At 69.7% G+C, this 458,744-nt stretch carries 408 protein-coding genes, 1 tRNA gene, 9 pseudogenes and 1 riboswitch; of the genes and pseudogenes, 263 read left to right on the top strand and 155 right to left on the bottom strand.

Annotated elements, in window-relative coordinates; all coding sequences use genetic code 11:
• The first annotated feature begins 14 nt into the window (after window positions 1–14).
• The 5 genes from DMP23_RS45240 to DMP23_RS45220 all read left to right on the top strand — a co-directional run bounded on the left by DMP23_RS45240 (window position 15) and on the right by DMP23_RS45220 (window position 4,634).
• Window positions 15–491, top strand: a complete 477-nt coding sequence (locus DMP23_RS45240; RefSeq protein WP_337824917.1) for a hypothetical protein — start codon at window positions 15–17, stop codon at window positions 489–491.
• Between the two features lie 277 nt (window positions 492–768).
• Window positions 769–1,596, top strand: a complete 828-nt coding sequence (locus DMP23_RS45235; protein ID WP_337825133.1) for an SIS domain-containing protein — start codon at window positions 769–771, stop codon at window positions 1,594–1,596.
• Complete coding sequence (locus DMP23_RS45230; RefSeq protein WP_337824916.1) at window positions 1,596–2,483, top strand: 1-phosphofructokinase family hexose kinase; 888 nt, start codon at window positions 1,596–1,598, stop codon at window positions 2,481–2,483. Before DMP23_RS45235 ends, DMP23_RS45230 begins: the two co-directional genes overlap by 1 nt.
• Entirely contained in the window at window positions 2,480–3,316 is an 837-nt protein-coding gene (locus DMP23_RS45225; protein WP_337824915.1) for a class II fructose-bisphosphate aldolase, read from the top strand. The genes DMP23_RS45230 and DMP23_RS45225 overlap by 4 nt, the downstream gene beginning before the upstream one ends.
• Before the next feature lie 100 nt (window positions 3,317–3,416).
• On the top strand, window positions 3,417–4,634 hold the full coding sequence (locus tag DMP23_RS45220) for an amidohydrolase family protein (protein ID WP_337824914.1): 1,218 nt from the start codon (window positions 3,417–3,419) through the stop codon (window positions 4,632–4,634).
• A 305-nt stretch (window positions 4,635–4,939) separates the two neighbouring features.
• Here the strand turns inward: DMP23_RS45220 and DMP23_RS45215 are convergent, their stop codons facing one another.
• Window positions 4,940–5,584: a GntR family transcriptional regulator gene (locus DMP23_RS45215; protein ID WP_337824913.1), complete on the bottom strand. Its 645-nt coding sequence runs from the start codon at window positions 5,582–5,584 to the stop codon at window positions 4,940–4,942.
• 138 nt (window positions 5,585–5,722) lie between these two features.
• Here DMP23_RS45215 and DMP23_RS45210 point away from each other — a divergent pair, with 138 nt between their 5' ends.
• Window positions 5,723–7,189, top strand: a complete 1,467-nt coding sequence (locus DMP23_RS45210) for a chlorohydrolase family protein (protein ID WP_337824912.1) — start codon at window positions 5,723–5,725, stop codon at window positions 7,187–7,189.
• A gap of 13 nt (window positions 7,190–7,202) precedes the next feature.
• On the opposite strand, the gene DMP23_RS45205 is transcribed toward DMP23_RS45210, so the two are convergent.
• From DMP23_RS45205 to DMP23_RS45190, 4 genes are read right to left on the bottom strand one after another with little or no spacing between them, the layout of a single operon-like run.
• The gene (locus DMP23_RS45205) at window positions 7,203–7,559 is read right to left on the bottom strand and encodes an amidohydrolase family protein (protein ID WP_337824911.1); all 357 of its coding nucleotides are present in this window, start codon (window positions 7,557–7,559) and stop codon (window positions 7,203–7,205) included.
• A 24-nt stretch (window positions 7,560–7,583) separates the two neighbouring features.
• The gene (locus tag DMP23_RS45200; protein ID WP_337824910.1) at window positions 7,584–8,363 is read right to left on the bottom strand and encodes a hypothetical protein; all 780 of its coding nucleotides are present in this window, start codon (window positions 8,361–8,363) and stop codon (window positions 7,584–7,586) included.
• Complete coding sequence (locus DMP23_RS45195) at window positions 8,360–9,814, bottom strand: sodium:solute symporter family protein (RefSeq protein WP_337824909.1); 1,455 nt, start codon at window positions 9,812–9,814, stop codon at window positions 8,360–8,362. The genes DMP23_RS45200 and DMP23_RS45195 overlap by 4 nt, the downstream gene beginning before the upstream one ends.
• The gene (locus tag DMP23_RS45190; protein ID WP_037812989.1) at window positions 9,811–10,026 is read right to left on the bottom strand and encodes a hypothetical protein; all 216 of its coding nucleotides are present in this window, start codon (window positions 10,024–10,026) and stop codon (window positions 9,811–9,813) included. The genes DMP23_RS45195 and DMP23_RS45190 overlap by 4 nt, the downstream gene beginning before the upstream one ends.
• A gap of 246 nt (window positions 10,027–10,272) precedes the next feature.
• Here DMP23_RS45190 and DMP23_RS45185 point away from each other — a divergent pair, with 246 nt between their 5' ends.
• Window positions 10,273–10,620, top strand: a complete 348-nt coding sequence (locus tag DMP23_RS45185) for a hypothetical protein (RefSeq protein ID WP_336159415.1) — start codon at window positions 10,273–10,275, stop codon at window positions 10,618–10,620.
• Between the two features lie 140 nt (window positions 10,621–10,760).
• Window positions 10,761–11,885, top strand: a complete 1,125-nt coding sequence (locus DMP23_RS45180) for a hypothetical protein (protein WP_337824908.1) — start codon at window positions 10,761–10,763, stop codon at window positions 11,883–11,885.
• A 24-nt stretch (window positions 11,886–11,909) separates the two neighbouring features.
• On the opposite strand, the gene DMP23_RS45175 is transcribed toward DMP23_RS45180, so the two are convergent.
• Entirely contained in the window at window positions 11,910–12,524 is a 615-nt protein-coding gene (locus DMP23_RS45175) for a TetR/AcrR family transcriptional regulator (protein WP_337824907.1), read from the bottom strand.
• Window positions 12,525–12,625: 101 nt separating this feature from the next.
• On the opposite strand from DMP23_RS45175, the gene DMP23_RS45170 reads away from it, so the two are divergent.
• From DMP23_RS45170 to DMP23_RS45160, 3 genes are all read left to right on the top strand, one after another.
• Window positions 12,626–13,411 carry an SDR family NAD(P)-dependent oxidoreductase gene (locus DMP23_RS45170; RefSeq protein ID WP_337824906.1) on the top strand — a complete coding sequence of 262 codons (786 nt, stop codon included), beginning with the start codon at window positions 12,626–12,628 and terminating at the stop codon, window positions 13,409–13,411.
• A gap of 88 nt (window positions 13,412–13,499) precedes the next feature.
• Window positions 13,500–14,408 (top strand): NAD-dependent epimerase/dehydratase family protein, encoded by a 909-nt coding sequence (locus tag DMP23_RS45165; protein WP_337824905.1) that lies wholly within the window; start codon window positions 13,500–13,502, stop codon window positions 14,406–14,408.
• A 46-nt stretch (window positions 14,409–14,454) separates the two neighbouring features.
• The gene (locus DMP23_RS45160; protein ID WP_337824904.1) at window positions 14,455–15,099 is read left to right on the top strand and encodes a GntR family transcriptional regulator; all 645 of its coding nucleotides are present in this window, start codon (window positions 14,455–14,457) and stop codon (window positions 15,097–15,099) included.
• A 96-nt stretch (window positions 15,100–15,195) separates the two neighbouring features.
• Here DMP23_RS45160 and DMP23_RS45155 read toward each other — a convergent pair whose 3' ends face one another.
• Complete coding sequence (locus DMP23_RS45155) at window positions 15,196–15,423, bottom strand: hypothetical protein (RefSeq protein WP_337824903.1); 228 nt, start codon at window positions 15,421–15,423, stop codon at window positions 15,196–15,198.
• Window positions 15,424–15,613: 190 nt separating this feature from the next.
• On the opposite strand from DMP23_RS45155, the gene DMP23_RS45150 reads away from it, so the two are divergent.
• Window positions 15,614–16,612, top strand: coding sequence for an alpha/beta fold hydrolase (locus DMP23_RS45150; protein WP_337825132.1), 999 nt, complete (start codon window positions 15,614–15,616; stop codon window positions 16,610–16,612).
• Between the two features lie 74 nt (window positions 16,613–16,686).
• Here the strand turns inward: DMP23_RS45150 and DMP23_RS45145 are convergent, their stop codons facing one another.
• From DMP23_RS45145 to DMP23_RS45135, 3 genes are all read right to left on the bottom strand, one after another.
• Window positions 16,687–18,030, bottom strand: coding sequence for an outer membrane protein assembly factor BamB family protein (locus DMP23_RS45145; RefSeq protein WP_337824902.1), 1,344 nt, complete (start codon window positions 18,028–18,030; stop codon window positions 16,687–16,689).
• A gap of 253 nt (window positions 18,031–18,283) precedes the next feature.
• Window positions 18,284–19,048: an ABC transporter permease gene (locus tag DMP23_RS45140; RefSeq protein ID WP_337824901.1), complete on the bottom strand. Its 765-nt coding sequence runs from the start codon at window positions 19,046–19,048 to the stop codon at window positions 18,284–18,286.
• The gene (locus DMP23_RS45135; RefSeq protein ID WP_337824900.1) at window positions 19,045–19,809 is read right to left on the bottom strand and encodes an ABC transporter ATP-binding protein; all 765 of its coding nucleotides are present in this window, start codon (window positions 19,807–19,809) and stop codon (window positions 19,045–19,047) included. The genes DMP23_RS45140 and DMP23_RS45135 overlap by 4 nt, the downstream gene beginning before the upstream one ends.
• 161 nt (window positions 19,810–19,970) lie before the next feature.
• Between DMP23_RS45135 and DMP23_RS45130 the strand changes: the two genes are divergently transcribed.
• Entirely contained in the window at window positions 19,971–20,669 is a 699-nt protein-coding gene (locus DMP23_RS45130) for a helix-turn-helix domain-containing protein (protein ID WP_337824899.1), read from the top strand.
• On the opposite strand, the pseudogene DMP23_RS45125 reads toward DMP23_RS45130, so the two are convergent.
• A pseudogene (locus DMP23_RS45125) lies at window positions 20,643–21,496 on the bottom strand (8-oxoguanine DNA glycosylase OGG fold protein). The gene DMP23_RS45130 and the pseudogene DMP23_RS45125 overlap by 27 nt on opposite strands.
• A gap of 220 nt (window positions 21,497–21,716) precedes the next feature.
• Between DMP23_RS45125 and DMP23_RS45120 the strand changes: the two are divergent.
• The 3 genes from DMP23_RS45120 to DMP23_RS45110 are packed head-to-tail and all read left to right on the top strand — an operon-like array spanning window position 21,717 to window position 27,286.
• Window positions 21,717–23,564 (top strand): alpha-L-fucosidase, encoded by a 1,848-nt coding sequence (locus tag DMP23_RS45120; RefSeq protein WP_337824898.1) that lies wholly within the window; start codon window positions 21,717–21,719, stop codon window positions 23,562–23,564.
• A gap of 9 nt (window positions 23,565–23,573) precedes the next feature.
• Window positions 23,574–25,445: a beta-N-acetylglucosaminidase domain-containing protein gene (locus tag DMP23_RS45115; RefSeq protein ID WP_337824897.1), complete on the top strand. Its 1,872-nt coding sequence runs from the start codon at window positions 23,574–23,576 to the stop codon at window positions 25,443–25,445.
• A gap of 11 nt (window positions 25,446–25,456) precedes the next feature.
• A complete protein-coding gene (locus DMP23_RS45110; protein ID WP_337824896.1) occupies window positions 25,457–27,286 on the top strand; it encodes a beta-galactosidase in 1,830 nt (609 codons plus the stop codon).
• Window positions 27,287–27,317: 31 nt separating this feature from the next.
• Here DMP23_RS45110 and DMP23_RS45105 read toward each other — a convergent pair whose 3' ends face one another.
• Complete coding sequence (locus DMP23_RS45105; protein ID WP_134662247.1) at window positions 27,318–27,800, bottom strand: Lrp/AsnC family transcriptional regulator; 483 nt, start codon at window positions 27,798–27,800, stop codon at window positions 27,318–27,320.
• 60 nt (window positions 27,801–27,860) lie between these two features.
• On the opposite strand from DMP23_RS45105, the gene DMP23_RS45100 reads away from it, so the two are divergent.
• Window positions 27,861–28,877 (top strand): Glu/Leu/Phe/Val dehydrogenase dimerization domain-containing protein, encoded by a 1,017-nt coding sequence (locus tag DMP23_RS45100; RefSeq protein ID WP_337824895.1) that lies wholly within the window; start codon window positions 27,861–27,863, stop codon window positions 28,875–28,877.
• Between the two features lie 56 nt (window positions 28,878–28,933).
• Here DMP23_RS45100 and DMP23_RS45095 read toward each other — a convergent pair whose 3' ends face one another.
• Window positions 28,934–29,089 carry a hypothetical protein gene (locus tag DMP23_RS45095; RefSeq protein WP_086024889.1) on the bottom strand — a complete coding sequence of 52 codons (156 nt, stop codon included), beginning with the start codon at window positions 29,087–29,089 and terminating at the stop codon, window positions 28,934–28,936.
• 331 nt (window positions 29,090–29,420) lie between these two features.
• On the opposite strand from DMP23_RS45095, the gene DMP23_RS45090 reads away from it, so the two are divergent.
• Together DMP23_RS45090 and DMP23_RS45085 are read left to right on the top strand one after the other, a co-directional pair.
• Window positions 29,421–29,792: an STAS domain-containing protein gene (locus DMP23_RS45090; protein ID WP_337825131.1), complete on the top strand. Its 372-nt coding sequence runs from the start codon at window positions 29,421–29,423 to the stop codon at window positions 29,790–29,792.
• Between the two features lie 132 nt (window positions 29,793–29,924).
• Window positions 29,925–30,887 carry a TIGR03557 family F420-dependent LLM class oxidoreductase gene (locus tag DMP23_RS45085; RefSeq protein ID WP_337824894.1) on the top strand — a complete coding sequence of 321 codons (963 nt, stop codon included), beginning with the start codon at window positions 29,925–29,927 and terminating at the stop codon, window positions 30,885–30,887.
• A gap of 52 nt (window positions 30,888–30,939) precedes the next feature.
• Here the strand turns inward: DMP23_RS45085 and DMP23_RS45080 are convergent, their stop codons facing one another.
• Entirely contained in the window at window positions 30,940–32,031 is a 1,092-nt protein-coding gene (locus tag DMP23_RS45080) for an Rv2629 family ribosome hibernation factor (RefSeq protein WP_238606868.1), read from the bottom strand.
• 33 nt (window positions 32,032–32,064) lie between these two features.
• Window positions 32,065–33,357, bottom strand: a complete 1,293-nt coding sequence (locus tag DMP23_RS45075; protein ID WP_337824893.1) for an NAD(P)/FAD-dependent oxidoreductase — start codon at window positions 33,355–33,357, stop codon at window positions 32,065–32,067.
• 114 nt (window positions 33,358–33,471) lie between these two features.
• Here DMP23_RS45075 and DMP23_RS45070 point away from each other — a divergent pair, with 114 nt between their 5' ends.
• Together DMP23_RS45070 and DMP23_RS45065 are read left to right on the top strand one after the other, a co-directional pair.
• Window positions 33,472–33,933 carry an SRPBCC family protein gene (locus DMP23_RS45070; protein ID WP_134662242.1) on the top strand — a complete coding sequence of 154 codons (462 nt, stop codon included), beginning with the start codon at window positions 33,472–33,474 and terminating at the stop codon, window positions 33,931–33,933.
• 49 nt (window positions 33,934–33,982) lie between these two features.
• Window positions 33,983–34,489: a type 1 glutamine amidotransferase domain-containing protein gene (locus DMP23_RS45065; RefSeq protein ID WP_043840094.1), complete on the top strand. Its 507-nt coding sequence runs from the start codon at window positions 33,983–33,985 to the stop codon at window positions 34,487–34,489.
• 79 nt (window positions 34,490–34,568) lie between these two features.
• On the opposite strand, the gene DMP23_RS45060 is transcribed toward DMP23_RS45065, so the two are convergent.
• Window positions 34,569–35,921 (bottom strand): cytochrome P450, encoded by a 1,353-nt coding sequence (locus DMP23_RS45060; RefSeq protein ID WP_337824892.1) that lies wholly within the window; start codon window positions 35,919–35,921, stop codon window positions 34,569–34,571.
• 296 nt (window positions 35,922–36,217) lie between these two features.
• Between DMP23_RS45060 and DMP23_RS45055 the strand changes: the two genes are divergently transcribed.
• From DMP23_RS45055 to DMP23_RS45040, 4 genes are all read left to right on the top strand, one after another.
• The gene (locus DMP23_RS45055; protein WP_051728945.1) at window positions 36,218–36,619 is read left to right on the top strand and encodes an STAS domain-containing protein; all 402 of its coding nucleotides are present in this window, start codon (window positions 36,218–36,220) and stop codon (window positions 36,617–36,619) included.
• 148 nt (window positions 36,620–36,767) lie between these two features.
• Window positions 36,768–37,808 carry a GAF and ANTAR domain-containing protein gene (locus DMP23_RS45050; RefSeq protein ID WP_337824891.1) on the top strand — a complete coding sequence of 347 codons (1,041 nt, stop codon included), beginning with the start codon at window positions 36,768–36,770 and terminating at the stop codon, window positions 37,806–37,808.
• Window positions 37,809–38,178: 370 nt separating this feature from the next.
• The gene (locus tag DMP23_RS45045; protein ID WP_200864586.1) at window positions 38,179–38,328 is read left to right on the top strand and encodes a hypothetical protein; all 150 of its coding nucleotides are present in this window, start codon (window positions 38,179–38,181) and stop codon (window positions 38,326–38,328) included.
• A 91-nt stretch (window positions 38,329–38,419) separates the two neighbouring features.
• Window positions 38,420–39,340, top strand: a complete 921-nt coding sequence (locus DMP23_RS45040; protein ID WP_337824890.1) for a universal stress protein — start codon at window positions 38,420–38,422, stop codon at window positions 39,338–39,340.
• On the opposite strand, the gene DMP23_RS45035 is transcribed toward DMP23_RS45040, so the two are convergent.
• Both DMP23_RS45035 and DMP23_RS45030 read right to left on the bottom strand, forming a co-directional pair.
• Window positions 39,337–39,939, bottom strand: a complete 603-nt coding sequence (locus DMP23_RS45035) for an endonuclease (RefSeq protein WP_337824889.1) — start codon at window positions 39,937–39,939, stop codon at window positions 39,337–39,339. The two genes, DMP23_RS45040 and DMP23_RS45035, sit on opposite strands and share 4 nt — an antisense overlap.
• A 34-nt stretch (window positions 39,940–39,973) precedes the next feature.
• Window positions 39,974–40,408 (bottom strand): anti-sigma factor, encoded by a 435-nt coding sequence (locus DMP23_RS45030; RefSeq protein WP_275292233.1) that lies wholly within the window; start codon window positions 40,406–40,408, stop codon window positions 39,974–39,976.
• Between the two features lie 128 nt (window positions 40,409–40,536).
• Here DMP23_RS45030 and DMP23_RS45025 point away from each other — a divergent pair, with 128 nt between their 5' ends.
• A complete protein-coding gene (locus DMP23_RS45025; RefSeq protein ID WP_037812946.1) occupies window positions 40,537–41,010 on the top strand; it encodes a hypothetical protein in 474 nt (157 codons plus the stop codon).
• 74 nt (window positions 41,011–41,084) lie between these two features.
• Here DMP23_RS45025 and DMP23_RS45020 read toward each other — a convergent pair whose 3' ends face one another.
• Entirely contained in the window at window positions 41,085–43,640 is a 2,556-nt protein-coding gene (locus DMP23_RS45020; protein WP_337824888.1) for a polynucleotide kinase-phosphatase, read from the bottom strand.
• Complete coding sequence (locus DMP23_RS45015) at window positions 43,637–45,046, bottom strand: 3' terminal RNA ribose 2'-O-methyltransferase Hen1 (protein WP_337824887.1); 1,410 nt, start codon at window positions 45,044–45,046, stop codon at window positions 43,637–43,639. Before DMP23_RS45015 ends, DMP23_RS45020 begins: the two co-directional genes overlap by 4 nt.
• 275 nt (window positions 45,047–45,321) lie before the next feature.
• Between DMP23_RS45015 and DMP23_RS45010 the strand changes: the two genes are divergently transcribed.
• From DMP23_RS45010 to DMP23_RS44955, 12 genes are all read left to right on the top strand, one after another.
• Window positions 45,322–45,552 (top strand): hypothetical protein, encoded by a 231-nt coding sequence (locus DMP23_RS45010; protein ID WP_337824886.1) that lies wholly within the window; start codon window positions 45,322–45,324, stop codon window positions 45,550–45,552.
• 111 nt (window positions 45,553–45,663) lie between these two features.
• Window positions 45,664–46,407: an IclR family transcriptional regulator gene (locus DMP23_RS45005; RefSeq protein WP_043840082.1), complete on the top strand. Its 744-nt coding sequence runs from the start codon at window positions 45,664–45,666 to the stop codon at window positions 46,405–46,407.
• Window positions 46,404–47,339, top strand: a complete 936-nt coding sequence (gene hutG / locus DMP23_RS45000; RefSeq protein ID WP_337824885.1) for a formimidoylglutamase — start codon at window positions 46,404–46,406, stop codon at window positions 47,337–47,339. Before DMP23_RS45005 ends, hutG begins: the two co-directional genes overlap by 4 nt.
• A 2-nt stretch (window positions 47,340–47,341) precedes the next feature.
• Complete coding sequence (locus DMP23_RS44995; protein ID WP_134662232.1) at window positions 47,342–48,823, top strand: ABC transporter substrate-binding protein/permease; 1,482 nt, start codon at window positions 47,342–47,344, stop codon at window positions 48,821–48,823.
• On the top strand, window positions 48,823–49,554 hold the full coding sequence (locus DMP23_RS44990) for an amino acid ABC transporter ATP-binding protein (protein WP_134662231.1): 732 nt from the start codon (window positions 48,823–48,825) through the stop codon (window positions 49,552–49,554). The genes DMP23_RS44995 and DMP23_RS44990 overlap by 1 nt, the downstream gene beginning before the upstream one ends.
• A 158-nt stretch (window positions 49,555–49,712) precedes the next feature.
• Window positions 49,713–51,137: an MFS transporter gene (locus DMP23_RS44985; RefSeq protein ID WP_337824884.1), complete on the top strand. Its 1,425-nt coding sequence runs from the start codon at window positions 49,713–49,715 to the stop codon at window positions 51,135–51,137.
• A complete protein-coding gene (locus DMP23_RS44980) occupies window positions 51,134–52,612 on the top strand; it encodes an FGGY family carbohydrate kinase (RefSeq protein ID WP_337824883.1) in 1,479 nt (492 codons plus the stop codon). Before DMP23_RS44985 ends, DMP23_RS44980 begins: the two co-directional genes overlap by 4 nt.
• Window positions 52,613–52,658: 46 nt before the next feature.
• A complete protein-coding gene (locus DMP23_RS44975) occupies window positions 52,659–54,344 on the top strand; it encodes a glycerol-3-phosphate dehydrogenase/oxidase (protein ID WP_037812933.1) in 1,686 nt (561 codons plus the stop codon).
• Window positions 54,341–55,903 carry an FAD-binding oxidoreductase gene (locus tag DMP23_RS44970; protein WP_337824882.1) on the top strand — a complete coding sequence of 521 codons (1,563 nt, stop codon included), beginning with the start codon at window positions 54,341–54,343 and terminating at the stop codon, window positions 55,901–55,903. Before DMP23_RS44975 ends, DMP23_RS44970 begins: the two co-directional genes overlap by 4 nt.
• A gap of 230 nt (window positions 55,904–56,133) precedes the next feature.
• Entirely contained in the window at window positions 56,134–56,727 is a 594-nt protein-coding gene (locus DMP23_RS44965) for a glycerol-3-phosphate responsive antiterminator (RefSeq protein WP_134662227.1), read from the top strand.
• Window positions 56,724–57,008 (top strand): putative quinol monooxygenase, encoded by a 285-nt coding sequence (locus DMP23_RS44960; RefSeq protein ID WP_337824881.1) that lies wholly within the window; start codon window positions 56,724–56,726, stop codon window positions 57,006–57,008. Before DMP23_RS44965 ends, DMP23_RS44960 begins: the two co-directional genes overlap by 4 nt.
• Window positions 57,008–58,087, top strand: a complete 1,080-nt coding sequence (locus DMP23_RS44955) for a zinc-binding dehydrogenase (RefSeq protein ID WP_337825130.1) — start codon at window positions 57,008–57,010, stop codon at window positions 58,085–58,087. The genes DMP23_RS44960 and DMP23_RS44955 overlap by 1 nt, the downstream gene beginning before the upstream one ends.
• 18 nt (window positions 58,088–58,105) lie before the next feature.
• Here DMP23_RS44955 and DMP23_RS44950 read toward each other — a convergent pair whose 3' ends face one another.
• A complete protein-coding gene (locus DMP23_RS44950) occupies window positions 58,106–58,669 on the bottom strand; it encodes a YbhB/YbcL family Raf kinase inhibitor-like protein (protein WP_337824880.1) in 564 nt (187 codons plus the stop codon).
• A 144-nt stretch (window positions 58,670–58,813) separates the two neighbouring features.
• Between DMP23_RS44950 and DMP23_RS44945 the strand changes: the two genes are divergently transcribed.
• Together DMP23_RS44945 and DMP23_RS44940 are read left to right on the top strand one after the other, a co-directional pair.
• Window positions 58,814–59,770 (top strand): phosphotransferase family protein, encoded by a 957-nt coding sequence (locus DMP23_RS44945; protein WP_337824879.1) that lies wholly within the window; start codon window positions 58,814–58,816, stop codon window positions 59,768–59,770.
• Between the two features lie 118 nt (window positions 59,771–59,888).
• Window positions 59,889–60,938 (top strand): FUSC family protein, encoded by a 1,050-nt coding sequence (locus DMP23_RS44940; RefSeq protein WP_337824878.1) that lies wholly within the window; start codon window positions 59,889–59,891, stop codon window positions 60,936–60,938.
• Here the strand turns inward: DMP23_RS44940 and DMP23_RS44935 are convergent.
• The gene (locus tag DMP23_RS44935; RefSeq protein WP_337824877.1) at window positions 60,916–63,186 is read right to left on the bottom strand and encodes an FdhF/YdeP family oxidoreductase; all 2,271 of its coding nucleotides are present in this window, start codon (window positions 63,184–63,186) and stop codon (window positions 60,916–60,918) included. The two genes, DMP23_RS44940 and DMP23_RS44935, sit on opposite strands and share 23 nt — an antisense overlap.
• 212 nt (window positions 63,187–63,398) lie before the next feature.
• Between DMP23_RS44935 and DMP23_RS44930 the strand changes: the two genes are divergently transcribed.
• The 3 genes from DMP23_RS44930 to DMP23_RS44920 are packed head-to-tail and all read left to right on the top strand — an operon-like array spanning window position 63,399 to window position 65,265.
• Window positions 63,399–64,616 carry a PucR family transcriptional regulator gene (locus DMP23_RS44930; protein WP_337824876.1) on the top strand — a complete coding sequence of 406 codons (1,218 nt, stop codon included), beginning with the start codon at window positions 63,399–63,401 and terminating at the stop codon, window positions 64,614–64,616.
• A gap of 2 nt (window positions 64,617–64,618) precedes the next feature.
• Window positions 64,619–64,801 (top strand): hypothetical protein, encoded by a 183-nt coding sequence (locus DMP23_RS44925; protein WP_037812919.1) that lies wholly within the window; start codon window positions 64,619–64,621, stop codon window positions 64,799–64,801.
• Complete coding sequence (locus DMP23_RS44920; RefSeq protein WP_337824875.1) at window positions 64,798–65,265, top strand: CBS domain-containing protein; 468 nt, start codon at window positions 64,798–64,800, stop codon at window positions 65,263–65,265. Before DMP23_RS44925 ends, DMP23_RS44920 begins: the two co-directional genes overlap by 4 nt.
• Here the strand turns inward: DMP23_RS44920 and DMP23_RS44915 are convergent.
• From DMP23_RS44915 to DMP23_RS44890, 6 genes are all read right to left on the bottom strand, one after another.
• Entirely contained in the window at window positions 65,246–67,597 is a 2,352-nt protein-coding gene (locus DMP23_RS44915; RefSeq protein ID WP_337824874.1) for an alpha-L-fucosidase, read from the bottom strand. The genes DMP23_RS44920 and DMP23_RS44915 overlap by 20 nt on opposite strands.
• 202 nt (window positions 67,598–67,799) lie before the next feature.
• Window positions 67,800–69,386: a glycoside hydrolase family 13 protein gene (locus tag DMP23_RS44910; RefSeq protein WP_337824873.1), complete on the bottom strand. Its 1,587-nt coding sequence runs from the start codon at window positions 69,384–69,386 to the stop codon at window positions 67,800–67,802.
• Window positions 69,387–69,434: 48 nt separating this feature from the next.
• Window positions 69,435–70,304 carry a carbohydrate ABC transporter permease gene (locus DMP23_RS44905; protein WP_037812911.1) on the bottom strand — a complete coding sequence of 290 codons (870 nt, stop codon included), beginning with the start codon at window positions 70,302–70,304 and terminating at the stop codon, window positions 69,435–69,437.
• A complete protein-coding gene (locus DMP23_RS44900) occupies window positions 70,301–71,275 on the bottom strand; it encodes a carbohydrate ABC transporter permease (protein ID WP_337824872.1) in 975 nt (324 codons plus the stop codon). Before DMP23_RS44900 ends, DMP23_RS44905 begins: the two co-directional genes overlap by 4 nt.
• Window positions 71,253–72,632, bottom strand: coding sequence for an ABC transporter substrate-binding protein (locus DMP23_RS44895; protein ID WP_337824871.1), 1,380 nt, complete (start codon window positions 72,630–72,632; stop codon window positions 71,253–71,255). Before DMP23_RS44895 ends, DMP23_RS44900 begins: the two co-directional genes overlap by 23 nt.
• Before the next feature lie 110 nt (window positions 72,633–72,742).
• A complete protein-coding gene (locus tag DMP23_RS44890; protein WP_037812904.1) occupies window positions 72,743–73,750 on the bottom strand; it encodes a LacI family DNA-binding transcriptional regulator in 1,008 nt (335 codons plus the stop codon).
• A 356-nt stretch (window positions 73,751–74,106) separates the two neighbouring features.
• Here DMP23_RS44890 and DMP23_RS44885 point away from each other — a divergent pair, with 356 nt between their 5' ends.
• The 13 genes from DMP23_RS44885 to DMP23_RS44825 all read left to right on the top strand — a co-directional run bounded on the left by DMP23_RS44885 (window position 74,107) and on the right by DMP23_RS44825 (window position 98,174).
• Entirely contained in the window at window positions 74,107–77,691 is a 3,585-nt protein-coding gene (locus tag DMP23_RS44885; protein ID WP_337824870.1) for a discoidin domain-containing protein, read from the top strand.
• Window positions 77,692–77,765: 74 nt separating this feature from the next.
• Window positions 77,766–81,437, top strand: coding sequence for a CARDB domain-containing protein (locus tag DMP23_RS44880; RefSeq protein WP_337824869.1), 3,672 nt, complete (start codon window positions 77,766–77,768; stop codon window positions 81,435–81,437).
• Between the two features lie 155 nt (window positions 81,438–81,592).
• Window positions 81,593–81,877: a DUF1905 domain-containing protein gene (locus DMP23_RS44875; RefSeq protein WP_037813387.1), complete on the top strand. Its 285-nt coding sequence runs from the start codon at window positions 81,593–81,595 to the stop codon at window positions 81,875–81,877.
• Between the two features lie 115 nt (window positions 81,878–81,992).
• Window positions 81,993–84,125, top strand: a complete 2,133-nt coding sequence (locus DMP23_RS44870; protein WP_337824868.1) for a N,N-dimethylformamidase beta subunit family domain-containing protein — start codon at window positions 81,993–81,995, stop codon at window positions 84,123–84,125.
• Between the two features lie 28 nt (window positions 84,126–84,153).
• Window positions 84,154–85,176, top strand: a complete 1,023-nt coding sequence (locus DMP23_RS44865) for an LLM class flavin-dependent oxidoreductase (protein ID WP_037812899.1) — start codon at window positions 84,154–84,156, stop codon at window positions 85,174–85,176.
• 220 nt (window positions 85,177–85,396) lie between these two features.
• A complete protein-coding gene (locus tag DMP23_RS44860; protein ID WP_337824867.1) occupies window positions 85,397–86,515 on the top strand; it encodes a cobalamin-independent methionine synthase II family protein in 1,119 nt (372 codons plus the stop codon).
• 291 nt (window positions 86,516–86,806) lie between these two features.
• Window positions 86,807–88,075, top strand: coding sequence for an ABC1 kinase family protein (locus tag DMP23_RS44855; protein ID WP_337824866.1), 1,269 nt, complete (start codon window positions 86,807–86,809; stop codon window positions 88,073–88,075).
• Window positions 88,075–89,007: a DUF1702 family protein gene (locus tag DMP23_RS44850; RefSeq protein ID WP_337824865.1), complete on the top strand. Its 933-nt coding sequence runs from the start codon at window positions 88,075–88,077 to the stop codon at window positions 89,005–89,007. The genes DMP23_RS44855 and DMP23_RS44850 overlap by 1 nt, the downstream gene beginning before the upstream one ends.
• Complete coding sequence (locus DMP23_RS44845) at window positions 89,004–90,917, top strand: CRTAC1 family protein (protein ID WP_337824864.1); 1,914 nt, start codon at window positions 89,004–89,006, stop codon at window positions 90,915–90,917. The genes DMP23_RS44850 and DMP23_RS44845 overlap by 4 nt, the downstream gene beginning before the upstream one ends.
• Complete coding sequence (locus tag DMP23_RS44840) at window positions 90,914–91,846, top strand: enediyne biosynthesis protein UnbU (protein WP_337824863.1); 933 nt, start codon at window positions 90,914–90,916, stop codon at window positions 91,844–91,846. Before DMP23_RS44845 ends, DMP23_RS44840 begins: the two co-directional genes overlap by 4 nt.
• Window positions 91,843–97,053: a type I polyketide synthase gene (locus DMP23_RS44835; RefSeq protein ID WP_337824862.1), complete on the top strand. Its 5,211-nt coding sequence runs from the start codon at window positions 91,843–91,845 to the stop codon at window positions 97,051–97,053. The genes DMP23_RS44840 and DMP23_RS44835 overlap by 4 nt, the downstream gene beginning before the upstream one ends.
• On the top strand, window positions 97,050–97,481 hold the full coding sequence (locus tag DMP23_RS44830) for an acyl-CoA thioesterase (protein ID WP_037812894.1): 432 nt from the start codon (window positions 97,050–97,052) through the stop codon (window positions 97,479–97,481). Before DMP23_RS44835 ends, DMP23_RS44830 begins: the two co-directional genes overlap by 4 nt.
• Window positions 97,482–97,493: 12 nt before the next feature.
• Window positions 97,494–98,174, top strand: a complete 681-nt coding sequence (locus DMP23_RS44825; protein ID WP_337824861.1) for a winged helix-turn-helix transcriptional regulator — start codon at window positions 97,494–97,496, stop codon at window positions 98,172–98,174.
• A 537-nt stretch (window positions 98,175–98,711) separates the two neighbouring features.
• On the opposite strand, the gene DMP23_RS44820 is transcribed toward DMP23_RS44825, so the two are convergent.
• From DMP23_RS44820 to DMP23_RS44795, 6 genes are all read right to left on the bottom strand, one after another.
• A complete protein-coding gene (locus DMP23_RS44820; RefSeq protein ID WP_337824860.1) occupies window positions 98,712–99,440 on the bottom strand; it encodes a hypothetical protein in 729 nt (242 codons plus the stop codon).
• A 426-nt stretch (window positions 99,441–99,866) separates the two neighbouring features.
• Entirely contained in the window at window positions 99,867–100,484 is a 618-nt protein-coding gene (locus DMP23_RS44815) for a 3,4-dihydroxy-2-butanone-4-phosphate synthase (protein ID WP_337824859.1), read from the bottom strand.
• Complete coding sequence (locus DMP23_RS44810; RefSeq protein WP_275292254.1) at window positions 100,481–101,053, bottom strand: NADPH-dependent FMN reductase; 573 nt, start codon at window positions 101,051–101,053, stop codon at window positions 100,481–100,483. Before DMP23_RS44810 ends, DMP23_RS44815 begins: the two co-directional genes overlap by 4 nt.
• 34 nt (window positions 101,054–101,087) lie before the next feature.
• Complete coding sequence (locus DMP23_RS44805; protein ID WP_337824858.1) at window positions 101,088–101,864, bottom strand: creatininase family protein; 777 nt, start codon at window positions 101,862–101,864, stop codon at window positions 101,088–101,090.
• A 12-nt stretch (window positions 101,865–101,876) separates the two neighbouring features.
• Complete coding sequence (locus DMP23_RS44800) at window positions 101,877–102,284, bottom strand: RidA family protein (protein ID WP_337824857.1); 408 nt, start codon at window positions 102,282–102,284, stop codon at window positions 101,877–101,879.
• A complete protein-coding gene (locus DMP23_RS44795; RefSeq protein ID WP_337824856.1) occupies window positions 102,281–103,648 on the bottom strand; it encodes a purine-cytosine permease family protein in 1,368 nt (455 codons plus the stop codon). Before DMP23_RS44795 ends, DMP23_RS44800 begins: the two co-directional genes overlap by 4 nt.
• Window positions 103,649–103,844: 196 nt before the next feature.
• On the opposite strand from DMP23_RS44795, the gene DMP23_RS44790 reads away from it, so the two are divergent.
• On the top strand, window positions 103,845–105,011 hold the full coding sequence (locus DMP23_RS44790) for an LLM class flavin-dependent oxidoreductase (protein WP_037812887.1): 1,167 nt from the start codon (window positions 103,845–103,847) through the stop codon (window positions 105,009–105,011).
• Window positions 105,012–105,053: 42 nt separating this feature from the next.
• On the opposite strand, the gene DMP23_RS44785 is transcribed toward DMP23_RS44790, so the two are convergent.
• Window positions 105,054–105,638: a helix-turn-helix domain-containing protein gene (locus DMP23_RS44785; RefSeq protein ID WP_051728933.1), complete on the bottom strand. Its 585-nt coding sequence runs from the start codon at window positions 105,636–105,638 to the stop codon at window positions 105,054–105,056.
• Between the two features lie 658 nt (window positions 105,639–106,296).
• Between DMP23_RS44785 and DMP23_RS44780 the strand changes: the two genes are divergently transcribed.
• From DMP23_RS44780 to DMP23_RS44760, 5 genes are all read left to right on the top strand, one after another.
• Entirely contained in the window at window positions 106,297–107,133 is an 837-nt protein-coding gene (locus tag DMP23_RS44780) for a GntR family transcriptional regulator (RefSeq protein ID WP_337824855.1), read from the top strand.
• The gene (locus DMP23_RS44775) at window positions 107,130–108,065 is read left to right on the top strand and encodes a carbohydrate kinase family protein (protein ID WP_337824854.1); all 936 of its coding nucleotides are present in this window, start codon (window positions 107,130–107,132) and stop codon (window positions 108,063–108,065) included. Before DMP23_RS44780 ends, DMP23_RS44775 begins: the two co-directional genes overlap by 4 nt.
• Before the next feature lie 14 nt (window positions 108,066–108,079).
• Window positions 108,080–109,102, top strand: coding sequence for an ADP-ribosylglycohydrolase family protein (locus DMP23_RS44770; RefSeq protein ID WP_336159511.1), 1,023 nt, complete (start codon window positions 108,080–108,082; stop codon window positions 109,100–109,102).
• Between the two features lie 33 nt (window positions 109,103–109,135).
• Window positions 109,136–110,521 (top strand): MFS transporter, encoded by a 1,386-nt coding sequence (locus tag DMP23_RS44765; RefSeq protein ID WP_337824853.1) that lies wholly within the window; start codon window positions 109,136–109,138, stop codon window positions 110,519–110,521.
• 248 nt (window positions 110,522–110,769) lie between these two features.
• On the top strand, window positions 110,770–111,483 hold the full coding sequence (locus tag DMP23_RS44760; protein WP_337824852.1) for an alpha/beta fold hydrolase: 714 nt from the start codon (window positions 110,770–110,772) through the stop codon (window positions 111,481–111,483).
• A 140-nt stretch (window positions 111,484–111,623) separates the two neighbouring features.
• Here the strand turns inward: DMP23_RS44760 and DMP23_RS44755 are convergent, their stop codons facing one another.
• Window positions 111,624–111,833 carry a CsbD family protein gene (locus DMP23_RS44755; RefSeq protein ID WP_037812879.1) on the bottom strand — a complete coding sequence of 70 codons (210 nt, stop codon included), beginning with the start codon at window positions 111,831–111,833 and terminating at the stop codon, window positions 111,624–111,626.
• A gap of 183 nt (window positions 111,834–112,016) precedes the next feature.
• Here DMP23_RS44755 and DMP23_RS44750 point away from each other — a divergent pair, with 183 nt between their 5' ends.
• From DMP23_RS44750 to DMP23_RS44635, 24 genes are all read left to right on the top strand, one after another.
• The gene (locus DMP23_RS44750) at window positions 112,017–112,478 is read left to right on the top strand and encodes an Asp23/Gls24 family envelope stress response protein (RefSeq protein WP_037812877.1); all 462 of its coding nucleotides are present in this window, start codon (window positions 112,017–112,019) and stop codon (window positions 112,476–112,478) included.
• Window positions 112,479–112,490: 12 nt separating this feature from the next.
• Window positions 112,491–112,808 (top strand): hypothetical protein, encoded by a 318-nt coding sequence (locus DMP23_RS44745; protein WP_337824851.1) that lies wholly within the window; start codon window positions 112,491–112,493, stop codon window positions 112,806–112,808.
• Window positions 112,805–112,981, top strand: a complete 177-nt coding sequence (locus tag DMP23_RS44740) for a hypothetical protein (RefSeq protein ID WP_037812875.1) — start codon at window positions 112,805–112,807, stop codon at window positions 112,979–112,981. The genes DMP23_RS44745 and DMP23_RS44740 overlap by 4 nt, the downstream gene beginning before the upstream one ends.
• 3 nt (window positions 112,982–112,984) lie before the next feature.
• Window positions 112,985–113,353 (top strand): Asp23/Gls24 family envelope stress response protein, encoded by a 369-nt coding sequence (locus DMP23_RS44735; protein WP_037812873.1) that lies wholly within the window; start codon window positions 112,985–112,987, stop codon window positions 113,351–113,353.
• Window positions 113,350–113,877: a DUF6286 domain-containing protein gene (locus DMP23_RS44730; protein ID WP_337824850.1), complete on the top strand. Its 528-nt coding sequence runs from the start codon at window positions 113,350–113,352 to the stop codon at window positions 113,875–113,877. Before DMP23_RS44735 ends, DMP23_RS44730 begins: the two co-directional genes overlap by 4 nt.
• Window positions 113,874–114,437: an alkaline shock response membrane anchor protein AmaP gene (locus DMP23_RS44725; protein WP_337824849.1), complete on the top strand. Its 564-nt coding sequence runs from the start codon at window positions 113,874–113,876 to the stop codon at window positions 114,435–114,437. The genes DMP23_RS44730 and DMP23_RS44725 overlap by 4 nt, the downstream gene beginning before the upstream one ends.
• A 34-nt stretch (window positions 114,438–114,471) precedes the next feature.
• Window positions 114,472–115,104 carry a TetR/AcrR family transcriptional regulator gene (locus DMP23_RS44720; protein WP_337824848.1) on the top strand — a complete coding sequence of 211 codons (633 nt, stop codon included), beginning with the start codon at window positions 114,472–114,474 and terminating at the stop codon, window positions 115,102–115,104.
• Window positions 115,105–115,296: 192 nt separating this feature from the next.
• A complete protein-coding gene (locus DMP23_RS44715) occupies window positions 115,297–116,637 on the top strand; it encodes an MFS transporter (RefSeq protein ID WP_337824847.1) in 1,341 nt (446 codons plus the stop codon).
• 3 nt (window positions 116,638–116,640) lie between these two features.
• A complete protein-coding gene (locus tag DMP23_RS44710) occupies window positions 116,641–117,957 on the top strand; it encodes an MmgE/PrpD family protein (protein ID WP_337824846.1) in 1,317 nt (438 codons plus the stop codon).
• Window positions 117,958–118,037: 80 nt separating this feature from the next.
• Entirely contained in the window at window positions 118,038–120,149 is a 2,112-nt protein-coding gene (locus DMP23_RS44705) for a hydantoinase/oxoprolinase family protein (RefSeq protein WP_337824845.1), read from the top strand.
• Window positions 120,146–122,164: a hydantoinase B/oxoprolinase family protein gene (locus tag DMP23_RS44700; RefSeq protein ID WP_337824844.1), complete on the top strand. Its 2,019-nt coding sequence runs from the start codon at window positions 120,146–120,148 to the stop codon at window positions 122,162–122,164. Before DMP23_RS44705 ends, DMP23_RS44700 begins: the two co-directional genes overlap by 4 nt.
• Window positions 122,165–122,190: 26 nt before the next feature.
• Window positions 122,191–123,759, top strand: a complete 1,569-nt coding sequence (locus tag DMP23_RS44695; RefSeq protein ID WP_337824843.1) for a class I adenylate-forming enzyme family protein — start codon at window positions 122,191–122,193, stop codon at window positions 123,757–123,759.
• Complete coding sequence (locus tag DMP23_RS44690) at window positions 123,756–124,712, top strand: cyclase family protein (protein ID WP_337824842.1); 957 nt, start codon at window positions 123,756–123,758, stop codon at window positions 124,710–124,712. The genes DMP23_RS44695 and DMP23_RS44690 overlap by 4 nt, the downstream gene beginning before the upstream one ends.
• 21 nt (window positions 124,713–124,733) lie before the next feature.
• Window positions 124,734–125,906, top strand: coding sequence for a thiolase C-terminal domain-containing protein (locus DMP23_RS44685; protein WP_043840015.1), 1,173 nt, complete (start codon window positions 124,734–124,736; stop codon window positions 125,904–125,906).
• Between the two features lie 5 nt (window positions 125,907–125,911).
• Complete coding sequence (locus DMP23_RS44680; protein ID WP_158691547.1) at window positions 125,912–126,313, top strand: Zn-ribbon domain-containing OB-fold protein; 402 nt, start codon at window positions 125,912–125,914, stop codon at window positions 126,311–126,313.
• A complete protein-coding gene (locus DMP23_RS44675) occupies window positions 126,310–127,218 on the top strand; it encodes a TIGR03620 family F420-dependent LLM class oxidoreductase (RefSeq protein ID WP_337824841.1) in 909 nt (302 codons plus the stop codon). The genes DMP23_RS44680 and DMP23_RS44675 overlap by 4 nt, the downstream gene beginning before the upstream one ends.
• Window positions 127,215–130,667 (top strand): indolepyruvate ferredoxin oxidoreductase family protein, encoded by a 3,453-nt coding sequence (locus tag DMP23_RS44670; protein ID WP_337824840.1) that lies wholly within the window; start codon window positions 127,215–127,217, stop codon window positions 130,665–130,667. Before DMP23_RS44675 ends, DMP23_RS44670 begins: the two co-directional genes overlap by 4 nt.
• Window positions 130,661–132,025: an FAD-binding oxidoreductase gene (locus DMP23_RS44665; protein ID WP_337824839.1), complete on the top strand. Its 1,365-nt coding sequence runs from the start codon at window positions 130,661–130,663 to the stop codon at window positions 132,023–132,025. Before DMP23_RS44670 ends, DMP23_RS44665 begins: the two co-directional genes overlap by 7 nt.
• On the top strand, window positions 132,007–132,993 hold the full coding sequence (locus DMP23_RS44660) for an alcohol dehydrogenase catalytic domain-containing protein (protein ID WP_337824838.1): 987 nt from the start codon (window positions 132,007–132,009) through the stop codon (window positions 132,991–132,993). The genes DMP23_RS44665 and DMP23_RS44660 overlap by 19 nt, the downstream gene beginning before the upstream one ends.
• Complete coding sequence (locus DMP23_RS44655) at window positions 132,990–134,219, top strand: CoA transferase (RefSeq protein ID WP_337824837.1); 1,230 nt, start codon at window positions 132,990–132,992, stop codon at window positions 134,217–134,219. The genes DMP23_RS44660 and DMP23_RS44655 overlap by 4 nt, the downstream gene beginning before the upstream one ends.
• 2 nt (window positions 134,220–134,221) lie before the next feature.
• Window positions 134,222–135,682 carry an aldehyde dehydrogenase gene (locus tag DMP23_RS44650; protein ID WP_443111382.1) on the top strand — a complete coding sequence of 487 codons (1,461 nt, stop codon included), beginning with the start codon at window positions 134,222–134,224 and terminating at the stop codon, window positions 135,680–135,682.
• A gap of 62 nt (window positions 135,683–135,744) precedes the next feature.
• Complete coding sequence (locus DMP23_RS44645; protein WP_337824835.1) at window positions 135,745–137,349, top strand: DUF6923 family protein; 1,605 nt, start codon at window positions 135,745–135,747, stop codon at window positions 137,347–137,349.
• Window positions 137,346–138,218 carry a TIGR03621 family F420-dependent LLM class oxidoreductase gene (locus DMP23_RS44640; RefSeq protein ID WP_337824834.1) on the top strand — a complete coding sequence of 291 codons (873 nt, stop codon included), beginning with the start codon at window positions 137,346–137,348 and terminating at the stop codon, window positions 138,216–138,218. Before DMP23_RS44645 ends, DMP23_RS44640 begins: the two co-directional genes overlap by 4 nt.
• Window positions 138,219–138,224: 6 nt before the next feature.
• Window positions 138,225–139,415, top strand: coding sequence for an acyl-CoA dehydrogenase family protein (locus DMP23_RS44635; protein WP_337824833.1), 1,191 nt, complete (start codon window positions 138,225–138,227; stop codon window positions 139,413–139,415).
• On the opposite strand, the gene DMP23_RS44630 is transcribed toward DMP23_RS44635, so the two are convergent.
• The 5 genes from DMP23_RS44630 to DMP23_RS44610 form a co-directional block, all read right to left on the bottom strand.
• Window positions 139,406–139,906: a nitroreductase family deazaflavin-dependent oxidoreductase gene (locus tag DMP23_RS44630; protein ID WP_337824832.1), complete on the bottom strand. Its 501-nt coding sequence runs from the start codon at window positions 139,904–139,906 to the stop codon at window positions 139,406–139,408. The two genes, DMP23_RS44635 and DMP23_RS44630, sit on opposite strands and share 10 nt — an antisense overlap.
• A 25-nt stretch (window positions 139,907–139,931) precedes the next feature.
• Complete coding sequence (locus DMP23_RS44625) at window positions 139,932–140,423, bottom strand: pyridoxamine 5'-phosphate oxidase family protein (protein WP_337824831.1); 492 nt, start codon at window positions 140,421–140,423, stop codon at window positions 139,932–139,934.
• A 7-nt stretch (window positions 140,424–140,430) separates the two neighbouring features.
• Entirely contained in the window at window positions 140,431–140,868 is a 438-nt protein-coding gene (locus DMP23_RS44620; protein ID WP_337824830.1) for a hypothetical protein, read from the bottom strand.
• Window positions 140,869–140,958: 90 nt separating this feature from the next.
• Complete coding sequence (locus DMP23_RS44615) at window positions 140,959–141,084, bottom strand: hypothetical protein (protein WP_337824829.1); 126 nt, start codon at window positions 141,082–141,084, stop codon at window positions 140,959–140,961.
• Window positions 141,085–141,137: 53 nt separating this feature from the next.
• Window positions 141,138–141,575: a MarR family winged helix-turn-helix transcriptional regulator gene (locus DMP23_RS44610; RefSeq protein ID WP_337824828.1), complete on the bottom strand. Its 438-nt coding sequence runs from the start codon at window positions 141,573–141,575 to the stop codon at window positions 141,138–141,140.
• Between the two features lie 96 nt (window positions 141,576–141,671).
• Here DMP23_RS44610 and DMP23_RS44605 point away from each other — a divergent pair, with 96 nt between their 5' ends.
• Window positions 141,672–142,928, top strand: a complete 1,257-nt coding sequence (locus tag DMP23_RS44605; RefSeq protein WP_337824827.1) for an alpha/beta hydrolase — start codon at window positions 141,672–141,674, stop codon at window positions 142,926–142,928.
• A gap of 39 nt (window positions 142,929–142,967) precedes the next feature.
• Here DMP23_RS44605 and DMP23_RS44600 read toward each other — a convergent pair whose 3' ends face one another.
• Complete coding sequence (locus DMP23_RS44600) at window positions 142,968–143,897, bottom strand: NADP-dependent oxidoreductase (RefSeq protein ID WP_337824826.1); 930 nt, start codon at window positions 143,895–143,897, stop codon at window positions 142,968–142,970.
• A gap of 123 nt (window positions 143,898–144,020) precedes the next feature.
• Here DMP23_RS44600 and DMP23_RS44595 point away from each other — a divergent pair, with 123 nt between their 5' ends.
• From DMP23_RS44595 to DMP23_RS44570, 6 genes are all read left to right on the top strand, one after another.
• On the top strand, window positions 144,021–144,521 hold the full coding sequence (locus DMP23_RS44595) for a MarR family winged helix-turn-helix transcriptional regulator (protein WP_037820690.1): 501 nt from the start codon (window positions 144,021–144,023) through the stop codon (window positions 144,519–144,521).
• Between the two features lie 31 nt (window positions 144,522–144,552).
• Window positions 144,553–145,197, top strand: coding sequence for a helix-turn-helix transcriptional regulator (locus tag DMP23_RS44590; protein ID WP_134730031.1), 645 nt, complete (start codon window positions 144,553–144,555; stop codon window positions 145,195–145,197).
• A 32-nt stretch (window positions 145,198–145,229) separates the two neighbouring features.
• Window positions 145,230–145,697, top strand: coding sequence for a DUF3291 domain-containing protein (locus tag DMP23_RS44585; protein WP_134730029.1), 468 nt, complete (start codon window positions 145,230–145,232; stop codon window positions 145,695–145,697).
• A 103-nt stretch (window positions 145,698–145,800) separates the two neighbouring features.
• Window positions 145,801–146,280, top strand: a complete 480-nt coding sequence (locus DMP23_RS44580; RefSeq protein WP_200864202.1) for a DoxX family membrane protein — start codon at window positions 145,801–145,803, stop codon at window positions 146,278–146,280.
• A 39-nt stretch (window positions 146,281–146,319) separates the two neighbouring features.
• Window positions 146,320–147,546, top strand: a complete 1,227-nt coding sequence (locus DMP23_RS44575) for a hypothetical protein (protein ID WP_337824825.1) — start codon at window positions 146,320–146,322, stop codon at window positions 147,544–147,546.
• Window positions 147,547–147,649: 103 nt separating this feature from the next.
• Complete coding sequence (locus tag DMP23_RS44570; RefSeq protein ID WP_337824824.1) at window positions 147,650–148,258, top strand: dihydrofolate reductase family protein; 609 nt, start codon at window positions 147,650–147,652, stop codon at window positions 148,256–148,258.
• Here DMP23_RS44570 and DMP23_RS44565 read toward each other — a convergent pair.
• The 4 genes from DMP23_RS44565 to DMP23_RS44550 are packed head-to-tail and all read right to left on the bottom strand — an operon-like array spanning window position 148,221 to window position 153,259.
• Window positions 148,221–149,990 carry a dipeptide ABC transporter ATP-binding protein gene (locus DMP23_RS44565; RefSeq protein WP_134730023.1) on the bottom strand — a complete coding sequence of 590 codons (1,770 nt, stop codon included), beginning with the start codon at window positions 149,988–149,990 and terminating at the stop codon, window positions 148,221–148,223. The genes DMP23_RS44570 and DMP23_RS44565 overlap by 38 nt on opposite strands.
• A 1-nt stretch (window position 149,991) precedes the next feature.
• Window positions 149,992–150,825: an ABC transporter permease gene (locus DMP23_RS44560; protein ID WP_337824823.1), complete on the bottom strand. Its 834-nt coding sequence runs from the start codon at window positions 150,823–150,825 to the stop codon at window positions 149,992–149,994.
• Window positions 150,822–151,760: an ABC transporter permease gene (locus DMP23_RS44555; RefSeq protein WP_337824822.1), complete on the bottom strand. Its 939-nt coding sequence runs from the start codon at window positions 151,758–151,760 to the stop codon at window positions 150,822–150,824. Before DMP23_RS44555 ends, DMP23_RS44560 begins: the two co-directional genes overlap by 4 nt.
• Window positions 151,757–153,259 carry an ABC transporter substrate-binding protein gene (locus DMP23_RS44550; RefSeq protein WP_337824821.1) on the bottom strand — a complete coding sequence of 501 codons (1,503 nt, stop codon included), beginning with the start codon at window positions 153,257–153,259 and terminating at the stop codon, window positions 151,757–151,759. The genes DMP23_RS44555 and DMP23_RS44550 overlap by 4 nt, the downstream gene beginning before the upstream one ends.
• A 171-nt stretch (window positions 153,260–153,430) precedes the next feature.
• Between DMP23_RS44550 and DMP23_RS44545 the strand changes: the two genes are divergently transcribed.
• Window positions 153,431–153,898 (top strand): hypothetical protein, encoded by a 468-nt coding sequence (locus DMP23_RS44545; protein WP_134669021.1) that lies wholly within the window; start codon window positions 153,431–153,433, stop codon window positions 153,896–153,898.
• A 35-nt stretch (window positions 153,899–153,933) separates the two neighbouring features.
• On the opposite strand, the gene DMP23_RS44540 is transcribed toward DMP23_RS44545, so the two are convergent.
• Together DMP23_RS44540 and DMP23_RS44535 are read right to left on the bottom strand one after the other, a co-directional pair.
• Window positions 153,934–154,986 (bottom strand): LacI family DNA-binding transcriptional regulator, encoded by a 1,053-nt coding sequence (locus tag DMP23_RS44540; protein ID WP_337824820.1) that lies wholly within the window; start codon window positions 154,984–154,986, stop codon window positions 153,934–153,936.
• Window positions 154,987–155,091: 105 nt separating this feature from the next.
• Window positions 155,092–156,069: an NAD(P)H nitroreductase gene (locus DMP23_RS44535; RefSeq protein WP_337824819.1), complete on the bottom strand. Its 978-nt coding sequence runs from the start codon at window positions 156,067–156,069 to the stop codon at window positions 155,092–155,094.
• Window positions 156,070–156,281: 212 nt separating this feature from the next.
• Between DMP23_RS44535 and DMP23_RS44530 the strand changes: the two genes are divergently transcribed.
• Window positions 156,282–156,743: an SRPBCC family protein gene (locus DMP23_RS44530; protein ID WP_037820677.1), complete on the top strand. Its 462-nt coding sequence runs from the start codon at window positions 156,282–156,284 to the stop codon at window positions 156,741–156,743.
• Here the strand turns inward: DMP23_RS44530 and DMP23_RS44525 are convergent.
• Genes DMP23_RS44525 through DMP23_RS44490 form a run of 8 tightly spaced genes read right to left on the bottom strand, consistent with a single transcriptional unit; the run spans window position 156,734 to window position 165,105 of the window.
• Window positions 156,734–158,314, bottom strand: coding sequence for a phytoene desaturase family protein (locus DMP23_RS44525; protein WP_337824818.1), 1,581 nt, complete (start codon window positions 158,312–158,314; stop codon window positions 156,734–156,736). The two genes, DMP23_RS44530 and DMP23_RS44525, sit on opposite strands and share 10 nt — an antisense overlap.
• Window positions 158,315–158,318: 4 nt before the next feature.
• Window positions 158,319–159,389, bottom strand: a complete 1,071-nt coding sequence (locus DMP23_RS44520; RefSeq protein WP_337824817.1) for an NAD-dependent epimerase/dehydratase family protein — start codon at window positions 159,387–159,389, stop codon at window positions 158,319–158,321.
• A 52-nt stretch (window positions 159,390–159,441) separates the two neighbouring features.
• Window positions 159,442–160,665, bottom strand: a complete 1,224-nt coding sequence (locus tag DMP23_RS44515) for an NAD(P)/FAD-dependent oxidoreductase (protein ID WP_337824816.1) — start codon at window positions 160,663–160,665, stop codon at window positions 159,442–159,444.
• Window positions 160,662–160,973: a 2Fe-2S iron-sulfur cluster-binding protein gene (locus DMP23_RS44510; protein WP_337824815.1), complete on the bottom strand. Its 312-nt coding sequence runs from the start codon at window positions 160,971–160,973 to the stop codon at window positions 160,662–160,664. Before DMP23_RS44510 ends, DMP23_RS44515 begins: the two co-directional genes overlap by 4 nt.
• 1 nt (window position 160,974) lies before the next feature.
• Window positions 160,975–161,868, bottom strand: coding sequence for a fumarylacetoacetate hydrolase family protein (locus DMP23_RS44505; RefSeq protein ID WP_337824814.1), 894 nt, complete (start codon window positions 161,866–161,868; stop codon window positions 160,975–160,977).
• Window positions 161,865–163,040: a helix-turn-helix domain-containing protein gene (locus DMP23_RS44500; protein ID WP_337824813.1), complete on the bottom strand. Its 1,176-nt coding sequence runs from the start codon at window positions 163,038–163,040 to the stop codon at window positions 161,865–161,867. The genes DMP23_RS44505 and DMP23_RS44500 overlap by 4 nt, the downstream gene beginning before the upstream one ends.
• The gene (locus DMP23_RS44495; RefSeq protein WP_337824812.1) at window positions 163,037–163,879 is read right to left on the bottom strand and encodes a polysaccharide deacetylase family protein; all 843 of its coding nucleotides are present in this window, start codon (window positions 163,877–163,879) and stop codon (window positions 163,037–163,039) included. The genes DMP23_RS44500 and DMP23_RS44495 overlap by 4 nt, the downstream gene beginning before the upstream one ends.
• On the bottom strand, window positions 163,879–165,105 hold the full coding sequence (locus DMP23_RS44490; protein WP_337824811.1) for a cytochrome P450: 1,227 nt from the start codon (window positions 165,103–165,105) through the stop codon (window positions 163,879–163,881). Before DMP23_RS44490 ends, DMP23_RS44495 begins: the two co-directional genes overlap by 1 nt.
• A gap of 267 nt (window positions 165,106–165,372) precedes the next feature.
• Here DMP23_RS44490 and DMP23_RS44485 point away from each other — a divergent pair, with 267 nt between their 5' ends.
• Window positions 165,373–165,702 (top strand): hypothetical protein, encoded by a 330-nt coding sequence (locus DMP23_RS44485; RefSeq protein WP_051171685.1) that lies wholly within the window; start codon window positions 165,373–165,375, stop codon window positions 165,700–165,702.
• Window positions 165,703–165,778: 76 nt separating this feature from the next.
• Complete coding sequence (locus DMP23_RS44480) at window positions 165,779–166,603, top strand: DUF72 domain-containing protein (protein WP_337825129.1); 825 nt, start codon at window positions 165,779–165,781, stop codon at window positions 166,601–166,603.
• Between the two features lie 13 nt (window positions 166,604–166,616).
• On the opposite strand, the gene DMP23_RS44475 is transcribed toward DMP23_RS44480, so the two are convergent.
• Window positions 166,617–167,381, bottom strand: coding sequence for a helix-turn-helix domain-containing protein (locus DMP23_RS44475; protein ID WP_337824810.1), 765 nt, complete (start codon window positions 167,379–167,381; stop codon window positions 166,617–166,619).
• Between the two features lie 74 nt (window positions 167,382–167,455).
• Between DMP23_RS44475 and DMP23_RS44470 the strand changes: the two genes are divergently transcribed.
• Together DMP23_RS44470 and DMP23_RS44465 are read left to right on the top strand one after the other, a co-directional pair.
• Entirely contained in the window at window positions 167,456–168,397 is a 942-nt protein-coding gene (locus DMP23_RS44470) for an amidohydrolase family protein (RefSeq protein WP_337824809.1), read from the top strand.
• Between the two features lie 738 nt (window positions 168,398–169,135).
• Window positions 169,136–171,166, top strand: coding sequence for a hypothetical protein (locus DMP23_RS44465; protein WP_337824808.1), 2,031 nt, complete (start codon window positions 169,136–169,138; stop codon window positions 171,164–171,166).
• On the opposite strand, the gene DMP23_RS44460 is transcribed toward DMP23_RS44465, so the two are convergent.
• From DMP23_RS44460 to DMP23_RS44440, 5 genes are all read right to left on the bottom strand, one after another.
• Window positions 171,157–172,110, bottom strand: a complete 954-nt coding sequence (locus DMP23_RS44460) for a M28 family metallopeptidase (protein ID WP_337824807.1) — start codon at window positions 172,108–172,110, stop codon at window positions 171,157–171,159. The two genes, DMP23_RS44465 and DMP23_RS44460, sit on opposite strands and share 10 nt — an antisense overlap.
• 108 nt (window positions 172,111–172,218) lie before the next feature.
• The gene (locus tag DMP23_RS44455; protein ID WP_337824806.1) at window positions 172,219–173,832 is read right to left on the bottom strand and encodes a M4 family metallopeptidase; all 1,614 of its coding nucleotides are present in this window, start codon (window positions 173,830–173,832) and stop codon (window positions 172,219–172,221) included.
• A gap of 666 nt (window positions 173,833–174,498) precedes the next feature.
• Window positions 174,499–175,158: an alpha/beta fold hydrolase gene (locus tag DMP23_RS44450; RefSeq protein ID WP_337824805.1), complete on the bottom strand. Its 660-nt coding sequence runs from the start codon at window positions 175,156–175,158 to the stop codon at window positions 174,499–174,501.
• Window positions 175,155–175,544 (bottom strand): RidA family protein, encoded by a 390-nt coding sequence (locus DMP23_RS44445; RefSeq protein WP_337824804.1) that lies wholly within the window; start codon window positions 175,542–175,544, stop codon window positions 175,155–175,157. Before DMP23_RS44445 ends, DMP23_RS44450 begins: the two co-directional genes overlap by 4 nt.
• Window positions 175,541–176,989 carry an FAD-dependent monooxygenase gene (locus DMP23_RS44440; protein WP_337824803.1) on the bottom strand — a complete coding sequence of 483 codons (1,449 nt, stop codon included), beginning with the start codon at window positions 176,987–176,989 and terminating at the stop codon, window positions 175,541–175,543. Before DMP23_RS44440 ends, DMP23_RS44445 begins: the two co-directional genes overlap by 4 nt.
• A gap of 100 nt (window positions 176,990–177,089) precedes the next feature.
• Here DMP23_RS44440 and DMP23_RS44435 point away from each other — a divergent pair, with 100 nt between their 5' ends.
• From DMP23_RS44435 to DMP23_RS44410, 6 genes are all read left to right on the top strand, one after another.
• Entirely contained in the window at window positions 177,090–177,737 is a 648-nt protein-coding gene (locus DMP23_RS44435) for a TetR/AcrR family transcriptional regulator (protein WP_337824802.1), read from the top strand.
• Window positions 177,738–177,927: 190 nt separating this feature from the next.
• The gene (locus tag DMP23_RS44430; protein WP_051729756.1) at window positions 177,928–178,296 is read left to right on the top strand and encodes an ArsR/SmtB family transcription factor; all 369 of its coding nucleotides are present in this window, start codon (window positions 177,928–177,930) and stop codon (window positions 178,294–178,296) included.
• Window position 178,297: 1 nt separating this feature from the next.
• Window positions 178,298–178,948 (top strand): SRPBCC family protein, encoded by a 651-nt coding sequence (locus DMP23_RS44425; protein WP_337824801.1) that lies wholly within the window; start codon window positions 178,298–178,300, stop codon window positions 178,946–178,948.
• A complete protein-coding gene (locus DMP23_RS44420; protein WP_337824800.1) occupies window positions 178,945–179,436 on the top strand; it encodes an SRPBCC family protein in 492 nt (163 codons plus the stop codon). The genes DMP23_RS44425 and DMP23_RS44420 overlap by 4 nt, the downstream gene beginning before the upstream one ends.
• A 389-nt stretch (window positions 179,437–179,825) precedes the next feature.
• The gene (locus DMP23_RS44415; RefSeq protein ID WP_043828369.1) at window positions 179,826–180,251 is read left to right on the top strand and encodes a hypothetical protein; all 426 of its coding nucleotides are present in this window, start codon (window positions 179,826–179,828) and stop codon (window positions 180,249–180,251) included.
• A gap of 265 nt (window positions 180,252–180,516) precedes the next feature.
• The gene (locus DMP23_RS44410) at window positions 180,517–180,993 is read left to right on the top strand and encodes a hypothetical protein (protein ID WP_337824799.1); all 477 of its coding nucleotides are present in this window, start codon (window positions 180,517–180,519) and stop codon (window positions 180,991–180,993) included.
• Window positions 180,994–180,996: 3 nt separating this feature from the next.
• On the opposite strand, the gene DMP23_RS44405 is transcribed toward DMP23_RS44410, so the two are convergent.
• A complete protein-coding gene (locus DMP23_RS44405; RefSeq protein WP_337824798.1) occupies window positions 180,997–181,398 on the bottom strand; it encodes a nuclear transport factor 2 family protein in 402 nt (133 codons plus the stop codon).
• 38 nt (window positions 181,399–181,436) lie between these two features.
• Between DMP23_RS44405 and DMP23_RS44400 the strand changes: the two genes are divergently transcribed.
• Complete coding sequence (locus tag DMP23_RS44400) at window positions 181,437–182,327, top strand: AraC family transcriptional regulator (RefSeq protein WP_337824797.1); 891 nt, start codon at window positions 181,437–181,439, stop codon at window positions 182,325–182,327.
• Between the two features lie 11 nt (window positions 182,328–182,338).
• On the opposite strand, the gene DMP23_RS44395 is transcribed toward DMP23_RS44400, so the two are convergent.
• A complete protein-coding gene (locus DMP23_RS44395) occupies window positions 182,339–183,517 on the bottom strand; it encodes an epoxide hydrolase family protein (protein ID WP_443111377.1) in 1,179 nt (392 codons plus the stop codon).
• Window positions 183,518–183,733: 216 nt separating this feature from the next.
• On the opposite strand from DMP23_RS44395, the pseudogene DMP23_RS48195 reads away from it, so the two are divergent.
• Window positions 183,734–183,883: pseudogene (locus tag DMP23_RS48195) on the top strand (DUF6389 family protein); the annotation flags it as partial.
• 161 nt (window positions 183,884–184,044) lie between these two features.
• Here DMP23_RS48195 and DMP23_RS44390 read toward each other — a convergent pair.
• Window positions 184,045–184,650: a transglycosylase SLT domain-containing protein gene (locus tag DMP23_RS44390; protein ID WP_337824796.1), complete on the bottom strand. Its 606-nt coding sequence runs from the start codon at window positions 184,648–184,650 to the stop codon at window positions 184,045–184,047.
• Between the two features lie 170 nt (window positions 184,651–184,820).
• Here DMP23_RS44390 and DMP23_RS44385 point away from each other — a divergent pair, with 170 nt between their 5' ends.
• From DMP23_RS44385 to DMP23_RS44340, 10 genes are all read left to right on the top strand, one after another.
• Window positions 184,821–185,828 carry an LLM class flavin-dependent oxidoreductase gene (locus DMP23_RS44385; protein ID WP_337824795.1) on the top strand — a complete coding sequence of 336 codons (1,008 nt, stop codon included), beginning with the start codon at window positions 184,821–184,823 and terminating at the stop codon, window positions 185,826–185,828.
• A gap of 12 nt (window positions 185,829–185,840) precedes the next feature.
• Complete coding sequence (locus tag DMP23_RS44380) at window positions 185,841–186,278, top strand: nuclear transport factor 2 family protein (protein ID WP_337824794.1); 438 nt, start codon at window positions 185,841–185,843, stop codon at window positions 186,276–186,278.
• A complete protein-coding gene (locus tag DMP23_RS44375) occupies window positions 186,275–187,096 on the top strand; it encodes an alpha/beta fold hydrolase (RefSeq protein ID WP_337824793.1) in 822 nt (273 codons plus the stop codon). Before DMP23_RS44380 ends, DMP23_RS44375 begins: the two co-directional genes overlap by 4 nt.
• The gene (locus tag DMP23_RS44370) at window positions 187,093–188,031 is read left to right on the top strand and encodes a DUF1028 domain-containing protein (RefSeq protein ID WP_337824792.1); all 939 of its coding nucleotides are present in this window, start codon (window positions 187,093–187,095) and stop codon (window positions 188,029–188,031) included. The genes DMP23_RS44375 and DMP23_RS44370 overlap by 4 nt, the downstream gene beginning before the upstream one ends.
• Window positions 188,028–189,173 carry a M20 family metallopeptidase gene (locus DMP23_RS44365; protein ID WP_337824791.1) on the top strand — a complete coding sequence of 382 codons (1,146 nt, stop codon included), beginning with the start codon at window positions 188,028–188,030 and terminating at the stop codon, window positions 189,171–189,173. Before DMP23_RS44370 ends, DMP23_RS44365 begins: the two co-directional genes overlap by 4 nt.
• Window positions 189,174–189,202: 29 nt before the next feature.
• The gene (locus DMP23_RS44360; protein ID WP_337824790.1) at window positions 189,203–190,267 is read left to right on the top strand and encodes a DUF917 domain-containing protein; all 1,065 of its coding nucleotides are present in this window, start codon (window positions 189,203–189,205) and stop codon (window positions 190,265–190,267) included.
• Entirely contained in the window at window positions 190,264–191,553 is a 1,290-nt protein-coding gene (locus DMP23_RS44355; RefSeq protein ID WP_337824789.1) for a hydantoinase/oxoprolinase N-terminal domain-containing protein, read from the top strand. The genes DMP23_RS44360 and DMP23_RS44355 overlap by 4 nt, the downstream gene beginning before the upstream one ends.
• Complete coding sequence (locus tag DMP23_RS44350) at window positions 191,550–193,133, top strand: helix-turn-helix domain-containing protein (RefSeq protein ID WP_337824788.1); 1,584 nt, start codon at window positions 191,550–191,552, stop codon at window positions 193,131–193,133. Before DMP23_RS44355 ends, DMP23_RS44350 begins: the two co-directional genes overlap by 4 nt.
• A gap of 80 nt (window positions 193,134–193,213) precedes the next feature.
• Complete coding sequence (fgd, locus tag DMP23_RS44345) at window positions 193,214–194,236, top strand: glucose-6-phosphate dehydrogenase (coenzyme-F420) (RefSeq protein ID WP_337824787.1); 1,023 nt, start codon at window positions 193,214–193,216, stop codon at window positions 194,234–194,236.
• Window positions 194,237–194,340: 104 nt separating this feature from the next.
• Window positions 194,341–195,876, top strand: coding sequence for a PucR family transcriptional regulator (locus DMP23_RS44340; protein ID WP_337824786.1), 1,536 nt, complete (start codon window positions 194,341–194,343; stop codon window positions 195,874–195,876).
• A 227-nt stretch (window positions 195,877–196,103) separates the two neighbouring features.
• Here DMP23_RS44340 and DMP23_RS44335 read toward each other — a convergent pair whose 3' ends face one another.
• Together DMP23_RS44335 and DMP23_RS44330 are read right to left on the bottom strand one after the other, a co-directional pair.
• Window positions 196,104–196,916, bottom strand: coding sequence for a hydrolase (locus DMP23_RS44335; RefSeq protein WP_337824785.1), 813 nt, complete (start codon window positions 196,914–196,916; stop codon window positions 196,104–196,106).
• A 49-nt stretch (window positions 196,917–196,965) separates the two neighbouring features.
• On the bottom strand, window positions 196,966–197,655 hold the full coding sequence (locus DMP23_RS44330; RefSeq protein WP_337824784.1) for a GbsR/MarR family transcriptional regulator: 690 nt from the start codon (window positions 197,653–197,655) through the stop codon (window positions 196,966–196,968).
• A 169-nt stretch (window positions 197,656–197,824) separates the two neighbouring features.
• Here DMP23_RS44330 and DMP23_RS44325 point away from each other — a divergent pair, with 169 nt between their 5' ends.
• The 3 genes from DMP23_RS44325 to DMP23_RS44315 all read left to right on the top strand — a co-directional run bounded on the left by DMP23_RS44325 (window position 197,825) and on the right by DMP23_RS44315 (window position 200,193).
• Entirely contained in the window at window positions 197,825–199,006 is a 1,182-nt protein-coding gene (locus DMP23_RS44325; protein WP_037819626.1) for a cytochrome P450, read from the top strand.
• A 3-nt stretch (window positions 199,007–199,009) separates the two neighbouring features.
• Entirely contained in the window at window positions 199,010–199,822 is an 813-nt protein-coding gene (locus DMP23_RS44320) for an oxidoreductase (protein ID WP_337824783.1), read from the top strand.
• A 65-nt stretch (window positions 199,823–199,887) separates the two neighbouring features.
• A complete protein-coding gene (locus tag DMP23_RS44315; protein ID WP_337824782.1) occupies window positions 199,888–200,193 on the top strand; it encodes a hypothetical protein in 306 nt (101 codons plus the stop codon).
• Window positions 200,194–200,257: 64 nt separating this feature from the next.
• Here DMP23_RS44315 and DMP23_RS44310 read toward each other — a convergent pair whose 3' ends face one another.
• Window positions 200,258–202,006 carry an AMP-binding protein gene (locus DMP23_RS44310; RefSeq protein ID WP_337824781.1) on the bottom strand — a complete coding sequence of 583 codons (1,749 nt, stop codon included), beginning with the start codon at window positions 202,004–202,006 and terminating at the stop codon, window positions 200,258–200,260.
• Window positions 201,993–203,792 carry a prenyltransferase/squalene oxidase repeat-containing protein gene (locus DMP23_RS44305; protein WP_337824780.1) on the bottom strand — a complete coding sequence of 600 codons (1,800 nt, stop codon included), beginning with the start codon at window positions 203,790–203,792 and terminating at the stop codon, window positions 201,993–201,995. Before DMP23_RS44305 ends, DMP23_RS44310 begins: the two co-directional genes overlap by 14 nt.
• 228 nt (window positions 203,793–204,020) lie before the next feature.
• On the opposite strand from DMP23_RS44305, the gene DMP23_RS44300 reads away from it, so the two are divergent.
• Genes DMP23_RS44300 through DMP23_RS44285 form a run of 4 tightly spaced genes read left to right on the top strand, consistent with a single transcriptional unit; the run spans window position 204,021 to window position 208,193 of the window.
• Window positions 204,021–205,328, top strand: coding sequence for an FAD-dependent monooxygenase (locus DMP23_RS44300; protein WP_063762926.1), 1,308 nt, complete (start codon window positions 204,021–204,023; stop codon window positions 205,326–205,328).
• Between the two features lie 43 nt (window positions 205,329–205,371).
• Window positions 205,372–206,301 carry a 4-hydroxy-3-methylbut-2-enyl diphosphate reductase gene (locus DMP23_RS44295; protein ID WP_337824779.1) on the top strand — a complete coding sequence of 310 codons (930 nt, stop codon included), beginning with the start codon at window positions 205,372–205,374 and terminating at the stop codon, window positions 206,299–206,301.
• Window positions 206,302–206,334: 33 nt separating this feature from the next.
• Window positions 206,335–207,537 carry a sensor histidine kinase gene (locus DMP23_RS44290; RefSeq protein WP_337824778.1) on the top strand — a complete coding sequence of 401 codons (1,203 nt, stop codon included), beginning with the start codon at window positions 206,335–206,337 and terminating at the stop codon, window positions 207,535–207,537.
• Entirely contained in the window at window positions 207,537–208,193 is a 657-nt protein-coding gene (locus DMP23_RS44285; protein ID WP_037819634.1) for a response regulator transcription factor, read from the top strand. The genes DMP23_RS44290 and DMP23_RS44285 overlap by 1 nt, the downstream gene beginning before the upstream one ends.
• A 3-nt stretch (window positions 208,194–208,196) precedes the next feature.
• Here DMP23_RS44285 and DMP23_RS44280 read toward each other — a convergent pair whose 3' ends face one another.
• The gene (locus DMP23_RS44280) at window positions 208,197–211,655 is read right to left on the bottom strand and encodes an ABC transporter ATP-binding protein (RefSeq protein ID WP_337824777.1); all 3,459 of its coding nucleotides are present in this window, start codon (window positions 211,653–211,655) and stop codon (window positions 208,197–208,199) included.
• Window positions 211,655–213,676: a hypothetical protein gene (locus DMP23_RS44275; RefSeq protein ID WP_337824776.1), complete on the bottom strand. Its 2,022-nt coding sequence runs from the start codon at window positions 213,674–213,676 to the stop codon at window positions 211,655–211,657. Before DMP23_RS44275 ends, DMP23_RS44280 begins: the two co-directional genes overlap by 1 nt.
• 607 nt (window positions 213,677–214,283) lie before the next feature.
• Here DMP23_RS44275 and DMP23_RS44270 point away from each other — a divergent pair.
• Window positions 214,284–215,036: an AfsR/SARP family transcriptional regulator gene (locus DMP23_RS44270; RefSeq protein ID WP_063697480.1), complete on the top strand. Its 753-nt coding sequence runs from the start codon at window positions 214,284–214,286 to the stop codon at window positions 215,034–215,036.
• Window positions 215,037–215,041: 5 nt separating this feature from the next.
• Here DMP23_RS44270 and ispG read toward each other — a convergent pair whose 3' ends face one another.
• The gene (gene ispG / locus DMP23_RS44265; RefSeq protein ID WP_337825127.1) at window positions 215,042–216,166 is read right to left on the bottom strand and encodes a flavodoxin-dependent (E)-4-hydroxy-3-methylbut-2-enyl-diphosphate synthase; all 1,125 of its coding nucleotides are present in this window, start codon (window positions 216,164–216,166) and stop codon (window positions 215,042–215,044) included.
• A 14-nt stretch (window positions 216,167–216,180) separates the two neighbouring features.
• Window positions 216,181–217,941 carry a 1-deoxy-D-xylulose-5-phosphate synthase gene (locus tag DMP23_RS44260; protein WP_337824775.1) on the bottom strand — a complete coding sequence of 587 codons (1,761 nt, stop codon included), beginning with the start codon at window positions 217,939–217,941 and terminating at the stop codon, window positions 216,181–216,183.
• Between the two features lie 217 nt (window positions 217,942–218,158).
• Between DMP23_RS44260 and DMP23_RS44255 the strand changes: the two genes are divergently transcribed.
• From DMP23_RS44255 to DMP23_RS44240, 4 genes are all read left to right on the top strand, one after another.
• Window positions 218,159–219,196, top strand: coding sequence for a polyprenyl synthetase family protein (locus tag DMP23_RS44255; protein WP_134665970.1), 1,038 nt, complete (start codon window positions 218,159–218,161; stop codon window positions 219,194–219,196).
• Window positions 219,187–221,658 (top strand): UbiA family prenyltransferase, encoded by a 2,472-nt coding sequence (locus tag DMP23_RS44250; RefSeq protein ID WP_337824774.1) that lies wholly within the window; start codon window positions 219,187–219,189, stop codon window positions 221,656–221,658. The genes DMP23_RS44255 and DMP23_RS44250 overlap by 10 nt, the downstream gene beginning before the upstream one ends.
• 147 nt (window positions 221,659–221,805) lie before the next feature.
• Window positions 221,806–222,966 (top strand): IS30 family transposase, encoded by a 1,161-nt coding sequence (locus DMP23_RS44245; protein WP_443111328.1) that lies wholly within the window; start codon window positions 221,806–221,808, stop codon window positions 222,964–222,966.
• 262 nt (window positions 222,967–223,228) lie between these two features.
• On the top strand, window positions 223,229–224,071 hold the full coding sequence (locus tag DMP23_RS44240) for a transposase family protein (protein WP_337824773.1): 843 nt from the start codon (window positions 223,229–223,231) through the stop codon (window positions 224,069–224,071).
• Window positions 224,072–224,146: 75 nt separating this feature from the next.
• On the opposite strand, the gene DMP23_RS44235 is transcribed toward DMP23_RS44240, so the two are convergent.
• Together DMP23_RS44235 and DMP23_RS44230 are read right to left on the bottom strand one after the other, a co-directional pair.
• Complete coding sequence (locus DMP23_RS44235) at window positions 224,147–224,698, bottom strand: hypothetical protein (protein ID WP_037814517.1); 552 nt, start codon at window positions 224,696–224,698, stop codon at window positions 224,147–224,149.
• A 109-nt stretch (window positions 224,699–224,807) separates the two neighbouring features.
• Entirely contained in the window at window positions 224,808–225,980 is a 1,173-nt protein-coding gene (locus DMP23_RS44230) for a cytochrome P450 (RefSeq protein WP_337824772.1), read from the bottom strand.
• A 211-nt stretch (window positions 225,981–226,191) separates the two neighbouring features.
• Here DMP23_RS44230 and DMP23_RS44225 point away from each other — a divergent pair, with 211 nt between their 5' ends.
• The 17 genes from DMP23_RS44225 (at window position 226,192) to DMP23_RS44145 (ending at window position 242,877) form a co-directional block, all read left to right on the top strand.
• The gene (locus tag DMP23_RS44225) at window positions 226,192–227,214 is read left to right on the top strand and encodes a ketoacyl-ACP synthase III family protein (RefSeq protein WP_337824771.1); all 1,023 of its coding nucleotides are present in this window, start codon (window positions 226,192–226,194) and stop codon (window positions 227,212–227,214) included.
• 302 nt (window positions 227,215–227,516) lie between these two features.
• Entirely contained in the window at window positions 227,517–228,257 is a 741-nt protein-coding gene (locus tag DMP23_RS44220) for a hypothetical protein (RefSeq protein WP_337824770.1), read from the top strand.
• 52 nt (window positions 228,258–228,309) lie between these two features.
• Window positions 228,310–230,100, top strand: a complete 1,791-nt coding sequence (locus DMP23_RS44215) for a dihydroxy-acid dehydratase domain-containing protein (RefSeq protein ID WP_337824769.1) — start codon at window positions 228,310–228,312, stop codon at window positions 230,098–230,100.
• A gap of 380 nt (window positions 230,101–230,480) precedes the next feature.
• A complete protein-coding gene (locus DMP23_RS44210) occupies window positions 230,481–232,406 on the top strand; it encodes an oxidoreductase (RefSeq protein WP_337824768.1) in 1,926 nt (641 codons plus the stop codon).
• A gap of 73 nt (window positions 232,407–232,479) precedes the next feature.
• A complete protein-coding gene (locus DMP23_RS44205; protein WP_337824767.1) occupies window positions 232,480–232,989 on the top strand; it encodes an aromatic-ring-hydroxylating dioxygenase subunit beta in 510 nt (169 codons plus the stop codon).
• A gap of 26 nt (window positions 232,990–233,015) precedes the next feature.
• Window positions 233,016–234,401 (top strand): aromatic ring-hydroxylating oxygenase subunit alpha, encoded by a 1,386-nt coding sequence (locus DMP23_RS44200; protein ID WP_337824766.1) that lies wholly within the window; start codon window positions 233,016–233,018, stop codon window positions 234,399–234,401.
• Window positions 234,402–234,403: 2 nt separating this feature from the next.
• Window positions 234,404–235,015, top strand: a complete 612-nt coding sequence (locus tag DMP23_RS44195) for an isochorismatase family protein (protein WP_337824765.1) — start codon at window positions 234,404–234,406, stop codon at window positions 235,013–235,015.
• Window positions 235,015–236,217: an NADH-ubiquinone oxidoreductase-F iron-sulfur binding region domain-containing protein gene (locus DMP23_RS44190; RefSeq protein WP_337824764.1), complete on the top strand. Its 1,203-nt coding sequence runs from the start codon at window positions 235,015–235,017 to the stop codon at window positions 236,215–236,217. Before DMP23_RS44195 ends, DMP23_RS44190 begins: the two co-directional genes overlap by 1 nt.
• Window positions 236,217–236,411 (top strand): ferredoxin, encoded by a 195-nt coding sequence (locus DMP23_RS44185; RefSeq protein WP_043827510.1) that lies wholly within the window; start codon window positions 236,217–236,219, stop codon window positions 236,409–236,411. The genes DMP23_RS44190 and DMP23_RS44185 overlap by 1 nt, the downstream gene beginning before the upstream one ends.
• Window positions 236,412–236,413: 2 nt before the next feature.
• On the top strand, window positions 236,414–237,205 hold the full coding sequence (locus tag DMP23_RS44180) for an SDR family oxidoreductase (RefSeq protein WP_337824763.1): 792 nt from the start codon (window positions 236,414–236,416) through the stop codon (window positions 237,203–237,205).
• Window positions 237,206–237,230: 25 nt separating this feature from the next.
• On the top strand, window positions 237,231–238,241 hold the full coding sequence (locus DMP23_RS44175; RefSeq protein ID WP_337824762.1) for a 2,5-dihydroxypyridine 5,6-dioxygenase: 1,011 nt from the start codon (window positions 237,231–237,233) through the stop codon (window positions 238,239–238,241).
• Entirely contained in the window at window positions 238,238–239,341 is a 1,104-nt protein-coding gene (locus tag DMP23_RS44170; protein WP_051171500.1) for a protocatechuate 3,4-dioxygenase, read from the top strand. Before DMP23_RS44175 ends, DMP23_RS44170 begins: the two co-directional genes overlap by 4 nt.
• A complete protein-coding gene (locus DMP23_RS44165) occupies window positions 239,334–240,194 on the top strand; it encodes a nitrilase-related carbon-nitrogen hydrolase (RefSeq protein ID WP_337824761.1) in 861 nt (286 codons plus the stop codon). The genes DMP23_RS44170 and DMP23_RS44165 overlap by 8 nt, the downstream gene beginning before the upstream one ends.
• Entirely contained in the window at window positions 240,191–240,472 is a 282-nt protein-coding gene (locus DMP23_RS44160; protein ID WP_337824760.1) for a hypothetical protein, read from the top strand. The genes DMP23_RS44165 and DMP23_RS44160 overlap by 4 nt, the downstream gene beginning before the upstream one ends.
• Window positions 240,469–241,290: a GntR family transcriptional regulator gene (locus DMP23_RS44155; protein WP_043827514.1), complete on the top strand. Its 822-nt coding sequence runs from the start codon at window positions 240,469–240,471 to the stop codon at window positions 241,288–241,290. The genes DMP23_RS44160 and DMP23_RS44155 overlap by 4 nt, the downstream gene beginning before the upstream one ends.
• Window positions 241,291–241,306: 16 nt before the next feature.
• Window positions 241,307–242,077, top strand: coding sequence for a maleate cis-trans isomerase family protein (locus DMP23_RS44150; RefSeq protein ID WP_443111376.1), 771 nt, complete (start codon window positions 241,307–241,309; stop codon window positions 242,075–242,077).
• Between the two features lie 5 nt (window positions 242,078–242,082).
• Window positions 242,083–242,877: an SDR family oxidoreductase gene (locus tag DMP23_RS44145; protein WP_337824759.1), complete on the top strand. Its 795-nt coding sequence runs from the start codon at window positions 242,083–242,085 to the stop codon at window positions 242,875–242,877.
• A gap of 146 nt (window positions 242,878–243,023) precedes the next feature.
• On the opposite strand, the gene DMP23_RS44140 is transcribed toward DMP23_RS44145, so the two are convergent.
• The 6 genes from DMP23_RS44140 to DMP23_RS44115 all read right to left on the bottom strand — a co-directional run bounded on the left by DMP23_RS44140 (window position 243,024) and on the right by DMP23_RS44115 (window position 249,248).
• Entirely contained in the window at window positions 243,024–243,605 is a 582-nt protein-coding gene (locus DMP23_RS44140; protein WP_443111375.1) for an SRPBCC family protein, read from the bottom strand.
• Between the two features lie 36 nt (window positions 243,606–243,641).
• Complete coding sequence (locus DMP23_RS44135; RefSeq protein ID WP_337824757.1) at window positions 243,642–245,972, bottom strand: xanthine dehydrogenase family protein molybdopterin-binding subunit; 2,331 nt, start codon at window positions 245,970–245,972, stop codon at window positions 243,642–243,644.
• Window positions 245,969–246,451, bottom strand: a complete 483-nt coding sequence (locus DMP23_RS44130) for a (2Fe-2S)-binding protein (RefSeq protein ID WP_337824756.1) — start codon at window positions 246,449–246,451, stop codon at window positions 245,969–245,971. The genes DMP23_RS44135 and DMP23_RS44130 overlap by 4 nt, the downstream gene beginning before the upstream one ends.
• Window positions 246,448–247,311, bottom strand: a complete 864-nt coding sequence (locus DMP23_RS44125) for an FAD binding domain-containing protein (protein ID WP_337824755.1) — start codon at window positions 247,309–247,311, stop codon at window positions 246,448–246,450. Before DMP23_RS44125 ends, DMP23_RS44130 begins: the two co-directional genes overlap by 4 nt.
• A gap of 295 nt (window positions 247,312–247,606) precedes the next feature.
• A complete protein-coding gene (locus DMP23_RS44120; protein ID WP_337824754.1) occupies window positions 247,607–248,368 on the bottom strand; it encodes a hypothetical protein in 762 nt (253 codons plus the stop codon).
• Window positions 248,369–248,777: 409 nt separating this feature from the next.
• Entirely contained in the window at window positions 248,778–249,248 is a 471-nt protein-coding gene (locus tag DMP23_RS44115; RefSeq protein WP_337824753.1) for a hypothetical protein, read from the bottom strand.
• Between the two features lie 54 nt (window positions 249,249–249,302).
• On the opposite strand from DMP23_RS44115, the gene DMP23_RS44110 reads away from it, so the two are divergent.
• The gene (locus DMP23_RS44110) at window positions 249,303–249,515 is read left to right on the top strand and encodes a hypothetical protein (RefSeq protein WP_337824752.1); all 213 of its coding nucleotides are present in this window, start codon (window positions 249,303–249,305) and stop codon (window positions 249,513–249,515) included.
• Between the two features lie 4 nt (window positions 249,516–249,519).
• Window positions 249,520–250,515 (top strand): outer membrane protein assembly factor BamB family protein, encoded by a 996-nt coding sequence (locus tag DMP23_RS44105; RefSeq protein ID WP_337824751.1) that lies wholly within the window; start codon window positions 249,520–249,522, stop codon window positions 250,513–250,515.
• On the opposite strand, the gene DMP23_RS44100 is transcribed toward DMP23_RS44105, so the two are convergent.
• Both DMP23_RS44100 and DMP23_RS44095 read right to left on the bottom strand, forming a co-directional pair.
• On the bottom strand, window positions 250,510–251,727 hold the full coding sequence (locus tag DMP23_RS44100) for a hypothetical protein (protein ID WP_337824750.1): 1,218 nt from the start codon (window positions 251,725–251,727) through the stop codon (window positions 250,510–250,512). The two genes, DMP23_RS44105 and DMP23_RS44100, sit on opposite strands and share 6 nt — an antisense overlap.
• A gap of 55 nt (window positions 251,728–251,782) precedes the next feature.
• Complete coding sequence (locus DMP23_RS44095) at window positions 251,783–252,259, bottom strand: GbsR/MarR family transcriptional regulator (protein ID WP_134731557.1); 477 nt, start codon at window positions 252,257–252,259, stop codon at window positions 251,783–251,785.
• A gap of 104 nt (window positions 252,260–252,363) precedes the next feature.
• Between DMP23_RS44095 and DMP23_RS44090 the strand changes: the two genes are divergently transcribed.
• The 3 genes from DMP23_RS44090 (at window position 252,364) to DMP23_RS44080 (ending at window position 256,125) form a co-directional block, all read left to right on the top strand.
• Window positions 252,364–253,920, top strand: coding sequence for a GMC family oxidoreductase (locus DMP23_RS44090; protein ID WP_337824749.1), 1,557 nt, complete (start codon window positions 252,364–252,366; stop codon window positions 253,918–253,920).
• Between the two features lie 155 nt (window positions 253,921–254,075).
• Entirely contained in the window at window positions 254,076–254,636 is a 561-nt protein-coding gene (locus tag DMP23_RS44085) for an isochorismatase family protein (RefSeq protein WP_037814504.1), read from the top strand.
• 505 nt (window positions 254,637–255,141) lie between these two features.
• A complete protein-coding gene (locus DMP23_RS44080) occupies window positions 255,142–256,125 on the top strand; it encodes a S1 family peptidase (protein ID WP_337824748.1) in 984 nt (327 codons plus the stop codon).
• 100 nt (window positions 256,126–256,225) lie between these two features.
• On the opposite strand, the gene DMP23_RS44075 is transcribed toward DMP23_RS44080, so the two are convergent.
• The 6 genes from DMP23_RS44075 to DMP23_RS44050 form a co-directional block, all read right to left on the bottom strand.
• Window positions 256,226–256,669, bottom strand: a complete 444-nt coding sequence (locus DMP23_RS44075; protein WP_134731561.1) for a hypothetical protein — start codon at window positions 256,667–256,669, stop codon at window positions 256,226–256,228.
• A gap of 210 nt (window positions 256,670–256,879) precedes the next feature.
• A complete protein-coding gene (locus DMP23_RS44070; protein ID WP_337824747.1) occupies window positions 256,880–257,470 on the bottom strand; it encodes a 3,4-dihydroxy-2-butanone-4-phosphate synthase in 591 nt (196 codons plus the stop codon).
• A gap of 20 nt (window positions 257,471–257,490) precedes the next feature.
• Window positions 257,491–258,171 (bottom strand): GntR family transcriptional regulator, encoded by a 681-nt coding sequence (locus DMP23_RS44065; protein WP_037814493.1) that lies wholly within the window; start codon window positions 258,169–258,171, stop codon window positions 257,491–257,493.
• 42 nt (window positions 258,172–258,213) lie between these two features.
• A complete protein-coding gene (locus DMP23_RS44060; RefSeq protein WP_199817725.1) occupies window positions 258,214–258,738 on the bottom strand; it encodes a flavin reductase family protein in 525 nt (174 codons plus the stop codon).
• Window positions 258,739–258,743: 5 nt separating this feature from the next.
• A complete protein-coding gene (locus DMP23_RS44055) occupies window positions 258,744–259,172 on the bottom strand; it encodes an ester cyclase (RefSeq protein ID WP_337824746.1) in 429 nt (142 codons plus the stop codon).
• A 32-nt stretch (window positions 259,173–259,204) separates the two neighbouring features.
• Entirely contained in the window at window positions 259,205–260,680 is a 1,476-nt protein-coding gene (locus DMP23_RS44050; protein WP_337824745.1) for a purine-cytosine permease family protein, read from the bottom strand.
• Window positions 260,681–261,002: 322 nt separating this feature from the next.
• Between DMP23_RS44050 and DMP23_RS44045 the strand changes: the two genes are divergently transcribed.
• Genes DMP23_RS44045 through DMP23_RS44020 form a run of 6 tightly spaced genes read left to right on the top strand, consistent with a single transcriptional unit; the run spans window position 261,003 to window position 265,644 of the window.
• On the top strand, window positions 261,003–261,623 hold the full coding sequence (locus DMP23_RS44045; protein WP_337824744.1) for an amino acid synthesis family protein: 621 nt from the start codon (window positions 261,003–261,005) through the stop codon (window positions 261,621–261,623).
• Window positions 261,620–262,171, top strand: coding sequence for an amino acid synthesis family protein (locus tag DMP23_RS44040; protein ID WP_037814485.1), 552 nt, complete (start codon window positions 261,620–261,622; stop codon window positions 262,169–262,171). Before DMP23_RS44045 ends, DMP23_RS44040 begins: the two co-directional genes overlap by 4 nt.
• Window positions 262,172–262,177: 6 nt before the next feature.
• Window positions 262,178–262,909, top strand: coding sequence for an alpha/beta fold hydrolase (locus tag DMP23_RS44035; protein ID WP_337824743.1), 732 nt, complete (start codon window positions 262,178–262,180; stop codon window positions 262,907–262,909).
• On the top strand, window positions 262,902–264,389 hold the full coding sequence (locus DMP23_RS44030; protein WP_337824742.1) for an aldehyde dehydrogenase: 1,488 nt from the start codon (window positions 262,902–262,904) through the stop codon (window positions 264,387–264,389). The genes DMP23_RS44035 and DMP23_RS44030 overlap by 8 nt, the downstream gene beginning before the upstream one ends.
• Window positions 264,390–264,391: 2 nt before the next feature.
• A complete protein-coding gene (locus tag DMP23_RS44025; RefSeq protein ID WP_037814481.1) occupies window positions 264,392–264,604 on the top strand; it encodes a tautomerase family protein in 213 nt (70 codons plus the stop codon).
• On the top strand, window positions 264,601–265,644 hold the full coding sequence (locus DMP23_RS44020) for an LLM class flavin-dependent oxidoreductase (protein WP_337824741.1): 1,044 nt from the start codon (window positions 264,601–264,603) through the stop codon (window positions 265,642–265,644). The genes DMP23_RS44025 and DMP23_RS44020 overlap by 4 nt, the downstream gene beginning before the upstream one ends.
• Window positions 265,645–265,654: 10 nt before the next feature.
• On the opposite strand, the gene DMP23_RS44015 is transcribed toward DMP23_RS44020, so the two are convergent.
• From DMP23_RS44015 to DMP23_RS43990, 6 genes are all read right to left on the bottom strand, one after another.
• Window positions 265,655–266,494, bottom strand: a complete 840-nt coding sequence (locus DMP23_RS44015; protein ID WP_337824740.1) for a cytochrome c biogenesis CcdA family protein — start codon at window positions 266,492–266,494, stop codon at window positions 265,655–265,657.
• Window positions 266,491–267,204 (bottom strand): DsbA family protein, encoded by a 714-nt coding sequence (locus DMP23_RS44010; protein ID WP_337824739.1) that lies wholly within the window; start codon window positions 267,202–267,204, stop codon window positions 266,491–266,493. Before DMP23_RS44010 ends, DMP23_RS44015 begins: the two co-directional genes overlap by 4 nt.
• An 88-nt stretch (window positions 267,205–267,292) precedes the next feature.
• Window positions 267,293–268,231, bottom strand: a complete 939-nt coding sequence (locus tag DMP23_RS44005) for a M56 family metallopeptidase (RefSeq protein WP_337824738.1) — start codon at window positions 268,229–268,231, stop codon at window positions 267,293–267,295.
• Window positions 268,228–268,596 (bottom strand): BlaI/MecI/CopY family transcriptional regulator, encoded by a 369-nt coding sequence (locus DMP23_RS44000; RefSeq protein ID WP_337824737.1) that lies wholly within the window; start codon window positions 268,594–268,596, stop codon window positions 268,228–268,230. The genes DMP23_RS44005 and DMP23_RS44000 overlap by 4 nt, the downstream gene beginning before the upstream one ends.
• A gap of 96 nt (window positions 268,597–268,692) precedes the next feature.
• Entirely contained in the window at window positions 268,693–270,198 is a 1,506-nt protein-coding gene (locus DMP23_RS43995) for an APC family permease (RefSeq protein WP_337824736.1), read from the bottom strand.
• The gene (locus DMP23_RS43990) at window positions 270,195–271,526 is read right to left on the bottom strand and encodes an aspartate aminotransferase family protein (protein WP_337824735.1); all 1,332 of its coding nucleotides are present in this window, start codon (window positions 271,524–271,526) and stop codon (window positions 270,195–270,197) included. The genes DMP23_RS43995 and DMP23_RS43990 overlap by 4 nt, the downstream gene beginning before the upstream one ends.
• Window positions 271,527–271,616: 90 nt before the next feature.
• Between DMP23_RS43990 and DMP23_RS43985 the strand changes: the two genes are divergently transcribed.
• Window positions 271,617–272,522 carry a LysR family transcriptional regulator gene (locus DMP23_RS43985; protein ID WP_337824734.1) on the top strand — a complete coding sequence of 302 codons (906 nt, stop codon included), beginning with the start codon at window positions 271,617–271,619 and terminating at the stop codon, window positions 272,520–272,522.
• Here the strand turns inward: DMP23_RS43985 and DMP23_RS43980 are convergent.
• Window positions 272,516–273,571 (bottom strand): LacI family DNA-binding transcriptional regulator, encoded by a 1,056-nt coding sequence (locus DMP23_RS43980; RefSeq protein ID WP_337824733.1) that lies wholly within the window; start codon window positions 273,569–273,571, stop codon window positions 272,516–272,518. The genes DMP23_RS43985 and DMP23_RS43980 overlap by 7 nt on opposite strands.
• Window positions 273,572–273,733: 162 nt before the next feature.
• Here DMP23_RS43980 and DMP23_RS43975 point away from each other — a divergent pair, with 162 nt between their 5' ends.
• The 9 genes and pseudogenes from DMP23_RS43975 (at window position 273,734) to DMP23_RS43940 (ending at window position 281,013) form a co-directional block, all read left to right on the top strand.
• Window positions 273,734–274,663 carry a TIM barrel protein gene (locus tag DMP23_RS43975; protein ID WP_337825125.1) on the top strand — a complete coding sequence of 310 codons (930 nt, stop codon included), beginning with the start codon at window positions 273,734–273,736 and terminating at the stop codon, window positions 274,661–274,663.
• 71 nt (window positions 274,664–274,734) lie between these two features.
• Complete coding sequence (locus tag DMP23_RS43970) at window positions 274,735–276,177, top strand: sugar porter family MFS transporter (protein WP_134731584.1); 1,443 nt, start codon at window positions 274,735–274,737, stop codon at window positions 276,175–276,177.
• A 3-nt stretch (window positions 276,178–276,180) separates the two neighbouring features.
• Window positions 276,181–276,525 (top strand): universal stress protein, encoded by a 345-nt coding sequence (locus DMP23_RS43965; protein WP_134731586.1) that lies wholly within the window; start codon window positions 276,181–276,183, stop codon window positions 276,523–276,525.
• Window positions 276,526–276,547: 22 nt separating this feature from the next.
• Window positions 276,548–277,567 (top strand): Gfo/Idh/MocA family oxidoreductase, encoded by a 1,020-nt coding sequence (locus tag DMP23_RS43960; RefSeq protein ID WP_337824732.1) that lies wholly within the window; start codon window positions 276,548–276,550, stop codon window positions 277,565–277,567.
• Window positions 277,564–278,556, top strand: a complete 993-nt coding sequence (locus DMP23_RS43955; protein WP_337824731.1) for a sugar phosphate isomerase/epimerase family protein — start codon at window positions 277,564–277,566, stop codon at window positions 278,554–278,556. The genes DMP23_RS43960 and DMP23_RS43955 overlap by 4 nt, the downstream gene beginning before the upstream one ends.
• A 67-nt stretch (window positions 278,557–278,623) precedes the next feature.
• Window positions 278,624–279,499, top strand: a complete 876-nt coding sequence (locus tag DMP23_RS43950) for a sugar phosphate isomerase/epimerase family protein (protein WP_337824730.1) — start codon at window positions 278,624–278,626, stop codon at window positions 279,497–279,499.
• A gap of 135 nt (window positions 279,500–279,634) precedes the next feature.
• Window positions 279,635–279,805: pseudogene (locus DMP23_RS48190) on the top strand (helix-turn-helix domain-containing protein); the annotation flags it as partial.
• Window positions 279,806–279,838: 33 nt separating this feature from the next.
• On the top strand, window positions 279,839–280,162 hold the full coding sequence (locus DMP23_RS43945; RefSeq protein WP_240691576.1) for a helix-turn-helix domain-containing protein: 324 nt from the start codon (window positions 279,839–279,841) through the stop codon (window positions 280,160–280,162).
• Window positions 280,159–281,013, top strand: coding sequence for an IS3 family transposase (locus DMP23_RS43940; protein WP_337819872.1), 855 nt, complete (start codon window positions 280,159–280,161; stop codon window positions 281,011–281,013). The genes DMP23_RS43945 and DMP23_RS43940 overlap by 4 nt, the downstream gene beginning before the upstream one ends.
• A gap of 403 nt (window positions 281,014–281,416) precedes the next feature.
• Here the strand turns inward: DMP23_RS43940 and DMP23_RS43935 are convergent, their stop codons facing one another.
• The 5 genes from DMP23_RS43935 to iolC are packed head-to-tail and all read right to left on the bottom strand — an operon-like array spanning window position 281,417 to window position 287,409.
• Complete coding sequence (locus DMP23_RS43935) at window positions 281,417–282,910, bottom strand: CoA-acylating methylmalonate-semialdehyde dehydrogenase (RefSeq protein ID WP_337824729.1); 1,494 nt, start codon at window positions 282,908–282,910, stop codon at window positions 281,417–281,419.
• 23 nt (window positions 282,911–282,933) lie between these two features.
• Window positions 282,934–284,799, bottom strand: coding sequence for a 3D-(3,5/4)-trihydroxycyclohexane-1,2-dione acylhydrolase (decyclizing) (gene iolD, locus DMP23_RS43930; RefSeq protein ID WP_337824728.1), 1,866 nt, complete (start codon window positions 284,797–284,799; stop codon window positions 282,934–282,936).
• The gene (gene iolB, locus DMP23_RS43925) at window positions 284,796–285,602 is read right to left on the bottom strand and encodes a 5-deoxy-glucuronate isomerase (protein WP_337824727.1); all 807 of its coding nucleotides are present in this window, start codon (window positions 285,600–285,602) and stop codon (window positions 284,796–284,798) included. The genes iolD and iolB overlap by 4 nt, the downstream gene beginning before the upstream one ends.
• Window positions 285,599–286,465 carry a Cgl0159 family (beta/alpha)8-fold protein gene (locus tag DMP23_RS43920; protein ID WP_043827556.1) on the bottom strand — a complete coding sequence of 289 codons (867 nt, stop codon included), beginning with the start codon at window positions 286,463–286,465 and terminating at the stop codon, window positions 285,599–285,601. Before DMP23_RS43920 ends, iolB begins: the two co-directional genes overlap by 4 nt.
• Window positions 286,462–287,409: a 5-dehydro-2-deoxygluconokinase gene (iolC, locus tag DMP23_RS43915; RefSeq protein WP_337824726.1), complete on the bottom strand. Its 948-nt coding sequence runs from the start codon at window positions 287,407–287,409 to the stop codon at window positions 286,462–286,464. Before iolC ends, DMP23_RS43920 begins: the two co-directional genes overlap by 4 nt.
• Before the next feature lie 119 nt (window positions 287,410–287,528).
• On the opposite strand from iolC, the gene DMP23_RS43910 reads away from it, so the two are divergent.
• The 7 genes from DMP23_RS43910 to DMP23_RS43880 all read left to right on the top strand — a co-directional run bounded on the left by DMP23_RS43910 (window position 287,529) and on the right by DMP23_RS43880 (window position 294,911).
• The gene (locus tag DMP23_RS43910; protein WP_275293467.1) at window positions 287,529–288,287 is read left to right on the top strand and encodes a GntR family transcriptional regulator; all 759 of its coding nucleotides are present in this window, start codon (window positions 287,529–287,531) and stop codon (window positions 288,285–288,287) included.
• A gap of 207 nt (window positions 288,288–288,494) precedes the next feature.
• Window positions 288,495–289,934 (top strand): APC family permease, encoded by a 1,440-nt coding sequence (locus tag DMP23_RS43905; RefSeq protein ID WP_337824725.1) that lies wholly within the window; start codon window positions 288,495–288,497, stop codon window positions 289,932–289,934.
• Between the two features lie 28 nt (window positions 289,935–289,962).
• Window positions 289,963–291,933, top strand: coding sequence for a primary-amine oxidase (locus DMP23_RS43900; RefSeq protein WP_337824724.1), 1,971 nt, complete (start codon window positions 289,963–289,965; stop codon window positions 291,931–291,933).
• Complete coding sequence (locus DMP23_RS43895; RefSeq protein ID WP_043827562.1) at window positions 291,920–292,261, top strand: hypothetical protein; 342 nt, start codon at window positions 291,920–291,922, stop codon at window positions 292,259–292,261. The genes DMP23_RS43900 and DMP23_RS43895 overlap by 14 nt, the downstream gene beginning before the upstream one ends.
• Window positions 292,258–293,700 (top strand): aldehyde dehydrogenase family protein, encoded by a 1,443-nt coding sequence (locus DMP23_RS43890; protein ID WP_337824723.1) that lies wholly within the window; start codon window positions 292,258–292,260, stop codon window positions 293,698–293,700. Before DMP23_RS43895 ends, DMP23_RS43890 begins: the two co-directional genes overlap by 4 nt.
• 11 nt (window positions 293,701–293,711) lie before the next feature.
• A complete protein-coding gene (locus DMP23_RS43885) occupies window positions 293,712–294,266 on the top strand; it encodes a nuclear transport factor 2 family protein (protein ID WP_337824722.1) in 555 nt (184 codons plus the stop codon).
• Between the two features lie 66 nt (window positions 294,267–294,332).
• Entirely contained in the window at window positions 294,333–294,911 is a 579-nt protein-coding gene (locus tag DMP23_RS43880) for a TetR/AcrR family transcriptional regulator (protein WP_337824721.1), read from the top strand.
• 58 nt (window positions 294,912–294,969) lie between these two features.
• Here DMP23_RS43880 and DMP23_RS43875 read toward each other — a convergent pair whose 3' ends face one another.
• From DMP23_RS43875 to DMP23_RS43860, 4 genes are read right to left on the bottom strand one after another with little or no spacing between them, the layout of a single operon-like run.
• Entirely contained in the window at window positions 294,970–295,296 is a 327-nt protein-coding gene (locus DMP23_RS43875) for a putative quinol monooxygenase (RefSeq protein ID WP_337824720.1), read from the bottom strand.
• 26 nt (window positions 295,297–295,322) lie between these two features.
• Window positions 295,323–296,348: an NAD(P)-dependent alcohol dehydrogenase gene (locus tag DMP23_RS43870; RefSeq protein ID WP_134666038.1), complete on the bottom strand. Its 1,026-nt coding sequence runs from the start codon at window positions 296,346–296,348 to the stop codon at window positions 295,323–295,325.
• A complete protein-coding gene (locus tag DMP23_RS43865) occupies window positions 296,345–297,076 on the bottom strand; it encodes an iron-sulfur cluster assembly protein (RefSeq protein ID WP_238606702.1) in 732 nt (243 codons plus the stop codon). Before DMP23_RS43865 ends, DMP23_RS43870 begins: the two co-directional genes overlap by 4 nt.
• Window positions 297,076–298,101: an amidohydrolase family protein gene (locus tag DMP23_RS43860; protein WP_134666042.1), complete on the bottom strand. Its 1,026-nt coding sequence runs from the start codon at window positions 298,099–298,101 to the stop codon at window positions 297,076–297,078. Before DMP23_RS43860 ends, DMP23_RS43865 begins: the two co-directional genes overlap by 1 nt.
• A 179-nt stretch (window positions 298,102–298,280) precedes the next feature.
• Between DMP23_RS43860 and DMP23_RS43855 the strand changes: the two genes are divergently transcribed.
• The 5 genes from DMP23_RS43855 to DMP23_RS43835 all read left to right on the top strand — a co-directional run bounded on the left by DMP23_RS43855 (window position 298,281) and on the right by DMP23_RS43835 (window position 303,061).
• Window positions 298,281–299,171, top strand: coding sequence for a hypothetical protein (locus tag DMP23_RS43855; protein ID WP_337824719.1), 891 nt, complete (start codon window positions 298,281–298,283; stop codon window positions 299,169–299,171).
• Window positions 299,132–299,731, top strand: coding sequence for a helix-turn-helix domain-containing protein (locus tag DMP23_RS43850; RefSeq protein ID WP_337824718.1), 600 nt, complete (start codon window positions 299,132–299,134; stop codon window positions 299,729–299,731). The genes DMP23_RS43855 and DMP23_RS43850 overlap by 40 nt, the downstream gene beginning before the upstream one ends.
• Before the next feature lie 155 nt (window positions 299,732–299,886).
• The gene (locus DMP23_RS43845) at window positions 299,887–301,026 is read left to right on the top strand and encodes a glycerol dehydrogenase (RefSeq protein ID WP_337824717.1); all 1,140 of its coding nucleotides are present in this window, start codon (window positions 299,887–299,889) and stop codon (window positions 301,024–301,026) included.
• 295 nt (window positions 301,027–301,321) lie between these two features.
• Window positions 301,322–302,206: an MIP/aquaporin family protein gene (locus DMP23_RS43840; RefSeq protein WP_337824716.1), complete on the top strand. Its 885-nt coding sequence runs from the start codon at window positions 301,322–301,324 to the stop codon at window positions 302,204–302,206.
• Between the two features lie 78 nt (window positions 302,207–302,284).
• Window positions 302,285–303,061 carry an acetoin reductase gene (locus DMP23_RS43835; protein ID WP_337824715.1) on the top strand — a complete coding sequence of 259 codons (777 nt, stop codon included), beginning with the start codon at window positions 302,285–302,287 and terminating at the stop codon, window positions 303,059–303,061.
• Between the two features lie 130 nt (window positions 303,062–303,191).
• Here DMP23_RS43835 and DMP23_RS43830 read toward each other — a convergent pair whose 3' ends face one another.
• The 8 genes from DMP23_RS43830 to DMP23_RS43795 form a co-directional block, all read right to left on the bottom strand.
• On the bottom strand, window positions 303,192–304,745 hold the full coding sequence (locus DMP23_RS43830) for an AMP-binding protein (protein WP_337824714.1): 1,554 nt from the start codon (window positions 304,743–304,745) through the stop codon (window positions 303,192–303,194).
• Between the two features lie 28 nt (window positions 304,746–304,773).
• Complete coding sequence (locus DMP23_RS43825) at window positions 304,774–306,030, bottom strand: aspartate aminotransferase family protein (protein WP_337824713.1); 1,257 nt, start codon at window positions 306,028–306,030, stop codon at window positions 304,774–304,776.
• A gap of 97 nt (window positions 306,031–306,127) precedes the next feature.
• Window positions 306,128–307,894 (bottom strand): hydantoinase B/oxoprolinase family protein, encoded by a 1,767-nt coding sequence (locus DMP23_RS43820; protein ID WP_337824712.1) that lies wholly within the window; start codon window positions 307,892–307,894, stop codon window positions 306,128–306,130.
• Window position 307,895: 1 nt separating this feature from the next.
• The gene (locus DMP23_RS43815) at window positions 307,896–309,971 is read right to left on the bottom strand and encodes a hydantoinase/oxoprolinase family protein (RefSeq protein WP_337824711.1); all 2,076 of its coding nucleotides are present in this window, start codon (window positions 309,969–309,971) and stop codon (window positions 307,896–307,898) included.
• 37 nt (window positions 309,972–310,008) lie between these two features.
• The gene (locus DMP23_RS43810; protein WP_337824710.1) at window positions 310,009–311,616 is read right to left on the bottom strand and encodes a purine-cytosine permease family protein; all 1,608 of its coding nucleotides are present in this window, start codon (window positions 311,614–311,616) and stop codon (window positions 310,009–310,011) included.
• A gap of 275 nt (window positions 311,617–311,891) precedes the next feature.
• The gene (locus DMP23_RS43805) at window positions 311,892–312,530 is read right to left on the bottom strand and encodes a response regulator (protein ID WP_134731633.1); all 639 of its coding nucleotides are present in this window, start codon (window positions 312,528–312,530) and stop codon (window positions 311,892–311,894) included.
• Window positions 312,527–314,410 carry a PAS domain-containing hybrid sensor histidine kinase/response regulator gene (locus DMP23_RS43800; RefSeq protein WP_337824709.1) on the bottom strand — a complete coding sequence of 628 codons (1,884 nt, stop codon included), beginning with the start codon at window positions 314,408–314,410 and terminating at the stop codon, window positions 312,527–312,529. Before DMP23_RS43800 ends, DMP23_RS43805 begins: the two co-directional genes overlap by 4 nt.
• Before the next feature lie 560 nt (window positions 314,411–314,970).
• On the bottom strand, window positions 314,971–316,347 hold the full coding sequence (locus DMP23_RS43795) for a flavin monoamine oxidase family protein (RefSeq protein WP_337824708.1): 1,377 nt from the start codon (window positions 316,345–316,347) through the stop codon (window positions 314,971–314,973).
• A gap of 1,145 nt (window positions 316,348–317,492) precedes the next feature.
• On the opposite strand from DMP23_RS43795, the gene DMP23_RS43790 reads away from it, so the two are divergent.
• Window positions 317,493–317,765: a hypothetical protein gene (locus tag DMP23_RS43790; RefSeq protein ID WP_134731641.1), complete on the top strand. Its 273-nt coding sequence runs from the start codon at window positions 317,493–317,495 to the stop codon at window positions 317,763–317,765.
• 1,056 nt (window positions 317,766–318,821) lie between these two features.
• On the opposite strand, the pseudogene DMP23_RS43785 reads toward DMP23_RS43790, so the two are convergent.
• Window positions 318,822–319,186 (bottom strand): annotated as a pseudogene (locus DMP23_RS43785) (XRE family transcriptional regulator).
• A 528-nt stretch (window positions 319,187–319,714) separates the two neighbouring features.
• Between DMP23_RS43785 and DMP23_RS43780 the strand changes: the two are divergent.
• Window positions 319,715–319,798 (top strand) — tRNA-Leu (locus tag DMP23_RS43780).
• Here DMP23_RS43780 and DMP23_RS43775 read toward each other — a convergent pair.
• Genes DMP23_RS43775 through DMP23_RS43745 form a run of 7 tightly spaced genes read right to left on the bottom strand, consistent with a single transcriptional unit; the run spans window position 319,780 to window position 325,282 of the window.
• On the bottom strand, window positions 319,780–321,531 hold the full coding sequence (locus DMP23_RS43775; RefSeq protein ID WP_337824707.1) for a recombinase family protein: 1,752 nt from the start codon (window positions 321,529–321,531) through the stop codon (window positions 319,780–319,782). The two genes, DMP23_RS43780 and DMP23_RS43775, sit on opposite strands and share 19 nt — an antisense overlap.
• Window positions 321,521–321,682: a hypothetical protein gene (locus DMP23_RS43770; protein WP_337824706.1), complete on the bottom strand. Its 162-nt coding sequence runs from the start codon at window positions 321,680–321,682 to the stop codon at window positions 321,521–321,523. The genes DMP23_RS43775 and DMP23_RS43770 overlap by 11 nt, the downstream gene beginning before the upstream one ends.
• Window positions 321,679–323,772 (bottom strand): cell division protein FtsK, encoded by a 2,094-nt coding sequence (locus DMP23_RS43765; RefSeq protein WP_337824705.1) that lies wholly within the window; start codon window positions 323,770–323,772, stop codon window positions 321,679–321,681. Before DMP23_RS43765 ends, DMP23_RS43770 begins: the two co-directional genes overlap by 4 nt.
• The gene (locus DMP23_RS43760; RefSeq protein ID WP_337824704.1) at window positions 323,765–324,460 is read right to left on the bottom strand and encodes a hypothetical protein; all 696 of its coding nucleotides are present in this window, start codon (window positions 324,458–324,460) and stop codon (window positions 323,765–323,767) included. The genes DMP23_RS43765 and DMP23_RS43760 overlap by 8 nt, the downstream gene beginning before the upstream one ends.
• Complete coding sequence (locus tag DMP23_RS43755; RefSeq protein WP_337824703.1) at window positions 324,457–324,786, bottom strand: hypothetical protein; 330 nt, start codon at window positions 324,784–324,786, stop codon at window positions 324,457–324,459. Before DMP23_RS43755 ends, DMP23_RS43760 begins: the two co-directional genes overlap by 4 nt.
• On the bottom strand, window positions 324,783–325,106 hold the full coding sequence (locus DMP23_RS43750; RefSeq protein ID WP_337824702.1) for a WhiB family transcriptional regulator: 324 nt from the start codon (window positions 325,104–325,106) through the stop codon (window positions 324,783–324,785). The genes DMP23_RS43755 and DMP23_RS43750 overlap by 4 nt, the downstream gene beginning before the upstream one ends.
• Complete coding sequence (locus tag DMP23_RS43745) at window positions 325,106–325,282, bottom strand: helix-turn-helix domain-containing protein (RefSeq protein ID WP_337824701.1); 177 nt, start codon at window positions 325,280–325,282, stop codon at window positions 325,106–325,108. Before DMP23_RS43745 ends, DMP23_RS43750 begins: the two co-directional genes overlap by 1 nt.
• Before the next feature lie 157 nt (window positions 325,283–325,439).
• Here DMP23_RS43745 and DMP23_RS43740 point away from each other — a divergent pair, with 157 nt between their 5' ends.
• The 3 genes from DMP23_RS43740 to DMP23_RS43730 all read left to right on the top strand — a co-directional run bounded on the left by DMP23_RS43740 (window position 325,440) and on the right by DMP23_RS43730 (window position 327,850).
• Complete coding sequence (locus DMP23_RS43740; protein ID WP_116199109.1) at window positions 325,440–325,820, top strand: helix-turn-helix domain-containing protein; 381 nt, start codon at window positions 325,440–325,442, stop codon at window positions 325,818–325,820.
• 138 nt (window positions 325,821–325,958) lie between these two features.
• On the top strand, window positions 325,959–327,503 hold the full coding sequence (locus DMP23_RS43735; protein WP_337824700.1) for a transcriptional regulator: 1,545 nt from the start codon (window positions 325,959–325,961) through the stop codon (window positions 327,501–327,503).
• Window positions 327,500–327,850, top strand: coding sequence for a signal peptidase I (locus DMP23_RS43730; RefSeq protein ID WP_337824699.1), 351 nt, complete (start codon window positions 327,500–327,502; stop codon window positions 327,848–327,850). The genes DMP23_RS43735 and DMP23_RS43730 overlap by 4 nt, the downstream gene beginning before the upstream one ends.
• On the opposite strand, the gene DMP23_RS43725 is transcribed toward DMP23_RS43730, so the two are convergent.
• Window positions 327,839–329,266 (bottom strand): helix-turn-helix transcriptional regulator, encoded by a 1,428-nt coding sequence (locus tag DMP23_RS43725; protein WP_337824698.1) that lies wholly within the window; start codon window positions 329,264–329,266, stop codon window positions 327,839–327,841. The two genes, DMP23_RS43730 and DMP23_RS43725, sit on opposite strands and share 12 nt — an antisense overlap.
• 388 nt (window positions 329,267–329,654) lie before the next feature.
• Between DMP23_RS43725 and DMP23_RS43720 the strand changes: the two genes are divergently transcribed.
• From DMP23_RS43720 to DMP23_RS43705, 4 genes are all read left to right on the top strand, one after another.
• A complete protein-coding gene (locus DMP23_RS43720) occupies window positions 329,655–329,915 on the top strand; it encodes a hypothetical protein (RefSeq protein WP_337824697.1) in 261 nt (86 codons plus the stop codon).
• Between the two features lie 22 nt (window positions 329,916–329,937).
• The gene (locus tag DMP23_RS43715) at window positions 329,938–330,687 is read left to right on the top strand and encodes a Scr1 family TA system antitoxin-like transcriptional regulator (RefSeq protein WP_337824696.1); all 750 of its coding nucleotides are present in this window, start codon (window positions 329,938–329,940) and stop codon (window positions 330,685–330,687) included.
• Between the two features lie 585 nt (window positions 330,688–331,272).
• Entirely contained in the window at window positions 331,273–333,219 is a 1,947-nt protein-coding gene (locus tag DMP23_RS43710) for an ATP-dependent nuclease (protein WP_337824695.1), read from the top strand.
• The gene (locus DMP23_RS43705; protein WP_337824694.1) at window positions 333,216–335,177 is read left to right on the top strand and encodes an ATP-dependent helicase; all 1,962 of its coding nucleotides are present in this window, start codon (window positions 333,216–333,218) and stop codon (window positions 335,175–335,177) included. The genes DMP23_RS43710 and DMP23_RS43705 overlap by 4 nt, the downstream gene beginning before the upstream one ends.
• Window positions 335,178–335,265: 88 nt before the next feature.
• Here DMP23_RS43705 and DMP23_RS43700 read toward each other — a convergent pair whose 3' ends face one another.
• Window positions 335,266–336,096, bottom strand: coding sequence for a transposase family protein (locus tag DMP23_RS43700; protein ID WP_337820977.1), 831 nt, complete (start codon window positions 336,094–336,096; stop codon window positions 335,266–335,268).
• 1,005 nt (window positions 336,097–337,101) lie between these two features.
• Between DMP23_RS43700 and DMP23_RS43695 the strand changes: the two genes are divergently transcribed.
• Window positions 337,102–339,921 (top strand): NACHT domain-containing protein, encoded by a 2,820-nt coding sequence (locus DMP23_RS43695; protein ID WP_337824693.1) that lies wholly within the window; start codon window positions 337,102–337,104, stop codon window positions 339,919–339,921.
• 300 nt (window positions 339,922–340,221) lie between these two features.
• On the opposite strand, the gene DMP23_RS43690 is transcribed toward DMP23_RS43695, so the two are convergent.
• A complete protein-coding gene (locus DMP23_RS43690) occupies window positions 340,222–341,574 on the bottom strand; it encodes a Shedu anti-phage system protein SduA domain-containing protein (protein ID WP_337824692.1) in 1,353 nt (450 codons plus the stop codon).
• Window positions 341,575–341,955: 381 nt separating this feature from the next.
• Between DMP23_RS43690 and DMP23_RS43685 the strand changes: the two genes are divergently transcribed.
• From DMP23_RS43685 to DMP23_RS43665, 5 genes are all read left to right on the top strand, one after another.
• Window positions 341,956–342,423: a hypothetical protein gene (locus tag DMP23_RS43685; RefSeq protein ID WP_337824691.1), complete on the top strand. Its 468-nt coding sequence runs from the start codon at window positions 341,956–341,958 to the stop codon at window positions 342,421–342,423.
• Window positions 342,413–343,447 (top strand): tyrosine-type recombinase/integrase, encoded by a 1,035-nt coding sequence (locus DMP23_RS43680; protein ID WP_337824690.1) that lies wholly within the window; start codon window positions 342,413–342,415, stop codon window positions 343,445–343,447. The genes DMP23_RS43685 and DMP23_RS43680 overlap by 11 nt, the downstream gene beginning before the upstream one ends.
• Window positions 343,444–344,103 (top strand): DUF2637 domain-containing protein, encoded by a 660-nt coding sequence (locus tag DMP23_RS43675; RefSeq protein ID WP_337824689.1) that lies wholly within the window; start codon window positions 343,444–343,446, stop codon window positions 344,101–344,103. Before DMP23_RS43680 ends, DMP23_RS43675 begins: the two co-directional genes overlap by 4 nt.
• 335 nt (window positions 344,104–344,438) lie before the next feature.
• Entirely contained in the window at window positions 344,439–345,182 is a 744-nt protein-coding gene (locus DMP23_RS43670; protein ID WP_443111381.1) for a DUF2637 domain-containing protein, read from the top strand.
• 60 nt (window positions 345,183–345,242) lie between these two features.
• Window positions 345,243–345,428 carry a hypothetical protein gene (locus DMP23_RS43665; protein WP_337824687.1) on the top strand — a complete coding sequence of 62 codons (186 nt, stop codon included), beginning with the start codon at window positions 345,243–345,245 and terminating at the stop codon, window positions 345,426–345,428.
• A gap of 123 nt (window positions 345,429–345,551) precedes the next feature.
• Here the strand turns inward: DMP23_RS43665 and DMP23_RS43660 are convergent, their stop codons facing one another.
• Complete coding sequence (locus DMP23_RS43660) at window positions 345,552–345,674, bottom strand: hypothetical protein (RefSeq protein ID WP_337824686.1); 123 nt, start codon at window positions 345,672–345,674, stop codon at window positions 345,552–345,554.
• Window positions 345,675–345,952: 278 nt separating this feature from the next.
• Here DMP23_RS43660 and DMP23_RS43655 point away from each other — a divergent pair, with 278 nt between their 5' ends.
• Both DMP23_RS43655 and DMP23_RS43650 read left to right on the top strand, forming a co-directional pair.
• Window positions 345,953–349,096 carry an NERD domain-containing protein gene (locus tag DMP23_RS43655; RefSeq protein WP_337824685.1) on the top strand — a complete coding sequence of 1,048 codons (3,144 nt, stop codon included), beginning with the start codon at window positions 345,953–345,955 and terminating at the stop codon, window positions 349,094–349,096.
• A gap of 7 nt (window positions 349,097–349,103) precedes the next feature.
• Window positions 349,104–349,268 (top strand): hypothetical protein, encoded by a 165-nt coding sequence (locus tag DMP23_RS43650; RefSeq protein WP_337824684.1) that lies wholly within the window; start codon window positions 349,104–349,106, stop codon window positions 349,266–349,268.
• Between the two features lie 1,951 nt (window positions 349,269–351,219).
• Here the strand turns inward: DMP23_RS43650 and DMP23_RS43645 are convergent.
• From DMP23_RS43645 to DMP23_RS43610, 8 genes and pseudogenes are all read right to left on the bottom strand, one after another.
• Window positions 351,220–352,533: a pentapeptide repeat-containing protein gene (locus tag DMP23_RS43645; RefSeq protein ID WP_337824683.1), complete on the bottom strand. Its 1,314-nt coding sequence runs from the start codon at window positions 352,531–352,533 to the stop codon at window positions 351,220–351,222.
• 246 nt (window positions 352,534–352,779) lie between these two features.
• Window positions 352,780–352,938 carry a hypothetical protein gene (locus DMP23_RS43640; RefSeq protein ID WP_337824682.1) on the bottom strand — a complete coding sequence of 53 codons (159 nt, stop codon included), beginning with the start codon at window positions 352,936–352,938 and terminating at the stop codon, window positions 352,780–352,782.
• A 189-nt stretch (window positions 352,939–353,127) separates the two neighbouring features.
• Window positions 353,128–353,811 carry a hypothetical protein gene (locus DMP23_RS43635; RefSeq protein ID WP_337824681.1) on the bottom strand — a complete coding sequence of 228 codons (684 nt, stop codon included), beginning with the start codon at window positions 353,809–353,811 and terminating at the stop codon, window positions 353,128–353,130.
• A gap of 278 nt (window positions 353,812–354,089) precedes the next feature.
• Window positions 354,090–354,287, bottom strand: a pseudogene (locus tag DMP23_RS43630) (trehalose-6-phosphate synthase); the annotation flags it as partial.
• Between the two features lie 56 nt (window positions 354,288–354,343).
• On the bottom strand, window positions 354,344–355,459 hold the full coding sequence (locus DMP23_RS43625; RefSeq protein WP_337824680.1) for a hypothetical protein: 1,116 nt from the start codon (window positions 355,457–355,459) through the stop codon (window positions 354,344–354,346).
• 60 nt (window positions 355,460–355,519) lie between these two features.
• Entirely contained in the window at window positions 355,520–360,469 is a 4,950-nt protein-coding gene (locus tag DMP23_RS43620; RefSeq protein WP_337824679.1) for a hypothetical protein, read from the bottom strand.
• Window positions 360,470–360,823: 354 nt separating this feature from the next.
• A complete protein-coding gene (locus tag DMP23_RS43615) occupies window positions 360,824–361,096 on the bottom strand; it encodes a hypothetical protein (protein ID WP_337824678.1) in 273 nt (90 codons plus the stop codon).
• Entirely contained in the window at window positions 361,093–362,328 is a 1,236-nt protein-coding gene (locus tag DMP23_RS43610; protein ID WP_337824677.1) for a sigma-70 family RNA polymerase sigma factor, read from the bottom strand. Before DMP23_RS43610 ends, DMP23_RS43615 begins: the two co-directional genes overlap by 4 nt.
• Before the next feature lie 231 nt (window positions 362,329–362,559).
• On the opposite strand from DMP23_RS43610, the gene DMP23_RS43605 reads away from it, so the two are divergent.
• Complete coding sequence (locus DMP23_RS43605) at window positions 362,560–364,062, top strand: flavin monoamine oxidase family protein (protein WP_337824676.1); 1,503 nt, start codon at window positions 362,560–362,562, stop codon at window positions 364,060–364,062.
• A 15-nt stretch (window positions 364,063–364,077) separates the two neighbouring features.
• Entirely contained in the window at window positions 364,078–365,523 is a 1,446-nt protein-coding gene (locus tag DMP23_RS43600; protein ID WP_337824675.1) for an MFS transporter, read from the top strand.
• 53 nt (window positions 365,524–365,576) lie between these two features.
• On the opposite strand, the gene DMP23_RS43595 is transcribed toward DMP23_RS43600, so the two are convergent.
• Together DMP23_RS43595 and DMP23_RS43590 are read right to left on the bottom strand one after the other, a co-directional pair.
• A complete protein-coding gene (locus tag DMP23_RS43595; protein ID WP_337824674.1) occupies window positions 365,577–366,761 on the bottom strand; it encodes a saccharopine dehydrogenase family protein in 1,185 nt (394 codons plus the stop codon).
• 42 nt (window positions 366,762–366,803) lie between these two features.
• Window positions 366,804–367,196: an acyl-CoA thioesterase gene (locus DMP23_RS43590; RefSeq protein WP_337824673.1), complete on the bottom strand. Its 393-nt coding sequence runs from the start codon at window positions 367,194–367,196 to the stop codon at window positions 366,804–366,806.
• Window positions 367,197–367,308: 112 nt separating this feature from the next.
• Here DMP23_RS43590 and DMP23_RS43585 point away from each other — a divergent pair, with 112 nt between their 5' ends.
• From DMP23_RS43585 to DMP23_RS43570, 4 genes are read left to right on the top strand one after another with little or no spacing between them, the layout of a single operon-like run.
• Entirely contained in the window at window positions 367,309–368,850 is a 1,542-nt protein-coding gene (locus tag DMP23_RS43585; RefSeq protein WP_337824672.1) for an AMP-binding protein, read from the top strand.
• Window positions 368,847–370,403, top strand: coding sequence for an acyl-CoA carboxylase subunit beta (locus tag DMP23_RS43580; RefSeq protein WP_337824671.1), 1,557 nt, complete (start codon window positions 368,847–368,849; stop codon window positions 370,401–370,403). The genes DMP23_RS43585 and DMP23_RS43580 overlap by 4 nt, the downstream gene beginning before the upstream one ends.
• Entirely contained in the window at window positions 370,400–370,615 is a 216-nt protein-coding gene (locus tag DMP23_RS43575) for a biotin/lipoyl-binding carrier protein (protein WP_337824670.1), read from the top strand. The genes DMP23_RS43580 and DMP23_RS43575 overlap by 4 nt, the downstream gene beginning before the upstream one ends.
• Before the next feature lie 3 nt (window positions 370,616–370,618).
• Window positions 370,619–371,980 (top strand): acetyl-CoA carboxylase biotin carboxylase subunit, encoded by a 1,362-nt coding sequence (locus tag DMP23_RS43570; RefSeq protein WP_337824669.1) that lies wholly within the window; start codon window positions 370,619–370,621, stop codon window positions 371,978–371,980.
• A 176-nt stretch (window positions 371,981–372,156) separates the two neighbouring features.
• Here DMP23_RS43570 and DMP23_RS43565 read toward each other — a convergent pair whose 3' ends face one another.
• Window positions 372,157–372,786, bottom strand: coding sequence for a TetR/AcrR family transcriptional regulator (locus tag DMP23_RS43565; protein WP_337824668.1), 630 nt, complete (start codon window positions 372,784–372,786; stop codon window positions 372,157–372,159).
• A gap of 54 nt (window positions 372,787–372,840) precedes the next feature.
• Here DMP23_RS43565 and DMP23_RS43560 point away from each other — a divergent pair, with 54 nt between their 5' ends.
• The 7 genes from DMP23_RS43560 to DMP23_RS43530 all read left to right on the top strand — a co-directional run bounded on the left by DMP23_RS43560 (window position 372,841) and on the right by DMP23_RS43530 (window position 381,578).
• A complete protein-coding gene (locus tag DMP23_RS43560) occupies window positions 372,841–374,472 on the top strand; it encodes a GMC family oxidoreductase (RefSeq protein WP_337824667.1) in 1,632 nt (543 codons plus the stop codon).
• Window positions 374,469–374,900 carry a hypothetical protein gene (locus DMP23_RS43555; RefSeq protein ID WP_337824666.1) on the top strand — a complete coding sequence of 144 codons (432 nt, stop codon included), beginning with the start codon at window positions 374,469–374,471 and terminating at the stop codon, window positions 374,898–374,900. The genes DMP23_RS43560 and DMP23_RS43555 overlap by 4 nt, the downstream gene beginning before the upstream one ends.
• Before the next feature lies 1 nt (window position 374,901).
• Window positions 374,902–376,392 carry an aldehyde dehydrogenase family protein gene (locus DMP23_RS43550; RefSeq protein ID WP_337824665.1) on the top strand — a complete coding sequence of 497 codons (1,491 nt, stop codon included), beginning with the start codon at window positions 374,902–374,904 and terminating at the stop codon, window positions 376,390–376,392.
• 138 nt (window positions 376,393–376,530) lie between these two features.
• Window positions 376,531–378,069, top strand: coding sequence for a flavin-containing monooxygenase (locus DMP23_RS43545; RefSeq protein ID WP_337824664.1), 1,539 nt, complete (start codon window positions 376,531–376,533; stop codon window positions 378,067–378,069).
• Complete coding sequence (locus DMP23_RS43540) at window positions 378,066–379,097, top strand: alpha/beta hydrolase (RefSeq protein ID WP_337824663.1); 1,032 nt, start codon at window positions 378,066–378,068, stop codon at window positions 379,095–379,097. The genes DMP23_RS43545 and DMP23_RS43540 overlap by 4 nt, the downstream gene beginning before the upstream one ends.
• An 82-nt stretch (window positions 379,098–379,179) precedes the next feature.
• Entirely contained in the window at window positions 379,180–380,718 is a 1,539-nt protein-coding gene (locus tag DMP23_RS43535) for a long-chain-fatty-acid--CoA ligase (RefSeq protein WP_337824662.1), read from the top strand.
• 20 nt (window positions 380,719–380,738) lie between these two features.
• Window positions 380,739–381,578 (top strand): NAD(P)-dependent oxidoreductase, encoded by an 840-nt coding sequence (locus DMP23_RS43530; RefSeq protein WP_337824661.1) that lies wholly within the window; start codon window positions 380,739–380,741, stop codon window positions 381,576–381,578.
• A 16-nt stretch (window positions 381,579–381,594) separates the two neighbouring features.
• On the opposite strand, the gene DMP23_RS43525 is transcribed toward DMP23_RS43530, so the two are convergent.
• Window positions 381,595–382,815: a PucR family transcriptional regulator gene (locus DMP23_RS43525; protein WP_337824660.1), complete on the bottom strand. Its 1,221-nt coding sequence runs from the start codon at window positions 382,813–382,815 to the stop codon at window positions 381,595–381,597.
• 179 nt (window positions 382,816–382,994) lie between these two features.
• On the opposite strand from DMP23_RS43525, the gene DMP23_RS43520 reads away from it, so the two are divergent.
• Window positions 382,995–383,408, top strand: a complete 414-nt coding sequence (locus tag DMP23_RS43520; RefSeq protein ID WP_337824659.1) for a nuclear transport factor 2 family protein — start codon at window positions 382,995–382,997, stop codon at window positions 383,406–383,408.
• 607 nt (window positions 383,409–384,015) lie between these two features.
• On the opposite strand, the gene DMP23_RS43515 is transcribed toward DMP23_RS43520, so the two are convergent.
• The gene (locus tag DMP23_RS43515) at window positions 384,016–384,879 is read right to left on the bottom strand and encodes a phytanoyl-CoA dioxygenase family protein (RefSeq protein WP_337824658.1); all 864 of its coding nucleotides are present in this window, start codon (window positions 384,877–384,879) and stop codon (window positions 384,016–384,018) included.
• Window positions 384,880–385,806: 927 nt separating this feature from the next.
• Between DMP23_RS43515 and DMP23_RS43510 the strand changes: the two genes are divergently transcribed.
• Window positions 385,807–386,547 (top strand): DUF2637 domain-containing protein, encoded by a 741-nt coding sequence (locus DMP23_RS43510; RefSeq protein WP_443111380.1) that lies wholly within the window; start codon window positions 385,807–385,809, stop codon window positions 386,545–386,547.
• A gap of 290 nt (window positions 386,548–386,837) precedes the next feature.
• Here the strand turns inward: DMP23_RS43510 and DMP23_RS43505 are convergent, their stop codons facing one another.
• The 4 genes from DMP23_RS43505 to DMP23_RS43490 form a co-directional block, all read right to left on the bottom strand.
• Entirely contained in the window at window positions 386,838–388,169 is a 1,332-nt protein-coding gene (locus DMP23_RS43505) for an MFS transporter (protein WP_337824656.1), read from the bottom strand.
• Complete coding sequence (locus tag DMP23_RS43500) at window positions 388,166–388,963, bottom strand: phosphosulfolactate synthase (RefSeq protein WP_337824655.1); 798 nt, start codon at window positions 388,961–388,963, stop codon at window positions 388,166–388,168. Before DMP23_RS43500 ends, DMP23_RS43505 begins: the two co-directional genes overlap by 4 nt.
• On the bottom strand, window positions 388,960–390,672 hold the full coding sequence (locus DMP23_RS43495; RefSeq protein WP_337824654.1) for a CocE/NonD family hydrolase: 1,713 nt from the start codon (window positions 390,670–390,672) through the stop codon (window positions 388,960–388,962). Before DMP23_RS43495 ends, DMP23_RS43500 begins: the two co-directional genes overlap by 4 nt.
• Before the next feature lie 144 nt (window positions 390,673–390,816).
• The gene (locus DMP23_RS43490; protein WP_337824653.1) at window positions 390,817–391,695 is read right to left on the bottom strand and encodes a LysR family transcriptional regulator; all 879 of its coding nucleotides are present in this window, start codon (window positions 391,693–391,695) and stop codon (window positions 390,817–390,819) included.
• A gap of 122 nt (window positions 391,696–391,817) precedes the next feature.
• Here DMP23_RS43490 and trxB point away from each other — a divergent pair, with 122 nt between their 5' ends.
• Genes trxB through DMP23_RS43475 form a run of 3 tightly spaced genes read left to right on the top strand, consistent with a single transcriptional unit; the run spans window position 391,818 to window position 394,613 of the window.
• The gene (gene trxB, locus DMP23_RS43485; RefSeq protein WP_337824652.1) at window positions 391,818–392,759 is read left to right on the top strand and encodes a thioredoxin-disulfide reductase; all 942 of its coding nucleotides are present in this window, start codon (window positions 391,818–391,820) and stop codon (window positions 392,757–392,759) included.
• Window positions 392,756–393,772 (top strand): hypothetical protein, encoded by a 1,017-nt coding sequence (locus DMP23_RS43480; protein WP_337824651.1) that lies wholly within the window; start codon window positions 392,756–392,758, stop codon window positions 393,770–393,772. The genes trxB and DMP23_RS43480 overlap by 4 nt, the downstream gene beginning before the upstream one ends.
• A 16-nt stretch (window positions 393,773–393,788) precedes the next feature.
• The gene (locus DMP23_RS43475) at window positions 393,789–394,613 is read left to right on the top strand and encodes a UGSC family (seleno)protein (protein WP_337824650.1); all 825 of its coding nucleotides are present in this window, start codon (window positions 393,789–393,791) and stop codon (window positions 394,611–394,613) included.
• A 29-nt stretch (window positions 394,614–394,642) separates the two neighbouring features.
• On the opposite strand, the gene DMP23_RS43470 is transcribed toward DMP23_RS43475, so the two are convergent.
• The gene (locus DMP23_RS43470; RefSeq protein WP_337824649.1) at window positions 394,643–395,797 is read right to left on the bottom strand and encodes a lipase family protein; all 1,155 of its coding nucleotides are present in this window, start codon (window positions 395,795–395,797) and stop codon (window positions 394,643–394,645) included.
• Between the two features lie 139 nt (window positions 395,798–395,936).
• Between DMP23_RS43470 and DMP23_RS43465 the strand changes: the two genes are divergently transcribed.
• Entirely contained in the window at window positions 395,937–396,854 is a 918-nt protein-coding gene (locus DMP23_RS43465) for an NAD(P)H-dependent flavin oxidoreductase (protein WP_337824648.1), read from the top strand.
• A gap of 77 nt (window positions 396,855–396,931) precedes the next feature.
• On the opposite strand, the gene DMP23_RS43460 is transcribed toward DMP23_RS43465, so the two are convergent.
• A complete protein-coding gene (locus DMP23_RS43460) occupies window positions 396,932–399,082 on the bottom strand; it encodes a 3-hydroxyacyl-CoA dehydrogenase NAD-binding domain-containing protein (RefSeq protein ID WP_337824647.1) in 2,151 nt (716 codons plus the stop codon).
• A gap of 1 nt (window position 399,083) precedes the next feature.
• The gene (locus tag DMP23_RS43455) at window positions 399,084–400,298 is read right to left on the bottom strand and encodes an acetyl-CoA C-acetyltransferase (protein WP_337824646.1); all 1,215 of its coding nucleotides are present in this window, start codon (window positions 400,296–400,298) and stop codon (window positions 399,084–399,086) included.
• Window positions 400,299–400,397: 99 nt separating this feature from the next.
• Between DMP23_RS43455 and DMP23_RS43450 the strand changes: the two genes are divergently transcribed.
• A complete protein-coding gene (locus DMP23_RS43450; protein WP_337824645.1) occupies window positions 400,398–401,393 on the top strand; it encodes an AraC family transcriptional regulator in 996 nt (331 codons plus the stop codon).
• Between the two features lie 18 nt (window positions 401,394–401,411).
• On the opposite strand, the gene DMP23_RS43445 is transcribed toward DMP23_RS43450, so the two are convergent.
• The 4 genes from DMP23_RS43445 to DMP23_RS43430 are packed head-to-tail and all read right to left on the bottom strand — an operon-like array spanning window position 401,412 to window position 406,197.
• Window positions 401,412–402,110 (bottom strand): alpha/beta hydrolase, encoded by a 699-nt coding sequence (locus DMP23_RS43445; RefSeq protein WP_337824644.1) that lies wholly within the window; start codon window positions 402,108–402,110, stop codon window positions 401,412–401,414.
• Window positions 402,111–402,161: 51 nt separating this feature from the next.
• Window positions 402,162–403,940, bottom strand: coding sequence for an AMP-dependent synthetase/ligase (locus DMP23_RS43440; protein WP_337824643.1), 1,779 nt, complete (start codon window positions 403,938–403,940; stop codon window positions 402,162–402,164).
• On the bottom strand, window positions 403,937–405,061 hold the full coding sequence (locus DMP23_RS43435) for a CaiB/BaiF CoA transferase family protein (protein WP_337824642.1): 1,125 nt from the start codon (window positions 405,059–405,061) through the stop codon (window positions 403,937–403,939). The genes DMP23_RS43440 and DMP23_RS43435 overlap by 4 nt, the downstream gene beginning before the upstream one ends.
• Window positions 405,058–406,197 (bottom strand): acyl-CoA dehydrogenase family protein, encoded by a 1,140-nt coding sequence (locus DMP23_RS43430; RefSeq protein ID WP_443111374.1) that lies wholly within the window; start codon window positions 406,195–406,197, stop codon window positions 405,058–405,060. The genes DMP23_RS43435 and DMP23_RS43430 overlap by 4 nt, the downstream gene beginning before the upstream one ends.
• A 172-nt stretch (window positions 406,198–406,369) precedes the next feature.
• Between DMP23_RS43430 and DMP23_RS43425 the strand changes: the two genes are divergently transcribed.
• The 5 genes and pseudogenes from DMP23_RS43425 (at window position 406,370) to DMP23_RS43405 (ending at window position 409,564) form a co-directional block, all read left to right on the top strand.
• Window positions 406,370–407,269, top strand: a complete 900-nt coding sequence (locus DMP23_RS43425) for an alpha/beta fold hydrolase (protein ID WP_337824641.1) — start codon at window positions 406,370–406,372, stop codon at window positions 407,267–407,269.
• A pseudogene (locus tag DMP23_RS43420) lies at window positions 407,269–407,406 on the top strand (SDR family NAD(P)-dependent oxidoreductase); the annotation flags it as partial. The gene DMP23_RS43425 and the pseudogene DMP23_RS43420, both read left to right, overlap by 1 nt.
• Before the next feature lie 167 nt (window positions 407,407–407,573).
• Entirely contained in the window at window positions 407,574–407,987 is a 414-nt protein-coding gene (locus tag DMP23_RS43415; RefSeq protein WP_337824640.1) for an SDR family NAD(P)-dependent oxidoreductase, read from the top strand.
• Window positions 407,988–408,093: 106 nt separating this feature from the next.
• On the top strand, window positions 408,094–408,534 hold the full coding sequence (locus DMP23_RS43410) for an aldehyde dehydrogenase family protein (protein WP_337824639.1): 441 nt from the start codon (window positions 408,094–408,096) through the stop codon (window positions 408,532–408,534).
• Window positions 408,535–408,796: 262 nt separating this feature from the next.
• Complete coding sequence (locus tag DMP23_RS43405) at window positions 408,797–409,564, top strand: DUF2637 domain-containing protein (protein ID WP_337824638.1); 768 nt, start codon at window positions 408,797–408,799, stop codon at window positions 409,562–409,564.
• Between the two features lie 1,062 nt (window positions 409,565–410,626).
• Here DMP23_RS43405 and DMP23_RS43400 read toward each other — a convergent pair.
• Window positions 410,627–411,292: a GntR family transcriptional regulator gene (locus DMP23_RS43400; protein WP_337824637.1), complete on the bottom strand. Its 666-nt coding sequence runs from the start codon at window positions 411,290–411,292 to the stop codon at window positions 410,627–410,629.
• Between the two features lie 229 nt (window positions 411,293–411,521).
• Between DMP23_RS43400 and DMP23_RS43395 the strand changes: the two genes are divergently transcribed.
• Genes DMP23_RS43395 through DMP23_RS43380 form a run of 4 tightly spaced genes read left to right on the top strand, consistent with a single transcriptional unit; the run spans window position 411,522 to window position 416,699 of the window.
• Window positions 411,522–412,871 carry an MFS transporter gene (locus DMP23_RS43395; RefSeq protein ID WP_337824636.1) on the top strand — a complete coding sequence of 450 codons (1,350 nt, stop codon included), beginning with the start codon at window positions 411,522–411,524 and terminating at the stop codon, window positions 412,869–412,871.
• Complete coding sequence (locus DMP23_RS43390) at window positions 412,868–414,256, top strand: protoporphyrinogen/coproporphyrinogen oxidase (protein WP_337824635.1); 1,389 nt, start codon at window positions 412,868–412,870, stop codon at window positions 414,254–414,256. Before DMP23_RS43395 ends, DMP23_RS43390 begins: the two co-directional genes overlap by 4 nt.
• 25 nt (window positions 414,257–414,281) lie before the next feature.
• Window positions 414,282–415,178 (top strand): 4-hydroxy-tetrahydrodipicolinate synthase, encoded by an 897-nt coding sequence (dapA, locus tag DMP23_RS43385; protein ID WP_337824634.1) that lies wholly within the window; start codon window positions 414,282–414,284, stop codon window positions 415,176–415,178.
• A 27-nt stretch (window positions 415,179–415,205) separates the two neighbouring features.
• Window positions 415,206–416,699 carry an aldehyde dehydrogenase family protein gene (locus DMP23_RS43380; RefSeq protein WP_337824633.1) on the top strand — a complete coding sequence of 498 codons (1,494 nt, stop codon included), beginning with the start codon at window positions 415,206–415,208 and terminating at the stop codon, window positions 416,697–416,699.
• A 5-nt stretch (window positions 416,700–416,704) separates the two neighbouring features.
• Here the strand turns inward: DMP23_RS43380 and DMP23_RS43375 are convergent, their stop codons facing one another.
• Complete coding sequence (locus tag DMP23_RS43375) at window positions 416,705–417,358, bottom strand: GntR family transcriptional regulator (protein WP_337824632.1); 654 nt, start codon at window positions 417,356–417,358, stop codon at window positions 416,705–416,707.
• Between the two features lie 212 nt (window positions 417,359–417,570).
• Window positions 417,571–417,975: an SRPBCC family protein gene (locus DMP23_RS43370; protein WP_337824631.1), complete on the bottom strand. Its 405-nt coding sequence runs from the start codon at window positions 417,973–417,975 to the stop codon at window positions 417,571–417,573.
• A gap of 195 nt (window positions 417,976–418,170) precedes the next feature.
• Here DMP23_RS43370 and DMP23_RS43365 point away from each other — a divergent pair, with 195 nt between their 5' ends.
• The 20 genes from DMP23_RS43365 to DMP23_RS43270 all read left to right on the top strand — a co-directional run bounded on the left by DMP23_RS43365 (window position 418,171) and on the right by DMP23_RS43270 (window position 435,902).
• Window positions 418,171–419,190, top strand: coding sequence for a DJ-1/PfpI family protein (locus tag DMP23_RS43365; protein ID WP_337824630.1), 1,020 nt, complete (start codon window positions 418,171–418,173; stop codon window positions 419,188–419,190).
• Window positions 419,187–419,660, top strand: coding sequence for a nuclear transport factor 2 family protein (locus DMP23_RS43360; protein WP_337824629.1), 474 nt, complete (start codon window positions 419,187–419,189; stop codon window positions 419,658–419,660). Before DMP23_RS43365 ends, DMP23_RS43360 begins: the two co-directional genes overlap by 4 nt.
• 14 nt (window positions 419,661–419,674) lie before the next feature.
• Window positions 419,675–420,151 (top strand): nuclear transport factor 2 family protein, encoded by a 477-nt coding sequence (locus DMP23_RS43355; protein ID WP_337824628.1) that lies wholly within the window; start codon window positions 419,675–419,677, stop codon window positions 420,149–420,151.
• Window positions 420,152–420,168: 17 nt separating this feature from the next.
• Window positions 420,169–421,692 (top strand): toluene monooxygenase, encoded by a 1,524-nt coding sequence (locus DMP23_RS43350; protein ID WP_337824627.1) that lies wholly within the window; start codon window positions 420,169–420,171, stop codon window positions 421,690–421,692.
• Entirely contained in the window at window positions 421,692–421,997 is a 306-nt protein-coding gene (locus DMP23_RS43345) for a toluene-4-monooxygenase system B family protein (RefSeq protein WP_337824626.1), read from the top strand. Before DMP23_RS43350 ends, DMP23_RS43345 begins: the two co-directional genes overlap by 1 nt.
• Window positions 421,994–422,311, top strand: coding sequence for an MmoB/DmpM family protein (locus tag DMP23_RS43340; RefSeq protein ID WP_337824625.1), 318 nt, complete (start codon window positions 421,994–421,996; stop codon window positions 422,309–422,311). Before DMP23_RS43345 ends, DMP23_RS43340 begins: the two co-directional genes overlap by 4 nt.
• Window positions 422,308–423,318, top strand: coding sequence for a toluene hydroxylase (locus tag DMP23_RS43335; RefSeq protein ID WP_337824624.1), 1,011 nt, complete (start codon window positions 422,308–422,310; stop codon window positions 423,316–423,318). The genes DMP23_RS43340 and DMP23_RS43335 overlap by 4 nt, the downstream gene beginning before the upstream one ends.
• A gap of 5 nt (window positions 423,319–423,323) precedes the next feature.
• Window positions 423,324–423,671, top strand: a complete 348-nt coding sequence (locus DMP23_RS43330; protein ID WP_337824623.1) for a Rieske 2Fe-2S domain-containing protein — start codon at window positions 423,324–423,326, stop codon at window positions 423,669–423,671.
• Window positions 423,668–424,912: an NAD(P)/FAD-dependent oxidoreductase gene (locus DMP23_RS43325; protein ID WP_337824622.1), complete on the top strand. Its 1,245-nt coding sequence runs from the start codon at window positions 423,668–423,670 to the stop codon at window positions 424,910–424,912. The genes DMP23_RS43330 and DMP23_RS43325 overlap by 4 nt, the downstream gene beginning before the upstream one ends.
• Window positions 424,913–424,932: 20 nt before the next feature.
• Entirely contained in the window at window positions 424,933–425,661 is a 729-nt protein-coding gene (locus tag DMP23_RS43320) for an iron-sulfur cluster assembly protein (RefSeq protein ID WP_337824621.1), read from the top strand.
• 13 nt (window positions 425,662–425,674) lie between these two features.
• Window positions 425,675–426,061 carry a nuclear transport factor 2 family protein gene (locus DMP23_RS43315; protein ID WP_337824620.1) on the top strand — a complete coding sequence of 129 codons (387 nt, stop codon included), beginning with the start codon at window positions 425,675–425,677 and terminating at the stop codon, window positions 426,059–426,061.
• Window positions 426,062–426,119: 58 nt separating this feature from the next.
• Complete coding sequence (locus DMP23_RS43310) at window positions 426,120–427,091, top strand: AraC family transcriptional regulator (protein ID WP_337824619.1); 972 nt, start codon at window positions 426,120–426,122, stop codon at window positions 427,089–427,091.
• Between the two features lie 49 nt (window positions 427,092–427,140).
• The gene (locus DMP23_RS43305) at window positions 427,141–427,863 is read left to right on the top strand and encodes a type 1 glutamine amidotransferase domain-containing protein (RefSeq protein ID WP_337824618.1); all 723 of its coding nucleotides are present in this window, start codon (window positions 427,141–427,143) and stop codon (window positions 427,861–427,863) included.
• Between the two features lie 103 nt (window positions 427,864–427,966).
• Entirely contained in the window at window positions 427,967–428,962 is a 996-nt protein-coding gene (locus tag DMP23_RS43300) for a type 1 glutamine amidotransferase domain-containing protein (protein WP_337824617.1), read from the top strand.
• A 711-nt stretch (window positions 428,963–429,673) separates the two neighbouring features.
• Window positions 429,674–430,207: a hypothetical protein gene (locus tag DMP23_RS43295; protein WP_337824616.1), complete on the top strand. Its 534-nt coding sequence runs from the start codon at window positions 429,674–429,676 to the stop codon at window positions 430,205–430,207.
• A complete protein-coding gene (locus DMP23_RS43290) occupies window positions 430,204–431,649 on the top strand; it encodes a hypothetical protein (protein ID WP_337824615.1) in 1,446 nt (481 codons plus the stop codon). Before DMP23_RS43295 ends, DMP23_RS43290 begins: the two co-directional genes overlap by 4 nt.
• Window positions 431,646–432,479, top strand: a complete 834-nt coding sequence (locus DMP23_RS43285) for a hypothetical protein (RefSeq protein ID WP_337824614.1) — start codon at window positions 431,646–431,648, stop codon at window positions 432,477–432,479. The genes DMP23_RS43290 and DMP23_RS43285 overlap by 4 nt, the downstream gene beginning before the upstream one ends.
• The gene (locus DMP23_RS43280; protein WP_337824613.1) at window positions 432,476–433,564 is read left to right on the top strand and encodes an energy-coupling factor transporter transmembrane component T; all 1,089 of its coding nucleotides are present in this window, start codon (window positions 432,476–432,478) and stop codon (window positions 433,562–433,564) included. The genes DMP23_RS43285 and DMP23_RS43280 overlap by 4 nt, the downstream gene beginning before the upstream one ends.
• A complete protein-coding gene (locus DMP23_RS43275) occupies window positions 433,561–435,108 on the top strand; it encodes an ABC transporter ATP-binding protein (protein WP_337822045.1) in 1,548 nt (515 codons plus the stop codon). Before DMP23_RS43280 ends, DMP23_RS43275 begins: the two co-directional genes overlap by 4 nt.
• Window positions 435,105–435,902, top strand: a complete 798-nt coding sequence (locus tag DMP23_RS43270; RefSeq protein ID WP_337822044.1) for an ECF transporter S component — start codon at window positions 435,105–435,107, stop codon at window positions 435,900–435,902. Before DMP23_RS43275 ends, DMP23_RS43270 begins: the two co-directional genes overlap by 4 nt.
• A 12-nt stretch (window positions 435,903–435,914) precedes the next feature.
• Here DMP23_RS43270 and DMP23_RS43265 read toward each other — a convergent pair whose 3' ends face one another.
• Genes DMP23_RS43265 through DMP23_RS43255 form a run of 3 tightly spaced genes read right to left on the bottom strand, consistent with a single transcriptional unit; the run spans window position 435,915 to window position 439,438 of the window.
• On the bottom strand, window positions 435,915–437,033 hold the full coding sequence (locus tag DMP23_RS43265) for a bifunctional 2-methylcitrate synthase/citrate synthase (RefSeq protein ID WP_337824612.1): 1,119 nt from the start codon (window positions 437,031–437,033) through the stop codon (window positions 435,915–435,917).
• A gap of 30 nt (window positions 437,034–437,063) precedes the next feature.
• Entirely contained in the window at window positions 437,064–437,957 is an 894-nt protein-coding gene (prpB, locus tag DMP23_RS43260; protein ID WP_337822042.1) for a methylisocitrate lyase, read from the bottom strand.
• The gene (locus tag DMP23_RS43255; protein ID WP_337822041.1) at window positions 437,957–439,438 is read right to left on the bottom strand and encodes an MmgE/PrpD family protein; all 1,482 of its coding nucleotides are present in this window, start codon (window positions 439,436–439,438) and stop codon (window positions 437,957–437,959) included. Before DMP23_RS43255 ends, prpB begins: the two co-directional genes overlap by 1 nt.
• 131 nt (window positions 439,439–439,569) lie before the next feature.
• Between DMP23_RS43255 and DMP23_RS43250 the strand changes: the two genes are divergently transcribed.
• The 18 genes and pseudogenes from DMP23_RS43250 to DMP23_RS43175 all read left to right on the top strand — a co-directional run.
• A complete protein-coding gene (locus DMP23_RS43250) occupies window positions 439,570–440,970 on the top strand; it encodes a helix-turn-helix domain-containing protein (RefSeq protein ID WP_337824611.1) in 1,401 nt (466 codons plus the stop codon).
• Between the two features lie 377 nt (window positions 440,971–441,347).
• Window positions 441,348–441,526, top strand: a riboswitch (cobalamin riboswitch).
• 178 nt (window positions 441,527–441,704) lie between these two features.
• Window positions 441,705–443,204 carry a CoA-acylating methylmalonate-semialdehyde dehydrogenase gene (locus DMP23_RS43245; RefSeq protein ID WP_337824610.1) on the top strand — a complete coding sequence of 500 codons (1,500 nt, stop codon included), beginning with the start codon at window positions 441,705–441,707 and terminating at the stop codon, window positions 443,202–443,204.
• 8 nt (window positions 443,205–443,212) lie between these two features.
• The gene (locus tag DMP23_RS43240; protein ID WP_337824609.1) at window positions 443,213–444,352 is read left to right on the top strand and encodes an acyl-CoA dehydrogenase family protein; all 1,140 of its coding nucleotides are present in this window, start codon (window positions 443,213–443,215) and stop codon (window positions 444,350–444,352) included.
• Entirely contained in the window at window positions 444,349–445,383 is a 1,035-nt protein-coding gene (locus DMP23_RS43235) for an enoyl-CoA hydratase/isomerase family protein (protein ID WP_337824608.1), read from the top strand. The genes DMP23_RS43240 and DMP23_RS43235 overlap by 4 nt, the downstream gene beginning before the upstream one ends.
• A complete protein-coding gene (gene mmsB / locus DMP23_RS43230) occupies window positions 445,383–446,267 on the top strand; it encodes a 3-hydroxyisobutyrate dehydrogenase (RefSeq protein ID WP_337824607.1) in 885 nt (294 codons plus the stop codon). The genes DMP23_RS43235 and mmsB overlap by 1 nt, the downstream gene beginning before the upstream one ends.
• Complete coding sequence (locus DMP23_RS43225; protein WP_337824606.1) at window positions 446,264–447,037, top strand: enoyl-CoA hydratase; 774 nt, start codon at window positions 446,264–446,266, stop codon at window positions 447,035–447,037. Before mmsB ends, DMP23_RS43225 begins: the two co-directional genes overlap by 4 nt.
• Window positions 447,038–447,435: 398 nt before the next feature.
• Window positions 447,436–448,290 (top strand): siderophore-interacting protein, encoded by an 855-nt coding sequence (locus DMP23_RS43220; RefSeq protein WP_337824605.1) that lies wholly within the window; start codon window positions 447,436–447,438, stop codon window positions 448,288–448,290.
• A 23-nt stretch (window positions 448,291–448,313) separates the two neighbouring features.
• Window positions 448,314–449,993, top strand: coding sequence for an ABC transporter ATP-binding protein (locus DMP23_RS43215; RefSeq protein WP_337822030.1), 1,680 nt, complete (start codon window positions 448,314–448,316; stop codon window positions 449,991–449,993).
• A 44-nt stretch (window positions 449,994–450,037) separates the two neighbouring features.
• Entirely contained in the window at window positions 450,038–451,720 is a 1,683-nt protein-coding gene (locus DMP23_RS43210) for an ABC transporter ATP-binding protein (protein WP_337822029.1), read from the top strand.
• Window positions 451,717–452,757, top strand: a complete 1,041-nt coding sequence (locus DMP23_RS43205; protein WP_337822028.1) for a FecCD family ABC transporter permease — start codon at window positions 451,717–451,719, stop codon at window positions 452,755–452,757. The genes DMP23_RS43210 and DMP23_RS43205 overlap by 4 nt, the downstream gene beginning before the upstream one ends.
• Window positions 452,754–453,803 (top strand): FecCD family ABC transporter permease, encoded by a 1,050-nt coding sequence (locus DMP23_RS43200; RefSeq protein WP_337822027.1) that lies wholly within the window; start codon window positions 452,754–452,756, stop codon window positions 453,801–453,803. The genes DMP23_RS43205 and DMP23_RS43200 overlap by 4 nt, the downstream gene beginning before the upstream one ends.
• 91 nt (window positions 453,804–453,894) lie before the next feature.
• A complete protein-coding gene (locus DMP23_RS43195) occupies window positions 453,895–454,122 on the top strand; it encodes an MbtH family protein (protein ID WP_337822026.1) in 228 nt (75 codons plus the stop codon).
• Window positions 454,123–454,299: 177 nt separating this feature from the next.
• Window positions 454,300–454,767 (top strand): hypothetical protein, encoded by a 468-nt coding sequence (locus DMP23_RS43190; protein ID WP_337824604.1) that lies wholly within the window; start codon window positions 454,300–454,302, stop codon window positions 454,765–454,767.
• A pseudogene (locus DMP23_RS43185) lies at window positions 454,677–456,038 on the top strand (multicopper oxidase family protein); the annotation flags it as partial. The gene DMP23_RS43190 and the pseudogene DMP23_RS43185, both read left to right, overlap by 91 nt.
• Before the next feature lie 112 nt (window positions 456,039–456,150).
• On the top strand, window positions 456,151–456,588 hold the full coding sequence (locus DMP23_RS48185) for a condensation domain-containing protein (RefSeq protein ID WP_443111373.1): 438 nt from the start codon (window positions 456,151–456,153) through the stop codon (window positions 456,586–456,588).
• A pseudogene (locus DMP23_RS43180) lies at window positions 456,573–457,796 on the top strand (condensation domain-containing protein); the annotation flags it as partial. The gene DMP23_RS48185 and the pseudogene DMP23_RS43180, both read left to right, overlap by 16 nt.
• Window positions 457,682–457,975 (top strand): annotated as a pseudogene (locus tag DMP23_RS48180) (AMP-binding protein); the annotation flags it as partial. The pseudogenes DMP23_RS43180 and DMP23_RS48180, both read left to right, overlap by 115 nt.
• Window positions 457,976–458,033: 58 nt before the next feature.
• The coding region (locus tag DMP23_RS43175; protein ID WP_443111372.1) for an AMP-binding protein at window positions 458,034–458,744 on the top strand (711 nt) is incomplete at its 3' end.

Genomic DNA, 458,744 nt, shown 5'->3' with positions numbered 1-458,744 from the left:
TGGACGGTGGTGCGGTGCCACCCGCGGATGCCGAGTCGGCCAGTTCGCAGGTCGCGACGATCTTGACCTGCGCATGGACCGACGGCTCGCAGGCGTTGGCGAGGGCGGTCGGACTGGGCTTGCCGGACCTGCACGCTCTTGTCCAGCGCGAGGGCGACCCCGTTGGGCTCCGCCGTTTCGCCTGGTCGCGGCAGGTCTGCGGCATGGACGGCAGTCTTGTGCTGCGGCGGCAGGTCTGCGGCGCGGGCGGCAGTCTTGTGCTGCGGCGGCAGGTCTGCGGCGCGGGCGGCAGCTTTGTGCTGCGGCGGCAGCTCGTCCCCGGCGTCCTCCACGGCGTGGGCGGTGGTCTTGTATTGCAGCGGCAGTTCGTCCCCGGCGGTGCCGTGCGGCGCGGGTGGGCGATCAGCCGCTGGTCGGCGAGGATCGAGGGATCCCGCCGCGCGGTCGCGAGCGCGTCGCCGATCTCCGCGATCGCGCCGCTGCCCCGGTAGCCCGCTCATTCGAGCAGGACGTTCGCGTGTTGCCGGGGCGTCATGCCGGGTCTCTCGTTCCTGGTCGGAGGCGGTCCGGTGCTCATCCTAGAGCCCGCGCTGACTCGACTTTGTGATTGAATCTGCGCTATAACGCAAGTAGCAAGCAAAAACACTCAAGCAGAGTGCCGGAGTCGGTCACGTCTCCCGCCCTGGATCGAAAGGCCTCCATCCCGTGTCCTCCCTTCCGGATGCTCCCGGCTCCTTCGTGGCCGCCGAACTGGCTTCCCAGCCCGAAATGTGGCGCGCGGCGGCCGCGCTGGCCCCGTCCGCCGCGCTGCCTCAGCCGGGCGAACGAGTGGCCGTCGTCGGCTGCGGCACCAGCTGGTTCATCGCGATGAGCTACGCCGTCGCCCGCGAACAACGCGGTCACGGGGTCACCGACGCCTTCGCCGGCTCCGAATACCCGGCCTCGCGCGAGTACGACCGCGTCGTGGCGATTTCCCGTTCCGGCACCACGACCGAGATCATCGACCTGCTCACCGCGATGCCCGCGCAACGCACCGTGCTGATCACCGCGGTCGGTGACAGCCCCGCTGCGGCGGTCGCGGACGAGGTCGTCGAACTCTCCTTCGCCGACGAACAATCCGTGGTGCAGACCCGCTTCGCCACCACCACGCTCGCCCTGTTGCGCGCCGGTCTGGGCGACGACATCGACCAGCTCGCCACGTCCTGTGCGGACGCGCTGACCGAACCGATCGACGACCTCCTCGACGCCGAACAGGTCACCTTCATCGGCCGTGGCCCGGCGGTGGGCTTGGCTTGCGAAGCTGCACTGAAAACCCGCGAAGCCGCACAGTTCTGGGCCGAGTCGTACCCCGCCATGGACTACCGCCACGGCCCGATCGCGATCGCTCAGCCGGGCCGTCTCGTGTGGTCGCTGGGCGAGGCCCCGGCCGGACTCGCGGACGACGTCGCCCGCACCGGCGCGCGTTTCGTCCACCACGACCTGGACCCGCTCGCCGCACTCGTGGTGGCGCAACGCTTCGCCGTCGCACTGGCGGCCCGGCGCGGCCTGGATCCCGACCGTCCGCGCTCGCTGACGCGCTCGGTGATCCTCGTCTGATGATCGTCACGCTGACGCCGAACCCGGCCATCGACGTCACCTACCGGGTCGGCACTCACACGCCCGGCGAGACGAACCGGGTGCTGGAGGTGCAGCGACGGCCGGGCGGCAAGGGCGTGAACGTGGCCCGGGTGCTCGCCGCGGTGGACGTCCCGGTCCGGACGCTTCTCCCGCTGGGCGGCGACGCGGGCCGGTGGCTCGGGGGAGCGCTGGATGTGCCGTTCGAGGCCGTCCCGATCTCCGGCGAAACCCGGACCACCGTGACGGTAACCGGGGACGGCCATCCGACGGTCTACACGGAACCTGGCCCGGAAGTGTCCGAAGAGGAATGGAGAGCTTTCGGCTCGCACCTGTTGAACTGCCTGTCTGCGGCCGACCTGCTGGTTGTCTCCGGATCCCTGCCCCGGGGCGCCTCGCCGGACCTGGTCGCCGACTGGGTCCGCATCGCCCGGGAAGCTGGGGTGCGGACGCTGGTCGACGCCTCCGGCCCGGCGCTGCTGGCCGCCGCCCGAGCAGGTGCGGTAGTGAAGCCGAACCAGGCCGAACTCCTCGCCGCGACCTCTGCCGCCGACGAGGCTGCCGGTGCCGCGGCCCTGCTCCGGCTGGGCGCACAACTGGTCGTCGTCTCGCGCGGGGCTGACGGCATCGCCGCCTACACCTCCGGTGGCGTCTTCGCCGTCCCCGCCATCCCTGATGTGCAGGGCAACCCCACCGGCGCCGGGGACGCCGCGACGGCCGGGCTGGCCGTCGCCCTCGCCGCCGGCCGCCCCCTGATCGAAGCCCTGCACAACGCCGCCGCCCTGGGTGCCGCGGCCGTCCTCCGCCCGGTTGCCGGAGAAGTCGATCTCGCCGCGTACCGCCGATTCCTGAACGGAGCCCCCGCATGATCACCCGCCCCGACCTGCCGACGCTGCTGACCGCCGCCCGCGAGCGCGGTTCCGCCGTGGGCGCGTTCAACGTGATCCTGCTGGAACACGCCGAGGCCATCGCCGAAGGCGCGGAACAGGCCGGATTGCCGGTGGTGCTGCAGATCAGCGAAAACTGCGTCCGCTACCACGGCGGACTGGCCCCGATCACCGTGGCGTCCCGGGAAATCGCCCGCCGCGCGTCGGTCGACGTGCTGGTGCATCTGGACCACATCGAAGACCCGGAGCTGATCCGCGAGGGCATCGCACTGGGCGTGGACAGCGTGATGTACGACGGGTCGCATCTGCCATACGAGGAAAACCTGCGCACGACCCGGGAAATCGCCTCGCGCTGTCACGACGCGGGCGTGGCGGTGGAAGCTGAACTGGGGGAGGTCGGCGGCAAGGACGGGGTACACGCGCCCGGCGCCCGCACCGACCCAGCCGAAGCGACGGACTTCGTGACCGCAACCGGCGTGGACGCACTCGCGGTGGCCGTCGGAACGTCCCACGCGATGGTGGAACGAACGGCCCAGGTAGACCGCGCACTGGTCGCCCGATTGCGAGATGCGGTACCGGTCCCGCTGGTATTGCACGGCTCGTCAGGCCTGTCGGACGAGGAACTGCGCGGGGCCGTGGGGAGCGGGATGGCGAAGGTTAATATCTCAACGCACCTGAATGGTCTGTTCACGCGGTCGGTCCGGCAGTTCCTGGAGGAACAGCCGGAGGCGGTGGATCCCCGAAAGTACGTTCGGCTGGGGAGGAGCGCGGTGGCTTCGGAGACTGCTCGGCTCCTGCGTTTGCTGGCTGGCTGAAGACCCGCAGCGGCATCTCTTCGTCGAACAGGTGCGGACGGCTCGACGGGACCGGGTACTCTTGGTATACCAAAGCGTCCCGTCGAGAAAGGTGCTCTCCGTGTTGATCCGTGACGTCCGTCCCTGGGGCGGTCAGCGCAGCGACGTCGAGGTGGCCGGCGGCCGGATCGTCGCGGTTCGTCCGCATGACCCGGCGGGGTTTGGCGGCGAGGTGGTCGACGTGGTCGAGGGGCGCGGGCGGCTGTTGTTCCCGTCCTTCAGCGACGTCCACGTGCACCTCGACTCGACGCGCATCGGGCTGCCGTTCCGGCCGCACACGGGGGCGCCGGGCGTCTGGGCGATGATGCTGAACGACCGCGAGAACTGGCGGAACGCCGAGGTGCCGCTGCCGGAACGCGTCGCGGGCACGTTGGAGCGGATGATCGCGAACGGGACCACTCGCGTGCGCACTTACGCGCAGGTCGACGTCGACTGCCAGCTCGAGAAGCTCGACGCGGTGCTCGCCGCCAAGGAGCGCTTCGCCGCGCACGCGGACGTTCAGGTGATGGCGTTTCCGCAGGCAGGGATCCTGCGCGAGCCCGGAACCGTCGACGTGCTGGAGGCCGCGCTGCGTTCGGGTGCGTCGGTGGTCGGCGGGATCGATCCGTGTTCGCTCGACAAGGATCCCAAGGGGCACTTGGACGTCGTGTTCGGGCTGGCCGAGAAGTACGGCGTCGAGGTGGACATCCATCTGCACGAGCCGGGGCATCTCGGGGTCTTTTCGACGGACCTGGTGATCGAACGCGTCCGCGCGCTGGACATGCGCGGCAAGGTCACCATGTCGCACGCGTACGAGCTGGGCTCGGTTTCGGAAGCGATGAGCCGCCGGCTGATCGACACGTTCGCGGAGCTGGACATCGCGATGGCGACCGTCGCGCCGTCCGTCGACCGGCAGTTGTCGCTGGCGGACCTGACGACCGCGGGCGTGCGCGTCGGGCTGGGGGAGGACGGGCAGCGGGACTACTGGAGCCCGTACGGCAACTGCGATCTCCTCGACCGCACGTGGCAGCTGGCCTTCACGCACGGGTTCCGGCGCGACGAGCTGATCGAGATGGCGCTGGCGGTCGCGACGATGGGCGGCGCGTCGATCATGAGCCACGACGTGCCCCGGCTGGCGGGGATCGCCGACCGGCCCGGTGTGGCGGTCGGCGACCGCGCGGATCTGGTGCTGGTGGACGGCGAGACGCCGACCAGTGCGGTGATGGACCGCGGCAAGGACCGGACGGTGCTGCACGACGGCGTCGTGGTGGCGGACGGTCTGGCGGTCGTCGACCTCTGACGAGGGGCGTGCCTCAGCCTCGCGGAGAGTGCGCGGGGCTGAGGGGGCGTCGGGCCGGAGTCGCGTGCGGCTCTATCAGCATGGGCGGGGTCTCGCGAAGAGGGGCTGTGCCAGGTGATCCGAAAGTTGAGAAGCCAGTGCCGCGGCGAGCTCAGCGTTGCCAGAGTTGGGGTCTCACGAAGGTCGAAGGCGCAGCCCGACGCGGCGATCTCGGCATTGCCAGGACCTCGCGACGGCCGACGGCGTCAGTCCAGCGCAGCGAACATTGCCGCGGCCGGAATCTCGCGGCCACAACAGAACCAAGGTCAGCCCGCCTCCGCAGGATGTCGCCGCACCGCCTCGCTGGCCCCGGTCGCGAGATGGGCCAGCACCAGCCGTTCCACCCGTTCGACGTCCCGGTCGACGATCGCCTCGTACAGGAGTTCGTGTTCCGCCGCCATGGCTTCCAGGTCGTCGTGCTGGCCGAGCAGCCATCGCATCCGGCTGCGCAGCGTCCGCTCCAGTTCGCCGAGCAGTTCGTTCGCCGACAGCGACGTGACGACCTCGTGGAAATCCGCGGCTGCCCGGCGCGCGGACACCGCGTCGCCGACGCGGGCGGCGCGCAGTTCCGTGTCCAGCACCTCCCGCAGCCGCGCCAGGCCCTCGCGGGTGCGGCGCTGCGCGGCGAGCCGGAAAGTGAGGCCCTCGAACGCCGTGCGCACCTCGTTGAGGTCCGCGACGTCCGACGCGGTGAACTCCCGCACCACCGACCACGACCGCGGCCGCGGCGTCACCAGTCCCTCGTTTCCCAGCGCGCGCAACGCGTCCCGCACCGGCACCCGGCTCACGCCCATCTCCGCGGCCAGATCCCGTTCGACCAGCTTGCTGCCGGGAGCCCGGGTGCCGTCGAGGATCTCGTTGCGCAGCCGTTCCGTGACGCGCTCGGACTCCGACGCGAAACCCGGCTCCATCCGATCCCCTCCCGCCGCCGTCACCGACAGTATCGGCGAACCTCCTCCCAGGTTCCCGGAAAAACCCGTCCCCGGCAAGGTCTGGTCCCCAGATTCCGCCGTTTGGTATACCTAAATGTCCCGAGCGGAAGGAACCCGATGCGCACTCGCTGGCGTGCCCGCCATGTGCTGGCCCATCAGAACGGGCGGCACGCCCTGCTGGAAAACGGCGAGGTCGTCTGGGAGGACGACGTCGTCGCCTACGTCGGCCCGCGGTATGCCGGAACGGCCGATCTGGACGTCGACCTCGGCGAATCGCTCGTCCTGCCGGGCTTGATCGACCTCGACGCGCTGACCGACGTGGACCATCTCGTCCTCGATTCCTGGGCCACGGCAGACCGTGCGGCCGGACTGCAGTGGTCCGAGGACTACTTCGCGCACCGTCGCCGCGACGTCTTCACCCCGGAAGAACGGCAGACCATTCGCGAGTACGCGCTCGTTCAGCTGGCGCTGCACGGAATCACGACGTTCATGCCGATCGCGTCGGAAGTCCATTCGTCGTGGGCCGAGCCGTACGAGGAACTCGTCGCGATGGCGGACTTCTCGCGGAACCTCGGGCTGCGCGGATATCTGGGCCCGGCTTACCGATCCGGCGTCAACGTGGCCACTGTGGACGGTACCCGCACGGTCGCCTTTGACGAGCCCCGCGGCGCGGAGGGGCTAGCCGACGCACTGCGGTTCCTCGACCACGCAAAGGAACTCGACGACCCACTCGTCAACGGCGTCCTGCTGCCGTGCCGCATCGAGACGCTCACCGAAGACCTCATACGCGCCACCGCCGTCGCATCGCGCGAGCGCGACGTCCTGGTACGGCTGCACTGCCTGCAAGGCGTGCTCGAGCGCGAACTCATCCTCGACCGTTACGGCGTGACACCGCTGGAAATGCTGAAACGCACCGGCCTGCTCGGCGACCGGTTGCTGATCCCGCACGCCCAGGTCCTCGACCGCCATCCCGCAGTCCACGGCGAAGACCGAGGCGACGTCGCGACTCTGGCCGCGGCGGGCGCGTCGGTGATCCACTGCCCGCTCACGTCCTTCCGCTACGGCCACGCCCTGCGTTCGTTCCGCGACTACCGCGAAGCGGGCCTGAACCTGTGCCTGGGAACGGATTCCTTCCCGCCGGACTTGATCCGCGGCATGGATGTCGGCGTGCATCTGGCGAAGGTGATGGGCGACCGCGCCGACGCGGCCCCGGCGGAGTGGTACGTCGAAGCGGCGACGCTCGGCGGTGCCCGTGCACTCCGTCGCGACGACCTCGGCAAGCTGGCCCCGGGCGCGCAGGCGGACCTCGTCGCGTTCCACGTCGGCGACCTGCGCGACGGTGTGCAGGACGATCCGATCCGGACGTTCTTGCTCTCCGGAACCGCCCGGCAGGCAACGCATTCCGTCGTCGCGGGCCAGCCGGTGCTGGTGGACGGGCACCTTCCCGGCATCGACGAACCGGACCTCCGCCGCCGCGCGCAGGCGCTGTTCGAGAAGATGCGCGCCGCGTATCCGGAGCGGGACGTCGAACGCCGGGAGGCGGGGGAGTTGTTCCCTCCGACCTTCCCGGCGTTCCAGCAGTAGCGGCGCGGCGGGGCTATCGCCGCGAGACGACAGCCCCGCCCTTCACCACGAGCTGCCGCGGAGGATGCGACACGACGGCTTCGGCCGGATACTCCGCGGCTACGAGGAAGAAATCGGCGCGGTCGCCGATCCGCAGGCCGTAGTCCTTGAGCCGCAACGCTTTCGCGCCGCCGTACGTCGCCGCGTGCAGTGCGAGTTCGATCTCCGGGTCGGTCCGGAACGAGCTGCGGTACGCCAGGTGCATGGTGCGCGTCAGCATGTCCCCGTCGCCGTAGGGTCCCCACAGGTCGCGGATGCCGTCGTTGCCGCACGCGGCGTTCGCGCCCGCGGCTCGCATCTTGGCCAGCGGCGGCACCGGCCGGTCGTACACCGCCGCGGTGGTCAGCGTGATCTGCTACTCCGCGAGGCCTTCGAGCAGCCGGTCCTGCTGCGCGTCCGGGATGCCGCAGATGCCGAACGCGTGGCCGATCGCGACCTTCCCGGCAAGCCCGAGCGCCTTCGTCCGCTCGATGACGAGCTCGATTTCCCAGGCCCCGAGCGGACCTTCGTCGTGCAGGTGCAGATCGACGCCGCAGCCGTGCCGGGCGGCGATGTCGAAGATCGCGTCGAGGTGCCCGCGCGGATCGCGGTCGTAGCCCGCCGGGTCGATGCCGCCGACGTTCTCCACGCCGGACGCCACGGCCCGCTCCAGCAGTTCCAGCGTGCCGGGCCGGGTGAGCAGGCCGCCCTGGGGGAAGGCGACCTGCTCGACGGTGACCCGGCCGCGATGCCGCGCCGCCGCCTCCCGCACCGCCTCGATGCCGGACAGCCCCAGTTCGGGGTCGACATCGGTGTGCGCGCGGACGAAGGAGGTGCCGTTCGCGATCATCGTGTCGAGCAGCGCGGCCGCGGGTTCGGGCGAGGGGAGCCCGAATTCCTTGCGGCGGCGCTGTTCGTTCGAGATCCGGTCGGCGAGCACCGAACCCGAGGTGTTCGGCACCCAGGGGAGTCCCCACAAGGTTTTGTCGAGGTGGCAGTGCGCGTCGACGAGGCCGGGCAGCAGCAGCGCGCCGCCGCCGTCCTCGACGGGAACGTCCGCTTCGGTGGGCCCGAACCCGGCGATCCGGCCGTCGCGCACCAGCACGTCCGTCGGATCGCCGCCGCCGGGCCGGACGTTGCGCAGCAACAGGTTCACGCGACTCCCTCCACGGCCTCGGCCCGGACGGTCGGCTCGCGCCGCTCGGAGGTGGCGAGGCTGACGCCGACGGTGAGCACGACGTTGACGGCGATCGCCAGAAGCCCGGGATTGAGGCCCCACAACGTGTTCTTCGAAGCCAGGACCGTCCACGCGACGATCGCCACGCCGACCACGAGCCCGGTCGCCGCGCCCGCCTTGGTCAGCCGCCGCCACACGAGCCCCAGCACGATCGCCGGGAAGAACTGGGAGACGCCGTTCTGTCCGGTGAGCAGCAGGTTCACCAGCAGTGCGGGCTGGAAGATCGCGAACACCAGCGCCACCGCGGTCACCACGACGACCAGGGCGCGCGACAGCCGGAACACGCCGAGTTCGCTGGTCTTCGGCCGCAGGACGCCCTGGTAGACGTTGCGGGCCAGCAGCGTGGCGGATTGCAGGAGCAGCAGGCTGATCGGCACGATCGCGGCCAGCGCGCCTGCCCCGCCGACGAGACCGACCACCCACGACGGCATGGTCTTCAACGTCAGCGAAAGCAGCGCGCCGTTGGTGCCGCTGCCCTTCAGCCCGGGCACGACGAGCACCGCGGCGAAGCCGACGAACAGCGTCAGCGCGATCAGGATCTGGTACAGCGGAAGGTAAATCGCGTTGCGCCGGATCGTCTGCTCGGACTTCGCGGTGTACATCGCGGCGAGTGCGTGCGGGAACATGAAGAACGCCGCGCTCGTGACGAGCAGGGTCGACATCATCCACGGCACGCCGAGCGGGCTGCCCGGCGCCGGGACGCCGAGGAAGCCGGGGTGCTGGGCCTGGACGGTGTCGACGAGATGCCCGAACCCGCCGAAGTAGTGCACCGGGATCGCGATGCCGACGACCAGCACGGTGCCGATCAGCAGGATGTCCTTGAGCACCGACACCCACGCGGCGGCTTTCATGCCCGACGCGTAGACGAACACCGCGATCAGCACGACCGCGAGCACCATGCTGGTGACCCGGTTGATGCCGGTCGTCGTCTCGACGATCTGGCCGAGGCCGAGCAGCTGCGCCTCGATGTAGGGGATCATGAACGCCACGCCGACGATCGCGGTCAGCGCGCCGAACCACGGGCTGCGGAAGCGGTGGGTGAAGAAATCCGCTTGAGTGACGAGGTTGTGCTTCTTCGCGTACCTCCACAATGGAGGGAGGAAGAAGTAGGACAGGACGAACGCGCACGTGCCGTAGCCGGCGATGTAGAACGCCGCGCCGCCGTTGGCGTAGGCGAATCCGGAGGCGCCGAGGTAGGTGAAGGTCGAGTAGGTCTCGCCCGCGGCGAGGACCCAGAACAGCAGCGTCCCGTAGGACCGGCCGGCGACCGTCCACTGTTCGAGGTTCATCTGCTTCCGGCCGCGCGCGGCGAGGCCGATGACCACCGCCAGCGCCACCACGGCCAGCGCGACGACTGCGCCCGCGTTCATCGCTGCTCCTGCTCGGTTTCGGCGGCGCCGGGGCGCCGGATGCGGTCGGCGACGCCGAGGAACACGGGCGTGAGGGCCACCCAGAGGAGGATCCAGAACCCGATCTCGGGCAGGAACCAGATCCGGCCGTCGCCGCTGAACCAGGGCAGGCCGGCGATCATCGCCACGTAAGGGGTGAAGGCCACCGCGGCCACCACTGCGGAACGCTTCATCGCGCACACCCTTCGTTGTTTGGTATACCATAAGCGCGGCCGGTGGCGGGTTGTCAAGGGCGCGGCCGGGAACGATGCGGGCTCGCGACCCGGGTGTCCGGCCGGGTGCCGCGATTTGTCCGATTTGGACGCTGGGCCGCTGGGCTGCGCTTTGGTAGACCGGATCGTGGGTGCCGAGCCGGGGTAAAACCGGTCGCTGGCGGGTCCTTTCGGCAGCTAGCTTGTGCCCTCGAGAAGGGGGACGAGATGGACAAGCCGACGACGGAGCTGTGGCGCCCGACCGGCCCGGCCGAACTGGAGCTGGTGCGCCGGTCCGGCTGGCGCGCGTGGCCGCCGCGGCTGCCGGACCAGCCGATCTTCTACCCGGTGCTGAACGAGGACTACGCGGTGAAGATCGCCCGGGACTGGAACGTCCGGTTCGACGGCACCGGTTACGTGACCCGGTTCCGGGTGGAAACAGCGTTCCTCGACCGCTATCCGGTGCGGCAGGCCGGCGGCGAGACGATCCTGGAGTTGTGGGTTCCTGCTGAGGAACTGGACGAGTTCAATGCGCACTTGGTCGGGGAGATCGAGGTCGTGCACGAGTTCCGCTGAGCAGTGCCCGAGGCGGGTCACTCACAGGGCCGCACTGGTCTGCGCTGGGTGAGGGCGGCGATCCGCCTCCGGGGTGGTTGACGTCGGCACCTAGGCGACGGTGAGTGACCGCACGGGCTGGCCTGCGTCACCGTGGACGGATGGATGCGGCACTGGCAGGGCTTTCCGGGCGGCTCCTGATCCAGTGCCGGCCCGGGCAGTCCGAGGAACTGTTCGGCGTCTGCGCGGCGCACGACACCGGGCTCGTCCTGACCGGGAGGTCGGCACCGGATGCCGTCAAGGGCCTGCGCGAGAAGGGGTTCGACGGGCCGCTCCTGTGCGACGCCGAGCGTTACGCAGGGAAGCGGCGGGTACTCGCCGGAGCCGGCACGCGTCCGGCGTGGTGCCGGAAGCAGCGGGAACTCGGGTTGCTGCCGCTGACGGATTCCGGCTATCTCGCGGCGCGCGACTGGACGGGTTTGCGCGGCATCCTGCTGGCCGCCGCGAGGAAGCCCGCGGCCGTTGCGACGCTGCCTCTCGCTCCTTGGTGGTTCGACAACGAACCGATCGCCGCTGCGCTGGCGAGGGAGGTCAATCGGCACGGGGTGCCGGTCGCGATCGTTCTCGAGCACCGGACTGATCCGTTCGGGGTTCAGAAGCTGCTGCGCGCGTTTCTGCGTTTCCTGGCCGACTGCGCGGTTCCGGTGCTGGTGTTGCGCTGCGACATTTCGGCCGCAGGCCTTCTCTGTCACGGTGCGCACGCGGCGGCGGTGGGCACGAGAAGCTCGTTGCGGCACCTGTATCCGGCCTCCGGCGGCCGCCCGGGCGGGCCTTCGGTGTTCGTGCCTCGCTTGCTCAGCTACCACCGGATCGAGACCTGCGCGAAGGTATTCGGCCGGACTCCGGAGATCGAGCAGCTGTGGACTTGCCCGTGCCCGGTCTGCGAGGACCGGACCCCCGTCGGTCTCGACCGGTCTTCGGCGGTCCGGCACGACCTCGACCGTCAGCTGGCGCTGCGGGACGAGTTGTTCCGGCGGCCGCTCACCGCGGAGCAGCGCCGGAGTTCCTGGCATGAGACGTGCAGCCACGCGAGCTTTGTCCATCGGCAGGTCGCCGAGGCGGTGCGGGGATGGACCGAACCGGCGAACCTCAGGGCCTGGTATCGGGTGACCGAGGATCCGTTGCCGCGCAACATCCCTGGCCAGTCGACGACGGGGGCCGTCCGGGCGAGCGGTGGCGGCAGGCGGAGGGTGTCCGATCGCGGGGCGCGCCGATCAGACGCATAGGCAACTGTCCTCGGCGCGGAAAGGTCAGTGGTCTCGCGAGACGTCGAGCCCGCTCGACAACCCGCGGAAACACCGCACCGCCAACTCCACCGGTGCCGCCTTCTCCTCGGTCCCAGCCCACAGCTCCAGCGAGATCCGAATCGCATCCGTCGCCGCAGCCGCGACCAAATGCACCCTCACCTCGTCCGTCTCCGGAGCCAGCCGCGCCAGCACCGGTCGCAGTCGGGTCTCGGACTCGCCGTTCACCCGGTGCCACACGGCTGCCAGCGCCGAGTCGTCCCCGCTGGCGGCGCGCAGCAAGCCGCGCGTCCAGCTGAATTCCTGGGTCGCGTCCGCGGCGGAGATCGTCTTGTGGATCGCGTCCTCGACCGCCTTCAGCAGGGGCGTTCCTTCGGGCGTCGACGCGAGGTGGTCCCGCCACGAATCGGCGCCCACGACCAGCAGCGGGGCGACCGCGTCCTCTTTCGTGCGGAAGTAGCGGTAGAAGGTGCGCGGCGCGACGCCCGCCGCGGCGGCGATCGCTTCCGCGGTCGTTCCCTGTGCGCCATGCTCGGTGAACAGGCGTGCGGCGGCGCGGGCGATGTCGAGTTGCGTCGCCGCTTTGCGCCGTTCGGTCAGGGTCGGGGTCTTTCCGCTCACCGCGACCACGCTACCCGATCACTGTCAAGCATGCAGATCTCGTCAAGGTGGCACAGTGTGCCAGGTAGGCGTAAGGTGGCGGAAGACGAAAGGAGCGGATCATGAACCGTTACGAAGGACGCCGGGTGCTGGTCACCGGAGCGGGCTCGGGCATCGGGCAGGCGACGGTGCTGCGGATGCTGGCCGAGGGCGGGCGCGTCGTAGCCGCGGACGTGAGCGAAGCGGGTCTGGCGGACACCGTGGAGAAGGCGGGCGACGCGGCGGACCGGCTGAGCACCGTGGTCGTGAATGTCGCCGATGAAGCATCAGTGAAGGCTGGGGTCGCGGAGGCGGTCGAGCAGCTCGGCGGGCTGGACGCGCTCGTCAACGCCGCGGGCATCCTGCGGTCGGCGCACACCCACGAGATGCCGCTCGAGGCGTTCGAGCAGGTGCTGCGCGTCAACCTGGTCGGCACGTTCCTGGTGATCCGCGAGTCGATCCCGGCGCTGCGCGAGGGCAGCGGCCCGGCGGTGGTGAACTTCAGCTCGACGTCGGCGATGTTCGCGCACCCGTACATGGCGGCGTACGCGGCGAGCAAGGGCGGCATCCAGTCGATGACGCACGCGCTGGCGTCCGAGTACGCGAAGGACGGCATCCGGTTCACCGCCGTGCAGCCCGGTTCGATCTCCTCGGGCATGACCGACGGCAGCGGCAAGAGCAGGCAGAGCGTCGGCCCTGGCTTCCCCGAGGACGCCGACTTCACCCTGCTCGGCAAGCTGCTTCCCGCGCTGGGCCAGGGCTTCGCCGGTCCGGAGACGGTCGCGTCGGTCGTCGCGATGCTCGCCAGCGAGGACGCCGCGTTCGTCACCGGCACCGAGGTCCGCATCGACGGCGGCACGCACTTCTGATGCGCGATTTGTTCAAGAACCAGCCGCGGGCCGGGTCGTAGCGTCGCCGCATGACAAAGTTTTCGACCACCCGATGCGGGGTGCGGCGATGATCCTCGTGACCGGCGGCCTCGGCATGATCGGCGCGCACACGGCCCGGGCGTTGGCGGATCTGGGGCAGGACGTCCTGGTCACCGGGCACCGGCGGACGGACGTCCCCTCGTTCCTGGCGGGCCGGGTCGCCGTGGAAACGCTCGACGTCACCGACCGGGACGCGTTCCTCGCGCTCGGCGACCGGTACGACATCACCGCGATCGTCCACCTGGCGGGCAGCATTCCCGGCGACGACCCGGTCGCGTTCTTCCGGACGGACCTGACCGGCCTGGCCAACGCCCTCGACGCGGCCCGGACGTGGCGGGTGCGGCGGTTCGCGGTCGCGAGCAGCCTCGGCGTGTACGTCGGCCGCGACGAGCCGAGCTGGCACGAGGAGCTGCCGCTGCCGACCGCGGATCTGCCGCATCTGATCGTGGCGTTCAAGAAAGCCGTCGAACCGCTGACGACGCACAGCCTGCGGGGGAGCGGTGTCGAACCGGTAGTGCTGCGGATCGGGACGGTGTGGGGTCCGCTGGTCGACCCGGAATCGCCGTTCTTCCCGATCCCGTCCTACCTCAACGCCGGGCTGCGCGGTGACCCGCCGCCTCCGCTCGTCGCGGACGAGGGGTTCGACTGCTGTTACGCACCGGACGCCGGCCGCGCGATCGCGTTGCTGACCACGGCACCGTCGTTGAAGCACGACACGTACAACGTGTCGAGCGGGCAGCCGGTCACGAACCGGGAGTTCGCCGAGGCGCTCGCGCAGATCGCGCCGGGTGTGCCGGATCAGCTGCAGCCTGGCGGGGCGACCGGACCGTATCTGGATATTTCGCGGCTCAAGGAGGAAACGGGCTTCGCGCCGGAGTTCGACGTGCGGGCGGCGGTGGCGGATTACGCGGCGTGGCGGAAGACGAACCCGCGCTGACATCGGCCACAGTGGACGGTCCGGGCGGTGGTGCGAGAATGGCCGGATGGCAGCGGAACAGGGCGGCGAATCCGAGACCGAACGGGTCGTCCGGCAGCTCCGGGACGAGATCCTGGACGGGGTGCGCACACCGGGCAGCAAGCTCGTCGAACGGGACCTCGCCGCGGATCTCGGAGTGAGCCGGGTCCCGGTGCGGGACGCACTGAAAGCGCTGGTCGCCGAAGGCCTGGTCACGCCGCGCCCCCGGACGTGGGCGGTGGTGCGCGAGTTCACCGCGAGCGACATCGCCGACCTGCAGGAAGTGCGCGCGGCGCTGGAAGTCCTGACGTTCAAGCTCGCGGCGACCCGCCATTCCCGCGCCGGGCTGGACCAGCTGCGGGCTGCGTTGGACGAGGAAACGGCCGCCGCCGCTGCCGGTGACGCGGTAACCGCTCACCGCGCGGCGGCGGATTTCCACGAGGCCGTGACGGCGATGGCGGGGAACGAGCTGCTCAACGAGCTGGAACTGACGCTGCGCAGCCGCATGCGGTGGCTGCTCGGCCAGCACGAGGATCTGGAGCGGGTGGCGGGGGAGCACCGGGAGCTGTACGAGGCGATCGCGCGACGGGATGTGGATGCCGTGGAAGCGTTGCTGATGGAGCACATGGAGAGCGGACGGCATTTGCGCGGGCTGGGGCGCGAGCGCGGCTGACAGGCAAAGGAAAACCCTCCGGAGGTGATGGGGGTTTTCTCAGTAGCGCGGGTGCGGCGTTGCTGTGGCGATGCGCGGCATCGGCGCGGCGGCCCCTCAGTTCGGATGCGAGATTTCGACATAATGCTTGCCGTTCATGGGAATGCACACGGCACCGTCGACCGTGGGGTCCGGCGGCAGGGTGCGCAGTGCGCGGACACAGTCGTCCGGGGTTTCGTAAGGTCCTTTGTACTCGAGATGGCTGGCGAACGCGGTGCCGCTCAGCACCAGCGCAGCGCCGGTCGTAGCGAGGCAAACGGCAGCTGTGACCGCGAATTTCCGCATGGGCGAATCCCTCCCGTTCCGGCGGTCGCGCCGACCGCCTCTTCACCATCGCTACCCTCGTCTGGGCGTGGCGAAGCAGTTCTTGCCTGTTCGGCTCAACGGAATTGATCGAACGGGCACCGGACGCAACCCCTTGCCGGAACGGCAAGTTTCCGTGCCATTGCCGGTCCGGGCTGGCGAAACTGACCGCATGATCACCGCATCCCGGCTGGTGCCCCGCTCCGTCGCGGCGCTGGCGCTGTCCCTTCTGCTCACGGTCGGCAGCGTGGCCTGTTCCGCGCCGCCTGCCGAGCCTTACGCCGCCGCCACCCAGAACGATCCCGCGTTCCAAAGCACCTTCCGGCACGAATTCGCCGACGTCGACGGTGTCCGCATGCACTACGTCACTGGCGGCAGCGGCAGCCCGGTCGTCCTGATTCACGGGTGGCCGCAAACCTGGTACGGCTGGTGGCCGGTGATGCCGGAGCTCGCGAAACACCACACCGTCTACGCGATCGACCTTCCCGGTTTGGGCGACAGCACCGGTTCGCCGAGCGGATACGACAAAGCCACACTGGCGCGTTACGTGCACACCCTGGTGGCTTCGCGGCTCAAGATCCGGAACGCCGCCGTCGTCGGACATGATTTCGGTGCCGCGGTGGCATTCCAGTACGCGAGCCAATTCCCCGGCGACACCGCGCGTCTCGGCTATTTCGATTTGCCGCTTCCCGGGCCCGCGATCAATGCCACCGTATACCGGACGTTGAGCTGGCACATCGCTTTCCACTCCCAACGTCGCGTTCCCGAAGCGGTGGTCGGCGGCGATGTGCGGGAATACCTCGCGCTGTTCTATCCGCAGGTTTCCTTTGGCGGGACGGCTTTCGGCGGGAATTCGGAGCGGTCGCCGTTCAGTGAGGCGGAGGTCAACGAGTATGCCCGGACCTACAGTCGTCCCACGGTTTTGTCCGGCGGGTTTGAGCTTTATCGGGCGCTGGACAAGGATGTCCGCGACACCGTGGCGGCAGCGCCGGTGAAGGTGCCGACGTTGCTGCTGACGGCTCAGGGCCAGCTCGACGCGATCCGGGCCACGGTGGCTCCGCGGCTGACTGACATCGTCCAGGCGGCGGACGTGCCGCATGCCGGGCATTGGCTGGTCGAAGAGAATCCGCAGTTCGTCGCGGGGCAGTTGGAGCGCTTCCTGAACGGCTGACGCTCGCGGAACCAGCCCCGATCCCCGGAAGCGGCAGTCCGGAGATCGGGGCGAGCTCGTCCGGCGCGGTTCAGTCAGGCGCCGGACACCGCCACCACGCCGGTCATCGTGCCCACGTAGGCGTGGTCGCCGGACAAAGTGGGAGAGGCGAAGTGCGGAAGAGCGCCGACATCCAGCTGAGCCAGTACGGTTCCGTCAGCCGGTGACAGCGCGTACAGCACACCGTCGTTCCAGTCCGTCACCCATACCGCGCCGCCGCCTACGGTCGGCGAGCCGTTCGCGGTCCCGTCGGCGTGCCACGCCACGGTGGGGGTGCCGTCCGCTGCGATGCGGACCGCGCGCGGGCCGTCGTTGCACGGCAGGTACGCGGTGTCGTCCTTGGTCGAGCTGCCGCCGAAGGACCGGCAGATCTCCGCCTTGGCCTGCTGCCCGCCGATTCCGCCGAGATTGTCGTGGTGCAGCACATATCCGGTGCCGCGTTTGCCGACCGCGATGACGTGATCGCCGAGCAGGGTCGGGCTGGACGACCCGAGATCGAGGTCTTGTGCGTTGTCGTCGGCCCAGGTGTCCGGGGCGAACAGGTCCACCCGCTGCAGCGTGGGCGACAAGGCCAGCACGGAATCGCTGTCGTCGTAGCCCGTGGTGGATTCGCCGTTGCCGACCGCGTAGAGCAGCCGTTGGCCGTCGACCACGCCGCCGCCTGGTGCCCAGATCCCGGCTTCCCTGGTGGTCGGCACGCTGTAACTGATCGGGTCAGCCCCGTTGGTGGTCGCCGACACCACGGAACCGATGTAGTTCGCGCAGTCCCCGGCCAGCCCGCCGTACGCCACGTACACGCGGTCGCCGAGCACGGTCAGCGCCGCTCGCTGCTGGTGCGCCAGCCGGTCGCCCTTGGGCGGTTCCAGCTCGGTGCGCACCTCCACCGCGCCGGTGGTGACGTTCACGCCGACCAGTACGTGCTGCCCGCCGGTGAGCTCGGCCAGCGCGAAAACCCGGGACGTGGCCTGGTCGTAGGCCATGGTGCCGGTGATGCCGAGCGGGTCGATGTTCCCGCACGGCAGCTCGGCTCTTCTCGCCGGTTCGCCGATGTGCGCCGACCAGCGGACCGCGCCGGTGGCCGGGTCGAGCGCGTAAACGGTGTCATTCTCCGTGGCAGCAAGGATCTGGCCGCCGACCACCAGCGGCTGTCCGTACACCGCACCGTCCAAAGTGGCCTGCCAGGCGGTGCCGAGAGTGCCCAGCGGAGCGAGATCCGCGGCTTCGCCGGTGCGGGCGTTGTCGTGGTGATAGGTCGGCCAATCGCCCGCGGCGAGCTGCTGCCGGGCATGGCCTGCGGTCGCCGATGCCGACGCCGGCGGACCGGCGCCGAGGGCGACGACTGCGATCGCGAGAACCGTGCGGAGACAATTCCTGTTCATGAGGTATCACTCCTGGTCGCTGACTAGCGACTCCCCGTATCGCAGTATCCAGCGGGGCTTCCGGTCGCGATACCTCCGAACGGCAGAACACGCGGTCGCCGTCGGCAGGTTCGGGCGTGGTTCCCCTGTGCCGCACCGTTCCGCTAGCTTCGGATACGGGCGGCCGCAAGGCATCCAGCTCCGACTTTCGGGCCTGGAGAGGCCGTCGAGCTCGCCGTTCGTGGCGGGAAAGCCTGAGCACTTCCGTGAACAGCTAACCGCGTTGCCTACGGTGGTAGATCAGCATGGCTGAGCCGTAGGCGAGAACGAGGACTCCGATGCACCAGGCGAGGGCAGTCCAGATGTCGGCACCGACCGGTCGCTGGGTCAGCAGGCTTCGGATGGCGTTGACGATGGACGTCGTGGGCTGGTGTTCGGCGAAGGCGCGGACCGGTCCGGGCATGGTGCTGGTCGGCACGAAGGCCGAGCTGACGAAGGGCAGGAAAATGAGCGGGTAGGAGAACGCGGTCGCGCCGTCGCCCGATCGGGCGGCCAGACCGGCGATGACGGCGAGCCAGGTCAGCGCCAGGGTGAACAGGAGCAGGAGGCCGGCGACCGCGAGCCAGGCGGGCAGTCCCGCTGTCGAACGGAATCCCATGAGCAGGGCGGCGCCGATGACTGCCGCGACCGATACCAGGTTGGCGACCAGCGACGTCAGCACGTGGCTCCACAGAACAGCGGGCCGGGCGATCGGCATGGACCGGAACCGCTCGAAAATGCCGCTCTGCAGGTCCTGGAACAGTCGGAACGCGGTGTAGGAGACGCCGGAGGCGATCGTGATGAGCAGGATGCCGGGCAGCAGGTAGGTCACGTAGCTGCCGGATCCGTGCTGGATCGCGCCGCCGAAGACGTAGACGAACAAAAGCAGGAACGCGATCGGCAGGACGGCGGTGGTGACGACAGTGTCCGGGCTGCGGGCGATGCGCCGCAGAGAACGTCCCAACAGGACAGTGGTGTCGCCGAAGAAGCGGTTTTTCATCGGCGGTCCTTGACGAGTGCGAAGAAGACGTCCTCGAGCGTCGGCTGTTTCTCGACGTATTCGATTTCGGCGGGCGGGAGCAGGCGCTTGAGTTCGGCGAGGCCGCCGCTCACGAGGATGCGCCCCTGATGCAGGATCGCGATCCGGTCGGCGAGCTGTTCGGCCTCGTCCAGGTACTGGGTCGTGAGCAGCACGGTCGTGCCGTGCCCGGCGAGTTCCTTGACGGCCTGCCAGACCTCGGCGCGCGCCTGCGGATCGAGGCCGGTGGTCGGCTCGTCGAGGAAGACGACCGGCGGGTTCCCGATGAGGCTCATCGCGAGGTCGAGCCGGCGGCGCATGCCTCCCGAATACGCGGACGCTCTCCGCGCGGCAGCGTCCCGCAAGGAGAAACGGGCGAGCAGGTCGTCCGCAATCCGGCCCGGCTTCTCTAGGTGGCGCAACCGGGCGACGAGCGCGAGATTCTCCCGGCCGGTGAGCATTTCGTCCACGGCCGCGAACTGTCCGGCGAGACTGAGCGATTCCCGTACGTCCGCCGGCCGCCCGGCGACGTCGAAGCCGTTGACGACTGCGGTGCCCGCGTCGGCATTGAGCAGCGTGGCGAGGATCCGCACGACCGTCGTCTTGCCCGCCCCGTTCGAGCCGAGCAGGGCGAAGACGCTGCCCCGCGCCACGTCGAATTCGACGCCGCGCAGCACGTGCAGCGTTTTGTAGGATTTTTCCAATCCTCGCACCCGGATCGCCGGTTCGGAGGTCGTGGGCATCGGGGTGTTTTCCTTCCTGCGCAGGGATCTCCGGGCAGAACCTATCGGCAGTCTTCGGCTCCGGCGAAACGCCCCGCTTCGCCGCGTTAATGGTTTTGTGCAGGTCAGAATCAGCGCTTCGGTGCATCGGGAATAGAGTTATTGCAACGAGGAGGTCTGAGATGCCTGGGTCCCGACTCACTCGCCGCGACCGGCGGGTCATCGCCGACGGCCTTGCTGACGGACGCGGCTATGCCGAGATCGCGCGCCGGCTGGCCCGGCCCACCTCCACGGTGAGCCGCGAGGTCGCCCGCAACGGCGGCCGCGCCGGATACGCGCCGGACGCCGCCCACCAAGCCGCGAAACGGCGAGCGCACCACCGGAAACCTGCTGCGATTCCTCCTGCGGAAACCGCCCGCACCGTCGAGCAGCACCTCGCGGTCGCCCTGATCGGCACCGGACTTCCCCGCATGGCCGGGCGAGTCCTCGCGGCCTTGCTCGCCGCCGACGCCTCCGGAATGAGCGCGGCGGAGCTGGTTCGGCACCTGAGGGTGAGCCCGGCATCGATCTCGAAATCGGTGCGGTATCTCGAAACCGAGGGCTTGCTCCGGCGCGAGCGGAACGCGAAAAACCGAGCGGAACGGTACGAGGTCGGCCCGGACGCGTGGTTCCAGGCGTTCCTTGCCAGCGCGCAACGGAATCACCGGCTGGCCGACGCCGCGCGCCGCGGATCCGCCCGCCTCGGCCGGTCAACTCCGGCCGGTGCGCGCCTGCACGCGCTGAGCCGGTTCCACCAGCAGCTCACCGACGACATCGTCGAGCGGGCCCGCCATTGGCGTTTCGTGCTCGCCGACTCAGCCGAGGCTGTCCGGCGGGGCTGAGCGTGGTGCCCAGCCCTGCTCGATAATCCGTCCCAGCTCGTCCAGATGCGGCCGGGCCTCCCGTGCCGCTCGGGAGTCGGCAGTGTCGAAGAGCCGCTCCAGTTCGAGCAGGGCGGCCTGCGCTTCCCGCGTCGGCTCGCCTGGATCCGCCCACGGCTCGCTCCACTGTCCGGAGCCTTCCCGGCTCACCGCGGATCGGAAGATCAGCTCCTCCACGGTGTCCACGGCCAGGTCGAGTCGCACCGACCAGGACTTCAGCAACCCGATGTACCTCTCGTAGACATCAGGCCGCCACTCGTCGATCATCAAGCGCTGGCCGGTGTGCGTCGCGAACCAGCGGCGTACGACGGCGTCCAGGATCGGCGCGCTGTCCGCGGACTGCGCGGCCGTGACAAACCGCAGGTATTTGGTGCCGAAGGCCACGCCTAGGTAGCGCATCGGTTTGCCCGCCAGATCGCGGAACGCCGCCAGTCCGCCGTGCTCCCGGGCGACAATGGCCACCTCGGCAAGCCGATCGGCGGCTCCCGGGTTTTCGGTCAGGACGCGGGAGGTGCGCCAGGCCCGTAGCCGACTCGTCCGTAGCCCCAGATCATCGCGGCCAGGAACGCGCGTTCGGCGCCTTCCGGAGTCGTCGCGGCCGTCGCGTGGCTGGTCGCTTCGGCTCGGTCGATGCGGTCGGGCAGGGCGTCGAGGAACTGGTCGCGTTCCGGGAAACACCTGCGCCAGGCATCGCGGGACCAGCGGATCGGGGGCTGAACCGGCTCGCCCTGGTCCCGCCAGCGCCGGACGGCGCTGGCCAAAGCTTCCGGAATCGGAGTGGCTGCCATACGCAACCGTGGTACTACACGGCGATCCATCAGATCACTGGGCCTCTGCCAGCTCCTCCGCGAAGCCGCGAGCAGAAGGCTTGGAACAGCGCTGATCCAAGCCTCGGCGGCTGGGTGAAAGCGGGACCGCCTCCGCCGATTAGGTCTAGACATCCGATGGATACCCGACTTACGCTCCCCGCCGTCACCGTTCGGTCACGGATCCGACAGGAGGACCGCCGTGTCGATTCCCGCGAGCCTGGCGCTTGCCGCGGTATTGGCGGCTGGAGGGACCGCCGTTCCCGCCGCCGCGGAAACCGCCGCCTGCCATGGACCGATCCGGCCGGCCGCGATTCAGGCAGTGCAGTCGTGCGACGGCATGGACCGGATCCTCGCCAAGGCCGCCGCGACCGTGCCGCGCTCCGGGCAGATTGCCTGGCAGCAGCGGCCGGTCACCGCGTTCACGCACTTCGGCATGAACACCTTCACCGACCGGGAATGGGGATCCGGCGCGGAAAAGGAGTCGACGTTCGCGCCCGCCGCGGTCGACACCGACCAGTGGATGCGGTCGATGAAGGCGGCCGGCGTGACGCAGGTGATGCTGACCGCGAAGCACCACGACGGGTTCGTCCTCTATCCGACGCGCTACACGAATCACTCCGTCGTCGCGAGTCCGTGGTGGGTCACGCCTGGATGTGCCGACGACGCGGTGACGAAGGCCCGTGCGGCGGCGCAGAACGGGCGGGCGCAGGATCCGTCCGCGTACTGGCAGGTCCGCGCCGCCGGGTGCGCCAATCCGCGGGGCGACATCCTGCGCGATTACGTCGATTCCGCGCGGAAAGCCGGGCTGAAGGTCGGCGTGTACCTGTCGCCGGCGGACGGCGCCGAGTTGCCCAAGCAGTTCTTCGCGGACCAGGTGAAACGGGTCGAGGCGAAGGTCGCCGCGGGGCAGCCGTTGAGCATCGAGGAGCAGGCGACTTACGACGACCGCGCGAACACGCCTGCTGGTCAGGGGCGGTACGGCACGGGCAGCGCGGCGAAGGTGCGCACCATTCCGTCGCTGGTCCCGAACGACGACCGCGCCGCGGCCCTCGCCGCCGGGAAACTGCCGAAGTTCACCGTGACCGAGGACGATTACAACGCCTACTACCTGAACCAGATCTACGAACTGTTCACCCAGTACGGGCCCATTGACGAGCTGTGGCTGGACGGGGCGAATCCCTGGCGCGGCAACGGAATCAGCGAAACCTACGACTTCACGACCTGGTTCCGGATGATTCACGCGCTGTCGCCGGACACCGTCACGTTCGCCGGACCGGCGGGCGTGCGCTGGGTCGGCAACGAGCGGGGCCAAGCTCGGGAGACCGAGTGGAGCGCGCTGCCGACCACGGGCGATCCGAACACCGCGCACAACGAGGAGTTGTTCGTCGGCGGCGCGGAGGGCGCCGATCTCGGGTCGCGGCAGGTGCTCGCCGACCCGTCCGTGCGGTACCTGGAATGGGCACCGGCCGAAGCTGACGTATCAATCCGGCCGGGTTGGTTCTACCACCCGGACGAACAGCCGAAAACACCCGCGCAACTCGTCGATCTTTACCGCGCCTCGGTGGGACGCAATGCCTCGCTGCTGCTGAACGTTCCGCCTGGCCCGGACGGTCGCGTCGCTCCGGCCGATGCCGCCGCGTTGGCGTCCTTCGGGCAGGCCATCGCCAGGACGCAAGCCGTGAACCTCGCCGCCGGCGCGCGAGGGCTGGACGCGGTCACGGATTCCTCGCTGACCACGTCGTGGTCGCCGCCGCGCGGTGCGCTCGCCGGGACGATGGACGTGGTGTTGCCGAAGGCGGCCACCTTCGACCAGATCCGGCTGGGGGAGGACATCACCCGCGGTCAGCACGTCGAAGGCGCGACCGTACAGGCCGAAGTGGACGGTTCCTGGCGCACGATCGCGACTGTCACCACGATCGGCGCCAACCGTCTCGTCACCCTCCCGTCGCCGGTCACCGCCCGCCACCTGCGCGTGGTCGTCACGCAGTCGCGGGCGACGCCTTACCTGGCTACCTTCGCGTTGTACCGCACTGTCCCCGCCGCCTGAGAGGAAGTCATGACTCTACGCCGCAGAGTTTGGCTCGCCGCTGCTGTCGCGACGAGTGCCCTGACCATCGTCCAACCTGCCTCGGCCAGGCCGGGGCCGGTACCGGTGGTTTCCCCGACGCCGCAACAGATCGACCGCGAGGCTGGCGACGTGTCGCTGCCGTCCTCGGTGGGACTGGTCACCGACAGCACGACTGACGGTCCGGCCAAAGATCTGTTGCTCGACCTGTTGAAACAGCACGGAGTCAAGAAGGTCAGCACGGGATCGCAGCGCGGGTTCGTCATCCGGCTCAGCAATAGCGGAGACGCGCCAACGCAGGCGGAGGGCTACTCGCTTGCTGTGCGCCGCGACGGCGTGACGATCAAGGGCAGGGATGGTGCCGGGCAATACTACGGCGTGCAGACGTTGCGGCAGCTGTTCGTCCGAAGTGGACACAGCTGGGCATTGAGCGGTGTCGCAGTACGAGACTGGCCGAACATGGCGCTGCGCGGGTCGATCGAAGGCTTCTACGGTCCACCGTGGACGAACGACGACCGGGTGCGGCAGATCAAGTTCCTCGGCGAAACCAAGGCGAACACTTACATCTACGGCGCGAAGGACGACGCGTATCTGCGGGCACAGTGGCGGGATCCGTATCCGCAGCAGGAGTTGGCCGCGCTCGGCCAGCTTGTCCGCACAGCGAACGCGAACCACGTCGACTTCACCTACGCGTTGTCGCCCGGGGTCTCGATCTGCTTCTCGTCGCCGCAGGACGTCGTCGCGGTGAAGGCGAAATTCCAAGCGGTGTACGACCTCGGCGTGCGCTCGTTCTCCTTGCCGTTCGACGACATCTCGTACACCAAGTGGAATTGCGCTGGCGACCAGGCGGCGTTCGGCGCGCCCGGTCAGGCCGCCGCGGGCAAGGCGCAGGTTTCGTTGCTCAACGAGATCACCAAGAACTTCGTGAAGACGCACGACGGCGTCCGTCCTTTGCAGACTGTGCCGACGGAGTACAGCGACCTCAAGGACTCGCCGTACAAGACGCAACTGCGGGAGAACCTCGACCCGTCCGTAGTCGTGCAGTGGACCGGCACCGCAGTGGTGCCGCCGAGCGTGACGAACGACGAAGCGCAGCAGGTGTCCACTGTGTACGGGCGAAAAGTGTTCCTCTGGGACAACTACCCGGTCAACGATTACGAGCAGTCTGCCGGACGGTTGCTGCTCGCGCCGTACGCGCATCGCGAAGCGGGGCTGTCGAAATATCTCAACGGGATCGTCTCGAATCCGATGAACCAGGAGGCGGCCAGCGAGGTCGCCGAGTTCGGGGTCGCCGACTTCTCCTGGAACGACGCGGGCTACTCGCCGGAGCGCTCGTGGCCGCAGGCGCTGGCCCGGCTCGCAGGTGGCGACCAACGCGCGACCGCGGCGCTGAAGGTATTCGCGGACCTCGAACACCTGGCACCCGTCTTCGGGCCGACGCCGTGGCAGCCCCAAGCGCCGGTTCTCGCGGCCCGGGTCGCCGAGTTCTGGCAGCACTGGAATGCCGGCGACCACCGTGCGCTGGGCAAACTGCGCTCGTACGCCGAACAGATCCGCAACGCTCCCGCCGTGATCCGGGGCGGGCAGGTGCAGAGCGCGTTCGTCAGCGAGGCAGGCCCGTGGCTGGACGCGACCGCGCTCTGGGGCGACGCCATGGTGACCCGGCTGGACGCCCTCGCCGCAGCGACCCGCGGTGACGACGCCATGGCCCAGCGTCTGACCGCGGCCGCGGACGCGCTGGTCAAACGGGCGGAAGCGGTGAAGACCGGCAACAGCAACCGGTGGGGCGTGCGGCAGGCACTCGTCGGCGACGGCGTGCTCGACGCGTTCCTCGTCCAGGTCCGCGCGGTGACGGCCGGATGAGCGGGGGAGGGATGGACGTGAGCAGGAGGAGCTTCCTCGGCGGCGCGGCCGCGGTCGCCGCGAGCACCGTGTTCGCTGGACCGGCAGGTGCGGCCGGCCGGCGCGGGCTGAGCGTGTCCGGCGACCGGTTCTTGCTGGACGGCAAGCCGTTCCAGATCGTTTCCGGCGCGATCCATTACTTCCGGCTGCGCCCGGACCAGTGGCACGACCGGCTGTCGCGGCTCAAAGCGCTGGGCCTCAACACCGTCGAAACCTATGTGGCGTGGAATTTCCATCAGCCGGCGCCGGGCCGAGCGAATTTCCGAGGCGACCGCGATCTCGCGGGATTCATCCGGCTGGCCGGCGACCTCGGATTCCAGGTCATCGTCCGCCCGAGCCCGTACATCTGCGCGGAATGGGAATTCGGCGGCCTGCCCGCCTGGCTGCTCGCCGACCGCGACATGGAGCTGCGCTGCGCCGATCCGGCTTACCTCAAGGCAGTCGACGCGTGGTACGACCAGCTGATCCCGCAGCTGGCCCCGCTGGAAGCGCAACACGGCGGCCCGGTCGTGGCCGTGCAGATCGAAAACGAATACGGCAGCTACGGCAACGACACGAGCTATCTCGCACACCTGCGGGACAGCCTGCGCGCACGCGGAATGACGAGTCTCCTGTTCGTCGCCGACGGTGCTTCCGAATTCTTCATGCGCTTCGGCGAGCTGCCGGGAACGTTGGAGGTCGGCACCGGCGACGGCGACCCGGCGCCGAGCATCGCCGCGTTGAAAGCCTTCCGCCCCGGAGCGCCGGTCATGATGGCCGAGTACTGGGACGGCTGGTTCGATCACTGGGGCGAGTCGCACCACACCACCGATGCGCAGCAAACCGCCGCCCACATCGATCAGCTGCTCGCGACGGGTGCTTCAGTGAACCTGTACATGGCCTGCGGCGGCACCAACTACGGCTTCACTGCTGGCGCCAACACCTCCGGGCTGCAATATCAGCCCACCGTGACCAGCTACGACTACGATTCCCCGGTCGGCGAGGCAGGCGACGTCGGCGCGAAGTTCACCGCGTTACAGTCGGTGATCACCAAGTACACCAAGCAACCAGTCGTCCCGCCGCCCGCTCGCTCGCCGCGCCTGCCCGCGCAGTCGGTCACTCCGTCCGGCTCAGTGTCCCTTCTGGACTCGCTGCCCGCACTGTCCACAGTGGTCCGCTCGGCCCAGCCGGTCTCCATGGAACGACTGGGACAGTCGACCGGCCTGATCCACTACCGCACGACTGTGCAAGGCCCGCATTCCGGCCCGCTGAGCATCCACGGCCTGGCGGACCGGGCACTGGTGTTCGCCGACGGGGTGCAGCTGGGGATCCTGGACCGCAACCATCCGGACGGGACGCTGGACCTGAAGCTGGAGAAACCGCGGACCCGCCTGGACATCCTGGTCGACCCGATGGGCCGGGTGAACTACGGCCCGTACCTGGCCGATCGGAAGGGCATCGACGGCTGGGTCGCGATGAACACCCAGCAGAAGCTGTTCGGCTGGGAGATCCGTCCGCTGCCCCTGGACGACCTGTCCCGGCTGCGGTTCTCGTCCGCTCCGCCGGGCGCCGGCCCGGCCTTCCACCGCGCGACCGTCGCGGTCGCCGAGCCCGCGGACGGGTTCGTCGCCCTCCCCGGCTGGGAGAAGGGCGTGGTGTGGCTGAACGGGTTCAACCTCGGCCGGTACTGGAAGATCGGGCCGCAGAAGACGCTGTACGCGCCGAAGTCGTTGTGGCGGAAGGGGAAGAACGAACTGGTGGTGCTGGAAATGCATCATGCGGGGACGGCGATCGAGATCCGTCCGGAGGCCGACCTGGGCTGAGGGCGAGCCGTCCCGGCCGATGGCCGAGGGGTCACTGCTCCCCGGCGAGGTTCTCGATCGCCCGCTTCCGGCTGTGGTCGAACACGATCGAACTGCGGAACTGCACGACCTCCTTGCGGCTGCTGAGATCCTCGACGAGGAACGTGTGCAGCCGGGAGACGTCCGGGACCGCGACGTGCAGCAGGAAATCGTCGCCGCCGGCGAGCACGAAGACGGCCATCACCTCGGGCATGGCGAGCGCGTCGCGACGGAAGCGGTCGATGATCGGCTGGCTGAGCGGGCGGATCTGGGCGAACACCATGGCCTGCACCGACCGGCCCAGCGCGGGCAGGTCGACCTCGGCGTGGAATCCGGTCAGCACCTGGCGCGCCTGCAGCCTGCCGATCCGGTCGGAACAGGTCGACGCCGCGACGCCGACGCGCTCGGCCAGGTCGCGCATCGGGATCCGGGCGTCCTGCTGGAGTTCGCGGACGATGAGGCTGTCGATCCGATCGAGGTTCGGAGATTCGCTCATTTGCCGAACATATCACCGTCGTTGCTCCGACCAGGCGGCGGAAGGGGCAGTGTTGCGTCCGTGAACCGAACAGAGAGTTTCGCCGGGGAAGCACTGCAGGTCGTCCGCGGGTCTAGGTCGGGGGTCGCGATCGCCGTCGCGATCCATTCGACGGCGCGCGGTCCGGCGATCGGCGGGTGCCGGATCAAGGCGTACCCGTCGTGGCGGGACGGGGCGGACGACGCGCTGCGGCTTTCGGCGGCGATGACCACGAAGTGCGCACTGGCCGGTCTTCCCTACGGGGGTGGCAAAACCGTGGCGGCGCTGCCCGCGGAAGGGATCGACCCGGCGCGGCGGCCGGACCTGATCGCCGACATCGCCGAGGCGATCGCCGCGCTGGGCGGGCGGTACCGCACCGGGCCGGACATCGGGTCGACGTCCGAGGACATGGCGGAGATCCACCGGCTCGCGCACGGCTGGGCGTTCTGCCGTCCGGAGAGCCAGGGCGGCAGCGGGACGTCGAGCGCGGCGACGGCGAGGGGAGTCTTGGCGGCGCTTGAAGCCGGGGTCGCGCCGGGCTCAGTCGACGGGTTGCGGATCGGCGTGCTCGGATTCGGCAGCGTCGGGCGGTTGATCTGCGAAGCGCTGATCGAGCGCGGCGCGAAGGTGGTGGTCACCGACGTCGACGAGGGGCTGCGGCCGGTCGCGGAACGGCTCGGTGCCGCTTGGACCACGGCTGACCTGGTGCGGGAGCAGTTGGACGTGCTCGTGCCTGCGGCGACGGGCGGCTTGCTGACGGTCGAGTCGGCGGCCGCGTGCGGTGCGTCGCTGATCGTGGGACCGGCGAACAACCAGATCGCCGCCGAGGAGGTCGCGACGGTGTTGCGCGACCGGGGAGTCACGTGGATTCCGGATGTCGTCGCGAGTGCGGGCGGGATCATTCACGCCGTCGGCCGCGAAGAACTCGGAATGGACGAGGCGGCGGTGAACGCGAAGATCGACGCTATCGGCGACACGACGAATTCAGTACTGGCGCTTGCCCGGGAACGGGAGTGGACGACAGTGCGGGCCGCCCGGGAACTGGCGGCGCTCGCCTGAACGAAGAGCACGCCAAGGCTCTGGGAGCCTTGGCGTGCATTTCCTTTTCCGTGAGGTCAGTACCAATGCGCGCGGCCGCCGATACGGCGTCCGGTCCCGCCGAGCACCGCCAGGATCGCGCCGATCACTACGAGGGCGATCCCGATGCTCCACAAAATCTGGATCGAGGTGATGAACCCGATCACGAGCAGAATGACGCCGAGAACAATCACGGGGAGAACCTCGTCTTTCTTCTCTCGGTGGGGAATGTGGCGTGCTCACTCCCGGATACCCTCACTCGCTCGAGTGAAACATGACTTCGGCGGAGAATGCGGTCCGCGGGCATTCCCGGACACGCACCGTGAATTTGTCACCGCGTTGATCGGTTCGACGGCAGGAATTCAGGCAAATGGCGTAAGGGAGCGCGCCGGCGCCGGGGCCGCCGGGAAACCGGACGAAGCGGCTGATTCCCCGCTCGCCTGCGTCGGGGGGCCCGGACGGGCATCATGGGGTGGTGGCCGGGCCGCCTGCCCGGCAGGAACGACCGAGGACGGGACCGTGACGATGGACGAGCCGACCGACCCCAGTGCCGACCCGGCGCGCGACTTCCGCGTCGAGCGAGCGGACCGGCCCCCGGTCGCGGTGCTGGCGGTGTACGGCGAGGTCGACATGGTCACCGCGCCGCTGCTGACCGCCGCGGTCGACGAGGCGCTCGCCGGGGCCCCGCCGGTGCTGGTGCTGAACCTCGCCGCGGTGGAATTCCTGGCCTCCGCCGGGCTGACCGCGCTGGTGACCATCGCCCAGCGCCCGGCGTCCGGAGCCAGCCTGCGGATCGTCGCGTCCGGCCGGGCGACGATGCGGCCCATCCAGCTCACCGGGCTGGAGCAGACCCTGCCGCTGTACCCGACCGTCGACGCGGCGTCGGCCGGGTCCTGACCTGGGAAGTCTCCTTCGGACAGACAGCACGGGTGAACTCGCCCCGCACCGGGTAACCGGGCGGCGGAGAGGTTCCGGGGCAGCCGCAAGCGCTGGCGCCGCGAGCAGAAAGCCCGTCGAACGGGGGAGAACATGCGCATCGGCTACACCTTGATGACCGAACAGACCGGGCCGCGCGAGCTGGTCGGCTGCGCGACCGCCGCTGAGCAGGCCGGATTCGACTTCGCGGCCTGCAGCGACCACTATTCGCCGTGGCTGGCCGAACAGGGGCACGCACCGTACGCGTGGAGCGTGCTCGGCGCGGTGGCCCAGGCGACCGAACAGCTCGAACTCATGACGCTCGTGACCTGCCCGACGATGCGGTACCACCCGGTGGTGGTCGCGCAGAAGGCCGCGACGGTGCAGTTGCTGTCCGACGGCCGGTTCACCCTCGGGCTCGGCTCGGGGGAGAACCTGAACGAGCACGTCGTCGGCATGGGCTGGCCGTCGGTGTCGGTCCGGCACGACCGGCTCGCCGAGGCCGTCCAGATCATCGGCGGCCTGTTCGACGGCGGCACGTTCACCTACACCGGAAAGCACTACCGGGCCGACGGGGCGAAGCTGTGGGACCTGTCGCCGACCCGGGTGCCGATCGCGATCGCGGTATCCGGCCCGAAGTCGGTGAAGCGGTTCGCACCGGTGGCCGACGCGATGGTCGCGGTCGAGCCGAAACCCGAGCTGTGCACGGAATGGGACCACGAGCGGCTCGGACCGCCGACGCGCAAGATCGGGCAGCTGCCGGTCTCCTGGGACCCGGACCGCGGGGCGGCGATCCGGCGGGCGCACGAGCAGTTCCGGTGGTTCGGCTCGGGCTGGCCGGTGAACGCGGAACTGCCGGGAACGCAGGCCTTCGACGCGGCGACCCAGTACGTGCGCGAGGACGACGTGGCGGCGGGGATTCCGTGCGGCCCGGATGCCGGGCCCATTGTGGACGCGGCGAAGCAGTTCGCGCAGGCCGGGTTTACGGATCTGGCGTTGGTGCAGATCGGTGGGCCGGAGTATCAGCCGGAGTTCGTGAAGTTCGCGGAGCGGGAGTTGTTGCCTGCGTTGCGGTAGCGGATCGAGGAAGCTGGGCCCGGGTGTCGAGGCGCCCGGGCCCAGCTGTGTGTCACGGGTGGCGCAGCAGCGCCCCGAATCCGTCCGCCAGGTCGAGCCGTTCGTCGATCACCACGACGTCCGCGCCGACTGCCACCGCTGCGTACGGCAGCGCTTCGTCCGCGCGTCGACGGGCTGGGTCGGCCACCCCGAGTGCGTCCAACCGGGATTGGGCGACGCCGACCTGCGTCGGTTCCGAACCGGTGTACACACTGGCCTCGCCGGAGTCGCCGACCAGCAGCGTCTCGACATTCGCCTCTGCCAACGCCGCGGTGACGGCGGACAATCCGGTGACCGCCAAGGCCGATTCGCGAGCGGCGTCGGCACGGAAGCGTTCGGCAAGATCGTCCAGCTCGCGCAACCGTTGCCCGGTAAGCACTTCGTGCACGGCCCGGTCCAGTTCGGCCCGTCCGGCGCCGGAGGCTCGGCTGCCCGCGTCGACCTCCGCGGCGAGCGAACGGGCCGGTTCGGGTAGGCGCTCGTGCAGTTCGGTGCGGGCTTGGACCTCGCCGGCCAGCACGATCGCTCGCGGCCGCACGCGTTCGGCGGTCTTCGCGAGGTGATCGGCGACCTCCGAAAGGTTGTTGTGCGCGGTCTGCTCCGCATGCGACTGGATGTCGCGGTGCGCCGGACCGCCGCCGCGAACCTTGTGCACCGGGTGCTCCTGCCCGTGCACGGTCTCGGTTTCGACACTGCCGTCCGGCCGGTGCACCTCGATGTCCGCGCCGGTCCGGTCGACGAGCACCACCAGATGCGCGGGCGCTTCTTCCAGATGGCTCACGGTCGGCAGGAAGTACGGCAGCGCGGAGAAACGCGCCACCTGCGTCGGCGGCGGAGCCGCGAGCCGCCGGTCGAGCAGGACGTTGCCGTGCGCGGCGACGAGGGTGCGCCCGGCCCGGCCGACCGGCGGCGAGCTTTCTTCAACGGCGCGCAGGACGGCATCGACGCTCGGCCGGTCGGCGCCCTGGTCCTCGAGCGCGGCCTCGATCTCCTTGAGCCGCAACCGCAATTGCTTCGCCGCGTCCTCGGTGTCGTGCGATTCGTCGAAGTGCACCGAGACGAACGGTCCGTCGGTCAGCAGCGCGCGCAGTTCGTGTGTGTCCATTTCGGATTCTTCCTCCCAATTTTCGGGACAGCCTCACCGGGTCCGCGGCAGCTCGGGCGAGGCGGTGTCCAGCGGGACCGCGCCGGAACGGACGAGTCCCAGCTGGACAGTCTGTCGCCGGCCCGCCTTCTCCAGCGCCCAGTCGGTCGCGGTGCGCAGGCGGTTTCCCGGCAGCGACAGCAGGTGGTAGCCGCGGGTCACCAGCCGGGCGGGAAGGCCCGCCAGCGGGATGTGCAGCGGGTTGGCCGCGCCCTGGCCGGACCCGAGGTCGACCGCGAAGCCGAGGTCGTGGTGCCGGTACTTGCGCGCGCGGCCGACGCCGAGCGACGCGGCGACGTTGTTCCCGGCCAGTTTTCCTTGCCGCTGCGCGTGTTGCGCGGTCATCGGCGTGGTTTCGCCGGGACGGGTCAGGTCCGGCACCGCCGCCGCGTCGCCGCAGGCGAACACGTCGTCGCGGCCCGGCACGTTCAGCTCCGGCGTGACGACCAGCCGGCCCTTCACGGTTTCCAGGCCGAGGTCGGAGACCAGCGGATCGGGGCGGACGCCCACGCACCACACGAGCGTGTGCGTCGGGACGGCGTCGCCGGTGGTCAGCGTGACGCCTTCGACGTCCGCCTGGTCGACCGAGGTCTTCATCCGGACCTCGACGCCGCGCTCGCGCAGCACCCGGTCGGCGGTGGCGCCGAGCCGGGGGTCCAGTTCGGGCAGCACGCGTTCGGCGATGTCCAGCAGCAGCCAGCGAATCTGCTGCCCCTCGAGTTCGGGGTGGCGGCGCGCGAGGGCAGCGGTGAACTCCGGGCCCTGCGCGGCGACCTCCGTGCCGGTGTACCCCGCGCCGACGACGACGAACGTGCACCGCGCGTCGCGCTCGGCCTGGTCGTCGGTCGCGGCGGCCAGTTCGATCTGCCGGGTCACGTGGTCGCGCAGGTACAGCGCTTCGGGCAGGCCGCGGAATCCGTGCGCGCACTCGGCGACGCCGGGGATCGGCAGCAGCTTGTTGACGCTGCCCGCGGCGAGGATCAGCCGGTCGTAGTCCAGCTTCCGCTCGCGGTCCTCGGGGTCGGTGTAGGTCACGGTGCGGGCGTCGAGGTCGACCGATCCGGCGGTGCCCAGCGCCAGCCGCACGCCGCGCAGAGTGTCCGGAATGGACACCGCGACGTGCCGGGGGTCGACGATCCCGCTGGCCACCTCCGGCAGCAACGGCAGGTACAGGAAATAGTCGGTGGGGTTCAGCACGACGATCTCGGCGCGGTCCCCGAGGCTGCGCAGCAGTTTGTGCGCCGCGTGGTACCCGGCGAACCCGCCGCCGACGATCACGACTCGCATGGGCGGCCTCCTTTCGCTCGACGGGTACCCGGAGCGCGGCCGCGCAATCGCGCCGGTTTCGCCCCGCCGCGTCCCGGGCACCCGGGTCCGGTACCCGATGGCGAGGAGGAGCGCATGAGCAGCACGATCACCGAAATCGTGGACGTGGACGTCCCGGTGCCGACCGCGTACAACCAGTGGACGCAGTTCGAATCGTTCCCCGAGTTCATGGAGGGCGTGGAGGAGATCCGCCAGCTCGACGCCACGCACACGCACTGGGTGACCCGGTTCGGCGGCGTCGGCAGGGAGTTCGACGCGACGATCACCGAGCAGCACCCGGACGAGCGGGTCGCGTGGCGCTCGGACTCCGGGCCGGACCACGCCGGGGTGATCACCTTCCACCGGCTGGGGGACACCAAGACGCGCGTCACCGCGCAGATGGAGCTCGACCCCGAGGGCCTCGCCGAGAACGCCGCCGACAAGCTCGGCATCCTCGACCGGCGCGTGAAGGGCGACATGCTGCGGTTCAAGCAGTTCATCGAACAGCGCGGACGCGAAACGGGTGCGTGGCGCGGCGACGTGGAACGTCCGAGCTGACCGCGGGGTAGCGAACCCCGCACAAGATCCGTAGCGAAAGGAGAACAGCATGGCCCGCGTGGCAGTGCTCGTGGACGAAATGACCGAGGACGACGAATTCCGGGTGCCGTGCGAGCGGTTGCGCTCCGCCGGGCACGAGCCGGTGGTGGTCGGCCTGGCGAAGGGCAAGAAGCTGACCGCGTTGCACGGCACCGAAATCACGACCGACCAGGCCGTGGACGACGTGGCCGCGGCGGACTTCGACGCGGTCGTGGTGCCCGGCGGGTACTCGCCGGACAAGATCCGCACCAGCGAGCCGATGGTCGCGCTGGTCCGGGAAACGGCCGCCGCGGGCAAGCCGGTCGCGGCCGTGTGCCACGGTCCTTGGCTGCTCGCCGAGTCCGGATTGGCGCGCGGCCGGACGGTGACCTCGTGGCCGTCGCTGCAGACGGACCTGCGCAACGCCGGTGCGGAGTGGGTTGACCGCGAAGTGGTGACGGACGACGGCGTGATCACGTCGCGGAATCCGGACGACCTGCCCGCGTTCTGCGACGCGCTGCTGGAACGGCTGAAGTAAGGCGAACTCAGCAGCGGTCCGTGAAGGGCTCCTTGAGGGAATCAGATTCCCTCAAGGAGTCCTTCACGGACCTGCAGGCTCAGGACAGCGCGAACCGGATGCCGAAGTGGTTGAGCGTCGCGGGGAGCCGTCCCGGCTGGAGGTCGGCGGCGGTGCCTCGCGGCGCGAAACCCGCTTGCTGCACCAGCGCGGCGAGCAGCGTTGAGGCGGTGAAGAGCACGACGTCGCGGCCCGGGCACACGCCAGGTCCGGCGCTGAACGGCACGAGCGCGGGATTGGCTTCGGCGCGGCCGTCCAGCCAGATGTCCGGGACGAAGGAATCCGCGTACGGCAACGTTTCCGGGTCGCGATGGAAGAACGGCGTGTAGATCAGGAACGACGTTCCCTCGGGGCCCCACGCGGTGTCCTCGGTGCTTTCGCGCAGCAGGGCGGGTGTCGTCGGCCAGAGCCGGATGGACTCCAGGACACAAGCGCGCAAGTACGGAAGCTGTTGCGGCTTCGAGAGATCCGCTTCGGCGACTTCCCGGCGGGCCTCGGCGAGCTCGTCCGGATGCGTTGCGAGCAAGGCAAGTGCGCGCAGGGTGGCGATCGCGGCGGCGTCGAAGGCGAACAGCCAGTGCGGCACCTGCCCGGTCGGATCGTCCTCCGCAGCGGCCGGCTGGTTCGCCATCGCCGCGCCGAGGCTGCCCGGGCGGTCCAGGCCGAGCTGACGGTCGAGCAAAGACTGGAACTGGCGGCGCTGGTCCTCGCGGCGCGGGTGCGCGAACGCCCAGTTGGCGTTGAGCCGCAGCTGGTCCAGCAGATCGGTGACGCGCCGGTCGGCCGTGGTGTCGCCGCCGAGCACGATCTTGCGGATGATCGTCCAGAAGTGCTCGGTGAACTGGGTCGCGTCGAGGTCGGGGAAGCCGGAAAGCATTTCGTGCGCCTCGGTGCGGATGGTGTCTGCCCAGGTGCCCGCGAGTTCGTGTGCGGCCCGGCCTGGTTCGAGGACGGTTTCGTTGAGCTTCCGCCGCCGCGCGCGGTTGGCGCCGCCGGAGATCAGGACGCCGTGCGGCTGGAAATGGCGCAGGGCCGCGTCTTTTTCAGTGGTGTCCGGGCTGAACGGGCTCGGCGTGCCCGCCAGCAGCGAGCCGACGTGGTTCGCCTCGAGCACCAGGCGGAACGAGCGGCCCGGGACCGGCAGGTCGAGCGGACCGGGCCCGTAGCGGGCGCGCAGGTCGTGCAGCAGGCGGATGCCCGAGCGGTCGACGTGCAGTTTCTGCGCCGCGGCCATCCCGCGGGGGCGGCGTTTGATCAGTCCGATGCCGACGGTGGGGGCGACCACCCGCGCGAGGATGCGTCCGGTGTCGCGGGCCGACGCCCGCTGCGGGCGGATGTCGGCCGGGGGCAGTTCGGACAAGTCCGGGCTCGCGGTCGCGTGGGTAGTCGCCATGCTGTTCGGATACCCGGGCCGGTCCGGGCGAAACCTGGCGATGCTCGTGTCCATTGTGGACGATTGGAACCGCCAGGTGCGGAACGGTTCCGCGGGTGAGAGCGAGGTCCGGACAGTCCACAATGCCGTCGGCGGGGCCGGATTCGGGCTGGTCGCGGGCACTGCGCTGCGGTACCGTCGTCTCAGGAGCGGTTCAGCCCACGTGCCGTCGCCTTACCCCAAGCGGCCCGCTTGATCCGGGCCCGGGGCCGGGCCGCACTGATTCGGCCCGGTCTCGCATCCGCGAGGAGGGCTCGATGCACGAAACGTTTGCTTGCCTGCCGGGCGCACCGGCGAGAATCGCGATCACCGCCACCGCCGGCGAAACCGTCGTCGCGGTGTCCGACGAACTGGACCGGCGCTCCACCGACCGGCTCCGCGACGTGCTGGCCGAGGAGACCGCGCTGGGCCCGCCGAAGGTGGTCGTCGACGTCTCCGGCCTCACGTTCTGTTCGGTCAGCGGCCTGGAAGTACTGGTCGAAGCCGCGCGGGAGGCGTCCCTGGCGGGCGTCGCGTTCGTCGTGGTCGCCGCACAGCACGCCGTCCTGCGGCCGCTGCGCGTTCTCGGGCTCGACCGGGAGCTGCGGGTGGTCGAACGCCTCTCCGACGCCCTCGCGCCGAGCGCTGCCCCGAGCACGCTGGCGGCTGACGTCCGTTAACCCTGTTCGCCCGGCCCGGCCCGCTCAGCGGGCCGGGCTCGAACTGTGCCCGTGAGCTGGGCGGAGCCGAGCGAGGACCCTGCCGCGCGCCCGAGATCCGAGTACCGTGGCAAGCGCTGGAGAACGTCCGGGCCGAAGGGAGGTAACCGTGGAGGGCGGAACGGTCGATTGCTCGGCCGTGGTGCGGCTGAGCGGCGACCCCACGGGGTTGCGCGGAGAGGTGGGCAAGGCGCTGGCCGCGGAGCCGCGGACGGTGGTTTTCGAGCTGAGCGAGCTGACCTCGTTCTCCCGCGAAGACCTCGCAGCGCTGCGCGAGACCGCCCAGCCGAGCGAAGCGGTCTTCGCCTGCCAGGAGGGCGGGGTGGCCCGCCAGGTGCTCGAGGAGGAGGGCGTCCTGTTCTCCGATTCGGCGTCCGAGGCGCTGGCGTACGACGACAAATCGCTGCGGCCGTCCGGCGAGCGGTTCCGGACTCTCACGGAGATGCTTCTGGCGGCGCGGAGCGTCGGCGATGTCCTGCAGCTGATCGTGGACGCGACGGCTTCGCTGGTGTCCGCCGCCGATCTGGTGTCGATCACGCTGCGCGCGCCGGACGGCAACTTCCACACCGCGGCCTCCACGGATCCGGCGGCCGCCGACCTGGACCTGCTGCAGTACAAGCTCGAGGAAGGCCCGTGCCACGACGCGGCGGTGCCGGACCGCCCCGAGTTCCTGGAAGCCGCTGACCTGCGCCGGGACGCGCAGTGGCCGCGGTGGTCCCCGGCGGCAGCCGAGCTGGGCTGGCGCGCGGTGCTGGCCACCGCACTGGTCGACGACGCCGTGTCGCGGTTCTCCGGTGCGCTCAACCTCTACTCGCGCATTCCCGGCGGCCTCACCGATGCGGACCGCGACGTCGTGCTGCTCCTGGCCAGCCACGCGACCCTCGCGGTGGCCGAAACGGACGCGGTGACCCGCAACGAGCTGAACCAGGCCCAGTTGCGGCGCGCGCTGGACAGCCGCGACGTCATCGGCCAGGCGAAAGGCATCATCATGGCCCGCCGGGGGCTCGACGCGCAGCAGGCGTTCGACCTGCTGCGCCGGACCTCGCAGCAGCTGAACGTGAAGCTGGTCCACCTGGCGGGCACGCTCGCCGCCCGGCACGAGGAACTGGACGGGCCGGTCGCGGAGATGGGGGAGCCCGACCCGGTGTGACGGCCGGGGCGTCGCGGGCGGGGTGTCGAGGGCACTGGCCGGGCGATCGCGTGGCGGGGATGGGTTTTGCCGGTTGAGCAGCGGCTGGCTTCCGGCTCTCTGCGTGGGGAACGGCCGGGGACGTGGGCTCGGGTGATCGCGAGTCGGGCACGGCTTTCTGCTTGCTGAGCTCCGGGCGCGGGCTTCCGGCTCTCGTCGCGGTCGGGGGCGTCCGATACGGGTTTCGCTTCCTCAGCAGCAGACGCAGCATGCGGAGCACGGACTCGGTTTCCCCACTCGGGCAGCATGACCGACCGCCGAATACGAGGTGTCCGGAGCCGCTCCGCCGGGTAGCCGGGGACGGAGGATTCGACTGAGGAAGGAGCCCGTCATGGTGCACCCCGTGCCGCCCGGACCGGAGCCCGTCCCGTCGCCGCCGGAGCCGGTGCCGCCGTTCCCGCCGGAGCCCGCCCCGCCGCCGCGTCCCGGGCCGGGGCCGTTGCCGCCGCCGGAGCCGCCCGTCCCGCCGAAGCCGCGGTGACGGGGTAGCCAGCTCGGGGGCGGGGCCCGATTGCCGGGCGAGGCGACCGGGTACCTCCCGGGAAAGCGCCGCACGGGAACGGAGGCCGGTGATGGACGAAGCGGACCGGGCCGAACCGGGAGTCGTGGTCGGGGACGACGGATCCGACGGCGCCCGCCTGGCCGTCGACTGGGCGGCCGCCGAGGCGGAGGCGCTCGGGACCTGTCTCGTGCTCGTCCGGACGATGACGCTGCCGATGCCGAACGTGGACTTCGTGCCCGGCGTGATCACGCCGGTCGCGGGCGAGATCGTGGCCGATCAGTCCGTGGTGGACTACGCGGAGAAGGAGCTGGCCGAGGTCGCCGCCGAGATCGGCCGGAAACGGCCGGGGCTGCCGAACCGCACCCGGGTGCGGTTCGGGCGGGCGAGCTGGGAACTGGCGGACATCGGACGGCAGGCGGAGCTGATCGTGGTCGGCGCGTCTGGGCGCGGCGGGCTGCCGCGGCTGCTGCTCGGGTCGACCGCCTCGCAGGTGGTGCACACGAGCGCGCGTCCGGTCGTCGTGGTCCGTCCGTCGGGGAAGAAGACCGGGCGCGTGGTCGTCGGCGTGGACGGATCGCCGGCGAGCGTCGCGGCGGTGCGGTACGCGTACGACTTCGCCGACCGGCACGGTTGCGCCTTGCACGCGGTGCACGTGTGGTCGGAACCGCCGGAGGACGTGTTCGGCCCGGCCCGCTCCGGCGGCGAGGGGCAGCAGACCCCGGAGGACGAGGGCGAACGGCTGCTCGCGGAATCGCTCACCGGTCTCGGCGAGCGGCATCCGGACGTCGTGGTGCGGCGGGAGGTCGCGCTCGGCAGCGTGGCCGAGGTGCTGCTGGACCACGCGGAATCGGCGACGCTGCTGGTGGTCGGCGGGCACGGTCGCGGTGCGTTGCGGGGCGCGTTCCTCGGTTCGGTGAGCCACGCGATGGCCTATCACGCACCGTGCCCGGTCGCGATTGTCCGGGAGGGCGTCGAGGAACACCCGGGCTAGCGCTGCAAGCTCCGCCGCACCAGCGCTGCCGCCAGCCGGGCCGAATCTTCGCCAGGCACCAGTTTCGCGAGACGTTTCGGATCGGTGGGCAGACCGGCTTTCTTCGCGCCGGCCAAGGCTTTTCGGTCGAAGTACGGGCGCAGCCACGGCCACACCGCCTGTGCCTCGCGGCAGAAGATCTGCGCGCCGGTCGGGCCGATCCGGGGGAACTCGGCGATGAGCTTTTCCAGCCGTCGCGGGTCGCCGTCGGCGGCGTCGGCCATGCGGCGCAGGTCGTCGCGATACTGGTCGCGGATGAACTCGGCGCCTTCGCCGAGGTGGTGCGAAGTGCTTTCGTCATACCGGACGTAGTGGGCGCGGCCGAGCGCGTCAACGCGTTGCTGCCACGTGGAATCGCGCATCGCGGCCGGGGAGCGCCAGCCCGAACGCGAGAGTTCGCGTGCGGCGGCGACCGCGATGCCGGCGCTGATCCGCGTCGACAGCAGGGTGGCGAGGACCAGCAACCGGTACAGCGGCTGCGGTTTGTCGGCCAGCTTGATCCCGGCTTCCTCGGCGAACGTCGTGCCGTGTTCGGCGAGGAGCTCGTCCACTCGGCGCATGCGGGCCGGTTTCCCGTTCGGGCGGAAGCAAAACTCAGCGCTGGTCAGGGAACGGTTCCTTGGCGAACTCGACGCACAGCCGCCAGCCGTCCGTGCCGGGCGCGGGTTCGGTCCAGGCGTCGAGCGCGTCGGTCAGCGCGCGCAGGATGTGCCAGCCGACCTCGTCCGGTCCGGGCGGGAACGCCCACGACGACGTGGTGGCGACGGTGACTGTCATCCGGCCGGCGCAGCGGAACGCGCATTCGAGGACCGCGCCGTCGTCCGCCCGGCGCGCCTGCGCCGCGACCGCCTCGTCCACGGCCAGCCGGAGATCGGCCACCTCGTCGACGGTGAACTCCGCCGAGGCGGCGACGTCCTCGGCCACCAGCCGGGCCAGGAAGAGCAGTTCCCCGTGTGCCGGCAGACGCAGCTCGACCACGGGAGAAGCCGCGGTCAGCACGCCCGTTCCGTCCGTGTCGCGCTGAACCATGCGTTTCGGGTTACCCCGCCCCGCGCGCCGCCAATCATCCCCGTCCGGCGGCACCCGAACGGCCCGTTTCCGGCGCGGCACGGCGGGTAACCGGGGGATCGGAGCACGCAGGGAAAGGAGTACCCGGCATGAGCACCAACGCATACCTCTCGTTCCTCGCGATCGGGATCGCGCTGGTCCTGGTGGACGGCCAGATCATCTACCGCAGCGGCCGCCGTTACCTCGCGAACGCCTACGGGGACCCCGGAGCCGGTGCGTCGATGACGCGGCTGGTGACCGTGTTGTTCCACCTCGTGACCCTGGGCGTCCTGGCCCTGGTGTCGCTCGTCGACCTCGGCGGCAGCGACTTGCCGGGCGTGGTCGGCCGGGTGGGCGTGCTGTTGCTGATCCTGGCGTTGGCGCACGCGGCGACGCTGGGTGCGCTGGCGCGGATTCGCGGGGAGCAGGACGTGGCGGACGCGATCGCGCATCGGGACGAGCGGCGGGCGCGCCGGTCGGAGACGGACCTGCAGGCTCCGACGGTGACGCCGGTGCCGGGTCAGGAGGGCCGGCATCCGGATGTGAGCCCGTCGTTGGAGCAGCGGTCGCCGTATACGGCTTGAGCTCGAGTGCGGAGAGACCGGTGCGTTTCCGCGGAACACCGCGGGAACGCACCGGTCTCTCTGTGCCGCACTGTCTACAAGCGAGGGTCGACCGGCTCCGATTCCAAGGCCAGCACGGCGAAAACGCACTCGTGCACGCGCCACATCGGCTCGTCGCGGGCGAGGCGGTCCAAGGCTTCGAGGCCGAGTCCGTACTCCCGCAACGCCAGCGATCGCTTGTGGCCGAGGCCTCGTTGCCGCAGCCGGGTCAGGTGCCGTTCTTCGGTGTAGTCGGGGCCGTAGATGATCCGCAGATACTCCCGTCCGCGTACCTTCAGCCCCGGCTGCACCAGGCCGCGCGAGCCGCGGACCAGGTTGGCGGCCGGTTTGACCACCATGCCCTCGCCGCCGTTCGCGGTGAGTTCGGTCCACCAGTCGACGGCCGCCGCGACTGAGGCGGGGTCGGTGGTGTTGACCGGCAAACGTCCCGTCGGGGCCAGGAAACCGTCGCTGCTTTCGACGAGCCGGTCCGCCAGGGCGAGGTGCCAATCGTGCGGCCGCTTGTGGTGGGCCTGGCCCGCCGACGCCAGCACCTGGAACGGCGCGAAACGCACGCCGTCGAGGCCGTCGGTCGGCCAGCAATACCGTCGGTACGACTCGGCGAACGCGTCCGCGTTGGTGGCGCGGGAACGCGTGCGCTCCAGCAAAGCGGACACGTCGAGGCCGGACGCGTCAGCGGCGGCCAGCGCGCTCACGGCAGCCGGGAGCGCCGAGCGGGCAGCAGCGCCGACCGCAGCGTACTGGTCGCGCAGCAACTGCTCGGCCTTCACGCTCCACGGCAGCAGTTCGCCGTCGAGCAGCAGCCAGTCCGAGCCGAGTTCGTCGAACAGACCGGCCTTCTCCGCGGCCGCGCGGATGCGGTCGACCGCTTCGGCCGTCAGCGTTTCGGGGAAGAAATGCCGTCCGGTCCGCGTCCACACCGCGCCGAGGGCGTCGCCGGGTGCGCCGAAGCGGGCGCGGGCCGCGTCGAGCGAGCGGCACACGAGGGCGACGGCGCGCGAACCCATGTGCTTTTCCTCGCACACCACGGAATCCACGCCTTCCGCGCGGAAATAGTCGAACGCCTGCGAAGGGTGTTCCAGCAGCCCGTCGGCCGTCGCGGTGGCGACCGGCGACATGGTCGGCGGCAGGTAGACCAGCCAGCGCGGGTCGATCGCGAACCGCGACATCACCTCCAAAGCCGCCGCGGCGTTCTCCTCGCGGACGCCGATCCGCTTCTGGTAGGCAGTCTCGATCACGCGGCGGCCCAGGACGTCGGTGACGTCGAGAACGCCCGGGTCGCGCCGTGCGACCGGCTCCGCGGCGGCCGGGTTGGCGGGGAACGGCTTGGCGGGCTCGTAATAAACCTCGGCCGCCGGGACGGAGACGATCTCCTTTTCCGGATACCGCAAAGCAGTGAGCGTCCCGCCGAACACGCAACCGGTGTCCAGGCACAGGGTGTTGTTCACCCATTCCGCGGAGGGCACCGGGGTGTGGCCGTAGACGACCATCGCGCGGCCGCGGTACTCGTTCGCCCACGGATAGCGCACGGGCAGGCCGAATTCGTCGGTCTCGCCGGTGCTCTGCCCGTACATGCAGAAGCTCCGCACCCGCCCGGACGCGCGGCCCTGGAAGCGTTCGGTGATCCCCGCGTGCGCGACGACCAGCTTGCCGTCGTCCAGGACGTAGTGGCTGATCAGGCCGTCCATGAATTCCTGTGCTTCGGCCCGGAATTCGGCCGTCTCCGCCGCGAGCTGTTCCAGCGACTCCGCGAGCCCGTGCGTGACCTGCACGTTCCGGCCGCGCAGCGCACGCAGCAGCTTGTGCTCGTGGTTTCCGGTGACACAGAAGGCATTTCCGGCGCGGACCATGCCCATGACGAGCCGCAGCACGCCCGGCGTGTCCGGGCCGCGGTCGACGAGATCGCCGACGAACACCGCCCTTCGCTCCGGATGCCGCGCCCCGATCGCGCGGCCCTCGTCGTCGCGCTCGATGGCGTAGCCGAGTTCGCCGAGCAGCGCTTCAAGCTCTACGCGGCAACCGTGGATGTCGCCGACGATGTCGAACGGCCCGGTCTCGTGCCGCAAGTCGTTGTACAGCGGGACGCGCGTGATCGTCGCCTCGGCGGTCTCCTCCGGCGTGCGCAAGACGTGGACTGTCCGGAAGCCTTCCTTTTGCAGGCTTCGCAACCCGCGGCGCAGCTGATCTCGCTGCCGCCGGACCACGTGCGCACCGAAGGTCCGGTCCGGGCGCTCGGCGTTGCGCGCGACGCACAGCGATTCCGGCGGGTCCAAGACGATCGCCACCGGCAGCACGTCGTGCTCCTTCGCCAGCGCGACCAGCGATTTGCGCGACTCGGGCTGCACGTTGGTGGCGTCGATCACGGTCAGCCGTCCGGCGGCGAGCCGCTTGCCGACGATGTAGTGCAGGACGTCGAAGGCGTCGTTGGTCGCCGACTGGTCGTTCTCGTCGTCGGACACCAGCCCGCGGCAGAAGTCCGACGAAATCACCTCGGTCGGCTTGAAATGCGTGCGGCCGAACGTCGATTTGCCGGACCCGCTCGCGCCGACGAGCACGACGAGGCACAGATCGGGGATCTCAAGGGTGCTCATGCCGCGTCTCCTTTCGTGAACAGGGCCAGCTGCGTCGCCGGACCGACCTCGGGGTCGTCGGAACCGACCGGCAGCATCCGCACGCCGTAGCCGTGACTGCTCGCGACCCGCTCCGCCCACGCGCGGAACTCGGCGCGCGTCCACTCGAAACGGTGGTCGCGGTGACGCAGCTTGCCCGCGGGCAGCGACTCGAAACGCACGTTGTACTCGCGGTTGGGCGTGGTCACGATGACCGCTCGCGGCGCGGCGAACTCGAACACCGTGCGCTCCAGCGCTTCGAGCCGCGGCGGGTCGACGTGCTCGACGACCTCCATCAGCACCGCCGCGTCGAGCCCGGCGAGCCGGTCGTCGCGGTAGGTGAGCGAGGACTGCAGCATTTCCAGCCTCGAACGCTCCATTTCGGACCTGCGCTCCAGCCGCAGCTTCCGCGCCGCGACCTGCAGCGCGCGAGCCGAGACGTCCGTGGCCACTATCCGCTCCACCGACTTCTCGGCCAGCAGGTCGCGCACCAGCGCGCCCTCGCCGCAGCCGAAGTCGCCGACCGAACGCGCTTGCAGAGACCGGAGGACGGCCATGATCGTGCCGCGCCGCTGCTCGGCCAACGGCACCGGACGGTCCGGCGCTTCGAGGACCGCGGGCGCAGCGAGCGCGTTGTCGATTTCCTCGGGCTCGGAATCGTCCACTTCGGCCAGTCGCGTCAACGCAGCGGTCGTCAATGCCCGGCGATGCGCGAGGTAGCGGCGGGTGATCAGCTCCTTCTCTGGATGCCCGGCGAGCCAGTCGCCGCCGGCGCGCAGCAGCTTGTCGATCTCCTCTTCGCTGACCCAGTAATGCTTCGCGTTGTCGAGGACCGGGAGCAGCACGTAGACGTGGTTGAGCGCGTCGGACAGCCGGAACTCGCCGGTGAGCCGCAGGCCGACATAGCGTGCATCGCCCCACTGCGGGAACTGCGGATCCAGCGGAAGCACGGTGGCCTCGACCGTCCAGCCGAGCGGTTCGAACATCCGGCGCACCAGGTCGGCGCCGCCCGGACAGGCGGGCACCCGGATGTCGAGCGGAATCGCAGCGGCCGCCAGCTCCGGATGCGACTTGCACCGCCCGGCGAGCGCGGTGCGGAAAACTTCCTTGAGCGCCACGGAAAGCAGGCTCGACGCCGCGTAGGGACGGTCGTTGACGTACTGGCCGAGCGTGAACCCGTCGCCGGCACCGGTCTTGCCGCGCACCAGCGCCACGGGGTCGACCTCGAGCATGAGCGCGGCGGTGCACCGCTCGTCGGACGTCTCGGGGTAGAAGACGTGCGCTTGCCCGGCGGAAAGCTCGAACGACTGCACCCGGCCTGGGTGCTTGTGCAGCAGGTACCCCAGGTCGGACGCGGGCTGGTGGGTGGTGGTGACTGTCAGGAACACCAGGGGAGTATTCCGGATGGCATTCGTCCGTGTCGCGGGAGTTTCCGGAAACATCTACCACGGGGCACGAGACGGGGAGTTCTTTCAGGCGGCAACGGTGCACTGCCTGTGCGGCTTACCCGAGCACTGTCAATTTCTTCGACGACCACGGCTGGTCCAGAACAAGGAAACACGATGAGCGACCAGGACTCCGCCGCACCGCGCACGGATCGCCGATACCGGCTGGCGACCGCAGCGGTCGTGCTGGTCGTCACAGCTACGTGAGGTTCCGGAAGATGTTCGCGAACGAGCCGGAGCTGCTCGAGCTGACGTCAGCCGACGTCCTGCCCGCTTCGGTGACCGTGGTGCCGAAGGACCAGACCGACACCGAAGGCATCGCCGAGCAGCTCCGCGCCCAGTTCCCCGAGGCCCGGAAAGTCAGCGACAACACGGATCTCCGCAGCAGGATCACCGGCCCGGGCTATCGGGATCCGACGTGCCCGCCCAGCGGAGAACACTCCCCCTGAGCAGCCGCGGGCTCCGGACGCTCCGCACACAGCCAATCACCGGGAATAAACTTCCCATTAACTGGGAAAAGCGGCTAGGAACCCGCCCGTCCGCGACGTAGCGTGCCCGCCATGACAAGCGCGGATGCCAACCGGAGAGCCGGGACCAGGGCGGCGCGGATCCTGGCGGTGTTCGCCGAGCGGGAGAGCGCCACGGCGGAGGAGATCTCCGTCGGCACCGGGATCCCGTCCAGTGCCGTGTACCGCTACCTGACGACGTTCGTCGAGACGGGCCTCGTGCACCAGTCGCGCACCCGCGGCCGGTACTGCGCGGGCTCGCTCACCGTCCAGATGGCCGAGAACTACCGCCGCGAGGCGCTCGGCCAGGGCGGCGTCAAGCGGCGGCTCCGGCAGCTCGCCGCGGACACCGACGAGCTCGCCGCGTTCCTCATCGCGCGCGACAACGACGTGCTCTGCGTCGAAGCGGCCGAGGGGACCCGCGTCATCCGGTGCAGTTTCTCGCCGGGGCTGAGCAAGCCGCTCGTCTTCGGGGCGAGCGCGCAGGCGTTGCTGGCGCACCTGCCGGAGGACCGGGTCGCGAATTCGGCGAAGGCGCACGGGCTGAGCGGGGAGCAGGTCGCGAAGCTCGAAACGGAGCTGCGCCGGGTCCGGGACCAGGGCTTCGCGGAGAGCGTCGGCCAGGTCGACCCGGGGGTGTGGGGCGTGAGCGTGCCGGTGCTGGACCGGCACCGCAAGCTCGTCGGCGCGGTGAGCACGATGGCCCCGGATTTCCGCGTGCGTCCGCGCCGCGATTCCCTCGTGACGCTCACCCACGCCGCCGCGCAGGACATCAGCCGATTGCAGGAGCACGTGTGAGCACCAGGAAGTGGACCGGACGCGAGGACGGCAGCGGTCCGGAACACCGCCGCTGGCACCACGCCGTCAACGAATTCTCCAGCGGCCCCGGGGTTTCGCTGATCGGGTTCGCCAGCGACGCCGGGGTCCGGCGCAACGGCGGACGGCCGGGAGCACGAGGCGGACCGGAAGCGATCCGGCAGGCGCTGGCGTCGTTCGCGATCCGGCCGGAGTTCGTGCTCGGCGACGCGGGGGACGTCGTCGTCGAAGGCGACGAGCTGGAGGCGGGGCAGGGAAACCTCGGCGAGCTGGTCGCGAAGCAGCTCAGCGACGGAAACTTCCCGCTGGTGCTCGGCGGCGGCCACGAGACGGCGTACGGCTCCTACCTCGGCCTCGCCCGCAGCGGCCGGCTGGACGGCCGCCGCCTCGGCATCCTCAACCTCGACGCGCATTTCGACCTGCGGACGGCCGACCGGGCGTCCTCGGGCACCCCGTTCCGGCAGATCGCCGCCGCGGAAGCCGAACGCGGCGCGGAATTCGCCTACGCCGTGGTCGGAATCAGCGAACCCGGCAACACCGCCGCGTTGTTCGAGACGGCCGCCGGGCTGAACGTCCGCCACCTCCTGGACGTCGACTGCCAGGAACGTCATCTGGAAAGAGTTCTCGACTTCGTCCGGGCCTTCGTCGCGGACGTCGACGCGCTGTACCTGTCGATCGACCTCGACGTGCTCCCCGCCGCGCAGGCGCCGGGCGTCAGCGCTCCCGCGACCCTCGGCGTACCCGCCGCGGTCGTCCTCGAGGTGTGCCGGCTGGTCGCGAGCGACCCGAAGCTCGCCCTCGCCGACCTCACCGAACTGAACCCCGTCTACGACGTCGACCACCGCACAGCCCGGATCGCGGCCCGTCTCGCGCACACGCTCGTGACGAGCCGTCCGGTCCCGGAAGGACAGTGACCATGCCCCCTCAGCGAATCTGGCCGCGGCTCGGCGCCGTGCTGCTGGCCTGCCTGCTCGCGTTCCTGCCCGTGAGCGCGGCGAGCGCGGCCGAGCCGCAGGGCGGGAAGCTCGCCGCGCTGCGGTCCGGGCAGACCGCGCTCCGGGTCGGCACCGACGCCACGTTCCCGCCGTTCGAGTTCACCGACGCCAAGGGCGGCCAGCTCGGTTTCGACATCGACCTGGTCCGGGCGCTCGCGCAGCGCGCGGGCATCAAGAAGGTCGACTTCGTCCAGATGCCGTTCGGGAACATCGTCCCGGCGCTGCAGGCGAACCAGATCGACGTCGGCGCGTCGGCGATCTACATCAGCCCCGCGCGGGAGAAGGCCGTCGACTTCTCGGACATCTACTATCCGGGCGGCCTCGCGGTTTTCGTGTCCGACAAGGACAACTCCGTCACCTCGCTCAAGGATCTCGCCGGCAAGCGGGTCGCGGTCCAGGTGGGCACGAAGTCGGTCGACTGGCTCACCCAGCACCAGCCCGCCGCGCAGCTGATCACGGCGCAGACCAATGAGCAGATGTTCTCGTCGGTGAAGCTGGGCCAGGCGGACGCGGTCGTCACCGGGGCTCCAGCCGGGAAGTACTTCATCGCGCAGCAGGGCGGCCTCAAGCAGGTCGGCGACCGGCTGACCGAGGAGAACTACGGGTACGCCTTCCAGAAGGCCGACACCGAACTGCGGACCGCGTTCAACACCGCGCTCAAGCAGATGCGCGACGACGGCACGTACAAGCAGTCCACCGAAAAGTGGTTCGGCGCGGAAAGCACCGCTGCGAAGTCGGGCGGGCACTCGCTGTTCAACATCTCCACCATCGTCGACTCCTCGGGACAGCTCTGGCAGGGCCTGCTGGTCAGCCTCCAGGTCATCCTGCTCGCACTGGCATTGAGCCTGCTGCTCGGCACGCTCGGCGGATTCGCCAAGCTCAGCAAGATCGCGCCGGTCCGGTGGATCGGCAACGTCTACGTGTCGGTGATCCGCGGGACGCCGTTCGTGGTGCAGCTGTTCTTCATCTACTTCGGACTGCCGCAGCTCGGCCTGCAGCTCCCGCCGATGACCGCGGGCATCATCTCGCTCGGGCTCTACAGCGGCTCGTACGTGACCGAGATCTTCCGCGGGGCCGTGCAGTCGATCGACCGCGGACAGCTGGAAGCGGCGCGGTCGTGCGGCATGTCGCAGGTCTCGGCGATGCGGCACGTGATCATCCCGCAGGCGTTCCTGCGGATGCTTCCGCCGCTGGGCAACGAATTCGTGTCGCTGACGAAGAACTCCGCGCTGGTGTCCTTCGTGACCATCCACGAGCTGTTCCTGGTCGGGCAGACCATCATCTCCCGCACCTTCGACGCGCTGACCGTGTACCTGTTCATCGGCCTGCTGTATTACCTGCTCACCAACCTGATCAGCGGCACCACGCGCACCCTCGAGAAGAAGATGGCGGTGTACATCTGATGGCACTGTTGGAAGTTCACGGCCTCGCCAAGTCCTACGGGGACGTCCAGGTGCTCGACGGGATCGACTTCGCGATCGAACCCGGCCAGGTCGTCGCGGTGATCGGGCCCAGCGGCGGCGGGAAGTCCACCTTCCTGCGCTGCCTCAACCTCCTGGAGACCCCGACGTCGGGCCGCGTCTCGTTCGACGGCGAGGAACTGACCGGGCGCGGCGTCGATCTCGACCGGCTGCGGTCGCGGATGGGCATGGTGTTCCAGCACTTCAACCTGTTCCCGAACATGACGGTGCTGCGCAATGTCGTGCTGCCGCAGATGAACGTGCTCAAACGGTCCAAAGAGGAGGCCGAGGCGAAGGCGCGCGCTCTGCTGGAACGCGTCGGCATGCTCGAACGTGCCGGCGCTTATCCGAACCGGTTGTCCGGCGGGCAGAAACAGCGCGTCGCGATCGTGCGCGCGGCCGCGATGGACCCGAAGCTGATGCTGTTCGACGAACCGACCTCGGCGCTGGATCCCGAGGTGGTGCAGGACGTTCTCGACATCATGTCCGAGCTCGCGAAGGACGGCATGACGATGCTCGTGGTCACCCACGAGATGGGGTTCGCCCGCAAGGTCGCCGACCGCGTGGTCTTCGTCGACGGCGGGAAGATCGCCGCCGACCTGCCGCCTGCCGAGTTCTTCTCCGCCGGCAACGCGAATCCGCGCGCCCAGGCCTTCCTGGAAAAGGTGCTCTGACCGACGCGTGCTCGCGGGCTGCTTGACGCCCGCGAGCACGCCGCTTAATCTTGCGTTCTCAGACAGGCACAGACGAAGAGCCACTGTCAGCGGTCTTCGTCGTGTCTGTTTTTTGTATGCCGGGATCGCTGACAGCCAGCGCAGAAAGTTGGCGGTCCATGAGTTCACCTACGGTCGCAACGCCGCGATCGATCGCGAATGTTTCGCAGGTCACCGCGCTGATCAACACGTTGTCGAAGTTGCCGCGCAAGGCGAACCTGCTGTGGTACCTGGTCCTGGGCGGGCTGTTCCTCGACGCCTACTCGAACGCCGCGCTCGGTGCCGGCCTCGCTCCGATGACCAAGGAACTGGGGCTCAGCGCGGGCCAGGTCGGCCTGCTCACCGCGACCGCACCCGCGGTCGCCATCCTGTTCAACCCGGCGGGCGGCTGGCTGGCCGCCCGGATCGGCCGGGTCAAACCGCTGATCGCGGCGAAAGCGATCGCCGGGCTCGGCGCGGTGCTCACCGCGACCGGCGGCAGTTTCGAGGCGGTCTGGGCCGGTCGCGCGCTGGTCGGCGTCGCCTACGGCATCGACTTCGCGGTCGCGATGGCGCTGCTCGCCGAGTACACCCCGGCGAAGCTGCGCGGACGGCTGAACCTGTGGCAGTCCGTCTGGTACGTCGCCACCACGGTGAACCTCGCGCTGACGCTGCTTTTCTACCAAGCCGGCGTCTCGGTGGAGATCTGGCGCTGGTCGGTGGGCTCGGCCGGGGTCTTCGCGCTCGCGCTGCTGGTGCTGCAGATCGCGTTCCTCGCCGAAAGCCCGTCCTGGCTCGCGTCCAAGGGCCGCTTGGCTGAAGCGGCGCGCAGCCTCCGGCGGATCTACGGTTTCGACGTGGAGCCGGGAACGGACAGCGGCGCCGACGCCGCGGCCGAGGAGCGCAAGATCGGGTTCCGGCACGCGGGCGTGCTGTTCCGGAAGCCGTACCTGCAGCGCACCTTCCTGTCCACGGCGATTTCGCTGACCCAGGCGATGCAGTACTTCGCGATCGGCTGGTACCTGCCGGTGATCAGCCTCGCGATCTTCGGCAACGAATTCGAGACGGCCACGCTCGGGTCGATGGTCTTCAACGTCGCCGGGATCGTCGGCGGCGCGCTGTCGGCGTGGTTCGGCCGGAAGATCGGGCTGCGGGTCAGCTCGGCGGCCGGCTACGCCTTCGCGTTCGCCATCCTGCTGGTGATGGGGCTGGGCTTCGGGAAGCTGCCGATCGCGATCGGGTTCCTGCTGCCGTTCCTGTTCATCTTCTTCCATTCCGCCGGTCCCGGCGCGAACGGCAAGTCGATCGCGGCGCTGTCCTACCGCAGCGACGTGCGCACCCTCGGCACCGGCGTGACCGGCATGCTCGGCAGCTTCGGCAGCGTCATCGGGCTGTACGTGTTCCCGCAGATCAAGGAGGCGATCGGCCTCGGCCCGACGATCGCGCTGCTCGCCGCGGTGCCCGCGCTCGGCCTGGTGTCCTGCCTGGTCGTGCGCTGGGACCCGACCCGCAGCGGCGTCGACCCGGACGACGAGGAGATCTCGCTGCCGGGGAGGACGGCGTGACGCGGCGCGGAATCCTGGCGGTCGACGAGGGTTCGACCGGCACGCGGGCAGCGGTGGTCGGCGAGGACGGGATGTCCGGCCCGTCGTTCTACACCGCCGTCGACGTCGTCCATCCGGAACCGTCGCGGGTGGAGCAGGACGCGGCGCAACTGCTGGAGCGCACCCTCGACGTCGCCCGTCAGGCAATCGCGTGGGCGGGGGAGAACGGCGTCGAGATCGTCGGGATGTCGGTGTGCACGCAGCGGGCGACCGCGATCCTGTGGGACCGCGAGACCGGGCGGCCGCTGGCTCCGGCGGTGGTGTGGCAGGACACCCGGTACGCGGACGAGCTGGCGAAGCTCGCTCCGGAGTGGGATCCGGTGCTGTGGGAGCGGACCGGCCGCCCGGTCGGCACCCGCGCGCCGTTCCTCTGGGCGGCGCGGCAGCTCGACCAGCTCGACGTGCCCGCCGACCGCGTGCTGTTCGGTTCGGTCGACACCTGGCTCGTGTGGCATCTCAGCGGACGCACCAGGTATGTCATGTCGGCAACCAACGCCGTCGCGTTCGGCGGGTACCGGCTGCGCGAACACGCGTGGGACCGGGAATGGCTGGCCGCGCTGGGTTTCCCGGCCGAGCTGGCTCCGCCGCCGGTCGACGACGACGGCGATTTCGGGCGCACCGACCCGGGTCTGCTCGGCATCGAGGTGCCGATCGCCGCGGTGATGGGCGACCAGCACGCCTCGCTGATCGCGCTCGGCGCGCTGACCCCGGGCCAGGGCACCTGCGTGCACGGCACCGGCACGTTCGTCGGCGCGCTGGCCGGGGACGAACCGCCGGACGGGCTCGGCGAGGTCGACGGCGTGCTGTGCCTCGTCGGCTGGCGCAGCGCGGGACACAGCCGGTTCAGCCTGGAGGCCTACACCTCCACCACCGGTTCCGCCTTGCGGTGGCTCACCGAAGATCTCGGGCTGTTCCGGTCCGCCGCCGAGATCAGCGAACTGGCGGCGGCCCAGCCGGGAAGCACGTCGACCTGGTTCGTGCCGACGCTGGCCGGGCTGCGCACTCCGGTGCAGCGACCCGGTGCGCGCGGATTGCTGACCGGGCTGAGCCTGGCCACCACCCGCGACGTGGTGGCCAGGGCGGTACTTGACGGCATCGCGCACGCGGTGAGCGACACCGTCGACGCGCTGCGGACGACGATGAACCGGCCGGTGACCCGCCTGCGTGCCGGCGGCGGATTGGCCGCCAGCGACGTTCTGCTGCAAAGCCAAGCCGATTTCGCCGGAGTCGAGATCGAGCGAGTGGCCGATTCGGCGACCGCCAGCCTGCGGGGCGCCGCGTATCTCGCGGGCGTCCGGCTCGGCGTGTGGCCGTCGTTGGCCGAAGCCGTTGCGAACCTGGGGAACGGCGAGGTCTTCGAGCCTCGGCTGCCCGAGGACGAACGGCGCGAACTGCGTGCCCGCTGGCAGAGCGTGCTCGCGGCTTCGCTGTCCTGACCGTCCTCTGTGGACGCTTTCAACTGTTGAGTGGAGAGACAAGCTCATGTTCACACTGCCGTCCCGACGGCCGAACGCCGTCGCCGCGAGGGCGACCCTGTCCGCGCCGTTGCGGCTGGACCGCCGCACCGCGCTGACCGACCTCGAAACCGGCACGTTCGACGTGCTGGTGATCGGCGGCGGCGTCACCGGCGCCTACACCGCGCTCGACGCCGCCTCCCGCGGTCTCAAAGTGGCGCTGGTGGAGCGCGACGACTTCGCGTCCGGCACCTCGTCGAAGTCGTCCAAAATGGTGCACGGCGGGCTGCGCTACATCGAGCAGGGCAACCTCGACCTGGTCCGGCATTCGCTGCTCGAACGGCAGCGGTTCCGCCGCAACGCCCCGCATCTGGTGCAGCGGCTGCCTTTCCTGTTCCCGATCCTGGCCAAGGACGGCGTGTTCGACGCCCGCATCGCCAAGGCGTTCGAGAGTCTCTTGTGGACCTACGACCTCGCGGGCGGCTGGCGGATCGGCAAGCTGCACCAGCGGTTGACCGTGGACGAGGTGCTCGCGCACGCGCCGACGTTGCGCGCGGAGAACCTCAAGGGCGGCCTGATGTATTACGACAGCCGCGCTGACGACGCACGGCTGACGCTGGCGATCGTCCGCAGCGCCGCCCGGCTCGGCGCGGTGGTGGTGAACGGCGCCGAGGTGACCGGATTGCGCACCGCGGGCGGGCGGGTCACCGGCGCGACCGTGCAGGCCGACGGCGAGCAGATCGACATCCGGGCGCGTGTCGTGGTCAACGCGACCGGCGTGTGGGCGGACCGGGTCGAGGGCATGGCCGACAGCGGGCACCAGCCGCAGGTCCGTCCGGCCAAGGGCGTGCACATCGTGCTGCCGTGGTCGAAGATCCGCAACGACTGCACCGTCACCGTGCCGATCCCGGGCCGCGCGCGGCGGGCCACCTGCACGCGCTGGGGCGACGTCGTCGTGGTCGGCACCACCGACACCGACTACACCGGCTCGACCGACGACGTGCACTGCACCCGCGAGGAAATGGACTTCCTCCTCGAAGGCGCCCAGATCGCCTTCGACACCAAGCTCGACGCCAGCGACGTGCTGGGCAGCTACGCGGGCCTGCGTCCGCTTGTCGGCGGCAAGGAGGGCGCGACGCTGGACATGCGCCGCGACCACCACATCACCGTGTCCGCGGGCATGGTCACGGTGACCGGCGGCAAGCTCACCACGAGCAGGCACATGGGCGAGCTGGTCGTGGACAAGGCGCTCGGGCTGCTGGGCCGGAAAGCCAAGTGCCGCACCAAGAACCTGCCGCTGATCGGCGGCGCCGGATACGACGCGGAGGCGACGGCCGCGACCGGTGGCGTCGCCGCGCACCTCGGCGGCCGGTACGGCACCGAGGCGCGGTTCGTGAGCGCGCTGGTCGACGAGAACCCGGCGCTGGGGGAGCCGCTCATCGAGGGGCAGCCGTTCCTCAAGGCGGAGGTCGTGTTCGCGGCGCGCTCGGAGATGGCGCGCTCCGTGGACGACGTGCTGTCGCGGCGGACCCGGCTGCGGCTGTTCGCGCGGGACGCGTCGGTCGAGGCCGCTCCGCTTGTCGGCGAACTGCTCGGTGCGGAACTCGGCCTGAGCCCGGAAACCGTTGCGGCGCAAGTGGAGCAGTACCGGGCGGACGTCGCCCGGGAGAAGTCGATCCTGTTCGGAGACAACCTGTTGGGAGCCAACGCATGATCAGCCGTCAGACCGTCACGCACCCGTTCAACCGGGGCAACTACGTGGTCGGCGCGCCGACGCCGCCGCGCTGGGGCGGACGCACCGAGCCGGGCAAGGGCGACGCGTCGCTGCAGACCGCCGCGGTGGCCGTGCCCGCCGCGCTGACCGAGGCGCTGCGCGAGCTGGCGGACGCGGTGCACACCGAACGCGACGAGGTCGTGCTGCGCACCCGCGACTGGTGGGCGGGCTCGATGATCGGCGAGACCGCGGGCGCCCCGGCGACCCCGGACGCGGTGATCGCCGAGGTGAGCACCGTCGAGCAGATCCAGGCCGCGGTGCGGCTGTGCGCCGAGCACCGGGTGCCGCTGACCGTGTCGGCGGGCCGCAGCAACGTCACCGGGGCCGCGCTGCCGGTGTACGGCGGGGTCGTGCTGGATGTGTGCGGGCTCAACAAGATCGTGTCGTTCGACGCCGAATCGCAGATCGTCGAAGTGCAGGCGGGCATGTTCGGCGACCTGTTCGAGAAGGAACTGCAGGAAACGCACGGCGCGACCACCGGGCACTGGCCGTCCGCGTTCGCGATCTCCACCGTCGGCGGCTGGGTGGCCTGCCGCGGCGCGGGCCAGCTGTCCACCCGGTACGGGAAAATCGAGGACATGGTCGTCGGCCTCGACGTCGTCCTCGCCGACGGCACCCTGGCCCGCTTCGGCGACTACCCGCGCGCCGCCACCGGCCCCGACCTGCGCCAGCTGTTCGTCGGCTCGGAAGGCACCCTCGGCGTGATCACCGCGGTGCGGCTGCGCACGCACCCGCTGCCGACGTACTCGAAGGCCATCGCGTACGGCTTCGAGACCTTCGCCGCCGGGCTCGACGCCTGCCGCCGGATCATGCAGCGCGGCGCGACCCCGGCCGCGATGCGGCTGTACGACAAGCACGAGAGCGGCACGCACTTCGGGCAGCCGGACACCAACCTGCTGCTCATCGCCGACGAGGGCGACCCGGTGCTGGTCGACGCGATGATCCAGGTCAGCGCCGAGGAATGCGCCGCGACGGGGTCCGAATTGGACGGTCAGCCGGTGTTCGACCGCTGGCTGGACGAGCGGATGCTGGTCGGCAAGTCCGCCGACGGGTTCACCCCGGGTCCGGGCTTCGTCGCCGACACCCTCGAGATGGCCGGTGCGTGGTCCGCGCTCCCGGCGATCTACGACGAGGTGGTAGCCGCGATCCAGGCCGTGCCGGGGACTTTGGCGGCGTCGGCGCACCAGTCGCACGCTTACACCGACGGGGCCTGCCTGTACTTCTCGCTGCGCGGCGACGTGGAGCCGGAGAAGCGGCGGCACTGGTACCGGTCGGCGTGGGATGCCGCGAACGCGGTGCTGGTACGGCACGGGGCGGCGCTGAGCCACCACCACGGGTCGGGGCTGCTGCGCGGGCCGTATCTGGAGGATGCGCTCGGCAGCGGGTTCGGGACGTTCGTCGAGGTGAAGCGGGCGCTGGACCCGGCCGGGCTGCTGAACCCGGGGAAGCTCGGGCTTCCCTCCGACCTGGGCCCGAACCCGCTGGACTCGGCCGGCTGACCCGGGCTTGAGGTCCGTGAAGGACTCCTTGCGGGAACTCCCTCAAGGAGTCCTTCACGGACAGCGGCGGGAGTCCAGCGGGTCCCGCGAGCTGACCGGCCGCGGCTGGCGGGGCTGCGCCGGTCCGTGAGGGCCACCCTCACGGAACCAGATTCCTTCAGGGTTCCCCTCACGGACCTTCGAGGCGGCGGGGACGGGGGAGCGGCAGCGGGCATGAAACGGTGGAGGCCATGAACGAGAAGATCACGGCGGCGTTCGAGGACGTCCCGGTGTGCGCGTCGGTCGTCGGCGTCGCGAAGGTGCCGGATTTCGTGGCCGCGGCGTCCCGGGTCGGGATCCTGGCGTCGGTTCCGGTCGGGCAGCTGCCGAAGATCGTGGCGGCGCTCGCCGGGCGGGACAAGCTCGTGTTCGTCAACATCGATTCGTGCCCCGGGCTCGCCACCGACCGCGCGGGCGTGGACTTCCTCCAGGAGATCGGGGCGGCCGGGGTGGTCAGCACCCGGGTCGCGCCGATCGAACGGGCGCGGGCGCTGTCGATGCTGACCATGCACAAGGTGTTCGTCACCGACCGCTCGAACCTGAACCGGAGCCTGGAGGCGGTCAAGCGCAGCGGGCCCGACCTGGTGGAGCTGATGCCCGCCCCGATCATCCCGTGGATGTCCGAGTCCGCGAGGGAGGTCATGTCGCCGTTCGTCGCGGCCGGTTTCGTCACCGACCGCGACGGGGTGGCGCATTCGTTGGCGATGGGCGCGGCGGCTGCCGCGTCCTCCGATCCGGGGCTGTGGTCGCTGACCCGGTCCCGGCTGCGTACAGGAGAAGAATGAGTTTCGTAGTGGTGGCCCGGTATACGACCGCGGAACGGGACCGGGTCGTCGACCTGCTCGGCCCGATGGCGGAGGCGTCGCGGCGCGAGCCCGGGTGCCTGCGGTACACCGTCCACACGGGAATCGAGGACGGCGTCGTGGTGATCGTCGAGGAGTACGACAGCGAGGCTGACTTCACCGCGCACTGCGCGTCGGAGCACTTCACCCGGATCGTGCTCGGCGAGGTCGTGCCGCTGCTGTCCGACCGGCAAGTCACCCGCTGCGTCCCGGTCGGCGCGTGATGGAGGTCCGCGGCGCGGTCCTGCGCGAGGTCGGGAAACCGCTGGAGATCGAGACGCTGACGCTGGCCCCGCCCGGTCCCGGCGAACTGCTGGTGCGGGTGCGCGCGGCCGGGCTGTGCCATTCGGACCTGTCGGTCATCGACGGGTCGAGGCCGCGTCCGGTGCCGATGGTGCTCGGCCACGAGGCCGCCGGCGAGGTCGTCGAAGCGGGGCCGGGCAGCGACTTCCGGCCCGGCGAACACGTAGTCCTGACCTTCGTGCCCTCCTGCGGCGACTGCGCCCCGTGCACGGCCGGCCGCCCCGCGCTGTGCGGTCCGGCCGCGGCGGCCAACCGCGAGGGCACGCTGCTCGGCGGGGACGTCCGATGGTCGTCGCCGGCCGGGAACCCGTTGCACCACCTCGGGGTTTCGGCGTTCGCCTCGCACGTGGTCGTGTCCGACCGGTCGGCGGTGCGGATCGACCAGGCGCTGCCCTTCGACATCGCGGCATTGTTCGGCTGCGCGGTGCTGACCGGCGCCGGAGCGGTGTTCAACGCGGCGGACGTGCGTCCCGGCGACAGCGTGGCCGTGTTCGGTCTCGGCGGGGTCGGCCTCTCCGCGCTGCTCGCCGCGAAGGCCGCGGGTGCCAGCACGCTGCTCGCGATCGATCCGGTCGCGAGCAAGCGGGAACTGGCGCGTTCGCTGGGCGCCACGGTGCTGAGTGACGTCGCGGAGATCCGCGAGCGGACCGGTGGCGGGGTGGATCACGCCGTCGACACCACCGGCGTGGTCGCCGCGCTGAGCCAAGCTTACGACGCGACCCGGCCCGGCGGGACGACCGTCACCGTGGGCCTGCCGGACCCGTCCGCCGGACTGACCTTGCCCGCGCAAAGCCTGGTAGCCGAGGAGAAAACCCTGCGGGGGAGCTACCTGGGTTCGTGCGTGCCGCGGCGGGATGTGCCCCGGTTCATCGCGCTGTACCAGGCGGGATTGCTGCCGGTGGAGGCGTTGCTGACGCATTCGATCGCGCTGGACGAGATCAACGCCGGGTTCGCCCGGCTGCGGGACGGGGGCGCGGTCCGTCAGGTGATCACTTTCTGAACCGCGCCCCCTGCTCCGCTACGAGTTGCCGCGCAGCGAAGCGGTCGCGATGGTCGCCGCGTCGATGGCGGTCTCGGCGGCCTGGGTGGACGAGTTGGCGTCGAGCTCGGTGAGCGATTCCTTGTTCAGCGCGTGCACGGCCCACTCGTAGGTGTGGTTCGTCGTGCACGGCCCCTGGTATCCGAAGAAGTTCGCGCTGCCGCGGTAGTAGGCCTGCCGTGACCCGGCAGGAACCGAGGGCTGGTACGCGTGGTCGACGTTCTGCGGCAGCTCGGCGACGGTCGCCGGGATGTCGTAGATGACCCAGTGGATGATGCCGTTGTCGAGGTCGTGCATGACGATCGCGTAGCTCTTCGCCTGCTCCGGCGCCCCGGACCAGGCCAGCGGCGGCGACTCGTCCTTCTTCTCGGGGTCGCCGTCGCCGCTGCTGGCGCAGTCGTGGACCTTGGGAATCATCCCGCCGTCGGCGAAGGCGGTGCTGGAGAGCGCGAAAGCGGCGCGCCCCGGACTCGCCGACGCGGCGGCGGGGCTCGCGGCGCAGAGGACGAGCAGGGCGAAGAGAACGATTCTGGTGCGTCTCACTGGAAGCTCCCGAGGCGGCTGGTGGTCTCTTGTCCTTTCGTGGGAAGAGTGTGCGCCGCAATCGGCGAGGACCGGCACGCCAGCGGCAGGGAGTACCACGTTTCCCGCCAAGAGTGACATGCGGCGCGGGGGTAGGGTGCGAAAGTGAGCGAACCCCGGGGGAGGCTCGGCCGTCACGACCTGGCCGAGGTGGCGCGCGCGGCGTTCGGCGCCCGCGAATTGGTGTCGGCGGAACGATTGCGCGGCGGTTCGAAGAAGGGCGTCTACCGGCTGACGCTCGACGACCGCACGACCAGCGTCGCCTACGTCTGGAGCGCCGACGAGGACTACTGGCCGGACGCGGCATCGCCCGACCACAGCGATCCCTTCGGGCACAGCACCGGCATCGGGTTGTTCGAGGCCGCGCACGCCGCGCTGTCCGGGGCTGGCGTCCGGGTGCCGCGGGTCGTCCTGCTCGACCGCAGCAAAACCCTCCTCGCCGGTGACGTCGCGGTGGTCGAGGACGTGCGCGGCGGCACGCTGGAAACCCTCGGGGACCGGCCGCGCGTGCTGGCCCGCCTCGGCGACGCGGTCCGGTCCCTGCACCGCACCCGGCGTGCTCACTACGGCCGTCCGGGTGCCGATAAGCCGGGCTTGCCGGTGCAAGACGTTGTGCTGCGCCGCGCATTGGATCACCTCGCCCAGGCCGCCGCCCGGGTGCCGGAGATCGCGGCCGTCGAACACCTCCTCGCCTCGCTGCTCGGGGAACGGCACGCAGCAGTGGAGCCACGCACCGAGTACGGGTTGATCCACGGCGAACTGGGCCCTGACCATGTCCTCGTCGACGAGCACGACCAGCCGGTGCTCATCGACATCGAGGGCGCGATGTTCTTCGACGTCGAATGGGAACACGTTTTCCTGGAATTGCGCTTCGGTGAAAACTATCGCTATTTCCATGCTGCGAGCCTGGATGACCGCCGAATGCGGTTCTATCGCCTCGCGATGTATTTGTCCCTCGTCGCGGGCCCATTGCGGTTGCTCGACGGCGACTTCCCGCACCGGGAAGCGATGCTGGACATCGTGGACCAGAACGTCGTCCGCACTCTCGGCCAGCTTGGCTGACGGCGCAGACATTGTTGTGGCGCCCCACAATCTGGCCTTCTCCCGCCCTTCGCGCAGGTATCGTAAGACAACCGGCCGATCCCGGTGACTTCCCGTCAGACGATCAAGCGGAGGACAGGTGCCGGTGGCGACCGCGGCCGCAGCCGCGCGCTCGTTCGACGGCGGCGAATGGTGGCATGCCGGCCGGGTCGCGGCCGGGCTGCTGATTCCTGGGCTGGCGCTGCTCGCGGCGGGCCGTCCGGACTTGATCATTTTCGCCGCGTTCGGTTCGTTCGCCGGGATGTACGGCCGCGCCGAATCGCGCGCACTCCGCTTCCGGCACCAGCTCCAGGCGGGTGCGGTGCTCCTGAGCGGCGTCTCACTGGGTGTGCTGCTGTCCGCCTGTCACGCGCCGCCTTGGCTGCTGGTCGTCACCGAGGCCACGTTCTCGTTCGGCTGCGCACTGGTGACGAATCGCCTGGACTTGAGCCCGCGCGGACCGTTCTTCGGCATCTTCGCGCTCGGTGCGATCGCGTTGGTGCCCGCCGGGCGGGTCGAACCGTGGGTCGGAATCGCCTTGTGTGCGGGCACAATCGCTGGTTGTGTCCTCATTGGACTGACCGGTCCGGAACGCCCGCCCACGCCGGGGACGCCCACGTGCGCCCCGGAATGCGGTGCCGCCTGTGCGGTCGTGCACGCCGCCCGGTACGCGCTGGCGATCGCCGCCGCGGGCGCGGTCGGTCTGCTGCTCGGCGTGGATCACGCGAACTGGGCGATGGCCTCGGCGGCGGTCCCGCTGGCAGCGGCGGATCCGCGCAGCCGGTTGCATCCCGGCCTGCGCAGCGTGCTGGACCGCAGCGCGCACCGGGTTGTCGGGACGCTCGCCGGACTGGTCGTCACGGCCTTGCTGCTCTTGCCGGGATTCGCGGCCGCGCCGCTGGCGTTGGCGGTGGTCGTGCTGCTGTTCCCGACGGAGCTGTTCATGTCCCGGCATTACGGGATCGCGCTGGGGTTCTTCACGCCGCTGATCCTGGTGATGACGGAACTGGCCGCCCCCGCCGCCCCCGCGACGCTGCTGACGGCGCGGGTGGCGGACACCCTGGTAGGCGTGGCGGCGGGCATCGGGGCGGCGGTGCTGGTCCGCGCCCCGTGCCGGACCGCGGCGCTCAGGCGGAGCGTTCGACCGTAACCTTGAGATGCTTCATCAGCGGCTGATCGCTCTGCGTGCTGTAATCACCAATGGCGCACAACACGTTCATCTCCGGCATATACCCCGCCGCACACCCGCGCGGGATGTCGTACGGGATCGCCCGATAGCGCTGCACCGAACGTGTCGTCCCGTCCTTCGCCGTGGCCGTGATGTCCACCTCGTCGAACTCGCTCAACCCCCGGTCCCGCATGTCCTCGGCGTTCAAAAACACCAGCGTGCGGAGGTTCTTGATGCCCCGGTACCGGTCGTCGTCCGAATAAATCGTCGTGTTCCACTGGTCGTGCGAGCGCATCGTGCCCAGCGCCAGCGTCCCGGCGGCGGGGACCACGTCCGGCAACTCCGCGGTGGAGAACTCGGCCCGTTCGGACGGCGTGTGGAAGACCCGTTCGCGCGCGGCCTGGTGGATGCGGAAGCCCAGAGGCTGCCGGACCCGCGTGTTGAAGTCCTCGAAACCGTCCAGCACCCGCGCCATCGTGTCGCGGATCCGGTCGTAGTCGCCGACGTAATCATCCCACGGCGTCGGGCTTTCCGGCAGCGTCGCGCTCGCCATCCCGGCGATGATCGCGGGTTCGGACAGCAGGTGCGGCGAGGCGGGCTTCTTCATGCCGGTGGACAGGTGGACCATGCTCATCGCGTCCTCGACGGAAGTCGACTGCAGCCCGGCCGTCTGGAAGTCCTTTTCGGTCCGGCCGAGGCAGGGCAGGATCAGCGCCTGCTTGCCGTGTTCGAGGTGGCTGCGGTTGAGTTTGGTGCTGACCTGCACGGTCAGTTCGCACTTGCGCAGCCCGGCCGCGGTGTAGGGCGTGTCGGGCGCGGCGAGGGCGAAGTTGCCGCCCATGCCGACGAATACGCGCACGTCGCCGCGGTGCATCGCTTCGATCGTGCCGACCGTGTCGAGCCCGTGGTGGCGCGGCGGGTCGATGCCGCAGACCTCGGCGAGCTTGTCGAGGAACTCCGGCGCCGGGCGGTGGTCGATGCCGCAGGTGCGGTTGCCCTGCACGTTGCTGTGCCCGCGCACCGGCGACGGACCGGTCCCGGGGCGGCCGATGTTTCCGCGCAGCAGCAACAGATTCACGATCTCGCGGACGGTGTCCACCCCGTGTTCGTGCTGGGTCACGCCGAGGCACCAGCTGATGACCGACCGGCCGGCGTCGCGGTAGATCTTCGCCGCCGCGCGGATTTCGGACTCGGCCAGCCCGGACTGCCGCTCCAGTTCGGCCCAGGACGTGGTTTCGCAGACGACCCGGTACTTCTCGACGCCGCTGGTGTAGGTCTCCAGGAACTCCGAGTCGATCGCCCCGGGATCGGTTTCCGCCATCTCCAGCAGGGCTTTCGCCATGCCGCGGATGAACGCCAGGTCGCCGCCGATGCGCGGCTGGAGGTTGAGCGTGGACGTCGGGGTCGCCTGGAAGGTCGCCATCCGGACGAAGTCGTGCGGGATGATCGTGCGCGTGGCCCCGGCCTCGACCAGCGGGTTGACGTGCACGATCTGCGCGCCGCGCCGGTGCGCTTCGGCGAGCGCGGTGAGCATCCGGGGCGCGTTCGACGCCGCGTTCACGCCCATGATGAACAGCGCGTCGGCGGCTTCCCAGTCGTGGATGTCCGCGGTGCCCTTGCCGGTGCCGAGGGCGGCCTGCAGCGCGCGGCCGCTCGCCTCGTGGCACATGTTCGAGCAGTCCGGCAGGTTGTTCGTGCCGAACTCCCGCGCCCACAGCTGGTACAGGAAAGTCGCCTCGTTGCCGAGCCGTCCGGAGGTGTAGAACGCGGCCTGGTCAGGGGAGTCGAGGCCGCGCAGCGTCGCGCCGACCAGCTCGAACGCCTTGGCCCACGAGATCGGCACGTACCGGTCGGTATTCTCGTCGTAGCGCAGCGGTTCGGTGAGCCTGCCCTGCGCCTCGAGCGCGGTGTCGCTCCAGCCGTCCAGTTCGGACACGGTGTGCGCGGCGAAGAATTCCGCGCCGACGCGTTTCCGCGTCATCTCCCAGGTGACGTGCTTGATCCCGTTTTCGCAAATGTCGAGATGCAGGCCCTTGGTGTCGTCCGGCCACGCGCAGCCCGGGCAGTCGAAGCCGCCGTTCTCGTGGTTCATCTTCACGATCGCGCGCGGTCCGGCGACGAGTTCCCGTTCCCGGACGAGGAACTGCGTCACGCTTTTCGCCGCGCCCCAGCCCGCGGCCGGGTGGTGGTATGGCTTGAACTCCGGCTGACCCTCGCGCTGCTCGTCCACCGTAACCCTCTCGACCGCGTCTGTGCTTCCCTGTCGATTCAAGCACGACGGCCCGCTCCGGGCATCCGGGCGGGGAATGCGAACAGGCTTATTGTGGAGCGCGACAAACATTTCTGTGCCGGTCCACAAAATGCGCGGGAAAACGGAGAACGTTTCCCCGGGAGGGAAATCCGCGTGGGCGGCCGCTCCGGGACGCGGGTACGATCCCGGACGTGGCCGACCGGGAGGAAAACGCTGTGCGGACCGCCGCCCTGACCGAGCTCGTCGCCTGGGCCGACGAACGGCTGCCCCGGCTGATCGACGACGTCTGCGCGGCGAGCTGCGAGCGGATCGGGATGTACCGGGACGAGAACATCGTCCCGCGCGCCGACCTGCACCGCTCGATCGCGGTGAACCTCCGGTTCATGGTCGACGCGCTCAGCGGCGGCGAGGCCCCGGACCAGCGCGCGCCGAAGGAGACCGGCCGCCGCCGGGCGCACCAGGGCGCGCCGCTGCCCGAGGTGCTGCAGGTGTACCGGATCGCCTGCGCGATGCTGTGGGACCTGCTCGTGGGCCGCGCCCGCGAAACCGGGAGCACCGACGTGCTGATCGACGTCGCGAGCCTGTTGTGGCAGGTCACCGACGAGCACGCGGTCCGCGTCACCGAGGCGTACCGGGCGGCGAGCGCGGAACTGCTGGTCGCGCAGCAGCGGCGGCGGTCCGCGCTGGCCGAGGCGCTGCTGACCGGCGCGCGCGGCTCCGATTCCGGGCCGTGGGAGGCGGGACGGCTGCTCGGCCTGTCGCTGGACGGCAAGCTGACCGTGGTCGCCGCCGAGACGCGCGGGCTGGCCGAAGAAAGCCTGGTCGGCGTCGAGCGGCGGCTCGGCCAGCTCGGCATCGTGTCGGCGTGGCATCTGTCGCCGACGCTGCAGGCCGGCGTGGTTTCGCTGCGCGAGGAGCAGTACGACACGATGCTCGGCCTGCTTCGGGAGCTGGCGCTGGCCCGCACCGGTGTCAGCCCGCTGTTCCGCTCGCTGACCGAAACCCCGCGCGCGGTCCACCTGGCGCGCACGGCGCTGTCCGGCATCCCGCCCGAACGGGGCGAGGTCCGCGCGTTCGACCCGAGCCCGCTGGCCGCGTTCGTCGCCTACGACCCGGACGAGGGCCGCCGGCTGGGGGAGCAGGTCTTCGGGGCGGTGCTGGAACTTCCCGCCGAGGAACGCGACGTGCTGCTGGAGACGCTGGACGCGTACTTCGCGCACGGCGGCTCCTCCGAACGCGCCGGGCAGGTGCTGCACTGCCACGCCAATACCGTCCGGTACCGGTTGCGCCGGATCCGGGAACTGACCGACCGGACGCTGACCGATCCGCGGGACCTGGCCGAGCTGGTCACGGCGATGCAGGCGCTGCGGGTCGATTCGGTGCGCTCGATCGATTCTCTTGGGAGCTGACGATGTCTGAAGAGTGGTACTACAACACCCGCACGAACGAGGTCGAGCGCGGCCGCCAAGCGCGCGGCGTCGACCGGCTCGGCCCGTACCCGGACGAGGCCACCGCGCGGCGGGCGCTGGAACTGGCGCGCGAACGCACGAAGGCGGAGGACCAGGCTGACGCGGAGTGGAACAACCCGCAGTGACGGAACCGGATTTCCGCGGCGCGTCGACCGTCGGCGAGGCGATGCTCCGGGCGCCGAAGGTGCTCGACGTGTCGGCGACGGTCGACGAGGTGCGCGCGCTCTTCGCGGACGATCACGTGCACGCCGCGCTGGTCGTTTCCGGGGGAACGCTGCTGAGCGTCGTGGAACGGCCGGATCTGGACGGGCAGCCGGACGCGCTTCCGGCGTACCGGGCGGGCCAGTTGACCGGCCGGGTCGTGGCTCCGGAAGCCGACCTGTACGCGACGTGGCTGGGGATGTCGCGGCGCAGGCTGGCGGTGGTGGACGCGAGCGGCCGGTTGCTGGGGCTGCTGTGTCTGAAGCGCAGCGGCCGCGGATTCTGCTCGGACGCCGACGTGGCGGCCCGCGCGCAAGACCGGGAGAGCGGTTGCCGGGGCGGCCCGTCGCGGACCGCCCCGGTCAGTTTCAGCGCCAGTCCACTTTGAACACCCACGCGTGCTTCCCCGCCGCACGCGCCGCCGCCGGAACGTCGATGACCAGCCGGCCGTCGCTCTGACTCCAGTGCAGCGGACCGCCGTAGCCGAGCATGCTCACGCGGTCGCCGCGGCGGATCGGGACCGGGGCGTCGACCACGAGCTGCGAGCCGGGCGCGACGAGCGACATGACATAGAACGCCGAACCGGGCCGCACGGTGAACCGCAGGTCGGCGAGTTGCGCCATGCGTGACCAGTACGTGGTGCCGTAGATCGCTTCCCCGTTGGTGCGCAGCCAGGCTCCGGTCTCGCGCATCCGCTGCTGCATCACCGCCGGGATGGTGCCGTCGTAATCGGGGCCGATGTCCAGCAGGAAGTTGCCGTTCTTCGACACCACATCGACCAGCGTGTGCACCACGTCGTCGGTGGTCATGTACTTGTCGTCCGGCGTCGCGCGGTTGTAGCCGTAGGAGAACGGGTCCAGACCCCGGCTCGACTCCCAGTTGGCGACGGCGGTGTTCGGGTACGTCGTGTACTCCGGCGTGGTGAAGTCGTGGTCCGGGATGCCGCCGCGGTCGTTGTACGTGACGTCCTTGGGGCGACGCCGGTTCTTGGCCCGGTTGAAGTATTCGGTGAGCACTTCGCGGCTGTCGTTCACGCCGCCGATGTCGAACCACAGGACATCCGGGTCGAAGCCGGAGATCAGCTCCAGCACCTGCGGCGCCTGGAGGTCCTTCACGAAATCGCGTCCGGCGGTGTACCCGGTGTAGGGCAGCGGCGCGCCGGTGTACGGATTGCGCGGCGCGTGGCCCATCCACGGGTTGTCCGGGTTGAACCATTCCGGCAGCGAGAAATACAGGCCGTTGCGCAGGCCCGGCGTGTACTTGCGCGAGGCGGCGAACAGGTCGGCGACGAGGTCGCGGCGCGGGCCTAGCTTCTTGGCGTTGCGGCCGCTGACTTTGGTGTCCCACAAGGCAAAACCGTCGTGATGCTTGGACGTGAGCACGTAGTACTGCGCGCCCGCGTCTTCGATCAGATGCACCCACGAACGCGGATCGAACCGGGCGGCGGTGAACTTCGGGATGAAATCGTCGTAGACGAAGGATTCGCCGTACGTCTTCGCGTGATAGGCGTAGGTCGCTCCGTGGGGATCTTGCTGGTTGTTCCAGTACCACTCGGCGTACTGCTGCCCGACCGGAGCCCACGCGGGCACCGAGTACACGCCCCAGTGGATGAAGATGCCGAATTTGGCGTCGCAGAACCAATACGGCGCGCGGTGCGCGGACAGCGACGCGTCGGTCGGCCGGAAATCCGGGATGCCGAGCGGCACCGGCAGGGTCCGGGTGGCGATCGTCGACCGGTCGGCGAGCACCCGGATCCGGCCGGTCGCCGGAGTCCCCGCGGGCAGGCCGCGGTCGGCGGTGAGGCCGAGCCGCACCGTGGTCTGTTCGCCGGGCGCGAGGCGGGGGATCGGCGCGGGCGTGCGCACCCGGCCGCCCGGGACGTCGAGCGTGACGGTGATCCGGTCGCGTGTTTCGAGCCAGACGGTGCCGGTGTTGACGATCGTCGCCTCGACCGCCTGCGGACCGCCGTCCTGCAGCAGGTTCGCGGTCGCCCGGGCGTCGAGGACCGTCGCCGAACGGCCTTGCGCGATCGGCTGCAGCGTCAAGGCGAACACGTGCAGGCTCGCCACGTTCACCGCCGGTGCGGCGGTCTTGGGCAGAGTCAGCGCGACCGCCTCGCGCGCCGGGTCGATCCACACCTGCGCGGTGCTGATCGACACCGGGTTCTGGTCGGTGACGCCGCCCGGGCCGTAGCGGAAGGCCGAGACGACGGCGCCGCCGGAGCCCCACCAGTCGGAGCCGGACAGGGTGGCGGTGCTGGTGCTGCCGTCGGCGTAGTGGACGGTCGCGTCGCCTCCGGTGCTGCCGTAACTGCACGCGACGAGGAACGCGGCGCCGTAATACCGGCCTTTCGGCAGGTCGATGCGCTGGCCGAGCGCGATGACGTTGTTCTTCGCCCCGGCCGCCGCCGAGCCGAGCAGATACGGCACGCCGCCCGCGGTGACCGTGCTGCCCGCCGGGATCTGCTCCGCCGGGAAGGTGTAGCCGGAGCCGTCGAAGTTCCCGTCGTGCGCGCTCGCGGAGTCGATGCCGTCGTTGTCGAACCACGTGTCGAGCGGGACCGGCACCGGCGGGGGCGGCGGCACGACCGGCGCGCCCGCCCCGTCCGTCACCACCGGCTGCGCCGGCCCGCCCGCCGCTGCCGCGGTGCTCGGCAGTCCGAGCAGCACCGCGCCGCCGAGTGCCATGCCGAGTGCGTGCCGACGAGGATAGGTCGTCATGGAACCTCCACAGTGAAGTCCAGTGGTCCGATGCCTAGCGCGGAATTTCTCGATCATCCGGGGAATCAGGGCAAGCGAGTGGCCGATACATCTGATGAATCATCGTCGGCGCGCACTGGGGTGCTGTCAAGGAGATCCCGCTCAGCGGAGCACCGCGAAAAGCCGACCACCGCAGCGGTGATCGGCTTTTCGCGAGCGAGGGTCAGGAGCGCAGCCAGACCGCCGTGTCCGTCGGCAGTTCGGCGGTCACCGGGTCGCTGGCCAGCAGGATTTCCGCGTGCGGCGGCAGCGGGACCGGGGCGCCGGAGAAGTTGAGGACGAACGTGAATCCCGGTCCCCGGCGGAAAGCCAGCACGCCGTCACCGAGCGAAAGCCACTCGAGCTCTCCGCTGAGATTCGCGCGCAGCCGCAGTCCGGCGCGGTACAGGCTGAGCATCGACGCCGGGTCGCCCGCTTGCGCTTCCGCTGTGTACGCCTGCCATTCCGCGGGTTGCGGCAGCCACGCGCCGCCGGGGCCGAAGCTGAACGGCGGCGCGTCGCCGGACCACGGCAGCGGCACCCGGCAGCCGTCCCGGCCGGGGTCGGCGCCGTTCGTGCGCGTCCACACCGGGTCCTGCCGCAGTTCGGCGGGAATGTCCTCGACCTCCCACAGCCCCAGCTCTTCGCCCTGGTAGACGTACATCCCGCCGGGCAGCGCCATGGTCAGCAACGCCGCCGCGCGGGCGCGCCGGGTGCCCAGCACCAGGTCCACCGAACTGCCGTGCAGCCGGTCCGCGAACGAAAACCCGGTGTCGCCCGCGCGCCCGTACCGCGTGACGTGCCGGGTGACGTCGTGGTTCGACAGCACCCAGGCGGGCGGCGCGCCGACGGCGTCGTGCGCTTCCAGCGTCCGCTCGATGACCTCCCGGAAGCGCGCGGAGTCCCACGGGCAGACCAGGAAATCGAAGTTGAACGCCGAATGCAGCTCGTCGCGGCGCAGGTACCGCGCGGTGCGGGACATGTCCGGCAGCCACATCTCGCCGACCAGCACGCGCTCGCCCGGGTAGCTGTCGGCGATCTTGCGCCACGACCGGTAGATCTCGTGCAGCCCCTCCTGATCGGAGAACGGCGTCTCGTCGCCCGCCTCGACGTCCGGCAGCCGCGCGTCCTTCACCAGCCCGTCGGCGACGTCGATGCGGAAGCCGTCCGCGCCGCGGTCGAACCAGAACCGCAGGACGTCCTCGAATTCCGCGCGCACGTCCTGGTTGTCCCAGTTGAAATCCGGCTGCCGCGAGCTGTAGAGGTGCAGGTACCACTCGCCGTCCGGCACCCGCGTCCAGGCGGATCCGCCGAAGCGCGACTTCCAGTTGTTCGGCGGCTCGGCGCCGTCCGGGCCGCGGCCCGGACGGAACCAGAACCGTTGCCGCTCAAGCGAACCCGGCCCGGCGGCGAGTGCCTCGCGGAACCAGCGGTGCTCGTCGGAACAATGGTTCGGCACGATGTCGATGATCACCCGCAGGCCGCGTCCGTGCGCCTCGGCGATCAATGCCTCGGCCTCGGCGAGCGAGCCGAAAAGCGGGTCGATGTCGCGGAAATCGGCGACGTCGTAGCCGCCGTCGTCCATCGGCGACGGGTACCACGGGGTGAACCAGAGCGTGTCGACGCCGAGCGCGGCCAGGTGGTCGAGCCGGGCGCGGACGCCGGCGAGATCGCCGATGCCGTCGCCGTTGCCGTCGGCGAAACTGCGGACGTAGATCTGGTAGATCGCCGCGGTGCGCCACCAGCTGTCTTGTCTTCGCGATGCGGTCACGGAAAAACCCTCCTCGTGGTGGGGGAAAGCGAGAGGTGCGGGACGGGCTCAGCCCTTGAGCCCGCCCGCGGTGAGCCCGGACAGGATCTGCCGCTGGAACACCAGGAACAGCGCCACCATCGGCAGGCTGGCGAGCACCATCCCGGCGGTCAGCACGTTGAGCGGCATGTCGATGGCGACCCGTTGCAGCATCACCGAAAGCGTCTGCTTGCCGCTGTCCGGGAACACCAGCAGCGGCCAGATGAAGTCCTTCCACGCGGTGACCACCGCGAGGATCGACACCACGGCCAGGATCGGCCGCGAGATCGGCAGCACGATCCGCCACAGCGTGCGCACCGGTCCGGCGCCGTCGAGCCGCGCGGCCTCGATCAGCTCGTCCGGGATCCGGTCGAAGAACCGTTTCAGCACGTAGACGTTGAACGCGTTCGCGGCGGCGGGCAGCCAGACCGCGGCGGGCGAGTCGATCAGGTTCAGGTGCAGCAGCGGCAGATCGGTGATGGTGACGTAGGTCGGCACCAGCAACGCGGCCGCGGGCAGCATCAGGGTGGCGAGCATGATCCCGAGGACGGCGTTGCCGAACTTCGGCCGCAGCTTCGACAGCGCGAAGGCGGCGGGCACGTCGATGGCCATCTGCGCCAGCCACGCGCCGCCCGCGACGACCAGGGTGTTGAGGAAGTACTTGCCGAGGTTCAGCTGGTCCCAGGCCTCGCCGAAGGTCTCCGGATGCCACTCGTGCGGGACGAGCGTCGCCGGGGTCTGCGCCAGTTCCTGCGGCGTCTTCATCGCCCCGGTCACCGCCCAGTACAGCGGGAACAGGAAGGCGAGCACGAACACCAGGAGCGTGCAGGCGAAAACGACGCCGTAGACCACCTTGCCGCGGCGGCTGCGCAGCGCGCCGGGCGAGACGAGCGTCCTCATGCCTGGTCCGCCTTCCTGGTCAGCCGGACGTACAGCGCCGAGAACACGCCGAGCGCCAGGAACAGCAGCAGGCTCATCGCGCTCGCCGAGCCGAAGTCGTTGTAGACGAAGGCATAGCGGTAGAGCAGCAGGAGCACGGTCACCGTCGAATCGTCCGGGCCGCCGCCGGTCATCACGTACGGTTCGGTGAACACCTGCATGGTCGCGACGATCTGCAGCAGCAGGAGCATCAGCAGGACGAACCGGGTCTGCGGGAACGTCACGTGCCGCAGCCGTTTCCACATCCCGGCCCCGTCGAGTTCCGCGGCCTCGTACAGTTCGCCGGGGATCGTGCCGAGCGCGGCCAGGTAGATCAGCGTGGTGCTGCCCATGTTCGCCCAGGTCGAGACGAACACCAGCGACAGCATCGCGGTGCCGCTCGAATCGAGCCACTGCGGCCCGGACAGGCCGAGCGCGCCGAGCGCGGAGTTGAACAGGCCGGAACCCGGGTCGTAGAACCACTTCCACATCAGCGCGGTCACCACCGGCGGCAGCATCACCGGCAGGTACACCGCGAGCCGGAAGAACGCGCGGGCGTGCCGCATCTCGTTGAGCAGCACCGCGGTCAGGAACGGGACCGCGAACCCGAAAACCAGCGCGAGACCGGTGAACAGCAGCGTGTTCCGCCAGGCGACGCCGAACAGCGGGTCCGCGAACAGCCGGGCGAAGTTGTCGAGCCCGACCCAGGTGGGCGGGTTCACGAAGTCGACCTGCTGGAAGCTCAGCAGCACCCCGCGCACGATCGGGTACCAGGAGAACATCGCGAACACGACCAGCGCGGCGCAGAGCAGGCCGTAGGCGCTGAGGTTCTCCTTGAGCTTGCGGCGCAGCCGGGCCCGGCGCCGCGCGGCGGGGGAGGCGGCCGGTCGCCTGGCCGGCGACGAGGACGTCGCGGGCCAGGCGAGGAGGCTACTTGACCTGGGCGAGGACACTGGTGACCTTCGCCGCGGCGGACGAGAGCTGCTGGTCGATATTCGCGTTCCGATCGGTGAGCACCGCCTGCATCACGCTGTCCAGGATCGCGTAGACCTGCTGTGCGTTCGGCGGTTCGACGCTGCCCTTGATCGTGCCTGTGGAGTCCACATAGGACTGGTAGTTCCGCGCGGGGACGTTGGCGTACTTGGCCTTCAGTGCCAGCTGCTGGTCGCGCACCGCGCCCTGCCAGACGTCGGGAGTCGGCTCGGCCGGGAGCCCGACCGGCTGCTTGCCGTCGACGTACTGCTTGATGTGCTTCTCGAACCGGTCCGGGTTGAGGTACTTCCACTGGATCCACTCGAGACCGGCCTTGATCTTCTCCGGCGACGCCTTCGGGTTGATCATGTAGCCCTCGCCGCCGAGCAGCGTGCCCTTGCCGTCCGGCATCCCGGCGATGCCGTAGTCCTCGTACTTGCCGTTGAACTGCTTGACGAGCACGGGGACGTTGTCCGGGGCGGCCATGTACATGCCGAGCTGGCCCGCGCCCATCATCCGCTGCACGTCCTGGGCTTCCAGTAATTGCTTGCTGCCCATGGAATCGTCGGTCCAGCGCAGGTCGTGGAGCATGGCGAGCGCGGCTTTGCCTTTTTCGTTGTCGAAATCGGCGACCCATTTGCTGCCGTCCTTGCGCGCGACGGAGCCGCCCATCGACGCGAGCCAGCCGGTGAGGTGCCAGCCGCCCTGGTTGTTCTTGCTGTAGTCGGCGTATCCGACGATTCCGTTGCCCAGCGCGGAAATCTTCTTGGCCGCCGCGCGCACCTCGTCCCAGGTCCGCGGCGGCTTGTCCGGGTCGAGCCCGGCCTTCTGGAACAACGGGCGGCTGTAGAGCAGGCCCATCGTGTAATTCATCGTCGGCAGGCCGTAGAGCTTGCCATTCGGGCCGCGGAAATTGTCGAGCAGTTCGGGTTTGAGGTCGTTGATGTGCGGGACTTTCTTGACCGCTTCGGTGATGTCGGCGGCCTGGTGCCGCGCGATGATCTGCGCGGGATCGGTGAAGTAGACGTAGTAGACGTCTTCGAGCTGCCCGCCCGCCAGCTTCGCGCCGAACGTCTTCGGGTCCATGAACCCTTCGTGCGGTTCGATGCGGATATTCGGGTGCGTCGCCTCGAATTCCTTGACGTCGGCGTCGAACACGCCGCGTTCGAACGGCTGGCTTGTCGGCGGCTGGCCGGTGACGGTGATGGTGACCTTGCCCCCGGCGGAGCTCCCCGGATCGCCGCCGCCCCCGCACGCGCTGGCGCCCAGGAGCAGGCCCGCCGCGGCGAGCAGGGCGAACGTCCGGCGGGGAACGGCGGGGGACCAGGGTCTGCTCATCTCAAGCCTCATCTCGCGGGGGAGCACAGCAGGTGATGGCGGTCACCCTAGAGCCGCAGACGACGTCTCCGCAAGAATCAGATGAGAATCTGCAATTTATGGACAGTCGCTCACGCTGTCCGGCGGGCGGTGGACCCGCGCACCACCAGTTCCGGCGCGAACAGCAGCTCCTCCACCGCGACCTCGCCGCCGTTGATGCGTTTCACCAGCAGTTCGACCACCGCCCGGCCCATCGCCTCGATCGGCTGGCGGGTCGTGGTCAGCGGCGGGTCGGTGCAGTTCATGAGCGCCGAGTCGTCGTAGCCGACCACCGAAATGTCGCCCGGCACGGACAGCCCCTGCCGCCGGGCCGCGCGGATCGCGCCCAGCGCCAGCGGATCGCTCGCGCACAGCACCGCCGTGGCGCCGCGCGGGTACAGCCGCGCCGCGGCCGCGTGCCCGCCTTCGATGGAGAACATCCCGTGCTCCACCAGTTCGTCGAGCACCGGGAGCCCGAGTTTCGCGGCGTGCACCCGGAACGCCTCGAGCTTGCGCCGCGACGGCACGTGGTCGCTCGGCCCCAGCACCAGGCCGATCTTTTCGTGGCCGAGCGAGCTCAAGTGCCCGACCGCCTGCTCGACGGCCACCGCGTCGTCGCACGACACCTGCGGCAGCCCGAGGTGGTCGACCGCCGCGTTGATCAGCACTGTCGGCAGCCGGCGTTCCACGAGGTGGTGGTAGTGCGTGTGCGCGGCGTCGGCCTGCGCGTACATCCCGCCGGCGAACACCACGCCGGACACCTGCTGCTGCAGCAGCATCTCGACGTACTCCGCCTCCGACACCCCGCCCGCGGTCCGCGTGCACAGCACCGGCGTGAAGCCCTGCTGCGCCAGCGCGTTGCCCATGACCTCGGCCAATGCCGGGAAAATCGGGTTCTGCAGCTCGGGCAGCACCAGCCCGACGAGCCGGGCCCGCTCGCCGCGCAGCTGCGTCGGCCGCTCGTAGCCCAGCACGTCCAGCGCGGTGAGCACGGCGGCCCGGGTGCTCGCGGACACCCCGGCCTTGCCGTTGAGCACCCGGCTGACCGTGGCTTCGCTGACCCCGACCTGGCGGGCGACTTCGGCAAGACGACGTGTCATGAGTGAAAGTTACCGCAAACCAGCGCAAGTTTCCGACGAGGCGGGCGGTTTGCTTGCTCTCCCGGTGAAACCGCTGGTCGCGCACGCCGCGGATCGACGAACGGCGTTGACTTACCGGCGGCGGTCGGCTGTAATTCTTGAACGAATCAGTGAAAATACCTGACGAGATCCCGGGCAATCGCGCCAGCGTCCTGCCCAGCCTCAACGAAGAGGTGCCATGCCGACTGCTCCGCGCTGTTCTCGTGCGCCCCCGGACCCGGCGCCCCGCCGGTCCGCTCCCTGGTCCCCGCCGTCCCGCGCCACGCGGGGCGCTTCTGCCCGAGTCGTCTCCCTCCTCCTTGGATCAGAGGAACCCCATGAGAACGAAGCGACTGCTCGCGCGCGCCGCGATCGCCGCCCTGTCCCTGCTCCTGACCGCGCCCGCCTGGCCGGCGAGCGCCGCGCCGACCCTCGCCGCCAAGCCAGCTGTCCAGCCCGCCGCCCAAGCCGCCACCGCGACGTACACCGCGAGCAGCCAGCTCCCCGGCTATCCCGTCGCCAACGTGGGCGACGGCAACCAGGCCACCTACTGGGAAAGCGCGAACAATCAGTTCCCCCAATGGATTCAGGCCGATCTCGGCGCCGCGACGAACGTCGCCCAGCTCGTGCTCAAACTCCCCGCGAACTGGGAAGCCCGCACCGAAACCTTCGCGGTGCAGGGCAGCGCGAACGGAGCGAGCTTCAGCGACCTCGTGCCGTCGGCCGGTTACCGGTTCGACCCGGCGACCGGCAACACGGTCACGGTGAACGTCACCGGCAACACGCGCTACGTCCGGCTGAACATCACCGCCAACACCGGCTGGCCCGCCGCGCAATTGTCGGAATTCGAGGTGCACGGCCCGGCGGGCGGCGACACACAGCCGCCGTCCGCGCCCGGCAACCTCGCCTACACCGAACCGGCGAGCGGCCAGATCCGGCTGACCTGGTCGGCGTCCACGGACAACACCGGCGTCACCGGTTATGACGTGTACGCCAACGGCCAGCTCCGCGGCAGCGTCGCGGGGGATGTGCTGACGTACACCGACAATCAGCCCGCCAGCGCGAGCGTCGCGTATTACGTGCGCGCTCGCGACGCGGCGGGCAACCAGTCGGCGAACAGCGCCACGGTGACCCGCAACGGCACCCAGAGCGGCACGAATCTCGCGCTGCACAAGCCGATCACGGCCTCGTCGACCCAGCAGACCTACGTCGCGGCCAACGCGAACGACGACTCGGCGACCACGTACTGGGAGGGCAGCGGGGCGTACCCGAACCTGCTGACCGTCGCGCTCGGCGCGCACGCCGACCTCGACCGGGTCGTCGTGAAGCTCAACCCGGACCCGGCGTGGAGCACACGGACGCAGACAATCGCCGTCGAGGGCCGCGACCAGGGCGCGACGGACTTCACCACGCTGGCGCCCGCGCAGCCGTACACCTTCGACCCGGCGAGCGGCAACCTCGTGACCATCCCGGTCAACGGCCGGGCCAGCGACGTCCGCTTGCGCTTCACCGCCAACTCCGGCGCGGGCGGCGGCCAGGCGGCGGAATTCCAGGTCTTCGGCGTGCCCGCGCCGAACCCGGACCTGACGGTCTCGGCCGTGTCCTGGACGCCGCAGAAACCGGTGGAGACCGACGCGATCACCGCGTCGGCGACCGTCCGCAACGCCGGGACGGCCGCCTCGGGCGCGACCGACGTCAACCTGTACCTGGGCAAGACGAAGGTCGGCACGGCGGCGGTCGGCGCGCTCGCGGCCGGAGCGTCCGCGACGGTGTCGGCGGACATCGGCGCCCGGGACGCGGGCAGTTACGACGTGACCGCGAAGGTCGACGAGGCCAACACCGTCGTCGAGCAGAACGAGGACAACAACTCCTACACCAGTTCGGCGCCGCTGGTCGTCAGCCCGGTGCAGAGTTCCGACCTCGTCGCGGCCACCGCGTGGTCGCCGAACAATCCGGCGGCGGGCAACACGGTGACCTTCACCGCGACCCTGCGCAACCAAGGCACAGTCGCCTCGGCGGACGGCGCCCACGGCGTCACGGTCACGGTCGCCGACCAGAACGGCACGGTCGTCAAGACGTTGAGCGGTACCTCCGCCGGTGTTCTCGCGCCCGGCGACACCGCGTCGGTCAACCTCGGGAACTGGACCGCCGCGAACGGCCGGTACACGGTGAAAACCGTCGTCGCGAACGATGCCAATGAGCTGCCGGCTAAGCAGGGCAACAACACCAGCACCCAATCGCTGTTCGTCGGCCGCGGCGCCAACATGCCGTACGACATGTACGAAGCCGAGGACGGCGTCGTCGCGGGCGGTGCGGCGGTGATCGGTCCGAATCGGACGATCGGCGATCTCGCGGGCGAGGCGTCGGGCCGCAAAGCCGTGACGCTGAACGCGACCGGCTCCTCGGTCGAGTTCACCACGCGCGCGGCGACCAACACGCTCGTCACCCGGTTCTCGATGCCGGACGCCGCGGGCGGCGGCGGGCAGAACTCGACGCTGAACGTCTACGTCGACGGCACGTTCCTCAAGGCCATCGACCTGACCTCGCATTACGCGTGGCTCTACGGCGCCGAAGCCTCGCCGGGCAACTCGCCGGGCGCCGGACCGGCCCGCCACATCTACGACGAGGCCAGCATGCTGCTCGGCACGACGGTCCCCGCCGGGCACAAGATCAAACTGCAGAAGGACGCCGCGAACAGCTCGAACTACGCGATCGACTTCGTGAACTTCGAGCTCGCCACCGCGACCGCGAACCCGGATCCGGCGCACTACGCGGTCCCGGCCGCGTTCAGCCAGCAGGACGTGCAGGCCGCGCTGGACAAGGTCCGCCAGGACCCGAACCTCACCGGCGTCTACCTTCCGGCCGGGCAGTACCCGATGACGAGCAAGGTCACCGTGTACGGCAAGCCGGTCACGGTGCTCGGCGCCGGGCCGTGGTTCACCAGGTTCACCGCGCCGGCCGGGCAGGAGAACACCGACATCGGATTCGACGCGCAGGCCAGCGCGAGCGGGTCGACCTTCAGCGGGTTCTCCGTGTTCGGGAACTACACGTCCCGCATCGACGGCCCGGGCAAGGTCTTCAACTTCACCGGCGTCACCAACATGACCATCGACAACATCTGGGTGGAGCACCAGATGTGCCTGCTCTGGGCGACCAATGTGGACAACTCCACGGTGAAGAACTCCCGCATCCGCGACACGTTCGCCGACGGCGTCAACTTCACCAACGGCAGCACCGGAAACCACGTCACCAACAACGAGGCCCGGTCCACCGGCGACGACAGCTTCGCGTTGTTCGCCGCCACGGACCTCAACCAGGGCAACCAGTACGACAACGTGTTCGAGAACCTGACCGCGCTGCTTCCGTGGCGCGCGGCGGGCATCGCGGTGTACGGCGGGTACAACAACACCTTCCGGAACCTCTACATCGCGGACACGCTGACGTACTCCGGGATCACGCTCAGCTCGCTCGACTTCGGCTACCCGTTCCTCGGGTTCGGCCCGCAGCCGACAACTGTCCAGAACGCCTCGCTCGTCCGCACCGGCGGCCATTTCTGGGGCAAGCAGACGTTCCCGGCGATCTGGATGTTCTCCGCGTCCAAGGAGTTCCGCGGCATCCGGGTGTCCGATGTGGACATCCAGAGCCCGACCTACAGCGGCATCATGTTCCAGACCAAATACGACGGCAGCCAGCCGGAGAACCCGGTCCAGGACACGGTGCTGACGAACGTGTCGATCAGCGGGGCGCACCGCAGCGGCGACGAGTTCGACGCCAAGTCCGGCATCGGGATCTGGGCCAACGAACTGCCCGAACCCGGCCAGGGCCCGGCGGTCGGGTCGGCGACGTTCACCGGGCTCGCGTTGAGCGACAACGACCAGGACATCCGGAACACGACGACCACGTTCACGATCAACCGCAGCTGAGCGCGCGGGTGCCCGCCGGGTCGTCCCGGCGGGCACCCGTCCCTTCTCCCCGTCCCCGCGAAAGAAGAGATGCCATGACACGCATGCGTTTGTCCCGGCTCGTCACCGGATTCCTCGCCGCAGGGCTGCTCGCGGCAGGCCTCACCCCAGCCGCCGCGGCCGGCGGCCCCTCACCAGGTCCGGCTCCGAACGCCGCCGACGTGCCGTTGACGCGCACGGTCTCGGCGAGCAGCGTGCAGCCCGGCTATCCGGTCGCCAACGCCTTCGACGGCAACCAAGCCACCTACTGGGAATCGGCCAACAACGCCTTCCCGCAATGGATCCAAGCCGACCTCGGCTCCGTCAAGCCGCTCTCGCGGATCGTGCTGAAACTGCCTTCCACCTGGGAATCCCGCACCCAGACGCTCACCGTGCGCGGCAGCGCCGACGGCACGTCGTTCACCGACCTGATCCGCTCGACCGGCTACACATTCGCCTCCGGCACGGTGACCATTCCGGTGACCGCGTCCGCGCGTTACGTACGGCTGGACGTCACCGCGAACACGCAGTGGCCCGCCGCGCAGCTCTCGGAGTTCGAGCTGTACGGCCCGGACACCGGCGACACGCAGGCACCGACTGCCCCCGTGAACGTGACGCTGACCGAACCCGCCTCCGGGCAGGTCAAGCTGACCTGGTCGGCGTCGACCGATGACGTCGGCGTGACCGGGTACACCGTCTACCGCGACGGCACGCCCGTCACCACGGTCACCGGCACCGCGTTCACCGAGAACCGGCCCGCGGGCACGCGGATCGAGTACTTCGTCCGCGCCAAGGACGCGGCCGGGAACGAGTCCGCGGACAGCAACCACGTCGTCCGGGCCGGGACGCAGACCGGCCAGAACCTCGCCGCGGGCAAGCCGATCGAAGCGTCCTCGACGGTCGGCGCGTTCGCGGCCGCCAACGCGAATGACAACAACACGGGTACTTACTGGGAGTCTTCCGCAGGCTACCCGAACACCCTGACAGTAAAGCTCGGCGCCGACGCCGACCTGTCTTCCGTCGTCGTGAAGCTCAATCCGGAGCCGATCTGGGGCGCGCGGACGCAGAACTTCGAGATCCTCGGCCGCGCCCAGGGCGCAGGGGAGTTCACCACGCTGTCCGCACGAGCCGACTACCGCTTCGACCCGGCCGCCAACCAGAACATCGTGACGATCCCGGTCACCGGCCGCGCCTCGGACGTGCAGCTGCGGTTCTTCGCCAATTCCGGCGCACCCGGCGGGCAGGCCGCCGAATTCCAGGTACTCGGCACGCCCGCGCCCAACCCGGACCTGGTCGTCACCGACACGACCTGGACCCCGTCGAACCCGACGGAAAGCAGCGACCTCGCCGTGTCGGCGACCGTGCGAAACGCGGGTTCGGCCGCTGCCGCCGCGACGACGGTCAACGTCAGCCTGGGCGGCACCGTCCTCGGGTCCGCGCCGGTCGGTGCACTCGCCGCCGGAGCGTCCACCACGGTGACCGTGCAGGCGGGCAAGCGACCGCAGGGCACCTACCGGGTGGCCGCCACCGTCGACCCGGCCAACTCAGTGATCGAGCAGGACGAAACCAACAACACGTTCACCGCGCCGACGCAGCTGGTGATCGCGCAGGCCCCGGGACCGGATCTCGAGGTCACCGGCATCACGTCGAACCCGCCGAACCCGGCCGTCGGCGCGCCGGTGTCGTTCACCGTCGCCGTGCACAACCGCGGCACGAGCGGCGCGGGAGCCTCGGTGAGCCGGCTGACCGCCGGTGAAACCACTCTGAACGGCGACACCCCCGCGATCGCAGCCGGGGCCACGGCGAACGTCGCACTGGCCGGCACGTGGACCGCCGCGAACGCGACCCTCACCGCGACGGCCGACGCGACCGACACGGTCGAGGAAACCAACGAAGCCAACAACACGCTTTCGCAGGCGATGGTGGTCGGCCGAGGCGCGGCGCTGCCGTACGTGGAGTACGAAGCGGAAGCCGCGCAGTACCAAGGCCAACTGCTGGAGACCGATCCGCTGCGGACGTTCGGGCACACGAACTTCGCCACCGAATCGTCCGGCCGGAAGTCCGTGCGCCTGGCGAACCAGGGCCAGTACGTGGAATTCACCTCGACGAACCAGGCGAACTCGATCGTGGTCCGCAACTCGATCCCGGACGCGCCCGGCGGCGGGGGACAGGACGCGACGATCAGCCTGTACGTCAACGGCGCCTTCGCGCAGAAGCTGAACCTGTCGTCCACGCACAGCTGGCTCTACGGCACCACCGACGATCCCGAAGGCCTGACGAACACTCCCGGCGGCGACGCGCGACGGCTGTTCGACGAATCGCACGCGTTGCTGACGCAGTCGTACCCGCCGGGCACGAAGTTCAAGTTGCAACGCGACAACGGCGACACCGCCGCGTACTACGTCATCGACCTGATCGACCTCGAACAGGTCGCACCTGCCCTGCCGAAACCGGCCGGGTGCACGTCGATCACCGACTACGGCGCCGTGCCCGGCGACGGGATCGACGACTCGGCGGCGATCCAGCGCGCGGTCACCGACGACCAGAACGGCGTGATCAGCTGCGTCTGGATCCCGCCGGGCCAGTGGCGGCAGGAACGCAAGATCCTGACCGACGACCCGAACGTGCCCAACGGCGGCGGGCAGTACAACCAGATCGGCATCTCGAACGCCACGATCCGCGGCGCCGGGATGTGGTACTCGCAGCTGTACTCGCTGATCCAGCCGCAGGACGCGGGCGGCATCAACCATCCGCACGAGGGCAACTTCGGGTTCGACATCGACAAGAACGTCCAGATCTCCGACCTGGCGATCTTCGGCTCCGGCCGGATCCGCGGCGGCGACGGCGGGGCGGAAGGCGGCGTCGGGCTGAACGGCCGGTTCGGCACCGGCACGAAGATCTCGAACGTGTGGATCGAGCACGCGAACGTGGGCGTGTGGGTCGGCCGGGACTACAGCAACATCCCGGCGCTGTGGGGCCCGGCCGACGGACTGGAGTTCAGCGGCATGCGGATCCGCGACACCTACGCCGACGGCATCAACTTCACCAACGGCACGCGGAACTCGCGGGTGGTGAACTCGTCGTTCCGCACCACCGGCGACGATTCGCTCGCGGTCTGGGCGAACCAGTACGTGAAGGACCCGGCCGTCGACATCGCGCACGACAACGTGTTCCGCAACAACACCGTCCAGCTTCCGTGGCGGGCCAACGGAATCGCGGTCTACGGCGGGTACGGGAACAAGATCGAGAACAACCTGGTCTCCGACACGATGAACTACCCGGGCATCATGCTGGCGACCGACCACGATCCGCTGCCGTTCTCCGGGCAGACCTTGATCGCGAACAACGCCCTGTACCGCTGCGGCGGAGTGTTCTGGGGCGAACAGCAGAAATTCGGCGCGATCACGTTCTTCGCCCAGGGCAAGGACATCCCCGGCATCGTGCTGCGGGACACGGAAATCCACGATTCGACCTACGACGGAATCCAATTCAAAACCGGCGGCGGCTCGATGCCGGACGTGACGATCAGCAACGTCAAGATCGACAAGTCCAACAACGGCGCGGGCATCCTCGCGATGAGCGGCGCCCGGGGCAGCGCGGCGCTGTCGAACGTGACGATCACGAACTCGTCGACCGGCGACGTGGTCCGCGAACCGGGCTCGCAGTTCACGATCACCGGAGGCCCAGTCCCGGCGGCGGCGGCGCGGGGCCGGCGCGGGACGCGGTAAAGGGGGAGCGGTCCGGCGCCGGGACGGGTGACCGTTCCGGCGCCGGGCGTGCGCGCTCCCGGGTATTTCCGCGGATCCGCCGGTACCGTGTCGAAATCCCGCGGCCAGGTTCGTACCTCGAGGTGAACGTCCCGCCCGATCCGAAGGAGAACCCGATGAAGACCGGCGAACTCGACGAGAAATTCACCGCGACCCTGCGCAAGAGCCCGGCCAAAGGCGGCCACACGTACCTGATCTGGCCCGGGTCCGCGGAGTTCTTCGGCACCCGCGGCCTGGTGAAGGTCCGCGGCACCGTCGACGGCGAACCGTTCCGCAGTTCCTTCATGGCGCTCGGCGACGGCACCCACAAACTCCCGGTCAACGCCTCGCTGCGGAAAGCGATCGGCAAGGAGGCCGGGGACACGGTGACCGTCGTCCTGCTCGAACGCCTCGCCCGCTGAGCCGTTGGGCTGATCGGGTGGTAGTCCGGCCGCCGGGTAAACGCCCGGCGGGCGGACGAGCGTTTACCCCATCAGACGTGTGCGAGGGGACGCACACCGAACTCCTGGGGGAGACATGGGGATTCTCAGCGGCCGTCCGGCATTGCCGATCGCCGAAGCAGCGGAAGCACGTCCGGAAGCAGCGCTGGAAACCGGAGCGTTCGATCCGCACCAGCGCTGGAGCAGGCTCGTCGGCGGAGGCGACGGGATCGTCTACGCCGTGCAGGCGGACGGCGCCCTTTACTGGTACCGGCACCGGGGCTGGGCCACCGGCGCGTTCGACTGGGCCAACCAGGGCAGCGGGCTGCTGATCGGGTCCGGCTGGCAGGACTTCGTCACGGTGCTCGGCGATCTGAACGGCGTCCTTTACGGCGTGCGCGCGGACGGGACGGTGCTGTACTACCAGCGGCTCGTCACCAACCTGGACACCGGTGCGGGGAGCTGGGCCAACAACGGCACTGGGGTCGTCGTCGGCACCGGATTCAACGCCTTCCCGCGCATTTTCGGCGGACCGGGCGGCGTCATCTGGTGCGTGGACGCCAACGGGATCCTGTACCGGTCGCGGCGGATCAACGGCACCTTCGAAACTCCGCAGGCGCTCGGCGACGGGTTCAACGTCGCGCGCTATCTGTTCTCCGACACCGCGAACGTCATCTACGCGGTCAGCGGCACCGGCGCGCTCACCTGGTTCCGCTACCGAGACGGCAGCGGATGGGCGAACAACGGGCAGCCCATCGCGATCGGCGACAACGACTGGTTCGAGCTGTTCCGCCGGGACCTGTTCGCCGGCGGCGGCAACGGCGCGGTCTACCTCATCCGGATCGACCACTCGACGGTGCCGGGCGACGACGGCGATCTCGTCGAACTGCGCCTCACCAACCACGAGACGGTCGACACCGACGGCGGGCCGCGCTGGATCAACAACGGCACCGGGATCGTCGTCGGGCACGGGTTCACCGTCGAACGCAGCGCCGGGTTGCAGGGGTATCCGCAGCAGCAGAGCGTGCCCGCCGGCGGGCGGGTGTCCATCGCGCTGTCGACGGCGTTCAGCACGGTGACCGCGCAGCTCGTGCGCGTCGCGCCCGGCGGGGACACCCCGGAGGCGGTCACCGGCACGACCACCGTCACCGGCGGTCTGCAGATGGTGGGCGCGAACTACCGGTCCGCCGGATGCGGCTGGGCCGAGCGCTACGCCGCCGACATCCCCGCGACCTGGCCGTCCGGGGTGTATGCGGCGCGGCTGACCGGCCGGTTCGGCCGGGTGCAGCACATCCCGTTCGTGGTGCGGCCCGCGGCGCCCGCGCAGAAGATCGCCGTGGTCCTGCCGACCAACACCTACCACGCGTACAACGGCTGGAGCGGGCACGACCAGTACTCCGATGGCCAGGACGGCGTCCGGCGGGTGATCTCTTTCCTGCGGCCCAGCTACACCTGGCTGATCGCGCCGAAAGGCCAGTACGACCTGGAGCTCTACAGCGATCTGGAACTGCTGCGCTGGCTGAGCGCCGAGCAGGTCGGGTTCGACTGCTACACCGACCACGACCTGCACACCGGCGGCTGGCTCGAGGACTACAGCGCCGTCGTGCTCGGCTCGCACCCGGAGTACTTCTCGATGGCCATGCGCACCAACCTGGCCGGCTACCTCGCGGCCGGCGGCAGCGTGATCGCCACCGGCGGCAACCAGCTCTACGAACGCGCGGAGTTCGACGCCGCGGGCACCACGCTGACGTTCCGTGCCGCCGACGGCAGCCGCGACCTGTTCCTCGACCACTACGACCTGCCGGAGTCGCAGCTGCTAGGGGTGAATTTCGAATACGACGGCTGGATGACCTTCGCGCCGTACCGCGTGCTGCGCGACCACCCGTTCCTGGCCGGGACCGGCCTGACGGCCGGCAGCGAGTTCGGTGCGCACGGCCGCAACGGCGCGGCGAGCGCCTGGGAGTTCGACACCCTCCAAGGCCTCGACGGCGAGGTGCCGCCGAGCGGGGTCATCGCGCAGGGCACGAACCCGACCGACCGCGCGGGCGCCGCGATGGCGTGCAAGGAGCTGCCCGGCGGCGGTTTCGTGTTCAGCGCGTCGTCGCTGACGTTCAACGGCGCCGTCCGGGTGGACCCGGTGGTGGCGCAGGTGTTGCGGAACGTGGTCGACCGGGCACTCAGCCGTCCCGCACCGGCACATCTCGGCGCCGCGGCGGCCGCCGGGGAATGAGACGGGGTAGTTGAACGTTTGACGATGCGTGAAGAACATTGGCTTCCTGTCGTTCGGCCACTGGTCGCCGAGCCCGCACTCCGAGACCCGGTCGGCCGCCGACTTCCTGCACCAGTCGATCGACCTCGCGGTCGCGGCCGAGGAGCTGGGCGTCGACGGCGCGTACTTCCGCGTGCACCACTTCGCGCGGCAGGCGGGCAGCCCGTTCCCGCTGCTCGCGGCCATCGGCGCGCGGACGTCGAAGATCGAGATCGGCACCGGCGTCATCGACATGCGGTACGAGAACCCGCTGTACATGGTCGAGGACGCCGGTGCCGCCGACCTGATCTCGCGGGGCAGGCTCCAGCTCGGCGTGAGCCGGGGATCCCCCGAGCAGGTGATCGACGGCTGGCGGTACTTCGGCTACGCCCCCGCGGAGGGCGAGACCGACGCGGACATGGCCCGCGACCGCGTCGAGGTCTTCCTGAAGCTCCTCGAAGGGGAGGGCTTCGCGAAGCCCAACCCGCGGCCGATGTTCGCCAACCCGCCGGGCCTGCTCCGGCTCGAACCGCACTCCGAGGGGCTGCGCGACCGCATCTGGTGGGGTTCGGGCTCGAACGCGACGGCCGTCTGGGCGGCGAAACTCGGCATGAACCTGCAGAGTTCCACGCTCAAGGACGACGAGACGGGCGAACCGCTGCACGTCCAGCAGCGCAAGCAGATCGAGGCCTACCGCGAGGCGTGGAAGGAGGCGGGCCACGAACGCGAGCCGCGCGTTTCGGTCAGCCGCAGCATCTTCGCGCTGACCAACGACCTGGACCGCGCGTACTTCGGCAGCGACCGCAACTCGCGCGACCAGATCGGCATGATCGACGAGAACACCCGGGCGATCTTCGGCCGCTCGTACGCCGCCGAACCGGACGAACTGGTGCGGGAACTGAAGGAGGACGAGGCCGTGCAGGCTGCGGACACCTTGCTGCTGACCGTGCCGAACCAGCTGGGTGTCGACTACAACGCCCATGTGCTGGAGAGCATTCTGACGCACGTCGCTCCGGAACTGGGCTGGCGTTAAACGCACGCTGATCGAGGGGGCGGCGGCTGGAACGGGCCGCGGCCCCCTCGGTTTTGTGTTGCTGGTGAAAATGCTTTTTGCGCTGTGCCAATAAAGTGCTTTTCTTGCCGAAGTGCCGTGTCAACACTTTCGAACGGGTAATGGCTCGAAAGAAGGAGAACGGCGTTCTCCGGTGGTTCTTTCCTGTTCCGCTCCGTGCCGCCGCTTCTAGGCTCGCCGCATGACCATTCCTTCCGAACCCATCGGCAGCGTCCCGCGTTCGCCCGAATTGCTCGGCGCTCTCGCCGCGCGCCAAAGCGGGCAGCTCGGCGACGCGGCCTTCGCCTCCGTTCTCGACCGGGCCGTCCGCGAGACCATCGAAACGCAAGCGGAGCTGGGCGCGACCGTGGTCACCGACGGCGAGCAGCGCAAACCCAGCTTCGTCACCTACCCGATCGCGGGCTCGGGCAACCTTTCCGCGGACGGCGTCGTCATCCCGTTCGCCGACGGCCACCAGCGGCAGCTGCCCTGTTTGACCTCCGGGCCGTTCCGTTACCAGGAGCACGCCGAGCAGTATGTGCGGGCCGCGCGGCAGTGCACGAATATTCCAGTGAAACAAGCGGTAATCGCGCCTTCCGCGCTGTCCCTGCTTTACCCGGCCTCGGGCATCGACGGCTATTCGCGCGAGAAATTCCTCGAGGACCTGGTCGACGGGGCCGAGGCCGATATCCGCGGGTGCCTCGACGCGGGCGCGCACGTCGTCCAGCTGGATTTCACCGAGGGACGCCTGTCGCTCAAACTCGATCCCAGCGGCCAGGTGCTGCGCGATTTCGTCGAGCTGAACAACCGGGTCCTGGCGAGGTTCAGCGAATCCGAGCGGGCGCGCATCGGCGTCCACACCTGCCCCGGCGGCGACCTGGACTCGACGCACAGCCTCGACGTCGACTACGCCGACCTGCTCCCGACGCTGTTCCGGCACACCGTCGGCAATTTCTACGTCCAGCTGGCCAGCGAGCCCGACCCGGAGCGGGTCCTGCGCGTCATCGCGGATCAGCTCAGGCCGGGAGTTCGCGTGTTCGTCGGGGTGATCGACCCGATCGACCCGCGCGTGGAGACGGCCGAAGAGGTGTGCGACCGGGTTCTGCGCGCTGCCCGCTATATCCCGGCGGAGCAGCTCGGAACCTGTGACGACTGCGGCTTTTCCCCGTTCGCGGACGACCAGTCGACCTCGCGGCAGACCGCGTTCGCCAAGATCCGCGCGCGGCTGGAAGGCACCGCGCTCGCGGCGGAACAGCTCGGCGTCGGTTTTCCCGCTGCCCGCACCGGCCAGGATGCGCACCAGGCCGCCGCTGTCGACTGATTATCGCGCACGGTAAGGCAAATCGCCCCGCGGTCGCTACGCACCGTGTTTTTCGGTGCCTGGATCGGGGCAGGCGAGAGTGCGGACGAGGCGGCGGCGGTGACCCGCGGCCGACCATGCGGAGGAAACCGGGCCGGATTCCCGGCCACGAAAGGGAAACGGCTTGCCCGGCCGGGTGCTTCTGGCCCGGTTTCGCTGGAACGGATGGTCCTGTAGTAACAGGGTGCATTTGCCGCGCTACTGGTTGTAACGTCGGTCGTCGGCAGTGCGGCCGGACGGCGAAGGGGAGAGATGACGTTTTCGAGAATCAGCGGCGGCGCGGTGGCGCTGCGGACGGCGCGGGCCTTGGCGGTCCTCGCCGGACGAACGCTGCTGCTGGGACCGGCGACGGCAGCGGCATGGCTGCGCGGCGAACGGTTCGACCGGGACGTCTGGCTGGCGGGCACCGTGGTGGCGCTGGGACCGGCGTTCGTGAAGGCGGCCCAGCTGTTGAGCACCCGGGCGGACCTCCTGCCGCCTCGCGTATGCCGCGCGCTTTCCCGGTTGCACGACCAGGTTCGCCCAGCGCCGCTGCGCACGATGCCGCCCGCGCTGAGGTTCGGCGCGGCCGAACCGCGGCTGGTCGGTGCGGGCAGTATCGCCTGTGTGTACCGGGTGGGCCTCCCGGACGGCCGGACGGTCGCGGCGAAAGTGCGGAGGCCGGGGATCGTCCGGTCCCTCTCGGCTGATCTCGCGATGCTGGAACGAGGTGCATGCTTGGCGGCCCGGCTGCCGATGCTGCGCGGGGTGCCGGTCAACGCGGTGGTCGCGCAGCTCGCCGAAAGCATTCGTGCGCAACTGGATTTCGCGCGGGAAGCGGAGCGGCTGGAAGGCTTCCGCGAAGCGCTCAGCGCCGCCGACGGAGTGACGGTGCCCGGAGTTCATCGCGGACTGTCCACTGAGGACATTCTGGTGATGGACTTCCTGGACGGCCTGGCGCGTCGCCGTCCGGAAGACCTCGGCGAGGAGGAGCGCCGGAACGCGGTGGTCACGGCGTTGCGCGCGGTGTACCGGATGCTGTTCCTGGACGGTGTGGTCCACTGTGATCTGCACCCCGGCAACCTCTACTTCCGGGAAGACGGCTCGATCGTCGTGCTGGACGCGGGTTTCACCGTCCAGCTGTCCGAGTCCGCGCGGGAGAAGTTCGCGGCGTTCTTCTATTGCATGAGCCAGGGCGACGGCGAAGCCTGCGCCGACATCGTGCTGTCGACCGCGACGGCACCGCCCGGGTCCGACCCCGCGGGATTCCGCGCCGAACTGTCCGCACTGGTGGAGGAGCACACCGGTCGCAGCGCCGCCGACTTCGACCTGGTTTCGTTCGCCGCCAAGCTGTTCGACCTCCAGCGCCGCCACGGCCTCCACGCCGATCCGCAGTTCGTGTTCCCGATTCTGTCCCTGCTGGTCCTGGAGGGCACAGTGCGCGAATTCCATCCCGACGTCGATTTCCAGCGCGAGGCCCGGCCCATGCTGGTCACCGCCCTGATGGAACGCGTCGTCGCCGTGCCCCAGGAAACGCGGTGATGCCCGGCGTCGTGGCCCGGGCGCTGCGCCAGGACAGGCGGCAGGTCGACTTCGGGCTGCGCCGGTTCCGGCTTCGTCCCGGCCCCGCCCGCGGTGTCCTGGAGGCGTCCGGGCGAGCGTTCCTGACCGGACTGAACGCCTCGGTCGAGCCGGGCCGGGACGCGCTTGGGCAGCGGGTGTCCGCGCTCGAACCGGAGTTGCGCGGGTTCGCGTTCGAGGGCGCGGGAATGGGCTGCGCCTTGCTGGACCTGCTCCTCCCGGCCCGGCGCGGGCGGGTCGCGGCCCTGCTGAACGGACCGGCCGCGGACTATCCGCACCTCGTGCACGTCGGCATCGGCTGGGCCTATGCGCGGCTGCGGCTGCGCCCGTCGCGGAGCGCGGGAACGGATCCGTTGCTGCGATGGCTGGCCTGGGACGGATTCGGCTTCCACCAAGGCTTTTTCCACACCGACCGGACAGTCGGCCGCCATCGCGTCGAACCCGGGATCGGGCCGGGACCACGGCATATCCGCGACCAGGGGCTCGGCAGGGCGCTGTGGTTCTGCGAATGCGCCGACCCCGACGGCGTCGCGCTGCGGATCGCGGAATTCCCCGTCGAACGGCAGGCGGACCTGTGGAGCGGAGTCGGCCTCGCCGCGACGTACGCGGGCGGTGCCGATGCCGGGGAGCTCGCCCGGCTCGCCGACCTGTCCGGGCCGCTGCGCGCGCATCTGGCACAGGGGTGCGCGTTCGCCTGCGCCGCGCGGCGGGTCAGCGGAATCGTGCCCGCGCACACCGACAAAGCGGCCGAGGTGCTGGCCGGGACCAGCACCGGCGCCGCCGCGGACTGGACCGACCAGGCGCTCGGCCGCCTGCCCGCTCCGTCGACGCTCGCGCACTACCAGCGCTGGCGCGCGGAAATCCGGTATCTCTGGGAGAGGAAGAGCCGATGAGGCCTTTTCTGCGCCGGCACCTCGCCCGCGTGGTCGCGTTGTTCGGCTGCGCGGCGGTGTTCGCGTTCACGGTCGTTCCGCAGTCGTCCTCAGCCGAGGAAACCGAGCTGGCGCACCAGTTTTCGTTCGCCGCCGCGCCGGTCAGCCCGGACAACGCGCCCGGCGGACGGCACGTGCGGACCGTCGCCCCGGCCTACGAACAAATCCGGTCGTGGATCTCTTCCGTGGGCGCGGCGACCGCCCTGTTCGCCGCGGACGGCGGCCCGGTCGCGCACGACATCTGCCTGGTAGACCCGCGCACGGACACGGTCACCGTCGAGCCCGCCCCTGGCACCGGCGCGCGATACCAGCCGTTCGCGCTGACGCCGTCAGGGCTGGAGATGCCGTCCTTCGCGGCTCCGATGGGCTGCCTGCCCGCGGACGTCGACGAGAACGGCCGCCAGGACGTCGTCGTCTACTACTGGGGCCGTTCCCCGGTCGTCTTCGAGCGCCTGCCCGGGGCCGCGCCGTCCGCGGCCGCGTTCCGCGCGCGCGAACTGGTCAGCCCGTGGCAGGTCTGGAACACCAACGCCGCCACCATCGGAGATTTCGACGGCGACGGGCACACCGATCTCGCCTTCGGCAACTATTTCCCGGACGGCGCACGCGTGCTCGATCCGACCGCGCACCAGCCGGAACTGACGATGAACGATTCGCTGTCGCACGCCGCGAACGGGGGCACGCTCCGGTTGTTCCGCTCCAGCGGAGCCGGGCGGTTCGCCGAGGTGCCCGACGCTTTCCCGCCAGAGACGCGAACCGGGTGGGCGCTCGCGCTCGGCGCCCAGGACATCGGCGGCCGAGGACTGCCGGATCTCTATGTGGCGAACGACTTCGGTCCTGATCACCTGCTGGTCAACGAGTCCGCTCCGGGCCGCGTCGCGTTCCGCACGGCGACTGGGACCAGGCACGCGACGACACCGAAATCGAAAGTGCTGGGCAACGATTCGTTCAAGGGCATGGGCGTGGCCTTCGCCGACCTCGACGCGAAGGGCGTCCCGGACATCCTGGTCAGCAACATCACCGAGCCGTACGCGTTGCAGGAAAGCAACTTCGCCTATCAGTCCACTATGGACCGCGCGCGGACAGCCGCCCGATTGCGCGAGGGAGTGGCACCCTACGACGATCACAGCGAGGACCTCGGCCTGTCCCGCACCGGATGGTCGTGGGACGTCAAAGCGGCCGACTTCGCCAACGCCGGTTCCGACGAGGTCATGCACGCGACCGGGTTCGTCGCGGGCGAGGTGAACCGGTGGGCGCAACTGCAGGAGACCGCGATGTCGAACGACCTCGTGCTGAGCCACCCCGCGTTGTGGCCGCGATTCACCGAGGGAACCGATCTGTCGGGGCATGATCACAACTCGTTCTTCGCCCGCGGCGCGGACGGCCGCTACGTGAACGTCGCGGACCGGGTCGGAGTCGGGACCAACGCGGTGAGCCGCGCGTTCGCGGTCGGCGACGTGGACGGCGACGGGCGGCTCGACTTCGTCGTCGCCAACCAGTGGGCACCGTCCACTTTGTACCGCAACACCTCGCCGGCCGGTGCCTTCCTCGGACTGCGCTTGCGAAAACCCGTCGGCGGCACCGCGTGCAGGACAGGCGGGCCGGTTTCGCCTGCCATCGGAGCCGAGGCCGAGGTCGCCGCACCCGGTGGCGGGAAGCGGCTGGAACAGGTGTACCCGGCCAACGGGCACAACGGCGTCAACGCCCCTGACCTGCACTTCGGCCTGGGCAGCGAGCCGCCGTCCACGGTGCCGGTCCGCCTGGCGTGGCGAGACGGCTGCGGACACCGCCACGAGGGTTCGGTGACGCTTCCGCCCGGCTGGCACCAGTTGCGGCTCAACCCCGACGGCACCATCGAGGAGGACCGGTGACCAAGTCGCCGAGCGAACGCCGTTCCGCTGCCCTGCGCCGGTTCGGCGCGTCGATCACCGTGCTGACCGTGCTCGGGCACACCGTGCTCGGCTTCGAACAGGCGTATCTCACCCCGGTGGTCGCCGTGTTCGCCGCGCTGGCTGCGGAGATCGTGCTGGAGTCCGTGGAGGCCGCGGCCGCCGAACGTCGCCCGCGCTGCCTCGGCAAACCCGGTGCGGTGGTCGATTTCCTGCTCCCCGCCTACATCACCGGCATGGCGTGCGCGATGCTCCTGTACGCCAACGACCGGTTCATGCCGACAGTGCTCGCCGCGGTGGTCGGTGTCGCCTCCAAGTACGTCGTGCGGGTGCGGATCGGCGGCAAGAGCAGGCACGTGCTGAACCCGAGCAACGTCGGGATCGTGGTGGTCCTGCTGTTGTTCGGCTGGGTCGGCATCGCGCCGCCGTACGAGTTCACCGAATGGATCACCGGCTGGTGGGGCGCGCTCGTGCCCGCCCTGCTGCTGATCGCCGGGACCATGCTGAACGCCAAGCTCACCGGCAAGGTCCCGCTGATCCTCGGCTGGGTCGGCGGCTTCCTCGGCCAAGCGTTGCTGCGCGCGCTGTTCACCGATATTTCGCTGGTCAGCGCGGTGCTGCCGATCACTGGGACGGCGTTCGTCCTGTTCACCAACTACATGATCACCGATCCGGGCACCACGCCGTCCTCGCGACGGAACCAGGTGTACTTCGGGCTCGCCACCGCCGCGGTGTACGGCGTGCTCGTGCAGTTCCACGTCGTGTTCGGCCTGTTCTTCGCGCTGACGATCACCTGCGCGCTGCGGGCGGCGGTGCTCGCGATCGCCGCCCGGAAGAGTCCGCAATGGACGGTCCTGGTCCCGGCGCAGCGCACCGCCGCCGAGCCCGTCCCGGCCCGGGAGCCCGCATGACCCGCCGCGAACCCGGCGAGCCGATCGCGATCGTCGGGATGGCCTGCCGCTACCCGGACGCGGCCGACCCGGCGCAGCTGTGGGAAACCGTGCTCCACCAGCGCCGTGCGTTCCGGCAGTTGCCGCCGGGGCGCCTCGACCTCGCCGACTACTGGAGCGCCGACGCCAGCGTCCCCGACCGGACCTACAGCACCCAGGCCGCGGTGCTGGCGGATTGGGGGTTCGATCGGGAGGCGTTCCGGATTCCCGGCTCGACGTTCCGCGCCGCCGATCCCGCGCACTGGCTCGCCTTGGAAACCGCGGACCGGGCGCTGGCCGACGCGGGTCATCCGGCAGGCGCCGGCCTGGACGCGGACCGGGTGGTCGTCGTGGTTGGCAACAGCCTGACCGGCGAAGTGACCCGCGCCCGGACCCTGCGGCTGCGCTGGCCGTACGTCCGCGACGTCCTGCGCGCCACGCTGTCCGAGGTCGACCTCGCCGAAGTGGAAAAGCGGTACCTGGCAGCGTTTCCCGAGGTCGGGGACGAGACGCTGGCCGGAAGTCTCGCCAACACCATCGCGGGCCGCATCTGCAACCACTTCGGCTTCCACGGCGGCGGGTACACAGTGGACGGTGCGTGCGCCTCGTCGATGCTCGCCGTGATCACCGCCTGCCGCGCGCTGCGAGACGGTGGTGCCGATTTCGCGCTGGCCGGGGGAGTGGACCTGTCGCTCGACCCGTTCGAGCTGGTCGGCTTCGCCAAGACCGGCGCGCTGGCCGCCGAGGAGATGCGGATCTACGACGAGCGTTCGGCGGGCTTCTGGCCCGGCGAGGGCTGCGGAATGCTCGCGCTCGCCCGCGCCGAGCACGCCCGCGCGGCGGGACTGCCGGTGTACGCGGAAATCCTCGGCTGGGGCGTTTCCTCGGACGGCCGCGGCGGCATCACCCGGCCCGAGCCGGACGGGCAACTGCTCGCGCTGCGCCGCGCGGGCGAGATGGCCGGGATCGACCACGCCGAGATCGGGCTGTACGAGGGACACGGCACCGGAACGGCCGTCGGCGATCTGGTCGAGCTGACAGCGTTGAACCGGGCCCGGTCGGGGGCCAGGGCGGCCGCCGCGCTCGGCTCGGTCAAGGCGAACATCGGGCACACCAAAGCAGCTGCCGGGGCCGCTGGGGTGGTCAAAGCCGCGCTCAGTGTGTCCTCCGGGCTGCTGCCGCCGACCACCGGCTGCGCGACGCCGCATCCGGCGCTGGGGGAGACCCTGCGGGTGCTGCCGGCGGCGGAGCCCTGGCCGGACGGCCGTCGGCTCGCCGGGGTGAGCGCGATGGGGTTCGGCGGCATCAACACCCACGTCGTGCTGGGCTCTCCGGCGCGGACCCGGCCGGTGCGGTCGTCGGTGGCGGATCGGCCGACTCCGGAATTCGACGTCATCGCGGTCAGCGGACCGGACCCCGCTCTCGTCGCCGCCGCACTGACCCGGATCGCTGAGGCAGCACCGCGGTTGTCACGAGCCGAACTGCACGACCTCGCCTGCCAGTACGGACGCCGGGGCACCGCAGGGCCCGCCCGCGCCGCGCTGGTCGCCCACACCCCGGCCGAGCTGGGTTCTCTCGCCGCCCGCGCAGCAGCCGAGGTGCCGTCGCTGCCCCACGGTCAGCTCGCGGCATCCCCAGGCTGCTGGCTGGGCAACGCCGTACCAGGCCGGGTCGCGCTGCTGTTCCCCGGGCAAGGCGCGAGCGGCGCGGAACCAGCCGACACCACGCTCGCCCAGCCCGCGATCTACCGCGCCTGCCGAACGGCGCTCGCGCGGCTCGACGAGCTTGGCGTCAGCGCGAGCGCGGCGATTGGACACAGTCTCGGCGAACTGGCCGCGCTCACGTGGGCGGGCTGTCTGTCTGCCGAGGACGGTGAACGGCTGGCCATCGAACGCGGCCGGATCATGGGCAAATACGGCACCCCCGGCACCGGAATGCTCGCTGTCGCGGCGAGTGCAGATGAGGCGCAGGCGCTCTGTACCGGCACGGAGGTCGTGCTGGCCGCCGACAACTCCGCTCTGTCGCAGGTGCTTTCCGGCTCGGTGGCCGAACTCCGGACGGTGGCGGACACGGCCGAGCGGCGCGGTTTCCGCTTCGCCTGGCTTCCGGTGTCGCACGGCTTCCACAGCCCCGCCATGGCTCCCTGCACCAAGCCGTGGCGTGCTTTCCTCAAGGGCATCGTGCTCGCTCCGGTGCGGCGCACGGTGGTGTCCACTGTGTACGGCCGACCGCTCACCGACGAGGACGATCTCGGCGAACTGCTCGTCCGGCAGTTGTGCGCGCCGGTGCAGTTCCGGACCGCCGTACAGGCCGTCGACGCGGACTTGTTTGTCGAGGCGGGTCCCGGCCGTGCCCTGAGCGCCTTGGCTGGTCGGGATGCGGTCAGCCTGGACATCGGCTCATCCGGCGACCGGGCAGCCGCCGATTCCGTTGCCGCGCTGTTCGCCGCCGGAGCCGTCGCGAACCTCGCCCGCTGGTTCGCCGGACGCGCCGCGCGTCCCCTCGACCTCGACCACGAACCGGAGTTCCTGACGAACCCGTGTTCGGCAGCACCCACGGCGATCCCTGAACCGCGGGAAGCGCTCGACGCTGCTCCGGCTCGCGATGCCACGGCGACCGTCACCCGCTTGCTCGCCGAGGCCACCGAACTCGACGCAGCGCTCATCGGCTCCGACGCGCGCCTCCTCGCCGACCTCAACCTGAGTTCGCTGCGGGCAACCCAGCTCGTCGTGGAGGCGGCATCGGCGCTCGGCCGGACGCTCCCGTCGGTGTCGATGGCGTTCGCCGACAGCTCGGTCGGCGAGGTGATCGCGGAGATCGAACGGCTCCCGGAGACCGCGGAACCCGACGTGGAGACCCCGGGCGTGCGGCCCTGGACCGGCTGCTTTACCGAGGTCCTGGCCCCAGCCCGACCGGAACCGTGGCGTCCCACGGAAACCGTGTGCCTCGCCGACCCGGAAGACGTCGAGACGCTGCTCGACGCTGGGCGGAAAGCCCTGCGCCACCAGACGCTCGTGGTCGTGACGCACGACTGCGCGCTCAGCGGCTTCTTCCGTTCGCTGCACCAGGAACACCCCGGGATCGGCATCACCCTCGCTCAGGTCCCGGTCGGCACCGCGGATTTCTCAGCACTCCACGCCGAGCCCGGCCGATTCCGCGAACTAGTCCTCGACGAGGACGGTTCCTGGTACGAACCGCACGAGCAACTTGTCGGCGCGGAGCCGGACGAAACCCTCCTCGACGAGCAAGACGTGCTCCTGGTCAGCGGTGGCGGCAAAGGCATCGGCTACGAGTGTGCGCACGCCCTGGCCCGAAAGACGGGGCTCGCGCTCGCCCTTCTCGGCCGCTCTCATCCGGAGACCGACGAACTCCTCCAGTCCAACTTGGACCGGCTGAGGGCGGACGGGATCCGCGTCGCCTACGAGGCCGCCGACGTCGGCGACCCGGATGCCGTCGCGCTCGCCGTGGAAAAACTCACCGCCGAAACCGGCCCGGTGACCGCCCTGCTGCACGCGAGCGGCATCAACGAACCCGCCCGATTCGCCGACCTGACGCCCGACCGGATCCGCGCTCACCTGCGTCCGAAAGTCGCTGGTCTTCGCGCGTTGCTCGCCGCCGTCCTGCCGGACTCGCTGCGACTGCTGGTCACGTTCGGCTCAGTGATCGGGTCGGCCGGGATGGCGGGGGAGTGCCACTACGCGCTGGCCAACGGCCTCCTGCGCGCCGAGGCTCGGCAGCTCGCCCGGGAGTTGCCGTCCTGCCGAGTGCTCGACATCGCCTGGTCCGCGTGGTCCGGCGCTGGCATGGCCGAACGCATGGGCGCGGCGCAGACCCTCGCCCGCTCCGGTGCCACGCCGATCCCGGTCGAGGAAGGAACCGAGCTGTTCCTGCGGCTGCTGCGCACGCCGTCGACCCCCGCCGACGTGTCCGTGCACGGACGGCTCGGCGCGGAATTCCCGGCCGGAACCGGCCGCTTCCTGGAGCGGATCCGAGCAGGCCACCCCGGCGTCGAACTCGTCGCCGACGCTACCCTTTCCCTCCGCACCGACCCGTGGCTGGACGGTCATCGGGTCGACGGAGCAATCCTGCTGCCCGCCGTCGTCGGGCTGGAAGCCATGGCACAGGCCGCTTCCGTGGTCGCTGGCTGGGCCGTGACGACCGCGTGCGACGTCAAGTTCGACCGGCCGGTCATCATTCCCGACACCGGCGAGCACGTTGTCCGCGTCTGCGCGCTGCGAGACGGCGACGTGATCACCACCATGCTGCGTTGTGCCGAATCCGCTTTCCAGACAGACCACTTCACCGCCACTTTCCCCTTGTCTGCCAGCGAAAACACCGCGCCGCCACCGGTCGTCCCGGACCACGGCCGCATCGAGCCGACCGAACTGTACGACCGGCTTCTGTTCCACAAAGGACAGTTCCGCCGGGTCACCGCGGCAGCCGTCCCGGACCCGTGGTCCTGCCGGGCCACGATCACCCCGAACGACGAGCCCTGGTTCACCTCGGTACTCGGCGACCCGGCCGCCCACGACGCCACCGTGCACGTCCTCCAAGCCTGCGTCCCGACGCGTCGGCTGTTGCCCGTCGCCTGCGACCGCGTCGACTTCGACCCGTGCGCGGCAGGCCCGTGGCAACTCCGCGGCACCGAACAAGACGCCGCGGACGGCCGCTACACCTGGGACGTCGCGGCGACTGACGCGGACGGCCGCACCGCCGTCCGCTGGACCGGCTTACGCCTGGCCGACACCGGCTCACTGCCCGACGACCGGCCGTGGCCCGCGTCCTTGTTGTCCGTGGCGATCACGCGGACAGCGGTGGCCCTCGGACTCGATCCGTCGCTGCGAGTGTCGATCGGCGAACCGTTCAGCGTGGCTGCCGACAGCTCCTGCCCGGCCGCTTGTGCCTGGGAATTCGTGGAGCCACACGAACCACCAGACCCCAGGCTGCTCCGCGTGCTCTCAGGCCCGTGCGACGAACGGCCCGAACGCCTGGCCGCGCGGGTCTCGACAGTGACGCGGTGCCTGACCCAGGTGAGCGCGAGTCCTTCGGAGGCAAGGTTTTCCGGAGCGTACGACGGAGGCTGGCTCGTCCTCGCCGCCGGCCGCGCGCGGATCGCCTCCGCGGTGTTCACTGTGGACGGTTACCCGCTGCCAGTCGCGATCGCTCTGCTCACGGTCGGCGTCGCATGACCCCGGCCTACCGATACCGCCATCCCGTCACCCTGGAGGAGACCAACCTCGTCGGCAACGTCTACTTCGCGCATTACGTTCGCTGGCAAGGACATTGCCGGGAACGGTTCCTCGCCGAGCACGCGCCGGACGTCCTCGCCTCGCTCACCGACGGCTTCGCCGTGGTCACCACCGGCTGCGGCTGCGAGTACTTCGGCGAACTGACCGCCGGGGACGTCGTCGAACTGCGCATGACCCTGACCGAACTCGAGGGCCACCGGGTGGCGATGGCGTTCGACTACTACCGGACCGAGGTCGCGGTGCCGCAGCTGGTGGCGCGCGGGCATCAGTCCGTCGCCTGCATGACCCGCGGCCCCGCCGGACTCGAACCGGTCCCGGTTCCCGAGCAGCTTCGGACCGCCCTGACGCCGTACTTGAAAATCGCGTAGTAAGCTGGGTTGGTGACGACCACCGCCCGAGGGGAACGCCAGTACCGTCAGTACTGCGGGCTCGCCGCCGCCCTCGACACCGTCGGCGAACGCTGGACGCTGCTCATCGTGCGCGAACTGCTGCTCGGCCCGCGCCGCTACACCGAACTGCTTGCGGACCTGCCCGGCATCGGCACCAACCTCCTGGCGGACCGGCTGAAGAAGCTGAGCGGCGCCGGAATCGTCGAACGCTCCGAAACCGGCGCCGGACACGCCTACCGGCTCGGCCCGCTGGGCGAACGACTGCGGGAACCGGTGCTGGCGCTGTCGAAATGGGGCATCGGCCTGCTGGGCGAACCGAGCGCGGACATGGTCACCCGCCCACATTGGGCACTGCTGGCCGTCCAGTCGATGGCGGACGCGAGCCGGCTTCCGGAGGTCTCGGAAACGTACGAATTCCAGGTGGACGACGAAACCTTCCACCTGACCGTCGACCACGGCGCACTCACCACGGCACGCGGACCCGCCGAAACCCCGGTACTGAGCATCCGCACCGACGCGACAACATTCGTCCGCATCGGCGCCGGAGCACTCGGCCCGTTCGAGGCGCTGGCGACGGGAAAACTGACGTTCTCCGGCGACCCAGACGCGGTAGTCCGCTGCTCGACGGTGCTGGGGCTGATGGCGCGACCCGCTGCGCGCGCGGACGGGTGATCTGGGCGGCGAACTCGCCGACGGGATGACCGGCGAGCAGGTGGCTGGTGAGCGGCAATGTCGGTTCTCACCGGAATCGCCGCCCATGAGAACGGCCCGCACGGCAAGCGTGCCGCCGCCCCGAACTCGCGAAGCGGCCCGGCCGCTGCAGGGAAAGCGCGCCACCGTTGCCCGCTGTCCCAGGACTGGCGGCCCGGCCCGCTGTGCGGGGCAAGGGCGCTGTCGTCGCCCGGTCGCTGCAGAGTTCGCGAGGTGGCCCGGCCTGCCGTGCAGGGCTAGCGCGCCGCTCCAGTACTTGCTGGGTGGCCTGGCGCGTTCTGTAGGCATGCGCGCCGCGGTTGCCGCTGTCCCTGCGAGGCTGCCCGGCCCGCTTTGCAGGGCAACGGTGCTGCCGTCGCCCCGGAACTTGTGAGGCGGCCCGGCCTGCCTTGCAGGGCCAGCGCGCTGCCGCCGCCCCGCCGTCCCAGAACTCGCGAAGCGGCCCGGCCCGCCCTCGCAAGGGCGAACCGGGCCGCGAGCCGGATATCCCGAGGGGCCTCAGAGGCCGCCCACCTTCACCGGGAATTTCTGGATCGACGCGATCGTCGTGTCCGGGTCGTCCGGGAGCACCAGGTCGATCGGGTTCTGCAGCTGGTACAGGTCTCCGCGCGGCGGGAACTGGGTCAGCTGGCCGACGAGCATCCCCGGTTCCTTCGTGGTCAGTACCAGCGGCTCGTACGCCTTCCGGGACCGGATGCCCGCCCGGCGCAGGAGGTCGTCTGGCTGGTCGATCGTCATGGTGAAGCTCAGCACCATGACCTGCTCGTAGCGCGGCGGGAACTTCTGCGTGAGCTTGAGCAGGCTCTTGGCGTCCACGTCGACGTCGTTCTGCTCGATCGTGATCGTGCCGCCGCCCTGCTCCGCGCTGTCGCCGCCGGGGAGTTCGGCCGTCACGCGGTGGCCGACGACCCGCAGTCGCACCGAGTTGACCGGGTCGTCCGGGTTCACGTCGACCCGCACCTTGATCCCGCCGCGGAAATCGACGCTGACCAGGGCTGTCCGGATCTGCAGCGGCGTGTTGATCGCCAGGCAGCTGCACGGGATCTCCGCCCCGATCGGCGGCAGGCCGGTCTGCTGCGGGGAGGCCTGGGCCTGCTGCCCGCCCAGCAAGCCGCCGGCCGCGACCCCGCCCACCCCCAGCGCGGCCGCGGCGGCCCCCTTCAGGAAGTCCCGCCGGTCCTTGCCGGAACCTTGCCGGTCGGGTTTCTCGTCGTTCGGAGCAGGCATCCTCTACCTCCGCGAGTGCGTTTCGAAGACTCTGGCTCGCTTGAATTTAAGGTAGTGCCCGCTCGCGCGACCAGGGTCCGGAGCAAGATCGACCCGGTCGTGTCCGCCGCCGATGACCCACGGCGACCGGACCCGGGGGACCCCGCCAGCCGGACAGGCGACCCCGGTCATCAGGTCGGGTGTCGCTCACCGGACCTCCGCGACGATCGCCGCGGAATGCTGGCGAGAACGCTTCTGTCAAGGCGAATCCGGTTCGGATTCGGTCCACAAAGGACGCACGGCGGCCCGGGCCGGGATTCGTGGCGTCGGCAATACCGACGGGAGCGCGGCCAGGCCCCGGACGGACTGCACAGCGGCCCTAGCAGCGCGGTGCCGAACTCGCTCAACCGTGCAGCCCGTCGCGATACCCCCGTCCGGAGAGGGCCTTCATCCGTATCGGAGATCGCCCGAGCCATTCCCGAGAACATCGGCCGAATCGAGCACCGCCAACCCGTGCGTGGCGGCGAAGACAACTGCCTCATCCGCCCCAGCCATCCGCGTCGGATCTTCCGGACTGACCAGCGCGGCAAAAGCGGCTGCAGCGGGCAGTCCGGCCCGCTGGCACAGTTCCACCCCCGCCTCGGGGATCCCGAAAACTCCGTGCGAGCGGATGGCGCACGGCAGCACGTGCCCGGGTCGGTTGAGGTCGTCCGGCCGGGTGGTGCGGTCGGCGAGGCGGCGGATCGTCTCGGCCCGGTCCGCGGCGGAAATCCCGGTGGTGACGCCCGTCGCGGCGTCGACCGCGACGCACCAGCCAGGGCCGCCGTCGTGGTGGAAGGTCGGTCGCATCGGCGGCAGTTCGAGTGCGTCGCACCGGTCGCCGGGCAGTGCGACGCCGACCAGTCCGGACGAGTGCCGGATGGCGAACGCCAGCGCCGCCGTGGAGGCCTCCGCCGCGGGCAGGACGAGGGCCGCGTCGCCGGGGGTGGTGAGCACGATCGGCTGTCCGGCCGAGAGCGCGTCGAGGGCGGCGTCGAGGGGGCGTGCGTCGAGCGAGAGCGTCATGCGACCGTCCGGATCTCTGCGGTCGCGAACCGGGCCACCTGCTCGGCGACGGTCGCGAGCTGGGCGGCGAGTTTCCGGTCGGTGACGCGGCCGTCGGCGGCGAACGGCTGGGTCGTCGAGTCGACCACGACGCCGAGCGGGGTCGGCCAGCCGCGCAGGGCGTGCACGGTCGAGCGCAGCGACGTCAACGTCGTGACCCCGGCTTGCGGCCCGTACGCGCTGACGATGCAGCCGACGGCGCGTCCGTGCAGGTAGGGGCGGTCGTCGTCAGCGAGGTCCTGGAGGTAGTCCAGCGCGTTCTTGAGCAGGCCGGACAATCCGCCGTGGTATCCGGGCGTCGAGATCAGCACGCCGTCGGCGCGGCGGACGGCGTCGAGGAACGCGGTCGCGGACGGGGAGCGGTGTGCGAGATCCGGTTCGTACATGGCGAAATCGAGCTCGCGCGCGGTGAACAGTTCGGTGCGGGCCCCGTGTGCCCGCACGTTGTCGAGCACTGTGCGGAGGGCTCGTTCGGAGGAGGAGTCGGGGCGGACAGTGCCGCCGATGCCGACGATCAGGGGTGTATGCATGGCGAACCGGCTTCCTGCGGCGAGAGGGGCTGAGTCATCGGGCAGAGTCGGGGAAATCGAAGCGGGCGACTTCCGCGAGCTGGTCGCCCAAGGTGGCGACCATCGACTTGAACCCGCTCGCGCCCGCTTCGGCGCTGGCCAGGGTCGGGTCGCCGAGGTAGCCCTCGGGACCGAAATCGTTGGCCAGCCAGCCGAAAGCGACGCTGCCGCCGAAGCGGGCGTGGACGTTGTCGGCCATCTGCGCGGGGATCCGCCGTTCCGCCGCGGACAGGTCGACCAGGTCGGGGCGCAGATGCAGCATCAGGGACGTTTCCGCGGCCCCGCCGTGGATTCCGAGACCGGTTTCGCTCGCGGCCCAAGCCGGGTCGTGCTCCTCGGGGAGGAAGACGTTGACACTGAAAGTCAGCAGGCCGTAGGCCAAACGCAGATCGCGCAGCGCGGTTTGGATTTCGGACACGTTCCCGCCGTGGCCGTTCACGAGGACGATCCGGCGGATGCCCGCGGCGGCGACTGAACGTCCGATGTCGTCGAGCACCGCGGCGAAGGTCGCGGTGGACAGGGACAGGGTGCCCGCCGCCCAGGTGTGTTCGACGGAGCGGCCGTAGCTGAGCGTCGGCAGCAGCCAGAGGTCTTCGTCGTGCGTGGCAACGACTTCCTTCGACACCGCTTCGGCGACGAGCGCGTCGGTGGCCAGCGGGAGGTGCGGGCCGTGCTGTTCGATGGCGCCGACGGGCAGCACCGCGACCGAGGACGGGCCGCAGGCGGACTCGACCTGCGACGCCCGAAGTTCGGCGAAAAACCGTGAAGCCATAGGGAATCTCCTTCAAGCACCCAGATAGGCGACGACCCGGATTTCCACCCGCATCTCGGGGGTGGTCAGCGGGGGATAGATCAGCAGCGACGCGTACGAACGCTCGGACAGCAGCTTCGGCGCGTGCTCGGCCAGCCATTCGTCGCGCACCCGCATGTACTCCGCGCGGTCGGCGGGATCGGCGAGGAACTGGTCGAACTGCACGATGTCCTCGAACTCCGCGCCCGCGTCGGCGAGCAGCCGGTGCACCCGGTTGAGCGTGACCAGAGCCTGCGCGGCGACGCCGTGGGCGGGCCGGCCGTGCTCGTCGGTGACGCCGTCGATTCCGCTGAGGAAGACGAAGCCGCCCGCCGCGGCTCCTCTGCCCCAGGGCATGACCGTGGTGCCGTATTTCAGGGGGCCAAGCGCTTGTTTCGTCACTCGTCGGCCTTCCGGTAGCGTCGGATGAGGTAGTAGGCCACGGCGGCGACCGCGCCCGCGACCCACGGGGTGAGGTCGCCGAACTGCGGGAAGCGGGCCGCGAAAACGCCGGTGTAAAGGCTTTGGTCCATGAACGGCACGGAGACCGCGATGGCGATCACGAACGCCGCCAGGCCGGGGCGGAACCGCCGGGTGCGGTCGAAATACCGTTGCGGATCGATCTCCTGGCGGCCGAAGACCGCTGCGTCCACGACGACGATCCCGAGCCAGGGGCCGATCCAGTAACCCATCAGGAACAGGAAATTCTGGAAGGTGCCGAAGACGGATCCGGCGTTGTGCCCGGCGATGAAACCGACCGCGGTGCCCAGCACGCCGATGATGATCGCGGAGACCCAGCGGCGCACCTTCGCGCCGACCATCAGCAGGCCGAGCGAAGCGGTGTAGATGTCCAGGACGCTGCCGGAGATCGAAGCCGCGAGCAGCGCCACCAGGATCACGGCGGCGAGGCCGGCCGGGATCAGCTTCGCCACCAGGTCGGTCGGACTGTCCACAGTGATCACGGTGCCGATTGCCGCTCCGACGACCGCCATCCACAGCCCGGCCAGCGACGCGCCGGAGAACGCCGCGAGCAGCACGCGCCGCCGGGACGTGTCGCGCGGCAGGTAACGCGTGTAGTCCGAGCCGCCGATCGACCAGCCGAACGTCCGGGTCGAAGCGAGCGCGACGGTGGTCAGCATGCCTCCGGCGACCCCGCCCGCGCCGCGGTGCAGGACGTCGCCGGACGCGGCGAGATCGCCTTTCGCCAGGCCGTACCAGGTGAGGATCACGAAGAGCACGGACGCGACGATCGCGAGGAAGCGTTCGGCCTGGTGCACCAGATCGTGCCCGACGATCGCGATGACGATCTGCACCGCCGCCACCGCGACGAGCGAAACCAGGAACGGCAGCCCGAACAGTTCGCGGACGATGTAGGCGCCGAGCACGGTGTTGACCGCGAAGTAGCCGAGACCGGTCAGGCACAGGAGCAGCACCGGCAGGAAATTGCCGTAGTAGCCGAACGGAATCCGCGACTGGATCATCTGCGGCACGCCGGCGCGCGGCCCCATCGAGGCGGCGAAGCCCAGCAGCACGCTGCCGATCAGGATGCCGATGGCCAGCGAGAGGACGGCTTCGCCGAACCCGAGGCCGAGGAACGCGGTGGGAATGGCGCCGACCGCGAGCGCCGAGTACTGCAGATTTCCCGCGAACCACAGGGAAAAGGCGGAGCGCGGCGAACCGTGGCGCTGGTCGTCGGGAATCCTTTCGATGCCGTGGTGCTCGACGGACACGGCGGGTGGGCGGACTGCCTGGGCGTCTTTGACCATCTGTCCTCCAGCGGAAGAGCCCCCTGCGGCGGAAGTGTTGATATAGGTAACACGGATGCCACAGCCTGCGCTGCGGCTTCCCGAGATGTCAAGAGGCTGCTTGGGGCTTGACACTCCGCAGGTCGCGCCGCACAGTGTTGATATTACTTACATTGTTGCGGACGACCCGGCCGAGCCCGGGCGGGATGGAGGCGCTGTGCGGCACGGAGTGTTTTTCTTCGGCTCGGTCGAGATGCCGGACGTGCTGGCCGGGAACCCGGTGCCCGCCGCGCGCCGCCGCGCCACCCGCGAGCAGGTGTGGCACGCGCACGAGCGGCTGGTCGGGATGGGCGAGCTGGCCGAGGAGCTGGGATACGACAGCTATTGGCTGGCCGAGCACCATTTCCAGCACGAGGGCTACGAGGTCGTGCCCAACGCGATGCTGCTCGAAGCGCATCTGGCCGCGCGGACGTCGCGGATCCGGCTGGGGTCGATGTTCAGCATCGTCCCGCAGTGGAATCCGCTGCGGCTGGCCGAGGATTTCAGCAGCCTGCTCAACCTCTCCGGCGGGCGGGCGGTGCTAGGCGTCGGCCGGGGCACGGTGTCGCGCGAATTGCGCAGCCTCACCGCGCATCAGGCGGACATCGGCGTGATGACGTCCAGCGAGGAACGCAAGGTCATCGACGCGCACAACCGCGAGGTGTTCGCGGAGTACATGGACATCGTGCGCACGGCGTTGAGCCAGGAAACCTTCTCGTACAACGGGAAGTTCTTCGAACTGCCGCCGCCGGACAACCGCGACCCGGACCACGAGGCGGACACGCTGACGCTGGTGCCGGGTCCGCTGCATCCCGTCGAGATCTGGCAGGCGGTCACCAGTCCGCCCACTTTGGACTATGCGGCCGAGGTCGGCCATGGATGTGTGTGGTGGAACCAGTACCACGGATACATCCGCGAGCAGTGGGAGCGTTACGCGGAACTGTACGAACAGCGCCACGGCACCCGGCTGGCCCCGGGGCAGAACCGCATTCTGGTGCTGCCGGTGCACATCGCCGACACCCACGAGGAGGCTTGGCGCACCGGGCGGATCGGGCACGACGAGTTCTGGAACCTGCTTGCCCCGTTCGGCTGGAGCAGCGGCTACCGCGGCGACGACGGCAACCGGGCCCCGGCCGGGCTGGTGCCGACGCTGGAGCAGTCCACGCGGCAGAAGTGCTGGGCGGTCGGCACGCCGGAAGAGGTCGCGGAAATCGTGCAGCACCACAAGGACACGCTCGGCCTCGAACAGCTCGTGGTGTTCCCGCATTTCCCCGGGCACACCTACGACATGGCCGCCGAGCAGATGCGGCGCTTCAGCGAGCAGGTCGTGCCGCTGCTGCGCTGAGCCTGGTTTTTCCGGACCGCGCGGCTTCTCCCGGCCGCGCGGTCATTCCCCGGCGTTGATCAGCAGGACCCGGACCGGTTCGTCGCCCAGCCTGCGCCAGCGATGCGGCCGCGACCCGGGATAGGTGGCCACGTCGGCCTCGCCCAGCTGCTCGCGGCGCCCGTCGGCGAAATCCAGCTCGATCCGCCCGGTGACGACGTAGAGCATCTCCTGCCCGACGTGCTCGAAATACTCGCCGAACTCCGCCGGCCCGCCGGTGTATTCGATGGGCTGCACCGGAAACCCCGCCCTGGACAACGCCCGCGCCGTGGACCCGGTCGGGATTTCGGCCCCCGGCATCACCATTCCCTCGTCGGCGCGCAGCAATCCCACGCCCTGCTCGGCGGGACCCGCGAGGAGTGCCGACACCGTGGTGTCCAGCGCGACCGCGATCCGCTGCAACGTGCTGACGCTCGCGGCGGCCAGCCCGCGCTCGAACTGGCTGAGAAAAGCGTGCGAGAGACGGGAAACCTCGCCGACCTGCTTCAGGGTGAGCCCTCGGCCGCGCCGCAGCTCGCGCACCCTTGCCCCGAGCAGCTGCGCGGGATCGGGCGCAGCGCCGGAATCGGGGGAGGGAGGGGTTCGCATTGGCCCGACTATACCGGAGCGGGGGTGTTCCGAAGTGGACGTTGGAGGGGGGACGGGGCGATGTGCAAGGGAAATTCTCGCCCGGATCCTGATGGGGCGTCCTGTGCGGGGGACCGCGGGCTCACCAGCAGGCGCCGGAATGGATGCGGCCGCTTCGGTAGACGCGTTCGAAAGCCTTGATCGAGCTGCAGAAGCCGTCGAGTACGTCTGTGTTTACGGCATCTTCGACGGTCGCGCCGTCCTGGAGCGCGGTCCACACTCCCGGGGCGAGCTGGACGGCTCGGGTGGTGCCCTGCATTTGGAACCAATTGCGCACCTGGCTGGGCAATGACGAGACCTGCACGACTTTGGGATAGCCAGCCGGAAGCGATGCGTACGGCGTGGTTGTCGCCGGTGCTTCCGCGGCGCTGGGGGCAGCGGTCGGGGTCGACGGCGACGGGCTGGCGGGCGAGGGAGTACTGGAAGCCGCGGCCGATGAGGACGGCGTGCCGGGCGGACTCGCTGATTGGGGGCCTGCGCACGCGGCACCGGCGAATGCGCAGAGTGCGGCGAGGAGCACGCGCTTGCCAGGTCGTTTTCGCTGCGTCATCGCGGTTCAACCTCCACGGCCGTCCCAGCGCGGACTGGTCGTTCGCTGGGTGCCCGACCGATCCGACTGGTGCCCATCGAGTCGGCGGGAGCCGGAAGCCTGTTACGCGACCGGTTCGGCTCGTCGTCGAAAAGTGCTCCCGGAAGCCTCGGCGAGCCAGTTGACACACTTAGTACACTAAGTTGTATGACCGGTCGACCCAGCCGTGCGCCGCTTTATCGCACGATTCAGAGCGAGATCCAGCGCGACATCCTCAGCGGCAGGCTGAAGCCGGGGGACTGGCTGCCGTCGGAGAGTCAGTTGCGGGCGCAGTACGGGGTGTCCCAGACGTCCGTCCGGCGTGCTTTCCAGGAGTTGCAGCGGCTCGGGCTCGTCGAGCGCTTCCATGGTCGCGGCAGCATCGTCGCGTCGAACGAGATTCGGGCGATGAGTCCGATGCTCGGTCTGGGGCGCGAGCTGCGGCAGCGCGGTTTCGCGATCCGGCCCGAGTTGCTCAATAACGCCGAAGAACCCGCCGCCGAAGCGGTTGCCAAGGCGCTCGACCTCGAACCCGGTGACACGGTGAGCCACATCGAGCGGCGGTACTGGATCGGCGACGATCCGTTCGTCTTCCTCGACCATTATCTTGCGCCCCAGCCCGGGATCGACTTCGCCGAGTTCACCGGGGATTCGCTGTACGCGTTCCTCTCCGGCCGCGACGCGCAGCCCACGCATGCGCGGGAGCGGGTCAGCGCCGTCAATCTCTCCGCGGCGGAGGCCGAACGGCTCCAGGTCGAGCCCGGGGTCGCGGCGATGCTGCGCGAGCGCACGTCGTTCGGCGCTGATCAGCGGCCGGTGGAGTTCACCCGCTACATCCTGCGCGGCGATCGCTACCACCTCGACATCGACCTCAGAAGCGAGCGATGAGCGCCGGGCCGCGGCTCGTCGTCGTGGGGGACGCGAGCATCGACTACTTCGTCCAGGTCCCGCACATCGCGGGCAACGACAACAAGGCCATCGGCTCCCTGTCCGGCGTCTACGGCGGCGGGATGAGCGCCAACCTCGCCGCCGCGGCCGCGCAGCACGGCATCGCGGTCGACCTGATCACGAAGACCGGAGCGGGACCGGACACTGACGCTGCGCTGGCCGAACTCAGCAGGCTCGGGGTGTCGCTCGAGCATTCGCTGCGCGACCTCGAGCATCCGACCTGGATGTGTTTCGTCCAGCTCGACGCGAGCGGCGAGAAGGCGCTGACCGGCGCGGACACCGGGATCAAGATTCCGGCGATCGAGGAGATCGACGCGTCGGTCCTGGCGGGGGCGGACATCGTGGCCCCGCTGGCCGACGATCTTGAGTGGGCGGCCGCCGTCGCCGAACTCGGCCGGGAGCGCGGGGCGCGGGTCGCCGTCGATCTCGAACCGGACGCGTTCGAACCCGGCCAGCCGGAGTTCGCGCGACTGCTCGGGCTCAGCGACATCGTCTTCCTCAACGCCGCTGCGGCGGCCAAACTCGCTGCCACCCCGCGGGAAGCGGCCCAGCGGGTGATCCGGCTCGGCGCGGAACTCGTTGTCCTCAGCGAAGGCGCGCACGGAGCGTCCACTGTGGACCGCGACGGGGTCGTGCATCGCGCGCGGTTGACCGGCGAGGTGACTGCCGTCGACACGACCGGGGCCGGTGACGCGCTGGCCGGGGCGTTCCTGGGCGCGTTGCTGGCCGGGGCCGGAGTGTCCGAAAGCCTTCGCCGGGCGGTGGCCCAGGCGACCCGGTGCGTGACCGCTGTCGGCGGCCGCACCTATCTGTCCGGCTCGCAGCGCGGCGGGTGGCCAGACGACTTGATCACGATCACGACTGAGAGGTAACCGAGTTGAATTCTGTGCTGCGTTCCCAGATCCACGGCAGTCTCGCCGCGGCCTGCCTGGCCGACGCGCTCGGCGCGCCGACCGAGGAACTGAGCCGGGACCAGATCCGCGCCGCGTTCGGCGGTTACGTCACCGAGTTCCACGCCCCGCTCCCGGGTGCGCCCTACGCCAAGGGACGCGCCGCCGCGCAGATCACCGACGACTCCAGCCAGATGATCCTGCTGACCCGGCTGCTCGCCCGCACCGGAGCCGCGCTGAGTCCCGACGACATGGCGCGGTTGCTGATCGAGTGGTCGAAGAACGAGAACTACTTCCCGCACTTCGCCGGCCCGACCACCCGCGAGGCGATCGCCCGGCTGGAACGCGGCGAGGACCCGCGCGAGGTCGGCCGGACCGGGACGATCATGACCCAGGGCGCCAGCAACGGGGCCGCGATGCGGGTCGGGCCGGTCGGGCTGTTCCACCACGGCGACCCGGAGGCGGCCGTCCGCACCGCGTTCACCACTTGCGTGCCCAGCCACAACACGCCGCCCGGCGTCGCGGGCGCCGCGGCCATCGCCGCCGCCGTCGCGCGGGCGTGCACTCCCGGCGCGGAGATCGTCGACATCGTCCGCGCGGCCGTCGACGGCGCGCGAGCGGGCGCCGAACTCGGCCGGACCGAGGGCCGGGACGTGCCGGGCGCGTCGGTCGAGCGGCGGATCGAACGCGCGGTCGCGCTGGCCATCACGGCACGCGACGACGAGCACGCTATCGACCTGATCGCCGGAGAAATCGGCGTCGGCCTGCCCGCCGCGGAAGCGGTGCCGGCGGCGCTCGGGTTCTTCGTTGCCGCCGGCGGGGATCCGGTGCGCGTCGCGCGGCTCGCGGCCAACGCGGGCGGGGACAGCGACACCATCGGCTGCATGGCGGCCGCGATCGCCGGCGCGTACCGGGGCATCGAGGCGATCGACCCGGCCGCCGTCGCCGAGGTGGAGCGCGCGAACGACCTCGACCTGGCCGCGCTCGCCGACGAACTGCTGGCCGCGACCCAGCACTGATCTCCCCACCCCGATCCGAAGGGACGCTCGACGATGAGCGCACGAAGCGAAGAATTCGCCACGGTGAGCCGGAAGGAACGCCTCTCCTTCGGAGGCGGTGACCTGGCCACGAACATCGCCTGGGGCGCGCTGGCCACCTACGTGGTTTTCTTCTACACCAACGTGATCGGGGCCGCGGCGTCGGCGGTCGGCACGATCGTGCTCGTCGCGCGGCTGTTCGACGGCGTGGTCGACGTCGGGATGGGCGCGATCGTCGACCGGACCTCGACCCGCTGGGGCAAGGCGCGTCCGTGGGTGCTGTGGGCCGCCGGGCCGTTCGCCGTCGCGCTGATCCTGGTGTTCACCGTGCCGGGCATGGACCCGGCGCCGACGCTGGTGTACATCGCGATCACCTACGCGCTGATGAACATCGCCCTCAGCGCGGCGGTGATCCCGTACGGAACGCTGAACACCCGGATGACGCGAGACTTCACCGAACGGTCCCGGCTCAACGTCACCCGGATGTTCGGCGCCACCCTCGGCTCGCTGGTCGTCACCGTCCTCACCCTGCCGCTGGTGAGCGCGCTCGGCGACGACCAGCGGGCGTGGATCATCACGTTCTGCCTGTTCGGCGCGGTCGCGGCGGTGCTGTTCTTCATCACCTTCCGCAACACGCGGGAACGTCTCGTCGACACCGCGCCGCCGAAGGACCAGCCGGGGATCGCCGAATCGCTGAAGCTCGCGGGCCGGAACCGTTACTGGCTGCTGCTGTTCGCGATCTTCATCGTGTTCAGCGTCGCGGAATCGCTTTACACCGGGGCGACGGCCTACTTCGCCCAGTACTTCCTGGGCAACGCCGGGTTCGCCGCGCTGATGTCGTTCCTGCTCTACATCCCGGCGCTGCTCGGGATGCTGTTCATGCAGCCGGTCTACCAGCGGTTCGGCAAGGTCGCGCCGATGATCGTCGGCGCGGCGATCTTCGTGGCGGGTTCCCTGGTCATCGCGATCGACCCGACGGACATGACCCTGGCGGTCGCCGGTTCGGTTCTCCGCGGCATCGGGCGGATCCCGATCTTCGGCGCGATCTGGGGCATGCTGCCCGACACCATCGAGTACGGCGAGTGGAAGAACGGCCGCCGGCTGGAGGGCGTGCTCTACAGCGCGGGCAGCATGGGCCAGAAGCTCGGCTACGGGCTGGGCGCGGCGGTGCTCGGCTGGGTCATGGGCGCGGCGGGCTACAACGGTTTGAACCGCACGCAGCCGGATTCGGCGCTGTCCGCGATCAACGCGTTGTTCGTTTATGTGCCGATGGCGTTGTTCGTGCTGTTGATCATTCTGTTCTGGGCTTACCGGCTGGAGCGGATCTACCCGACAGTGGAGAAAGACCTGGCCGAACGGCGCGCGGCGGCTGGAGAACGCTCGCTTCCGCTCGGCGACTGAGGTGGGGTTGCCCCTACTGCGCTCGGGCAGCCAGCGGTATCGCGTTCGACTGGATTCTTCGCGACGCTGGGGTTGCTTCTTGGCGAGTGGAGGGGGATCCAGTGACGAATTCTGGTGTACGGCAGGGAAAAGCGCGGCTAGCTGCCCTGGTGGCGGCGGTTGTCGCGATCGGCGGAGCGGCTGCGTGCGCTGATGCGGCTGATCCTCCGGCCGCCGGACCGCACTTGGTGCCGGTGAATGGCCGCACGATGGCGTTTTCCGTGACTCCGGGCCGGTTGCCCGCGATTGTGCTCGACGCGGGCGGTGGGATGGATTCCTCGGAATGGCGCAAGGTCGTCCCGGAACTCGCGGCGAAGACCGGGTCCGAGGTGATCGCCTACGATCGGGCTGGGGAAGGCAAAAGCGACGAGGCGCCCGGCCCGTGGCGAGCGGACAATGCCGCCGCCGATCTCGCGGCTGGGCTGACGCAGCTGGGAGTAACGGGAAACGTCGTTCTCGTGTCGCATTCGCTGGCGGGCGAAGTCGCCTTTTCCTTCGCCCGGAGCCATCCGCGCTGGGTTGCGGGCGCGGTGTTCGTGGACGCTAATCTGCCACAGTTCTTCACCCCGGCTGAGACCGCCAAATTAGTGGCGTTGAACGAGAGACAAGTGGAAGAGCTCAAGAAGGCGCCGTCCACCCGGCAGACGCGCCAGTTGCTCGCCCAAGCCGACGGCTACGGGCCGGTGCACGCGGCGTATCACAAGCTGACCTGGCCGTCCGGCATTCCGGCGGCCGTGATCGTGTCCGCCGAGACGCCGTTTCCGACTCCCGAGGACGCGCAGTTGTGGCGGCAGGCGCAGCAGGACTTCGCGCACGCCGCGCCGAACCGGACGCTGGTCACCGCTGAGCACAGTTCTCACGACGTCCCGCTCGATCGACCGGACGTGGTCGTCGCGGCGGTGGCGAATCTGCTGCAGCGTTGAGGTCCGCCACGCAGCCCGGCGGCAGTGCCTCGCCGCAACGGGGCCGCCCGCCGCAGCTGCCGAGAAAATCTCACTGATCCCCGGAAAGCGAACGCGGGACCCCGGCTCCGTGCCGGAATCCCGCGTTCTCGAGGAGAAAGTCAGTCTTTCTTCAGCGCGTTCTTGACTTTGCCCGCCGCGTCGCCGAGAGCGTCCTTCACGTTTTCGGCGGCTTCCTTGATCCCGGCCTTCGCCTGGTCGGCTTTGCCTTCGTTCTCCAGCTTCTCGTCGCCGGTCAGCGAACCGGCGGCCTCCTTGGCCTTGCCGCCGAAGTCGTCTGCCTTGGCGCCGATCTTGTCGCCCATCGACATGAGTGCCCTCCTTCATTGCCGAACAACGAACGCGGGAATGCGTCAGAGTGAACGACAGCGCGGATCCCGAATCGTCACTCACCCGATGATGTGATCGTCGCCACTCGTTCGGGGAGTGAGTTTTGCGTGGCGGCCGGGTCGATCCGATGAACTGAACAACGGGAACCGACTGGAGGAGAATCGATGGCTTCGACGACTGACACGGCGGCCAAGACCCAGGACGTGGAGAAGGTCAACGCCGGTCCGCTGACCAGTTCGCAGGGGACGACCACCGTCGCGGACGTGGTGGTGCAGAAGATCGCCGGGCTCGCGACGCGGGAGATCCCCGGCGTGTACGACCTCGGCGGCGGCGCGGCGCGGGCGTTTTCGGCGCTGCGCGAGCGGATCCCGGGCGCGACGGCGTCGGCCGGACAGGGCGTTTCGGTCGAGGTGGGGGAGAAGCAGGCCGCGGTGGACCTGCAGATCGTGGTCGAGTACGGCGTCTCGATCGCGGAGGTCGCGCGCTCGATCCGGCGGAACGTGATCAGCGCGGTGGAGGGGATGACCGGGCTGGAGGTGGTCGAGGTCAACATCAACGTCGGCGACCTGCACCTGCCGTCGGACGACGAGGAGGACGCGTCCGGCGACAGCGGCCGGGTGCAGTGAGCGGACGGACCGATGAACCCGCTTGAGGAGGCCCGCCGGATCGCCGCCTCGGTGCGCGAACTGCCCGAGGTGGCGGACGTGCACGGCGGCGAGTTCGGCCGGGTCGCGACGCTCGGGGCGGGCGGCCGGGTGGGCGGAGTCCGGGTGACCGACGAGGACGTCACCGTCGGCGTGACGGTCCGGGCCCCGTTCTCGGCGGGCGACGTGGCGGCCGCGGTGCGCGCGGCCGCCGCGTCCCCCGGCCGTCCGGTGCACGTGCTGATCGCCGACGTCGAAGTGCCGGCCGCGGGGGAACCCGGGCCGGAAAACCGGAAGGAGACGGTGTCGTGAACGCAACGGGATTGGGGCTGGTCACCGGCCTCGCGCTGGGCCTCGCCGCCGCGATCGGCGGGTTCGGGGCGTTCCTGCTGGTCCTCGTGCTGGGCGCGGCGGGACTGCTCGTCGGCCGCCTGCTCGACGGCAAGCTCGACCTCTCGCAGCTCACCGGCCGCGACCGGGGGTGAGCCGTGGCTGTCGCAGCGGAGGAGCGGGGGACCCTCACGATCAGCGAGCACACCGTCGAGCGGCTGGCCGCCCACGCGGCGGGCGAGATCGACCGGGTGGGCGGGGCCGCCGGGCGGACGCTCGGCATCAGCCTCGGCGGTGAGGCGCTGGACCGGTCGGCGAAGACGTCCGCGCGGATCGCGGGCGGCGAGGTGGAGCTGGACGTGCGGATCTCGCTGGAATACCCGGCTCCGGTCGGGGCGACCACCGAGCGGGTGCGCGGCCATCTGCGCGGGCGGGTCGAGGAACTGACCGGGATGCCGGTCCGCCGCGTCGGCATCACGGTGACGGCCTTGCACACCGAGGCCGCCGGACAGAGGAGGGTGGAGTGAAACGCCGAACCCGCCGGTCTCTTCCGGCGAGCCTGACCGCCGCGGTGCTGCTGGCGGTGTGCGTCCTGGTCGCTGTCGCGGCGATCCAGCGGCTGACCGGGAATCAGCCGTGGCTGGACTATCGCTCGGTCGCGACCGCGGTCCACAACGCGCACTGGACCGACCTCGTCCCGGCGCTGATCTCAGCCGCAGTGGCCCTGGCCGGGCTGGTGCTGCTGTGGGCGGCGCTCCTGCCGGGCAAACGCCGGATCCTCCCGCTGACGGGAGACCCGGATTCCGGGGCCGACACCACGGGCTACCGGTCCGCGTTGCGCGCAGCAGCCGCGGACGTGGACGGAGTCGAGCAAGCCCGGCTCTCGACCGGTTCGCGCAAGGTCAAGGTGCGGGTGAAGACCGCCCGCACCCGGCCGGACGGCCTGTCCGACGCGGTCCGCGCGGCCGTCGAATCCCGGCTCGACCACATCTCGCCGGCCCGGCGGCCCGCCGTGTCGGTGCGAGTCCGTGCGACGAGGGAGGCCTCATGAACCGTCCGGCCACGCTCAATCGCTTCCTGCTCGCGGTGATCGGCCTGGTGCTGCTCGCCGCGGGCGGATTCGGTCTGGCTACGCACTTCCGCGTGCTCAGGCTCATCGATCCCGAGGCGCCGCTCGTGCCGGGCACCGCGGAGCCGCCCGCCTGGGTGTTCTACGCGATCGCCGCGGCGGCCGTCGTGGCGGGGCTGCTCGCGCTGCGCTGGCTGCTGGCCCAGCTCGCGCACCGGCCGCGCACGGGAGTGTGGCGGTTCGAAACCGATCCCGCCTACGGACGCACCGAACTGCGCGCGGACGCCGCGGTGGCCCCGTTCGTCGAGGAACTGCGCGGGCATCCCGGAGTGCACAAGGCGAGCGCGTCGCTCGCCGGAACCCGGGAGACGCCGTCGCTGGCGCTGATCCTCACGTGCGAGCGCGACGCGGATCTGGGCGAGATCCGCGGCCGCATCACCGGAGAAAGCCTGCCGCGGCTCGAGGAAGCGTTGGAGCTGAAGGACATTCCGGTCGCGATCGAGTTCCGGTTCACCGGCAAGGCGGCGTCCCGTGTCGGGTGAGGGCTAGGGGAGACCCCGGCGTTACCATCTGCGCGTGGGCGACAACGTGTCGAATGAATCGACGGAGCTGCTTCCGGTGCGCGAGGAGCAGCGGAGGATGACGCGGCAGCGGATCATCACCGCGGCGCGGCAGGTGTTCGAGGAACGGGGCTACGGACAGGCCTCGATCGGCGACATCGCGAAGGCGGCGAAGGTCAACCGGGCGACGTTCTACCTGCACTTCACCAACAAGGCTGAGGTGTTCACCGAGGTCTACCGCGCGGTCCGCGAGGACCAGAGCGCGCAGTACTGGTCGCTGCTCGGGCGGGCGCTCGCCGAGGGCAGGGCGGCGAGCGTGCGCGCCTGGCTCGACGGGGCGCTGTCCTGGTGGGAGAGCCAGGCGGCGCTGCTGCCCGCGATCCACGAGGCGATGGCCAGCGATCTCGAGGTCGCGGCCCGGTGGAAGGACCAGATCGACCAGCTGGCCGGCGGGCTCGAGGAGTACCTCGTCCAGTTCCCGCAGGCGCGGCGCGAGGAGCGGCGGCTGCGGGTCGAGCTGCTGATGGTGCAGCTCGACCAGGTGTGTTTCCGCGCGATCGTGCAGAAGGTGTTCGTCATCGAGCGGGCACAGCTGCTCGACGTGGTGACCGGGCTGTGGGTCGACGCGCTGGGGCTGGAGCAGGACTAGATCAACAGCTTGACGCTTGACTCGACACAGTGTCGTCCTTATTCTTCCGGGGACACCTGCGCCGCCAGTGAACGCGCAGGTCAGGCGAGGACGGCCGCAACCCTGTGCGGCCTGCCCGCCTGGTGTCGAGGCGTCGACAGGGAAGACGCCGGTCTTCGCCCACCTGTCAACGACGACTCGGGAGCGTCCCCTATGTCCTCCAGTCCTGGCGTCGCCGCTCCGTCTCCGGCGCTGATGCGGCGCGTGGTTTTCGCGTCCGCCATCGGCAACACCGTCGAGACCTACGATTACGCGGTCTACGGCTTTCTGACGGTCGTGCTTTCGAAACTGTTCTTCCCCGCGCAACAGCCGGGGGTCGCGTTGCTGTCCGCCTTCGCGGTGTTCGGCGTCGCCTTCGTGGTGCGGCCGCTGGGGTCGCTGCTGTTCGGCTCGATCGCGGACCGGATCGGGCGCAAACCCGCGCTGGTCGCCACGGTCGCGCTGATGGCGGGCAGCACGGCGGCGATCGGCGTGCTGCCGCCGGTGGCGTCGATCGGCGTCTGGGCGCCGATTCTCCTGGTGCTGTTCCGGTTGCTGCAGGGCCTCGCGGCGGGCGGCGAGTACGGCACGGCGATGACTTACGCGGCCGAGTTCACCCCGCGCGGCAAGCGCGGCGCGATGACCAGCCGCGTGCAGATCGGGAGCGTGGCGAGCCTGCTGCTGGCCGCGGGCGCGGTGCTGTTGCTGAGCACCCTGCTGACGCCCGCCGCGATGGCGAGCTGGGGCTGGCGGATCCCGTTCCTGCTGGCCCTCCCGCTCGGCCTGGTCGGGCTCTACATCCGCTCCCAGCTCGACGAATCCCCCGAGTTCCGGGCGCTGGAGCACCGCACGCAGGTGCCCGCCTCGCCGGTCAAGGAGTCGTTCACCGCGCACTGGCGGCTGATCGTGCTGATCTTCGGCATCGCCGCGTTCCAGCAGGTCGGCTACTACGTCGCCTTCACCTACGCACAGACCTACCTGATCCGGCTCGGGTTCTCGCAGTCGCAAGCCACTTTGGCGACGGTGATCAGCATCGCGGTGGCGGTCGTGCTGGTCGCGCTGGGCGGACCGCTGTCGGATCGCTGGGGTCGGTGGCCGATGCTGCTCGGGCTGTCCGCGGGCACCTTCGTGCTGGCCTACCCGCTGTTCATCGGGCTCTCCTCGGCGAAAAGCCTGGGCGCGGCCATCGGGATGACGGTCCTGCTCGGAGTCCTGCCCGCGCTGTACACGGCGGTGGCTCCGGCGTCCTATGTGGAGGTTCTTCCCGCCCGGGTGCGCGCCACCGTGTTCGCGGTCGGGTTCGCGTTGGCGGCGACGTTGCTGGGCGGTCCGGCGCTGTACGTCAGCCAGACGCTCGTGCAAGCCACCGGGGACAACCGTGCGCCCGCGCTGTTCCTGATGTTCGGTGCGCTGCTGAGCTTGATCGCGGCGTTGTTCGTGCGGCGCGCGACCAAGCGGGTGGAGGATGCGGAGCCGGTTCCGGCGGTCAGCGAGCGGTCTCCCGAAGGGGTGTGACCCGTGTTGCTCACCGATCTCGCTGAGCAACTCGACACCGCGGCCCCGAGGATTACCGGCGAGCTGATCGACCAAGCCGGTACTTGTCTTCTCGACGCACTGGCCTGCGCCTACGGCGGACGCGACCTGCCGTGGGCCAGGCAGGCCAGGGCGATCGCGGGCAGCGGTGACGACGCCACGATCTGGGCGACCGGCGGCAGAAGGGCAGGGCTCGCGGACGCGGTGTTCGCGAATTCCGTTGCCTGTCATGCGTTGCTGCACGAGGACACGCATGCCGAAAGCCGGGTGCATCCCGGGACGGTGGTGATTCCGGCGGCGCTGGCGATCGGGGAACGCCTGCGCTCGCCGTTGCCCGCGCTGCTGCGGGCGATCGTCCTCGGCTACGAGGCCATCGCGCAGGTTTCGGCCGCGGTGCTGACCGAGGAGTTCGGCGTTCGCGGATGGCGGGCCAGCAGTGTCTTCGGTCCCTTTGGCGCGGCGGCTGCGGCAGCGCATTTGCTGGGGCTCAGTCCAGTGGCCACCGCGCACGCGTTCGGGATTGCTGCCAGTTCCGCCGCGGGCCTGTGCCAGTGGGCGCACGACGGGACCACCGAGGTGTTCTTCCAAAACGCCGGAGCGTCACGGGCAGGCGTCATCGCGGCGCTGCTTGCCCAGGAGGGCGCGACTGGCGCGGCGTCGGCGGTGGACGGGATTTTCGGCCTGCGCCAGGCATTCGGCGGCGCACGGGACGAAGCCCGGCCGCCGGACGTCCGGCTGGACCGGATGGCGATCTCGCAGACGTTTTTCAAGGCGTACCCGTCGTGTGCGCTGACTCAGGAACCGATCGACGCGGCCATCGTCCTTGCCGGACAAGGAATCCACCCCGAGCAGGTCGTCGAAGCCGCAGTGCACACGTCCAGCGTGGCGGCGCGCTATCCGGGCTGTGACAACGCGACTTCCTTGGCGGCACCGATTTCCCGGCAGATGAGCCTGCAGTTCGCGGTGGCGGCCGCGTTGACCGACGGCGCGATCCGTCCGGACCGCTATGCCGGAGCGCTCGATCCGGGGTTGGCGAAGCTGGCGGCGCGGATCTCAATAGCAGTGGATCCCGTTGCGGACGCGGCTTTTCCGGCGCGCCGGGACGCGCGAGTGGCAGTCCGGCTCGCCGACGGACGCGTCGTGTCCGCGGAAAGCCGGGAGCAGGCACCGGTATCCGTGCCCGAGAAGTTCCGTTCCTATGCGGAGCCGGTGCTGGGCGCGGGGATCGACACGATCCTGCGGGCCGTCCGGAAACCCCTCTCCGGCACCGATTCCGCGGAGTTCGCCGCGCATCTGCACTGAATCGACAAGTTGTCGCTTGACTCGACACTATGTCGTGTCTAATCTGGCTCGCAGGCCGGGAGCCGTTCCACGGAAGGACAATGACGTTGCGTTCCGAAGTCACGTTTCAGATCGGGTGCGACATCGGCGGTACGTTCACCGACGTCGTCGCGCTCGCCTCGGACGGACAGTCCTATGCGGACAAGTCCGACACCGTTCCGGACGATCTCGCCGCGGGACTGCTTGCCGCGCTGGAAAATCTCGCCGCTCGCGTCGGGTTGCCGCTGGCCGAGCTGCTCGCCGCGACGACGCGGTTCGTCAACGGCACGACCGTGGTGACGAACGCCGTCGCCGAACTGCGCGGCGCGAAGGTCGGGCTGATCACCACGCAGGGCTTCGGCGACAACCTGCTGATCGCGCGGTCGGCCCGCAACGCGCACCGCGACCACCACAAGCAGCTCAGCCTTCCGCAGATCGTCGCCCGCGAGAACGTGCTCGAGGTGCCCGAGCGGATCGACCGCAAGGGCCGGGTCGTCGTTCCGCTCACCGAGCGGCGGGCGCGCGAGGCGGTGGAAGCGCTGGCGGCCAAGGGCGTCGAATCGATCGCCGTGTCCCTGTTGTGGGGCTTCGCGAACCCGGAGCACGAGGAACTGCTCGCCTCGATCGTCGAGGCCGAGCATCCGGAGCTGTTCTTGAGCGTCGCGTCGCGGCTGCACCCGGTCATCCGGGAGTACGAGCGGACGATGACCACGGTGCTCAACGCGTTCACCGGGATCCGGGTCGCCGAGTACACCGAGCGGATCGAGCGCGAGCTGGCGGCGCGCGGGCTGCGCGAACCGGTCGCGTTCATGCAGGGCTTCGGCGGCACGTCGAGCGCGGCGGAAGCCCGGCAGCGGCCGATCACGCTCATCGACTCCGGACCGGCCGGCGGCGTGATCGGGGCGCGGGCGCTGGCTGACCGGCTCGGTCTCAAGGACATCGTCACCGCGGACATGGGCGGCACGTCGTTCGACGTCTCGGTGCTGCGCGACGCGACTCCGAACGTCACCCGGCGGGTGATGCTGGGGGAGCGGTTCCTGACCGCGCTGTCCAAGATCGACGTGCTGCCCATCGGCACCGGCGGCGGCAGCATCGCGTGGCTGGATTCGCGCGGAGTTCCGCAGGTCGGGCCGCACAGCGCGGGAGCCGAGCCGGGGCCGATCTGCTACGGCAAGGGCGGCGCCCGTCCGACGGTGACCGACGCGTCGGCGGTGCTCGGGCTGCTGGATTCCGGGTCCTTTCTGGACGGTCGCCGGGCGCTCGACACCGGCAGTGCCAGCGAAGCCCTCGCCCGCGAGATCGGGAAACCGCTGGGCGTGGACGCGGTTCAGGCCGCGGCGGCGGTGCACCGGATGGTGGTCGCGGACATGGGCAACGCGGTCCGCGCCGTGACGGTGGAGCGCGGACACGATCCGCGCCGGTTCGCGATGGTGGCTTTCGGCGGAGCGCTCGGCCTGTTCGCCGCGGACATCGCCCGTTCGGTCGGCATCCGGCAGATCGTGATCCCGGCCGAAGCCGCGGTGTTCTCCGCGCGCGGGCTGCTTTCCAGCGACGACGTGCGCACCCGCGCGCGCTCGGTGATGTGGCAAGGCGGCGGGGCCGAGGCGGTGCACGCCGCGCTGAAGGAACTCGACGCGGAACTCGTCGAGGCGTTGCACACCGCGGGCTACTCGGACGACCGGATCGACGTCCGCTGGGAAGGCGACTTCAAGTTTCTTGGCCAGCAATGGGAACTGCGGGTGCCGATTCCGCGCCGGGACAAGTTCGGCGAAGCGGATCTGGTCGCGATCCAGGACGGGTTCGCCGCGCGCTACGAGCAGGAGTACGGCGAGGGCACGGCTTGGGTGGGCAGTCCGGTGGTGCTGATGTCGGTGCGGGTCACCGCTACCGGCCGGGTCGACTTCTTCGAACCGGCCAAGCAGGAGCCGACCGGCGACGCGGCCGAACCGATCGGGCGCAGGCGGATCCGGCGGGCCGGAGAGTCCGAAGTGGACGTTTACGACGCGCGGCGGATCGCCGCCGGGGCCAGGATCTCCGGTCCGGCGCTGATCGAACACTCGCTGACCACCGTCTCGCTGCCCGAGGGCTGGGAACTGAACGTGGACGGCTGGGGCAACTACCTGCTGACCGACACCGCCCGGACGACCGGGTGCACCGGGGAGGAAACCGCATGACCGCCGCCGCGACCGGGCTCGACCCGGTGGACGTCGAAATTCTCGCCAAGGCACTGGACAACGTCGCCGCGGAAATGGGCGTGGTGATGATGCGCGCCTCCGGCAGCCCCGCGATCGCGGAGGCGGTGGACTTCTCCACCTTCATCGCCGACGCCGAGGGCGACATCATCAGCTACGCCGGCTACATCACGATGTACCTGGGCGCGGCCCGCCAGGCGGTCCGGCACCTCCTCGCGACGTATCCCCGCGAGCAGATCCGGCCGGGGGACATGTTCCTCTGCAACGACCCGTTCACCACCGGCAACGCGCACGCCGTCGACGTCGGCGTGGTGCGGCCGATCTTCTTCGGCGAGCAGCTGGTGGCGTGGTGCTGGGCCGAGGCGCACGTCAACGACTTCGGCGGCGCCGCGCCCGGCGGGATGGACCCGACGGCCACCGAGGTCTACGGCGAAGCGCTGCGGCTGCCCGGGGTCAAGATCGTCGACCAGGGGCGTCCGGTCGAGGACGTGTGGCGGATCATCGAGACGAACATCCGGGTGCCGGAGCTGGTGCTCAACGACATCCGGTGCTTCATCGCCGCCTGTCACCGCTGCGACGAACGGCTGCAGGCGCTCGTCGAGCAGTACGGGGCGGACACTTTCCGCCGGTATGTCGAGGCCGCCAAGGACCTGGCCGAGCAGGCCGTCCGGCGCAGGATCGCGGATCTGCCGAAGGGCACGTTCACCGGCGAGGAATTCGCCGAGCACAACGGGCACGCCGACGAGCTGTACCCGATCCGCTGCACGCTCACCGTCAGCGAGGACGCGCTGCGGTTCGACCTGACCGAGTCCGCGCCGCAGACCGACGGGTTCATCAACGTCAGCGCGGCGACCACGCTGGGCGCGGTCGTGTCCCCGCTGCTGATCACCCTGCTGCCGGACCTGCCGATCAACCAGGGCACGCTGCGCCCGATCGAGGTGGTGACCCGGCCGGGCACGATCTGCGACGCGCGCCAGCCCGCGCCGATGGGGGCCGGGCACATCGAGACCGGGTTCCGGATCGGGAAGGTGGTCACGAGGCTGCTCGCCGATCTCCAGGCAGGCAGCGAGAACGCCTTCGTCCGCGAGCACGTGACGGCGCCGTGGCAGGACTCGTGGAGCGCCAGTTTCTTCTACGCTCCCGACGAATCCGGCCGGCTCGTGCCGTTCCCGGACATGAACGGCGGCGGCAGCGGAGCGGGCGCGCAGGCGATCGCGGACGGAATGGACGTCAGCGGCGTGCTCGCCCAGCCGCAGAACAGCATTCCGGACATCGAGATCAACGAACTCGCCTATCCGGTGCTGTACCTGTGGCGCAAGCTGAACCCGAACTCCGGCGGACCGGGCCGGACCCGGGGCGGCGCGGGCATCGACCTCGCGTTCACGCCGTGGTACACGCCGGGCGGCCAGGAGCACGTGATGGCGGCCTGCTGGCAGGTTCCGCCGTGCGGGGTCTTCGGCGGCTATCCCGGATCCACGAGCGGTTCGGCGCTAGTCACCGGTGCCCAGGCAGACGAGGCGTTCGCCCGGGGCGAGGTCCCGCGCGCCGTCGAGGATCTCGCTGCCGCGCCGAAACCGTTGCAAGGAAAGCAGTTCGGGCTTTCGGTCGGTGCCGGCGACGTGGTGGTGCTGCGGGTCGGCGGCGGTGGCGGCTACGGCGATCCGCTGGAACGCGATCCGGACCTGGTCGCGGCGGATGTGCGCGCGGGCGTGGTGACGGCGGACGCGGCGCGGGTTTCGTACGGCGTCGTGCTTGACGCGGCGGGCGGCCCGGACCTCGCCGAGACCAGTCGGGAGCGGGACCGAATCCGTGCCAGCAGGCGGGAATGGCCCCGGGAAGACTGCTTGGCGGTGCGCCGGAGCCCGGCGCACGAACGGCTGGCCGAACGCGGCCAGTGGTGCCAGCCGAGGCCGGGGGTCGAACTCGCGGAGTACGCCGACCCGGACACCGGAACCCTGCTGCGCGCGGACGTGGTCGTGCACCCGGACGCCCGATGACGGGCCACAACGAAAGGCGGAACGACGTGGTTGCCCCGGATACTTTCCCGGACGCGCTGGCGGCGCTGGCGAAGCTGTTTCCCGGCGAGGAGGCGGTCGTCGCGCCCGAGGGGCGGCTGACCTTCGCCGAGTTCGCGCGGCGGTGCGACGAGCTGGCCGGCGCGTTCCGCGCGGCGGGGCTGCGGCCGGGCGAGCGAGTGGGGATCCTGCTGCCGAACGGGCTGCGCTGGCTGGTCACGATGCTCGGCGCGCAGCGGGCCGGGCTGGTCGCGGTGCCGGTCAACACCTGGTACCGGTCGGCGGAGCTGGCGCACCTGGTCGGCACCGCTGACCTGCGGCTGGTGGTCACCGAACAGCGGGTGTTCGGCAAGGACATGCTCGCCGAGCTCACCGCGGCCGGGCACAGCGAGGTCTTCGAGCCCGGAGCCCGCGTCGGCGGGTATCTGGGCGCGCTGTTCTGGCCGTCCGCCGAGCCGTTCCCGTCGGGGCTCGAGCCCGCCCCGGCTCCGGAACGCAGCGCGGGACCCGACGACCTCGCGATGATCCTCTACACCAGCGGCAGCACGGCGTTGCCGAAGGCGGTGCCGCTGGAACACGGCAAGCTGCTGCGCAACGGGTACGAGATGGGCGAGCGGATGCACGTCGGTCCGGGCGACCGGCTGTGGTTCGCGATGCCGTTGTTCTTCGGCTACGGGGCCTGCAACGCGCTGCCGGTCGCGCTGAGCCACGGCCTCACCTTGTGCGTCGAGGAGAAGGTCGACGGCGACGCGTCGCTGGCCTTCATCGAGCGCGAACGGTGCACTGTCTCCTATGGACTCGCGACGGCGGTCCGGGCGCTGCTGGCCGCGCCGAGTTTCGGCAGCCGGGACATTTCCTCGCTGCGGACCGGCCCGGTCGGGTTCAACGCCGAGGACAAGCGGCTGGCCATCGAAGGGCTCGGCATCACCGAGGCATGCAGCGCCTACGGGCTGACCGAGTCGTACGGCTTCGTGACCATGACCGACGCGAGCGACCTGCCGGAAGTCAAGCTGCACACCCAGGGCAGGCGGCTGCCGACCCAGGAGATCCGCATCGTGGACAAGTCCGGGGCGGTGTGCCCGCCCGGCGCCACCGGCGAGATCGAGATCCGGGGCTGCGTGATCGACGGCTACCTCAGCGGGTCCGACGTCAGCGGCGGCACGCATTCCCCGGACGGCTGGTTCCGCACCGGCGACCTCGGGTCGGTCGACGCGGACGGGCGGCTGTCGTTCGGCGGCCGGTGGAAGGAAATGCTCAAGATCAAGGGCATCAACGTCGCGCCGGTGGAGATCGAGGGCATCCTCGGCGAGCACGCCGAGGTCGACCAGGCGTACGTCTTCGGACTGTCCACTCCGGACGGCGACCAGGAGATGGCCTGCGTCGTCGTGGCGGACGAGCTCAGCGGCGCCGACGGGACCGAGTTGGCGGACCGGCTGCGGGAGTACGTCCGGTCCCGGGCGGCGAGCTACAAGGTGCCCGCCCGGGTCGTGGTGCTGGATTCGGCCGCGGTGCCGCAGACGCACACCGGAAAGGTCAGCAAGCTCAAGCTGCGCGAGATGCTGGAGGCGGCGGGATGACCGGGCGGCGCACCCCGGCGTTCGCGGACCTGCCGACGCTGCCGGACCGGGACGAGCACCACGCGTGGGACGTGTGGGGGCGCGCGGACGAAATCGGCACGCTCAATCTGATCGGCCCGCAGCAGCGGCTCGCCGCGGCGAAGACGGTGCGCAGCGGGCAGATGATCTCGCTGACCCTGCCGCTGGACGAACCCGCTCCCGGGCTGTTCGAGGAACGCGAGCTGTTCCGGCACGTCGTGGAGGACACCGCGGCCGGGCACGACGACCGGCTGGACGGGTTCTACCTGCAGGGTTCCTCGCAGTGGGACGGGCTGCGACACATCAACGCCGGGCGGCACGGGTACTGGGGCGGCCGCAGCGAAGCCGACCTGGCGAGCAGCGAGGTGCTGGGCGTCGACCGGTGGGCCGAGCACGGCTTCGGCGGTCGGGGAGTGCTGGTCGACGTCGCCGGACACCTGGCGGCGCAAGGCACTCCGCTCGCCCCGGACGAGCCGGTGGAGATCACCGCCGCGCTGCTCGACGAGGTCGCAGCCGCACAGGGAACTGTCTTCGAACCCGGCGACATCCTCGTGGTCCGCACTGGATGGACGGAGTGGTACCGGCAGTTGCCGGAGCGGGAGCGGGCTGCGCTGCGCGGGACGATCGGCACCGGTTTCGCCTGCCCCGGGCTGGAGTCGGCGAAGGACATGGCCGGGTACCTCTGGGACCGGGAGTTCGCCGCGGTCGCGATGGACAACGTCGGCGTCGAGGTCTTCCCGGTGAACCGCGCCAAGGGCTTCCTGCACCGCCGGCTGATCGCGTTGCAGGGCATGCCGCTGGGCGAGCTGTGGCTGCTGGACCGGCTCGCGCGGGCGTGCGCGGAGCGGGGGAGCTACGAGTTCCTCCTCGTCTCCGGGGTGCTGCCGCTGCCGCGCGGGGTCGGCAGCCCCGCGAACGCGCACGCGATTCTCTGACGCTTCGAGAAAGGAACGAACATGCCGCTAGGACCGGTACGCCAGGTGGCGATAGTCGGGATCGGCATCACCGAGCTGTCCCGGAAATCCGCGCGCAGCGGTCTCGACCTGGCCGCCGAGGCGCTCCAGTCCGGGCTGGACGACGCCGGGCTGAGCGCCGGGGACGTGGACGGGCTGTTCACGAACGTCGGCTATCCGCTGTCTATCGACTACGACCGGATGGCAGAGGCGTTCGGACTGCGGATCCGCGCCGCCGTGCAGACCTGGAGCCACGGCCGCTTCGTCGGTCCCGCGCTGCAAGCGGCCGCCCAGGCCGTGGCGCTCGGCACCACCGAGGTCGCCGCCTGCCTGGCCGGGGTGTCTTTCTCCGGACTGGGCATGGTCGGCGGCGCGGGCGACGCGGAAGGGCTGCGGCAAGGCGGCGGCTCGCACGGGGAACTGCCGCATTACGGCATGACAGCTCCGGGCGCGGGCGCGGCGATGGCGTTCCGCCGGTACTGCGAGCGGTACGGCGTCGACCCGGCGCTGATCTCCGCGGTGCCGATGGCGATGCGCCGCCACGCCCGGCTCAACCCGAACGCGCAGATGACCAAACCGCTGGAGCAAGCGGATTACGACGCGCAGCCGTACATCGTGGAACCGTTGCGCCGTCCGGACTTCGCGCTGCTCAGCGACGGCGGCGCCTGCCTGCTGGTGACCACGGTGGAGCGAGCGCGCGATCTGCGGCAGCCCGCCGTGATCGTCTCCGGCATGCAGGGCCTGCGCGCCGGCCGGGACGAGTTCATCTTCGCGCCGCCCGGGCTGGGCGTGTTCACCCAAGGCGACGAGCGCCGGGCCGAGGACCATCCGGTCTACGCGATGGCGGGGCTGTCCGGGCCGGGTGACGTGGATTCGCTGCAGCTCTACGACGCTTTCTCGCCCAACGTGGTGTTCGTGCTGGAGCGGTTCGGCTTCACCGGCGAAGGCCAAGCTCTCGAATGGCTGCAGGACGGCCGGATCGAGCTTGGCGGCGAACTGCCGGTCAACACCGCGGGCGGGCTGCTGTCCGAGGCGCATCTCTGCGGCTGGGGGCACATGGCCGAGGCGGTCCGCCAGATCCGCGGCCAGGCCGGCGACCGCCAGGTGACCGGATGCGAGGTCGTCCAGTGGGCGACGCCGTTCGGCGATTCGACTGTCTTCACGAAGGACCGGTGAGCACGATGACCACTGCGCGACCTCTTCCGCTTCGCTACCCCGAGGACGTCGAACACCTCGACGGCGCGGCTCGCGGCGAACTGCGCGTGCCGGTGTGCGGCTCGTGCGGCGAGGCGTTCTGGCCGCCGTCGCCGGTGTGCCCGCGCGATTTCCGCCGTGCCGTCGAGTGGACGACCGACGCGGGGACCGGCCGGGTGCACAGCTGGGTCCGGTTCCACAAGCGGTACTTCGAGGGCGACGACGTGCCGTACGTCGTGGTGCAGGTCCGGCTCGACAGCGGCCCGAACCTGACGACGACGTGGACCGGCTCCGGCGATCCGGTGCTCGGCGAACCGGTCGTCGTGTCGTTCCGCGAGGTCGGCGACGGGGTGTGGCTGCCGGAATTCGGGCCGGGGGAGCGGGCGTGAACCTGTCTCGTGAACTGGCGGCCCGGATCGGCCCGGCCGGCGTGTGGCTGTCCGTCCTGGCGGAGGTCCCCGCCGCCGAGGCCGCGAAGGCGGCGCGGGTGGTCGAGGACCTCGGGTACGGTGCGCTGTGGATCGGGGAATCCCCGGCGCACAAGGAAATCTTCACCAACGCCGCGTTGCTGCTGTCGGCGACCACACGGCTGACCGTGGCCACCGGGGTCGCCACCATCTGGGCCCGGGACGCGGTCGCCGCTGAAGGTGCGGCCCAGACTCTCGGCGAGGCGTTCCCCGGACGGTTCGTGCTCGGCCTCGGCGCCAGCCACGCGGAGGCCGGACGCGGGAGCGGCCATGACCGGCCGCTGACGGCGTTGCGCGAGTACCTCGATGTGCTGGACAGCGACCGTTACCAGGGGCCGCGCCCGGAACGCGCGGTGCCACGGGTGCTGGCGGCGTTGCGGCCCCGGATGCAGGAACTGGCCCGCGATCGGGCCGCCGGGATGCACTCGTTCTTCGTGTCGCCCGCCCATACCGCCGCCGCCCGGGAACGGCTCGGCCCGGAACCGTTGCTGGTTCCGGAACAGGCGGTGGTTGTCGACCCAGACGCTGTGTGGGCGCGCGAGGTGGCGCGGAAGCACATCGCGACCCGGCTGGCGCTGCGGAATTACGTAAATCACCTGCGTGCCTTGGGTTTCGGCGATGCCGACTTCGCTGACGGCGGGAGCGACCGGCTGGTGGACGAGTTGGTCGTCTGCGGTGATCCGCGACTGGTGGCGGCGCGGGTTCGCGAGCATCTCGCCGCGGGGGCCGACCACGTGGCGATCCATCCGTTGACCGGTACGCCGGGTGTCGAGCCGGTGCTGGACCAGCTTCGGGCGCTGGTTTCCGAGGGAGGAATACCGTCGTGACTGATCGTTATCGCGCGGTCGAAGGGCAGTTCCAGCTGACCGGCGTCCAGGCGCTGGCCCGGCTGCCCTTCGATGTCCGCCGCGCCGACCAGCGGGCGGGGCTGCGCACGGCGGCGTTCGTGTCCGGCTACGAGGGCTCGCCGCTCGGCGGATACGACCTCGAACTCGGCAAACAGGCCGAACTGCTCGCCGAGCACGACGTCGTGTTCAAACCGGGCGTCAACGAGGAACTGGCGGCCACCGCGGTGCAGGGCGCGCAGCTGGCGGCCCAGTCGGAGAACCGGCGGGTCGACGGCGTCACCGGTTACTGGTACGGCAAGTCGCCTGGCCTGGACCGCGCCTCGGATGCCTTGCGGCACAACAACCTCATGGGCACTCATCGCCTCGGCGGCGCGCTGGCGCTGGTCGGCGACGACCCGGGCGCGAAGTCCTCGACGGTGCCCGGCAGCTCCGAACTGCTGCTGGCCGACCTGGGCCTGCCGACGCTGTACCCGGCGGATCCGCAAGAGGTGCTCGACCTCGGGCAGCACGCGGTCGCGCTGTCGCGGGCCTGCGGGCTCTGGGTCGGGTTCAAGATCGCCACGAACGTCGCAGACGGAACCGGAGCCGTACGCGTCGATCCCGGCCGGTTCCGTTCCGTGGCACCGGATCCGGTGGTCGACGGGCGGCCGTTCGTCCACGAGATGACCGCCCGCATGCTGCAGCCGGACCTCGGCAGGCTGGAGCGCAGCCGGGACGGCGCACGGCTTGAACTCGCCCGTCGTTACGCCGCGGTCAACGGGCTGAACACGATCGTCGGCGGTCGCGATGCCCGGGTCGGGATCGTCGCCGCGGGCAAGACCTATCACGATCTCCGCCAGGCGCTGGAGATTCTGGGCCTGGACGAGTCCGAATTGGAGCGGCGCGGAGTCCGGCTGCTGCGGCTCGCGATGGTGCACCCGCTCGACTCCGAAATCGTCACTCGGTTCGCTGCGGGGCTGCGCGAAATCGTGGTCGTGGAAGAGAAACGCGCCTTCATCGAGACCGCGGTCAAAGACCTGCTCTACGGCCGCGCCGACGCACCGGTGGTCACCGGCAAACGCGGACCCGACGGCACGGCGCTGGTCCCGGCCGACGGGGAACTGGATCCGGACCGTATCGCCGCGGCGCTCGCGGTCCGATTGCGTGCGCACGGCGGCTTCCCGTCGGTGGAATCCTGGCGGGCCCCGCGACGCACGATCGCCCTTCCGCTCGCCGCGCGCACCCCGTACTTCTGCTCGGGCTGCCCGCACAACTCGTCCACGAAGACGCCGGAGGGTTCGCTGGTCGGCGCCGGGATCGGGTGTCACAGCCTGGTCCTGATGACCGGGCGCGAGGACTACGGCGACATCACCGGACTGACCCAGATGGGCGGCGAGGGCACGCAATGGGTCGGCATGTCGCCGTTCGTGCGCGACGACCACCTGGTGCAGAACCTCGGCGACGGCACCTTCCACCACTCCGGCAGCCTGGCGGTGCGCGCGGCCGTCGCGTCCGGGGTCAACATCACCTACAAACTGCTGTACAACTCGGCCGTCGCGATGACCGGCGGGCAGCAGCCGACCGGGGTCATGACCGTTCCCCAGGTGATCGCGGCGATGCGGGCCGAGGGCGTGCGCCGGATCATCGTCACGACCGAGGAACCGGCGCGGTACCGGCGGGTGCGGCTGGGCCGCGGCGTGCGGGTCTGGCACCGGGACCGGCTGGCCGAAGCGCAGGAGACGCTCGCCCGCGTCCCGGGCGTGACGATGCTGATCCACGACCAGGAATGCGCGACCGAACTGCGCCGCAAACGCAAGCGCGGGCTCGCCCCCGAACCGCCGCAGCACGCGGTGATCAACGAACGCGTCTGCGAGGGCTGCGGCGACTGCGGGGAGAAGTCGAACTGCCTTTCGGTGCAGCCGGTCGACACCGAGTTCGGCCGCAAGACCCGGATCGACCAGTCGTCCTGCAACAAGGATTTCTCGTGCCTGGACGGGGATTGCCCGTCGTTCCTCACTGTGCTTCCCGGCAAGAGCGCGGGGAAACGGCCACTTGCCGAACCGTTGGCGGCATCGCTTCCGGAGCCGACGCGGACGGTCTCGGCTGAGCGCTTCACGGTGCGGGTGACCGGGGTCGGCGGCTCAGGCGTGGTCACGCTGTCGCAGATCCTCGCGACCGCGGCGAGCATCGCCGGGCTGCCGGTGCGGTCGCTGGACCAGACCGGGCTCGCGCAGAAGGGCGGCGCGGTCGTCTCCGACGTCAAGATCGGCGCGGCGCACGCGAACAAAGCCAGCGACGGCGAGTGCGACCTCTACCTCGGTGCCGACGTGCTCGTCGCCGCGGACCCGCGCTACCTCGCCGTCGCCGATTCGGGCCGGACCACCGCGGTGGTCTCGACGTCGAAGGTCCCGACCGGGGCGATGGTCGCCGACACCAGCGTCACGTTCCCGGAGGAAACGGCGTTGCTCGACCGGCTCCGCGAAGCGACCGGAACCGTGACGGCGCTGGACGCCCGGGAAATGGCCGAGGTGTTGTTCGGCCAGGACCAATACGCCAACCTCCTGCTGACCGGGGTGGCCTACCAGCGCGGCGCGCTGCCGATCCCGGCCGAGGCGATCGAAGAAGCCATCTCCCGCAACGGGGTTCGGGTCGAGACCAACGTGCAGGCATTCCGCCGCGGCCGGCAATGGGTCGCGGACCAGGGAGCGCTGGCGGCTGTGCTCGCGAGCTTGCGCGGAGAACCCGAACCGGAGCCCGCGCTGACCCCGGAAGCCCGCGAACTCATGTCCACTGTCGGCGAGAGCGCCGAACTGGCGCGGTTGCTGCGGGTCCGGGTGCCGGATCTGATCGCGTACCAAAACGTCGCCTACGCGCGCCGCTACGTGGAGCAGGTCGAACGGGTGCGCCGTGCCGAGTCCAGCGCAGTCCCAGGCGCGACGGCGCTGACCGAGGCGGTAGCGCGGAATCTGTACAAGCTCATGGCGTACAAGGACGAGTACGAGGTCGCGCGCCTTTCGCTGGATCCGGCGCAGGAACGCCAGGTCCGCGCGCGGTTCGGTGCCGACGCGCGCATCGCGTACCGGTTGCATCCGCCGGTGCTGAAGGCGCTCGGCATGCGCCGCAAGATCGAACTGGGACCGTGGTTCAAGCCGGTTTTCCGGGTGCTGGTGGCGGGACGGCGGTTAAGGGGCACCCCGCTGGACCCGTTCGGCCGCGCTGCGGTCCGGCGGCTGGAACGGGATTTGATCGCCGAATACGAACGGGTGGTCGGCGAGCTGGCCGAGCGGGTGGACCCGGAAAACCATGCCCTGGCAGTGGAAACGGCTCTCTTGCCCGATCTGGTGCGCGGGTACGAGGACGTCAAGCTCGGCACGGTCGCGACATACCGGAGCACGCTCGCGCAGCGGATGGACGAGTTCCGCGCGGCGAAAGCTGGTGCGCCGTGCTGAACGAACTCCGCCGGGCCTTGCCTGCTGGCCGGGTCCTCACTGATCCGGACGTCCTCGCCGCCTACGCCCACGACGAGGCGGTCTGGGCTCCGCACGAGCTGCCGTTGGCTGTCGTGCGGGCGCACACCGCCGAGGAAATTCAGCAGACCGTGCAGGTGTGCCTGCGCCACCGCGTCCCGATCGTACCGCGCGGGGCTGGCACGGGTCTGTCCGGCGGCGCGAACGCGGTCGCCGGCGGGATCGTGTTGTCCACCGAGCGGATGACCGCCATCCGCGAGATCAACGCCGCCGAGCGGCTCGCGGTGGTCGAACCCGGCGTCGTGAACGAAACCCTGCGGTCGGCGTGCGCGGAACACGGCCTCTGGTATCCGCCGGACCCGGCGAGTGCGCCGTGGTCGACCATCGGCGGCAACGTCGCGACCAACGCCGGCGGGCTGTGCTGCGTCAAATACGGCGTCACCCGCGATTACGTGCTCGGGATGGAGGTCGTCACCGGGACCGGGGACCTGGTCCGGCTCGGCCGCCGGACGGCGAAAGGCGTGGCCGGATACGACCTCACCGGGTTGATGGTCGGCTCGGAAGGCACGCTCGGCATCGTCACGGAGGTCACCGTGCGGCTGCGCGGCGCACGGGCCGCCGAGCGCACGGTCGCCGGTTATTTCCCCAGTCTGTCGGCGGCGGGAGACGCGGTCGCGGCCGTCAGCGAGTCGGGTGTGGTGCCGTCGGCGCTGGAGCTGATCGACCGGCACACCCTCGCCGCGGTGGACGCCTGGAAGAACATGGGTCTGTCCGCCGAAGCCGAAGCGGTGCTCCTCGGCCGCACCGACGCGCCCGGCGAGGACGAGGCGAAGGTGCTGACCGACTGCTTCACCGCAGCCGGAGCCACCTGGGCGGCCGCATCGTCCGATGTGGACGAAGCCGAGGCACTGTTCGCCGCGCGGCGGCTGGCGTATCCGGCGCTCGAACGGCTGGGTCCGGTGCTCACCGAGGACGTCTGCGTACCCCGCGGTGCGGTGCCGGAAATGCTCCGGCGGATCGACGCCATCGGCACCCGGCATGCCGTGCGGATCGCGAATGTCGCCCACGCCGGGGACGGCAATCTGCACCCGGTGCTCGTCGTCCCGGCCGAGGAAAGGGCACGGGCGGAGGCCGCGTTCGAGGAGATCCTCGACGAGGCGATCGCGCTGGGCGGCACGGTCACCGGGGAACACGGCGTCGGCCTGCTCAAACGCGGCGGGCTCGCCCGGGAACTCAGCCCGGCGGTACTGGCGATGCACGCGGCGGTCAAGAACGCGCTCGATCCGCACGGAATCCTCAACCCGGGCAAGGTGATCGCGTCGTGCGCGCCGTCGTCCTGAGCGCTCCGGGAGAGCTGGCGGTCGCCGAGGTGGAGTGTCCGGAACCCGGCAGCGGCGAGGTCCTGGTGAAGGTCGCGGCCTGCGGGGTGTGCGGGCATGACCAGGCCGACCGGGCCGGTTTGCTGACCCTTCCGCTGCCCGCGGTGCTCGGCCACGAGATCGCCGGAACCGTCGTCGCTGGCGGAACCCGGTTCGCGGCCGGGGATCGGGTCGCGGCGAAGCAGTTCGGCACCTGCGGCCGCTGCGAACCGTGCGCGAGCGGCGATGAACTGCGCTGTCCGCAGCGTGCGTTCCTCTACGGCGGGTTCGCCGAATACGCCGTCCTGCCGGAATCCGCCCTGCTTCCGGTGCCGCCGGGAATGCCGCTGACCGAGGCCGCGGTGGTCGCCTGCGCAGTCGGCACCGGACTGCAAGCTCTCCGCCGGGTGGCGCGAGTCGAGCCCGGCGAGACGGTCCTCGTCACCGGAGCCGGTGGGGGATTGGGGTTGCACGCCGTTCAGGTCGCCGCCGCGCTCGGGGCGCGAGTGCTCGCGCTCACCGGGAGTCCGGACAAGGCCGCGCAACTGGGGAATGCCGCTCAGGTGGTGCTCGCCGGAGATACCGCCGGGCAGGACATCCTCGACGCGACTGACGGCCGGGGTGTCGACGTCGTGCTCGACAACACGGGGCACCAATCCGTGTTCCGCCAAGCTTTCCGCGCCCTCGCCCATGCGGGCCGGTACGTGCTGACCGGGCAGGTCAGCGGGGAGCCGATCCGGGTCCACCCGGCTTTCGTGTTCGAGAAGGAAGCCGTCATCACCGGCTCGGGGTCCACGCTGATGCGCACCTTCGCCGACGCGATGGCCTTGGTCGCGGAGGGCCGGGTGCGACCGGTGGTGACTCCTTACCCGCTCGAAGCCGCGGCGCGCGCTTTCGCTGACCGGGTGACCGGGCGGGCTGTGCTGGTTCCTTCTGGAGGAGAGTCGTGACTAGACCGCTGGCCGGTACCCATGTCGTGGAGTGCGCGAGTTTCGTCGCCGGGCCGACCGGTGGCCTGACTCTCGCGCAACTGGGCGCCGACGTCGTCCGCGTCGACCCGATCGGCGGTGGCAGCGATTACCTCCGCTGGCCGGTCGCGCCGACGGGGGAGAGCTACTACTGGGCGTCGCTGAACAAGGGCAAGCGTTCAGTCGCGATCGACCTGCGGAATCCGGAAGGCCGCGAACTGGTCCTCGCCCTGGCCACCGCTCCCGGCCGCGACCGCGGAATCCTCATCGACAACGCGGTCGGCCGTCCATGGCTGGCCCACGAGCGGCTGGCCGACCGCCGTCCCGACATGATTCACGTGCGCGTCCAGGGATATCCGGACGGACGGCCCGCGGTCGACTACACGGTCAACGCCGAGGTCGGGGTCCCGGGGATCACCGGCAGCGGCGACTGGGCCGCCCCGGTGAACCACGTGCTGCCCGCGTGGGATCTCGTCACCGGGCTGAGCGTCGCGACCGGCGTGCTCGCCGCGCTGCACCGTCGCGACCGCGCCGGCGAAGGGTCCTATGTGGAGCTGGCGCTGTCCGACGTGGCTCTCGCCGGCGTCGCGAACCTGGGCTGGCTGTCGGAAGCCGCTGACCGGCAAGGGGAACGGCCCCGGCACGGCAACCACGTCTACGGCAGTTTCGGCGTCGACTTCGCCAGCCGCGACGACGCCCGCGTGATGGTCGTGGCGCTCACCGACGGCCAGTGGCGCGCGTTGCAGTCGGCGACCGGGACCGCGGAAGTGTTCACCGCACTGGAAAAGGCACTGAACGCGGACCTGCGCGACGAAGCCGAACGGTACCGCCTGCGTGAGACCATCGCGGCGGTCCTGCGGCCGTGGTTCGCCGCGCGCGACCTCGGCGAGGTCGGCAAGGAACTCGACGCCGCCCGGGTCCTGTGGGGCCGCTACCGCGGGATGGCCGACCTCGTGGCCGAACACCGCGAGCAAGCCCACGACGTGCTCGCCGATCTGCGGCTGCCCAGCGGCAGCCCGGCCGTCACGGCGCGGTCGCCGCTGCGCTTCTCCGGCGAACGCGGTCCCGCCGGAGCGTGCCCGGCGCTCGGCGCGGACACCGATTCCGTCCTGGCCGAGGTACTCGGCCTCACCGCCGCCGAACTCGGCGGCCTGCACGACCGGCGGGTCATCGCCGCGCCGGAAAACCCGTACAAGGAGGTACGTTGACCATCGATTCGAGCATCGCCCTCGACCGCACCCGGTTCTTCATCGACGGCGCCTGGACCGAGCCGAAGAGCACCGAAACCCACCTCGCGCTGGAAGCCGCCACCGAGAAACCGCTCGGCCGCGCCGCACTGGGTTCCGCCGCTGACATCGACGCCGCCGTCCGGGCCGCCCGCCGCGCGCTGGACGAGGGTCCGTGGGGCCGGACCACCGCTGCGGAACGCGCGGCGACGATGCGCCGGTTCGCCGCGGCTTTGGCGGCCCGCTCCGCCGACACCGCCACGCTCGTCAGCCGGGAGAACGGCATGCCGATCGGGCTGTCGAACGCCTTCAACGGCGACGCGCCGGCCGGGCTGCTGAACATGTACGCCGACCAGATCGAGGCGACGCAGCTGGAGGAAATCCGGCCGAGCGCGTCCGGGTCGACGGTCGTGCGCCGCGCTCCGGTGGGCGTGGTCGCAGCGATCACGCCGTGGAACTACCCGCAGGTGCTCGCGATGATGAAGATCGCCCCGGCACTGGCCGCGGGCTGCACCGTGGTGCTCAAGCCGTCGCCGGAAACCGAGCTCGACGGGTACGTTTTCGCCGACGCCGCCGCGGAAGCCGGGCTGCCGCCGGGCGTGCTCAACATCGTGGTCGCCGGTCGCGAAGCCGGCGCGTCGCTGGTGTCCCACCCGCTGGTGGACAAGGTCGCGTTCACCGGATCCACCGCCGCGGGACGGACCATCGGCGCGGAATGCGGGCGGCTGATCCGCCGGTGCACGCTGGAACTGGGCGGGAAGTCGGCGGCCATCGTGCTGGACGACGCGGACCTCGACACCTTCGTCGCCGGTCTCGACAACGCCTGCTTCCAGAACAACGGCCAGACCTGCACCGTCCAGTCCCGGATTCTTGCCCCGCGCTCGCGCTACGCCGAGGTGGTCGACGCGGTCGCGCAGTACGCGCGCGAAATGGTGCTGGGCGATCCGCTCGACCCGGCCGTCACGTGCGGTCCGATGGCCAGCAAGGCGCAGCTCGAAAGGGTCCTCGGCTACCTCGAACTGGGCCGCGCCTCCGACGCCCGGCTGGTGGCGGGCGGCGGCCGTCCCGCCGCGCTGTCCCGCGGCTGGTTCGTGGAGCCGACGGTGTTCGCCGACGTGGACAACCGCGAACGGATCGCGCAGGAGGAGATCTTCGGCCCGGTCGTCACCATCACCCCCTACGAGGGCGAGGACGACGCGGTCCGCCTCGCCAACGACAGCGAATACGGGCTCGGCGGCTCGGTCTGGACCGCCGACGAGGACCGCGGCCTCGCCCTCGCCCGCCGTGTGCGGACCGGGACCATCGGCCTCAACTACTACCTCCAGGACCTCGGCGCGCCGTTCGGCGGGATGAAGGGCAGCGGCGTCGGCCGCGAACTCGGGCCCGAGGCGCTCGACAGCTACCTGGAATTCCAGTCCGTCTACGCCAGCGCCGCCCAGCTCTGACCCAGCGCCGCCCCGGGGCTGCGCCGTGCGGCCCCGGGGACCGACCGCGGAGGAGAAGACCCGTGCCCCCTGCTCGACGCCTGCGCTCTGTCGCGCTCGCCCTCGCGCTCGTCCTGCCCCTGACTGCTGTCCCGGACGCTGCCGCCGCCACCCGCTACCGGGTCCAGCGGCTGGTCAGCGGCACCACGCTGCACTCGCCGAACGGCATCGCCCTCGCCCCGAACGGCGACCTGCTCACCGCCAGCCTCGCCAGCGAAACCATTTCCGCGGTGGACCCGCGCACCGGACGGAACCACACCCTCGTCGGCCCGCGCGACGGCCGTTCCGACGACCTCGCGGTGGCCCCCTCCGGCGAAATCCTGTGGACCGACCCGGTCGGCGGCGTGGTGAAAGGCCGCGCGCCGGACGGCCGGATCCGCACCGTCGCCCGCGACCTGCCCGGCGTCAACTCCATCGCGTTCGACCGGTCCGGCAAGCACCTGTACGTCGGGCAGCTGACCTTCGCCGACGCGCTCTGGGAGATCGACCTGGCCGGCCAGGCCGCGCCCCGCCTCGTCGTGCGCGATCCGGGCGGGCTCAACGCGTTCGCCTTCGGCCCGGACGGCATGATCTACGCGCCGCGATCGAAATACGGGGAAGTGGCCCGGGTCGATCCGCGAACCGGAGCGATTTCGGTGCTGACCCAAGGATTCCGGCAGCCGGTGTCCGTCCGCTTCGATCCACGGAACCGCCTCTACGCGCTCGACGGCGCGACCGGTCAGCTGGCCCGGATCGACCCGGACGGCGCCAAGCACACCGTGGCGATGCTGCCCGCCGCGGACGACAACATGATCATCGACCCCCGTGGGCAAGCTTATGTCAGCAACATGGCCGACAGTTCCGTCTCCCGAGTGGACCTGAACACCGGCGCCGTCACGGTCATTACGTCCAGTCGACTGGCTTTCCCCGCGGATCTCGCTTCCGACGGGCGCACGCTCTACGTCGCGGACGCGACCGCGCTGCGCACCGTGGACCCGCGCACCGGTGCGGTCGGCGAAATCCAGCGTCGGCTGTCGTCCTCGCTGGAGTTTCCGTCCGGGATCAGCGTCACCGCAGGGCATTTCGTGCTCGCCTCGGAACTGATCGGGTCCGTCCAGGTGGTGGACCGCCGCACTGGGAAGGTTGTCCGAGAGGTGCACGGCCTCGACAATCCCGCGGATGCCGTCGAACTGTCCGATGGCAGCCTGGTGGTTTCCGAACCCGCGAAGGGAAGGCTGCTGCGCGTCGTCGGCGAGGACGTCCGTCCGCTGGTCGAAAACCTCGGCGCACCAACGGGTCTTGCCGTCACGAAGCGCGGGACAGTTCTGGTCGCCGATGCTCGCGGCCGTCTCCTCGAGGTCGAACCCGCCTCCGGAAAGGTTCTCGAACGAGCTGCCGGACTCGGCGGACTGCGGGCCGTCGCGGTCCGGCCGGACGGAACGGCCGTCGTCCTCGACGCCACCGGTCATCGCGTGCTTTCGGTGAACCGGCAAGGAAAAACCGAGGTGCTGGCGACCGGACTCGACGTCGGCTACCTGGACGTCCCGTACGCCCGCTCCGGCGGTCTCGCGCTCGGCTCCGACGGGACTGTCTACGTCGCCGCGGACCGGCACAACGCCGTCGACGCGATCCGGAAGACCCGCGGATGACTGCACGGGAGTTCCGATTCGGCGTCAACCTGCTCACGCCGTCCTCGCGCGCGGAATGGCAGGCGCGGTGCCGCGAAGCCGAAGACCTCGGCTACGACGTCATCGCGGTCGCCGACCACCTGGGCATGCCAGCGCCGTTGCCCGCGCTTGTTTCGGCGGCCGAAGCCACCACCCGGCCGCAGCTCGCGGTATTCGTGCTCAACGCCGGGTTCTACAACGCGGTGCTGCTGGCCCGTGATCTCGCCGGAACGGACGCACTGCTCGACGGACGCCTCGAGGTCGCGCTCGGAACCGGCTACGTCAAAGCCGAGTTCGACCGCGCCGGGATTCCCTGGCGCAGCGCGTCCGAACGGGTCGACCACCTCGAGCGCACCGTGCTGGAGGTGGGGCGGCTTCTCGCCGACCCGGACCACCGCCCGAGCCCGGTCCGGCGGCCGCCGTTGTGCGTAGCGGGCAACGGCGACCGGGTCCTGCGGATCGCCGCTGAACACGCCGACATCGTCGCGTTCAGCGGGGCCGCACCCGGGCAACGCCCCGGCATGCTCCGGTTCCTCGGCGCGGACGCGCTCGCCGCTCGCGTGGACCACGTGCGGCAAACGGCCCCGCACCGCTTCGACGACCTCGAACTCAACCTGCTCATCCACGCCGTCACCCTCGATGGCGACCGCCAGTCCGCAGTCGACCGGCTGCCCCGGTTCGAGGCGCAACCGATCGATTTGGCGCAGGTGCCCACTGTCCTTTCCGGACCTCCGGCGGAGATCGCGGAAACCCTTCACCAGCACCGGAAGACGTTCGGCTTCAGCTACGTCACGGTGCCCGAACCGGCGATGCGCGATTTCGCTCGCGTCATCGCCGCGATGAGGAGCTGACCCCTGATGGCTCGTTTGGCCCGGACTGCGGGTTTGTCGGATGTGCAGCAGGAGATTCTGTCCACGGTGCGGTCGTTCGCGGACAAGGAGATCATCCCGCACGCGCAGGCGCTGGAGCACGCGGACGAGTATCCGGCGGAGATCGTCGAGGGGATGATGGAGATGGGCCTGTTCGGGCTCACCATCCCGGAGGAGTACGGCGGCCTGGGCGAGTCGCTGCTCACCTACGCCTTGGTGGTCGAGGAGATCGCGCGGGGCTGGATGAGCGTGTCCGGCGTGATCAACACGCACTTCATCGTGGCGCACATGATCACCCGTCACGGGACGCCGGAGCAGAAGCAGCATTTCCTGCCCCGGATGGCGACCGGTGAGGTCCGGGGTTCGTTCTCGATGTCCGAGCCGGACCTCGGGTCGGATGTGGCGGCGATCAAGACCCGGGCGCGGCGCGACGGCGACGACTATGTGATCGACGGCGCGAAGATGTGGCTGACCAACGGCGGCTCCTCCAACCTGATCGCGCTGCTGGTGAAGACCGACGAGGGCGCGGAGAAGGCGCATCAGAACCTGACGACGTTCCTGGTCGAGAAGCCGTCGGGGTTCGGCGAGGTGCTTCCGGGGCTGACGATCCCGGGCAAGATCGACAAAATGGGCTACAAGGGCGTCGACACCACCGAAGCGGTGTTCGACGGCTTCACGATCGGCGCGGACAAGGTGCTGGGAGAGGCGCCGGGCAAGGGCTTCTCGTACATGATGGACGGGGTCGAGGTCGGCCGGGTGAACGTGGCGGCGCGGGCGTGCGGGATCGCGATCCGGTCGTTCGAGCTGGCGATCGCCTACGCGCAGCAGCGGTCGACGTTCGGCAAGCCGATCGCGCAGCACCAGGCGATCGCGTTCAAGCTCGCCGAGATGGCGACGAAGGTCGAGGCCGCGCACCTGATGATGGTGAACGCGGCCCGGTTGAAGGATTCCGGCGCCCGCAACGACGTCGAGGCGGGGATGGCGAAGCTGATCGCCAGCGAGTACTGCGCCGAGGTGACCCAGGAGGCGTTCCGGATCCACGGCGGGTACGGCTACTCGAAGGAATACGAGATCGAGCGCCTGATGCGCGAGGCCCCGTTCCTGCTGATCGGCGAGGGCACCAGCGAAATCCAGAAAACCATCATCAGCCGCGGCCTCCTCCGCGAATATCAGGCCTGACGCGGGGCAAGCACCACGACCGGAATCTCGCGTTCCGTCCAATCCTGGTACTTCGCGAAATCCGCGTACAGGTCGACCAGCCGCGGCCAGAGCTCGCGTCGTTCGTCCGGCGACGCGACTCTCGCCGTGACCGGGACGTCGCGGCGGGCCTTGAGATGCACGCGGGTTTCCGGTTCCGCGCGCAGATTGAAATACCACTGCGGATGTTTCGGCAGCCCGCCCTGGGAGGCGACGATGACCAGGTCGTCGCCGGAACGCAGGTACAGCAGCGGCGTGGTGAACAGCCGCCCGGACTTGCGGCCTCGGTGGTCCAGCAGCAGCGTCGGCACGGGCTTGCGGAAACCCGCGCCGACGCGCCAGTTGTGGCCGACCCGGCCGTTGGTCAGGGTGAAGACTTTGACCTGTATTCGGGACATGTATTTCATGAGCGCCGCAGTCACCGGCGAGTCCAGGCCTTTCGGTGCCTGTGCGGGAAGGGAAAAGCGGCCCATCGTGACCTCCTGGCGGGCGAACGCGTCAGCGGGCGGTCGATCCGGCGAGCGGCATCGGGTCGAGCCCGAGCTTGCGGTGGTCCCAGGACCGGACCCGCTCCACGTCGACGCGGATCGCGACCCGTTTGCGGAGCATGAATTCCACCATCGGCTTCACCTCGTCGGTGTACTCGCCGTGGTATCGCTCCCACACGTTGACCCCGACCGCCCAGAGCGCGTCCGGATCGTCGACGACCTCGGCGCGCCCTTCGAGCGAGACGCCGCGCAGGACGTCGTAGGTCAGGCCGTCCTCGATCAGCACGGTGACGCGCGGGTCGCGGCGGAGGTTGACTGCCTTCTGCGCCTTGGCTTTCGTCTCGAACCACAGCACGCCGTCGATGACCGCGTACCACATCGCGACCGCGTGCGGATGCCCGTCGGGGCCGAGCGACACCAGCGTCGCGGTGCGCTGCGAGGCGAGGTAGGCCGACACCTCCTCGGGGGGCATCTCGATCTGCGCTCGCTGGTTGGCTCCCATCGGTTCCTCACTTCCTCCGGCGGGCCCCGGGCGGGCCGGCGAGTATCGAGGTGACGACGTCGACGAGGTCGCCGACGATCTGGCCGGTGGTCCAGTCCGCCGCGTCCGGCCCGTGCAGGCGGCGGGTGCGGCCGACGTCGCCGAGGACGTTCAGCGTCACGGTCATCGCCTGGGACAGCCGGAAATCGAGCGTGCGGCGGGGGATTCCGGGGCACAGCCGGTCCAGCTGTGCGACGAACGCGGCGTTGCGCTCGAAGAACGACTCGGCGACCGCGTCCAGCCCGTCGCCGCCGGTCGCCAGCAGCCGGCCGACCAGCCGGATCCAGCATTCGCCGCCCGATTCGAGCACCGCGACCACCGGCTGCACGAACGCGCGGGCCAATTCCCGTGCGGTGGCGTCTTTTCCGGGGGATTCCCGCAGCACCGCGTTCCGCTCGCCGGTCACCTGGTCGAGCCGGCTGCGCAGGGCCGCGTCGAGCAGGCCTTCCTGGGAACCGAAGTGGTAGTGGATCGCCGCGACGTTCGTCCGCGCCTCCTACATCACGGTCCGCAGCGACACCGCGCCGACGCCGTGCTCGGCGAAAAGCCGTTCCGCGGCGGCGATCAGGCGCTGCTCGGTCGCCTCCCCGCGAGCGGGGATCCGCGCGGCTTCGGTGCCCATGCCGCCGGACTCTATCAGCCGTTTCAATCACGTGATAGAGGCTGCCGCGAGGGTCAGAGCCGGTCGTACAGGTCGGCCAGCCGGGTGAGCACCGTGCCCGCGGCGTCGATCGCCTGCTCGTCGAGGTCTTCGGTCAGCTCGCGCAATCCGGCGGCGAGGACCTGCTCGCGCTCCTCGTGCCGGCGGCGGCCCGCGTCGGTCAACGCGACGATCGACGTGCGCCGGTCCCCGGAGGCGGCCCGTTCGCGCGTGACGTAACCGGCGTTGGCCAGGCCGTTGACCAGCTGGGTGACCGCCGCCCCGGTCGTTTCGACGTGCCCGGCGAGCTGGTTGACCGTCATCTGCCCGTGTTCGGCCAGGCTCTTGAGCGCGCGGGCGTGCGCGAGCGAAAGGGCTTCGGCGCTGCGGGTCGCGCGGCCGCGCAGCCGGGAATCGGCCGCGCTGAGCCGGTAAGCGGCTCGTGCCAGCCGGGTGATCGCCTCGTCGCCCATCGGGTCTTCTCTCCTGTGGTGCCCGCCGCATTCCTTGCCGCGCGGAGTCTAGCCGTGGCACATTAGCTAAGTACTTAGTTATTTGAGGAGGCGGGCATGGCGACACGTTCGGCCGGGCAGAGCTGGGCCCTGGACATCGCGCTGGCGCAGGGCGGCTTCGACGCGCTGCACCCGGAAGGCAAGGGCACGCTCGAACAGCTCGGGCACGATCACGCCGACTTCGACAAGGTGTTCGCGATGGTCCGCGCCGGAGCGATGCTGCCGAAGGCGTGGGCCGTCGTCGCGGGACAGGCGGAGGAGCGGGCCGCGCACCACGAGCGGCTGGGCTACCGCCGGACGGCGTCGGACCTGTACCTGCGGGCCGCGGTGATGTACGGCCGCGCGCAGTACTCGATCTTCGACTCCGCCGACGGACGCAAGGCGAAATTCCGCGAACGCTGCGATTCGTGCGTGGCGCGGCTGGGAGAGCTTCGGGGCCACACGGTCCGCCGGGTCGAGCTGGACTTCGAGGGCGGCAAGATCTTCGCTCTCCTGCACCTGCCGGCACAGCCGGTTTCCGGTGCCCCGGCGGTGATTCTCGGCCCCGGCATGGACATGATCAAGGAGGACTACATCTTCGCGGCCGAGCGCTACTACACCTCGCGCGGAGTCGTGGCGCTGTCCATCGAAGGACCGGGACAGGGGGAGACGCGGGCGCGCGGGCTGACCGTGACCCTGGACAACTACGAGCGCGCCCTCGAAACCTATGCCGCGTACCTCGCCGGTCTGTCCGAAGTGGACGAAAACCGGATCGGCATGTTCGGCATCAGCATGAGCGGGTACTGGGCCCTGCGCGCCGCGGCGACGCCCGGCACCCGCCTGCGCGCGGTCGCCGCGTTCGAGGCGGTGTCCGGCGATTTCGAGACGATTTTCGAGCGGGCGCAGCCGAGTTTCAAGAACAACTACCTGTACATGGCGGGCTACACCGACGAAGCGGCGTTCGACCGCGACCTGAAGGAGAAGATGCCGCTCGGCGACCTCGTGACCAGTATTCGTTGCCCGGTGCTGCTCGGCATCGGCGAATTCGACGAGCTGACGCCGGTGGAAAGCGCGCTCGAGACCTACGAAAAGATCCGTGCGCCCAAGGAAATGCGGGTTTACGAGGACGAATTCCACCCGCTGGGCGGCACGGCAGCGGAGGTCTTCGCCTTCGGCGCGGAGTGGCTGACGCGCGGTCTCGACGGGGAGTTCGACACGCTCGGGCGGGACGAGCGGTTCTTCGTCCACCGCGACGGCCGCACGACCGAGGGGACGGCGGACCCGCGTTGGTGGCTCGGGGCGACTCCGGCCGGTTTGGCGAAGGCCCGGAGCTAAGCGGTTCGAGCGCTGAAGCCAGCGCTCGAACCGGGGCTTTCATGGAGTGAGGACGGTCTTGCCGACAAGCTGTCCCGAGGCTGCTTCTTCGTGCACAGCCGGGAGATCGGCGAGCGGCCGCCGGTCGGCGACGGTGATCCGCAACGTCCCCGCGTCGACGCGCTCGACGAGTTCGGCCAGTTGCTCGGCGTTGCTGACGACGAACACCCGCGCCGTCCGGATGCCGCGTCCGGGATTTTCCGGCGGGGGAGTGGTGGTGCTGACCAGCGCTCCGCCGTCGGCGACCAGGCCGGCGAGCGCCGCGGTCTCCTCCGGAGTGGTGGGCACGAGGTTGAGCACGACGTCGAACGGCGCTCCGTCGACGGCGTCGGAAGCGAAGTCGAGGTGCCCGATGATCCGATCGGCTCCGTAGTCGCGGAGGCGTTCCGCGGTGCGCGGGCTCGAGGTCGCGGTCACCGTCGCGCCTGCCTGATGGGCGAGTTGAACGGCGAAGCCGCCGACCGCCCCGCCTGCGCCGTTGATCAGGATCGTCTGGCCCGCCTGCAGGCGAGCGTCGTCGAAAAGCGCCTGCCAGGCAGTCAATCCGCCGACCGGCAGCGCGGCGGCGTCGGGCAGCTCGACCGTCTTCGGGGCGGCCGCCAGCGCGTCGGCGGGAACGACGGCGTACTCGGCGGCCGCGCCGTCGGCGTTCATCGGCAGGAAGGCCACGACCGCGTCGCCGACCTGGCGTCCGTCGACCCGGGGACCGAGCTCGGCGATCGTCCCGGCGACCTCGATGCCCGGCACGTGCGGGAAGGTCAAGGGAAACACCTCCTGCAGGCCGCCCGCCCGGATCCCGAGGTCGACGGGGTTGAACGAGGTGGCGGCGACCTGGACGAGCACCTGCCCGTCGCCAGGAGCCGGCCGCTCGGCCTCTTCGAGCGCCAGGACTTCGCTTCCGCCGTAGCGGTGGTAGCGCACTGCCTTCATGACATCCTCCGTAATGTGTTTCGAAGTCGAAGCACCTCCGAGTATGCTTCGATATCGAAGCAAAGTCGCGGAGACGTGAGGACGGCCACAATGATTCGACTTCGAAGCATCTAGACTGGCGGCATGGCGGACGCGCTGGAGCCCAAGCAGCTCAACACCTACTTCGCGCTCATGGAGGCGGTGAACCTGCTGCAGCACGCCGTCAGCCAGCAACTGCGGGCCGAGGGCGACCTCAGCTACGTGCAGTTCGAACTCCTCGCCCGGCTCGCCGACTCCGCCGGACCGCTCACGATGACGGAACTGGCCGACGGCGTCGTGTACAGCCGCAGCGGCCTGACTCACCAGGCGGGCCTGCTCGAAAAGGCGGGCCTGGTCACCCGCGGCCCCAGTGCGGACGACCAGCGGGCCACCGTCGTCGGCATCACCGACGCCGGGCGGGAGCTGGTCGCGAAGGTGCTTCCCGGGCACATCGACGCCGTCCGCCGGTTGCTGTTCGCTCCACTGTCCACTTCGGACCTGGACGCGCTGGGCGGCATCATGACCCGCGTCCGCGACCACATGCGCGCCGAGCCGCCCCGGTCGGTCTCGACGCGGAGGAGCTCGAAGGGGAGCGGCGTCCTCTAACGCGCATTGTCGTTGTTCTTAGACTGGCGGCGTGGAAGACATCGAGGCGATCGCCGTCCTGCAGGACCCGGTCCGGCGGCGGCTGTACGACTACGTGGTCTCCCAGGACCACGACGTGAGCCGGAACGAGGCGGCCGAGGGGGCCGGGATCCAGCGCACGCTCGCCGCTTTCCACCTCGACAAACTCGTGGACGCCGGGCTGCTGGAGACGGAAAGCAAGCGGCTGAGCGGACGTTCGGGCCCGGGCGCCGGTCGCCCGGCGAAGCTCTACCGCCGGTCCGGAGCCGAACGCCAGTTCTCCGTCCCGGCGCGCGACTACCGCACCGCCGCCGACCTGCTGGCCGAGGTCGCCGAAGTCGCCCGTCTCGACACCGAACTTCAAGCCGCCGCCCGCCGCGAGGGCCGCGCCGCCGCTTGTCCGGTCGAAGACCTCGCCGCCGCGAAGGAACTGCTGGCCGCCCGCGGGTACGAACCGCGTGAGGACGGCGACGTCCTGCGCCTCGTCAACTGCCCGTTCCACGTCCTCTCGCAACGGCATCCGGGGCTGGTGTGCGGCATGAACCTGGCGCTGCTGGAAGGACTGCTCGACGACGCCGAAGGCCTGCGCGCCCGGATGGATCCGCGCCCCGGGCTGTGCTGCGTCGTTGTCGAGCCTTCTAAAAATAATGAGAGTTGACATAGAACGTCCGGCGATGGTGAGGTGAACGAGTGACGGAACATCACCTCGCCCAGCTCAACGTGGGCATCCTCAGACATCCCCTCGAAGACCCTCGGATGCACGGCTTCACGTCGATGCTCGACACGCTGAACGAGGTCGCCGACAACGCGCCCGGCTTCGTGTGGCGCCTGGTCGAGGACGGCGGCAACGACGCGACCTCGCTGCGGACCTCGCTCGGCGACGACGTCCTGGTGAACATGTCGGTCTGGGAGAGCCGCGACGCGCTGTGGGACTACGTCTACCGCAGCGGCCATCTGGACATGCTGCGCCGCCGGTCGGAGTGGTTCGAACTGCCGAAGGCGCCGTTCCAGGTGTTGTGGTGGGTGCCCGCCGGGCAGGTCCCGACGGTCGAGGAGGCCGTCGAGCGGCTGGAACTGCTGCGGGAGAAGGGACCCTCGCCGAGCGCGTTCGGTTTCCGGGACAGCTATCTGCCCGAAGGCGCCGCCTCCGCGCCGTGACGGTTTCCGCGACACGTCCGGTGGGTCGCCGGGACCGGCCCGCGGGATGGCTAGGGTGTCCGGCGTGGCGAACATGTCCCGTTGGTCGGATGAGAATGGCGGCTTGGACTTCGGTCTGCTGGTGCTGCGGCTGATGCTGTCGGTCGCGATGGGGGCGCACGGGCTCACGCAGGTCTTCGGCCTGTTCGGCGGTGCGGGCATGGCACATTTCGAGAACGTGTTGCGCGGCTACGGGTTCAGCCACAACATCGAATTCCTGACCTGGCTGACCGGCATCACCGAAGTCGCCGGCGCGGTCCTGCTGGCGCTGGGCCTGCTGACCCCGCTCGCCGCGGCAGGCCTGCTGGGCGTCGCGATCAGCGCGGTCCGGGTGAAGTGGTCAGGCGGCCTGTTCGGCACCAGCGGCCCGGGATTCGAACTGGAACTGACGCTCGCGGCGATGGCGCTGGCATTGCTGCTGACCGGCCCGGGGTGGTACGCCCTGGACCGGCACACGGCATGGCGGCAGAAACCCCTGGGCTTCGCGGTGGGCGGGTTGTTCCTGTCGGTATGCGCGGCGATCGGGGCGGGCTCGCTGTTCTGATCGTCGACGGCGGCAGGCCAGGTCTGGAAAGCTGATCCCGTGTTTGCGCGCAAAGACGACGGCATTGAGCTGAACGCGGAGTTCTCCGTGGTTTCCGACGGCGAGCGGTTGAGCCTGGTCATGGAGAGCGCAGGCGGCCGGAGCGCCGGGCCGCAGCCGCGCAACAATCAGTACAACGAGGCCTTGACGTTGTTGCTCCGCCGCCTTCGGGACCGGCAAGCGGTCGTGGTCTCCGGCGTGGTGGCGTCGTCGCAGGCCACCCGCCTGCCGGAGGAAGAGCGCAGCATCGTCCCGGTTCCGATCCATTTGGCCGAAGAGCGCGACATCGGGCAGCTGCGGCGGCAGATCACCCGGGCGTCCGGGAGGGTCGGCCTGAAAGACGGCGCAGCGAAAGAGGGCAACAACCAGAAGCGGATCGAACTGCGGCTGGAGGTTCGGGGTTGCGGGCCGGGCGACGCGGCGCAGCTCGAGGCGGATCTCGCCGCACCCTCGGCGAGCGAGGCCCTGGTGGGCGACCTGCTCCGCAGCCTCAAGGGCGAGACGATCCGGACGGTCACCGGCAAGGAGAACCGGATCATCGATGTCGAGGACGGGTCGGTGCTGGTGGGCACCGACCGGTCCCCGGGCGGGCAGGCCGTCCCCCTCGTCGACATCCAGTACGGGCTGGACGTGCTCACCGCGCGCGGCAAGATCCAGGTTTCCGTGGAGGAACTCGGTCACCGGAGTGCTTTCGTCGGGGCAGTCCTTGCCACGCTGCCGCACGTCACGACCACCACCTCCCCGGCAACGGTGACGTTGCACAGCTCTGCCGCCGAACCCGACGCGACGGACGTCCATTACGGCGAGCTGGACGTGCGGGCGCAGGTCAAAGTCCGGACCGAGCAGCGCAAGCTCCGCCGGTTGCTCGCTAACGAGCGCACCTCTGCGCTGTGTGCGTTGTGCGGCGATGAGTTCCCGGTGGACTTCCTGGTTGCCGCGCACGTGAAGAAGCGCGCAGCCTGCACCGACGATGAACGGCGGAATCTCCGCGACATCGCCATGCTCGCCTGCAGCTTCGGCTGCGACATCCTCTACGAGGCGGGTTGGGTGACGGTCGACGGAACCGGCTGCATCCGGACCGTCGAACTCGGCAAACTTCCCGCCGGGAGCCTGAAACTGCGCATGCAGCACCTGGCCGGTCGTCGCTGCGGGGCGCACCGGGAAGCTTCCGAGCCGTACTTCGCCTGGCACCGCACCACCACATTCCTGGGCAAGCTGGCTGACTGAGCCGACTCGGCACCGGATCCCGCTCAACGCATGGCGTTCCCGCCTCCTCGGTGCTATCTTCCTCCCAACCGCTTGCAAACCGCAATCACTCGGGAGGTCCGCCATGCCGGACACCACCTGTCACATGTCGATGTCGCTGGACGGGTTCGTCGCCGGGCCGGCGCAGAGCCGGGAGGACCCGCTCGGCAAGCGGGGGGTGGAGTTGCACGGCTGGCACATCGGCGACCCCCGCGCCACCGACGCCGACAAGACCGTCAGCGAGTGGCTGATGCGGCCCAGGGGTGCGTATGTGATGGGGCGGAACATGTTCGGTCCCGTCCGCGGCGACTGGGACGAGGACTGGTCCGGCTGGTGGGGCGCCGAACCGCCGTATCACGCGCCGGTGTTCGTGTTGACTCATCATCACCACGAGCCGATCGAGATGGAGGGCGGGACGACGTTCTACTTCGTCACCGACGGGTTCGACGCCGCCTACGCAGCGGCGTGTGAAGCCGCTGGGGACAGGGGCGTCGACATCGCCGGCGGGGCGTCGACGGTTCGGCAGGCGCTGATCGCCGGGGTGATCGACGAGTTCACGCTCGACATCGCGCCCGTGCTGCTCGGGTCGGGCGAGAGCATGTTCGACGGGGTGGAATCCTTCGGTTTCGAGCCCGTCGAGGTGCTGCATTCGCCGCTCACCACCCACATCCGCTATCGCCGCGCCAGCTCGTAGGGACCTCCAGTGTTGCGGCGAGCAGGCTCCGCGTGTACGGATGCGACGGCGCGGCGAGTACCTGGTCAGTCCGTCCTGACTCGACGGCCCGGCCTTCGCTGAGCACGACGACCTCGTCCGAAATGCTGCGCACGACCGCGAGATTATGCGTCACGAAGATCATCGAGGGTCCGTCGTTCATCAATGAGCGCAGCAATTCCACCACGGACGCTTGCACGGAAACGTCCAAAGCGGACGTCACCTCGTCGCAGATGATCAGTTTCGGCTCGCATACCAGCGCCCGGGCGATCGCGACTCGCTGGCGTTGTCCGCCGGACAGTTCCGCCGGGTAGCGGCCGCCCAGCCGGGCGGGGATCTCGACGCGGTCGAGTGCGGCGCGGGCCCGGCGGCGGCCTTCGCGGGCGGTTACGCCGAAATAGTGCCGCAGGGGGACCAGCAGACCGTCCTCGACCGTCCGATGTGGACTCAACGAGCCATAGGGGTTCTGGAAAACGTACTGCAGTTCGCGCCGGGTACGGGAATCTCGCCGGGCGGCGGCGGGCGGGACTGGCTTGCCTTCGAAGATCACCGAACCTTGCTGCTCGGTGTGCAGTCCGGCCAGGCACCGCGACATGGTGGTCTTGCCGCTGCCGGATTCGCCGACGACCGCGAGGCATTGGCCGGGCCGCAGGTCGAAGGAGACGTCGAAGACGACCTGTCGTCCGCGGTAGCTGGCGTTCAGGCCGGAGACCGATAACAGCGCCGCTTGGTCCGCGGCAGGTGGGTCCGGCTCGGGTGCGCGCGGCACGCTTCGCGCAGTCTGAGCTACTTCGTCCGCGCGGATGCACCGTGCGAGAGTGCCCGAAGCCGAGCGAGTCAGCGCCGGATGTGTTGTGCCGCAAGCGGTCGTGGCGTGATCGCAGCGTGGTGCGAAGACGCACCCGGCACGAGGATCGTCGATACCGGGCGCTCGGCCGCGGATGGGGACCAGCCGCTGCCGGTGGGTTGCGGAGGGGACGGCCGCCAGCAGAGCCCGCGTGTAGGGGTGCGCGGCGCGGGTCAGGACCTCGCGGGCGGGGCCGTGTTCGACGACCTCGCCGCCGTACATCACCATCACCTGGTCGGCGACGTCGGAGACCACCGCGAGATCGTGCGACACGTAGATCGCCGCCAGGTCGCGGGTCCGGCACAGGTCCCGGACCAGGCCGAGCACGCGGGATTGGGTGGCGACGTCGAGTCCGGTCGTCGGTTCGTCGAGCACGATCAGCCGCGGCCCGGCGGCGACGGCCATCGCGATGGCGACCCGTTGCTGCTGGCCGCCGGACAGTTGACGCGGGCGGCGGCGCAGGAACGCGTCGTCGCCGGGCAGTCCGACGGTGTCCAGCAGCTGTCGTACCTGGGGCAGCAGCTGGCCCGATCCCTCGGTCAGCTGGGTCGAGACACGCAGGGCCGGGTTCAGCGCGGTAGCCGGATCCTGGGGCACGTACGCGACTCTCCGGCCTCGCGCACGACGCAATTCCGCGGCGGGCAAGGAAAGCAGATTCACCCCGTCGACCACGACCTGTCCGCCCGTGATCTTCGCGCCGGACCTGGCGAAGCCCAGCAACGCGAGCGCGAGCGTGCTTTTTCCGGACCCTGACTCGCCGACCACGCCGAGGACCTCGCCCCGGCCGAGTTCGAAGCCGATCTCCCGGACGATGGGATTCCCGGCGGCCTCGACGGTCACCCCCGACACCACGACTTCCTTGCTCACGTCAGCTCTTTCCTTCCGTGCGGCTGACCGTCCGGGCGACGGACTCGGCGACGAGGTTGCCGCCGAGCGCCATCATCAGGATCAGCGCGATCGGCGCCAGCACGGGCAGCGGCGCGGCCGCCAGACCGTCCTGGTTCTCGCTGACCATGAGCCCCCAGTCCGGAGCGGGCGGCGCGATGCCGAAGCCGAGGTAGTTCAGCGAGGCGATCGCGGTGACCGCCCACACCAGCCGCATTCCGGTCTCCACCATCAGCGGCGACGTCACCCCGGGTAGTACCTCGCTGAGGACGATCTGCCGCCCGGGCAGTCCGTTCGCCTTGGCCCACAACACATATTCGCTGTCGAGCACCGGCAGTGCGGCACCACGCAGCACGCGCGAGACGCCGGGCGCGAACGCCACCCCGACGAGCGACGCGGTGAGCAGCGGGTGCCGGCCGAACGCAGCCACGAAAACCAGCACGAAGATGGTCTCCGGGAAACTCAGCACGACGTCCATCGCACGCATGAGGACGGTATCGGCGACCCCGTCGCGGTAGGCGGCGGTCAGGCCGATGAGTGCGCCGAGGACTACGCCGATGGCGGTGGCCAGCAGCGTCATCCAGGTGAGGGTGCCGCCTCCGGAGAGCAGGCGGCTGAGCACGTCCCGGCCGAGAAGATCCGTGCCCAGCGGGAATTCCGCGCTCGGTCCCTCCAGCGGCGGAGCGACGATGGCGGTCGGCGGCCACGGCGCGAGCAATGGGCCGAAGATGACGATAAATGCCGTAGCAGCAAGCAAACCGAGCCCCAGCCGGGCGCGTCCGGTCCGGACCGCGCGGCGCACCACCGAGACGCTCATCGGCTCCGCCCTACCGCGGCGAGGATGTCCGCGAGCAGATTGCACAGGTAGTACGTGGCCGCGAGGATGAGCACGCACGGCTGCAGGACCGGCAGATCGTGCGAGTTCACCGCGCTGACCAGCGCCGTGCCGAGCCCGGGGTAGGAGTAGACGTATTCGACCACCACGACGCCGGTGATCGTGACCGCGGCGACCAGACCGGCGGCGGGCAGGCTCGCCGCGATCGCGTTGGGCAGCGCGTGCCGGAACAGGATGCGGCGGCGGCTCAGTCCTTTGAGGACGGCCATCTGCACGTACTCGCTGTCCAGCGCGTCGATGACCGAAGCGCGGACGAGGCGGCCCAAGTACATCACCCCCATGAACGCGAGCGTGGCGACCGGCAGCACGAGTTCCGCCGGGTGCCACCACGGCAGATCGCCGGGCGGGATGTCCGAAACCCCCGGCAGCACCCCGAGCATCGAGGTGGCGAACAGCGCGATCAGGAGCATGCCCACGACGAACGGCGGCAGCGCCATGCTCAGCGACGTGACCGCGACGAACGCCTTGTCCGCGAAACTGTCGCGGCGCGCGGCGCTCAGCACTCCGGCGACCACCGAGAGCGGGAGGATCAGCAGCATCGAAATGAAGCCGAGGGTGAACGAGTTCAGGATCCGCGGTCCGAGGATTTCCGAGACCGGTTCCCGGTTCTGCAGCGACACTCCCGGGTCGCCGGTGAGCAGCCCGCCGAGCCAGCGGCCGTACTGCGTCACGAGCGGCTGGTCGAGCCCGAGCTGATGCCGCAACGCCGCGACTTGCTCGCCGGTGGCGTCCTTGCCGAGCACGATCCGGGCGACGTCGCCCGGCAACGCTTGCGTCACCAGGAAAATCAGGATCGAGACCAGCAGCAGCACGAGCACGCCGAGCACGAGCCGGCGCACGAGCCAGCGCGCGGTCATCCGACGGTCACCCCGGTCAGGAACGACAGCGGGCGGCCGTTCACGTCCGGCACCAGCCCGCGCACGGCCGGCCGGTGCGGCATCAGCACGTCGGAGAACGCGGGCGTGATGTTCGGGCCGCTCGTGTACTCGATCTCGTGCATCCGGTTCATGAGCGGGCACTGGTCTTTTTCGGGCGAGGAGAACAGCTTCCCGGCGAGCTTCACGAACGCGGGGTCGTTCCAGTTCGCGCCGTTGCCGATCCGGTCGGGCAGCAGCGAGCCGAGCACGGACGGCAGGTAGGGGACCGGGTTGTAGTCGACGTAAGCCGGCCACTTGCCCCATTTCGCCAGCAGTTCCGGCGTGGGGACCACGTTGACGCTCACCTTCACCCCGGCCTGCGCGGCGTTCTGCGCGAAGACCTGCGCCAGTTCCGACATGCCCGGCAGCAGGCCGTCAGTGGTGATCGCAAAGGCCAGATCAGTCTGCCCGGCCTCGGCCAGCAGCCGTTTCGCGGCCGCGACGTCCGGGGCGCGCTGCGTGATGTCCGGCGCGGCGCACGGGGGCGCGGTGGTCTCGTAATCGTTCGCGATCCGGGCGTAGCCGCTGAAGACGTTGGACACGATCTGCTGCCGGTCGACCAGCAGCCGCAAAGCCTGCCGCACCCGGACGTCGCTGAACGGCGGGACGGCCGTGTTGAGCCCGATCCGCAGGCTGAAGTTCCCTTTGCTGTCCAGCAACTGGATGCCGTCCCGGCCGACGAGGGACTTCGCGATCGTCGGACTCGTGTTCGAGGCGATGTCGACCCGCCCGGACAGCAACGCGTTCGCCTGAGCCTGCTGGCTTTGGTACTCGATCAGCTGGACCGCGCTGAGCTTCGGTTTCTCGCCCCAGTAACCGTCGAAGCGCTCCACTGTGGACTCGCGACCGGGCACGAACGACTTGACCGCGAACGGCCCGGTGCCGATCGGCTTCGCCGGCGCCGAACCGGTTTTGGTCATCGGCAGCAGGACGCTCGCCCAGATCTCCTTGAACGGACTGAACGGCTCGGTCAGTCCGACCCGGACAGTGAGCTTGTCCACCGCCCGGACCGAACCGGGATCGATCATCTGGATCAGCGCCAGACCTTGGGCGGCATGCGCGGGATCGCGCAGGTACTTGATGCTCGACACGACGTCGGCGGAGGTGAATTCGGTGCCGTCGGTGAACTTCACGCCGGGGCGCAGCGTGATCGTCCACTGTGTCCGGTCGGCGTTCGAGGTCATTCCGGTGGCGAGCCGCCATTCGGCTTTGCCCTCGGGGTCCAAGGCGGTGAGCCCCTCGAAGAGCAGGGAGCTGCGCAGCTCCTGGATCGGGCTCTGGGTGCCGACGTAGGGATTGAGGCTCTCGCCCGCATCGGCGGAAACGGCGACGCGGAGCGTGTTCGGCCCGCCCGCCGCCGCGTCGTACGGCGGGCTGCAGCCGGCGAGCAGCGCGGCGGCGAGCAGGAGGGTTGGCAGGCATCGGGGTCTGCGCGACACTGGGGACCTCCAGGGAAGCCAGAAATCTAATCGTTTAGATCTGCCGAGCGTCGCCACAGGGTACGGCCAGTTCCGGCACGAGGGAAGAGTCTACAAGTGGAGAAGCTAATCGTTTAGAGTGAGCTCCTGCCGGACCGCGACGTCCGGCGGAGCAGAGGAGGAAGCAGCCCCATGACCAGCCCGTACGAGCGTCTGTTCGTGAGGAAAATGCCCAACTGTCTCGACGATCTCGTCAACGAGGGAGCCGCGGCGGGCGTCGTCGAACCGCCCAACGTCGGCGAATCGCTCGCCCTCATGCGCGCGAAGGAGGTCCCGGAGAGCAAGATCCACCTCACCTACACGTGGATCAGCGAATGCGACACCCCCGTGCAGTGGGTCAAGGAGCACCAGCACGACTACGACGAGGTCCTGATCTGGCACGGGAACAACCCGGCGGACCCGGACGACCTCGGCGCGGAGATCTACCTCGACATCGAGGGCGTCCGCCACGTGATCACGACCAGCGGTTCGGTCTACCTGCCCGCGGGCACGCGGCATTGCCCGCTCGGCTTCACCCGGGTGGATCGCCCGTTCCGGTTCAGCGCGCTGTCGCTGAACGCGGAGTACGCGTCGGACGAGCACAACACCCTCGCGGTTTAACGGATCGCCCCGCCGTGATGGCCGCGGCGGGGCGGTTATCCGGTTGCGGTGGCTTTGCCGTGCGCGGTTTCCTCGGCGGCACCGGGTTCGCAGCCGCAGGTCACGCCGATGCTGAGCGTTCCGTCCAGCACGGACGAAACACCGCGCCCGTCGAGCGCGTCGAAAGCCCGGACCGCGAATTCCTCCAGCGGGACGCGGACCGTCGTGAGCGGAACGTCGCCGAGGCGGGCCTCGCGGGTTCCGTCGAAGCCCACGACCGCGAGGTCTTCCGGCACGCGCAAACCCAGGCTGTGCGCGATGCGGATGGTCACCAGCGCCTGCTCGTCGGTGGTCGCGTAGACCGCGCGGATCCGGCGGCCGCTCGTCAGCACCTCGCGTACCGCGCGGCCCGCTTCGACCTTGTCGAACGACGTCCGGACCAGCCTGCCTTCGGTGGGCAGCCCGGCATCCGCCATCGCGCGCCGCCAGCCGCCTTCGCGGCCTTTCGCCGGTCCTACCGCGAATTCGCCTGCCACGCACAGAATGTCTTCGTATCCATGCCCGAGCAGGTGTTCGGTGACGAGCCGCGCGCCGTCGAAGTCGTTGAACGCCACGCTGGGCGAGTCGTCCGGTGCTGCCCATTGCAGGTACACGCACGGCGTTTCGGTCGACAGCCGCGGCTTTTCGCCGGTGGTCACGAAAATCCCGCGCGGACGCAGTTCGGAGAACGCTTCGCCGTACTCGTCGGCGAGGCCCGGTCGGTAATCGGTGTTGCCGAGCAGGGTGAGCAAACCCCGGCGCCGGCCCTCGGCCTCGAGGCAGCGCGACATCTCGCCGAAGAAAGCGTTCGCGGTGTCCGGCACCAGCAAACCGACCAGATTGGACCGTCCGCCGCTCAACGCGCCGGCGAGCGGGTTGCGCCGGTAGCCGAGCATCCGGATGGCGTCCTCGACCTTGCGCCGCGTCTTTTCCGCCACCGGACGGGGTCCGTCGTTGAGGACGTAGCTGACCACTGCCGTCGAGGTCCCGGCCAGCCGCGCGACATCGGAGAGAACCGGCCGGCGCCCGGGACGCTCGGCGCGGGGGAATTCGCCGGTTTCCGCTGCCACGGTGCCACTCTAAAGCACCGGCGCGAGAGCCGCGTCCATCCGGCACAGTGGGAAGTGGACGGCGCGGCGGTGACCGAACTTTCCGCCGACCGCAGGCGAAGCAGGTCAGCCGCCGTACCGCGCCGGCGCCTGGAGCGGTTCGAGGACGTCGTCGACGCTGGCGTGCGACCGCGTCCGCTGGAGCCGTTTCACGCCGACCGGCGGCCGTCCCACCCACAGCACCGCCTGGGGCGCGTGCCCGAGCGTGACGCGTTCCGCGAGCGTCTCGCGCATCCGGCGGCTGGCCCGGCTCAACCGGCCGGACGAGAGTCCGTGGACGGTGGCGGTCAGCAGCACCGAACTCAGCGCCTCTCCCGCGCGCAGCCAGGCGAGGTGATCGTCACCGGGCGTGCTGAGGACGACCAGCGTCGCGCCGTCGCTTCGCGGTTCGGCTTCGCTTCGGGGGATTCGGTATCCCGCGCCTGCGCGGACGAGGACGCCTTGCGGAGCCGCCAGGGATGCGCTTCGCGCATACGCCTCTTCCCGAGGCAGCTGAGCAGGAACCCGTGCGCTCTCGCCGAGCGCGGTCATGAGGTACCTGCGGACCGCGCGGTCTTCCACTGGGTGCAAGACCGCGCCTTCGCGGGCGGCGGCTTGCGAAAGCCGGTCAAGGCAGTCCGACGGCACGGGCCGTCCGCCGCACGGCCGCAAATCCTCCCGGCGGCGGGCGATCGACGTCGCCAGAGCAGTCTCTCCGGGAGCCGGTTCGCCGGGATGCGGCGTCACTACGGCCAGGTGGCCCGGTTCCAGTGGGCACGGCAGCCGGTCCACCGTGCAGGCCCAGCCGAGACCGGCGAAGGCGACCCGGAGGTGGTGCAGGGCCGCGCCGCTGGCGAGCGTCTGCCATCGCCCGGCGGAGTCGTTGGCGGCTCGCCAGTTGGCCGGGTCCGCGTACAGGTGGAGGGTGCGGTACCCGGTGCGCCAGTGCCAGAACGGGGCGTCGGAGGCGCCCGGCGCGAGGAGAGCGGCGGCCACCGCCGCCTCGACGGCCGCGGGTCCGGGAACCCGCGAACTCGCCAGTGAATTCGGCCGTGGATTCGGCATTGTTGCTTCCCGCTCGGGTTGGGGGGAGTGCGTCCGGTCGGTGCCAGGCTCCATGGTGCGCTCCCTCGGCGGCCCGCGATAGGGGCCGGGGTTCATCAATTCGGAGCGACCTGCGTCCGCGAAGCTCGCGGTCCTCGCGTCCGGGCGGCGGCCCGGCCCGGAGTTTGCCCGTCTCCTCCGGGGGAATCCGGCGGGAAACGAGGAGGAGACGCATGGTCGAAGTGAGCCGGACGGTGCCCGCGCCGCCGGAAGCGGTGTTCGAGGTGCTGGCGGACGGCTGGTCCTATTCCGGCTGGGTGGTGGGCAGCTGCCACATCCGCGACGTCGACGCGAGCTGGCCCCAGCCGGGCGCGCGGATCCACCACAGCGTCGGCGGATGGCCGGTGCAACTGGAGGACACCACGGTGGTGCTGGCGGTCGAACCCGGCGTTTCGCTGGAGCTGGAAGCCCGGGGCGGCGCGCTCGGCACGGCGCGGATCGAGCTGTCGCTGGCTCCGGACGGCGAGGGCCAGACGATCGTGCGGATGGCCGAGCGGGTGACGAGCGGGGCGGGCGGTTTGGTGCCGGAAAGCGTGCTGGCACTGGTGCTGGGGCCGCGGAACCGCGAGTCGCTGGCACGGTTGGCGGCGTTGGCGCTCGGGCGGTGGCGGGGGACCGGAGAGAGTCAGCCGTAGACGGCCCGGTTCGCCGCGCGGATCACCGCGGCGTACCCCGGGCCGAGCAGGTGCTCGCGGGCCAGCGCGGCGCGGGCGGCGTTCGCGCCCGGCCCGCCGTGGACCGCGCCGCCGGGGTGCGCCGCGGCGCCGGCGAGGTACAGTCGGTCGACCGGCGTGTCGGCCCGGCCGAGTCCCGGCACCGGACGGAAGAACAGCTGCTGGTGGATCGCCGTCGTGCCGCCGTTGATCGCGCCGCCGACGAGGTTCGCGTCGTGGTCGGCCAAGTCCGCCGGGCCCTGCACCCGGCGCGCGAGGATCAAATCCCGGAACCCCGGAGCGTTGCGCTCCACCGTCGCCTCGATGCGTTCGGCCTGTCGCCGCACCGTGTCGCGGTCGCTGCCGCGCGGGACGTGCGTGTACGCCCATACGGATTCTGTACCGGCAGGAGACCGCGTCGAATCCGCTGTCGTCATCTGACCCAGCAACAGGAACGGCTGCTCCGGCACCCGGTCCCGGGCCAATTCCGCGCCGAAAGCGGACAACCCGTCCTCATCGCATCCTAAATGGACGGTTCCGGCGCTGCGGGCGTCCTTCGCGGTCCACGGGATCGGCTCGGACAACGCCCAATCGAGCTTCACCGTCGCACTGTCCCATTCGAACACCCGGAGATCCGCCAGCAACCGCGAAGGCAGCCATTGCGGTGCGACGAGCTTGCCGTACAACGTCTCCGCGGTGACGTCCGCCAGCACCGCCTTGCGAGCCCGGATCGGCTCGCCGTCCGCGCAGCGCACCCCGACCGCCTTGCCGCGCGCCACCAGCACCTCGGTCACCGGTTTTCCACAATGGACAGACCCGCCCTTGGAGCGGAGCCTGCGCACTAATGCGGCCACCAGTTCGCTCGCCCCGCCCTCCGGGACTGGGAATCCGACGTCCTGGGCCAGCATCCCCAGCAACCAGCCGAAAACCGCGCTCCCGGCGTTGTCGACGGAAATGTCGCTGTGCGCGGCGGTTCCGGACAGCAGAAGCCGGGCGCCCTCGCCCTCGAACCGTTCGCGGGCGAATCGGCGGGCGGGCAGCGTGAGCATCCGCGCGAGCCGCAGCACCTCGGCGGTTCCGGTGCGGCGCAGGAACCGGGCACCGGCCCGCACCGGCGGGAACGGAGTGAACAGCGCGTCCAGGAATTCGTCGCGGAATCCTTGCCATTGCGAGAAAAGCTCCCGCCACGATCGGGCGTCTCCGGGAGCGAACTGCGCGATCGATTCCGCGGTGCGGTCGAGGTCTCGGGAGAGGACGGCGCAGCGGTCGTCCGGGAAAACGTGCGCGAGCGCGTCCGGCGCGTGGAGCCAGCGCAGGCCGTGCTCTGTCAGGTCGAGGCCGCGGAGCACCGGGGACACCGCGCCGAGCGGGAAGAACGCGGCGCACAGGTCCGAGCGGAAGCCTGGGGCGGTGATCTCCTCGGTGCGCAAGGCCCCGCCCGGAACGGGTTGTTCTTCCAGGACCACGACATCCCAGCCCTCGTCGGCGAGCAGGTTCGCCGCGACGAGCCCGTTGTGCCCGGCTCCGATGACGATCGCGTCGGCGGTGTGCACGGGTTCAGGCCTGCGACTGGCGGGTCGGACGGCCCCTGCCCAGCGCCCTTGCGCGGTCGAGCAGGCCGGGGCGCGAAGAGGAGAGCGGGGCCGACGGCGCGCCGTCCTTCCGGCGCATCCCGGCGACCAGGTCCTGGACGGTTTCGGCCGAGCTGTACCGCGGCGTCCAGCCGAGCACGAGCCGCGCCCGCGAGGCGTCGACCAGCGCGGCCTGATCAGCGAGCTCAAGCCAGCCGGGGTGCAGCGGCTGGAGCCCGGCCAGCCAGGCCGCGCGAGCGACCGTCCGCGCGACCGGCTTCGGTACCGCGATCCGGGTACCACCGACGGCGTGCGCGAACGCGGAAGCGTCGAGCACGTCCTCGGCGGCGAGGTTGAACGGACCGACCGCGCGCTGTTCGAGAGCCAGCCGGAACGCTTCGGCGACGTCGTCGGTATGCACGGCCTGGAGCCGCAGACCCTGCCACAGCGGCACCGGCGAGAACCGGCCGCCGATCAGGCGAGGCGGCAGCGCGGGCGGGAGCAGCCACCGGGTGAATTCCCCTGCCGCTCGCCGTTGCAGGATCGCGCACGGGCGCATCCACGCGACGGCGACGTCCGGGTGCGCGGACGTGAACAGGTCTAGTGCGTCTTCCAGATCCGCTTTGCCCCGGCTGTACGCGCTGGCCGCGATCCCGCGACAGGGCCAGTCCTCGGTGACTTTCTCGTCGTTCGGCTCCGGCGCGTAGGCGGCTGCTGACGACGCGCACACCACCTGTCCGACGCGTGCCTTGCTGACCGCCTTCAGGACGTTCGCGGTGCCGCCTTCGTTGGTGCGCGCCATCGGCGGGTCGCTCCAGGCGGGGGAGATGGCCCAGGCCAGGTGCACGACTGCGTCCGCACCGGTGAAGATTCCGGTCAGCAGCTCGTCGGCATCCGGCGCGCCGATGTCCACCGAATGCCATTCCGCGCGCGAGTACGGCTCAGCGGCGCGATCCGGCACCCGGCGGGCGACACCGGCGACGTCGTGGCCGGGTCCGAGGGCACGCAACAGCGCGGTGCCGACGTTCCCGCTGGCGCCTGTGATCACGATCCGCATGCGGGCCGTTTACCCGCTCCGCACTGGCGGAAACGTCCAGGTGCCGAGCGTCTCAACCGGTTCGGGCGGCTACCGCGTCGGAGAGGCGGAACTGCGGGTCGCGCGCGTCGTCCGGGCTGAGGCGCGCTTCGCCGGCGAGGAGGCGGCGCGCGGCGACGTGGTCGACCGGCCGGTTCACCGACTCGACCGCGGCGAGCCGCCCGCGGAGGAAATGCAGGACGGAGAACGCGTCTTCCCCGGCGAGGCGCACCGTCTCGGTCTCGCGGTCCGGCAGCAGTCCGGCGATCTGCAGTTTGGCCGAGAACTGCTCGGTCCAGAACCACGGCACCGCGTCGAACGGCACTGTCCGCCCGGCGAGGCGGGCGGCGAGGACGCGGGCCTGATCGGCGGCGTTCTGGACCGATTCGAGCCGTCGGCGGCGTCCGTCGCCTGCCGGGAACGAGGCGCAGTCGCCGACCGCGGAGATCAGCGGATCCGACGTGCGCAGCGCGGCGTCGACCTCCACCCCGTCGCCGACTGCCAGTCCGCACTCGCGCGCGAGCCCGGCTTCGGGCTCCACGCCGATCCCGAGCACCACGAGGTCGGCCGGGATCCGCGTGCCGTCGGCGAGTTCCACCTGCCGAACCCGGGTGTCGCCGTGGAACGCCCGGACCGTCGTGCCGGTCAGGACGCGCACGCCCTGTGCCTCGTGCAGCGCCCGGAAATGGCCGGAAATCCCGGCCGACACGACCCGCTGCATGACCCGGGGCAGGCTCTCCACGACAGTGACCGCGCAGCCCCGGCGGCGTGCGGCCGCGGCCGCTTCGAGCCCGATGAACCCACCGCCGACCACGACGACATCGCGCGCCTCGGCCAGCGCGTCCCGGACGGCCCGGGCGTCGTCCGGGACGCGCAGCACGCGGATTCCCGCGAGCCCGGCTCCCGGCACGGTTGTCTCGCGCGCCCGGCAGCCGGTCGCCAGAACCAGCTCGCGGTAGCCGAGCGACCCGCCCGACCCGAGCCGCACGACGCGCCGGTCCCGGTCGATCCGGGCGGCTGTGTCGCGCAGCAGCGTGATGCCCCGCGCCGCGTAGAACTCCGGTTTGCGGAACTCCAGCCGCGGTTCGGTGTCGCTCAGCAGCATCGCCTTCGACAACGGCGGCCGCTGCACCGGCGGGCCGTCCAGCCGGTCGACGAGGACGATCGGGACGTCGGAGCCCTCCTCGCGCAGGAACAGCGCGACGTGGAAACCGGCGTGCCCGCCGCCCACGATCACAACCGGGTCGGCGCCGGTCACTGTTCTTCGGGCAGGTCGACGAGCACGTCGTGCTCCGGCGCGGGCAGCTGGCAGCTCAGCCGGCTGGACGGGCGGCGCTCGGACGCCGTGCAGTTCAGCATCTCGTCCTCCGCCTCGCCCATCGGCGGGAAGTCGTCCGCGGCGTCCTCGGGGACGTAGACGTGACAGGTCGCGCACATGGCGTTGCCGCCGCATTCGCCGACGATTCCCTCGACGTCCCGGTCGAGGGCGGCCTGCATCAGGGGAGTGCCCGGCGGCACGTCGACGGCCCAGTCGCCGTCCGGCGCCCGGAAGATCACCTTCGGCACTTCAGATCCTCTCCAGCGAGTGCTCGACGACGGGGGAGCGCATGCGGCCGAGCCCGTCGATCTCGGCCTCGACGACGTCTCCGCCGGCGAGGAAACGGGGCGGGTCCAGCTGGAAGCCGCAGCCCGGCGGCGTGCCGGTCAGCAGGACGTCCCCCGGGCGCAGCGCCATCGACCTGCTGACCGACTCGATCAGCCCGGCGACCCCGACCGCCATGCCCGCGGTGGAGTCGTGCTGGCGGAGTTCGCCGTTGACCCACAGCCGCAGCCCGGCCCCGGCGGGGTCGAACTCGTCCGGGGTCGCCAGCCACGGCCCGGTCGGGCAGAACGAAGGGGACCCCTTCGCCCGCGCGATCTGGAACAGCAGCGGATGGTCCGCGCCCGCGCCGAAGGCGACGTCCCGCGCCGTGACGTCGTTGGCGACCATGTACCCGGCCACGTGCTTCAGCGCTTCGGCGCGCGGGATCCGTTGCCCGCCAAGGCCGACGACCACCGCGAGTTCGACCTCGTAGTCGAGCTGGCGGGTCTCCGGCGGGCAGACGATGGGGTCGGCCGGGCCGCACACGCTGCTGGCGGGCTTGAGGAACACGACCGGCTCGCCCGGGGGCCGCGCGCCGAGCACCTCGCCGCCGTGGGCCCGGTAGTTGAAGCCGATCGCGATGACTGTGCCGGGACGGGGCACCGGCGGGCCGAGCCGCGTCCCGGCCAGCGGCACCAGATCGGTGCCGGCGTGCCCGGCGACCGCGGCCCGCACCAGCGGTTCGGCGACCGGCCAGCGCGCCAGCAGTGCGCTCCATCCCCCGGCGAACGCGGCTCCGCGCAACGGAAGGATCGCGTCCGGCCGGACCAGCACCCCCGGTTCCTCCGCTCCGGGCGGTCCGAAACTGACGAGCTTCACGGGTTCCTCCTGGCTTCGGTGACGGCCGCGAACGACAGCGCCAGATCGGTGAACGACCGCATGTCGAGGCCGGTCAGCTGGTGCCATCGGGAGAGGCGGTAGGAGACGGAGTTCGGGTGCAGCGCGAGCGCGGATCCGGTGCCGCGCAAGGTGAATCCGGACTCGGCGTAGGCGACGACGGCGTCGGCGAGATCGGGCTGCTCGCGCGCGATCCGAGCCGCCGGTTCGAGGAGAGGGCCGATGAGCGGGGCGAGATCGGGGATCGTGGCGCGGAACCATTCGGTCTCGAACCGGACCGCCGCGCGGCCGTCGGCCTCGGCGAGCCGCAGGGCCCGCGCGGCGTCGCCGAGGCCGAGCCGGATCCCGGCCGGGCCCGTGCGGGCGAGCCCGATGCCGAGCGGCCGGTTCTCGCCGCCCACCTCGGCGGCGAGCGCCACGACGTCGTCGACCGCCGCGCCCTGGGACACGACCGTCATCAGCCCCGCCCGCGCGTCGACGTGCAGCACCCCGGTGATCCGCCGTCCCGCGCGCTGCAGCGCGTCGACGGATTCGCGCGGCCACCAGCGGCTTCCCGCGACGAGGACGGTGAACTCCCCGTCCGAGTCGAAGGCGAGTTCGCGCATCACGTCGGCGATGCCCTCGCCGGGCCCGTCGGCGTGCAGGAGGTCGAAAAAGCGCGCGCGCGTCTCGCGTTCGTGCTGCTCGCGGCCGCCCTGCTGAGCCACGTAAGCGTCCACGACCGCCTGGCTCATCGCCTGCGACCAGTGCGCCATCGGACCGACCAGTTCGACCAGCAGCGCTTCCGAGGCCAGCTCCGATCGCCGCAGCGCCTCCCACAAATCCCGGTGTGCGTAATGGAAAGCGGCCAGCACGTCGTACACCGGCATGTCGTAGTACGCGCGCCGCCGGGCGGAAGCGCGGATCGATTGCAGCACTTCGGGATCCGGCGGCGAACCGGCGGCGAGGCTGCGCGTCATCGTCCCGTAGAGCGCCCGGACGTTCCGGAAGTGCTCGTCCTCCGGAAGCCGCGCGTACGACGGCAGTTCGGCCCGGATCCGCGCGACCAGCCCTCGCGCCAGTTCGTCCAGGGTGTCCTCGACCGACGCCCAGAACCGGTCGCGGTCCGCCGGTCCGGGGACCGCCGACAACCGCGGCCGGGACGCCTCGCTCACCACGCCGGCGCCCGGTCGACGTGGGCGGCGGCGGGGAAGTCCGCCGGATGGCTGCGGACCCAGTCCGCGATTTCGTCGGCCCGGGCGAGCCAGACGCGGTCGTCCGCGGCGAGCCGGTCCACCAGTGTCCCGATCGCCGCGACCCGGTCGGGGCGGTCCTGCCACGGCACGTGGAAGATCAGCCCGGTGCAGCCGCCGGCGGCCGCCGTGTCGTCCACGATCGCCGCGTAGCCGTCGAGAAGTCCGCCGGGGCCGACCGGCTCGTCGCCGGGCGGCTGGCGGAGCCGGGTGAAACCGGGGATGTAGTAGGCGCCGTCGACGCCGTGCCAGGGATACGGCAGAAGCGGAAGCCTCGCCGCGTCGCCGACCGCGGTCCCGAAGGCCGTTCCGGCGAGCGAAACGTAGTCGAAGCCGTGCTCGGCCAGGAGGTCGATCGAGTGCGAACCGAGCAGTCCCGCAGGAGGCCGGGCACCGCGCGGGCGGATGCCTAGTTCGGCGAAGGCGTCCAGGCTCAGCCGGAGGGACTCGTCGATCTCCTCCGCCGACGACCGGTGCCACGGCTCGTGCAGCCAGCCGTGCCAGCCGACCTCGTGGCCCGCCTCGGCGATCGCGCGCACCGCGTCCGGGTACTGCCGGAAATTCCACGCCTCCACGAAGAACGTCGCGGAGCACTGGTGCGCGGCCAGCATCGTCAGCAAGGCCGGAAGCTCTCGCGTCACGCTGTGGTGATCGCCTGTCGGCTGGGCCGAACCGAGCTGGATCTCGGCTGCTTCGCCGAGGTGGTCGAACGTGACCGCGACCGCGCACTGCGCGCCGCCGGGGCCCCACCGGCCGCCCATCACCGACCCCGGGGCGCGACGTCGAGCCGGGAAATCATGGCGAAAGTCAGATCGGTCGTGCGGGGCGGTTCGGCGTCGCACAGTTCCAGGTCGGGCAGCCGCCGCGGCAGTTCGCGCAGCAGGATCTCTCCCTCCAGCCGGGACAACGGCGCGCCGAGGCAGAAGTGCCCGCCCGCGGTGAACGCGAGATGCCGGTTGTCGGGGCGGCGCGGGTCGAACGCGTCGGGCCGTTCGAACCGGGCCGGGTCGCGGTTCGCGGCGGCCAGCCCGAGCAGCAGATGGTCGCCCTCGGGGATCGGCGTTCCGCCCAGTTCCAGGCCGGCTCCCGCGTAGCGCCACACGAAATGCACCGGGGCCTCGAACCGCAGGTTCTCCTCCCACGCCGCCCTCGCCGCCGACGGGTCGCCGGCCAGCGCGCGGAACTCGTCTTTGTTCGAGGTCAGCGCGTAAACCGCGTTCGTCATCGCGACCATCGTCGTGTGGTAGCTGGCCACGAAGAAGCCGACCAGGGTCACCACCAGCTCCGTCCGCGACAGCCGCTCGCCGTCCGCTTCCGCGAGCAGCAGCGCGCCGACCGGGTCGTCCTCGTCGAGCTTTCCGCGCAGCGTGTCGACGATGTCGCCGATGTAGTCGAAATAGAACTGCGCCGTCGCGTCGGCTTCCGCGAGCTGTTCCGGCGTGATGTCGCCCTGGCTGAGGACGGCGTTGAGGCCGGGCATGCGCTCCAGGACCGTCGCGGCGTCGGCCATCGGCGCGTGCAGCAGCCGGCACGCGATCAGCGCCGGGATCTTCATCGCGTACTCGCGCACGAAGTCGACCACGCCGTCGCGCCCGGCCAGTTCGTCCAGCCCCGCGGTGACGATCTCCTCCACCCACGCGCGCATCCGCTTGACCGACCGCGGCTGGAACGCGGGCGACGCGAGCTTGCGCAGCCGGGTGTGCGCGGGCGCGTCCACGTTCGGCAGGGAGAACCGGTAGAACTCCGCCGCCGGGCCGGAGCCGATGTGCGCCGGGAACTCGCCGGGGTGCGGCTGCACCGCGTTCGCCGGGGACTTGAGGACCTTCTCGACCTCGGCGTACCCGGTGAGCAGCCAGGAATCCTGCCCGTTGACCACGGTCCGCGCGACCGGGGCGGCCTCGCGGAGGCGGCGGTAGGCGGCGTGCCGGTCGGCGCCGAAGGCCGGGTCTGACGGATCAAGGCGAACGACTTCTGCGGCGTTGGTCATCACGAAATCCCCTTCGATCTCGCTCGGGCACCCGGGCGTCTGCCCCGACGATGCTAAGCAGCGGCCCCGACGCGCGTCATCGGCGAAAACACGAAAATCCCCGCGCCCGTTTGTGCCTTGTCCCGAAGCCGGGAGCGGCCCCGAGACGCCGGTCACCCGCGGTCCAGTCCCAGTTGACACCCGATGCGAACACATGTTCGACTCCCGTGCGGGCCGCCGGGAACCGCGGGCGGTCCGGGAGCGGGGAAGCGAGCAGGTGAGCCTGAGGTGAGCGAGTGGCCGTCGACGGTGCGGAAAGTGGATCCGCCGATTCCGGTGTGGGTGGGCGTGCGGAAGCTGCTCGTGCTCGGCACCGAGATCCTCGCGCCGCGCGACCGCGCCGGGCTGCGGATCGAGACCGAGCATCCCGGGCTGCTGTTCGAATGGGCGCGCCGCGAGGACGGCGGGCTGCTCGGCTGGGTCACCTACCAGCTCGTCACCGGCGACGAGCAGTGGTCGCGGCCGGTCAGCCACTACGTGCCCGCGCACCTGCTCCGCCGCCGGGGACCCGCACGCCGCCACCAGTACGGCGACTACCGGCCCCGGACCCACGGATGACCGCGCCCGGGTAGTAATTTCCCTTGCGAGCGAGGGGAGCGGACGAGAAGTGGCACGGCTTCATGTCGGCTGCGCGATGTGGACGCACAAGGCGTGGCCAGGGCGGTTCCTGCCGCAGTCGCTGCCCGCGAAGGAACGCCTGCGGGCCTACGCGGGCTGGTGCAACGCGGTCGAGGGCAACACCACCTTCTACGCGACCCCGGCCCGGAGCACCGTCGAAACGTGGGCGCAGCAGACCGGCCCCGACTTCCGGTTCGTGGTCAAGGTGCCCAAGACCGTGACGCACGAGCGGCGCTTCGCCGGGGTCGAGACCGAGATGCGGGCGTTCCTGGACGCGCTCGAACCCCTCGGCGAGCGGGCCGTGCTGTGGACCCAGGTGCCCGGTTCGTTCGGCCCTTCGGACGTCGACGTGCTCGGCCGCTTCCTGCGCCGTCTCCCCGCCGGCCTGCGGCGCGCGGTGGAGGTGCGGCATCCCGAGTTCTTCGGCGACGCCAGCGCGGCGTCGCTGCTGGAAGGGACGCTCGCGACCGCGGAGGCCGAGTGGGTGCCGTTCGACACCACGGTCTTTTTCCAGCGCCCGCCGACCAGCGAGGCCGAGCAGGACGCCTGGGCGAAGAAACCGCGGCTGCCGCGCCGGACGCGAGCGCTGACCGACCGGCCGGTCGTCCGGTATCTGGGCCGGGACTCGGTGGAGGAGACGGTGGCGGGCTGGCAGCCGTGGGCCGAGGTGGTCGCCGGCTGGTTGCGGGAAGGCCGCTCGCCGACGGTTTTCCTGCACACTCCCGACAACGACGAAGCACCGGCGCTCGCCCGCCGGTTCCACGACGACGTGCGCGCGCTGGTGCCCGGCCTGGAGGCGCTGCCCGAGCCGGAGCCGGTGGAACCCGCGACGCTGTTCTGAGCAACCGGGCCGGCTACCCAGCCGGGACGAACGCGATCAGCCGCTGATGCGGATCGTCGACCACCTGCAAGACAATCTGGTCCACGGTCTCCTCGACCCCGCCCGGCAGCCGGAGCCGCACTCGCAGGTGGGTGTGCGGCCGGACGACGTCGTTGCGTTCCCAGAGCGCCGCGAACTCGGCGTCGGTCCGGAGCAGTTCGTCGATCCAGTCCCCGGTCGGCGGGCCCGCCGGGCTGCTCGCGCGCACGATGCCGATCGTCGTGCGCCGCATCGCTTCCAGGTCCGCGAACCGGCTCTGGAGCACCGGATCGGTGAACAGCATCTGCACGTACCGGCGGCGTTCCGGCGGGACCGCGCCGAAATCGGTCATCAGCCGAGCTGCGGCGGCGTTCCAGGCCAGGATCGCCGTCGCCGGTCCGACGAGCACCGCGGGAATCTCGCCCATCCGGTCGACAAGGCGGCGCAACGGATCGCTCGGCTCGGGGTTCGGCGGAGGGGTGTCGGGGACGGTGACGAGATCCAGCGCGTACTGCGTCTGGTCGTCGTCGAGCCCGAGCGCGGCGGCGATGCGGCGGACCACGTCGGCGCTCGGCATGACCCGGCCCTGCTCGATCCGCGTGTAGTACTCGTCGCTGACGAACGCCAGCGCGGCGACCTCACCGCGCCGGAGACCGGGCACCTGACGGCGGCCCGTTTCGGCGGAGACGGGCGGCGGGGCTTCGTCGCGGCGGGCGTGCAGGAACGCGCCGAGCTGGACGAGTCGCGGGTCGCGCACCATCAGCGCGGGCTCCGGGGGAGGGGGATCGGATTCTTCCCCTCCCGCGCCGGACAGCGAGGGCGCACGGTGGAGGCATGATCGACCGCGAACGCATCGACGTCCACACCCACCTGGTCCCTCCGTTCTGGGGCGAGGCCCTCGCACAGCACGGCGGCGACCCGTCGGGCTGGACGCTGCCCCCGTGGACGCCCGACGACCACCTGAAATTCGTGGACGCCAACGGCATCGCCACGAGCGTACTGTCGCTCACCGCCCCGAGCGTGACCGGCTGGTCCGGCCCGGCGCGTCGCGAGACGGCCCGCCGCGTCAACGAATACACCGCCGAGCTGGTGCGGGAACGCCCGGACCGGTTCGGGTTGTTCGCCACGGTTCCGTTGCCCGACGTCGAAGGCGCGGTAGCCGAGGTCGACCACGCGTTCGGCGCGCTCCGGGCCGACGGCGTGGTCCTGCTCTCCAACTACGACGGCGTCTACCTGGGCGACGACCGGTATGCGCCGCTCTGGGAAGCGCTCGACCGCCACCGCGCGGTGGTCTTCATCCATCCCGCGCATCCGCTCGTGCCGCTGCTGCCCGGCATCCCGGGACCGATGGTGGACTATCCGTTCGACACCACGCGCAACGCGGTGCACATGGTGTTCAACGGCATCACCGAGCGCTTCCCGAACGTGCGGATCATCCTTTCGCACGCGGGCGGTTTCGTCCCCTTCGCGGCGTTGCGGTTCTGCCAGATCCAAGCCGCGCTGGAGCCCGCCGGACCCACCGCCGACGACTGGCTGGCCCGGTTCCGCAGCTTCTACTGGGACACGGCGCTGTCGTCGGGCGAATACGCTCTCGGCGCGCTCGCCCGGTTCGCCGATCCCGCGCGGATTCTGTACGGCAGCGACTTCCCTTACGCGACAATGGAAGTGAGCACCCGGTTCACCGAGATCCTGGACACCGAAAGCGGGTTGACCGCCGAACAAAGCCGGGCGATCGACTCCGGGAACGCCCGCGCGCTGTTCCGTCGGCTGGGCTGAAACCCCGGTCAGCCCGCGTCGACGAGATCCACCGCGATGACCAACGTGCGGATCAGCGTCGAGGAACAGCCGGGCAGCGGATCGACGGCACGAGCGGTGCAGCCGGAGGCCGGCCCGAGCTTTCGCAGCTGGGCAGCGCCCTTGTCGCCTCGGAAGTCTCTGCCGGTGTGGCAGCGGCAGAGAGGGTCCGCATGAGGACACCGGCGACGACCTCCTTGGCTCGCAGCATCGGCCGCGTCGATCCGTTGTCGCCAGGTGGCTGCCGGGGGTCTTCGCCGGGGTATTCACGGCGTAGCCGGCGGTCCGGCACGAGAGCGCCCTCGCGCGCGAAGATCGGCATCGCCCGGTCGGCACGGCTCGAGCCGGGCGGCCGAGTACGGGCCAGGTTCCGCCGTCGCGGAACTGGCTGACTCAGATCGCGTCGCCCGCTCGCAGTCGCTCGACGGCGGACAATGGAGGGAACGGAGGCGCGGGCTGGGCCGGAGAAGCATCCGAAAGAGACCGAGCGGGCTTCCGGGCGAGGAGCCCGGCGCATACTCACCGTCCTTGATCGGTGCCACGATCGAGTGCCCTTCGCGATATTTCTGTTTCTCTTCCCGCCGCGTCATCCGAATTCCGTTCTCCGCCCGCCGCCTTTTCGCGAATAGCGTTGCGAGCCGCGCGAGATTATCCAGCACTGACACCGGCGAAATCCCGCGGCCGCCGAAATTGTCAGACCTCGCCGCTACCTTGCTGGGCATGACGCTTCTGGGGTTCTCCGTGGAGGACGAGTACCTGCCCGACTACGGCACCATTGTGCTTCGAGACGACGTATACCGCAGCGCGCCCGCGCTGGACAACAAACTGCTCGGCGAACTCGCGACGAACGCGTTGTCCGGCACGGTCGCGACAGCGGGCGACGGCTGGCTGCACTGCTCGGCAAGCCATCCCTGGCAAGCAGTGCGCTGCGAAGCCCACGACGGGCCGCCGGAACTGCGGCTCGAGGCATGGGAAGATGTTGTGGAGTCGCCGTTTCACAGCCGCTCCGGGGCCGTGAGCCTGGGATTGCTCACCGGCGGCGCCGGCGGCGACGCACTGAACCTGGGAGCGAAAGGCCTTTTCCGTACGCGGGTCTGCCGGAAACCGGCGGCGGCCGGGGAAGAGGGCGACGTCTGGCTGATCCAGTTCTGGCCGTCACCCGACGGACCGGAGCCGCCGCGGTGGCTCAAACGCACCCGTCCCGCGTTGCATCCGGAGGACCCGGGCTGGCAAGAGGTATTGGGTTACCACCTGATCGAAGTCTCGTGGTACTTCACGCTCGTGGGCATGTCGCGCCAGGACGGCTGGCTCGACGAACCATTGCCCGGCGAACCTCCCTCGGACACCGTGTGCGCCCAGTTGGGCGTCGACCCGCCGCGCACACGACGGGACGCGATTCCCTTGCTGGTCGCGGCAGGCCTGCTCGTGGACGACGGCACCGGCGGATACTCGGCGGGAACGCCGCGGCGCGCCACGGAGGTGCTCGACCTGCCAGCGGACCTGGCCGCCCGGTTGGACGCGGCCGCCGTCCGCGCCGTGTACATCCTGCTCGCGGCGGATCTCGTCAGCATCGCGGCGTGGTCGGATCCGGCGCACGTCAAGGATTTGGCCGCTTTGCTGGCGGTCCCGAAGGAAACCGTTGAGCCGTTGCTCGAGTATTCGCTCAGCGACAAGCTGATCCGCCGGGACAACGACACCGTCGCGGCGCTTCCCCGCCTACCACTGCGGCATGAGCCAGTGCCCCTCGTCCGAATGGTTCGCGAAGAGGAACCTCCGACTGTGGCCGGTCCTCCGCCGCGAGCCGGGTTCGTTTCCGGCGACGGCACGGTCGGCGTATGGCGCGGGGGAGAACTGGCGATCCTCGGCCGGGTCGAGAGCGACTATCGGTATCGCGCGTTCGAGACCCTGGCCGGGATTTACGTCGCCGCGTCCGGCGGGCAGGGACAGCTGATCGACTGGTCGGGCACGGCCCGGCAGCTTCCGGTGGACCTGGACATCCGGCCCGTCCGCAGCGCGGACGGACGCTACCTGGCGGGCGTGCAGACCCACATCGGCCGACGGTCGTGGGACCAGGTGCATTTGTACGACGTGACAACGGAAGAAGCGTGGAGCCTGCCCCCATCGCCTGAGCTGACCCGGAGCGTCCTGGGCATCCACGACGGCGCCGTCTACTTCACGACCGATTCGGGAGCCCTTGTCGCTTCCCGCTGGACACCGGGTGAGGAACCGGTGGACCTCGCGTCGCCAGTGCATCGGCTCGATCCGTTGTCCGGGGCGCAATTGCGCGAAGAAGCCGGGGGGCTGGCGGTATTCACCGCGTCCGGGGAACGGCGGGAAGTCCCGGAACCCCACCGCTGGCGGTTCGTGCCGGGCGGCACGCGGATGTATTCGTTCGGGTACGACCCGCCCGTCGCGCACCTGCTCGACCTTGCCACCGGGACCATCGGCGAACACCCGCTTCCCGACGGCTGCGAGTCCGGCGAAGCCGTGCCGTCCGCGCCGGTCTGGGAAACCCCCGACACCCTGGTCTTCTCCCAGCCGCACCGCGGACTGACTCGCCGCGTCGTCCGATGGCACGTGCGGCGCGACGAGTTCGAGCATTTCGACCTGCCCGAACTCGCGGGACACCGCCCGTTCCCGATCGAACCGATTCTCGCCGGAGAGCCGGACGCCCCGGGCCGCCGCCGTCTTAGCGACGGCGACCCGGGGCGGGTGCCCGGTCCTGGCGCTGGAAGTCAGGGTCAGCGATGAGCCGCCGCGACCGCCAGCTTCCACACCGCGTAGCCGATCGCGTCGGAGTTCTTCTCCAGCGGCGTGTCCGGGATGTTCGACGTCGTGTCGCAGGCGCGGTGGTAGCAGTTGTCGAACGCCGCGCCCGGCGTGCCGCCCCACTTCTGGGCCTGTTCGTAGCTCTTGATGTCGCCGGCGCCCGTCGCGAGGCCGCCGACCGGGATGCCCGCGCGCTTGAACGACGCGTGGTCGGACCGCCCGTCGCCTTCGGTGTCGCCCTCGGTCTCGATGTTGATGGAAGCGAAGTATTCGTCGAACACGGCCTTGACCGAAGCGACGTCGTCGTAGACGAAGTAGCCCCAGTTCTTCGAGCCGATCATGTCGAAGTTGAGGTAGGTGGTGATCTTCGCGCGCTCGGCGCTCGACAGCGTGCTCACGTAGTACCGCGAGCCGACCATGCCGGACTCCTCGTCGGCCCACCACGCGAACCGGACGCGCTTGGCCATCGCCGGGTTGGTGCGGGCCAGGGTCAGCGCGACCTCGAGGATCGACGCGCTGCCGGAACCGTTGTCGTTGATGCCGGGGCCTGCGCTCACCGAGTCGAGGTGCGCGCCGAGCATCAGGACCTGGTTCGCGTCGCCCTGCGGCCATTCGGCGATCAGGTTCTGCGACCGGCCGGTGCAGCTCGTGCAGGTCTGGCGTTTCGTGGTGTAGCCCGCGTTCTTGAGCAGGTTTTCCACATAGGACACCGACGCCGCGTATCCGCCGCCGCGCGGCGAGCGCGTGCCGCCGTTGTTGCGGGCGATGGCCTGGAACTGGTTGAGGTGGGTCTTGATGTTGGCCAGCGAGATGTCCGGGGCCGCGAGCGCCGAGGCGGGCGCGGCGGTGGCCGCGGGCACGCTGACGACGCCCAGTACCGCCACTAGGGCGGTGACCCCGGCGCCGATTCTTGTCTTCCACTTCATGACGGTGCGTTCCTTCGGTTGGGGTGGGGAGAGCGGGTGTTCTCGGGGGATTGGCCGGGCAGGCCGGGTCCCGGCGCGCGGCGGCGAGCGGGACCCGGCCGGATCAGGTCAGCGCGTGGTGCGCGTCGTGCAGGTCGGCTCGCCGGACACCGCGGGGACGGAGACGGCGTTCCAGGCTGCCTTGGTGGCGTTGAACTCGGTGCAGCTGCCCGGGTAGAGCGCGATCGCGGCCTGGAGCGTCGCCTTGCGGGCCGCCTTGTGGTTCCACGACGAGGTCTTCTTCAGCAGGCCGTTGTAGAAGATCTTGGCGGCCTTCTGGATGCCGATCCCGGTGACGCTGCTGTTGTTGCAGGTCGGGCTGGCCGGCTTGCCGCCGCCCGGGTTCGAGCCCTCGGCGAGCAGGTAGAACCAGTGGTTCTGCGGACCGGCCGCGGCGTGCACCTCGGTGCTCGGGATCGACGACGAGTAGCAGTTCGGGTCGCCGACCTTCGACGGGTTGTACATGTAGCGGATCGGGCCCTGGCCGACCAGGTTGACGCCCTCGCCGACCTCGTAGTCGGGCCGGTCCTTCGCGTTGTTCGCGTACGCTTCGGTCATCGCGCCGAAGATGTCGCCGGTCGACTCGTTCAAGCCGCCGTTCTCGTTGCCGGAACCCGCGCCGCCCGGCGTGGTCTGGAAAATGCCGTGCCCGAACTCGTGGCCGACCACGTCCATCGACGTGGCCTGGCGCCGGTTGTCCTGCGAGTGCCCGAAGTGCGTCGAAGAGCCGTCCCAATAGGCGTTGACGTCGTTCAGGCCGACGGACGCCGGGTAGCCGCGCCCGCTGCCGTTGATGCCGTTGCGGCCCAGCCAGTCCTTCAGCATCTTCCATTCGGTCTGGACGCTGAAGAGGGTGTCGACGCAGCCGGTCTCGAGGTTCGTGCCGGAGCCGTTGCCCCAGCTGTTGTCCGGTCCACTGTAGACAGACCCGCCCTCGCGGCCGCAGCTGATGCCCGGGCGGCCCGGGTCGCGCATCGAGTACGAGCTGCCGGATCCGGTGGTGTCGATGGAGACGGTGCCGACGTAGTAGCTGTTGCCGGTGCCCGCCGCGTTCACCGCGTTCGGCCGCGCCTGGGACTTCGCCCCGGAGCTGAAGGTCTTGATGTCGTCCCGCTGGTCGAGCACCGCGCCGGTGGCGGCGTCGACGAAGACGTGCAGCCTGCTCGGCGCCGTGGCCGTGCGCCCGGTGACGACGACCTCGTACGCCAGTTTCGGATTCGCCCCGGCCAGCACCACCTTTTCGGGCGTGCTCACACTGTCCACAGTGGGCAGTTGGGCGCGTGCCGTGGAGGCGGCCTTCGCGGCGTCGAGAACGGCTTGCGTCCCGACGGCGATGGGCGCGCTTTCCGCGGCGCTGGTGTCCCGGACGTTGCCGGCCCCGTCCGCGACGACGACCGCGTCCCCGCCGACGACCCGCAGGCCTTGGTAGGTGCGCTCGTAGGCGCTGTAGAAGAGCCCGGCGTCGCCCGCGGTCTGGCCGACGCGCCGGAACGCCTCCGCCGGGCCGCGGCTGAGCCCGCCGAGCCCGGAGGCGACCGCCTGGTCGGCGGCGCGAGCGGCGGCCACGTCCGGGGAAACGGGCTGGGCTGGGGAGGCCGCGCTCGCCGGGACCGACGGCAACGCGAGGGACAGGGCGAGACCGGCGGCGGCCGCCAGGCCCGTGGTGAGTCCGCGATGGGGCATCGAGGTCTTCCTTCCCTGAAGGCAGGACGATGGGTGCGGGGAGAGGGAACGCGCCCGGCTGCTCACGGTGGGTATGCGGCCGAGCACAGTCGAGTAAAGGATCGGCGCCCGGGAGCGTCAATGCTCCAAACGGACCAACGGAATGTTCCGGATTCAGCGGTCAATTCGTATATGCGTTGCCGGTGCTGGGATTTTTCGCGTTTTCGGCCCCTGGGCGACTTTCGTAGGGAATGTCCCGGCTGCCGTACGAATGTCGGAAGGGTCCGGACGGCGGAAAGGCCGGGCCAGCGGAAGGCCGTTCCCCGGCGGGGACGGCGAGCGCGAGTGCGGCGCTGCCTGCCGCGGGTCGGCGAAGCATTGCTGCCAGGCGAACTCGACGCGTTCGCATGCCTCGGACCAGAGGCTGGACTCGCGGCGGTGCGCTGCCGGACCAGCGAGCCGCCCGGCCTGGCTCGGACGGGCTCGTTAGGTGCTGGACTTACGGTGCTGCGCTGCCGGGCCAGAGGCTCGCCCGGCTTGATCCGGATGGGCTCGTTAGGGGCTGGACTCACGGCGGTGCGCTGCCAGGCCAGAGCGCCACCCGGCTTGATCCGGACGGGCTCGCCGATCGCGGCGAGGCGCGCCGTGTGCCCGGCACGCCCCGGGTGCCGGATCTTGTCCGCTGCCTCAGCGAGGTCCGGGAAGAGATCCCTCCGGCCCGGTCATGGCCGCGCACACCTCGGCGGCCGCCGTCCACAGTCCTAAGTGGCCGGTCGCGACGGTCCGGCATTCCATGCCCTGCTCCCGGGCACGGGCAGACATAGCGGAGAAAGGAGAGTGCTCGCCGAAAAGAACGTAGCGGCCAGGCGGCCGCGCGGCCGAGGACGGCGGCAGGGGTTCTTCGTGGCTGGCGAGGTCGATCGGCCGCAGCCGGGAGACCACGGCGGGGTCGGTGAATCCGAGCGCGTCGAGCCCGAACGGCGGCACGGCCCGGCCCGACGGGTCGTGAGACTGCGCCGCTTCGGCGAACAGCCGACGCAGAACCGGCATGAGGTCGAAGGCGGATTCGCCGGGCGAGGGAAGGAAAGCATCGAGATAGATCGCTTCGCGCACCTGCTCCAGATGCGCGTCCGCGAGCCCGGCGACGACCATCCCGCCGTAACTGTGGCCGACGAGGACGACCTGGTCTTCGAGCACCTGCCCGACTTCGTCGAGGTGCTGCTGCAATCCGGGGCCGGTGAGCGTGGGCGCGGCGACAGTGTGCCCTTGCTCGGACAACCGCGCCGCGATCCGGTCCCATATCCAGCCGCCGCACCACGAGCCGTGCACCAGGACGTAGTGGCTCATGGCGCGGGCACCTTCGCGACGACGTCGACCTCGACCAGCACGTCGGGGGCGAACAGCGCGGCGACTCCGACCAGGGTGCTCGCCGGAGCCGCGGGCACTCCTTCGCGCAGTGCGGCGAAGAGTCCGGAGATCAGCTCGGGGCGATAGTCCACGACGTAAACGGTTTCCTTGACGATGTCCTCGCGTCCGCAGCCGGCGGCGGCGAGCGCGACGTCGAGGTTGTGCGCGATCCGCCGCATCTGGGTCGCGTGGTCCTCGCCGCAGAGGTTTCCGTGCTCGTCCCAGGCAACTTGCCCGGAAAGGAAAACGAGGTCGGCGACGCGCACGACCGGGGTGAAGGCTCCGGGGATGCGGTGCAGTCCGGGAGGGGTCAGGTACTCGGTCATCGCCGCGCCGCCGCTCCGGCCCAGGCGGTGATCGCGGCTTCCCGGAGCGCGGCGTTCGGCGGATCGGTTTCGCGGCGGACCCATGCGATGTGGCCGTCCGGCCGGACGAGGAGTTCGCTGAGGCTCTCGGGTCTGGTGCTGGTCGCCGTGATCCGGTCTTTCCAGCCTTCGGCGACCTGCTCCGCGCCGTCTCCGAAGTAGCCGAAAGTGCCGTCGTGCAACAAGTTCGTGTCGTTCGACCCGAACATCCGGCCGGGCGCGCGGGTGCCGACGAGCGGGTCGTCGTCGGGTGCTGGATAGGACGTCGACAGGGCGGACACCAGACCGGCCAGCCGGGCGTTGACCTCGGGGATTTCGAGCAACGAATCCAGCAGTCCGCGCAGCGCGGCGACCGGGCGTTGGTAGTCGGGGACCAGGGTGAGTTCCAGCAGCAGCGTCTGGGCTTGGGTGTTGTCGGCGACCAGTTGTCCCACCGGGAAACGCTCCGCGTGGTAGGTGTCGAGCAGGCCCGGCGGCGCCCAGCCATTGAGGTCGGCGGCGAGTTTCCAGCCGAGGTTCATCGCGTCCTGCAGACCGGTGTTGAGGCCCTGGCCCGCCGCCGGGAAATGAATGTGCGCCGCGTCGCCCGCGAGGAATACCCGGCCGGACCGGTAATGCTCGGCCAGCCGGGTGGCGTTGCCGAAGCGCGAAAGCCAGCGCGGCTCCGCGATGCCGAAGGAGGTGCCCGTCAGCTCCACCAGGGTGGCGCGGAACTCCTCGAACGTCACGGGTTCCGTTGCCGAGACGCGCATGCGCTCCGGACTGGTGACCACGATGCGGGTCAGCCCTCCGGAAAGCGGGGCGATCAGCAGCGGAACGCGCCCGGCCGCCGCGATCGCCTCCTGGTCGACGACCGCGAAGTCGCCGAGCATCGAGCTCATCGTGCCGTCCGAGCCCGGGAATCCGATGCCCGCGGACTCCCGGACCTTGCTCCGGCCGCCGTCGCAGCCCACGAGATACGCGGCGCGAAGCCGGAAGTCCCCGTCCGGCCCGATGCCCGCGACGTCGACCCCGTCGTCGTCCTGGGCGAGCGACACGACTTCGTGCCCGTAGGAGATTTCGACGCCGAGTTCCCGTGCGCGTTCTTCGAGCAGCTGCTCGGTCCGCGCCTGCTCCAGGAACAGCGTGTAGCCGTGCCGGGTGTCCAGCGCAGAGAAGTCGAGCTTCCGCGAGAGCCCGGCGAAATGCCAGCTCGGGACGGTGCGGCCCTGGTCGAGAAACCGGTCGGCGATGCCGCGCAGTTCGAGGATCTCGATGCTGCGCGGATGCAGCGTGAGCGCGCGGGACTGGCCGTGCCGCGCCTGCTGCCGTTCGAGGATCCGGACCCGTACCCCGGCCAGCGCCAGTTCCGCGCCGAGCAGCAGCCCCGTCGGGCCCGCCCCGCTGATCACGACGTCGGTGTCCACAACCGCCTCCACTATTTTCCGAACAACGTTCATTTAAACCTGCCGTCAGTGTCCTGAGGAAGCACAAAGCTGTCAAACACGCTGCTAGGCTGGCCATGCCATGACCGCGCACCAGCCCCGCACCCGAGGACGCCCGCCCGCCGCCGACCGGGCCCACGTCACCGCCGCCGCGCTCCGGCTTCTCGACGAAGAGGGCCTCGACGCGCTCACCATGCGGAAACTGGCCACCGCGGTCGGCGTCCAAGTGGGGACGCTTTACGGCTACTTCCCGACCAAAACGGCCTTGCTGACCGCCATGGCCGAGTCGATGCTGGATGGCTGCCGCGCTGCCGCCGACGGAATCGCCGAGCCGCGCGAACGGGTGCTGGCCCTGATGAGAAGCCTGCGCACCGCACTTCTGTCCTATCGCGACGGTGCGCGGGTGTACGCGGGCACGCACGCCGTCGGTCCGAACACCCTGGGCTTCGCCGAAGCCCTCAACGGCGCGCTGCGGGAAACCGGCCTCGATGCCGCGTCGGCGATGAAAACCGCGCTGCTGGTACTGCACTTCGCAACCGGCCACGCCCTCGAAGAACAAGCAGCAATCCAGTCCGGCCCGGACCTGCCCGCCGACATCGGCCACCTGCGCGAAGCAATCCAGGCCGGCGACTACCCGAACCTCGCCGAGGCCCAGGACCACCTGACCGGAACCGATCTGACCGACCTCTTCGAACAGGGCCTGCGCCTGCTCACCGCCGACCTGCCCTGACGGGCGGGTTTCACTGTGCGGCCAACGGCTCCGGCGCGTTGCGGGCTGGGTGACTGCGTCGGTCTTGCTGGCCCCTGGGGGCAGGTCTCGGTCGACACCGGCATTGGCGAGACGGATCGGGCGCCGACACCGTGGATGGACCAAGTACCGGCGCTGGCTTATATAAGCGAGAGCCGGTATGATCCGCGTAGTGCACGCGTTCGACATTCTCGGCGACCCGGTGCGCCGCCGCATTCTCGAACTGCTCGCCGACGGTGAGCAGACCTCGGGCGCGATCACCGACGTGATTCGAGCCGAGTTCGCACTGTCCCAGCCGGCTGTCTCGCAGCATCTGCGCGTTCTGCGCGAGAACGGGTTCGCTTCGGTCCGGGCCGAGGGAGCCCGCCGGTTCTACGCCGTCGACCCTTCGCCGCTGAGCGAGGTCGACGAGTGGTTGGACCGGTTTCGCGGGTTCTGGAATCAGCGGCTCGATGCCCTGGGCACTGAGCTGGCCCGCGGCAGGCGAGCATCCCGGACCTCGGGTGTCGGCAAGGCCGGTCCGCCAGCGAAAGGACGATGACGTGAAGGACGTACTGGACGAACTGGCCGCTGCGCGCCGGGCGATGGGCACCGCGACCCTGCCGGCCGGCGACGCGTACACGATCGAGCTGCGGCGTGACTACGACGCGTCGGTCGACGAGGTGTGGAACGCCATCACCGACCCCGAGCGGTTGGGCCGCTGGCTGAAGCCGGTGACCGGTGACCTGCGTCTGGGCGGATCGTTCGAGCTGGACGTCGGTGAGCACGGGGAGATCCTCGCCTGCGACCCGCCGCAGCGACTGCGGGTGTCCTGGCTCTTCGAGCCAGGGGCCGATGAGTGGCCGGGTACGAGCGAGGTCGAGGTGAGGCTGTCTCCGGGCACTGCCGGGGGCACCGAGTTCGAGCTGGTCCATGCCGCGGCCGTCGGGGAGCCCATGTTCCCGACCTACGGCCCTGGTGCCGGCGGTGTGGGCTGGGATCTGCATCTCCTCTCCTTGTCGCGCTTCCTGGCCGACGGCGAGACCCTCGATCACGACGAGTTCCGGACCTTGTCCGGGGGACGCGAGTTCGCTCGGCGCAGCGCGGCGGCATGGGGCGAAGCTCACCTGGCCGCCGGCGGCGACCCGGATCGCGTGGCGGCTGCGGTGGCAGCCACCACCGCGTTCTACGCCCCCGAAGGAAGCGAGCGATGAAGTACGCCAACTCGATCGAGATAGCCCTGCCTCGCGAGAAGGTGGTCCAGCTGATCTCCGACCCGGCGCACCTGGCGAAGTGGCTGCGGGGCCTGGTTCTGCACGAACCGGTGAACGGAGCACACGGCCAGGTCGGCACCACCTCGCGCGTGGTGTTCCAGAGGGGCAAACAGCAGGTGGAGGCCACCGAGACCATCACGCGGCTGGAGCCCGCGGACGTCCGCGCAGTGCCCAGGTCGGTCGTCGTGCATTACGAACGGGAGATCGCCGCCAAAGGGATGTGGCAGGCCCAGCGCGATCGGATCGTCGACGCTGGTCCGGACAAGACGCTGTGGGAGAGCGAGAGCGAGTTTCGGTTCGACGGGCCCCTGATGCGACTGGTGGCGCTGCTCATGGTCGGCTCGTTTCGCAAGCAGTCGCAGCAGCACATGCGGGACTTCAAAGCGTTCGCCGAGCACGGGACGGACGTCCGGCAGGGGGCGAGCTGACCTGCCGCTGAGTCGCGGGTCCGGCCGTCATGGCGAGCACACCCGCCGCACGCGTCGACCGGTATGCCGCGATGCCAAGGCAGGCCTGCCGGAACGGGCGTCGCACTGCAAGCACGGGGTCGGATACCGCACCATTGCCGCCGCGTTGGCCTCGGCGTGGCCCCAGCCGCCCGGATAGCGCTCGCCGCGCCTGTCCCACGACCCGGTGAACAAGGCTGGCGTGATCGAGTTTTCCGGCGAATAGTTCAACAGCAGCGGGAAATGCGCCGCACCGGACCGCGAAAGCTTGAGTCCTGGCAGGAAGTGCCGTCCGGCGGTGGGCGTCCTTGCGCTCCGCGAGGCGGAATCGGGATCCTGGGCTCACCGAAGCGCAGGGGAGGAGCCGGGCGATGGACGACGTGGAGCTGACGCATCGCGAATGCGTCCGGCTGCTCCGGTCACCCGAACGGGGCCGTCGCGGGATCGTTGCCATCGACGGGCTGACGCCCGCCCTGCGGGTCTGCCTTCTTCTCGACGCGGGCGACGTGCTGATCCCGACCGGGCCGGACAGCGGGCTCGTGCGCGTGGCGGCGCTGCGTCCGGTTTCGCTGGAATTCACCGATCAGGACAAGGACGGGCGGCTGCGGTGGACCGTCCGCGGGATCGGCCTTGCCCGGCCGATGACCGGGCTGGACGTTCCTCGTCCGGTGCCGCGCAGCACCGTGCTCGCGGCGATGCCGGACGCGTTCCGCAACGGGGTCCGGGTCGTCGTGGCCCGCTACCGCGGCAACCGGCCCGCGGACGGGGTCGTGATCCCCGCGCCGCGCGTCGGCTGAGAAAGGCTCGAGTGCCTGTCTTGGTAACCGTTTGGCGACACCGTCGCTGAGCCCCATTCGGCGGGTTGTGGCCGGATACGATGGATTTGCCTGAAATCAGTTGTTCCCGCGTTTCGCCCGAGGCGAGCGACGCGGGCGGCTGGGTGATCAGGAGGGGGAATGCCCGGGCGAAACCGGCGCTGCGCAGCAGCGGCCGGGACGACCGGGCGGAGGCGTCATTCAGTCGGAAGGAACCATGAGTACCGCGAGAATCAATGTCAGGACCTTGACGGTCATCACGAGCTGGATCCTCATTGCCGGGGCCGTGCTGCTGGGCATGGGATTCGTCATGCTCATCACCGCGCCGCCGCACAGCGGCGCCAACATCGGCGCCGGAGGAGCCCTTCTCTTCGGCCTGGGCACGACCGGGGCGGGTCTGCTGATCGGAGCGGGGACAGCGGTGGCCGCGCTGCGGGTCCGGCTGCGCGAGGGGCGTGCTGAGGTCCCTGTGCTGGCCTGGGAGAAGCGTCTCCGGCGGTTGACCGCGGCCGCGGTCGGCCTGGTCGCGATCGGGGACCTCGTGCTGACCCGGGCAACCTTCCCCTTCAAGAATGCGCGCGCCGGAAGCGATGGCGTGGATTCTTACCCGATTTTCGTGACCGGTGTATGCATCGCCGGGTGCGGTCTCCTCGCCGGGGCCCCGCACGCGTTGTACTGGCTGTCGCGCCAGCGGACTCGCCGCCATTTCGAGCGTCGCGCGTAGCCCTCACGCGGGCCGCATCGTGCGCATGGTGCGTTCGACCTCCCAAAAGGCGCGCACCGCAAGGATTTTCCCCGTCTCGTCGACGCGATAGACGAACACTCCTTCGGCTTCGAGCACCTGTCCGCCGTTCTCGCTGCGGACGTGGCCGGTGTAGGCGACCTCGTTCCCGCAGGCGAACGAGTCGTCGAAGAGGAACTCGATCGAGTCGTTGGGCGCGATGGCCCGGTCCCAGAACGCGGAAAGGGCGTCGCGGCCCCGGTGCCCGCTGCCGTCCGGGTCGAACTGGGAAGGGCCGACCGGGTCCTCCACCAGGGCGTCCGCGGCGAACAGCGCCAGCCAGGCCTCCTTGTCTCGCCTCCGGACGGCGGCATGCAGGGCCTGGCTGGCGGTGCGGGCGGTGGTCATCGGGCCTCCTGGTGTTGATCGTCGCTAGCCTGGGAACCATGGTGTTCGACTCCACGCGGCTGGATCTCCAGCCGTACGCCGGGTTCGACATGGCGCGCTACGTCCGGCGCACGTATTGCAGCTGGGCGGACGCCGGGTGGGAGTCCTTGCTCGTGCAGCGGTTCGAGCACGTCCCCGTCGCCGAGGAAATGGCGTTGCCCGCCGCGGCGGATCTGCATTTGGTGTTGCCGGTCGGGCGGAGCGCGGTGATGGAGACGCGCCGGGGCGGCCGGTGGGGACGCACTCCGTGGACGCCGGGGCGCGTCGAGCTGATGCTTCCGGATCAGCCCGCGGTGCGGCGTTACGGGGCAGCGGGCGTGCTGGACAGCGTGCAGGTCCACATTCCGCGGGATACCGTCGACGCGACAGCGGCGCAGCTCGGCGGCTCCGCCGTGGACTTCGACGCGCTGGCTGCGTCGTTGACAGCGGGAGATCCGCTGGTCGAGGAGATCATCCGAGCTGTCGGCAGTGCGGGCGCGGCCAACGATCTGTACGCCGAATCCGCGGCGGCGTTCCTGACGATGCAACTGCTCACCCGGCACACGCGGCGGTCCGCCCGGGCCGCGCCGACGCGGGAGAACGCGAGGGTCCGGGCGGTCGTCGCGGCGATGCGCGAGCGGCTCGCCGAGCCGGTCACCTTGGCGGATCTCGCCGGCGAGGTTCATCTGAGCGTCTACCACCTGGTCCGGGTCTTCAAGGAAGCGACCGGGGAGACGCCGTACCGGTACCTGACCCGGTTGCGGATCGACGAGGCGAAACGGCTGCTGCGCGGCACCGAACTGACCATCGCCCAGATCGCGGGGCGCTGCGGATTCGCTGACCCGGCCGCGTTGTCGACGGCGTTCCTGCGGCACACCGGGACGCGTCCCTCGGCGTACCGCGATTCCTGACGGGCCCGGCATCAGCGCTGCTGCCGGAACGCTTCCCGGATCTCGGACACCAGCAGCTCCGGCTGCTCCAGCCCGGGGAAGTGGCCGCCGCGGTCGAGTTCGTGCCAGGAGCGCAGGTCGAGGTAGCGGCGTTCGGCCCAGTGGCGGACGGCGGGCCAGGGGTCGGCCGGGAAGATCGAGCAGGCGGTCGGCACGGTCACCGGCTGCGCGTTCTCCTCCTCCGCGCTGCGGGCCACCCAGCGCATCGCCTCCCAGTACCACCGCGAGGAGGACGCGCCGGTGGCGGTCAGCCAGTACAGCGCGATGGTGTCGATCTGCTGCGAAATGCTTACGCCGCCGCCGGATTCCGGCCGGGTGTCGGAGTAGGCGGCGAATTTCTCGCCCAGCCACGCGGCCAGCCCGGCGGGGGAGTCGAGCAGCGAATAGCCCAGCGTCTGCGGGCGGGTGCTCATCTGCAGCCCGAAGCCGTAGCCGTCGGCGAGATGCCGGTTCCGCCGGTCCAGGACGCGTTGCCCGGCGGGACTGGGCGCGAGCAGGTCGTCGGGCACGGGCGAGGCGATCGGCATCGTCAGGTGCAGGCCCGCGACGCGTTCGGGGACCAGGCGCGCGAGTTCGGTGCTCACGAACGCGCCCCAGTCCCCGCCGTGCGCGCCGAACCGCGGATAGCCGAGCACGGTCATCAACTGCGCCCACGCCCGCGCGGTACGGCCGGGATTCCAGCCCTGCTCCCGCGGCCGGTCGCTGAACCCGAACCCCGGCAGCGCCGGGATCACCAGGTGGAAGGCGTCGCGCGCGGAACCGCCGTGTGCGACCGGATCGGTCAGCGGGCCGATGACGTCCTCGAACTCGAGAACCGAACCGGGCCAGCCGTGCGTCAGCACCAGCGGAAGGGCGTCCGGCTCGGCGGAACGGACGTGCCAGAACGCGATCCCCAAGCCGTCCAGGACGACCCGGTAGTGCGGGATGGCGTTCCACCGCTGCTGCAGCACGGACCAATCGTGCTCGCGCCACGCGGTCAGCAGGGTCGACAGTTGCGCCAGCTGGATTCCCTGGGATGCGTCCGGCACGGTCTCGTGCTCGGGAAGCCGGACCCGGTCCAGTCTGGTCCGCAGATCGGCGAGGTCCGCGTTGTCGACGTCGATGGCGAAGCGTTCGGGGGAGGGGGTCTCGCCTGCAGAAATGTCAGCCACGCAAGGAACCGTAGGGCTGGGCCGGGCGCTGCCTCAATGTTCGGGATTGCGGTGTGCGAGTGAATTATTGCGGTGCGGAGTCCGCAGAGGAGGCCCGCTCTAAGCTCGCTCCCGTGGACACGGGTGACTACCGGGCCGCGGTGACCGGGATCCTCGGCTCCGCGTCGCACGAAACTTCCGCCGGGCTCGAGCGGTTCTGGGCCGCGGCGCGCGGAGCCCGATGTTCCGCCGCGGCCGGGAGGGTGGACGCGCGACGATCTCGAAGCCGCGGTCGTCGACGCGGTGACGGAGTGGATCACGCCGCTCATCTCGGCTGGAGCACCCGAGGGCTTCTGTCGCGTCGAGGCCCCGGGCGGCTGCGGGTGAGCGCGGAAATGCCGGGAGCCGTATGTGTCCGAAGAGGACTCTGGCCGGTTCGCGGTCGACGGATACGGCCGGACGCTCGGCACCTCCGGAGTGCGGGCGAGGATCGGCGCCGGGTACCGGTCGGGTCGGCTTGATCGCGGCGTTCGGGGGCCGGAACCCGTTCACGGCTCGCCGAGCGCCTTGCCCGCCTTGGCCCAGTTCCCGCGCAGAGTGTCCAAATAGGACTGTGCCTGCGCGCCCGGCTTGGTCCCGCGGGCGAAGCTCTTCATCGCGCCCGGTCCCGCGTTGTAGCCGAGCGCGAGCAGTTCGTCGGAGGTGATCGAGCCGGACCGGTGCGCGGGCAGTTGCGCGGCCAGGTCGTGCAGGTACCAGGACTCGGCCTGGATTGCCAGGTCCGGGTCGTCCGGCAGCTGGTCCCATGAACGTCCGGCGAACGCCCGGCCCTTCTTCGTCGCGTCGAAGGTCGCTTCGTGCATGTTCGCGACCCCGAACGCGGCTCCTGGCTTGAGCCGCTGCCAAGCGCGTTCGAGAGCCGGATCGTGCGGTTTGTACGACTCGTTGAAGAGAATCGCCATGACCAGCCGAGGGGACACCCCCGCCTCTTGAGCGCGGGTCCGGACCATGGAGGCGAACCGTGCCGGGTCGTAGCTCCCGCTGAGCGCGGAGGTGGTCGGAGTCGCCGTGGGTTCCGGCTGGCTGGCGGGACCAGTGCAGGCGGCGAGACACAGTCCCAGCATCGCCGCTGCCAGCCAACGCCACTCGCGCATCGTCTCCGCCTTCCCTCTGCTTCCACCTTGGCACAAAACGGCCGCCGGTCGTGCACCGTGCACTGTCGTGTTCCGCCTGTTTCGTCGCCGTGCCCGAAGCGCCGGACCTGGTGCGGTTCCTAACGTCGAGCCCAACGTGGTGAACCAGCCCGCACGACAGGAGCCCGCCGATGACCCACCCGTCCCGCAGCCGGCTGGGAGTGCTGCTCGGCAGCACCACTCCGCCGGAACAGATCGGCGCACAGGCCGCGGCCGCGGAAGCCGCCGGTTTCGGGGAATTGTGGCTGCCCGAGGACTACTTCTTCCTCGGCGGCATCGCGGGCGCCGCGCTCGCGCTCGGAGCGACGTCCCGGGTCCCGGTCGGCATCGGGGTCGTGTCGTCGGTCGTCCGGCATCCGGCGTTGCTGGCCATGGAAATCAGCACGCTGGCCCGCGCTTACCCGGGCCGGCTGATGCCCGGGATCGGGCACGGCGTCCCGGCTTGGACCGCGCAGATGGGCTTGACCCAGCGGTCGCCGATGAGCGCCCTGCGCGAAACCCTCACCGCCGTCCGAGGGCTGTTGCGCGGCGAGACGATCGACGAGGAGGGCCGGTTCGCCGCCTTCCGCCAGGTCGCGATCACGCACCCGGTCGCCGAGCCGGTGCCGCTGTTCACCGGGGTGCTCGGGGACAAGGGGCTCGAGCTGACCGGGCGGATGGCGGACGGTCTGCTCGTCAGTGCGCTCGCACCGGTCGAATACGTACGGAACGCGCGGCGCAAGCTGGACGAAGCCGCGCGCGCGGCCGGGCGGGACGAGCGCATCACGATCACCGTCCTCGCCGCGGCGAACGTCACGCGGGATCCGGGGCAGGCAGCCGCCGCAAGGGAAGCGCTCAAAGCGGTTCTTGCCTTTTACCTCGCCGCGACTGGCCCTGGCCCGCTGTTCGGCGCGGTCGGCGCCAACGAGCAGCTCGCGGACATGCTCTCGCGAGGCGGTCCCGAGGTGGTCGCTGCGGAGATGCCGGACGAGTGGCTCGACGTTTTCGGCGTCGTGGGCGGGCAGGACACCGCGCGCGCCCGCCTCAAGGAATACCTCGACGCGGGCGCGGACAACGTCGCCATCGCGACCGTCGTCGCCGGCGGCGCGGAAGAAACTCTCGCCGCGGTCGGAGAACTGACCGGCGAATTCACCCACTGAAAGGGCACGACCATGAGCACTGACCTCGAGCGGATCCTCGAAGTGCACCAAGGCTGGTACGAGGCGAACATCGGCCTCGTCGCCGACGCGATGCTGCAGTACTTCCCCGAGGGCGACGGCTACCACCAGTTCAACCTCAACGGCCACACCTACCACGGCGTGCTGGACAAGCACCGGCTGTGGGTCAACGCCGCGAAGATCGGGCTGAGCATCACCGCGATCAAGGACACCGTCGGCCCGGACGTCCAGGTCTTCGGGGACGTCGCGCTGCTCACCGCCGAAGGAACCGCCGACGTGCTGGCGCCCGGTCAGCAGGACGCGGTCCCGACCCCGTTCCGCACCACCGAGTTCTTCCGCCGCGACGACGGCAAGGGCGGTCCGGACTGGCGGATCTGGCACATGCACGTCAGCGTCCAGGACCCGCAGATGCCCAAGCACGGCACGGAATGAGCAGGGGTTTGGACCGCGTCAGCGTCGAGGGACCGGCCGGAAAGCTGTCAGTGCTGCGCACGGCGGACGACCGGCCCGGCGTCCCGCTCGTGCTCCTGCATCCGATCAACTCCGCGGCAGTGGTCTGGGAGGACGTCGCCGCCCGGCTCGACCGGCCGGTCGTGGCGCCGGACCTGCGCGGGCACGGGAATTCCGGGCAGACCGGCCCGTTCACCGTCGAAGACGGCTACGTGCCGGACGTCCTGGCGGTCCTCGACGCGCTCGGGCTGGACGAGGCGCATCTGGCCGGCGGGTCGCTGGGCGGCACGATCAGCGTCGCGCTGGCCGCGCTGCATCCCCGGCGGGTGCGCAGCGTCGCCGCGTTCGGTTCGACGCTGGGCACCGGCGTTCCGGACGAGGCGATCGCCGCGATGGTGCGCGAACTTGAGGCTGCCGGGACCGCCGGGTACTTCGCCGGTCAGGTGCCGGAGATAGTGGGCCGGAAGCACCGGGATTCGACGCGGGTCCGGGAGGTGATGGCGGAAGCGGTCGGCACCCGGCCGACGACGGTGGTCGCGGAGATCCTTTACGGAGCGTTCGGCGCGGACATCCGGCACCTGGCGGGAAAGGTGGCTACCTCGGGGATTCCGGTGCTGGCGGTGGCCGGAACCGAGGATCCGACGTGCCCGCCCGCGATGTCGCGCGAACTCGCCGAAGCCACCGGCGGTACCGCGGTGGAGCTGGACGGAACGGGTCACCTGCCGATGCTCGAGGAAACCGGCCAGGTTGCCGACCTCCTCCGGAACCACCTCGCGCGGGCGGAGGAAGGAAGGCCGTGACGTACTCGATCGTCGCGCGCGATCCGGTCACCGGCTGCGTCGGGGTCGGTGCCCAGACCCATTTCTTCGGCGTCGGCACGTTGCTGCCGTGGGCCGAGGCGGGCGTCGGCGCGGTAGCGACCCAGGCGTTCGTCAACGTCGAATGCGGACCTCGCGGCCTGGAGTTGTTGCGGGCAGGCGTACCCGCACCGTCTACTGTGGACTTGCTGGTGGCCGAGGACCCGGATTCCGCTTATCGCCAGCTGGGAATCGTCGACGCACGGGGGTCGGTGGGCACGCACACCGGCGGCTCGTGCGCGCCGCACGCCGGTTCCGCGCGCGGGCATCAGGTGACGGTGCAAGGGAACATGCTGGCTGCCCCGAACGTGTGCCAGGCCGCGCTGTCCGCCTTCGAGACCGCGGGCGGCGACCTTGCCGACCGTATCCTCGCCGGGCTCCAGGCGGCGGACGGTGCCGGGGGAGACGTGCGCGGTGCCCAGTCGGCGGCACTGCTGGTCGTCTCCGGCCGACGGAGCCCGACGCCGTGGAACGAGGTGGTGGTCGATCTGCGGGTCGACGACCATCCGGATCCGCTCGCCGAACTGTCCCGGCTCCTCCCGCGCTCGCGGGCCTTCGGCGCGGTCGGCGGGGTGATGTTCGCGCGCGGCTTGACGCTCGGGCCGTTCGAGGGTGTCACGCCGGACGAGTTGGACGCGCGGCTGAACGCTCTCGCGTCGGCGGCGGAGGTGATCGGGCCGGACAACCGCGAGGCAGACTTCTGGCGCGCGGTCCTGCTCGCCCGCGCCGGACGGCATCGGGAGGCCGCCGACCTCTTCGCGGAGGTGGCGGCGTTCCGGCCCGCGTTGGCGGGATTCGCGAAAGGGCTTGCGCCGCTGGGGTTTCTCGACGCTGAAGCCCTCTCCGCGTTGACTGCACACCTTGAGGAGTCTTCATGAACGCCGCCGCTGCTGTCCGAGCCGCGCGGGTGACCGACCTGGCGGCGGACTTGATCCGGTGCGACACACAAAACCCGCCCGGCGGGGAACGGCCGGTGGTCGAGCCGCTATACGAGGTCTTGGCGGAACTGGGTGCCGAGGTCGAGGTTTTCGAGCCTGAGCCGGGGCGCCCGTCGATCCTGGGCCGCATCGGGTCCGGCGACGGGCCGACGCTGCTGGTCAACGGGCACGTGGACGTCGTGCCAGTGTCCGAAGAGGACTGGACGGTGCCGCCGTTCGGCGGGCTGGTCCGGGACGGCCTGCTCTACGGTCGCGGCGCCTGCGACATGAAGGGCGGGATCGCCGCGGCGCTCGAAGGGATGCGCGCCTGCCGCGACGCCGGAATCGTGCCGCCCGCGAACATCGTCTTCCATCTCGTGGCGGACGAGGAGACCGGCGGCCGGGCCGGGACCGAGGCGCTGGTCGCGGCCGGGCTGGTGCACGCCGACGCGGCCGTCGTGCCCGAACCGAGCGAACTGCGGGTCGGGGTGGCCGAACGCGGCTCGCTGATGGTGGAGATCGTGGTGCGCGGGCGGGCCGGGCACGGCAGCGATCCGGCCGCCGGGCACTCCGCCGTCGCCGACGCCGCGCGGATCGTCTCGGCGCTCCACCTCGCCGACTTCGGCGACAAAGCGCATCCGCTCCTGGGCACTCCGACCGCGAACGCGGGAACCATCGCGGGCGGCACCGCCGTCAACATCGTGGCCGCCGAATGCCGGCTGCGGATCGACCGGCGCGTGCTGCCCGGCCAGACCCGGGACGAGGCGCTGGCCAGCGTCACCGGACTGATCGACGCCGCGGGCAGGTTCGACTACGACGCGGACGTCCTCGCCTTCGCCGAGGGCTCCGAACTGGACCCGCAGCACCCGTTCGTGACCGAGGTCCGCGAGGCGGCGGACGACGCACCGGTTCGCGGGCTGAAACTCGGCACGGACGCGCGGTTCCTGCGCAACCAGCTCGGCATCCCGACGGTCGTGTACGGGCTCGGGTCGATGACGGTCGCGCACACCGCCGACGAGTACGTGCCGGTCGCCGAACTGACCGCCGCCGCCCGCGCGTTCGCTCGGCTGTATGCCGGTTTCCGGGGTGTCGCCACCGCCTGAGCAGCCACGACGCCGGTTAAGGTTTGCGCATGGAGCACGTCGCCGAGTCCGCGATCGACGACGTGGTGCGCGGCGCGGGGCACTTCGGGAGCGGAGGCGGCGGCGACCCGTACCTGGCGCAGCAGCTCCTGCTCGCGGCCGTCCGGCGGCACGGACCGATCCCACTCGTCACGGCGGGCGAACTGGACCCGGACGCGCTCGTCCTCCCCGTGGTGTCCGGCGGAACCCCGCACACGCTCGTCGAGAAGGCGCACAGCATCGTCGAAGCGGAGACCCTCCGGAAGGCGGTGGAAGCACGGGCCGGGCGCGAGTGCGCGGCGGTCCTGCCGATCCAGCTCGGCAGCGTGAACGTGGCCGTCCCGCTCGCGGTCGCGGCTGAACTCGGGCTGCCGTGTCTCGACCTCGACCTGATGCGCCGCACGCTGCCCTCGATCGACCTGACGCTGCTGCGGCTGGCCGGATTTTCCGCCTCGCCGATCACCGTCGTCGGAGGCTCCGGCATCGTCGCCGAGTTCAGCCAAGGCACCGACGCCGTGCTCGGCGAGCTGGTGCGGGCCGTGCTGCCGCCGCTGGGTCTCGTGGCGTTGATCAGCGCGTATCGGGTCACCGCCGGGGACTGCGCGCGGCTCGGCGCGGTCCGGTCGATCAGCGAATGCGCCCGGATCGGGGCAGCGCTCGCCGAAGACGGACACGACCCGTACCTGCGTGCCTGCGGCGGACGCCTGGTGTGCACCGGAACCGTCGCGGAGGTCCTGCAGCATTCCTCGGACGGCTGGCCGCGCGGCGTGGTTTCCCTCGACACCCCAGACGGTTTCGTGCGGATCGACTTCCAGAACGAGAACCTGATCGTCAGCCGGGAAGGCACCGTGCTGGCCACGGTCCCGGACCTGATCGGCGTCGCGGACGCGGACACGGGCGCGTTGACGCAGACCGTCGACCTCGCCGCCGGGCAGGAAGTGCACGTGATCGCCAGCCCGGTCGACGAGCGGTGGCACACGCCCGATGGACACGCGGCGGCCGGGCCGCGCGCGTTCGGGTACGCCGTCGATCCGGTGCGGTTCGACGGTTCGCCGCTCTTGGCCGGTGTCCGATGAGCCGGTTGCGAGTGGGCCTCGACGCCGTCGCCGCCCGAGCCGTGGCACTGGACGCGGCGAACCGAATCGTGGCGTCCCACCGGGGAGTTCCCGGCACCGATTCGCCGTCGAGACTGCTCGACGCGCTGCTCGCGGAGGTCGATGCCGAAGCGGTCGATCGGGTCGTGGCGATCCTGCCGGAGCCCGTGCCTGCCGAGGCGGGATCTCCGGTCGGGGTGCTGCGCATCGGCGGTGCGACCGCGCTTCCGCCGCTCGTGGGCTGGCCGGTCGAGCTGTCCAGTGCGCTCGCGGGACCCGTCGCGATGGTGCGGGGCGGGCACGAATACGACGGCACAGCGTCCGCGCCGCTGGACCTCGCCGCGGTGGCCGAATTCGCCCGCCGGTGCGCCGGAACCGTCCGCGCGGTCGCGGTCGCCGGAGTCCACGGGCTGGAGAATCCCGACCACGAACAGCAGGCCGCGGCCGTCCTCGCCGACGTGCTCGGGCCGGACGTCCCGGTGCGCAAAGGCAGCGAGACCGAGGCGATCGGGCTGCTGGAGCGGGAGAACACCGCCGTGCTCGACGCCGCTCTGGCCGAGTCCGCCCGCGCTCGGATTGACGAGCTGGGCGCCGCGGTTCGGAAGCATAATCCGGATGCGGAGCTGTATGTGGTTCGCGGGGACGGAACCGTGCTGCCCGAACTCGCCGCGCAGCGCCACGCCACGGCTTGCCTCGGGGCAGCCCAGGCGGCGTTGCTGCACGGTGCCGCGCGGCTGGCCGGAGTGCCCGCGGCGGTGGTGGTGGAAGCGACCGGCAACCAGGCTGTGGTCGGGACGACACGGGGTGGGTTGCTGCCCGAATCGGGCGCGCACCGGGAATTCGGCGGCGTCCGGATCGGCTCGCGCCTTCCGCGGTTGACCGTGGTGGACCGCTCGATGTCCGTCGCCGCAGCGGTCGCCCGCGCGCGGTACGGCTACGACGATCTCCCGGTCGTGCTTGTCGGAGACCGGCCCCTGCCCGACGCGATTCGGCCGCCGGACGGCGATCTCGCAGCCGCTGTGGGAGCGGCGACCGCGGAAGCGGCGGGCTCGGTCGACCGGATCTTCTGGCAGGGCGCCGGCGGACGGGAAGATTCGGCGGCCTGCGCCCGGCAGCTGGCCCGGGACGCCGCGGTCCGGGCCGGCGCCGATCCCCGCACCCTGCGGGAAACCCCGGTGAAGGAGGCGCTGATGACTTACGTTCCGGTGCCGGCCGCGCGCCTCCAGGCGACCGCGGTGGGGCCGATCCTGGAGCCGGCGGCGCCATGACGGTCACCCTCGCCCAGCTGCTGGACCTCGACTTGATCGAGCACTACGAGGTGCTCGCGGGCGAGACCGGGCTGAAGCGGCCCGTCGGGGCGGTCGTCGCGGGATCCGCGGTGCACGAGATTTCCGAACTCGCCCCGCGCAGCGTCGTGGTGTTCGGCCGTGAGCAGCTGGTTCTCGACGATCTCGCGGCGGACCTCGCGATCCGGCTGGCGGGCAGCGCGGGCCTGTCCGGGATCATCGCGGCCCGCCCGCACCGGCCGGTGCCCTTCGCCACCCGCAGGCTCGCCGACCGGCTGGCGCTGCCGCTGATCGGTGTCGAGGACAGCACTCCGACCGGGGTGATCACCGCGTTCGACCCTTACGTCAGCGCCCCGGAGATCGCGGGCTTGCGGGTGCTCGGCGACGCGTCCCGCCGCTTCCAGCGTCCGCCCGCCGACGCGAACGCGCTCACTTCGCAGCTCTCGGCGACGCTCGGCGAACCGGTGGCGCTCGTTGACGCGGAGGCCCGTTTCGTGGCCGGTGATCCGGAGGTGCACGCGCTGCTCGGCAGGTGTGCCGACCCAGCCTTGCTGGCCGATTCGCGGCCGGTCGCCCTGACCGTCGGGGCGGACGGCGAGCTGATGCTGCACCCGGTCCAGGTCGTCACGACCGGACCCGCGGTCTACTGGATCGCGGTGCGGCGGCCCCGGTTCGCGGCCGGTGTGCTGCTCGAACCGGTCCGGCGCGCGATCGCGATCGCCGCGCTGTCGTTCGCGGTGCACGTCGCCGGAGAGGCGGTCCGCGACGAACGCGAACACCGGCGCCGTTCGCTCCTGCTCAGCGAAATCCTCGAACAGCCCGGCGAACCGGGACGCCGCACAGTCGAACGGGCCACCGCACTCGGCTGGCGGCTCGCCGGACGGCACACTGCGGTCCAAGTGCAGGCGGCGGCCGCCCCGTCCGCGCTCCGGATGTCCGCGCTGGGTACGGAACTGGAAGCACAACTAGCCGAACACGGCGTCGCCGCGAGGCTCGTCGAACGCGCCGAAGGATGGCTGTTCTGGCTGACTTCCGACGCGCAAGCCGAGGATCCCGGCCCGTTGCTGGACCGGCTTGCCAGGACCCTCGCGGCCGTCGAAGCGGAGCATCCCGGCCTGCGGCTGTGCGCCGGAGTAGGCCGTGCCCACACCGGTGCGGCGGGCATCGGCCGCTCCGCCGAACAGGCCCGCCGCGCGGCGTTGCTCGCCCACACCGCACACCGCCGGGCGGTCGTCGAGCACATCGACGCGGGCAACGCCCGAAAGCTGATCGCGGGTTGGTACGGCTCCGCTCCTTTGCGCGGCGCGGCGGCCGACCTGCTCGCCCCGCTGGAGGAGGCGGATCCGTCCGGTGGGTTGGTTCGGACTTTGCGGTGTTATCTGGATTTCCAGTCTTCGGCGAAGGCCGCGGGGGAGGCGCTGGGGGTGCATCGGAATACGGTGATGCAGCGGATGGAGCGGATTGCCGAGTTGCTGCCGGTGGATCTGGGCGATCCGGACGACCGGTTGGCGGTGCATCTGGCGACACGGGCGGCGGGGGTGGATTGGGACGAGCCCGGCTGACGTCGAGCACAAGACCGCGGGCTGGAGTTCGTCCGCCGTGCACGATGACCCCGCGCCGCCAGCCGGGTTGAGTGTCCGGAATGGACACACGCACCGCGGGAATCACCATTGGCTACAAGGCATCCGCCGAGCAGTTCGGGCCGCGCCACCTGGTAGACCTGGCCGTCCTCGCCGAAGAGCGGGGCTTCGACTCAGTGCTGGTGAGCGATCACTACCAGCCCTGGCGGCATCGGCACGGGCACGCGCCGTTCTCGATGGCCTGGCTCGCCGCGGCAGGGGAGCGGACCGAACGGGTCCGGCTCGGCACCAGCGTGCTGACCGCGACCTTCCGGTACCACCCGGCCGTGGTCGCGCAGGCCTTCGGCACGCTCGGCGCGCTCTATCCCGGACGCGTCCTGCTCGGTCTCGGCACCGGCGAAGCGCTCAACGAGGTCGCGGTCGCCCGCCTGGAGTGGCCCGGCTTCAAGGAACGCTTCGCCCGCCTGCGCGAGGCGATCGACCTCATCCGTCGCTTGTGGACGGAGGAACGGGTGAGTTTCGACGGCGAGTACTACCAAACCGAGAACGCGACCGTCTACGACCGACCGGCCCATCCGGTGCCGATTTACGTCGCGGCAGGCGGCCCCGTGGTCGCGAAATACGCCGGTAGGACAGCGGACGGTTTCATCTGCACCAGCGGCAAGGGCATGGAGCTCTACACGGAGAAGCTCCAGCCCGCTGTCGACGCCGGAGCCGAACAGTCCGGCCGCAAGCCCGCGGACGTCGCGCGCTCGATCGAGATCAAACTGTCCTACGACACCGACGCCGAGGCCGCCGTCGCGAACACCCGGTTCTGGGCACCGCTGTCCCTGACCGCCGAACAGAAGCACGGCATCTCCGACCCGGTCGCCATGGAGCGCGTCGCCGACGAACTGCCGATGTCCCAGATCGCGTCCCGGTGGATCGTTTCCGCCGATCCCGACGAGGTCGTCGAACGGATCCGCCCGTACGTCGAGGCGGGCTTCACCGACCTGGTCCTGCACGCGCCCGGCGACGACCAAGCCCGCTTCCTCGACCTCGCCCGGCGGGATCTGCTGCCCCGGTTGCGGCGGCTGGGCGGATAGCCCTGCCGACCGGTCTTCGCAGTGCGCTGAGCCCACTGACGGCGCTCCGGGCGCTGTTTAGCCTTCCCCCGACGCAGCGTGGCGTGGACGGAAGGAGCGGCCCGATGACGGCAGTCGACACCCGGCCAGGAGAACCGATCGCCGCCGATCTCCCTCCGCCGGACGGGACGATCCGGCTTCCGCTCCTGGTCAGCGCGCGACGCGGCTGGTTCAGCGTGGCGGCCCCCGCTTCGGGCCTGAACCGCCCGCTGGCCGGGGCGACGCCGTGGGATCCCGCCCGGCTGCCGGGGCGGCACCAGCTGGTGCTGCTGACGAAGCCCCACCCGGCCGCCGACGAACTGGCACAAGCCCTGACGGCTGCTGGGCGCGCGGGAGCCGCGGCCCTCGTCGTACGCGAGGGCGCTCTGCCGCCGGAATTCGACCTCGCCACTGCTGCGGTGCCAGTGCTCGTGGTTGCCAGACAGGTCGAATGGGCCGAGATCGGCACAGTCGTGCACTCCCTGCTGTCCGGTGCCCGATTCGGCGGCGTGACAGCGACCCCCGCCGGTCTCTACGATCTCGCCGAAAGCGCGGCTCTAGCCCTCGACGGTGCCGTGGTGGTCGCCGACGCGTCCTTCCGCGTACTCGCCTTCGGTTGCGGCGAAGCAATGGATGCCCTGACCAGCGAAATGGTGCTAGCCCGGCGAGTCCCGTCGGAGTTGCGGAAGCGCCTCGCCCAGGTCCGAAGCGTCGCCCGCGTTGACCTCCCGGACGGGGATGTGCGCTGGGCCGCCCCGATCCGCTCCGGCACCACCATCGGCGGCTACGTCCTCGGCGCGCCGCGCCGGGAGACGTCCGTGGCACGAGTGTTGCGCGAGGTGTCGACGGCCGCCGCTGCCTGGTTCATCGACGAACCCGCCGGGCGAGACGACGAAGACGCGATCCGCGCGGAGCTCCTGCGCGGACTCCTCACCGGTTCGGGATCACTGGAAGCACTGACCGAACGACTCGGCACTTCGCAGCGCTGGCGTCTCGCCGCCCTGGGCGAGGTCGCGCCCGATCGCGAGGGGACCTTGGCCCGCTGCGCCCGAATGCTGAACCCTCGCACGGCCACGGTAACGCTGGATTCCCTCCTGTTCGTCCTGTTACCATCGACGCCTGACCCAGGACCCGCCGATTTCATCGAACACCTGCGTCGGCGCGCGTCGACCGTTGCACCGCTGGTGGCGTGTCTCGGCCGCCCGTGCGCCACCGCGTCCGAAATCCGAGCCGAACTAGGCCCGCTCCGGCACGCGTCGCGGGTCCTGACGGCACCAGCGACCGCCCATCTGACGGACCTGCTGCCGCACGTCCTGATCTCCGAACTCGCGGAACTAGCCGCCGAACACCCAGCCCTGCTCGACGGCTCCCTCGACGTCCTCCGCCGAGACCCTTCCCCGCGCGGTGCCGAATACCTGAACACCCTCCGCTGCTGGTTCGACGCAGGCGGCGACGCCACCCGCGCGGCGGCGGCACTTCGCATACACCGCAACACCTTTCGGTACCGGCTGCAACGGATCGAAGAACTGTGCGCGGTCGACCTCGATGATCCCGTGCAGCGCTTCACGATCGAACTGCAGACGCGGCTCTTGGTGTCGCCGCTCCTCCAGGTCCGGCCGTGACCGAAGCGGCCGGATGCCTCCGGCTTATGGCGCGAACCAGTGGCGTATCGCGCTGACTTTCGACTTTCGCCGTCGCATCGCGGCGAAGGTGGGGCAGTATTCGGTGGGGCTCGAGGCCGCGGTGCATGTACTCAACTTGTCGGGCGAGCGGCGGCTGACGCTCGGGACGGTCGAGGACCGGCCCCGAAAAGTTTCCGCGACCGGCAGAAGGGGCGTCGTAACGCGAGTCAGCCGAGATGGTCGTTCGTGCCGTCGACCCAGCCGATGTAGCGTTCCGCTGAACGACGCACCGCGGCCTTCGCGTCAGTCGGCACGCTGGCCCCGGTGAGCGCGTACAGACGGTCGAACGCGTACGGCTCCAGCCGGTCCACGAGACGTCGGACAAGCGCGGCGGAAAGCGGGATCTGGTTGGGATAGCTGCGCATGAACGTCACCCAGCCCGGCGCGGCGACCGGCACGATGGTGTCGCCGACCAGCAGTGCGCCGTTCGCGATGTGCGCGACGGCGGCGCCCGGGAAATGCCCGCCCGCTTCGACCAGCGTGATGCCGGGCAGGATCCGTTCGGTGCCATGCCATTCGCGGATCACCGGGTCTTCCCGCTGCACCCACTGCCGATCCGCGGAATGCACCAGCACCGGGACGTTCCCGAGAGCGTGGCTGAGGCTCACCTGCGAGCCGTACATGTGCGGATGGCTCGCCACGATCGCCGCGGCGCCGCCGAGTTCGGCGATTTTGTCGAGCAGGGGCCGGTCGAGCGCGTTGGGCGGGTCCCAGAGCAGGTTGCCCGCTTCGGTCTGGACCAGGTAGGTCCACTGGCCGATGCCGAACTCCGGTTCGCGGTGCAGCCGGTGGATCCCCGGCTCCGGCTCTTCGTGGACCAGTTCGTGCGGGACGGCCGCCAGTTCGTCCATTGTGGTCCACGCCTGCCCGGACGCGCGGACGTATTGTCGTTCGTCCGCGCAGATCCGGCAGGTCCCGGCGGGCGGCATTTCGGTGTCCGGGTGTTCGACCCCGCACGTTCCGCAAATCCAGACGGTCATGCGGCCACTCTGGTATCTCCACTTAACTTGAGGTCAAGGGCGGCCGTCGTCACAGCGCGGCCTGCCGCCAATGTTCGGCGGCCTCGATCATGTCCTGCCGGATGTGCTGGAGCCACTGGCTGGTCGTGCGGAGCCGGGTGCCGACCACGGTGTCGCCGCCGAACAGTTCGGCGCCTTGGCGGGTGAAGCTGGCCCACTGGGCGATGCCTTCCATGCTGGCCAGCCAGGCTTGCTGCCACACGTCGTCCTCGATCAGGTAGTGCTCGCGGCGGCCGTTCCGCTCGCGCCGCAGCATGCCCCGTTCTTCCAGCCAGCCCACCGCTTTGGAGACCGACGCCGGGCTGACGCGCAATCGGGCGGCGAGCTCGGTCGCGGTGCGGCTGCCCGACTCGGCGGTGAAAAGGCAGATCAGGACGCGCGCCATCATCGACGGCATCCCGGTCTGGGTGGCCATCTGCGCGAACCGCGTCTCGAAGTCGCTGCGGGTCCGCGGATCAGCTGCTGCCCGGGGCGGCGGGACGGGCGGCGCGGCGGGGGCCCGGCGTCGCGCCCGGCGCCGGGCGGCATGTTCGGCGCGGTCGGCCTGGTAACCGTGCGCCCCGCCGTTGCGGGCGACCTCGCGGATCACCGTCGACTTCGGCCTGCCCAGCCTGCGCCCGATCTCGGCGTAGCTCAGCCCGTCCGCCAAGCCGGCCGCGACGCGCTGCCGTTCCGGGTAGCTCAACCTGCCGGATGGCATCAGATCGTCTCCGCCTCGCTCGTCCCGGAGCCCTTCCGGTGCATTCACCTTCAGGCCAATGCATCGATAATAGGGCTGCTGCCTGCGTAGATGCAGATTCTGCGTTTGCCGCTCACTAAAACATCGTCCTACTGTTTCCCGCAAGAGGTTCACGGGAAGGGAGCTGGCGATGACCAGCACACTGCCGACCGAGCGTCCGGCCGGCCTGCCGTTCGACCCGCCGCGGGGGCTGGCCGAACTGCGCGAGAAGAGTCCGCTCAGCCGGCTGGACTACCCGGACGGCCACGCCGGATGGCTGGTGACCGGGCACGCGCTGGCCCGCGAGGTGCTGGCCGACCGCCGGTTCAGCGCGCGAGCCGAATTGCGGCATATGCCGATCCCGGGCGCTCCTGCCAGCGATCAGCCCGCGCCGCCGGGAATGTTCGGCAGCATGGACGCGCCCGAGCACACGCGCTACCGGCACCTGCTGGCAGGCCAGTTCACCGTCCGCCGGATGCGCCTGCTGTCCGAGCGGATCCAGGCGGTCGCGGACCGCTGCTTGAACGCCATGGCTGAGCGCGGCAGCCCGGCCGACCTGGTCCCGGCTCTGGCGCAGCCGCTGCCCGCGCAGACGATCTGCGAACTGCTCGGGGTTCCCTACGCCGAACGAGACCGGTTCCAGCAGCAGGCGCTCACCCTGTTCCGGCTGGACAACACCCCGGAAGAAACCGGCGCGGCCTACGCGGCGGTCCACGGCGTCATCGGCGAATTGGTGGCAGCCAAGCGAAAAGCCCCCACCGATGACCTGCTCAGCGACCTGACCGGCAGCGATCTCACCGACACCGAGCTGGTCAACATCGGCTTCACCTTGCTGGGCGCGGGACTGGACACCACCACGAACATGCTCGCGCTGGGCGTCTTCGCCCTGCTTGAACACCCCGACCAGCTGGCACTGCTGCGCGCCGAACCGGAACTGGCCGACAACGCGGTCGAAGAACTGCTGCGCTACCTGAGCATCATCCCGTTCACCGTGCGCACCGCGCTGGAAGACGTCGAACTCGCCGGCGAACAGGTGCGCGCGGGCGAGTCAGTCACCATCTCGGTGCCGGCCGCGAACCACGACCCCGCGCACTTTCCCGCGCCGGACAACCTCGACCTGCGCCGCAAGGCGAGCGGGCACGTCGCCTTCGGCCACGGCATCCACCAATGCCTGGGCCAGCAACTCGCGCGCGTCCAGCTCCGGGTCGCCCTGCCCGCTTTGCTGACCAAGTTCCCGTCCCTGCGCCTCGCCGTGCCTGCTTCGGACATCGCGATGCGCAGCGACATGCTCATCTACGGCGTGCACCAGCTGCCCGTCGCGTGGGAGGCCTGACCTGTGTCGAAAGTTTGCTTGATCACCGGTGCCTCTGCGGGAATCGGCCGCGCCACCGCGCTGGAACTGCTGCGGGCGGGCCATGTCGTGTACGGAGCCGCGCGCCGGATGTCCAAAATGGACGAACTGCGCGACGCTGGCGGACACTCGCTGGCGATGGACGCTCGCGACGAGGCCGACCTCGCTCGCGTGGTGCGCACTGTCCTGGACGAACAGGGACGGATCGACGTCCTGATCAACAACGCCGGGACGGTGCTGCACGGGGCCGCTGAAGATGTTCCGTTGGAGGCTGCCCGCGATCAGTTCCAGGTCAACGTGTTCGCCCCGGCTCGGCTGGTCCAGCTCGCCCTGCCCGCGATGCGCGCCCAGGGGTCGGGCCGCATCGTGAACGTCTCCTCGATCGGCGGGGTGATCAGCTTGCCGTTCGGTGCCTGGTACTACGCGTCGAAACACGCGCTCGAGGCGTACTCGGACACGTTGCGCATGGAGGTTCGGCCCTTCGGCATCGACGTGGTGGTCATCCAGCCGGGCATCATCAAGACCGAGTTCGAAGACCAGACCGCCGCGCAGTTGCGGGAGTACTCCGGCGGTGGGCCTTATGGGGCGATGGTTGAGAAGATGGCTGGTCAGGCCGAAACGGGGCTCGCTGGGGGTGCCGATCCCGCTGTCGTGGCGCAGGCCATCCGGCAGGTGGTGGAAGTTGATTCGCCCGAGACCCGTTACGCCGTCGGCCTGCATGCCGAGGAGTTGCTGGAGCTGAATCGGACGTTGCCGGATCGCGAGTTCGATGAGCTGGTCACTCGGTCGATACGGTAGGGGAGGAGTTGCCGACCCGCGACCATGGACCGCGCAGCGAAGATTCTCCGGATGGGACTGGCTTGATGAGCAATGGCCGCGGGACCGCGGACGAGCGGCCGGTGCACGAGCAGAGCGCGGTACTCCGGCAAGCATGGTTCAGCGCTCTGCTGATCAGCGCGGCCTTGGCAGCGCTCGCGGTGCTGGGCCTGTTCCTGCGGCCGCACTGGTGGTGGGCGGTGCCGATCGGCTGCGCGGTGCTGAGCCTGGTTCTCGCTCTGCGGCTCCGGCTCGCGACGACCCGGGGCGCGGTCGCAATCCTGAGCGTGACGATCCTCGTCCTTGTCGTCGGTGCCGGGTGGCTTGCCGCGCGACTCGCCGAACGGTGGTGAGAACACCGTCGGCCAATGCCCGGCCGGGCTGACGACTCACTTCCCCGGCGAAGGAACGAAGCCCTCACCCCACCCGCGCCGCCAGCCGAGCGCGGTCGAGTTTTCCGTGCGGGTTCAACGGAAGTTCGTCGGTCGCGAAGATCCGGTCCGGGACCATGTACCCCGGCAGGCTGCGGCCCAGCTCCAAGCGCAGAGCGGCCTCGTCGGTCGAGCCGGTCTCCACGAACAGGGCCAGCACAGTGTCGCCGCGGACCCCGGGCACGGGAGTCGCGGCAGTGCGCACACCGCCGAGGAGACGGGTCGCCGCGTGTTCGATCTCGGCGAGTTCCACGCGGTGGCCGCGGATCTTGACCTGCCCGTCCAGCCTGCCGCGATGGTGCAGCAGCCCGTCGTGCCACTCCGCCAGGTCGCCGGTGCGATACCAGCGCCGCCCGTCGCGGGTGACCAGTTTTCCCCGGTCCAGCAACGGATCCGAGTAGCCCGCGAACACCTGCGGGCCCGCGACGAGCAGTTCCCCGTCGGCGTCGAGGCTCAGCTCGGCACCGGCGGTCGGGGTGCCGATGGGCAGGATCGCGTGGCCGGGGATCGGGTCGGCGGGAGCCAGCCGGTAGGTGCTGACCCACACCGTCGTCTCGGTCGGCCCGTACACGTTGTCGATGATCGCCTCCGGAGCGGCGGCGCGGGCGAGCGCGACGGTCTCGCGCCGCAGCGGTTCGCCGCCGATCACCACATGTCGCAGTCCGGACAGCGATCCTGGCGCCAGATTGCCCGCGGCGGCGGCCGCTTCGAGCAGGCTCGGCGTGCAGGCCCACACTGTGACGCTGTGCCGGGCGATCGTCCCCGCCGGGTTGAGCGCGTGCACGCGGGGCACGGCGGCGAGCGCGCTGCCGCTGCTCCACGCGCCCCACATCTCGAACACCGAGAAGTCGAACGTCAGCCCGTGGCACTGGGAGAACACTTCCCCCGGCCCGGTCCGGAACGACGGCAGCGCGGCGGCCAGGAACGCCTCCACGTTCCCGTGGGTGATCCGCACCCCCTTCGGCCGCCCGGTCGAGCCGGAGGTGAACAGCAGGTACGCGGGGCCGTCGCCGGAGGCCGGAGCGGCGGCCCGCGCCGCTGGGCCGGGACGTGCCGCGTCGTGGATGTCCACCACCGGGATCCCGGCCATGGCGGACAGCTGTGCCTCCAGCGGTTCTTCACCGCGCAGATCGGTGTGCACGACGCAGCGCGCGCCGGCCTGGCGGATGATGTCGGCGTTGCGCTCCGGCGGAAAGTCCATCGACAGCGGCACAATCGCGGCGCCCGCGTACAGCACGCCGAGGTAGGCGCAGTACGTCGCGATCTCCCGTTCTCCGAGCACGGCGACCACGCCGCCCGCGCCGATGGTTTCGGCGAGCGCGGCGGCGTGGGCCGCGGTTTCCGCGTACGTCAATGCACCGGCGTTGTCGACCAGGCACGGCTCGTCGGCGAATCGGGCGGCTGTCTCGGCGAACCGCGCGGCCAATCCTTCGGTGGGCGCGCGCCAGGCCGCCGGTTCCGCGTCTCCGCTTGCCAAAGAGCCGGTGGTGCCTTCGACGAGTTTCCACAGCGAACGCGGCGTACGGAACGCGCGCTCGTCGAAGGCGGGCAGCTCGATGCCGTACCGCGTAACCAGTTTGCTGCTCAACGCCAACGTGCTCAGCGACGTGAGACCGTAGTGCAGTAACGGAGTGTCGGGTTCCAGCGAAGACGTGTCGTCGCACAAGGCCAGCTCGCTGCGGAGCAACTCCTCGAACTCCGCGCTCCACGGCTTCACCTGCTCAGCGGCCGACATGCGGCACCGCCCAACGCGGCTGGTCGAACGTTCCCGGCGCGGTCGCGGTGTCGTCGCGCAATGCTTCGCGATAACGCGCGAGTGCTTGCAGGGCATAGCCGTTCGCGGTGTGGTCGTGCCGGTACAGCAGTTCGAGGAAGTACACGCCGAGCAGACTGGGTTGCCACAGCCCGTCCGCGTCGCGATGGTCGACGAGCCACCGCGCGCCGCGGGCCGCCATCGGCGCGGTCGGTGTCACGCCGGACGCGCACAGGCCCAGCAAGGCCATCGCCGTCTCCTCGACCGTGGAGTGGCCCCGGCCGAGCGCGTCGCCCCAGCCGCCGTCTTCGTTTTGGTTGAGCCGCAACCACGAGACGCAGCGCCGCGCGACCGTGCTCGAACCCAGACCGGCGTCGCCCAGCGCGCGAAGCACGGAGCCCGTTCCGCACACCTGCCCGACGTACCACTTGTTCTCGATGGCGCCGTCCGCGCGCTGCACCTTCGCGAACCACGCGTACGCGTTGCTCAACGGTTCGTCGTCCGGGCGGCAGCGTCCGGACAACGCCAGCGCGGAGAACGCTTCGGCGGACATCACCGCGCAGGGGCCGTACAGCACCTTCGGCGACCGCGCCTTGCCGACCATGGCGAACGACGGGTCCATGCTCGCGATCCGGCCGACCTGCGCGAAGCAGCTCCACGAACCGTCGTAGTTCTGTTGGCGGAGCAGCCATTCGGTGCCGCGCCGCACCTGCGGGTCGCTGACGTCCGCGCCGTCGCCGGACAGCGCGATCACCGCGTCGCCGGTGTTGCCGCTGTTCGGCCAGCCGGACGGCAGCCCCCAGCCCCAGCCGCCGGGCGGGGCTCCGGTCCAGATGAAGTCCTCGTCCCGTTGCGCGGAGCGGATCCAGCCGACCGCCTTGGTCACCCGCGCGTCGTCGCCGAGCCCGGCGTGCTGGAGACCGGTGGTGATGAAGTTGGTCGCGTCCACCTCGAGGTCGCGGGTGACCGCCCAGCCGCCTTCGGGCTTGATGGTGGCACGGAAGTAGTCGAGGCAGTGCCGCACGATGTCCGGGCGCTGTTTCGCGATGGTGAGCCCGATGCAGACGTTGGCCGACATCATCGGCGACTCGACGAAACCGCCTTCCGGGCCTTCGAACCCGACCAGCCCCTCGAGGTACTCGATGGCCTTCGGCGTTGCGGCTTTGTTGAGCGCGGTGCGGACCCGGCCGCCGGGCATCAGCTCGGCGCACATCAGGCCCCACGAAAGCGCGGTGGGCATCGCGAAGGTCAGCTTGCGGCGCAACGGGGCGGGCAGCAGGGCCAGTTCGATCGGGCAGCGCAGCAGGCCCTCGTCGCTCATCAGCCCGGCCAGCACCAGGTAGAAGTGCACCAGGACGGTGAGCGAGCACTGTTCCACGTCGCGGATCGCCGCGGTGCCGCCGAATTCCTCGACGCGCGCCCAGCCGCGGCGGATCTGCCCGGCGGCCTCGTCCGGGATCACCAGCGCCAGCGCGGCCACCGACAGCGCGGTGCCGTTCAGCGTCGGCTCGGTGTCGACGTCGTCGCCCCAGCCGCCGTCCGGGCCCTGGTTGGCCAGCAGGAAGTCCAGGCCCCGGCGGATCAGGTCGCGGCAGCCCTCCGGATCCGCCAGGTGCATGGCGATCACCACGTCGGCGGTGGAACCGGGGCTGGCCGACAGCCTGCCTTCCCAGCTGCCGTCGGAGCGCTGGAGGGCGAACAGCGCGTCGGCGGTGCGGGCCAGCGCGCGGTCCAGCTCCGCGGGCGGGAGGATCGGGTCGAGGCTCATGGTCGCTCGCTTTCGGACCTGGCGTGGAAAAGGGAATCGCGGCCGGAACGCCCGGGAAAAGGACACAGGCGTGGCGCGATCAGTGTGACACGGCCGAGTTCGCGCGGTCAACCGCGCGGCGGCCGCGTTGACGGGTTCCCGGGGCCGTGTCACGCTGTTCGCGGGGGATTCTTCTGTGCACTCGCGGTGCTATTTTCGCGCGTCTTCCGGAGCAGAACGGTAAATGGTGTGAGCGATTACGACATTGTCATATGCGGGGCCGGGGCAGGCGGGCTCACCGCGGCGATTCTTCTCGGCAGGCAAGGACGCCGGGTGCTGCTGGTCGACAAACTCACCGACACGGTGGAAACGTTCAAGGGCGAGCTCCTCCAGCCCGGTTCGCTGGCCACTTTGGACTCGATCGGCGCGCTGGAAACCCTGCGCCGCGCGGGCGGGCGCCGGATCGACCGGCTGGTCTGCGCCGGCGACGACGGCGCGGAGCTGTGCGCGATGGACTACCGGTGGCTGCCGAGCGCCTACGACCACTGCCTCACCCACACCTACAAAGGCATCCTGGACAACCTGATCCAGGCGCTGCCCGCGACGGTCGAGTTCCGCCGCGGGGTCTCGGTCGAGCGCGCGGTGCGGGACGGATCCGGCCGCGTCGCCGGGGTCGTGCTGCGCGAGCGCGGCGCCCGCGCCGAGGTGTCCGCGGACCTGGTCGTCGCGGCCGACGGGCACGCGTCCAAGCTGCGCGGCCAGGTCGGGATCGAAGTGGACACCACGCCCTACGACCACCAGGTGGTCGCGATCGACCTGGCCGGCGTGCCGGAGCTGGCGCACCAGGCGACCACCACGATCACCCGCGACGGGATGCGCGTGATGTACCCGATGCCCGGCGGCGGCGGGCGGCTGTACCTCCAGGTCGAGCGCGGGCTGGTGAACCGGATCGGCAAGGCCGGGCTGGCCGGCTGGGTGGACGAGGCGGTCGCCGCGTGCCCGAGCGTGGCGCCGATCGCCGAGTCCGTGCGCGCCGGGGTGCCGACCTGCCGGGTGCTGTCCGCGCGGCGGTTCGTCGCGCCGGTCTTCCACGGCGCCGGGATGCCGCTGATCGGCGACGCGGCGCACGCCGTCCACCCGATGGCAGGCCAGGGCATGAACGCGGCGATCGCGGACGCGGTGCGGCTGGCCGGCGCGTTCCGGGACGTCTCCACCTCCGGATCCGGCGCGGTCGACGCCGCGCTCGCCGAATACGACCGGGTGCGCCGCCCGGAGCTCAAAACCATTTCCGAATTCAGTCACCGGTTCGCGGAAATGTTCACCACCGCGGTCGGGAATTTCGGGTACGCGCGCAGCAAGTACATTCTTTCCTGCCACGGCCGGAATCGCCGGTTGTGCTACAAGATCATGCACAACATCTCCGGTCTCGGTTATCGGAAATTCTCCGTTCTCGACCGGTTGCAGCAACTCGGCTGGCCGGACCGCGCGGCCGATGAGTTGCCTCCGCGTCGAGCGGGCGTGGACGGCGCCGTTGAGGCCACCTTGGACCCGCGTTGAGGAATCTCGTGCGCTCCGCCGCTCCCCGCTTACGGTCGCGGCCATGAAACAGGTGTTGCTGGCGAGCCCGCGCGGGTACTGCGCCGGGGTGGATCGCGCCGTACGCGCTGTCGAGGCCGCACTGCAGCGCCACGGCGCGCCGGTCTACGTGCGCAAGCAGATCGTGCATAACACGCACGTGGTGCGCCGTCTCGAGCGTCTTGGCGCGGTGTTCGTCGACGAGGTGAGCGAAGTGCCGCCTGGCTCGGTCACGGTGTTCTCGGCGCACGGCGTCGCCCCCGCGGTGTACGAAGCCGCTGCGGGACGCTCGTTGCGCACTATCGACGCGACGTGCCCGCTGGTGACGAAGGTGCACCGCGAAGCCGTGCGTGCCGCCGCGCGCGGAGACCAGATCCTGTTGATCGGCCACCATGGGCACGAAGAGGTCGAAGGCACCAGCGGCGAGGCGCCGGCGGACACCATCGTGGTGGACGGCCCGGACGCGGTCGCGGACTTGGAAGTGCGCGATCCGGCCAAAGTGACCTGGTTGTCCCAAACCACCCTTTCGGTCGCGGAGACCGAACAGACCGTCCGCCGGCTGCGCGAACGGTTCCCGCTGCTGTCCGACCCGCCGAGCGACGACATCTGCTACGCCACCCAGAACCGGCAGGAAGCGGTCGCGGAACTGGCCGCCGAGTCCGGTCTGGTGCTTGTCGTCGGTTCCGCCAACTCGTCCAATTCGGTGCGGCTCGTGGAAGTCGCGCTGGACGGCGGCGCTTCCGCGGCGTATCTGGTCGAGGACGCCGCCGCGGTCGACCCCGCGTGGCTCGACGGGGTGACGACGGTCGGGGTCACCAGCGGGGCTTCGGTGCCGGAGGATCTGGTCGAGCAGGTGCTCGAACTGCTGGCCGGACACGGTTTCGGCGACGTGCGCGAGGTGCGCACCGCCGAAGAGAAGCTGAGTTTCGCCCCACCGCGCGAGTTGCGGTCGTAACCCGCGGCCGCGCCTGCGGTTAACCTGCCAGGCATGGACGAGGCGAGGAGGACCGTACGGGCCGCGGTGTCCGGCGAAGGACGGTCCGAAGCGCTCGCCGTGGCCGCGCGCTGGGCGGTGCGCGTGGGCCTGATGGTGGTGCTGGCCTACACCGTCGCGGTGGCCTCGCCGGGGATCGGCACGCACGGCCTGCCCGGGCTCAACCTGCTCGGCCTGCTCGTCGGCGCGGCGGGCTGGTTCGGCTGGGGCCTGCTGCGCGACCGGGAGGGCCTGCTGCGGCTGATCGCGCTGCTGGTCGGCGTGGTCGGCGGCGCGCTGCTCGTACCCGGCACTTCCGGTTCGGACGTCGGCGTGATCCTGGTCTGCCTGATGGTGCTCGCCGCCGCCAGCGTGGTGGAGCCGGGCCCGGCCGGGGTGGTCGCCGTCTTCGCGATGGCGGCGGTCGGGATTGCCGAGCGGTTCTGGGAAAACCTGCTGCCCGGCGGATTCGCGGTGCTCGCCGCCGCGGCCTCGTATCTGGCCGGGATCGTGCGCAGGCAGCGCCTGCTGCACATCGCGCAGACCGAGATGCTGCTGGTGGAAACCCAGGTCGCGAAGGAGGAACAGGCCCGTTCCGCGGCGCTGGCCGAGCGGGCCCGGATCGCGCGCGAGATCCATGACGTGCTGGCGCACTCGATGGGCGGGTTGATCGTGCAGCTGGAGGCCGCGGACGCGCTCCTGGAGACGGTGCCGGGCGCGGACCGGGCGCGGGCGTGCGTGATCCGCGCGCGCGGTCTGGCCGGGGAAGGCCTGGCCGAGACGCGCCGCGCGATCGGCGCGCTGCGCGGGGACAAACGCTCGCTGCCGGAATTCCTGAGCGCGCTGGTCGAGGACTACCAGGCCGACTATCCCGACATGCCGGTGTCTTTCGAGGAGCCGGCCGAACAGTCGGAGCTGCGCCCGGAAGTGACGCTGGCGTTGCAGCGTCTCGGCCAGGAAGCACTGACGAACGTGCGGCGGCACGCTCCGGGCGCGCCGGTGACCGTCTCGCTGTCGGTGGACGAGGAGCAGGTCGAACTGGTCGTGCGGAACGGCGCTCCGAGCGAGGCCGAACGCACCACGACTGGCGGCGGCTATGGGCTCATCGGGATGCGGGAACGGATCGAGCAGTTGGAAGGCACGCTGCAAGCGGCGGCCGAAGGACCGGGCTGGACCGTGCGGGCGCGGGTGCCGCGCACGGGAACCGAGGGGGACTGATGGACGGGCCGTTGCGGGTGCTGGTCGCCGACGACCAGACGGCGGTGCGCGAGGGACTGGTGACCCTGCTGGAGACCTTCCCCGGCACGACGGTGGTCGGCGCCGCCGCGAACGGGGACGCGGTGCTGGAGATGGTCGCCGCCGATCCGCCGGACGTGGTCCTGATGGACCTGCGGATGCCGGTCCGGGACGGGGTCAGCACCACTGCCCGGCTGCGCGCGGAGTATCCGGCGGTGAAGGTCGTCGTGCTGACCACCTATGCCGACGACAGTTCGGTGCGGGAAGCGTTGCGGGCGGGTGCTTTGGGGTTTCTCACGAAGGACGCTGGCCGCGCGGACATCGCCCGTGCATTGGCGGCCGCCGCGTCCGGCCAGTCGGTGATGGACGCCGAGGTGCAGCGGCGTCTGCTCGCCGGGATGAGCGAGCCTGCCGAGCCTCCGGTGCGTTCCGCGGCGGACGGGGTGCTGAGCGGTCGCGAGGTCGAGGTGCTGCGGCTGGTGGCCGGCGGACTGTCCAATCGCGAGATCGCCGGGCGGCTGTTCATCGGGGAGGCGACGGTGAAGAGCCACATCAACCGGATCTTCGCGAAGATCGGCGTGCGGGACCGGGCGCAGGCGGTGCGGTATGCGTTCCGGCACGGGTTGACGGGGGAGTGAGAATCAGCCCGTGGTTTCGAGGGAACCCCACAGTTTCGTGTAGTGGCCCTGTGCCGCCACAAGCTCGGCATGGGTGCCGAGTTCGGCGAGCCGTCCGTCCTCCAGCACCGCGATGCGGTCGGCATGTGCGGCGGTGGACAGCCGGTGCGCGACGAGTATCACCGTGCGTCCGGCGCACGCGGCGGCAGTCGCCGCTTGGCATCGTGCCTCGGTGCGCGGGTCGAGGTTCGCAGTGGCTTCGTCCAGGACAAGGATCGTGGGTGCCAGAAGCCGGGCCCTCGCGAGCGAGACGAGCTGGCGTTGGCCTGCCGACAGCGCGGAGCCGCCGACGCCGACCGTAGTGGCGTAGCCGTCCGACAGGGCTTCGAACACTTCATGCGCGCCCACCGCGCGGGCGGCGGCGATGGCGTCGCGCGGGCTGGCATCTGGGCAGCCGTAACGGATGTTGTCGAGCACGCTGCGCCCGAACAGGTACGGCTCCTGCGGCACGAAGCCGATCTGCCTGCGTAGCAAGCGTAAGTCGTAGCTGCGGAGGTCGACGCCGTCCACCAGAACCTGCCCCTGGCACGGATCGTGGAACCGGAGTAGCAGCTTCAGCAGCGTGGACTTGCCCGCGCCGCTGGCTCCGACCACGGCCAGCGTGCTGCCCGCCGGCACGTCGAGCGAAATGTCGGACAGGGCGTCGCGCGGTGCACCGGGGTAGCGCATGCGTACCTGGTTGAACCGCACTGAGCCTCGGGGCTGGGACGGGGCGATTGGTTGTCGCGGCGACGGTACGGCCGGTTCGGTGCGGAGGAAGGCGCGAAGGCGTCGTACGGCGACAGCGGCCTGTGCGTAGCCGTCGTAGGCCTGGGCGAACTGTTGCACGGGCGCGAAAAGCGAGTCGAGGTACAGCACGAAGGCGACTAGTACGCCTGCGGTGAGCGTGCCGTCTTCGATGCGCGCTGCTCCGGCCGCAAGCACTACTGCGGCGGTCACGGTGCCTACCAGCTCGACGAACGGGAAGTACAGCGCGGTCCACAGATGCGTGCGTACGCGGGCGTCGCGGTACCGGCGGTCGTGCGCGCCCAGTTCGGCGACGCTGTCTGCGCGGCGGCCGTGAAGCTGCACGACGGTGAGCCTGCTGATCGTTTCGTGGAGCGCGGTGGTGAAGGCGGCCAGGCTCTCTCGTGCGAGGGCGTAAAGCGGGGTGGAACGGCGGCGGAACCACATCGTGGCCAGCACTACCAACGGAACTCCCGCCAGCGCGAGCAGCAGCAGGTCACCGTCCATCAAGGACAGTGCGGTGATCGCGCCGATCGTGGTGACCGCGCTGACCAACGCTCCGGGCAGGTCGTTGCGCAGGAAATGGGACAGTGCCTCGATGTCGGCGGTGAGCAGGGTGATCAACCGGCCGCGGTCCCGTTCCGCGGGGCCGAGCGCCAGTGCGTGCTGCGCGGTGCGCCTGCGCAAGCCGAACAGCACCCGCTCGCAGGTACGGCCGGTCACCACGGTTTCGCCCGCGGTGCTCAGCGCGTTGAGCGCGACCAAACCCGCACCGGCTGCGACCCATGCCAGCAGTACGCCGAGCTGCCCGGCGTTCACGCCCGAATCAACGCCGCGGCCCATAGCCAGCGGCAGCAGCACATCGGTGGCCGTGCCGGCGGCGAGCAGAGACAAACCGGCGAGGAATCCCTTGCGGTGCGCGCGAAACAGTCCGTGCTGGCGAGGCGGGACCGTGACGGGTGCCGCCAGCACTGGCGAGAAGGCAGGTTTCGGCGGCGGTGACGCGGGCTCCGCGTCGCCGAGGAGGGCCCGGTAGGCGGGGGAGCGGGCTTGCAGTTCCTCGTGGGTCCCGACGTCCGCCACGCGGCCGGATTCCAGCAGCACCACCCGATCGGCGGTACGGAGGAGATTCGGGCGGCTGGTCGCCACGACCCGCGTGGTGGCCAGGCCGCGCAGGTGACGGTGGATGGCGCGCTCGGTCACCGCGTCCACTGCGGTCGTCGGGTCGTCGAGCAACAGCAGCTTCGGGTCCGGGAGCAACGCCCGGGCGAGCGCGATGCGTTGTCTCTGCCCACCGGACAACTCGGCGTCGCTGATCCTGGTCTGGTAGCCGTCTGGGCTTGCCATGATGAAGTCGTGCACCCCGGCCGCGCGAGCAGCCGCGACGATTCGTGCATGGTCGGCGTCGGGCGCGCCGTATGCGATGTTCGCCTGGAAGGAGCCGGGCATTAGCTGTGGTTCTTCGGTGAGCACACCAACCGCGCGATGCAACGCTTCGCCGTTCAGCGCGCGGACGTTCACACCGCCGACGCGTACGCAGCCAGCGGTCGCGTCGTAGCGGCGACACAACAGCCGTAGCAAGGTGGACTTCCCGGAACCCGATGCCCCAGCTACGGCTACGTACTCGCCCGGTGCGATCGTGAGCGACACATCGCGGAGCACCGGCTCGTCGTGGTAGCCGAAATGCACGTCACGCAATTCGACTCCGAGCGCGGCTGGAGGCAGCTCGCGCGAGCCGTCCTGCAGTGCTGGCTGGGTGTCGATCAGCGCGAAGCAGCGCTCCAGCCCGGCGCGCGCTTCCTGTGCGTACCCGACCAAACCGGCCAGTGCGCGCACGGGGCCGACCAACTGCGCCAAGTAGCTCACGAAGGCGACGAAGGTGCCGAGGCTGATGTCGTGCCGCAACGCGAGCCAACCGCCGATGCCCAGCACACCGACCTGCCCGGCCAGCGGCACGGCACTCATCAACGGCAGGACCGCGGCGGAGACCCGAGCGGTGCGGATCCGAGCGGTGCGCACCGCGGCGGCGTCCCGTTCGATGGCGGCCAGTTCGTGCTCCTGGCGGCCGAACGCGGTCACCACGTGCAGTCCGTCCAGCACCTCGGACACCCGGCCGGTGAGCTCCGCCGACCGTTGCTGCGCGGCCAGTCCCGCCGGGAAGATCCGGCTGCGGGCCAGGTGCACGGCCAGCACCAGCAGCGGGCACACCGCGAGCACCAGCCCGGTCAGCACCGGGGAAAGCAGCACCATCGCGGCCGCCGACGCCGCCAGCAGCGCGAGGTTGCCGACCGCGGCCGGCAGCGGATCGAGCAGACCCTGTGCATAGCAGACGTCACCGGTCGCGCGGCCGAGCAATTGTCCGGCACCGAACCCGGTGCGTTGGCTCTCGTCGAGCCGATGCACCGCGGCCACCACGTCGGCCCGCAATTCGCGTTGCACGTCCAGGGCCGTCCGGCCGCCCCAGTACTGCCGGACAGCGGTGGCCGCGAACCGGCCGAATGCGAAAGCCAGCAATACCACCAGATACGGCGCGATCGGGTCAGTGTGCGTGACGACAGTGCGGTCGATCAGCCGTTGCTGCACCAGCGGCAGCGCCGCGGCGAATCCGGTGGCGGCCAACGCAGCCAGTGCCGCCAGCGCGGTGGCGCCGCGATGCCTGCGCAGGTAGCGCGCCAGCCTGCGCAACGGTGGTGCCATCACACCACGCCGGTGGGCGCGGCCAGCGCCGCCGCCCTCGGCTGCCCGGCCGGGGCCGGGTGCAGGACGTCGCGCGCCATGGCCAGCCACCGCACCGCGAACGCGTCGTGCACGAATCCCGCGCCCAGCAACAGGTCCACGTGCGTGTCGTGGGCGACGACGGTGGCCGGGAACCCGTGCCCGGCGGCGGTCGGCTCGTCGGCGACCACCTCGGCCTGCCCGGGATCGAACGCGAGCCAGCACTGGCTCGCCCCGCTTTTCCAGCCGCGCCAGAGTTCCCTGCCGACCGCGCTGACCGCTTCCTTGCCGCCGAGCAGGGCTTCCAGGTAGTCGGGCACGATCAGATTCTCGATCCGCCGCCCCGGCGTCGCGGTGTGGATGCAGGCCAGCAGGGCCGGGACGCCGTGCCGGAGCGCGTACCGGCGCACCTCGGTGGCGGAGCCGTCTACCGGGCGGAGGTCGACCGCCACCGCGGAAGCGTCCTGTGCGGACACCCACGGGAGCCAGGCGCGGTGCGCGGTCTCGCGGTCGGCCAGCGCGCCGGGATGCGCGGCGGGCACCTCCATGTAGCGGTGCAGTTCCTCCTGGAAATTCCAGTGGTCGGCCGGATTTCCGACGATCAGCGCCGGACCGTCCTCGCCGGAACCGCGCGGGCGGCGGTGCGCGAGCAGGGTCACCCGCGCGCCCTCCCGTGGGGAAACCAGGCACCACACGTCGTCGCTCACCAGGATGAGCTCGCCGTCACCGTCGCGGTCGATGTCGTGCAGACCGGCGGACGGCGCGTAACGGCCGCCTGCCGCCCAGCGCGCCGCGGACAGCAGCGGCCGGGCCAGGCGCGCGTGCGAGGCGGTGGCGCGCACCCACGGGGCCAGCGCCCGGCCCCGGCCGTCCTCCGCGCAGTCGTGCCAGCCCAGTTCGTGCTGGCCCAGCAGGAGCATCCGCTCGGCGACCGCCTGCAGCCGCGGTTCGACGGCACTGCCCGCTTCCCGCAGTTCGGCTTCGACTGAGTCCAGCAATTCCCCGTAAGACCACCATTCCTGGGTGTCGGTCCAGCCGCGGTACGACGGCCCGGCGGACCAGTCGACCTCCAGTTCGTAGTAGGTCCCCGCCGGCACCTCGGCGGGTGCGGGCTGAGGGCGTCCGTCCAGCCACGAATCCAGGCTGACCGGTTCGGCCGCCCCGGATTCGGCCAGGAACCGCAGCAGCCGCTCGTACCGTTCCAGCGCGGGTTCCCAGCCGCCGACGCCTGCCGCGCGCTCCATGTCGTCGGCGTACACGAGGATTTCCTCGCCGGTCTGGCGCTGCCCGACGTCGGCGAGGAACGCCTCCAGGAAGGTCAAATGCGCGTCCGTCCGGGGCGGGAACAGGTACCGCAGGTAGGAACAGATCGGGAGCACGGTCAGGTCGCCGGTCACCGCGCGCGGGCGCAGCAGGCGCAGATCGGCGAGCCCGGGCCGGAACGGCGGAGGCTGCTCGGAGTCCCAGTGGAACGGTCCGTGCAGGTCCGCGTGCGCGCGGGAGTCCGCGGGGTAGCCGTCCTCGGGGACCGGCTTCGCGAGCAGCCGGTCGTCCACCAGGACCCGGCGGATGCCCGCCTCGGCGAGCACCCCGGCCAGCTCCGGCGCCCACACCCGCTCCGGCAGCCACGCGGTCGGCGGCTGGCCGCCGGGCACGCCGAAATGCCGCCGGTGCAGGTCCGCGGCGGCGGCCAGCTGGCGGCGGTTCGACCACTCCGAGCACGCGGGCATGATCGGCTCGGAGTAGGTGCCGCCGAGCAGCGAGACGGTGCCGTCGGCGATCCGGTCGCGGACCAGGCCGACGAAATCCGGACGGTGCCAGAGCGCGGCTTCGAGCAGCGTGCCGGACAGGTGCAGGCCGGTCGGGATCCGGTAGCGGCGGTGCAGGTCGAGCACCTCGGCGTAGCCGTCGCAGATCCGCCCGATGCCGTCCCGGTTGTCGTAGCCGTCGGTGATGTTCAGCTGGTTCGCGTGGTGCACGAAGGCGAGTGGCGCGCCCGACATGACAATCCTCCCGGCTCCGGTGGCTCTTCCGCGGGACCCCGCGACGACCGCTGCCGCCGACGGTAGGAGCGCGGCCCGGCGGGCGTCGTCCACCGCTGGTTGGGTTCGCGGGTGGGTTGGCCGGTTCCACCCGTGGGTGCAACGCCCTGGGTCAACGGAGGCTCAACGGCCGCCCAACCGGGACCCGCGGCGGACGGGCGCGGGGAAAAATCCCCTCGGCGGGCGGGGCGGCGGAGACCGGCGCCGGACGAAAGGTAAATACAGATTAAATGTCGATATCCATATTTTGCCCGACCCTGACTTTCGCGGGGGCCTGCTGGGTTTTTCCTTACTTCCGGAAAGTGCCGTGCAGTCCGCGCGGTTGTGCATTACCCGGTTCGGCCGCGGTGTCGGTGGACAGTGCCGAACCCGGTGTGGCAAGCTGCGCCCAGCGGCACTGGCGGGAGAAAAAGAAATACCGCGCGACGCGGTCCGGGAACTCCGGATACCGGCGGCGCGGACCCCGCGAAGCGCCGTTACTGGGTGCGGTACAAGCGGTACGAACTGGCTGGTGCGGAGAGGGCGGGTCGCCCGGGCCTCTTCGCGCGGTGATTCCTGGGGGAAAGCCGTGGATTTCAAGCTTTTGGGCCCGTTGCGGGTCGAATGCGGGGACGCGGAAGTACGCATGCCGAAGGCGCCGAAGGTGCGGCAGCTGCTCGCGTTGTTGTTGTTCTACCACAACCAGATCGTGAGCACGGACCAGATCGTGGACGAACTGTGGGGCGAGGAGTCGCCGCGCCAGGCCGCGCTGACCGTGCGCACGTATGTCTGCCATATCCGGAAAGCCATGGACGGCCCCGGCGGCGGGCACGGCTTGCGCACGGTCTCCTCCGGCTACCAGCTTTCGCTGGGCAGCGACCAGCTGGACGTCAGCCGGTTTTCCGCGTTTTACCACTCGGGCCGGGCGCATTACGAGGCCGGCGAACATGAAAAGGCCTCGGAAAGTTTCCGGCGCGCGCTGGAGGTATTCCGCGGGCGCGTGCTCGCCGACGTGGAGACCGGGGCGATTCTGCGGCCGTTCAAGGCCCGGCTCGAGGAAGAGCGCACCGCGGCGCAGGCGCTGCGGATCCAGACCGACCTGGCGCTCGGCCGGTACCTGCAGCTGATCGGCGAACTGCGGTCGCTGACCATCAGCCAGCCGCTGAACGAATGGGCGCACGCGAGGCTGATGGAGGCGCTGACGCATTCCGGCCGCCGCAGCGACGCGCTGAACGTGTACCGCACGCTGCGCCGCACGCTCGACCAGGAACTGGGCATCGCGCCCGCGCCGGAGCTGCAGCGGCTGCTGCAACGGATCCTCGCCATCGGTCAGCCCACCTGATCGCCTCAGCCCACCGTCACGGTGGGCGTGCCCGGAGTGTCGACGGTGTCGGCGATGCGCATGGCTTCTTCGATGAGGGTTTCCACGATGGCGTGTTCGGGGACGGTTTTGATGACTTCGCCTTTGACGAAGATCTGGCCTTTGCCGTTGCCGGAGGCGACGCCGAGGTCGGCTTCGCGGGCTTCGCCGGGGCCGTTGACGACGCAGCCCATGACCGCGACGCGCAGCGGGATTTCCATGCCTTCCAGGCCTGCGGTGACCTGGTCGGCGAGGGTGTAGACGTCGACCTGGGCGCGTCCGCAGGAGGGGCAGGACACGATCTCGAGTTTGCGGGGCCGCAGGTTGAGCGACTGCAGGATCTGGGTGCCGACCTTGACCTCTTCGACCGGCGGGGCGGAGAGGGAGACCCGGATGGTGTCGCCGATGCCCTGGCGCAGCAGCGCGCCGAACGCGACGGCGGATTTGATGGTGCCCTGGAACGCGGGCCCGGCCTCGGTGACGCCGAGGTGCAGCGGGTAGTCGCACTGTTCGGCGAGGATTTCGTAGGCGCGGACCATCACGACGGGGTCGTTGTGCTTGACCGAGATCTTGATGTCGTGGAAGTCGTGCTCGGCGAACAGCGAGGCTTCCCACATCGCCGATTCGGCGAGGGCTTCCGGGGTGGCCTTGCCGTATTTCTCGAGCAGCCGCTTGTCCAGCGAGCCGGCGTTGACGCCGATCCGGATCGGCGTGCCATGATCGGACGCGATTGCAGCAATCTCCTTGACCTGGTCGTCGAACTTGCGGATGTTGCCCGGGTTCACCCGCACCGCGGCGCAGCCGGCCTCGATCGCGGCGAACACGTATTTGGGCTGGAAGTGGATGTCGGCGATCACCGGGATCTGCGATTTCTTCGCGATCGCGGGCAGCGCCTCGGCGTCGTCGGCCGACGGGCACGCGACGCGCACGATGTCGCAGCCCGCCGCGGTCAGCTCGGCGATCTGCTGCAGGGTGGCGTTGACGTCGGAGGTCAGCGTCGTGGTCATCGACTGCACCGAGATCGGGTGGTCGCTGCCGACCCCCACCGACCCCACCATCAGCTGGCGGGTCTTGCGACGCTCGGCGAGAACAGGAGCAGGCAAACCCGGCATGCCCAACGCGACGGTCACTCGGACAGTCCTTTCTCGACAGTGCGGCGGGACGCCTCGGCAATGGCATCCGCGGTGAGTCCCAGCGCGGTCAGCAGCCGCGCCCGTTTGGCAGGTTCGAGGAACTGCTGGGGAATCCCCAGCCCGGTCACCGGAACAGCCGAACCGGCGTCCTGAAGCGCTTGTGCCAGCAGGGTTCCCGGCCCGCCGGCGCGTCCGCAGTCCGCGGCCACCACGACCGCGCGGTGCGCCCGCGCCAGCGCGACCAGCGCGTCGGGCACCGGCTGGATCCAGCGCGGATCCGCCACGGTCGCGCCGATGCCCATCTCGGCCAGCCGCGTCCCGGCCGCCACCGCGGGCCCGGCGAGCGGGCCGATGCCGACCACCAGCACGTCCTCCCGGACACCGCGGCTGAGCACGTCGACCGGCCCGTGCCGTTCGATCGCCTCGATGTCCGGACCCACCGCGCCCTTCGGGAACCGCACGACGGTCGGCGCGTCCGCCACCTCGATCGCCTCCCGCAGTTGGGTGCGCAGCTGCGCGGCGTCCCGGGGAGCGGCCACCCGGAGACCGGGAACCGCTTGCAGCAGCGAGAGATCCCACATGCCGTTGTGGCTCGGCCCGTCGTCGCCGGTCAGCCCCGCGCGGTCCAGCACGAAAGTCACGCCGGCGCCGTGCAGGGCGACGTCCATCAGCACCTGGTCGAAACAGCGGTTCAGGAACGTGGCATACACCGCCACTACGGGATGCAGGCCGCCGTAAGCCAGCCCGGCCGCGGCCGCCGCCGCGTGCTGCTCCGCGATCCCGACGTCGAAGCACCGGCCGGGGTACTGCTCGGCGAAGGGAGCGAGCCCGGTCGGGCCCCGCATGGCCGCGGTGATGGCGACGACGTCCTCGCGTTCGTTGCCCACCTTGATCATTTCGTCGCTGAACACCGAGGTCCACGACGGCGGCCCGGCGGGGGCCGTCCCGGTTCCGGGGTCGAACGGGCCGATCGCGTGGTGCCGGTCGACCGGGTCCTTTTCGGACGGTGCGTACCCGGCGCCCTTGCGGGTCACGCAATGCACCACCGCCGGCCGGTTCCGGGCGCGGGCGTCCCGCAGCGCGGTTTCCAGCGCGGCGATGTCGTGCCCGTCCACCGGGCCGAGATAATCCATGCCCAGGGCGGAGAAAACGCCGCCGTCGCCGGGATCGCGCCGCAGCGCCGCGAGATGACGGCCGAGTCCGCCGACGGTCGGGTCGTACGCGCGGCCGTTGTCGTTCAGCACCACCACGACCGGCCGCTGGGCGCCGGCGATGTTGTTGAGCGCTTCCCAGGCCATGCCTCCGGTCAGCGCGCCGTCGCCGACCACGGCGACCACCGCGCGTTCGGGGATTTGCCGCACCTCGTAGGCCCTGGCGAGCCCGTCCGCCCAGGAAAGCGCGGCGGACGCGTGGGAATTCTCGAGGACGTCGTGGCCGGATTCGCGGCGGCTCGGATAGCCGGACAGCCCGCCCTCGCCCCGCAGCCCGGCGAACCCGTCCTGGCGGCCGGTGAGGATTTTGTGCACGTAGCACTGGTGCCCGACGTCCCACAGCAGCGTGTCGCACGGCGAATCGAAAACCCGGTGCAGGGCGAGGGTGAGCTCGACGACCCCGAGATTGGGCCCGAGGTGCCCGCCGGTCCGGGCGACCGCGGAGACCAGGAACCCGCGGATTTCTTCGGCGAGCGCGCCGAGTTCCGTTCCGGACAGCCCGTCGAGATCGCGCGGTCCCCGAATTCTCTCCAGCAAAGCCATGCGTCGTCCTCCTCGAGACGACCGGCAACGTACGGCGCCTTCCGGGCGGGCGACAACGCGCCGGAGAGCGCCGCTCAACGTTTCCGCAACACCGTTCCGGCCGCGCTGTTGAAGCCTTGTTGACCCCGTATTGAGGACGGGCCGGAGGCCTTGTCCGCGGGCGCGCGGGCTCCCTACCGTCGGCAGGCACGGGGGAAATCGTCGGAATGGGACGGTCATGGAAAGCACATACAGCACCGGGAAACGGGATTTCGGCACGGCCATCCTGGACCGTTCCGACCGCATCGATCACCTGGTTTCGCTGGTCGGCAAACACCTCGAGAACAGCTGGGACGCCGAGGGCGCGCATCTCGCCCGGATCTGCCACTACGCGTTGGTGCCCGGCGGGAAACTGTTCCGGCCGCTGCTGCTGCTCGAATCGGCGGGCGCGGTCGGCGCGGACGTCGAACAGGTGGTGCCCGCGGCGGCCGGCGCGGAGGCGGGTCACGTGGCGAGCCTGATCCACGACGACATCATCGACGGCGACGCGATGCGCCGCGGCCGCCCGTCGGTGCACGCCGCCTACGGCCGCGACGACGCGATCGTGGCCGGGGACGCGCTGATCTTCTATTTGTTCGCCGCGCTCGGCGAATGCGGCGAACGCGGGGTGCCGGACGAACGCGTCGCGCGCGCGATGACCGCGGTGGCCGCGGCCGGGATCGACCTGTGCCGCGGGCAGAGCATGGAAGCCGAACTGTGCGAGGGCTACGTCTGCGACGTACCGTCCTATTTGGAAATGATCCGGCTGAAGACCTCGGCGTTGTTCCGCGCGGCCTGCGCCAGCGGCGCGATCCTCGGCGGCGGACCGCCGGAATGGTGCACCGCGCTCGCCAGCTACGGCGAACTCCTCGGCTCGGCCTTCCAGATCCACGACGACCTGCTCGCCTACACGAGCGACGGCGACGCCATGGGCAAAGCCGTCACCAGCGACATCGCCAACCAGCGGCTGACCCTGCCGTTCCTGCTCGCGCGCGAACTCGGCGGCGAGGCGGTGTCCGCGGAACTCGACCGCCAGCTGCGCGGCACCGGCGACCCTGCCGCGCGCCTGGCCGCGGTTTCCGCACTGGTGCGCGAAGCGGGCGGGGTCGACGCGGCTGCCGACGCCGCCCGCGGATATGCCGTGCGCGCAACCGAAGTCCTCGAGGTGCTGCCCAGCACGCCGAGCAAGGAGACGCTGTCCTACTTCGCACAGGCGACTGTGAACCGATGCGGCTGAAAGAGATCCTCTTCGCGCACGTCGAAACGTGGCGGCCGTACACCGCTTGTTACGTCGGCCTCGTGGGATTGGCCGGTGCCGCACTGGCTGATCCGGCCGCGTCGCCGCTGCGGTTGCTGTGCGCCTGGGCGGTGCCGACGATCGGCTGGCTGGCCGGGCTGTACGGCGGCGACTACTTCGACCGGAACCTGGACGCCACCGCGAAACCGCATCGGCCCATCCCGTCCGGCCGGATGCGCCCCGGCACCGCGCTGGGCATGCTGATCGGGCTCACCGCGGCCGGCGGGATCATCGGGCTCGCGGTGAACTGGCGGACGATCGGCCTCGTCCTGGTCGCCTTGCTGCTCGGCATCGCGTACAGCAGTTTCTTCAAAGGCCGCGGATTGGCCGGAAGCGCGGTGCGCGGCCTCATTTCGGCGTTCGCCTGCCTGTTCGGGGCGATGACCGTAGCCGACCTCCCTCCGGCTACGGTCATCCCTCTGGCGGCTGCGTTCTGGTTGCACGACACGGGATCCAACCTGGTCGGTGCCCTGCGCGACGTGGACGGCGACCGCGAAGGCGGCTACGCGACGCTGCCGGTCCGCCGCGGGCTGACCGTCGGCGTCCGGGTGGCCACTGGCACGATCCTGGTCGCTTATCTGTGCGCGGTCGCGCAGTTCGTGGTCTCGTCCGCGACTGTCGCCGCACTCGTCGTGTTCGCCTTGTCCACCGCAGCCGCGGTGGCCGCCCTCGCTCCATTGTGGACTCAGGAAGTGACCCGCCTGCGGGCTTATCGGGCGCATACCGTGCTGGTGCTCGAACGGGTCCTGCTGGCAGGCGCGTTCGTGACGCTGGGCTGCGGTCTCGCGGTCGGTGTCCCGATCACCGCGGTCGCGCTGGGTTGTGCGTGGGGGAGTCAGCGGCTCCTGCGTGCCCGGCACGAGCTGGGCAATGATAAGTCCACTGTGGATGCCGAAGCGGTCTTGTCCTTCGTGGACCAACAGTTGGCCGGTCTGGCCGCCCGCGAGACCGGATTGCGGGCACTGAACGGCTGGGCGCGGCTGATCGAGGTGCGACTGTCCGAACCGGACTTGGCGATTGTCTTGTGCACCGCGGACAACGCCGTACGACGGCTCTCCGCCGACGAGCCCGAGCCGGAACTGCCCCGGCTGACGATCACCACCACCGGCGCGGTCTTCGCGGCGATCTTCCTGGACGGAACCAGCAATCCCCGCCGCGCCTACCTGACCCGCGCGTTGCGGATGGACGCGCCCGCTCGCGACATGATGCTGCTCAACCAGCTGTTCAACGAATTCCGCGGACCGCGCGGCCGAGCCACCGCCGTGCCACGCGAACCGCTGCGCACCGGGCAGCTGCCGGAGCGAGTGGTCGTCAGCGACACCACGCTGCGCGACGGCGAGCAGATGCCCGGGGTGGCGTTCCGCCCGGACCAGAAACTGGAACTGGCCCGGCGGCTGGCGGCATTAGGCGTCCCGATGATCGAAGCGGGCTTCCCGGTGGTGTCCGAAGAGGAGAGTGCCGCGATCCGCGCCATCGTGGCCGCCGAGCTGGACACCGTGATCCAGGTGATCGCGCGCCCCGCCGACGCGGACGTGGACGCCGCGCTGCACACCGGCGCGCACAGCGTCGCGGTCTTCATCGGCACGTCCGAATCGCACTTGCGGCACAAACTGCGCATCGACGTGGACGAGCTGAAACGTCGGGTGGACCGTGCGGTGCGCCGGGTCAAGGCGGCCGGGCGGCAGGCGGTATTCGCCGCCGAAGACGCCACCCGCACCGACCCGGACGTCCTCGCCGCGGTGTACGAGGCAGCCGCGGACGCCGGTGCGGATGCGCTAGGCCTCGCGGACACCGCCGGGATCGCGCAGCCGTGGACGATGCGGGAGCTGGTCGAACGGGTCGGCGAGAGCTGCCCGTTGCCGCTGGCCGTGCACTGTCACAACGACCTCGGCCTGGCCACCGCGAACTCGCTGGCGGGTTTGCTCGGCGGTGCGTCCGGAGTGCAGTGTTCGGTGCTGGGCATCGGCGAACGGGCCGGGAACGCCCCGCTGGAACAGGTCGTCATGGCACTGGAAGCCGCGATGGGGCACTCGACCGGCCTCGACCTCCCGCTGCTGGAACCGCTGGCGCGGCACGTCGCCGGGCTCATCGGCGATCGCGTGCCCGCGTACGCTCCCGTCGTCGGCGCGCACGCGTTCGTGCACGAAAGCGGCCTCCACGTGGACGGAATCTCCCGCGATCCCAGCACTTACGAGCCCTACCCGCCGGAACTGGTGGGCAGGCAGCGCCGGATCGTGCTGGGCAAGCACTCCGGCCGCTCGGCCGTGACAGCCGTCGCCGCCGAACGCGGCCTGACGGTCGAACCCGCGGACATCGACGCAGTGCTGACAGAACTCAAACGCGGCGCGGTAGGCACGGACCGGGTAGCCGAACTGCTGACCCGCGCCCGCCCCGTTGCCTGAGGCACCGCAGCCACGCCGCTGATGCGTACGTGAGGGGAACCCTGAGGGAATCTGCTTGGGTTCTAGTGGTGGTTGCAACGCCTGAGTTGGGCAGGGGTTGCAGTGGTCGTGGTCGGGCGTGGTCGGGCTCCGCGGGGCCGGGTGAGGCTGGCGGCGGAACGCCGCCGCTATTTTGATCTTGTGGCGGAGGGCGTGGGCACGGTCGAGGCGTGCCGCAGGGTCGGGGTCGACCGCAGGACCGGGCACTATTGGCGGCACGGGCGGCCGAGCCGGGCGGGCGCGACCGCGCGTCCGGCCGCGCGGCCCGGGCCGGACTCGGGCCGGTTCCTGAGCGCGGGCGAGCGGATCGCGATCGCGGACGGGCTGGCGGCGGGCCGCTCGCGGCGGGCGATCGCGGCCGAGCTGGGCCGCAGCCCGTCCACGATCAGCCGGGAGATCGCCCGCAACGCCCGCCCCTGCGGCGACTACCGGCCCCACGCCGCCCACGACCTCGCCCGGGCACGGCGCCCGCGACCGAAAACAGGCAAGATCGCGGCCTGCCCCGAACTGCGGGACCGGGTGCAGGCGATGCTGACCGACAAATTCAGCCCGGAGCAGATCGCCGCCCGGCTGCGCCGCGACCACCCCGACCGGCCGGAGCTGCACGTGACCCACGAAACGATCTACCAGGCCCTCTACGTCCAAGGCCGCGGCGAACTGCGCCGCGAGCTGGCCCGCGCCCTGCGCACCGGCCGCACCATGCGCAAACCCCGCGCCAGCGGCGAACAACGCCGGCCCCGCTTCGCCGAACCCATGGTCATGATCAGCGACCGGCCCGCCGAAGCCGCCGACCGCGCCGTCCCCGGCCATTGGGAAGGCGACCTGATCATCGGCAAGGACAACGCTTCCGCCATCGCCACCCTCGTCGACCGCTCCACCCGCTACACCCTGCTCGTCGCGCTGCCCGACGGCCGCGGCGCCGACGCCGTCCGCGACGCCCTCGCCGCCGTCGCCGCGACCCTGCCCGCGCACTTGCGACGATCCCTGACCTGGGACCAGGGCAGCGAAATGGGCCGCCACCACGAATTCACCGTCGCCACCGGCATCCCCGTCTACTTCTGCGACCCCCACAGCCCCTGGCAACGCGGCAGCAACGAAAACACCAACGGCCTGCTGCGCCAGTACTTCCCCAAAAGCACCGACCTCTCAGTCCACACCCCCGAACACCTCGCCGCCGTCGCCGCACAACTCAACCGCCGACCCCGCAAAACACTCAACTGGGACACCCCAGCCGAACGCCTCGCTACACTCCTCGCCGAAACCAGTTGAACCACCCGCGTTGCAACAACCCCTCGAATCCACCCAGATTCCGTCAGGGTTCCCCTCACGTACGTTCACCGGGAGCGAGGCCGCTTACCGCATCTGCTGAGAAAACCCCAATGTGGCATTGGGTGCATCTGACGCACCCAATGCCACATTGAGGTTTTCTCAGTAGGGCTGGGTGGGGGTGTGTCGCCGAGGGGCGGGGCGTGGGGCCGCTGGTAGGACTGGATTTGCGAAGATCAAGTCCGAGAGATTCCAGGGGCCCCACGTGATTGCTTATGGTGCCACGCTCGACGTGGCGCGCGAGCTTGCCCTGTTCGTCGCGCGTGTCCTGCACGCCGAACACCGCCGCCGCGGCACCCGCCGCGGCCGGCGGGCGCTGACCGCGTTCGGGCAGGCGGTGCTGGCGCTGCGCTGGTTCCGCGACGCCGTCCCGGTGCACCGCCTCGCCGCCGACCACCGCGTCGGCGTCGCCACCGCCTACCGGTACCTGCACGAAGCAGTCACCGCCCTCGCCAGCGAGGCCCCCGACCTGCACGACGTCCTCGCCCAGCGCCGCGCCGCGGGGGACACGCACGTGATCCTCGACGGCATGTTGATCGGCTGCGACCGGGTCGCCGCGACCACCGTCAAAACCAAAGGCCGCAACCGCGGCGCGACCGTCCACCTCTGGTACTCGGGCAAACACCGCTGTTTCGGCGGGAACATCCAATTCCTCGCCACCGCCGACGGCTACCCGCTCTGGGTCTCCCCGGTCCTGCCCGGCTCCCGCAACGACCTCGCCTCGGCCAGGCACCACGGCATCACCGGCGCCCTCACCGCCGCCGCGGCCCACGGCCTGAAAACCCTCGCCGACAAGGCCTACCACGCAGCCGGCACCGGCATCCTCACCCCGACCAAGAAAACCACCGGCCGACCGCCCCTCACCCCCGACGAACACGCCTTCAACCTGCTCCACACCCGGCTGCGCTGCCTCGGCGAACGCGCCGCCGCAATGTTGAAAACCCGCTGGGCAGCCCTACGACACATCACCCTCTGCCCCCAACGCATCGGCCACATCACCCAAGCAGCCCTCGTCCTCACCCACCACGAACACCACGGACGCTACTGAGAAAACCTCATTGGGGCGCACCGTGCGGTCCCGGACATTCCTTGCCAGGGCGCGACACCCTGACTGTCATCGGAGTCAGCCAGCGTGCCCGACCCGGTCGGAAGCCTTGTCCTTCTTGGCGTTCTTCTTCGGCGACAGGCTCAGGTTGAGCCCCATCCGGCGGGCGCGGGGGAGGACCACCGAGGCCTCGCCGAGGAACGTCAGGCCGAGCAGGATGCCCACCATGTCGGTGCCGCCCGCGATGTCCGCGTGCCAGTGCTGGGCCAGCAGGACCATGCCGACGCGCAGCGGGATCAGCGAAAGCCAGATCGTCACGGTGAGCCAGTTGTACTTCTGGTGCGGGAGGCCGTCCTGCTCGTAGAGCCTGATGGTGGCGCCGCGCCCGAGGCCCTCGCCGTACGCCGCGAGCACGAAGACGCCCAGCAGCTCCCAGTCCAGCGCGGTCGCCTTCGTGACGTCGCCGGCGGCCATGTAGATGCCGACGGCGAAGCAGACCACCGGAAGGACCAGCAGCCGTTTCGTGGACATCGGCGTGCCGCGCAGCCGGCGGATGATCGACCAGACGATGTAGGCGCCGCCGGCCACGAGGGCCACGATGTTCGAGATTTCGTCCAACGTCTTCCACATCGCGCAATCCGTTCCTCGGGGTCGGCCCCACGGTAGGCAGCGCACCCCCGGGCGGGCATCCACCCGGGGGTGCAAAGGAGGGTGGAATCCTGGGGCCGACCGGCCCGGTTCACCAGCTGACGGCGAGCTCGGTCACCCCGCCGGTCACCGATTCCGCCCGGCGCCGCGGCGCGTCCCCGTCCGCGGCGAGGTGCAGTCCGGGGAACCGTTTCGCCAGCGCGCCGAACACCGCCCGCAGTTCGATCCGGGCGAGCGTGTTGCCCACGCAGTAGCGCATTCCGTGCCCGAAACCGAGGTGCGGATTGGGCGAACGGGTGATGTCGAACTCGTCCGGCCGCTCGAACACCCGCGGATCCCGGTTCGCCGCGTGGTGGGCGAGCAGCACCGCGTCGCCGGCGGGGATGGTCGTGTCGCCCGCCGTCAGGTCCTCGGCCGCGTATCGGACCGAGCCTCCGGTGTCCTGGATGTTCGTCACGACCATCCGCAGGACTTCTTCCACCGCACCGGTGACCAGCCCTGGGTCGGCGGTCAGCTTCGCCCACTGCGCGGGGTTGCGGATGAACAGCACGGTGCCGAGGTCGATCCGGCTCATCGTGGTCTCGTACCCGGCGAACAGCAGCGCGGCCGCGAGCCGGGCCGCCTCCGGCAGTTCCACTCCGCCTGCCGCGGCCAGGTCGGAGAAGACGTCCTCGCTCGGTTCGCGCTTCTTCCGCTCCAGCAGTTCGGCCATGTAGACGCCGAACTCGATCTGTGCCGCGCGGCCCGCCTCCGGGTCGCCGGTGCCCGAAAGCCGCGACGTCCAGGACCGGAACAGCTCGTAATCCTCGTACGGCGCCCCGACCAGCGTGCAGATGACCATCGCGGGCAGCCGCTGGGACAGCGCGGCGTGCAGGTCGGCGGGCGGCCCGGGGAGTTCGTCGAGCAGCGCGTCGACCCGTTCCTCGACGCTTTCCTGAAGCGCCAGCATCCGCTTCGCGGAAAACGCGGGCGTGAGCAGCTTGCGCATCCGGGTGTGCCGCTCCAGTTCGCCGTCGAACTCCTCGGTCGGACCGCCCTGCACCACCGAATCGTTGATCCGCGCCGCCGATTCCGGCGTGCGGTGGCCGCGCCGCAGGACCGGGCTGGAGGCGAGGTCCCGCACGAGGTCGTACCCGCAGGCCAGCCAGGCCTCGTCCCCGGCGGGCGTGCGGACCTTCGTCAGCGGCTCGTCCTCGAGCAGGCGGTAGTACTGCGGGGCCAGCCGGGACAGGTCCTCGCTCGGCGGAAACGGCAATTCGTACACGGAACCTCCCGATGGCCCACCGCGGTGGGAACTGCGGACGGAGCCGGAACGCGGCCCCGTGCTCCCTCCTACCAGCCGGTCCGCCCGGCGCACAGCCGTCGCCGCCGGAGCGTCCACACCGGCTCAACGCCGCCCCAATCCCCGCGCCGTACGGTCGGTTCGTCCAATCGTGGCGCGGGGTCCGGCCCTGCGCCGGGGAAGGAGCGACCCGGTGAATCCGTGCCCCCTGTACGTCGCGGGCGTCGGCGCCTGCCTGCCCGACCGGGAGACGGCCGAGGAAGCCATCGCGGCGAACCGGTACGACGCCGAGTCGGCACAGACGGACGGCGTCCGCTCCGCGTGCGTCGAGACCGAGCGGTACCCGGCGGAAATGGCCGCGATCGCCGGACGGGGCGCGCTGGCCATGGCGTCCGCCCGCGACTTCGGCACGGTCCGCGCGGTGTTCCACTCCTACGTCGACTACCAGGGCGCGCACTACTGGCAGGCCGCCCCGTACGTCGCCCTGCACACGGTCGGCCGCGACGTCCCGTCGTTCGACGTCGTCCAGGAATGCAACGGCGCGATGGGCGCGCTCGAACTGGGCCGCCGGTTCGTGACCGGCCCGGAGGACGCCGTCCTCGTCACCACCGGCGACCGTTTCGACAGCCCGTGGGTCCGCCGCTGGTACGGCGACCAGTCGGTGCTCGCCGACGGCGGGAGCGCGCTGCTGCTGAGCGGTTCCGGCGGATTCGCCCGGATCCTGTCGCTCTCGACGATGGCCGACAACTCCCTCGAAGGCGAGGCCCGCGGCGGCGGATTCGCCGGCGCACAGCAGCCGCCGGTCGACTTCGACGCGATGCGCAAACAGTTCCACGCCAAGGACTTGCCGATGCTGGAGCACTACGGCCGGATGGCCGCGCTGTTCGGCGCCTCCCTGCACCGCGTCCTCGACGAAGCGGGCATCACCGCGGCGGATCTGGCGTTCGCCGTCCCGGTGGTGACCACCGCCGCCCGCGCCGCCGACATCGCCGACCGCTTCCTCGGCATCCCGCTGGAGCGCACCAACTGGGAATTCGGCCGCACCACCGGCCACCTCGGCACCGGCGACCAGTTCGCCGGCCTGCACCACCTGGTCAGCACCGGCCGGGCCCGCAAAGGCGACCGCATCCTGCTCCTCGGCGGCGGCACCGGCTACACCATCACCTCGGCGGTCCTGGAGATGCTGGAAGACAGCCCGGACCCCGAACGGAACTGACCATGCCCGACGAGTCCCGGCCCGCGGACGCCACCTGCCGCGGGGAGACGGGCGGTCTGGGCGAGGGGGCTCGCCCAGCGGACGCGGGTCGTCTGGCCGAGGCGGGCGATCCGGGCGAGCGGATCCGTGAGGCCGGTCGGACTCGTCTGGCTGATCCGGTTGCCGGAAGCCGCCCGGACGACCGACTCCGCTCGGCTGGTTCGGTTCGCTTGCCCGACCTGGCCCGCCCGGTTGAGCCGACCCGCCCCGTTGAGCCGACACGCCCGGTTAAGCCGACACGCCCGGTTAAGCCGACACGCCCGGTGGAGCCGGTCCGCCCGGCTGAACCGACCCGCCCGGCCGGACCGTCCGGCCGGACCGACCCGGTCGGCGCAGGGCTGACCGCGCTTCCCCTCCTCTACTCCCGCTGCGAGGCCGCGCTGCAACCCGGTCGGACCGGCGGCGCGGTGCGCGAACACCCCGCCCGCAGGGGGACCGGGCTGCCGTTCCGGGAGGCCGCCTTCGACGCCCGGTCCCGGATCGTCGGCGTCCTGGCTTCCTGGGCGGGGCTGGTGGCCGCCGAACGGCAGGTCCCGGCGCCGCGGCGGACCGTGCCGGAGCTGGTGCGTTTCCTCGCCGCGCACCGGGACTGGCTGGCCGCGCACCCCAGCGGCGCGGACTTCCTCGACGAGCTCTCCGACCTCATCTCCTCCGCGACCGCCGCCCTGGACGACCCGCGCCCCGCCGTCCCGGTCGGGAACTGCCCGGTCGGCGGCTGCCGCGCCCCGGTGCACCTGCGGCCCGCCACCGCCACAGTCGCCTGCGAAGCCGGGCACGACCTGCCCCCGGCGGACTGGCTCGACGTCCGCACCCGCGAACAAAACCGGCGGCGCACCGTGCCCACCAAGGAAGCCGCGCTCGCCGCCGGAGTTCCTGAGGCGACTGTCCGCCAGTGGGCGCGCCGGGGCAAACTGACTCGCTACGGCTCCGCCCGCCGCGCGGAGTACTGCCTGGACGAACTCACCGCCCTCCGCACCGGCGAGGCCCGCCCGCACGCCGGTTGACCGTCGAAGCCAGGATGCGCACCCGCCCGGATCTGCGACGATGGGGACGATCGTGTCGAAGACGGGAGCGTTGATGGACGAGTCGAGCCGCCGGGATGTGTGGCGCCCGGGCCAGGACTGCCAGGCGGTGGCCACGGCCCGCGCGCTGGGCCAGGACGTGGACAAGATCCACGGGGACGCGTGGGGCGTCGTGGGCACGTTGGGCGACAGCGTCTGCTACGTCGGCGTCGCGGACAAAGTCGAGGCGATCCACGAAGCACTGGCGCGCCGGATCCGCGAGCGCGACCTGCCCGTCCGGCTGCTGGCCCCGAACTACTCGGGCGGGATCTCGGACGGCCAGCGCAACGGCACGCCGCAGATGCGGTACTCGCTGATCGGCCGCGAGACGACGAACGACGGGCTGTCGCTGCATTTCGAGGGCAGCGAGATCCGGGGAACCGTCGCCGTGGTGGCGTGCGACAAGCCCCCGGTCGGGGCGACGGCGGCGATCCTGGAGCGCGACGTGCCCGCGGTAGTGCTCTCCGACGGGTCCATCCGGCCGGGCGCGGACCCCGAAACCGGGGAGCGGATCGACCTGGTCAGCTGCTTCCAGGTCGCCGGGGACCCGGACGCGGCCAAACGCGAGCGGTGGGCGCGCAACGCGTGTCCCGGGCACGGCAGCTGCGGCGGGATCTTCACCTACAACACGATGCAGTCGTTCATCGCCGTGCTGGGGCTGGAGCCGCTGCACATGGTGTCGCCGGCGTCCGAGGATCCGCGGCGGACCGGGGAATTCCCCGAACAGATCGTGGACTGCCTGGAAATCATGACGCAGCGGGGGATCACGCCGCGGCAGCTGGCCACCCCGGCGGCGTTCCGCAACGCCGCGGTCGTGGCGATCGCGCTGGGCGGCTCGACGAACGTGGTCCTGCACGCGCCGGAGATCGCCCGCGCGGCCGGCCTCGACTTCTGGTCGGAGGTCATGACGCAGCAGGAGTTCAACCGGCTCTCCCGGAGCGTCCCGGTGCTCGTCGACGCCCGCCCGTTCGGGCAGTACAGCATGGTGGACATCGACTCCGCCGGCGGCCTGCAGGCGGTGGTGGCGGAACTGCTCCGGCACGACCTGCTCGACGGCTCCGCGCTGACCTGCACCGGCGAGACGCTCGGCGAACAAGTCGAACGGCTCGCCCCGCCCGCCCCGGACAGCGAGGTGATCTTCCCCGTCACTGAGCCGTTCAAGCCGACCGGCGGCCTGCGGCTGCTGTCGGGCAACCTCGCCCCCGAGGGCGGCGCGGTGATCAAGCTGGCCGGGGTCGAGACCGGCGTCGTCGACGGCCGGTTCGAGGGACGGGCGCGCGTTTTCGACAGCGAGCAGGCCCTGCTGCGGGCGCTCGTCGAGACGCCGGACGAATTCGCCGACCGGGACATGGTCGTCATCCGCTACGAAGGCCCGAGGGGCGCTCCGGGCATGCCCGAAATGCTCGACCCGACCTCCCGCATCACCGCGCTGTGCCGGAGGAAAGGCATTTCCGTCGCGCTGATGACCGACGCGCGGTTCTCCGGAGGATCGGTCGGACTGGTCATCGGGCACGTCGGCCCGGAGGCCGCGCTCGGCGGCCCCATCGCCCTCGTCGAAGACGGCGACACGATCACCGTCGACCTGAACACCGACACCCTCGAGTGCACCGAACTGGCCGACCCCGCCGTCCACCAGGCTCGCCTGGCGAAGTGGCACCAGGCCGCCGAAGCGAACGGCGGCGTCCACCCGCTGGTCCGCCCGGTGACGTCCCGCCTGCTGCGCCGCATGCGCGCACTAGCCGCCTCCGCGATCGAGGGCGCGGGGATGTCGGAGGTCTCTTCCTGAGTCCGAGGGCGTGCCGGGGAGCGGCCCGGCACGCCTCGAATCTTTCACGGCGGGATATTTCCCGCCGATGGCGGTGAAGCCGACTCCGAAAAGCGTCAACTGCAGCACTCAGTCGACAGTGGACAGCTGTTTCGCCGTCGACAGCAGACACCTGCGCGGCTGTCATGCCGGCAGAACCGTGGCCTGCCTGGAAATCGCGCCGGTACGGCGTGAATCGCCGGCGCCAGTGGTCGGAAATCTGATGGGCAAGGACTTTCGCGGGCGCGGCCCGCCTTGGGTCCGCCCTTGACGCATCGCACTCGTGTGGTCCTCAATGTATACACAAGTGGATCCACATCTGGCCGGATCCGGTGCGCCGCCCGTCCGAACGAGGAGATGCCATGGAGTTCCCGCACCTGTTCGCCCCCGCCCGGATCGGCGGGCTCGAGCTGCGCAACCGGGTGGTCAAGTCGCCGCAGGCCACCGCGACGGCGAATCCGGACGGCACGGTGACCGGCCGGACCGTGAACCACTACCGGGCGCTGGGCGAGGGCGGCGCCGGGCTGGTGATGGTCGAGTACACCTACGTGGACGACGACGCCAGCAAGTCCATTCACGGGCAGACCGGGATCAGCCGCCGCGACCACGTCGCCGGGCTGGGCTGGCTCGCCGACGAGGTGAAGTCGACCGGTGCGCGGATCGGCCTCCAGCTGGTGCACTGCGGCAGGCAGAAGTTCCTCGGCACCACCCCGATGAAGTCCGCGTCGGCCTCGTCGTGGGACTACGTCGAGCGGCAGTACGGCAACCGGCCGCAACCCATGACCGCCGACGAGATCCACGGTGTCGTGCGGGCGTTCGGCGACGCGGCCGAGCGCGCTTGGCTGGCGCGGTTCGATCTCGTGGAAGTCCATGCCGGACACGGGTACCTGCTGACGAACTTCCTGTCCCCGCACACGAACGACCGCGAGGACGAGTACGGCGGCTCCGCGGGGAACCGGCGGCGGATCGTGCTGGAGATCGCCGAAGAAGTCCGGCGGCGGGTTCCCCGCGAATTCCCGGTGAGCTTCCGGGTTTCGGTGAGCGACTACGAACCGGACGGCATCACCGGCGAGGAGACCGTCGCGCTGTGCGCGGAGCTGGAGAAACGCGGCGTGGACGTGATCCACGCTTCGGGCGGGCACCACGCCCGGATGGAATGGGAGGTCAGCAGCTGGGACATGCCGCGCCAGCCGCATCGCTGGGGATGGGAGGCGATCCGGGCGGCCGTCGGCATTCCGGTGATCGCGTCGGGTTCGCTGGTCTCGCCCGAGGCGGCCGAGGAGATCCTCGCCAGCGGCAGCGCGGATTTCGTTTCGCTGGGCCGGGCGATGCTCGCCGACCCGGCGTGGCCGGAAAAGGCGCGCACCGGCCGGGTTCTCGAGATCGTGCCGTGCATCCGGTGCAACGACGGCTGTCTTTACCGGGGCCTCGACGCCGGGCGCAGCACCGGCTGCACGGTGAACCCGAACATGGGCGAGGAAGGCCGTTATCCGGTCGTCGCGGCGGCGACCCGGCGCAGGTTCGCTGTGGTCGGCGGCGGTCCGGCCGGCTTGAAGGCGGCGGCGGTGCTGCACGATCGCGGCCACGAAGTCACGCTTCACGAGGGCGAGCGGCTCGGCGGCCTGCTCAATCACGCCGAAGGATCGAAGGTGAAACAGGACCTCGCCGCGCTCCGGCGGCACCTGGTGCACGAGGTCGAACGCCGCGGGATCACAGTCGTGCGCGAGACCGCGACGGCGGAATCCCTTGCGGGGCAAGGATATGACGGAGTGGTGCTGGCGGTCGGCGCCGAGGATCGGCAGTTCGGCGGCGAAATCGCGGCCGGGGCGAACGCGGTGCGGGCGCAGGACGCGCGGGCCGCGGCCGCGGCGGGCCGCCGGGTCGTGATCGTCGGCGGGGGCTTCCAAGGAGTCGAAACCGCGCTGCGCCTGTCCGAAGCCGAGGGCGCCGACATCACCGTGGTCGAACGCGGAGATCGCCTGCTGGCCGGCGACGAGGTCGTCTACGACGTCCTGCATCTGCCCTCGCGCCTGGAGGAGGAGCGGGTGTCCGTCCTCCTGAACACGGAGGCGACCGAGATCAGGAAGGGGAGCGTCGTGCTGGCCGGGGGCTCGGAGATCCCGGCAGACCTCGTCGTGCTGGCGCTCGGGCGGGAGCGGCGGGAGGCCGGGCTGGCGGAGGCGTGGGCCGCCGCGGGAATCGCAGTGTCCGTAACCGGTTCCGCGGAGCGCCCCGGACGCGTCCTCGACGCCCTGCACAGCTCGTTTTTCGTCGCGCGGCGGCTGTGAATCCTCGCTCCGAGGTCTTGGCATCCAAAAGTGTATCCACTATGGTGGGCACCAACCGGCGAAGGGAATCCGCATGAGTGGCCCCACCCTCGATCTCCACGCGGAGATCCGCGACTGGATGCACGCCGAGGCCGAGCTTCTCGACGACGGCTTCGAGCGCAAGTGGCTCGAGACGATGGTCAGCAAGGACATCGTGTACCAGGTCCCGCTGCGGCAGACGGTCGAACGCGCTCGCGGGGCGGGCTGGGTCGACGGCACCTACCACCTCGACGAGCGCTACGGATCGCTCGAAACCCGGGTCGCGCGCAACGAGACGCAGTACGCCTGGGCCGAGGACCCGCCCTCGCGGATCCGGCACTTCGTCACCAACCTCCGGGTCCGCGAGGACGCCGGCGGGCTCGTCCGGGCGCGGACGAACCTGCTGGTCTACCGCACCAGGCAGGACGGGGTCGTGCCGCAGATGCTGTCCGGCGAGCGGTGGGACACCCTGCGCCGCGAGGACGGCGTCCCGCGCCTGCTCGAGCGGCGGGTGCTGCTCGACCTGACCGCCATCGGCACGCACAACCTGTCCATCTTCTTCTGACCCGGCCCCACGGAAGGCATTCCGCGATGACCCAGACGACCCCTCCCTCCACGGCGGCCGACCGCATCCTGGCCGAACTCGCCGAAGGGCTCCCGGCGGGCGAAATCCCGGCGACGCTGTACGGCAACACCGAGCTCTACGAGCGCGAGAAGCGCAACATCTTCGCCCGCTGCTGGGTGTTTCTCGCGCACGAGTCCGAGATCGCCGCCAAGGGGGACTACGTCCTGCGCAAGATCGGCGAGGACTACTTCGTCGTCGTGCGCGACGAGGACGGCGGCATCAACGTCCTGTTCGACGCGTGCCGGCACCGCGGCGTGCAGATCTGCCGGGCGGACGCGGGCAACACGTCGCACTTCCGCTGCCCGTATCACGGCTGGACGTACGACACCAAAGGCAATCTCGTCGGGGCGCCGTTGTGGAAGAACGCTTTCGGCGGAATGGACAAGTCCAAGAACGGCCTCGTCGGAGCGGCGAAGGTGGAGAGCTACCACGGTCTCGTCTTCGCGACGCTCGACGCTTCGGCGCCGCCGCTCAAGGAGTACCTCGGCGGCATGGCCTGGTATCTCGACCTGATCTTCGGCCTCAACGAGCACGGCGTCGAGGTGCTGGGCGCGCCGCAGCGGTTCGTCATCGACGCCAACTGGAAGTCCGGCGCGGACAACTTCTCCGGCGACGACTACCACCTGGGCACCCTGCACAAGTCCGTCTGGGAGATCGGGGCGTTCCCGGTTCCCTTCGCCGCCAACATGATGGGCTACCACATCCAGGCCTCGCCCGGGCATTCGCTGTCGTTCTCGATGGCTCCCGACGCGGACGAGCCCGGCCCGCGGTTCTTCGGCTTCCCCGAACGGCTCGCGCGTTCCTTCACCAGCGACCGGATCAGCGACCACCAGCTCGACGTCGCCCGCCGTTCGCGGGTGTTCGTCGGCAACGTGTTCCCGAACTTCTCGATCCTCGCGCTCCCGATGACCGAGGACGGCTCGCACTACCCGCCGACCGCGGTGCTCACCGTCCGGACGTGGCAGCCGATCAGCGAGTCGAAATTCGAGATCTGGAACTGGTTCCTCGGCTACCAGAACATGACCGCCGAGGAGAAGGACCGGTCCTACCGGGCCGGGCTCGGCACGTTCTCGATGGGCGGCGCGTTCGAAATGGACGACACCGAACCGTGGATCACCGTCGCGCGCACCGGCCGCTCGACCGCCGCGGAAGTGCTCGGCATGAAGCTGAACTACCAGATGGGCATGCCCGGAGTCGGCATCGCGCATCCGGTCAGCGAGTGGCCGGGGCCGGGCACCGTGTACTGGACGCGGTACGAGGAAGGCGTGCAGCGCAACCTGTTCCGCTTCTACCACGACATGATGACCGCCGAGCCGGGTTCGTGGCCCGCGCTGAAGTTCGAGGACGAATGACGATGTCCGCCTACGACGCGTCGCTGTTCGGCGGAGAGGTCGGACTCGGTTCGCGCCCGGCGGTCGTGGTCGTCGACCTCGTCGCCGGGTTCACCGACCCGGCCTGGCCGCCCGGCTCCGACCTCGCGGAGGTTGTCGCCGCGACGCGCTCGTTGCTCGACCGGGCGCGCGCGGCGGGGCTGCCGGTCGTCTTCACCACCATCGCGTTCGCGGAGGACGGCGCGGAAGGACGGGTGTGGCGGCGGAAGATGCCCGCGCTCGACTGCCTGACCGAAGGTTCGCCGGCGGTCGCGGTCGACGAACGGCTCGCGCGGCGGCCGGACGAACCGCTGGTCGTCAAGCGCACCGCGTCGGCGTTCGGCGGCACCGGATTGCCCGCGCTGCTGGTGTCGCTCGGCGCGGACAGCCTGATCGTCGCCGGCGCGACGACGTCCGGCTGTGTCCGGGCGACGGTGGTCGACGCCTGCATGGCCGGTTACCGCACGGTCGTTCCTCGCGAGTGCGTCGGCGACCGGCACGCCGGTGCGCACGAAGCGAATCTGTTCGACCTGCAAGCGAAATACGCCGATGTCGTCTCGCTCGCGGATCTCTTCGACCGGTTGGAGGCGGCCTGATGCGGGCGGGAACCTATCCGGGCCTCGAGCCTCGCCTGGTCGTCGGCGCTTCGGCGACGCGACGGCTGAGCGCGGCCGAGGAGCGAGACGCGTACACCGCGGTCGACTCCGCGAAGGTGCTGGCCGAGCTGGAGCGCTCCGGGCTGCGCGGCCGTGGCGGGGCCGGGTTCCCGGCGGCGGTGAAATGGCGGACTGTGGCGTCGGCTGGCCGTTGTGTCGTCGTGGCCAACGGAGAAGAAGGCGAACCGGCGTCGTTCAAGGATCGCTGGCTGCTCACGCACCGGCCGCACGCGGTGCTCGACGGCTTGCTCGTCGCCGCGGACACGGTCGGCGCGCACCGGGCGATCATCTACCTGTCGCATCCCGAAACCGTCGAAGCCGTCCGCAGTGCGCTCGCGGAGTTGCCCGCCGGCTTGGCCGGGAGGGTGGAGATCTTCACCGTCGACCACCGGTATGTGGCGGGGGAGGAGAGCGCGGTCGTCCGGGCGATCAACGGCGGGCCGGCTCTGCCCACCGCCAAACCGCCGCGGGTCTTCGAAGCGGGCGTCGACGGACTGTCCACTTTGGTCAGCAACGTCGAAACGCTCGTCCACGCCGCCTGGATCGCCCGCCACGGCGCCGACGCGTTCCGCCGGTACGGCACGGAATCGTCGCCCGGCACCGCACTGATCACGTTGACCGGCTCGGACGGAAACGCCGGGGTGTACGAGGTTCCGTTCGGCCCGACGCTGCGCGAGCTGTTCCGCGAATGCGCCGGTCTGGATCCGGCGGACGCGCCCGGGTTGCTGATGGGCGGATGGTTCGCCGGTATCGCGCGCCCGGACGACGTGCTCGACGCGCAGTGGTGTTTCGACGCGATGGCCGAAGCGAAGACCGCGGTCGGATGCGGCTCAGTGACCGTGCTGGGCGCGGGCGAACGGGTCGGTGCGGTCGCGGCACGGCTGGCCCGTTGGTACGCGCAAGAGTCCTCGCAGCAGTGCGGCGTGTGCCGCAAGGGCACCGAGGCGATCGCCGCGGCGCTCTCGCGGATCGACAGCGAAGCACCGGAAGCAGCCGACCTCGGCAACCTGCGGCGATGGGGGACCAGCCTGCGCGGGAAGGGGGCGTGCGCGTTCCTCGACGGTGCCGCCACCCTCGCCCGCACCAGCCTCCCGCTGCTCGAAATCCCGGTATCCCCGTCTATTTCCGGAAGGTCCGTCTGATGAAAGCGTTCCTCGATTCCACCAAGTGCTCGGGCTACGGCGCGTGCGCCGAAACCTGCCCGTCCGTGTTCGAGATCGACGAGTTCGGCTTCGGCGCGGTGATCGGCGACGGCACGGTGCCCGCCGGGGACGAGGACCAGGCCCGTGCGGCCGCGGCGGCATGCCCCGAGGCCGCGATCCGGGTCGAGGACTGAGCATGGACCTCGGACTGGCAGGCAAAACCGCTCTCGTCACCGCCGCGAGCAAAGGCATCGGCTATGCCGTCGCCGAGCGGCTCGTCGCCGAAGGCGCCCGGGTCGCGATCAGCTCGCGTCCCGGCCCGGCGCTCAAGGAAGCGGCCGAACGGCTCCGGGCGCAGGCCCCGGACCGCGTCCGCGAACTGCCCGCCGACCTCACCGAGGACGGCGCGGGCGCCGCACTGGTCGCGGAAGCGATCGAAACGTTCGGCTCGCTGGACATTCTCGTCAGCAACACGCCGGGACCACGGATCAGCCCGGTGCTCGAACTGTCCGACGAGGACTGGGAAACCGGGTACCGGACGTTGCTCCGCCCGGCCGTGCAGTTGTCCCGCGCCGCCGCGCGGCACATGGCCGCGCGCGGCGACGGCAGCATCGTCTTCCTGACCTCGACCTGGGTCCGCCAGCCCGCCGCGGGCGGCGGGCTGAGCGCGGCGTTCCGGTCGGCGATCTCGTCGCTGAGCAAACAGTGCGCGGTCGAACTGGCCGCCGACGGCGTGCGCGTCAACCAGGTGCTCCCCGGCGCGACGGCCACCGGCCGGATGCGGGACATCGCCGCCGCGAAAGCCGCCCGCAACGGCACGGCGCCCGAGGACGAGATCGCCGAGGTCGTCTCCGCCATCCCCATCGGACGCTGGGCCGAGCCGGAGGAGGTCGCCGACGCCGTGGCGTTCCTGGCTTCGCCCCGCTCGGCGTTCACCACGGGACACGCGTTTTCGCTGGACGGCGGCGCGGTCCGCGCGACGCTCTGAAACCACGAGTAGACAAGGAAAACACATGCCGAAGAGCCTTCGCCAGCTGTTCGTCGAACAGTTCCGGCGGTGCCGGCTGACCGCCGACGAGACCGTCGCGGTGATCAGCGAGCACGGCAAGAAGCAGGAGTACGTCGACGCCGCGGTCGGCGCGGCGCAGGACCTCGGGGCGGGCGCTCTCGTGCTGACCGCGTCGAGCCTGTCGGAGCCGACTTTGCCGCCGTACCAGGGCGACGGCCGGGAAGTCCCGGCCCTGCTGGCGGCGGCGGGGGAGGCGGACTTCGTCGTCGACGTGACCGTCGGCGGCCTGATCCATTCCAGCGTCCGGACCCGGATCACCGGGAACGGCAAGCGGATGCTGTTCGTCGCCGAACCGGCCGCGGTGCTGGAACGGCTGATGGGCGACGAAGACCTGCGCGCGCGGGTGGAAGCGGGCGGGCGCAAGCTGAAGGCAGGCTCGCAGCTGCGCGTGACCAGCAAGGCGGGCACGGACCTCATCGCCGACATCAGCGGCGACGACCTGCCGGTGACGCACCAGTGGGGTTACGTGGACGAACCCGGCCGGTGGGACCACTGGCCGAGCGGCTTCGTCGCGTGCTTCCCGCGCGACCGCACCGCCCAGGGCACCATCGTGCTGCAGCCCGGCGACGCGTTGATCCCGTGGCAGCGGTACGTGCGCGACGAGGTCGCCTTCAGGGTCGAGAACGGCTTCATCACCGGCATCGACGGCGGTCTGGACGCCCAGGTGCTGCGCGACTACTTCGAGGCGTGGCAGGACCCGGAGGTCTACGCGGTGTCGCACATGGGCTGGGGCCTGCACCCGATCGCGAACTGGTCGGCGTTCGAGGTCTACGAACCGCGCTCGCTCTACGGCCAGGAACTGCGGTCGACGCCGGGCAACTTCATGTGGTCGACCGGCCCGAACCGGTTCGCCGGCCGGGAAACCCCGGCGCACCTGGACATCCCGATGCGCGGGTGCACGGTCGAGATCGACGGCGAAGCGATGACCGTCGACGGCGTCCTGGCGGAATCGTGAGCGCCCCGGACCGGGCCGTCCTGGAGGCGGCGATCCTGCGGCTGGCCCGCGACCGCACGCTGCTGGCGGAGTTCCAGGCCGATCCGGAAGGCGTCGCGGAGTCGGTCGGGCTCGAAGCGGGCTGGGCGCGCAGCATCGCCGAGGGCGACCGGGACCGGCTGCGCTCGGCCGGCGTCAACGACGGGATCACGATCCTGGTCAGCCGGTGGTTCAAGGCGGACCTGGGCGACTCGGCCAGCTCGGGCGCCTTCACCCTGAGCGACGCGCCGCTGCCCGCCCCGGACGTGCCCGCCGGGCTGGTGTTCGCGGGCGGCTGCTCGCACGTGCCGGACTTGCTGGCCCGGCCGGAAATCGACCCGGCCGACGGCGTCGACCGGCTGTCGGACAGCTACGCCCGGCTCGGGAAGGTGCTCGCGGCGGCCGAACCGGATCTCCTGCTGACCACCGCGGACTGCCACTTCCAGAGCTTCGAAACCGGCGCGTTCGTCGTCGGGACCGCCGCCGCGCACACCGGGTCCATGGAGTTCTTCGGCCGCCCGGACCTGGACATCACGCTGACCGGCGAGCCGGAGTTCGCGCAGCGGATCGTCTCCGCGGTGCGCGAGGCGGGGCTGGAGGTCGAAGCCGCGCCGGAGGTGCAGCTCGACCACGGCCTGATCGTCCCGCTGCGCCAGGTGCTTCCCCGGCCGGACCTGCCGGTCGTCCCGATCATCACGCAACCGGCGCGGACGTTCTCCCCGTGGGGCGCGCGAGCTTTCGGCCGGGTCCTGCGCGACGTCGTCGCGAACAGCGGCAAACGGGTCGCGTTCCTGGCCACCGGCGGCCTCTCGCACTGGCTGGACCCCGGGCACTTCGGGCACGTGGACGTCGAGTTCGACACGCACATCCTCCGCGCGCTGCAGGAGGGCCGCGGGCTCGAACTCGCCGACCTCGAGCCGTTCGCGCTGCTCAGCCACGGCCAGTACGAGTTCCTGAACTGGCTGATCATGCTGGCGCTCACCGGGCCGGGGATCCGCGGCGAGGTGTTCGCCTACGAGCCGATGGAAGCCTCCGGCGGGGGCTGGACGGTCGTCAACCTGCTGCTGCCCGGCCATGACTAGTCTCCGGATCGGCCTCACGCAGTGGCACGCGACGCGCGACGTCGAGCGCAATCTCGACCTCGCGTGCCGGCTCGTGGCCGACTGCGCGGCGGACGGGGCGGATCTGGTGCTGCTGCCGGAAAACGGGTTGATGCTGGGCACCAACACCGAGATGCGGGCGGCGGCGATGCGGCTCGACGGACCCGAGCTTTCCCGGCTCGGGGCGGCCGCGGCCGCAGCTTCGACGACCGTGGTGCTCGGCGGCGTCAAGCTGCTCGGCGCCGACGGGGTCGTGCGGAACACCGCGGTCGTGTTCGGCCCGGACGGGACCGTCGCCGGCGGGTACGACAAGATCCACCTCTTCGACGCGAACGTGGGCGGCCAGTCCTTCGAGGCGTCCGGCGTCGAGCGAGCGGGCGACCAGCCCGTCCTGCTGCGGGTCGGCGGGGTCACGATCGGCCTCACGATCTGTTACGACGTCCGGTTTCCCGAGCTGTTCCGCGCGCTCGCCGCGGCCGGCGCGGAAGTGCTGCTCGTGCCGGCCGCGTTCACCGCGGTCACCGGCGAGGCGCACTGGGAGACGCTGCTGCGGGCCAGGGCGATCGAGAACGCGGCCTTCGTGGTCGCGTCGGCGACCGTCGCGGGCTCGCCGGACGACGCGTTCCCGACCTACGGGCACGCGCTCGCGGCCGGGCCGTGGGGCGAGGTGCTCGCGGATTTGGGGACCGCACCGCTGGCCTGCCGGGTGATCGGGCTCGACCTCGCTACGGTGGCCCGGACGAGAGCGAAGCTCCCGGTGCTGCGCGGGGTCCGTCCCGCGGCCTACGCGCGGCAGCCGGTGACGATCGCCGCGAACCAAGGAGGGGAGCCATGACCGACGAGCAGGCCGCGCGTGCGCCGGAGGACGAGACGGTGCGGCCGGTCGGGGAGCCGATCGGCATCGCCAACGAGTTCACCGGCGTCCGGGTCCAGAAGGTCCGCACGCGCAACGGGGAACGGCTCGAGGTGACCACGCCGAAGCACGGCCACCGGGTCCTGCTCGACGCCATGCAGCTGGAGATCATCTCCACGCTCACGCCGGAGGCGTTCACCGAGCTGATCGCCCGGCGGCTCGGTTCGCACGAGGGGCACGACCGGGGGGACGCGCGATGACCGAGCCGAAGGTGCGGGCGGGCACGACCGTCGACGACATCTACCAGGTGCTGCGCGAACGCATCATCGAAGGCACCTACGGGCCGAAAACCCGGATGTCCCAGCGCGATCTGGCCGAGGACCTCGACGTCAGCCGGACCCCGCTGCGCGAGGCGCTGCGCAGGCTGGAGGCCGACGGGCTGCTCGTGTCCGAGGCCAACCGGGGCATGCAGGTCGCCCCGATCGCCAACGCCGACACCGAACAGCACTACGCGATGCGGCTGCTGGTCGAGCCGCCGGTGATCGCCGCGCTCGTCGACGAGTTCTCCGAGGCCGACCTCGAAGCGATGCGCGAGGTCCTCGACCGGATGGCGGCGGTCGTCGACCGCACGCGGGAGTTCCAGGAAGCGCACCGGCACTTCCACGACGTGGCCCTCGTGCGGTACCCGCCCGCGATCGCCGAGCTGACCCGGTCCCTGCACACGATGATCTACCGGCACCAGCGGGCGTACTTCTCCCGTCCGCGCGCGCCCGAGGAGATCCTGCGCACCGACGAGGCGTTCCTGGCGGCGATCGCCGCGCGCGATTCCGGCCTGGTGCGCCAGCTCCTCGAATTCCACCTGCTCGACGCCGCGCTGGGCCTGGTCCTCGACATCGACCCGGACCACCGGTTCGACGCGGTCCTGCTCGCGCTGCGCGGCCAGGGCATCACCCTCGACCACGACGAGAAGGGCCGCGTCGCCCGGCCCGCCCGCGTCGGCTGGGTGCGCCTGGAAGCCGCGCGGATGCCGGCCATCACCACCACGAACCTCGTGTACGAGCCGAGGTCGGAGACCTAACCTTGAGAGAGGCCCCGTGACCTTCCCCCTGTCCGGTCCCGCCGCGCGCCGCGTCGGCCTGATCGTGCCGAGTTCCAACACGACCATGGAGACCGAGATCCCGGCGATGCTGCGCGCCCGCGAAGCGGTCCGGCCCGACCGGTTCACGTTCCACGCCAGCCGGATGCGCATGCAGCACGTGACGCCGGCCGAGCTGAAGGCGATGGACGACGATTCGCTGCGCTGCGCGGTCGAACTCGGCGACGCGGACGTCGACGTCATGGCCTACGCCTGCCTGGTCGCGATCATGGCGCAAGGCCCCGGCTACCACCGCGAGTCCGAGTCCCGGCTCGCCGGGTGCGCGCGGGCGCAGACGGTGTCGGACGTCCCGGTGCTGTCCTCGGCCGGGGCTCTGGTCAGCGCGCTGCGGCACCTCGGCGCGCGCCGGATCTCGGTGATCACGCCGTACGTCGAGTCGCTGACCAAGCTGGTCTGCGACTACATCGAGGCCGAGGACATCACCGTGCACGACTCGATCTCGCTCGGCGTGCCGGACAACCTCGAGGTCGGCAGGCTCGATCCCGCGCAGTTGCTGGACCTGGCGGCCAAAGTGGACACTCGAGGCGTGGACGCGCTGGTGCTCAGCGCGTGCGTGCAGATGCCTTCGCTGCCCGCGATCCAGCCGGTGCAGGACCGGTTCGACATCCCGGTGCTGTCCGCGTCGACGGCCACCGTGTGGCAGACGCTGACGACCCTCGGCCTCGAACCGGTGGTGCCGGACGCGGGCCTGCTGCTCGCGGGAGCGTGACGGAAATGGGCTTGCTGGAAGGGAAAACGGTCGTCTTCACCGGAGCGGGCGCGGGCATCGGCCGGGAGGTGGTCCGCCATTTCGTCGGCGAAGGCGCCCGGGTCGTCGCGGTCGACCTGTCCCCGGCGGTGACCGGGCTGCCGGACGAACTCGGTGACGCGGTGCTGCCGATCGTCGGCGACGTCAGCGATCCCGCGGTCAATCAGTCCGCTGTGGACGCTGCCGTCTCGGCGTGGGGAAAGCTCGACGTGTTCGCGGGCAATGCCGGGGTGTACGACGGAGCAAAGCCGCTGGAACAGATCGAGCTGGACACACTGCCCGCGGCGTTCGGGGAGCTGATGGGCGTCAACGTCCTGGCTCCGCTGCTCGGCGTGCGCGCGGCTTTGCCGCACCTCATCGCTTCGCGGGGCTGCGTGATTCTCACGGGTTCTTTCGCGACTTACCACGCCTCGGGCGGCGGAGTGCTGTACACCGCGTCGAAGCACGCGGTGCTGGGCCTGGTGCGGCAGTTGGCCTACGAGTTCGCGCCGGACGTGCGGGTGAACGGCATCGCGCCGGGCGTCGCACCGACCAAGCTGCGGGGCGTCGGCGCGTTGGGCCAGGAGCCGGCGGATTCGGTGCTGGACGGCACCGCGGCGGCCCTGCCGACGCAGGAGGTGCCCGCGCTGAGCGACTTCAACGGGGTCTTCACGCTGCTCGCGTCGGACCAGTCGCGCGCGATGACCGGCACGATGGTGCCGGTGGACAGCGGGCTCGGGATACGCGGGCTGGCCCGTCCGGGAGGGCGGGTCGGGCGCTGACCCCATGACTGCGCAATGGCCCGGCGGGTGTCCGCCGGGCCATTGCTTGTGTCTCAGTGGTGCCTGCGCTGGCGTCCGTTCTGGGCGTTGGCGATGGCTGAGAAAGCGGCCCGGCGGGTGTCCGCCGGGCCGCTTCTCGTGCTGTCTCACCGGCGTCGGCGCAGGACCGCGATCATCAGCAGTGCGAGCACGAGCACGCCCGCGACGGTCGCGTTGCGTTTGAGCGCCGGGCTGGTCAGGGCGAGCAGATCGAGCGCGTCCTCCCCGGCAGGCGCCGGCGGCGTGCGCTCTGCCGGGCTTTCCGGGGCGGGTGCGGTCATCCGTCCGGAGAGATTCCGCGAGAACTGGTCGATGATCTTGCCGCTGATGTCCTCGATCGCCCCGCGCCCGAACTGGGCCGGTTTCCCGGTGATCGTCAGATCGGTCCCGACCTTCGCGACCGTCGAATCGCCGTCGGCTTCGAGCGTGCACGTAACGGTGGCCGCCGCGGACCCGCCGCCGCGGCGTTCCTTGCCCGCCGCTTCGATGACGACCCGGTGGGTCGCCGGGTCCCGTTCGGCGAACCGGCCCTGCCCGGCGTAGGCGAGCTGGATCGCGCCGATCTTCACCTTGACGGTCGCGGCGAACGTGTCCCCGTCGCGGGAGGTCAGCGTCGCGCCGGGAAGACAGCCCGCGACCTGTTCGACGTCGAGCAGCGCGGTCCAGGCCTGTTCGATCGGGGCGGGCACGCGGAAAGTGTGCTGGAGTTCCATGGTTCCCTTCGGTCAGCGGGTGAGCTTCGCGTCGTCCAGCCAGGACCAGACGCGCGACGGGTGCAGGGGAGTGGTGGTGATCCGCTCGGCGATCTCCGGCACGGCGGCGGCGACCGCGTTGCCGATCGCGGCGGGCGGCGGGATCGTGCCGCTCTCGCCGAGGCCCTTGAACCCGCCGGGGATCAGGCCGCTCGGCGTTTCGACGTGCTCCAGCACGACGTCGGGGACGTCCTCGGACAGCGGGACCAGGTAGTCGAGGTAGGTGGTGGCGGTCGGCTGGCCGTTGGGGTCGTAGGTGACCTGCTCGTGCAGCGCGCTGCCCAGTCCCATCGCGAACCCGCCGAGCATCTGGCCCTCGGCGACGGCCGGGTTCACGATCACGCCGGAGTCGTGGACGATCCAGTAGTCCTCGACCTTGGTCTGCCCGGTGTCGAGGTCGACCGCGACCTGCGCGCCGTGCGTCGCGTACCCGAAGGTGATGCTCGCCGGGTCGAATTCGACGGTCTCTTCGAGCCGGATGGCCGTCGCTTCGCCGCGGCCCCAGCCCAGCCAGCCGCGGTGGGCGACCTCGCGCCACGGCATGGACGCGCCGCCTTCGGCGCGGAACGTGTCGCCGTCGAGCCGCACCTGCTCGGGGGCGGCGTCGAGGTACCCGGCGGCGAGCGCGCGCATGCGGTGGGCGAGTTTGTCCGCGGCGTTCCAAAGCGCGCCGCCCGCGAGCGCGAGCGCCCGGCTCGCCTGGGAGCCGATGTTCGAGTACGGCGTGACCGCCGTGTCGCCGAGCCGGACGCGAATCCAGTCGCAGGGCACGCCCAGCCGTTCGGCGGCGACCTGGGTCAGCGCGGTGTCGATGCCCTGGCCGACGTTCGTGACGCCGGAGAAGACCGTGACGGTGCCGTCCTCGTTGACCCGGATCGTCGAGGTTTCGTAGCCGCTCCAATGGATGTGGAACATCTCCAGCAGCGCGCTCGGCGCGAACGCGGTGATCTCGACCATCGACGCCAGCCCGATGCCGCGGCGGACCCGGTCGGTCGAGGGTTTCCGCTTCTGCTCGGCGATCGCGGCCGCGCGAGCGAGGACGTCGGGGTAGTCGCCGTTGTCGAACGGAACCCCGGTGTGCGTCAGATGGGGGAGCGCGTCGGACGGGAGCATGTTCCGGTGCCGCAACGTGATCGGGTCGATGCCGAGCACCCGCGCGGCCTCGTCGACGAGCCGCTCGCGGATCCAGGTGCCTTCCTGCATGCCGTAGCCGCGGAAGGCGGCGGTGGGCGTGGCGTTCGTGTACCAGCCGGTGACGGTCGCGCCGGCCTTGTCGTAGCGGTACGGGCCTTCGATCATCAACGCCGCCACCTGGAACGGCCCGGTGCCGCCGGTGCCGGAACTGCAGAACGCGCCGGCGTCGCCGTGGAGGTCGGCGTGGATCGCGAGGAACCGGCCGTCGGCGTCGAGGGCGAGCCGGGACCGGGAGAACGTGCCGCGCCCCTGGTACGCCGCGACCAGCGCCTCGGTCCGGTCTTCGATCCATTTCACCTTGCGCCCCAGCAGTTTCGCCGCGAGGCACACCATCGCCTCGTCCGGCGCGAGCGACGCCTTCTGCCCGAACGAGCCGCCGACGTCCGGCGCGACGACGCGCACCTGGTCCTGGCGCAGCCGCAGGGCCTGGGCGAGTTCCTGCCGGACGAGGTGCGGCACCTGGGTGCTGCTCACGACGAGAAGCTCGCCGGTGGCCTTGGTGTACTCGGCGACCAGCCCGCGCGGCTCCATCGGGCTGTGGCTGATCCGCGGCACGACGAGGTCGCGTTCGACCACGTGCGCGGCGTTCGCGAAGACCTCCTCGAGCTCTTCGACCGCCGTGCCGAAGTGGAAGCTGCCGATCTGGTTGCTGCCGGTCTCCGGGTACAGCAGCGTCGCGTCCGCGGCCCGCGCACCGGCGATGCCGACGACGGCCGGCTTCTCCTCGAAGTCCATTTCGACGAGTTCGGCGGCGTCCTCGGCCGCGGCCCGGCTGGCCGCGAGCACGACGCCGAGCGGCTGGCCGACGAACCGGACGGTGGTGCCGACGACCTGCCAGCCCGGAATCTGCTGCCCGTAAAGCAGCCAGCTGAGCGGGACCTCGTCCACCAGCGGCGCGATCTCGTCCGGTCCGAGCACCAGGACGACCCCGTCTACGGCGCGTGCCTCGGTCGCGTCGAAGCGGGTGAGCTCGCCCATCGCGATCGGACTGCGGACGAGCGCGGCGTGCAGCACGCCGGTCTCGTCGAGGTCGTCCACGTAGTGCCCGTCGCCCGCGAGGAGGCGGTCGTCCTGGACCCGCGCCATGCGGGCGCCGATGTGGCCGGTCATGCGCGCGTCGCTCCTTCGCTCCAGCAGCGGCGGATCGCCGAGCGGATCCCGACGTATCCGGTGCAGCGGCAGACGTGCCCGCCGAGCACCTCGGTTTCGGTTTCCCCGGCGGTTTTCCCGTGCCGTTCGGCGGCGGTCACGCTCATCAGGATCCCGGGGGTGCAGAACCCGCATTGCAGGCCGTGCTCGTCTTTCATCGCCTGCTGGAACGGCGACAGCTCCCCGTCCCGCGCCAGCGATTCGACGGTCTCGACCCGCCGTCCTTCGGCCTGGACGGCGAACATCAGGCACGACCGGATCGGCTCGCCGTCGACCAGCACCGTGCAGGCCCCGCAGACGCCCTGCTCGCAGCCGACGTGCGTGCCGGTGAGGCCGAGGCCGTGCCGCAGGAAGTCGCTCAGCAGCGTGCGGGTCGGCACTTCCGCGGTCGTCTCGGCGCCGTTGACCACCGCGGTCACGGTGCGGGTTTCCTCGCTCATGCGGCCACCTCCTGGAGTTGCCCGGCCTGGCGCCGGACAAGGGTGCGGATCAAGCCCCGGCGGAACGCGGCGGAGCCGTGGTTGTCCGAGGGCGGGTCGATCTCGGCCGACGCGGCCTCCGCCGCCTGCTCGATCGCCGGACCGGCCAACGGGTTCCCGATCAGCGCCGCCTCGCATCCCGGCAGCCGGACCGGACGGTCGGCCACGCCCGCCGCCGCCGCTCGCGCCGCCGTGACCACGTCGTTTTCCGTCCGCACGGCCAAGAACAGCCCGGCGAACGGGAAGTCGCCGTGCCGCCGCGCGATCTCCGCGTAGCCGATCCGGTGCCCCGGCAGCCGGGGGAAGTCGGCGGAAACGAGAAGCTCGTCTGGCTCTTTGCCGGTCATGAAAACCGACTCGAAGAAGTCCTCGGCCGCCACGACGCGCTCGCCGCGGGCGCGGGAGACCAGACGCAGCCGCGCGCCGAGCCCCACCGCGATCGCCGGGAACTCGGCGGCCGGATCGGCGTGGCAGAGCGTTCCGCCGACCGTGGTGCGATTCCGGATCTGCGGGTGCGCGACATGCCCGGCGGCCGTCCCCAGCACCGGCAGCGCCTCTGCCAGCCGCGCGTCGCGCTCGACTGCCGCGAGCCGGACGGTGGCTCCCAGCGTCACGGCGTCGTCGCTGATCGAGATCCGGTCCAGTCCGGCGACCCCGTTGACGTCCAGCAGAAACGCGGGCCGCGCGAACCGCATGGTGAGCAGCGGGACGAGACTCTGCCCGCCGGCCAGGACCGCCATGTCCTCGCCGTGTTCGGCCAGCAGGTCCAGCGCGTCGTCGACGGTCCGCGGCGAGCGGTACGACAGCGGCGGCGGTTTCATGATCCCTCCCGGGAGATCGATGCGGCGGGGACCGAGCCCGCCGTGCCCGGACGACGCCGTCCGAGCCGCTCCCGGGGTGCTGCGGTCCGTTTGGGACTCATAAGTGTATCCACTTGTGGATGCACTGAACTTAAGCACTGTGCGGCCGGTCACGTCAAGAGGGGGCCGTTTCCCCGTCGTCGAGGACGGGAACCCGCCGGTGTCCTCGAAAGCTCTCGCAGCAACAGCGAAGGCCTCCTTGCCCGCAATGGCAAGGAGGCCTTCGTCAGTCCACTATGGATTTACAACAGCGGTGTCACCGGCATTTCAGGACGCCGTCGGAGATCGCCACTCCGCCGACCGTGCCGTTGGCAGCGGGGGTGAACACGAACCGCCAGCCCGGCTTCTCCGCGATGGGCATCTCGAACCGCCCGGCTTCGGCGAGCTTCAGGCCGCGTGCGTCGTACGCCTTGTGCAGGTCCGCCAGCGACGAGCCGATGCCGATGCCGTCCGCGGTCTTGGCGTCGGGCGGCGCGCCCAGCTCGTGCACGCCGTTCTTGCCGAACGACGCGCCACCGGCCGCGGCGAACGCCTTGTCGCGCTCTTCCCGCTTGCCCGCCAGTTCGGCACTCGCCATCGCGGAGTCGGCCGCCAGCTGGGCCGCTTCCGCGTCCTTGGCGGCTGCTTTCGCCAATTCCGCGGCGGACTGGCCGGTGTTCTCCTTCGAGTCCCGGTCCGCCGCGTCCGACTTGGCGTAGAGCTCGTCGGCCTTCTTCTGCGCCGCGGCCTCGGCCGCGAGTCTGGCCTGGTCCGGCGCGGGACCGCCCTGCCAGCTCAGGACCGTGCAGCCGTCCAGCGCGGACACCGGCGCGTTGGCGAGCTTCCCGGTGGCGAGCGCCGCCTCCTTGGCCATCCCCGGCGCGATCCCGCGGTAACCGCCCGCGCCGAAGACCTCGGCGTGCGCGGCGGCGGTTTCCGACGGAGCCGCCGCGGTCCCCGACGAACACGCCGCCAGCCCGCTGACAGCGGCGACCGCCACGACCGCACGGCCTGCGGACAGGACAAAACCCTTGTGCATCTGATTCCCCTCGTACGGACCCAATCCCACGGGTCGTCGTTCCCGGTGCACCGAGATGTCCGACAACCTACCGGAACCGGACGAGGCCTCCCATCGATTACCGGACGGCGCGACGGGCGGGTCTGATCGCCACGACACGGCAGGGTTGCCACGGCAGCGAGACCACTACGGGATCTCGCGTTGGCGAAAACGCGCATCCGGCGACGGTTGTGTGCGTTCGAGCGCGCTTATTTCCGCGATTTCCGGCGGCGCGGCACTATTTGTGCGAACGCCGTCAGCTCCACGGCTTGCTGAGGAACAAGTAGCCGCGCTGAGGCTGGCCCGCGTTCCCCTTGTGGCCGAGTTCCTTCGAGGCCGCGACCGAGCGCCACCGGGCTGTCGTCTTGCTCCCTGGGGCGGACCAGATGACTCATCCCGCGCAGCTGGGAATGACACATTTGAGGATGTAGTTGACCTGTGCGTGGCGTTCGTTGTTTCCCTGCGTGGTCATCGTGAACAGCCCGCCTGCTGTGCCGTCGAAGGAATTGGAGCCGGAATAGGGGAGGTTCCAGTGCGCGTAGGCGTAGCCTTGACCCCCCGTTCTCTCGATTGTGTAGTTCACCCAGCCTTCGGTGCCGGTGAACGCCCCGCAGCTGTCGGACCGCCAATAGACCGCCGTGTGCGGCTGGATCCGGCTGGACGGTTCGGTGTTCCAGCACCCGTGGTCGAGGTGGGACGCCTTGAGGGTCAGGACCCGGTTGGTCTGGTTGAACAAGGTCACGTAGGCCTCGAAGGCCGAATCCGGACCCCGGCGGGGGACCGCGGCCGACGTCCCGGCGGACGTGAGCACATTCAGCACGAGGACGGCAGCGAGCGTCAGGAGCAAACCGGTCTTTTTCATGGCACCCCTCGGCGATAGATGGATTTCCGACTGCGAACTTTCAGCATTGCACCGATGTCAAGCGCCGTTTCTGACGCATTCGGTGCAGCGGCTCCGAATGCGTCAGTTGCGGGCCTTGGCGAAATCAGAAACGGCCGCATCGCACGCGACATCTGGCTGAGAATGTTGCCTAGCGAAATTGTTGCCGCGCGAAGAATGAAGCGGGCCACCTGGTTTCGCGGCGCACCTAATGCGGTTGCCGATGGTCACTCGATCGTGGTGGTCTGATGCGGTGATCGACATCGAGTGGGAGCATCCGCTGCACCAGCGCGGCGTTGCCTCGGGCCTGGCCGTGACGAGCGGTCACGTCATCGTCCACGAGCGCAGCACCAGGCTGGTGAGCCTCGACCCGGCCGACGGTGCTGTGCGGTGGGATGTTCCGCTCGGCACGTGGCCGCGGGCGGTTGCCGTCGTCGGTGATCGGTGGCTGGTGATCCCGCAGAACAACCCCCGGCTGTCCTGTTTGGACCTCGCGACCGGGCGGCAGATCTGGTCTGCGGACGTCCCCGCAACCCCCGGGCATCTGGTCGTTTCGGCGAACGTCGTGCTCGTCGGCGGCTGGCGCGGATACACGCCGCTCCGCGCGTTCGATCTCGCGACGGGGCGGCTCCGCTGGGAAACCGAGCAGCGAATCCGCACCGTGCTGCCCGTGCCCGCCGGTGACGGCTTCCTGATCGGCGTACCGGGCGACATCCGGGTGCGCTTGATCGATCGGCACGACGGCCGGGTACGGGCCGCATGGCGGCTTCCGCAGCCGCTCGTGGACAACGACGCCGGATCCAGCATCGCGGAGGTCGGGCCCGGCCGTTTTCTGCTGCGTTGCGGCCGACGTGCCCTGGCTGAGATCGACCTGTCATCCGACACTGTCCGCGAGTTCGTCCAGGCTGAGACTGACCTTGTGGCTGCGGCGCCGGAACAAGCCGGAGGATTGCTGTGGTTGCCTGAACCTCGCGGCTACACGGTCGTGGACCCCGCCGGAGGACGCCTGCAGTGGCGGGTCGATGTCGGGGAGCGACTCGTCGGCCAGGTGTTCCCGACCGCCGACGGCTTCCTGATCGCCGGCACCTCCGGCGTGCTGTTCCACCTGACTTCCGACGGACGGCTCGCCAATCGCACCCGCGTGGCCCGGCGGATCTGGGTGCTGCGCAGCGCCGCACCCGATCGGCTGTTCGCGGTAGCCAAGGGCAGCCTGATCGCCATCGCGGTCAGGAACAGCGCGTGTTCATAGAAAGCGCGCGCCGCCCTCCAGTTCGAGCAGTTGGCGATCGGACGACTGGAAGATCAACACGTTGTTGATGTTCACCGTCCACTCGTTGACGAACCTGTCCGGGTGAAAATACGGCAGCCGGATCTCCTGCATCCGCGCGGCGAGCATGCCGCTGGCGACCCCGGTGAACGCGGGCTGGCCGGGCATCACCTCGAGCAGCACCTCGTCCGCCAGGACCAGCCCGGGCCGCAACGACACGATCAGGGACGGCGACACGGGAAAGTCCGACCGGACAAGCACTTCCACCTCGAAGCCGGGCGGCCGCGCCGTCGCTGCGTACCCCGGCGGCGAGTCGTGCGCGAGCTTGGCAGCGACCACGGCCGCGGACACAGCACTAGGAGGTTGCGGCTGGCCTGGAACCGGGCGGATGTCGCCGAAATCGACCGTCAACGGACCGAACCGCAGCGGGCCGGGCTCGATCGGCCGGACGACCACCTGTGCGGTGCTGGCCAGTCGCTCGTCGTCTTCGTACCCCGCGGGCAGGAGCAGGTCGACGTCGGTTTCCGGCCCGAGGTCCTGGCCGAGCCCGCGCGCGAGGGCCTCGGATTCGGCGAGGAGGTTGAGCGCGAGGTCCACGACGTCGTCGACCGCGTCGACGAGGTCGCTGCCCAGTTCGTCGATCCGCTCCTCGCGCCGGCCCCGCAGGCCCAGCCGGCTCGACCGGGGGAGTTGCGCCCGAGCCTTCTCGTAGGCCTTGGGCCCGAAGAGCGGAAGCGCCTCGGTCAGCGCCCGGAAGGCCGCCTCGTTCAACGTGTCCAGCGCCGCGGGCACGGCGTCGGGGCGGCCCGCGGAGAGGGAGCACAGCGCCACGTACCGCTCGGCCACCGCGATCTGCAGCGGGGACTTGGCTGAGGCTGCCGCGGCGGCCTCGCGGAACAAGTCACGCGCGCGGGCCAGCTCGGCGGCCCGAGAGCGCGGCTCGGGCGCGGTGCTCGCGTCGCGCAACGCCCGCTGCCCGGCCCCCAACGCGACCGTGTACCGCTGATCCAGCAACTCGTCCAGTTGACGGCCGATCCCGGCCATCTGCTCGCTGAGGCGGTCTTCGCTGGCCACGAGTTCGCCGAGCAGCTCCGAGGCCAGCCCGCTGAGCTCGTCGTTCCCGGTGAGCGCACGGATCAGCTGGGAAGCGCCGTACTTCGCGGCGATCGTGGCGATCGCGGTCAATGGCTCCACCTGGCTCACCTTAAGGCCAGGTCAGTGCGCGCAGGTCCGGATTGAGTCATCCGGGTCAGGCATCGGACTCGGTTCGGCTGGAGTACTCGGCCAGGAGCGCTTCGAGCTGTTCGGTCATGAAGACGTAGTAGTCGCGCATTCGCCGCAGCCGGGCGCGTTGCTCGGCTGCCAGGTGTTTGCCGTGTTCTTGTGCGCTCTCGGCCAGCTCGAGCAGTTCGCGGGTCGCGTTCACCTGGTGCTGCAGGCAGCCGAGCCAGGCGTCGTCGCGCCAGCGGTAGACGAACTGGCGGCTGCCGGGGTTCTTGGTCCGCTCGACGACGCCGTTGACCATGAGCAGCCGCGTCATCTCGGACACGGAACCCTTGCTCGCGTCGAGCGCGTCCTGGAGTTCGCCGAGGGTCAGGGGTTTTTCGCTGAGCAGCAGCACGCCGCTGGTGCGGCCCGCCATCGGCGGCCAGCCCATCGCCCGGCCGATGCGCAGGCCGAAGTCCTCGACGAGCGCGTGCTCGGCGGACCGGTCGGGCAAGGTCATCGGCACCTCACGGTAGCTCAGGAAAAACTGAACGTTCACTCTTGACTGAACGTACGGCCGGGGATCATTCTAGCCGCCACGGAGACCGGCGAAGGGGCAGGCACATGGCGGACAGCGGCTGGGACCTCATCGTGGTCGGCGCCGGATCCTCGGGAGCGGCGCTGGCGGTCCGCTCGGCGGAGCGGGGCAAGCGGGTCCTGCTGCTCGAGGCCGGTCCGGACTACCGGTCCGCGGAGATGCCCGAAGCGTGGCGCTCGCCCAATCCCATCGTCGCCCTGCTGGACCCGGCCGCGGCCAAAGAGCTGGTGTGGTCGGGCTTGGATTCCACGCGGACGGACAAGCAGTCGCCGGCGCTGTACTGGCGCGGCCGGGGCGTGGGCGGCAGTTCGTCGATCAACGGGCAAATCGCGATCCGCCCGCCGATGGCGGATTTCGCCGATTGGGCGCTGCCGGGCTGGGGACCGGGCGACGTGCTGCCGTACTTCGCGAAGCTGGAGGACGACGAGGCTTTCGGCGACGAGCCCTACCACGGCCGCGGCGGTCCGACTCCGATTTACCGTATGCCGCAAGAGAATTGGGGCGCGGTCGACGCCGCGCTGCACCGCTCGGCGATCGCCGCGGGATACGGCTGGGCACCTGATGTGAACGCTCCGGGAGCCAGCGGCGTCTCGCCGTATCCGATCAATTCCCGCGCCGGGCGGCGGGTTTCGGTCAACGACGCCTACCTGGAACCCGCCCGGGCGCTGCCGAACCTGACCATCCGCGGCGACGCGCTCGTGGACCAGGTGCTCTTCGACGGCAGCCGCGCAATCGGCGTCCGGGCGGTCATCGGCGGGACGGCCACGACCGAACTCGCCGACACGGTCGTGCTGAGCGCAGGCGCGATCCACACGCCGACGATCCTCCAGCGCTCCGGCGTGGGACCCGCGGGTCAGCTGCGGTCGCTCGGCATCGACGTCCGCGCGGACCTGCCGGTCGGCCGCGGCCTGCAGGACCATCCGATCGCGATGATCCAGCTCCCGCTGACCGAAGCGGCGGCGATCAAGACGCCGGACGACCGGCACACCAACGTCTGCGTCCGCTTCACCAGCGGCCCCGGCGCGCCCGAAGGCGACCTGATGTTCGTCTCGATGAACCAGAGCGTGCTCGCCATGGCGTTCGCGGACACCGGAGCCGGGGCCGGTTCGTACGGGGTGTGGCTCAACCAGAACTATTCGCGCGGCGAGGTCAGCCTGATCTCCACTGATCCGGACGCGCAACCGTTGGTGCGCCAGCGAATGCTCTCCGACGAACGCGACCTGCCGCGGCTGCGCGCCGGTATTCGAGCGCTGGTCGAACTAGCTCGCGCCGACGAGACCGCGCCGATCCTCAGCGGTTCGTTGGAGAGCGCGAACGAGGAGCTGTTCGCGGTGCTGGACAACGACAGTGAGCTGGACGACCACCTGCTCGCCACCGCGGGCGACTCGCAGCACGCCACGAGCACGTGCCGGATGGGCGACCCCGGACACCGCGACACCGTGGTCGATCCCGACTGCCGGGTACTCGGCTTCGACGGCCTGCGCGTGGTCGACGCCTCGATCTTCCCCTTCGTTCCCCGGGCCAACACCAACCTGGCTTCGATCATGGCGGGCGAGCTAATGGCCGAACGACTCGACCGCTAAAAGATCAGATTCCTCTCCGCCGAAACCTGGGTCCCGCTCCCAGCGACAACAAAGAATTCCGAATCGAACAACCGCGCTGGATCGTGCGGTAGCAATGCCGCGAAAGGCGCGCTATGGTGCTGCTGGCTCGTGGGGGACTTTGCCTGGAGGGGAAAATGACCACACTGGACAACCGGCCGAAAACGGCATTGCTGGTGATCGACGTGCAGAACGCGGTCGTTTCCGGCGCGCACGCGCGGGACGAGGTCGTCGCGAACGTGGCGGAACTGGTGGCCAACGCCCGCGAACACGCGGTGCCGGTGGTGTGGGTGCAGCATTCCGACGAGCAACTCGCCTCGGGGAGCGAGGAGTGGCAGATCGTGCCCGAACTCGCCCCCGCGGAGAGCGAGCGCCGGGTGGAGAAGAACTACGCGGATTCGTTCGAGGGCACCGCACTGGAAGAAGTGCTCTCGGATCTGTCGGTCGGCAAGCTCGTGGTAGCCGGCGCGCAAACCGACGAGTGCATCCGGGCCACACTGCACACGGCGATCGTGAAAGGGTACGACGCGCTTCTGGTCGCCGACGCGCACACGACCGAGGACCATTCCGAATGGGGCGCCCCGCCGCCGGATCAGGTCATCGCGCACACGAACCTCTATTGGACCTACCACCGCGCGCCGGGTCGTTCGGCGGGCACGGTGCGGACAAAGGAAATGGACTTCGCCGCCATCGACTGAACCGTCTCCGCCCCGGGTTCGCCGAGGAGGGTGGCTCGGGATTGTTGCCGACGCCGCGTTTCACGTAGGTGTCGGGCTGATGCCCAGCCTGGCCGCGACTTCGGTCCGTTCGGCGTAAGGCTGCTTGCTCCAGTCGCGCGAGCGCGATTTCCTGGTTGATCAAGCGTGTCGATACGCGGTAACCGTCTCAAGTGGACACTCGTCCGCCAACAGGCTCGAACGCATCCCGCCGCTGCGCCGTTCGGGCGCGCGCATTGCGCCAAACGTGAACCTACCTTCGTCGGTGTCGCGATTGCCCGGAACTGTTCGAGAATCACGAACCTCAGGTTGATCACGTTCCGTTTCCACAACGAGACGGTTGGAGGCTCATGATCCGGTCACCCGACGCCCGGGGGAGGAGATCCCTCCGCAGCTAGCCGAGTCCGGCACCGAATCCGGAGGCCCGGATGCGGGCTTCCCCTGCGGTGCACGTCCTTTCTCTCCCGTTCCGCGCAGGAGGAAACACATGCGATCGACACGTTTCAGGCTGAGCGTCCTCGCCGTCGGCTCGTTCGGCACGCTGGCCCTCGCCATGACCACCGTGCCCGCCGCGTCCGCGGCGGCGACACCGGCCGCGGTCATGAGCAGTCTCGGCTCCGCCACCGGCGGGCACTACCTCGACGACAGCGGCGCCTCGGTCGTCACTGTGCTCAACAACGCCGACGCGGCCAAGGTGCGCGCTTCCGGCCTGAACGCGCAGGTGGTGAAGTACAGCCTGAGCCAACTCAGCACGGTGAAACAGCAACTGGACGCCACCGGCGGCGTGCCCAGCGCAGGCTGGGGCCTCGACCTCGCGCACAACCAGGTCGTCGTCGACGTCTACGACGCCACCCCGAAGGCGCAGAAGGACGCGCTGCTCGAGACCGCCCGCCAGCACGGCGACATGGTCCGCGTCGAACACCATCCGGGTGCCATGTCGTTGTTCATCAAGGGCGGCGACAAGATCAGCAACGGCCAAGCGTCCTGCTCCAACGGATTCAACGTCGAGAAGGACGGCAAGAAGCTGCTCCTCTCCGCAGGCCACTGCGAAAAACTCGGCGGCGGCGGTCCGTGGAACGACGGCAAGACCGTCGACGCGGTGTTCCCCGACGAAGACAACATGCTCGTGGAGAACGCGTCGGGCGAAGGACCGAGCGAGATCAACGACGGCACCAAGATCACCGAATTCGCCGACGCGACGGTCGGCGAGGAGATGAAGCGCGCCGGCATCACCTCCGGCGTGACGTCGGGCAAGGTCACCAAGGTCGACTACACCTTCGAAGCCGAGGGCTACACGGTCTACCACGAGTTCTGCACGACCGCCCACTCCGACCACGGCGACTCCGGCGGCCCGGCCTACGACGGGGGCAAGGGTCTCGGCACGCTCTCCGGGGGAGACACGCAGACGTCGTGCTTCTTCCCGGCGACGCTGTCGGCCAAGCGGTACGGGGTGACGCTGCCCCAGTCCTGATCCTCGGGTGCCGTGGGGAGGCTCTGGAGCCTCCCCACGGTATTTCCGTGGGTGAAAGGGCGATAAAGCGCTGCAGGCCGCAATTGCGAATCGGCGGCGGTTACTTCCGTTGTTCGAGCCGGTAGCTGCCGTTGTTGCCGAGCACGAATCGTTCGAGGGGGTAATACGTGCGGTAGCAGCCGATTTTGAAGACGCAGAGCGCGATCTTCGCCTGTTTCACCAATGTCGCTTCGTAGTGCGCGGATCCGGGGTAGCTGAGCTGGTTCTGGATGAGGCCCTGGTAGTCGGCGACACCGCCGCCGTCTTCCTTGAGGTAGTCGTAGTGGCGGATGTTGCTGACGGTCTTGCCGTCGTAGCACCAGTCGACCCGCACGGCCCATTTGACCGCCGTGGCGTGGGTGGTGCTCGGGTAGCTGATGTAGCGATCCGCGAACGTGCAGCTGGTTTTGGCCGGGGCGGCGGACGCGGGCTGACCGGCGGATGCCGTGGCTGCCAACGCCACCGTCGCGGACGCCGCGAGGACTGCCTTTCGAAGCACCTGCACGACCAGCCTCATTCCTTTGTGGACACCGCGGGTGGTTGATCAACTTCACATAGTAAGAACCCGGGTGTGGAGGCGCAACGGACACGAACGGGTGGACAGGCCGCGTCTCGTCCGCGAATCGGGGTGCCCGCAGCTGCCGGAGTCATTTCCTGAAGGAATGATTTCTGGAGTCGTGGTGCAAAAACACCCGACTCGCCAGAATCGCGCGCGTCAAAGAGCGTGCTGCACCGGTCCCCAGGCCGCCACCGGAAGCCCATGCTCAGCAGCGAACTGAGCAGCCGCGAAGTCGTCCAGCAACTCGCCCCGATCGTCGACCAACCGGCACACCATCGCAACCGGATGATGCCCAGCCGCGGAAACGAGTTCGACCGCTCGTTCCCACACCCGCGGGCGGCCACTCGAAGCGCACCGGACAGGCAGCACATGCCCAGGACGGATCAGATCGGCGGGCACCGTGCCCGGATCGGCGAGGACTCGCATGGTGCGGGCTCGGTCGCGGGCCGAGATGCCGGTTCCGGTGTCGACCGCGTCGACGGCGACGGTGAAGGACGTTCCGCTGTCTTCCGAGGCGAGTACGGGCTGGTCAGGGATCCGTAGGCGGTCCAGCCAGGCGGACGGGGCGGCGGCGTGCAGCAGGCCGCTGGAGTACCGGATAGCGAAGTGCAGCAGTTCGGGCGTCGAGGACTGCGCGGGCAGGACGAGCACTGCTCCGTCGTCGTCCGGGAGCACTGCGGGGCGGCCGGAGGCGAGGGCGAGATAAACAGTGTCGGCTGGGGCCGGGAGGGTGCAGAGGTCGGTCATCGTGGGTTTCCTTGCGGTGGTCAGGGTGCGGCGTCGCCGGTGCGCAGGCCTGCGAGGAGGGCGCGGCGGCTGGCTCGGACGTGCTCTCGCATGACCTGTTCGGCGCTGTCGCCGTCTTTGGACAGGATCAGTTCGAGGACGTGGTGGTGTTCGCGGTCGGACTGGTGCGGCCGGCCCGGTTGTTTGAGCGACGTGGTGACCAGGCGCGAGTAGGCGAGCTGGTTCATCAGGGTGCGGTAGTGCGCTTCGAGTTTGCGGTTGTCCGCGCCGACGATGATGAGGTCGTGGAATTCTTCGACGAGCTGGGCGTAGCGCGCCCGGTCGTCGGCGTCGACGGCCAGGTCGGCTTGGCGCAGATTCTCTTTGAGCTGGTCGATCTCGGGCACTTGGCCGCGCTGGGCGAGCAGGCGCGCCGCGGCTCCTTCGAGGAGTTCCTTCATCTCGAACAGTTCCGTGATTTCCCGGCGGGACGGTGCGGTGACGAAGGTGCCGACGCGCGGGCGGATCTCGACCAGGCCTTCGGTCTGCAGCTGCTTGAAGGTTTCCCGGACCGGGGTGCGGCTGACGCCGAACTCCTCGGCGAGCGCGAGTTCGGACAGGCTCATCCCGGGCGAGACCTCGCCGGCGATGATGCGCCGCCGGATCTCGGCGATCAGCCTGCCCTGGATGGAGCCGGTGCTCGTCCCGTTGACGCCAGCCATGGTGCCTGTCTCCCTTCGCCTGCCCCGCGTTCCGCTGCCGGCCTAGGCCAGCGGGTCGAGGGCGCTTCCGTCGAAGAACCTACCTGCGCTGTACACCATCGACGGGATGTCGGCGGCCTCCGCGTGGACGACCCGGCAGATGAACACCGTGTGCGTGCTCGCCAGCAGCCGCTCGCGGATCTCGACCTCCATCCGTGCGGCGCTGCCCTCCAGCAGCGGGCTGCCGTGCGGGCCCGGCGTCCAGTCCAGGCCCGCGAACTTGTCGGCGGATTTCGTCGCGAACGTCTTGACGACGTCGAGCTGCCCGGCGGACAGGATGTTGATCGCCAGGTGCCCGGTCCGGTACAGGCAGTCGTGCGTGGAGGACGTGTGCTGGACGGCGACCATCACCGTCGGCGGGTCGAGCGAGATGCTGGAGAACGCGTTGACCGCGAGCCCGCGCGGGGTGTCGCCGTCGAGCGCGGCCACGACGGTGACGCCGCTGACGAACCGGCTGTTGACCTGCTTCATCAGGTCCGGGTCGGGGAAGGTCATCGGGGTGTTCCTCGGCGGGATCGTGGAAGTCATGGCGGTCACCGGTCCTGTCCGACGGCGACGATGCCGAGTGCGGTGAGCAGGGCGCGCGGGTCCCAGGTGACCGTCTCCTCGACGATGCGGTCCTCGCTGAACCGCGCGAAGGTGGCGCCGTTGACCGCGACGGGCCGGTTGGTCGCCGGAACGCCGAGGAACGACTCGGTGTGCGAACCGGTGCTGTGCCAGCGGATGGCCGCGCGGTCGCCTTCGACGACGATCTCGTCCACGACGGTCGTCAGGTCCGGGAACGCGGAGCGGGTCGAGGTGATGGAGGCTTTGAACTGGTCGCGGTCGTGTTCGGCGCCGCCGCTTTCGATCCGGCGGTAGCCGGGGCTGAGCAGGTCGTCGAGCGCGTCGACCTCGCCGCGGTCCCAGGCGCTCTCCCAGGCGGCGCGGATGCGGTCGCGCCGGGAGTCGTTGTCGGCCATCACGATGTGTCCCTTCTCTTGGTGCGGGGCGGTCAGGACGCCCGGGCTGTGCTCTTGACCTCGGCGGCCTTGACCGCGGGGTCGTCGAAAACCGGTTTCTCGCGGTGCCACAGCGGCGGCAGCCGGTAGGTCAGGACGAAGACGATCGCCGCGACGCCGAAGCCGACGAAGTACGACAGGTCGCCCCACTCGGGATGCGCTTTCGCCATGGGGCCCACGTAGAACGACAGGTTCCAGAACAGCGCGGAGACCGCCGCGCCGACCACCCAGGCGACGAAGCCCCATTCGAGGATCCGGCGGGAGTCGTAGAGTTCGGCGATGCGCGACCGGTCGCGCCGGTGCCCGAGCGCGTAGTCGAGCAGCAGCACCGCGCCGAACGGGGCGATCAGGTACGCGCCGAGGAACAGGAACGTCTTGAACTTCGCCTCGAAACCCTCGTCCGCCCACAGGCTGATCGCGTAGGCGACCGCGCAGATGGCGGTGACCGCGGTGCGGCGGCTGATCGGGATCCGCAGCGTCTGCACCGAGATCGCGCCGCCGTAGACGTTCAGGAAGTTCTGCGAGAACGACGAGATCAGGATGACCAGCAGCGCCGGGATGTGGAACGGGCCGGTGAGCCGGTCGAGCGCCTCGATGGGGCTTTCGCCGGACGCGGCCGAGTTGCCCAGCAGCGCGCCCGCGATGCCCAGCCAGGACAGCGACAGGAAGTTGCCGGCGAAGGTCCAGACGCCGGTGGCGCGGTTGACGCGGTTGCTGTCGGGCAGGTAGCGGGAGTAGTCGGAGGCGAACGGCCACCAGGCGATCAGGAAAGACAGGAAGTAGCCGGCGAAGGTGATCCAGCCGCCGGTGCCGCCGATCCAGCCGGACGCGTGCGGGTTGGACTGGAAGCTGCCGGTCCAGCCGCGGCTGACCGAGACGACGGTGATCATCACGAAGCCGAAGAACAGCACGACCGCGAGGATCCGCTCGAGGTAGTGGATCATGTTGTAGCCGAACACGGCCACGACGAGCTGCAGCACGACCAGCACGAGCGTGCCCAGCCAGTAGGGGATGCCCGGGGCGAGCGCCTTGAGCGCCTGCCCGCCGAGGATGACGGTGACCGCGGCCCAGCCGATGCCGGCGAAGACGTTCACGTAGGCGACCGGGATGAAGTTCCCGAAGAACCCGAGCGGCCCGCGGGCCTGGATCTGCTGGGCGACGCCGAGGCGTCCGCCCATCCGGGAGAAGACGCCCATCAGCACCGCGCCGAGCAGCGAACCGCCGATGATCGCGGTGACCGCGGACGTGAGCGACAGCCCGAAGCCGGACGCGACGAACCCGAGCACCATGATCGGGAAGTTCATGCCGGCCGCGAACCAGATGAAGAACTGCGAGACCGGCTTGCCGTGCCGTTCGGAGTCGGGGATCGCGTCCACTCCGTACGGTTCGACCACCGCGATCCGGTCGCGGTAGTGCAGGTCCGGTGCTTCCCCGGCCGGTACCGGGGATGCAGCGTCGTTGCTGGGCATCGGATCACCTTTCGCAGGGGGATCGAAGCGCGGGAGACAAGGCGGACGACGGGGCGTCCGGATCGGCCGGTACTGCGGCGGGGGCCGCTTCCCTGGCATGCAAGAGAAGGTAGGCGCGGCCACGCTTGCATGTCAATGGGTTGCGGCCGCCAGTGCGGGGGAGGACGCGGTGGCCCGGCTCGCGGCCAAGCCGAGAAAGCGCATTTGATCTGCGGTTATGTGCTTCCGATCTGCGTCGAGTCGGGGCTTTTGACGAGTGGGGCCGGTGCGGTCCGCGCCCGATCCCTTGACGTCCGACCCGTCCCGACTTACGGTCTGTGGCATGCAAGAGGAAGTGAGCGCTGACGAGATCGGCCTGCGCAAGGTCGTGGTCTACCGCGAAGAGGTGGTCGCCGAGGCCGGTGCGCCGCCCGCGCGGCCCGCCGTGCAGGCGAGCGTCGCCGCGGTGCTGCGGAATCCGTGGCTGGGCACGTGTCCTTCGCGGGACCTGTCCCCGGAGGTCGTGTCGATCGCGCCGGTCCTGGCCCGGGTGCTGACCGGGCGGCTGCTGGACGCGCTGGGCGGGGTGGACGCCGTCGAGGCGTTCGGGAAGGCCGCGGTGGTCGGCAACGCCGGCGAGATCGAGCACGGCGGCGCGCTGATCCACACCCCGTACTTCGGCAACCTGATGCGCGAGTTCCTCGACGGCGAATCGATCATCTGCTTCGCCGACACCCGCGCGGAGGCCGGGACGACGCTGGTGGTTCCGTTGTGGCACAAGACCCACGCCGCGACCCGGAGCCACTACCAGACGGTCGCCACGCGGATTTCCGACGCCCCCGGGCCCGGCGAGATCGTCGTCGTCGCCGCGGCCTCCACCGGCCCCCGCCCGCATCCCCGCATCGGGGACCGCACCACCGATCCCGCTGTCACCTCGAAGAAACTGGAGAGCGTTCCGTCATGAAGCTGCGCAAGATCGTCACCGTCGTCGAGGAGACCCTCACCGAGGGCGGCCGCCCGGTGGAGCCGGCCGCGCGGGTCGCCGTGGTCGCCGCGATCATCGAAAACCCTTGGCACGGACAGGGTTTCGTCGACGACCTGGCCCCCGGGATCGAGGCGACGGCCTCGGACGTCGGCGCCCTGCTCGCCCCCCGGGTGATGGAGGCGCTGGGCGGGCCCGCGGAGGCGTACGGCAAGGCCGCCATCGTCGGGCTGGAGGGCGAGATCGAGCACGGCTCGGCGCTCATCCACACCTTGAAGTTCGGCGACCACTTCCGCAAGGCGGCCAACGCCACCACGCTGCTGCCCGCCGTCGAGAAGCGCGCGCCGGCGGGGATCGTCTTCGACATCCCGCTCAAGCACATCACCGACGCCACGATCCGCTCGCACCACCAGACGGTCGAGGTCCGCATCGCCGACGCGCCGCACGCCGGCGAGATCGTCGTGGCCCTCGCCGCCGCCGCACAGGGACGTCCCCAGCAGCGGCTCGCTCCGCTCACCACCGAGCAGTAGCCGCCGATGACCGCGCAGACGCTGGTTCTCCTGCACGGTGTGGGCCTCGACCGCACCGTGTGGGAGCCGGTGACCGCACTGCTCGGCGGCCGGTTCCGGATCGTCGCGCCCGATCTGCCCGGCCACGGTTCGCGTCCGCCGGTACCCGAGGGCACGACGCTGGGCGATCTCGCGGCCGGCGTCGCCGGAGAGATCCCGCCCGGCGCGCACGTGGTGGGATTCTCGCTCGGCGCGCTCGTGGCGCAGCATCTGGCGGTGCACCGCCCGGAGCTCGTGGCGACGCTGACCTCGGTCAGTTCGGTCTGCCGTCGCACCGAGGCCGAACGGGCGGCGGTGCTGAAGCGCTTGGCCACGGCGGAGGCCGACCCGCGAGCGAGCACGGCCGCCTCGTTGCACCGGTGGTTCGACGGGACCGACGTGTCCGCGGACCGGATCCGCGCCACCGAAGCCACGCTGGAAGCCAATGATCCGGCCAGTTTCGCCCGCTGCTACCGGGTGTTCGCGACGGCCGACGCGGAGATCGGGCCGCGGCTCGGGGAGATCCGGGCTCCGGCGCTCGCGGTCACCGGCGAACTGGACCCGGGCTCCACGCCGGAGATGACCCGCCGGCTCGCCGGGGCCGTCCCGGACTGCACGGCGGAGGTGATCCCGGGCGCCCGGCACATGCTTCCCGTCCAGAACCCCCGCGAACTCGTCACCTGTTTGACCGCATTCATCGGAAGGTGCTCCCATGTCTGAGCCGCGACGGCTGTACCACTTCATCGGCGGCAAGCCGACGCCGCCGGATTCGGGCGAGTATTTCCCGAGCGCCAACCCGGCCACCGGCGAGGTCCTCTACGAGGCGGCGCGCGGCAACCACCGCGACATCGCCGCCGCGGTGGAAGCCGCCCGCAAGGCGTTCGACGACTCGCAATGGCAGGAGCTGAGCCAGACCCGGCGCGGTCATCTGCTGCGCCGCCTCGGCGACCTGATCGCGGAGAACGCCGAAGAACTCGCCCGTTCGGAAAGCCTCGACAACGGCAAACTGCTGCGCGAAATGCGCGGCCAGCTCGCCACTCTGCCCGAGTACTACCACTACTACGCCGGGCTCGCCGACAAGATCCAAGGCGACGTGATTCCGACGTCCGACCGGCGGGTCCTCAACTACACCGTCCGCGAGCCGCTGGGCGTCGTCGGCGCCATCACGCCCTGGAACTCTCCGCTCACCCTGACCGGCAGCAAACTCGCGCCGGCCCTGTGCGCGGGCAACACGGTCGTGATCAAGCCGTCCGAGCACACGTCTGCGACGGTGCTGCGCCTCGCCGAACTCGCGGTCGAGGCGGGCTTCCCGCCCGGAGCGGTCAACGTCGTGACCGGGTTCGGCGGCGAGGCGGGACAGCCGCTGGTGGACCACCCCGGGCTCGCCAAGATCTCGTTCACCGGCAGCACCGCGACCGGGTCGCGGATCGCCGCCGCCGCGGCGGGCCGGTTCATCGGCTCGACACTCGAACTCGGCGGGAAGTCGCCGAACATCGTCTTCGAGGACGCGGACGTCGCGAACGCGGCGACCGGCGTGGTGGCGGGGATTTTCGCCGCCGCCGGGCAGACCTGCATCGCGGGCAGCCGGGTGTTCGCCCATCGCGCCGTGTACGACGAACTGCTCGAACGCGTCAGCGAACGAGCCCGCAGCATCCGCATCGGCGACCCGCTCGCCGACGACACCGAACTGGGCCCGCTCGCGTTCCCGGACCAGCGCGACAAGGTCGCGTCCTATGTGGACCTCGCGCGCAGCGAGGGCGCCCGGGCGCTGACCGGCGGCCGCGCCACCGACGGCGGGCTTGGCGGCTGCTTCTACGAACCCACTGTGCTCGTGGATGTCCACAATGGAATGCGCGCCGTGCGCGAGGAGATCTTCGGCCCGGTCGCCGCGATTATGCCGTTCGACACCGAGGACGAGGTCGTGGCGCTGGCGAACGACACCGACTATGGGCTCGCCGCGGGCGTGTGGACGACGAATCTCGCCCGCGCGCACCGGATGGCGGCGCGGCTGGACGCCGGCACGGTGTGGGTGAACACCTACCGCGCGATGTCGCCGATGTCGCCCCGGCAGGGCTTCAAGGCCAGCGGCGCCGGCGTCGAGCACGGCACCGAGACCATCAAGGAATACACCCGCCTCAAGAGCGTCTGGATCAACACCGACGAAGGCCCGGTGCCCGATCCGTTCGTGATGCGGGGCTGACCGTGCCGAACATCGACATCAGCCTCGCCGAGGGCCGGAGCGAACAGCAGATCCGCGACCTGATCTCGGCCGTGCACGAGGCGGTGCTGAGCACCGTCGGCGCCCGGCCCGAGCACATCCGCGTCCTCGTCCGCGAAATCCCCCGGACCCATTGGGCCACCGGGAACCAGACCATCGCCGAGATGCACGACGGCCGACCGAAGGAGTTTCAATGAGGTTCTCCCTCTTCGTCCACATGGAACGCTGGGACGAGCAGACCACCCACCGCGAGCAGTTCGAGAACCTGGCCGAACTGGCGCTCATGGCCGAGGCCGGCGGGTTCGGCACCGTGTGGGTCGGCGAGCACCACGCGATGGAGTACACGATCGCGCCCAGCCCGATGCCCGTCCTCGCCTACCTCGCCGCCAAGACCAGCACCATCCGGCTCGGCGCGGGCACCATCATCGCCCCGTTCTGGAACCCGATCCGCGCCGCGGGCGAAACCGCGCTGCTGGACGTGATCAGCAACGGCCGCATGGAAGTCGGCGTCGCCCGCGGCGCCTACCAGATCGAATTCGACCGGCTCGCCCCCGGGCTGAAGGCCACCGACGGCGGCAAGCACCTGCGGGAACTGGTGCCCGCGGTCCGCGCGCTCTGGCAGGGCGACTACGCGCACGACGGCGAGATCTGGCAGTTCCCGACCGCGACCAGCGTCCCCAAGCCGGTCCAGCAGCCGACGCCGCCGATGTGGGTCGCCGCGCGGGACCCGGCGTCGCACGACTTCGCGGTCGAACAGGGCTGCAACGTCATGGTGACGCCATTGATGAAGGGCGACGAGGAGGTGGCCGCGCTCAAGGAGAAGTTCGACACCGCGGTCGGCAACCACCCCGAGGTCCCGCAGCCGGAGATCATGGTGCTGCGCCACACCTACGCGCACTCGCCCGACGATCCCGACGGCTGGCGTCCGGCGGCGGCGGCGATTTCCCGGTTCTACCGCACCTTCGACGCCTGGTTCGGCAACAAGACCGTGCCGGAGAACGGTTTCCTCGAGCCGAGCCCGGAGTCGACATTCGCCGATCGTCCCGAATTCTCGCTCGACTCCCTGCACCGCACCGCGATGATCGGCACCCCGGAGGAGATCATCGCCCGCCTCAAGGAATACGAAGCACTGGGCATCGACGAGTTCAGCTACTGGACCGACAACAGCATGACGCACGAAGAGAAGAAGGAATCCCTCGCCCGCTTCATCTCCGACGTCGTGCCGGTCTTCTCCTGACAGTTCGCCGTCACGCGCCGTCGGGGTCGTTGCGCTTCTGGCGCAGGGATCGGCGCACCAGCATCGCCGTCAGCACAATGATGACCAGGGCCAGCGCCACCACGGTATCCGGTATAGCGCCGAAAACCCGCTGGACCGTCTGCTGCGCCTCGAATTGCTGGTCGACGCCGACTGCGGCCCCGACGGCTGCGGTGCCGTCGGTGGCCAGGAACAGCACGCCGATGGCGATGAACAGCAGGCCGGAGATCAGGGACGTCGACTGGGTGCGCAGCGGGCCGATCCGCAGCTCGCGGCCGCGCAGCCAGCGTCGCGAAGACAGGCGCAGGCGGTCCCACAACAGGGCCAGCGCGAACAGCGGTGCTGCCATCCCGACGGCGTAGACGGCCATCAGCAAGGCGCCGTAGGCCGGGTGCGCGCCGAGCGCGGCGACGGTCAGAATGCCGCCCAGCAGCGGGCCGGAGCAGAATCCGGCGAGGCCGTACACCGTGCCGAGCGCGAAAACGGAGACCAGGCTGGAGATTCGCCATTTCCCGGCGAACCGTCCGGCGGCGGTGCTGCCGAATCCGAGGCCGGCGATCGTCATCAGCCCGAGCAACACCAGCAACGCGCCGCCCACGGTGGTGGCGATGCCGCGGTAGCGGGTGAGCAGTTCCCCGATCGCCGCCACCCCGGCGCCCAGCGGCACGAGCACGACCATGAGGCCCGCGAGGAAGGCGGCGGTGCGCGAAAGCAGCGCGCCGACTGTGCCGAACGCGTAAGCGAAAAACGACGGCAGCAGCAGCGCGGCACACGGGCTGACCAGAGAAAGGAGACCGCCGAGGAACGCGGTGAGCAGGCTGACGCCGGTCACGACGCGCCGGCCAGGGCGCGGTCGATCTGCTGCTCGAACAGCTCGGTCGGCTGGGCGCCGAGGACCGGGTAGCCGTTGACGGAGAACGCGGGCGTGCTGGACACCCCGAGCGCGGACGCCTCGGCGAGGTCCGTGCGCACCTCCTGGGCGAGCTGCGGGGAGGCGGTGTCCTGCTGGAAGCGGGCCAGGTCGGGGACGCCGGCGGTGCGGGCGAATTCCAGGAGCCGGTCCGGGGGCAGGTCGGGGTGGCCCTTCTCGGGCGCGGCGTCGTAGAGGGCGTGGTTGAACTCCCAGAACTTCCCCTGCAGTGCCGCGGCGCGGCCCGCGATCGCGGCTTGCATCGACTGGTCGCCGAAGATGGGGAAGTCGCGCCACTCGATCCGCAGCTTGCCGGTGTCGACGTACCGTTTGGCCAGCGTGCGTTCGGTGTCCTTGCTGAACTTCGCGCAGAACGGGCATCGGTAGTCGGAGAAGATCACCATGGACACCGGTGCGTCCGGCTTGCCGAGCGCGAGCGGATCGCCGGGTTTGCGGTGCGCGAGTTCGCCGAGTGGGCCGAGGGACGGTTTGGCTGCCGGGGCAGCGGAGGCAGGCGAGGCGTTCGTGTCTGTCTTCGAGGAAACGACCGCGAAGACCACGAGTCCGACCACAGCGACGACCAGCGCCACCGCCAGGACGAGGGTGGGCACTCCGCCGTTGCGCCGAGCCATGCCGCCGACTCCTCTACTAAGTCGATAGTAGTTGACTACTAAGAACCTAGTAGACGACGGCGGCCGGAGATCAGCCGGGGCCGGGAAGTCAGCTGGTGCGGCTCAGGCAGAGCAGCGTGAGCGACGCGACCGCCATCGCGGCGGACACCAGCGGCGGCAAGAGCGCCGTGGTTCCGGCGAGGCCGCGGGAGATCGCCCCGGAGCGCCGCAGCATCGGCGAGCGGGGCCGGGTCAGCCACGAAACCCTGGCTTGGACGTGCGCGCCGAAACCGACGACACCGGGTGGGGCAGGGGCCGGTGCCATCGAGTGTAGGGCACCGGTGACGGCGGGAAGACCGCACGCGTTGACGGCCGCGGCATCCGCGGAAAGCTCGCACAGCACGGAAATCGCGGCCGGGGCGGCTCGGCACAACGGAACCCACGGCAGTGCTCGGGCCATCGAATGGGCGAGGGTGACCGCGAGATGGTGCCGTCCGCGCAGATGTGCTCGTTCATGGGCGAGCACGGCTTCGGCGACCTCGTCGTCGAGGCGGTCCACCGCGGTCGAGGCGACGACGATCCCGCGGCGGAACCGGCCGATGGAGAACGCGAGCGGCTGTTCGCTGGGCACCCACCAGACGTCGCCGGACACCCGCGCCACCGCGCGCAGGGTCCTCGCGCGGTCGCGGCGGTTCCGGCTGCCGCTGACCAGATCCGCGGTCAGCACGCTGCCGAGCCGGAGGAGGAGCAGCAGCACGGTGAGCCCGGTGAGGAGCCGGGTCAGCAGGAGCCACGGGAACGCGGAGTGGCCGATCGCCCGCCAGCAGACGGTAGCGAGCCCGAGCGCTCCGTCGGGGACGGCCGGGTCGGGGCTCAGCAGGATGACGGCCGCCGAGAGGGCGGTCGCGATCATCGAGAGGGCGGCGACCAGCCACGCGCACAGCGACAGGGCGGGATGGACCCGCGGCGTGCTGCCGGGCCGCAGGTAACGGGGCGCCCCGGCGGCGATGACGACCGAGGCGAGCAGGAAGGCGACGGCGAGCGTCACGAGCGCTCCGGCTTCCGGGGCTCGTCGAGGGCTTGGCGCAGGAACTGCGATTCCTCGGTGTTCATGTCGCGCGCGAAGCTCATCAGCACCCCGCGCGGATCTCCCAGCGAGTCGAGCAGATCGCGGAGCATCTGCGCCCCGGCCTCCTCCCGGGCGCGAGTGGGACGGTAGGACCACGCGCGCCCGTCGCGTTCCCGGACGACCCAGCCTTTGGTGTGCAGGTTGTCGAGCACGGTCATGACGGTGGTGTAGGCGAGATCGCGCTCGGCCCGCAGCGTCGAATGGACCGCACGGACGGTCTGGGGGACATCCGAGTCCCACAGCGCCGCCATGATTCGGCTTTCCAAGTCACCTAGACCAGCCACCACAGTGATGTACCACAGCTGGGTCGGACGGGTGTCTCCCGGTGGTGCCTGCTGACGCGAATCGCCCGCCAGCTGTCTGGCGGGCGATTCGGCTGATCACCGGGATTCCGACGTGGCGTGGTCTGGATTCGGCGGCCCTGCCGTCCCGTTGTTCAGCCGACGACGCAGCACCACGACCCACCACAGGAACCCGACCCCCAGCACGACCGCGGCAGTGACCGCGTTCTGCCGGTTCTCCGCAGGCACCGTCAGCGCAGCGACCACGGCGGCGCACCAGAGCAGGCCGAGCACGACGACGGGGTTCAGCCAGCGGCCGAGGTCGAAGACGCCGGGCCGGGCGGCGGGGATGCGGCCTCGGCGGGCGGCGATGGCGGTCGCGGTCAGGGTCAGGCCGTAGACCAGGTAGTAGGTCAGGCCGACCATGGCGTAGATCTGGCCGACGATGCCGCCGTTGAGCAGGTTGAGCCCGATCGCGACCGCGGCGACGAAGACGATCGCCCGGACCGGGGCGCGGCTGCGGCTGCCGACCTTCTGCAGGCCCCGGGACGCGGGCAGCATGTTGTCGCGGGACAGCGCGAAGGTCATCCGGGTCGCGACCGCCATGTTGGCGATCAGGCAGGCGAAGATCGAGGCGAAGGCGACCACGATCATCATCGCCCGGGCGAACGGCCCGAGATGCACGGCGAGCAAGCGCAGCACCGGGTTTTCCGCGCTGGCGAAGAAAGTCGCGGGGTCGGCGGGCAGGGCCATGCCCAGCAGCGCGAAGATCAGGAAGCCGATGACGCCGGACACGAGCACGGCCCGGAACATCGCGCGCGGGGCGGCGCGGCGCGGGTCGAGCGTTTCCTCCGCGAGGTCGGCGGCTCCTTCCCAGCCGAGGAGCACGTAGACCGGGAGCAAGGCCGCCAGCGAGATGCCGGTGAGGGTCGCCGCGCCTCCGCTCAGCGGGTGGGTGTCGGTCAGGATCCGGGGGCCTTCGGTGTGGCCGAAGAACACGAGCAGCCCGGCGACCAGCACGATGCCGAGCACGACGGTGCCGATCAGTTCGATGGACGCGCCGATGTTGTTGATCCGCGTCGCGACCTTGACCCCGATGATGTTCAGCCCGGCGACCACGACGGTGCACCCGATGGACAGCGCCTGCACCTGGCGCGGCGTCGGGTCCGTCCAGATCTCCGGCGCGAACACCGTGCCGACCGCGGCGGCCGTCCCGGCGGTGCCGGCGAGGAACGAGACCAGCGCGATCCAGCCGGTGAACCAGCCGAAGTTCGGGCCGACCAGCCGGCTCGACCATTGGTAGGCGTAGCCGGTGATGGGGATCCGCCCGGCCAGGTGCGCGTACACCGCGACCAGGGTGAGGACCAGCAGCAGCACCGGCAGCCACAGGAAGACCGCCGAACCGCCGAGGTACTGGTAGGGATCGGTGAACAGGGTGATGATGCCGGTGTTGATCGACACCATCGAGAACGCGAGCGCGAACGCGGTGAACGAGCTCATGGTCCGGCGCAGCTGCGGCCGGTAGCCGAGCGTGGCGAGATCGTCGTCGTCGGAAACCCGTGCGGCGCGGGCCCGGGTGGCGCCCGGGTGCTCCGGCGCGTTCACCGGACGCCGGTCCCGTAGTCGCGTTCGACGTCGCCGAGCACGTCGTCCAGGACGTCGAGAGCGTGCGAAAGCTGCTCCCGGCTGATGTCGAGCGGCGGCTTGATCTTGATCAGGCTGCCCAGGTTCGCGTAGCGGCTTTCCCCGAAGATCACTCCCTTGCGTTGCGCCCGAAGGAAAACCTCGTGCGCTTCGGCGGGCGCCGGTTCCTTGGTCGCCCGGTCGCGGACCAAATCGATCGACACCATCAGGCCGGGGGAGCGGACGTCGCCGATCAGCGGGTGGCGTGTCTGCATCTCCCGCAGCCGCTCGGTCGCATAGGCACCGTGCTCGGCCGCGCGGGCGGGCAGGTCGTCCTCGATGATCGCTTTGACCGTCGCGAGCCCGGCGGCGATCGAAACGGGGAACTGGCCGAAGGTGAGCTGGTCGTCGCCGGCGAGGAACTTCGCGTGCTCGTGCTTGGCGAGGACCCCGGCGAGCGGGAAGCCGCCGCCGACGCCCTTGCCGAACACGAGGATGTCGGGGTCGAGGCCGTAGTGCTCGCTCGCCCACATCCGCCCGGTCCGGCCGAACCCGGTCTGCACCTCGTCGACGATCAGCAGCATCCCGAATTCGTCGCAGAGCTCGCGGATGCCCCGGTGCCAGCTCGCGGAGAACTCGTTGTGCCCGCCGTTGCCCTGGATCGGTTCGTAGATCAGGGCGGCGACCGGGCCTTCGGCGCCCTTCTCCAGGATGTCGCGGACGATCGCGAGCGTCAGTTCGGTGTCCTCTTCGGCGGTCCGGCCGAGCCGGGGGCGGAAGAGGTCCGGCCGGGGCAGCCGCAGGAAGCGGGGCTGCAGCCGGGCGAACGCGTTGCCCGGATGCGGCCAGCTGGCGGCCATCGTGGCGATCGACCGTCCGTGGTAGCCGTCGTGCAGCACCGCGACGTGTTCGGCGTCCGGGCGGTTGCGCAGGGCGAGTTTCAGCGCCATCTCCACCGCCATCGACCCGTGCAGGGTGAACCCGACCCGGTTGAGGTCGCCGGGGGCGATCGACACCATCAGTGCGGCCAGCTCGAGCAGCGCCGGGGTGTGGAAAGTGGGCCGGGCGTGGGTGAGCTCGCGAGTCTGCGCGATCGCGGCCTCGATGACGCGCTCGTCGCCGGCGCCGAGGTTGTTCGACCAGGCCTGCGCGGTGCAGTCGAGGTACTCGTTGCCGCGGTCGTCCCACACCAGCGAGCCCTGGGCGCGGACCAGGGTCAGCTTCTCCGGGTCGCCGCCGGCCGGCTCGTGCAGGAGGGCCTCCCGCCCGAGGAGGTGCAGGTCGGGCGTGTCCGTCAGCGTGCTCGTCACGGTTTCTCCTTGGCAGCGCGGTGGATGTCCGCCCGAGCGTAAGAACGCGAGGCGGTCCGGCGGAAAGACGGAATTGAGTAGACTTCATAGATGCTCTCTATGAATGTGGAGTTGCGGCATCTGCGCGCGTTCGTCGCCGTGGCCGAGGCGGCGAACTTCACGAGGGCGGCCGAGGCGCTGCTGATCTCCCAGCCGTCATTGAGCTACACGATCCGCCAGCTCGAAGGGCAGCTGGGCTTCCGCCTGTTCGCGCGCACGACCCGCGCGACCGCGCTCACCTCGGCGGGGGAGACGTTCCTCGCCGAGGCGCGAGCGGTGCTGGCCCGATTCGACCAGGCGGCCGTTCTGGCGCGCCGGATGGCGGTCGGCGAGGTCGGCACGCTGCGCGTCGGGTACCTCATCGGCGCGGTCGTCGACCTGGTCCCCGCGATCATGCGGGCGTTCGCGGGCCGGTATCCGGACCTGGACGTCGAACTGGTGGAGTACGACTTCTCCGCGCCCCGGTGCGGGCTCGACACCGGCGAAACCGACGTCGCGATCGTCCGGCCGCCGCTGGATTTGCCCGACCTGCGCGAGCGAATCCTGCGCCGCGAAAAATGCGTCGCGTGCGTCCCGGAAGGACACCCGATCGCCGGACAGCCGGAGGTCGGCGTGGCCCGCCTGCTGAGCGAGCCGATCGTCGCCGCTCCCGGCGACGGGCAGTGGCGGGATTCCTGGATCCTGACCGGCCTGCGCGGCGAATCCCCTGTGGTGGCCTGCGAAGCCGCCACGTTCGAAGCGGAGCTTCAGGCCGTCGCGTTGGGGCGGGGCTTGTCGATCGTGCCCGCTTCGGCGAGCCAGTTCTACGCGCGTCCGGGAGTGCGGTTCGTGCCGGTCTCGGACCTTCCGGAGTGCACGGTCGCGGTCGCCTGTTCCGCGGACGCGCCGCAAGCCGCGAAGAACTTCGCGGAGGCCGCGGCGGAGACTGCGCGCGAGTTGTCCGATCGGCCTCAGTGAGCCATCGTCAGCGGCGGCGGCCCGGTGGTGCCGCGGACGACCAGTTTCGGGTCGAGCACTGTTTCGGCCGGTGCGACGGTTTCGTCCTCGAGCCGGGCGACTGCCTGGCGGACGGCCTGTTCGGCGATCCGGTTCGCGTCCTGGCGGACGGTGGTCAGGTCGAAGTGCGAAAGGTGCGACAGGTGGCTGTCGTCGTAGCCGACCACGGACAGGTCTTTGGGCACGTCGAGCCCGGCTCGGGCGAAGGCGTGCAGCAGGCCTGCGGCGCAGCGGTCGTTGCCGGCCAGGATCGCGGTGGGCAGGCGGTCTTCGTCGAGCAGCTGCCGGGCCGCGGTCATTCCGGCGTCTTCGGTGTATTCGCCGGGCAGGACGCGGGCGGGCAGTTTGTGCTTGCGCATCGCTCCGCGGTAGGCGCGGCGGCGGTCCGAGGCTCCCGGGCCCTTGCCGCCGTCGACGTGGACGATTTCGCGGTGGCCCAGTTCGGCCAGGTAGTCGATGGCTTGGCGGACCCCGACCGTGTCGGCGGTGTGGACGCTGTCCAGGTGCGCGCCGGGCACGCGCCGGCTGACTGACACCGCGACCGTGCGGCGGCCGAGTTCGGCGAGGTAGGCCTGCGGGGACGTGGGGCCCAGCAGGATCACCGCCTCGCAGCGGTGGCTCAGCAGGGCTTCCACCGCCTTGGCTTCGTCCCGTCCGGGGGCGCTGGCCGAGAGCAGCACGTCGTAGCCCAGGCGTTCGGCCTCCGGGTAGATGCCTTCGACCAGGTCCGCGTCGAACGGCTGGTGCACGGTCAGCACGACGCCCAGCGTGCGGCTGCGGCCCCGGGCGAGCAGCCGCGCCGCGTTGTCCGGGTGGTAGCCGAGTTCGTCGGCGGCGCGCAGCACCCGCTGCCGGGTGGCCTCGCTGGCGCCGGGCTGGTCGCGGAAGACGAGCGAGACGAGCGCGCGGGAGACGCCGGCCTTGGCGGCGACGTCGACCATCGTCGGGCGCCGCGGCTTGCCCGCGGGTTCCGCGCCGTCCGCGGGGCCGGGCGGCACTCGGTCGGGCACGTGCGCTCCTCTCGTCGGCGTTCCCGGCGATTCTTCCAGGCTTTCCCGCCCGCCCTTGACACCCGGGTGTGACAGCCAGCATAGTTCTTCGCACTAGAGCGCGCTAGTAGAGCGCGCTAGACAGATTCCCTCCGACGTCCGGGAGGACCGCAAGTGACGACGATGTCCCGCATCACCGCCGGGAACCTGTGCCTCGGGTCGGCGCCCGACTCGTGGGGCGTGTGGTTCCCCGAAGACGAGCAGCAGGTGCCCTGGACCCGCTTCCTCGACGAGCTCGCGAGCGCCGGGTACCGGTGGTTCGAACTCGGCCCGTACGGCTACCTGCCCACCGACCCGCGGCAACTGGCCGACGAGGCCGCCGCCCGGGGCCTGCAGGTCTCCGGCGGCACCACGTTCGGCGCGTTGCACCGCCCGGAAAAGTGGGCCGAGACGGTCGCGACGGCCCGCCGGGTCGCGGAGCTGACCGCCGCCGCGGGCGCGCACCATCTCGTGTTCATCCCGCCGATGTACCGCGACGAGAAGACCGGCGCGTACACCGAAGAACCGCAGCTCACCGCGGAGCAGTGCAACTCGCTCGGCGGGCGCGCGAACGAACTGGGCCGGATCCTGCTGGACGAGTACGGCGTGCGGCTGGTCCTGCATCCGCACGCGGACAGCCACATCCAGACCCAGCCGGAGATCGAGCGGTTCCTGAACGAGACCGATTCCCGGTACGCCAACCTGTGCCTGGACACCGGGCACGTCGCCTACGGCGGCGGCGACAACCTCGACCTGATCCGCCGGTTCGCCGAACGCATCGGCTACGTGCACATCAAGCAGATGGACGCGGACGTGCTCGCGCAGGTGGCCGCCGAAGGGCTGTCGTTCGGCGAAGCGGTCAAACGAGGCGTGTGCGTCGAGCCGCCCGCGGGCGTGCCGGACCCGGCGTCCGTCGTCGAGGCACTGTCCGCTTTGGACGCGGAGCTCTTCGTGATCGTGGAACAGGACCTGTATCCGTGCGCGGCCGAGGTCCCGCTGCCGATCGCGGTGCGCACCCGCGAATATCTCGCCGCGCAGGGACTGTCCGGCACCGCCCGGCCGCGCCTGGGCTGACCACGATCCGGGGAACCACGGGGAAACTCACGCGCCAGTGGGGTCTGGCGCACCGAACCGGGAGCAACCGCATGAGTCACGTCCGGGCAACGACGCCACCGGCCGTACCGCTTGAGGAGAAGGGCCCGCATTCCCGCCGGCTGCGGCTGGTCACCGTCATCGCGACGTTCGGCGGCCTGCTGTTCGGCTACGACACCGGGGTCATCAACGGCGCGCTGCCGTACATGAAGGCCGACCTCGGCCTGTCCCCGTTCACCGAAGGGCTGGTCACGAGTTCGCTGCTGCTGGGAGCCGCGCTCGGCGCGATCCTCGGCGGGCGGCTGGCCGACCGGCGGGGGCGGCGGCGCACGATCCTGGTGCTGGCCGCGATCTTCCTGATCGGCACGCTGGGCTGCACGCTCGCCCCGGTCACCGCCGTGATGGTGCTCAGCCGGTTCGTGCTGGGCCTGGCCGTCGGCGGTGCTTCGGTGACGGTGCCGACCTACTTGGCCGAAGTGTCGCCCGCGGAACGGCGCGGCCGGCTCGTCACCCAGAACGAGCTGATGATCGTGTCCGGCCAGCTGCTCGCGTTCACCTTCAACGCGTTCATCGGCAACGCGTTCGGCGAGAGCAACGGCGTGTGGCGCTGGATGCTGGTGATCGCGACCCTGCCCGCGGTGGTGCTGTGGTTCGGCATGCTGGTGATGCCGGAAAGCCCGCGCTGGCTGGTGTCGAAGGACCGGTTCGCCGACGCGCTGGCGGTGCTGAAGCAGGTGCGCTCGGAGCAGCGCGCGACGGCCGAACTCGACGAGGTGCGCCGGCTCGCGCTGGAGGACAAGAAGTCCCAGACCGGCGGGCTGCGCGACCTCGCCACTCCGTGGATCCGGCGGCTGGTGCTCGTCGGCATCGGGATCGGGGTCGTGCAGCAGGTGACCGGGGTCAACTCGATAATGTACTACGGCACGCAGATCCTCACCGACGCCGGGTTCTCCGCGAACAGCGCGCTGACCGCGAACATCGCCAACGGGGTGATCTCGGTGCTGGCCACGTTCGCCGGGATCTACCTGCTGGGCAAGGTGAACCGCCGCCCGATGCTGATCGCCGGGCAGATCGGCACGACGTCGGCGCTGCTGCTGATCGGGCTGTTCTCCCTGCTGCTGCCCGCCGGGCAGGGCCGGGCGTTCGTGGTGCTCGCGCTGACCATCACGTTCCTGGCGTTCCAGCAGGGCGCGATCTCGCCGGTCACCTGGCTGATGCTGTCGGAGATCTTCCCGCTGAAGCTGCGCGGGCTCGGCATGGGCATCGCGAGCCTGGTGCTGTGGCTGACGAACTTCGCGATCGGCCTGACGTTCCCGATCCTGGTCGACGCGCTGCACATCTCCATGACGTTCTTCCTGTTCGTGCTGCTCGGGCTGGCGGCGATCGCCTTCGTGGCGAAGGTCGTCCCGGAGACCCGCGGCCGCTCGCTGGAAGCACTGGAAACCGAGCTGCACCAACGGTTCGGCGCGCCCGCGCTGGCCGCGAAGGAGGGCTGAACGATGGCGGTGCTCGCCGCGGTCACTGACTCGCGGGAAGGGGATCTCGCGCTCGCTCGCGGGATCGAGGAAGCCGAGCTGCGCGGGACGAAGCTGCTGGTGGCGAACCTGCGGCTGACCCCGCTGGACGCGCCGGCCGCGGCGGAGGTCCTGGACCGCCGCCCCGGCGTGGACGTCGCCGAGCACGTGCTCGACCTGCTGGCCGAGCGGGCCGGCGAGGTCGACCTGCTGGTGATCGGGATGAAACGGCGTTCGCCGGTGGGGAAGCTCGTGCTCGGCAGCGTCGCGCAGCGGCTGCTGCTCGGCGCGGAGGTGCCTGTCCTGGCTGTGAAGACAGCCGAATACTGAAGAGGTGAAGGGAGAACCCGCCGTGACCGTACGCGTGGGAGTGATCGGGGCCGGGATGATCGGGCAGGACCACGTCCGGCGGCTGACCGAGGTGGTCGCCGGAGCCGAGGTGGTCGCGGTGGCCGACCTCGACGCCGAGCGGGCCGCGCGGGTCGCCGAGGCGGTCGGCGCCCGGGCGGCCGCCGACGGGGCTGACCTGATCGGACAGTCCGATGTGGACGCTGTGGTCGTCACGTCGTGGGGGCCGACGCACGCGGAGCACGTCCTGGCGGCGATCGCCGCGGGGAAGCCGGTGTTCTGCGAGAAACCGCTGGCCACCACGGCGGAGGACTGTCTGCGGATCGTCGAGGCCGAGCAGGCCTTCGGCCGCCGGCTCGTGCAGGTCGGGTTCATGCGCCGTTACGACGCGGGGTACCGCGAGATGAAACGCGTGCTGGACGCGGGCGAGATCGGCACGCCGCTGATGGTGCACTGCGCGCACCGCAACGCGACGGTGCCGGAGAGCTACCACTCGGAGATGGCCGCGCAGGACACCGCCGTGCACGAGATCGACGTGCTGCGCTGGCTGCTGTCCGACGAGATCGTGTCCGCGCAGGTGCTCACGCCGCGGTCGACGGGGAACCGGTTCCCGCACCTGCGGGACCCGCAGATCATGCTGTTCGAGACGGCGGCCGGGGTGCGGATCGACCTCGAGGTGTTCGTGAACTGCCAGTACGGCTACGACATCCAGTGCGAGACGGTGGGCGAGGCCGGGCTGGTCCGGCTGCCCGACCCGGCGAGTCCCGCCGTGCGCACCGCCGGGTCGAGCCGGGTGGCGGTGCTCCAGGACTGGAAGCAGCGGTTCGCCGCGGCGTTCGACGTCGAATTCCAGGAATGGATCGACACGCTGGCGGCCGGCCGTGAGCCGGCCGGACCGTCCTCTTGGGACGGTTACGCCGCGACGGTGATCACCGACGCGACGGTGGAGGCCCTGCACACCGGCCGGGTCGTCGGGGTGACGATGAAGGACCGGCCCGCCTTCTACGCCGGGGACGCGCGGTGAAGCTGGGTGCCTACACCGCTTGCCTGCACGACCACACCCTGGCCGAGGCGCTCGACGTGCTGCGGGCCAACGGATTGACCTCGGCGGAGGTGAACAGCGGCGGATTTCTCCCGGCCCCGCACTGCCCGGTCGACCTGCTGCTGTCCTCGGCCTCGGCGCGGCGCGAGTACCTGGGGGCGTTCGCGGAGCGCGGCATCGAGCTGACAGCGTTGAACTGCAACGGGAATCCGCTCAACCCGCTGCCGGGCGTCGGGCCGAAGCACGCCGAGGACCTGCGCCGCAGCATCCGGCTGGCCGGGCTGCTCGGCGTGCGGAATGTCGTGACCATGTCCGGCACTCCCGGCTCCGACCCGGACGCGAAATACCCGTCGTGGGTGGTGAACCCGTGGGACGGCGTGTACCTGGACGTGCTGGACTACCAGTGGGACGTCGCGGCGGAGTTCTGGAACGAGATCGATGCGCTGGCCCGGGAAAACGGCGTCCGGGTCGCGATCGAGATGCATCCGCACAACCTGGCGTTCTCGCCGGTGACGCTGAAGCGGCTGGTCGACGAGACCGGCGCGACGAACCTCGGCGCGGAACTGGACCCGTCGCACCTGATGTGGCAGGGCATGGACGTGCTCGCCTGCATCCGGTGGCTGGGCCCGCTGGTGTTCCACGCCGCGGCGAAGGACGTGACGCTCTGCCCCGGGGCGGACGTCCGCGGCGTGCTGGACACGTCGTTCACCCGAGTGCCCGCCGCGCAGGAAGGCAAGGTCCCGACCGGGATCGGCTACTGGTGCTCGGCCTGGCCGCAGGACCCGGCGTGGAAGTTCGTCGCGGTCGGCCTCGGGCACGACACGGGCTACTGGACCGGGTTCCTGCGTGCGTTGCAAGAGGTCGATCCGGGGATCGCGGTGAACATCGAACACGAGGACGCCGCCTACTCGCAGACCGAAGGGCTCGCGCTCGCGGCGAAAAACCTGCACGCCGCCGCTCGCGACTTGTGAAGCCGATCCACGCGCGGGGCGGCCGGGGCACTTTCCCGGCCGCCCCGCCTGTTCTCCGGAGGAAACCGTGAAACTCGCTCTCGACCCGCAGATGTTCTACGCCACCCATTCCGTGCTCGACCTGCCCGACGTGGTGGCGCGCCTGGGCTACTCGTGGCTCGAACTGTCCCCGAAAGCCGACTTCATCCCGTTCTTCGGCCACCCGCGCGCCGACGACGCCACGGTGGCGAAACTGCGCAAGCGCGCCGCCGATGCCGGGGTGGGCATCGCGTCGGTGCTGCCCGTGCTGCGCTGGTCGGGCCCGGGGGAGGAGGAACGCCAAGCCGCGGTGCGCGCGTGGATGCGGGCGATCCAGATCGCGGTCGACCTGGGGGTGGACACGATGAACTCGGAGTTCAACGGCCGCCCGGAGGCCGCCGAGTTCGCCGAAAGCCAGTTCCTGCGCTCGATGGACGAGCTGATCCCGGTGTTCGAGCGCGAGGGCGTGAAGCTGGTGCTGGAACCGCATCCGGACGACTTCATCGAGGACGGCCATGCCGCTGTGCGGCTCGTGCGGGGGCTCAATCGGGAGTGGATCTCGTTCCTCTACTGCACGCCGCACACGTTCCATCAGGGCAACGATGCTTCGGGGATCATTGCTGACGCTGGGGACAAGGTCACGTACGTGCACCTCGCTGACACCCTCGACCACACCGCTTCGAACGGACTGCGGTACATCGTGAATCCTCCGGGTTCGACTGTCCGGGTCCATCAGCATGCCGAGATCGGGCGGGGCGAGGTCGACTTTGACGAGGTTTTCGCCGCGCTCGCTGACGTCGGGTTCGACGGGGTGGTGTCGTCGTGTGTGTTCGGCTGGGAGGAACGGGCGGAGGAGATTTCGGTGCGGCAGCGGGAGAAGGCTGCCGGGTTGGTGGAGAAGCACTTTGGGGGCGGGAAGCTTTAGGGCTACAGTGCGGTTTTCTCAATAGTGCGGTGGGGGTGAAGCTGCTTCTGGCCGAGGGGCGCGGTTGGGCTGGTGCCGGCGTACGTGAGGGGAACCCTGAGGGAATCAGATTCCCTCTGAACTGCGCCCCGGAAGTTGGACTGGGAATCCAGTTCCAGCTGTCCGGGGAGTGGTTCGTTGCATCCACACAGTTCGTTGTCTGAGTGGCAGCGGGCGTCCGCTGTTGCGTTGTTCGAGGACGGGTATGGCGCGAAGGCCGTGGCGTCCCGGTTGGGGGTGTCGGCGGGTGCCGTGCGACGCTTGCGTGATCGTTGGAGGCTGCGGAGCGCGGGAGCGCTGATGAACAAGCCAGGCAGGCGGTCGTTCGCGTTCGAGTTCAAGCTGGAGGTCGTGCGCCGGTATGTCGGCGGCGAGGCGACCGCGGCCGAGCTGGCGCGCGAGCACGGGCTGTCCTCGCCCAAACTCGTGGAGAACTGGGCGCGGGCGTATCGGCGCGAGGGCGAGGACGCGTTGCGGCCCAAGCCGAAAGGCCGTCCGCCCGGTGTCGCGGACTCGCCGGGTCCCGGCGAGCTGGAGCGGTTGCGGGCGGAGAACCTGCGGCTGTCGGCGGAGAACGCCTACCTAAAAAAATTGCGGGCCTTGAGGGAGCAGGGGCGAGGGTGAAAACCCAGGCCGTCGCCGCCCTCAAGGCCGACTATCCGCTGCCGGTGCTGCTGGCGGTCGCGGGCCTGGCCCGGTCGACGTTCTTCTACCACCAGGCCCGGCCCGACCGGCCCGACCCGCACGCCGGGCTCAAGGCCGCGATCGCCGAGGCGTTCGAGGCCGCCCGCGGCCGCTACGGGCACCGGCGCGTCCACGCGGTCCTGGTCCGCGCCGGCTGGCGGGTGGCGAAGAAAACCGTGCGCACGCTGATGAACGCCCTCGGCCTGGTCTGCCAGGTCCGGCGGCCGCGCCGGCGCCGGACCTGGCCCGGGCAGCCCGGCACGGCCGCCGAGAACCTGCTCAACCGCGAGTTCGGCGCCGACGCCCCGGACACCAAATGGGTCACCGACGTGACCGAGTTCCGCATCGGCGACCGCAAGCTCTACCTCTCGCCCGTGATCGACCTGTTCGACCGGTCCGTGGTCGCCTACGCCTGCGGGCCGTCCCCGACGCTGGAGCTGACGAACTCCTCGCTGCGCGCCGCGATCGCGACCCTGCCCGCCGGAGCCCGCCCGCTGGTGCACTCCGACCAAGGCTTCCAATACCAGCACGCCTCCTGGCGCACCCTGCTCGCCGACGCCGGCCTGACCCAGTCGATGTCCCGGCGAGCCACCTGCCTGGACAACGCCGTCGCCGAGAACTTCTTCGGCCACCTCAAAGAAGAACTCTTCCACCACACCAAGTTCGACACCGTCGACACGTTCATCACGGCACTGCACGACTACATCGACTGGTACAACACCACCCGCATCTCCACCACGCTCCAAGGCCTGAGCCCGGCCGAATACCGAGCCCAGACCCCCGCCGCCTAACCTCTACATAACCAGTCCAACTTCCGGGGCCCAGTTCAATGAGGGGTCCCCTCACGTACGCGAAAACCTCCAGTGCCAGGGACTTAAGGCGGCCCTGCGGGTGCGTGGGGAGCGCGTCTGCCCGGGTCGGGAAGGCTGGGCTGGCTGTCGGCAGGCGGGCCGGTCGGGCGGAAGCGCGGTGTGCGGTCTGTGAGGGGCCCCTTGAGGGAATCTGATTCCCTCAAGGGGCCCCTCACGGACTCACGGATACGGTCAGACGGATATCAGTCGGGCATTTCGGCGGGTTTGGTGTCCGGTGCGGACAGTCCGCAGGCCGAAGCCGCCCAGCTTAAGTCCCTGGCATTGACGAGAAAACCTCAGTGAAGGGGGCGCGCCCGGCTGGGTGCGCCCCCTTCGTCGTGGATCAGTTAGCAGTCGGGAAGTTGAACGCCGCCCCGTGCGCCTCGGTTTCCGGCCACCGCGTGGTGACCACCTTGGCACGCGTGTAGAACCGCACCCCGGCCGGACCGTGGATCGGACTGTCGCCGATGAGGGAGTCCTTCCAGCCGCCGAACGAGTAGTACGACATCGGGACCGGAATGGGCACGTTGACGCCGATCATGCCGACATGCACGCCGCGCTGGAAGCGGCGGGCCGCTTCGCCGCTGCCGGTGAAGATCGCGGTGCCGTTGCCGTACGGGTTGGCGTTGATGAGCGCGATCGCTTCGTCCACCGTGGACACTCGGACGACCGCGAGCACAGGGCCGAAGATTTCTTCGCGGTAGGCCTGCATTTCGGTGGTCACGTGGTCCAAAAGGGACGGTCCGACGAAGAAGCCTTCCTCGTGCCCGTCGACCGAGTGGCCGCGTCCGTCGACCACCACGGTCGCGCCTTCTTCGGCGCCGCGGGCGACGGCGGTGAGCACGCGGTCGCGCGCGGCGGCGGTGACGACCGGGCCCATGTCGTTCGTGGCGTCGGAGCCGGGGCCGACCTTGACCTCGCGGGCCTTGCGTTCCAGCACGCCGATCAGCCGGTCGCCGGCGTCGCCGACCGCGACCGCGACGGAGATCGCCATGCACCGTTGCCCGGCGGAGCCGAACGCGGCGGCGGTGAGGTGGTTGGCGGCGTATTCGAGGTCGGCGTCGGGCAGGACCACAGCGTGGTTCTTCGCGCCGCCGAGGGCTTGGACGCGTTTGCCGGTCGCGGTGCCGCGCTCGTGCACGTACTTGGCGATCGGCGTGGAGCCGACGAACGACACCGCGGACACGTCCGGGTGGTCCAGCAAAGCGTCGACCGCGACCTTGTCGCCGTGCACGACGTTGAACACGCCGTCGGGCAGGCCGGCTTCGGCGTAGAGCTGCGCGACCAGGTTGGACGCGGACGGGTCGCGTTCGCTGGGCTTGAGCACGAAGGTGTTGCCCGCGGCGATGGCGACGGGGTGCATCCAGAGCGGCACCATGATCGGGAAGTTGAACGGGGTGATGCCCGCGACGACGCCGAGCGGCTGGCGGAAGTCGTGCACGTCGACGCCGCGGGAGACCTGGTCGGAGAAGCTGCCCTTGAGCGCGTCGGCGATGCCGCAGGCGTATTCGACGACCTCGCGGCCGCGCACGATCTCGCCGCGTGCGTCGTCGACGACCTTGCCGTGTTCGCTGGAGATGACGCGGGCGAGTTCGTCCTCGTGCTTGACCAGCAGTTCGCGGAAGGCGAAGAGGATCCGGGTGCGCTGGGTGAGCGAGGATTCGCTCCAGGACTCGGCGGCCTTCGCGGCGGCGGCGACGGCGGTGTCCACGTCGGCCGATTCGGCGAGCAGGACGGCGGACTGCTGCTTGCCGGTGGCCGGGTCGTAGACCGGTGCGGTGCGGGTGGAACCCGCGGGGGTCGAGACGCCGTTGATCCAGTGTTCGATGGTGTTCACTTCGCTCCTCGTCGAGAGGTCGGTCAGAGGTACGGGCGCTGTTTGCGTTTGACGTCGGCGTAGGTTTCGCGCGCCGCTCGGGTCGAGTCCAGGTCGGACACTTCGCTGACCGGCACGTCCCACCACGCCGATCCGGGCGGGTTGGGGCCGTGCAGGTCGGTTTCGACGTGCACGACGGTGGTCGTGGAGTTCGCCTTGGCCTGTTTCACCGCGGCCCGGAACTCGTCCACAGTGGACGCGCGGAGCACGGTCGCGCCGAGGCTGGCGGCGTTGGCGGCGAGGTCGACGGGCAGTACCCCGCCCTCCAGCAGGCCGTTGTCGGCACGGTACCGGTAGGAGGTGCCGAATCGTTGCGAGCCAAGGGATTCCGACAGCGATCCGATCGAGGCGAACCCGTGGTTCTGCACGAGCACGATGATCACCTTGAGCCCTTCGGCGACCATCGTGACGATTTCCTGCGCCATCATCAGGTACGAGCCGTCGCCGACGAGCACGACCACTTCCCGGTCGGGCGCGGCCATTTTCGCGCCGACGCCCGCCGCGACCTCGTAGCCCATGCACGAGTAGGCGTATTCGACGTGGTAGGCCTTCGGATCCCGGGCCCGCCAGAGCATCTGCAGGTCGCCCGGCATCGATCCGGCGGCGTTGATGACCACGTCGCGGTCGTCCAGTTCGCTGTTGAGCGCGCCGAGGATCTCGGTCTGCGCGGGCAGCGGCTGGTGCCCGACGGCGAAGCAGTCGTCCGCGGTGCGGTTCCACTCGTCGGCCAGCAGCCGCGCCCGGGTCCGGTACGCGTCGTCGACCTGCCATCCGGCGAGGGCTTCGTGCAGTGCGGTGATGCCGCGTTTCGCGTCCGCCAGCACCATTTCCGCGGAATGCTTCGCGGCGTCGAGGCGCGCGACGTTGAGGTTCACGAACTGCACGCCCGGATTGCCGAACACGGTGTGGGACGCGGTGGTGAAGTCGCTGTAGCGGGTGCCGATGCCGAGCACGACGTCGGCTTCCGCGGCGAGCGCGTTGGCGGCGGACGTGCCGGTGGAGCCGATGCCGCCGACCGCGCTCGGATGGTCCCACGGGACCGCGCCCTTGCCCGCGTGCGTGTCGGCGACGGGAATCCCCGTGGCGGCGGCGAACGCGCGCAGTTCTTCCCAAGCCTCGGAGTACACGACGCCGCCGCCTGCGACGATCAGCGGGGCCTTCGCGGCGCGCAGCAGGTCCACGGCGCGGCCGAGTGCTTCCGGTTCGGGCACCGGGCGGTCGATGTGCCAGACGCGGCGGCGGAAGAACTTCTCGGGCCAGTCGTAGGCTTCGGCTTGGACGTCCTGCGGCAGCGCGAGCGTGACCGCGCCGGTCTCGACCGGGTCGGTCAGCACGCGCATGGCGGCGAGGGCGGCGGAGATCAGCTGTTCGGGCCGGGTGATCCGGTCGAAGTACTTCGACACCGGGCGGAACGCGTCGTTGACCGTGACGTCGCCGCCGCGGGTGTCCTCCAGCTGTTGCAGCACCGGGTCGGGGCCGCGGGTGGCGAACATGTCGCTGGGCAGCAGCAGGACCGGGATCCGGTTCGTGGTGGCGAGGGCGGCTCCGGTGATCATGTTCGTCGAGCCGGGGCCGGTGGACGCGGTGCAGGCGAAGGCCTGGAGCCGGTTGCGCATTTTCGCGAACGCGGTCGCGGCGTGGACCTGGCCCTGTTCGTTGCGCGCGAGGTAGTACGGCAGGTCGTCGGAGCCGGTGCGAGCCGCCTGCAGCAGCGCTTGGCCGATCCCGGCGACGTTGCCGTGCCCGAAGATCCCGAAACAGCCGGGGATCAGCCGGTGTTCGACGCCGTCGCGCTCGGAGTACTGGTTGGCCAGGAACCGCACCAGGGCTTGCGCGGTGGTGAGCCTCATCGTGCGCCTCCGAACGGCAGCCGCGGGTCGACGTCTTGGGATTCCCAGGTTTGGCGGACCCACGCGTGCGCGGGGTCGTCGCAGATCAGCCAGGCCCGTTCGGGTCCGGGACCGGCCATCACGTTGAGGTAGTACAGGTCGTAGCCGGGCGCGGCCATCGACGGGCCGTGCCAGCCGTGCGGGATCAGCACGACGTCGCCGGTGCGGACCTCTTCCAGGACGTCGATCGGGCGCTCGGGAGTGCCGTAGACGCGCTGGTAGCCCATCCCGCCGCCGGCGACCTCGAAGTAGTAGATCTCCTCGAGTTCGCTTTCGCCCTCGCGCGCCTCGTCGTGCTTGTGCGGCGGGTAGGACGACCAGTTCCCGCCCGGCGTGAGGACTTCGCAGACGAGCAGCTGGTCGGCGTCGAAGGTGTGCGGCAGGCAGTAGTTGTTGACCTGGCGGCTGCAGTTGCCCGCGCCGCGCAGTTCCGTCGGCACGCCGTCGGCCGGGCCGTAGCGCGCGGGCAGCCGCTTCGAGGTCTTCGCCGAGGGCAGCGCTAACCTGCCTTGGCCGGTGATCGTCGCCTCGGCATCCCTGGGCAGGTACGCGAAATCGGTGACCGCGTCGAACACGCCGGTGCGCCCGGCCAGCTCGAACGTCTCGCCGTCGACCGACACCGAGCAGCTGCCGGACAGCGGGAGCACGAGCGTTTCCGCGTCGCCGGTGGAGACGGTCTCGGCACCGTCGAGTTCCAGCACGCGCAGGCCGGAGTAGCCCCATCCGGCCGATTCGGGAGTGATTTCGAGACTGAACCGGTTCACAGCAACCCCACCGCCGTATCGACCGCCTTCGCCACGTCGCCGTCGTGCGGATAGAGCAGCGACCGCCCGACCACCAGCCCCTGCACCGTCGGCAGCGCGAGCGCCTGCTGCCAGGACGCGAACGCCGCGTCCGGGTCCTTGACCTCGCCGCCGAGCAGCACCGCGGGCAGCGTCGAGGCCGCCAGCACCCGCTCCATCTCGGCGACCACCGGCAGCTTCAGCCAGGTGTAGGCCGACGAGCGGCCGAGCCCGGACGCGATGGTGATCGAGCGGATCACGGCGTCGGGGGAGAGGTCGTTCTTGATCCGGCCGTCGACCCATTCGGACAGGAACGGTTCGACCATCGCGACGAGTTTCCGGTCGGCGAGCGCGTCGATCGCCTTCGCGGTGTTCTCCAGGACGCTCGGCGTCGCCGGGTCGGAGAGGCAGATCCGGGTGAGCGTCTTGCCGCCGTCGAACCGCATGCGCGCGATGGTTTCCGCGTCGTAGCAGGCGAACCGGTCGTCGATCTCGAAGCTCGACCCGGCCAGCCCGGTGCGGTTCATCGACCCGATGACCGTCTTGCCGTCCAGCGCGCCGAGCAGGAGGAGGTCGTCGACGATGTCCGGGGTCGCGAGCACGCCGGTGACGCCCGGTCGTTCCAGCGCGAGGCACAGCCGCTCCAGCAGTTCGCCGCGATCGGCCATCGCCAGCGGATCGGAGCCGACCGCGTTCGCGCCCCGCGCGGGGTGGTCCGCGGCGATGATCATCGTGCGGCCCTTGTCGTTGAACGGCGACTTGGCCCGCACGCGCACGGCAGCGGCCTCGGCGATCGCTTCGGGATCGCGCACGCGTTTGGCGACGATCCGCTCGACCGTATTCATTCTTTTCCTCCGAGCTTGCGCAGTACCTGGTCTTCGGTGGGCATGGCGTCCGAACAGGACAGTTGGCCCGCCACATGCGAGCCGGCCGCGTTTGCGAACCGCATCACCCGCGCGGTGTCCCAGCCGGACAGCAGCCCGTGCACCAGCGCGCCGCCGAACGCGTCGCCCGCGCCGAGACCGTTGACGACCTCCACCGGCACCGGCGGCACCTCGACCTCGCCGGTGTCGTCCACCGCGAGCACGCCCTTCGGGCCCTGCTTCACCACGGCGAGCGAGATCCCCTTGTCCCGCAACGCTTTCGCCGCCTCCCGAGGTTCGCGGACGGCGACCGCGGTGTCGCATTCGTCGAGGTTGCCGACCGCGACCGTGGCGTGTTCGAGCGCCTTGCCGACCCATTCCCGGGCCTGCTCGCGCGAGTCCCAGAACATCGGCCGGTAGTCGAGGTCCAGCACCGTGATCCCCCTGCGACCACGGGCCTCCAGCGCCGCCAGCGTCGCCGAACGGCTCGGTTCCTGCGACAGCCCGGTCACCGTCGCCCAGAACACCTTCGCCGCGCGGATCGCGTCGAAGTCGAGTTCATCGGCGGAAATGTCGAGATCGGGCGCCTTCGGGAAACGGTAGAAGTAGAGCGGGAAATCGTCCGGCGGGAAGATCTCGCAGAACGTCACCGGCGTCGGCAGTTGCGGCGACGTCCCGACGAACCGGTCGTCCACGCCGTATCCGGCGAGCGCGCGGTGCAGGAACCGGCCGAACGGATCGTCGCCGGTCTTGGTGATCACCGCCGAGGCCCGGCCGTACCGGGCGGCGGCGACCGCGACGTTGGTCGCGCTGCCGCCGAGATACTTGCCGAACGAGGTGACGTCTTCCAGCCCGACGCCGATCTGCTCGGGGTAGACGTCCACCCCGATCCGGCCCATCGTGACGAGGTCGAACCCCGTGGTCATCGTCGCGTCCTCCTGCCTGCCGCGGTGGCTCCGCCCTCTGACAGTGCAGGACCCCGAGGGACTTTGTCAAGACATATGGACATTAGGTCATCGGCACCTGAGTCGGTAGGCTCCCGAGGATGAACGCCAGTCCGGCTTGGGACCCCGCGCGCGAGATCGCGGTGGATCCGGCCAGCCCCGAACCGCTGTACTTCCAGGTCGCGCGCCAGCTGCACGCCGCGATCGAGGACGGCCGCCTGCCGGCGGGCGCGCGGCTGGCGAACGAACTGGACCTCGCGGCCGGGCTGCGGCTGTCCCGTCCCACGGTCCGCCAGGCCATCCAGTCGCTGGTCAACCAGGGGTTGCTGGTGCGCAAGCGCGGGGTCGGCACCCAGGTGGTGCGCACGAAGGTCACCCGTCCGCTGCGGCTGAGCAGCCTGTACGACGACCTCGCCGGGCTGGGCGGAACGCCGGAGACGACGGTGCTGTGCAACCGCGTGGAGGACGCCGACGCGGAGGCCGCCGGGCTGCTGGAAGTCCCCGGGCTGACGCGCGTGCGCCGGTTGAAGCGGATCCGCTCGACGGGCGGCGAGCCGCTCGCGGTGATGAACAACTACCTCCCGGACGGCCTGATCGACCCGTCGGACGAGGACCTGCGGGAGAAGGGCCTGTATCAGCTGCTGCGCGGGACCGGGCTGCGCCTGCACTCCGCGCAGCAGAACATCGGCGCCCGCCTCGCGACCGCCGAGGACGCCGAACTGCTCGACGAGAAGCCGGGGGCCGCGTTGCTGACCATGCAGCGCACGACCTACGACGAGACGGGCCGGGTCGTCGAGTACGGATGGCATGTGTACCGGGCTTCGCGGTACTCGTTCAACCTCTCCCTGGCGAATTCCTGACGCGACTGTCCATTTCGGACAGTCCGGCGGCCGGGGGTGAAACCGGTCTTCGCGATACCCGTGGCGAGACAGCGGGATTCATCGCCAACGTGCATGAATCCGCGAAACTATCCACTTGACAAGTTCTGGGTCTGGCGCTGAAGGTTGTCGGCAACAGCAGCGGCGCCGGCGCAGGCGCCGCCGAGCCGTTCCCGGCGGAGGCGCTCAATGTCGAACGCGCAAGTCCAGCACCAGACCGATCTCAAGCGGAACGCTTTCGGCGTTCCCGGAATCCTGTTCTTCGTCCTGTCGGCGCAAGCGCCGCTGACGAGCATCGTGGGCGCGGCCGCGCTCGCCGTGGCGCTCGGGGACGGGGCGGGCGCACCCGGCGCCTATCTCGTCGTCGGCGTCGTGATCGTGCTGTTCGCGGTCGGGTTCACCACGATCGCGCGGCACGTGGACACCCGCGGCGGCTTTTTCGCCGTGATCAAGGCGGGGCTCGGCCGTCGCGCGGGCTCCGGCGGATCCGCGCTGGCCCTGTTGTCCTACAACGCGATCCAGATCGCGATGTACGGCCTGTTCGGGGCCACCCTGTCCGGGCTGCTTTCCCGGCACGCGGGCATTTCCGTGCCGTGGTGGGCCTGCGTCGCGGGCGCGATCGCCGTCGTGTGGTTCCTCGGCTCGCGCAAGATCGAACTCGGCGCCCGCGTGCTCGCCGTGCTCGTGGCGTTCGAATTGCTGCTGTTGGCCGGGTTCGCCGTCGGCGTGGTCGTCACCAAGGGATGGTCCGCGTTGGACGTTCCCGCGAGCTTCGGCCCGAAAGCGGTGCTGGCGGGCGCGCCCGGAGTCGCGATCATGTTCGCGATCGCGTCGATGTTCGGATTCGAATCGACGGCGATCTACTCGGGCGAGGCGAAGGACCCGCGGCGCACCGTGCCTCGCGCGACCTATATCGCGGTCGTCCTGATCGCGGTGTTCCTCGCGTTCCTGACCTGGACGCTGGTCTGCTTCTACGGCGCGGGGCAGGCGCAGGAGGCGGCGCGGACGGCACTGCAGACCGACCCCGCTTCCTTCGCGGTGACGCCGCTCAACAGCGTGCTGGGGGAGTGGGCGGGGACCGCGGCCGACGTGCTGCTCTCGACGTCGCTGTTCGCCGGGATCCTGTCGTTCCACAACATGATCACGCGCTATTTCCACACCATGGCGGGGCACAGCCTGTTCCCGCCGATCCTGGAGCGCACCAACCGGCACCAGGCGCCGGCCGCGGCCTCGCTGGCGCAGTCGCTGCTGGCCGCGGTGGTGGTGCTGCCGTTCGCGGCGGCCGGGATGGACCCGGTCGGCCAGCTGTTCAGCTGGCTGTCCGGGCTGGCCGTCGCGACGCTCGTGGTGCTGTACACGCTCACCTCGGCGGCGGTCATCGGCTACTTCCGGCGCACCCGCGCCGAACGCAATCCCTGGACCACGCTGCTCGCGCCGGCCCTCTCCGCCGTGCTGATGCTCGGAATCCTCAGCCAGGTGGTGCGCAACTTCGGAGTGCTCACCGGTGGCAGCGCGACGACCGTGTGGCTGCTGCTGGCGATCGTGCCCGTCGTGTTCGCCGCCGGGCTCCTGCGCTCGCCCCGGACAGTGCCGCGCGGCGCTCCGGCCCCGGCCACCGAACCCGTCTGACTTCTTCCCTCTGACCAAGGAAAGGCTTATGTCCACCCAAACTTTGCCCGTGTCGCCGGTCGACGGCGGGAACGCCGCCCCGCATCCGCTGGCTGTGCTCTCCGCGGCCGAACTCGAAGCCGCGCGAAGGATTCTCGAGGAAGCCGGTCTCGTGTCCGCGACGACCCGGTTCTCCTACGTCCTGCTCCGCGAACCGGACAAGCAGGACGTCCTCGCCTGGGACGGGCGGACCCCGCTGCCGCGCGAGGTGTCGGTGCTGGTGACCGAACTGGAACCGCTCGGCCTCAGCACCGTGGTGGTGGACCTGACGGCGGGAGAAGTCGTCTCGCGGACGGTGCTCGACCCGGCCGAGGTGGGCTTCGGCCCGTGCCTGGACGAGGATTACGACCTGGTCGACGAGATCGTCAAGAGCGACGAGCAGTGGCTCGCCGCGGTCGCCAAGCGCGGCGTCGCCGATGTCGGCAAGGTCCGGACGGTGCCGCTGTCGGCCGGGGTGTTCGGCTATCCCGACGAGGTCGGCGCCCGCGTGTACCGCGTGCTCTCCTTCCATCAGCCGCACCCCGGCGAGCCGCCGTGGGCGCATCCGGTCGGCGGGGTGATCGCGCACGTCGACGTGAGCAACCGGCGGGTGCTGCGGGTCGTGGAGACGCACGTCGACCACGTGCCCGAGGAGTCCGGCGATTACCTGCACGACGCCGTCCGCGGCCCCCAGCGCACCGATCTCAAGCCGATTTCCATCACCCAGCCCGAAGGCGTCTCGTTCCAGTACGACGACGGCGTTCTGTCGTGGCAGAACTGGCAGCTGCGACTCGGGTTCAACGGCCGCGAGGGGCTGACCCTGCACCAGGTGTCCTATGCCGACGGCGGCGTGCGGCGGCCGGTCGTCTATCGGGCTTCGGTCGCGGAGATGGTGGTCAACTACGGCGATCCCGGGCCCACGCACGGCTGGCAGAACTACTTCGACCTCGGCGAGTACCAGTTCGGGCGGCTGGCGAACTCGCTGGAGCTGGGCTGCGACTGTCTCGGCGAAATCACCTACGCCGACGCCGTCGTGGCCGACGACCACCTGCGCCCGCAGCTCATCCGCAACGCGATCTGCATCCACGAAGAGGACTTCGGCGTGCTGTGGAAGCACAACGACATCTTCACCGGCACCTCGCAGACGCGGCGGCAGCGCCGGCTCGTGGTGTCGTTCTTCGGCACCGTCGGCAACTACGACTACGGGTTCTATTGGTACTTCTACCTCGACGGCACCATCGAGTTCGAAGCCAAAGCCACCGGCATCCCGTTCCCGTCCGGGTACGACGGCTCCGACCCGCACTTCAGCGAGCTCGCGCCCGGCCTCGGCGCCCCGGTGCACCAGCACCTGTTCTCGGTGCGCCTCGACCTGACCGTCGACGGGGTGCGCAACTGCGTGGACGAACTGGACGTCGCACCGGTGGCGATGGGCGAGAACAACCCGTGGGGCAACGCGATCGGCCGCAAGCTCACCCGGCTGCGCACCGAACGCGAAGCTCGCCGGAAGGCGGCGAACCACCTCAACCGGGTGTGGGCGATCTCCAGCGCGGAGCACACCAACCGGCTGGGCAAGCCGACCTCGTACGTGCTGCACCCGGAAGGCCAGCCGGCGCTGCTGGCCGACGAAAACTCTTCGATCGCCCGCCGGGCGGCATTCGCCCGCGAGCATCTCTGGGTGTCGCGGTACGACCGGGACCAGCTGTGGCCCTCGGGCTACACGGTGAACCAGAACCCGGGCGACGACGGGCTGCCCGCCTACACCGCGCGGGACCGGCCGATCGACGGGGAGGACGTGGTGCTGTGGCACACCTTCGGCCTGACGCATTTCGTGCGCACCGAGGACTGGCCGATCATGCCGGTCGACTACGCCGGGTTCAAGCTCAAGCCGGACGGTTTCTTCGACCGCAACCCGACCCTCGACGTGCCTGACCTCAGCGGGAAATCCGGCTGCTGCGGCCCTGCCGGTCATGCCGGGCCGTGAGCTGGCGCTGTGCCGCTGGCTCGCCGTGTTCGCGATGGCCGGTGCGCTCGCCCACGTCGCTGTCGCCGCGCACACGCCCGCGCTGACAGCGGTTTTCGCGGGCATGGCCGTGCTGTGCCTGCCGTGCGCGGCGCACCTGTGGCGCGGCGGCCGGTCCGCGCTGCGGCTGGTCGCGGGCAACGCCGCGGCCATGGTCGCGATCCATCTCGCGGTGGGGACCGGGCACCACTCCGGATCGGCGGCGCTCGCCGTCCTCACCGTCACCGAAGGCGGCATCGCCGCTGGCGCGTGGTACCTCGCGCGCCACTCGCAAAGGAGAACCGCATGACTGACACCGTGACCGCGCTGTTCCTGGACGGCGTCTGGACGAAGGGCGGTGCGCCGGGATTCACCACGCTCAACCCGGCGACGGAGGAACCCCTCGCGGAAATCGCCGCCGCCGACGAGGCCGACGTGGACCGTGCGGTGCAGGCCGCGACCCGGGCGTTGAAGGGGGAGTGGGCGGCGACCCCGCCGTCCCGGAAAGGCCTGCTGCTTTCCCGGCTGGCGGACCTGGTCGAGCAGGAGGCCGAGGGGCTCGCGCGGCTGGAATCGCTCGACATGGGCGCGCCGGCCGGGATCGCGCAGGGCATGTTCGTGCCGAATCTCGTGGCGTCGTTGCGGTACTACGCGGGCTGGGCGGACAAGATCACCGGCGAGTTCGTTCCCACCGACGGCTATTTCGGCGCGCCGACCCACTCCTACACCCGCCGCGAACCGGTCGGCGTGATCGCCGCGATCGTGCCGTGGAACTCGCCGCTCATGATCCTCGGCTGGAAGCTGGCTCCCGCGCTGGCCGCGGGCAACACGGTGATCGTGAAGCCGGCGGAGGACGCGTCGCTGTCCATCCTGCAGCTCGCTGAGCTGTCCGAACGGGCCGGTTTCCCGCCCGGCGTGATCCAGGTGCTGACCGGTCCGGGCTCGGTCACCGGCGAGGCGCTCGCGCGGCATCCGGGCGTGCACAAGGTCAGTTTCACCGGTTCCACCGGCGTCGGGCGGCGCATCCTGCGCAATTCCGCGGACACGTTCAAGCGGACGACCTTGGAGCTGGGCGGCAAATCCCCGCAGCTGGTGTTCGCCGACGCGGACCTGAACGCCGCGGTGGCCGGTCTCGCGGCGGGGATCTTCACCAACCAGGGCCAGGTCTGCGCCGCGGGGACGCGCATCCTCGTGCAGCGGCCCGTGCTGGACGCGGTGCTGGACGGACTGCGCGACGCCGCGGCGGCGCAGGTGCTCGGCGACCCGTTCGACCCGGCGACCACGATGGGCCCGCTGATCAACGGCGTCCAGCGCGAGCGGGTGCTCGGCTATGTCCACAAAGGACGGGACGAGGGCGCGGCCATCGTCGCTGGGGGAGATTCCCCGGACGGGCCGGGCTTTTTCGTCGCGCCCACGGTGTTCTCCGGCACGAACGATCTGGCGATCGCGCGCGAGGAGATCTTCGGCCCGGTCGGCACGGTGATCCCGTTCGACGACGAGGCCGAGGCGGTCGCGATAGCCAACGACAGCGACTACGGGCTCGCGGCCACGGTGTGGACCCGCGACGTCGGGCGCGCGCACACCGTTTCGGCCGCGCTCGAAGCGGGCGCGGTCGGGGTGAACGGCTGGTCGCCGCTGGCCCCTCAGCTGCCGTGGGGCGGGCTGAAAGCGAGCGGGGTCGGCCGCGAACTGGGCTACGAGGGCATCCTCGCCAACACCGAGGCGAAGACCGTGACCATCGTATTGTGAAAGGGGAATCGATGACCGACGAGACCGTGGCGGCTTTGGTCCGCAGGGTCGAGGTGCTCGAAGCCGAGGCGGACATCCGGCGGCTGCAGGCGCGCTACATGTTCCTCTGCGACACGCCGAATCCCGAGTACGGCGTGGCCGACGACGCGAAGCGGATCGAGCTGATCCTCGAGCTTTACACCGAGGACGCGGTGTGGGAAGGCGTCGGCGAGTACTACGACGGCCAGTTCGGCCGCGCCGAGGGCAAAGCGGCGATCCGCGAGCACTTCCAGCGGTTCTGGGGCGAGAAACAGGATCCGGCGCTGCTGCTGAACGCGCACTACCTGACCTCGGAACAGATCCACGTGCACGGCGACACCGCCGACGGGCAGTGGATCCACATGCAGCCGTGGCTGTTCTCGGACGGGAAGTCGTTGCTGCGCTCCAGCCGGCTCAACAACGCCTTCCGCAAGGAGCCGGACGGCTGGCGGATCACCCGGACCCGCACCGAAAACGTGTTCGTCGCCCCGCTGCCGGGCCGGTTCGCGAGCGACTACCCGTCGACGTCGGTGCTGCTGAAGCCGTGACCGGCCCCTCCTGTCCGGTTCGCCGCGGATTACGCTGAGCCGAGGCAACCGGACGGGAAGGACGCGATGGCAGGGCTGGCATACGGTACGGGACGGCAAGCGCTGCTGGACGCCGCGGTACGGGTCGTAGCGGCGCAGGGCCTGCGCGGGCTGACCTACCGCTCGGTCGCCGCCGAAGCCGGCGTCACCCACGGTTCGGTCCGCTACCACTTCGGCGACTGGCGGACGCTGGTGGAAGAGGCGCTCGCACACTGCGTCGAGCGCAGCGTTCAGGGCGCGGAGCTGTCGTCGCAGGGCGAGGGCTTCGACGAGTTCGCCTCGGGTCTGGTCTCGCTCGTGACCGCCGATCCGGGGGCACAGGCCTTCCAATACGAACTGACCATGGAAGCCCGGCGCCGCCCCGAACTGCGCCCGGTCATGGAACGCGCCAACGACCTGTACCGCGACGCGGTGCGCCGCGAACTCGCCGCACACGGCCTCGACGACCCCGACCTGGCCGAACTGGTGTTCCTGGCCCTTGACGGTCTGGTGTTCCACTTGACGGCGTTCGGGGACACGTCGCGCGGCGAACGAGCGGCGGCGAAGCTGCGGGCGTTGCTGCGTGCGTACGCGGGGGTTGCGGCGGCTGAGCGCAGCGTGAAGTAGCCGGGGCTGGCTTGACCATGCGTCAAACCAGCCCCGGCCGGACTGTTCCCGGTACCGGTCAGTCGCGCACGGCCAGTTCGCCGAGTTCGGACCAGCCGTCCTGGTTCACCTTGGCGTGCACGATGCGCGGCGTTTCGGCCAGATAAGGCGGAAGCTCGCGCTGCGCGGTCTTGAAGTGGTCGGAACCGACGTGGGCGGCGCCCGCGTCGTCGTCGCGGAATGCTTCCACCAGCACGTATTCGCTGGTGTCGGCGAGGCTGCGCGACCACTCGTACCAGAGGCAGCCGGGCTCGGCTCGCGTCGCTTCGGTGAACGCGCGGGAGATCTCGGGCCACGCGTCCGCGTGCTCCGGCTTCACCCGGAACTTGGCGGTGATGAAGATCATCGGTCTCCTCGGGGCGGTTTTCCATTTCAGGGAACCAGGATCGCGCGTCCGCGGACGCGGCCGGCGGCCAGGTCGTCGAGCGCGTCCTGAAAGGACTCGAGCGGGTAGGTCGCGGTGTGCAGGCGCACGCGGTCCTGCGCGGCCAGCACCATCAGCTCGCACAGATCGGTGTAGGAGCCGACCAGGTTGCCGATGAAGTTGATCTCGGCGGAGATGATGTCGATCGTGGGCACGTCGATGTTTTCGCCGTAGCCCACCACGTGGTAGTCGCCCGCGCGGCGCAGCATCGCGACGCCGTCGCGGGTCGCGCCGCCCTCTCCGACGAAGTCGAGCACGGTTTCCGCGCCCTCGCCGCCGGTCAGCTCCCGCACCGCGGCGACGTGCCCGCCGTCGGCGACCACGCCGTGGTCCGCGCCGATCGATTCGGCCAGCTTCACCGCGTCCTCGTTGCGGTCGACCACGATCAGCTCGGCGGCGGTGAGCGCCTTGAGCACCTGGATGCCGATGTGCCCGAGCCCGCCGGCGCCGATCACCACGCACCGGTCGCCCGGGCGCAGCCGCCGCGCTGCCTTGGCCGCCGCGTGATACGCGGTGAGCCCGGCGTCGGCGAGCGCGGCGACATCGGCCGGTTCCAGCGAATCGTCGAGCTTCACCACACTGCGCGCGGAGGTCTTGAGGTACTCGGCGTAACCGCCCGCGGTGTCGATGCCGGGGAATTGGCTGGCCGCGCAGTGCACGTCGTCGCCGGCGCGGCAGGCGCGGCACAGGCCGCAGGTGATCAGCGGGTGCACGATCACCTTGTCGCCCTCGGCGACGTTGGTGACCGCGCTGCCCACCGCGTGCACCCAGCCCGCGTTTTCGTGGCCGATCGTGTAGGGGAGCGCGACGCCGGACTTCTCCGCCCACTGCCCTTCGAGGATGTGGATGTCGGTGCGGCACACGCCGGCGCCGCCGATCCGCACGACGACGTCGTACGGGCCGGCGACCTCGGGGACGGGTACGTCGGCGAGCCGAAGTTGCTGGTCGTAACCGACGACCTGGACTGCTTTCACGATGCTCGGGCCTCCTCGGGCGAGCCGGGCCGCGGCGCCTGGTCGGCCGCGGATTCGGGATAACGGGTGCGGAGCAGGCCGCGGCAGAAGTGCGCGTTGCCGTCGATCGAAATCCGGACCGACCGCGCGAACCGCAGCCGCAGCGGCACTTCCTCCTTCGGATACGGCCGGCCGCGGTCGTCGACGAGCACCGGCTGGTCCGGCGTGACCGCGAGACCGAGCGCTTCCCGGCGGCGCAGGAGCGCGGCGGTGACCCGGTCGTCGGGCAGGTCGCCGAGCGTCACGTCGTGCAGCGCTTCTTCGCTCAGGGCTCGGTCCGCGCGCAGCAGCGCGGTCAGCGCCCGTTCCATGGCCGCAGTGTGCGCCTTGCGCCGGAACGTCGCCCGCAGCTGCTCGAGGTCTTGTTCCGCCTCGTCGCCGAACGTGCCGCGATAGCCGGCATCGGCGGCGAGGCCGCGGTTGATCAGGTCCGAATCGTGGTGGTCGTCCAGCAGCACCTCGACCCGGCCCGCCTCGGGCAGCGCGGTCAGCACGTCCTTCGCGTCCGATGCCATCAGGTACGCGAAATTGGGCGAACAGAACGAAGTCGGCAGCCGCAGGTGCACGGTCAGCGTTCCGTCGCGGGCTTCGAGCGAACGGACGAAGCCGAGATCGGTGATCGGTTCGTCCAGTTCGGGGTCGAAGACGGCGGACAGCGCGTCGCGGGCGCGCTCTTCCAGTGCGGGCATCAGCCGACCGCCACCGCGTCGGGGGTCGCCTCGGCCGGATCGTCGGCGACGCGCAGTTCGGCCGGGACCTCGATGTCGTACATCGCCGCCGCGTTGAGCCCGAGGATCTTCTTCTTGACCTCGGTGGTGAGCGGCGGGTACTCGGTCATGTCCGCCGGGATCTGGAAGTCGACGAACTTCTCCACCAGCCACTTCGGCGTCCAGATCGCGTAGTCGCTGGAGAACTGGATCCGGTTCTCGTCCAGCCAGTACAGCAGCTCCCCGATGATCTGCGCGAAATACCGCGGCCGGGTGTGGATGAACGGCATCGCGACGGCGAGCCCGGCGTGCACGTTCGGCTCTTGCGTGGCGATCCAGCAGAAGTCCTCCAGCCGGGGGAGCCCGCAGTGCTCGATGACGAAGTTCAGCTCGGTGAAGTCGGTGGCGACCTTGTCCACGTCGGCGACGTCGAACGCGTCGCGGTCCAGCGGCCGGATCGTCGGGCCCTTGTGGATGTGGATGTTCTTGACGCCCAGCTCCTGGGCCGCCTCCAGGTAGCGGTAGCTCCACTTGTCGTCGAGCTTCCAGCCGCGCGAATCGCCGAACCATTCGGCGGTGTAGAGCTTGGCGCCCTTGAGCCCGAACCGTTTCGCGTCCTCGCGCAGCTGCTTGAGCCCGTCCTCGCCGAACCGGGGGTCCCAGCAGTGGTTGTAGGTGAGCTTGTCCGGATGCCGCTGGGCCAGCGCGAACGCTTCCTCGGTCTGCCCGAAGCCGTTCGTGTAGAACGCGGGCAGCAGGGCAGGCTGGAAGATCGCGTGGTCGACGTAGCCGTCGGCGAACAGGTCCTTCATCAGCCGGTCGCCGCCCTGGTAGAGGTAGTCCTCGTAGGGCCAGACCTCGGACTCCGGGCTGAGGTTGCGGTGGTAGTCGTAGAAGCAGTCGATGAACTGCTTGCCGTGGATGTTGCGCTGGTTGCCCGGCCGGGCGTCCCAGAGCGCGACGTGCGCGTCCAGGATGTAGTAGCTCTCCCCGTCCTTGGTGTACATCGGTTTCCTCTCCCGTCGTGACCTCATCGGCACGTCCGGACTCGGACGGTAGGGATCCCGGCGCAGGTCAGGCAGGGCCGCGCTGTCTCAGTTTGAGACAGCGGCCGCACTGCGGAGCGCCCGCGCGCGGGTAGCCTCGATCCCGTCCGACGCAGTGGCGCGTCTCCCGGGAGGCCGATATGGCGCACAGCCCGCGCGAATCGGGGCCGCTCGCGCCGCGAGGTTCGACCGCGCCGCGGTTGCGCGCCTCGTGGCAGCGCAGCGAGCGCTACGGGGTGCCCGGCGACGAGGTCACCCCGGTGTTCAGCGGTGCGGTGGACACTGAATCGTTGCTGTACGACTGCGGCAACGAAGTGCTCGAGGGGTTGCACGCGACGCTCGCGAACGAGCCGATCAGCCTCATGCTCACCGACGCCGAGGGCCTGGTCCTCAGCCGGATGTGCGGGGACATGGGGATCACGCGGTCGCTCGACCGGGTCCACCTGGCGCCTGGGTTCTATTTCGCGGAGAGCAATGCCGGCACGAACGGACTGGGGCTAGCGCTCGCCGACCGCGTGCCGTCCTTGGTGCGCGCGGGGGAGCACTACTGCACCAGCCTGCGCGGCTACACGTGCGCCGCGGTCCCGGTGCTGGAGCCGATCAGCGGTGCGCTGGCGGGCAGCGTGAACCTCACGACCTGGTCGGAGCAGTCCTCGGAGCTGCTGCTCGCGCTCGCGCAGACCGCGGCGGGGCACACCAGCGCGCTGATGCTGGCGCGCGCGTCCGGGCGGCAGTCGCGTCCGGCGCCGCGCGGCGAGGTGTACCGGATGTATGCCGACCGGCTTGATCCGCCGCGGTTGTCGGCGACCTGGCAGCACGCGGTCTCCGAAGCCCCGGCTGCCATGCGGTGGGGACGGACGGTCCTCGTGACGGGCGAGCCGGGGCGGGCAAGACCGCGCTGGCGGCGCTCGCGCGCCGGGAACTGCACTCGCGCGAACGGCTGCTCAACGCCCGCGCGCCCGCCCCGGAGGGCGTGCAGACGTGGCTCACGGTGTGGGAGCCCGAGCTGGGCAAGGACGACACCTGCGTGATCGTGGCCGGCGTCGACGCATTGCCCGCGTGGGCGGCGAGCGAACTGGCTGCCCGGTTCGCGGCGCTGCGCGAGCGCGGCAGTGCCGCGTCGTTCGTGCTCACCGCCGCCTCCGCTGAGGTCCCGGCGGCGCTCCTGCCGCTGGTGGACACCGTGGTCGAGGCGCCCTCGCTGCGTTTCCGGCCGGACGATGTGCTGCCCTTGGCGCACCACTTCGCCCACCAGTCGCGGGGGCGGGCCGTCGCGTTCACGCCCTCGGCGGCGCGCGCACTGTGCGCCTACGACTGGCCGGAGAACGTCAAACAACTCCGGCGGGTGGTCCAGGCCGCCGCCGCTCGCTCCGAGACGATCGACAGCCGGCACCTGCCCGCGGAAATCTTCACGAACGCCGGGCACCGGCTCAACCGCCTGCAGGCACTCGAACGCGACGAGATCGTCCGCTGCCTCGCGCAGCAGGGGGCGACAGTGGTTGCCGCGGCTGAGGAACTCGGCATGGCCCGGGCCACGCTCTACCGCAAAATGGCCCAGTACGGCATCGACCAGCGCCAGTTTCGCTCGTGACGCCGACAGCCGCGCCGTAGCGACGTTCGGCGGGACCGGCCGGGTGTCTCAAAGTGAGACGGCAGGTCCCGCCGCTCCGCTTGCCGCCTGCCTACGATCGGGCCACCGGCCGGTCGAAGGACACGGATTCGGCACATCCCGAAGGAGCATCAGCAATGTCGCTGCGCACCGTCATCAGCCCGAGCAGGTACGTCCAAGGAGCCGGCGCGATCCGGCGGCTCGGCGAATATCTCGCGCCGATCGGGGCGAGGCCGGTGGTCGTCGCCGACGATCTGGTGTGGGGGATGGTCGGCCACGACGTCGAGACGTCGTTGAAGAGCGCGGACTTGCCGGTGCGGCGGGAGACGTTCCGCGGCCTCCCGAGCGCGGCGGAGGTCGATCGGATCGCTGGTGTCCTGCGGGAAGCCGACGCCGATGTGGCGGTCGCGGTAGGCGGCGGGAGCGCGATCGACACGGTGAAGGCCGCGGGCCACCTCGTCGGGATCCGCTGGGCGAACTGCCCGACGGTGGCCTCGACCGACGCCCCCTGCAGCGCGCTTTCGGTGATCTACACCGAAAGCGGCGAATTCGAGGAGTACCGGTTCTTTCCGCGCAACCCCGACTTGGTGCTCGTCGACTCGCAGGTGGTGGCGAACGCACCGGTCGAACTGCTCGCCGCCGGGGTCGGCGACGCACTGGCGACGTGGCTCGAAGCGCGCGCCACCGCCCAGTCGAACTCGGCGACGATGGCGGGCGGGCTGCCGACGGTCACCGGCACCGCGCTGGCCAAGCTCAGCTGGGAAGTGCTGTGGGACAACGCACTTCAGGCCGTCGACGCGGTGCGCGATTCCCAGGTCACGCCGGCGGTGGAGAAAGTGATCGAAGCGAACACGCTGCTGTCCGGCCTCGGCTTCGAATCCGGCGGGCTCGCCGCGGCGCACGCCGTCCATAATGGACTGACGGCGGTCGCGGCCACCCACGGGCTCGCGCACGGCCAGAAGGTCAACATCGGATCGATCGCGCAACTCGTGCTGGAAGGCGCGCCGTCCGGCGAGGTCCGCGACTTCGTCGAGTTCACGACCCGGGTCGGACTGCCGACGACACTGACCGAAGTCGGCCTGCGCAGCGACGACCACGACAGCCTGCGCGCGGTCGCCGACGCAGCGACCGCCGAAGGCGAGACCATCCACGCTATGCCGTTCGAGGTGCACAGCCGCGATGTCGCTAGCGCGCTGGCCTCGATCGAACGCTTCGCGACCAGGGTCCGCCGCGAGGCGAAACTTCCTGACCCGGTGCCGTATCTGGCGCACGCCTGACGAAACCACGACCGCCCGGGCGGCGGCGGAGCGGAAATCCTCGCCGCCGCTCGGGTAGTCAAGCCTGCCGTCTGTGACCGACACACCACCTTTGCGCAGGCGGGGAGCCCTCGTGCGGATCCGCGGCGGCTACGGCGATCCGCTCGCCGTGCCTTACACCGCGTACGCCTGACGAAATCACGACCGCCCGGGCGGCGGCGGAGCGGAAACCCCTTGCCGCCGCCCGGGTATTCAACCCTGCTCGCCTGCAACGGTTCCGGGACGGGCGAATGTCACGTCGGGTCAAGGAGGACCAGTGACCGACATACCACCTTTGCGCAGGCAGGGAGCCCTCGCACGGCTCCGCGGCGGTTACGGCGACCTGCTCGCCGAATTCTTCGGCACGTTCGTGCTCATCGCGCTCGGCGACGGCTGTGTCGCCATGGCGGTGGCCGGACTGCCCGGCTCGGGCCGTACCGCCGGCCCCACGGTGATCTTCCAGGGCACCGCCGACTGGATGCTGATCGTGTGGGGCTGGGCGTTCGCGGTCGCGTTCGCTGTCTTGCTCGCGGGCGGCGTCAGCGGCGCGCATCTCAATCCCGCCGTGACGTTCGCGATGGCGTTGCGGCGGCGGTTTCCGTGGCGGCGGGTTCCCGGTTATTGCGGAGCTCAGCTTTTCGGCGCGTTCGCCGGCGCTGCACTGGTTTTCGCGGTGTACCACCCGGCCATCCGCGCGTTCGAGGCGGCGGCCGGCGCGGACGGGAAGAACACGACGTTCACCATTTTCGCGACCGCGCCCGCGCGTTATTTCACCGATTGGCTCGGACCGCTGCTGGACCAAGTGGTCGGCACCGCCGTGCTCCTCGCGGTGGTGCTCGCGATCATCGACGGCCGGATCGCGGCGTCGACGCCGAAAATGGCTCCCTTGCTGATTGGCTTCACCGTCGCCGCGATCGGCCTCTCCTACGGCGCGAACGCGGGTTACGCGATCAACCCGGCCCGCGATCTCGGCCCGCGGCTCTTCGCGTTCCTCGCCGGATGGGGCGACGCCGCACTGCCCGGTCCCGGCGGCTATCTGTGGATTCCGATCGTCGGACCGCTGATCGGCGGCGCCGTCGGGGTGCTGCTGTACGACTTCTTCATCGGCGATGTCCTGCACGCGCGCGATTCGCTCCCACTCGGGAAAAGCGTCTCAAAGTGAGACAACCGACGCGTTGAACGGCCCCGAAACGCCGCCTACATTTCTGCCGGATCCCAGCGAAGACAAAGGAGTTGTCGCATGAGCAAGAACATTCTCGTCACCGGTGCCGCCCGGGGCATCGGCAGGGGAATCGCACTGCGCCTCGCGGCGGACGGGCACGACGTCGCGGTCAACGACATCCCGGCCAACGCGGGCGAACTGGAAGCGGTAGCCAAGGAAATCCGCGCCGCCGGCCGCCGCTCCGCGACAGTCACCGCGGACGTGTCCGACCCGGCCGCGGTGACCGCGATGGTCGGGGAAACCGTGCGGGCGCTGGGTTCCCTGGACGTGATGGTCGCGAACGCGGGCATCGCGCAGGTCCTGCCGCTGCTGGAACTGACGCCGGAGGACTGGGACCGGATGATGGCGGTCAACGCCCGCGGCATGTTCCTGTGCTACCAGGCCGCCGCGAAACAGATGATCGAACAGGGCGGGGGAGGCAAGATCATCGGCGCCGCCTCGATCGTCGCGCACCGGCCGTTCGCGTTGCTGGGCCACTATTCCGCGTCGAAGTGGGCCGTCCGAGGGCTGACCCAGGCCGCGGCGATGGAATGGGCCAAGCACGGCATCACCGTCAACGCCTACTGCCCGGGCATCGTCGGCACCGCGATGTGGGACCTCATCGACGAGAAACTGGCCGAATCCGAGGGCCTGCGCAAGGGCCAGGCCATCGCGAAGTACTCCGACCTCATCCACCTGGGCCGGGTCTCCGTCCCGGAGGACGTGGCCAGCTACGTGTCGTACCTGGCGTCCCCCGATTCGGACTACATGACCGGCCAGTCCGTGATGATCGACGGCGGGATCCAGTTCGCCTGAACCGCGTCCCAAGCTCCGGGCACCGGCCCACGGCGCCCGGAGCTTGGGAGTGCTTCTGGCCAACGCCGCCATCATGCTCGCCGACCGCACCCCGCGCGAGTGTCCAAAAAGGAATCCCCGGTGACCTCCATCAGCCAGCCTGGCTCGCAGCTCGCCGTTCGCGCAGCACGAACTTCTGGATCTTCCCGGTCGACGTCTTGGGCAGCTCCCCGAACGTCACGGACTTCGGGGCTTTGAAGCGGGCCAGCCGTTGCCGGACGTGGTCGATGATCTCCTGCTCGGTCGCGGCGAGCCCGTCGAGGAGCGTGACATAAGCCGCGGGCACCTCGCCCCACCGCGGGTCGGGTACCGCGATCACGGCCGCCTCGCGGACGGCGGGGTGGTCCATGATCGCCTGTTCCACCTCGATCGACGCGATGTTCTCCCCGCCGGAGATGATGATGTCCTTCGCCCGGTCGCGCAGTTCCACGTAGCCGTCGGGGTGCACCACGCCGATGTCCCCGGTCCGGAACCAGCCGTCGGGCGCCGCCGCTGCGGTCGCGGCCCCGTCGTCCAGGTAGCCGAGCATGACGTTGTTGCCGCGCAACACGATCTGCCCCGCGGTCTCGCCGTCGGCCGGGACGTCGTTCCCGTCCTCGTCGATCACCCGCGGGACGCACGAGATCATGTTCCCGACGCCCTGGCGCGCCATCAACCGCACCCGGGTCCGCTCCTCGAGGGAGTCCCATTCCGGGCGCCGGTCGCAGATCATGGCGGGGCCGTAGGTTTCGGTCAGCCCGTACAGGTGCGTGAGGTCGAAGCCCAGGGACTCCATCCGCCGCAGGATGGCCGGTGACGGAGGCGCGCCGCCGGTCGCGATCCGGACGGTTCGTCCCGCAGGGAGGGCGGCCGCCTCTTCGGCGTACGCGATCATCGACAGCACGGTGGGAGCGCCGTTGAGGTGCGTCACGCCCTCCTCCCGGATCAGCCGCCACACCTGCGCGGGGTCGACTTTCGGCAGGCACACGTGCGTCGCGGCGGCCGCGGTCACCGCCCACGGGAAGCACCATCCGTTGCAGTGGAACATGGGCAAGGTCCACAGGTGCACGGCCGACGGCGTCAATCCGGTGTGGCCGACCATCGCCATGGACTGCAGGTAGGCCCCGCGATGGTGGTACATCACGCCTTTGGGCCGGCCGGTCGTTCCCGAGGTGTAGTTGATCGACAGCAGTGCCAGCTCGTCGGACGGCGTATGCCGCACCGGTTCGGCCGCGGCCAGCAGCGCCTCGTAATCCTCCCCAGCGCGGATCCGTCGGGGAGGGGAGTCGAGCCGCGCGAGGGCGTCATCGGCGAGGGCGTCGAACGTCGGATCGTGGATCAGCACCGAAGCCCCGGAATGCTGGAGGATGTAGGCGATTTCCCGCGCGGAGAGCCGGGTGTTGACCGCCACCAGCGGCACTCCTGCCCACACCACGCCGAAGTGCGCTTCCAGCAGCACATGCGTGTTGGGCGCCAGCACCGCGACGGGCCGGGCCTCGCTCATTCCCGCCAGCGCGCCGGCGAGGCGGGTGCACCGCTCGCGGAATTCGGTGTACGTCCAGCGCCGGTCCCCGTCGATCACCGCCGTCCGGTCGCCGTGCGCCGCGGCCGCACGATCGAGGAACGACGTCGGGGTCAGGGGTTCGAACGACAACGGCGGTGGCATCCGCGGTCCTTTCTGAAGACGGGGTGGGCTAGAGCTGGCGGAGCACTTTGTCGAGTGCGTCGGCGGTGGCGTCGATGTCGGCGGGGGTGTGGGCGGTGGAGAGGAAGACTTTTCCGGAGGGCATGAAGAGGAAGCCGCGGTGCAGCATGCCGTCGAGGATGTGGCTCCAGGGGCCGCCGGTTCCGTGCAGGCCGGTGGCGCCGCCGTCGGGGACGTACTGCAGGAGCGAGCCGACCCGGTTGAGGCTGCCCCGGCCCGGTGCGGAGGCGAGCACGGCGCCGACGGTGTTCTCGAACTCCGCGGAGACGCGTTCCAGCGCGAGGTAGACCTCGGGGTCGGCGAGCACGCGCATGGTCGCCTCGACGGCGGCCAACGCGACGGGGTTGGCGTTGAACGTCCCGGCGTGCACGACGCCGGACGTCACCTGGTCGATGAGGTCAGCGCGGCCGACGACCGCGCTCTGGGTGAATCCTCCGGCGATGGCTTTGCCGAACACGGACAGGTCCGGGCGCACGCCGTATTTCTCGGCGGCGCCGCCGCGGGCGATGCGGAATCCGGCGATCACTTCGTCGAAGACGAGGACGACGCCGTGCCGGTCGCACAGGGCGCGCAGCGCGGGCAGGAACTCCGCCGACGGGGCTTCGACGCCGCCGTTGCTCATGATCGGGTCGACGAGCACCGCCGCGATGTCCCGCTCCACGGTCTCGGCGAGCAGGCGTTCGGCCATGGCGATGTCGTTGAACCGGGCGATGACGAGGTCGTCGAGGACGCTGGGCGTCTGGCCTTTGGACGCGAGCGCGGGAGCCCGGTCGGTGTCGGTGTCGGCGAGTCCGGCGTAGACGCTGTCGTGCCAGCCGTGGTAGCTGCGGGCGAATTTCACCACCCGCCGCCGACCCGTCGCTGCCCTCGCCAGGCGCAGGGCGATCTGGACGGCTTCGGTGCCGGTGTTGCTCCAGAGCAGTCGTTGCCCGTGCGGGACCGCGTCCAGGACGGCTTCCGCGGCCAGGTATTCCAGGGCGTGGCCGGTGCCGACGACCTGCATCCGGGTCGCGGCCGCGCAGGCTGCTTCGACGATGCGGGGGTCGCTGTGGCCGAGCAGCATCGGTCCCCACGCCATGACGTAGTCGACGTAGCGGTCGCCGTCGAGGTCCCACACGTGCGCGCCGCGTGCTTCGCGGACATAGAGCGGATGCGGCCGCATCGCGAGGCGCAACCCCGACGCCACCCCGCCGCCGATGCTGCGCCGGGCCCGTTCAAAAGCCAGACGCGAACTTTCCAGTGCCATCAGGAAATCCCTCCTCAAGAGACCGAAGCAATCGCCGAGGTCGGCGGTGAAGTGGATGGCGCCGTGGCCACCATGGCCGTTGGCCACGGCGCCTCGCTCACACTGCTCCCAACGCGGCTCGTCGCCGTTCTGTCGCGTCCTGATCGACCCGGGGCGAGTGCTCTTCCCCGACGATGACCACGCCATACACCTCCGCCGCAGCGTCCCGGGTGACGTAACCCTCGGCGACGTCGTGGAGAACCGCGTCGGCGTCGCGGGTACGCGGGTCGCCGAATCCACCGCCGCCAGCGGTCGTGTTGAGCACGTACTGGCCCGGTTCGAGGGCGATCGCACCGGTGCCCGGCAGTTCGGTGACCTCGCCGGTCGCGTGACGGAGCGCGGCCGCGGCCGTGGCGCCGGGACCGCCGCCGTGGATGCCGTTCGGCGGCGACTCGTGGGCGTCGAGCGTCCACACGACGTCGACCGGGTTTCCGCGTGCGGTGTAAGCAAGTTCCATCGCGTTGGCCCCGCGGTGCCTGCCGGGCCCGCCGGAGTCGGGGAGCAGCCGCACGTAGTCGAACTGGACCGGGTACTTCTGCTCGTTGATCTCGATCGAGTCCCGGTACAGCAGGCCGGCGCAGACCGGCAGGATCCAGGTCAGCCATCCGTCGCAGTCCCGCGAGGCGGGTCCGCCGTTGTTGGCGACGAACATCTGGTTCACGAACGGCATCCCGGTCCGCCAGTCGGTCCCGGAGATGACGCCCATGCCCGGTCCCATGCCGGTGCCGCCCTCGGCGACGCCGTGGCCGGTGCCCGCTTCGCCGAGGGCCGACTGGGCGAGGTTGACCAGCCGGTCCGCGACGTTCGTGGTGGCCATCGAGGCGGACGTCGGGTGCCGGGGGATCCCGACGACGCAGTTCTCGCGCAGGAGGACCTCGACGCGGCGGAAGGCCCCGGCGTTGTGCGGCACGGTCGGGTCGATGTTGTTGAACAGCCCGGCGATCGCCATGTTCGTCGCCGTCGAGCGCGTCATGTTCAGGCCCGCCGGAACGCAGTCCGGGTTGTCGCGCAGGTCGATGCTGACCCGGCCCGCCTCGGCGTCGACCGTCAGGTCCACCTTGAGCGGGATCGGGGGCAGCGGCCCGACGCTGTCGTGCTGCCCGTGCCGGACGTAGCGCCCGGACGGCAGCGCCGAAATCGCCGCGGTCATCCGGCGCTCGGAGTAGTCGAACCACTCGGCGACGAACTGCCGGATCAGTTCGAGGCCGTAGACGTCGACGAGTTCCTTGAGCCGGCGTTCGCCGGTCCGGGCCGCGCCCAGCGTCGCGAGGTAGTCGCCGTACCACTGGTCGGGCACCCGGATCCGCCTGCGGCACATCTCGATGACGTCGGAGATGTCCTCGCGGTCGCGCTGGACCTGCACGCACGGGAAGTTGAGCGCGCCCTCCTCGTACACGTCCTTCGCCATCGCGAAATAGGTCGTGGGCATGCTGTTGCCGATGTCGGCTTGGTGCGACTTCGCGACGGCGGTGAAGAGGTGCGTGTCGCCGACGAACACCGGCACCATGATCGTGTGGTCGGCGTGGTGCGAGCCGCCGACGTAAGGATCGTTGTCGAGGTAGGCGTCGCCGTCGCGGAGGTCGGGATGCCGGCGGCGCAGTTCGGCGGTCTGCAGATGCGCGCCGAAGATGTGCACCGGGAGGCCTTCGGCGGAGGCGAGCAGTTCGTCCTCGCCGGTCACGATCGAGCAGGAGAAGTCCCGCGCGACCGCGATGACCGAGGAGCGACCGGCGCGCAGCAGCGTGCTGGTCATCTCACGGACGATCGTGTCGAGCCGGTTGGCGATGACCGCCATCTGGGCGGGGTCGAGGGTCCCGGATGTCATGTCAGACCTCCACGAGGTAGTTGCCGGCGGACGTGACGTGCAGGCGGGCGCCCGGCGGCACGACGAGGGTGCTGGTCGGTTCCTCGACGATGAGCGGGCCCGCGAGGACGGTGCCGGGCGGTCGCGACCCGCCGGCCACGACAGTCGTGTCGTGCCAAGCGCCGTCGAAGTAAGCCGGTTTGACGCGGTCCGCGCCCGTGCGGACCGGTTCGAGCCCGTCCCGGCGCTCGGTGACCGCGGCGACCGCGCGGCTTCCGACCGGGGCGCGCAGCCGCGCCTTCCACGTCAGGCATTCCAACGGCGCACCGGGTTCCTTCACCGAGAAGACGCGCTCGTGGGCCTCGTCGAAGGCCTGCCGGAGCGCGGCCAGGCCGTCGGCGTCGTCGATCTGCGCGCCGACCGGCACCTCCAGCTCCCACACCTGGTACGCGTAGCGGGCCTCGACGAGGTGGTCGACGGTGATGCCGTCGACGCCGCGCTCGCGCAGTCCGGCGGCGAACTCGTCCGCGCGCTCGTCGAGTCCTTTGAGGACGCTGTTCACCGCTTCGAAGTCCCAGGACCTGGTGTCGGCGAACTGGCTGGCGGTGAACTCCGCGACGATGTCGGAGAACTGGCCGCCGGTCGCGCTGAGCGCTCCGGCCGATCGCGGCATCAGCACCGAGGAACAGCCGAGCGCGCGCACGATCGCCGCGATGCCCAGCCCCGCGGCACCGCCGCCCGCGACGACCAGCGCCCGCGCGGGATCGACGCCCTCGTTGATGGTGATGTCCTGGATCGCACCGACCATGTGCTCGTTCGCGACGGTCAGGACGGACTCCGCGGTCTTCTCCCGGCTGAGCCCGAGCGTCGCGGCGAGCCCGTCGACTGCGGTGTTGGCGGCGTCGCGGTCGAGCGGCATGCGGCCGCCGAGGAACGTGTCCGGGTCGAGGTAGCCCAGGACGCAGGCAGCGTCGCTGACGGTCGGCTCGGTCCCGCCGCGGCCGTAGCAGGCTGGCCCGGGATCGGCACCGGCGCTGCGCGGGCCGACGCGCAGGAGCCCGCCGTCGTCGACCCACGCGATCGAGCCGCCGCCGGACCCGATCGAGCGGATGTCCACCGAGGCTGTTCCGGTCAGGTGCCCGAGATACTTCGGGCCGAGCCACGTTTCGTTGGTGAAGGTGACCGCGCCGGCGCGGACGAGCGAGACGTCGAAGCTCGTCCCGCCGGTGTCGCAGACGATCACGTCGCGGTTGTCGTTCTCGGCCCGGGCGAACGTCAGTCCGGCTACCGGGGCCATCGAGGGTCCGGAGCGGACCGTGTCGACCGGCCGGGCCGCGGCGTCGGGCAGGTGCAGCACGCCGCCGAACGAGGTCGCGACCATGAGTTCCCCGCGGAACCCGGCGGCGGCGAGATCCTCGGCGATGGCGGACAGGTGCGCGCTCATCATCGGTTTGAGGGAGGCGTCGATCGCGGCCGTCGAGGCTCGCCGGTACTCCCGGACGATCGGGTTGACCTCGTGCGAGAGCGTGTATGGAATCCCGGGCAACTCCTCGGAAATCAGCTCGCCGACGCGGCGTTCGTGCGCGCCGTTGACAATCGCCCAGAGCAGGCAGACCGCGACGGCTTCGACGTCCTGCGCGCGCAGCCGGCGGAGGATGTCCCGGACCGCGTCCTCGTCCAGCCGTCGCACGACGTCGCCCTCGGAGTCGATGCGTTCCGGGATTTCGCTGGTGAGCGCGCGGGGCACGTAGGGCTCGGGATAGCGCACGCTGAGGTCGAATCCGTCGTGCTTGCCGCCCTCGCGCAGCACGAGGATGTCCGGGAAGCCCTCGGTGACCAGCAGCGCCGTGCGGGCGGTGCGGCCCTCGAGGATGGCGTTGGTCGAGCGAGTCGTGGAGTAGACGAACGTGGTCGTGTCCGCGAGCAGTTGCCCGGCGGTGATGCCCAGTTCGGCAGCGGCGACCTCGACTCCTCCGCGCACGCCGTCGAAAGCTCGCTCGCGGGTCGGCGCCTTGCCGATCGTGAGGCGGCCGTCGGCGTCGGTCACGACCACGTCGGTGAAGGTGCCGCCGGTGTCGACGGTGATCTTGTAGGGCACTGGTCCAGTCCTTTCAGCAGGGGTTCGGAGCGGCCGGTCAGGCAGTGCGCGCGTCGGCGCGCCGGGCGGCGCGGACGAAATCGGCGGATTCCGCGGCGCAGCCCGCACAGATCGCGGCCAGACCGGCGGACGGGTCGCGGTCCATTTCGATGGCGGTGTAGGAGAGTTGGCAGGCGTGGCACCGGATCCGGGCGCCCCAGACGTCGTCGACCTCGTCGCGCGGGTCGTCGCCGCGAGGCAGCAAGGGCGACCGTCCGACCCGCGTCCCGACGGCGTACAGGAGCGCGGCGAGGACGCAGGTGATCGCCGGTGCGAGGGTCGTGTACCAGGCGCCGGGGCGGCCGGATTCGGTCAGCCCGATCCCGGTCAGCGAGGCGAGGATCCAGGCCGCGAGGCCGGGCAGCACGTTGCGGAGCCGGCCGCGGCGGAACTCGGGGATGCCGTCGCGGTCCCCGCGGACCAGCCCGATGTGGGTGAGCGCGATGGCGACCCAGGCGGCGACGAACACTCCCTGCCACGCCAGTGCGGTCAGCAGATAGGACAGCACGTCGGTGAGCATGAAGGCGAAGACGATGACGCCGGCGATCACCGACCAGACGATCCGGGGCCAGCGCAGCCGCAGCGCGCGTTCGCCGAACGCCTCCAGGTTGGTCGAGGCGACGTAGTAGTTCGCCGTGTTGATCCTGGTTTGGCTGACCAGGATGAACAGCAGTCCCGCGACGCCGAGGGTGCCGAGCACCGCGTCGATGACCCCGGTCTCCGAGGCCGCCTGCGCCGGCAGGACGGCGGTGGTCACGAAGATGCCGATGACGCCGTTGAGCACGAATGTGGCCAGGTAGTAAGGAATTCCGAAGGTGACCCGCGAGTGGAACCGCGCGTCTGAAGGGCGGCCAAGGCGGGCGTAGTCGACGGCGAACATCATCAGGACCCAGGTGCCCAGGTAGACCATGAAGGCGGTGACCCAGCCGGGAAGCGCGAGCCCGGCCGGCGTCGGCGTGGCGGCGAGGCCGGACGCGAATCCGTGCTGGATGCCGGCGGCGAGCACCAGCGCGACGAGCCCGGCGAGATAGAGCGGAAGCAGCACGCCGTTGAGCCGGTCGAGCCAGCGCTGGACTCCGCCGATCACGAGCGGCACGGCGTAGAGGACCACGATCGCGTACCAGATGCGGATGTCGCTCGTCGGCGCGAACCACCGCTGCAGCGCGACCGCAATCACCGAGCCTTCGAAGACTGCGTAGTAGATCGCGGTGGCACCGAGCAGGAGCGGAGCGAGGCCGCCACCGAGATAACCGAACAGCCGTCGGGAAAGCAGGGCCACGGTGAGCCCGGAACGGATGGCGTAGCGGACCAGCACGGCTTGAACGAGCCCGAAGACCACCGAGGCGAGAACCATGCCGACGACGGCGTTCGTGCGGCCGACGGCTTGGTCCACGGAAACCGCTACGTAGAGCCAAAACATCGCGCTGAAAGTCGCGAGCCACGCCATCGACAGGGACGTCCGGCCTGCCCGGCCGGTCAGCGGCACGACGTGGGTGGCGTAGTCCTGGGTCGCGGCCTGCTTGACGACCGCGGGGTCGTCGGTGCGGGTGATGCGGAGCGGAGGTCTGACGGGGTGTTCGGTCTCCGGGAAGGAATCGGCAGTCATGGGGTAGTCCTCGGATGGCCATGGTCGTGTCCGCCGCGGGCGGGTGCGGCGGACACGACCGGATGGGCCGCTGTCGACTGGGCGGCGACGCTGCGAACCGGCGAATGCGGTTCCGGCGACCGGGCCGCTGGGGGTGGGCGGGCCGTCGATCGCCGCGGACAACGCTACGAGCGGCCCTTGTGACCTGGGTCATCCCGGCGGACGGTCTTCGGGAGGAGATCGCTCCGGCCATCCGGAGGAGGAAGGCATCCTCCGCGCGGCCGGTGGCGGGGGGATCAGTCGAGCAGGCCGCGCCGGATCGCCGCGGCCACTGCCGAGGCCCGATCGTTCACGCCGAGCTTCTCGTAGGCGTGCTGAAGATGAGTCTTGACCGTCGTCACGCCGACGAAGAGTTCGGCGGCGATGTCCTTGATCGCTGTTCCCTCGGCGGCGAGCCGCAGCACATCGCGCTCGCGCTCGGTCAGCGGCGGCTGCTCCTGCCGCCGGGCCTGTCGCCGGAGTTCCTCGGCCAGGCCCGTCTGCAACTCGGGCGGGATCACGGTAGCCCCGCCGGCGACGGCGAGGACGGTCTCGGCGACGGTCTGCCCGGAGACGATCTTCATCAGGTAGGCGCGGGCACCGGCAGCCAGAGCGCGGTAGACCGTCGCGCTGTCCTCGTACGCGGAGACGATCACGCATCGCGACGCGAGGCCCTCGCGCGCGCACTGCTCGATGATCTCGATTCCGTCGGCCCCGGGGAGCATGAGGTCGAGCACCGCGACGTCGGGTTCGGTCCGGCGAAGCAGTTCGAGCGCGTGCGCGCCGTCCCCGGACACTCCGACGACCTCGATTTCGGCATGGCTTCCCAGCTGCGCGGCCAGCCCGTCGCGATAGACGGGGTGGTCGTCCGCGAGCAGCACCCGCACCAGGTTCATCCGCGGCTCTCCGAGGTCAGTTCGCTGATCGTGCGGACGAGCGCACGAAGGTCGACGGGCTTGGTCAGGTAGGCCGCGGCCCCGGCTTCGGTGAGCCGGGTGATGCGCGGGCCGAGCGCGTCCGCGGACACGACGACCACCGGGATCGCCGCCGTCTCCGGCTGGGCGCGGAGGCGGGCGAGGACGTTCTCCCCGTCGGCGTCCGGGAGGTGCAGGTCCAGCAGGATGATGTCGGGCCGGGCCACGCGCGCGAGCGCGACGCCGTCGGCCCCGGTCCTCGCGCAGGTCAGCTCGGCGACACGCTGCCGCTCGAGCACGCCTCGCACGAGTTCGACGTTCGCGTCGGCGTCCTCGATGTACAGCACGTGCACCGAGGACAGGTCGGCGAGCGGCTCGCCGGGCCCGGTCTCCGCCGCCTCGTGCTGCGGCCGCACCCCGGGAGCGATCGGCAGTTCGAGGAAGAACACGCTTCCCCGCCCCGGTTTCGACCGTTCGACCCCCAGCGTCCCGCCCATGGCCTCGACCAGGGTGCGGGAAAGGGTCAGGCCCAACCCGGTCCCTTCCACCTCGGTCCCGCCGGCGTCGAGGCGCTCGAACGGGGCGAAAACCCGCTCGGCCTCCTCGGCGGTCAGCCCCCGGCCGGTGTCGGTGACCAGGAACCGGATCCGCCCTTCGCCGGCGCGGAAGGACGCGGTCACCATGCCGTCCGGGCGGTTGTACTTCACCGCGTTGCTGAGCAGGTTCAACAGCACCTGCGCGAGCCGGCGCCGGTTGGCCACGACGGCGGTGTCGAGGCCGCCGTGGAAGTCCCGGGCGAGGGTGATCCCGCGGGCCTCCGCCAGCGGGCGCACGAGGACCAGCGCTTCCTGGAAGGCCTCGACCGCGCCGACCGGCTCGACCTCGACGTCCAGGCCGACGTGCTCGGTGGTGGTGATGTCGAGGACCTCGTTGATGAGGTTCAGCAGGTGGTGGCCCGCTTGCACGATCCGGTGCGCCCGGTCGGCCTGCTCGCCGCGCAGGTCGAGCTCCAGGAGCTGGCCGAAGCCCAGGATCGAGTTGAGCGGAGTGCGCAGCTCGTGGCTCATCCGGGACAGGAACTCCGTCTTCGCCGCGTTGGCGCGCTCCGCCTCGTCGCGAGCGAGGCGGACGGCTTGTTCGGCGTGGCTGCGGTCGGTGATGTCGGTCGAGATGCCGCCGACCGCGTACGGCTTGCCGTCCTCGCCGATCAGCGGGAACTTCGTCGACAGGTAGATCGTGTCTCCCGGGACCAGCTCCTCGAACATCATGCTTCGGGCCGCGTCGAGAACGCGCCGGTCGTTGGCGTGATAGGTGCGGCCGAGCCGGGCGCCGAAGATGTCGTCGTCGGTCATCCCGACGACGTCCTCCCGGCGGACCCCGGTGGCTTTCTCGAACGAACTGTTGATCAGCAGGTAACGCCCGTCGGCGCCCTTGAGGTAGATGAGCGCGTCGACCGCGTCCGCGATCGCCTGCATCATCTGCTCGCTCTCCCAGAGCGCGCGATCCGCCCGGGAGCGCGACGCGGTGACGTCGAGCTGCACGAGCACCAGCCCGGCGAGCTCGCCGGACCGCAACCGGTCGACGCGCAGGAGCACCGGAGTCTCCCCGCCAGCACCGACGAGACTCACCTCGCGCGGTCCGCAGCCGGATGCGAGCGCGTCGGCGGGCAGCGCCGGGAACAGCTCGCTCAAGCAGGTGCCCGCCGGAACAGAACGGCCGAGCAGCGCGCTGAACGCCGTGCTGGCGGCGACCACCTCGGCACCGTCCGGTCCGTGGCGCACGATCAACGACGGCGCGACCGCGAGCTCGATCAGCTCCGCGGCCGCCGTCGATACTCCGTTGGATCGGCGCGACACGTCCACAGCCGCAGATCCTAGGCGCACACCGGCAGTGCGTCGGTCCATGACGCTGGTAAGCAGGGCGAACTGAGGCCGCTCTTTCGATTCAGGTCGCCGTTGTGCGACTGACCGCGTCATGACCTCGGCGCTTCCCGGACAGCCCGCCGGATCGCAGAGCTGAAGGAGCTGATCCGCGCCGATACTCGCTGTGACTTGGGGATTCCTGCCCAGGTCGCCGCCGGAGTTGATGACTTGAGCGCATGCGGCGTACCGGTTGCGCGTTCGGAATCCTGCACCGCCGCGTCCAGCATCGCCAAGCGCTTGTCCCGCAGCGGTTTCGCCGGGGCGACGGCGTTTCACGGCGTCCCGTTCACGGTCGAGGACTCGCTGGACGTGCGGGGGAGGGGCTCCGCACGCGGCTCCGCTCTCTTCCGGAACGGTGCACCCGCTGCCCCTGGGCTTCGAGCGGACCCCAAGCGGGCCGGGCCGCGAGCGCCGCCGGGACGTCGCTGCCCCGGCTCACCTGATCGAGGAGTCCTCGGGAGCAGGACCGACCCGTCCTGCTCCCGAGGAAACAGCGCGAATTATTGCGAGACACCGAGTTGCCGAGCGACCTGCTCAGCAGCCCGCTGACCAGTCAGGACCGCACCGTTCATCGTTCCGGCCCACTCGCCCGCGGTTTCCACCCCAGCCCAGTGGACGCGCCCGTGCGGCTCGGCGAGAGCGCTGCCGTAACTGCCGGACGCGTAAGGCGGAACCGCGGGGTTCGGCCCGCCCGGGGCGAACGGTTCCGTGCCCCAGCAGTGGTCCACGTAGTCGATCGGGGCGCCGGCCTGAGGCCCGTACAGATCGACGAGCTGCCGGACGACGCGGTCCCGCCGGGCTTCCGGGCTGAAGTTGTCGTACACCCGGGGGTCGCAGAAGGCCATCAGAATGCCCGGTCCGCTGTCGTCAGGCGAGACGTCGAACGTGATGAACACGGTGCCGGTGTCGGTCAGTGCCTCGCCGGAAAGCCCGCTGCTGCGCCAAAACGGCTTCTCGTAGGCGACGAACGCCTTGCTCAACGCGCCCATCCGCCAGGTCTTGGCCAGCCACTCGCCCTTCTCCGGCAGCGCAGGCTCGAACTCGATATCGGCCCGGTGCGCGGGAGCAGCGGTGACAATGGCGTACCTGGCGTTGATCACCTCCGAGTCGGTGCTGACCGTGACGCCACTGCCGTCCTGCGCGATTCGCCGGACCGGAGTGCCCACCACCACCCGGTCGCCGAGCTTTTCGGCGAGCCGCGTGGCGATCTCCTGCGTGGTTTCGGCGTAGCGCTCCTCTTGCTGACCGTCCTCGACGTCCAGCATGTGCGAAACCCCGCCCGCCGCGCGGATGTAGCGCAACGCGTGCAGCAACGAGACGTCTCCCGGACTGCAGCCCCACTGCACCTTGCTGAGAATGGTCATCAGCGCACGCGTGCCAGGCTGCGCGTCGTTCTGGTCGAGCCATTCACCGAACGAAATTGCATCGAGCCGCTCGGCTTCCGGAGACTCCCAAACCGCTTCGACGTCGACCGTCGAGAGCAGCTCGTGCAGAATCCCTTGCACGCGGCCCATGTCCTCCACGGCCTCAGTCGAAATCTCGGGAATGGTGCCCTGGTAAGTGCTGCGCTCCCCGCCCATCCACAGAACATTGAGACCTTTCGCGAACTGCGGGGTGGTAGTACACCCCAGCCGGCTCGCAAGATTCCGGATCTCCGTGTGCCGCCGCGAAACCCACGTCGCCCCGAGATCGACCTTGACCCCCGCGACCTCGCCGGAATACGACCGGCCACCGATCCGGTCGCGCCCCTCCACGACCCGCACGGACACCCCCAGGTCCGCGAGTCGTTCCGCAGCGGTCAACCCCGCGAATCCAGCGCCGACGATCACGACGTCCGCCGATACGGTATTCGGTTCACGCTCAACAGATTTCGACATAGTTCCCTCCTTGACACACGCGGTCCGCGTGGTGTGCGATGCATCGGGTAATCGCCTCGGCCGCGAAAATCCCGCGCACAGCTGGGCGGCCCGGTGTCCGGATGCCTCAGCTGTCATGACCGCCCTGGTTCTCGCTCTTTCCGCTGCCGATGCTTTCCACTGTTCCTGCCAGCGACAGCGGCTCCCCACTGCAGAACGCACCTGATTTCCCGAGGGCCGGTGCACGGTGCACCGAGTTCGCTTGGCCACCGACCAGCCGGGAAATCCGGAACCTTTCCATCCGCCAGGTTCCCACCCGATGACCGCGGAGAGCTTCGGGCGACTACTACAGTTTCTCTTATCCAGACGACCACCGTTGCAGTGCGGACCGGTCTATGCCGAATTGCATTTCACGAGCACTCTCGCTGGATTCGCTCGAGAAAGTTTCGGGAGGACCGGGCCGTCTGCCCGGCAGAAGCCTGCCTCTGCCGGGCCCTGGCGGAGATCACCAGAGGTGAACCAGCCAGTTTTCCGTTCTCACGTCCGTGTCGAAGACATCGTCGTGCTCGCGCGACAACTCGGTCAGGAATACGGCGACGGAGTAATCGCGGACATCAGACGATCTGGAGAAGTTCGCTCTCAGTCCGGAGCGTGCTAGTGAATCGCTGCACCTGCGCCAGGGGAGGGGACGGTGGCGGAGCCCAGACTTCGACAGTCAGCCTGACGTCGGCAATTCCCGGCCGGAGCGTGAACAGCATGCAGGTATCCGACGACGTCACTGCGTCGGCACCGGATGTGCGTTCGGTGAGTTGCCGGGCAACGGTGAGCACGTCGCCGGTTCCAATGGCGAACTGCTGGAATTCGGGGCGAAGTTCGGCGCGGACCGCGGCGCGAGGCGGTTATGCCGTCATGGTCGGCAGCGTAGCCCCCGTGGGGCTGTCCGCTCCGCACAGAGGGTTTCTGCCAGGACGTCGCTTCCGGCCCGGCTGTGTCCTTCAAAGCCGGGCCGGACGACCGTGTCGTCTTTCCGGTCAACGGTCGTGGATAGACCTTCCGGGAAGGATAAGCTCAACGCCGGGGAGTACAAGGAGAATCGGAGAAAGAGCGGAATGCTGAGCTTCCAGGATGCTTACATGCTGTGGCGGTGGCTTCCTTTCCCTCGCGGCGTGCTGAACCACCCCCTGGGCGACACCAAGGGTGAGTTGGCAGGCACCGAGGAGTACGTGGCCACGGTGATCCGCTTCGTGGAACGGGGCATCTTCATCCCCGCGCAGATCGATGTCCTGGCGAGACTGGACCGCATCATCGGCCGGATCGAAGCGTTGAACAGCGGGCTGACCGAGGAACAGCAGATCAGCGCGGACCAGCAGCACGCTTACGCGGTCCTGATGAAGATCATCTATGCGGGATTCCTGAGCCAGGCCCCGGCGGAGCCGTGATCCGGCGTCCGCCGGGCCGTCTTGGAGGTCAGCACCGCTGAGCGAGCACCCGCTTCGCCATGGGAAGCGGGTTTCTTTGTGCACGAAACGGCCGGATGTCGACCGGCGCCGGCCTTCGTCGAGTGCGAGACCCGGTCGATGTCACCGCATCCGCGGCCCGCATGGGGAAGCGGCGGCGTGGATGGGACCGGCCCTGTCTCCCGAACGGTGTGCCCCTGAGCGAGAACGCAATGACCGCTGTGCACCCGACGAGCCCGACACGGAGTCCACCGGCGAGCTGCGCGGCCTCGCATCGCGCTACTGGGGATGTCAATGCCTGCGCGAGCAGAAGGACGCAACGATCATCAGCAAGTGCCCGGCCCCGGACCTCTGCAGAATCTTCCTGGGTCCTTTACTGCGTTTCCCACGAGCAGCAGGAAAAGGTGGTTTCCTCTGGTCGACGCTGGACGAGATCGAGCACGCCGCGACCGGGGAGTGAGCCGATGGACACCCGCACCGGCGTGGCGGCACCGAAGCTGCGCGCTGGGCGTGGCTGACGCACGAGCCCGTCTGCCAAATACACGTTCTGCTGTTCCAGAAGAGGCTGGTCTCGAACCGACCGCCCGCGCCATGCTGGAACTGATCGCACACGACGCTGAAGTGTCCGCGGAGGAACCAGGCGCGAGAACAAGGGCCAACGGTTGGAGTCGATGACGCCTGCGCGCGTCAACCATTTGCCGGACGGTGTCCGGAACACGCGATCCGAAATCTTCCCCGGAGCGATGTAGCTGCCAGCGCGAAGGCGGACGATCACGCGTGACACGGTGACTCCGAACCGGAACGGCAAGGCTGTATACAGTCCAGTACCGCCTGCAGCAGACGCGAGCTGCGCGAAGCAAGCGGCGTGCGGCGTTGGTCCAATGCGGACAGCCGATCCGTCGACTGGTTCACCGATGCGCGTTCTAGAGTTCGGAGCCGCATCAGTGGGGGACTGGCGATGTATGGGATTGGCAGTCGTTTCGGCCTTGAATTCGGGATATGGAAACCACCTGGTTCATCAGCCCGGAGCGCAAGCTGTCACCGCTTCTTTTGCACGTGGTCGACGACGGTCGCCAGGCTGGTCTGGACGTCGTCCAGCCGGTCGAAGATCTCGTCGAGGCGCTGTTCCAGCGCGTCGAGACGGGTCGACAGTTCGCCGCCGTCGTCGGCCGGCTCGTCGGGATGCGGGGGCGTGCGGTTCTGCAGCACGGCCTGCAGATGTTGCGGGTGCCAGCCGAGCGTGGTCGACAGCGCTTCGAGTGTGCGCGCGCTCCGTCGGCGCTCGACCGTGTGGTGCTGCAGCTCGCGCACGATCGCCTGCGACACGTGCGACCGCGCCGCCAGCCGAGTTCGTGCACTCGCATGTCGATCGCCTTCGCGACCGCCGCCCAATCCTCCGACACCTATTCCTCCGCGCTCCGCCTCAGCGCCGAGGTGCAGACGTCATTGCCCATATGTTGCGCTGCGTATCGTGTTTGTAACCGTACGTCGACACTCGCGTCGGTTGGAACCTGAGTTCCTGAAGCAGCGTCTCGCCGGATTTGTCCCGCCTTGTAGTTCGGGGTTGCGCGACTTCGCTGCATGCCGTGGTCGTTCGGCGAGGGATGCTGTCCCATCGCCGAGAGGGTGCGCGAGCGTTAAGGACGGTCTTGGAACATCTGATCTGAGGGGCAGGGTGAGGGAGCGCACTGAGGGGCTAGGGCTCAGTCGCCGACGTTCGAGTCGATTCGTCGGCCCAACACAGGGGGCTGGATAGGTGCCGCAGTGCGCTGGCGGCTGCTCGAACGCGACCGACGTAGGGTTGACCTGCAGATATGCGAATGAGTATCTAAATGTCGAGAACATATGAGATTATCATGCGAGCTCTCGGCGCTGTTTCGCACCCCCCTGAAATGACGTGTCTGATCGTCGTATACTCTCTTCATCAGCAAGTCCGAGTGGCGGAATGGCAGACGCGCTAGCTTGAGGTGCTAGTGTCCTTAACGGACGTGGGGGTTCAAGTCCCCCCTCGGACACACACGTTAGACACACGGGGAGAGGCGGTCACTACGACCGCCTCTTTTTCATTGTCGTAGTTCAGCTTCACCCCGAGGTCTCGGTAGACCTGCGTGATCCGCTCCGGTGCCCGTGAGTTCAGCGCCCGGGCCACGTCGTCCATCGAATCCAGCCGCGCGTACACCTCCGCCGCCTCGATGACCGTCGCCTTCGGCAAGTGCTGCAACTCGGCGCGAGCTGCCTCCCGCTCCGCTTGCGCCGTGTTGATCGCCTCGACCACCGCGGCCGGATCCACTCCCGCCTCGATCGCTGCTTGGTGTCGGCGCAAGCGTGACTCCGCATCAGCCAACCGCTTCTCCGCTGACTCCCTGCCGGTCGAGTACGTCCCACCCTGCGAAGCGACCAGCGCGGCGACCGTCTCATCCCGGTTCGCCGGGTCGAACACCTGACACAGCCAGCCGTTCAGCGCGGGCATCACGACGTCCTCCCGCAGATTGACCGTCTTCGGATGGCTCTTCAGCGCAGGTGATCCAGGTGCCAACGTTCGGGCCATGCACCGGTAGTAGACCGCCTTCCGGATCGGCGCGCCCTGCATCTTCCGTCCGCAGATCTCGCAGCGAATCAGCCCCTTCAGCAGGTAGACGTTCTTCGCCGCGGGACGGTCTCGCTCCAGCTTCGCTATACCGCGCATCCCGCCAGCACCTCGCGAGCGCCGCAGCAACTGCGCCTGCGCGAACGTCTCGACCGACACGATCTCCGGATGAGACTGCCGCCGCGACCGGACGACCGTGCCCGGATCCGACTTCCGGAACCGGACGACGTAACCAGCGCTCACGTCGTCCGGATTCAGCAGACGCTCGTGCTTCGTCCACCGCCCGAAAACCGCGTAACCCGTGTACCTGGGATTCTCCAGGATCGCCCGGACAGTCGAGCCCTGCCAGCCGTCTCCCGGACGGTGCCGGTTCTGCTCCGGCCGCACCTTCGACGGACACGGGATGCCGTCCTGGTTCAGCCCCCGCGCGATCACCCGGTCGCCCACGCCAGCCAAGTACTCGGCGAACATCCGGCGCACCACCTCCGCCGCAGGCTCATCGATTTCCAGCACCCGCAACCGAAACCCCTCCGCCGGCTTCCGCGGATTCGGATGCGGACCGCCGTCCACCACTCGATACCCATACGGTGCCCGGCCGCCCTGATGCCGTCCTTCGTTGATCACCTGTGCGTCCATCGCCGACCGGACCCGAGCCTGAACGTGCTGACGTTCCGACTCACTCATCCCACCGAGGACGCTCATCAGCATCTTGTGCGAAGGGTTGCGTGCATCGAACTTCCCGCCGAGTTCGGGAACCCACAGGTCAACCCCGTAGGCCGCGAAGCGCGGAGCAATCAGCGAGAACTGGTTGCCGAACCAACACCGTGTCCCTTCCCCGACCACAACGCCCGTCCACTCTCGCCGCGGATCCTTGAGCGCGGCCAACAACTGCGCGCCCGCATCCCGCCGCTCCCACGGCACCGAACGCGACTGGCCGACGTCGAAGTACTGCGCAACTACCTCTCCGCCCAGCGGGCCAACGAACTTCGTGGCGTTCCCCAGCTGCCAACCCAGCGAGGTCTCCGGATCCTGGTTGTCCTCCGTCGAGCACCGCCCGTAGAAAGCCAACGAGCCGATCTGTTCCTCAGCAACGACGGTCGAGTCGACGCCGAGCGCATCGTCCAGCACTGCCCACGGATCGATATCGAAATCAGCTGTCATCGGTCACCCCATCCGTACGGTCCCAGTACGGCACGTCGGTCAACTCGACCAAGACCGCAAGCAGTCCGCGCGCCACCACTGGCGTCAATACTGGCATCTCCGCAGGCAAGATGACCACAACGCCCTGCTCGTCGCTCCTGGAACTCGTCATGACGCCCCCTCGACGCCGAACGAAGCAGCCTCGCGTCGCGCCTGATCGATTTCAGCTATCAGGTATCCGCGAAACTGACGAGTTCGGCCGTCGTCGCCGGTAAGGCGGTACCGCGTCGGGCGGCAGCCCAGTTCGCTCATCTGCGCCGCGAACGTCTTCGCCTCGACACCGAGCGCGGCTGTCAGCTCTGAGGTCGGGACGAACTCGCGATCGTCCGCCACGTCCTCGAGGTAATCGACTACCGCGCGCAGCGGCTCCGGCAACCGCTCCTGAACCGCGTCATCACGGGGAGCCGCAACGATCTGCGGTGCGGCTGGCATCGCCAGTTCCGGCATCGACGCACCGGCTGCGTGCCCGGTCAGCGTGCCTTCCGCCTCACGCAGCTCACGTCCGCGGCGACAGATCGTCTGCCAATCCTCATTCGGCATGTAATACGTCCGCACAGTCAGCGCCAGCACATCCCCGCCAGCCTGTGCATCCCCGTCCGGCCGAAGAATCCCAACTCCCTTATGTGATGCGAGCAACCGACTGCTGTCATACCCCCGGGTGTTCATCTGCTCGCCGAGAACGATGTTGCTGTCCCGCCAGTCCATGACCCGCAGCGCGAACCGAGACCCAAGCACTGCCCGTAACCCGGACGGAATTGTCTTCGAATCCGGCCGCTGCGTCGCCAACACCAGCACAATCCCGGCCGCCGGACCCTTCTTAGCCAGCCACGTCAACAACTCGCCGACATACTCACCCGCCGTCAACGTCTTGCCCTCGACCTTGACCGGCGTCCGGTCCTCCAGCGGCACCTGCACCTCGTCCACGAAAATCGCCGTGATCGGCATATCCAACGCCCGGTCCCGCGACATCGCCGGCGTCACCTTCGACTCCGGACACGTTTCGTCGTCCAGCTCCCGCATCCGCCGGAACCGCCCCTGCACCTCGCTGACCAGCTCCACCAGCCACCCGACCAGTGCCAACACATGCTCCGGCTCATCACCCGACATGAACCGATGCGCCACACGCCCAGCCGCGTCCCAATCCTTCCCGGCCTTGAAATCCGCCACATACAGCCGCGTGAACGGGTCGAGCACCAGCCCCGCCGCGGCCAGCCGGGCCGCGAATGTCTTGCCCTGTCGGGGAATCGCCCCGACCAGCAACGACGTCCACACCAACGGAAGATCCACCCGCCGGTCCCGCGCATCCCGTCCAAACGGGACCGGCCGCCACGCATCCCATCGCGCCGCGTCGAGCAACGGCGTCCTCCGCGGAGCCGATGCGTACGGATCCTCATCGGCAACCCACATCGCGACCCGGCCAGCGTGCCCGCCGTTACCGCGCACCCGCTCAACGATCAGCTGCACCTCATCGACCGCGAGCGCTGATGCCAGCGCCTCGCGGTTCTTGATGACGTCCGCGGCCTTCCGCGTAGCCGGAAGGTCAACGGTGATCGCCCAGCCGTCTCCCATCCGCGTCGCCCGTTCGACCAGCCTCAGGGTCTCGTCCTTGCCCACTAGCTTCGCGTCCCGAAACGCGTCGACCAGCACCTGTGGATCCATCGTCCAGCGCAACGTCCGAGGCCCGGCCAGCACCGCTTTCCGCCCTGGACTCCCTTCGCGCTGCCGTCCGAGCACGGCCAGCGCAACCGCCAAGACTCCACCGAGAACCCAAAGAGCAACGGTGCCGTAGACCAGTTCAGCCATCAGCGTGACCGCAGCTGCGCCCGCAGCAACCGCACCGGTGACCTTCCACCGAAACAACGTCAGCGCCCGAATGTCGGCGAACTTGTCCGCAAGCTTCTCTGACTGCTCCGCCGCCTCCCGGAAGTCCCGGACAGTCACCCAGGCCCGCCACCACCGCGCAGCCGCAACCAGCCCACGCGCCACCGCGCCCAGACAACGGAACGGCGAACGCACCACGCCCGCAACGAAGTCCTTAGCCGCTTGCCGCGCCTGGTTCCGGTCCTTCAACCAGGTCGGCACCCACCGGGATCGCAGCCACCAGGACTCGAACCGCTTCCGCGGCCGCGGCTGAGGCAACGTGTCATCCACCAGCTCGCCGTCGAGTATCGGATCAGCCTTGACCAGCGCGTCGTCAGCCATTGGCCACCTCCGCGCGCAACGTCCGAGCCAGCCGCGGCGACAACCCGCGCGAACACCCGGTCTCCTGCCGAACCCACGCCGGCGTGATCTCCACGCCCGGAGCCCAAGCCGCCCGCGCCTCGGCGAGGTAGTCCGCGAACAGCTTCCGCCGCCCGCCCTCGACCGGCCGAACGACTCGACGCTCACCAGCAGCCACCAGCACGGCATCGGTCAGCTTGTCCCGAAGATCAGTGACAGCCTCCACCGCCACGAACACCACCAACGGCGGAACGGAGTGCAACACGATCGCCGCAGCCTCACCGGCCATGAACGACGTCCAGGTGTTCATGACATACGTCGCCGCCAGCGTGAACCACTTCGCCCGACGCACCCACGGCCCAGTCCGCACCTGGTACCGCGCCGTGACCTGCTCCGCACGGAGAATCGCCAGCAGTACCAACGAAACAGTCGGATCCAACACCCACGCCGCCAGCCACGGCAACGACCACACCGCCGTATCCGCCGACGCGAAGGTCTGCACGTTCGTCATCGTGAAGCCCAGCCCGAGCACGATCCCGGACCACGCCATCCAGTCGACCTGCCGCCGCACCCGCTCAATCCGCAGCGCCACTACGTCCGGATCCGTCTGATACGCCCGAACCTCCGCAGCCTCAGCCGCATCCCGCGCAAGCTTCTGCGCCCTGCTCATCGCGGACCACCCCGCTTCGAGGTGTCGACCGTCGTCACAGTCAGCGCCCGAGTCAGCGCGTGCGCCGCGAACAGTGCAGGCAACCCCAGCACCGCCAGCAAGACCCACGTCCCGCCCTGGTGAGCGATCACCACCCACTGAACCGCCACGATCAGCGCCGCGTTAAACACGACCCGCCCGGCCAACGACACCAGCCGCGCCCCAGACCGCGCCTTCTCCGCAGCCGCCTTCGCCCGGCGAGCACCTGCACGCCACACCCAAAACAGCACCAGCAGCACGCCGACCCCGGCCACAACCTGCGTCGGCGTCACGGTCAGCCCGTTCATCGCGCACCCCCGGCCCGCTCGCCGCGGCGGAGCCAGTGCGGGTGCAACGCCCGCCGGTCATCGTCGGCCATCCCGCCCCAGACTCCGACCGTCGCCTCCCCGGCAGCCCGCAACTCCAGCTCCAGACACATGTCCCGTACCGGGCAACCACCGCACATCCGGGCAGCGAGTTCCGCATCCGACGACGCGGGTGGCGGGTCACCGTCCGGTGGCCACATACAGAGTCCGTCCCTGGTCACGACGTCGTGGAGCACGTCGGACGGCACCCAACGAAGCGAGTCGAGCTTCCAAGCAATCCCGATCAAGGCGAGTTCGTCCATCACGCCGCACCCCGGCCGAGGACGCGCGTCAACTCGGTAGACGGGATCCGCAGCCCTTCCCGGCGACGGACCACCCGCAGCTTCCGACTCCGGATGGCCCGACTGACCGCGCCCCGCGAGACACCGAGCAGCCAAGCCGCTTCATCCGGCGTGTGAAAAGTGACATTCGAGTTCATAAGAAAAGGCCAATCTGATGATTTCAAGACTATGTTGTTGAGTTCAGCTGCCCAAAGGGCATAGATACCCGACGCGCCGCGGCACACCCGCTATGCGGCGCGAGAAAAGCGCAATGACGCGCTAATCTCGGCGCTGAGGCGGAGCGCGGAGGAATAGGTGTCGGAGGATTGGGCGGCGGTCGCGAAGGCGATCGACATGCGAGTGCACGAACTCGGCTGGCGGCAGCGCGAGCTGGCGGAGCGGTCGCACGTGTCGCAGGCGATCGTGCGCGAGCTGCAGCACCACACGGTCGAGCGCCGACGGAGCGCGCGCACACTCGAAGCGCTGTCGACCACGCTCGGCTGGCACCCGCAACATCTGCAGGCCGTGCTGCAGAACCGCACGCCCCCGCATCCCGACGAGCCGGCCGACGACGGCGGCGAACTGTCGACCCGTCTCGACGCGCTGGAACAGCGCCTCGACGAGATCTTCGACCGGCTGGACGACGTCCAGACCAGCCTGGCGACCGTCGTCGACCACGTGCAAAAGAAGCGCTGACGGCTTGCGCTTCGGGCTGATGAACCAGGTGATTTCCATACCCCGAATTCAAGGCCGAAACGGCGACCGTTCCCATGCATTGCCAGTGCATGAGCAGTGCACGACTAATGCAGCTTCCAATTCGGAAAGCGCGCGCCGATGAATCCGGCCGACGAATGGACGGGCCGCACCGCATCAGCGCTGCAAGCAGCTCTCCGAATGAGCAACGAGGGTTTCGCCGCACACCTCGGCATCGGCGTCCGCACGGTCGCGTCCTGGCACCAAAAGCCGGACCTGCGCCCGCGGTCGGAGATGCAACAGGTGCTCGACCGCGCCTACGAGCAGGTCGGTGACACCGAACGCGCCCGCTTCGCCGAGCTGACCGGCACCGCACCGGCCGAGACCTCCGCGGATCCCCGCCTGCACGACGACCCGAACATCGCCTCCGCGCTCGAATGGATCGACCAGCACGCACACTGGTCGCCCGGAACCGCGCGACGCGCAGTCGCCGCCAAAGCCGCGCAACTGGACACCCAAGCCCTGCGCGACCGCAGCACCCGCCGCAGCTGGGTCACCCAACGCGATACCGCCGACGCGCTGGCTGCCTATTACGGCAGCCGAACCGGGGACCACGGCCTGTACACCGCGCGAGTCGGCACGGAACTCGTGAACACCAGCGTCCTGACCTGCGCGAACTGGCTGGATCTCGACTGCGAGCTACGCCCCGCATCAGACCGATTCAGGGTTGCCACCGCGCAGCCCGAGGCAGACCTGGCCCTCGACGAGCGCGCCGCAACCGCGGCAGTTCACCGGCTCGCCGAGTCGCTGGCCATGAACACCCGCCTCGTGAACAGCCCTCTGTACCGCGCGCTCGCCCTGGACATCGCCGAACACCAACTCGCCGGATCCTTCGGCACCACGCACTTCGTCCACTACGCCCTGACGCTCGATCTGCTGGAGGGCGAGCTGGTCGACGCCATCATCGCTGGCGAACCGCTCAAGCTCCCTTTGCGAGACCGCTACCTCCCCAACCTGGAGTCCGTCCTCGACGTCGGAACCCGGCTCTGTGCCGGCGGCGCACTCGCCCTCACCGCCATTGCCCGCCCCGCCGACCCGTTCCGCGGAGAAGCCGACTACGTCCTGCTAGTCCAAGAACGCTCGGGCAACGTCCTGAACGCAGCCCGCCGCCTGGCCGTCATCCCGAAGGGCTTCCACCAGCCCCTCACCGACGTGCGCCGCGACGCGCAGATCGGCGCGACGCTCCGGCGCGAGATGGAAGAGGAACTGTTCGGCCGCCCCGACATCGATAACACCGTCACCGACTCGCTGACCGCAGACCCGATGCACCCGACGCTCATGTCAGAGCCGATGCGCTGGCTCATGCAAAAACCCGGCCGCCTCCGCATGGAGACGACCGGGTTCGGGCTGAACTTGGTGAGTGGCAACTTCGAGTTCGCCAGCCTCATCGTCATCGAGGACGAAGAGTTCTGGAACCAGTACGGCGGAGTCGTCGCCGCGAACTGGGAATCCTCGACGCTGCGCCAGTATTCGACCACGGACATCGAGCTTCTGACCGAACTGCTGACTGATGTAGCGTGGAGCAACGAAGGTTTGTTCGCCATGACGCAAGGGCTCCGACGCCTCGCGGAAATCGGCGGAGACCGGGTACGCCTGCCAACGATCGAGTGGGAGATCAGCGAGTGACCGAGGGCTGGACCAGCGGCAACGCCAACGAGGATGCAGCAGGTAACCGCGGCTGGCTGGTCGGCCACTTCCTCGACCCCTCCCACGGAGTTCGATCGACGAACGACGTGGAAGTCAAGTGGGCCAACCACCCCGCAGGAGACAAGCGTCCCGAGTGGACGGCCGATGACCAGCGCACCACGCTCGTCATGCTCATCTCCGGCGAGTTCCGCATCGACGTCACCGGCGGTACGAAAACCATGGCGAGCCAAGGCGACTACGTCATGTGGGGCCCAGGAATCGACCACTCTTGGGAAGCGCTCGCCGACTCCGTCGTGCTGACCGTCCGGTGGCCGTCAGCAGCGTAAGTCGATCGACGGCAACGACACCCGCGCACCACCGATCTCCGACAACCGGCGCAGGCCGAGCAGGAACGCGAACAGGCCCTCGTTCGTCCATTTCTCGTCGGTGATCAGCTCGCCGACCAGCTCACGGTCGAGCGACGAGTACTGCCGCAGGCCAGAGACCTCCCAGTTTGCCTCAACCACGCCACCGAACTGCGGCCAGAACTCCTCGTCCTCGATCACGACAAGCGCCGCGAACTCGTAGTTGCCGCTGACCAGGTTGAACCCGAACCCGGTGCACTCCATCCGCATCCGACCCGGCTCCGCTGTCAACCACCGCATCGGTTCGGACAGCCGCGTCGGGTGCATCGGGTCGGCCGCACGTTGCACATCAGTCGTGGTGTCGACATCTTGCCGACCGAACAACTCTTCCTCCAGCTCACGCCGCAGCGTTGCGCCGATCCGCGCGTCACCCCGCTGGTCCGCCAGCGGACCGTGGAACCCCTTCGGGATCACGGCGACCCGACCCGAACCGTTGACCACATGGCCGGATCGTTCCTGCACGAGCAGGAGATAGTCAGCTTCTCCGCGCAAGGGGTCCGCTGGTCGCGCGATCGCGGTAAGGGCTAGGACTCCACCAGCGCAAAGACGACTGCGCATGTCGAGAACGCCAGCGAGGTCCGGCAGCAGCTCGCTCCGCAACTGGGTCTTGCCAGCCGCTAACTCCCGTTCGAGCAGGTCCGGACCCAACGCGTACTCGACAAACGAGGCAGTGCCGACTGTGCCGCCGACATGATCAGCGCAAACGTCAACGTCAAGCAGCCGGTACAACGGCCGATCGGCAATCCGGACGTCCGCGGTCGCTGCATCTGCCAGCCGAGCCAAGGCCGCGTCCGTTGTCCCAGCTCGCTGCTCTGCAGCAACTCGCGCATCAAGGACGAGCACATCCCGCCCGGGGTCCAGCGGACATCGGAGATCTGTCCAGTCAGGTCTGGTCACCACGCTCGTGGTGACCAGTTCGCCGCCGACCTCCGCACCGAAGTAGCAGTATTCTCCCTCGGGAGTGCCATAGAACTGTCGAAGTACCTCCGCCTCCTCAGCCCGGCGACCGATCTGACGCTCACGGCCCGACTTCGGTCGCACAGCGCGCCGAGCTGTCCCCGCAGCCCAGCCCGCCGACTTGTCCAACCATTCGAACGCCGACGTAAGCGCGGGGCCTCCCGCTTCGGACGAGCCTTGCCCGAAGAATGCCCGCACGTCCGCCACCGGTCGCCCGAGCACCCTTCCCAGCTCCGGCCACTGATGCGGCAGCGGACGATGCCCACCGGATTCCCAGCGCGCGACGGTCGTCCGGTCGACGCCGAGCACCGCGGCGAGCGTCTCCTGTGTATGACCAGCGTCTTCGCGAGCCAAAATCAGCGCTTCTCGCCGCTCCGACATCGCTGCACCTCACCCCTTCCGGCCAGCCAAGTTAGACGATAGCAAATGCAGACGCAGGTTATCCGCACAAGTGCCACAGCCTTGCCACACGAGCGCCGTGGTCTCGCACCAGCCGCACTCATTGAATGATTTCAACAGGTTTCAGTCTGTCGAGAAGAGGTCAGATGCCAGTTGACGCCGAAACGCTGTGACACCAGCCGCGGCAGTCGACGCCGGCCCGAACTGGGCGTCTCAGGCGCTCTACTGAGCATGGGCCTGGGACACGTCACAGCCGTAACAACCGTGATTCGCCCAGCTCAAAGCCCCTTTTTCGCGTCACGCCACTCCGTGGCCGCCCGGCACTCTGTGACAGCTCCGAGACGCACCAACCACTGGTACGGGGATCCTCATGCAAGCGCTGATCTTCATCGATCTCGATCACGTCCACCCAGTCGTGGACGGCGCGTGGCACCGCGCCATCCTCGACTCAGTCCCGGACCCCGGCGAAGACGTGACCATGCTGTGCGGGCTCACCGCACCGGCCGGTTTCAAATCACGCGACAGCCGCGACCCCAACTGCGTTCTCGTCATGTGCGTCCACTGCGACTACCAGTACCGCCGCGCCAACCGCATCCCGATCCGGCCGAATCATCCCGCGCTGTCACGGTAGCCGCGGAACGGCCCGAACTGCGATGCCCCCGACTCCTCGAACGCGCATCCTCGGAGCCAGTCTCCGAAACGCGCGCATCGAAGCCAACTTCGGACTCCGCGAGCTGGCACGCAGAATCGGCGTTGCGCCCGCGATGCTGTCCAGCTGGGAACAAGCACGCCGCACGCCGAGCCTCGCGGACGTCGCCGGCCTCCTGGGCGCAATCGGCGCCGTCGGCAACACAAGGCGCGACATTCTCCGCATTGCCGAAGGTACAGCAGAACAGTGCTGGGTCGTCTGCGGCACGCCAGGGTCTCCGGCTCGGACCATAGCTCTGGCCGCGCACAACGAGTCCGCGCAGTCAATCGTCTCTTGGGATCCATTCGCGATCCCAGAGGTACTGCCGATCGCACGTACGCATCCGGACACGCAGCTTGCCCCGCTGGAGGCGTTCGTATCCGATCACGCTCTCCACTACCGAGTTGGGAACATAAGTCAAACTGTACGATCCGTTATCCGCGCTGCCGCAGAGTCACGACAATTCGCACTTCACGTCGTTCCTGCTGGCATAGCCTGGCGAGCAGGCCTTACAACGGCATTCGATCGGTACACCATGAACAGCGGAGAATCAGTCGTCTACTGCGGACAACGAGGCCTTGGCATCTTCACGGTCGACCCGCGCGAGACCGGAAGTCCATTTCATAAAGACCTCGAACTCGTCCGGCAGATCGCGGCCAGCCATGGCAGAACACTCAACTTCCCTTCGACGTCTCGTTCAGGGTTAGCGTTCTAGCGTCGCCGCCTCCTTAGCTTCGACTGCTTAGACGTTGTCACCGTCCGGACCAACGGCCTCGGCGATTGCCGTGAATATCCTCGACGAATCTCCTCGACCAGCCCCGGCGAATACTGCGGTCTTTCCTCACCTCGTCCCTGCGTTCCCCGCCGTCATCAGGGCTTGGTGCAGTACTAACACGCAAGACCGGCCTCATGAGAACTCCCCGCACTGAACGCTGGTGTCCCCGAGGTGCAGGGCGGTGCCGTACCAACTCCTTGCAGGCTCAGTCACCGCAATCACTCGGTCTTCGTCGAACCCGCACCTGCGCGTCGCGTTTCCCTGTTGAGTTGCTGTTGTGCCAGACCGGCCGCCGCCCGCCGATCGCTCGCTTCGGTCATCGGGCTCCCTCATCTCGAACAACGTGCCAAGCCGCCGGCAGAATCTGCGTGTGGGACCGATGCTCCCGACTGCAATCAAGGCCGTCCGCTGTTGTACAACCGGTTTCGTCCCCTGGCGGGCCGTAACACCACGTCGCACTTCGCCGTCTAGATTATTGTGCCGTCGCAAGACTATGCCCGCCGATATTGAACGTCAGGAAGCCAGATGCACCTCGAACGCCTCGTCCTTCAGAACTTCCAGTGCTTCGGCCCAGAGCCGGTCGAGATCGAACTGCTCCCGGAGCTGACCGCGTTCCTCGGAGCGAACGGTTCCGGAAAGACGGCCGCCTGTCGCGCGTTGTCAAGAATGTTCGGGATTTCGGCGGACGACCGCACTGTCCGGCCGGGTGACTTCCACATCCCGATGGAGGAACAGACTCCGCCGGAGACCCGTGCGCTGCGGATTGAGGCGCTCCTCGGATTCCCTGAACTCGAGGTCGACGACCCGGCGAGCAAGGCTGCTGTCCCTGAGTTCTTTCACCGGATGGCTGCCTCGTCCGATGGTGTCCTCAAGTGCCGCCTCGTACTAGAGGCGACGTGGGAAGCCGACGGCACCCTCGAAGGCTCCGTGACAGAGACCCGGCTGGTCGTCCAGACCCTCGAAACCCCATACCGGGAGGAAGACTGCGTGCCATTGCCCGCAGCCGAGCGGGCGCGGATCCAGATGATCTACGTCCCTGCTTCCCGGGACGGCGCTCGACAGGTCGCGGCATTTCTCCGGAGCCGCCTGTGGCGAGCCGCTCGCTGGTCCGAGGAGCTGCGCGACCTCGCGGAGGAAACCGCTGCAGAACTGGCCGTCGAGTTCCGGAAAGAACCGGCGACCTCGGCGGTCGAGCGGGTGCTGGCCGGACGTTGGCGCGAGCTGCATGACGCCGGTACGCACACCGAGCCTCGTTTCCGCCCGCTGGAGAGCGACTTCGCACAGCTGCTGGGCAACGCCGAGCTTGTCTTCGAGCCTGATCCGACTGGCCGCGCAAAGCCAGCGCGCGAGCTGAGCGATGGCCAGCGGTCGCTGCTGCATCTCGCGCTGCTGAGCACCACGCTCGACATCGAAGCCGACGTCGCCGCGGGAAAGCGCACAGCGGAGTTCGACCTCGGCTCCGCGCACCTGCCCAGCCTGACACTCGTCGCGGTCGAGGAACCCGAGAACAGCCTGTCCCCGTTCTTTCTGTCTCGCATCGTCACGCAACTGCAGGCACTATGCATCAGTTCCCGGGCACAGGTCGTCCTCGCAAGCCACTCCGCGGGTGTGCTGCACCGCATTGATCCGAAACAGCTGCGCTACTTCCGCATGGATCACAGCGACGGTACGGCCTCGGTGCGGAAGATCCTGCTGCCAGCCGAGGAATCCGAAGAAGCCAAGTACGTTCGCGAGGCGATTCGCGCTCATCCGGAACTGTACTTCGCCAAATTCGTTGTCCTCGGCGAGGGCGACTCCGAAGAATTGGTCATTCCCCGCATCGCGCAGGCTGTGGGCGTCTCCCTCGATCCGTCGTTCGTGGCGATGGCACCGCTCGGCGGCAGGCACACCAATCACTTCTGGCGTTTGCTGACCGACCTCGGAATCCCGCACACGACACTACTCGACTTAGACTACGGCCGGGCTGGCGGCGGCGCGGGCCGGATACGCGAAGCCTTCACTCGGCTAATCGACTACAACGTCAAGCCGTTCGCAGGTCTTCCTGGTTTTTCCCAGGTCGAGGACATCACCGACGACCTCACTCTGGACCAGCTCGCCCCGCTGATCGCGCATCTGCGCGGCCACGGTGTCTATTTCAGCGAACCTCTGGACCTCGACTATGCCATGCTCACTGCCTTCCCCGACGCCTACAAGAAACTCGACGACGGAGAGCGCGGGCCCCAGAACAAAGACGCACACGACGCGGTGTTGGGAACCGACGGCAAAGACCACGGATACTGGACGCCCGAGGACGACGACGAGGCTAGCAAACTGGAAACCGCTTTGCAGTGGTACCGTTACCTGTTCTTAAGCAGGTCCAAGCCTAGTTCTCACCTGCGCGTGCTGGCCAGCCTTAGCGATCTGGAGCTGGGCGCCGGTCCCGAGGTGCTTACCGCGCTGATCGAAGCCATCCGCAAGGAGCTCGAGCTGTGACCCCCGATTCGGCAGCAACTGGCTGGCAGCCGGTGGGCATCAACGACCTCGAACCAGCCGCATGGGACGCACTGTCTGACGCAGGCTCTACCGCAGTCGCCGCCGGCCCCGGCGCCGGCAAGACCGAGTTCCTGGCTCAACGTGCCGCGTACCTGCTGCAGACTGGCCAGTGCGCGCCACCGCACCGCATTCTCGCGATCTCGTTCAAACGCGATGCCGCGACGAACCTGGGTCGCCGCGTGCAGGAGCGAGTGCCCGAGCACGCGGACCGGTTCGTCTCGCGGACATTCGACTCTTTCACCAAAGGCCTGCTAGACCGGTTCAAAGCCGCCCTACCAACCGGCTGGACCTTGCCCGGTTCGTACGAACTGGCGTTCCCCAGTACCACCGAGCAACGCGATTTCATCGATTACCTTGCCGACACTGCCAACGGAGATCAGCGTGCCGCCCTGTACCGGCTGCCTAGGAACACCTTCCTCGCCGAGGTGGTCGGAGCCTGGTCGCTACCGTCCGAACCGCCGGCGGGCGATCCAGCCGACGCCGCGGCGCTCGCCGCCTGGCGATGGTGGCAGGAACGCTTCGAACGCCCTGAACGCCCGTGGCTGGATTTCGTCATGATCAATCGTCTGGCGGAGCTCCTAGCCCGCACACGGCCGCAGATCCGGCGTGCCCTCCGCGCGACCTACCCGTTCGTCTTCGTCGACGAGTTCCAGGACACCACCATCGCTCAGTTCTCTTTCCTGAAAACTGTCTTCACGGATGCTGTGATCACTGCGGTCGGCGACCGGAAACAGCGGATCATGGGCTTCGCTGGCGCGCTCCCGGACGCCTTTCCCCGGTTCATCCGGACCTTCTCCGCCTGCGAATACGCGCTGGCGTGGAACTTCCGCTGCACCGACAGTCTCGTAGCGCTCCAGCACGTCATCGCGGCCAAACTGGATCCTACGGCCATGCGCGCGGAATCAAGGGTCGACGACGGACCAGCCATCGAACCCGTGCGGTTGTGGCGCTTCAACGGGGCCGTTCAGGAAGCGGCGATCATCGCCAGCTGGATCGCCGATGACATCGACCAATTCGACCGCACTGCCGCCGACTTCGCGCTCGTCGCCCGGCAGAAGGTCGACACCCTCGAACCGCACTTGCGCACTGCCCTGGCCCGGCACGGCATCCGGCTCCGCAACGACGACGCGCTCTGCGGGAAGATGCGTCTTCAGGACCTTCTCAAGAACGAAGTCACCCGGCTGATCCTGGGCGCGCTCCGGCTTGCCGTCCACCCGGACGGGCTAAGCGATGTCTGGCTCGAGACCTCCGCGCTGCTGCAGCAAGTGCGAGGGACCGCGGGCGACGACATGGCGATCCGGAACGTGCACGATGAGCTGGCGCAGCTCACCGGAACTATCCGAAGCCGGCTCGCTAGCACGTCCGTCGACTCGGCGACCGTCGTCAACGAGGTAGTCCGGTTCCTCGGCCCCGACGAGCTCCGCGGATACGTCAAGTCTGCACAACGCGGGGAGGAACTCGAAGTCGTCCTTGATTCATTCAGGGCACGGCTGGCCGTGGTCTCATCCCAAACAGCTGACTGGAGCGCGGCCTTCGATGAGTTCGAGGCCGCTGACGCGGTCTCCCTTATGACCGTCCACAAGAGCAAAGGCCTCGAATACCACACCGTTTTCTTCCTCGGACTCGACGATAACCAATGGTGGTCCCACTCCCGCGACCGGGAAGGATCAACTTCTGCCTTCTTCGTGGGGCTGTCCCGCGCAGCACGCCGGCTGATCTTCACCACGACGTCGAACAACACCCAAGGCATCGCCGAGTTCTACGATATGCTCCGACGCGCCGGAGTCGCCGAGCAAAGCTGGCTCCCGGACGACGCCGGGCCGGGCCGAATCCCACCGACGGCGGAACCGATCCCAGCGAAGCTTTGGTCGGTAGGGGAGAACCGACCTCTCAGCTAAGGAGGTCTCTATGGCCGGCCAGCCCCCATTGGGGATTTTTCATCCTGGTTTGTGCTGTTCATGGCGGGTTGACGGGGTGTGGTAGTTGTCAGGCCGGGGTGGGCTGGGCGGTGTCGCGGACGGCTTGTTCGTGCTGGGTGAGGACGAGCAGGGCGCGGACGAGGGTGGTGGCGTGGCGTGGTGCGATGCGGAGTTTGTCGAGGACGCGCCAGGTTTTGAGGGCGGCGAAGCCGCCCTCGACCGCGCAGCGCATCGCGTTGAACACGCTGTTGGCCTGTTTCTGCGGCTCGGTGAGCGGCCGGTTGGTTTCGGCTTTGAACGGGGTGAGCACGATCTGCGCGCAGGGGCCGCCGCAGTCCGGGCAGTGGCGGGTGTCGCGGACGTCTTTGTGCCAGCCCTGGTAGCCCTTGTCCGCGGCGGGGGTCAGGCCGTGGGCGTGGAGGCGGTCGCGCAGCCGGTGGCGGCGGGCGGCGGTGATGTCGGCGGTCCTGCCCGGCAGCACGGCCGAGACCCACAGCAGCCGTCCGTGTTCGTCGGTGAGGCCTTGGACGTTGAGGCCGTGGTGTTTGTGCTTGCCGCTGTAGTTGCGGCGATTGTCTGTGCCGGTGCGGCGGCGGGTGCGGATCAGGGTCCCGTCGGCCAGCACCACCGCCGCGCCGCGGGCGGCCAGCCGCCGCAGCACCCGCCCCAGCCGCGGCGCCCGGGCCGCGAGCAGGTCGATGGCCTCCAGCAGCCAGCGGCGCAGCGTGGCGGCCGACACCGCGTTGGCGCGGGACAGGTCCAGCAGGCGCTGGTCGTGGCGCAGCATCGCCAGCACCAGCACCGCCTGCTCGGCCGGGGACGCCTTGCGCCACCGCGACCCGATCGCCCGGCGGCGGCCGATCAACCCGGCCAGCATCGCGATCGTGGGCGGCGACACCGGCAACACGCTGCGATACGAGGCCAGAACCTGCTGTGAGACAGTGAGAGCGGAGCCCCCGGACGTTTTTTCTCGAGTCACGACTTGATCAACATCCGGGGGCTCCGCCGCGTTCCCGCCCGGCCCACGCCCGCCCCGCAACTCCGTTACAGCACAACCACAACCAGCCCCGTCAACCCCACCTAACCAGCACCAACAAGATGAAAAATCCCCATTGCGGCGCGGCGCGGCCCGACCAGTCCGTGGACACACCCTGGGACAGCAGCACCTCGTCTACGATGGCTGTCGACACTGGGGGGGCATCGCGGGACTGGAGTCTCCGCACGAAACCGCGCTTGCGTGCGCTGGCCGCACCATAGTCGATCTTCGCGAGCCTGATCCGCCCGCGGCACGCACCTTCCGTGGCAGCCGCTACTCCAGTTGTTTCTGTGCGAACCGGTCCGTCGAGACGACGATCATCATGGTGATCACTCCGCCCCGGTGATCGGTGTTGTCGAGGACGGACAGCTCGCTAGTGACAGGTTCAATACAACGCCCATAACGACCAGTGCTCGCCGCCGCCGTCGACCGCGCCCTCGACGCTGGTTTCGAGCGCACGCCTGGCAGTTCGCTTGCACATCGGAGCCGATCCACAGGATGTTGGCTAGCATCTCGGCGTCGCGCTGGGCGCTTTTCGACTTCGCTTGCGAGAGCCGGGTTTGGTAGCGCGCGGTGTCTTGCGCCAAGCCCCGGCATTGTCGGCGAGATGCACGACCGGCGTACTGGCATACGTCCGTCCACCTCTCGTCATACGCACCGGTTTCGAAGCGACCCGCAAGCGAATGGGTTCGAAACCCTGATGTTACGATGAGTTCTCGATTGCTTACATGGAGTGATCCAATCTGGGCTCAGCAATAACTCAGAAGGCGCTTTGCGCTCATACAAAAGCAGGTAGAGTTGCGCGCAGAGGGGGTCGTGGGCGGCAGCGGCCTGGTACACGTTATCTGGGGACAGGAGCTGATGCTCGTGGCGCACGACTATCATCTTGAAGAACTCGGCCCACGAGCTTTCGAACAACTTGCCGCTACCTTGGCTCACGCGGCATTCGGCCCCGGCCTCGACGTTTATGGATCAGGCCGCGACGGCGGGCGCGAAGCCACCTTTCACGGGCGGATCTCGTGGGACGGCGGCATGACAACGTGGGAAGGGTACACAGTAGTTCAGGCCAAGCAGCGTGAACATATGGCAGACCCGGCAACCAATCTTAAATGGCTGCAAATCCAAGTACGCAGCGAACTCAACTCATGGATGGCGCGCAACTCAGGGCGCGACGGTTTTCCGGATTACCTCTTGTTTGTAACCAACGTGAGACTGTCGGCCACACCCGGCGGCGGCGTTGACACAATAACCAAATACGTGCTGGAGGAACTCGACCGCGGGCACCCATTCGACCGCTCGGACACTCCCCGTTCGCGCGGACTGAAAGATATCCGCATCTGGCATCGCGACACTCTCAATGCGATAATTTCGAGTAATCAAGGGGTGCGCGCTGCGTTTCCGGCACTGCTGACAATCGGCGATATAATTGCCCGAGTCAACAACCTACCGGTAACAATAGACCCATCTGTTATTGGCCCCATTCTGCACAATCACGCTCAGAGTTCGTTAAAGCACGAACGATGGGTTCGCTTCGGGGAGGCCGGGGGGCTCCAGGCACGCCAGTCAGTAGATCAGATCGTTGTAGATCTGCCGGTGCGCCACGCAGAAAATAACAGAGAGCAAGCTCTTGGAGAATTCATCAAGATGGGCGACCCAGTTCTGCGTCGCTCAGTGTGGAACACCAATAAGCCGCGACATCTAGTGATAACAGGGGCGGCAGGAAACGGCAAGAGCACGCTCGCGAAGTACCTTACCCAAATTTATCGAGCGCATTTTCTTGACCGCGAACAATTAACGGGAACAACTCGTGAAATTGTCGAATGCACACTCCGCTCCCAGGTGCGCCTACAACTTGCGCCACCCAAGTCCCGGCGATGGCCGCTGAATGTCTCCTTGCCAGAGATGGCAAACGATATGGGGCCAAGCGGCGGGCCGACGATGCTGCGCTGGCTGAGTAGCCATATTTCGGCCCGAACTTCCCTCGACCTTCAGCCGGCTATCCTAGAAAAGTGGCTCAAGGGATGGCCATGCCTGCTAATTCTGGACGGCCTAGATGAAGTTACGGCCCCTTCGCTAAGGCAACGAGTGCTTGATGAGATATCCGAGTTCGTGGAACTCGCAGATCAAATCGATGCCGACTTGTTCGTCATCGTGACAACTCGCCCAACTGGGTATACCGAGCGCATCATGCCAGCAGAGTTCACGCAACTCGACCTCGATTACTTGACCGTCAACGAGGCGGTTGACTACGGGAGGCATATCACAGAGAAAAGATTGCTTGATGATATACTTATTCAAGAACAGGTAATCGATCGATTTGAACGCGCTACGACATCGCCCGCAATCGAGCGATTAATAAAGACTCCGCTCCAGGTTTTAATACTGACATTCATCCTGGAAAACCTCGGCGAACTTCCGGCCACGCGTTATGAACTATTCTGGTACTACTATGAGACCGTGTACCGTCGTGAACAGGAAAAACCAACATCGCACCGAACATTTTTGCGCACTCATCGTGACGATGTAACTGAGCTTCATCAGCGCGTCGGGATTATCCTGCAGATACAGTGTGAAGGCACAGGAGAGACGAGAGCACGGCTTCCTCTGCTGTCGCTTCGTGCGCTTGCCAGGGCCAGAATGATTGAAGTCGGCCATGAGGACGACTCCGAGGCGGATGCTCTAGCTGAGCAAGTTGTCCAGATTGCGACCACCAGGCTCGTTCTTCTGACCGCCGATGAAGGTGACACCGTCTCCTTCGAAGTCCGCAGCCTCCAAGAGCTTATGGCTGCACGCGCACTAGTCGACGGCGACGACGCCACCATACGGTCGAATTTGATTGCGACAGCACCTAGCCCGCACTGGCGCAATACCTGGCTGTTCGCAGCCGGAAAACTGTTCACGGACAGCGACCACCGCAGAAATCTAGTCCTCAGCATCGTGGAGACTTTCGACAGGACCACCAACTGCTGGCCCGGTTGGCTGTATCCGATCGGCCCCGAACTTGCGGCACACCTTATCGACGACGGTCTCGCAGAAACGAAGCCAGCCGCCTTGCGCGCCCTCGTCGAGATCGCCCTGAGGATTCTACATGGACCGATACCAGAAGAGTTCGTAACAGTTGCCAAAAGCTTGTCTTATGCAACCAGACATAAGACACTGAGCACCCTAATTCGAAACGAAATGCGAAATGCTTTCGCTGGAACTCCTGTTGCCGTTAATGCAGCGAGCCTCCTAGCGCTCGCGTCTCCGGGGGCAGTCATCGTTCCAGGTCAGCCGCTACCTGCCGAGCTCAGAAATGCAACTCGCCTCTGGACAAATTCGCCGCCTCGAGGGCCCCGTACAACCGTTGGAAGACTGCTCAGACGCGCCCTAGCAGAACTCCGCGATGAACCTGGCGAACTCTTGACTGAGGCGGCAATTAGCGAGTGCGAACAACTTACGCTCCTCACGCTTCCGGACGGAAGCTTCTGGCCAAATGTCGTTCCACCCACATTTACCCATGACAAACTCGACGCAGCTTTCAACGATCCGGACGCCACGACGCTATTTCAGTTGTGCCTCGGTAACATTGAGCCAAATGAGTGGGCGGCCCGATCATTGCTGGCGAGAGCAATGTCAGCCGCAAAGTCCAGGAAGCCTGTTAGCGAGCACTTGACACTCCCCTACGTCAGGGACATTATGCAGTAGGAAGAACTTTAGTTAGACAATGTAATCTCATTGAATTATTAACTCATATTGAGTCACGTCGGCCGTGCAGCGACTCGTTAAACCTCGATCACTTGCCCTAAAACTGTCAACCGCCTCCGGCCGCACTCGAAATCGACTAGCGCATATCACACGAAACCCGCACCAACTAACCTCACCAGTACACTCACGCAGCATGAAACCCGATGGCGCGCGGTTCGCACCCACCGTCCAGCAGCGTTCGCTCTTCCATCCTCTCGCTTTGCTGGGCTTGCCGTAGCAGACCTATCGTGGATCAGGTCGTCAAGAACCGACCCGTTCATCGGCTTCGAATTGCAGTGCTCGTGCGGCGCTGTCGACCAGATCGTCGTATGTGAGCACCTGGACTCGGGTCAGGTGGGCGTTGTACGACCTGATGGTTTGGTGTATCTGTTCGCTTGTGATCCCGTCTGTGGCCTCCAGTTCGGCATTCCCGATCACCACCGTGCCCCTGGCCCGACGGTAGTCGTAGTTCGCGCCAAGTTCGTTGTGCTCATACGTCTGCAGCGAGGTTCCTAGGTCATCTAGCCCGCGGAGGTAGTTCATGCACTGTCCGATTGCTTCGTGGACGTCGGTCGACACGATTAGGTGATTGCGTTGCTTCTTGACAAGTCTATGGCCCGGCCGCTTGAGTTCGATCACGTGAATGCTGCGGTCACTGCAAATGAGCGGGATGTCGTGCTGATCAAGCGGGACGCTGTCGCGTCGTTCGCGTATCCCGATGTACTGCCCGCCGAAGATCCAGAATTTTCGACCGATCAGGCTCTGGACGGTCTCCTCTTTAGCCGTCCTGTCGAGGACAAGATCACGCAGTTCTGCGACCGCTCGACGCCTGCGATGGATGACGTCAAGGTCGAGCGCAAGCTGGCCGACTGAAGTCGAGCTCAATCCCGCGACGACCTCTCCAAGGTCGTCGCGTTGTGCGAGGCGGCGGCCCAACTCAGCGGCACCGACATTCGTCTGCCGCAGGGCTGTCCGCACCTGTTTGACCTGCGCCGAGATCTTTTCCGCGAAGTTCGTGAATCCCATTTCAGCGTCGGGTTCGCGTATCGTCACGTTGGGCTGGTGCGTCGCCACCAGTAAACACGCTGCGTCATACATCCTGTCCCGCACGATGCGCCGGAAGAAATCACTAAGCAGGTCTTCTGGCCGCTTCGGCGGTTCTGGCGAGGTTCCCGGCGTGCTCGCTCCGGGAAGAGTGGGCGACGCCGCGGCCGCCTGGTCCTCAAGCACATACACCAAGCCAAGCGCGGGCTTCAGCGCGCGAACTGACGGCTGGTCGTAGGGGCGGGAGACATCAACCCCCCGCGCGACGATGTCGTCCATCCTGTTTCGGACGTTGTGGCGGGCGGCCGAGCCACTCACCGAGATGATTTCGATCCCGCCAACGGGCATCTCATCCTCGGTCACGAGGACGTCCCAAGGTCTCCTGACGCGATGATACGCACCAGGGAGGTTCATCGATTGGTCAGTGTGAATCGCCGATCGGTCGACGCCACACCGTACGAGTTCCTCGACCACCGCATCTTTCAGATGTTGATATCGACGTCGGCTGCGTACGTCGTTGGCAGTGGACCAGTCGTTCCGGATCGCTTCTTCCGCAGCATGGACAGTCACGGGCTTCATCTTTCCGCAACCGTCCGAGACAGGTAACAGGCGGTCCCGTCGAGAGTGTTTTCCGGACGTTCGACGGCTGATTTCGAGCTCGACGCCCTTTACCCAACTAGCCAGGAGCAGCGAGCGCTGAAACCGAATAGAACTGGCAGTCGCTCGATTACTTGCTCAACGACCGTGGCCCGGTGCCTCGTAACTAGCTCTGACCTGCGGGTACGCGATCCGTCATCCGACATCAAGCGTTGTGGTTAACGAGCAACTCGCCCCTCGGACACCAAACCAGGTGAGATTTCCCCAAGTCTTGCAACAGTCGATCACCCAGCACAAGGGTGGTCGGCTTCGCTCGTTGAGCAGGCTGTTCGCGGCGCTGGGCGGGTGGTCGGCATGACGTCGGTCGTCCCGCCGCTCATCCCCGGTGCCGACGCCCGTAGCCGCCTCGCGCCCTTGGCTGTGCCCGTCGAGCGGCTCCCGCTGCCGACCGTCCCGGCTCCGTCGCGTCACGCGGACTTCGCCTATGCGCTGTCCCGGCTCGACGGGTCCGGACGGCTTTCCGCGACGTCGGTGCTCGCTCAGCTCCGGTGGCGAACCTCGGTCCGGCTCGACGCCACCGTCGTCGGCACCTCGATCGTGTTCCGCCCCGACCGGCATGGACCCTTCGCGCTTGACCCCAAACGCAAGGTCGTCATCCCGCACCTGCTGCGCCGACCCTGCCGTCTGCGTACTGGTGACCAAGCGCTGCTCGTGGCTGACGTCCGGGAGAACGTCCTCGTCGTTCATCCGATGGCTGTGCTCGACAAGCTGGTCCTTGCCCGGCATGCCTCGCTGATCGAAGGCGACGGCGATGACGACTAGCCAAGCCGAACTCGACGCTGCCCGGCTCCTGCTGGCGAAAATGGGCGTCACCCCCGCCGACCTGCTCGACAGCCCGGCGCGAGCGGCCGCGACGCCGACCGTCTCCGCCTACATCCCGGTCGTCGCGCGGTCCGTCTCGCCCGCCACAGCGCGCTCGTACGCCTCGTACTGGGCGCAGGCCGAAGCGGCCTGGGGCGACCGGCGGATCGACGAGCCCACCCCTTCGGAGATCAAGCAGCTCGCCGAGGAGGCGCGGGCGAACGCGCTGGTGCGGAGCAATTCCCGGGGCGGTCGCTCGGCGATGGAGAACTTCATCGCCGCGATGCGATGCCTCTACCGGCATGCCGTCGACGACGGACTCCTCACCGAGCTCCAGAATCCGGCGCTCAAGGTCACGAAGCCACGGCGGCTGCCGTCTCCGCGGCGCGCGCTCACCGCCGACGAGCTGACCGAGATCAACGCCGTGACTGTCGAGACTGGTGACGATCCTGATCTCGACAGTCTTCTGCTGCGGCTGCACACGGAGACCGCCTGCCGCCGCGGCGGAGCGCTCGCGCTCCGCCCTCGAGACCTCGACCCCACGGAGTGTCTCGTCTGCCTGCGAGAGAAAGAGGGCACCAGTCGCTATCAGCCGGTGTCCCCGACCCGGATGCGGCTGCTGCTCGAGCACGCAGACGAACGCGGCTCCGCCCATCCCGATGGAGCGCTCCTGCGCTACCGCAACGGCACACCCGTCACCAAGCGTCGTTACGACCATCTGTGGAAGCGCCTCGGCCGTCACCTTCCGTTCGTGCGCAACCAGAACATCTCCACCCACTGGCTGCGCCACACCAGCCTCACCTGGGTCGAGCGCCGCTTCGGTTTCGGCGTCGCTCACGCCTACGCCGGGCATTTCGACTCGTCGGACAACTCCACCGTCACCTACATCAAAGCCGGAATCCACGACGTCGCCACGGCCTTGTCCGCATTGACCGGTGAACCGCATCCCCTGGCCCGCCAGCACCTTCCGGGAGCCGCGCAATGAGCCGCAGACCACAATGGACCGCGTCGCTGGCGGTGCAATGCGCCTGCACCGCGCTCGTCGCACTCGGTGCCGCCTACGCCTCCTACCGGCACGGCCGCACCTTCGCCCTCCGCTTCGGCGCCGACCCGACCACCGCAGCGATCTGGCCGCTCATCGTCGACGGCCTCCTCGTCATCGCGACGGTCGAACTCTGGAAACGCACCGCCGACACCGGCCGGCGGACCGCGTGGGCCGCCTTCGCATTCGGGATCTCGCTCTCGTTGTGCGCCAACATCGGTGCCGCCGAGAGCCTCACCGTCCTCAGCGTCATCGTCGCGGCAAGCCCGCCTATCGCGCTGCTCCTCGCAGTCGAACTGTTCAACCGGGCCCTGCGACGCAGCTCCGTACCGCAGGACGAGACATCCGAGACCTCCGCCGAGACCGCTCGGCACGATTCGGACATCGAGTCTCGAACCGCGCGGCCGACTGCGGAACAGCGGATGTGGCAGCACTTCGTCCAGGAGCACGCCCGCGGCCGCACCCCGACAGGCGCGGAACTCGACCGCATCGCCAACACCCACAACTACGGACGACGCATCCTGCGCGAGTGGAAAGCCGCCGGCCGACTCTCCCAGTTGGAGAACGAACCGGAGCAGCCGAGCATCCTGGCCGCTTGAAACCGAGGCATCGCACGTGGCGGACGGGATCCCGCGCGCCGCGTTCGATGACGAGCCTGTTTCAGCAGGTCGCCGGTCTCGCCCTCCAGCGGGAGCTGGAGCGCATTGCTGACGGTCGAGCTTCCGCCGTCGCAGCCCGCCGGTACCGCGCACGCACCGTCTCCTGCCGGGCATTAGCTGCGCTGGGCTGAATCCGCTGTGTGAGTTCGATCCCCTGGGGCGGTTCGGACGACATCTACATCGGAAAAAATGGTCTTTGAGCTGCGGGTTTCTGCGGTGGTCGGGATTGTGAGCTGCCGCCGGTCGCGCAGGGGTGAGTCGGCATGACGGCAGCGATGGCGGAGCACGTCGGCCGTCCTCCGGAGGAATCAGAGGCTCGGACGCGCCGCCCATGGTCGTTGTGGGTGCAGTGCGGTGCGACGGGTTTGGTGGCGCTCGGTGCTGCGTATGCGTCGTATCAGCACGGTCGGACGTTCGCGTTGCGGTTTGGTGCTGATGGGGCGACGGCGGCGATTTGGCCGTTGATCGTGGACGGGCTGCTCACGTTAGCGACAGTCGAGTTGTGGCGGGGCCAACGGGGGAGTGGACGTTCGTTGGCGTGGGCGGCGTTCTTGTTCGGTATCTCCTTGTCGTTGTGCGCGAATATCGGTGCGGCTCCGTCGTTGAGTGTGTTCGGGGTGACGGTGGCGGCTTGCCCTCCGCTTGCTCTTTTGCTTGCTGTGGAGTTGCTGAACCGTGCGTTGCGGCGGCATCGACCGGCAACGGCCAGCCTGTTGGCATGCGTCGAGTCGGGCGAGCCGGCGGTTGAAATGGAGACGGCTGTGGAGTCATCAGTGGAGTCAGTCTCGGTTACCGGTGTGTTGACGGCTGAGCAGCGGATGTGGCTGCACTACGAGCAGGAGGCAGCGGTGGGTCGCCGGCCGTCGGGTGCGGAGTTGGATCGGGTGGCGGGGACGCACAACTATGGTCGGCGAGTTCTCCGTCGGTGGAAAGCCGCAGGTCGCCTCGACGCGGTCCTGGAAGCGAGGGCGTCGGCTGTCGAAGATGGAGCGGGGAGAGCCGTGACCGGCGTTTCTTGAGTGTGCGGTAAGGATTCGTTGTAGGGCATTGCCAGTGTCTGCCTTCAGCGGAAGCCTGTGGTGACTCGTCTGGTGATGCTGGAGGGTTACCGGCGAACGCCGGACTCCTCGGTGACGATGCTGGCGGCCGATGGATGGCCCCCGGTAAGCAAGGGACGGGCGGTGTTCATCGTCGCCAGCCAATCCGTCCATGGATTCCCGGCGCTCGCTGGCGGACAGCCCGCTCCGGGACCGGAACTGTGGTGAAACAGGTCAACAGCCTTCAGCGGCACGGTGATCGTTGCTGTGGAACCGCGGCCTGCCCGGCAAACCGCACTGGGGCCCGTAGGACGGCGGCGCTGGTCCAGGAGCTGAAGGGGCTTTGACAGGTCAATCCCACCACAACACGACGGCCAGCCGACGCTGGGCGGCTTCCGCGTAGGAGTCGCGCAGGAGGGCGTGCTGTTCGGCCAGGTCGCCGGAAACCGTTCCGGCAAGCGAGCCCAGTTTCATCTCGACATGATCCGGCTCCGCCGGCACGACGGGCGCGGGCCGCTTCCGGCGTGATGTCATGCAAGGCTTCCGCGACCGCTGCGACTTGCTCAGGCTCCAGCGCGGTCATCGGATGTCCGTCGATCGAGGCCGCCAGTTGCCCATCATGTACTTGGTGGACGCATGCAGGCCTGCTGCGTTCGGCTGTCCGAATGTGCGCTGGTCTTGCCGAGCGCTCGGCGCGCCAGTTCGGCTTGCCTGGAGTTCTTCGGGATCATGGGGGGATGCAGGGAGGGAAAGTGGAGGTCTTCTGGGGCGATAGGCCGAATGTCGGTTCCGAGCTTCGGTTCCTTGAGCAACTCACCGCCGACCTCGAAAGCTCGGGAACACACGCCATTGTCCTCGCCAACTTCTTCACCGAGCGTGCATCGCGGCAGATCGACTTCCTCGTGATCACGGACGTGCACGTGTGCCACGTAGAGCTCAAGAACTACTCTGGGCAGTTAGTCGGGCACGCGAACGGGCTGTGGTCGTCCCGGCGCGCAGACGGCGTGCTCGAGGAGATTGACCGGCAGAACCCGTATGTGCAAGCGCTTGAGGGCAAATTCGCGTTGAGTGACGACATGCACGCGCTTGCCGCGCGGGCCGGCGTCGCGCTCGCTCGGAAGTATTACACCCAGTTTGACAGTGTCGTATGCGTGTTCCCGAGGCTCGCCGCGGGCTCGGAGGTGCCTGACGACTTCAAGGTCCGGACACTCGGGTATGCCGACTTCCTGACGTTTCTGCGGACGCCTGGGCGGCGGCTCCCGTGGGACCGTGACCGCTGGGCCGGTTTCATCCGAGCGCACAGGCTGGCCCAGGGCGGCGAAGAGGACGAGGTCGATGCGAACATTGCCGGGCGGCTTGTCCGCACGTACGCGCGGAATCTCGGGGAGTTCTACAGGACGCGGCTGCACGAACTGGTCGGCGTCCCGTGGCTGCTCGACGACGGGGCAGTGGTCCCGGTCGAACTTCTCCGCTCCGGAGTGAAGCATGCCCAGCTCATCGGGCCGTCCGGGGCCGGCAAGAGCCATCTGGCCAAGCACCTCGCCCTTGCGATGGCCGACGCGGGTTTCGTGCCGATCCTCGTCGACGCGAGCATGTACGAAGATCGACTTTCGGCCCTGCTGAACCGAAGCGTCGGCCGGTTCGTCGTCGGATCCGCGGACGAGTTGCTCCGTGCGGCAGCGATTACAGGGCAACCGGTGTTCTTGCTGGTGGACGGCTTCAACGAGTGTCCCGCCCGGCTCCAGGAGCGATTGCTGGGGGACCTGGCGGCGTTTTGGCTTCGCACTTCCGGGACGACGTTGATCACCAGCCAGGAAGAGGTGCCGCTGCCCGGCCCTGTTATGCGCGCGGGACCTATGACGGCCTCGGACAAGGCTGCCATCCTGGAGTCTTACGGCGGCCCGGAGATACTGGAGCTCTGCGAGCCCTTTTCCACGCCGTACGAGCTCGCGATCGCCTCCGAGTGCGCCAGCGAGGTGAGTGCGTCCACCACCCGCGCAACGTTGCTCGACGGGTTCATCCGCAAACGCGTCCAGGAGACGAGGTCGCCTGCCGATGTCCGCGCTGCGCTGCGTCGGGTCGCCTTGGCGATGGACGAGCGTCTCTCTGCCTGGCTGTCGGTCGACGTGGTGCGGCGCCTCGCAGAGCAGGCCGTTGTCGAGAATCAGGCACCCAGCGGTGTCGTTGACGATGTGCTCGGTTGCTCACTGTTCGTCAGCCAAGAAGGTCGGCTCTCCTTCTCGCATGAACTCCTCAGCCGGTTCCTGGTCGCCGAAGAGCTGCTGGTCAGCTATCGCGACCCGGCCGAGCTGGTCCGTGAGCTGGCGCGACCGCGCCACCGTGACCTGCTGCCAGTCGCCGTCTCATTGGCATCGGATGCGGGCTCGCTGCGCAGCCTCTTTGACGGACTGGCCGATGCGGAGCTGTTCGCCGATGCATTGCACGGCGACCACGGAGCACTTGCCGCCCAGGTGGTGCGACCGGCGGCCTTGTCGATGCTGGGGACTGTCACCGAAACGATGGCGGACGCCACGTTCGCCGTCGGTCCTGAGTACCGGCTCACCGTGACCGGCGGTCATCAAATCTCCGATCGCGACGGCAAGCTGTTGGCGGCGGTGGGCCGCTTGGTGCGTCAAGGGCACTTTGTCGACGAGGTCGTCACGCTGCTCGACGCGACGGACGCTGCCTGCCGACGGTCAGTGGGGGAGCAGCCCGGCGTCGGCGAGCCCAGCCCGTCGGACGTGGTCGCGGCCGTGCTGGTCGGGCTAGGGCCGGCGAACGTCGCGGTCGCAGCGAGGATCATCCTGGACGGCTGCGAGCATGCTCACCGCGACACCTGGCTTCAGTCGCTCGCTGGAATCCGCGAGATTTCGGACGGACGAATAGCTGCGGTCGCGGCTGATGCGAGCAGCCGAAGCTACGGCCGTTTGCTGTTGCTGTGCTGCCTTCTCAGCGCGGGGCCAGCCATGGAAGGTGCAGACCTCGCCCCGGACGTGTTTCGACTGGCATGGGAGAGCGGCGCGTACCACGTCCAGCTTGAGGGCTTGCGGATGATTCAAGGGTTCGCCGCCTGTACGAACGGGTTCCCGCAGCACGACCGGATCGTCAGCGTCCTCGACGAACTCGCGGTCGACGAGATACATCCCGTTCTCAGCACACAGCTCGTAGACACCATGAACTCGTTCGGCATGGTCACATCGGACGTCGAGCCAAATCACGTCAGCGCGGAGATATCGGCTTTGCTGCGCGGCGGAGCGAGCTCGGAAAACCGCCTAAGCGCCTACTATCTCGTCACGTCGCAGTTCGATGACTTCGTCGGTGAGGCGTACTTCGTCGCCCTTGAAAAACTCGACCAGGAGTCGCGGACACTGCTTTTTACGATGGCCGCGTTGGGTGCAGAGGACGGGTTTTGGACTGACTGGATTCTGCGACGTCTATGCGAATCGGACGATCGTCGCGCGTTGCCTGCGTTTCTGAGGTGGACGACCCAGTTGGACGCCGAGGCTGCCTACATCCAAGGCGTAGCGTCGTGCTACGTATTGGGATTGGCGGGCTGTGCGCGTTTCCTGACGATCCCGCCGCTGCTTCGAGAGTGCCGGAACCGCGAGGAAGAGGCATGGCAATGCCTCGGCGGAATCGCTTTCTGGTTGTTTCGCGCAGAGCACGCGGACGTCGACGTCGCCGCCCGGTGCGAGCCGATGTGGGAGAGGCTGCGGACCGACTTGGCACCGGCAGCCGCGGACGCCTTGTTCTGGTTCTCGGATCCGGCGGTTGCCGTTGCAGTCGAAGACTGCGCCGGTCATGATGAAGTTAGTCGAAAAGTTCCCGGAAGCGCTCCGGGAACTTTTCGAATGGAGTCTGCGACATCGAGACGAACTCACGTCGTTGTTCGGTGACCACGGCATGTACCTCCGCGGCGAGAAGAGGCTCGCCGGGTACGTGATGCAGATGCTAGGAATCGTCGGCGACGAGGACACCGTCGAACTGCTTCGCGGGTTCGTCGACGATCCAGCGCTAGGGGCCGCTGCGATCGAATCCATCAAACGGCTGACCGGAGAGACTGCATGACCGCCGTGTCGGATGCCCGTAGGCAGCCGACGCGGTGTGGTCGTGTTAGCGGGGGCTGCTCCAGAGCTGGAGCGCTAGCTCGGTCAGAGCTGTCGGTGGCTAGCCTCGCCTGTAACTTCCGCACCCGACCCTTCGCACCGGCGCGCTGCGTGCCCTTTTCGACCGCGACGCTGCCACCGTCGCGGCGTTGTACAAAGCGAGCGTGGCAGAGTTGACTGCTGGGATGGGCCGGTGGTGGGACCGGTGCTGGCGACGGAGCGCGCATCCGCCACTCACGAAAGTTGCCGCTGTCGGGGTGATCAGGCCCTGCTGCGGCTCTGGAGAATGCTCCTACGTTCGGGTCCTGAGCTCGCGTTGGTGCGAATGTCAAGATCGGTAATCCTGCAAGCCTCTTCGTCGCCGACGGAATTTGAAGACGGCGGTTTAATCAGTCCGCACGTCGTGCTCGCCGAAGCCCCGCAACACCCACTACCTGCCACCACGACAAGGTGGCTGGATCACCAAACCAGTCACGGTCCGCCGCGGTGCGACCGGTGCCGCCCGTGCCACAGCGGCGTCCAGCGTCATCAGTGACGAGCACGCGCTCCTCACGCTCGGCACCCATTGTTGTATGCGACGTGCTCGCCCACTCAGACGCGCTCTTCGCCGACAACCCGCACACAACCTGGCTGTGGCGGTCTCTGCATCCCGGCCGGAGCCGGCTTCACGCCGCCGCCAATGTCGCGACACGTGCACAAACCCACGCCCACGCAACCGGTCTCCAGGTGTTGGCCGGCCCAGACTTCTGGAGTCGTTCAGCGGGCACTGCACTGCCGCGCCAGTTCGTGCGTGCCGCACGGGAACTGCCGCTTGGCCCCATAGGACACAGTGAATCCCCGGCGTTGGCCGCTTTCAGACCAGCGGCGCGACAGCACTCGCCTTTCGTTGCCGCTTAGCCTCGCAATATCTCGCCCGCCGTGAACTTCCCCGCGTAGAGATGGCCGAACTGACGCCAGTCGTTGGCCGAGGCCCGTTGGTCAGCGAACTGGTCGAGACACTCCTCGATCTCGCTCAGCTCCCAGCCCTCCGCGAGATAAGGCCTGGCCCAAGGCCCGTCGATCTGCCAGCGTCCCGCCCCCAGCGGCGACCTTCCGACAGATGAGACCCAGGTAGAAGAGGTTTCCCGGGTCAGTGGCGCGGGCGAACGCGGGGAAGGCCGAAGCTGGTTCCCAGCGTCTCCACACCCACTTGAAGTTCAACTCCAGCGTCATCTTCACTGCGGACAGCGCCTCGATTCCGGCTGTCAGCACACCTAGCGCGGCACCTTCGACGACGTGTCGGATCTGCTGATCTTTCGACTCACCCATTCTGCGACTCTAGGCAACCTTGGCGCCACGCCGAACAGGCAGGTCGTGCGGCTTAGAAGCGTCACACAAGCCACTCCGGAGGCTCGTCCCGTGACCACGGTCGTCCGTGGAGTCCGAGTTGAGTGTCGTGCACGTTCCGGAAGCCGGTCGCCGAGACCGGGTTGCCGCCAGACCTGGTTCCACGATCTGAGGCACGGGGCGGCGTCACCGTCTCTCACGACGGTGGCACCGGTGCGCCTGACTGGCTGCCATCGCGGAGTCAAGATCCATTATGTCGTGCCGCCGCAGCAGTGCAGCCGATAGCCGCGAGCACGAGTGTTGTCGGTCGGTGGCTGTTCGCCGGATCGCGCGTCGGCTGCACACAAGACCAGGGCCCGCCAACCGTGAACCCCGAAATTTGCGGGCAATGGATGGGCTTTGCTTTCTTGTCGTGCGGCACTAGAGAATCGAACCCCAAACCCGCTGGTTAAGAGGATCGTCGTAACAGGGTCGGGCGCTCGGCGTGATCCGGTCGTCGCGGCGGCGGCCGTCATGGTGGTGATCGTCGTAGGACTGACCTTCGTACTCGGATTCGGGAAGGTGCTTGACCTTCGGCTGGACGGGTTTCAGTCATGCTGTACGGTTGTAAACTCAATCACTTCAGCGGGGATTCCTTCGGCGAATATGGTCGATCGGAAATCTGTCGTGGCGGCCCCAAATTTCGGTGGACCGCTCGGTCCTCTTGCGGAAAAGAACGATTTCCGGAAATAGGCCTCACCGAGAAATTGCACTCCATTGAAATTCGCACTGCTCCTGAAGGCTGTTTCTCCGAAGTACGCCTCACCGTTGAAGATCGCCGCAGTATCTTGATTCAATTTACCGAAGCTGGCCGGTCCGATGAATACTGCAGAGGGGAAGCTCGCGATCCCCCAGAATGTGGTGCCTTCAAACTTGGCAGATCCGGAGAATGTGACTTCCTCCTGCTGCATGAGTCCCCCGAAGCGTGCGGCTTCGTAAAAGGTGACGCCTCTGAAACGCGCGTCCCCCTTGAAGGTGACGCTCACGAAGTGGGTGCCTCCAAAGAAATGCGCGCCTTCAAAATTCGCGTACCTCGGTAAGCTGGTATTCATAAATAGTGTGGACCCAAAAAATTTGCACTTCTTGAAAGAACTCCACGCGATATCGCTGTCCAGTACGGCGAAGTCGATAAGTGTGGCACCGGTAAGGTCCACCGAGAGTTCTTTCCAAGTCGACGGCAAGTTTCGCCTTAAGTGCTTCAAGATAATTTGTTGTGCGGTCAGTCGGACTTCCCGCTCCTGCAGTTGTGCTTCTCGGGTGCTTTGGTCTCCGTCGTTTCCGGAGGTTTCGTCTGGAATCTGGTAGGGCATTCGGAGGTAGGCACACAACACGTTGACTATGGTTTGCCGTTGGTGCTCGTTGTCCTGAGCAAGGCGTTCGAGAGCGTAAAGCCCGCCGAGCCGGACAGGAGCTTTGTCTGAGCCGAGCTGTTCGACTGATTTTGCGTAGAGCTCTGTGAGGAGGCGGGCCGCGGCATCCGTGCGGGCATCGGCGGCGACGCGATCGGCGTGTCGTTGGTTATGCTCGGACTCCGCCTCGACGTGAGCCTGGACCCGTTCTCGCTGGGCCAGTTCCAACTCCTGGATGCGCAGCCGTCGAGCGGCAAGGTAGAGCGCGAAGAGCCCACCGCCTCCCACGGCGATGGAAGCGGCGACTTTCACTGCGTCCAACTGTGCGGCAGCCTTCTTGTCCGCGCTGGCAAGGGTCAAGCCGTCAATCCACTGCCACAGGGCGACAAGCGTTAACACCGCTGCGCTGAGCACGATGAACGCGACGACCGGGACGGTCCATCGCGACAACGGGGACCGCGCTGACTCCCTGCCCGCGTCTCCCGACGTCGTCGAAGACTTTGTGACGTCCATGCCTCATGATCTCGCACGCACCTTCCTTCACGCAGAGGCACTCCGAGCCGAGGTCGCACTGGAAGCGGTGGTCGGACGGCTTCTGTGCCCGGCCCGGCGGCTTCGGGTTCCTGCTCCGGCGGCCCGGGAGTTCTGGTGTTCGGCGAGTGCGCGCTCAGGCTCAGCTTCCTCGCGCCGGGCGGGTCGGGCTGTTCGTCCTCGATGCGACAGCGACGGCACTCGACCGGTTCGTCGTCGTCTGGCTAGTCAGCTCTGCGTGCGCCGCAGCGGGCGACGTTCGCAGATCTTGGCAGGGACGGCGATGCGGCCTTGGCCGCGGCCAGGCGTCCTCTCGATGCCCCGCACGCTTGTGCCCGCCGTGCCCGGCACGTCGGTCTGGCCGTCGCGCGGGTTCTTAGCCGTCATGGCGGTCAGGGTGACGGCCTAGTGTGCGCTCCACATCGCGATCGGCGTCGCCGCGGGTGCGGCGGCGTGGTAAGTCTAAACCTGCTCGGCGGGGAAGCCGTTCTTCTCGCAGGTGCTTGTGCCGAGCACGACGACCCCTGCGTTCCCGTACCGGGCGGCGAGGTAGGGGCACCGGGCGAGATCTGCCGACTATGGTTTGGGCAGCCACACTGCGACCTCGGCAAGGGCGTCCAGCACTCCGTCGTCGACATGGCCTCCTACGGTCTCCGTTTCAGCGATGACCACCTTGGTGCCGTCGCGGTGAGATTGATAGTGGTGGCCGGTGAAATGAATCCCGGTGAGGCCTAGCAGCGCGCCGGCGAGTGGAGTGATGTCGCCGCTGCCCTGAACCGCTTCGACTCTTTCGAAGGCGTCTGCGTCAGCACGGTTCGCGAAACTGGCCCACGCCACGGAGATGACTGCGGAATTCCCCGCAGTGTCGCCGACGGCCAGAAGTATCCGGTCCAGCGACTTGCATGGGGTGCGGAGGAAGAAGTCGCGTACCTGGTCGGTGGATGCTGCGACGCACTTCAGGTCTCGCTTCAAGGTCTTCTTTAGCGCCCGCAGGCCCATGCGGTTGAACGCTTCGTCAGTTTTGCCGGATCGTGCGGATTTTTTGCTTTCGTTCGTGCGTTTGCCGAGGTCCTTCGCGTTCAGTGAGCTGTCGGCGGTGGCACCGGTCTCCGTTGCCGTCCCGCCTGCGCCCAGTACTCCGCTGGTTCCGGCGGCGAGCGCGAGGGCGACGGCGCCCGCGGCGACAAGCCGACCTGCGCCATTGCCAGGGCCCGGGTCTGAGCCACCTCCCGGACCGCCGATACGTCGCGCCACGCTCACCCCAAAGCGGTGCCATCACTGCAGGTGAGACGAGACTACGGACAGGCATCAGTTGGTGCTGCCGCCGAACGGGCGAAGTCCTGATGGCGGAGTGGGCAGTGAGCGCGGCGTCATGGCGGCTGAGTCGTCTTCGTCATCCCGCGCGGCCAGCGGTTCCGGAACCTCGGCGGTGGGAGTGACTTGTAGCGGGCGTAGTGCGCTTCCCGTTCGGTGCTGCGCGCAGCTTCGCATCCAATGCGGACAAGTGCGGGCCAGAGGCCGGACGACCCGCGGACCGCGCCGAGATCCGGGCGGCACGCGACGTGCTCCTTGCAGACGAGATTCATCCCGTCGCGCAGCGGAGTCACCACCATGACGTCGGAGGCGGAGAAGAAGGCAGCCAGCTCGGTGCCATCCACGGATTGGTGCAAATAGTGCACGACCGGGTGGCCGACGCGGGCGAACTCGCCGTTGATCCGACCGACCATCGCAGCAACAGCGCTGCTGGTCGGCGGTGGTGAGGTGGAAGGCGCGCATGATGTCGTGCCGGCTGTCAGCAGTGCGGTTGGTCGTTGAGCGCGCCAATGACTTGCTCGGGTTTCGTCAGCATCGCTGCCATGGAGGCGAACCGGGCGATGTAGTCGGTGTCGCTCACTGACCCCGGCTGTGCTGCGTGCCAGGCTCCGAGCGCGGTCGTGAACTTGTGCCTGACCGGATCGGAGACAGATGGCAGGAACACGTCTTCGAGTCGTTGGCGGATTTTGGCCGCCAGTGTCGACTGCTCTGGCGTCGGGCCCCCCTCGAATGTGCTGCCTTGTCGAGCTGCCGCGGTTTGTCGCAGTCGTTCGAGGGGGCTGAGTTCAGTCGGGCGACTGGCCTCGAGCAATCTCATCTCGTCGCGGATTCCTGCGACTTCTGTTGCCACTGCGGCAATCAAGTCGGCGTCTGCGGGCCCTGTCGGTACATCGACGCGTTGGACCCGACAGATGGCTGCGGGTTTGATCGCGAGCGAAATGGATCCGGGTGATTCATGGACGTTGAGGTATCGGATTGCGTCGGCTTCGCCTAGGTCGGCTTGGCTGATGCGGGCGACTTCTGTTGCGTTCTCGTCTCGCCATCCCGGTTCTACGAGTATGTCGCGGCGAAGTTCGACCCGGTACAAGGAGAGGCTTGCCCCGCCGTCGTTCTGGTCGTTCATGCGGCGCAGCATCGATTCGATTGCCGCCTCGTACGTTCCGAGGTGAAGCGCTTGGCCTTCGTGCTGGGCACGCACCTTCGCGATGTTCACCGACGGTGTGTGTTGCAATGATTCCACGGTCGCGGACGACAGCGTTCTGCTGCTTTGGGGCCACCCTGTATAGGTGCTTGTGTGGTACCAGGCGACGCGGACGAGGTGTTCGTCGGCGAGCACCGGATCGTTGGCGTCGCGCAGTGCCAGTACAGCAAGACCGAAGTGAATATCCGCGTGGCAGGCGGTGCAGGCGATATGTGCGCCGTTGTCCTCGCGGAAGTACTCTGTGCCGGTGAGATGCGTGGTCTGCGGGCAGTCCGGGCAGCACATGTTGTACCCGTAGTCGAAGCTGACGGGCCGCTCGGCAAGGCGGTCCTCCCGTTCGTGATGCATGACTCCGAGCGTCAGCTCGGATCTGTTCGCGTCGGTTTCCGTCATCGTCTCCATCGCAGGTCTAGAGCGGCCGGGGTGAAAGTTGGCTTGTCGGGCATCCAGCGGCTATTGGAGTTCAAGCTCCCGTTGGACTTCGATGGCGGTGCTGTCTCCTGTCTGAGCCAGTCGGTCGAGAAGACTGAGCAATCGTTCTTGATGACCTTCGCTCGCTGCCTTGTCCACTAGCAAAGCGAGGTGGAGCCACGTAGATGCCAGTTTCGACTGCCGGCTGATACGGGCGATGTCGTCGCCTAGGACCCGCAACACGATGCCGGTGCCAACAGGCTGGCGTAGCTTGTCGTACCGGCTGAGTGCGATGATCACATGGTCTGCCAAGCGTGGATGGTCCTCGAAGGCCTGCACCCAGCGGTCCAAGATGGCCAAGAGCGATTCGGATGGCCACGGTCGCCCAGCGTCCGGAATCGGCAGGAGCGCGCGGTCCAGATTTTGGACGTAGTGCGTGCGGGGCGGGTCAGGCTGTTCACGGAGGTCTCGGTTGGCTGGCAAGAGGTGATCGAAGACAACCGGCCAGTGCGTGCTGAAGACAACCTCTGCTCGCTCGACGGTGGTGGCGATTTCCGCCAATTTGGTGAGAAGGCCCGCGAGTTCTTCGGCGACGGGTGCGAAGCGGCTGAGGTAGCGGTTGAGCAGGTTGTGGTCGCCGTCCGCGACAAGTTCCGCGACATACTGGTCGATCCCATCGCGCCATTGTTCGATTCCGTCGTAATGCTTACGCGCGTAGCGGTCGGGCCACACTGACAGATCGTGGTCAACGAAGACGGACATCAGGGCGGTGGCTTCGTCGCCATGTCGGCAGGGAAGTCGTGAGGCTGTGGCAACGCCGGGCAGGACATCTGCTGCTTCGTCAAGGTCGAGCACATCGTCGTCGAGCGCGTCGCGCAGCGGTTCTGCCAACACGACGCGATCTCGCCTGTCGTTGTGCCATGGCCCCATGCCGGAATGCCGGGCCAGTTGAGTCAGTGTCTCCATTGCTATGTCGTGGGCATCAGGATGGTCGCCACACGGTTCGTTCAGCGCTTTCTGGAATCCGCGGACGAGCCGTTGCCGGACTTCTTCCGAGTCGACTGCGGCGAGGTGGCGGATCGCGCCCTCGATGCGTGGGAGGTCGACGATCGCGCGCAGCGAGTCCGTGGCAAGGACGTGGGTGAGTGCCGTGGCTGCTGATCGGTCGGCGCCGAGCGGCCACGCGCTTGATCGGTCAGTCGAGAGTGCGTCCGGATCTGGTTGCGGGGACTCGATCACATCGAGGAGCGCTGTCACGGCGGTCGTCAACAGGGCGGTTCCACCTGCTGTGATGATGGCTGCTGCAACCGCCGCACGGGCGTCGTCCGGAGAATTAACCGCTGTGTAGCTTTCGTCGCAGGCGTCGAGAGCTGCGAGCGTCTCGGTCAGTTCGGTCCACAGTGGTTCCGGTTGTTCGTCGCTTTTTCCGTCTCGGATCTGTACAGCTCGGGTGGTCAACGACGCGACGGTGAGGTTGAGCAGCGCACGGTTGCCCTCAGGTTGGAGGCCTTCCTCGATATCGTCCGGTACGTCGAGTCCGATGACGATTCCTTTGCCCCCGTCTGAACGGGAGACGGCAAGGGCGTCCCTTTGAAGGCTCAGCGCACGACGCCGCGCGATGAGCAGCGTCGGATGGTTCTTGGCTGGCTGTTCGCCCAGGACTGCTGCGAGTTCTTCCAGTGTCTTCTCAACCATTCGGTTCCCGACTGCGTGCAGCCGTTTCTGATCATCCGCGTCGCTCCTAGTGACAAGGGCGAGCGCGGCCTTGCTCGCCTCCCAGGACAGGCGTTCGTATCCCTTCAAGGGGTACGCCATCGGCTCGCGGACATGTCGAGCGTGTTCCATCTCCCACACCAGTGGTTGCTCGAGAAAAGCGTCCAGTTCGTGGGCAGTCTCTTCGAGTCGCTCAACGAGCAATGCGAGGGCGATCGGCACCACACCGAGACAGGTGCTCGTTCGCAGTACCTGGAGGGCCACGGAGCCGACGGCCCGCGTCGTTGTTTCGCCGATTGCCCATTCCGCGAGCGCCATAGCCGCCGACATCGCCGGATAGTCGCCGTTCCCCGTACGCCGGAACCAGGCCCAGGTCGTGGTCGTGCCGTGATGCGCGATCGGCTCGCCCTCCCGCCAAAGCGAGAGATTCAGTCGGAACGTCGGGTTAATCTCGTCGGATGTGCGCTCGACCGCAGTCCGGGCCGTGGAAGCCGCGTCGAGCACAGCACCGACGAGCCGGCGGCCGTGGCTGGATGAGCTGCGGAGGAGAGCGGCGAACGGACCGTAGTGCGGAGCCGCCAGGCCAACGTTGTCCGCCCGTCGGAAGACCTGCTCGTGGCCGCGAACGCCTTTGCGGAGTGCGGCGAAATTGCTCAGCGAGCCAGCGCTGCTGCGTCGGGTTTTTCGCACGGCAGCGGGCGGGGTGTCGGCGGGGTCGAGCGTCAGGCTTTGGTCGAGGTAGTAGCGGCCGGCGAGGAGCAGCAGCAGATCGGGGTTGGCAGCTGCGGCGGCCGCAGGCACTTCTGGATCTTCGACGATGACCCACAGTTCTCGGTTGTGCTCCTGGATGCGGTCGAACACCGCCTGAGCTTCGGGCGTGTGATGACGGCCGAGGAGAGCGAGGCTCGGCAGCACGGCTGCGAGGCGGTCACCGTAGACGTCGGACCCTGACCACGCCGCCACCGCCCGTGACAAGCCCGGTGGATTCGCGACGTGGTCCTCAAGCGACGCACCCGTCCGTATCGTCGCCATCAGCCATCGACGGACTACCTCAGCCGCAACCGTTGTGACTCGCTCAGGGACGCGGGTTCCGATTTCGGCGAGGAGGTTGACCACCGGGGCCGCCAGCAGCACGTCCAATTGGAGGTTGGTCTGGTCAGGCTCCGGTTCGGACGTGGTCGCGAAGCGGCAGACCACCTTCAGCAACTGGAAAAGCCGAGCACCGTCGTTCGTCAGGAACTCCGGCTCGAGTGCGCTCAAGACCGGCTGCGGATTGCCCATCGCGAGTACTGCTTCGTAGGGCAAGTCGCTCCACCGCTCGCCACCATGGCCGGCGAACGTGTCCGCGAACGCCACGATCTCGTTCCAGCACCTGACCGCGTCGGGCTCGTCGCTCAGGAGTGTTTGCAGCGCCAGACGCACGCTGCGGATCAGGCGACGCGGTCCGTCCGTTTGCGACAGCGGCTCCGACAGGTCGCCGTCGAGAAGCCACATGGCCAGTGTGTAGTCGAGCAGGATGTCGTGCGCGAACCGGTATCTCGTCCGATGCCGCACGAGGACGTCATCCGTGAGAAGTCCGTCGACAGCCGTACCGTCTGCGTTTCTGAGACCAGAACTAGCAGCGGCGTGTGCCGTGTCCTCCGCCAGTCGAAGGCAGGCGTCGGCGCGGGCGTGCGGAGTACCGCGGTCGGAACCACGCTCGCGCTCTTGCCGTACGACGTGCTTCCAGACGAGGCCCATCACGTCTTCCTCACCGAGCGGCCGGTCGGCGAGGGCTGCTCCCGTACGCACCAGCAAGTCAGCGAGATAGGGCCGGCGGAGAAGACGTTCGCTGCGCGCATTGCGCGTGAGCGGGAGCAGTTCGGGGAACGCCTCGACGATCTCTTCGACCTCGCGGTCTCCGAGATCCTTGACTTCGATCACCGCTGGAGCGGTGGGGAGGTGCTGGCGGACTGCGTCGACGGCGTCGGACCGCGTGGTCAGAACCACTGTCCACTCGGGTGCGCGCTCGGAGTCGAGCGGCACAGCCCGCAGCACCGCCTTGAGCAAGCGGCCGTAATCGACGAGCGCGTGTTCGGCACCGTCGATCATCAGGATCCTCGGCGCGGTTGTCGCGACCGCACGCAAGGCCTCGGCCAGATCAACTCCGAGTTCGGCATTGAGAGCGGCCAGCGGTTCGCGGCCATGACCCGCTAAGTCGACGACTACGGTCGTTGCCGCCGTTCCGACGTCCTTCACCGCCCGGCGGGCGAGAACCGACTTGCCGACCCCAGCCGGGCCGGCTACCAGCACCAGTTGGTTGGCGGAAATAGCGTCCTTGACCTGCTGCAACGCCGCGTGACGCGGCAGCGCCAGCTGTTGCCCAATCGCCCATTGCGTCGATTCCAGCTCAGCTTCAGTCGCTTTGCTCAGCTTGGCCCAGGCAGTTCTCTGCTTGGGCTCGACGGTCAGGGCGATACCGTGGCGAGCTAATGCGGCCCGGAGCATGGCTGGGTCGATCAGGGCGGCGTTCGGTCCCCAGCTGTCGACGAACTCGGCGATCCGGTCGAAGGCGGCCTTGGCGGTTTGGCCTTCCGGGAGAATGTCGGCTAGGCGGTTGAGCGCATTGAGCGTGTCCCGGCCGTCTTCGCCGACCTCGAACTGCCAGACATGCATGGCCTTGAGCATGGTGAACGTGAGCAGCCGGAAATCGGACGTAGTAAGCAACTTCCCGCGACTCAGCTGAGCCGCCGCGACCGCTTCGACCACTTTGTCGAAGCGGTCGCGCACGTCTTTGTTGACGGCGCCCGCCTTCAGAAGCGCCTCGAAGGAGACGAGAGTCGCGTGATCCCGCGCCAGTTCAGTCAGCCTTCGCAACTGGTCGACAGGCCCGGAAGGGGTAGTCGCGAGACCCAGCCGCAGTTGCTGGGCGGCGATCTCCTCTGAGCGGGCTTCGAGAGCGTCCTGACATTGCCGTAAGGCATCGACGAAAGCTTTGTCCGACGCCTGCGGCGACATCGTGCGCTTGACCTGGTACTCGACCCGCGCGGAATCGTGGTCGAGTGCGGCCTGCAGCACCAGGTCGTCGAGAGTGTTCCCCGCTTCCCTCCGTTGCAGCCCGACCGCGAGCACGGGCTGCGCCAGTCCGGCAAGCGCGTCGCCGCGGAGCAGCGCCACCATCGCGATGGTCGCCAGCCGGTACTCGTCGATCGTCCCGGCCCCGCCGCTTGCTTGGGGAGACACACCGGATGCGGTCCGGCTGCCTTTCGACGGGGCTGGTTGCTTTGCCGCTTCGCTCACATCGTCACATATCGGACTAGCGCAGGGCGACGCTACATCTCGATCAGGCCGCCGACACTCTGCGGCGCGGCCGCGGGGCCAGCCACGGTGACCGGTTGACCTGTCTGCACCCCGGGGAAGCCTTGCGTGCAGTCTGAGACGCACCCACGCGACTTTTTCAAGGAACCCCGGCTTCTTCAACACCACAGGGCGTGACGGCGCGTTCGTCTTCAGGTCACCGGCCTTCGATGCTCGCCGAGGGCCCTTCCGGCGATGAGGCGCGCAACGCGAGGTGCCCCCGTCCGAGTCGGTCTTCGGTGACTTTGAGGGTTCCAACGCCTTCGGCTCTCGTCAACGAGAGCCGAAGGCGTTCCTTCAGCGCCGAGAGGTGTCGGCGGCGTGTTCACGACCGGTGACTTTTACCGGGCCGGCGGTCAGGTCGGCGTTGAGCAGCCAGAGCGTGCTGCCGAGGACGGCGATGACCACGACGATCGCTGCGACTGCCCGGACTGTGTTCGGTGTGGAGGTGACGATCCTTTCCAGCAGTTGGAGTCCGTTTGTCGAAGCAGCAGGAGGTGTTGGCGCGGCGTCGCCTTCAGCTGACCTGGCGGTCATGTGGCCGTGATGGCGCGAGGTACGCGGGCTCACTCGTACCCCTGAAGGAACTTGACCGCCTGCTCGCGAATGCGCTTCAGCCGCTTGGAGACCGGGCTGTGGTTCCGGTAGCCGAGGATGCCGGCGACGTCTCCGAGGTTCGTGTGCCCGCTGGTGAGCAACACGACGATCTGGCGGCTGGTCGGGTCGAGCAGAGCGAGGAAATCGGCGGTCACGCAGTGACCGATGACTTCTGCCTCGGGCCCTTGCACGGGGATGGTGTCGGTCAGTTCGACAAACCTGATCTTGACCTTTGCCCGGGTGTGGTGGAGTTTACGCTCGAAGTCGATGCGCGCGTTCGACCATCGCTCGGAGAAGTCGTCCTCGACGCGGTTGGCGCGCACGGCTTCGATGATGCCGCGGAGCCGTCCGTCGGCATCGGCCGTGTCGACGGTCCGGTCCACGGTTTCGGCCGCCTCGGCTTCGCCCTGCCACAGGTCGGACCCCATTCGCGGGTTCGCCATGATGGCGTCCTCGAAGACCGTGCCGTCCACGAGCCGTGGTGCTTCCTCCTGGACGCCGTTGTCGACTGTGGGGAGGTCTCGCAAGATCTCCTGGATTACCTCGGTGACCGGCGGGATCCAGAAGTCGAGATTGTGGGCGAGGAGCCGGATGGGTTCGTGCTTGGCGAACGAGCTGATCGACGAACCGGAGTTGAGACGACGCCACACCGTCGCGCCCCAAGCCCGCGCGAGCCGGGATCCGAAGTCTTCGGGCAAGAACCTGTCCACGCGCGAGAAATCCGAGAGGGTCGGCCAGGTTCCGCGGCGCATCAGTGGCAGGCCGTACCGCTTGAGCGTCGCCTTCGGGATCAGGTGGAGCAGGGGCAGGTACTCGTAGTAGCGGGAGTGGGTGCGCGGAACGAAGACCACGTTGTGATCTCCGCGGTCGGCGACTGTTCGGATCGCCGGCGGCAGGTCCTCTTCGTCGAAGAGCCGCCTGCGGAACTGGGCCGCCTCCCACAGCAGGTTCCACTCCGCCAGGGCCACCGCCAGCTCCGGGTTCGTCGTGGAGTCCCGCAGTGGAACGCTCACATACTCGGGCGGCAACGGCTCGCTGGCACGAAGGACCGCGTCGTATAGAGAGCCTGCTGACATGTTCCAGCAGCGAGGGAAGTTCTCGGGGCCTGCCTGCTCATCGTTCTCGTCCAGCAGTGCAGCGTGGTCGTACCCAGTTTGTTCGGTTTCGGTCATGTTCATGTCCGCGGTGTCGGCAGTGCTCGGCATATCTGCCCCACGACACATCGCGCGCGTCTCGTTCCGTGTTGCCGGAAAGATTTCGCGGCTCAGGTCCTGCTGCGGCAGCTGGCCATAGGAAGAGCGGCGCTAGCCCCCGCCGCCTGGTGAACAGTGCACCGCCGCCGCGCCGCAGCCGGTGGGTGTTGGCGTAGTGCCGGGGTGACCCCGGTCACGACAGTGAACGGCGACACAACGTCTGGGCGAAAGAGCGAGGAACTCATGGAACGCGAGAACGCTGCGGTCGACGTCGTCGTGGTCGGGGCCGGTCTCTCCGGGCTTGTCGCGGCGCGGCGGCTCAGCCAGGCGGGCGTCACGTCCCTGCGAGTGCTCGAGGCACGGGACCGGGTCGGCGGGCGGACCAAGGTGCACCAGCTCGGGAACGGACGGCCGGTCGAGGAAGGCGGGCAGCTGGTCGGGCCGGAGTACCGGCGGCTCATCGCGCTGGGCGAGGAACTCGGGGTGCCGACCTGGCCGCACAACGAGCACGGGAAGGCCGTGTTCGAACGGCGCGGGCGGGTCATGAAATTCGACGGCTCGATGCCGTGGGCCGCGGATCCGCTGGGGTCGGCGGATTTCGCGCAGTCGTTGCTGCGCCTGGGCCGGTTGTGCAAGCGAGGTCCCGGCGACGACGCGCTGGCGACCCCGGAGGCGGAGAAACTGGACGCGCTCACGTTCGAGTCGTGGGTGCGCCGCAGCACCAAGACGGCGACGGCGCGGACGTTCTGGGCGATCATCGCGACGCTGACCCTGGGATCGCGGCCCGGCGACTTGTCCTTGCTGTTCGTCGTACGCCATCTGAACTCGATCGGCGGAGTGGAGACGCTTCTCGCGTCGTTGTCGGGCGGCGACGAGCGTTCGTTCACGGGCGGGTCGGCCGAGCTGAGCCACCGGATGGCCGCGGACCTCGGCGACCGGGTCGTCCTCGGGGCTCCGACCTTGGCGATCCGGCAGTACGACGACCGCGTCGAGATCGACACGCCCGCCGGTACCCATCGCGCGCGCCGGGTGGTCCTCGCGATGAGCCCGCCCGACCGCGCGGCCATCCGGATCGACCCGCAGCTGCCGCTCGCGCAGCGGACGATGGGCGAGCGGATGTCGATGGCGCACGCCTACAAGGTTCACGTCGTCTATCCCGAGCCGTTCTGGCGTCGCCAGGGGCTCAGCGGCGCGAGCATGAGCGACAGCGCGCCGTTGATGCTGACGTTCGACGACACTCCGCCGGGGGAGCGGCAGGGTGTCCTTGTCGGCTTCGCGCGCGGCGACGGAGGAGTCAGTGCGGATCTGCCGGACCCGATGCCCGACGACCCGGCCCGCCGTCGCGAGGCCGTTCTCGCGGGATTGGCTCGTGCGTTCGGCGAGCAGGCGCGGCATCCCGACGAGTACCACGAGATGAACTGGACCGAGGAGCGCTGGACGTCGGGCTGCGTCCCGATCTGGTCTCCCGGGCTCCTGACGACCTGCGGGCCGGGCTACGCCGCTGCGGCCGGGCGGCTGCACTTCGCCGGTTCGGAGGTTTCCCCGGTGTGGGCCGGCTCGATGGAGGGCGCGGTCGTGGCCGGGGAACGGGCGGCGGCGGAGGTCGCCGCCCTCATCGACGCGGAGGCAGCCGACCGGCCGGTCTCCGGGGAACAACCAGGCGGCCCGTCTCGCCAACCACGCGAGAACGGCGCCCGCCCGCACCGCCGAGCCCACGAGGTGCGTGCGGCTCGGTCCGAAAACTGACTACTGGAGACACGGATGACAGACCTCAACGACGTGGTCGGCGCGCCGGAGAGAATCGCGGCGGGCAGGGCTCCGGCGCGGTGGGCGCTCATCGTCGTGGCCGGGTTCCTCGGGACCGTGACGAATGCGATCGCGTTCATGCTGCCGCCCTTGCTGCCGGACATGCAGGCGCAGTACCACCTCGGCGTCGCGTCCGGGGCATGGGTTTTCACTGCGATGACCTTGGCCTCGGGAGCGGGCTTCGTGCTCATTCCGCGGTTGTCGGATTTGCGCGGGGACCGCACGACGGCGCTGGCCTCGGGCGTCCTGATGACGGTCGGCGCTCTGCTCGCCGCGATCGGCCAGACGTACGCGACTCTGGTGGCCGGGGCCGCGCTGATGGGCTTGGGCAGCGGTTCGATGCTGCTTCCGCTCGTGTTCCTGCGACGGCTGCTGCCGGGGAGCGCGATCGGAGTCGCCGTGCGCGTGTCGATCATCGCGAGCGGAATCGGCGTGGTGCTGGGCCTGACCGGCGGCGGAGTGCTGGTCAAGTACTTCTCCGTCGACACGTTCTTCTCCGCGATGGCGGTAGTGCTGGCGCTGACGACTGTCGCCCTCGTGACGATTCTCCCGTCGGAACGGGCCGCGGGCCGCGGCCGCATGGGCGTGTTCGGGACAGTGTGGATGATCGGGTGGCTCGGACTGGTTCTTCTCGCCCTTTCGCAGGGCGCGGTCTGGACCGGGAGCCTTCCCTACCTTCTGCTGGCGGCGGGGCTTCTCGCCGGGGTGGTCTGGGCCGTAGCGGAACGGCGGTCCTCGAAGGCGGTCTTCGACGTCGCTCTGCTGAAGAAACCCTACGTTTCCACCTCGTGCCTGGCGGTCGGGCTTTTCGGCGCGACGGACGGCGCGTTGTTGTTGCTGGTGACCTATTACACGCAAACCCCGGCTGAAGCGGGATACGGCTTCGGATACGACGCGTTGAAGGCGAGCTTGCTGATGTTGCCGTTCGCGTTGTCGATGTTCGCCAGCGGGACCGCGGCCGAGAAGTTCGTCGGAAAAGGCAAGCCCGGAGTCGTGCTCGTGTTCGGTGCTCTCGTGTCGGCGGCCGGTTTCCTGTGGCTCGCCGTGGCGCACGACCAGCCGTGGCATTACCTCGTCGGTTCCGCGATCATCGGCCTCGGCAGCCGCGCCGGATACAGCGGCGGGTTCGCGGTTCCGCAATACGCCGTCCCGGAGGACAAAGCAGGCATGGCGTCGGGCATGGGCGGTACCGCGATGGCCATCGGGTTCGCGTTCGGTTCCGCGGTGATCACCGCCGTGCTCGGGTCCGGCACCGACGCGGCCACGGGGTTGCCGAAGGAATCCCTTTACACCACCGGCTATGTCGTGGCTGTGGCGATGTCCGCGGCGGTTCTCGTCGCGACGGGTGTGTCGAGGCTGCGCCATCCGCGCGGGATCGAAATTTGCCCCGCGACAGTCTGAACGCGACCCGAGGGGGTGCATCCCGGCCGAGCCGAGGTGCACCCCCTTGCTTGTCAGCCAGCGACTTCCTCGACGACGACTTCGACCACGTCAGCCGGACGCTCGTTGCCGGGGACCTCACGCGCGTGCTGCGCCAGATCGGCGAAGAACGCGCGGGCGTCGACGACCTCGGGCCCGTGGACGCCCGGCTGGTCGACCTGGCCGCGAGCCGTCATGAGCGTGGCCACGGCCAGCGGAATGCCGGTCATCGTGCCCATGCTGTCGTCAGGAACCACGAGCGGACGGGCTCCGGCGCGGACCCGCTTGCCGTTCTTCGTTCCCTCCGCGACGGCGAAGAGCACCGGCAGCGACGGTGCGGGCCCCGCTGCGGAACCCATCGTGCCCGGCTCGAGAACCAGGGCTTGGCTCGCCGCGGCGACGTCGAGTTCGCCGGCGCGGACCCGGTTCGCGGTGCGGATCACCGCCTCCATCAACCGCGGCCGAGACGTCATGAGGTTGAGGGATTCCCTTACGCCGCTTCGGGAACGGGGGAGGGTCAGGGGTTCGGGATGACCGCACACCCACACCTGCGCCGCGCCCCAGCCCGGATAGCTGAGCATGCGCTCCTCGAGCGGCTGAGTGTCGGCGAGACCTCCGTCGCGCCACGCCGTGATCGTCGCCGTGCAGTTGTGCACCCAGTGCTCGACCGCCGCGGACGACCGCACGCTGTCGTCGACCTCAGCGCGCTGGAAACCCGATGCGCGCCAAGAAGTGTAGACAGCGTCGACCTCGTCGCATTCGTTCATCGCCAGCACCCCGAGCAGGTTGCTGATGCCGGGGCTCGCGCCGACCCCGATCACCGCGGTGATGCCGGCTTCCCGTGCGGCGGCGTCGAGTTCGAGCATTTCGAGTGTCGGCTCGAAGTCGTCGCAGATGTCGAGATAATGCGTTCCCGTCGCGATCGCGGCGCGCAGCACGAGCGGGCCGAACCGGTAGAACGGGCCCGCGGTGTTGAGCACGATGTCGACATCGGACAGCGCGCCGGCGAGCCCGGCCGCGTCGGAGATGTCCAGCGCGAGCGGCTTCGCCCGATCCCCGAGCACGTCCGCCAGCGCCTTGGCGGCGGCCTCGTTCCGGTCGGCGACGAGGACTTCGGCGACTTCCTCGGCTCCGGCCAGTACGCGACAGGCGTGCGCGCCCATCTCGCCCGCGCCGCCCGTGACGAGAATTCGTTTTCCAGTGCGGTGTTCAGCAACCATGGTGAACTTCAACCTCCTGTTTGGACAGCGAGAATCCGGTGCTCACGCGGCGATGTCCGCGCTGAGTGCGTCTCGTTCGGCGGTGGTGAACGGCCGAGAGCGGCGCATTTCGACGTCCCAGGCGACGAGAGTCGCGTCGGAGCGATTGCACACGGTGCCCGCGGCGTCGCAGAGCAGTTCCGTGAGATCGACGCTCGAACGGCCCACCCGGATCGGCCGGAGCGCGACCTTGAGCGGGGCGTCCTCTTCGAGGATCTCCTTGAGGTACTGCATCCGTTGTGCGGCGACGACATAGGCGGGGGAGCGCGTCCGCCAGCGGTCGCGCAGGTAGTCCACCCGCGCCAGTTCGAACGCCTTCGGGTAGACAGCGGCGGTCAGGTGCCCCAGATAGTCGAAATCGGACGACCACGGGTGCACTGTCGTCGTCCAGGTCATGGCGAGTTCCCGGTCATCGCGACCTCCACGGGTCTTGACAGCGGATGGACGAGAACTGTTCTATATCAAACGTCTGAAATAAGAAACCCCCGACGACTGAAGGGATCTCTTCGTGAACGACGTCAGCAGGTCCCGCCCTCGCGTCAGCCCCGTTGACGATCTGCTGTGCGCGGTCGCCCAGGACGCGGACCGCTCGCTGCTGCGGTGGCGCGGGGAGATCCTTTCCGTGGGCGAGCTGGCCGATCGGGCGCGCCGCGTGGCAGCGGCACTGCGGAGCCGCGGGGTGTCGGCTGGGGATCGCGTCGCACTGGTGAGCGGCAACTCGTTCGACCGGGCCGCGTGGATGTTCGGCATCTGGTGGCTCGGCGCGGTCGAGGTTTCGGTCAACGTCGAACTGCGCGGGCCGATGCTGGCGCACGTCCTGACCGACTCGGATCCGGCGCTGATCGCGTTTCAGGACGATTGCCTGGGGCAGGTGCGCGAGGCAGTGTCCGGCGACGTCCTGCCGATGAGCGAGCTGGCCGAGGCCCCGGTCGGCGACGCGGTGCGGGACGAACTCGACGCGGCACAACGGGATTTCGGTCCCGGCGACCTCGCGACCATCCTTTACACGTCGGGGACGACGGGACCGGCCAAAGGCGTCATGCTCCCGCGCGCGTACTTCTCGAACCTCGCCGAGATCTGGATCGGCCGGCTCGGCCTCACGGCCGACGACATCGGGTACTTCCCGCTGCCGTTCTTCCACGTCGACGGGCACGTCAAGCTCACCGCGTGTCTGCAGTCGGGCAGTTCGATGGCCTTCCGCGAACGGTTTTCCGCCAGCGAATACTTCGCCGACGTCCGCCGGTTCGGCGCGACCTGGGCGTCCGGGGTCGGAGCGATGCTGTCGATCCTGGCGCAGGGGGAGCTGCCCGAACCGGGCTCGCATCGCCTGACCAGGATGATCGGCGCGCCGATTCCGCGGATCGCCTACGAGGCGTTCGAGGACCGGCTCGGCATCCCCGTGCTCACGCTCTTCGGCCAGACCGAATGCGACGGCATCGCGATGGACAGCGTCGAGCAGCGGCGGAGAGGTGCGGCGGGACGTCCGCACGACGCGATCGAGGTGCAAGTGGTGGACGAGAACGACCGCCCACTGCCCGCAGGTGAGTCGGGGGAGGTCGTCTACCGGCCGCGGCATCCCTATTTCACCGCTCTCGGCTACTGGCGGCGGCCCGAGGCGACGGTCGAGGCCTGGCGCAATTTGTGGTTCCACACCGGCGATTCCGGCCATCTCGATACCGACGGATTCCTGTATTTCGACGGTCGCCGGACGGACAGCTTCCGCCGGCGCGGCGAGAACATCTCGGTCTGGGAGCTGGAGCACAGCCTGAACATGGCCGGCGGCGTCCGGGAGTGCGTCGCCGTCGCGGTGCGCGACGAGCACGGCGGCGAGGACGAGATCAAGGTCTTCGTCGTCCCGGACGGCGAAGACCTCGTGCTGGAGGAGTTCGTGGAGCACTGCCGCGCGGTGCTTCCCCGGTTCGCGATGCCGAGATACCTGACCGTCACCGACGGCGCCGAGTTCGTCCGCAGCGCCGGGACCGGCGTGGTCCAGAAACATCTGCTGTCCCGCGACATCACGTCGCCTGAGGTCGTGGAGGTGCCGCGATGAGCACAACCGGAGGATTCAGCTGGTCGGACGCACTGGACGAGTTCGAGGTCCGCCGCGCGCAGGCCCGCGAGCTCGGCGGCGAACGTCGGGTCGCGAGGCAGAAGAACCAGGGCCGGTACACGATCCGCGAGCGCATCGACGCGATTTCCGAGCGCTTCAGCGAGATCGGCGAGTTCGCGGTCTTCGAGGAGCACGACGCGCTCGGCAACCGGTTGGGCACCCTGTCGTCGAGCTACGTCTGCGGCCTGGCCAAAGTGGACGGTCGCTCGGTCGCGCTCGGCGGGGAGGACTTCACCGTGCGCGCGGGGGCGCCGCAGAGCTACCTCGACCGGATGAAGGGCGGGATGGGCGGCTTCGTCGAGGATCTCGCCCACGAGTACAAGATCCCGCTGCTGATGTTCGTGGAAGGCATCGGCGGAGATGTCTCGGCCCAGGAGGACAAAGGACACACTTACCTCACCAGTTCCCTGAGCTGGACCCGTTCCTTCGAGCTGCTCGACGAAGTGCCGGTCTTGACGATGGTGAGCGGCGCCGCGGTCGGCGGCAGCGCGGCGCGGGCGGTGGCCAGTCACTTTTCCGTGATGACGAAGGATTCCGTGCTCTTCGCCGGAGGCCCGCCGCTCGTGCGACGCGCGCTGGGCATCGAGATCGACAAACACGAACTGGGTGGCGGTCCCGTCGCGACCGCGTGCGGTGCCGTTGACAACCTGGCGCGGGACGAGGACGACGCGATGGCTCAGCTGCGCACGGTGCTGAGCTATCTGCCGCAGAACGTCTGGCAGCTCCCGGAGCGCACGGCCTGCGACGACCCCGTCGACCGTCGTGCGACTGAACTTCTCGACATCATCCCGGAGAACAGGCGGCAGGCGTACCGCGCGGCCAAGGTGGTCAAGGCTGTGGTGGACCGGGACTCGTTCTTCGAGATCGGTTCCCGCTGGGGCAAGAGCCTGGTCAGTGGACTGGCCCGGATCGACGGGATGCCGATCGGCGTCCTGGCGAGCAACCCGCAGCATCTCGGCGGGGCGATGGACGCCGCCGCGGCCGAGAAACAGGTGCGGCTGATGAACCTCTGCACCACCTTCCACCTCCCGGTCCTCTATTTCGTCGACGTCCCCGGCTTCATGGTCGGTCCGCAGGCGGAGCGCGCCAACGTCATGCGCTGGGGCGTGCGCGCGATCCAGTCGGTGGTCGAGGCGACCGTCCCGATCATCACGGTGCAGGTGCGCAAGGCGTACGGCCTCGCCGTTTCGGCGACCTCGAACCCCGACCGGCTCGGGCTGCGCCTGGCGTGGCCGAGCGGCGAATGGGGCGACCTTCCGATCGAAGGCGGCGTCGAAGCGGCCTACCGGCGCGAGATCGAAGCGGCGGACGACCCCGCCGCGATGCGAGCACGGATCGAGGACCGCATGCGCTCGCTCGTCGATCCGTGGCGGACCGTCGAAGCGTTCGGCGTGGAGCACATGATCGATCCGCGCGAGACCCGCGAGGTTGTCGCTTCGTTCCTCGAGGCCAGCCAAGACGCACTCGCTGTACAGAAAAGGAAGAAAGCATGAACGAGATCGTCGCCGACTGCGCGGCTTCAGTGTGGAAAATCGTGGTGACGCCGGGAGACCGGGTCAGCGAGGGCGACGTGCTGCTCGTCCTCGAATCGATGAAGATGGAGATCCCGGTCGAGGCGGAGGACGACGGCGTCGTGGCGAAAATCCACGTCGCCGAGGGTGCCATCGTCTCCGACGGCGACGTGCTCGTGACGCTGGAGGACTGATCCGTGTTCGGCAAAGTCCTTGTCGCCAACCGAGGCGAGATCGCGGTCCGGGTCATGAAGACGTTGCGGCGCTTGGGCATCGCGAGCGTCGCGGTCCATTCCGACGTCGACGCGGGCAGTCTGCACGTCCGTACGGCCGACGAAAGCGTGCTGATCGGCGCGGCGCCGGTGGCCGACAGTTACCTGCGGATCGACCGCGTCATCGAGGCCGCGCTGTCCACCGGGGCCCAGGCGATCCATCCCGGCTACGGCCTGCTGTCGGAGAATCCGGAGTTCGCTCGGGCCTGCGCGGCGGCCGGGCTGGTATTCATCGGCCCGAGCCCGGAATCGATGGAGATGATGTCGTCGAAAATCCGGGCGCGCGAGACCGTCTCGGCGGCCGGCGTTCCCGTGGTGCCCGGCTGCGCCGAGCCGGTCCACCCCGGGCCGAAAGCGTTCGCGATCGCGGCGGCAATCGGCTATCCCGTCGCGGCGAAAGCGGCGAGCGGCGGTGGCGGCAAAGGGTTTCGCGTGGCGAACGGTCCCGGCGAACTCGCGGCCGCGGTCGAAGGCGCGGCAGGGGAGGGGCAGCGGTTTTTCGGCGACGGCACGGTTTACCTGGAGCGCTATCTGGACAACCCGCGACACGTCGAGGTGCAGATCATCGCCGACACGCACGGCAACGCGGTCCACCTTTTCGAACGCGACTGTTCTGTCCAGCGTCGGCACCAGAAGCTGGTCGAGGAGGCACCCTGCCCGCTGCTGACCGAGGCCCAGCGCGCGCACCTGGGCGAGGTCGCGGTCCGAGCCGCGCGAGCCGCGGACTACTTCTCGCTCGGCACCGTCGAGGGGCTGCTCGTCGGGGACGACTTCTACTTCCTCGAAATGAACACCCGCATCCAGGTCGAGCACCCCGTCACCGAACTTGTCACCGGTCTCGACCTGGTGGAGGAGCAGCTTCGCGTCGCGGCCGGGGAACCGCTCGGCTTCGCCCAGCCCGACGTGCGGATCACCGGTCACGCCATCGAATGCCGGATCAACGCCGAATCGGCCGCCAAGAATTTTCGTCCCGGCCCCGGCCGGATCGACCGGTTCGTCGCACCGTCCGGCGACGGCGTCCGGGTGGACGCCGGGGTCGCGGACGGCGACGACGTCCACCCCTACTACGACCCGATGATCGCCAAAGTGATCACCTGGGCTGAAGACCGCCGCACAGCGACCGCCGCGATGCGCAAGGCCCTCGACGCGACTGTGGTCTCCGGAATCCCGACGTTGCTTCCCTTCCACCGCGCGCTGCTGGCTAGCGGCGAATGGGAGCGGGCGAGCACCTGCCGCGAACTGGTAGCGGACCGCTCCTGGCTGAAGTCCACCGACGCCTGGGCGTGACGGTGCACTGTGCACCGCCGCGGCTGCGCGGACACCCCAGATCTGTGTGGCGTGCGCCGCCGCCGATGTCGAACCATAGGCACCGCGCCCGGCGAGCCGCCCGGCGGACCGAGTTCGGGAGCACATCCATGACAGGCAACGGAGCCTTCGTCGCCACCACGGCAGCCAGCCGGGCCTCAGCGCCGCACCGCGTCGAGGGTGCTCATGGTGAGCGCGGACTCGACCCAGTCGCGGACCGGGGGCGCGACCTTGGAGTCGCCGCCGTTCCAGAGGTTCGAGCCGAGGATGTCGTAGCTGGCGTAGCCGTCGACGACCGCTACCAAGTGGTCGCCGATCTGCCGCGCCCGGTCCGAGGGCAGGCCGCGCGCCTCCAGCGCCGCGCGCACGTGGTCCTCGACGGTCGACCGCCACGACCGGAGATAGTTGAGCATGTCTTCGCCGAGCTTGTCCGGGGAACTGGCGGCTTCGGCGTAGAAGAACAGGGTGATCCGGGCGAAGGCCACCGACGGCGCGTCGAGCGGCAGGTGCGCGGTGAGGATGCGGACCAGCCGTTCGACCGGTTCCAGGCCGGTTTCCTCGGCGATGGCGGCCAGTCGCTGGCCGGAGATCCAGAAGGTGTGCCGGAAAGCCAGTCGCAGCAGATCGTCCCTGCCTCCGACGTAGTGGTTCAGCACTCCGGTTGACCAGCCGCTGCGCTGGGCGACGTCGCGCATCGTGACGGCGCCGACGCCGTCCTCGGCGACGATCGCCAGCACGGCGTCGGCGATCTCGGCACGCCGCTGGCGATGGTCGACGATCTTCGGCATGCCCTTATTTAAACACAACCGTCTGACTTAAATACTGAACAAGGGAGCGCGCCCATGACCGTGCCTGACCAGTCTTCGAGTGACGTCGACGCGCTGATCATCGGAGCGGGCCCGTCCGGCGTCACCGCCGCGCGGTTGCTGGCCGAGAGCGGGTTCCGCGTGACTGTCCTGGAACAGGGCGGCTGGCCCGTCGCCGCCGACTATCCCAGCGACAAGCTCGAACGCGACCTGCTCGTCGCCGGACCGTGGAGCCCGAACCCCAACCACCGCGGCGGGCCGAGCGACTATCCCGTCAACGATTCCGCTTCGGACGTGCATCCGTTGATGTTCAACGGGGTCGGCGGCAGCAGCGTCCTGTTCTGGGCGGAGTGGCCGCGGATGATCCCGTCCGACTTCCGGGTGCGCACCCTCGACGGCATCGCCGACGACTGGCCGCTCACCTACGAGGAACTGCAGCCGTATTACGACGCCGTCGACGAGATGATCGGCGTTTCGGGACTGGGCGGCAACATCGCCTATCCGCCTGGTTACGTGCCTCCGCAACCGGCATTGCCCATCGGCCGCATCGGCCGGATCGCGGCCGAAGGCATGAACAAACTCGGTATCGGCTGGTGGCCGGGCACGTCGGCGATCCTGTCGCAGGGCGTCGGTTCGCGCGGTCCGTGTGCTCGGTGGGGGACTTGCGACAGCGGCTGTCCCGAGGGAGCGAAGGCGTCCTTCGATGTTGCGATGTGGCCCGGCGCGTTGGCGGCAGGGGTCAACCTGGTGACTGGGGCGCGGGTCCGGGAGATCACGGTTTCCGGCCGGGGCCTTGCGACTGGCGCCACGTGGATCGACCGGAACGGTGCCGAACAGCACACGGCCGCACCGGTGGTGATCCTGTGCGCCAACGGGATCGGCACCCCGCGGCTGCTGCAGCTGTCCACGTCGTCGCTGTTCCCGGACGGGCTCGCGAATTCCTCCGGCTGCGTCGGGCACAACCTGATGATGCATCCCGTGGCCACGGTGCTGGGCGAGTACGAAAAGGACGTCGAACCCTGGCTCGGGCCGGAGAGCCACCCGATCTGGTCGATGCACTTCGCCGAGACCGATGCCAGCCGCGGCTTTCACCGCGGCGCCAAGTGGACGGCTGTCGTGCTGCAAGGCCCGGTGGGGCTGTTGCAACGGTTCGCGGAGCTGCCGCTCGCCGAGCGCAGCGGTGTGGCCGGGCACGAACTCGTCGAGCGGCTGTACGGCCGGGCGTTCGAGATCTCGGCCTCCATCGAGGATCTGCCCGTCTTCGCCAACCGGGTCACCTTGGACCCGGATCTCGTGGACAGCGACGGCATTCCGGCGCCGAAGATCGACTACACGATGTCGGACGAGAGCAAACGCGCGCTCGACTGGCATCTGGACCGGATCACCGAAGTCCACGAAGCAGCCGGAGCCGTCTCCACCAAACGCGTGGACTTCGGCGGCGAGACTGGCTGGCACCTGCTCGGCACCGCCCGCTGCGGCACCGATCCGGCGACGTCAGTGGTCGACGGCTTCGGGCGGTCGCACGACGTTCCCAACCTTTACGTCTTCGACGGCAGCGTTTTCGTGACGTCCTCCTCGGTCAATCCGACGCCGACGATCACCGCCTTCGCGTTGCGCGCCGCCGAGCACCTGATCGAAACCGCTGCCAGCCAAAGGACTCCGCTGTGATCGATTTCCCCGACGACGACACGCGCGTTGGCGCGAAGCGCATCGCCGACCTGTGGTTCCCCGGGACCGCGCAGTCGCCCAGATTGACTGCCCTGCCCGGCTACGACGCTCTCCTGCGCCGGGCGTTGCAGGCCAATCCCGATCTGTCCGAGGCGTTCTTCCAGGTCGCCCGACTGGCCGCGGCCGCTGACGAACTCTCGGCCGGGACAGTCGTGCAGTGGCCGGGCGAACTCGCCGAAGCGGCCTTCTACTTCCTCGCCAGCACCTACTACATGGCCCCCGAGGCACGCCGCGCCGTCGGCTATCCCGGGCAAGTCCGCACGCCTTCCGCCGAAGCCACGCCCGACCAGTTGCTCGACGACGACCTGCTCGCCCCGGTGCTCGCGCTCGGCCCGACCTACGTCCCGACCCCGACCGAAGGAGCTTGAGATGACCCCCGAGAAGATCCTGGCCGACGCGCGGCAGCGCATCGACGATCTCGCTCCGGCCCAGTACATCGGCGGCGGTTTCGTCGCGAGCACGAGCACCGAAACGATCGAGGTGCTCAGCCCCGGCACCGGCACGCGGCTGGGGGCCGCGGCGAACGGCACCGCGGCCGACGTCGACGCCGCGGTCTCGGCTGCACGCGCCGCCTTGCCGGCGTGGGCGCGGATGACGCCCTGCGCCCGCGCCGAGACGTTGTTCCGGTTCGCGGACGTCATCGACGAGCATGCCGAACTGCTGGCCGCGCTCGAAGCGCTCAACGTCGGCAAGTCCTATGCGTACGCGACTTACGAGATTCCCCTGATCTCCGACTGTTTCCGCTTCATGGCCGGAGCCGCGCGAACCGCTCAGGCACCGGCTCCCGGACAGTACGTCGAGGGGCAGCTGTCCTATATCAGGCGCGAACCCGTCGGCGTGGTCGGCGCGATCACGCCGTGGAACTTTCCGTTGCTCATGGCGGCGTGGAAGATCGCCCCGGCGCTCGCGGCGGGGAACACCATGGTGCTCAAACCGTCCGTACTCACCCCGCTCAGCACGCTGGTGCTGGCCGATCTAGCCACCGGCGTACTGCCGGACGGCGTGCTCAACATCGTGACCGGCGCCGGCGCGACGGTCGGCCGCGCGATGAGCCACCACGAGGGCATCGACATGATGGCCCTGACCGGCGGGGTCGGTTCGGGCCGGCAGGTCGCGGCGGGCGCGGCGACCACGGTCAAGCGGGTCCATCTCGAACTCGGCGGCAAGGCGCCGGTGGTGGTGTTCCCCGACGCCGACCTTGATCTCCTCGTGCAGACGCTGATCGCGGCCGGCTACGGCAACGCGGGCCAGGACTGCGGCGCGGCGACGAGGGTGATCTGCCACGAGGACGTGCGGGATCGGCTCCTGGACGCGCTCGGTGCGGCCGCGGGGGAGCTGCGCAGCGGAAACGCCGCGTCCGGCGAGGAGTTCGAACTCGGACCGCTGATCAGCGCGGTCCACCGCGCCCGCGTCGCGGGCATGGTGGACCGGGCACGCCACGACGGAGCCCGGGTCGTCCTCGGCGGCGAAATCCCCGCTGGCCCAGGGTTCTTCTATCCGGCCACGATTGTCGCCGATGTCGCACCCGGTTCGGAGATGGCCCGCGAGGAGGTGTTCGGCCCGGTGATCTCAGTCGAGACCTTCACCGCCGAAGCCGAGGCGCTCGCCAAGGCCAACGACGTCGAATACGGCCTGGCGGCCTCGGTGTGGACCAACGACCAGGCCCGCGCACTGCGCTTCACGGAGGATCTGGCGTTCGGCTCGGTCTGGGTCAACTCGCATCTCGACTTCGCCGCCGAAATGCCGTGGAACGGCTTCGCGAAATCAGGGTACGGCCGCGACAACTCCGCCTACGCCCTCGAGGACTACACCCGCACGAAGCACGTGATGCTCCCGATCGGAGCACCGCTCGACGCCTGACCGGGCGGCCCGGTGCACTCTGCACCAAGCCCGGTTCCAGAACGTCACGGATGTGCGTGGCTTCGGCCATGCCCGTTGGCACAGCATGACTTCCGGGCCGGACGACCGGCCGGAGCAGAACGAGACGAGGAGACTGCCATGGCCGGCACCGACGCCCGCCCCGAGTCCGCCGACATCGTCATCATCGGAGCGGGGGTCTCCGGCATCGGATCGGCGTGCTACCTCCGGGACGCCTTTCCCGGCAAGAAAATCGTCGTGCTCGAAGGGCGCGGCCGGATCGGCGGCACCTGGGACCTCTTCCGGTACCCCGGCGTCCGCTCCGATTCCGAACTCCACACCTACGGCTACCAGTTCAAACCGTGGAGCCACGAACACGCGATCGCCGACGGGCGCCTGATCCGCGAATACCTGGAAGAGACCGCCGCCGAGCACCGGATCGACGAGCTGATCCGCTACCGGCACCAGGTCGTGTCGGCCGACTGGTCCAGCGCCGAGGGCGCCTGGACGCTGCGGATCCGGATCGAAGTCCCCGGCCAGAAACCGAAAACCTCGGTGCTCAAGACCAAATGGGTCTACGGAGCCACCGGCTACTACCGGTACGACGAAGGTTTCACGCCCAGCTTCAAGGGCCGCGAAGACTTCGCCGGCGACATCCTGCACCCGCAGTCCTGGCCGGAGGACTACGACTACGCGGGCAAGAAAGTCGTCGTGATCGGCAGCGGCGCGACCGCCGTCACCATGGTCCCGGCGATGACGACCGGTCCGCGCGCGGCCGAGCACGTCACGATGCTGCAGCGCACGCCCACCTATGTCATGACACTGCCGCGCATCGACAAGATTTCCCAGGCGTTGTACCGAATTCTCGGCCTGCGGCGCGGGTACGCACTCACCCGGTTCAAGAACGTCTGGCGGGACTTCTTCTTCGTCGGGTACCTGCTCAAGTTCCCGACGTCCGGGCGGAAGCTGCTGCGCAATCTGACCAAAAAGGCTCTGCCCAAAGGCTATGCGGTGGACACGCATTTCAATCCGCCGTACAAGCCTTGGGAACAGCGGGTGTGCATGACTCCTGACGGGGACTTCTTCGAAGCGATCTCCGCGGGCAAGGCCTCCGTCGCGACGGACACGATCGAACGCTTCACCGAGAACGGCATCCTGCTGGCGTCGGGCGAGGAGATCCCCGCGGACGTGATCGTCACCGCGACCGGACTCAACCTGCGCATGTTCGGCGGCATCCCGCAGACGGTCGACGGAGAGAAACTGGATCTCGGCTCCTGCGTCACCTATCGCGGGATGCTGTTGTCCGGATTGCCGAACTGGTCTTTCGCGTTCGGGTACACGAAATACTCGTCGTGGACGCTCAAGGTCGGCCTGACCGCTCAGTACGTGATCCGGCTGATTCGGCACCTGGACGCGCACGGCTACACCAAAGCGGTGCCAGTGGCCGAACCCGGCATGGCGACCGAACCGCTGCTCGACCTCAACGCGGGCTACGTGACCCGGAACGCGGACAGCCTGCCCAAGCAGGGCGCCGAGCTGCCGTGGCGGATGCTCACGTCGTACCAAGCCGACAAACGGCTGCTCAAGGGGCCGCTCTACGACGACCATCTCCAGTTCGGCTCCGCCGGCGACCAGCCGGTCGTCCGCGCCGCCGCCGCGCGCGAGGAGCGGGTGCGATGACCGCCGCTCGTGTCTCGGCCGGGGACTGGATGCGGCGCCAGCTCGGGATCGGGATGGGCAAGCTTCCCGCGTCCCTGGTGAAACGCCTGGTCAAGGTGCCGGTCAACGCCGACGGCGAACAGATGGCTCCCGAGATCGCGATGCTCATGTCGGTCGTCGCGAAAGCCCCCGATTTCAGCGACCTCAGCCCCGCGGAGGCTCGGGCCGCCGAGTCGAAGGAAGCGGCGATCTTCGGCGAGCGCCCGCTCCCGATGCACGCTGTGGAGGAGCTCCGGCTCCGCGAGGGGCTAGTCGCGACCCGCTACCGCCCCCACGCCTCGGCGGGCGGGCTCATCGTGTTCTTCCACGGCGGCGGGTTCGTGCTGGGCAGCCGGGCCTCCTACGACGGTCCGGTGCGATTGCTCGCCCGCCACACGGGCATGGACGTCCTGTCCGTCGAGTACCGTCTCGCGCCGGAACACCCTTACCCCGCACCGCACGACGACGCACTGGCTGCCTGGGAGTTCGCGGTCGCGCACGCCGCCGAATGGGGCGTCCCGCACGGCCGTATCGCCGTCGCGGGCGACAGCGCGGGAGGGAACCTCACAGCGGTCCTTGCCCAGAGGCTGCGCGGTTCCCGGTACCAGCCAGCGCTTCAGGTGCTCATCTATCCCGCCACCGATCTCGCCGGTTCCCGTCCGTCGAACCGCGAGTTCGCCGACTCGCCCGCATTGACCGCGAAACAGATCGCCTGGTTCATCGACCAGTACGTGCCGCCGTCGGTCGAACGCGCCGACCCGCGCGTCTCGCCGCTGTTCGCCGAGGACCTGACCGGCTTGCCGCCCGCACTCCTGACGGTCGCGGGCTTCGACCCGCTCCGCGACGACGGGCTCGCCTACGCCGCCAAGCTGACCGAAAGCGGCGTCCACGCCGAGCTGATCAGGGAATCGGGCCTGGTGCACGGCTACCTCGCCTACACCGCGCTCAGCACGACCAGCCGGGACGCGGTCAAGCGCATCGCCTCGGCCATCGTGCGGGCCATGGCATGAACCCGCCCGATGAACGCCGGGCCGGGCGCCGGGACCGCACCCGTCGTCCGGCCCGGACACCACGCCGCCGACAGGAGCCGCCGTGCTGAACCTTTCCGTCCTCCTCGAGGACTCCGCCCGCACCTACCCCGACCGCACCGCACTGGCGCTGGGCGGGCATCGGCTGACCTACCGCGAGGTCGACGCCGCGGCCGGCCAAGTCGCGAACCTTCTCGTCGAACGCGGCGTCAAGCCGGGGGACAAGGTCGCGCTCAGCTGTCCGAACCGGCCGGAGTTCGCGACTGTCTACTACGGCATCCTCAAGGCGGGCGCCGTCGTCGTGCCGCTGAATATCCTGCTCAAACGGCGGGAAATCGCCTACCACCTGGCGGACGCCGATGCCGTCGCGTACTTCTGCTTCGAGGGCGCCGAGGAGCTGCCGATCGGACGCGAGGGCCGGCAAGCGTTCGACGACGTCGATTCCGCTGAGCATTTCTTCCTGATCACGGCGGGCTCCGACGCGGCGACGACCTCGGAGACGCTGAGCAATGCCCTTGCGGGACAACCGGAAACGTTCGAGTCCGCCGTCACCGAAGCGACCGACACCGCGGTCATCCTCTACACCTCGGGCACGACCGGCCAGCCAAAGGGCGCCGAGCTGTCGCACGGCAACACGATGCTCAACGTGCTGGCCGCGAACCGGATCCTCCGGAACCGGCCGGCCAGCGACAGCCATGCGGTGTGCCTCCCGCTTTTCCACACCTTCGGCGCCACGGTTCAATTGCACGTCGGCTTCTCGACCGCGGCGACGCTCCATTTGGTGCCCCGATTCGACGCCGGTCACATCGTGCGTCTGATGGCCGAAGAAGACATCACCTTCTTCGCTGGCGTTCCGACGATGTGGTGGGGGCTGCTGCGGGAGCTGACCCCCGATGTCGACGTCGCGTGCATCGCCAAGAACCTGCGCGTCGGAATGTCCGGGGGAGCCGCCCTCCCGGTCGAGCTGATCAAGGAGATCGACGACCGGCTCGGCGTACGGATCCTCGAGGCGTACGGGCTGTCGGAAACCTCGCCGCTGGCGACGATCGGCGATCCGGACGCCCCCTCTCGTCCCGGGTCGATCGGCAAGCCGATCTGGGGCGTCGAGCTGAAACTGATCAGGCCGGACTGGACCGAGGTCACGGGGGCCGGCGAGATCGGGGAGATCGCGATCCGCGGGCACAACGTGATGACCGGCTACCACGGACGGCCCGAGGCGACCGCCGAGGCGATCCGCGACGGATGGTTCCGCACCGGCGACCTCGCCCGCCGGGACGAGGACGGCTGGTACTACATCGTCGACCGCTCCAAGGACATGATCATCCGCGGCGGCTACAACGTGTATCCGAGGGAAGTCGAGGAGGTTCTCCTGACCCACTCCGCGGTATCCCTCGCGGCGGTCGTCGGCGTCCCGCACGAAAGCCACGGCGAAGAGGTGAAGGCGTTCGTGATCCTGCGCGGAGGCGCCGAGGCGGCGCCCGACGAGCTTGTGGAATGGAGCAAAGCGCAGATGGCCGGCTACAAGTACCCCCGGATCGTCGAAATAGTCGATTCCCTTCCGATGACCGCTACCGGCAAGATCCTGAAACGGCAGCTGCGGTGACGCCCGCGCACAGGCATGACGTGGCTGTGCTCGGCTGCGGGTTGATGGGATCGGCACTCGCGCGCAGATTCGCGTCCGGCGGCCTGGCGGTCACGGCATGGAACCGGACGCCGGCCCGGGCCGAAGCGCTCGCTTCCGGCGGTGTCCGGCCGGCCGCGTCCGTCGAAGAGGCGGCCCGGGAGGCTCGGCTGGCGGTCGTCTGCATGTCGGACATCGACGCGGCCCGGCAAGCGCTTCGCTCGGTGCGGGGCTTGGCCGGGTCGACGGTGGTCAATCTCAGCGACGGCACCTCCGACGACGTCGCCGATCTGGAGCGCTGGCTCGGCGAGCAAGGCGCGGACCTCCTAGACGGGGCGACGTTCTGCTACCCCGAGCAGATCGGCGAGCCGACCGCGATGCTGGTCTTCTCGGGCCCCTCCCGAACCTGGGAAAAGCACGAGCTGATCTTGAAACTGCTGGGCGGGCGCACGCGGCACATATCCGACGACATCAGGGGCGCGAAAGCCCTGTATCTGGGCAGCGGCGCCTTCTTCGTGACCGCGCTGACCGGCTTCGTCGAATCGACAGCCTGCCTGCTGCGGCGCGGCCATGCGCTCGAGGAGATCCGGGACACGACGGCGTACGCCCTTGAATTGCTGCGCCACGCAACGGAGGAAGTGGCCTCGTCGATCGAGTCCGGACGCCACGAAACGGATCAGGCGACCATCCATGTCTTCGCCGACGGGGCCCGGAAGGTCCTGGGAGAAGTGGAGAGCGCGGGGATCGAATCGTCGGTAATGGCGGCGGTCGCGCGGAAGCTCGACGCCGCGGAGCGCGCCGGGCTGGGGCACCTCGGGTATTCCGCGCAGTCACTGCTTTAACCCGCGTGCTGAGCTGCTATTGCTCGCTGCTCTGCAATTCGACCAAAGCCAGGGCGGTGTCGACCGCGGCGGCGTTCTGCGCGAGCGGGCGGGGCAGCAGTTCGTCCACCCGGACCAGGCGGCGGTCGATGGTGTTGCGATGCGCGAACAACCGCTCGGCTGCCTTCGAAATGTTGAATTGCTCGGCGATGATGACGCGGACGGTGTCGCGCAGCACCCGGTCGGCGGTCGCCAGTCCGCCGAGGGTGTCGGCGACGAACTGACGGGCCTCGGCGAGATCGTTGGTCAGCAGCGAGATGAGCTGCACGTCCTCGAAATGGACGGCTCGGCACCCGGACCGCAGGCGGGTCAGCAGTTTCTGCGCCGCGGCGGCGTCGAGGTGGCTGCGCCGGAAGCCGTGGACGTCAGGCGCCGGTCGTCCCAACGCGATCCTGGCGTGGGGGACGTCCGCCACGATCTGGTCGAGGTCTGTCCGAGACGGCGCTGAAGCGGCCGGAATCCACATCCAGAGCGTTGTTGTCCCCGCGAAGAGGGTCAGGCGGCCGGTGGCGCCCGCGGCACGCATCACCCGCTCGGCAGCGTCCTCGAGAAAGGCGATCTGGTCCGGGGAATCGCCCCAGAGGATCGCCGCGACATGGTGCCCGGTGAGGGCGTAGCCGAGCTGGGCTTCCGCTCGCGGGCGCGTGATCGGCGCACCGCGCAGCAGCAGCTGCACGGTCGCCAGACGCTGGCTTTCCGGTCCCTCGGCCAGCTCGGCCCTGGCCTCGTCGATGTATCCGGCGACGGCGGCCATCGAATCGTCGATGTAGGTGACCAGGGAAGCCCCGGAAATCTCGACCAGCTCGCGAAGCTCGTCCTTGTCTTCGGTGGTCTCGAAGCAGAACCGCAGCCACGCGGACCAGGCGACCCGTTGCGACGCGCGCCAGGCTTCGACGTCGTTCGTGTCCATCCCGCGCAGCGCGAGGTCGCGTGCGTAGTGCCTGGTCTCCGGGATCAGCGTCGGCTGGACCCGGCAGCCGGGATCGTCGACGTTGGCGATAAGCCAGTGAGCCAGCGTGGACGCGGTGTAGACGCGGTCCACTTCGGACAGGACCGGGTCCTGGGCGAGGGTCCGCTCGCGCAGGACCCGCTGGCCCGCGGTCCACATCTCGTGCGCGATCTCGGTTTGGTGCGGCTGCATCTTGGCCGCCGCGGCGCGGAACAGCTCCCGCACCCGCTGCTCGTCCTCCGCGTTCACCGTGCCTCCCGGAACCTCGTGCTGGACGAACAGCCTATGCGCAGAACCGGCGGTCGGCGCGAGTGCAGACTTCACCGCGCCGCCCGGCAGGTCGGTGGTGCTTGGTGTAGGTCGTCGTGGCTGGCGCCGAGCAGGGTGGCGGGTGTCGTCAATCCGATCCCGCCGGTGAAGGGGAACCCATGTCCGATCCCAAGCTCGATGCCTACACCCGGAAGATGAACGAGATCTGCACTGCCGTCGCCGCCCGCGACCTCGACAAGGTGCTCGAGTATTTCGACGACGAGTGCGTCGTCCTCAACGGCGCGAACGGGACGGTAGGGGGCAAGTCCGCGCTCGTACCCGGATTCGAGGAGATGTTCGCGACGTTCCCGGACTGGACTCCGAAAGTGGCGACGTCCTTCCTCGACGGCGACACCATCGCCGTTCTTTTCGAGGTGACCGGAACCGCGGGCGGCACCGGCCCGAAGGTGACGTGGATCGGCACCGGCTACTCCACCTTCGACCCGGAGACCCAGAAGATCGTCCGCGACGTCTACTACATGGACGAGGCGGCCCTGGAGCAGAAGATCAACGACTCCGCACTGCCCGGCTGACTTGCGCGGAAGCCGACGCCGCCTCCGGAACGCGGGAGTCCGCGCCTGCTTTCGCTCCGAAGGAACTGCGGAACTGCCGATGGCAGGGGATTCTTGCCCTTGACCGCCACCTCGCGACGGTCCGGACCATCGCCGCGAGGTGGCCCTCGGCATGCGGTCGCGAGATGTTGCGCGAGCAGGCGCTAGCTCGGATCGCATCGCATCGCCGTGTGCGGGCATCTTGGGCATCGAGTCGTCGATGCAGATCGAGAGGCAGCTCTCGGACGCTTCGATCAACTCTCGAAGCTTCTCAGGACCCTCAGCGGTATCGAAGCAGGCGCGCAGCCACTCCGCCCGCCTGCCAGGGCGGTCGTCCACGATGCGGTGCTGTTCGGCCTTGAGAGGGCGGCTGGCGATAGCGTTCGCCTTCGGATGCCATCGCATTGCCACGTCGCGGATCGGATCGCTGATCCACGGGCGAGCGGCACCGTTCGACGGCGGCAGCAACCAAACCGCCCGTCTTTCGCGCTGTGTATACGGATACCTTGACCTGGCGTGGGGTGCCTGCACGGCAAGGCTCGTGCAGGTGCCCCACGCCACTGCGACGCGGCGGATCTGGGCGGGCGGTTCAGAGGCCCAGGACGTCGGCGAGTTCGCGGTAGTCGCTCATCCAGAGCCCGACGCCGCCCTTCGGGTATTGCGACCGGAAGCCGATGAGGCTTTGCACTCGCGGAGACAGCGAGCGCGCCATCTCCATCGAGACGAGGAACGGGTAGGCCTCTTCGCCGGTGAGGATGCTCGGCGAGAGGCCGATGCTGAGCGCTCGCCGGTAGAAGTCGGCCGTCACGTTCGCACCGCCGCCATGAGCGAGTTTTCCGCTGAACAGCAGGACGTCGCCGGCGTTCATGATCGCCGGGACCGTCTGCTCCGGAGTGCCGCGGTCCTCGAAGTCCGGCCACCGATTGCTGCCGGGGATCACCCGGGTGGCGCCGTTCTCCTCGGTGAACTCAGTCAGCGCGAAGAAAAAGTTCACGCCGCTCTCCGGCCCGTTCGGGCCCAGACCGACGAAGGGGTACCAATTCTCCAGGTCGCGGTGCAGCGGCTGCGCCTTGTTGCCCGGGCCGATCTCGATCACCTGCCCGGTGACCATCCAGTAGCTGCCGCACTCCTCGAGGAAGATGGCGTCCGCGAGACGGTGGAGGAGGTCGTGGTCGATGATCTCCTGCCGGAAGGTTTCGCTGTGGGTGACCATGTTCGTGAGCCGTTTGGTATGGGAACCGAAGAACTCCTGGACGGTCTCGTCATCGATGGTCGCGCCCGGGGAAAGGGCCGAGAGCGCGGGCTCGATCTCCGCGTTGAAGCGCGCGACCTGGTCGGGAGTGAGGAAGCCTTCGATGACGACTCCGCCGTCCTCCCTCATGACGCCGAGAATCTCGTCGATCGGCGTACTGCTGCTCACCTTGCGCAGACTCGCTGTGGTCGCTTCGGTCATGGTTGCTGTCCGTTCTCGCTCGGTTGTCCGTGGCGGAGACGACTCCGCTGTTCGGAGCGCGGTCGGGTGGCTGCCTCAGTTGTGGCGTGGCTCTCAGACTGGTCGTCGTCGCCGAGTTCAGCCATGTCACCGTGCATCAGCAATGGCACGAACTCGGTGAGAAGTGCACCGCGGATTTCTTCAAGCCAGGCAATACATTCCGGGCCTTGGTTCAGCGGGAGGCCGGAAACGGCGGTGCGGAAACACGGCAGAGGAAGCCGACGGTTGCCGGGTTCGGCGCGACTGTCGCCGCCTGCTGCGCGTCGTGGAGATCGTGGATTCGCTGCCGATGATCGGGAAGATCCTCGAGCGCGAGCCGACCTGACGGCGGGTCGCCGGAGCCGGCCTTCGCCTATTCGCTCAGGACCGGCGGGACGTGGTTGCCCGGGGTGCGACTCCCACAGGGCGATCCTGTGCGCCTGACGTTCCGGCCCGTGCTGAAGCGGAACCAAGGGGAAATGCTCGGAGCGGCCGCACCCCGTTCGACCATGTCGCACCCAGCCATGCCGGAAGCTGATCCACTGGCGGAAGCCGAGCCGGCTGCGCCGACCGGTGCGAACACCGCGGCGGCCGCCCGCCTTCGCCGCGAAACTGTGGCGATCTTCGCCGACGCGGGTCCCGTTGGGGCGAGGCAGTTCCCGGTGAAGGTCTGAGCCACCGGGGGATTCGAACTCACACCGGGTGACCTGCGGAAATGCCGCCAAGGTTTGATGCCCGGTTACAGTAAGAAGTCGCTGACCTGCGAAAACAAGAGATTTCCGGGTGCCCCCGGGGCGGTTCGGAGACATCTACATCGGGAAAAATGGCCGTTGAGCTGCGGGTTTCTGCGGTGGTCGGGATTGTGAGCTGCCGCCGGTCGCGGCGGGGTGAGTCGGCATGACGGCAGCGATGGCGGAGCGTGTCGGTCGTCCTCCGGAGGAATCAGCGGTTCGGCCGTGGTCGTTGTGGGTGCAGTGTGGTGCGACGGGTTTGGTGGCGTTGGGTGCTGCGTATGCGTCGTATCAGCACGGCCGGGTGTTCGCGTTGCGGTTTGGTGCTGATGGGGCGACGGCGGCGATTTGGCCGTTGATCGTGGACGGGCTGCTGACGTTGGCGACGGTCGAGTTGTGGCGGGGTCAGCGGGGGAGTGGACGTTCGTTGGCGTGGGCGGCGTTCTTGTTCGGTATCTCCTTGTCGTTGTGCGCGAATATCGGTGCGGCTCCGTCGTTGAGTGTGTTCGGGGTGACGGTGGCGGCTTGCCCTCCGCTTGCTCTGTTGCTTGCCGTGGAGTTGCTTAATCGGGCATTGCAGCGCCATCGGCCAGCCATTGAGCAGTGCAGACCAGCCGCCCACGCCGATCCTGCTGTGGAGCCAGTGCCGGAGCGGGCCTTGGCGGACGACGAGTTGACGGCTGAGCAGCGGATGTGGGTGTACTACGAGCGGGAGGCAGCGGCGGGTCGCCGACCGTCGGGCGCGGAGCTGGACCGGGTAGCTGGGACTCATAATTACGGGCGGCGAGTGCTCCGTCAGTGGAAGGCTGCGGGTCGTCCCGACACGGTCGTGGAAATGTCGCCTGCCGACGGCAGGACAGAACACGTCGTGGTACCGGCAAGCACGACTCCGCCGCTGTCTCCTCGGCCACTGCGATGAGCGGACCCCAGTTGCTCCCGATGGCTTCGGACATCGTCAAAGCCTTGGCTGGCCGTCATCATCGTGTGGCCGATGAGCCACCGCTGCGCGATTACGCCTTCAGCCGGCTCGGCGATCCGGATCTGACCCGGGGGCCTGCGGTCACCGGAACCAGCCTCGACCAGTTCCGGTCGTGGCGGCAACTCGTTCGCGCCGCTTCCGGATGCCTCGGATCGCTTCACCGCAGTCGATTGCTGCTGCCGCCGTGGGCGTACCGCGAACCGCTCCTTCGCCGAGTTGACCGCGGCCGGTCACTGACCCGAGGTCTCACCGCCGGGGGGAGCAGCCAGTCGCCGGGCGTCCCGTTCCGGTCGGATCAGGAAGGTCGCGGCCGCGCCGGCGGTGAGGGCGAGCGCGGCGGTGAGCAGGAAAGCCCAGCGGAATCCGGCGAGGGGAGTGCTCGCGGCGTCGACGAGGCTGCCGGTCACCGTGGGGCTGAGCACGGCTCCGATGCTGCCGAGGCCGAGATAGACGCCGAGCACGCCCGAGCGGCGGGTCGTCGGGGTGATTTCGGCGATCACGGCCGGGCCGACGACCGCCATGATTTCGCAGAAGCTGAAGGCGATCGTGATCAACGTTAGCTGCAGGCCGGGTTGCCGGACCGACGGGAAGAGCGCCATCGCGACCGCCGAACAGAACAGCAGCACGCCGGCTGCCAGGCCGCGGTGCACCCGGCTGGACACGCCGCGCCCGGCGAGCCATCGGCTCAGGAGGGATTGGGCCAGGAAGAGCGCGCCCATCACCAGCCACGGCACGGTATTGAGGAGTCCGACTTGGGAGGGGCTGTAGCCGAGGCGCGAGAGATAGTCCGGCAGCCAGGTCGTCATCACGCCGAGGGTCCATTGCACGGTGAACCCGCCGACCAGGCACGCCAGCCAGGTTCCGCAGGCGAGGACGCGCCGGTAGGGCACGTGCGTTGCTTCGAGCAGACCGATCGCGGCGCTGGTGTCCCGTTGCGCGAGGGTCCTGGCGTCGGAGGGGCCTTCGCGGCCGAGGACGAGCCACAGCAGCGCCCACACGAGTCCGGCGGCGCAGAGGGCGGCGAACGCGACGTGCCAGTTGTACTCGACGATGAGCCAGGTCAGGACCGGCGACGCGATGACGACTCCCAGCGTCGCGCCGCTTTGGATGATGCCGCTGACGAGGTTGCGTTCCCGGTTGTCGAACCATTTGTGCGCGGCGTGCTGGGCGATCGGGACCGCCGGTCCTTCCCCGAAGCCGAGCAGGCCGCGGCCGGCGAGGACCACGCCGAACCCGGCGACCCCGATCATCGGGGCCTGGCTCAGCGACCAGAGCACCGCCATGCCCAGCAGCAGCCAGCGCGCCGGGACCCGGTCGCCGAGGAATCCGATCCCGACGGCGGAAAGCACGAACATCAGGAAGAAACCGCTGGAGAGCAACCCGAATTGGGTGGCGTCGAGCCCGAGGTCGCGCATGATCGGTTTCGCCGCGAGCCCGATCACGGCCTTGTCCGCGAAGTTGACGACCATCAGCGCGAACAGCAGGGCGACGACCGTCCAGGCGCGCCGCCGCGACGGCGTGCGCGGCTTCGATACCGGCTTGGCGGTGGCGAGCGGTTTCATGCCCGTGCTCCTTCGTCCAGCGTGTTCGGTCCGATTCCGCGCCGCATCGCTTCCAGGAACAGGGCATTGCCCGCCGGGTCGTTCGCGATGTTGACGTCCGGCCCGAACAACCGGATCAGCGTCGACTGGAGCGCGTGCACCTGGTGGTGGTGCACGTCCGGGAGCCACGGCCCGGGCAGTTCGAACACGAGGTCGTCGATGGGGACGGCGTCGGACAACGCGTCGAGCAGTTCGGTGCGCAGCGCGTCGCCGTCGAGCAGTTCCGCCGCTTCGACCAGCACCTTGCGGCAGCCTGCGGAGAGGAGGCCGCGGACGCCGTCGACGAGTTCGGCTGCCGGGGTGCGGACGTGCTTGCTGCCGACTTCTCCGAACACGGCCAGTCCTCGCCGGAGTGCGGCCGCGACGGCTGATTCCTTGACGTCCTGGTCGATCGGAATCGCGTTGTCGGACACTTCGATCAGCCGGTAGCCCGCTTCGGCTGCTCCGTCCAAATATGACTCGGCCCGGTCGTGCGCGATCGCGTATTCGAGGAACATCCCGCCGGGAAACGGTTCGACGCCGTAGTCGCGGTACAGCTCGTTTTTGCGGCGCAGCAGGGAAAGCGGGATCAATCCGGCGACTCCGACGACGAGCTTCGCGTGGTCCATGGCGTCTCCGGCGATCTCGAGCAGATCCTGTTGGGCGGCGGTGCCCAGTCCGAAGTCGACAGTGACGGTCAGGCCGCGGTCGCGGGGTTTGCGGGGTCGGTCCGGCACGCCGACGCCGGAGAATGCGGGGCGGGCGGCGGAGGTCATGAGCGGCTCCCGATGACGGGGAGCACCAGCCGGGACGGGTGCTCGGCATTGTGCAGGATCTGCTGAGCGGCGCGGCGCAAGACGGGGTCGGTCGCGAAATCCGCGCCGGTGTTGTGGTTGCGGTCGAAGTTGGGGAAATCCGAACTGGTGACGTCGAGCCGGAGCCGATGGCCCGGCGGCAGCACGACGCTGATGGGCCCCAGCGGAATGCGGTACTCGCAGGGCTCGCCGGGTGCCACGAGCGAGGGCTTCTCGTAACCGTCGCGGTAGCGGGCCCGGACGATGCCGCTGACGAGGTCGATCGCGGTGCCGTCCGGGCGGACGACGATCAGGCGGGCGACCCAGTCGGTGTCCGGGCCGTCGGTGACCGCCCACAGCCGGACTTCCGGCTCGCCGGTGATCTCCAGTTCTTCGGCGAGCGGTTCCCCGGCGTAGCAGAGCTTGTCGCTGCGGTGGTCGTTGACAGCCTGGTCGCTCGGTGCGAGGTGCGCGTCGGGCAGCATGATGCTCATGACCGGGTCGCGCGGGTCGTACTCGTAGCGGTCCGGCGGTTCCGCCGCCGGCTCCTCGCGGCTGAGCGTGCCGTCGCCGAACGGGGTGGCCGCGTCGCCGCGGCTGTGCAGGTACAGGACGCGCTGCTCGGCTCGCGCGGGCGGCCATTCGTGCTCGAAGCGCCATTCGTTGCGGCCGATCACGAAGATCCGGATCGGCGGCTCGTCGGCGAGGCCGTTGTCGATGTCCTTGAGCGCGTGGTCGTACCAGCGCGCGACGAGGTCCACATAGGATTCTTCGGCCGCTGGCCCGTGGTCGAGGGTGCCGAGGCGACGGGTGAACGTGGCGGGGCTGTGGCTCCACGGGCCGACGACGAGCCGGTGCGCGCCGCGATGGCGCCGCGGGCCGTGCTCGGCCAGGCCGGTGTAGTTGCCGATCGTGCCGTTGAACCGGTCCCACCAGCCGGTGACGAAACAGGCGGGCACGTCGATGCGCGGATGGACGCGGTCGAACGCCCAGAGCTCGCGGTCGACGTCGCGCAGGAACTGGGCGAACGGGCCGGTGAGGCCGAACAGCGCGTCCGGCGGCAGGTCGGCGAGCGGGAGGTACCAGAGCCATTTGCCGCGTTCGTGGTCGCGCCAGCGGCTCAGGACCGCGGCGTCGTCCTCGACCAGCCCGCTGCGGCCGCCGCGCCGGCCGCTGATGTCCGCGCCGAGCGCGTAGCACCACTCCATCCGCCTGCCGAGGTCGAGAATGCCGCGGGTCGGGTCGAGCATGCGCGGAGACATCCCGGTGACGTGCAAGGCGCCGAGGCTGGGCGGTTGTGCGCCGGCCAGCCGCAGCGCCGCCCACGCGTCGTAGGAATGTCCCCAGGTCCCGACCTTGCCGCTGGACCGTTCGTGCGCGGCGGCCCATTCGACGGTGTCGTATCCGTCCTCGGCTTCGATGGTCTGCGCGGCCTCGGCGAAGCTCCAGGTGAAGGCGCCTGCCGAACCGCCCCGGCCGCGCAGGTCCTGGACCACGACGAGGTAGCCGCGCGCGGCGAGCTGCCGTGCGTAGCCTGCCCAGCCTTCCCGCCGGTAGGGCGTGCGCCGCACCAGCGCGGGGAACCGCCCGGGCCGGGACGGATGGTAGACGTCGGCGCGCAGGACGGTGCCGTCGCGCATCGGCACGGCGACGCCCGAGGCGACGGTGACGGAGTCGGAGGAGGCGAGCACGGGCGGAGTCCTTCCGGTCGGCAGCCCCGGGGTCGCGGTCGTCCGCAGGCGACCGGACTCGCCGGTTCCCCACATTGAAACCCCGGCCCGCGTCCGGGATCCAAGACGTGTTCCCTCTGCCCCCATAGGCAGGGCCATCGGGACTCAGGCGGACCCCACGGCCTCGAAGCAGGCGAGCGCGATGGTGACGAAGGCGCGTGCGGCTGGGGTGCCGTCGCTGGGTCCGAGTGCGACGCCGACGCGGTGGCGGTAGGGCGGTTCGACGGGGGCGGTGTGTGCGCCGCGTGCTGCGGCGATGCGGGCGTAGGGTTCGTTGGCCAGGCCCGCGCCGACGCCTTCGAGCACGAGTTCCAGCAGCGTGTGCACCGAGCGGACTTCCGCGCGGATGTTCTCGGCCGCACCGGCGTCCTCGAGGATCCGGCGGGTGACCGTCCCGGGCGGGAGCGCGATCAGCGGCAGGTCGCGCAGGGCGGCGCGGGGCACCGGGCCGTCCGGTGCGGGCTGGCCGGGCGGCAGCACGAGATGCAGTTCGTAGTCGACGAGCGGCCAGGTCCGCAGATCCGGCGGCACCGTCGACAGCTCGAGCACCCCGGCTTCCGCCGCGCCGTCGGCGACCTTCTCCGCCGCGTCGGCCGAATCGGTCGCCTCGGTCACCTGAACGGTCACGCCCGGATGCTCCCGGTGGAACGCCGCGACCAGCCGGGCCGCCGGGTACACCGAAAGCGCGCGGGGGACCACCAGTTCGAGCCGCCCGGTGGCCAGCCCGGATACCGCGTGGACGGACTCCTCGGCGTCGCGCATCGCCCGCAGCGCCCGGTGCGCCGGGGCCAGGAGGGCTTCCCCGGCCGGAGTCAGTCGCAGCGCACGGGGCAGCCGGTGGAACAGGGGAGTGCCTAGCTCCTGCTCCAGCGAACGCACCGACTGCGACAGCGACGGCTGCGCGATGTGCAGCGCCTCCGCCGCCCTGGTGAAGCTGCCTTCCTGCGCCACGGCGAGGAAGTGCCGCAGTTTCCGTGCGTCCATGGCAGCCGATCGTAAGCCGGGCACCGGCTATAGGCATCGCCTACGGCACCGGCGCATTTTCGTCTTGGACACCGCCCGCGGGCGGCGGCTGTCATGGAGGGACAGCCGAGCGGAGGGCGAAGATGGGCGAACGCATCGAGGAACTGGCGATCATCGGATCGGGACCGGCGGGCTACACCGCGGCCGTGTACGCGGCGCGGGCCGGCCTGCGCCCGGTCGTGCTGGAGGGGTTCGAGGCGGGCGGGGCGCTGACGGCCACCACCGGCGTCGAGAACTTCCCCGGTTTCCCGGACGGCGTGCAGGGCCCGGACCTCGTCGCGGCGATGCGCAAGCAGGCGCTGCGGTTCGGGGCCGAATTACGGGCCGAGGACGCGACGTCGGTCGACCTGGCCGGACCGGTCAAGGAGATCCGCACCGACACGGCGGCGATCCGGGCGCACGCGGTCGTGGTCGCGACCGGTTCCCGGCACAAGCGGCTGGGGCTTCCCGACGAGGAGCGGCTGACCGGGCGCGGGGTGTCCACGTGTGCCACGTGCGATGGATTCTTCTTCCGGGACAAGGACATCGCGGTGGTCGGCGGCGGGGACACCGCAATGGAGGAAGCGCTGTATCTGACCCGGTTCGCGCGGTCGGTCACCGTGGTGCACCGCCGGGACCGGTTGCGCGCCAGCGCGATCATGCAGGAGCGCGCGCTGGGCCACTCGCGGATCCGCTTCCTCTGGAGCGCGGAGGTCGTCGGGTTGACCGGGGAACAGACGCTGACCGGCATCCGGACGCACGGTCCGGACGGCGAGCTGCACCTCCCGGTCGACGGCTTGTTCGTCGCGATCGGACACCAGCCGCGCAGCGAGGTGTTCGCCGGGCAGCTGGACCGGGACGAGTCGGGCTACCTGCTGGCCGAGCATCCGACCACGGCCACGAACCTGCCCGGCGTGTTCGCCGCGGGCGACGTGGTCGACCACCGCTACCGGCAGGCGATCACGGCGGCGGGCACCGGGTGTTCCGCCGCGCTCGACGCACAGGCCTACCTGGCCGCTTTCGGCCGGGACGGAGGACGGGCATGACCGCCGTGACGCACGACGACCTGTGGGAACTGGTCGAGGAATGCCACCGGCGAGGCTGGACCGACGGGCTGCCGGTGGTGCCGCCGACCCGCGGTCTCGTCGACCGGTTCCTCGCCGCGGGCGGCTGGGACCCCGCCGAACCGATCGCGGTCGAACCGGTGCGCGGCCGGACGATCACCGCCGGCAAACTCGCCGCGAACGCGGTGCTGGCCGGTTGCCTGCCCGAACACGTCCCGGTCGTGGCCGCCGCGTTGCGGGGGATGAGCGCGCCCGAATTCACCTGGCACGGGACCGTCACCAGCACCGGCGGCGCGGCACCGTTGATCATCGTCAACGGCCCGGCGCGCGACCGGCTGGGAATGAACTACGGCACGAACCTCTTCGGCCCCGGCTGCCGCGCCAACTCCGCGATCGGCCGGGCCGTGCGGCTCGTCCTGCGCAACTGCCTCGACGCCCACCCCGGCATCCTGGACCGCTCCACCCAGGGCAACTTCGGCAAGTACAGCGGCTGTTTCGCCGAACACGAGGCAGCCAGTCCGTGGGAGCCGTTCCACGCGAGCCGCGGCTTCCGGCCGGAAGAAAGCACGGTGACCGTGTTCGCCGCCGAGTCCGCGCACAACATCCTGTGCCACGGAACCAGCGAGCCGGAACGCATTCTCACTCTCGTCGCCGACACGATGGCCGCACTCGGCAGCTTCAGCGCGGGCGAATCGCTGCTTGTGCTCGGCCCCGAACACGCCCATTACCTCGGCGTCGCGGGCTGGTCCCGCCGCGACGTCCAGGAGTTCGTCTTCGCGCGCGCGGCGCGCACCGTCGCCGATCTCAAGCGAGCCGGAAAAATCGAAGACGACCACGAGATCCGCCCCGGCGACGAAGACACCGTCCGGCACCGAGGCGAGTCACCGGCCGACATCCTCGTGCTCGTCGGCGGCGGCGAAGCAGGCGGGCATTCCGCGTTCTTCCCGTCCTGGAGCCGGTTGCGCAGCAGCCTGGCCGTCACCGTTGCCTGCTGAACCCGAGAGGCCAGCCATGACGCTCGAAACCGATCTGGTCGATCCCACCCTCACCGACACCCGCGCGCCGGTGTCCCCGGCCCCGCGACCCGCTGTCCTGAACGGAGCCCGCCTCGCATTGCTCGCGAACGGCAAAACGCACGGCGACGCCCTGCTGGAGTTCATCGCGGACCTGCTGACGGAACGCTACGGCGCCGGGCCGCGGGTACGGATCACGAAGCAGCACCCCAGCGAACCCCCGTCCGCCGAGGAATTCGAGCTGCTCCGCGGCTGCGACGTCGCGCTCTCCGCGATCGGCGACTGCGGGTCGTGCAGTTCGTGCACCGTGGTCGACGGAATCAACCTGGAACAAGCCGGAATTCCGACGGCGGTCCTGATCACCGCGCCGTTCCGCGCGACCACGACCGCGATCGCGGCGCTCAACGGCGCACCCTGGTTCGAGCCGGTGTTCGTGCCGCACCCAGTCACCAGCCTCGACCGGGCAGGCTTGCGAGAGCGTGCGGAAGAAGCTTTCGACGCCGTGGTCGCAGCGCTCCTCGGCAGCACCCGCCCCGGTGCCGAAACCGGACCGGCGCCGACCGCAGCGACCCTGACCGCAGAGGCCGTCGAGAACGCGCTGGCCGATTACCGCGCCGGCCTGCAAACCGACGGAGCTGACCTGCGCGCCGAGTCCATCGAGGACGGAAACGTCACCCTCCGCCTCACCCTCGCGGACACCACGTGCGGGGATTGCATCATGCCGGCTCCGATCCTGGCCTCCGTCGCGACGAAAGTCCTGCAGGAACGCTTCGGGTCGCACGTCGCGGCCGTCGTGGTCGACGGCCGCGACGATCGTCGGTGACGAACTGCGCGATCGGGGCGACGCGCCCGTCAGGCGGCCGCGCAATCCCTGGCGCGAGGCAGCGGTGCGCCGGCGAACCGCTGGGCCAGGAAGTCGATCGCGTGGTTGGCGAACACCGGCAGCCCGGTGAAGTGGTCCAGGAGAGGGATGTCGTCGAAGCGGGCGTTGACGCCGAGACCGCACCATTGCCGGTACAGGTTGTGCATCACGTCGAACGGGATCACCTCGTCGTTGCGGGCATTGCCGACCAGGACCTCGGTCGCCGGGGCGCGGGCGCCGAGGTTGTTCTCGGCCATCCGGGCCTTGACGGCGGGCTGCTCGAGCGGGTTGGTGGTCACGTAGCTGGACAGCCGGTGCGACTGCGGCACTGACGTGGCGATGGCGTCGACGATGCAGCTGCGGCGGTACCCGGCCATCGCGTCGCGGCCGGTGGCGTTGAGGTACGAGTCGACCTTCAGCTCCGGGTAGGCGGTGCCGAAGCCGCTGAGCGCGTACAGGATCAGGAACATCATCACGCTGCCGTCGCGAGCTTTGATCACCGACTGGAAATCTGCCGGAGCCGCACCGACCGCGGCTCCGGTCAAGGGGATGTCCGGCGCGTAGGAGGGTTGCTGTTCAATGGCCGCGCCCGCCGCTTCGCCGCCTTCGGAGTAGCCGTAGATGCCCACCGGGCCGGTGGCGCTCAGCACCGCGCCGGGCAGGGCGCGGGCCGCGCGGACGATGTCCAACGTTTGGCGTCCGAGCGCCTCGCCGACGACGTAGGGATGGCTGCCGGGCGTGCCCAGCCCCTGGTAGTCGGGCACGGCCACCGCCCAGCCTTTGGCGAGCATCCGCGCGATGAACGGGGCCTCGTACTCGGTGCCCTGGCTGAGCATCCGGGACGCGGCGCACCGGGTGTCCAGGCCCTGGGTGCCGGGCGCGTACCCGATCAGCGGACGGTCGCCCGGGTAGGCGCCGGACGGAGCCAGGACCACGCCGGACACCTGGACCGGTTCGCCGGTGGCGGTCCGGCTGGCGTAGACGACGCGCCAAGCCTTGGCGGGCAGCGGAACCAGCGGCGCGAGGTACAAGGTCGTCGGTGTCGCCGACACGAGGGTGCCGGGCTGGGCGCCGGACGCGGCGGCTGGTGCGGCCGTGGCCACGAGGAACAGCGCGAGCAAGGCTGTCAGAGTGCGTTTGACCATGGATGCATGGTTCGCCGTGGTGACGGGGGCCACCATGACCGTGCCGCGCCGGATCCGTGACCGCCGGGCGCGCGGCGGTCACGCGGCCCGAGCGGCACGGTCATGGCGCGGATCCGGCCCGGGCGCGCACGATCGGCGGGTGAGCACCTTCGAGCAGTTCAAGCAGCGCCTGCGGATTCCCGCCGTCGCGGCCCCGATGTTCCTGGTTTCCGGTCCGGACCTGGTGATCGCCGCCTGCCGGTCCGGGGTGGCCGGCGCGTTTCCCACGGCCAACGCGCGCGACGGGCGGGAGCTGGCGGACTGGCTGCGCCGCATCCACGCCGAAACCGGTCCGGACGACGCGCCGGTCGCGGCGAATCTGATCGTGCACCGCAGCAACGGACGGCTGGCCGAGGACCTGGGGGTGCTGCTGGCCGACCCGGTCGAGCTGGTGATCACCTCCGTCGGCTCCCCGGCCGAGGTGATCGCGCCGCTGCACGAGGCCGGGACGCTGGTGTTCTCCGACGTCGCCTCGATCCGCCACGCCCGCCGCGCGGCCGACGCCGGAGCGGACGGGCTGATCCTGCTCGCCGCCGGCGCGGGCGGACAGACCGGCTGGGCCAACCCGTTCGCCTTCGTCCGGGCGGTCCGCGGGTTTTACGCCGGTCCGCTGGTGCTGGCGGGCGGGCTGTCCGACGGCGTCGCGCTGCGGGCCGCGTGCGCTCTCGGCGCCGATCTCGGGTATCTGGGCACGAGGTTCTTGGCCACCACGGAAAGCATGGCTGCCGACGGGCACAAGCGGATGGTCGCGGAGTCCACTTTGGACGATGTCGTGCTCACGTCGGCGTTCACCGGGCTGCCCGCGTCGATGCTTGCCCCCTCGATCGCGGCGGCGGGGATCGACCTCGCCGCGCTGAAGGCGGGGACTGCCGATCTGACGGATCTGCTGTCCGCGGCGGACGGCGCCGCCCCGGCGCGGTGGCGGGATTTGTGGAGTGCGGGGCATTCCGCGTCGGGGGTCGCTGACGTGCTGAGTGTCGCCGAGGTGGTCGCTCGGCTGGCCGAGGAGTACGGGTGAGGCAGGCCCGGCTCGTTCGCGCTGATCGCGGACGAGCCGGGCCTGACGTGCCGGTCTTCGGTGACAGCTGAGCGGGCTCAGCCGCGGAGAGTGTCCGGCGGGGTGAACCGGTTCCCGTAGGCGGCGGCGAGTTCCCCGGCGCGGTCGAGGAAGGCGGTGCGGCCGCCGGGGTAGCCGGTGACGAACTGCCGTACGCCGCCGGTCCAGGGCGGGAAGCCGATGCCGAAGGCGGAGCCGATGTTGGCGTCCGGGTCGGAGTCGATGATCCCTTCGTCGAACGCTCTCTGGGTTTCCAGCGCTTGGCCGAACAGGAACCGGTCGATGAGATCGTCGAACGGGATGCCCGATTCGGCGGCGGCGCGGAAGTGCTCGCGCAGGCCCGGCCAGAGCAGGCCGCGTTTTCCGTTCGGGTAGTCGTAGAATCCGCTGCCGGCCTGTTTTCCGGTTCGGCCGAAGCGGTCCGTCAGCGTGGTGACGACCTGGTGCGCGGCGGTGGCGGACTCGGGCAGCGGCGTTCCCGCGGTTTCCGCTGCGGCGATGGTCTCGTCCATGATCTTGCGGATGGTGCCGAAGGACAGTTCGTCGGCGACCTGCAGCGGCGCCGCGGGGTAGCCGGCTTGGGAGGCGGCCTGTTCGATGGTGGCGGGGTCGACGCCTTCGGCGAGCATGGTCATCGCTTCGAGCAGCCAGGTGCTGAACACGCGGGTGGTGAAGAAGCCGCGTCCGTCGCGCACGACGATGGGGTACTTGCGGAGGGCGAGCACGTAGTCGATAGCGCGCGCCAGTGTCTCGTCGGAGGTCTGTTCTCCGCGGATGATCTCCACCGGGTCCATTTTCTCGACCGGGGAGAAGAAGTGGATGCCGATGAAGTCCTGCGGCCTGCCCGCCGCGCCGGCGAGGCCGGTGATCGGGAGCGATGAGGTGTTCGAGCCGAGCACGGCATCGGGCGCTACGACATTCTCGATTTCTCCGAAGACCTTGTTCTTCAGCGCGGTGTCCTCGAAAACGGCCTCGACGACGAAGTCGACTCCGGCGAGGTCGGCGGTGTCGGCAGTGGGATGGATACGGTCGAGCAGCGCGCGGGAGCGCTGCTCGGTGGTGCGTCCCTTCGCCAGTGCCTTGGCTTCGAGTTGTTCGGCGTAGGACTTGCCGTTGCGCGCGGCGTCGAGCGTGACGTCCTTGAGGACCACGTCGATACCGGCTTTCGCGGTGACGTAGGCGATCCCGGCACCCATCATGCCCGCACCGAGGACGCCGACCTTGCGCACGCGCCGCGCCGGGACGTTCTGCGGGCGGGAGGCGCCCTTCTGCACCTCCTGCAGATCGAAGAAGAACGCTTGGATCATGTTCTTCGCGACCGGCGAGGTGACCAGGCTGACGAAGTAGCGGGTCTCGATGGTGCACGCGGTCTCGAAGTCGACCTGCGCTCCCTCGACCGCGGCTGCCATGATCGCTCGGGGCGCGGGCATCCGGCGCTGCCCGCCCAGCTGCTTGTGCAGATTCGCCGGAAAAGCGGGCAGGTTCTGCGCGAACGCGGGACTCGCCGGAGTGCCACCGGGGATCTGGTGGCCGGGGATGTCCCAAGGCTGGACGCCGCCGTCCGGGTTCGCCTTGATCCACGCCTTCGCGGCAGGCACGAGTTCTTCGACCGTGTCGACCAGTTCGTCGATCAGGCCGACCTCGTGCGCCTTGGCCGGATTCATGCGCGCGCCGGTGAGCAGCACCTGTGTCAGCGCGTTCTGGATGCCGAGCATCCGCACGGTGCGGACGACGCCGCCCGCGCCGGGCAGCACGCCGAGCATGACCTCGGGCAGGCCGATCTGGCTGCCGCGTACGTCGGCGGCGATGCGGTGGTGGCACGCCAGCGCGAGTTCCAGCCCGCCGCCGAGCGCGGCGCCGTTGATCGCGGCGACCACGGGCTTGCCGAGCAGTTCGAGGCGGCGCAGGTCGTGTTTGATCCGGGTGGCGCCGTCGAACAGCGCCCGCGCGTCTTCGGGCCCCGCTTGCCGGATCGTGTTCAGGTCGGCCCCGGCGAAGAAGGCCTTTTTGCCGGAGGTGAGCACCACCCCGGCGAGTGCGTCGGATTCGGAGTACAGCCGGTCGACGGCCGCGCCCATCTGGTCGACGTAGGCGTCGGTGAGGGTGTTCGCGCCGCTGTCCGGATCGTCGATCGTGAGCGTGACGATTCCGTCGGAATCCTTGTCCCAGCCGATGATGCCGTCGGTCATGTCAGAGCCTTTCGATGATGGTGGCGATGCCCATGCCGCCGGCGACGCACAGCGTGACGAGCCCGTAGCGGCCGCCGGTGCGTTCCAGTTCGTCGAGAACGGCGCCCAGCAACATGGCTCCGGTGGCGCCGAGCGGGTGGCCCATCGCGATCGCGCCGCCGTTGACGTTGTAGCGCTCGTCCGGGACGGCGAACTCGCGCTGGATGTGCAGCGCCACGGCGGCGAACGCCTCGTTCATCTCGACCACGTCGATGTCCTGAATGGACAGTTCGGCGAGACGCAAGGCCTTGTGCACCGCCGGAATCGGCCCGGTGAACATCAGCACCGGGTCGGCGCCGCTGGCGGCGGCGGACACGATCCGGCCGCGGGGAGTCATGCCGCTCGCTGCACCGGCCCGTTCGGAGCCCACGAGCACGAGCGAGGCGCCGTCGACGATGCCTGAGCTGTTGCCCGCGGTGTGCACGTGGTCGATGCGTTCGAGGTGATGGAACTTCTGCCGGGCCACGGCGTCGAATCCGCCGAGTTCGCCGATGCCGGCGAAAGCGGGCTCCAGCTTGGCCAGGTCCCCGGCGGTGACCTCGGGGCGGAGGTGTTCGTCGTGGTCGAGAATCGTCAGCCCGTTCATGTCGCGGACCGGGACGACGGACTTGGCGAAGAAACCTCCCGACCAGGCGGCCGCGGCACGACGCTGGGAACGGACGGCGTAGGCGTCGACGTCGTCGCGGGTGTAGCCGTGGAGGGTGGCGAGCAGATCGCACGCGATGCCCTGCGGGACGAAGCGTGTGTCGTAGGCGGTGGCCGGGTCGAACGCCATCGCGCCGCCGTCGCTGCCCATTGTTACTCGCGACATCGACTCGACGCCGCCCGCGATGACCAGTTCGTCGAATCCTGATCGGACCGCTTTCGCCGCGGTGTTGACCGCGTCGAGGCCGGAGCCGCAGAACCGGTTGAGCTGGACTCCGCCGACCGTTTCGGGCAGCCCGGCCGCGGTCGCCGCGGTGCGGGCGAGGTCCATGCCCTGGTCGCCGATCGGGGTGACGCAGCCGAGCACGAGGTCGGAGATGCGGTCCTCGTCCAGGTCGGGAAAGCGGCGGCGCAGCTCCCCGATCAAGCCGACGACCAAGTCGATCGGCTTGACGCCGTGCAGCGCGCCGGTGCGTTTTCCCTTGCCGCGCGGGGTGCGGATCGCCTCGTAGACGTACGCCTGTTCGCTCATGCCCAGCACGCTACGAAGGCGGGAGCGCGAATCGAATGACCACGGCTCGCGGGGTTGATGACCGCGCCGCGCACCGGCCGGAGATGTTAATTTCTGTGCATGTCCACGACGCAGACGGTGCCGATCAGCTTCGTGCACCGGCTGCTGCGCGTCGCCGAACGCCGGGGTTTCGACGTGTTGCCGATGCTGCGCGCGGCGGGGATCCCGGCCGACATCGCGTACCGGCCGCGCACGCGGGTCACGGTCGAGCAGATGGCCAGGGTCACCCGGGACCTGTGGCGGCTGACCGGCGACGAACTGTTCGGCCTCGGCCCGCCGATCCCGCTCGGCACGCTGAAATTCGTGACGCTCGCGGTGATCCACGCCGAGGACCTGCGTGCGGTGGGGATCCGGGTCGCGGGAGCGACGAAGGTGCTTGCCGGGGTGCCTCGGCTGAAGGTGGCGTACGGCGATTCGACGGCGCGGGTGGAATTGGACGTCAGCAAACTGGACGACCCTGAGCATCTCGGCACCGAGCTGATGCTGGCGCTCGTGCACCGGCTCCTGGGGTGGCTGGCCGGCAAGAGAATTCCCTTGCGCGCTTTGGAGTTTCCGTACCCGTCGCCGCCGCACGCCGCGGACTACGACAAGATCTTCGGCTGCCCGGCCGTGTTCGACGCACCCGTGGCCGCGTTCGAATTCGACAGCGCGCTGCTGGACTCGCCGGTGGTGCGCAGCGAACGGGACCTGGAGGCGTTCCTGGGGGATCAGCCCGGGATCTGGTACGCCACCAGGGATTACGGCTCCACCGTCGCCGACCAGGTGCGCAAGATTCTCGAACACGGCCTGCGCGGACAGTGGCCGACGGCTGAACAGATCGCGGCGCGCTGCAACGTCAGCGTGCAGCACCTGCGGCGGCTGCTGCGCGAGCAGGACACCTCGATCAGCGAGATCAAGGAGGAGATCCTGCGCGACGCCGCGATCGCGAGCTTGGTGCGCGGCGAAGAACCGGTGGACGAACTCGCCGCGCGGCTCGGGTTCTCCGAGGCGTCGGCCTTCCGCAGGGCGTTTCGCCGGTGGACGGGCAGCCCGCCCGGCGCTTACCGAGGCGAGTAGCCGGGCGGGCGCGGGTCGTTATGCGCCGGACACGTCGCGCGCGGCCTCGTCGACGAGGTCGGTGACCGGTCCTGGCCGCGAGGCCAGCGAGGCGTGGCCGGCGTCGAGTTCGACGATCCGGCGCGGGTTCATCCGGGCCGCCATCCGCCGTTCGTTGTCGGGATGGATCATGCGGTCCTCGCGGGAGACCTGGTACCAGACGGGTTTGGTCTTCCACGCCGGCTCGGTGACGGCGTCGCCGAACGTCGTTCCCAGCGGGGCTTTCTGGGTGACGGCCATGACCAGCGCCTCGTCGTCGGGGAGGTCCTGGCAGAAACTTTCCTGGAATTTCTCGGGCGCGATCCAGAGGTAGCCGTCGGAATCGGGCGTGATCGCGTCGAACGCGGCGGGCGGTCGTTCTTCGCTGATCCGGCCGGGGCTTTCGCCGGCGTCGGGAGCGAACGCGGCGACGTACACCAGGCCGACGACGTTGGGCAGGCCGCCTGCTTCGGTGATCACCGCGCCGCCGTAGGAATGCCCGACGAGCAAAACCGGGCCGTCCGCCTGCCGGATCATTTTGCGGGTGCGTTCGGCGTCGTCGGCGAGCGAGGTCAGCGGGATCTCCACGGCGCGGACCGACTCGTAACCGCGCCGCCGCAGCTCCACGATCACCTTCGCCCAGTGGGCGGCACCGCCCCAGAAGCCGTGAACCAGTACCACCGTAGGTGTGGCAGCCATGTCGAACTCCTCTCCGTGGATGTGCCGCCGTCGGACGACGACGGGAGCGGCCTACCCGCTCCGGGCGGCCGAGCGGTACAGGGCGTCGATTTCGCCAGCGTAGCGCTCGGCGATGGGCTTGCGGCGCAGCTTCATGGTCGGGGTGAGCACCTCCGAACCGGGCTGCCAGCAGTCCGGGAGCACGGCGAAGTTCTTGATCTGCTCGACCCGGGAGAGCTTGGCGTTGGCCTCCCGCACGGCCTGGCCGATCTGCTCGGTGAGGCGGGGGTCCTTGGCCAGCACGGCGGGTTCGGCGGCCAGTCCGTGCGCGCGGGCGAACGCCGCGGCGGCCTCGGCGTCGAGGGTGACCAGCGCGACGACGTACGGTCGGCGGTCGCCGATCGCCGCGACGTGCCCGACCAGGGGACTGGCCGCCTTCACGTGGCCCTCGATGTTCGACGGCGACATGTTCTTGCCCGCCGCGTTGATGATCAGCTCCTTCTTGCGGTCGACGATGCGCACCCAGCCGTCAGGGTCGATGGTGCCGATGTCGCCGGTGTGCAGCCAGCCTTCGGCGTCGAGCGTTTCGGCGGTCTTTTCCGGGTCGCCGCGGTAGCCGCGCATCACGCCGGGGCTGCGCACCAGCAGTTCGCCGTCGTCGGCGAGGGCGAGCTGGACGCCGGGCAGCGGCTTGCCGACGGTGCCGATGCGCAGGTCGTCGACGGGGTTGGCGGTGGCGATCGCGACTTCGGACATTCCCCAGATCTCGCTGCACGGGATGCCCAGCGCCAGCACGAATTCCAGGGTGTCCTCGGCGATCGGGGCGGCGCCGGTGAAGGCGAGCGCGAGGTCGTCGAGGCCGATCCTCTTGCGGAGGCCGGACAGCACCAGCCGGTCGGCTGTCGCGTGCCGCCATCCGGTCTTGCCGGTGCGAACCCGCGCGCGGCCCTGGGCGATGGCCCACTGGGCGACGCCGCGGCGGAGGGCAGGCTGACTGTCCACAGCGGACTCGATCGCGGCCTTGATCTTGTACCACAGAGTCGGCACGCCGAGGAAGATCGACGGCCGCACCTGGGGCAGCGTCGCGACCAGCTTCTTGGCGTCGGCCACGGTGGTGATCGTCGCGGCGCTGATCATCGACGCGTAGTGCGAATAGCCGCGGTTGGCGGCGTGCGCGTCGGGCAGGTAGGACACCAGCCGTTCGACGGGGCGCCCGGCGACTTGCTCGGCGACGTTGCTCACCGCCGACACCATGCCGCCGTGGGTCATCTCCACGCCTTTGGGCGGGCCGGTCGTGCCCGAGGTGTAGATCAAGGTGAGCACGTCGTCCGGGGCGACCGCGCGCCACGCGGCCTCGAAGTCGAACCCTTCGTCGCCCGCCGACGCGAGATCGTCCAGCGTGATGGCGTCCTCGGCGGTGCCGTCGACGAGGACCAGGTGCTCGACGGCCGTTCCGCACGCGGCGGCGCCCACTTTGTCGAAGAACTGCTGTTCGGTGACGAGCACGCGGCAGCCGGCGTTCTTCAGCAGGTACGCGATTTGCTCGGGTGCGCTGGTGTTGTAGATCGAAAACGGGGTTGCCCCGAGGTGGAACGCGGCGGTGTCGACGAGGTGGAATTCCGGCCGGTTGGCGAGCATGAGGCCCACCGGGTCGCCGTGTCCGACGCCGAGCGAGGCGAGGCCGGCCGCGAGCGACCGCACCCGTTGCCCGTACTCCGCCCAGGTGATCGACACGGTGCCGTCGGCGTCGCGCAGCGCCACCCGCTGGGGTGCCGCCGCGACCGTGCGCTGGAACAGTTCGCACATGCTGCGGGACGCTCGGATGCGTTGAGGGTCGGCGAGCTCGTTCACCGGGAACTCCTTGTGGTCATGCGGGCGATAAGTGCGGTGTCGACGGCCCAGCTGTCGAGCATCGACGCGGCGTCACGCGCGTTGCGGGGGAGCGGGGCCGCGGCCGGCGTGCGGTCGAAGCGGGGTGCGGGCGCGGGTTGACGGGCGCCAGCGACGTCTACGAACGCTTGTCGCTGCGCATTGTGCGGGTGTTCGTGTGCTTCCCAGGGGCTCAGCACAGGCGCGGCGCAAGCGTCGGAGTCGGCGAAGACCTCGGCCCACTCGTCGCGGGTGCGTTGCTTGAACGCCGCCGCCAGGCGTTCGCGCAATTGCGGCCAGCGCGCGAACTCGTACTGCTCCGGCGCGTCGGCGACGCCGAGCCGGTCGAGCAGTTCGGCGAAGAATTCCGTCTCGACCGCGCCGACCGCCACGAACCGTCCGTCGGCGCACTCGTAGGTGTCGTAGAAGGGCGCGCCGGAGTCGAAGAGGTTCTCGCCGCGCGGGTTCGGCCACAGCCCGGCGTCGCGCATTCCGTGGACGAAAGTCATCAGCAGCGAGGAGCCGTCCACCATCGCGGCGTCAACGACCTGTCCTTGCCCGGAAGACTGCCGTTCGTGCAGTGCCGCGAGGACGCCGAGCGCCAGGAGCATGCCGCCCCCGCCGAGATCGGCGACCAGGTTCAGCGGCGGCACCGGCCGCTCGCCCGCGTGCCCGATCGGTTCGAGCGCGCCGGCGAGAGCGAGATAGGTGATGTCGTGCCCGGCGCGGGCGGCGAGCGGTCCGTGCTGGCCCCATCCGGTCATCCGCGCGTACACCAGGCCGGGGTTGCGTCCTCGCGTCTCGTCCGGTCCGATGCCGAGCCGCTCGGCGACCCCGGGCCGGAATCCCTCGATCAGCACGTCGGCCGACTCCAGGATTTGGTGCAGCGCTTCGAGGTCGGTCTCGTCCTTGAGGTCGAGCGCGATCGTGCTGCGCCCGCGGTCGAGCACGCCGGGCGGCACGGCCACTCCGCGGTCGCGGGCCGAGGCCCGGTCGATCCGGAGCACGTCCGCGCCGAGATCGGCCAGGACCATGGCGCCGAACGCCGCGGGAGCGAGGCCGGCGATCTCGACCACGCGGACGCCGGTCAGCGGCCCGCTCACAGGAACCGCCCGATGATCTCTTTCATGATTTCGTTGGTGCCGCCGTAGACCTTCTGGATCCGCGAGTCGGCCCAGATCCGCGCGATCGGGTACTCGACCATGTACCCGTAGCCGCCGAACAGCTGCAGGCACCGGTCCGCGACCACGTTCTGCTGCTCGGTGAGCCACCATTTCGCTTTGGCCGCGCCGACCACGGTGAGCTCGCCCGCGAGGTGCTTGACGATGCTGTCGTCGAGGAAACCGCGCGCCACGGTGGCGAGCGTGGAGCATTCGGCGAGTTCGAACCGGGTGTTCTGGAACGCGAGGATCGGCTTGCCGAACGCCTCCCGTTCCTTCGCGTAGGCGATGGTGAGCTCGACGGATTTCTCGATGGACGCGACCGCGGGCACCGACAGGACCAGCCGTTCCTGGGGCAGCTGTGCCATCAGGTACTGGAAGCCCTTGCCCTCCTCGCCGAGCAGGTTGGCCGCCGGGACGCGGACGTCGTCGAAGAACAGCTCGCAGGTGTCCTGCCCGTGCTGGCCGATCTTCTCGAGTTTGCGGCCGCGGGAGAACCCGGCGCGGTCGGCCTCGACCACGATCAGCGACACCCCGGCGGCGCCCTGCGCGGGGTCGGTTTTGGCGGCGACGATGACGAGATCGCACAGGAAACCGTTGGTGATGAAGGTTTTCGCGCCGTTGACCACGTACTCGTCGCCGTCGCGGACTGCCGTGGTCTTGATGCCCTGCAAATCCGACCCGGTGCCCGGCTCGGTCATCGCGATCGCCGCCACGTACTCGCCGCTGGCCATCTTCGGCAGCCACGCGCTCTTCTGTTCGTGCGTGCCGTACGCGTTGAGATAGTGCGCGATGATCGCCGAGTGGATCGAGCCGCCGAAGCTCGGCGCCAGCGCTTTCATCTGCGCGTCGAAAATCACCGCCTCGTGGCCGAAGTCGCCGCCCCCGCCGCCGTACTGCTCGGGGATCGACGCGCACAGCAAGCCCAGCTCGCCGGCTTTGGTCCACATTTCCCGGTCGACGTGCTGCTGCTGACCCCACCGCCGCTCGTTGGGCTCGCACTCTTTGGCGAAGAACCCGTGCGCGAGGTCGGCCAGCGCCGCGTGGTCCTCGCGCATCCAGCGCGGTCGGTCGGTCATCGCGTGCTCCGTTCGTCTGTCGTCGCTCCTTCCAGCGTGTGCGGCGACCGGCGTCCGGGCCATGACCGCGCCGCGCCCGGTCGATGACCCGCTCGCGCATGCGCGTCCCGGTCACGGGTCGAGCGCGCCGGAGTCATGGAGACCGCGGCCGCCGAGCCCGACACTCGGTGCCATGAGCGCTTCCCGTGCTGTCGTGACCGGGGACGGAACCCTCCTGCACGTCGAGATCGAAGGCCCGGACACCGCGCCGTTAACCGTGATCTTCAGCCACGGGTTCGGCGACGACCTGCGGACGTGGCGACGGCAGCGTGCCGCGCTGGCCGGATCGCCCGCGCGGCGGGTGTTCTACGACCAGCGGGCGTTCGGCCGCTCCGCGCCCGGCCCCGACGTGCCGCCGAGCGTCGACCAGCTGGCGCGCGACCTGCACGAGATCATCGGGGCGACCGCCGCGGGCGGTCCCGTAGTGCTGGTGGGCCACTCGATGGGCGGGCTGACCGTCCAGGCGCTCGCCGCGCAAGCGCCGGAACTGTTCGGCACCCAGGTCGTGGCCGTCGTGCTCATGGCCCACCCGATCCGCGGCGACCGGCTCACCCTCGGCCTCCCGCCCGCCGCGGCCCAGCTGGTGCGCGCCCCCGTGCTGGCGCTTCTGAGGCTCGCCGCGCGGCATTTCCGCCGTACCCCGTACCTGCCCGCCTACTTCGCGCGCCGGGCGTTCGCCCGCGGCACCGACCGTGCTTTGTGGACAGATGTCGCGAAACGGGCAAGCGCCAACCCTCCGTTGGTGCTCGTGCGGTATCTCCGCGCGGTCTTCGACTGCGACCACACCGCGACCCTGGCTGAACTCGGCCGCGCGCGCACCGTTGTCGTCCTCGGCCGACGTGATCGGCTCATCGCGCCAGACGCCACGAGAGCGGTGGCCGAGGCCGTTCCCGGCGCCGAACTGGTCGAACTCGACCGCGCGGGGCACATGGTGCACCTGGAAGCGCCGGAACAGGTCAACGAGATCCTCGACGACGTGATCACGACCGCGCTCGGTCCTGGCCGGGCCAAGCACAAAGGAAGGAGCGCCTGATGTCGCTGCACGGAAAGGTCGCCGCCGTCACCGGAGGCGCCCGCGGGATCGGCTTGGCGACGGCGAAGGCGTTCCAAGCCGCCGGAGCGCACGTCGCGATCGGCGACCTGGACACCGCGCTGGCCGAGCGAGTCGCTGCCGAAACCGGACTTCTCGGATTCCCGCTGGACGTGCTCGTGACCAACGCCGGGGCCGACCGGCTCGTTCGCCGACGAACGGCAGACCATGACCGACCGGCAGCTGGACGTCAACGTGCGCGGAGTGCGCACCGGCTCCCGCCTCGCCGTGGACCGGTTCACCGCACGTGGCCGGGGTCACCGGCGAACCGGGGCTCGCCGCCTATTGCGGCACAAAGCATTTCGTCGTCGGCTTCACCCAGGCACTGCACCGCGAACTGGCCCCGCTCGGTATCGGGGTCACCATGGTGCTGCCCGGCGTGATCAACACCGAACTGTCCGCGGGAGCCAAAGTGGCGCGCTGGGCCAACCGGATCTCGCGCGCCGAGCCCGAAGATGTCGCCGCGACCATCCTCGACGGCGTACGCACCGGCAAACCGCGTGCGGTCGTCCCGTCCGCGCTCGGTGCGCTGCTGCGAGCGATGAGCGTGCTGCCCGACCGAGCGAAGTTCGCCGTCGCGCACGCACTCCGGTTCGACCAGCTCGCCAGCGGAGCCGACCCCGCCGCCCGCGCGGCCTACCATCGCCGGATCGCCCAGTAACCGACCCGACGCCCACCCAGGTCGTCGACGATCTGCGCGCGTACCAACCGCATTGGGCCCAGACGGATCCGCGCGAGCGCGCCCACTGGCTGCACCTACTGCGCGATTGGCTGCTCGACAGGCCGAAACCGGCAACGCGCGAGCCGACGCCGAACTCGAGATCCCCGCGGTAGCAGAAGCCATCACCTACTTCGCGAGAAACGCCACACGATTCCTCGCCCCACAGCGAATGGCACCGTCCGGCCCGCTGAGCCTGCCGAAACGCCTGCGCGTCACTGACCGGCCTTATCCGGTCGCCGGTGTGATCACGCCGCGGAATTTTCCTTTGCTGACGCCGGGTTCCGACGTGACCCCGGCGTTGCTGTCCGGTGCGGCCGGACTGCTCAACTCGTCCGAAGCCACCCCGCTGACCGCCCTGGAACTCGCACGCGGCTGGCACGAAATCGGCGCGCGGCCGGTGTTCTCCGTCGTCCCCGGCGCGGCAGGGAGAGGTGCGCAGGCGGGGGAAGTTCGTCCCTGGCCCCGGTCGCTGTTCCCGAGCAGTTGAACGACTCTGCCGGGCGCGATACCTCCAGCGGACGGCTCAGACCCCGGGGGATTCGAACTCATACCGGTTGACCTGCGGAAATGATGTTGAGAGTGCGAGCACGGTCGCAGCGAAAAGTCGCTGACCTGCGAAAACAGGAAGATTCTGGGTGCCCCGGGGCGGTTCGGACGACATCTACATCGGGAAAAATGGCCGTTGAGCTGCGGGTTTCTGCGGTGGTGGGGATTGTGGGCTGCCGCCGGTCGCGTCGGGGTGAGTCGGCGTGACAGCAGGGTTGTTGCACGAGAGTGACGAGAAGCTTCTGGATAGTCCGGTGATTCGGCGGGGCAGGTCGTGGTCATTGCGGGTGCAGTGTGGTGCGACGGGTTTGGTTGCGTTGGGTGCGGCGTATGCGTCGTACCAGCATGGTCGGGCGTTTGCTCTCCGGTTTGGTGCGGATACGACGACGGCCGCGATTTGGCCGTTGATCGTGGACGGGTTGTTCACGTTGGCGACGGTGGAGTTGTGGCGGGGTCAACGGGGGAGCGGCCAGTCGTTGGCGTGGGCTGCTTTCCTGTTCGGGATCTCGCTTTCTCTCTGTGCGAATATCGGTGCTGCTCCGTCGTTGAGCGTGTTCGGGGTGACGGTGGCGGCTTGCCCTCCGCTTGCCCTTTTGCTTGCCGTGGAGTTGCTCAACCGGGCGTTGCGGCGGCATCGCCCGACTCGTGCCGAGCGGCCGCGGTCGATGATCGAGACAGGTGGCACAGCGGAGGACGAGACAGCTCCAGCATCCTCGCCGGGGACGCAGCCTAGCGAGGGCGAGTTGACGGCTGAGCAGCGGATGTGGATGCACTACGAGCAGGAACTGGCTGCAGGTCGGCGGCCGTCGGGTGCGGAGTTGGATCGGGTGGCGGGCACGCACAACTACGGGCGGCGCGTTCTCCGTCAGTGGAGAGCGGCTGGACGTCTCGGTGCGGTCGCTCCGTCGCCGAAAGACGAGCAACAGCAAGGCGAGCAACGGCGTGACGAGCTTGTGAGTGGTAGCTCCTGAGCACCCCGCACAGCGTCGTTGGCGAAGCCAGCAGCGTCGACCGCATGGCCAACGTTGCTTTCGGCGTGTTCTGGTTAGTCAGGCGACGACGAGGATGGGAAGGGCGTTTGCTGGCGTCTGCTCGGGACCGAAATCCCGCGATCCGGGATCCGCAGATGGCGAGTTCCGGGGACCGCAGTAACGGTGCGCTGCTGGGCGGCGGGCGTGGAACTGAAGGCGCGTCGGACATCGTCGGCCGTCAGCAGTGCGGTTGGTCGTTGAGCGCGCCAATGACTTGCTCGGGTTTCGTCAGCATCGCTGCCATGGAGGCGAACCGGGCGATGTAGTCGGTGTCGCTCACTGACCCCGGCTGTGCTGCGTGCCAGGCTCCGAGCGCGGTCGTGAACTTGTGCCTGACCGGATCGGAGACAGATGGTAGGAACACGTCTTCGAGTCGTTGGCGCATCTTGGCCGCCAGCTTCGACTGTTCTGGCGTCAGGTCCCGTTCGAATGTGCTGCCGTGTCGAGCCTCCGCGGTTCGTCGCAGTCGCTCGAGGGCTGAGTTCAGTCGGACGACTAGCCTCGAGCGACCTCATCTCGTCGCGGATTCCTGCGATTTCCGGTGTCGCTGAGCCAATCACGTCGACGTCGGCGGGGCTTGTCGGTACGTCGACGCGTTGGACCCGCCAGATGGCTGCGGGTTTGATCGCGAGCGAGATGGATCCGGGTGATTCATGGACGTTGAGGTATCGGATCGCGTCGGCTTCGCCTAGGTCGGCTTGGCTGATGCGGGCGGCTTCTGCTGCGTTCTCGTCTCGGCATCCCGGTTCCACGACTATGTCGCGGCGGAGTTCGACCCGGTACAAGGAGAAGTTCGCCCCGCCCTCGTTCAGGTCATGCATATGCCGCAGCATAGATTCGATTGCCGCCTCGTACGTTCCGAGGCGAACCGGTAGTCGATCGCGTGGTGGCAGTGGTATCACTCGCGGATTCCGTGGACTCGCCGGCCCCAGATCGACGACAGCTTTCAACAAGCTGGCGCGGCCGCTGCCGGTTCGGCCGCGGCGGCGGACTGAACGGCGATCAGATGACCGCTCTGATCGCCTTCTCGAAATGGGTCACGTGGTCGCGGGCCGCCTGTTCCGCCCCGGAGGGGTCTCTGTCGGCGACGGCGCGAAGCAAGTGCACGTGTTCACCGACGTGCCGGTCGAAATGTGCGAGCCGGTCCACGAAAAGGCAGAAGATCCGCGTCGCCAGGTTGTGGTAGCGCACCAGGGTGTCCTCGAGGTGCGGATTCCCGGCGGCGCGGTAAAGCGCGCGGTGCACGCGCAGGTCCCAGCGCATCAGCTCGTGCCGGGACAACCTGTGCGCTTCGGTCGTGGCCAGTGCGTCGGCTAGTTCGCCGATCTGCGCCCGCGCCGCCTCCCCGGCGTGTTCGGCGGCCCGCCGCGCCGCCCACGGCTCCAGCCGCACCCGGATCTCCGAAACGTACGCCAGTTCGGTCAGATCCACGCTGGTCGCGAAGGTGCCTCGACGCGGGTACGACACCACGAGCCGTTCCGTTTCCAGCCGCTTGAGGGCCTCGCGGACGGGAGTCCGGCCGACGCCGATTGCTTCGGCCAGCGCCGCTTCGTCGATCGCGGCCATCGGGGCGATGTCCAGCATGACCAACCGGTCCCGGATCGCCGCGTACGCCCGTTCGGCCAGGGACGTCGGGGCGGGCTCGAGATCTTCGGGCACGGCGGTCATACCGGGGATTCTAGGCGCCGCCGCGGGACTTCCGGCCGACGTCGCCAGCTGTGCCCCTTGACGTAACCCAGCTCACCTCTTACCTTCATTGAACAGATATATCAGAGCGATGTCAGTTGGCTGGCGGTCGCGGCGAGCAGGACGGCCGCACCGCGCGGGGAGCTCCGGGCCGGCGTCGCGCAACCGAACATCCGTCCGCTGCCCGCCTCGCTCGGCGAAGGGACACCGCATGTCTCACGCACTCGACGACGCTTCGTTGTCGTCCTTCCACAAACGACTGGCGATCTTCTCGTCCGGAGGGCCGTTCCTCGACGGCTACATCCTCAGCATCATCGGGGTGGCGATGGTGCAGCTCGGCCCGCGGTTCGCGCTGTCGGCCTCGGCCGAGGGCCTGGTCGGGGCCGCCGCGCTGATCGGCATTTTCTTCGGCGCCTACCTCGGCGGCAGGCTGACCGACCGGTTCGGCCGGCACCTGCTGTTCACGATCGACCTGATCGCGCTGCTCGGCTGTTCGGTCGCGCAGGCGTTCGTTCCGAACGCGACCTGGCTGATCGTGCTGCGGCTGCTGATCGGCGTCGCGATCGGCGCGGACTATCCGATCGCGACCTCGCTGCTCGCGGAGTTCACGCCGCGCCGGTACCGGGGAAAGCTGCTGGGCGCGTACGTGACGATGTGGTTCGTCGGCGCTGCCGCGGCGTACCTGGTCGGGCAGCTGCTGCTGTCGGTGGACGACGGCTGGCGCTGGATGCTCGCCAGTTCCGCGCTGCCCGCGCTGGTGATCATCCTGCTCCGGCTCGGCACTCCGGAATCGCCGCGGTGGCTGATGAAGATGGGCCGCGTCGACGAGGCGAACGAGGTGCTGGCGAAGGTCTACGGCCCGGGAGCGACCGTCGCCGACCTGGCCGACGAAGGCCGGACGAACCTGGGCGTCCGGGCGATGTTCCGGTCCGGCTACGGCAAGCGGATGGCGTTCATCTCGCTGTTCTGGACCTGCTCGGTCGCACCGCTGTTCGCGGTCTACGCGTTCGGCCCGGCGATCCTCGGCGCGCTGCACCTCGAGGGCGAACTGGCGAACATCGGGTCCGCGGTCATCACCGTGCTGTTCCTGGCCGGCTGCCTGGTCGCGGTGGCGCTGGTGGACCGGATGGGGCGGCGTTCGCTGATCATCCACAGCTTCCTGTGGAGCGGTTTGGCATTGCTGGCACTGGGTTTCTTCCCGCACCCCGCCACCGGCGTCATCATGGTGCTGTTCGCCGCGTACGCGGTGCTGATCGGCGGCACGCAGATCCTGCAGTGGGTGTACCCGAACGAACTGTTCCCGACCGAGATCCGCGGGTCCGCGGTCGGGCTCGCCTCGTCGCTGAGCCGGATCGGCGCGGCGATCGGCACCTACCTGGTCCCGCTCGCCCTTTCCGGGCTGGGCATCGGGACCACGATGATCATCGCCGGCGTCATCACCCTGCTCGGCATGGTCGTCTCCATCGCCTGGGCTCCTGAGACGCGCGGTATGACGCTGGCCGAAAGCGCGGCTCTGGACACTCCGGCCGCAGCTCCCGCGAAAGGAAAGATCCACTCATGAAGGACGTCGTCATCGTCGGGGGCGGACTCTCCGGCCTGTCCGCCGGATGGAGGCTGCGGCACTGGGACACGGTCGTGCTCGAGTCGGGCAGCCGCGTCGGCGGCCGGATCCGCTCCGAGCGGCGCGGCCGGTACTGGCTCAATTGGGGCGGGCACGTCTTCGCCGGGCCCGGCACGGCCACCGACGCCCTGCTGACCGAGGCGGGCGTGGGCACCGCGCAGGTGCCGGGCGCGCTCGCCGGGCTTTCCATGAACGGGAAACTGCTGCTGCGAGGGCGGATCGAGACCTACCCGTTCCGGATCCCGATGCCGCTCGCGTCCCGGGTCGCGTTGCTGAAGGCCGGGCTCAAGGTCGGCGCCGAGGTGCTCAAGTACGCGAAGCTGGTGCAGCAGCGGCCGGGGGAGGACCCCGCGAGGCGGCAGCAGCGGATCTACGATTTCCAGAACACCCGCAGTTTCCGGGATTTCGTCGGCGATCTTCCCGAGGACGCGGAAGCGCTGTTCCGTCCGACGGTGACGCGCTCGGCCGCGGATCCGCACGAACTGTCCGCGGGCGCCGGGATCGGCTACTTCAGCCTGGTGTGGAACATCGGACAGGGCCTCAACCGCGGCATCTCGGGCGGCCCGTCGACCTTGACCGAAGGACTGGCTGCGGCGCTGGGAGACCGGGTGGAACTCGGCGCGGAGGTCACCGAGATCGTCCACAAGCGACAGTCTGTCGTGGTTCGGTACCGCCAGAACGGGATGGACCACGAAGTCGAGGCTCGCAGCGTGGTGCTCGCGACTCCGGCGACCGTCGCCCACCGCGTCGCCGTCGACCTGCCCGCGGACATCCGCCGGGCGCTCGGCGAAGTCCGTTACGGCCCTTACGTCAGCGCGGCGTTCCTCACCGACGAAACGACCCCGCAGCGATGGGACGACGCGTACGCGATCGCGACGCCCAAGCGGTCGTTCAACATCGCGCTCAACCAGTCGAACTTCGCGCGAGCAGCCGAATCCGAACGTCGGCCAGGCAGCAGCATCATGACCTTCTCGCCGGGAAGCCTCGCGCGGACATTGCTGGAGAAGACCGACGAGGAGATCCTGCGGATCTACACCGGCGACCTGGGCGAGGTCCTCGGCTCCGGCTTCGGCGGATCCGTCGTCGAAGCGCAGGTGCAGCGCTGGGAAACCGGTGCGCCGTATTGCTTCCCTGGCCGCGCCGCCCTGCAACCCGCATTGACTCGCCGGGACAGCCGGGTGTTCCTGGCTGGTGACTATCTCGGCACCTTGTACACCGAGACCGCCATCGCGACCGGCTTTTCCGCGGCCCAGGAAGCGGCGAGCCTGCTGGCAAGCGAACGACAGCAGCGTTCCGCACAGTCCTGCCCGCCCGTCGCGAGCTGACCCCACGAACGAAGGAGAACGACCGATGACGTTGCAGCTTCACGGTGTGCTCACCGCACTGGCCACCCCGTTCGCCGACGACGGCAGCATCGACCAGGCCGCACTGCGGTCTTTGGTGGACCGATCCATCGACGGCGGCGTGCACGGCGTCGTCGCCTGCGGCTCGACCGGCGAGTTCAGCGCGCTCAGCGGCGACGAGCGCCGCCTCGTCGTGGAAACCGTCGTGGACCAGGCCGCCGGGCGGGTGCCGGTGATCGCGCAGACCGGCGCGACCAGCACCGCCGAGGCGGTCAGCCTGTCGCGGCACGCCCAGTCCGCCGGTGCCGACGTCGTGATGGCCGTGACTCCCTACTACGAGCCGCTGTCGCTGGACGAAACCCTGACCTACCTGCGCACTGTCGCGGGTTCGGTCGATCTGCCGGTGATGCTCTACAACCTGCCGGTCGCCACCGGTGTCGACCTCCAGCCGGACACCGTGGGCGCGCTCGCCCGCGAGGTCGGGAACATCCGCTACCTCAAGAACACCACGACGGATCTGGCCCAGGCGGCGGAGCTGATCCACCACCACGGCGACGTGATCTCGACGTTCGTCGGCTGGGACAGCCTGCTGCTGGCGGCGCTGGCCGAAGGCGCCGCGGGCGTCATGGCCGGAACCGCGAATGTCGTGCCGTCCGAACTGGTCGCGGTCTACGAGGCCGTGCAGACCGGCGACCTGGCCGCCGCGCGCGTCGCCTGGGACCGCGTCTACCCGCTGATCGGCACGATCATGGCGCAGCCGTTCATCCCGGCGGTGCGGGCCGGGCTCGCCGCGGCCGGGCTCCCGATCGGCAAGCCGCGTGCCCCGATCGCCGAACTCGACCCGGCGGCGGCCGAGCGCATCGCGGCCTTGCTGTCCGCGCTCGCCCCGGTCGCCGCGCGCTGACCGATCCGCGCTGAGGAAAGGAACGCGATGCCGACCTCGGACGTCCGCCGCACCACGGCGGCGGAACCGCTTGTCTCACCGGCGGAATTCCCGCCGGACCGGCACTTCGTCGACGGGGCTTTCCGCCCGGCGAGCGGCGGAGGTTTCCTCGACGTCGTCGACCCGTGCTCCGGCAAGACCATCGCGCAGACCGCGGAGGGGACCGCCGAGGACGTCGACGCCGCGGTGCAGGCCGCTGGTGCCGCCGCGCCGGGTTGGCGACGGCGGACTCCCAAGCAGCGCTCCGAAATCCTGCACCGGATCGCGGACCGGATCGCGGCGCGCGCGGACCTGTTCGCCCGCCTCGAAGCAGTGGACACCGGCAAGCCGATGGCCGTCGCGCGGGACGATGTCGAGCAAGCGGTCGACACGTTCCGCTTCATGGCCGGTGCCGTGCGCGCGCCGGTTTCCGCCGCGGCCGAACAGTACGCCGAGGGCCATCTGTCGCTGATTCAGCGGGAACCGCTGGGCGTGGTCGGGGTGGTGACGCCCTGGAACTATCCGCTGCTGATGGCCGCGTGGAAGATCGCGCCGATCCTCGCCGCCGGGAACACCCTGGTGCTCAAGCCGTCCGAACTGACTCCGTTGACCACGCTGAAGTTCGCCGAACTCACCGACCACCTGCTGCCGCCCGGCGTGTTCAACGTGGTGACCGGGACCGGTCCGGTGGCCGGCGCCCGGCTGGCCGGACATCCGGACGTCGCGATGATCGCGCTCACCGGTTCGGTCGGCAGCGGCCGGGCAGTCGCGCGGGCCGCGGCGGATTCGCTGAAACGCGTCCATCTCGAACTCGGCGGAAAAGCGCCGGTCGTCGTCTTCGCCGACGCCGACCTTCCGGCGGCGGCGGTCGCGTTGCGCACCGCGGGCTATTGGAACTCCGGGCAGGAATGCGGTGCGGCGTGCCGGGTCCTGGTGCACGAGTCCGTCGCCGGGCGGTTTGCCGAACTGCTGGTCGAGCAGGTCGGCAGCTTCGTGGTCGGCGAGCCCGGCGCGGGGGAGGAGGTCGAACTCGGGCCGTTGGTGTCGCAAGCGCATTTCGAGCGGGTGACCGGTTTCCTGGAGAGGGCCCGGGCGCAGGGGGCCCGGGCCGCGATCGGCGGCGGAGCGCTCGACGGGCCGGGGTATTTCGTGGCCCCGACCGTGCTCGTGGACGTGCCGGACGGGGCGGAGTGCACCCGGGAGGAGATCTTCGGACCGGTCGTGACCGTCGAAACCTTCCGGGACGAGCAGGAAGCGGTGGACCGTGCCAACGCGGTGTCCTACGGCCTGGCCGCGTCGGTCTGGACCGAGGACGCCCGGCGCAGCCACGACGTGGCAGCGAGGCTCGACGCGGGCACGGTGTGGGTCAACGACCACCTCGTGCTGGCGAGCGAGGTCCCGTGGGGCGGGTTCAACGGCTCCGGGTACGGCCGTGATTTGTCGGTCTACGCGCTCGACGACTTCTCCCGCACCAAGCACGTCATGCACAACGTGACCCGGTGACCGGGTCAGCGAGGATGGACCAACGACCGCACCTGCGCGGTGAAATCGCGCAGGTGCGCCTCGGCCGCTTTCCGGGCGGCGGACGCGTCGCCCTTGACGATCGCGTCGACGACCGCCCGCTGGCTGTGCGTGTGCGCGCGGTCGGCCGGCCGGTCGCGCAGGCTCAGGTTCCAGATCCGGAACGCCAGGTTCAGGTACTGGTTCAGGCTGGCTTCCAGGAAGTCGTTGTGCGCCGCTGCGTAGATCGCGCGGTGCACCCGCGCGTCCAGCCCGGTGTGGTCGACGCGCTGCACGCTGCCGTGCACCAGGGCGTCGGCGAGTTCGACCAGCTCCGCGCGCTGGGCTTCGGTGGCGCGCTCGGCGGCGAGCGCGGCGGCCAAACCCTCGAGCTCGACCCGGATCTCGCTCAGCCGGGCCTCGTCGGCGATGTTCACCGCGGCGACGAAGGTGCCCCGCCGCGGGTAGATCACCGCGAGTTTTTCCAGCGTCAGCCGCCGCAGCGCTTCGCGGATCGGCGTGAGTCCCAGCCCGAGCCGGGCGCTGAGGGCCTTCTCGTCCAGCGGGGTGCCGGGGGCGAGTTCGACCGCGACGATGAGGTCGCGGATCTGCCGGTACGCCTGGTCCGCCAGCCGCTCGCCCCCGGAAACCGTCTCGGTCACTCGTCGCCGCCCTTCGCTCTGCCTGGTCGGGAGTTTAAGTCCCAGCGTACTGATATATCAGCTGGGGCCGGAGGGCGGAGGCCGAACTGGCGCTCGTGGCGTTGCCGAAAGCGGCGGCGGGGAGCCGGGTCCGCTCGGAATACGGGCGAACACGGATCCGGCTCGGCGCCGCTGGACGGTGAAACAGCTATCTCGGAGATTCCGCGGAATGATCAAACCCGAGAACGCCGCGCGAGAAATTCGCCCAACGCCGCCACCGCTTCGCTGACCGCCCCGTCGAACGCGGGAGCAAGATCAGCCGGAGCGATTTCCGTGCTGTAAACCAAGATCGACCGGCCAGTGCCGATTTCGAGGACGTCGACCGTGCCGAGATGGGTTTCCACCGGCAGGTCGCCGGCGCGGGCGCGGTACTGGAATCGGCGCAGGGTGTCGTCGCTGGTGACGATTTCTTCCTCGATCACCGAGCCGTCCGTGAGGACTACGCGGCGGAGCGAGCCGTCGATGCCGGATTCCTTCATCGCCGGGAACCAGGCCGCGACGGCGCCCGCGTCTCGCACCACCTCCCAGACCGTGTCGGCGTCGTGGTCGAGCAGTGCGTGTGCGCGAAGAGTAGGCATGGGCGGGACGGTATCCCGCGATCGCGAGCGCGGGCGGTCCGTCGGCGGAATGGGCTACAACGCAGCAGGAATCCGCGATCAAGGAGCCGCCGGGAGCGGAATTCGATATCCGGCAGCAGGATTCTGCGATGTTACCGAAGCCACGGAGAGCTACGTTCTCAGGAATCGCAACGACGCTTTCCCGAGAGGAACCTCATGCCTCGCATCGCTTACCTCGTGTCCAGCGCGCGGGAGATCGACCTGCGCGACAGCAGCGGCCATCCGACCGGTTTCTGGCTGGAGGAGGCGCTGCTCTCGTACGAGCGGTTCGCCGCGGCGGGCGCCGACGTCGTGGTCATGACTCCCGACGGGAAGGCTCCGGTCCCGGACCCCTACGGCCTCGAGCCGATCTTCCACTACCCGGCCGAGGACCGGGACTACTTCGCCTCGGTGTACCGGACGTTCCACCACGATCCGGACGACATCCGCATCACCCTGGACCACACGACCGAACTGGACCTGGTCGCCGCGCGCCGGATCGCGCTGCGGCTGGCCGCCGCGGGCAGCACCCCGGCCGAGGCGCACGCGCTGGTCAGCCGCGCGGCCAAGATCGCCTGGGAGCAGAACCGGAAGCTGGTCGACGTCATGCTCGCCGAAGGGCTGGACGGCGGGCTCCCGGAAGCGGCGCTGCGCGGCGCGGTCGACGAACTGAACGCGGCGGCCGTCGCAGTGCGCGACGACCGGCTGGCCCGGCTCGCCGCGATCGAGGGGTTCCGGTCGCCGGAGGCGCTCTCGGAGCTCAGCAACGAGCGGCTCGCCGCGTTCGACGCGCTGTTCGCGCCCGGGGGCCACGGCCCGATGGTCGACCTGCCCGACAACCCCGACGTCGCGCGTCTTCTCGAGGTCCTGCACGGGAAGAACGCGACGATCGCCGCTCTGTGCCACGCGCCCGCGCTGCTGCTTTCCGCGCCCGAGCGGCTCGACGGCCAGTGGCTGTTCGAGGGCTACCGCCTCACCTCCTACACCAACGAGGAGGAGGACCAGAACGCCATCGGCCGCCTCGGCCTGCCGTGGCTGCTGGCCTCCGCGCTGCAGAACGCGGGCGCGATTTTCGACGACGCCGTCTACCCGTGGGCCTCGCACGTGGTCGTCGACCGCAACCTCATCACCGGCCAGAACCCGTATTCGACCGAGGCGACCGCCGACGCCGTGCTGAAAGCGCTGGCGCTCCGATGACCCAGCCGACCGAAACCGAGGAGTCCACAGTGTCCCCAGCGTCCGCACGACCCCGCGAGACCGTCGAGGCGTTCCTGAACGCCTTCAAGCTCAAGGACGTCGACGCGGCGATGTCCACCGTCGCCGCCGACGCCAAGGTGACCGTCTTCCCGCTCCAGGTTCGCGACGGCGGAGCGGACGTCGTGCGCACCCTGCTGACCGACGTGGTCAAAGCGTTCCCGGACCTGCTCATCACGGTCAAGGACGTGATCGAGGTCGGCCGCGTCGTCGTCGCCGAATTCAAGATCGAAGGCACCCAGGCGGCGGACTTCCTCGACGCCATCAACCAGGAGAAGCACCTCGACCTGGACACCGCTTGGCGCTTCACCGTCGAGGGCGACCGCATCGCCGGCGTCGACGCCTATTGGTGCCAGAACCAGCTTTACCGCCGCCTCGCGGTGAAGCGCCAGGACCGCGTGACGATCGTCTGAAGGAGACCAGAGCAATGACGCAACTGGATGCCGCACCCGTTCCGACGAGGAAACCGGTCGACGTCGTCACCGAATTCTTCGACCGCTACCGCGAACGCGACGTCGTCGCGATGACCGATCTCTGCACCGACAACGCCGACTTCTCCTACATCCCGTTCGAGGTGTGGGCGAAGCAGCGCGTGGTCCGGGGCGACGGCAAGGTCGCCACGATCGGCCGGGTCATCTGGAGCGGCCTGATCAACGCCTTCCCCGACCTGGGCAACACCGTCTACCACATCGACGGCAACGACGAGGGCGACGTCGTGGTCGCCTGCGACATCACCGGGACCCAGCAGTCGGCCTGGGGGTTCATCGGCTCGCAGGGCCAGTACTTCGCCGAACCGCACCTGTTCATCCTGCACGTCGGCGCCGACGGCCTGATCGACAGCATCAAGGCCTACTGGGACAACGCGGGCGTGAACCGGCAGCTCGGCCACCTCGAAGTCGACTGAGAAAGGACGCAACGGAGATGACGCTGCTCAAGCGCGAGGAATGGGAAGGCTTCGTCCGCGACGTCGACTGGACGTTGTCCTACGTCGACGACGAGGCCGTCTACCCCGACTGGCTGACCGGCACCGGCAAGGTGCCGCGCGAGGCGTGGGCGAAGTGGGAAGAGGGCTACAAGGTCAGCTACCCGGAGTACGTCTACACCCAGCGGGAGAAGGAATCCGGGACGTACGCGGTGAAGGCCGCGCTGCAGCGCACCTCGACCTTCGACCACCTCGACGAGGGCTGGAAGTCCGCGACGAAAATGCATTTCGGCGGGGTCGCGCAGGTCGAGTACACCGCGATGCTCGCGGAACTGAAGATGGCCCGGTTCGGCCTGAACGGCGCCTGGCGCAACATGGCCGTCTACGGCCAGCTCGACGAGCTGCGCCACCAGAACCTGACCACGTTCTTCGGGCACGAACTCGTCGTCAAGGACCCGCAGTTCGACTGGACGCAGAAGACCTACAGCACGAACGACTGGGTGCCGATCGCGCTGCGCACGTTGTTCGACGGCTTCATGACCACCTCGAACGTCGTCGACTGCGCGCTGATGCTGCCGCTGACCTTCGAGACCGGCTTCACCAACCTGCAGTTCGTCGCGCTTTCCGCGGACGCGCTGGAAGCGGGCGACGTCAACTTCGCGAGCATGATCTCCTCGATCCAGACCGACGAGGCACGGCACTCGCAGCAGGGCGTGGCGACGCTGGAGATCCTGGTCGAGCACGACCCGGCCCGCGCGCAATGGGTGGTGGACAAGGGCTTCTGGGCCAACGCCCGCGCGTTCGCGGCCCTCACCGGCATCCCGATGGACTACTACACCCCGCTGGAGCACCGGAAGCAGTCCTACCGGGAGTTCATGGAGGAGTGGATCGTCGACCAGTTCGTCCGCACCATCGAGGACTACGGGCTCAAAAAGCCGTGGTACTGGGACGAGTTCATGCGCGGGCTGGACACCTGGCACCACAGCCTGCACATGGGGATGTGGTGGTGGCGGCCCACCCTGTGGTGGAAGCCGAAGGCGGGCGTGTCCCAGGACGAACGCGACTGGCTGCGCGAGAAGTACCCGAACTGGGAGACGGTCTACGGCGACAAGTGGGACGTCATCATCGACAACATCAACGCCAACAACGTCGAGGCCACGCTGCCGGAGACGCTGCCGTGGCTGTGCTCGACGTGCCACCTGCCGATGTGCAACCCGACCCAGTCGCGCGACGGCCAGTGGCGCATCCGCGACCACGCGCTGGACTACAACGGCAAGAAGCTGCACTTCTGCAGCCTCGGCTGCCGCCAGATCTGGTGGAAGGACCGGGACAACGTCAACCACCTGACGCTGGTCGACCGGTTCCTGGCCGGTCAGATCCAGCCGATGACGGTGCCCGGCCTGCTGGAGTACATGGGCGTCACGCCCGACGTGATGGGCGACGACCCGGACTACCAGGCGTGGACCCGGGACTACGCCGGGCGCGCGGCGAGCGGCCTGATCAAGGCGGGAGCGACGAGCTGATGACCGAGCCGCAGACCGAACCCGGCGTCGAGGACCAGGCGCCGGAACTGGTGCCGCTCAACGCGATCTTCGCGACCGACTTCGTCGCGATCCTGGTCCCGGTGACGACGGCGAACACGATCGACGAGGTCGCGGCCGCGGTCGCGAGCCATTCGGAGGGACGGCGCGTCCGCGCGCTGCCCTATCCGAAGGTCGTCGTCCACAACGGACGCAAGCTGTCCGGGAGCATGACGGTCGCCGAAGCGGGCATCCGGCCGCTGGACCACGTCGCGGTGGAATACGAGATCCCGGAAGGGGCGTCATGAAAAACCCAGTCGGACCGGTGCTGCGGCACGGCGACGAGGTCGACCAGATCATCGCCGCGCTGGAGGACGACAACCCGGACACCGAGATCGAGGTCATCGACCGCGGCGCCTACATCCGGATCCAGGCCGAGGACCGCCTCGAACTGACCGAGGCCACCCTGCAGGACTACCTCGGCGCGGACTACCGGATCCGGTCGCTGGAGGTCGCGATGTCCTCCTTCGCCGGGCGGGTCCGCACCGGAAGCGACCACATCGTCTGGGAGAGCGGCCAGTCCGTGAAGCGGGCCGCCGCGCCGGAAGGAGCCCCGGCATGAGCCAGCCGGCCAAACGCAAGCGCAAGCTCCGCACGTTCAGCGCGTTCGGCGACGTCCGCCGGATGCCGAGCGAGTACGAGATCGTCACGCACGCGCAGAACTGGAACACCCGCACCGGCAAGACCAGCGTGTTCGAGCAGAACCCGTCGTCGGCGGGCAACCTGTGGTTCCTGACCTACCGGGAGCACTCGCCGCTGCGGGCCGACGGCTGGGAGGGGTTCCGCGACCCGGACAAGATCGCCTACCGCTCCTATGTCAACCACCAGGCGACCGCGCAGACCAAGCTCGACGGCGTCCTGGAGATGTACGCCGACGCGGACGCGGGTTTGCCGCAGGCCCAAGTGGAACTGCTCGGTTCCGCGTTCACGCCGTCGCGCTACCTGGCGCACGGCTTCCAGCAAGCCGAGGCGTACGTCGGGTACATCGCGCCGAGTTCCTACATCACCAGCGCGGCGGGCTACGCGAACGCGGACTTCCTGCGCCGCGTCACCGTGATCGCCTACCGCACCCGGGCGCTGCAGATCGCGCATCCGGAGTCGGGGATCGGCGAGAACGAGCGGCGGATCTGGGAACAGCACGAGTCCTGGCAGCCCGCGCGCGAGGCGATCGAGCGCGCCCTGATCGCCTACGACTGGGGCGAGGCGTTCACCTCGCTCAACCTGGTCCTCGGACCGACGCTGGACGACGTGCTCATCCGGCAGTTCGGCCAGGCGAGCCGCGCGAACGGCGACGAGCAGTCGTGGCTGCTTTCCGGGCTGCTCAACGAGGACGGCCAGCGCCGCAACCGGTGGAGCGCGGCACTCGGCCGTTACGCGCTCGAACAGCGGGCCGCGAACGAGAAGCCGCTGCGGAAGTGGATCGACCGCTGGGCGGTCCTGGCCGACGACGCCGCAGAGGCGCTCGCCCCGCTGCTGGGCCTTCCGTCCGCCGAGGTCGTCGCGGGTGCCCGGGCGGCCCGCGAGGAGCTCCACGCCGGCATCTTCGCCGCCACGGCCGCAGCGAGCTGATCGACATGACTGAGACGGTGACCGTGACGGAGAACGCGACCGAGCGGCAGTGGCACGAAGTGTCGCATGTGGACGATCTGTGGGAAGGCGACATGCTCGCCGTGGACGTCGAGGGCCAGTCGGTCCTGCTGGTGAACATGGACGGAGACGTGTTCGCCTACCGGAACCGGTGCCCGCACCAGGACTGGCCGCTCGAGGACGGCGACCTCGACGGGCGCAAGCTCACCTGCGCCCAGCACCTGTGGGAGTTCGACGTGTGCACGGCGAAGGGCATCAACCCGGCGACGAGCACGCTGGTCGGCTACGACTGCAAGGTCGGCGACGACGGCGCGATCTCGGTGCGTGTGCGATGACCAGGTTCGTGCTGGCCGGTGGCGGCGTCGCGGCCGCGTCCGCCGCCGCCGGCCTGCGGAACCAGGGCTACGACGGGCAGATCGTGCTCGTCTCGGACGAACCGCACCTGCCCTACGAGCGTCCGCCGCTGTCGAAGGAGTTTCTCGCCGGGAAGTTCGGCACCGGGGATTTCCAGGCCAACCCGGACGGCTGGTACGCCGAGAACGACGTCGAGGTCCTGCTCGGCACCCGGGTCGCCTCGCTCGACCCGGGCGGCCGTCGGGTCACGCTGTCCGACGGCGGCTCGCTCGGCTACGACGCGCTCGTGCTCGCGACCGGCGTGCGGGCCCGCACGCTGCCCGGGTTCCGCGGCGACCGGGTCCATTCCCTCCGGTCCATTGTGGACTCAGAACGGCTCGCCGCCCGGCTCAAGCCCGGTTCCCGATTGGTGATCCTGGGTGCGGGCTTCGTCGGCTGCGAGGTCGCGGCGGTCGCGGCGGCGCGAGGGGTCCGGGTGACGGTCTTCGAACCCGAGCCGGTTCCGCTGGCCAGGGCGCTGGGGCCGGAGTTCGGCGGCGCGATGGTCGCGATCCACCGCGAACGCGGGGTCGAGATCCGCTCCGGGCAGCTGGTCGCCGAGATGACCGAAACCGCGACCGGGCTCCAGCTCCGGACCCGCGACGGCGAGGTCGTCGAGTGCGACGAGCTGCTCGTCGGGGTCGGCTCGATCCCCAACGCCGAGCTGGCCGCGGAAGCCGGGCTCGCGGTGGACGGCGGGATCGTCACCGACGAGTTCGGCCGCACCAGCGCGCCGGACGTCTACGCGATCGGCGACGTCGCTTCGCGGCACCACCCGGCCTACGGCCGCGCGCTCCGCGTCGAGCACCACGACGTCGCGCTGCGGCACGGCGGGAACGTCGCCCGGAACCTGCTCGGCGACGCGGTGCCGTTCACCGACGAGCACTACTTCTGGTCCGACCAGTACGACCACAGCATCAAGTCCGTCGGCCACGGAAGCGCCGGCGCGGACAAGGTGCTCCGGCGATCGGCGGGGGAGCGCTCGTTCTCGGTGTTCTCCCTCGAAGGCGGGCGCATCACCGCCGTGGTCACCCTGGACCGGCCGCGGGACCTGATGACCACGCGCAAGCTGCTGGCCGTGCCGCACGAGGTCACCGCCGACCAGCTCGCCGACCCGGAGTTCGACCTCAAGAGCCTGCTGCCGCAGCGGCCGCGGGCACGTCGATCGGAGGCGGTGCAATGACGACTGCAATGACGACTGCAATGACGAGTCTGCTCGAAGCCGTCGACCTCACCGTCCGGGAGCACCAGCTCCGCGTCACCCGCGATGACGCCTTGGCGGCGCTGGAACGGGTGCTGGGGGAGCCCGCGGTGCGGGCGCGCGCCCGGCTGCGGTTCGGGCCCGGCCGGACCTGCGAACCGCTGGCGCGGATGCTCGACAAGGCACTGGTCCAAGCCGAACAGCGCGGACTGTCTCCGGACGCCCTGGTGCTGTCCGGCGGGTCCGCTGTCCCGGCGGAGGACATCGTCCGGATCCGACGCAAGGCGCACGGCGTCGCGGACTGGATCAGCACGCCGACCAGCGACGTGGAGCTGGTGCTGCGGCCGAAAGGTCTCGCCGCGGTCGCCGCCGCGCCTCCTCCGGTCGAGACGGTTGCTGAACCGGTTCGGGAACAGGCGCCGGAGACCGAGGCCGAGCTGGCCGTCCGCGAGGCGTTGTACGACGTCATCGATCCCGATCTCGGCGTGAATGTCGTCGACCTGGGTTTCGTGCGCCAGGTCCGGATCGGCGAGGACGGCGTCGCGGCCATCACGATGACCCTGACGTCGGCGGCCTGCCCGCTGACCGAGGTGATGGCGCGCAACGTCGAGGCGGTGCTTGCCGGCACGAAGTTCGTCCTGAACTGGGAATGGCTGCCGAGCTGGCGTCCCGCCGACATCAGCGAGGACGGCCGCGAGCAGCTCCGCGCGATCGGGTTTTCCGCGTTCTGAAAGAGGAATCGCAATGACTGTTGAGCAGGAAACGATGTCCGTCGAGACGCTGGACGAGATCATGGCCGCGTTCAACGCGCACGATCTCGACGCGATCATGGCGTTCTTCGCCGACGACTGCACCTTCGACACCTCCCGCGGTCCCGACCCGTGGGGCCAGCGGCTGGTCGGCAAGGACGCGGTGCGCGAAGGTCTCGCGGCCCGGTTCGCCGGCATCCCCGACGTCCGCTACGACGCCGACCGGCACTGGGTGCACGGCGACCTGGGCGTGTCCGAATGGCTGGTCACCGGCACCGCCGCGGACGGCACGCCGGTCCGCGCCCGGGGCTGTGACCTGTGGGAATTCCGCGGCGACAAGATCGTCCGCAAGGATTCCTACTGGAAGACCGTCGACGCCTGACCGGACTGTGTCCTGCGACACGCGAGCGTAAAGTGAGGCAGAAGTGCTGGAGGTCGCGATGACGGAGATCATGAACCCCCTCGAGTTCCGGATCAGCTCGGGCGACCTGGTCGCCGAGCTGAAATCGCACGCCCACCAGCCCGGGACCAACAACGACCTGTGGCCGGGCCTCACCATCTACCGGTTCGACGAACCCGCCGCCCCGCTGTGGGAGGAGGTCCGGGAACTGCACCTGTGCGTGATCGCGCAAGGCCGCAAACGGGTGACCCAGGACGGCGTCGCGCACTACTACGACCCGTTCACCTACCTGGCGATCAGCGGCAATTCGCCGTTCCTGACCGAAATCGTCGAGGCGAGCCCGGAGAAGCCGTTCCTGTCGTTCGGGCTGCAGCTCGACAACGAGCTGGTGCGCGAGGTGTCCTCGGACATCATCATGGAGCGCCAGACGACGGCGTTCACGACCGGACGGCAGCCGAAGGAAACCGCGCCCGCGTCCTTCGTCTCCGCGCTCGACCGCGACATGATGGACGCGATCCTCCGCTTCCTGCGCGCCCTCTCGACCGGTGCGGACCGGCGCGTGCTCGCCCCGACGTACCTCAAAGAGATCGTCTACCGGGCATTGCAGGCCGAGCAGTACGGCAGGCTCGTGGAGCGGGCCGCGCACGAGAGCGCGAACAATCCGGTCAGCGCGATCATCGCCTACGTCCGCGACCACATCGCGGAGCCGCTGACGGTGAGCGACATGGCCGAGCACGCGTTCATGAGCCCGTCCGCGTTCTCGCATCTGTTCCGCGACGTCACCGGGAAATCGCCGTACCAGTTCGTCAAGGAAATGCGGCTGAACCGCGCCCGGGAACTGCTGGTCGGCGAGGAAACCAGCGTCACGCAGATCTCGAAGTCCGTCGGCTACCGCAGCACCTCGCATTTCATCAACGAGTTCCGCGACCGGTTCGGGGTCACGCCCCGCGCCTTCGCCGACGCGCTGACCGGCGGCGAGCTGCCGCCGATCGGCCGGGTCGGCAACGGCTGAACTCGCTCCTTTCCCGCACAAATACTGTCGATTCGCAAAGGAATCCTTCATGACGCGCGCCCTTTTTGCCGTGACCGGCGTCGATTACTGGACGCTTGCCGACGGCACGAGGAACCCCAGCGGCTATTGGCCCGAGGAAGTCAGCACGCCGTACCAGGTATTCGCCGACGCCGGAATCGAGATCGCCGTCGCCACCCCCGGCGGCGTCCCGCCGGCCGCCGACCCCGCCGGATTCAACCCCGTCTACCACGGCGACAGCGCTGAGGCGGCCCAGCGCATGAAGGACCACCTGGAGTCCATCGCGGCTCTCCGCTCGCCCGAGGCCCTCGAGAACGTCGATGTCGCGGACTTCGACTTCGTGTTCGTGCCCGGCGGCTGGGGGCCGATGGAAGACCTCGCCGTCTCCGCATCGTTCGGCGGCTTGCTGCGCGAGTTCACCGAAGCCGACAAGCCGGTCGCCGCGGTGTGCCACGGCCCGGCCGCGCTGCTGCCGGCCCGCGACGACCAGGGCGAATGGCTCTTCGCGGGCCGCCAGGTCACCGGCTTCAGCAACGTCGAGGAGTACGCCGTCGGGTTCGCGCCGCAGGCGAAGTGGCTGCTCGAGGACCGGCTCAAGGCCGAGGGCGGCTTGTACAGCTCGGCTCCGGAAGGATGGGCGGAGTTCGTGGTGGTCGACGGCAACCTCTACACCGGACAGAACCCCCAATCCGCCGCCGGTCTCGCCGCCCGGCTGGTCCGCGACCTGGCCCCGGTCGGCTCCGCGGCGCGCTGATCCCGGAACTTTCCCTCGACAGCGGGATTGTGCGCGGCAATTCCCACTACGCACGGGCGCCTGCGCGTAAGGTGCTGCCGCTGCCGTAGTGGAGAGGTGACCCGTGCCGCGCATTGCCTTCGTCGTGTCCAGCGCGCGGGAGATCGACCTTCGGGACAGCAGCGAGCATCCGACCGGCTACTGGGCCGAGCAGGCGCTGACCGCGTACGAACTGTTCTCGGCGGCGGGCGCGGAGGTCGTCGTGCTGACGCCCGACGGCAACGCGCCCGTCGTCGATCCGTACAGCCTCGACCCGGTCTTCCACTACCCGGACGAGGACCGCGGCTACTTCGCCTCGGTGTACCGGACCTTCCATCCCGACCCGGAAGACGTCCGCATCACCCTGCACCACTTGACGCAGCCCGATCTGCTCGCGGCACGCCGGATCGCGCGCCGCCTCGAAGTCGCCGGGAAGACCGCCGAGGAAGCGCACGATCTGGTCAGCCGCGCCGCGAAGATCGCCTGGCGCCAGAACCGCGGGCTGGTCGCCGAGGGCTTCGACGAGGCCATGCTTCGCAGCGCAGTCACGGATTTGACGACGGTGGCCCGCGCGGTGTCCGAAGACCGCAAGGCGCAACTGGAAGACATCGACGGCTTCCAGTTCCCGATGGCGCTCTCGGAACTGAGCGACGAGCAACTCGGCGAGTTCGACGCCCTGTTCGCCCCGGGCGGCCACGCGGCCATGGTGGACCTGCCGGACAACCCCGGCGTCGCCCGCCTGGTGCGCATCCTGCACGCCCGCGGCGCACCGATCTCGGCGCTCTCCCACGGTCCGGCGCTCCTGCTCGCCGCGCCCGAGCGCATCGACGGCCAGTGGCTGTTCGAAGGTTTCCGCCTGACGTGCTGCACGAACGAGGAGGAAGACCAGAACGCCTTCGGACAGCTCGGAATGCCGTGGTATCTGGCTTCCGCGTTACAGAACGCGGGCGCGATCCTCGACGACGCCCCGTATCCGTGGGCGTCGCACGTCGTCGTGGACCGGAACCTGATCACCGGCCAGAACCTGTACTCGACCGCGGCGACCGCCGGTGCACTGCTGAAAGCGTTGTCCCTGCGGTGACTCCGGCCGATCCTCGCGGGCCTGAGGAAGAGCCGTCCGGGCGCGGCTGGCGACCCTTTTGCTGCGACTGCGGTCTCCTGGTTCGGCTTGATGCCGGAGACCGTTTATTCGGGTGGCAAAATAAACGATGGACGATCCGAATGTGCAGAGTGCGGCGAAGGAGGCAAGTGGGAATTGATTGCGTTGCCCGCTTGCGTGCGTTCGTTTTCGTATATTTTCTTTCTGGGCAGAGTGCCTGATGCCGACCGCCAGGCTGCGGGCTGAAGCCAGTGGGAAGGAAGGCGCGGCCGCTGACGCATGAGGTCCGCACGTGGCAAGTCCTGCGCTCCCGGCAGCCGGGGACGGTCGGCGGGGCCGGCACTCCGGGGCGGTCGCAGAAGCCCGGATCTCGAATGGCTCGCAAGTTCCCCGGAGCGTCACCGTTCCCTCGCTTTCCGTGAGGCACCTGGTCAGGGGTGTGGATCTCGGCGCCCGGGTGCTAGCGTTCGATCGCTGTACAACCGAATACGTGGCTGTCAGGGGAAGCCGGGCAAGAGCCGGCGCTGACTCGCAACCGTAGGTCCGTCTCATGGCGGGCAAGTCGGAATGCCTGATGGCCACGAGTGGCTCCACCGTCGAAGACTACGGAACGGGGCCCGGCCGCGCGTGCGCTTGACTGGGGTGTCGCGGTGACGGGTCGCGTTCAGACCACTCACCGCAAAGGACTTCCCAATGTTCTCCCTGGCCAAGACTGCCGCGATCAGTGTGCTCGCGGTTCCCTTTTTCGTTTCCTCCCCGGCTGCTGCCGCGCCCGCGTCCTACACGGACGGTCCGTGCCAGGGCAGTTCGGGCGTGACCGTGGTCGTGGACGCCACGCATTTCGCCGGGGCGGCGGTGACCCGCAGATGCGTCGCCGGTGACCCGGACACCGCTTTCGACGCGCTCAGCGAAGCCGGTTTCGCTCCCGTGCACGGGACCGGTCAGGGCCAGCAGGGGCCCTACCAGTACTTGTGCCGGATCGAAGCTCGTCCGTCCAGCTCCGCCGACCCGTGCACCGGGTTCGTGGCGAACGCGCCGTACTGGGCGTACTGGGTGCCGGACGCGCAGAACGCCAGCTGGACCTATGCCGAGGACGGCGTGGACACCTCGGACCCGGCTCCGGGGACGGTGCTCGGGTTCTCCTTCGGCGCGGGCACGGCGACGGACCCGAACCAGATGAGCTTGACGCTGGCGCAGGCCAAGGACCCGAACTGGACCGGTTCGTGAGTTGGGGTGCCGGTGCCGTGGCCGGCGCGGTGCTGCTGGCCACGGCGTTTCCGGCACCCGCGGCGGAGACGCGCGCGCCGGCGGTGGCTGCCGCGGAGTTCCTGGCGCATGAGTTCACCCGGCTCGGCGATGCCTATCCGAGCCCGACTTCTCCCGGCAACAACGACGCGGGGTTGATGGCCGACGCGCTGCTGGCCATGCACCGAGCCGGTGTCGAGCCGGCTGTCCAGGCGAAGGCCACCGCGAAACTGCGCGCGAACTTCTTCAGCGCCACGATCGTTTCCTCGGGTGTCATGGGCAAGGACCTTATCGTCGCGCTCGATCAAGGCGTGGATCCGCGCCGGTGGGGAAAAGACAGCGCGGGCAAGAACATCGACCTTGTCGCGCGGCTCGGTGCGGCGCAGAATTCGGCGGGCGTTTTCGAGGACACCGCGGCGAGCGGGGCACGCACCCCGGCCAACGTGTTCGGCCAGGCGCTGGCGCTGATCGGCTTGCACAAGGCCGCGATCGGCAATCCCGCGGGAGCGGCGACGCTGGTGCGTCAGCAGTGTCCGGGCGGAGGATTCCGGCTGAACCTGCCGGACGGCGGCGCGACCGCGCGGTGCACGTCGGACGCCGAGGTCAGCGCGGACACCACCGCGATGGGGGTATGGGCGCTCGTCGAGATCGGCGGCCACCAGCAGCAAGTCTCCAGTGCGCTGGGGTGGCTGCGGGCGCACCAGGACCCGGCGACCGGGGCGTTCGGCGCGGATCCGAAAAGCCCGGCGCAGGTCAACACCAACTCCTCCGGGCTGGCCGCGATGGCATTGGCGCTCGGCGGCGACGGCAAGGCGGCTTCGCGGGCGACCGGATGGCTGGCCGCTGTACAGGTGCCCGACAGCGTCCCCGTCCCGGCGATGGCCGGGGCGATCGCGAAGAGCCAGGCAGACCTGGACGCGATCGACCGGGACGCGAAGGCGTTCTGGCTCAAGTCCAGCGGCGCCGACAACCTGGGCAAGCAGGACGGTCTGCGCCGCGCGACCGCACAGGCGTTGCTGGGGTTGGCTGCCGCGGTGCCCGATCCGGTGCCGCCTCGCCCTCCCGCCAACCCTCCCGCCGACCCGCCGCGCGACGGGAAAACGGCCGGCGACGGCTCGCCGCCGGGCATCCCGGTCCGCAGCACACCGGGCAGCCGGACCGCTGCCGCGCCGCAGATGGCCGCACCAGATCCGGCCACGGTCGCCAAGACGCCCGCGAGCGCACCGCCTGTCCAGGCGCCGAGCGCGCAGCCGGTGCCGGGAACCGTTTCTCCGCAGCAGATCGGGCAGGCGCGGGCACTGGAGCCCCGCCCGGCGTCGTTCTGGGCGGGCCCGAGGGCAATCGCGGCCGCGGTACTGGCCGGGTTGCTGTTCGCCGCGGGCACGTTCTGGCTCCTGGTGCGGCGCAAGGGATCCCGGTCGTGAGGCAGTGGACGGCCGCGTTGGCGGCCTGGCTGCTGGCACTGGGCGGTGCCGTCGCCGCGGCTCCGGCCGCGGCCGCGGCCGCGGCACCGGTGTGCACGGCGACTTCCGGGGTGCTGGTGGTGGTGGACTTCGGTTCCCTCGGCGGCGGCGTGGTGCGGCGCTGCCTGGGCACGCCGCCCGACACCGGGTACGACGCGTTGCGCGCGGCGGGATTCCGCACCGCGGGCACCGTGCACGACGGCCCGGCTTTCGTGTGCCGCATCGACGACCGGCCCTCGCCCGCGGTGGAGCCGTGCACGGACACCCCGCCGACCACGGCGTACTGGTCGTATTGGGACGGCAACGTCGGGACGAACCGGTGGGAGTACAGCAACGAGGGCGCGATGAGCGCCGCCCCGCGGGCCGGTCAGGTCGAGGGCTGGTCTTTCGGGAGCGGGCAGCCGCCGCACCCGGCGGTGACCGCGCTGATCGCCCCGGCGGGCCGGGCGCGACCGCAAGGCGGTGCGGCAGGTCCGGACGCACCGAGCGGCCCGGCAGCCGGCGAGAGCGCACCGCCGCAACAGGTGCCCGCCGGAGCACAGCCGCCCCCGCGAAGCTCCGGCGTTGCCGCGCCGGAAGCGCAAGCGCCATCGGCATCGGCGACGGCCGCGGCCGGATCGTCCCGGCCGTCGGCGGCGGGCAGTGCACCGGAACCGGCGGCCGCCGCGTCCGAAAACACCGGCACGACAGGATTCCCGACGCTGCCGGCGGTGGCGTTCGGGGCGATCTGGCTGCTGGGAATCGCTGCCGCGGTTCTGGTGCGGCGCCGCCGCAAACGGGAGGCCGGGTGATCGGCGCCGCCGCGCTGCCGCGGATGCTGCATCCCGCGGCGTGGTGGATCTGGGCGCTCGGCATGGCCACGGCGGCGAGCAGGACCACGAACCCGCTGCTGCTCGGTCTGGTGCTCGCGGCGGCCGGGGTCGTGGTGGCCGCCCGGCGCGGCGAGGCCCCGTGGGCCAAGGGGTTCCGCGCGTACCTGATCCTGGCGCTGGTGGTGATCGGCTTCCGGGTGCTGTTCCGGATCCTGCTCGGTTCCGCCTTCACCGGGGGAGGGCACCTGCTGTTCACCGTGCCCCGGATTCCGTTGCCGCACTGGATGGCCGGGGTGCGGCTCGGCGGACCGGTCGAGCTGGAAGGCATTCTCGGCGCCGCTTGCGACGGTCTGCGGCTGGCCGCCCTGCTGGTGTGCGTCGGCGCGGCGAACACCCTGGCCAATCCCAAGCGGGTGCTGCGGATGCTGCCGGGCGCGTTGTACGAGATCGGCACCACGGTGGTGATCGCGCTGACGGTGGCGCCGCAGCTGATCGAGAGCGGGCAGCGGATCATGCGGGCCCGCGCATTGCGCGGAGTCACCGGGAAACTCTTCCGGACAGTGGCATTGCCAGTGCTGGCCGACGCCCTGGACCGGGCGATCGCGCTGGCCGCGGCGATGGACTCGCGCGGTTACGGGCAGCGCTGGGAGCTGTCCGCGGCGGCTCGCCGTACCGCGGCGGTGTTGATGCTGGCCGGTCTGCTCGGGTTGTGCGTGGGCAGTTACGGGTTGCTGGCCGCCGAACAGCACGGCTATGGGCCGCCGATGCTGGTCGCCGGTGCGGCGGTGTGCTGTCTGGGGCTGTACCTCGGCGGCAGGCGGGTCCGGCGGACGCGCTATCGGCCGGATGCCTGGTCGGTGCCGGAGTGGGCGGTCGCCGCGTCCGGTGTCGTGGTGGCCGTGCTGGTCGCGGTGGCCGATCCCGTCGTGCTGAACCCGCCGCTGCTGGCACCGGGGATGGACCTGCTGGCCTTGGCCGGGATTCTCGCCGGGTTGCTGCCCGCGGTCGTCGCACCGCCCCCGCCCGCGCTGACCGCGCGGTACCGGCCGGGAGAGCTGCGGTGATCGAGTTCTCCGAGGTGAGCATCGCCTACCGGGGAACGCCGGTGCTGCGCGACGTCTCCTTCCTCATCGGAGAGGGGGAGCTGGCACTGGTGGTGGGCCGCACGGGCTCCGGGAAATCGACGCTGCTGGGCGCGGTGAACGGGCTGGTGCCGCATTTCACCGGCGGGCGGCTGGCCGGCCGGGTCACCGTTGCGGGACGGGACACCCGCACGCACCGCCCGCGGGAATTCGCCGCGACGGTCGGGGTGGTCGGGCAGGATCCGGTCGCCGGGTTCGTCACCGACTCGGTGGAAGAGGAACTGGCCTACGGCATGGAACAGCTGGGCGTCCCGGCCGGCGTGATGCGCAAGCGGGTCGAGGAGACGATGGACCTGCTGGGCATCGCGGAGCTGCGGGACCGGCCGCTCCGCGCGCTTTCCGGCGGACAGCAGCAGCGGGCGGCGATCGGCGCGGTGCTGGCCGCCGGGCCGCGGGTGCTGGTCCTCGACGAACCGACCTCCGCACTGGATCCCGGTGCGGCCGAGGAGGTCCTGGCCGCGGTGACCCGGCTGGTCCACGACCTCGGGATCACCGTGCTGATCGCCGAACACCGGCTGGAGCGGGTGCTGCAGTACGCCGACCGGGTGCTGACCGTGGACGACGGCCGGGTGACTGTGGCCGAGCCCGCGCAGGCGATGCGGTCCGCGCCGATCGCCCCGCCGGTGGTCGCGCTGGGGCGGCTCGCCGGGTGGGATCCGTTGCCGCTGTCGGTCCGCGACGCCCGCCGTCGGGCTTCGGCCTTGCGCGCCGAACTTCCCGACGCACCAGCGCCGGTGCTGATTGAGCCGGGAGCCGGGACATTGACGAGCCGAGACGTCGTGGTCCGCTACGGCGACACGGTCGCGGTGCGGGAGGTGTCGCTGAACGTGGCAGCCGGGGAAACGGTCGCGTTGATGGGCCGCAACGGCTCGGGCAAGTCGTCGCTGCTGTGGGCGTTGCAGGGCAGCGGTCCCCGCCACCGCGGCGTGGTCACGATCCGCGGGACGGACCCGGCGGGCCTGAAGCCGGTGCCGCGGCGGGAACTCGCGGCGCTGGTCCCGCAGTCGCCGGCGGATCTGCTGTACCTGCGGACCGTCGGCGAGGAACTGGGCACTGGCCGGGCCCGCGGAATCCTGGACGAACTGGCTCCCGGCATCGACCCGGACGCGCATCCGCGCGACCTGTCCGAGGGCCAGCGCCTCGCCCTCGCGCTCGCCGTGCAGCTCGCCGCCGACCCCGCGGTGCTGCTGCTCGACGAACCGACCCGCGGCCTGGACTATCCCGGCAAGCAGCGGCTCACCGCGCTGGTGCGCGCCTTCCCCGGCGCGGTCCTGATCGCCACGCACGACGTGGAATTCGCGGCCGAGACGTGCGACCGGGCGGTGGTGCTCGCCGACGGCGAAGCGGTCGCCGACGGACCGACCGCGGACGTGGTGGTGTCTTCGCCGCTGTTCGCCCCGCAGGTGGCGAAGATCCTCGGCGGCGGGTGGCTGACCGTCGGCCAGGTAGCCGAGGCGCTGCGATGAGCCCGGTGCGGATCGGCCGCTGGTCGACGGTCATGCTGGCGGTGTCCTCGCTCCTGGGCGTCGCGGCGTTCTGCTGGCCCTTCTTCGTCGCCCCCGGTGCGCTGCTGGCCGACGCGGCCGCCGAGGCCCCGTTGCTGTTCGGCCTCCTTCTGGTGCTGGTGCTCGGGGTTCTTCTGGCGCAACTGGCCGACGGCGGGATCGACGCGAAGGTGCTGGCGCTGCTGGGAGTCCTGGCCGCGGTGAACGCTGCCCTGCGCCCGCTCGGCGCCGGCGCGGGCGGCATCGAGACGGTCTTCTTCCTGCTGGTGCTCGCCGGCCGGGTGTTCGGCCCGGGATTCGGCTTCACCCTGGGCGCGGTCTCCCTGTTCGCCTCGGCGCTGCTGACCGGCGGGATCGGGCCGTGGCTGCCGTTCCAGATGTTCGGCTGCGCCTGGGTCGGGCTGGGCGCCGGACTGCTTCCGCGAGCGAGCGGCCGCCTGGAAATCGTGCTGCTGGCGGCCTACGGCGCGGTGTCCGCGTTCGCCTACGGGCTCGCGTCGAACCTGTCGTTCTGGCCGTTCGCGCTCGGCGCGCACACCGCCCTTTCCTTCGACCCCGATGCTTCCACGCTCGCCAACCTCAGTCGCTACCTGCTCTTCGACGCGGCGACCTCGCTGGGCTGGGACACCGGCCGCGCGGTGACCAACGTCGTGGCGATCACCGCGTTCGGCCCGCTGGTCCTGGCGACGTTGCGCCGCGCCGCGCGCCGAGCCGCGTTCGAGTCACCGGTCGAATTCCGCGCCGCCCAGGGGTGAGCAGCTTCCGGGTCAGGCGCGGCTGAGCGCGCGCTGTGCCGGACCGCTGTACGTGCTCGACGGCCGGATGAGGCTGTTCGACGCCAGCTGTTCGGTGATGTGCGCGGTCCAGCCGGTGACGCGCGCGGCGACGAAGATCGGCGTGAACACCGGGGTGTCGAAGCCCATCAGGTGATACGCCGGTCCGGCGGGGTAGTCGAGGTTGGGGTGCAAGCCTTTCTCCGCGTACATTGCCCGCGCGAGAGATTCGTACCGGTCCAGCAGCCGGTGCCCGTCGCGGAGTTCGGCGACGACCTGCAGGGCCTGGCGCATTGTCGGGACGCGGGAGTCGCCCTTCTTGTAGACACGGTGCCCGAAGCCCATGATCTTGCGCTTTTCCGCCAGCGCCGTCTTGAGCCATTTCTCGGCGTTGTCCGCGGAGCCGATTTCCTCGAACGTCTCCATCACGGCTTCGTTGGCGCCGCCGTGCAGCGGTCCCTTGAGCGCGCCGATCGCCGCTGTCACCGCACTGTACAAATCGGACAGTGTCGACGTCACGACGCGCGAGGTGAAGGTGGACGCGTTGAAGCTGTGCTCGGCGTAGAGCACCAGAGACGTCTCGAACGCGCGGACGATCGCCGGTTCCGGCACCGAACCCAGCGCCAGGTAAAGGAAGTTCTCGGCGTAACCCAGATCGTCGCGCGGCTTGAGCGGGAGCAGGCCCCGGCGGCGGCGCTGGGTGAGCGCGACGACCGTCGGCAGCGCGGCGAACAGCCGGAGCGCCTTGGCCTGGTTGGCCGCGGGGCTGTTGTCGTCCTCGTCCGGGTCGTTCGCGCCGAGGATGCTCACCGCGGTGCGGAGCGTGTCCATCGGATGCGCGGACTCGGGCAGCGCGAGCAGGGTGAGGACGAGATCGTGCGACAGGGCGCGGTGGGCGCGTTCGGCCGCGTTCTGCTCGGCCAGCTGGTCCGGCGTCGGGAGTTCGCCGTGCCACAGCAGGTAAGCGACCTCCTCGAAGCTGCAGTGCGCGGCGAGGTCCTGGACCGGGTAACCATGGTAGGTCAGCGAGTTGGTGTCCGGGTTGACCATGGAGACCGCGGTGGTGTCGACGACGACTCCGGCGAGTCCTTTGCGGATAGCGGGTGCAGACATAGGTGTCCCCTTGAAGGAATGCGCGCCGGGTCAGACGCGGAAAGTGAAAACGTTCTCGTCAAACGCGTTGTATTCGGAATAGTCGAGCAGGTCGTAAAGGTCGCGGCGATGCTGCATCTGTTCGAGCAGCGACACTTGACTGCCCTCTTCGCTGATGGTGCGCAGGCCGGTTTCCGCGGCGTGCATGGCCAGCCGCAGCAGGGTCACCGGGTAGATGACCACGTTGACGCCCGCTGATTCGAGCGTTTTCGCGTCGAGGAGTTCGCTTTTCCCGAATTCGGTCATGTTCGCGAGAATCGGGATGTCGACCGCTTTCCGGAGCTTCTCGAAATCGGCGGCGTCGGCCATCGCCTCCGGGAACAGCAGGTCCGCGCCCGCGTCGGCGAATTCCTTCGCGCGGACGATCGCCTCGTCCATGCCGTGCACGGCCTTGGCGTCGGTGCGCGCGGCGATGACGAAGTTGGGATCGCGGCGCGCGTCGACCGCGGCTTTGATCCGCTTCACCGCGGTTTCGCGGTCCACGACGTCCTTGCCGTCGAGATGGCCGCACCGCTTCGGGTTCACCTGGTCCTCCAGGTGCATCCCGGCGACCCCGGCGTCCTCCAGCAGCTGGACGGTCCGCGCGGCGTTCATCGGCTCGCCGAACCCGGTGTCCGCGTCGACCAGCGTCGGCAGCGCGGTGACCCGCGAGATCTGCTGCGAGCGCCCGGCCACCTCGGTGACGGTGGTGAGCCCGATGTCCGGCAGGCCGAGATCGGCCGACAGCACCGCGCCGGAGATGTAGACGCCGTCGAAGCCACGGCGTTCGATCAGCTTCGCGCTGAGCGGGTTGAACGCGCCGGGCAGGCGCAGCAGCCGGCCGGAGTTGAGCGCCTCGCGGAATCCGGCCCGTTTCCCGGCGGCTGGGGGAGTGGCGTGGAGCATCAGAAAATCCCCTTCGTCCGCGGGCCCGCGTCGATCGCCGAGGGCAGAGCGAGTTCCCGGACCTCGTCGGCGTCCAGTTCGGACAGCCGGCTCACGGCGTCGAGGAACCGGTCCTGGTCCGCCGGTGCGATCACCCCCTCGGCGAGCGTGCGGAATTTCGCCACGTAGTGCTCGCGGGCGAACGGCCGGGCCCCGGCGGGATGGGCGTCGGCGACGGCGATCTCGTCGGTGATCGCGGTCCCGTCGGCCAGCGTGACCTCGACCCGGCCGCCGAACGCCGGCTCCGGCTCGTGGTAGCGCCGGGTCCACTCGGGATCTTCCACAGTGGACACCTTCTGCCACAGCTCCACAGTGTCCGGACGGGTCGCGCGTTCCCGGGCGTAGGAGGCTTCGTGGTGCCAGCTGCCGTCCTGCAGCGCGACCGCGAAGATGTACGGAATCGAGTGGTCGAGCGTTTCGCGGCTGGCATTCGGGTCGTACTTCTGCGGATCGTTCGCGCCGGAGCCGATCACGTAGTGCGTGTGGTGGCTCGTGTGGATCACGATCCGCTCCACCTTCCCCAGTTCGCCGAGCCGCGGCCCGAGCCTGCGGGCGAGGTCGATCAGCGCCTGGCTCTGGTACTCCGCCGAGTGCTCCTTGGGATAGGTGTCCAAAATGGACCGTTTGGCCTCGCCGGGCGCGGGCAGCGGCACGGTGTAGCGCGCTTCCGGGCCGCTGAGCAGCCACGCGAGGAAACCGTCCTCGCCCTCGTAGATCGGGCTCGGCGCGCCCTCGCCGCGCAGCGCCCGGTCGACCGCCTCGATCGCGGTCTTCCCGGCGAACGCGGGGGCGTACGCCTTCCAGGACGAGATCTCGCCCTTGCGGGACTGGCGGGTGGTCGTCGTGGTGTGCAGCGCCTGCCCGATCGCCTGGTACACGGTCTCGGTGTCCAGCCGCAGCAGCGCGCCGAGTCCGCCCGCGACCGACGGGCCGAGGTGCGCGATGTGGTCGATCTTGTGCTCGTGCAGGCAGATCCCGCGGACGAGGCTCACCTGCAGCTCGTACCCGGCGGCGATCCCGCGGACCAGATCGGCCCCGGTTCGGCCGGCGTGCTGCGCGACAGCGAGAATCGGCGGGATGTTGTCGCCCGGGTGCGAGTAGTCGGCGGCGAGGAAGGTGTCGTGGTAGTCCAGTTCGCGCACCGCGACGCCGTTGGCCCACGCGGCCCACTCCGGGGAGTACCGGCCGGAGACGCCGAACACGGCCGCGCCGGGGCTGGCCGGATGCGCGAGCGCCTGGTCGCGGGCGGCGGACACCGGCCGCCGGGACAGCGAGGCGGCGGCGACCGCGGCGTTGTCGATCACCCGGTTGACCACCATGTCGGCGACCTCGGGCAGCACCGGCACCGGATCGGTGGCGACGGACGCCAGCTTCCAGGCCAGCTGCTCCTCGCGCGGCAGCGGCTCGGCGGACCGGTAGGTGCGGACGGTGTGGTCGGTCATCGCGTTCCTTTGTGAATGTTGTGAGGCTTGACCGCCAGCGTCGCACTCGCCCGGGTGCGCGGCCAGTCCTGCGGCCGGTGAAGTGTTGTGAAGGTTTCCCTGGGAGTTGTCATAGTTGTTACAGTCAGCGTGTGGAGAAGATGTACGCCGGGGCGCGGCTGCGGCAGCTGCGCGAGGACCGGTCGCTGTCGCAATCGGACCTGGCGCGGCTGCTGGAGATCTCGCCCAGCTACGTGAACCAGCTGGAACACAACGGCCGTCCGCTGACCCTGCCGGTGTTGCTGAAGCTCACCGAGCACTTCGGCGTGGACGCCGAGTTCTTCGCGCCGCAGGACACCGCCCGCTTGGTCGCGGACGTGCGCGAGGTGTTCGCCGACGACACAGTGGACGGTGCGATCTCACCATCCGAAGTGGACGAACTGACCGCGAAACTGCCCAGTGTCGCCCACGCGATGGTCGCGCTGCACCGCCGTTACCGCGAAGCGGTCGAGAACATCGCCGCGCTCACCGCGGAGCAGGGGATGGACCAGACGTCGGTCCAGCAGCCGCACGAAAAGGTCCGTGACTGGTTCTACGCCCGTAACAACCACGTCGGCATACTGGACCAAGCTGCCGAAGGCCTCGCGACCGAGTTGCGACTTCATCCCGGTGAAGTGCGCGCGGGCCTGGTCACCGCTTTGAAGCAACGACACGGCGTGCGGGTGGCCACCGAACAGCTCGGCACTGGGCAGCACTTCTTCGACCGCCGACACAAGGTGCTGCAGCTGTCGCTGATGCTCCGGCCAGGACAGGTCGCGTTCCGGCTGGGATCCGAGCTGGCGATGCTGGAATCCGGTGCCGAGATCGACCGGCTCGCCGACAGCAGCGGATTCTCCGACGAGACCGCGCGACGGCTGCTGCGGATCGGCCTCGCCAACTACTACGCGGGCGCGCTGGTGCTCCCGTATCGGGCGTTTCTCGGCGCGGCGGAACGACTTCGCTACGACGTGACGTTGCTGTCCGGAGAGTTCGGCGTCGGCTTCGAGACCGTGTGCCATCGACTGTCCACTTTGCAGCGTCGCGGTGCGCGCGGGGTGCCGTTCTCGTTTGTCCGGGTCGATCGCGCGGGCAACGTGTCGAAACGCCAGTCGGCCACCGGATTCTACTTCTCCCGCGCGGGCGGCTCGTGTCCACTATGGATCGTTTACGAGGCGTTTTCCTCGCCGGGCCGCATTGTCACGCAGATCGCCGAACTGCCGGACGGCAAGAAGTACTTCTGGCTCGCCCGCACGGTCACGCGTGCCGCGGGCGGGCACGGCGAACCGGGCAAGACATTCGCGATCGGCCTCGGCTGCGAACTGCGGCACGCGAACCGGCTCGTGTACTCCGACGGGCTGGCGCTCGGCAAGGACGCGGCGGTGACCCCGATCGGCATGGGGTGCAAAGTGTGCGAACGCCCGGCGTGCCCGCAGCGCGCGTTCCCGGCGATCGGCCGTCCGCTGCGGGTGGCCGACCACTCAAGCAGCGTGCTGCCGTACCCGCCGCTGGGGTGAGCGCGCGGGGAGCGGCAAGTCTGCGAAGGGGCCCCTCGCGGCCGGCGGCGGGCAATGCCAGGGACTTGAGCCACGCCGATTCCGCCTGGCCGTGTCTTGAGGTCCGTGAGGGCCACCCCGAGGGAATCTGATTCCCTCGGGGTTCCCCTCACGGACCGCGCCCCAGGCGACACCTTCGGCGTGGGCGGACGCGGCTCGAACGCACCCGCAGCGCCGCCCCAAGTTCCTGGCATTGATGCGTAATCCCCGCCCAGCCCCGCGCCGAGCCGCTGACCCCGCGTCCCGGCCCTGGGCCGGCTGGGCGAGCGCGCGGGCAGCCTGGCGGCGGATCGGCCGCCCGGATGAGGGGTGCGCCACTCTCGACATACTCGGACTTCCTACTTTATGGTGTCCACAGGTCCACGGTGCAGGGAAGCCGGTGCGAGTCCGGCGCGGTCCCGCCACTGTGACCGGGGAGTGCCGTCCCGCGTGCGAAGAAGGCCACTGGCGAGAGCCGGGAAGGCCGGGACGGGGCAGATCCGGGAGCCAGGATACCGGCCGTGGACGTCCGTGTTCGTCCACGAGGATGGAGCAGAACGCATGTGGCTCACCCCTGCCTGCGTGAAAGACGCCGACCCGCCGCCGCTGCGGTAGGTCCGCGCCGTCCTGCCGTACCGCGGCGGGATCCGGTGCTTGTCGCGCCGCGCGTTCCCGTGCGGCGGCTCTCTCCTGCGCTCTTTCCGAAAGGCTTCGCTGTGACTGCTGAACTCACGCACTTCGTCGGCGGCAAACCGGTTCCCGGCACGTCCGGGCGATTCGCCGACGTCTACGACCCCAGCACCGGCACGGTCCAGGCACGGGTCCCGCTGGCCTCCGCGGCAGAAGTCGCCGCCGCGGTCGGCGTGGCCGCCGAGGCACAGCGCGAATGGGCGCAATGGAATCCGCAGCGCCGCGCCCGCGTGCTGATGCGGTTCGTCGACCTGGTCCGCGCGGAGGAGGACAGCCTGGCCCGGCTGCTGTCGTCCGAGCACGGCAAGACCGTCGCCGACGCGCGCGGCGACATCCAGCGCGGGCTCGAGGTCGTGGAGTTCGCGATCGGCATCCCGCACCTGCTCAAGGGCGAGTTCAGCGACAGCGCGGGCACCGGGATCGACGTCTACTCGATGCGGCAGCCGCTGGGCGTCGTCGCCGGGATCACGCCGTTCAACTTCCCGGCGATGATCCCGCTGTGGAAGGCGGGCCCGGCGCTGGCGTGCGGCAACGCGTTCGTGCTCAAGCCGTCCGAGCGCGACCCCTCGGTGCCGTTGCGGCTGGCCGAGCTGTTTCTCGAAGCTGGCCTGCCGCCGGGCGTGTTCCAGATGGTCAACGGCGACAAGGAAGCGGTCGACGCGCTGCTCACCGATCCGCGGGTCGAGGCCGTCGGCTTCGTGGGTTCGTCGGACATCGCGCAATACGTGTATTCGCAGGCCGCGGACCACGGCAAACGCGCGCAGTGCTTCGGCGGCGCGAAGAACCACCTGATCGTGATGCCGGACGCCGACCTCGACAAGGTCGTGGAAGCGCTCGTCGGCGCAGGGTACGGCTCGGCGGGGGAGCGCTGCATGGCGATCTCGGTCGCGTTGCCGGTCGGCGAAGCGACCGCCGACGCGCTGGTGGAACGGCTGGCCGCACGGGTGAAGACGCTCAAGGTCGGCGCCGCGCTGGACGAGACCGCCGACTTCGGCCCGCTGGTCAGCTCGGCCGCGGTGCAGCGGGTGCGCGACTACGTCGACATCGGCGTCGCCGAGGGCGCCGAACTGGTGGTGGACGGCCGGGACGTCACTGTCGACGGGTACGAGAACGGGTTCTTCCTCGGCGGCTGCCTGTTCGACAAGGTCACGCCGGACATGCGGATCTACCGCGAGGAGATCTTCGGCCCGGTGCTGGCGGTGGTGCGCGCGGCCGACTACGAGGAGGCGCTGCGGCTGCCGAGCGAGCACGAGTACGGCAACGGCGTCGCGATCTTCACCCGCGACGGCGACACCGCCCGCGACTTCACGTCGCGGGTCGACACTGGCATGGTCGGCGTGAACGTGCCGATCCCGGTGCCGATCGCCTATCACACCTTCGGTGGCTGGAAGCGGTCCGGCTTCGGCGACCTGAACCAGCACGGCCCGGATTCGGTGCGGTTCTACACCAAGACCAAGACCGTCACCTCGCGCTGGCCTTCCGGGGCCAAGGAAAACGCGAGCTTCGTCATCCCGACGATGGACTGAGGCGCGCCGTGCATCTCACCGACGAGCAGTGCGCGCTGCGCGACACGGCGGCCGAATTCGCCGCCGAACACCTCGCGCCGCACGCGCTGGAATGGGACCGGGACAAGCATTTCCCGGTCGACGTGCTGCGGAAAGCGGCCGAACTCGGCCTCGGCGGGCTGTATCTGCCCGAGGACGTCGGCGGTTCCGCGCTGGGCAGGCTGGACGGCGTGCTGGTGTTCGAGGCGCTGGCCACCGGATGCCCGTCGATCGCGGGCTACGTGTCCATCCACAACATGGTCGCCGCGATGATCGACCGCTTCGGCGACGACCGGCAGCGCGGCCGCTACCTGCCGCGAATGTCCACTATGGATTCTCTGGGCAGCTACTGCCTGACCGAACCGGGCGCCGGTTCGGACGCGGCGGCACTGTCCACCCGGGCCCGCCGCGACGGCGACGAGTACGTGCTGGACGGCGTGAAGCAGTTCATCTCCGGCGCCGGCACGTCCGAGTTGTACGTGGTGCTGGCCCGCACCGGCGGACCCGGCGCGAGCGGGATCTCGGCGTTCGTCGTGGAGCGGGGCACTCCCGGACTTTCCTTCGGCGCCAACGAAATCAAGATGGGCTGGAACGCGCAGCCGACCCGGCAGGTCGTCCTCGACAACGTCCGGGTCCCGGCGACGGCGCTGCTCGGCGACGAAGGCGGCGGCTTCCGGGTGGCAATGTCCGCTTTGGACGGCGGACGGCTCAACATCGCCGCCTGCTCGCTCGGCGGCGCGGACGCCGCACTGGCCAAAACGGTGCGGCATCTGACCCAGCGGACGGCATTCGGCGGCTCGCTGTCGGATGCGCAGGCACTGCGGTTCCGCCTTGCCGACATGCGGACCGGTCTCGAAGCCGCGCGCACGCTGCTCTGGCGGGCCGCGGACGCGTATGACCGCGGCGACCCCGATGCGACGTCGTTGTCCGCGATGGCGAAACGGTTCTGCACCGACACCGGGTTCGACATCGCGAACGACGCGCTTCAGCTGCACGGCGGCTACGGCTACCTCGCCGAATACGGCGTGGAGAAGATCGTCCGCGACCTGCGCGTGCACCAGATCCTCGAAGGCACCAACGAAATCATGCGGGTCATCATCTCCCGCCGGATGTTGCAGGAGGCGGCGTGAACGACGTCGAGTTCATTGTCCACAGCGGACTCGGCCGGATCACCCTGAACCGGCCGAAGGCCCTCAACGCGCTGACCCACGGCATGGTCCGCGAAATCGCCGAAAATCTGGAGAAATGGCGCGACGACCCGGGTGTGCGCGCGGTCGTGGTCGACGGAGCGGGCGAGCGCGGCCTCTGCGCGGGCGGCGACATCCGGTCGATCTACGAGGACGCCCGCTCCGGCGGCGCCGCTTCGCTGGAATTCTGGGCCGACGAATACCGGCTGAACGCGCTGATCGGCCGGTACCCGAAACCGTACGTGGCGATCATGGACGGCCTGGTGATGGGCGGCGGCGTCGGGATTTCCGCGCACGGCAGCCATCGCGTCGTCACCGACCGCTCGCGCGTCGCGATGCCGGAGACCGGGATCGGGTTCGTGCCGGACGTCGGCGGCACCTGGCTGCTGTCCCACGCGCCGGGTCAGCTCGGCACGCACGCCGCGCTGACCGCCGCCCAGCTGTCCGGTTCCGACGCGATCCACTGCGGGCTCGCCGACCGTTACGTCCCGGCCGAGCGGCTCCCGGACCTCTACGACGCCCTGGCCACCCGCACCCCGGACGCGGCGCTGGACCTCGTCGCGGAAACCCCGCCGCCGAGCCCGCTCGCCGCCGCGCGGGAGTGGATCGACCACTGCTACGCGCCGGACACCGTCGAAGAAATCCTCGCGCGCCTTCGCGACGGCGGAGAAGCGGCGGTTGCCGCGGCCAAGGAGATCGAGGGCAAATCGCCGACCGCGCTCAAGGTCGCCCTCCGCGCACTGCGCACCGCCGCCGCGTTGCCGGATCTGGAAAGCGCACTGGTCCAGGAGTACCGGATCTCCCGCCGCGCGCTGTCCTCCGCGGAGCTGGTCGAGGGCGTCCGGGCGCAGCTCATCGACAAGGACCGGTCGCCCCGGTGGTCTCCGTCCACAGTGGCCGAAGTGACCGGCGAACTGGTCGATTCCTATTTCGCCGATCCCGGCGCCGCCGAGCTGACGGGGGTGCGGAACTGATGGCCGTCGCATTTCTGGGACTGGGCAACATGGGCGGGCCGATGGCCGCCAACCTCGTCAAAGCGGGGGAGAAGGTGCTCGGCTACGACCCGGTCCCCGACGCGGCAGACGCAGCGGCGAAAACCGGAGTGTCCTTAGTGGATTCTCCAGCCGCCGCGGCTGCAGAGGCGCAGGTCGTGCTCACCATGCTGCCCAGCGGCAAGCACGTCCTCGACCTGTACCGCGAGATCGTGCCGCTCGCGCAGCCGGACACGTTGTTCCTCGACTGCTCGACCATCGAGGTCGCCGATGCCCGGGCCGCGGCCGAACTGGCCGTCGCCGCCGGGCACCAGGCCGTCGACGCCCCGGTGTCGGGCGGAGTCGTCGGCGCGACAGCGGGAACCCTGACGTTCATGGTCGGCGGCCGGTCCGAAGCCTTCATCGCCGCGGAGCCGTACCTGCACCGGATGGGCGCGAAGTTCGTCCACTGCGGAGACTCGGGGGCCGGGCAAGCGGCGAAGATCTGCAACAACATGATCCTCGGCGTCTCGATGATCGCGGTGAGCGAGGCGTTCGCGCTCGGCCGGGCACTGGGGCTCACCGACCAGGCGCTGTTCGACGTCGCCTCGACCGCGTCCGGCCAATGCTGGGCGCTCACCACGAACTGCCCCGTGCCCGGCCCGGTCCCCGCCAGCCCGGCCAACCGCGGATACGAAGGCGGCTTCGCCAGCGGCCTGATGCTGAAAGACCTGCGCCTGGCCCAAGCCGCCGCCGAAGCCGCCGACGTCCGCACCGCACTGGGCGAACACGCCACCGACCTCTACGCCGAGTTCGTCGCCGAAGACGGCCCGCGCCGCGATTTCTCCGCCATCGTCACCACCCTCCGGGAGAACGGAACCGCATGACCGAGACCATCGCCGTCGACCGTCCGGCCCCGCGCGTCGCGCAGATCACGCTCAACCGCCCCAAGGCGCTGAACGCGTTGAACCTGCAGACCATGCGCGAACTCACCGAAGCGGCCGCGGATCTCGACCGTTCCGGCGACGTCGGCGCGATCGTGCTCACCGGCTCGGACCGGGCGTTCGCCGCGGGCGCGGACATCAAGGAAATGGCCCCGCGCACGTACAGCGAAATGCACGCCGAGGACTGGTTCGCCGGCTGGGACGCGCTCACCCGGGTCCGCACGCCGCTGATCGCCGCGGTCGCCGGCCACGCACTGGGCGGCGGCTGCGAACTCGCGATGATGTGCGACCTGCTGCTCGCGGCGGACACCGCGCGCTTCGGCCAGCCCGAAATCACCCTCGGCGTCATCCCCGGAATGGGCGGCTCACAACGGCTGACCCGCGCGATCGGCAAGGCGAAAGCAATGGACCTGATCCTCACCGGCCGCACCATGACCGCTGAAGAAGCCGAACGCGCCGGGCTGGTTTCCCGGGTCGTCCCGGCGGCGGACCTGCTCGCCGAGGCGGTCGCGGTCGCGTCGAAGATCGGCTCGATGTCGTTCGTCGCCGCGACGACGGCCAAGGAGGCGGTGAACCGGGTGTTCGAGTCCACATTGGCCGAAGGCGTTTTGTTCGAGCGCCGGGTGTTCCACGCGTTGTTCGCGACGCACGACCAGAAGGAGGGGATGGCGGCGTTCGCGGAGAAGCGCCCGGCGGAGTTCAACCACGCCTGACCGCGTCCGCCTGCCGGGAAGCTGGCAGCCAATACGATCGGGACGGCGCGTTTCGTGGCTGTCTGCCGGCAGCGGGCCATGTCGTGCGGAGCGCGGCCTCGATGCTCGCCGGTCGGCGCCAGGCGCGCTCGTCGCCCGGCTCGGACGTGTCCAGTGCATCCGCGACGAGCGCGAGGCTGCGGAATTCGTGTGGCGTCCTGGAGATGCACGCGTATCTCGCCGAACTGGGCCAGGGTTTGCTTCGGAGAACCTTGCCCTTGCGGTCGCGGGTTCCGTGCAGGTTCCGGAAAACCCGGCTCCCCGGGCTGGGACCGGGACGGCGAAGATGTCTTTCCCTCGGAATATGGTTAGGCTAACCTTTGCGTTGCTGTCCGTTTCGTAGCGAAAGCTGGTTCCGCATGACCGTCGATCTCCTCGGCGCCGAGCCGACCGTGCACTTCGAGGCCGAGGTGCTCGCCGTGGCTCCGCTCGGCGAGAGCCTCGTCCGGGTGACGTTCGGCGGTCCCGGGATGCGGGACGTGACGACGTGCGGACCGGACCAGCGGGTCAAGATCTTCCTGCCCCGGGAGCCGGGTGCGGACCCGCGGGTGCCGACCGGCGAGGACTGGTACCGCCGCTACCGCGAGATTCCCGAGTCGGATCGCCCGTACATGCGCACCTACACGATCCGTGCCGCGCGGCCGGGCGAGATCGACGTCGACTTCGTGCGGCACGGCGACAGCGGTCCGGCGACGCGCTGGGCCGCCGCGGTGAAGCCGGGCGACCGAGTCGTCGTCTACGGCCCGAACGCGAGGTTCGAGGACGACGGCGACCCTGCCCGGCGGGGCGCGGATTACGGTGCTCCGGCCGACGCGAGCTGGCAGCTGATCGCCGGCGACGAGACCGCGCTGCCCGCGATCGGCGGCATCGTGGAGAGCCTGGCCCCGGGGCAGCGGGCTTACGTCTTCGCCGAGGTGCCGGTCGCGGCCGACCGGCAGGAGTGGCAGACCGACGGCGACGTCACCGTGACCTGGTTGCCGCGCGACGGCGCTCCGGCTGGGACGAGCGCGGCATTGCTCGCCGCGGTGCGCGAAGCGGAGCTGCCCGCCGAGCCCGGTTACGCGTGGCTGGCGGGGGAAGCGCGGCAGGTGCGGGATCTGCGCCGGCACTTGGTCGGCGAACGCGGGATGGACCGCAAGCGCATCGATTTCTGCGGGTACTGGCGCTACGGGAAGTCCGAGGACGCCCCGTTCGAGCCGGAACCGCGGGACTGAGGCCCGCTGACGTGAGGAATGCGGTGGAAACGACGACGCCGCGCGCCGCCGTCCGGCTGCTGGGGCACTGCCTGCGCACCCAGTGGAAACACGTGCTGCCCGCGATCGCCGGGGGCGCGGTCTTCCAGCTTTCCTCGGTGATTTTCCCGCTCTGCGTGGAAAAAGCCATCGACCAGGGCATCAACGCCGGGGACCAGGCGGCGACGCTGCGGTGGGCGCTGGCCATCGTCGGGGCGGCGGCGCTGCTGGTGGCCGGGCTCGCGCTGATGCAGTGGCAGATCACCGTCGCGGCGGTCTCCGCGTCGAACGGGCTGCGGGCCGCGCTGCTGGACCACGGGCTGCGGATGGACCGCCGCGGCCTGGCCCGGTTCGGCCGCGGCGATCTCGCCACCCGCGGCACCCGCGATGTCGATTTCGTGCACCACTGGCTGGCCGGATTCGCCTCGATGGTCACCGGGCTGGGCGGATTCGCGGTCATCCTGGTGCTGATCGGACGGCTGGACGGCCTGCTCGCGCTGGTCGGCCTGGCGACCGTGCCCGCGCTGGTCGCGCTGAACATCGTGCTGCCCCGGCGGTTCTCGGCGGCCAACAACCGGCTTTCGGCCGCGCACGGGGCGCGCGCCGACTCGGTCGAGGAACTGCTTTCCGCGAGTGTGGCGGTGCGCGGGATCGGCGGCTTCGGGCCGCTGCTGGACCGGCACGCCGAGCACAGCCGGACGGTCGCCGAGGAGACGGTCGCGACCGCGAAGGCGGCGGCGAACTGGGCCGCCACCGGGCCGTTCGTCCCGGGTCTCGCCACCGCGGCCGGGCTGCTGGCCGGCGGCTGGGCGGCGATCGACGGGGCGTTGACGGTCGGCGGGCTGGTCGCGTTCACGACGTGGATGGCGATGCTGGGCATGTGGGTCGGGGTGCTCACCGACCGGTTCACCCAGCTCGGCGAGGCGCTGACGGCGGGACGGCGGATCGCCGAGGTCCTGGCCGCGCCGGCGGCCGCGGACGCGGGGCAGCCGCTGCCGGGACCGGCGGCTCTGGTCGCGTCGGGAGCGGTGGCCCGCCCGGGGCCGGACCGGACGATCGGGCCGTTCGACCTCACGGTCGCTCCGGGGGAGTTCGTCGCGGTGTCCGGCGCGATGGGCTCGGGCAAATCGACGTTGCTGCGGATGCTGGCGGGCTGGACCGACCCGGACGCGGGTGCCGTCCGCTACGGCGGGGTCGACCTGCGCACGGCCGCGCGCGGAGAGATCCGGCGGCGGCTGGTTTTCGTGCCGCAGCGTCCCGCCCTGCTTTCCGGGACGATCCGCGAAAACCTGATGCTGGGGCGACCGAAGCTGACCGGGCAAGAGCTTCGTTCGGCTTGCGCGGCGGCGGCGATTCACGATCATCTCGAGAGCCTGCCGAAGGGCTACGACACGGAAACCGGCGAAGGCGGAGCCACGTTGTCGGGCGGCCAGTTGCAGCGGCTGGCGCTGGCGCAGGCGTTCCTGCACGGCGCCGACGTGCTGTTGCTGGACGACGTGACCTCGGCGGTGGACGCGACGACCGAACAGCGGATTCTCGCCGGGCTGCGCGAATGGCTGGACGCCGGCGAGGGCCGGGCCGTGGTGTTCGCCGGGCACCGGAGCGCGGTCGCCGAAGCGGCCGACCGCGTGGTGGCGCTGCCCGCCGGGGCGGTTCCGGACGCGGTGGGAGCTTGCCGTGCCTGACTTGACGCACAACGCGGGCCGCGGTTCCCGCAGGGGAGCGCCCGATGTCTGAAGCGCCGCTGCTGAGCGAAAAACCGCGTCTGCGCGGGGTGCTGCGCCGGACCGTTCCGTTCCTCCGGCCGCACCGCGGCGTCCTGGCCGCGGCGATCGGCCTCGGGACCGCCGCGACGCTGGCGCTGACGCTGGTCCCGTCGGTCGTCGGGTGGGCGGTCGACCGGGTCGCCGGCCGCGACGTCGAAGGGCTCGGGTTCGCCGCCGCGGCGTTCGTCGGGCTCGTGCTCGCCCGGCTGATCCTCTTGCGCAGCGGGGAGATCTGGCTCGCCAAAGCGGGCGAACGGGTGGTCAAGAGCCTGCGCGACCTCGTCGTGTCGCGGCTGGCCACCGCGCCGTTGCGGTTCTTGGAAGCGCAGCGTTCCGGCGACCTGCTCCGCCGCAGCACCACCGAGATCGCCGACCTCGCCTCGTTCGTGCGCGGAGACCTCCCGGACCTGCTTTCGGTGACCGGCTATCTCCTGTTCACCACGATCCTGCTGCTCGTGTACTCGTGGCAGCTCACGCTCGTGGTCGTGCTGGTCTTCCTGCCGCTGTCGGTGCTGGTCATGCGGTGGTTCCAGCGCGGAGCCGGTCCCGCCTTCGCCGCCGAGGCCGCTGCGCAGGCGGCGGTCGCCGCCACCTACCGGGAAGGCTTGCAGGCCCGGGAGGCGATCGTCTCGCGCGGGGCGGAGGACCAGTGGCGCGAACGCTTCGACCGAGACGCGGCCGAGGTGCGCAAGACCGCGCTGCGCACGGAGTTCGTCGTTCTCCGCACCGGCGGGGTCACCCTGGCCCAGAGCGTCGCCGACGCGACGGTCCTCGTCTTCGGCGGCGGGCTCGTGCTCGCCTGGGGCCTGCCGCTGAGCACCGTCGCGGTGTTCGTCGTCGCCATGCGGCAGCTGTTCGACTCCACCAACCAGCTGACGACCCTGATCGGGCAGCTGCAGACTTCGCGCACCGGCCTCGCCCGGCTGCTCGACCTGCTCGACCTCGCCGAGCGGCCCGCGGGCTCCTGGCGCGTAGCCGACGTGCCCGAACGCGGCGTGCTCGAAGCGTCCGCAGTGGCCTTCCAGTACACCGCGGGCGTTCCCGTGCTCACCGGGGTGTCGTGCACGTTCCCGGCGGGCTCGCGCACCGGGCTCGTCGGGCCGACCGGGTCGGGCAAGACCACGCTCGCGAAGATCCTCACCGGGCTGTACCCGGTCGACGGCGGCTGCGTGCGCTACGCGGGCGTACCGCTGGACGAGATCGAGCCGGACCTGCTGCGCCGCCGGATCATGCTGGTGCCGCAACGGGTGCACCTCGTCGCGGGCACCCTGCGGGACAACATCCGGCTCGTTCCCGATCCGCCGCCGGACGAGCGCATCGCGCGGGCGCTCGAAGAGCTGGGCCTGCGCGAATGGGCGGCGAATCTGCCCGCCGGGCTCGACACCCCGGCCGGCGACGCCCTTTCCGCGGGCGAACGGCAGCTGGTCGGGCTGATCCGGGCCGCGCTGGTGGATCCGGCGGTGCTCGTGCTCGACGAGGCCACCGCGGACGTCGATCCGGCGACCGGGGACCGGATCGAGCGGGCGCTGGACCGGTTGCACGCCGGCCGTTCCCTGATCGTCGTCGCGCACCGGCAGTCGACCATCGACCGGCTGCCCGCGGCGGTGCGCCTGGAATCCGGCCGGGTGCTGGCGGGTGAACGATGACCGCGGTGTCGCCGGCCCCGCCGGGCAATGCCCGGCGGCGGCTCACCACGCTCCGGATCGCCGGGCTGGTCGTCATCCTGGCCCTGGTGCTCGCGGCGATGCTCGTCAGCGTCGCCGTCGGGGCCAAGCACCTGCTGATCGGCGTGGTGTGGGACGCCCTCTTCCATTTTGACGGCTCGTACGACGCGAACCTGGTCTGGGACCAGCGGATCCCGCGCACGCTGCTGGGCGCGCTGGTCGGGGCCGCGCTCGGCGGGGCCGGGGCGCTCATGCAGGCGGTGACGCGCAATCCGCTGGCCGATCCCGTGCTGTTCGGCGTCGAGGCGGGCGCGTCGGTGGCCGTCGTGACCGCGATTTCCTTCCTCGGGGTCGCCAGCCTTTCCGGCTACGTCTGGTTCGCCCTCGCCGGCGCGGCGGCGACCAGCGTGCTCGTCTACGTCCTCGGCGCCAGCAGCCGCGGCGGGGCGACCCCGGTGCGGCTCGCGCTGGCGGGCACGGTGGTGACGGCCGTGCTGACCGGCGTGATCACCGCGTTCACCACGATGCACGCGAAAACGTGGCAGGTCATGCGGTTCTGGACGATCGGCTCGCTGGTCAACCGCGGCTACGACGTGCTGTGGGAGGTGCTGCCCTTCATCGCCGCCGGCGCCGTGCTCGGGCTCGCGGTCACCGGAGCGCTCAACGCGCTGGCGCTCGGCGACGACGCGGGCCGGGCGCTGGGCGCGCACGCCGGGCGGACCCGGATCCTCAGCATGCTCGCCATCGTCCTGCTGTGCGGCGGAGCGACCGCCGCCGCGGGACCGATCGGGTTCGTCGGCCTCGCCGTGCCGCACGCGGTGCGCGCGATCGTCGGCCCGGACAACCGGTGGGTGGTGCCGTATTCGATGGTTGTCGCCCCGCTGCTGGTGGTGGGCGCCGACGTGGTCGGCCGGGTGGTCCTGCCGACCGGGGAACTGGAGGCGGGTGTGGTGACTGCGGTGATCGGCGCTCCGGTGTTCATCCACCTGGTCCGCCGGAAACGGCCGGCGAAACTGTGACCGCGACCGCGAATCGCCAGTGGACGGTCCGCTCCGGACGGGTTTCCCTGCGGGTGCACCGGCGGACCGCCGTCGTGGCGGCCGCGCTTGCCGTGCTGTGCCTCGGGGCGGTGCTGGCCAGCCTGCTGTCCGGGCAGTACGAGATCAGTGTGTCCGGCGTTTTCCGCGCGCTGGGCGGGCACGGAACGCTGCAGCAGCGGTACTTCGTCAACGACGTCCGGCTGCCGCGGGTGCTGGTCGCGCTCCTCGTCGGCGCGGCGCTGGCGGCGAGCGGGGCGATTTTCCAGAGCCTGTCGGCGAATCCGCTGGGCAGCCCGGACATCGTCGGGTTCAACAGCGGCGCGACCGCCGGGGCGCTGATCTGCCTGGTGCTGCTGCACGATTCGGGGCTGCTCGCCACCGGGATCGGCGCGGTCGGCGGGGGCGGGGCCGTCGCCGTGCTGGTCTACCTGCTGGCGTATCGGGGCGGGGTGGGCGGGTACCGGCTGATCCTCGTCGGCGTCGGGATCAACGCGCTGCTCGGCGCGGGCATCGCCTATCTGCTGAGCCGGGCGGAGCTGAACGATTCGCTCAACGCGCAGATCTGGCTGGTCGGGAGCCTCAACGGCCGCGGGTGGGACCAGGTGCGGATCCTGCTGGTCGTGCTGGCCGTGGTGCTGCCCGTCGCGTTCTCGCTGAGCCGGGCGCTGCTGACGCTGGAGATCGGCGAGGAGCCGGCGACGTCGCTCGGCTTGTCCGTGGGTTCGGTGCGGCGCTGGGCGGTCGTGGTGTCGGTGGTGCTCAGCGCGGCGGCGATCGTCTGCGCCGGGCCGATTTCGTTCGTGGCGCTGGCCGCGCCGCAGGCGGCGAAACGGCTGGCCCGCTCCGCCGGGCCTTCGCTGGTGGTCTCGGCGCTGACCGGCGCGTGCCTGCTGGCGCTGGCCGATTTGCTCGCGCAGCGGCTCATCGCGGGCGCCCAGCTGCCGGTGGGCGTGACCACGCTCGTGCTCGGCGGGCTGTACCTCGGCTGGCTGCTCGTCGGCGAAGTCCGCAAGGGTCGTGCCTGAACGGAAAATGCCGCCGTCGTCACTTTTCTGGCCTATGGCTGGATGCGTCCAATTAGGCTAGCCTTCCCTAAGTTCAACTGAGGGAGCTGTGATGACCAATCCGTTCGACGACGAGAACGGCCGATTCCTGGTGCTGGCCAACGACGAGGACCAGCATTCGCTGTGGCCGTCCTTCGCCGAGGTGCCTTCCGGCTGGAGAATCGTGAAAACCGAGGCGAGCCGCCAGGAATGCCTCGACTACGTCGAGCGGAACTGGACCGACATCCGGCCGAAGAGCCTCGTCGAGCGCATGGCGGCGGAAGCGGCCGAACGGCCGTGAACGACCGGGAAGGCACCGACCGGCGCGGATTCCTGATCAAAGCCGGCGCCGCGGGCGCGCTCGCGCTGGGAATCGGTTCCGTGGTCGGCGAGGCGATGCCGGCCGGACGCGGCGAGCCCGTCGCGATCGACCCCGAAGGCGCTCGTCCGGCCGCGGGCGCAGGGCGACCGGACCGCTGTGGTGCGCCCGGCGGCGAACCGCGCGCCCTCCGGCGCGCCGTTCCGCGGCACAGTCACCGAGCTGACCCCGTTCCTCGACCCGCTTCCCCGGCTGACGCCGGCGTACGGGAACGGTGCGGGCGAGCTGACCATCCGGATGCGCGCGGCGACCGTTCGGCTGCATTCGCAGCTGCCGCCGACGAAGATCTGGGGATTCGACGGCCTGTTCCCCGGCCCGGTGATCGAAGCCCGCCGCGGCCGCCCGCTGCGCGTCACGTGGCGCAACGAGATCGCCGGCACCATGCCGGTGCCCGTCGTCGAGATCCCCTTCGACGAGAACGCCGATCCCTACCAGTGGGACGTTCCCGGCGCGAAGGCGTCGCGCCGCGCGCGGACGTGGCGGCGCTGCCCGGCTGGACGTCGACCCACCTGCACGGGCACTTCAGCGACGGCAGCAGCGACGGCTGGGCCGAGGACGCCGTGCTGACCGGCCACAGCCAGCTGGTCGAGTACCGCAACGACCAGCCCGCCACGACGCTCTGGTACCACGACCACGCCATGCACATCACCCGCTGGAACGTGATGGCCGGCCTGCTCGGCATGTACATCCTGCGCGACGACGAGGAGCAGTCCCTCCGGCTGCCCTCGGGCGACCGGGAAATCCCGCTGGTGATCTGCGACCGGAACCTCGACACCGACGCGCGGAACCGGCTCACCGGCACGATGCTGCACAAGACCACGATCATGAGCACCGACCCGCTGAAGCAGGTGCGGTCCTTCGCCGGGCCGTACACGCTCGTCAACGGGGTGATCTGGCCGCGTCTGGACGTCGAGCCGGACTGGTACCGCTTCCGGATGGCCAACGCGTCCAACACCCGGCCCTACAACGTGCAGCTGGTCACCGACGACGGCAAGCCGGCGCCGCCCGGCACGGTCTTCGTGATCGGCACCGACGCCGGACTGCTCGGCGCCCCGGTCGACGTCCGGGACGGGTTCAGTCTCGCCGCTTCCGAACGCGCCGACGTGCTGATCGACTTCCGCGCGCTGGGCGGGCAGAATCTCAAGCTGCGCAACGTCAACTACGACCCGGGGCCGTGGCCGGACTTCCTGCAGTTCCGGGTGGGCCGGTTCGGCCGTCCGCCGGCGTTCCGGCTGCCGAAGACGCTGGCGAGGTCGTTCCGGCGGGTCACCGGAAAGCAGCCGGTGCAGGCCGAGCGGATGGTGATGCTGACCCCGGTCGGCGTTTCGCACGCCCGCCTGTGGGAGATGCGGCGGATCGACGGCCCGCCCGAGGGCAAGCTGCCGATCGACGGCATCGTGCAGGTCAAGGAGCAGGACGGCACGGTGGTCACCTGGCAGCGGATGGCCTACCGGTGGACCGATCCGCTGCAGTACACGGTGGCGACCGGCGCGTGGGAGCGCTGGCGGTTCTTCAACCTCGACTGGTCCGGCTGGCCGCATCCGATGCACGTGCACGTCTGCGCCTTCCAGCCGGTGCAGCGCGGGTTCTACGACATCGACGGCTTCAAGTTCATCGACCTGCCCGGCGGCGGGATCGGCGGCGGCACCGCCACGCCGGTGTTCTGGAAGGAGTCGCCGCCGGTCGAGGCGGCGCAGGCCGGCTGGAAGGACGTGGTGAACGCGGACGCGGGGGAGGCGGTCGACGTGATCGCCAGATTCGCGGACGTCACCGGCAAATTCGTCTACCACTGCCACATGCTCGAGCACGAGGACATGAGCATGATGCGCCCGTTCCTCGTGCAGCCGAAGGAAGTCATCGCCATCGCCGAGTCGATGGAGCACGAACTGCCCGCCCGCGCCCGGCGGCGGGCACGCCTCACTGAGTTCCGGCACCACGAGAGGATCACCTGTGTCGTCGGGGTACGAGGACGCCCGCAACCCGCTCACCGCCGCGCAAGAAGGGATCTGGTTCGGCTCGCGGCTCGATCCGCCGAGCCCGGCCTACCAGACCGGCGAGTACGTGGAACTGCACGGCGAGCTGGACGTCGAGGCGTTCCGCGCGGCGGTGCGCACGGCGATGTCCGAGGCGGACGGCCTGACTGTCCTTTTCGGACACGACCGGTCCGGCCCCCGGGCCCGCCCCGGCGCGGCCGCCCGGCCGGAACTGGCGGTCGTGGACGTGGACGGGGACCCGGAACCGCTTGATGCGGGCCGAGCTGGCGAAGCCGCGCGACCTGGAATCCGGGCCGCTGGCGACCCAGATCCTCTACCGGGGGAAGGGAAACCGGCACGCCTGGTTCTTCGGCTGCCACCACATCCTGCTCGGACGGGTACGGGTTCGGCCTGATCCAGCGACGCGTGGCCGAGGTCTACACCGCGCTGGCCGGCGGGGCGCCGGCCGGCGACAGCCCGTTCCGGCCGATGGCCGCGCTGCTGGAGCAGGACGCCGCTTACCGCGCGTCGGATCGCTTCGAGGACGACCGCCGGTTCTGGACGGAGCATCTGGCGGGACTGCCAGAGCTGCCCGCGGCGGTCCCGGGCGTCGCACAGCTTCCTCCGGGAACACACCGCGGTCCCGGACTTCGCCGCGCTTTCCGCGCTGGCGAAGGAGATCGGCACCGGCTGGACCGAAGTAGTCATGCCGCGACGGCGCTGTACCTGCACCGGATCTCCGGCGCCGCGGAGATCGTCCTCGGCCTGCCGGTGATGGGCAGGCTCGGCGCGGCTGCCCGGGTTCCGGCGACGACGGTCAACGTGGTGCCCCTGCGCCGTCCCGGTCCGCCCTCGGACCCGGTCGCCGAACTCGTCGCGACCGTGGCGGCCGAGCTGAAAACGACCCGGCCGCACCACCGTTACCGCGGCGAGGACATCCGCCGCGACCTCGGGCTGCTGGGGTCCCGGCGGCTCGTCGGGCCGTGGATCAACATCAAGCCGTTCCCCACCGAGCTGTCCCTTCGGCGGACTGCGCGCGAAGACGCACTACCTGGCGGCGGGGCCGGTCGACGACCTGTCCTTCACCGTGCAGGGGCCTGCCGGGCGACGGCGGGCTCGTCCTGGACGTCGACGCCAATCCGCGGTGCACGACGCCGAGGGAGTGCGCCGGCACGCGAAACGGGTTCGCCGCCGTGCTGTCCGCCTTGGGCCAGGCGACGCCGGGAACGCCCGGTCGGCGCTTCGGACGTGACCGCGACGTGCCCGGTGCGCTGGCCGCCGGTCGCAGCGAGCCGAGTCCGCACGACAGTTTCGACTTGCTGCGCGAGATTCCGCGCGGTGCGGGCATCGCCGTGGAGGACGCGGCTTCCCGGCTCGCCTTCGCCGAGTTTGCCGACCCGCGCCGATCGCCTCGCCGCCCCGGCTGATCTCCGACGGAGTGCGTCCGGGCGATCTCGTCGCCGTCCGGCTGCCCCCGCGGCGCCGGCTTGGTCGTGGCATTGCTGGCGGTGCTCAAAAGCGGTGCCGCGTACCTGCCGGTCGACCCCGGATTCCCGGCCGAGCGCGTGGAGTTCATGCTCGCCGACGCGGGTCCGGTGCTGGTCGTCGACCCGGACTGGCTGAGCGCGGCAGCACCGGCCGAACCGGTCGTGCTGCCGGACGTCCCGGCCGACGCGCCCGCTTACGTCCTCTACACCTCAGGCTCGACCGGCCGTCCCAAGGGCGTGGTCGTCACCCGGCGCAACCTCGGCAACCTTCTGGCCTCGTTGCGCGACCGGTTCTCTTTCGGGGCATCGGACCGGTTCCTGGCCGTCACGACGGTCAGCTTCGACATCGCCGCCCTGGAAACTGTTCCTGCCGTTGCTGGACGGCGCGACCGTCGTGCTGGCGGATGCCGCCGACGTGCGGGATCCGGCCCGGCTGGGCCGTTGCTGGAGCGGGTCACGGCGATGCAGGCCACGCCCGTCGCTGTGGCAGGCTCTCGCCGAGACAGTTCCCGAGGCGCTGCACGGCATCCGCGCGCTGGTGGGCGGCGAGGCGCTGCCTCCGGCGCTGGCGAAGCTGCTCAGCCGGACCACTGCCGGGGTCACCAACCTTTACGGCCCGACGGAAACGACGATCTGGTCGACCGCACACGAGATCGGCCCGGCGGACGCGCAGCGGCCGCTGATCGGGCGGCCGCTGCACAACACCCACGCCTACGTCCTCGACGCCGCCCTGCGGCCGGTGCCGCCCGGCGCGACCGGCGAGCTGTACCTGGCCGGTTCTGGTGTCGCGCTCGGCTACCTCGGCCGGGCGGGGCTGACCGCGTCGCGGTTCGTGGCGAATCCCTTCGAGCGCGGCCGGATGTACCGCACCGGGGACCTCGCGCGCTGGACCGATGACGGTGCCCTCGACTGCCTCGGCCGCACCGACCATCAGGTCAAGGTCCGCGGTTTCCGCGTGGAACTGGGCGAGATCGAAGCCGTGCTCGGCCGGGTGCCGGGCGTCGGCCACTGCGCGGTCGTCGCCGCGGGTGCCGGGCTGGCCGGATACTACGTGCCGACCGGCGAAACCGGTGAGCTGCGCGCC

The sequence above is a fragment of the Amycolatopsis sp. A1MSW2902 genome (genome assembly GCF_017312175.1).
Classification (GTDB): domain Bacteria; phylum Actinomycetota; class Actinomycetes; order Mycobacteriales; family Pseudonocardiaceae; genus Amycolatopsis; species Amycolatopsis nivea.
The sequence above is the reverse complement of the archived record's forward strand: the minus strand, read 5'-3'. Positions and strand labels throughout refer to the sequence as shown.

What these genes read in the sequence shown, in the direction of transcription:
- DMP23_RS45235 (WP_337825133.1), top strand. Translation starts at nt 769, where the DNA reads ATGTGGCGCGCGGCGGCCGCGCTGGCCCCGTCCGCCGCGCTGCCTCAG.
- DMP23_RS45230 (WP_337824916.1), top strand. Translation starts at nt 1,596, where the DNA reads ATGATCGTCACGCTGACGCCGAACCCGGCCATCGACGTCACCTACCGG.
- DMP23_RS45225 (WP_337824915.1), top strand. Translation starts at nt 2,480, where the DNA reads ATGATCACCCGCCCCGACCTGCCGACGCTGCTGACCGCCGCCCGCGAG.
- DMP23_RS45215 (WP_337824913.1), bottom strand. Translation starts at nt 5,584, where the DNA reads ATGGAGCCGGGTTTCGCGTCGGAGTCCGAGCGCGTCACGGAACGGCTG.
- DMP23_RS45210 (WP_337824912.1), top strand. Translation starts at nt 5,723, where the DNA reads ATGCGCACTCGCTGGCGTGCCCGCCATGTGCTGGCCCATCAGAACGGG.
- DMP23_RS45195 (WP_337824909.1), bottom strand. Translation starts at nt 9,814, where the DNA reads ATGAACGCGGGCGCAGTCGTCGCGCTGGCCGTGGTGGCGCTGGCGGTG.
- DMP23_RS45190 (WP_037812989.1), bottom strand. Translation starts at nt 10,026, where the DNA reads ATGAAGCGTTCCGCAGTGGTGGCCGCGGTGGCCTTCACCCCTTACGTG.
- DMP23_RS45185 (WP_336159415.1), top strand. Translation starts at nt 10,273, where the DNA reads ATGGACAAGCCGACGACGGAGCTGTGGCGCCCGACCGGCCCGGCCGAA.
- DMP23_RS45180 (WP_337824908.1), top strand. Translation starts at nt 10,761, where the DNA reads ATGGATGCGGCACTGGCAGGGCTTTCCGGGCGGCTCCTGATCCAGTGC.
- DMP23_RS45170 (WP_337824906.1), top strand. Translation starts at nt 12,626, where the DNA reads ATGAACCGTTACGAAGGACGCCGGGTGCTGGTCACCGGAGCGGGCTCG.
- DMP23_RS45165 (WP_337824905.1), top strand. Translation starts at nt 13,500, where the DNA reads ATGATCCTCGTGACCGGCGGCCTCGGCATGATCGGCGCGCACACGGCC.
- DMP23_RS45160 (WP_337824904.1), top strand. Translation starts at nt 14,455, where the DNA reads ATGGCAGCGGAACAGGGCGGCGAATCCGAGACCGAACGGGTCGTCCGG.
- DMP23_RS45155 (WP_337824903.1), bottom strand. Translation starts at nt 15,423, where the DNA reads ATGCGGAAATTCGCGGTCACAGCTGCCGTTTGCCTCGCTACGACCGGC.
- DMP23_RS45150 (WP_337825132.1), top strand. Translation starts at nt 15,614, where the DNA reads ATGATCACCGCATCCCGGCTGGTGCCCCGCTCCGTCGCGGCGCTGGCG.
- DMP23_RS45145 (WP_337824902.1), bottom strand. Translation starts at nt 18,030, where the DNA reads ATGAACAGGAATTGTCTCCGCACGGTTCTCGCGATCGCAGTCGTCGCC.
- DMP23_RS45140 (WP_337824901.1), bottom strand. Translation starts at nt 19,048, where the DNA reads ATGAAAAACCGCTTCTTCGGCGACACCACTGTCCTGTTGGGACGTTCT.
- DMP23_RS45135 (WP_337824900.1), bottom strand. Translation starts at nt 19,809, where the DNA reads ATGCCCACGACCTCCGAACCGGCGATCCGGGTGCGAGGATTGGAAAAA.
- DMP23_RS45130 (WP_337824899.1), top strand. Translation starts at nt 19,971, where the DNA reads ATGCCTGGGTCCCGACTCACTCGCCGCGACCGGCGGGTCATCGCCGAC.
- DMP23_RS45115 (WP_337824897.1), top strand. Translation starts at nt 23,574, where the DNA reads ATGACTCTACGCCGCAGAGTTTGGCTCGCCGCTGCTGTCGCGACGAGT.
- DMP23_RS45110 (WP_337824896.1), top strand. Translation starts at nt 25,457, where the DNA reads ATGGACGTGAGCAGGAGGAGCTTCCTCGGCGGCGCGGCCGCGGTCGCC.
- DMP23_RS45105 (WP_134662247.1), bottom strand. Translation starts at nt 27,800, where the DNA reads ATGAGCGAATCTCCGAACCTCGATCGGATCGACAGCCTCATCGTCCGC.
- DMP23_RS45090 (WP_337825131.1), top strand. Translation starts at nt 29,421, where the DNA reads ATGGACGAGCCGACCGACCCCAGTGCCGACCCGGCGCGCGACTTCCGC.
- DMP23_RS45085 (WP_337824894.1), top strand. Translation starts at nt 29,925, where the DNA reads ATGCGCATCGGCTACACCTTGATGACCGAACAGACCGGGCCGCGCGAG.
- DMP23_RS45080 (WP_238606868.1), bottom strand. Translation starts at nt 32,031, where the DNA reads ATGGACACACACGAACTGCGCGCGCTGCTGACCGACGGACCGTTCGTC.
- DMP23_RS45075 (WP_337824893.1), bottom strand. Translation starts at nt 33,357, where the DNA reads ATGCGAGTCGTGATCGTCGGCGGCGGGTTCGCCGGGTACCACGCGGCG.
- DMP23_RS45070 (WP_134662242.1), top strand. Translation starts at nt 33,472, where the DNA reads ATGAGCAGCACGATCACCGAAATCGTGGACGTGGACGTCCCGGTGCCG.
- DMP23_RS45065 (WP_043840094.1), top strand. Translation starts at nt 33,983, where the DNA reads ATGGCCCGCGTGGCAGTGCTCGTGGACGAAATGACCGAGGACGACGAA.
- DMP23_RS45060 (WP_337824892.1), bottom strand. Translation starts at nt 35,921, where the DNA reads ATGGCGACTACCCACGCGACCGCGAGCCCGGACTTGTCCGAACTGCCC.
- DMP23_RS45055 (WP_051728945.1), top strand. Translation starts at nt 36,218, where the DNA reads ATGCACGAAACGTTTGCTTGCCTGCCGGGCGCACCGGCGAGAATCGCG.
- DMP23_RS45045 (WP_200864586.1), top strand. Translation starts at nt 38,179, where the DNA reads ATGGTGCACCCCGTGCCGCCCGGACCGGAGCCCGTCCCGTCGCCGCCG.
- DMP23_RS45040 (WP_337824890.1), top strand. Translation starts at nt 38,420, where the DNA reads ATGGACGAAGCGGACCGGGCCGAACCGGGAGTCGTGGTCGGGGACGAC.
- DMP23_RS45035 (WP_337824889.1), bottom strand. Translation starts at nt 39,939, where the DNA reads ATGCGCCGAGTGGACGAGCTCCTCGCCGAACACGGCACGACGTTCGCC.
- DMP23_RS45030 (WP_275292233.1), bottom strand. Translation starts at nt 40,408, where the DNA reads ATGGTTCAGCGCGACACGGACGGAACGGGCGTGCTGACCGCGGCTTCT.
- DMP23_RS45025 (WP_037812946.1), top strand. Translation starts at nt 40,537, where the DNA reads ATGAGCACCAACGCATACCTCTCGTTCCTCGCGATCGGGATCGCGCTG.
- DMP23_RS45020 (WP_337824888.1), bottom strand. Translation starts at nt 43,640, where the DNA reads ATGAGCACCCTTGAGATCCCCGATCTGTGCCTCGTCGTGCTCGTCGGC.
- DMP23_RS45010 (WP_337824886.1), top strand. Translation starts at nt 45,322, where the DNA reads ATGTTCGCGAACGAGCCGGAGCTGCTCGAGCTGACGTCAGCCGACGTC.
- DMP23_RS45005 (WP_043840082.1), top strand. Translation starts at nt 45,664, where the DNA reads ATGACAAGCGCGGATGCCAACCGGAGAGCCGGGACCAGGGCGGCGCGG.
- DMP23_RS44995 (WP_134662232.1), top strand. Translation starts at nt 47,342, where the DNA reads ATGCCCCCTCAGCGAATCTGGCCGCGGCTCGGCGCCGTGCTGCTGGCC.
- DMP23_RS44990 (WP_134662231.1), top strand. Translation starts at nt 48,823, where the DNA reads ATGGCACTGTTGGAAGTTCACGGCCTCGCCAAGTCCTACGGGGACGTC.
- DMP23_RS44985 (WP_337824884.1), top strand. Translation starts at nt 49,713, where the DNA reads ATGAGTTCACCTACGGTCGCAACGCCGCGATCGATCGCGAATGTTTCG.
- DMP23_RS44975 (WP_037812933.1), top strand. Translation starts at nt 52,659, where the DNA reads ATGTTCACACTGCCGTCCCGACGGCCGAACGCCGTCGCCGCGAGGGCG.
- DMP23_RS44970 (WP_337824882.1), top strand. Translation starts at nt 54,341, where the DNA reads ATGATCAGCCGTCAGACCGTCACGCACCCGTTCAACCGGGGCAACTAC.
- DMP23_RS44965 (WP_134662227.1), top strand. Translation starts at nt 56,134, where the DNA reads ATGAACGAGAAGATCACGGCGGCGTTCGAGGACGTCCCGGTGTGCGCG.
- DMP23_RS44960 (WP_337824881.1), top strand. Translation starts at nt 56,724, where the DNA reads ATGAGTTTCGTAGTGGTGGCCCGGTATACGACCGCGGAACGGGACCGG.
- DMP23_RS44955 (WP_337825130.1), top strand. Translation starts at nt 57,008, where the DNA reads ATGGAGGTCCGCGGCGCGGTCCTGCGCGAGGTCGGGAAACCGCTGGAG.
- DMP23_RS44925 (WP_037812919.1), top strand. Translation starts at nt 64,619, where the DNA reads ATGTCTGAAGAGTGGTACTACAACACCCGCACGAACGAGGTCGAGCGC.
- DMP23_RS44915 (WP_337824874.1), bottom strand. Translation starts at nt 67,597, where the DNA reads ATGACGACCTATCCTCGTCGGCACGCACTCGGCATGGCACTCGGCGGC.
- DMP23_RS44905 (WP_037812911.1), bottom strand. Translation starts at nt 70,304, where the DNA reads ATGAGGACGCTCGTCTCGCCCGGCGCGCTGCGCAGCCGCCGCGGCAAG.
- DMP23_RS44895 (WP_337824871.1), bottom strand. Translation starts at nt 72,632, where the DNA reads ATGAGCAGACCCTGGTCCCCCGCCGTTCCCCGCCGGACGTTCGCCCTG.
- DMP23_RS44890 (WP_037812904.1), bottom strand. Translation starts at nt 73,750, where the DNA reads ATGACACGTCGTCTTGCCGAAGTCGCCCGCCAGGTCGGGGTCAGCGAA.
- DMP23_RS44885 (WP_337824870.1), top strand. Translation starts at nt 74,107, where the DNA reads ATGAGAACGAAGCGACTGCTCGCGCGCGCCGCGATCGCCGCCCTGTCC.
- DMP23_RS44880 (WP_337824869.1), top strand. Translation starts at nt 77,766, where the DNA reads ATGACACGCATGCGTTTGTCCCGGCTCGTCACCGGATTCCTCGCCGCA.
- DMP23_RS44875 (WP_037813387.1), top strand. Translation starts at nt 81,593, where the DNA reads ATGAAGACCGGCGAACTCGACGAGAAATTCACCGCGACCCTGCGCAAG.
- DMP23_RS44870 (WP_337824868.1), top strand. Translation starts at nt 81,993, where the DNA reads ATGGGGATTCTCAGCGGCCGTCCGGCATTGCCGATCGCCGAAGCAGCG.
- DMP23_RS44860 (WP_337824867.1), top strand. Translation starts at nt 85,397, where the DNA reads ATGACCATTCCTTCCGAACCCATCGGCAGCGTCCCGCGTTCGCCCGAA.
- DMP23_RS44855 (WP_337824866.1), top strand. Translation starts at nt 86,807, where the DNA reads ATGACGTTTTCGAGAATCAGCGGCGGCGCGGTGGCGCTGCGGACGGCG.
- DMP23_RS44850 (WP_337824865.1), top strand. Translation starts at nt 88,075, where the DNA reads ATGCCCGGCGTCGTGGCCCGGGCGCTGCGCCAGGACAGGCGGCAGGTC.
- DMP23_RS44845 (WP_337824864.1), top strand. Translation starts at nt 89,004, where the DNA reads ATGAGGCCTTTTCTGCGCCGGCACCTCGCCCGCGTGGTCGCGTTGTTC.
- DMP23_RS44835 (WP_337824862.1), top strand. Translation starts at nt 91,843, where the DNA reads ATGACCCGCCGCGAACCCGGCGAGCCGATCGCGATCGTCGGGATGGCC.
- DMP23_RS44830 (WP_037812894.1), top strand. Translation starts at nt 97,050, where the DNA reads ATGACCCCGGCCTACCGATACCGCCATCCCGTCACCCTGGAGGAGACC.
- DMP23_RS44820 (WP_337824860.1), bottom strand. Translation starts at nt 99,440, where the DNA reads ATGCCTGCTCCGAACGACGAGAAACCCGACCGGCAAGGTTCCGGCAAG.
- DMP23_RS44815 (WP_337824859.1), bottom strand. Translation starts at nt 100,484, where the DNA reads ATGACGCTCTCGCTCGACGCACGCCCCCTCGACGCCGCCCTCGACGCG.
- DMP23_RS44810 (WP_275292254.1), bottom strand. Translation starts at nt 101,053, where the DNA reads ATGCATACACCCCTGATCGTCGGCATCGGCGGCACTGTCCGCCCCGAC.
- DMP23_RS44805 (WP_337824858.1), bottom strand. Translation starts at nt 101,864, where the DNA reads ATGGCTTCACGGTTTTTCGCCGAACTTCGGGCGTCGCAGGTCGAGTCC.
- DMP23_RS44795 (WP_337824856.1), bottom strand. Translation starts at nt 103,648, where the DNA reads ATGGTCAAAGACGCCCAGGCAGTCCGCCCACCCGCCGTGTCCGTCGAG.
- DMP23_RS44785 (WP_051728933.1), bottom strand. Translation starts at nt 105,638, where the DNA reads ATGCGAACCCCTCCCTCCCCCGATTCCGGCGCTGCGCCCGATCCCGCG.
- DMP23_RS44775 (WP_337824854.1), top strand. Translation starts at nt 107,130, where the DNA reads ATGAGCGCCGGGCCGCGGCTCGTCGTCGTGGGGGACGCGAGCATCGAC.
- DMP23_RS44765 (WP_337824853.1), top strand. Translation starts at nt 109,136, where the DNA reads ATGAGCGCACGAAGCGAAGAATTCGCCACGGTGAGCCGGAAGGAACGC.
- DMP23_RS44760 (WP_337824852.1), top strand. Translation starts at nt 110,770, where the DNA reads ATGGCGTTTTCCGTGACTCCGGGCCGGTTGCCCGCGATTGTGCTCGAC.
- DMP23_RS44755 (WP_037812879.1), bottom strand. Translation starts at nt 111,833, where the DNA reads ATGTCGATGGGCGACAAGATCGGCGCCAAGGCAGACGACTTCGGCGGC.
- DMP23_RS44750 (WP_037812877.1), top strand. Translation starts at nt 112,017, where the DNA reads ATGGCTTCGACGACTGACACGGCGGCCAAGACCCAGGACGTGGAGAAG.
- DMP23_RS44745 (WP_337824851.1), top strand. Translation starts at nt 112,491, where the DNA reads ATGAACCCGCTTGAGGAGGCCCGCCGGATCGCCGCCTCGGTGCGCGAA.
- DMP23_RS44725 (WP_337824849.1), top strand. Translation starts at nt 113,874, where the DNA reads ATGAACCGTCCGGCCACGCTCAATCGCTTCCTGCTCGCGGTGATCGGC.
- DMP23_RS44715 (WP_337824847.1), top strand. Translation starts at nt 115,297, where the DNA reads ATGTCCTCCAGTCCTGGCGTCGCCGCTCCGTCTCCGGCGCTGATGCGG.
- DMP23_RS44705 (WP_337824845.1), top strand. Translation starts at nt 118,038, where the DNA reads ATGACGTTGCGTTCCGAAGTCACGTTTCAGATCGGGTGCGACATCGGC.
- DMP23_RS44700 (WP_337824844.1), top strand. Translation starts at nt 120,146, where the DNA reads ATGACCGCCGCCGCGACCGGGCTCGACCCGGTGGACGTCGAAATTCTC.
- DMP23_RS44690 (WP_337824842.1), top strand. Translation starts at nt 123,756, where the DNA reads ATGACCGGGCGGCGCACCCCGGCGTTCGCGGACCTGCCGACGCTGCCG.
- DMP23_RS44685 (WP_043840015.1), top strand. Translation starts at nt 124,734, where the DNA reads ATGCCGCTAGGACCGGTACGCCAGGTGGCGATAGTCGGGATCGGCATC.
- DMP23_RS44680 (WP_158691547.1), top strand. Translation starts at nt 125,912, where the DNA reads ATGACCACTGCGCGACCTCTTCCGCTTCGCTACCCCGAGGACGTCGAA.
- DMP23_RS44640 (WP_337824834.1), top strand. Translation starts at nt 137,346, where the DNA reads ATGACTGCACGGGAGTTCCGATTCGGCGTCAACCTGCTCACGCCGTCC.
- DMP23_RS44635 (WP_337824833.1), top strand. Translation starts at nt 138,225, where the DNA reads ATGGCTCGTTTGGCCCGGACTGCGGGTTTGTCGGATGTGCAGCAGGAG.
- DMP23_RS44630 (WP_337824832.1), bottom strand. Translation starts at nt 139,906, where the DNA reads ATGGGCCGCTTTTCCCTTCCCGCACAGGCACCGAAAGGCCTGGACTCG.
- DMP23_RS44625 (WP_337824831.1), bottom strand. Translation starts at nt 140,423, where the DNA reads ATGGGAGCCAACCAGCGAGCGCAGATCGAGATGCCCCCCGAGGAGGTG.
- DMP23_RS44615 (WP_337824829.1), bottom strand. Translation starts at nt 141,084, where the DNA reads ATGGGCACCGAAGCCGCGCGGATCCCCGCTCGCGGGGAGGCGACCGAG.
- DMP23_RS44610 (WP_337824828.1), bottom strand. Translation starts at nt 141,575, where the DNA reads ATGGGCGACGAGGCGATCACCCGGCTGGCACGAGCCGCTTACCGGCTC.
- DMP23_RS44605 (WP_337824827.1), top strand. Translation starts at nt 141,672, where the DNA reads ATGGCGACACGTTCGGCCGGGCAGAGCTGGGCCCTGGACATCGCGCTG.
- DMP23_RS44600 (WP_337824826.1), bottom strand. Translation starts at nt 143,897, where the DNA reads ATGAAGGCAGTGCGCTACCACCGCTACGGCGGAAGCGAAGTCCTGGCG.
- DMP23_RS44595 (WP_037820690.1), top strand. Translation starts at nt 144,021, where the DNA reads ATGGCGGACGCGCTGGAGCCCAAGCAGCTCAACACCTACTTCGCGCTC.
- DMP23_RS44570 (WP_337824824.1), top strand. Translation starts at nt 147,650, where the DNA reads ATGCCGGACACCACCTGTCACATGTCGATGTCGCTGGACGGGTTCGTC.
- DMP23_RS44560 (WP_337824823.1), bottom strand. Translation starts at nt 150,825, where the DNA reads ATGAGCGTCTCGGTGGTGCGCCGCGCGGTCCGGACCGGACGCGCCCGG.
- DMP23_RS44555 (WP_337824822.1), bottom strand. Translation starts at nt 151,760, where the DNA reads ATGACCGCGCGCTGGCTCGTGCGCCGGCTCGTGCTCGGCGTGCTCGTG.
- DMP23_RS44545 (WP_134669021.1), top strand. Translation starts at nt 153,431, where the DNA reads ATGACCAGCCCGTACGAGCGTCTGTTCGTGAGGAAAATGCCCAACTGT.
- DMP23_RS44535 (WP_337824819.1), bottom strand. Translation starts at nt 156,069, where the DNA reads ATGCCGAATCCACGGCCGAATTCACTGGCGAGTTCGCGGGTTCCCGGA.
- DMP23_RS44530 (WP_037820677.1), top strand. Translation starts at nt 156,282, where the DNA reads ATGGTCGAAGTGAGCCGGACGGTGCCCGCGCCGCCGGAAGCGGTGTTC.
- DMP23_RS44520 (WP_337824817.1), bottom strand. Translation starts at nt 159,389, where the DNA reads ATGCGGATCGTGATCACAGGCGCCAGCGGGAACGTCGGCACCGCGCTG.
- DMP23_RS44495 (WP_337824812.1), bottom strand. Translation starts at nt 163,879, where the DNA reads ATGGGCGGCCGGTGGGGCCCCGGCGGCGCGCAGTGCGCGGTCGCGGTC.
- DMP23_RS44490 (WP_337824811.1), bottom strand. Translation starts at nt 165,105, where the DNA reads ATGACCAACGCCGCAGAAGTCGTTCGCCTTGATCCGTCAGACCCGGCC.
- DMP23_RS44480 (WP_337825129.1), top strand. Translation starts at nt 165,779, where the DNA reads ATGTGGACGCACAAGGCGTGGCCAGGGCGGTTCCTGCCGCAGTCGCTG.
- DMP23_RS44475 (WP_337824810.1), bottom strand. Translation starts at nt 167,381, where the DNA reads ATGGTGCGCGACCCGCGACTCGTCCAGCTCGGCGCGTTCCTGCACGCC.
- DMP23_RS44470 (WP_337824809.1), top strand. Translation starts at nt 167,456, where the DNA reads ATGATCGACCGCGAACGCATCGACGTCCACACCCACCTGGTCCCTCCG.
- DMP23_RS44465 (WP_337824808.1), top strand. Translation starts at nt 169,136, where the DNA reads ATGACGCTTCTGGGGTTCTCCGTGGAGGACGAGTACCTGCCCGACTAC.
- DMP23_RS44460 (WP_337824807.1), bottom strand. Translation starts at nt 172,110, where the DNA reads ATGAAGTGGAAGACAAGAATCGGCGCCGGGGTCACCGCCCTAGTGGCG.
- DMP23_RS44455 (WP_337824806.1), bottom strand. Translation starts at nt 173,832, where the DNA reads ATGCCCCATCGCGGACTCACCACGGGCCTGGCGGCCGCCGCCGGTCTC.
- DMP23_RS44450 (WP_337824805.1), bottom strand. Translation starts at nt 175,158, where the DNA reads ATGAGCCACTACGTCCTGGTGCACGGCTCGTGGTGCGGCGGCTGGATA.
- DMP23_RS44445 (WP_337824804.1), bottom strand. Translation starts at nt 175,544, where the DNA reads ATGACCGAGTACCTGACCCCTCCCGGACTGCACCGCATCCCCGGAGCC.
- DMP23_RS44435 (WP_337824802.1), top strand. Translation starts at nt 177,090, where the DNA reads ATGACCGCGCACCAGCCCCGCACCCGAGGACGCCCGCCCGCCGCCGAC.
- DMP23_RS44420 (WP_337824800.1), top strand. Translation starts at nt 178,945, where the DNA reads ATGAAGTACGCCAACTCGATCGAGATAGCCCTGCCTCGCGAGAAGGTG.
- DMP23_RS44415 (WP_043828369.1), top strand. Translation starts at nt 179,826, where the DNA reads ATGGACGACGTGGAGCTGACGCATCGCGAATGCGTCCGGCTGCTCCGG.
- DMP23_RS44405 (WP_337824798.1), bottom strand. Translation starts at nt 181,398, where the DNA reads ATGACCACCGCCCGCACCGCCAGCCAGGCCCTGCATGCCGCCGTCCGG.
- DMP23_RS44400 (WP_337824797.1), top strand. Translation starts at nt 181,437, where the DNA reads ATGGTGTTCGACTCCACGCGGCTGGATCTCCAGCCGTACGCCGGGTTC.
- DMP23_RS44390 (WP_337824796.1), bottom strand. Translation starts at nt 184,650, where the DNA reads ATGCGCGAGTGGCGTTGGCTGGCAGCGGCGATGCTGGGACTGTGTCTC.
- DMP23_RS44385 (WP_337824795.1), top strand. Translation starts at nt 184,821, where the DNA reads ATGACCCACCCGTCCCGCAGCCGGCTGGGAGTGCTGCTCGGCAGCACC.
- DMP23_RS44380 (WP_337824794.1), top strand. Translation starts at nt 185,841, where the DNA reads ATGAGCACTGACCTCGAGCGGATCCTCGAAGTGCACCAAGGCTGGTAC.
- DMP23_RS44375 (WP_337824793.1), top strand. Translation starts at nt 186,275, where the DNA reads ATGAGCAGGGGTTTGGACCGCGTCAGCGTCGAGGGACCGGCCGGAAAG.
- DMP23_RS44365 (WP_337824791.1), top strand. Translation starts at nt 188,028, where the DNA reads ATGAACGCCGCCGCTGCTGTCCGAGCCGCGCGGGTGACCGACCTGGCG.
- DMP23_RS44360 (WP_337824790.1), top strand. Translation starts at nt 189,203, where the DNA reads ATGGAGCACGTCGCCGAGTCCGCGATCGACGACGTGGTGCGCGGCGCG.
- DMP23_RS44355 (WP_337824789.1), top strand. Translation starts at nt 190,264, where the DNA reads ATGAGCCGGTTGCGAGTGGGCCTCGACGCCGTCGCCGCCCGAGCCGTG.
- DMP23_RS44350 (WP_337824788.1), top strand. Translation starts at nt 191,550, where the DNA reads ATGACGGTCACCCTCGCCCAGCTGCTGGACCTCGACTTGATCGAGCAC.
- fgd (WP_337824787.1), top strand. Translation starts at nt 193,214, where the DNA reads ATGGACACACGCACCGCGGGAATCACCATTGGCTACAAGGCATCCGCC.
- DMP23_RS44340 (WP_337824786.1), top strand. Translation starts at nt 194,341, where the DNA reads ATGACGGCAGTCGACACCCGGCCAGGAGAACCGATCGCCGCCGATCTC.
- DMP23_RS44335 (WP_337824785.1), bottom strand. Translation starts at nt 196,916, where the DNA reads ATGACCGTCTGGATTTGCGGAACGTGCGGGGTCGAACACCCGGACACC.
- DMP23_RS44330 (WP_337824784.1), bottom strand. Translation starts at nt 197,655, where the DNA reads ATGCCATCCGGCAGGTTGAGCTACCCGGAACGGCAGCGCGTCGCGGCC.
- DMP23_RS44325 (WP_037819626.1), top strand. Translation starts at nt 197,825, where the DNA reads ATGACCAGCACACTGCCGACCGAGCGTCCGGCCGGCCTGCCGTTCGAC.
- DMP23_RS44315 (WP_337824782.1), top strand. Translation starts at nt 199,888, where the DNA reads ATGAGCAATGGCCGCGGGACCGCGGACGAGCGGCCGGTGCACGAGCAG.
- DMP23_RS44310 (WP_337824781.1), bottom strand. Translation starts at nt 202,006, where the DNA reads ATGTCGGCCGCTGAGCAGGTGAAGCCGTGGAGCGCGGAGTTCGAGGAG.
- DMP23_RS44305 (WP_337824780.1), bottom strand. Translation starts at nt 203,792, where the DNA reads ATGAGCCTCGACCCGATCCTCCCGCCCGCGGAGCTGGACCGCGCGCTG.
- DMP23_RS44295 (WP_337824779.1), top strand. Translation starts at nt 205,372, where the DNA reads ATGAAACAGGTGTTGCTGGCGAGCCCGCGCGGGTACTGCGCCGGGGTG.
- DMP23_RS44290 (WP_337824778.1), top strand. Translation starts at nt 206,335, where the DNA reads ATGGACGAGGCGAGGAGGACCGTACGGGCCGCGGTGTCCGGCGAAGGA.
- DMP23_RS44285 (WP_037819634.1), top strand. Translation starts at nt 207,537, where the DNA reads ATGGACGGGCCGTTGCGGGTGCTGGTCGCCGACGACCAGACGGCGGTG.
- DMP23_RS44280 (WP_337824777.1), bottom strand. Translation starts at nt 211,655, where the DNA reads ATGGCACCACCGTTGCGCAGGCTGGCGCGCTACCTGCGCAGGCATCGC.
- DMP23_RS44275 (WP_337824776.1), bottom strand. Translation starts at nt 213,676, where the DNA reads ATGTCGGGCGCGCCACTCGCCTTCGTGCACCACGCGAACCAGCTGAAC.
- ispG (WP_337825127.1), bottom strand. Translation starts at nt 216,166, where the DNA reads ATGCCGGGTTTGCCTGCTCCTGTTCTCGCCGAGCGTCGCAAGACCCGC.
- DMP23_RS44260 (WP_337824775.1), bottom strand. Translation starts at nt 217,941, where the DNA reads ATGGCTTTGCTGGAGAGAATTCGGGGACCGCGCGATCTCGACGGGCTG.
- DMP23_RS44255 (WP_134665970.1), top strand. Translation starts at nt 218,159, where the DNA reads ATGGAAAGCACATACAGCACCGGGAAACGGGATTTCGGCACGGCCATC.
- DMP23_RS44250 (WP_337824774.1), top strand. Translation starts at nt 219,187, where the DNA reads ATGCGGCTGAAAGAGATCCTCTTCGCGCACGTCGAAACGTGGCGGCCG.
- DMP23_RS44235 (WP_037814517.1), bottom strand. Translation starts at nt 224,698, where the DNA reads ATGTGGAAGACGTTGGACGAAATCTCGAACATCGTGGCCCTCGTGGCC.
- DMP23_RS44210 (WP_337824768.1), top strand. Translation starts at nt 230,481, where the DNA reads ATGGAGTTCCCGCACCTGTTCGCCCCCGCCCGGATCGGCGGGCTCGAG.
- DMP23_RS44205 (WP_337824767.1), top strand. Translation starts at nt 232,480, where the DNA reads ATGAGTGGCCCCACCCTCGATCTCCACGCGGAGATCCGCGACTGGATG.
- DMP23_RS44200 (WP_337824766.1), top strand. Translation starts at nt 233,016, where the DNA reads ATGACCCAGACGACCCCTCCCTCCACGGCGGCCGACCGCATCCTGGCC.
- DMP23_RS44195 (WP_337824765.1), top strand. Translation starts at nt 234,404, where the DNA reads ATGTCCGCCTACGACGCGTCGCTGTTCGGCGGAGAGGTCGGACTCGGT.
- DMP23_RS44190 (WP_337824764.1), top strand. Translation starts at nt 235,015, where the DNA reads ATGCGGGCGGGAACCTATCCGGGCCTCGAGCCTCGCCTGGTCGTCGGC.
- DMP23_RS44185 (WP_043827510.1), top strand. Translation starts at nt 236,217, where the DNA reads ATGAAAGCGTTCCTCGATTCCACCAAGTGCTCGGGCTACGGCGCGTGC.
- DMP23_RS44180 (WP_337824763.1), top strand. Translation starts at nt 236,414, where the DNA reads ATGGACCTCGGACTGGCAGGCAAAACCGCTCTCGTCACCGCCGCGAGC.
- DMP23_RS44175 (WP_337824762.1), top strand. Translation starts at nt 237,231, where the DNA reads ATGCCGAAGAGCCTTCGCCAGCTGTTCGTCGAACAGTTCCGGCGGTGC.
- DMP23_RS44165 (WP_337824761.1), top strand. Translation starts at nt 239,334, where the DNA reads ATGACTAGTCTCCGGATCGGCCTCACGCAGTGGCACGCGACGCGCGAC.
- DMP23_RS44160 (WP_337824760.1), top strand. Translation starts at nt 240,191, where the DNA reads ATGACCGACGAGCAGGCCGCGCGTGCGCCGGAGGACGAGACGGTGCGG.
- DMP23_RS44155 (WP_043827514.1), top strand. Translation starts at nt 240,469, where the DNA reads ATGACCGAGCCGAAGGTGCGGGCGGGCACGACCGTCGACGACATCTAC.
- DMP23_RS44145 (WP_337824759.1), top strand. Translation starts at nt 242,083, where the DNA reads ATGGGCTTGCTGGAAGGGAAAACGGTCGTCTTCACCGGAGCGGGCGCG.
- DMP23_RS44135 (WP_337824757.1), bottom strand. Translation starts at nt 245,972, where the DNA reads ATGACCGGCCACATCGGCGCCCGCATGGCGCGGGTCCAGGACGACCGC.
- DMP23_RS44130 (WP_337824756.1), bottom strand. Translation starts at nt 246,451, where the DNA reads ATGAGCGAGGAAACCCGCACCGTGACCGCGGTGGTCAACGGCGCCGAG.
- DMP23_RS44125 (WP_337824755.1), bottom strand. Translation starts at nt 247,311, where the DNA reads ATGAAACCGCCGCCGCTGTCGTACCGCTCGCCGCGGACCGTCGACGAC.
- DMP23_RS44120 (WP_337824754.1), bottom strand. Translation starts at nt 248,368, where the DNA reads ATGCACAAGGGTTTTGTCCTGTCCGCAGGCCGTGCGGTCGTGGCGGTC.
- DMP23_RS44115 (WP_337824753.1), bottom strand. Translation starts at nt 249,248, where the DNA reads ATGAAAAAGACCGGTTTGCTCCTGACGCTCGCTGCCGTCCTCGTGCTG.
- DMP23_RS44110 (WP_337824752.1), top strand. Translation starts at nt 249,303, where the DNA reads ATGTCAAGCGCCGTTTCTGACGCATTCGGTGCAGCGGCTCCGAATGCG.
- DMP23_RS44095 (WP_134731557.1), bottom strand. Translation starts at nt 252,259, where the DNA reads ATGACCTTGCCCGACCGGTCCGCCGAGCACGCGCTCGTCGAGGACTTC.
- DMP23_RS44090 (WP_337824749.1), top strand. Translation starts at nt 252,364, where the DNA reads ATGGCGGACAGCGGCTGGGACCTCATCGTGGTCGGCGCCGGATCCTCG.
- DMP23_RS44085 (WP_037814504.1), top strand. Translation starts at nt 254,076, where the DNA reads ATGACCACACTGGACAACCGGCCGAAAACGGCATTGCTGGTGATCGAC.
- DMP23_RS44080 (WP_337824748.1), top strand. Translation starts at nt 255,142, where the DNA reads ATGCGATCGACACGTTTCAGGCTGAGCGTCCTCGCCGTCGGCTCGTTC.
- DMP23_RS44070 (WP_337824747.1), bottom strand. Translation starts at nt 257,470, where the DNA reads ATGACCGACCTCTGCACCCTCCCGGCCCCAGCCGACACTGTTTATCTC.
- DMP23_RS44065 (WP_037814493.1), bottom strand. Translation starts at nt 258,171, where the DNA reads ATGGCTGGCGTCAACGGGACGAGCACCGGCTCCATCCAGGGCAGGCTG.
- DMP23_RS44060 (WP_199817725.1), bottom strand. Translation starts at nt 258,738, where the DNA reads ATGACTTCCACGATCCCGCCGAGGAACACCCCGATGACCTTCCCCGAC.
- DMP23_RS44055 (WP_337824746.1), bottom strand. Translation starts at nt 259,172, where the DNA reads ATGGCCGACAACGACTCCCGGCGCGACCGCATCCGCGCCGCCTGGGAG.
- DMP23_RS44050 (WP_337824745.1), bottom strand. Translation starts at nt 260,680, where the DNA reads ATGCCCAGCAACGACGCTGCATCCCCGGTACCGGCCGGGGAAGCACCG.
- DMP23_RS44045 (WP_337824744.1), top strand. Translation starts at nt 261,003, where the DNA reads ATGCAAGAGGAAGTGAGCGCTGACGAGATCGGCCTGCGCAAGGTCGTG.
- DMP23_RS44040 (WP_037814485.1), top strand. Translation starts at nt 261,620, where the DNA reads ATGAAGCTGCGCAAGATCGTCACCGTCGTCGAGGAGACCCTCACCGAG.
- DMP23_RS44035 (WP_337824743.1), top strand. Translation starts at nt 262,178, where the DNA reads ATGACCGCGCAGACGCTGGTTCTCCTGCACGGTGTGGGCCTCGACCGC.
- DMP23_RS44030 (WP_337824742.1), top strand. Translation starts at nt 262,902, where the DNA reads ATGTCTGAGCCGCGACGGCTGTACCACTTCATCGGCGGCAAGCCGACG.
- DMP23_RS44020 (WP_337824741.1), top strand. Translation starts at nt 264,601, where the DNA reads ATGAGGTTCTCCCTCTTCGTCCACATGGAACGCTGGGACGAGCAGACC.
- DMP23_RS44010 (WP_337824739.1), bottom strand. Translation starts at nt 267,204, where the DNA reads ATGGCTCGGCGCAACGGCGGAGTGCCCACCCTCGTCCTGGCGGTGGCG.
- DMP23_RS43985 (WP_337824734.1), top strand. Translation starts at nt 271,617, where the DNA reads ATGCTCTCTATGAATGTGGAGTTGCGGCATCTGCGCGCGTTCGTCGCC.
- DMP23_RS43975 (WP_337825125.1), top strand. Translation starts at nt 273,734, where the DNA reads ATGTCCCGCATCACCGCCGGGAACCTGTGCCTCGGGTCGGCGCCCGAC.
- DMP23_RS43970 (WP_134731584.1), top strand. Translation starts at nt 274,735, where the DNA reads ATGAGTCACGTCCGGGCAACGACGCCACCGGCCGTACCGCTTGAGGAG.
- DMP23_RS43965 (WP_134731586.1), top strand. Translation starts at nt 276,181, where the DNA reads ATGGCGGTGCTCGCCGCGGTCACTGACTCGCGGGAAGGGGATCTCGCG.
- DMP23_RS43945 (WP_240691576.1), top strand. Translation starts at nt 279,839, where the DNA reads ATGAACAAGCCAGGCAGGCGGTCGTTCGCGTTCGAGTTCAAGCTGGAG.
- iolD (WP_337824728.1), bottom strand. Translation starts at nt 284,799, where the DNA reads ATGAGGCTCACCACCGCGCAAGCCCTGGTGCGGTTCCTGGCCAACCAG.
- DMP23_RS43920 (WP_043827556.1), bottom strand. Translation starts at nt 286,465, where the DNA reads ATGAATACGGTCGAGCGGATCGTCGCCAAACGCGTGCGCGATCCCGAA.
- iolC (WP_337824726.1), bottom strand. Translation starts at nt 287,409, where the DNA reads ATGACCACGGGGTTCGACCTCGTCACGATGGGCCGGATCGGGGTGGAC.
- DMP23_RS43910 (WP_275293467.1), top strand. Translation starts at nt 287,529, where the DNA reads ATGAACGCCAGTCCGGCTTGGGACCCCGCGCGCGAGATCGCGGTGGAT.
- DMP23_RS43905 (WP_337824725.1), top strand. Translation starts at nt 288,495, where the DNA reads ATGTCGAACGCGCAAGTCCAGCACCAGACCGATCTCAAGCGGAACGCT.
- DMP23_RS43900 (WP_337824724.1), top strand. Translation starts at nt 289,963, where the DNA reads ATGTCCACCCAAACTTTGCCCGTGTCGCCGGTCGACGGCGGGAACGCC.
- DMP23_RS43895 (WP_043827562.1), top strand. Translation starts at nt 291,920, where the DNA reads ATGCCGGGCCGTGAGCTGGCGCTGTGCCGCTGGCTCGCCGTGTTCGCG.
- DMP23_RS43890 (WP_337824723.1), top strand. Translation starts at nt 292,258, where the DNA reads ATGACTGACACCGTGACCGCGCTGTTCCTGGACGGCGTCTGGACGAAG.
- DMP23_RS43885 (WP_337824722.1), top strand. Translation starts at nt 293,712, where the DNA reads ATGACCGACGAGACCGTGGCGGCTTTGGTCCGCAGGGTCGAGGTGCTC.
- DMP23_RS43880 (WP_337824721.1), top strand. Translation starts at nt 294,333, where the DNA reads ATGGCAGGGCTGGCATACGGTACGGGACGGCAAGCGCTGCTGGACGCC.
- DMP23_RS43875 (WP_337824720.1), bottom strand. Translation starts at nt 295,296, where the DNA reads ATGATCTTCATCACCGCCAAGTTCCGGGTGAAGCCGGAGCACGCGGAC.
- DMP23_RS43865 (WP_238606702.1), bottom strand. Translation starts at nt 297,076, where the DNA reads ATGCCCGCACTGGAAGAGCGCGCCCGCGACGCGCTGTCCGCCGTCTTC.
- DMP23_RS43860 (WP_134666042.1), bottom strand. Translation starts at nt 298,101, where the DNA reads ATGTACACCAAGGACGGGGAGAGCTACTACATCCTGGACGCGCACGTC.
- DMP23_RS43855 (WP_337824719.1), top strand. Translation starts at nt 298,281, where the DNA reads ATGGCGCACAGCCCGCGCGAATCGGGGCCGCTCGCGCCGCGAGGTTCG.
- DMP23_RS43845 (WP_337824717.1), top strand. Translation starts at nt 299,887, where the DNA reads ATGTCGCTGCGCACCGTCATCAGCCCGAGCAGGTACGTCCAAGGAGCC.
- DMP23_RS43835 (WP_337824715.1), top strand. Translation starts at nt 302,285, where the DNA reads ATGAGCAAGAACATTCTCGTCACCGGTGCCGCCCGGGGCATCGGCAGG.
- DMP23_RS43830 (WP_337824714.1), bottom strand. Translation starts at nt 304,745, where the DNA reads ATGCCACCGCCGTTGTCGTTCGAACCCCTGACCCCGACGTCGTTCCTC.
- DMP23_RS43825 (WP_337824713.1), bottom strand. Translation starts at nt 306,030, where the DNA reads ATGGCACTGGAAAGTTCGCGTCTGGCTTTTGAACGGGCCCGGCGCAGC.
- DMP23_RS43820 (WP_337824712.1), bottom strand. Translation starts at nt 307,894, where the DNA reads ATGACATCCGGGACCCTCGACCCCGCCCAGATGGCGGTCATCGCCAAC.
- DMP23_RS43810 (WP_337824710.1), bottom strand. Translation starts at nt 311,616, where the DNA reads ATGACTGCCGATTCCTTCCCGGAGACCGAACACCCCGTCAGACCTCCG.
- DMP23_RS43805 (WP_134731633.1), bottom strand. Translation starts at nt 312,530, where the DNA reads ATGAACCTGGTGCGGGTGCTGCTCGCGGACGACCACCCCGTCTATCGC.
- DMP23_RS43795 (WP_337824708.1), bottom strand. Translation starts at nt 316,347, where the DNA reads ATGTCGAAATCTGTTGAGCGTGAACCGAATACCGTATCGGCGGACGTC.
- DMP23_RS43775 (WP_337824707.1), bottom strand. Translation starts at nt 321,531, where the DNA reads ATGACAGCTGATTTCGATATCGATCCGTGGGCAGTGCTGGACGATGCG.
- DMP23_RS43770 (WP_337824706.1), bottom strand. Translation starts at nt 321,682, where the DNA reads ATGACGAGTTCCAGGAGCGACGAGCAGGGCGTTGTGGTCATCTTGCCT.
- DMP23_RS43765 (WP_337824705.1), bottom strand. Translation starts at nt 323,772, where the DNA reads ATGGCTGACGACGCGCTGGTCAAGGCTGATCCGATACTCGACGGCGAG.
- DMP23_RS43760 (WP_337824704.1), bottom strand. Translation starts at nt 324,460, where the DNA reads ATGAGCAGGGCGCAGAAGCTTGCGCGGGATGCGGCTGAGGCTGCGGAG.
- DMP23_RS43755 (WP_337824703.1), bottom strand. Translation starts at nt 324,786, where the DNA reads ATGAACGGGCTGACCGTGACGCCGACGCAGGTTGTGGCCGGGGTCGGC.
- DMP23_RS43750 (WP_337824702.1), bottom strand. Translation starts at nt 325,106, where the DNA reads ATGGACGAACTCGCCTTGATCGGGATTGCTTGGAAGCTCGACTCGCTT.
- DMP23_RS43745 (WP_337824701.1), bottom strand. Translation starts at nt 325,282, where the DNA reads ATGAACTCGAATGTCACTTTTCACACGCCGGATGAAGCGGCTTGGCTG.
- DMP23_RS43735 (WP_337824700.1), top strand. Translation starts at nt 325,959, where the DNA reads ATGAATCCGGCCGACGAATGGACGGGCCGCACCGCATCAGCGCTGCAA.
- DMP23_RS43725 (WP_337824698.1), bottom strand. Translation starts at nt 329,266, where the DNA reads ATGTCGGAGCGGCGAGAAGCGCTGATTTTGGCTCGCGAAGACGCTGGT.
- DMP23_RS43720 (WP_337824697.1), top strand. Translation starts at nt 329,655, where the DNA reads ATGCAAGCGCTGATCTTCATCGATCTCGATCACGTCCACCCAGTCGTG.
- DMP23_RS43715 (WP_337824696.1), top strand. Translation starts at nt 329,938, where the DNA reads ATGCCCCCGACTCCTCGAACGCGCATCCTCGGAGCCAGTCTCCGAAAC.
- DMP23_RS43710 (WP_337824695.1), top strand. Translation starts at nt 331,273, where the DNA reads ATGCACCTCGAACGCCTCGTCCTTCAGAACTTCCAGTGCTTCGGCCCA.
- DMP23_RS43685 (WP_337824691.1), top strand. Translation starts at nt 341,956, where the DNA reads ATGACGTCGGTCGTCCCGCCGCTCATCCCCGGTGCCGACGCCCGTAGC.
- DMP23_RS43680 (WP_337824690.1), top strand. Translation starts at nt 342,413, where the DNA reads ATGACGACTAGCCAAGCCGAACTCGACGCTGCCCGGCTCCTGCTGGCG.
- DMP23_RS43675 (WP_337824689.1), top strand. Translation starts at nt 343,444, where the DNA reads ATGAGCCGCAGACCACAATGGACCGCGTCGCTGGCGGTGCAATGCGCC.
- DMP23_RS43670 (WP_443111381.1), top strand. Translation starts at nt 344,439, where the DNA reads ATGGCGGAGCACGTCGGCCGTCCTCCGGAGGAATCAGAGGCTCGGACG.
- DMP23_RS43660 (WP_337824686.1), bottom strand. Translation starts at nt 345,674, where the DNA reads ATGAAACTGGGCTCGCTTGCCGGAACGGTTTCCGGCGACCTGGCCGAA.
- DMP23_RS43650 (WP_337824684.1), top strand. Translation starts at nt 349,104, where the DNA reads ATGTACCTCCGCGGCGAGAAGAGGCTCGCCGGGTACGTGATGCAGATG.
- DMP23_RS43645 (WP_337824683.1), bottom strand. Translation starts at nt 352,533, where the DNA reads ATGGACGTCACAAAGTCTTCGACGACGTCGGGAGACGCGGGCAGGGAG.
- DMP23_RS43640 (WP_337824682.1), bottom strand. Translation starts at nt 352,938, where the DNA reads ATGACGGCTAAGAACCCGCGCGACGGCCAGACCGACGTGCCGGGCACG.
- DMP23_RS43625 (WP_337824680.1), bottom strand. Translation starts at nt 355,459, where the DNA reads ATGACGGAAACCGACGCGAACAGATCCGAGCTGACGCTCGGAGTCATG.
- DMP23_RS43610 (WP_337824677.1), bottom strand. Translation starts at nt 362,328, where the DNA reads ATGCCGAGCACTGCCGACACCGCGGACATGAACATGACCGAAACCGAA.
- DMP23_RS43605 (WP_337824676.1), top strand. Translation starts at nt 362,560, where the DNA reads ATGGAACGCGAGAACGCTGCGGTCGACGTCGTCGTGGTCGGGGCCGGT.
- DMP23_RS43600 (WP_337824675.1), top strand. Translation starts at nt 364,078, where the DNA reads ATGACAGACCTCAACGACGTGGTCGGCGCGCCGGAGAGAATCGCGGCG.
- DMP23_RS43595 (WP_337824674.1), bottom strand. Translation starts at nt 366,761, where the DNA reads ATGGTTGCTGAACACCGCACTGGAAAACGAATTCTCGTCACGGGCGGC.
- DMP23_RS43590 (WP_337824673.1), bottom strand. Translation starts at nt 367,196, where the DNA reads ATGACCTGGACGACGACAGTGCACCCGTGGTCGTCCGATTTCGACTAT.
- DMP23_RS43580 (WP_337824671.1), top strand. Translation starts at nt 368,847, where the DNA reads ATGAGCACAACCGGAGGATTCAGCTGGTCGGACGCACTGGACGAGTTC.
- DMP23_RS43575 (WP_337824670.1), top strand. Translation starts at nt 370,400, where the DNA reads ATGAACGAGATCGTCGCCGACTGCGCGGCTTCAGTGTGGAAAATCGTG.
- DMP23_RS43565 (WP_337824668.1), bottom strand. Translation starts at nt 372,786, where the DNA reads ATGCCGAAGATCGTCGACCATCGCCAGCGGCGTGCCGAGATCGCCGAC.
- DMP23_RS43560 (WP_337824667.1), top strand. Translation starts at nt 372,841, where the DNA reads ATGACCGTGCCTGACCAGTCTTCGAGTGACGTCGACGCGCTGATCATC.
- DMP23_RS43550 (WP_337824665.1), top strand. Translation starts at nt 374,902, where the DNA reads ATGACCCCCGAGAAGATCCTGGCCGACGCGCGGCAGCGCATCGACGAT.
- DMP23_RS43545 (WP_337824664.1), top strand. Translation starts at nt 376,531, where the DNA reads ATGGCCGGCACCGACGCCCGCCCCGAGTCCGCCGACATCGTCATCATC.
- DMP23_RS43540 (WP_337824663.1), top strand. Translation starts at nt 378,066, where the DNA reads ATGACCGCCGCTCGTGTCTCGGCCGGGGACTGGATGCGGCGCCAGCTC.
- DMP23_RS43520 (WP_337824659.1), top strand. Translation starts at nt 382,995, where the DNA reads ATGTCCGATCCCAAGCTCGATGCCTACACCCGGAAGATGAACGAGATC.
- DMP23_RS43515 (WP_337824658.1), bottom strand. Translation starts at nt 384,879, where the DNA reads ATGACCGAAGCGACCACAGCGAGTCTGCGCAAGGTGAGCAGCAGTACG.
- DMP23_RS43510 (WP_443111380.1), top strand. Translation starts at nt 385,807, where the DNA reads ATGGCGGAGCGTGTCGGTCGTCCTCCGGAGGAATCAGCGGTTCGGCCG.
- DMP23_RS43505 (WP_337824656.1), bottom strand. Translation starts at nt 388,169, where the DNA reads ATGAAACCGCTCGCCACCGCCAAGCCGGTATCGAAGCCGCGCACGCCG.
- DMP23_RS43500 (WP_337824655.1), bottom strand. Translation starts at nt 388,963, where the DNA reads ATGACCTCCGCCGCCCGCCCCGCATTCTCCGGCGTCGGCGTGCCGGAC.
- DMP23_RS43490 (WP_337824653.1), bottom strand. Translation starts at nt 391,695, where the DNA reads ATGGACGCACGGAAACTGCGGCACTTCCTCGCCGTGGCGCAGGAAGGC.
- trxB (WP_337824652.1), top strand. Translation starts at nt 391,818, where the DNA reads ATGGGCGAACGCATCGAGGAACTGGCGATCATCGGATCGGGACCGGCG.
- DMP23_RS43480 (WP_337824651.1), top strand. Translation starts at nt 392,756, where the DNA reads ATGACCGCCGTGACGCACGACGACCTGTGGGAACTGGTCGAGGAATGC.
- DMP23_RS43475 (WP_337824650.1), top strand. Translation starts at nt 393,789, where the DNA reads ATGACGCTCGAAACCGATCTGGTCGATCCCACCCTCACCGACACCCGC.
- DMP23_RS43470 (WP_337824649.1), bottom strand. Translation starts at nt 395,797, where the DNA reads ATGGTCAAACGCACTCTGACAGCCTTGCTCGCGCTGTTCCTCGTGGCC.
- DMP23_RS43460 (WP_337824647.1), bottom strand. Translation starts at nt 399,082, where the DNA reads ATGACCGACGGCATCATCGGCTGGGACAAGGATTCCGACGGAATCGTC.
- DMP23_RS43455 (WP_337824646.1), bottom strand. Translation starts at nt 400,298, where the DNA reads ATGAGCGAACAGGCGTACGTCTACGAGGCGATCCGCACCCCGCGCGGC.
- DMP23_RS43450 (WP_337824645.1), top strand. Translation starts at nt 400,398, where the DNA reads ATGTCCACGACGCAGACGGTGCCGATCAGCTTCGTGCACCGGCTGCTG.
- DMP23_RS43445 (WP_337824644.1), bottom strand. Translation starts at nt 402,110, where the DNA reads ATGGCTGCCACACCTACGGTGGTACTGGTTCACGGCTTCTGGGGCGGT.
- DMP23_RS43430 (WP_443111374.1), bottom strand. Translation starts at nt 406,197, where the DNA reads ATGACCGACCGACCGCGCTGGATGCGCGAGGACCACGCGGCGCTGGCC.
- DMP23_RS43425 (WP_337824641.1), top strand. Translation starts at nt 406,370, where the DNA reads ATGAGCGCTTCCCGTGCTGTCGTGACCGGGGACGGAACCCTCCTGCAC.
- DMP23_RS43400 (WP_337824637.1), bottom strand. Translation starts at nt 411,292, where the DNA reads ATGACCGCCGTGCCCGAAGATCTCGAGCCCGCCCCGACGTCCCTGGCC.
- DMP23_RS43395 (WP_337824636.1), top strand. Translation starts at nt 411,522, where the DNA reads ATGTCTCACGCACTCGACGACGCTTCGTTGTCGTCCTTCCACAAACGA.
- DMP23_RS43390 (WP_337824635.1), top strand. Translation starts at nt 412,868, where the DNA reads ATGAAGGACGTCGTCATCGTCGGGGGCGGACTCTCCGGCCTGTCCGCC.
- dapA (WP_337824634.1), top strand. Translation starts at nt 414,282, where the DNA reads ATGACGTTGCAGCTTCACGGTGTGCTCACCGCACTGGCCACCCCGTTC.
- DMP23_RS43380 (WP_337824633.1), top strand. Translation starts at nt 415,206, where the DNA reads ATGCCGACCTCGGACGTCCGCCGCACCACGGCGGCGGAACCGCTTGTC.
- DMP23_RS43370 (WP_337824631.1), bottom strand. Translation starts at nt 417,975, where the DNA reads ATGCCTACTCTTCGCGCACACGCACTGCTCGACCACGACGCCGACACG.
- DMP23_RS43365 (WP_337824630.1), top strand. Translation starts at nt 418,171, where the DNA reads ATGCCTCGCATCGCTTACCTCGTGTCCAGCGCGCGGGAGATCGACCTG.
- DMP23_RS43360 (WP_337824629.1), top strand. Translation starts at nt 419,187, where the DNA reads ATGACCCAGCCGACCGAAACCGAGGAGTCCACAGTGTCCCCAGCGTCC.
- DMP23_RS43355 (WP_337824628.1), top strand. Translation starts at nt 419,675, where the DNA reads ATGACGCAACTGGATGCCGCACCCGTTCCGACGAGGAAACCGGTCGAC.
- DMP23_RS43350 (WP_337824627.1), top strand. Translation starts at nt 420,169, where the DNA reads ATGACGCTGCTCAAGCGCGAGGAATGGGAAGGCTTCGTCCGCGACGTC.
- DMP23_RS43345 (WP_337824626.1), top strand. Translation starts at nt 421,692, where the DNA reads ATGACCGAGCCGCAGACCGAACCCGGCGTCGAGGACCAGGCGCCGGAA.
- DMP23_RS43340 (WP_337824625.1), top strand. Translation starts at nt 421,994, where the DNA reads ATGAAAAACCCAGTCGGACCGGTGCTGCGGCACGGCGACGAGGTCGAC.
- DMP23_RS43335 (WP_337824624.1), top strand. Translation starts at nt 422,308, where the DNA reads ATGAGCCAGCCGGCCAAACGCAAGCGCAAGCTCCGCACGTTCAGCGCG.
- DMP23_RS43330 (WP_337824623.1), top strand. Translation starts at nt 423,324, where the DNA reads ATGACTGAGACGGTGACCGTGACGGAGAACGCGACCGAGCGGCAGTGG.
- DMP23_RS43325 (WP_337824622.1), top strand. Translation starts at nt 423,668, where the DNA reads ATGACCAGGTTCGTGCTGGCCGGTGGCGGCGTCGCGGCCGCGTCCGCC.
- DMP23_RS43320 (WP_337824621.1), top strand. Translation starts at nt 424,933, where the DNA reads ATGACGAGTCTGCTCGAAGCCGTCGACCTCACCGTCCGGGAGCACCAG.
- DMP23_RS43315 (WP_337824620.1), top strand. Translation starts at nt 425,675, where the DNA reads ATGACTGTTGAGCAGGAAACGATGTCCGTCGAGACGCTGGACGAGATC.
- DMP23_RS43310 (WP_337824619.1), top strand. Translation starts at nt 426,120, where the DNA reads ATGACGGAGATCATGAACCCCCTCGAGTTCCGGATCAGCTCGGGCGAC.
- DMP23_RS43305 (WP_337824618.1), top strand. Translation starts at nt 427,141, where the DNA reads ATGACGCGCGCCCTTTTTGCCGTGACCGGCGTCGATTACTGGACGCTT.
- DMP23_RS43295 (WP_337824616.1), top strand. Translation starts at nt 429,674, where the DNA reads ATGTTCTCCCTGGCCAAGACTGCCGCGATCAGTGTGCTCGCGGTTCCC.
- DMP23_RS43270 (WP_337822044.1), top strand. Translation starts at nt 435,105, where the DNA reads ATGAGCCCGGTGCGGATCGGCCGCTGGTCGACGGTCATGCTGGCGGTG.
- DMP23_RS43265 (WP_337824612.1), bottom strand. Translation starts at nt 437,033, where the DNA reads ATGTCTGCACCCGCTATCCGCAAAGGACTCGCCGGAGTCGTCGTCGAC.
- prpB (WP_337822042.1), bottom strand. Translation starts at nt 437,957, where the DNA reads ATGCTCCACGCCACTCCCCCAGCCGCCGGGAAACGGGCCGGATTCCGC.
- DMP23_RS43255 (WP_337822041.1), bottom strand. Translation starts at nt 439,438, where the DNA reads ATGACCGACCACACCGTCCGCACCTACCGGTCCGCCGAGCCGCTGCCG.
- mmsB (WP_337824607.1), top strand. Translation starts at nt 445,383, where the DNA reads ATGGCCGTCGCATTTCTGGGACTGGGCAACATGGGCGGGCCGATGGCC.
- DMP23_RS43225 (WP_337824606.1), top strand. Translation starts at nt 446,264, where the DNA reads ATGACCGAGACCATCGCCGTCGACCGTCCGGCCCCGCGCGTCGCGCAG.
- DMP23_RS43220 (WP_337824605.1), top strand. Translation starts at nt 447,436, where the DNA reads ATGACCGTCGATCTCCTCGGCGCCGAGCCGACCGTGCACTTCGAGGCC.
- DMP23_RS43210 (WP_337822029.1), top strand. Translation starts at nt 450,038, where the DNA reads ATGTCTGAAGCGCCGCTGCTGAGCGAAAAACCGCGTCTGCGCGGGGTG.
- DMP23_RS43205 (WP_337822028.1), top strand. Translation starts at nt 451,717, where the DNA reads ATGACCGCGGTGTCGCCGGCCCCGCCGGGCAATGCCCGGCGGCGGCTC.
- DMP23_RS43195 (WP_337822026.1), top strand. Translation starts at nt 453,895, where the DNA reads ATGACCAATCCGTTCGACGACGAGAACGGCCGATTCCTGGTGCTGGCC.